The organism is Pedococcus soli, from assembly GCF_054782575.1.
Genome location: NZ_BAAGSF010000004.1, coordinates 451,639 through 904,766 on the forward strand (window position 1 = coordinate 451,639; position 453,128 = coordinate 904,766).

Genomic DNA, 453,128 nt, shown 5'->3' on the forward strand with positions numbered 1-453,128 from the left:
CAGCGGGTCGCCCTCGGAGGACTTGTTCTCGCGCTTGATGTCCTCGAGGCTCATCTTCAGCGACGACCCGATGCGGCGACGCTCCATGACGTAGTCGGCCGCGGCGAGGACCAGCCCGACCGCGGCGATGACGCGCAGGATGCTCAGGGCCGAGCCGGCCGCGGCCCCGACCGACGCACCGAGGGACCACTGGCCGCTCGTGGAGATCTGCTCGGTGATGTCGCGGACGGCGCGGTACCCGATCCAGCCGAACACGACGAACTTGAGCAGGGTCTTCACCAGCTGCCAGGCAGCGTGCATGCCCACGAGGTTCTTCAGGCCCTTGGCCGGGTTGAGCGTCTCGAACTTCGGCTTGAACTTCTTGGCATAGATACGGATGCCGCCCTGGGCGGCGTTGCTCACGAGTGCCGCGACCACCATGGCGCCCATCAGCGGCGCGAGCAGCAGCAGGCTGTGGATGCCGGCCGTCTTGAGCACCTGCATCGCGATCGCGGGATCCGGTTCGACGATGACGCGCTGGAGCTCCCCGAGCAGGTCGCGGAACAGGTCGGCGAGACCGTGGACCAGCTTCGGGACCAGCACCGACGCGACGATGACGGCGACCCACGCGCTCAGCTCCGCGGTCCGCGGGATCTGGCCGTCCTTCTTGGCCTCCTGCTGGCGTTGCGGGGTCGGCTTCTCTGTCTTGGACGCCTTGTCGCTCACGAGCGCGTCCCCATCATCGTGGCCACCGAGACCATGTCGTGGGTCGCCTGGTCCAGCAACTTGCTCACGGCACCGGGGAGCAGCGAGAACGCCACCCCGGCCAGCGAGATGGCGAGCAGGATCTTCACGGGGAAGCTCATCGCGAAGATGTTCAGGGTGGGCACGGCCCGGCTCACGAGGCCCAGCGCGAGCTCGGCGAGGAACAGCACCACGAGCACGGGCGCGGCGATCTGCAGCGCGCCGGCGAGGAACCGGCCCAGGTCGTCGGTGGCGAGGCGGGCCAGGTCACCGATCGACAGCGGGCGCAGCGGCACCGTCTCGAACGTCATCATCAACCCGCGCACCAGGATCAGGTGGCCGTTGGCGGCGAACAGCAGCGTGATGGCGAGGAGCTGCTGGACCCGGCCGAACATGCTGCTGGAGACGTTGGAGAGCGGGTCGTAGAGGCTGGCGAGGGTGAACCCGCTGGCGAGGTCGATCAGCTCACCGGCGGCCTGGATGGCGGCCATGGCGAGGTGCACGACGAACCCCATCGTCATGCCGACCGCGACCTGCCACAGGGTGGCGCCGACGAGCGACGGCAGGCTGATGGTGGGCGACTGGTCCTTGAGGTTCGGCAGGAGGCACAGCGCCAGGGCGAAGGCCAGCGCCGCCTTGATGCGGGCCGGCACCGACCGGCTGCTGAAGGGCGGGGCGATGGCGAAGAACGCCGACATCCGCACCGTGGCGAGGAGCAGCACCACGAGGGTGTCCGCCGACAGGTTGGCCCGCATCAGCTCAGCAGCTGCGGGAGCATCGTGAACATCGCCTTGGTGAACGCGATGGTCTCCTGGAGCATCCAGTGACCCGCGACGAGGATGACCATGGCGACCCCGATGAGCTTGGGGACGAAGGAGAGGGTGACCTCCTGCACCTGGGTCACGGCCTGCAGCAGCGAGACGCCGAAGCCGATGCCGAGGGCCACGAGGAGCACGGGCATGGAGAGCTTGGCCGCCAGGATCATCGCCTGGAGGCCGATGTGCACCACATCGGCATCGGTCACTGTAGTCCCCCGTCCCTCAGTGGTAGCTCTGCACGAGGGCGGTCGCGATCAGGCTCCAGCCGTCGACCATGACGAAGAGCAACAGCTTGAAGGGCAACGAGATCAGGGCAGGGGGCAGCATCATCATGCCCATCGACATCAGCACCGAGCTGACGACGACGTCGATGACGAGGAAGGGGATGAAGACGACGAACCCGATGATGAACGCCGACTTCAGCTCCGAGAGCACGAAGGCGGGGATCAGCGTCGTGAGCTGGACGTCGTCGGGGGTGGCCGGTGCCGCCTGGTCGCTCAGCTTGACCATCGTCGCGAGCTCGGCGGGACGCGTCTGCTTCATCATGAACTCGCGCAGCGGCTTCACGCCGGCGTCGAACGCCTGGCTCTGCGTGATCTCGCCCTTGAGGTAGGGCTGCACCCCGGAGTCGTTCATCGCCGACAGCACCGGCGACATGATGAAGAGGCTGAGGAAGAGGGCCAGGCCGGCGAGCACCTGGTTCGGCGGGATGGTCGTGGTGCCGAGCGCGTTCCGCGTCAGGGACAGCACGACGATGATCTTGGTGAACGACGTGCAGAGCACGAGGATCGCCGGTGCCACCGAGAGCACCGTGAGCAGCAGGATGATGCTGACCGTCTGGCTGGGCTTGCCCAGGCTGGGGTCGACCTCGACGGAGACGCCACCGGTCGACGTGGGCGACGGGGTGGGGGTGGGCGCGGCGACCAGCGAGGGTATGGCGCCGGGCACCGAGAACGGCGTCGTGGCGGCGAGCGCGGGGGTGGCGGTCCGAGCCGTGGCGGCCCGGACGCCGGTGACCGAGCCGGGGGCCACGGACGCGACGCCGACCTGCGTCGAGGAGGCGGCCGCGGACGGCGCGGCCTCGGCGACGGCGCCCGACAGGCCCACCGCCGAGAGGGTGAGCAGTCCCACCGCGACACCGCGGCGCAGCCAGACGGCTCCGGCAGGACGCCGGAGCGCGCGGGAGAGCTCAGCCACGTCGGCTGATCCCGGTCGCGCCGAGGACGACGGCGGCAGCGTTCCACGGCCACCCGGTCGGTGCCTGGGCCGCCCGACGCGTCGCGCGGGAGTCGACCGGGGTGACGATGGTGCGCGACCGACGTGACAGTCGGCTCTGCGCGGGCTGGGCCAGCTGGAGGGCGGAGGCCGCCGGGACCGAGTGGAGACCCTGCGCCGACTGGAGACCCTGCGCCGACTCGAGGGCCTGGGCCGACTGGAGGGCCTGGATCGCGTGCAGGGTCGGCACCGCCTGGGGGGACGGGTGCTGGCGGCGGGGGCGGGCGGCGGGCGCGAGCGCGCCGAGGGACAGGCGGCGGGGCCGGTTGGCCCTGCTCGCCTCGCGGGCGGCGCGGGCGCTGCTGCGGGTCTGCAGGCCGGCGGCGACCAGTGCGCGGTTCTCGGCCTCGGCCCAGGTGGCCGAGCGCGCAGGGGTGACGGCCGGCGCCGCGACCGGGGCGGTGAGGGGCGCCGACCAGGCCTGGGCGGAGGCGGAGGGATCGAACGGCCCCGCAGCGGACGCACCGGGGTCCGACGCGACGAGCGGGTGGGCGGCGGGCGTGACCGGGGCACCCGGGGAGACGGCAGGAGCGATCGACGAGACGCCCGCGGGCAGCACCGAGCGCACCACGGACAGCGGCGGCGTGGCAGGGATGACGTCCTCGTCGCCGAGCTCGCCGAGGACAGTGACCCCACGGTCGGTCACCCCGAGGACCATGACCTGCGAGCCGACCTTGACCACCTGCAGGGTGGAGGCCTTGCCCAGCGAACGACGGGACAGCACCTCGACCTCGACCGTCGAGCGCCCCGGACGGCCGGAGCCGAGGCCGCGCTTGGAGGCCCAGCGGGCCAGCATGACGAGGAGCACCAGCACGACGGCGAGCGAGACGAGCAGGCGCAGGACCGCCAGCACGACCGAGCCGTCGGTCATGCCCGGCCCCGCGCGTCAGCCTCTGCGCTGACGACCTCGGTGATCCGGACGGCGAACTCCTCGTCGACGACGACGACCTCGCCCCGGGCCATGAGCGTGCCGTTGACCAGGACGTCGACCGGGCTCCCGGCCGCGCGGTCGAGCTCGAGGACGACACCGGGGGCGAGCGACAGCACCTCCTGGACCTTCATGCGCGTCCGGCCGAGCTCGACGCTGATGCCCATCTCCACGTCGCGCAGCAGGTGCAGGCGGCGCGGGTCGACGTCGGCGAACGGCGAGCCACCCACCAGCGGCTGGAAGGCAGCCGCGGGCGCGGGGACACCCTCGAGCGGCACGTCGACCGGCGCGTCGACCGGGGAGTCGGCGACCTGGGTCTCGTCAAACTTCATGGTGTGTCCTTCGGGTGGGGCGGGGATCAGGGGGTGACGATCTGGGCGGCGAGCCGCTTGCCGTGGCTGCCGGGGGTGGCCGAGGCGACGGGGACGCCGTCCGCGGCGACGAGGAGCGGTTCGGCCACGGGGTGGCGCAGCGGGACGATGTCGCCGACCGCGAGCGAGAAGACCTCCGCAGAGGTGAGCGTCACCTCGCGGAAGGCCACGGTGACGTCGATCTCGACCTGCTGGAGGCGGGCCTCGACCACGCGGGCCGCAGCAAGGACGCGGCTGTCGGCGGCGGCCACGGCCGACAGCGCGTCGACGGACGCGAGGATCGGCTTGAGCGTGGCGAGGGTCATGCAGAGGGTGGCGGTCGCGGCCTGGTCGCCGATGCGCACCTCGACCTCGCTGGCCACCACGGGGTCCGCGGGCACGGCGACCTGGAGGAACTGGGTGTTGGACTCGAGCGTCTCGAGGCCGGCACGGACGGGCGCCAGGCTCTCGAACGCATACGTCAGCTCGGCGGCGACCCGCTGCACGAGGTCACGCACGAGGGTGGTCTCGATGTCGCTCAGGGCACGGATCGGCTGGACCCTGCCGCCGGCGCCGCCCAGCAGCCGGTCGATGACACTCATGACGACGCCCATCGGCAGCTGGAAGAGCGCGGTGCCGGGCTGCTCCTCGAAGGAGAGGACCGCCAGGAGGCTGGGGTTGGGCACGGTGCGGATGTACTCGTCGTAGGTCACCTGGCGCACGGAGAGCACGCGGGCGTGGACCACGGTCCGCAGGGTCGTCGAGAGCACCGTCGACAGCTGACGGGCGAAGGTCTCGTTCGCGACCTGCAGGGCCCGCACCCGCTCACGACTGAGCCGGCCCGGACTGCGGAAGTCGTAGGACAACGGCTCGGCACTCACGAAGCCCCAGATCGGCAGGTGGGGTGCCCACCTGAGGCTTTGTCCAGAACCCGGCCGAAAGGACGACCCCACGAGGGAGGCGGCTCTGGCCGGGTGACCACCGCCGCGGTGGGCGGCGGTGCGGTGGAGCTGTTCGGGTGGGGGCGCGTGGACGGGGGACCTCACGCGTCCCCACCCGGGTCAGGGGGTCATTGCATGACGAACTCGGTGAGGTACACCTTGAGGACCTCGCCCTCGTACCGGTGCTTCACCTCGGTGTCGAGCGCCTTGCGGGCGGCCTCGCGCCCCTTGGGTGCCAGGAGCTGGGCGTACGTGCGCTGGCCGAAGATCTGGATGGCCGCGTCGCGCGCCTTGGCGCCGTTGAACTCGTCGGCGCCGTGACCGGCACTCGCGTCCGCGGACAGCTGCAGGGACAGCCCGACCTTGAGGAAACGGCCATCGGCGAGGTTCAGGGTGAGTGGCTCGAGGTCGGCGACCTTGCCGGGGACGGGCGCCTTGGCGGCCTCGCTGTCGCCGGAGGGACGCAGGAAGAACCAGTACCCGGCGCCGCCGAGGACGAGGACGCCCACGACGATCATGATCAGGAGCTTCTTGCTCTTGCCCTTGGGCTCGGGGGCGGCGGCCACAGGGGCCGGCGCGGTGGCGGTGGCGGTGGCGCTCATGGTCAGTCTCCTGGGATGGACGGGATGGACGGGATGGACGAGGCGGACTTGGAGGTGGTCTGCACGGTGGACTCGGGCAGGGCGTGCACGACGATCGCGACCCGGCGGTTGCGGGCCCGGCCGGCGGCCGTGGCGTTGGAGGACAGCGGGCGCTGATCGGCGTACCCGGAGGCCGAGATCTTCGAGCCGGCGACCCCGCGGCTGAGGACGTACCGCAGCACCGTGGTCGCCCGCTCCGTCGACAGCTCCCAGTTGGAGGGGAACTGGCCCGTGATCGGCACGTTGTCGGTGTGCCCCTCGACGGTGAGCTCGTTGGGCAGGGTCTTGAGGATCGGGGCGACGGCGTCGAGCACCTTGCGCCCCTCGGGCCGCAGGGTCGCCTCGCCGGCGTCGAACAGCACGCGGTCGGTGACGACGTTGACGACGAGGCCGTGGTCGCGCACCTGGAACTGCACCGACCCGGACAGGCCCTTGGCCGCCAGCGACTTCGCGATGCGGTCCCGGATGGCGGTGAGGTCGTCCTTCTGGGACTTCCCGGTGCCGGTGCCGGCGCCCTTGCCCGCACCCTTGCCGGCGTCGGAGGCCTCGCCCGACGTGCTGGGCTTCACGAGGACCGGGACGATGCTCTCCGGGGGCGTCGGACCGATCGCCTTGCTGTCGGGCTGGCCCTGGACACCACCGTTGAGGATGCCCGTCGACGCGGACACCGCCGCCGGCTCACCGAAGTACTGCTCGAGCCCGTTCGACAGGGCGATGAGCTTGGCCTGGTCGACCTGGCTGATGGCGAACAGCACGATGAACAGCGCCATGAGCAGGGTGATCATGTCGGCGTAGCTGAGGAGCCACCGCTCGGCGTTCTCGTGCTCGGGCTCCTCGTGCTCCTCGGCCCGGCGGCGACCGCCACCGGCCCGGGCGCTCATGCGGCCTCGGCAGCGACGTCGCCACCGCCTCCGTCGGCCAGGGCTGCGCGGAGCCGCTTCTCGACGACCCGTGGGCTGGTGCCCGACTGGATCGCGAGGACGCCCTCGAGCAGCAGCTCCATGTGGGCGATCTCCGCCTCGCTGACGCGCTTGAGCTTGCTCGAGATCGGCAGCCACATGACGTTGGCGCTCATGACGCCCCAGAGGGTGGCGACGAAGGCGCTGGCGATGAGCTCGCCGAGCTTCTCCGGTGCGCCCAGGTTGCCCAGGACGTGGATCAGGCCGATGACGGTGCCGATGATGCCGATGGTCGGCGCGTAGCCGCCCATGTCGGCGAAGAACTTGATGCCGAGCTTGTCGCGCTTGCGACGGGTGGCGATCTGGGTGTGCAGGACGTCGTAGATCTCGTCACCGTCGGTGCCGTCCACCGTCATCTCGATCCCGTCCTTGAGGAAGGGGTCCTCGATGCTGCGGGCCCGCTCCTCCAGGGCCAGCAGGCCCTCGCGGCGGGCGGTGTCCGCCATGGAGACGAGCTCGGCGACGACCTCGTCGCTCTTGGGCTCCTTGGCGGTGAACGCCAGGGTGAGCTGCTTGAAGATCAGCCCCATGTCGGTGATGAACCCACCGGCCATGGCGGCACCGATGCTGCCCACGAAGACGAGGATGATCGGCGGGAGCAGGAGGATGGAGGTCGGCGAGGCGCCCTCCATGATGAGGGAGGCGACGACCGCCCCGAAGACGACGACGATGCCGAGAAGGGTTGCGATCTCCATCTCAGATGTCCGAGTCCCGGACGGCGTGCAGGCCTGCCCGCTGCGACGGTGAGTGCTGGACGAAGTCGGCGGCGGAGATGACCGCGGCCCGGAAGTCGCGCACCTCGGCCACGACCTGCTCGACCGACTCGGTCACCACGTAGCGCGTCCCACCCACGAGGGTGATGACGGTGTCGGGGGTGGCCTCGACCCGCTCGATGAGGTCAGGGTTGAGTGCGAAACATGTGCCGTTTCGGCGCGTGACAGCGATCATGGTGCGTCCGTCCTTGGGTCCAAACAAGCGCGACCATCCGTGGCGCGCACCCCTCTTATCGGCAGCCCCGCGCCATACCTGAGGGGCTTTGGGTGCCCACGTCCGGAAAGGGACGCAGGCGGCGGACCGGACCGGCGGGGTATGGCGCCGGGCCGGCCACTGGCCCAGCGGTGGGCACGACGACCCTCCCGACCCCGGGCACGACGACGGGCGGTGGGGCGCGGCTCTCCCGCACCCCACCGCCCGCGGTGGGTGGTCCAGCGCCAGGCTCAGCGCTTGAGGTTGACCAGGTCCTGGAGGATCTCGTCGGAGGCGGAGATGACGCGGGAGTTCGCCTGGAAGCCGCGCTGGGCGACCACGAGGTTGGTGAACTCCTGGGCCAGGTCGACGTTGCTCATCTCGAGGACGCCGCTGTTGAGCTGGCCGCGACCGCCGGTGCCGGCGACGCCGACCTGGGCCTGGCCGGAGTTGGCGCTGCCGCGGTACATCGAGTCCCCGGCCTTCTCGAGGCCACCGGGGTTGGCGAAGTTCGCGATCGCGACCTGGCCGAGCTTCTCGGTGAGGCCGTTGGAGAAGACGCCCACGAGGATGCCGCTGGTGTCCATCGTGAAGCTCTGCAGCTGGCCCATGGTCGAGCCGTCCTGGGTGCGGGCGGTGGCCGAGCTGGAGCCGGCGAACTGCGTCAGCGGCGTCGCGTCGCCACCGATGCTCATCGTGACGTCGCCGGGGAAGGTGTAGCCCGCGGTCGCCATGGCGGCGCGGCCGAGGGTCATGGTGTCGGTGTTGAACTTCTGGTTGGTCTGGTTCCACGTGAGGTTCGTCGTGCCGACGGTGACCGGGCTGCCGTTGGCGCCGGGGACGGTCGTCGTCGCGGTCCAGGCGTTGGTGCCGGTCTTGGTGTACGTCGTCGAGGCGGGGATGGTCCGGCCCTGGGCGTCGAAGATGTCGATGCTGTGGGTGACGCTGGCGCCGTTGGCCGCGTCGGACGGCAGGTTGCCACCGATGTCGATGGTGCCCGTGGCCGTCGGCGCGAGGACCTGGCCGAACGGCAGCTTGAGACCGCTCGTCGAGGCGTTGGTGTTGATGACGCCGTTGGCGGCGGGCCAGCCCTGGACGGTGGCACCCTCCGGCGTGGTCAGGTTGCCCAGCGAGTCGAACGAGAACGACCCGGCACGGGTGTACATCGCCTGGCCGTCCTTCTGGACGACGAAGAAGCCGTCGCCCTGGATGGCCATGTCGCCCTGGCGGCCGGTCACCTGGGTGCTGCCCTGGCTGAAGTTCGTGGCGATGCCGGCGACCCGCACACCGAGGCCGACCTGGGCCGCGTTCGTGCCGCCGCCACCCTGGGAGGCGCCACCGGCGTTGCGCACGGCCTGGCTCAGGGTGTCCTCGAAGACCGTCTGGCCGGACTTGTAGCCCGTGGTGTTGACGTTGGCGATGTTGTTGCCGATGACGTCCATCATCGTCTGGTGGCTGCGCAGACCGGAGACGGCGGAGAAGAGGGAGCGAAGCATGGGTCAGTCCTTTGCGGTGGTGGGGGCGGAAGACGTGGACGAGGTGGCGGTGCCGACCTCGGTGACGGTGCTGAGCGGCACCTCGGTGTGGTTGACGATGAGCTTCGGCCCGGCAGCGGTGAGCTTGACCGAGTCGACGGTGCCGGTGGCAGTGGCACTGCCCACGGAGTAGGTGACGTGCTGGCCCACGAGGGTCAGGGCGTTGAGGCTGTTCTGGCCGGCGATGACGGCGGCGTTCTGGGCCACGAGCTCGTGCAGGGTCTCGACCATCTGCATCTGCGCGGTCTGCGCCATGAAGGCGGCGCTGTCCACGGGCTTGCTCGGGTCCTGGTACTTCAGCTGGGCGACGAGCAGCTTGAGGAACGCGTCGCCGGTCATCTCGTTGCCGGTCGACGTCTTCGAGGTTCCCTGGGTCGCCGCGGCCGCGTTGGCCGCAGCCTGGGCGTTGAACGCCGCGGCCGTGGCCGCGGGGTTCGAACCGATCGGGGTCGTCATGGACGGGCTCACATTCTGACGTCGAGGGCGACGTCGTGGGACAGGGAGCGGGTGGTGGGGCTCGGGCTCGGCAGGGCGGTGTCGGCGGTGGTCGTGCGGTGGTGCGGTATGGCGCCGTGCCCGGTCCGCGGCGCGTGGCCACCGCTGGTGCCGGCACCCGCCCCGGCCTGGCCGAAGAGGTCGGAGGGTCCGGACTGGACGTCCATCTCCGCCGTCCGCAGGCCGGACTGCTCGAGCTGCGCCCGCAGCTCCGGCAGCCCCTGTCGCAGCGTCTCCCGGGTGGCGGCGTCGGCGGCGATGAGGTGCAGGGCCACCTCTCCCCCACTGAGCGAGAGCTGGACCCGGACCTTGCCGAGGTTCTCGGGCTCGAGGTGCACGGTGACGCGGTGCGTCCCGTCCGGACCGGTCAGCAGGGGCGACACCGCGCTGAGCACCTGCGCCTGCGGGGGCAGCGGCACCACGGGGTTGGCTGCCGGGGCCGTCGCCGCGGGGGCCGCGGCGGTGGTGCCGGTGGCGGGCGCGGCCGGCGCGGTCGCCGATGCCGCCGCTGCGGCATCGGCTGCGGCCGTGGAGGTGAGTCCCGAGGTGACCGTCGCCGCGGCAAGGGCCGGGGCGACGCCCGCCGTGACCGGCACGGTGGCAGCGTCGACGGGCGTGACCTGGCCGGTCGGCGCCGCCCCCGTCACCGAGGTGTCCGTGCCGGCGTCGGCGCGTGACGAGGCGACGCCACCGAGGGATGCCGGACGGCCGTGCACGAGGGTCGGGACGGGGCCCTCGGACTGGCCGGAACCCTGCTGACCGGCGCCGCCCTGCCCGGTCCCGGACTGGGTGCCACCGGACTGGGTGCCACCTGACTGGGCTCCACCGGGCTGGCCGCCCTCGGGTCGAGCCGCGACCTGGTCGGCGTCAGTCGTGTCCGCAGCCGGGGCCCCTGCCGCCACGTCACCGGCACCGGTGGGGACGGCGTCGGTGGCAGCGGTCGCCTCGGCCTGGGTCGCCGCGGCGACGGCGGACGTGCCGTCGGGGGCACCCGGCGTGGAGGCGCTCGGGGTGGACGTCGCGGACGAGGTCGCACCCGCCGCGACGACCGTCGCCTCGCCCCCGGTCGTCGGGGTACCGACGGCCGTCGTCGTGCCGGGCTCGGGGGCGTGGTCTGCGTCGGAGGACGGCTGCGACGCGCGGGCGACGAAGTCCCCTGCGCCCTTCGACGAGCTCGCGGAGGGGTCCTTGCCGTGGACGGGCCCGGCCGGGGACTCGTCCCGGGTCGGCCGCTCGAACCGCGCGGGGTGGCCAGGGTGGCCGGGACGGATCGGGTGGTGCGGGTGGTCGGTGCGGTCCGTGCGGTCCGACTGGATCGGACGGTCCGGGCGCTCGAACACCGAGTCAGGAGTGGGGCGCTGGCTGCGCTCGCTCACGGTGGAACGGCCACGGGGGTCCGCTGGGTCGACCCGGTCGCGGGCGTGGACACCGCGACCGGAGTCGAGCTGGGAGCGGATGGCCACCTCGAAGCCCGCACCGTCGTCGGCGTTGCGGCCGCCGACCGGTGCGGTGGCGGGGGTCGCCGGGGCGACGGGGAACATCTCGACGCGGGTCACGCGGCACCTCCCATGTAGCCGATCACGCGTTGCACGTACTGCTGGGTCTCCCGGTAGGGCGGCACACCGCCGTACCGCTGCACGGCACCGGGGCCGGCGTTGTAGGCGGCGACCGCCAGCGAGGTGGACCCGAAGGTGTCGAGGTGCCTGGCGAGCAGGCGCGCCGCACCGTCGATGGCCTGCGCCGGGTTGCGCGGGTCGACCCCGAGGCCCCGAGCGGTGGCGGGCATCAGCTGCATGAGGCCCACCGCACCGGCGGGGCTGACGGCGTTCGGGTTGAAGCCGCTCTCGGCCTTGGCGACCGACGTGAGCAGGGCGACCGGGACGTCATACCGCTGGGCGGCGCTGGCGAACAGGCTCTTGAGCTGGGCCGGCACACCGGCCGGGCCACCCGTGCCACCCACGGCGGCGGAGGACGGGTCGGCCGGCGCCGCGATGCGCCGGATGGCCGTGGGGGTGCGGTAGACGTCCTGGATCTTGACGTCCTGGCCGGCCCGCGGGGCCACCACCATCTTGCCGTCGCCGACGTAGATGCCGATGTGGTCGACGGGGCTGCCGAAGGCGACGAGGTCCCCGGGCCGCGCGTGGGCGAGGTCCGGCACGGCCGTCCCCATCCGCGCCTGGTCGGCGGCGACACGGGGCAGGGTCACGCCCACGTCGGCGTACGCCCGCTGCACCAGGCCGGAGCAGTCGAGGCCCTTCGCCGGGTCGGTGCCGCCCCACACGTAGGGGACGCCGAGGTACTTCTTCGCGGCGTCCACCGCCCGGGCACCGAGGTCGCCACCGGTGCTCGAGGCACCCGAGATCGACTGCGCCTGAAGGGCCTTGACCTGGTCGAGGGCGCTACCGAGCACGTCGTCGAAGGACGTCGCGGTCGACCCGGAGGTGGCGGTCGTGGCGGCGGCGGACGTCGCCGAGGTGCTCGTGGTCGCGGTCGGGGCCGCGACGGTGAACCGGCTCTGGATGGCAGCGATCCGCGCGAGCGCGCCCGCGGGGCCGACGGTGTCGATGCTCATGAGAGGCCTCGCTTCAGCGCGCCGGCGCTCTCCTCGGCAGCCCGCTGGTCGGCGGCCAGCAGCCCGCGGAGGGCGATGAAGTCCTCGCGCTCGACGAGGCGCTCGAGACCCGAGGTGCGGGTCATCGCCTCGGTGAGCAGCGCCCGCGCCCGGTCGCTCTCGCCGACGGCCAGCTCGTGCCGGCTCGTGGCGACGGCGACCTGCTCGGCGCGGCCACTGGCCAGGGCGCGGGCAGCGACGAACGCCGCGGCACCCAGCACCTGGGGGGCCTGCGTGACGTCGGTGTAGCGCTCGAGGGCAGCGTCCGCGTGGCCCTGGGCCACGGCGGCGTCGGCGAGGGCACGGGAGAGATCGGCCTGACGGCGCTCCTCCTGGATCTTGCGCACCTTCAGCACGACGGCGAGGCGGTCACGACGGGCGGTCACATCGCACCTGCCAGCTGGTGCAGGGCCGACCAGCTCTCACCGAGGTCGGCGACGTCGTCGAGGTCCTGGCGCAGGAACAGGTCGATGGGGGCGGAGAACTGCAGGGCACGGTCGACCAGCGGGTTGCTCCCTGCGACGTAGGCGCCGATCTCGACCAGGTCCTTGGCGTCGCGACGGGCTGCCAGCAGCTGGCGCAGGGACGACGCGGCCGCCCGCTGCGGCCCGTCGGTGAGGGCACGGGTGGTCCGCGAGACCGACTCGAGGACGTCGATGCAGGGGAAGTGGCCCGAGGTCGCCAGCCGGCGGTCGAGGACGATGTGGCCGTCCAGGATCGAGCGGACGGAGTCGGCGATGGGGTCGTTCATGTCGTCGCCCTCGACGAGCACCGTGTAGAGGCCGGTGATGCTGCCGGAGTGGGAGGTGCCGGCACGCTCGAGCAGGCGCGGCAGCAGGCCGAACACCGACGGCGGGTAGCCGCGCGTGGCCGGTGGCTCACCCGCGGCGAGGCCCACCTCGCGCTGCGCCATGGCCACGCGGGTGACGCTGTCCATGCAGAGCAGGACGTCCTGGCCCTGGTCGCGGAACCACTCGGCGATGCGGGTGGCGGTGAAGGCGGCGTGCAGGCGCACGAGGGCCGGCTCGTCGGAGGTCGCCACGACGACGACCGCCCGCGCGAGGCCCTCGGGGCCGAGGTCGTGCTCGACGAACTCGCGCACCTCGCGACCGCGCTCACCGACCAGGGCGAGCACGCAGACCGGGGCCTCGGTGCCGCGGACCATCATCGAGAGCAGGCTGGACTTGCCGACGCCGGACCCGGCGAAGATGCCCATGCGCTGGCCACGACCGCACGGCACGAGGGTGTCGATGGCACGGATGCCGAGGCCGAGCTGGGTGTCGATCCGGTCGCGGGTCATGGCCGGCGGGGGCGTGCCGTCCGAGGTCTCCCACGTCACGTCGGACAGGGCCGGCCCGCCGTCGATGGGCCGGCCGAGGGCGTCGACCACGCGGCCGATCAGTCCGGCCCCGACCGGGACCCGGAGGGGGCCACCGGTGGAGGCGACGACGGCGCCGCGGCGGACACCGCGCAGGTCGGAGACGGGCAGGCAGCGCGCGGCGTCGCCGTCGAGCGCGACGACCTCGGCGAGGATCGGGCCCTGGTCGCCCAGGACCTCGACCGCCTCACCCACGGCGACGTCGAGACCGGAGACCTCGATGCCCACACCGAGGGCACGGGTCACCCGCCCGGTCACGCGGGGCCGGGCGGCACGCAGCAGGTCGTCGAGGACGGGGCTCACGAGGACAGCACCTCCCGGACCCGGGCGAGCGCCGTGCCCAGCTGGGCGTCGATGGTGCGGTCGCCGATGTCGACGAGGCAGCCACCGCGCTCGACGGAGGCGTCCGGGACGACGTGCACGGCGCAGCCGGGCACGAGGTCCGCGAGGGAGTCGGGGGTCAGCTCGGTTTCGTCGGGGTGGACGTGCACCGTCACGTCGGAGCCCCGCGGGATGCCGACGAGGGCGCGCTCGACCGCGTCGCGGGCGGCGCAGTCGTCGACGCGCAGGTGGTGGCCCACCAGGGCCTCGGCGATCTCGACCGCCATCGGCACGGCGACCGCATACACGTCAGCCACGGTCGCGGACGCGGTCGCGTCGGCGACGGCGGCCCGCAGGGCGTCGAGCTCGGCGGCGAACCGGCGGTCGCGCTCGGCCCGGGCGGCCTGCTCGCGGGCCGCGGCCTGCTCGACCCAGAGCTCCTGCTCGCGGGCTGCCGCGAGCAGGCCCTCCTGGTACCCGGCGTCGCGCCCCTCCTCGAACTGCTGGGACGACACGGAGCCGGCTCCCACGACACCCGAGGCGTGGCTGAGCTGGCGGGTCGAGAACAGGGCGGGACGCACCCCGGCCGTGGCGGAGCTGCGCAGCAGCACCGTCGCGGGACGCAGGTCAGAGGACGAGGTCATCGCCGCCACCCCCGCGCGAGACGATGATGTCGCCGGACTCCTCGAGGGAGCGGATCAGGCGGATGATGACGGCCTGCGCCTCCTCGACCTGCTTGAGCCGGACCGGGCCCATGACCTCGATCTCCTCGACGAGGCCGGCGCCCGCACGCTCGGACATGTTGCGCGTGATCTTGTCCCGCACCTCGGTCGAGACACCCTTCAGGGCCAGGGCCAGCTGCTTGGTGTCGGCCTGGCGCAGCACGGCCTGGACCGCCCGGTCGTCGAGGTTGACGATGTCCTCGAACATGAACATCTGTGCCCGGACCTCTTCGGCGAGCTCGGGGTCGCGCTGCTCGAGGCCCTCGAGGATGAGCCGCTCGGTCGAGCGCTCGGAGCTGTTGATGATGCCGACGAGCGGGCCGAGGCCCCCGACCGACGTGTAGTCCGAGCTCTGCACGAGGTTGGCCAGGCGGTGCTCGAGGTGGCTCTCGACCTGCCGCACGATCTCGGGTGCGGTGCGGTCCATGACGGCCAGGCGGTGCGCGACGTCGGCCTGCATCTCCTCCGGGAGACCGCTGAGCAGGATGGCGGCCTGGTCGGTGGCCATGTGGGCGAGCACGAGCGAGATGGTCTGCGGGTGCTCGTCCTGCAGGTACGTCAGCAGCAGGCGCGCGTCGACGCGGCGCAGGAACGCGAACGGCGTCTGCGAGAGGGAGGTGTTCAGGCGGGACAGGACGTCCTTGGCGCGCTCGGGGCCGAGGGTCTTGACGAGCATCTCCTCGGCCAGCTCGATGCCACCCTGGACGTAGTACTCCTGGGCGCGGACCATCGAGGTGAACTCGCCGAGCACGACGTCCTGCGTGTGCAGGTCGGCGCCGTCGAGCCGGGCAATCTCGGCCGTGAGGGCCTCGACCTCGCTGGGGCGCAACGAACGCAGGACGTGCGCGGAGTCCTCGCTGCCGAGCTGCACCAGGAGCACGGCCGCCTTGCGGAGCCCGGTGAGCTCCGTCGTCATCACGGTCATCAGCTGCCGTCCGCGATCCAGCCGCGCAGGAGGCGGGCCACGTCGTCGGGGCGCTCGCGCGCCAGGGTGCCGATGGTCTCGCGGGACTGCGCACGCAGCTCGCCGGCGCTCTCGCGGTGCGGTGCTGCCGAGCGCGACTCCGCCTGCTCCAGCAGGGCGTCGACGGGCGCCGGTCCGGTCGGGACCCGGTACACCTCGATCTCCTGCGGGGCGGCCGGTCCGCCACGGCGACGCGAGCGCAGGAGGCCGATGACGAGGGCGAGCAGGATGAGGACGCCGAGCCCGACGGTCTTGCCCAGGCTGATCATGTCGGCGCGCTTCTTGTCGGCGGCCGCCGCGTCGAGCTCCTTCTTGGCCGTGGCCGCGGCCGTGGTGTCGAAGGCCATCTGGCTGACCTGGACGACGTCGCCACGCTTGGGGTCGAGGCCGGCCGCGGCCGAGACCAGCGAGCTCAGCTGCGTCTGGTCGACCGAGCCCGCCGACTTGGCGTCGAGCAGGACCGCGACGCTCAGCCGCTGGATCTTGCCGGGCGCCGTGGTCGTCTGCTCCTTGAGGGTGCCGACGGCGTTCGTCTGGGTCGAGTCCTCCTTGACGTAGTTGTTCTTGCCGGAGCCCGTGGTCCCGGTGCCGACGTTGTCGGGGCCGAGGACCCCACCGACCGGGGCGCCACCGGCGCCGTTGTAGGTCTCCTTGCTCTTGGTCTGCGTGAGCGTGGTGTTCGGCTTGGTCGGGACGTACTCCTGGCGGTCGATCGTCTGCTGGTCGAAGTTGAGCTGGGCGTCGACCCGGACGACGGCCTTGCCGGGGCCGACGACCTTGTCGAGCATCGACTGCACCGCGGCGGCGGTGGCGTCGGACACGGCGATCTGCTGGGACTGGCGGGCGTCGGCGCCGGCCGACCCGCCACCGTTCTCACCGGCGGCGTTGAGCACCTTGCCGCTGGCGTCGGCGACGGTCACCTGGGCGGGGTCGAGCTTGGCCACGGATCCTGCGACCAGGTGGACGATCGAGTCGACCATCGTCGACGAGAGGTTGGTGCCGGGCGCGGTCTTGACCAGCACCGAACCGGTGGGCTTGGCGGCGTCGGTGGTGAACACGTCGTCCTGCGGGACGGCGAGGTGCACGACCGCGGCCTGCACACCCTCGATCGACTCGATGGTCTTGGAGAGCTCGCCCTCGAGGGCGCGCTGGTAGGTGACCTTCTGCTGGAAGTCGCTGCTGGTCATGCTCTGCTTGTCCAGCAGCGAGTAGCCCTGCGAGTTCGAGTCGCCGGCCGGCAGCCCCTCGCCCGACAGGGTGATGCGGGTCTGGTAGACGTCGGCCTGCGGGACCATGACGGTCTGGCCGCCGTCGGCGAGCTGGTACGGCTCGCCCGAGTCCGTGAGCTTGGCGGTGATCGCGGCGGCGTCGGCCGAGCTGAGGCCGGTGAACACCGGTGCGTAGCTGGGCTTGGACACCCACGAGACGAACATGACGCCACCGACGACGACGGCGAGCGCCGCCACGGCCGTGACGACGCGCTGCCCCGGCGTGAAGCCGCCGAACAACCTGTTGAAGCGGCCCAGGAGGGCCTTCGGGTCGAAGCCGTTCACATCGGCATCCTCATGATCTCGGTGAACGCCTCGACGGCCTTGTTGCGCACGGCGACGGTCAGCTGGGTGGCGACGGCGGCCTCATTGGCGGCGATCGTGTACTGGTGCACGTCCTGGAGCTGACCGGTGACCGCCTGGACGGCCATCTTGTCGCTCGTCTGGTGCAGGGACTGGAGCTTCTCGAGGCCCTGTTCGAGGGCGTTGCTGAAGCCGGCCGGGTTCGCCGCCGCGGTGGGGGCGGTGGCGGTGACCGGCGGCAGGGCGCCGATCGAGGAGATGGGAGGGATGACCATGGTCAGCGGCCCAGCCCGATGGCCTGCTGGTAGGCGGCCTGCGCACGCTCGACCACGGCGAGGTTCGCCTGGTAGCCGCGCTGGGCCATGATCAGCTGGGTCATCTGGTCGGACATGTCGATGTCGGGGAGCTTGACGTAGCCGTCGGCGTCGGCGAGCGGGTGGCCGGGCTGGTAGACCATGCGGCCCTCGGCGCTGCCGAACTCGACACCGGCGACCTGGACGCCCTCGGGCTTGCCGTACCCGTCGGCCTGGGCCACGACGTAACGCGCCTGGAAGGCGTTGCCGCTGGTCGGGCGGACGGTGTTGATGTTGGCGATGTTGTCCGACACCGCGTCCATCCACTTGCGGTGCAGGACGAGGCCGGACCCGGCGATGTTCATCGCACCGAACAGGCCCATCAGGCGCTCCCCATCGCGATGCGCATGCGCTGGAAGTGGTCGGTCATGGCCTGGACGCCCAGCTGGTAGGTCAGCCCGGTCTCGGCACCGGCGAGGGTCTCCTCGTCGAGGTTGACGTTGTTGCCGTTCTCACGGGTGGGCTCGAGCGAACGCGCAGACGTCGGAGCGGCAGATGCGGGGTCGGAGCCGTTGCTGAGTGCGGAGATCAGGCTGCTCTCGAAGTCGACCTTGCCGGCCAGGAAGCGGGGGGTGTCGACGTTCGCGATGTTGTCGGCGATGGTGCGCTGACGCAGGGACAGGCCGTTCAGCGCCTGCCCGAGGGCGCGCATCGTGGTGTCGCCAATCGGGTCGATCATGGCTCTCCTGGAGGGCGTTCGCCGCGCGTGGGGGCGGGTGACAAGGACACGTCGTGGTGTTGCCACACGTCCTTGGCGGCGATGGCCATCCATGGCCAGTCCCCACATCGGCACCGCCCCCGTCGACCTGAGCGCGAAACGCCGTCAGGGACGAAGATCAACCGTTCGGCCCATCTCGGGCACGACGGCCGGAGGAGAAGGGGGCAAACAGCCGCAATGCCGCGGCGTTCCCGCTAGTGCGTCCTCGGCAGGTCCGCGTCCAGCGAGCCGGCGGCGCACCGGTCGGCACCCGGCCGCAGCGGTATGGCGCCGGGCCCGGTCAGGGGCGCGCGGGCACCATACGGGTCAGCGCAGGAAGTCCATCAGGGAGGGCTGCACGACCTTGGCCGCCGCACCGAGGGCCGCCTGGTAGGCGGTCTGCTGGAGGGTGAGGTCGGTGATCGTCTTGGCCAGGTCGATGCCCTCGACGCTGGCGAGCTTCGCGGCGACCGCGTCGGAGCGGACCTCGCCGTTGGCCTGGACGGTGAGCAGGCGGTTGGTCCGGGCACCCACGGTGGTCTGCGTCGAGCGCAGCGCCTCCGAGGCGGTGTCGAGGTCGTCGAGCGCGGCGTCCATCGCGGTGGGGTCGCCGCTGCGCAGGGCGTTGCTGATGCGCTCGAGGACACCGGCGCCACCGGCCGCCGAGGGGTCGTGGAGCAAGGTCGTGAAGGCCTGGTCGCCGGTGACGCTGACGGCCAGGGTGCCCGACCCGGAGTCGGGGGACACGGTGCGCTTCACCGTGGCGGTGTTGCCCGTGTAGGCCCCGGTCCCGGGGTCGAAGGCGGTGGCGGTGTCCTGGGTGCCGGCGAAGACGGGACGCCCGAGGTACTGCGTGTTGGCCATCCCGAGTACGGCCTCCCGCAGCTGGTCGACCTCTGTTGCCATGGCGCGCCTCTCGTCGGGGCCGTTCGTGCTGTTGCTGCCCGCGAGCACGAGCGAGCGGATCCGGGTGAGGACCGTGTTGGTCTGGCTGAGCGCCTGGTCGGAGGTGTTGAGCCAGGCCATGCCGTCGTCGATGTTGCGGGCCAGCTGGTCGGACTGCTTGCGCTCCGCCCGCAGCTGCATGGCCGCCACGGTGTCGACCGGCGAGTCCGACGGGCGGCTCAGCCGACGACCCGAGGAGAGCTGCTCCTGGGTCTGCTGCAACCGGCTCAGGCTGCTCTGCAGCCCGGCCATCACGCCACTGTTCAAGGTGGCAGGCGTGACGCGGGTCATGTCGGGTCTCCGGTGCTCTCGTGGCTCGTGGTCGGGTGGGTGGTCGGGTGGGCCGTGCTGTCAATAGACCTATCGGTCAGCGAGCCATGTTCATGAGGGAATCCATGGCCTGGTCGATCACGCTGACGAAGCGGGCAGCCGCCTCGTAGGCGTGCTGGTACGACATGAGGTTGGTCATCTCCTCGTCGAGGCTGACGCTGGAGACGCCCAGGCGCGCCGCGTCGACCTGGCGCAGCATGACGCCCTGGACGTCGGCCTGCCGGGACGCGCTCGCCGACTGCACGCCGAGCTCGACGATGAGGCCGCGGTAGGTGGCATCCGGACCGGTGGGGTCGTTGAGGTGGCCGGCCATGGCGGACGCGTTGTCGCCGTCGTAGGCCGGTGGGGCCGCCTTCGAGGCCGCGATGCCGTTGGTCGCCGTCATGGAGACGGTGAGCGTGGCCGCGGTGGTGCCGCTGAAGATCGGCGCCCCGGGGGCCCCGTTGCGGTCGTACCCCGCCGCCTGCTGGGCGTTGACGGTGGTCGCCAGCTTGGCGGCGATCGAGTCGAGCGCCGAGACGTAGCCGGGGATGGTCGTGGTGAGCGCCGTCGTCAGGGCCTGGACGTCGCCGCCGGTGACCGTCGCCGGTGTGCCGCTGGCGGCCCACGAGACCTGGACCTGACCGGACTGGCCCGGCAGGGTGGGACCGTCGACCCGCAGCTCGGTCGCGCGTGAGCCGCTGACGAGCTGGCTCCCTCCCACGGTCACGCTGACGGTGCCGTCGTCGTTGAGCCGACCGACCGCGCCGATGCTCTCCCCCAGCTGGAGGACGAGCTGGTCGCGCTGGTCGGAGAGCTCGCTCGTGGAGGCGCCGGACACCTTCGCGCTGCGGATGGCGTCGTTGAGGCGGGCCACGTCGCTCGCCGTGCGGTTGACCTCGGAGATGGTGACGGTCAGGGCCTCGCGCGTGTCGGACCACTGCTGGCCCAGCTGCTGGCTGGTCCGCCCGAGGGTCGCCGCGAGCTGCTTGGCCTCCTCGAGCACCTGGGTGCGCGGGGCCGTGCTCGTCGGGTCGTTGGCCAGGTCGTGCCACGAGCTCCAGAAGCTGGCCATCTGGGCCTGCAGGCCGGTGTCGCTCGGCTCGCCGAAGATCCCCTCGACGGACTTCAGGGTCGCCGCGCTGGAGGTGAGCGACGACGCACTGCCGCGCACCTGCTGCGCCCGGGCCTCGAGGAACTCGTCACGGATGCGCTCCGTGCCCCGGACCATCACGCCGTCGCCGAAGGCGGTGGAGCGCGAGTACATCGCGGGAACGGGCGAACCTCCCGCCGCGACCTGGTCCAGTCGCTGGCGGGAGTAGCCGGCCGTGTTGACGTTGCTGATGTTCTGGCCGGAGACCTCGAGGCCGCGCTGGGCCGCTTGGAGCGCCCGGGCGCCGATGCCGAGACTGCTGAAGCCGGACATCAGGCCCTCGCGTCCACGTAGGCCGGCTGCCACTGGCGCCGGACCGGACGGTCGGCCCGCTCGGGGCGGTCGGCCCGCTCGGTGGCCGCGAGCTCCAGCTCACGACGGGTGGCGCCCATCGCGTCCACGACCCGGTCGGTCAGGGCGGACATGCGGTCCTGCAGGGTGCGGGCACGGTCGACGAGCTCGGCGGGCAGGCCGGCGGCCACGACGGGCACCGGGAGGGCCCGGAACTCCTCGAGGCGACCTTCCTCCACGAGGCGCTCGCCCTCGTCCACCGCAGCCTCGAGCTGGGCCAGGGCGACGACCCAGCGCACGGCCCAGGAGTCGGCGCTCATGCCGGGTCCGGGGCGAGTGCGGCCTCGGCGAACGCGTCGCGCAGCGGCTCGACGACCTCGAGGCACTCGGTGACGAAGGTCGCGTCCTTGGTGACGTTGGCACGCACCAGCCGGTCGGTCAGGTAGTCGTAGAGCGCCTTGAGCTGCGTGCCCTCGGGCCACAGGTCCAGGTCGAGGGAGCCGGACAGCTCGGCGACGATGTCCTGCGCGTGCAGCAGGTTCCGGTGGGCCACCTCGATGTCGCCGGCGGCGACGGCCGTGAAGGCGGTGTTGAGGTCCTTGAGCAGCCGGTCGTAGAGCATGACGACGAGGCGGTTCGGAGAGGCGGTGGTGACTGCGTCGCCGTGGTAGCGGCGCCGCAGCATCGCGGAGGTGGTCACGGTAGGGCTCCTAGTTCTTTCCACTGTTCGGGGTGGGCAGCGATGCCAGCTGCCCGGTGAGCCACTCGCTCTGCGCCTTGAGGCTGCCGAGCATGGTCTCGAGCGCGGCGTACTGGCGCTGCAACGTCTGCTGCCGCAGGGTCATGCGGCTCTCGAAGCTGGCGATCTGGTCCGTGTAGTCCTTGACCTTGTCCTGCTCGAGGTTGATCTGGCCGGTGACGTACCCGCTGATCGGGTCCGCCGCGGCCTTGGCCGTGTCGGACAGCCGGGTGGCCAGGGCGGTCATCGTCTTCTCCACCGCGGCGGGGTCCTTGGTGTATGCCGCGAGGAAGGCGTCCTTGTCGAAGGCGATCTTGCCGTCGCGCCCCACCTCGACGCCCGCCATGGACGGCAGGTCCGAGGACGTGCCGATCGCGGAGTTCGCGATCCGCTGCGACAGGTCCCGCACGAGCGAGCTGCCGAGGAGGGGGCCGCCGGTCTTGGTGTCCGCGTCGTAGGACGACTTGTCGGCGATGTACCCCAGGGCGGAGTTGGCCGCGGAGACCAGCGCGTCCATCTTGTTGGCGATGCCCGCGGTGTCCGAGGTCACCGTGAGCGTCACCGACGTGGTGGGGTCGGCCTTCGCCGCCGTGATCGTCACGCCGGGCAGCAGGCCCGACACCGTCGTGGTCGACGAGGTCACGTCGAACGCGCCCGGACCGGTACCCACGCGCAGCAGGGTGTCGGAGCCGGCCGTCAGCTCCACCGAGCCGCCGAGGCCGGAGAGCCCCGGGGGGAAGGCTCCCTCCCCCAGCGAGACGTCGGAGCTGGAACCCGTCGTGAGCGAGGTCAGCTGCAGCCGGTAGGCGTTGGCGGAGACCTGGACGGCGGTGGCGCGGACGCCCGCGCCGGCGCCGTTGATCGAGGAGACCACCTGGGTGAGGGACGCCCCGTTGCCGACCTCCACGACGGTGGCGCTGGCGGTGCCGGCACGGAGCCCACCCGAGAGGGTGAAGACCATGCTGTCGCCGTTCGCGCCGCCCAGGGTGACCTGGCTGCCACGGGTGAGGCTGGCGACCGTGGTCGCCACCCCGTCGAGGGAGACGACGGCGTCGGTGCCCGTCGCCACCGTGCTCGTGTCGGCGAGGCCGAGGGCCGCGTTGGCCGAGGCGAGCCGCAGGGAGGCGGCTGAACCCTCGTGCCCGGTGGCCAGGCGCAGGGCACCGTCGGGGCCAGCACTGGCGGTCAGGGTTCCGCCAGAGGCACGGCCGATCTCGGCCGCGAGCTGGTCACGCGTGTAGGTGCCCTGCGCCAGGGTGATGGACGTGGGGGTTCCGTCCACCTCGACCGAGAGGGTGCTGGACCCGGCGTCGATCGTGACGGTGTCCGCGAGCGGCGAGCCCGTGAGGGCGGCGCCGGCGGAGGACTGGGTGACGGCCAGGGTGTGAGCGCCCTTGGCGAGCTGCGCCCCGGAGGCGATCGACGCCATACCGAGTGCCGCGGTGCCCTTGCCGAGCAGCACCGGGCCGTTGGTCACGGCGCTGGACAGCGAACCGACCGAACCCGAGGAGATCGAGGCACCGGCGGTGGCGACGCTGCGGACCGTGAAGGTGGTGGTCCCGGTCTGGGCGTTCGGCCCGACCGCCGCGGTGGCCAGGGCAGGGGACGAGGAGGCCGCGGTGGCCAGGGTCCAGGCCGACGCCTTGGTGATGGAGTCGGGGATCATCGCCTTGGCTGCGGTCTGCAGGCCGGTGAGGGTGGCGTTGAGCGCCTGGAGGACCGTCGCCATGGTCTGGCTCTCGGTCTTGCCCTTGGTCAGGTAGCTGCCCGAGGCGCGCTCCACGCTCATCAGCTGGCTGATGATCTGGGTGGTGTTCAGTCCGGAGACGAGTCCGTCGATCGAGGCCACGGTGTCGCCTCCTTCCTATCGCCAGGGATGCTGTGCGGGCCCGGAACCGAGGTCTCCCCCGGTCCCGGGCCACGTCACGGACTCAGCCGAGCAGCTTGAGGACCGACTGCGGAGCGGAGTTCGCCTGGGCGAGCATCGAGACGCCGGCCTGCTGCAGGATCTGCGACCGGGTGAAGGACGTCATCTCCTTGGCCATGTCGGTGTCGCGGATGCGGGACTCGGCGGCGGACGCGTTCTCGGCGGCGACGCTGAGGCTGTTGATCGTGTGCTGCAGGCGGTTCTGCACGGCACCGAGGTCGGCACGCTGGCCGGACACGAGGCCCAGGGCGCTGTCGATCGCGGAGAGGGCCGAGTCGGCACCCGACTGCGTCGACACGTCGACACCCTTGCTGATGGAGAACGAGCCCGAGGTGCCACCGGAGAGGACCGTCTTGTCGAACGTGACCACGGCGCCGCCGTTGTCCGCGTTGAACGTGACTGCCTTGGTCGTGTCGTCGTAGGCACCGATGACCGTGCCGGCGGAGTCCTTGACCTTGCCGGTGTCGACCGTGAACGAGCCCTGCACCGGGGTGCCGCTGGTCAGGGTGCCGACGGCGCCCGTGGCGGACGAGGCCTTGGTGGTGTTGCCGAGGCCGAGGGTGGTGGTGTCCGTCTTGGTGATCGACACGGTCAGGTTCTGGCCCGAGTTGGCGCCGACCTGGAACTTGCCGTTGAAGGTGCCGTCCAGCAGGTTCTTGCCGTTGAACTGGGTCGACCCGGAGATGCGGTCGAGCTCACCGGTGAGCTGGGTGACCTCCTTCTGGATGGCCGCGCGGTCCTCGGTGCTGTTCGTGTCGTTGGCACTCTGGACAGCGAGCTGACGCATGCGCTGCAGGATGGAGTGCGTCTCGTTGAGGGCACCTTCAGCGGTCTGGATGAGGCTGATGCCGTCCTGGGCGTTCGCGGTGGCCTGGTTGAGGCCGTTGGTCTGGGCGCGCAGCTTCTCGCTGATCGCCAGGCCGGCAGCGTCGTCCGCGGCCTTGTTGATGCGCAGGCCCGAGGACAGGCGCTCGAGGCTGGTGGACATCGCGTTCTGGGTGGAGCTGAGGTTCCGGTACGCGTTCATCGCCGAAACGTTGGTGTTGATCTGAAGACCCATGATGGTTTCCTCTTCCTTGAATGGGGTCGCGGGCCGTCATCCGTGACGAGCCCGTTTGTCGCTTCCTCAGTGGACCGACACCAGCCTCATCGGCCGGCGACTGACGCACTTGAGGAATTTGCCGAGAAGTTTTCCCGGCAGGTCCTGTGGGGGTTACTGACCGGCGGCGAACCGGTCCACTGCTCCGAGGCGTCCGCCCTGGCGTCCACCCTGGTGGGCGGCTGCCTGCATGGTCTGGCGCTGGCGGTGGCTGGCCCGGCCCGCGATCTCGGCGTAGTACGCGGCGCGACGGCGAGCCACGAGGCCCTCGTCCATCGCCGGGAGCTGGTCGGGGTCGAGGTGGGCGTTCATGCCGTCCTTGAGCATCTTGAGCGCCTCGGTCCGGATCTGCGAGATCCGCGACTCGGTCACCCCGAGCTCGTCGGCGACCTCCTTGAGCGGACGGTCCTCGAAGAACGTGGCGCGGATGACGACGCGCAGGCGCTCGGGGAGGGACTCGACGGCGGCGTCGAGGTAGCTCTCGCGCTCACGCTCGACGACGACGGCCTCGGGTGTCTGGCTGTGGCGCGGAAGCATCGAGTCGGCTCCGGCGTCGACGAGGGCGTCGAGGCGCAGGACCACGGACTGGTGCAGGTCACGGCCGAGCTCGCGGACCTCGTCGACGCTGACCCCCATGTGGGTGGCCAGCTCGCGGTCGTCGGGCTCGCGGCGCAGGGAGCTGGAGAGGACGTCGCGGGCGGCCTCCCGCTCACGGGCCTTGGCGCGCAGGCTGCGGGACGCCCAGTCGAGCGAGCGGAGCTCGTCCAGGAGGGCGCCCTTGATGCGGCGGGCTGCGTACCGGCCGAACGGCACCCCGCGCTCGGGGTCGAAGGACTGCGCCGCAGCAGCAAGGGCTGCCATGCCGGCGGACGTGAGGTCGTCGAGCGTGACGTGCGACGGCAGTCGCACGCTCAACGAACGCACCTCGTAGTGAACGACGGCCAGGTGCTCTCGGCACAGCCTCTCGGCGTCAACGCTCGCCGAACCCCGCTCTCGACATCCAGTAACAGTCACGTTGTAGAGGATGGTGGTGCGACACGAGTGCTTCCAGACACCAGTGGGGCCCACAGCCTCTTCGGCTGAGCAAGGTCAGCCGAAGGGACGACGCGGAAGGTATGCCGTTGGTCAAGAAGTTCCGTGTGGCGGAATACCGACCATGTCGAGGAGCGTCCCGACACCTTCGCGGGCCTCCGGCGCGAGCGTCCGCAGGACCGAAAGTTCGACGAAACACTCACATCGACGTCGACCCGGCCGATGGGGAGGCCGTGATGAAGGTCGACAACGACAAGGCCGCGATGGCCTGCGCCGAGCTCTCGGAGTCCCTGTGGCGGGTCCGGGACCTCCTCGAGCTGCTCGCCTACCGCGTCGAGGTGCAGCGTGCCCTCGTCGAGACCGGCCGGGCCACCTGGATCGCCCGCTCCACCCGTGAGGTGGACCAGCTGCTCCAGCAGATCCGCACCGCCGAGCTCATGCGCGCCATCGAGACCGCGCCCGCCGCCCAGGCCCTCATGCTCTCGGACGACGCCTCCTTGGGGGAGATCGCCGCAGCAGCGCCGGCTCCCTGGGACCACGTGATCGCCGAGCACCGCCACGCCCTGCTCGAGGCCACCAGCGACCTCACCCAGGCTGCGCTGGCCAACCGCGACCTGCTCGCCAACGGCGCCCGGGCTGTCGAGGACGTCCTCGCCCAGTTCTCCGGACCGCACACCTCGTCGACGTACAGCGCGGCGGGCACCCCCGAGCACGACCCCACCCGCCGCCTGTTCGACCAGAGCTCCTGAGGGCATGATGACCACGATGACCACCGCACCCCGCCCCCACGCCACGGAGCTCGCCACCATCCGGCTCCACGAGGGCCTGGTCGGGTTCCCGGACACCGAGTCCTACAGCGTCATCGGTGGCGACGGCGGGGTCTTCGAGCTCGCGCCGGTCGACGGAGCGGGTCCGACGTTCGTGGCGGCCGTGGCCGGCTTCTTCTTCCCGGACTACCACCCGGTCCTGGACGACGTGACCGCCCAGCGGCTGGACCTCAGCGATGCAGATGATGCCCTGGTGCTCGTGATCGTTACTGTGGGCTCTGACATCAGTGCGGCGTACGGCAACCTGTTCGCTCCGGTCGTGGTCAACACACGCACCGGCGCGGCCGAGCAGGTCGTCCTCAGCGGGCAGGACTTCCCGCTGCGGGCTCCTCTCGTGGCGGCCGCCGCGGGTCACTGACCCGCCGCACACAGCCGTCGACCATGGCCTGAGAAGGCCGAGGAAGGAGCCGGGACGTGCTCGTGCTCAGTCGCCGCCCGCAGGAAAGCTTCCGCATCGGTCACGACATCGTCATCACGGTGCTCGAGGTCAGCGGCGACAAGGTCCGCATCGGCATCGACGCCCCGTCGCACGTCCAGGTGCACCGCCAGGAGGTCTACCTCGAGGTGCAGAAGGCCAACCTCGAGGCCGCGTCCGCGTCGCCGTCAGCCGCTGCCGACCTCGCGGCCGCGATCCGCGGACAGTCCGCGCCGGCCGCGGAGGCGGCTCCCGAGCCCGACGAGCCCGACGGCACGGACTGCCCGACGGCCTGACCGCCTGACCCCGGCGCACCACCCGCGTATGGCGCGGGCGCGCCATACGCGCACGCTCCGCTCGCACCGGCCACCACCACGGACAGGTATGCCGCCTGCTCGCCCCCGCGCGCAACCTCCCTGCCCGCGGCACCTACCAGCCGACGATCAGCTCGACCTGCGCATGCGGCGGCCGAGCGGGTCACCTGGAGCGCTGCCAGCCAGCTGGTCGTCGGCCGGTCGTGGCCGGCCACCACGACGGACAGGTGAGCCGCCTGCTCGCCCCCGCGCCATACCTCCCCGCTCGCCCGGCCTCTTTGGGGCTCGGGGCCAGTAGGGCACCGGGCTCGCCGGACACTACGTCACTGACCACGATCTGTGAGCAGTGACGTAGTGTCCGCGCTCCCCCTCCCCTGCTCGCCCCCCGCGCGCTGGGACGAGCAGGCGGGTACCGACCTCAGCGCACGCCGTAGAGGTGCTCCAGGGCCAGCTGGTCGAGGTGCTCGAACGCCATGCCCCTGCGCCCGGCCTCCTCGGGGTCGAAGCTGTCGTCCCGCAGGGACGCGACGCGTTCCCCCGCGGCGAGGGTGGGGGTGGACAGCTCGTCCACCCGGGCCGCCTGCAGGGCCGCCTGCACCTCGAGGTCGGCGCGGAACGCCCGCGACTTGTCCCTCAGGATCAGGTAGTTGCGCATGCAGCCCGCAGCCGAGGCCCAGACACCGGCCATGTCCTCGGTGCGCGGCGGCTTGAAGTCGAAGTGCCGCGGACCGTCGTAGCCGCCCTGCTCGACGGTGTCGACCGTCCAGAACGCCCCGCGCGCGTTGCCGGCCCCGAACCGCAGGTCCTGGTCGAAGCGCGGGCCGTGCTGGCCGTTGAGGTCGAGGTGGAAGAGCTTGCCGTGCCACAGGGCCTGGGCGATGCCGTGGGCGTAGTTGAGGCCGGCCATCTCCTCGTGCCCGACCTCGGGGTTGAGGCCGACGAGGTCGGAGTGCTCGAGCTCGTCGATGAACGCGAGGGCGTGCCCGATGGTGGGCAGGAGGATGTCGCCACGCGGCTCGTTCGGCTTGGGCTCGAGGGCGAAGCGCAGGTCGTAGCCCTGCTCCACGACGTAGTCGCCGAGGACGTCGAAGGCCTCCTTGTAGCGGTCCAGCGCAGCGCGCACGTCCTTGGCGGCCCCGGACTCGGCGCCCTCGCGGCCGCCCCACGCCACGAAGGTCTGCGCACCCAGCTCGACCGCGAGGTCGATGTTGTCGGCGACCTTGCGGATCGCGAACCGCCGCACGTCCCGGTCGTTGTTGGTGAAGCCGCCGTCGCGGAAGACGGGGTGGGAGAACAGGTTCGTCGTGACCATCGGCACCTGCAGGCCCGTGGCGTCCAGCGCCTCCCGGAACGGCTTGAGGCGGGCGAGGCGCTCACTCGCCGAGCTGCCGAACGGGATGACGTCGTCGTCGTGGAAGGTGATGCCGTACGCGCCGAGCTCGCTCAGCCGGTGCACCGCCTCGGCCGGGTCGAGCGGCGGGCGCACTGCGCCGCCGAAGACGTCGACGCCCTCCCAGCCGACCGTCCAGAGGCCGAACGAGAACTTGTCCTCGCGGGTCGGGGTGAAGTCGTTCATGCCTGCGTCCCTTCGTCGGTGGTGCCGGTGCCGTCGGTACCGGTGCCGGTGCTGGTCCCTCGGGTGTCGTCGGTGCCCGAGCTGAACGCGGCGTCGAACGCCGCGGCCGGTGGCTCGAACGCATACCGGCGCACGAACTCCACCGCCTCGGCGGCCCCGACCAGCCGGTCCATCCCGGCGTCCTCCCACTCGACCGAGATCGGTCCGGCGTAGCCGATCGCGCCGAGCGTGCGGAAGCAGTCCTCCCACGGGACGTCGCCGTGGCCGGTCGACACGAAGTCCCACCCGCGGCGGGGGTCGTTCCAGGGCAGGTGCGAGGACAGCCGGCCGTTGCGGCCGTTGCCGACCCGCTTGCGGACGTCCTTGCAGTCGACGTGGTAGATCCGGTCCTGGAAGTCCCAGATGAAGGCCGCCGGGTCGAGGTCCTGCCACACCATGTGCGACGGGTCCCAGTTGAGGCCGAACGCCGGGCGGTGCCCGATGGCCTCCAGCGTCCGCACGGTGGTCCAGTGGTCGTAGGCGATCTCGCTCGGGTGCACCTCGTGGGCGAACCGCACCCCCACCTCGTCGTAGACGTCGAGGATCGGGTTCCACCGGTCGGCGAAGTCCTGGTAGCCCGCCTCGATCGTCTCGGCCGACACGGGCGGGAACATCGCGACGTACTTCCAGATCGCCGAGCCGGTGAAACCGATGACGGTGTCGACCCCGAGCTTCGCCGCGGCCCGGGCCGTGTCGGCCATCCGGGTGGCCGCCCGCTTCCGCACGCCCTCGGGGTCGCCGTCGCCCCAGACCGAGGCCGGCAGGATGTCGCGGTGCCGCTGGTCGATGGGGTCGTCGCAGACCGCCTGGCCCACGAGGTGGTTGGAGATGGCCCAGACGCCGAGCCCGTGCCGCTCGAGGATCTCCCGCCGCCCGGCGACGTAGTCGTCCTCGGCCAGCGCCCGGTCGACCTCGAAGTGGTCACCCCAGCAGGCGATCTCGAGGCCGTCGTACCCCCACGACGCAGCAAGGCGGCAGACCTCCTCGAAGGGCAGGTCGGCCCACTGTCCGGTGAACAGGGTGATCGGTCGTGCCATTCGGTCCTCCAGCGGTCGGGATGGTGGTCAGGTCGGCGGGGCGACGGCGTCCGGTGCCACGGGCGCCATACGGGCGGGGTGCGGTCGGGGTCCGTAGAATCCGGTGCCACGTCCTGCTGCAGAGAGTCGGGCGGAAGCCGGTTCCCGGCCGGGGCGCCGCTGCAACGGCACACCCCGGCCGGGAACCGGTGTGGTCAGCCGCGCAGGGCGGCCATGTTGTCGTAGCTGATCTTCGCGAGCGCGAGCGACTGGCCGGGGTTGGCCACCCCTCCCGGGGCAGTGTCCTGCTCCCACATCGGGTTGTGCGAGCCCTTTGCGCCCACCCGTCGCAGGAACGTCGCGTAGTCGATGTCGCCGGTCCCGAACGGCACCATGTCGTAGCCGTTCGCGGTGCCCGGGTTGACCTTGCCGTCCTTGGCGTGGAACAGCGGGAACCGCTTCGTCTGTGCCGCGACCACCGCGGCCGGGTCGAAGACCGACGTGACCGTCGTCCCGTCCGCGGCCGTGTATGCGGTGTGCTTGTACTTCGCGACGTGGGCCCAGTAGATGTCCATCTCGAGGAAGACGTTCTTGGGGTCGGTGTTGGCCAGGAAGTACTCGAGGCGACGGATGCCGGAGGACCGCGTCGGACGACCCTGCGCGTCGAGCGGCCCGCTGTCCAGCAGGAAGCTGTAGGCGATGTCATGGTTGTGCGTGTAGAGCTTGAGCCCGTGGGTGGCGGCCCGTGCGCCGAGGACGTCCCAGCGCTCGGCCGCTGCGGCCCAGTCCGCGACGTAGGCGCTGCCGGTCGGGTCGCTGCCCGTGCCGATGTGCCCCATCCCGAGGATGTTCGCGACCTCGCACGCCGCGTCGAACGCCGCCAGCGTCGTGTCCGTGATCGTCCCCGGGACGCTGCCGTGGTTGCCCTCGGCCTCGAGCCCGTTGTCATCCAGCCAGGTGCGCAGCAGCTGTGCGCCGGCCACCGTGTTGACGTTTCCGCCGGGCGCGTTGGCGTGCTGGTTGAACCCGGCGAACTCGATCTGCCGGTAGCCGATCCGCGACAGCTCCTCGAGCACGGCCTTGAAGCCGGAGGCGTAGGGGGAGGTCGCCGGGTCGCGGGAGATGGCGTCGCGCACCGTGTAGAGGATGATCCCGCGCCTGGGGGCGGGGATGAGCAGTCCGTTCGCGGCGCTCGCCGGGCCGGCGAGGGGGATCGCCGAGGCGGTCGCCGCAGCGGCGGCCATGCCGGTGGTGGCGGCGAGGAACTGTCGGCGGTTGAGGCCGAGTCCCTTGACCAGGCCGAGCGGATTGACGTCGTTGTCGGTGTTCATGTTGCTCCTTCGTCACTGCAATGACAGGGATACAGGGGGTGCACGGTGGGTCGAGCGGTCCGGCGCGGGGCTCCTCTCTGGTGGACGAGGTGGCCTCCTGATGTGCGGGTCAGGGGCCGACCTCGGGCGGGTCGATGGGCGTCCACGCGGCACCGCTGGCCGCGCTGGTCTCGACGGCTGCGAGCACCCGCTGGATGCCCAGGCCGTCCGCGAACGACGGCGACGGGTCGCGGCCCTCCGCGATGGCCGCGAGCAGGTCTGCCGCCTGGTGGGTGAAGCCGTGCTCGTAGCCGAGCCCGTGTCCGGGCGGCCACCAGGCCGCGACATACGGGTGGGTCTCCTCGGTGACCAGGACGCGGGTGAAGCCGGACCGCGGGCCGGGGGCGGTGGCGTCGTGGACGTGAAGGACGTTCATGTCCTCGAAGTCGAAGCTCAGGCTGCCGTGGGAGCCGTTGATCTCGACGCGGATGCTGTTCTTGCGGCCGGTCGCGAAGCGGGTCGCCTCGAACGTCGCCAGGGCTCCTCCGCTGAACCGGCCGATGAAGATGGCGGCGTCGTCGACGGTGACCTGGCCGCGGCCCTCCCCGACCTCGGCCGACAGTCCATGGACGGCGCCGGGCAGCGGCCGCTCCTTGACGAACGTCTCGGTCAGCGCGCTCACCCCTGTGAGCCGCTCCCCCGTGATGAACTGCGTGAGGTCGACGACGTGGGCACCCACGTCACCCAGCGCCCCGGACCCGGCGCGCTCCTTCTGCAGCCGCCAGGTCAGGGGCGACTCGGGGTCGACGAGCCAGTCCTGCAGGTACTGCGCGCGGACGTGGCGCACCTCGCCGAGCAGCCCCTCCTCGACCAGCTGACGGGCGTAGGCGACGGCCGGGACACGTCGGTAGGTGAACCCCACCATCGAGCGAACTCCCTTGGCCCTGGCGCACTCCGCCGCGCGGGCCATGGCCACGGCCTCCTCGACCGAGTTGGCCAGCGGCTTCTCGCAGAGGACGTGCTTGCCGGCCTCGAGCGCGGCGATGGCGATCTCGGCGTGGGTGTCGCCGGGGGTGCAGATGTCGACGAGGTCGACGTCGTCGCGGGCGATCAGGGCCCGCCAGTCGGTCTCGACGTGGGCCCAGTCGAAGCGACGGGCCATGTCCGCGGCGGCGCCCGCGTCCCGGCCACCGAGGGCGACGAGGTGCGGGGTGAGCTGCGGGTCGAAGAAGCTGCGGGCGTTGCGCCACCCCTGCGAGTGGGCCTGGCCCATGAAGGAGTAGCCGATCAGGCCGATGCCGAGGGCCCCGCGCTGCGTGGGTGTGGTCGTTTCAGTGGACATGGAGCACCTTCCGCCGGGTCGCGGTCGTGTCGAGGTGGTGGGTCGTGGTGCCCGTCGCCCATGAGGACAGGGGACGGGCACCACCGCCCGGAGCGAGCTGGGTCAGGACTTGAAGCCCAGCGGCAGGTACTTCTCGACGTTCTCCTTGTTGACCACGGGGGCGTTGAGGACGATGCGGCGCGGGACCTCGACCTGGACCAGGTCGGACAGACCCTTCTGCTGGACCAGCAGGCGCGCGAGGCGGACACCGTCGGCGGCCTGGGTCGGCGGGTAGATGACCGTGGCCTCCATCTTGCCCTCCTTGATCCACTGCATGGCGTTCGAGGAGCCGGCCCCACCGATGAAGGCGAACTCGTGGCGGTTGGCGTTGTCGAAGGCCTGCATGACGCCGATGCCCTGGTCGTCGTCGTGGTTCCAGATGATGTCGATCTTCTTGGCTGCCTGCAGGAGGTTGGACGCCTCCTTCTCACCGGACTCCACGGTGAACTGCGCGGCCACGCGGTTGTCGACGGTCTGGCCGCAGGCCTTCAGCGCGTCGGCGAAGCCCTTGCTGCGGTCCTGGGTCAGCGGCAGGGCGTCGATGCCGGCGATCTCGGCGATGACGGGGTTGCTGAGGTTCTTGTCCTTGACCAGCTTGCAGGCGTAGGTGCCGGCGCTGACGCCCATGCCGTAGTTGTCACCGAGCACCGTGGTGCGGGCGGCGAACGGGCTGGAGAACTCGCGGTCGACGTTGACGACCTGGATGCCGGCGTTCATCGCCTTGGTCGCGACCTCGGTCAGCGCGGCGCCGTCGGTGGGCAGCAGGACGATCGCGTCGACCTTGTCGTTGATGAAGGTCTCGATCTGGGAGATCTGCAGGCTGGCGTCGTTCGTGCCCTCGGCGACCTTGAACTCGACGTCGCTGTACTTCTTCGCCTCGGCCTTGGCCGCGGAGTTGATGGCACCGAGCCAGCCATGGTCGGCCGCCGGGCCGGAGAAGCCGATGACGACCTTCTCGCCGGGGGCGTCGTTGTCGCTGGCCGCCTTGGCCGGGCCGGAGGCGGCGGCGTTCTGGGTGTCGGGCTCGTTGCTCGTGCAGCCAACGGCGAACAGGCCGACGATGCCGAGCGCGGCGACGGTCTTGAGTGGACGGGAGGCGGTGCGGGTACGCGTGCGGAACATCGTTGTTCTCCTTGCAGAGCGGAGTGGGTGCCGGGTGGCGGTGTGCGAGGTGCTGGTCATTCGAGGTGCTGGTGGTTCGAAGGTGCTGGTGGTTCGAAGGTGCTGGTGGCGTGGAGCGGGCGGGCAGAGGGGTATGGCGCGTGCGTCGGTCGGGTGCGGAGGGTCAGGGAGCTCGGTGGCGGGCCGCGACCCGCTGCTGCAACAGCACGGCGGCGACGATGATCAGGCCCTTGGCGACGTTCTGCGTCGACGTGTCGAGGTTGTTGAGGGTGAAGACGTTGGTCAGCGTGTTGAAGATGAGGACGCCGAAGACGGTGCCGACGATGGTGCCGCGGCCGCCGCTGAGGAGCGTGCCGCCGATGACGACCGCGGCGATGGCGTCGAGCTCCCACAGCGAGCCGTGGGTCGACGTGCCTGTGGTCGTGCGCGCCATGATCATGACCGCGGCCACGCCGCAGGCGACGCCGAGGAGGACGTAGAGGTACATCGTCTGGCGCTGCACCTTGATGCCGGCGAGGCGGGCCGCCTCGGGGTTCCCGCCGACCGCGAGAGTGCGACGGCCGAAGGTCGTGCGGTTGAGCAGCAGCCACCCGGCGACGGCCACGAGGGCGAAGATGATGACGAGCACCGGGATGCCGAGGAGCCGGCCGTTGAAGAAGTCGACGAAGCCGCGGTCGCTGACGATCTGGGTGCGGCGCTGGGCGATGATCTCGGCCAGGCCGCGGGCCGCCGCCAGCATGGCGAGGGTGACGATGAAGGGGGCGATGCGGGCGTAGGCGATGAGGACCCCGTTGACCAACCCGCACGCGGCACCGACCACGATCGCGGTGAAGACCATGACGATCCAGTGCGTGTCGGCAGCCATCTGCTGGGTGGCCAGGGTCGTGGCCCACACCGACGCCAGCGCAGCGATGGCTCCCACGGACAGGTCGATGCCGCCGCCGCTGATGACGAAGGTCATGCCGATGCTCACGACGCCGATGACCGATGCGAGCCGCAGGATCGTCAGCGCGTTGTCGATGCTGGCGAACCGGTCGCCGGCCGTGGCGACGCCGACGATGCACAGGATCACCAGGGCGATGACGAGGCCGAGGTTGCGGCCCGCGGCTCCGCCGAGCAGCGAGGCCAGGGGGCCGGACCGGCCGGAGGAGCCGACCTCCGCCGCGGGGGCGGACGTTCCCTGACGTGGCGTCCCCTCGCGTGCGGGGTCGGGAGTGGTGGTCGTCGAGTCGAGGCTCACGCCGCGTCTCCTCTCATGATGATGTCGAGCACTGCGTGTTCGTTGATGTCGTCGGCTGGACCCTCGTGCAGGACGCTGCCCTCGCCGATGACGAGGACGCGGTCGGAGAGCCCGAGGACCTCCTCGATCTCGCTGGAGACGACCACGACGGCGACACCGTCGTCGGCGAGGCGGCGGACGAGGGCGTAGATCTCGGACCGGGCGCCCACGTCGACACCTCGCGTGGGCTCGTCGAGCAGCAGGACCCGGCAGCCACGAAGGAGCCAGCGGGCCAGGACGACCTTCTGCTGGTTGCCTCCCGAGAGCGTGCGCATCTCGCGGTGGATCCCGGCGGGCCTGACGTCGAGGCTGCGCACCTGGGCCTCGGCCGCACGGTCCTCGGCGTCGTGGTCGAGGAAGCCGCCACGGGCGAACCGCGTCAGGCTCGCCATGCTGATGTTCCGGGCGACGGTGTCGCCGAGCAGGAGGGCCTGGCTCTTGCGCTCCTCGGGGCACAGCCCGATCCCGGCCTGCACGGCCGAGCCCACCGAGCCGTTGCGCAGCTGCCTGCCGTCGACCTCGACCGTGCCGGTCTGCGCCTTGCGGGCACCGAACACCGTCTCGATGATCTCGGACCGGCCGGCGCCGACGAGACCGGCGAGGCCGAGCACCTCGCCGGGACGGACCTCGAAGCTCACGTCGGCGAACTCGCCGGTGCGACCCAGGCCTTGGACCCGGAGCAGGGGCTCGGCGTCGGGGACGCCGGGGCGGGGCGGGAACACGTACTCGATCGAGCGACCCGTCATCAGTCGGATGACCTCGGCGGTCGGCGTCTCCTTGGCGGGCAGTCCCGTCGCCACGGTGCGGCCGTCCTTGAGGACCGTGACCCGGTCGCCGATGGTGCGGATCTCCTCGAGGCGGTGGGAGATGTAGACGACGGCCACGCCCTCGGCCGTGAGGTCGCGGATGACGTGGAACAGCCGCTGCACCTCGCCGCCGTCGAGGACCGCGGACGGCTCGTCCATGATGATGAGGCGGGCCTCGTGCGACAGGGCCCGCGCCATGCTCACGATCTGCTGTCCTGCGGCGGAGAGCGTGCCGACCTCGGCGGAGGGGGAGATCTCGGGGTGCCCGAGCCGGCGCAGCAGGGCAGCCGCCTCCCGGGCGGACCGGCGGCGCTGCGAGAAGCCGAACCGGGTCTGCTCGTGCCCGAGGAAGATGTTCTCGGCCACGGTGAGGCCCTCGACGAGGTCGAGCTCCTGGTAGATCGTCGCGATGCCGAGGTCCATGGCGGCCTGCGGGTGGCCCAGACGGATCTCCTCGCCGTTCCAGGAGATGGTGCCCTCGTCGGGCTGGTGGACCCCGGCGAGCACCTTGATGAGGGTCGACTTGCCCGCGCCGTTCTGGCCGAGGAGGCAGTGCACCTCGCCGGGCCGCACGTCGAGGTCGACGCCGCCCAGGGCGAGCACACCCGGGAAACGCTTCACGATGTCGGCCATCACCAGCAGGGGTGAGGCGCCGTTGCCTCGGTTCATGGTCGGGACGCTAGACCCACTTTTGCATGCAGGTCAAGCAAAAGTCTCGTCGGATTCCGAAGGATCTGGTCGGTGTGCCTGAAGAAGTCTGCTGTGCTTCACTACTTCCGTGAACAGCGCCGGCCCCCTCACGACGGTCACCGCACCGTCCGGGGCGGGCGACCTGCTCCAGCTGATGCGTGACGGAACCCCCCGCACGCGGGCCGAGCTCATCGCCCTCACCGGGCTGGCGCGGTCGACCGTCGGCGCCCGCGTGGACGCCCTCCTCGGCATCGGCCTGCTGACGCCCTCGGGCGAGGCGGCGAGCACGGGCGGACGCCCTCCGGCGCGCTTCGCGTTCAACCCCGAGGCCCGCGTCGTCCTCGGCGCCGACATCGGTGCCACGCACGCCCTCGTGGCGCTCACCGACCTCAGCGGACGCGTCATCGCCGAGAAGGCTGAGGCCATCGACATCACCGAGGGACCGGTCGTCGTCCTCGACTGGCTGGTCCGCACCGGGCGCGCCCTCATGCGCTCGGCCGGGCGCCGTCGCAACGAGCTCGTCGGGGTCGGCATCGGGCTCCCCGGGCCGGTCGAGCACTCGACGGGACGCCCCGCGTCCCCGCCGATCATGCCCGGCTGGGACGGGTACGACGTCCCCACCCACGTGTCGGCCGGACTCGGCGGACCGGTGCTGGTCGACAACGACGTCAACATCATGGCGCTCGGCGAGCACGCCACCATCTACCCGGGCGTCGAGCACCTCGTCTTCGTCAAGGTCGCGACCGGTATCGGCGCGGGCATCGTCTCCGGCGGCCGGCTCCACCGCGGCGCCCAGGGCTCGGCCGGGGACCTCGGCCACGTGGCCGCGCCCCACGGCGGGGACGTCCTCTGCACGTGCGGCAACGTGGGCTGCCTGGAAGCCGTGGCCAGCGGCCCGGCGATCGTGAAAGCCCTGCGCGCACAAGGGATCGAGGCCACGGACAGCCGGGGCCTCATCGCCCTGGTGAAGGGCGGCGACATGGCCGCTGCTGCCGCGATCCGCCAGGCAGGACGCGAGATCGGTGAGGTGCTGGCGACCTGCGTCAGCATGCTCAACCCGTCGGTCATCGTGGTCGGCGGGATCCTCGCCCAGTCGGCCGAGAGCCTCCTCGCCGGGGTCCGGGAGGTGGTCTACGGCCGCTCGTTGCCGCTGGCCACCGGCAACCTCCAGATCGTGGCCGCCCGCACCGGTGACCACGCCGGTGTGATCGGCGCGGCCACCATGGTGATCCAGCACGTGCTGTCGGCCGAGCAGGTCGAGCAGTACCTCCAGACCACCGCTTCCTGAGACGGCGCCCGCGGAGGTCGGTCAGGAGGCACCGAGCCGCTTGAGGGTGGCGAGCCGGCGCTCGTACTCCTGCTCGTCGATCTCGCCGGCGGCGTAGCGCTCGGCGAGCCGGGACTCACCTGCGCGCTGGCCGGCCAGGGCGTGCATGCGGCCGAACCTGCGTCGGCCGAAGAAGCCGAAGGTCGTGAAGACGGCGATGACGAACAGCAGCCACAGGATCGGGAAGATCGGCCACCACGGACCGGGGCCGTTCCAGTGGTCGTGGGCCGCGATCGCGGTGGTCGCTGGGGCGAGGAGGGAGTGCATGACGTGCTCCTTGGGTCGGGTCGGGCTGACGACTCGATCCTTCGCCGGTGGGCGGGCCCGCGAATCCTCCCGAGGTCGACACCTCGGCTGCGCCCCGGGAGGTATGCCGTGGGCGCCAGTCCCAGGGCGTCGGTCCCAGGGCGTCAATCCCCCGGGCATCAATCACGCGGGCGTCGGTCCCCCGGGGCGTCAGTCCGGCGGCGTCGCAGGACCGAACCAGGCCCGCAGTCGCCGGTGCAGCTCCTGCTGGTCGTCGCCGACCCACGCGACGTGGCCGTCGGGACGCAGCAGCACGCCGCGCACGTCCAGCTCGGCACTGGCGTCGACGACGTGGTCGACCCGGTCGGCCCACCCGTCGGCCTCGAGCCGTCCCTCCTGGTCGAGCAGGAGTCCCCTGCCCCGGTGCAGCCGGGCGTAGAGCCGGCCGTCGGAGAGCGCGACGTCCCGCAGCCGCCTCCCGACGAGGTCGGGGCCGTCGCCGAGGTCGTACCTGACGCCGGTCCCCGAGACCTTCTCGAGCAGGAACCGTCCCACGCCCTCGAAGTCCATCAGCTGGTTCAGCAGGGCGCGCACCGCCTGCGGGCCGGGTTCGGGGGAGATGAGCTCCGACAGGGCACGCGTGGTGGTGAGGACGTCGGCGGCCGCCGGACGTCGCTCGGACTCGTAGGTGTCCAGCAGCCCCGGGGGCGCCCAGCCCCGCACGTCTGCAGCGAGCTTCCAGCCGAGGTTGAAGGCGTCCTGGACTCCGAGGTTGAGGCCCTGTCCGCCCAGTGGCGGGTGGACGTGCGCGGCGTCCCCGGCGAGCAGGACCCGGCTCGAGCGGAAGCGGTCGGCCAGGCGGGTCGCGTCCGTGAAGCGGGACATCCACCGGGGCGAGTGGACCCCGAAGTCGGTGCCCGCGTAGGCCAGCAGCTGCGTCCGGAACTCCGCCAGGGTGGGCGGCGTGGTGCGGTCCTCGGCCACGGTGGCGGCAGGGACGACGCCTCGGAACAGGCCGCCACCGGCCGGCCCGATCCCGAACCCCCGATGGGTCCGGCGGACCTCGGCGACGATCGCGGCCAGCTCCTCGGGCGGTGTCGTCACCTCCAGCTCGGCGAGGAGCCACTCGGTCCTCGCGGCCTCACCGGGAAACCCGATGCCGAGCAGCCTCCGCACGAGGCTGCGCCCACCGTCGCACCCCACCAGCCAACGCGAACGGAGGCCGGTGCCGTCGGCGAGCTCGACCCGCACCCCTTCCTCGTCCTGCTCGACTCCCGTCACCTCGTGGCCGCGGCGGACGTCGGCCCCGAGCTCGACCGCCCGCTCGGCGAGGAGGCGGTCGGTCACCGGCTGCGGGATGCCCAGGACGTAGGCGTGGGCGCTGTCGAGGGGAACGGGCGATGGCGTGTCCGCCCCGGGGAACCGCCGCGCACCCTCGGGGTACTTCGTCCCCACCTCGAGGAACCGGTCGAGCAGGCCGCGCTGGTCCAGGATCTCGATGCTGCGCGGCTGCAGCCCCAGGGACCGGACCAGGGGACTGGGCTCCGCCTCCTTCTCCAGCACCACGACGTCGACGTCGTGGAGCCGCAGCTCGGCCGCCAGCACCATGCCGGTCGGCCCGCCTCCACAGATGATCACGTCAGTCACCCGAAACCCCTCTCCCGACGAGAACTGTTGCCCTGGAAGGCCTTCGCCGCCGTCACTCCTGCGACCAACCCGGTCGGACCAGGCCGCTCTCGTACGCCAGCACCACGAGCTGGGCGCGGTCGCGGACGTGGAGCTTGACCATGGCTCGACTGACGTGGGTCTTGGCGGTCGCCGGGCTCAGGAACAGCCGCGTGGCGATCTCGTCGTTGCTCAGCCCTTCCCCGACGAGGGCGACCACCTCACGCTCGCGGTCGGTGAGGGCGGCCAGGCGGTCGGCGGCGGGAGCGGCCGTCCCCCGGCTGCGCGTGGCGAACTCGCCGATCAGCCGTCGGGTCACCCCCGGGCTGAGGAGGGCGTCACCGGCCGCGACGGCCCTCACCCCGCGCAGGAGCTCGGCCGGCTCGGTGTCCTTGACGAGGAACCCGCTCGCACCGATCCGCACGGCTTCGAAGACGTACTCGTCGAGGTCGAACGTCGTGAGGATCACGACCCGGGTGCCCGACATGGTGGGGTCGTCGACGATCTGCCTGGTCGCCGCGAGGCCGTCGGTGCCGGGCATGCGGATGTCCATGAGCACGACGTCGGGGCCGGTCGACCGGACCAGCGCGACTGCCTCGGCGCCGTCGGCGGCCTCGCCCACGACCTCGAGGTCGTCCTCGGCGTCGAGCAGGGCCCGCAGGCCGGCGCGCAACAGGGCCTGGTCGTCGGCCAGCACCACCCGGATCACCCGCCACCCCCGACGGGGAGGCCGGCCTCGAGCCGCAGCCCGCCCAGCGGCGACGCCGCCACCGAGAACGTGCCGCCGAGGGCGGCCGCCCGTTCGTGCATGCCCCGCAGGCCGTTGCCCGGCACGAGGTCGGCGTGGCGACGACCACCGTCACCGTCGTCGTCGATGCGGACCGTGAGCACCTCGGCACCGTAGCCGAGGGTCACCGCGGCGTGGTGTGCACCGGCGTGCCGGACCACGTTCGTGATCGCCTCCTGGACGATGCGGTATGCCGCCAGCTCCACCGCCGCGGGCAGGGCACGGGCCTGTCCCTCAACGGTTTTCGACACGACAAGGCCGGCGTGAGCGCTGCGTTCGACGATGTCGTCGAGCGCTGCGAGCGTGGGCGCGGGCGCCAGGGGTGCCGGGCCGTCGTCGCGGAGGACGTCGATGAGGGACCGCAGCTCGGCCAGGGCCTCCTTGCTGGCGTCCTTGATGGCCCGCAGGGCCGGCTCGACGTTCTCGGGCCTGCGGTCGGCGAGGTGGAGCGCGACACTGGCCTGCACGTTGATGAGGGACATGTGGTGGGCCACGACGTCGTGCAGCTCCTGGGCGATGCGCAGTCGTTCCTCGCCGGCCTGGCGCCGGCGTCGCTCCTGCACCGCGGCCCGGAACGAGGCAGCCCGTTCGGCCCGCACCCGGACCACCTCGGCCACCGCCAGGATGACGAGGACCCAGCCGACGACCCCGAGCTGCGTCCCCCACGACCAGTGGTCGCGGTCGAGCCGGATCCGGCCGACGGCGTCCGCCAGCACCAGCGCCCCGGCTCCGGACCAGGCCGTGACGCGGTGCCCACGTGCGACCGCGAACACCAGCGCGAGCGCGAGGCTCGCGTACACGGGTCCGTACGGGTAGCCGGCCAACAGGAACAGCCCCGTGGTCGCCACCACCACCGCGCACACCAGTCGCGGCGCCCGGCGGCCGAACCACAGAGCGGCCGGACCCAGCACGAGCAGGCCCACCGCGAGGGCGTCGACGGGTCGCCGCGCCGGCTGGTTGTGGGCCGCACCCAGCGTGCCGCCGACCTGGACGAGCGCGAGGAGCACCAGACCCAGCATTCGCAGCGGTCGTGGTGGAGCTCCCGTCCACGGACCGGGCCGACGAACGGCCCGGTCCTCACGCTCGTGCATGCACCCCACAGTAGGAGCGCCGATCGGCTCGTGGCGTCCTGCACCGGGAGCAGCACGTCCTACGCCCGGTGGAGCAGCCGGTGCGCCGCGGAGCCCACCCCCCCCCGGGGCAGCACGTGGAGCGCCACGTCAGGCGCTACGCCGGGCGCTGCGTCGGGGGTTGTATCGGGACTACGTCACTGATCGCACTGTGCGATCAGTGACGTACTCCACCCGCTACCCCGGGAGGGTGGCGGGTGGGCGCCGACAGGAAACCCCCGGTCGCATGCTCCCGGGGGCTCCTGTTGGCGGTGGCGGTGGGAGCCGTCGCTCGTGCCTCGCTCCTCCCAAATCCCGCAGCGTCCAACACAAGACGAAGGACCCGACGGAAAGTGTGTCGGGTCCTTCGTCTTCTGGCGGTGGCGGTGGGATTTGAACCCACGGTGGGCTTTCACCCACACACGCTTTCGAGGCGTGCTCCTTAGGCCGCTCGGACACGCCACCGCGGAGCAGGTTACTAGAGCAGGTGACGCCCGGCGAAATCGCCCCGAACCGACGGGTCCGGGCGACCCGAGGAAGCCTCAGCCGGCGTAGGGGACGCGGGTCCAGCTGAGGGTCTGCGCGGCGCCGGGACGGTTGACGGTGACCTTGAGCCAGTCCTTGTTGTTGTCCGAGCCGTCGACGGTGATCCGCTCCAGCCCCGCGGCCGGGCGTTCGACGCCATACCGCTCCAACCACACCGAGCCCGGCGCGAGCGGGCGGTCGGAGTTGTAGATGTGGGAGTCGCCGTTGACGAGGTAGACCTCGCCGCGGAACCGGTTGGTCTCTTCGGCGAGCGCCTGGACGAGCGGCCGGAACGCCGAGATGTCGCTGGGCGTGGGCGTGTACGTCGGGTCGAACATGTCGGCCTGCTGCAGGACCATGACCGCACGGTCGTGCCGCTTCGACGCGTCGGCGAAGGTCCGGCGCAGCGACGCGATCGACGCCTTCATGCGGGCTTCCTGCTCGGCCACCTGCTCCGGGGTCGCCACGGTCTGGCCGATCCCGGTCCAGGGCTGTAGGTCGTTGTTGCTGCCCACGACGTGGAGCGTCGCGAACGAGACCCCGGCGCGGCGCAGCTGCACGTTCTCCGGGTATGCGGCGTTCGGCACCGAGACACGCGCCGGGGCTCCCAGCGTGGTCCCGGGGCGGTCGAAGAAGACTGACCGGTCGAAGGCCAGCCGCTCGAGCGGGTTGTAGGCACCGTTGTTCGCGCGGTGGCAGTCCGTCCACTCGTTGTCGCCCGGCGTGTAGACCAGCGGGTCGCTGAAGCGGTCGAACTGGGTGCGGATCATCCGGTAGTAGGCGTCGTCGCACCGGGTGGACCCGTTCTTGATGTCGCCGACGTGGAAGACGAGCCCGACCTGCGGGTCGGCGTTGATCTGGTCGATCCACGCGGGGAACCGGGCCACCTGGTCGGCCCCGTAGGGCACGTCGCCGATGACGGCAAAGGTCTCGTGGCCGGGCTTGCCGCGGCCGTGACCGCCGCCGCCGGGACCAGCGTCGTGCGCGAGGGCGGGTGCGGCACCGGCGATGCCGGCGGCGAGGAGGGTCAGGACGGCGACCCCGAGGAGGGGGCGGCGGGCGGTCGAGGGCATGGACGAGCTCCTGTCAGAGGGGACAGGAGAGTTCTTGCCGAGCCGGGTGAACACCGGCCCCCCGCTGGGGTGGCCAGCGGGTGAACGATCAGGCAGCCTCGGGCCGGCCCTCGGAACGGTGCCGACGAACCGCCCAGACGACGACCGCCACGAGCACGATCACGCCCACGATGATCGCAGCGCCCTTGCCCAGCCAGGCCTCCACCTTGTGGTACGACTCGCCGGCGAGGTAGCCCGCGGTGACCGCGGTCGCGCCCCAGGCGATCCCGCCGACGGCGTTCCACGGCAGGAACACGCGGTACTTCATGCCGCTGAGACCGGCCAGCGCCGGCATGACGGCCCGGAAGAACGCCGTCCACCGACCGAGGAAGACGGCCGAGCCACCCCGACGCTGGAGGAACTCCTGCGCCTTCTCGAGCTTGGCGCGTCGGCGGTCGAAGATCTTCGACCCCATCACCTTGGGCCCGAACAGCTTGCCGATCTCGTACCCGACGGAGTCGCCGACGATCGCGGCCACGACCACGATCGTCAACACCACCCACAACGAGGTGTGGCCGAGGCTGGCCGTGACCCCTCCGATGATGGCCAGCGTCTCGCCCGGGAGCACGAACCCGACGAAGAGCGCGTCCTCGGCGAACACCACGACGGCGACGAGCAGGTAGACCAGCCACGGCGGCGCTCCGAGCACCGTGTTCACCAAGCTGTTGACCAACCCGCTCATGATCCTGCTCCCTGCACTGGTTGGTCGCCGCCGAGGTGGCGGTCGTGCGCCGGTTGGCGTCGGTGTCCCTCGAAGAATGCCAACAGGACCTGAGAGCACTCTGATTCCCGGATCCCGCTGACGACCTCCACGCGGTGGGTGGCACGTCGGTCCCGGACGAGGTCCCAGACCGAGCCCGTTGCGCCGAGCTTGGGGTCCCAGGCGCCCAGCACCAGGCGCGTGATCCGCGCCAGCACGAGGGCTCCCGCACACATCGGGCACGGCTCGAGGGTGACGACGAGGGTGCAGCCGTCGAGGCGCCAGGACCCGAGTCGTCGGGCGGCGTCGCGCAGCGCGACGACCTCGGCGTGGGCCGTGGGGTCCTGCTCGACCTCGCGCAGGTTCCGGCCGACGCCGACGACCTCCCCGTCCGCAGAGACGACCACCGCTCCGACGGGGACGTCCCCGTCGCCCGCCGCCTCGGCGGCGAGCTCGAGCGCCCGGTCCATCCATGCGGCATACCGCGGGTCGGCGGCTGGTCCGCGGGTGGGGGTCACGCGCTAAGTTTCGCCTATGCGCGTCCACGTTGCCGATCACCCGCTCATCACCCACAAGCTGACCTACCTGCGCGACAAGCGCACGGACAGCCCCACGTTCCGGCGGCTGACCGAGGAGCTGGTGACGCTGCTGGCCTACGAGGCGACCCGCGACGTCCGCGTGGAGCCCTTCGACATCGAGACGCCCGTCGCACCGACGACCGGCATCAAGCTGTCCAACCCCAAGCCCCTCATCGTGCCGATCCTGCGTGCCGGGCTGGGCATGCTCGAGGGGATGGTGCGCCTCCTCCCGAGCGCGGAGGTGGGCTTCCTGGGCATGCAGCGCAACGAGGAGACGCTCGAGGCGATCACCTACGCGAACCGCCTCCCGGACGACCTTCGCGGACGCCAGTGCTACGTCGTCGACCCGATGCTGGCCACCGGCGGCACGCTGGCCGACGCCATCCGCTACCTCGCCGACCGCGGCGCCGACGACATCACGGCGGTCACGCTCCTCGCCGCCCCCGAAGGCATCAAGGCCGTCGAGGAGGCACTCGCCGACCTCGACATCCCGATCAACCTCGTCACCGGCGCGCTCGACGAGCGGCTCAACGACAAGGGGTACATCGTCCCCGGGCTCGGCGACGCGGGCGACCGGCTCTACGGCGTCGTCTGACGCCCCGCGCCTCCGGCGGATCCGTCGCCCCCGGCGCGCCTGTTCCGCTCCGACAGGGTGATCGGACACGATGGTCGCTGAGGTGTGCCCCGGTCGGGCCCGCCCCACCCCCCAGCCCAAGGAGACGACGATGAACCGCGTGAAGAAGATCCTGTTGTGGGTCCTCGTCGCGTTTGCCATCTACGCGATCATCACCTCGCCGGACCAGGCCGCGCAGATCGTCAAGACCTCGTGGTCGATCCTGGCTGACGGCGTCCGCAACATCGGCAACTTCTTCGACGCCCTGCTCGGTCGGCGGTAGCCCGCCCCATGGCCGCCCGCGAGCGCCGCCACGCCGAGCTCGACCGGTACCTGCTGGACGGTGAGCGGCTCGTCACCGCGGTCCACCAGCACTGGGGCAAGGTGGCCGAGCCCGTCGGCAGCGCTGCGGCCGGCCTCGTGGTGGCCCTCTGGGCCGACATCAAGATCGACCCCTCCATCGCGGTCGTCAGCACGATCCTGTGGTGGGTGTGGTTCGCCCTCGTCCTGCGGATGGCCTACCTCGTCGCCGAGTGGCGGCACGACTGGTTCGTGGCCACGGACAAGCGGCTGCTGCTGTTCTACGGGTTCATCACCCGCAAGGTCTCGATGATGCCGCTCGCGAAGGTCACCGACATGTCGTACGAGCGCTCGATCCCCGGCCGCATCCTCGGCTACGGCCGCTTCGTCATGGAGTCGGCCGGCCAGGACCAGGCCCTGCGCGAGGTCAACTGGGTGCCCCAGCCCGACCACCACTACCGGGCGATCTGCGCCGAGATCTTCGGCGTCACCGACCACGACAGCCAGGTCATCGACATGCGCTGGGAGAACGGCGTGGCCCCGGCGGCTCCGGTGCCGGATCCCTATGCGGGGTGGGACGATCCGAGTCACGGGACAGGACGCCCCGACTCGCTGTACCGCAGTCCGGACCTGCGTGAGCGCGACCGCAGCGCCGACACCGGGCCCATCCCGATCTACCCGCCGAAGGCCCCACGGCGCGACCCCTGGCTCGACGACGACTGACCCGCGCGGGGGCTGTCCGAACTGACCCGTTTCGGCACGGGTGGGCGTCATTGCGCACCCAGCGCTAGCGTGATCTGTCGTCCGGGCCGCTGCGGCGGCCGTGCAGTCGGCCGGAAGGTGACCCGCATGTCCGTGATGAGGACCAAGTCGATCGAGCAGTCGATCAAGGAGACAGACGATCCCGAGTTCCAGCTCAAGAAGAAGCTGACCGCCCTCGACCTCACCGTCTTCGGCATCGGCGTCATCATCGGCGCCGGCATCTTCACGCTCACCGGCAGGGCCGCCGCGCAGTACGCCGGGCCGTCCATCGCCCTGTCGTTCGTGCTCGCCGCGATCTGCTGCGGCCTCGCCGCGCTCTGCTACGCCGAGTTCGCCTCGACCGTCCCCGTGTCGGGGTCGGCCTACACGTTCTCGTACGCCTCGCTCGGTGAGCTGGTCGCCTGGATCATCGGCTGGGACCTGCTGCTGGAGCTGATGCTCGGCGCCAGCGTGGTCGCCCAGGGCTGGTCGCAGTACGCCACGCTCTTCCTCGAGAAGATCGGCTTCACCGTCCCTGCATCGGTGGCGCCCGGGTCGCACTTCGACCTCCCGGCGTTCCTGCTCATCGTCGCGCTGACCGCCCTGATCGCCATCGGCATCAAGGAGTCACTGCGGGTCAACCTCGTCCTCGTCGGCGTGAAGCTGTTCATCGTGCTGTTCGTCATCGTCGCCGGGATCGGGTTCATCAAGACGTCGAACTACACGCCGTTCATCCCGCCGGCCACGCCGGGCAAGGCCACAGAAGGTCTGGCCGCTCCCCTGATCCAGGTGCTGTTCGGGCTGCAGCCGACCACGTTCGGCATCCTCGGCATCGTGTCGGGTGCCTCGATCGTGTTCTTCGCCTACATCGGCTTCGACGTCGTCGCCACCACCGCCGAGGAGGCCAAGAACCCGCAGCGCGACCTGCCGATCGGCATCATCGCCTCGCTGGTCATCTGCACGATCCTCTACGTCGCCACGACGCTGGTCATCACCGGCATGGTCAAGTACGACAAGATCGACCCGAAGGCCGCCCTGGCCTCGGCCTTCGAGTCCGTCGGAAAACCCGGCTACGCCACGATGATCGCCGCCGGCGCCGTCGCCGGCCTGATGACCGTGGTCATGACGCTGATCATCGGCGCCACCCGCGTCACGTTCGCGATGTCCCGCGACTGGCTGCTGCCGAAGGGGCTCGGCCGCACCAACCCCAGGACCGGCACGCCCGTTCGGCTCACCCTGATCATCGGCACGCTCGTCGCGCTGATCGCCTCACTGACACCGATCGGCAAGCTCGAGGAGATGGTCAACATCGGCACGTTGTCGGCCTTCGCCCTCGTGTCCCTCGCGGTGCCGGTCCTGCGCAACCGTCGCCCCGACCTCAAGCGCGCGTTCACGGTGCCGTTCTCGCCGGTGCTGCCGGTGGTGGCCGCCCTGATCAGCATCTACCTCATGGTCAACCTGTCGGTGGAGACGTGGCTGAGGTTCCTCATCTGGATGGCGATCGGGTTCGTCATCTACTTCACCTACGGCATCCGCAACAGCCGCCTCGCCCGCCGCGGCGCGCAGGAGGAGGAGCCGGCCCGCACCTAGCGTCGCCCGCACCCGGACGAGGGGTGTGCCGTGTGGTCACCACGCGGCACACCCCTCCTGCGTGCCCGCCACGTGCCCTGGGTGGGCCCGCGACGTCATACTCGCCACATGAGGCTCGCCGTCGTGCTCGACTGCGCGGACGCACCCGCGCTGGTGCCGTTCTGGTCCGCTGCGCTCGGCTACACCCACGTCGCCTCGGTGCCCGGGTTCGAGGTGCTGGCGGCCGGTGACGAGCCCGGCTCCCCGACGTTCCTGCTCCAGCAGGTGGCCGAACCCAGGGTGGGCAAGAACCGCATGCACCTCGACGTGCACCCGCCGCTGGAGCTCGGCGTCCCGGCCCTGGTGGCCAGGCTCGAGGCGCTCGGCGGACGGCGCCTGGGCGAGCCGGTCACCGACCTCCTCGAGGACCTCGGCATCTGGTGGCAGACGATGGCCGACCCCGAGGGCAACGAGCTCGACGTCGTCGCCGACCCGGGCCACCCCCCAGTGGGGGCGTCCTAGAGGGCCTTGATGATGTCCTCGACGCGTTCCTTGGCGTCGCCGAAGAGCATCTGGCTGTTCTCCTTGAAGAACAACGGGTTCTGCACTCCGGCGTAGCCGGTCGCCATGGAGCGCTTGAACACGACGACGTTGCGCGCCTTCCACACCTCGAGGACCGGCATCCCGGCGATGGGGCTGCCGGGGTCCTCGGCGGCCGACGGGTTGACGGTGTCGTTGGCGCCGATGACGAGCACGACGTCGGTGTCGGAGAGGTCGCCGTTGATCTCGTCCATCTCCAGGACGATGTCGTAGGGGACCTTCGCCTCGGCGAGCAGCACGTTCATGTGCCCGGGCAGCCGTCCGGCGACCGGGTGGATGCCGAAGCGGACGTTGACGCCCTTCTTGCGCAGCTGCGAGGTGAGCTCGGCGACGGGGTACTGCGCCTGGGCGACCGCCATGCCGTAGCCCGGGGTGATGACGACGGTCGAGGCGTCACGCAGCAGCTCGGCGACATCCGCCGCGATGGTCTCGCGGTGCTCGCCGTAGTCCTTGTCGTCGCCGACCGACACCTCCTGGCCGAAGCCACCGGCGATGACCGAGAAGAACGAGCGGTTCATGGCCGTACACATGATGTAGGACAGGATCGCACCGGAGGAGCCGACGAGCGCGCCGGTGACGATGAGCAGGTCGTTGCCGAGCATGAACCCGGCGGCCGCGGCTGCCCAGCCCGAGTAGCTGTTGAGCATCGAGACGACGACCGGCATGTCGCCGCCACCGATCGATGCCACGAGGTGCCAGCCGAACGCCAGCGCGATGACGGTCATGACCAGCAGCGGGATGATCGAGTGCGACTGCACGAACCACACCAGCAGGCCGGCGGAGACGACCAGCGCGGCGAGGTTGAGCCAGTGGCGGGCGGGCAGCATCAGCGGCGAGGACTTGATCCGCGCGCTGAGCTTGAGGAACGCGACGATGGACCCCGTGAACGTCACGGCGCCGATGAACACCCCGAGGAACACCTCGACGCTGTGCACCGCGTCGGCGCCGTCGCCCTCGGTGAGGAACGAGTTGATGCCGACGAGCACCGCCGCCAGGCCGACGAACGAGTGCAGCATCGCCACGAGCTCGGGCATCTGAGTCATCTCGACGACCCGGGCCCGCCACAGGCCGACGGCCCCACCGACCGCCATCGCGACGGCGATGAGCAGGAAGGTCGTCAGCGGGTGCGCCGAGCGGTCGAGCACCCCCCACACGGTGGCGGCGAGGGCCAGCGCCATACCGGTCACGCCGAAGGCGTTGCCCTCCTTGGCGGACTCGTGCTTCGACAGGCCAGCCAGGGAGAGGACGAACAGGACCGCCGCGACGATGTAGGCCGCCTGGACGAGGTTGAGGGTCATCGTGGCCTCAGTCCTTCCGGAACATCTGGAGCATGCGACCGGTGACCGCGAACCCGCCGAAGATGTTGATGCTGGCGACCGTGATGGCCAGCAGCGCCAGCACCTTGACGACCGCGTCGTCGCTGTCGACCTGGAGCAGGCCGCCGACGAGGATGACGCCGCTGATCGCGTTGGTCTCGGCCATGAGCGGGGTGTGCAGGGCGTGCGCGACGTTGGAGATCACGTAGAACCCGACGATGACCGCGAGCGCGAAGACCGTGAAGTGGCCGAGGAAGTCCGACGGCGAGCCACCTGCGACGAGAGCGAACAGCACAGCGGCCAGGGCCATGAGCACGTACTTGCGGCGGGGGTCACGCGGCTTCGGCTCTGGCTTGGGCGCCACCGGGGCGGCAGCGGCCGCGGGCGGCGCCGCACTGACCTGGACCGGCGGTGGGGGCCACAGGGTCTGGCCGTCGCGGCAGACCGTCATCCCCCGCTGCACGACGTCCTCGAGGTCGAGGACGACCCGGCCGTCCTTGCCCGGGGTGAGCAGCTTGAGCAGGTTGACGAGGTTGGTGCCGAAGAGCTGGCTGGCCTGCGTCGGCAACCGACCGGGCAGGTCGGTGTAGCCGATGATGCGCACACCGTTGGCCGTGGTGACGAGCTGGTCGGCGACCGAGCCGGCGACGTTGCCACCACTGGCCGCTGCCATGTCGACCACGACCGAGCCGGGCTTCATCGAGGCGACCATCTCCTCGGTGAGCAGCCGCGGAGCGGGGCGGCCGGGGATCAGGGCGGTGGTGATGACGATGTCGACGTCCTTGGCCTGCTCGGCGTACAGCGCGGCGGCCTTGGCGTTGAAGTCCTCGCCCATCTCCTTGGCGTACCCGGTGGCCGACGGCCCCTCGTCCTCGACGTCGATGCGCAGGAACTGCGCGCCCATCGACTCGACCTGCTCCCCCACCTCGGCCCGGGCGTCGAACGCGCGGACGATCGCGCCGAGGCTGCTGGCCGTGCCGATCGCGGCGAGCCCGGCGACGCCGGCACCGACGACCAGGACCTTGGCGGGCGGGACCTTGCCCGCCGCGGTGACCTGGCCGGTGAACAGGCTGCCGAACTCGTGCGCCGCCTCGATCACCGCGCGGTAGCCGCCGATGTTCGCCATCGAGGAGAGCACGTCGAGGGACTGGGCGCGGGAGATGCGGGGCACGGCGTCCATGGCGAGCGCGGTCACCCCGGCCGCCGTGAGGCGGGAGACGAGCGAGGGGTTGAGCGCCGGCGAGACGAGCGAGGCGAGGAGCGAGCCCGGGCGAAGGAGCGCGATCTCGGCGTCGTCCGGGGCGTTCACCTTGAGGACGAGGTCGCTCGCCCAGGCCTGCGCGCCGTCCACGACGGTGGCGCCGGCCGCGGCATACGCCTCGTCGGAGAAGGACGCGAGGGACCCCGCGCCGCGCTCGATGACGACGTCGTAACCGAGGCCGAGGAGCTGCCCCACGGTCTTGGGCGTCGCGGCGACCCGGGTCTCCCCCGGCTTGGACTCTGCTGGCACACCGATCAGCACTGCTGCTCCCGTCATTGGGCTCGCGTGGTCGCCAACCTAGAGGGAAACCCGCAGCCGTGGGGTGAAGCTGTGAGCACGGTCGCGCCCGCCGTCCACAGCGTGGACGACGGGCGCGCAGGAGCCGGGGACCGACTGGCTCAGAAGAGCAGGCCGGTCACGATGAGGGCCATCAGGGCGATCAGGGTGATGGCGCCGAGGAACAGGCCGCCACCGATGTCGCGCTGCGACTCCTCGTAGGGACGGTCGCTGTGCAGGTAGTCGTTCGGGTAGGTGCTGGGGTGCCGGCGGCGGTCGTGGGAGACACGCTCACGCGGACTGCGCTCGGCGCGGTGGGCGCCGTGGACGCGGGTGGTGTTGGTGGTCAAGGAACTCACCTCCTTCGTGGTTACGCTACGTATCGTATCGTAACTCTCCGAGCTCTCGCCACTTGGCCCCGGGCCCTCGAGGGACCCGACGCACCGGAGCGCGACGGATCCCTCGAGGACCTCGGGGCGGGACGGGTATGGCGCGTGCGTCAGGCGTTGCCCGACACGTCGCCGTGCGGGACCGGCTGGCCGAGGCGTCCGGCCTGGTAGTCCTCGAACGCCTGGACGAGCTCGGCGCGGTTGTTCATCACGAACGGTCCGGCCCAGGCGACGGGCTCACGGATCGGCCGGCCGCCGAGGACGAGCAGGTCCAGGCCCGCGGCATACCGCTCCTGCTGGGTGCGGGCCGAGGAGACGCGCAGCGCGTCGCCCTTGCCGAGCACCGCCAGCTGGCCGGGGCCGATCGGCGTCTGGTCCGGGCCGACGAACCCGTCGCCGCTCATGACGTACACGAGGGCGTTGAAGTCCTTGGGCCACGGCAGGACGAGCTCCCCACCCGGGGCCACCGTCGCGTGGACCATCGCCATCGGGGTGTGCGTCGAGCCCGGTCCGGTGACGCCGCCGACCTCTCCGGCGATGACGCGCAGCAGGCTGCCGCCGTCGGCGGAGGTGAGCAGACCGACCTCGGAGGAGCGCAGGTCCTGGTAGTGCGGGGCCTTGAGCTTGTCGACCTTGGGGAGGTTGACCCAGAGCTGGAAGCCGTGGAACAGCCCGCCACTGACGACGAGCTGCTCCGGCGGCGCCTCGATGTGCAGGATGCCCGAGCCCGCGGTCATCCACTGGGTGTCACCGTTGGTGATCGTCCCGCCGCCACCGAACGAGTCCTGGTGGTCGAAGATCCCGTCCATGATGTAGGTGACGGTCTCGAAGCCGCGGTGGGGGTGCCACGACGTGCCCTTGGGCTCGCCGGGGGCGTACTCGACGGCGCCCATCTCGTCCATGTGGATGAACGGGTCGAGGTCACGCAGGTCGACGCCCGCGAAGGCGCGCTTCACCGGGAAGCCCTCGCCCTCCGTGCCGGAGGGGGCGTCGGAGATGGCGCGGACCGGGCGCTGGACGGCAGCCGGCGCCACCGCGGGGACGCGGGGCAGGACGGTCAGGTCGGCGACGGTGACAGCTGGCATGGGACTCTCCTCGGATCGTTCAATATTCAACTATCGTGGTCAACGACCGGCGTCGTCAAGCCATTCCCGGACTCTTCGTCGTCCCCGGCGTTCGTGGCTCGCTCGGCGGCGTCGACGGCATCCGTGAGGAACCGCAGCACCGTCTCCCGCTCGGCCAGGGAGTAGGAGGCGATCGTCTCGCGCATGGTCGTGGCGATCGGGCCGAAGATGCCCGCCGCGACGCCCATCGCCTCGTCGGTCATCTCCACCGCCACCCGCCGCCGGTCGACCTCACTGTGGGTCCGACGCACGTGGCCGACCGACTCGAGGCGGCGCAGCAGCGCGGAGGTCGCGGGCGGGCTGAGCGACAGCCGGTGGGCGAGCTCACCGGGCGAGAGGTCGCCGCCCGTGCGGCGCGCATCGAGCACGTGGGCCAGCGCGTTGAGGTCGGTGCGGTGCAGGCCGACGGCTCCGCCCCGGGTGTCGATGTAGCGGTCCATCTCGGTGGAGAACGCACGCAGGGCATCGATGATCTCCAGCGCGAGGGCGGGTCCGGCGGGACGCGGCGCGCCGGGTCGCCCCGGGGCGCCGATCCGGGCGGAGGACGGGCCGGCGGTCGCGGGCGTGCCCTCGGGGGTGGGGTGCGTCATCGGCCCTCCTCTCAGGTGATCGGCACGGGATCGGCAGGGTGTGCCGTCCTCGGTTCGCGCGTCATTCTGCCGCACGCTACTGTTTCCATCGTAGAACTATTTCTTGGTAGAAGCGCACTGAACGTGATGGAGGAATGACGTGGCCGGCGGACATGGGTTCTCGGGGGCGGGTCGCGCCCTCGGCAGGTTGGTCGGGCCACGGGTCAAGTGGCTCGTCGTCGTGGTGGCCGTGCTGGTGTCGGCCGCGGCGTTCGCGTTCGCCGGCGAGCCGAAGGCGGTCTCGACCACCGCGGCCTCGCTGCCCGCCAGCGCCGAGGCCGCGCAGGTCACCGCCCTGCGCGAGAAGCTCCCCTCGAGCGGGGTGACTCCCGCCATCGTCGTCTACCGGGCCGCCTCGGGCGCGGTCGACACCCAGGCGGTCGAGGCCTCCCGTGACCGGGGCATCGCCGCCGTGAAGCAGTGGGCCCCCAGTGCCGCCGCCGCGGGCGGGGCCCCGACCACGGCGATCCCACCCCAGGTCTCGCAGGACAAGAGCACCGCGCTGGTCATCGTCCCCCTCAAGGCCGACCTGCCCGACGGGGCGAACTCCGAGGCGGTCACCGCCCTGCGGGCTGCCGTCCGCGACGGCCTGCCGCAGGGGCTGACCGCGACCGTCACGGGAGGACCCGCGTTCGGGGCGGACATCGGCGCGGTCTTCGACGGTGCCGACATCAAGCTGCTCGGAGCCACCGCCGGGGTCGTGGCGATCCTGCTGCTCATCACCTACCGCAGCCCGTGGCTGTGGCTCGTCCCGCTGACCGTCGTCGGCACCGGCGACCAGGTCGCCAGCAAGGCCCTGGCCGCGCTGTCCCGGTTCACCGAGGTCAGCGCCGACGGAGCCGTCACCGGCATCACCTCGGTGCTCGTCTTCGGCGCCGGCACCAACTACGCCCTGCTCATCATCGCCCGCTACCGGGAGGAGCTGCGTCGCACCGAGGACCGGCACGAGGCGATGCGCGCCGCCCTCGGGTCCGCTGCCCCCGCGATCCTCGCCAGCGGCGGCACGGTGGTCCTCGCCCTGCTCAGCCTCGGCTTCGCCGACGACCCGTTCGCCCAGTCCCTCGGGTATGCCGGCGCGATGGGCATCGCGATCGCCCTCGCCTACGCCCTGCTCGTCCTCCCCGCCGCCATGGTGCTGTTCGGTCGGCGCCTGTTCTGGCCGTTCGTCCCGCGCGTGGGCACGTCCGACCCCAGTCACGCCGGGGTGTGGCGCCGGGTCGGCGACGTGGTCACCGGGCGGCCCGTGGTGGTCGGCCTCGCCGCCGTGGCGGTGCTGGTGACCCTGGCGCTCGGCGGGCTCGGCCTGTCGGTCGGCCAGTCCCCCAACGAGCAGTTCCTCGAGAAGCCCGAGGCGGTCGTCGGGCAGGAGCAGCTCGCGGCAGCGTTCCCGGCCGGGACGAGCGAGCCGGCGACCATCATCGCCAAGGCCTCGGCCGCCGAGGCCGTCACCACCGCCGCCCAGGGCGTCGAGGGCGTCCAGGAGGTCCGCAAGGCCGGGGGCGGAGGTGACCTCGTCGAGCTCAGTGCCGTCCTCGCGGCGGCGCCGGGCACCACCCAGGCCTTCGACCAGGTGCGGGCCCTGCGTACCGCCGTGCACGACGTCCCGGGCGCGAACGCCCTCGTCGGCGGTTCGGACGCCGAGGCCCTCGACGCCCGCACGACGACCGAACGCGACCGCCTGGTGCTCTTCCCCCTGATCCTCGGGATCGTCGTGCTGGTGCTGCTGCTCCTGCTGCGCTCGGTCGTGGCCGCCGTCGTCCTGGTCACCACCGTCGTCGCCACCTACGTCGCGAGCATGGGGGCGAGCTGGTTCGCGTTCCAGCACCTGCTGGACTACCCGCCGTTGGACGTCAGCACGCCGCTGCTCGCGTTCCTGTTCCTCGTGGCCCTCGGCGTCGACTACAACATCTTCCTCACCACCCGAGCCCGGGAGGAGGCTGCCGGGGGCGCGCACGCCCGCGAGGCGATCGTCAGTGCCCTCGCCGTCACCGGCGGCGTCATCACCAGCGCGGGCATCCTGCTGGCGGCGGTGTTCGCCGTCCTCGGGGTCCTGCCCCTGGTGCAGCTGGCCCAGATCGGCGTCATCGTCGGGTTCGGCGTGCTGCTCGACACGCTGCTCGTGCGGTCGGTCCTCGTGCCGGCGGTGGTCAGCCTGCTGGGCGAACGGTTCTGGTGGCCCAGCCACCCCGCTGACCGCTGACCCACCCCGCTCCATACGAGTCGAGGTGCACGCCCCGGGATCCCCGGCGCGTGCACCTCGAACCGGCGCAGAGGTGGGAGCAGTGACGTGGGTGAAGGGCGTCAGGTGCCGAGGCCGAGGTCGGCCACGGACTTCTCGCGCATCTCGACCTTGCGCACCTTCCCCGTCACGGTCATCGGGAACTCGTCGACGACGGTGACGTAGCGCGGGATCTTGTAGTGCGCGAGCTTGCCGGTCGAGAACTCCCGGACCGCTGCGGCATCCAGCGGTGTCGCCCCGTCCTTCATCCGGATCCAGGCGCAGAGCTCCTCGCCGTACTTCTCGTCCGGGACCCCGATGACCTGGGCGTCGAGGATGTCGGGGTGCGTGTAGAGGAACTCCTCGATCTCCCGCGGGTAGATGTTCTCGCCACCGCGGATCACCATGTCCTTGATGCGCCCGGTGATCTGGACGTAGCCGGTCTCGTCCATGACCGCGATGTCGCCGGTGTGCATCCACCCGTCGACGAGCACCTCGTCGGTCTTGTCCTGCTGCTCCCAGTAGCCGAGCATCACCGAGTAGCCCTTGGTGCAGAACTCGCCCGCCTCGCCACGGGGCAGCGTCTCCCCCGTCACCGGGTCGACGACCTTGATCTCCAGGTGCGGACCGACCCGTCCGACGGTGCCCACCTTCTGCTCGAAGGTGTCGTCGGTGCGGTTCTGCGTCGACACCGGCGACGTCTCGGTCATGCCGTAGGCGATGGTCACCTCGGTGATCCCCGACTCGATGAGCTTGGTCATCATCGTTGCAGGACAAGGAGATCCGGCCATGATCCCCGTGCGCACCGAGGACAGGTCGTATGACGCGAGGTCGGGCAGCGACCACTCCGCGATGAACATCGTGGGCACGCCGTACAGGGAGGTGCACTTCTCGTCGGCCGTCGCCCGCAGCGTCGCGGCAGGGTCGAAACCCGGTGCGGGGATGACCATCGCGGCGCCGTGCGTGGTGCACGCGAGGTTGCCCATCACCATGCCGAAGCAGTGGTAGAAGGGCACGGGGATGCAGACACGGTCGGCCTCCGTGTAGCGGCACAGCTCGCCGACGAAGAAGCCGTTGTTGAGGATGTTGCGGTGGGACAGGGTCGCCCCCTTGGGGAACCCCGTCGTGCCCGACGTGTACTGGATGTTGATCGGGTCGTGGCGGTCGAGCCCCGACTGGACCTCGGCCACCGCCTCGGGGGTGACCTCGTCGGCCCGGGACAGCAGGGCGTCCCAGCTGTCGCCCCCGAGGACGTACGACCCGACCACGTCGGCGCAGCTGTCGCGCACCTCGTCGAACATCGCCACGTAGTCGCTGGACCTGAACGACTGCGCGAGGAACAGGTGGGAGATCCCGGCCTGCTTGAGGACGAACTCGAGCTCGTGGGTGCGGTAGCTCGGGTTGATGTTGACCAGGATCGAGCCGATCTTGGCCGTGGCGTACTGCACGACCGTCCACTGCGCACAGTTCGGCGCCCAGATCCCCACCCGGTCGCCCTTGGCGACCCCGACGGCGAGCAGCGCCCGGGCGAGGCGCTCCACCTCGGCGCCGAACTCGGCATACGTCCACCGGATCCCCTGCGCCACGTCGACGAGGGCCTCACGCTCCCCGAAGCGCGCGACGGTCGCGTCGAGGTTGTCGGGGATGGTCTGCTCGAGGAGCGGCGGTTCGGTCTCTCCCACGGCGTGCGACAGCGATGTCATGGTTGCCATCCCATCCCCTCCCGGTCCCGATCACAAGCCCGAGGGACGGTCTGTCGTCCGGCGGAAACCCGGTGTCGACGAGCGGTCACGAGCGGGTAGCGTCGCAGGCGACATGAGCACCACTCTCAAGGCCTCCGGCCTCGCCGCCGGACACGGCGCCAGCGCCCTCTTCTCCGACCTCGACCTCGTCATCGGCCCCGGCGACGTCGTCGGGCTCGTCGGTGCGAACGGGGCCGGCAAGTCGACCCTCCTGCGCCTGCTCGCGGGCGAGGCCGAACCCGAGGACGGCACGATCACCCTGACGCCTTCCGGCGCCAGCGTCGGCCACCTGCCCCAGGAGCCCGAGCGGCGGGACGGGGAGACCGTCGCGGGGTTCATCGGACGCCGCACCGGGGTGGCAGCCGCCGAGGCCGCGATGAACGCCGCGGCCGAGGCCCTCGCCGATGCGGCGCCGGGCGCCGACGACCGCTACTCCGCCGCGCTCGAGTCGTGGCTCGCCCTCGGCGGCGCCGACCTCGACGAACGCAGTGCCGTCACCGCTGCCTCCCTCGGGCTGGGCGTCGACCTCACCACTGCGATGACCGCGCTCTCCGGGGGCCAGGCGGCCCGCGCGGGCCTCGCCGCCCTGCTGTTGTCGCGCTACGACGTGCTGCTGCTCGACGAACCCACGAACGACCTCGACCTCGACGGGCTGGAGCGGCTCGAACAGTTCGTCAGCGGCCTTCGCAGCCCCGCCGTCATCATCAGCCACGACCGGGAGTTCCTCGCCCGCACCGTGACCCGGGTCGTCGAGCTGGACCTGGCCCAGCAGCAGGTCGCGGTGTACGAGGGCGGGTACGACAGCTACCTCGCCGAGCGCGAGGTGGCCCGGCGGCACGCGCGCGAGGCCTACGAGGAGTACGCCGACACCCGCAGCGGGCTGGAGCAGCGGGCTCGGATGCAGCGCGACTGGGCCACCGTCGGCGTCAAGAACGCCCGGCGCAAGAAGGCGGACAACGACAAGTTCGTCACGGCGTTCAAGGTGGACTCCGCCGAGAAGCAGGCGGCCAAGGCGAAGCAGACCGACCGGATGCTCGAGCGGCTCGAGGTCGTCGAGGAGCCCCGCAAGGAGTGGGAGCTGCGGATGACCATCGCCGCGGCGCCGCGGTCGGGGTCGGTCGTCGCCAGCGCCTCGCGGGCCGTGGTGCGCCGCGGCGCCTTCACCCTCGGGCCGGTCGACGTCGAGGTCGACTGGGCCGACCGGGTCGTCATCACGGGCGCCAACGGTTCGGGCAAGACCACCCTCCTCGGCGTGCTGCTCGGCACCATCGCCGTCGACGAGGGCTCGGCCGGGCTCGGTTCCTCGGTGCGGCTCGGCGAGGTGGACCAGGCGCGGGCGCTCTTCCACGGACCGCAGACCCTGGCCCGTGCCTTCGGCGAGGCGCTGGCGGACTGGCCGGATGCAGAGGTCCGCACGCTCCTCGCGAAGTTCGGCCTCGGCGCGGAGCACGTGCACCGCGCGGCGGAGTCGTTGTCACCGGGCGAACGCACCCGCGCGGCCCTGGCCCTGCTCCAGGCCCGCGAGGTCAACCTGCTCGTCCTCGACGAGCCGACCAACCACCTCGACCTGCCCGCGATCGAGCAGCTCGAGCAGGCCCTGGACTCCTTCGGCGGCACCGTGCTGCTCGTGACCCACGACCGGCGGATGCTCGCCGACGTGAACGCCACCCGCCGCTGGCACGTCGAGGACGGCCGCCTCACCGAGCTCTGAGACGCCGCTGCGACAGAGAGGGCGCGAGGGTCCGACGGAACCCGCTGCCGACGGACCCGGGGCGACCTAGCCGATGAAGAGGTCGGGCGCGAGCCCCTCGTCCTTGCCCGTCATCGAGTAGGGCGCGAAGTCGGCCACGCCGCGCGAGCGCAACAGGTCCTCGTCGATGATCGTCTGGCCGTTGAGTCCCTGGCCCGGGGTGCGAAGGATCTCGTAGGCCGCGTCGGCCACGATCTCGGGACGGCGGGCCATCTTGACCATCTGGTCCCCGCCGGGCAGGTTGCCGATCGCGTCGGTGGCGACCAGCGTCGCCGGCCACAGGCAGGTCGACGAGACACCCTTGCGGCCGAGCTCGTGGGCGAACCCCAGTGCTGCCAGCGTCATCCCGTACTTCGCCATCGTGTACCCGGGGTGACCGGCGAGCCAGCGCGGCTCGAGGTTGATGGGCGGGCTGAGGGTCAGCACCTTGGGGTCGGGCGAGGCGAGCAGGTGCGGGATCGCCGCCTTGGTCAGCATGAACGTCCCGCGCACGTTGACGTCCTGCATGAGGTCGTACCGCTTGGGGTCGAGGTCGGCGGTCGGGCTGAGGTTGAGGACGCTGGCGTTGTTGACGACCACGTCGATCCCGCCGAACTGCGCCGCGGTCTTCTCGACCGCGGCAGCGATGGTCTCGTCGTCGCGGATGTCGCCCACGATCGGCAGCGCCTGCCCACCCGCCTTCTCGATCGCGGCGGCGGCGGTGTGGATCGTGCCCGCGAGGCGCGGGTCGGGCTGGTCGGTCTTGGCGATGATGGCGATGTTGGCGCCCGCCTGGGCGGCCCGGATCGCGATCGCGAGGCCGATGCCCCGACTGCCGCCGGACATGATGATCGTGGTCCCGCTCAACACCTTCGTCATGGCCCGAAGACTAGTTACCCGCTGGTAGCGAAGGAACCCGCGGGACGAGTGGGTCTCGTCACGCGGGGACCACCTGAGTGAGCGCGAACTGTCGGCATCCGGGCGGGATACCGACAGTTCGTGCTCACCGAGCCGCCGAGCTGGGGCGGCGCCGCCGGCTAGGAGCGGTCGGCGCGCGCCGCGAGACCGTTCGCGAGCTCGCTGGTGCGCTCCGCCTCGAGCCGTGCCCGGGCGACGATGGCCTCGGCCTCGGCGTGCGCCGCTGCGACGACCCGGTCGGCGGCCGCCTGCGTGCTGCGCAGGAGGGTGAACTCCAGGTCGTGCAGGACGTCCGCGGCCCGCTGCTGCGAGTGGCGTCCGGCTGCCGGGGCCTCGAGCTGACGGATCACGGACTCCAGCCCGGTGTGGAACTGGCCCAGCGCCGCGTCCACGTCCCGGCCGAGACCGAGGAGCAGGTCACGGGCGGCGGTGATGGCCTCGTCACCGGCGTCGACCCGGCCGCGGACCTCGTCCTGGGCGCTGGTGAGGACGTCGAGCGCCGCAAGCGCGGTGAGCTCGTGCGAGTCGGACGGCAGCTCGGAGGCGAGCGCACGCTCGGCCCGGACCTCGGTGCGGCGGTCGGCCACGTCCCCACGGTCCGACTCGGCGTCGACCACGCGGGCCGCCTCGGGGTCCGTGTCGGTGTCGACGAGGGCATCGGCGTCGGTCTCGGTGTCGGCCTCGAGCGCCTCGGTGAGGGCCGGGGCCCCGGTACCGGTCGTGGCAGCGACAGCCGCCTCGTCACCCATGGACACGGTGGTGCGCAGCGGCACCTCCTTGATGAACAGCACCGCGACCAGGGCCACGACCGAGACCACGGCGGCGATGAGGAAGATGTGACCGGTCGCGTCGCCGTACGCCGCACGGACGATCTGGGCGACGGGCGCGGGCATCTCCTTGAGGTTCAGGGTCCCGCTGCTGGAGCCGCCGGCCGCGGCGGCCTGGGGACCGAGCTTGGCGAGCCCGTCGCGGATGTCGCCGGTCACCTGCGTGGCCAGCACCGCGCCGAGGGCCGAGACGCCGACCGCGCCACCGAGGGTGCGGAAGAAGGCGATCGTGGCCGAGGCGGCACCGACGTCGCGGACGTCGACGGTGTTCTGGACGGCCAGGACGAGGTTCTGCATCATCGCGCCGAGCCCGAAGCCCATGAGGGCCATCGCCAGGCCGATGTGCCACATCGGGGTGAGGTGGTCGATCGTCCCGAGCCAGGCGAGGCCGGCCACGAGGAAGAACGAGCCGCCGACGATGAACTTCTTCCAGCGACCGGTCCGGCTGATGATCTGTCCGGCGCCCGTCGAGGACACGAGCAGCGCCGCCATCAGCGGGATGGTGAGCAGGCCGGCCTTGGTCGGGGTGTAGCCGCGCGAGATCTGGAAGTACTGCGTGAGGAAGGTCGTGCCACCGAACATCGCGATGCCGACGGCGGCGCTGGCCAGGACGACGAGCCCCGCGGTGCGGTTCTTGAGGACCTTGAGCGGGACCATCGGCTCCTTGGCCCGGCTCTCCACCACGAGGGTGAGCGCGAGGGCCACGGCGGTGCCGACGAGGAAGTACGCGGTCTGGAGCGACCACCACGGGAAGTCGTTGCCCGCGAAGGTGATCCACAGCAGCGGCAGCGACGCGGTGATGGCGATGAGGACCGCGCCGAGGTAGTCGATCTTCGGGTTCCGCTTGATGGTGGGCACGTGCAGCGTCGCCTGGAGGATGAACAGGGCGATGACGGCGAGCGGGATGCAGACGAAGAACGTCCAGCGCCAGCCGAGCGAGCTGTCGACGATGACACCGCCGAGCAGCGGGCCGCTGACGGTGGAGACGGCCATGACGGCGCCCATGTAGCCGGAGTACCGACCGCGCTGTCGCGGGGCGATGATCGCACCCATGATCGACTGGGTCAGGGCGGTGAGCCCTCCCATGCCGAGGCCCTGCACGACGCGGCAGGCGATGAGGAACCCGACGCTCTGCGACAGGCCGGCCCCGATCGAGCCGATGACGAAGATGACGAGGGACAGCTGGACCAGCAGCTTCTTGCTGAACAGGTCGGAGAACTTGCCCCAGATGGGGGTGCTCACCGTCGTCGCGAGCAGCGAGGCGGTGATGACCCACGTGTACTGGTGCTGGGTGCCGTTGAGGTCACCGATGATCGTCGGGAGGGCCGTGGAGACGATGGTGCTGCTGAGCAGCGCGGTGAACAGACCGGCGAGGAGGCCGGTCATGGCCTCGAGGATCTGCTTGTGGCTCATCTCGTCGGCGGCGGGGTGCACGGTCGCGGCGGGCGCGGGCGGTGCGGAGACGGTGGTTGCTGACATCAGTGGCTTTCCTGGCGGTTCTCGGGGGTGGGCTGGAGGGGAGTGGTGGCGTGCGTGGGCCGCAGGCTGGGAGCGAGCCCGGTATGGCGCGGGCCGCCTTGGTCGGCGGCGCGCAGGAGCGCCCGCTCGAGGTGGCCGAGGGTCTGCGGCATCCGGCGGACCTCCTCCGGGGGGACGTCGACCAGGGCGCCACCGAGGAGCTCGGCGTACTCCCGCTGGATCGCGGCCAGCTGCTCGCGGCCCTCGGGGGTGAGGATGATGTGGCACGAGCGGGCGTCGGCCTCGTCGCGACGTCGCGTGACGAGCCCGTCCTCCTCGAGCCTGGGCAGCACGCGGCTGACGACCGAGGGGGCGACACCGGCGGCGACCGCGAGGTCGCCGGGGCGGGCCTGCTCGTCCTCGGCGTGAGCGAGGGCCTTGAGGACGGCCAACGGTGTGCCCGACGCGCCGAGCTGGTCGTGTCGCTGGCGGGCGACGGCGCGGCTGGCGCGGATCAGGCTGGCGAGGGCGGCGATGACCTCATCGGGGTGGTCGGGCCCGGATGTCCCGACAGGTTTGGTCGCGAGGGTGGAGACCACGACAACTCCTTTGGTTGCAGAACACAACTGTATATCTACATGGTTGCGCTATGCAACTTGATTCCGACGAGGTCCTCGCCGGGAGCGCGCGCCGAAGCCGCCCGTGCTGCCGGGACGGCGGGGACGGGTGGCCGGCCGAAGGCAGCCGGGACGGGTGGCCGGCTCAGACGGCGGTGTCGTTGAGCAGGCGCAGGAGGCGCGCGAGCTCGGCGATGTCCTGCGTCTCCCAGGTGGTGAGCTGCTGGCGCAGCCGTTCCCTGCGCCCCTCGAACGACTCCTCGAGGGCCCGCGAGCCCTCCGCCGTGAGGCGGACCTGACGGGCCCGGGCGTCCAGCGGGTCCGGGATGCGCTCGATCAGGCCGAGCTCCTCGAGCACCGCGAGGTTGCGGCTCATCGTCGACTTGTGCAGCCCGAGGACGTCGGAGATGTCGCCGCCCCGCGCGCCCCCGCCGGCCTCGGCCAGGTCGCGGACGGTGACGAGCACGGCATACCCGGAGGCGTCCAGGTCCGGGTGGACCTGGGAGGCGGTCCGCTGCTGGGAGCTGCGGGCCCGGCGCAGCAGCCTCGTGAGCTCGACCTCGAGCTCGCCGAGGGGGGTCCGGGGTGACATGGCCGAAGCCTAGGGGTGAGAGCCTCCCGCGGGGAGCCCTTCCGGGCCCGTACCCGCGGCGCAGTGGCCTCGAGCCCGTGTCAGGGTGGGTCCGTGCAGGGACGGCAGCGGTTCCACGGTCGGATCGCGGGGGTGGGCAGCACCTCCGGGGTCCGGGTCGTCGTGGGCCGCTGGGACCGGTCCCCGATGGGGGCGTTCGCGGACGTCATGCTCGAGCAGCCGGACGGCCACCGCGTGCTCCTCGCCCCGGACACCGCCGTGGCGGCGTTCGTGTCCGACACCTACGTGTTCGACGAGGTGGTGGTCACCGGGGTCGACGTCTCCCCCGTTGCGGAAGGCTTGGGCGAGGGCTGGGCGGTGACGGCCGGCGAGCTGCAGCTCTCCTTCACGCTCGGGAGACGGGCGCCCCTCGGGTGGGCGCTGCGCGCCCTACCGACGCCCGTGGCCTCGAGCACCGCCTTCGCCGCTGCCGCCGACCCCGTGGCCCGCACCCTCCTGCGCGGCGTGAGCACCCGCGGACAGGCCCGGTCCGGACGACGTGAGTGGTACGGGGCGCTCGACCTGCACCGCGTCACCTCGCTGACCGGGTCGTGGCGCGGCACCGACCTGGGCGAGCTGGCCCCGGTGGACCCACCCTGCCGGTTCGGCTTCTCGTCCACGCCGCGCGCGCCCGGGGTCACCTCGGTCGTGACCACCGTCGAGGTCCTGGCCGGGTAGGGCCCTCAGAGGACGACGGCAGCGCCCATCGCCACGGTGCGGTCCTCGGGGAGGTGGAAGTACTCGGTCGGGGACGCCGCGTTGTGCGCGAGGCCGACGAACAGCCGCTTGCGCCAGGTCCGCATCTCACGGCCCTGGCCGCGCTGGATGCTGATCCGGGACAGGAAGTAGTAGGCCTCGGCGGGGTCGATGTCGATCAGGCCCAGGTCCCGGGCGCGGGCCATGGCCTGCGGCACGTCCTGGTCCTCCTGGAAGCCGAAGCTCACCGTGAGGTGGTCGATGGCGTCGTACGGGTCGCCGAGCGGGTCGACCTCGAACCGGTCGACCTCGGCGACGACCGGGACGTTGGCCGAGCGGGTGGTCAGGATGAGGACGTGCTCGTGCAGCACGTGGTTCACCGTCGCGTTCTCCCGCAGGGCGAGCGGGGTCGTGTCCTTGTCGACGTGCAGGAAGACCGCGCTGCCGGGCACCTGGGTCACCGGGTCCGTGCCCAGCCACTCCACGAAGGGCGCCAACGGCCCCTCCATCTCCACCCTGCGCTGGGTGACGAGCGTGCGCCCGCGCTGCCAGGTGAGCATGACCGTCGCGACGACCACGGCGACGAGGATCGGCAACCAGCCACCGTGGACGACCTTGGTGAGGTTGGCGGCGAAGTAGGTCAGCTCGAGCACCGCCAGGGGGATGCCCAGCAGGAGCAGCCGGCCGCGGCTCCAGCCCCACGCCGACTCGGCGAGGAGCAGGAAGAGGGTCGTCGTGATGAGGAACGTCCCGGTCACCGCCAGCCCGTATGCCGTGGCGAGCCTCGCCGAGGACCGGAAGGCCACGAGCAGGATGAGGACGCCGACGAAGAGGGTCCAGTTCACTGCCGGGACGTAGATCTGGCCCCGCTCGACCTTCGAGGTGTGACGGACCGTCAGGCGCGGGAGGAAGCCGAGGCGTTCGGCCTGGCGGGACACCGAGTACGCACCGGAGATGACGGCCTGCGAGGCGATCACGGTCGCCAGCGTGGCCAGGACCACGAGCGGGATCTGCGCCCAGTCCGGGGCCATGAGGAAGAACGGACTGCGTGCCGACGTCGGCTCCTCGAGCAGGAGGGCTCCCTGGCCGAGGTAGTTGAGGGTGAGGCAGGGGAAGACGACGAAGAACCACGCCCGGCGGATCGGTGAGCGGCCGAAGTGACCCATGTCGGCATACAGGGCCTCTGCACCGGTGATGGAGAGCACGACCGCACCCATCGCCACGAAGGCGACGAACGGCCGGTCCACCACGAAGAGCAGGGCGTAGGAGGGCGACAGGCCGCGCAGGATCGCAGGGTCACGCGCCACCTGACCGATGCCGAGCACCCCGAGGACGGCGAACCACAGCACCATCACGGGCCCGAAGAACCGTCCGACGAGCTGGGTCCCGAACCGCTGGACCACGAACAGCCCGGTGATGATGACCGCGCCCAGCGGGACCACGAGGTGGCCGAGGCCGGGCGCCGGCACCGCGAGGCCCTCGATCGCCGACATCACCGAGATGGCCGGGGTGATGACGCTGTCGCCGTAGAAGAGGGACGCGCCGAGCACGCCGAGCACCATGACCAGGCCGAACCTGCGTCCACCGGGCCGCACCGACTGACGCGCCAGGGCGGCGAGCGCCATGACGCCGCCCTCGCCGTCGTTGTCGGCGCGCAGGATGAACACGACGTACTTGACGCTGACGACGAGCGTGATCGACCAGAAGACGAGGGAGATCACCCCGTAGACGTCGCCGGGGGTGGTCTCCACGGCGTTGTGGTCGATCGAGAACACGGTCTGCACCGCGTAGAGAGGGCTGGTGCCGATGTCGCCGAAGACCACGCCCAGGGCGCCGAGGGCCAACGGCACCCAGCCCTTGCGCCTGCCGAACTCGTCGTTGCTCACGAGCGATGATCCTCGCACGCCGCGTGGTGGGAACTGGAAGACTGGTCGCGTGCGCCGAATCACCCAGTCCCGCAAGCTCCACCAGGTCCGCTACGACGTCCGCGGGCCGATCCTCGTCGAGGCCCAGCGCCTCGAGGCCGAGGGGCACAAGATCCTCAAGCTGAACATCGGCAACCCGGCTCCGTTCGGGTTCGAGGCGCCGGAGGCCGTGCTGCAGGACATGGTCCACCACCTGCCGAACTCCCAGGGCTACAGCGACTCCCGCGGCATCTACTCGGCCCGGACGGCGGTGGCGCACTACTACCAGTCACGCGGCCTCACCGACACGCACGTCGACGACGTCTTCATCGGCAACGGTGTGTCCGAGCTGATCTCCATGGTGCTCACCGCGTTCGTCGACGACGGCAACGAGATCCTCGTCCCCGCGCCCGACTACCCCCTGTGGACCGGCGCGGTCACGCTGGCCGGCGGGACACCCGTCCACTACCGCTGCGACGAGTCGAACGGCTGGAACCCCGACCTCGAGGACATCGAGTCGAAGATCACGCCGAACACCCACGCCCTGGTCGTCATCAACCCGAACAACCCGACCGGCGCCGTCTACAGCGAGGATGTTGTGCGCGGGCTGGTCGACATCGCCCGGCGCCACGACCTCGTCCTGCTGTCCGACGAGATCTACGAGAAGATCCTGTTCGCCGACGCCAACCACCAGCCGGTGCACCACCACACCGCGACACATGCCGGCGACGACGTCCTCTGCCTGACCTTCAGCGGGCTGTCCAAGGCCTACCGGGTGTGCGGCTTCCGCGCCGGCTGGGTCATGGTCTCCGGGCCGAAGGCGATGGCCGCCGACTTCCTCGAGGGCCTGACCCTGCTGGCCAACATGCGCATGTGCGCCAACGTCCCCGGCCAGCACGCGATCCAGACCGCCCTGGGTGGCTACCAGTCGATCGAGGAGTACATCCACCCCGGCGGCCGGTTCTACGAGCAGAGCAAGACGGCCTGGCGCCTGCTCAACGAGATCCCCGGTGTCACCTGCGTCGAGCCGCACGGCGCCCTCTACTGCTTCCCCCGGCTCGACCCCGAGGTCTACGCCATCGAGGACGACCAGCAGTTCGTCATCGAGCTGCTGCGGGAGAAGAAGATCCTCGTCACCCACGGCACCGGCTTCAACTGGTTCGAGCCGGACCACTTCCGCCTCGTCACCCTCCCCGACGTGGAGGTGCTCACCGAGGCGATCGGCCGGATCGCGGAGTTCCTCGAGACCCGGCGCGCCTGAGGCGTCTCAGAGGTTGCCGGCGAGCTCCCGGATCCTGCGGATCGCGTCGTTGACGTTGTTCGGCGCCGAGGACGCCAGCGCCTCCTTGACCAGGCCCTCCCAGGCGTCCTGACCGGTGCCGAGCAGGTGCTTGTACTCGTCCTGCATGTTGATGAGCCGGATCCGCTCACCCAGCGTCAGGCCCTCACCGCCGGGCATCGCCTTGATCCGCTCGGCCCACTTGAGGTTCCGTGAGGGGATGTCGTCCCACTTGAGCTCGGGGTGGTTCGGCACGGAGTAGCGGTCGCCGAGGAAGCGCGGGATGTCGTTGAGGATGTCCTTGAGTCCGCTGGTCAGCTCGTCGAGCGAGTGGACCGAGCTCTTCAGGCCCTTGAGCTTGGGCCCGATCTCCGCGACGAGGGCGGAGACGCGGCTGGTCGCCTGGTGGATGACGAGCGGGGTGGCCGCACCGAGGGTGATGACGAGCTCGGCGACGTAGCTGCACAGCGCCCCGACGATCTGGGCGAGGGCGTCACGCACCAGCCCGTGGACCAGCTGGACGAGGCCGGCCGCGCCGACGAACCCGTACGAGATGGCGTGCGCCCCGTTGCTCACCAGGCCGTACTTGTCGGTCATGTCCTTGACGTGCTTGCGGTAGGACTCCAGGGCCTCGCCCTGCATGTGCCCCATCTGGGCCTCGGCGTGCCGGGCGTAGTCGGCCTTGATGCGGTCGAGCTCGTTGCGGACGTTGCTCCAGGTCTCGGAGAAGGCGGCGACCTCCTCGGGGTTGCCCGTCAGCTCGTCGAACCAGTCCTTGATGGGGTTCAGGTGGTCGATGACCCATCCGATGCCGGCAGCGAACAGGCTGCCGAGCGGGTCGGAGACGGTGGCGTAGACGTCGACGCCGACGGCGCCGGCCGACAGGGCCTGGTCCACCCACGAGTCGCCGTTGATCGACTCGCACAGGGTCATGCCCGAGTCGAGCAGCCCCGCGCCGGAGTGCCAGGACCGTTCGCCGGGAGTGGCGACGAGGCCGCTCACCGGTAGCCCCGCATGCGGGCGTCGACGTTGCCGTCGGTCGTCTCGGCGTTGGTGGCGAGCTGGCGCAGGTTGGTGCCGGTCTCGCCGAGGTCGGACGCCAGGCCCTCGATGGCCATCCGCCCGGCTGTGGCGACGACGGCGGCGATCCCCGCCAGCGCGACGTTCATCAGGCCGAACGCCTCGGCCGACATCGTGGTCGAGACCGCCGAGCTCGCCTGGCTGGTGCGGGAGCGCAAGGACTCCACGGATGAGGCGTGGGCGCGGACGCCGTCGGCCTCGAGATCGATACGCATGGACAAGCGCCCCCTTTGACCTGATTCCCCCTGTGGACGGCACGATGCTAGGGCGTCTCCCGCCCGGTTCGCCATGGGGAGCGCTCCCCGGGCCCGTCATGGCTAGGGTGAGCGACATGACCGCTTTGGCCCCCTTCGCCACCGACGACTCGGGTGTCACGCTCTTCGTCTGGCTCGCCCGGCTCTTCCTGCTCGTCGTGGCGGTCCTGCTCGTCGCCGTCCTGGCGTGGCTGTTCTGGCTCTTCCCGGTGCGCGTCGCCAAGGAGGCGGTGCGCGCCCGACGGCTCGGTGACTGGTGGGCGCCGTTCACCCCGCGTGAGGACGGCCGCTACGGCCCGCTCGCCGAGAACCGCTGGTGGTCGGTCTTCCGTGCCCCAGAGCGACGCGAGCCCAGCGACCTGGCGTGGCGCTGGGCCGCCTGGGCGTTCGTCGCCGTGGCCCTGACGCTGGGCGTCCTGCGCGGCCTGCAGCAGGCGGTCCTGCTGGTCGCCGGCGGGTGGTCCTGAGGCCGGTCAGCGGCCCCAGGTGACGTGCGTGCCCTCATCCGGGGGCAGCACCCTCGCCGTGCCGGGGAACCGCGTCTCCAGCGAGGCCGACACGGTGGCGGCGTCGTCGGAGTCCTCACCGAAGGCCTCGCGCGCCGAGGCCCGGATCTGCTCGGCGAGGTCTCGCTGCGCCGCGCCGATCGCCTCCAGCACGCGACGGGAGACCTCCTCGCCACCGTCCCTGGCCGAGCGGTCCGGGACCTTGAGGTCCGTCAGCGCACCGCTGGAGCCAACCACGGCAGCCACGCCCTCGTGCTCGCCCTCGCCCGAGAGAGCGGTCAACGACTCGCGCCAGGCGAGCGCCGTGCGGGTCCGCGCGGCCAGGGCGTCGAGCTGCATCGGGGTGGGGGGCGGGTCGCCGGGAACCCAGCGCGAGATCTCGGGTCCGGTGCTCACCAGGTGCCCCCTCGGGTGTCGCGGGGACCTGCCGGGGGCGCGTCCGGGTGTGCGGTGACGTTGTCGGCCGCGACCTCCCCGGCGAAGTGCCGGGTGGCTGCGGAGTCGGCGCCCCATGTGGCAGCACTGCTCTCGGCCGCCTTGCGGCGCACCTCGTCCTGGGCCTGCGCGGTGGCCGACAGCACGGCATACGCCACCGTCTGTCCGCCGCGGGCGGCCACGGCGTCGGTGACCGACAGGCCGGTGACCATGCCCTGCAGGTCCACCTCGACCCTCACTCCGCCGCGCTCGGCGGTGCCGGTCCCGGTGATGCGTTCGACCTCGTGCACCCACGCGTCGGCCTTGGCCGCCCGGTCGTGGGCGCCCGCGATGTCCTCGTCGATCTGCCTCAGCGAGGTCTCGAGGTCGCGAGAGCTGCGACGGTCCTGTGCGCTGTTCCCCTCAGTCACGTGCACCACCCTAGCCACGCTTTGCCAGACTGTGCGGCGTGAACCCGGCCCGCACCGCACCGACGCCGACGCTGCTCGCCGTCGTCGCCGCGGGTGGGGCGCTGGGTTCCCTCGGCCGGTATGCCGCCGGGCTGGCCCTGCCGCACGTCACCGGTGACTTCCCGTGGGCGACGTTCCTCGTCAACGTCACCGGCTCGTTCGCGATGGGCCTGCTGGTCGCGTGGGTGCTGTCGATGACCGACCCGCACCCGGCCCTGCGGCCCTTCCTCGGCGTGGGGGTCCTCGGGGGCTGGACCACGTTCTCCTCCTTCGCGCTCGACGTGCACGCGATGGGAGGTGCCGGGCGCCCCGGCCTCGCCCTGGCCTACGTCCTCGCGTCGTTCCTCCTCGGCCTGGTGGCCGTCGGCCTCGGGCTGGGGGTGGGGCAGCGCGTCCTCGGTGACCTCCGGTGACGGGTGTCGCCGGTGCCCTGCTGGTGGCGGCGGGGGCGGTCGTCGGGGCACCGCTGCGCTTCCTGGTCGACCGTTGGGCCCGGGCCCGCTCCGACGCCGGCACCATCCTCGGGACGCTGGTCGTCAACGTCGTCGGTTCCCTGGTCCTGGGCCTGGTCGCCGGGTGGGCCACGGCGCCCCCCTGGGTGATGCCGTTGGTGGGCATCGGGTTCTGCGGCGCCCTGACGACGTTCTCGACGCTGGCCTTCGAGACCTGGGTGTTCCTCGAGCGACGCGAGTGGCGACCGTTCGCCGCGAACCTCACCCTGTCGCTGGGACTCGGCCTCGCGGCAGTCTGGCTCGGCTGGGTCCTCGGCACGCAGCTCTGACCCGGCCGAGCCGTCCGCCTCAGCCCTGCTGGTGGTGGTCGTCGTCGGTCGGCTCCGGGGCGGTCGCGAGCCCGGCGGTGGCCGGGAAGGCGCGGGCCGCCAGTCCGGCGAGCACCATCAGGCCCGCGACGATGCACAGGGCCACCTGGAACGCCGGGCCGAACAGCTCCGACGGGACCCGTGAGGACCTTGCGTCGACGACCGAGAAGAACACCGTGCCGATCACGGCCACCCCCACGGCGTTCGCGAGCTGGCCGGTGGTGCTGAACAGCCCCGACGCCGAACCCGCGTGCTCGACCGGGACGTCGGCCAGTGTGAAGGCGCCCACCGGCGCGACCATCAGGCCGAACCCTGCTCCCGACACCATCAGCCCCGGCAGGAACGCCCAGGTCGACGTCGACGCGTCGGCACCGTGCACCGTGGCTGCCATGACCAGCGCGCCGACGGCCCAGGTGGCGCCACCGAGCATGAGCACCCTGCGCCCGATGCGTGGTCCGAGGACGGCAACACCGAGTCCTGCGGTGACCGTGGTCGTCAGGGCGAACGGGAGCCCGGCGAGACCAGCCTTGAGCACCGACCACCCCAGGCCGGCCTGGAAGTAGATCGTCTGGGCGATGAACAGCGCCCCCATCGCGGCGAACATGAAGGTGTAGACACCCGAACCGGCGGCGAACGCGCGACCGCGGTACAGGCTGAGCGCCACGAGCGGCTCACGACCGCTGGACTCGGACCGGCGCTGGACGGACACGAAGGCGACGAGCCCCACGACGCCGACCGCCATCACGGCGTACACCCAGGCGGGCCAACCCAGCTCGCGTCCCATGGTGAGCGGGTAGAGGACGGCCAGCAGCGACCCGGCGAGCAGGGCGACGCCGCGGGCATCGAGTCGGGGACGGGTGACCGCCACCGACTCCGGCACCCAGCGCAGGGCGGCAACGACGGCGAACACCCCGACGGGGACGTTGACGAGGAAGATCGAGCGCCACCCGATGCCCAGGATGTCCGCCTCCGTCAGGAGCGCCCCCACGACCGGTCCGGCGACGGCCGCGGTGCCGGCGAGGCCGGTGAACAGGCCCATGGCCTTCGCGCGCTCGTGCGGGGCGTACATCACCTGGATGCTCGAGAGCACCTGCGGGATCATCGCCGCGGAGGCGAGGCCCTGCAGCGCCCGGAACACGACGAGTGCCTCCGGCGTCGGGGCCAGCCCGCACGCCGCGGAGAGCACGGTGAACCCCACCAGGCCCGCGACGAACATCCGCTTGCGCCCGAGGAGGTCCCCGAGCCTGCTCCCGGTGATCAGGCCCACCGCGAACGCGAGCGGGTAGGCCGCGACCATCCACTGGAGCTGGGAGGCAGTGGCCCCCAGCCCGCTCTCGATCGTCGGGAGGGCGACGTTGACGATGGTGTTGTCGAGCAGCTCCATCGTCGAGGCCAGGAACAGGCTGAGCAGGGCGATGGTGCGGGCCCGGCCCACGGGAAGCGCGCTGCGGGCGATGACGCCCTCGAGGGCCGGCGGGTCGAGCTCGGTCGGCTCCGGCCGGGTGGTGGCTGTCGCGGTCATGGTCGTCTCCTTGACGGTCGTGGTCGAGGTCTTCGTCCACCACGCTAGGGAGACTTCCGGCCACTTCCTGACCGCTTTGTGGGTCATGCTGGATCCATGGCCAACACCAGCTCCCGCACCCTGCGACTGCTGTCGCTGCTGCAGACCCATCGCTTCTGGGCCGGACCGGACCTCGCCGGCCGGCTCGAGGTCTCCGAACGCACGCTGCGCCGCGACGTCGAACGACTCCGCGAGCTGGGGTATCCCGTCGACTCCGTCCGCGGCATCGAGGGTGGCTACCAGCTCGGCGCCGGGGCGACGATGCCGCCGCTCACCGTCGAGGAGGACGAGGCCATCGCCATGGTCGTGGCCCTCAACGGGGCGGCGCAGCTCACCGCCGGCCCGCTGGCCGAGGCCTCCGTCAGCGCCCTGTCGAAGGTCGTCCAGGTGCTGCCGCCGAAGCTGCGTCGCCGGGCCGAGGCGTTGCGGGCCGTCACCGACGACTCGCCCTTCGCCGAGGCCCCGACCGTCCACGCCGACGTGCTCGCGACGGTGGCGCAGGCCACCCGCGACGCCGAGCGGGTCCGGTTCACCTACCAGGCGCGTGGTGGCGTGGGTGCGGGCGAACCCGTCCGGCGGCACGTCGAACCGCACCGCCTCGTCACCGTGGGTCGGCGGTGGTACCTGCTGGCCTACGACCTCGACCGGCAGGACTGGCGGTCGTTCCGGCTCGACCGCCTCAGCGAACCATCCGGGACCCGCGCCCGGTTCCGCGCCCGTGAGGTCCCCGGGGGTGACGCGGCGGCATACGTGCGGAAGGGGCTGTCCCGCAACGAGATCGGCAACTCGCTCCGCGTCCTGGTCCACGCGCCGAAGGGGGCCGTCGAGGAGCAGATCTCCCGATGGGCCACGGTGACCGCCGTGGACGCGCACTCCTGCCGGGTCGAGATGGACGGACGGCAGGCGAGGTGGGCGGCGTTCGCTCTCGGGGTGCTCGAGGCACCGTTCACGATCGAGGAGGCCTCCCCGGAGGTGCACGAGCTCCTCGCGCGGTGGGGGGAACGGTTCACCGCGGCGACCGCTGGCAGCCGTCGCTGACACCCCTCGCTGACACACTCGGACCATGACGAAGACGTGGCAGCTGACGGTGGACTGTGCGGACACCGGGCGAGTGGTCGAGTTCTGGTGCGCCGCACTGGGTTACGTGCCCGAGCCCGCACCACAGGGGTGGTCGAGCTGGTTGGAGTACTGGCTCGCGGCGGGGATCCCGGAGGAGGACCTCGTCGGCGCCGAGAACGGCAGCGGCGCGATCCTCGATCCCGAGGGCGTCCTCCCGCGCATCTGGTTCCAGGAGGTGCCCGAGGGCAAGACCGTGAAGAACCGGCTCCACATCGACGTGCGCCACACGCCGGGTCGCGACGCGATGCCGTATGCCGAGCGGCGCGCGAGCCTCGAGGCGGAGGTCGAGCGGCTGGTCGCCCTCGGGGCGAGCATCGCCCGCGTCAACGCCCCCGAGGGTGCCGACTACTTCGCGGTGACGCTGCACGACCCCGAGGGCAACGAGTTCTGCATCAGCTGACTCGCCTCACCCGGCTCAGTGCCGGGGTGCGGACCGGCGCTCGACCGCCCCCGGACACACGAAACCCCGGCCCAACAGGACCGGGGTTTCGTCGTTCTGTCTCAACACAGAGTGCGCCCGAAGGGATTCGAACCCCTAACCTTCTGATCCGTAGTCAGATGCTCTATCCGTTGAGCTACGGGCGCGAATGTCGCCTCAGGGATCGCCCGAGGCAACGACGGGAAAGACTACCGGCTGACCCCCTCGCACACGAAATCGGTGGGCCGGGCCGGCGCCGACACCCCCGCCGACGACCGGCGCACGAGGCCCGGCGGGGGGCGCCATACCTTGCTCGTCACCGGCTGGGGAACCCGCTGACGACCCGTCCGATGCGCCCCCAGGCCCGGCGCAGCGGTCCACCCGCAGGGACGCCGAGGCGGCCGCCGGGCAAGAAATGCCACCGATTCCGGAAGGATCTTGCAAGCCTTGCAAGAAGCAAACATGCAGGTCAGGGCTACCCGCCGGTTGTGAGGCTTTTCACGAGCGATCTCCTGCGCCGGTGGTACCTGGCACCGTGACGGCGGGGCTACCTTGGCCAGATCAGAAGCGTTCACCATGTGGACTCCGGTCGACGTGGACGCATTCAACCGCGGTGATCCCGGGGGCGCTCGCGCCCGGGCGAAAGGGACGGCCGATCACGATGACGACCGAGGCGACGCAGCACACCGACCAGCGGGCGGGGGGCACCACGCACGCAGGCCTCCAGGCCTGGGTCGACGAGGTGGCCGCACTGACCACCCCCGACCACATCGAGTGGGTCACCGGCTCCGACGCCGAGTGGACCCGCCTCACCGACAAGCTCGTGGCCGCCGGGACCTTCGTCCGGCTCAACGACGAGCTCAAGCCCAACAGCTTCTACGCCGCCTCCGACCCGACCGACGTCGCCCGGGTCGAGGACCGCACCTACATCTGCTCCGTCGACGAGAAGGACGCCGGGCCCACCAACAACTGGATGGACCCGAACGAGATGAAGGACCTCATGCGCGGGCTCTACGCCGGCTGCATGAAGGGCCGCACGATGTACGTCATCCCGTTCGTCATGGGACACCTCAACTCCGAGAACCCGATGTTCGGTGTCGAGCTCACCGACTCCGAGTACGTCGTCGCCTCGATGCGCGTCATGGCCCGCTGCGGCGTCAACGTGCTCCGTCGCATCGAGGAGCTCGGTGACGCGGCCAAGTACGTCCCGGCCCTGCACTCGGTCGGCGCCCCGCTCGAGCCGGGCCAGCAGGACGTCAAGTGGCCCTGCAACCCCGAGAAGTACATCGTGCAGTTCCCCGAGGAGCGGATGATCTGGAGCTACGGCTCCGGCTACGGCGGCAACGCCCTGCTCGGCAAGAAGTGCTACTCGCTGCGCATCGCGTCGGTCATGGCCCGCGACGAGGGCTGGCTCGCCGAGCACATGCTCATCCTCAAGCTCATCTCGCCGGAGCAGCAGGTCTACTACATCGCAGCCGCCTTCCCGAGCGCCTGCGGCAAGACCAACCTCGCGATGCTCGCGCCGACCATCCCAGGCTGGAAGGTCGAGACCTTGGGCGACGACATCGCCTGGATGCGCTTCGGTGAGGACGGCCGGCTGTATGCCGTGAACCCCGAGTTCGGGTTCTTCGGCGTCGCCCCGGGCACCAACGAGCACACCAACCCGAACGCGATGAAGACCATCAACAAGGGCAACTCGGTCTTCACCAACGTCGCGCTCAAGGACGACGGCGACATCTGGTGGGAGGGCCTGGAGAACACCCCCGACCACGCCACCAGCTGGAAGGGCGAGGACTGGACGCCCGACTCCGAGGAGCTCTCAAGCCACGCGAACAGCCGCTACTGCACCCCGATCGAGCAGTGCGACATCCTCGCCAAGGAGTACTACGACCCCAAGGGTGTCCCGATCTCGGCGATCTTCTTCGGTGGCCGCCGCAAGACCACCGTCCCGCTGGTCACCGAGGCCCGCGACTGGATCCACGGCACCTTCATGGGGGCGACGCTCTCCTCCGAGACCACTGCCGCCGCCACCGGCGCGGTGGGCGTCGTCCGCCGCGACCCGATGGCGATGCTGCCCTTCATCGGCTACAACGCCGGCGACTACTTCCAGCACTGGGTCAACCTCGGCAAGGACGCCGACTCGACCAAGCTGCCGAAGATCTTCTACGTCAACTGGTTCCGTCGCGGCGACGACGGTGACTTCCTGTGGCCCGGGTTCGGCGAGAACAGCCGCGTCCTCAAGTGGGCGATCGAGCGCATCGAGGGCAAGGCCGCGGCCGTCGAGACCCCGATCGGCCACGTGCCGACGCCGGAGTCGCTCGACACCACGGGGCTCGACATGAGCGACGCCGAGCTCGAGCAGGCGCTCGCGGTCGACGCCGACGAGTGGAAGGCCGAGATCCCGCAGATCGAGGAGTGGTTCGCCAAGTTCGGCGAGAACCTCCCGACCCAGCTGCAGGTGGAGCTCGACGGCCTCAAGGCGCGCCTCGGCGTGGAGTGACCTGAGGGCGTCCTCGCCCCGCGCTCTTCCGCTTCGGGTGCCCGGACGGTCGGAACTCCGACCGTCTGGGCACCCGAAGTCGGTTGTGGGTGAAGCACGGCATACTCGCCCGCATGGCGCACACCGGAGTGGTCTTCCCCGAGGTCGACGGCAAGCGGTCCACGTCCGCGCTGGGGCGGGCCGTCGTGGCCGACGCCCTGCGTGAGGTCGACCCTGTGGGGGCACACGCAGCCGAGCGCGAGACGAACTGGCGCCAGGGTTACCTGGTCCACTTCCGACGGATGGTCGAGGCCGGGCTGCTGCGGGACGGCGAGGCGGCAGTCGACGTCGCGCGGTCCGGGCTCGACTCGCTGCGCTCCCGGATGCGCTGCGCGACGGCCCGGGGCGAGGTGCCGCTGGGCGAGGCCTTCTCTGCCACAGCCGGGTCCGGAGTCCCGCTGGAGACCGCCACCGTCCGCGGGTCCGGCGAGCGCGCCACCTCGCTCACGCTGCCCATGCACGGCGAGCGCCTCGCCGGTGACGGCCTGCGGCGCCAGCTCGACCGGTGGGTCGCGGCCGGGTCGCTGGAACCCTCCGCTGCCGACAAGGTCCGCGAGGTGCTGGACCACCCCGAGTGGCTCGACCTGTCCGGGCGGAAGGTCGTGGTGCTCGGCGCCGGTGCCGAGATGGGTCCGCTGCGCGCCCTGCTGTCCTGGGGCGCCGAGGTGGTCGGGGTCGACCTCCCCCGCCCCGACATCTGGAAGCGGGTCGTCGACGTCGCCGCGGGTTCGGCCGGCACGCTGCACCTGCCCGTCGCCGGCGGGTCGTCGCCCGGCGTGGCACCGGAGACGGCCGACCTCGCCTCCGGCGCCGGGGCGGACCTCGTCCACGGACTCCCCGCGGTCGCCGACTGGCTCACCGAGCTCGAGGGCCCGCTCGTACTGGGCAACTACGTGTATGCCGACGGCGCCACCAACGTGCGCGTGTCCTCGGCCGTCGACGCCCTCAGCGTCGAGCTGCTGCGCCGCCGGTCGGACGTCGCCCTGGCCTTCCTGGCGACCCCGACCGACGTGTTCGCCGTGCCGCGTGAGGCGGTGGAGTTCTCGACCCGGGCGTACCGATCGCCGTCCGCGGTGACCCGAGTGCTCCGCCCGGCCCTGCGGACCGTGAGCGGGGGACGGCTGCTCCAGCGCAACTACGCCCCCGGCTCCGACCCCGGTCTCAACGACAGCCTGGTGCCGCAGCAGGGTCCGAACTACGCCCTCGCCAAGCGGCTGCAGCGGTGGCGCGCCACCGTCGCCGCCCGGGACGGCGTGACGGTCTCGCTCAACGTCGCCCCTCCGACGCGGACCCGCTCGGTCGTCAAGAACCGCGCCCTGGCCTCGGCCTACGCCGGTGCCCACCGGTTCGGCATCGAGGTGTTCGAGCCCGCCACGAGCAACACCCTCATGGCGGCCCTGCTCGTCCACGACCTGCAGACCTCCGACACGGAGGCCGGCCAGGCCCGTGCCCCCTGGCTCGCCGAGGCGGACGGCGCCGTGCACGGCGGGCTCTGGCGCACGGCATACGACCCGCGCAGCGCGCTGGGACTGGCCGTCGTCCTCGGCCTCGGCTCCGCGCGGGGCTGAACGCGAGACAGCGGTGCGCAGTGGCCGCGAGGGCCGCACCGCACCGCTGTCCGCGGATGTGGAGGGTCGGCACCGGGAGCGGGGCACCGACCCTCTCGGTCACTGCGCCTTGCGGGCCTTGACCGCCAGCACGGCGCACGGGGCGTCGAGCAGGACCTGCTGGGACGTGCTCCCGAGGAAGAGCTTGCCCACGGGCGACCGCTGTCGCATGCCGATGACGATGAGGCTGGCGTCCTCGGCCTCGGCCACGCGGAGGATCTCCTCCGCCGCGGCCAGCCCACCGGTCGCCTGGATCACCTCGTGGTCGAGCCCGGTCTGCTCCAGCTCCGACCTGATGGCGTCGATGTCCTGGGACGTCGCGAAGCTCGGCGTCGCGAAGTCACCGTTCTGCCCGGTGTTGACCACCACGAGGCGAGACCCGTGCAGGACGGCCTCGTCCTTGGCGCGCTCGAAGGCGGCGATCCCCTCCGGGCTCGGGATGTAGCCGACCACCACAGCGCCGGTCACGACGGACCCTCGAGCCGCTTGGCGCCGGTCATGATCGCCACACCCTCACCCATGTCGTGGGTCTGCGGCGTGACGACGCCGGCCCGGCCACCGAGCCGCTGGATGTGGATGCGGTCGGCGACCTCCCACACGTGCGGCATGTTGTGGCTGATGAGGATGACCGACAGGCCCTTGTCACGCAGCTGCTTGACCATGTCGAGGACCATGCCCGACTCCTTGACGCCCAGGGCTGCGGTCGGCTCGTCGAGGACGACGACCTTGCTCCCGAACGCCGCCGCACGGGCGACCGCCACGGCCTGGCGCTGTCCACCCGAGAGGGTCTCGACCGCCTGGCTCATGTTCTGGATCGTCTGGATCCCGAGGTCCTGCACCGACTGACCCGCGCGCCGCTCCATGCCCTTCTTGTCGAGCATGCGCAGCACCGAGCCGAGCGGACCCTTGCGACGCTCCTCGCGGGCGAGGTAGAGGTTGCTCGCGATGTCGAGGGCCGGGATGACGGCCAGCTGCTGGTAGACCGTCTCGATGCCTGCCTCGCGGGCGTCCTGCGGCTTCTTGAAGTGCACCGGCTGGCCGTTGAGGGTGATGTCACCCGAGTCCGCGACGTACGCGCCGGTGAGGCACTTGATCAGGGTCGACTTGCCGGCACCGTTGTCGCCGATGACCGCGAGCACCTCACCGGGGTAGAGGTCCAGGTCGACCCCGTCGAGCCCGACGACGCGGCCGAAGGTGATGACCAGCTTGCGGGCCGAGAGCACCGGCTGCTTGGCGTAGATCTCCTCCTTGCCTGCCGGGACACCTCCGTGGGCGACCTCGAGGGATGTAGTCGTCATGACTTGACCTTCCTGATCCACTGGTCGACGGCGACCGCGACGATGACGAGGATGCCGGTCGCGAGGACGCGCCACTGCTGGTCGACGCCCATCTGGGAGAGACCGAACTGGAGCGTCTGCACGATGAGCGCACCGATGAGCGTGCCCACCAGGCGACCCCGGCCCCCGAAGAGGCTCGTGCCGCCGATGACGACAGCCGTGATGCTGGCCAGGTTGGCGTCCGGGAACGCGTTGGGGGTCGCCGCACCGGAACGGCCGATGAGGATCCACGCCGCGAGGCCGTAGATCAGGCCGGCCACGGTGTAGACGGCCAGCAGGATCCGCTTGCTCGGCACACCGGAGAGGCGGGCCGACTCGGGGTCGTCACCCACGGCGTAGACGTAGCGACCCCAGGCGGTCTGGGACAGGACGAAGCCCATCACGGCGTAGATGAGGATCACCAGGACGATGCCCCACGTCAGCCGGAACTGTCCGATGCCGAAGCCGTCACCGAGGAAGTTGAGCAGTCCGGGCAGGTGGTCGGCCTGGATGCTCTCACCACCGGAGTAGAGCAGGGCGATCGCCGTGAAGATGCTCAGCGTGCCCAGAGTGACGATGAACGGCGGCAGGTTGATCCGCGTCACGAGGAATCCGTTGAGGGCCCCCGCAGCCGTGGCGAGCAGGACACCGATGGCCAGGGCGAGGATGCCCGGCATGCCGTCGTCCTTGGCCAGGGTCGCCATCACCATCATCGACAGCACCATGACCGCGCCGACCGACAGGTCGATGCCCGCGGTCAGGATGACGATCGTCTGACCCACCGCGAGTGCGGCGACGACGGCGGTCTGCTGGAGCAGGATGCCCATGGAGCTGGCCGTCAGGAAGGTCGGGGACCCGATGAAGAAGGCCACGAACGCCACGAACAGCAGGAAGAGCGGACTCAGCCACGGCCTGCCGTGCAGCTGGTGCTGCACGCGCTGGAGGGGGGACTGCTGCCGCCGAGCGAACTCGGCGGCAGCAGAGGTGACCTGGGTGCTCATGGTCAGTTGCCCCAGCAGATCTTGGAACCCTCGTCGGACGTGATGCTCTGGACGCCGTCAGCAGGCTTGTCCGTGACCAGCGCGACACCGGTGTCGAAGAAGTCGAGTCCGTCGGTGACCTTGGGCTTCTCGCCGCCACGGGCGATCTTGGCGATGGCCTCCATGCCGAGCGTGGCCATCTTCAGCGGGTACTGCTGGGCCGTCGCACCGATGACGCCGCTCTTGACGCTGCCGACGCCGGCGCAGCCACCGTCGACCGAGACGATGAGGGCCGTCTTGTTCGCGGCCTTGAGGGCAGCGTTGGCACCGACGGCCGTCGGCTCGTTGATCGTGTAGACGAGGTTGATGTTCGGGTTCTTCGCGAGGCACTTCTCCATCGCGGTGCGGCCGCCGTCCTCGGCGCCCTGACCGGCCTCGTTGCAGACGATCGTGTAGTCGCCGCCCTTGCCACCGGTGTACTTGCCGGTCTTGGCCTCGTCGCCGTTCTTCTTGCCGTCGGCGACGTCGATGCCCATGCCCTCGAGGAAGCCCTGGTCGCGGTTGTAGTCGACCGAGACGATCTTGTCGCTGAACAGGTCGAGCAGCGCGATCACGGCGGGCTTGCCGTCGAGCTGGCTGGCGGCCCACTGGCCGTCGAGCTTGCCGGCGTTGCGGTTGTTGGTCGCGAAGGTGATGTCGACCGTGTCGGCCGGGTCGGGCGGGGTGTCGAGGGCGATCACGAAGAGCTTGGCGTCGCGCGCCTTCTTGATGGCCGAGTTGACCCCGTCGCTCATCGGGGTGATGAGGATGCCCTTGTCGCCGCGGGCGATCGCGTCCTCGATGGCCGTGATCTGGCCCTGGTCGTCACCCTCCTGCTTGCCGGAGGCGACGGTGAGCTTGACGTTGTTCTTGCCCGCGTCGGCCTTGGCGCCCTTCTGCATGGCGACGAAGAACGGGTTGGTCGAGTCCTTGGTGATGAGCGTGACGCCGACGGTGGCGTTGCCCCCACCACTTCCACCGGCGTCGCTCGAGCTGGCCCGGTTGCAGGCCGTGAGGCCAAAGGCGGCGGAGACGGCGACGGTCACCGCGAGGCTGCGGCGCAGGGACGGGTTCTGCAGGGTGATACGAGGCATCAGGGTGCTCCCCTTCTCAGGCGGCTCCATCGCCGCGTGACAACGTTGTCAGGAGAATTTCTAGCCCCCGGTTGTGCGTTTGTCAACGGGTAATGTACAACTAGCCCCGTGATCGTGACATCGTTGTCAAAGGACGACCCCCGGCGGCCGAGGGCCACCATGCGCGAGGTTGCCGCCCTCGCCGGGGTCAGCCTGAAGACCGTGTCACGCGTGGTGAACCGCGAACCAGGGGTGTCCCCCGACGTCACGGCCCGGGTCGAGCGCGCCGTGACCCAGCTCGGCTATCGACACAACCTCGCGGCGAGCAACCTGCGCCGCGGCCACGGCCGCAGCGCCATGGTCGGAGCCCTCCTCCAGGACGTCAGCAACTCGTTCTCAGCCAGCCTGCTGCGCAGCCTCGAGGACGCCGCCCGCGACCGCGACGTCGCGATCGTCGCCTCCAGCCTCGACGAGGAACCGGCACGCGAACGCTCCCTCGTCGAGGGGCTCGTCCGCCGGCGCGTCGACGGACTGCTGCTCATGCCCGCCACCGAGCGCCACGACTACCTCGCCGACGACCTGCGCAGCGGTCTGCCGATCGTCTTCGTCGACCGCCGACCCAACGGGGTCGACACGGACTCGGTCACGGTGGACAACGCGGGTGGTTCACGGATGGCCGTGGATCACCTACTCGCACATGGCCATCGGCGGATCGCCTTCCTCGGCGACCTCCCCACGATCCAGACCGCCCGGACCCGGCACGAGGGGTTCCTCGCCGCCCTCCGTGACGCCGGCGTCGAGTCCGACCCGGCCGTCGAGGCGACGTCCCTGCGCTCGCCTGACGACGCCATCGCGGCGCTGACTCTCCTTCTCGACTCGGCCAACCCCCCGACCGCAGTCTTCGCAGCGCGGAACTCGTTGGCCATCGGCGCGATTCGCGCACTGCACCACCGCGGCGTCGCCGGACAGGTCGCCCTGGTCGGGTTCGACGACTTCCCCCTCGCCGACATCGTCGACCCACCCCTGACCGTGGTGAAGCAGAATGTCGCCATGATCGGGTTCGAGGTCGCCAAGCGGCTCTTCGCCCGGATCGACGGCGACACCTCGGCCCCCCAGCACGTGGTGCTCACGCCCGAGCTGGTCGTCCGTGGCTCGGGCGAGATCCGCCCCGAGCAGTAGGACCTAGGGCCGCTCCGCGCGCAGCGCCGCCTGCTCGCGCTGGGACGCGAGCGGACGGACCGAACCGCAGATCGGCAGCGCCCCGAAGTCCTTGCGCTGCAACGCAGCCGGACGGCGTGGCCTCCGGCGAGCCGGGTATGGCGCGTGCGCGTGCGAGGCGATCGACCCCAGGACCGACCGGGTCGCCGCCACGGGGCTCATGTCGTCCTCGCGCTCGGGTCGGCCGGGGCCACACCCTGACCCGGGACCGAACCCTGACCGGGGACACCGGGCTGGCCGAGCTGGCCGAGCTGGCCGAGCTGGCCGAGCTGGCTGGGGTCCTGCTGGGTCGTCCCCCCGGGGAACTGCTGCCCGGTGCCGTTCGGGTTCTGGGTGGTTCCCTGCTGCGTTCCCTGTTGGGTGCCCTGCTGCGTGCCCTGGGGTCCGAAGCCGCCGGGGCCACCCGGACCACCCGGTCCGCGGCCGCCGAACCCGCCGGGCTGGAACTGTCCCGAACCGCCCTGGGTCGAGCCGACCGGCAGGGCCGCTGCGGCACCGGCCGCGCCCATCGCCGAGATGCCGATGGCGAGAGCCGCGGCGATCGCCGTCTTGCGGCCGGACCACACCGGCGGGTTGAGGGCGGGCGCGGTGCTCGGGGCCATCGCCTCCGGCGCGGACTGTGTGGGAGCGGCGGCCGAGGACGCCTCGGTCGACGCAGCGGTGGGAGCAGCGGCAGCGTCGGCCGGCGGCGCTGCATACGGCATCGTCCGGGTGGTGGCCCACTCGACCGGTGCCGTGTCGGCGCTCGGGTCGTGGATGTCGGTGGGGATCGTGGGGTTCGTCATCGGACGCCTCCGGCGAGGTGGTGGTGGCTTGGTCCCACCGAGAGTCGGCGTCCGGCCTGTGGGCAGGCTGTGGGAGGCGTGTCGGGCGACTGAGCATCCGCTCCTAGCCGTGCTGCGCCTTGTGGGCGGCTCGCCACGACGTGTACTCCTGCACCTGCTCGACCTCGTCCCAGGCCTGCTTGAAGATGCGGGCCGACTCGGCCTTGACCGAGTCCTGCGGACCGCGGGGCAGCTCGGCCCGGCCGTGGGCCCCGCTCTGGCCGCGGCGGTCTGCGGGGACCGGTCCGTCGTACTTGCGGCCGCCGGGGTGGTTGGCGTACCGGCGCGCCCGGGTGAACCCCATCTGCAGGAACTTGCGAGCCATGTCGGCACCCACGAGGTCGCCGGCACCGAGGTAGGCGTCGAAGGCCGACCTCAGGGCGGCAGCACTCTGCGTCGCGACGTCCGGCGTGCGGAACCGCCACAACGGCAGCAGCTCGTCCTTGTACGGCTGCACGGTCAGGACCCCCTGCTCGCCGCGCCCCACCCGGTAACGCTCGGGGTGCGCCCGGATATCGTCCCCTCTGGTCGCCACCCGCTGCAGTATCCCCGGCATCTCCCGCGAGCGCGCGCCCACCAAGGTCGCAGCGAGGACCGGCACAGAGGCTTCACAGGATTCGCACAGTCTGTGCGTGGCCCGTGCCCAGCATCCGGGTGTTGTCTAGGACCATGAACACGCAGCAGTCCACCTCCGCCAAGCTCCAGCGCGTCGACGGCTCCCCCGTGCGGGTGCTCGTCGTGGACGACGAGAGCAACCTCACCGAGCTGCTGTCGATGGCCCTCCGGTACGAGGGCTGGGAGGTGCGGACCGCTTCGAACGGCGCGAACGCGGTCCGCGCCGCCCGCGAGTTCCAGCCCGACGCGGTGGCGCTCGACATGATGCTGCCCGACTTCGACGGGCTCGAGGTGCTGCGTCGGATGCGCTCGGACTCCCCCAACGTGCCCGTGCTGTTCCTCACCGCGAAGGATGCCGTCGAGGACCGCGTGGCCGGTCTGACGGCCGGCGGCGACGACTACGTCACCAAGCCGTTCAGCCTCGAGGAGGTCGTCGCCAGGTTGCGCGCGCTCATGCGCCGCACCGCCGTCGTGACCGACGAGTCGTCCTCGGTGATCGTCGTCGGCGACCTCACCATGGACGAGGACAGCCACGAGGTGACCCGTGCGGGCGAGCAGGTCGCGCTGACCGCCACCGAGTTCGAGCTGCTGCGCTACCTCATGCGCAACCCCAAGCGCGTCCTGTCCAAGGCCCAGATCCTCGACCGCGTGTGGAACTACGACTTCGGCGGCCAGGCCAACGTCGTCGAGCTCTACATCTCCTACCTGCGCAAGAAGATCGACGCCGGTCGCGAGCCCATGATCCACACCATGCGCGGCGTCGGGTACGTCCTCAAGCCCGCGTCATGAGCCCCGCAGCCGCCGTCGGCGCGGCCCGCACCCGGTTCCGACCGGCCGTGTGGTCGCTCAGCACCAAGCTCGTCGCCACGGTCGTCGGGCTGTTCCTCGCCGTCACCCTGGCGACCTCGTCGCTGACCGTGTTCCTGCTGCACAACTACCTGCAGGGTCAGCTCGACAGCGACGTGATCGCCAACGTCATGCGTGACGGCGGCCGACCCGACGGCGACCACGACAACCGCGGCCCCGGCGGTGGCGGTCCTCCCGGCGGCGGCGGTGCGTTCCTCAGCCTCACCCTCCTCGACGGCGTGGCCACCGTGAACCGGGTCGCCGAGGCCGGCTCCTACGGCCAGCTCACGAGCGCCCAGATCACCCAGCTGCAGGACGCGAGCATCGGCAGCACACCCAAGACGGTCGACATCGTCGGCCTCGGCGACTACCGCGTCGTCTCGATCCGCACACCGGGTGGCGCCACGGCCGTCAGCGGCCTGCCCATGGCCGGCGTGACCGAGACCATCAACACGGTGGTCACGCTCATCATCGGCGGGACCGCGGTCGGCTTCATCGTCGTGGGGGCCGGTGGCCTCTGGCTGGTGCGTCGCAACCTCGCCCCGCTCCAGCGGGTCGCCCACACGGCCACCCAGGTCTCCCGCCTCAAGCTCGACTCCGGTGACGTGGCCCTGGCCGAGCGGGTACCCGCCGCGGACACGGACCCGCGCACCGAGGTGGGCCAGGTCGGCCTCGCGCTCAACAGCATGCTCGACAACGTCGAGGGCGCCCTCCAGTCCCGGCACGAGAGCGAGCAGCGGGTGCGGCAGTTCGTCGCCGACGCCTCGCACGAGCTGCGGACGCCGCTCGCCTCCATCCGCGGGTATGCCGAGCTGTCCCGACGCGAGCACGAGCCGGTGCCCGCGTCGGTCACCCACGCGCTGTCGCGCGTCGAGTCCGAGGCGCTGCGCATGCAGGGCCTGGTCGAGGACCTGCTCCTGCTGGCCCGGCTGGACGCCGGCCGCCCGCTCGAGCGCGAACCGGTCGACCTGTCGCTGCTGGCGATGGACGCCGTCAGCGACGCCCACGCCGCTGCTCCCGACCACCGCTGGGAGCTGGACCTGCCCGACGAACCCGTGGAGGTCTCCGGCGACCAGGCCCGGCTGCACCAGGTCGTGGCCAACCTCCTCGCCAATGCGCGCACCCACACCCCCGAGGGCACCAAGGTCGTCACCTCCGTCCGCCCCGAGGGCGAGTGGATCCGCGTGAGCGTGGCCGACGACGGTCCTGGGGTCCCAGAGCCCCTGCAGCGCAACGTGTTCCAGCGGTTCACGCGTGGTGACGACTCGCGCAACCGGGCCGCCGGCTCCACCGGCCTGGGCCTGTCCATCGTGGACGCGGTCGCCAAGTCCCACGGCGGACGCGTCGAGCTCGCCAGCGCCCCCGGCGACACGACGTTCACGGTCCTGCTCCCTGCCCACTGACGCGGCCCCTGCGGGCGAGCGGGCGCCATACGGGCTCCTCCACCACCCAAGGGTGGGAACCTGCCGCCTCCGGACGACCGGAAGCGGCAGGTTCCCACCCTTCGCCGTGCTGCCGCTGGCCGCGCGACACCTCATCACGCAGCCTCAGGGGTGGCACAGCAGCCGCACAGCGACCGGCCCGACTGTTGGAGCCATGGACACCATGACCCTCCACCGCAGCGCGGCCGACGGCGACACCGCCCTCCCCCGCGCGACCGCCCGTCAGGCGGGCCCGACCGCACCCAGCCGGATCCAGCGCCTGTGGCGCGGGAACGAGGAGGACCCGTCCTGGGCCCGCCCGGCGCTGCTGGGTCTGCTGTTCGCGACCGCCCTCTTCTACTTCTACGACCTCACCGCCAACGGCTACGCGAACTCGTTCTACTCCGCCGCCGTCCAGGCCGGCAGCAAGAGCTGGGAGGCCTTCTTCTACGGCTCCTCCGACGCCGGCAACTCGATCACCGTCGACAAGCCCCCGGCATCGCTGTGGATCATGGCGCTGTCGGTCCGCGTCTTCGGCCTCAACTCGTTCGCCATCCTCATGCCCGAGGTCCTCATGGGCGTGGGCACCGTCGGCGTCGTCCACGCCACCGTCCGCCGTCACTTCGGCGCCGCTGCCGGCCTCATCGGCGGGCTCGTCATGGCCCTGACGCCGGTGGCCGTGCTGATGTTCCGGTTCAACAACCCGGACGCCCTCCTCGTGCTGCTCATGGCGCTGGGCGCCTGGGCGACCCTCAAGTCCATCGACAAGGGCTCCCCCACGTGGTTCGCGATCGTCGGGGTGCTCATCGGGCTCGGGTTCCTCACCAAGGCCCTGCAGGTGCTCCTCGTGGTCCCCGCCTTCGGCCTCGCCTACCTGCTCTTCGCCAACACCACGCTCCGTCGCCGCATCGTCGGCGCCCTGCTCGGCACGGCCGCGATGGTCCTGTCGGCCGGCTGGTGGGTCGCGATCGTCGAGCTGGTCCCGGCGAGCATGCGCCCGTACATCGGTGGCAGCCAGGACAACTCGTTCCTGTCGGTCACGTTCGGCTACAACGGCCTCGGTCGGATCAGCGGCAACGAGACCGGTTCCGTCGGCGGTGGCAACGGCTGGGGCACGCCGGGCCTGGCCCGCATGTTCAGCTCGAGCATCGGCGGCCAGATCTCCTGGCTCATCCCGTCGGCCTTCATCCTGCTCGCCGTCGGCCTGTTCCTTCGCGGCCGGGCCCCGCGCACCGACTCGCGCCGCGCGGCCTACGTCGTCTGGGGCGGGTGGCTCCTGGCCACGATGCTCACGTTCTCGCTGATGGCCGGCATCTTCCACGAGTACTACACCGTCGCCCTCGCCCCGGCCATCGCCGCCGTCGTCGGCATGGGTGCCGGGGAGGCCTGGGAGAACCGGGCCCGACCGATCGGCTCGATCACCCTCGCCACCGCGACCGCCGCCGCAGCAGCCTGGTCCTTCGTCCTCCTGACGCGCACGGACTGGCAGAACTGGCTGCGCATCACCGTCCTCGTCCTCGGCCTCGCGAGCGCCCTGCTCCTGCTCGTGGTCACCCAGCTGCAGCGCCGGTTCGTCCCCGTGGTCATCGCGGGTGCCCTCGTGGCAGCCCTCGCCGGCCCCGCGGCATACAGCATCCAGACGGTGGGCACCGGCCACACCGGTTCCATCGTCACCGCCGGCCCGTCCACCGGCCGCGGAGGCTTCGGCGGGGGTGTGCCGGGTGGTGGCCCGGGCGGGGGCGGCACGCCTCCGGGGATGACCCAGGGCGGGACCGGGGCCGCCGCGAACGGCGGCACCACCCAGGGTGGCCTGGGCACCACGCCCGGCACGGGTACCGGGACCACCGGCGCACCCCAGGGTGGGATGGGCGGCCTCCTCGACGCCAGCACGCCCACGACCGAGGTCGTCTCGGCCCTGAGCGCCGACGCCAGCTCCTACCGCTGGGTCGCGGCGGCGATCGGCTCGCAGAACGCGGCCGGGCTCCAGCTCGGCACCGGCCTCCCGGTCATGGCCATCGGCGGCTTCAACGGCAGTGACCCGTCGCCCACGCTGGCGCAGTTCCAGGCCTACGTCGCAGCCGGTGACATCCACTACTTCGCCGCAAGCGGCGGACAGGGTGGGGGTCGAGGTGGTGCCATGGGTGGCTCCGGGAACGCGTCGGAGATCTCGACCTGGGTCGCGGCGAACTTCACCTCCGTGACCATCGGCAGCTCGACGTTCTACGACCTGACCCAGCCGCTGTCCGCGACGACGGCCACCGGTACCACCACCCAGACCACGTGAGAGGAACGACGATGAGCGACTCCACCACCCCGGCGCCCGTGCTCGACGTCGTCATCCCGGTGCACAACGAGCAGCACACGGTGGGGGCCTGCGTCCGCCGCCTGCACCAGCACCTGGTGCACACGTTCCCGTACCCCTTCCGGATCACCGTGGCGGACAACGCCAGCACCGACGCGACCGCCCTGGTCGCGTCGGGGCTGGCGGCCGAGCTGCCCGGTGTGGCCGTGGTGCGGCTCGCGGAGAAGGGTCGGGGGCGGGCCCTCAAGGCCGTCTGGCTCGCCTCGGACGCGCCGATCCTCGCCTACATGGACGTCGACCTCTCCACCGACCTCGACGCCCTGTGGCCGCTGGTCGCCCCGCTCATGTCGGGTCACTCCGACCTCGCGATCGGGTCCCGCCTGGCCCGCGGCGCACGCGTCGTCCGGGGAGCCAAGCGGGAGGTGATCTCCCGCGGGTACAACCTCATCCTGCGCGGAGCGCTGGGGGCCCGGTTCACCGACGCGCAGTGCGGGTTCAAGGCGATCCGCGCCGACGTCGCGGCCGAGCTGCTGCCCCTCGTCGAGGACACCACCTGGTTCTTCGACACCGAGCTGCTCGTCCTGGCACAGCGCAGCGGCCTGCGGATCCACGAGGTGCCGGTCGACTGGTTCGACGACCCCGACTCGCGGGTCGACGTCGTGGGCACGGCCCTGGACGACCTGCGCGGTGTGCTGCGGGTCCGGCGGTCGCTGGCCTCGGGCGCCCTGCCGGTCGGGGACATCGCGGCCCGGCTCGGCCGGGGAACACCCGGCGGGAGCACCTGGCAGCAGCTCCAGCGTTTCGCCGCGGTCGGGGTCGTCAGCACGGTCATCCACCTGGGGCTGTTCGCGGCGCTGAGTGCAGGCGTCGAGTCGGCGCAGGTCGCCAACCTGGTCGCCCTCCTCATCGCCACGGTGGCCAACACCGCCCTCAACCGGCGCTGGACGTTCGGCATCCAGGGTGGTCGCGGGGCCGCCCGGCACCAGGTGCAGGGGCTGGTCATCTTCGGGATCACCTGGCTCATGACGGCCGCGGCGCTCGCGCTGCTGCACCTCGCCGTGGCCTCGCCTGCGACGACCGTGCAGACCGCGGTGGTCGCCGTGGCCACGGCCGCGTCGACGGCGGTGCGGTTCGTGGCGATGCGGTCCTGGATGTTCCGGACCCCCACGACGCTCGGCGAGGGTCGGCCCAGCGCCCCTGTGCCCCATACCGAAGCGGCAGCTTCCCACCTCTCACCCGAGGTCACGAGCCGGGTCGCCTGAGCCACGACGCCGAAGGGCCCCCTCGCGCTCAGCGCGAGGGGGCCCTTTCGTTCTGCGGAGACGGAGGGAACCGTCGCTCGTTCCTCGCTCCTCCCAAATCCCGGGTGCAGTCCAGAGAACGCAAGAAGGACCCGACCAAAAGCGTGTCGGGTCCTTCGTGCGTTCTGCGGAGACGGAGGGATTTGAACCCTCGATGGGCGATAAACCCAAACCGCATTAGCAGTGCGGCGCCATAGACCGGACTAGGCGACGTCTCCACGCCCGGACGACAGGTCGACCGAGCCCGCACAGGGTATCCGGACGCCGCGCGCAGGAGCAAAGCGACCCCCCGAGCACGTCGAGGATCGAGCGGCCCGGCCGCCCCGGAGGTCAGCTGCAGATGTCCTGGTTCGCCGTGCGGGCGGCGATGGTCTGGGTGTCGGTCGGGTTGCTCTTGGCGGTCACCGAGGGCTTCGGCAGCGGCTCGGTCCCCTCGCGGTTGGGGATCTCGACGGCGTCCGGGGAGTCGAGTCCCATGCTGACCTCGAGGGTCGCTCCGAGGGTGGGGTCGGACTTGACCTTGGCGCCGGGGAAGACTGCGGCGACGGTGAGCGCCGCCGCCTTCTTCCCGGGGCCGTAGCGGACCAGCACGCCGGACGTCTTGTCACCGGTGCCGGTCAGGTAGGTCTGGACCTTGAAGCCCTGGATGGACAGGTCAGCAGCCGCCTGCTTGGCGAGGCCGGCGACGCCCGAGTCGTTGGTGACGCGCACGGAGATGTCTCCGGGGGCCACGGTCAGCGCCGCCGCGGTGGTCGTCGGCGATGACGTCGACGTCGGGCTGGACGGGACCTTCGTGCCCGGCAGGGCCTTGTCCTCGCGGATCGACTTCCAGATGGACTCGGCCGACGGGAGCCACTGAACGCGGTTGGGGTCGGGCTGGTAGACCGTCGTCGGCAGCTTGACGAACCGGATCTGGTCGGTGCCCATGGCCTGCACGCTCTGGGCGATGTCCTTCATCTCGCCGATGTCGAGCTTGGTGTCGGTCGTCATCGCCCCGGTCGCGGCGTCGAGGAAGCGGAACAGCCTGTCGGGACGCAGCAGCAGGGAGGACTTCGTGGCCTCCTGCACGACCGAGGACAGGAACGCCTGCTGGCGGTCGATCCGGCCGAGGTCGGAGCCGTCGCCGACGGTCTTGCGGACCCGGACGTACCCCAGGGCCTGCTTGCCGTTGACCTTGCTCTTGCCCGCAGGAAGGACGAGGTGGCTGTCCTTGTCGTTGATCGCGACGGGGGTGCAGACGGTGACGCCACCGAGGGCGTCGACCATCTTCTGGAACCCCCGGAAGTCGATGACGACGAAGTGGTCGATGAAGATGCCGGTGAGGCCCTCGAACGTGCGGATCGTGCACGCCGGCCCGCCGAGGGTGAAGTTCTGGTTCCACTGGCGCATGACGCCGTTCTCGACGGTGTCCTTCTTGTTCTGGCAGTCCCGCGGCGCCATCGTCATCGAGTCACGCGGGATCGACACCACGATCGCGGACTTGCGGTCGGCGGCCAGGTGGACGACGAGGTTCGTGTCCGACCGGGCGCCGGTCATGCCGTACTCCGTCTGCCCCTTCCCCAGGTTCGTGCCCTCCCGGCTGTCCGAACCCATGACCATGATGTTGACCGGCGGCAGGTTGGTGACGGCGTCCGTGGTCGCCGCCGGCTGGGGGCGGTCGCCCAGCGCGTTGGTGATGTCGACCCGGCTGATGTTGCCGTTGAGCTTCACGTAGGCGGCGATGCCGAGGACGAGGACGACGACGAGCAGCGCCGCGACACCGAACAGGGAGCGGCGCAGCCACGGGTGCCGGTGCGTCTTGCCCTGGTGCCGACGCGAACGGTCGCCGACCGGGCTGTCGTCCTGCGTGCCGCCCCCCGGGGCACTTGCATCCTGGCTGGGCGTGCCGCCCTGCGCAGAGCCGTTGGTGGGCTCGCTCACGTGGACCTCTCTGGTTCGACTGCACCGCCGTGCTGTGGCGGGGCGACGCATCGTCCCGCCGAGTGTAAAGGCGGAACCTGAGCAGACCGATGGGTATGCGTCTACTTCAGTGACGCCCCAGCCGCCCCTTCGGTTGCCCCTACCGTGGAAGACGCGTCGGGCACGGACATATGGGACGGAAGCTCTCAGCCTCGTGGGGTTGGATGGGGCCATGAACAAGCGAGCACTGGTGGGGGCCCTGACCGCGGCGGCCGTGGTGGCGGCCCTGGTCGGCGGTGGGTTGTGGTGGCGCCACACGGCGGCCGAGCAGAAGGCCGACGGCGAGTCGAAGGCCGCGGTGGCCGCCTTCGCGAAGGGCTGGTCGCAGCGGTCGTTCACGCAGGCCGGGGTCACCTTCGCGGGGGCGCAGGTGCAGGCGGTGCAGGACGGGTTCACCGCCACCACCGCGGGTCTCGGCAAGGGCCCGGTCAGCGTCACCCCCGGCCCGGTGACCCGTGACGGCGACCGCGCGACCTCGACCCTCAAGGTCGCCTGGACCCTCGGCGGCGACGTCCCCTGGGCGTATGACGTGCCCGTCACCGTGCGCCGCGACGGCGAGAAGTGGGCCGTCGTGCCGCCCCCCAACGGTTCGCTGTGGCATCCCGCGATCAAGGCGAGTGACAAGCTCAGCGCCACCCGCACGTGGGCCAAGCGCGGCGACCTGCTCGACCGCGACGGCCAACCGCTCATGCCGATCGGCAAGGTCTACCCGGTCCAGATCGACCCGGCCCGCGCGACGGCCGCGACGGTCCGCGAGCTGGAGAAGGTGGTGGACGAACCGGCCGGGTCGCTCGTCGCCAAGCTCGAGGCGGCGACCAAGGCCGGGAACAAGGCGCCCATCGCCGTGATCACCTACCGGGAGTCCGACTTCCAGGACCGCAAGGCCGCCCTCGACGGCCTCAAGGGCGTCATCTACCCGGCCCGCGAGCAGCCGCTGGCCCGGACCCGGACGTTCGGACAGCCCCTGCTCGGTTCGTATGGTGCGGTGAGCGCCGAGCTCGTCGCCAAGAGCGAAGGGCGTTACGTCGCAGGCGACTACGCCGGGCTGAGCGGTCTGCAGGGGCGCTACGACACCCAGCTCGGGGGGACACCCGGTGTCGAGGTCACGTCGAGCGCCAACCCGGACACCCCGCTGTTCAGCAAGGCGGCGGTCGACGGCACCGACGTGAAGACCACGCTCTCGCCCGACGTGCAGACCGCGGCCGAGTCCGCGGTCGCCGGAACCGGGGACGTTCCCTCGGCGCTGGTGGCGGTCGACGTGAAGACCGGTGATGTGCTCGCCTCGGCGAACTCGCCCGCGCTCGGCTTCGACCGGGCCCTGACCGGGCAGTACCCGCCGGGTTCGGCGTTCAAGATCGCCAGCACCTACGCCCTCCTCACCGGTGGCAAGGTGACCCCGACGACGTCGGTCGACTGCCCGAAGACGTTCGCCGTGGACGGCCGCTCCTACAAGAACTACGAGGGCGAGGAGCTGGGCACGCCGGACTTCGCGAGCGACTTCGCGCACTCGTGCAACACGGCGTTCGTCAAGCTGTCGACCGACCTCGGCGACGGGGACCTGGCCAAGGCTGCCGATGCCCTCGGGCTCACCGGCTGGGCCAAGGCGCTGGGGGTCGGGAACGCCTTCGACGCGAGCATCCCCACCAACAACGGCAAGACCGACAAGGCCTCGGCCATGATCGGGCAGGGACGCAACCTCACCTCCCCGCTCGCCCTCGCGACGATGGTCGCCTCCGTGGCGCGCGGCAGCGCCATACCGCCGGCGCTCGTGACCGAGCCGGCCGCGACGGGGGCCGACCGCACCGCCAAACCGCTCGATGCCGACGCCGTCGGCCAGCTGCGCCAGCTCATGCGACAGGTCGTCACGGACGGGACCGGCACGGTGCTGCGCGACGCCCCCGGCGGGGCCGTGCGGGGGAAGTCGGGCACGGCTGAGTTCGGGTCGAAGAACCCCCCGGAGACGCACGCGTGGTTCGTCGGGTACCAGGACGGGATCGCGTTCGCGGCGCTGGTCGAGAAGGGCAAGAGCGGCGGCACGGTGGCGGCGCCCGTCGTCAAGGACTTCCTCACCGCGCTGGCGAAGTAGCCCCGCCGCGACGAGCACCGTTGCGACAGAACGAGGCCCCCACCGGGATCCGGTGGGGGCCTCGCTGAAGACTGTGGTTGAGCAGTCCTCGGATCAGATCGGGCGAACGGCGTCAGCCTGGGGACCCTTGGGTCCCTGGGTGACCTCGAACTCCACGCGCTGCGCCTCGTCCAGCGAGCGGTAGCCCGAGGAGTCGATCGCCGAGTAGTGGACGAACACGTCCGGGCCGCCGCCGTCCTGGGCGATGAAGCCGAAGCCCTTCTCAGCGTTGAACCACTTAACGGTTCCCTGTGCCATGGGGTAACTCTTTCCTTCGTAGCCATTGGTGCCACGCACTTTGCGAAACACCAGGCTGCCGTACACAACCCCACCGACGAGACATGCCCGCCTCAGATGAGAAAAGCCCGCTCTGATGGTGCTAGGGCGGGCACTTCGTCGACCTTTGCGAGGAACTGCTTGATGCAACCGCGACAGACGCTAGCACGCACGATGCAGATCGTGGAGACCAACCACAGTCAATTTCTCACCAGTCGGGGAGGCTCCCGGAGTGCTCCCCGCCGGCCTCAGACGCCGCGCACGGCGCGCACCGGCGGCCGGTCGCCGCGGATGGTCGCGACCATGTCCACGACCCGGCGGGTCGCCCGGACGTCGTGCGCGCGGAACACCGTGGCCCCCAGCCAGGCTGCGACCGCCGTGGCCGCGAGCGTCCCCTCGAGCCGGTCGTCGACCTCGAGCCCGAGCGACTCGCCCACGAAGTCCTTGCGGGACAGCGCCTGCAGGATGGGGAAGCCCAACCCGGCCAGGTCTGCGGTGTGCCGCAGGACCACCAGCGAGTGGGCCGTCGTCTTGCCGAAGTCGAGCGTCGGGTCGACGAGGACGCGCTCGGTCGGGATGCCCGCCTCCACCGCGGTACGGGCGCCGGTGCCCAGGGTGTGGAGGACGTCGCGGACGACGTCGAGCTCGTCCGGGCCGTAGGTCATCTGCACCGGGTCGGTGCGCGGGGGCAGGCCTCCGGTGTGCGAGCACACCACTCCCGCACCGATCTCCGACGCCACGCGGACCAGCTCGGGGTCGTGGCCGGCCCAGGTGTCGTTGACCAGGTCGAGACCGTGGCGGCCCGCCTCACGGGCGACCTCGCTGCGCCAGGTGTCGAGGCTGAGGACGAGGTCGGGGTAGGTCGCACGTGCGTGCTCGAGGAACGGGCCGACGCGGTCGATCTCCTCCGCGGCCGAGACCACCTCCCCCTCCTGACCCGCGCGGACACCCCCGACGTCGACGATGTCGGCGCCCGCGTCCACGGCGTTCTCGAGGGCGCGCTTCGCGGAGTCGAGGTCGGCGTGCCGGTTGCCGGCGAAGAAGGAGTCGCGGGTGCGGTTGATGATGCCCATCACGGCCGGGGTGGACGCGTCGAACGTCCGGCCGCGCAGGACGAGCGGCGGCGTGCGGGGAAGGTCGAACGGCTGGGGGTCCGCAGTGGTCACCGCGTCATCCTCGCACCGCCACGGTCGGGCCCTCGCCTGGCCGGGGCTCCGGCCGTCCGGGTCACCTGGACGACCCGTCCGGGGGCCGGGGGCGAGCGCGCTGGGTAGTGTCGAGGAGTGGCCTTTGACTTCAGCATGAGCCCAGCCGTCGAGCAGCAACGCCGTCGGGTCGAGGAGTTCGTCGCCAGCGAGGTGATCCCGCTCGAGCAGACGGTGTTCGCCGAGGGGATGACCGACGCGCTGCGACTCGAGCTGCAGGCGAGGGCGCGGGCCGCCGGGGTCTTCGCACCCCAGGCGCCGAAGGAGTTCGGTGGTGGCGGGTTCCGGTTCGACGAGTCCGCGGTCCTGCTCGAGGAGGCCGGCTACTCACTGCTCGGGCCCCTCGCGCTCAACTGCGCCGCCCCCGACGAGGGCAACATCCACCTCCTGCACATGACCGGGTCGGCGCTGCAGAAGGAGAAGTACCTCGAGCCGCTCGTCGCCGGCGCGGTGCGGTCCTGCTTCTCGATGACCGAGCCCCCACCCGGCGCCGGGTCCGACCCGTCAGCCCTGAGGACCCGCGCCCGCCGCACCGACGGTGGCTGGCTGGTCAACGGCGACAAGTGGCTCATCACCGGCGCCGACGGCGCAGCCTTCTCGATCGTCATGGCCCTGAACGAGGGTGACGACGCCCCGGAGGGCGCGACGATGTTCCTCGTCGACGCGGACAACCCGGGTTTCGTCGTGGGTGAGCACCTCAACACCATCGACGCCACCGGGGTCGGTGGTCACTGCCGGGTGGCCCTGCGCGACTGCTTCGTCCCGGACGACCACGTCCTCGGCGAGGTCGGCAAGGGGTTCCAGAGCGCCCAGGTACGCCTCGCCCCCGCCCGCCTCACGCACTGCATGCGCTGGCTCGGTGCCGCCCGGCGTGCCCACGACATCGCCGTCGAGCGGGCGGTCGGCCGCGAGCTGTTCGGCACCCCGCTGTCGGACCTGGGCATGGCCCAGGCCCTCATCGCCGAGAACGAGATCGACCTCGACGCGGCTCGTTCGATGATCTGGCACGCCTCGTGGGCGATCGCCGAGGGACAACGCAGCAGCGAGCAGTCCTCGCGCACCAAGGTGTTCGCCAGCGAGGCGGCCTGCCGCGTCGTCGACCGCTCGGTGCAGCTCGCCGGCGGCATGGGCACCTCCGAGGAGCTGGTGCTGGGCCGGATCTACCGTGACATCAGGTCGTTCCGCATCTACGACGGCGCCACCGAGGTCCACAAGATGTCGATCGCCAAGCGCGCCGCGCGACGGGCCACCTCACGGCTCTCGATCCGCGACACCCCCGGTGGCGAGGTCCGCGCGTGAGCCCGCAGGACGGCGCACCGGGGTCCGCACCGGCCGGCCCGAGCGGACCGGAGGACGCCCCCGGGCTCCCGCGGGCCTCGTTCACGGCCTGGGCGGCCGACGCCGTGCCGCAGCTCGGCCCCGACTGGACCCCCGCGGTGATCTCGGGCGGGCTGTCGAACATCACCTACCGCGTGACCAGCCCCACGGCCAGCGTCATCGTGCGCCGACCGCCGCTGGGCAAGCTGCTCCCCAGCGCGCACGACATGGGGCGCGAGGCCCGGGTCCTCTCGGCCCTGTGGCGGACGGGCGTCCCGGTGCCCGAGGTGCTCGCCGCCACGTCCGACGCCGAGGTCGTCGGCGCGCCCTTCTACGTCATGGCCCTCGTCGAGGGCACGGTCTACCGCGAGCCCGCCCAGACCGCGGAGCTCACCGTCACCCAGCGCGACCAGCTCTCCGACTCCCTCGTCGACGTGCTCGCCGCCATCCACGCGGTCGACCTCGACGAGACCGGCCTGCGTGACTTCGGCAAGCCCGACGGTTACCTCGAGCGGCAGGTCCGTCGCTGGAGCGGTCAGTGGGACGCGAGCCGTACCCGGGACCTCCCCGCCATGGACGAGCTGGTCCGGCAGCTCGACACCCGGCGCCCCGAGGGTGGTGAGGTGACCTTGGTCCACGGCGACTACCGTCTCGACAACACCCTCGTCACCCAGGAGGACGGCCGCCCCACCGTGGCCGCCGTCGTCGACTGGGAGCTCAGCACCCTCGGCGACCCGCTCGCCGATCTCGCCACGTGGCTGACCTACTACTCCGGACCCGGTGAGGACGGCAGCGCCGTGCCCGTCGCCGCCGGCCTCACCGCGCACGAGGGCTTCCCGACGACGGACGACATCGCGCAGCGGTATGCCGCCGTGACCGGGCGTGACGTGTCCGGCCTCGACTACTACCGCGCGTTCACGGACTTCCGGCTGGCCGTGATCCTCGAGGGCGTCCATGCGCGCTACCTCGCGGGGAAGTCGATGGGCGAGGGGTACGACCGGGTCGGTGCCTCGGTGCCGCTCCTCGTCGACCGGGCCCTGTCCCGCCTGTGACCCCATGATCGTCTGGATCAACGGTACGCACGGCGTGGGGAAGACGACCACCGGCACCCTGGTGCAGCAGCTCCTGCCGGGGTCGCGCGTGTTCGATGCGGAGAAGGTCGGCGAGACCCTCATGGACGTCCACCCGGGCCTGCCCGAGACCGACAACTTCCAGCACTGGCCGCCGTGGCGTCCCCTGGTGGTCGAGACCGCTCGGCACCTCCTGGCCTACACCGGGGGCACCCTGGTCATGCCGATGACCGTCCTCGTGCCGGACTACTGGCGAGAGATCGCCGCAGGGCTGGACGGTCACGGGATCCCGGTGCGGCACTTCGTCCTGCACGCCGACGAGGAGACCTTGCGGGCACGCATCGAGGGCGACCGCGACCTCGGCCCGTCGTCGTTCCGCTTCCGGCACCTCGAGCCGTACGCGCAGGCAGCCCGCACCTGGTTGCACGAGGCGGCCGAGGTCGTGGACACCACCCACCTCACGGCCGCCGGAGCGGCCGGGCAGATCGTCGACGCGATCCGGTCCTGAGGGGTCGATGGGTCCTCACCGGATCGCGTCAGGAGTCGAAGCCGAGGCCGAGGCGGTCGAGCGTGCGCAGCCAGGCGTTGCGCCGGCCGTCGTTCTCGTCGGCACGTGCCAGCGCCCACCGGGTCAGCTGGATCCCCGCGTACGCGAACGGCTCGGGCGGGAACGGCAACGGCTTCTCCCGCACCATCTGCAGGCTGGTGCGTTCGGTGTCGGCACCGTCGAGCAGGTCGAGGGTGACGGCTGCACCGAACCGGGACGCCCCGACCCCGAGTCCCGTGTAGCCCAGGGCGTAGGCGACGCGGCCGTCGTGGGCCGAGCCGTAGAACGCGCAGAAACGGGTGCACGTGTCCATGGCCCCGCCCCAGCGGTGGCTGAACCGCAGCCCTGCGAGCTGGGGGAACGTCTCGAAGAAGTGGGTCGCCAGCCGGTGGAACGTCTCCGGCCGCTGGTCCTTGGTCGGGCGCACCCGACGGCCGAGGTGGTAGATCGCGTCGTACCCGCCCCACAGGATGCGGTTGTCGTCGGTGAGCCGGTAGTAGTGGAACTGGTTGGCCATGTCACCGACCCCGGCGCGGCTGCCCCAGCCGATCGAGTCGAGCTGCTCGGCGCTCAGGGGCTCGGTCATGAGGACGTAGTCGTAGACGGGAACCGTGTGCAGTCGGGTCCGCCGCAGCAGTGAGGGAAAGGCGTTGGTGCCCAAGGCGACCCGGGCGGCCCGCAGGTCGTGCCCACGGTCGGTGGTGAGCCGCATACCGGCGCCGTCGCGGTCCAGGCCGGTCGCCTTGGTGCGCTCCACGATCCGCACGCCGAGCGACTCCGCCGCGGCTGCCAGGCCCCAGGCCAGGCGGGCCGGGTCAACCATCGCGGTCTCGTCGGGGGTGTGGACCCCGGCGAGGTAGGTCGGGGAGTCCAGCTCGGCGCGCATCGCGTCGCGGTCGAGGAACGTGCCGCCGCCGAGGTCCTCCTTCAGCCACTGCACCTGGTGCGGCGCGGTGGCGACGGTGAGCTCGCCGGTGCGCTGGAAGTCGCACTCGATGCCGTGTCGCTGCACGGTGTCCTGGATCGCATCGAGGTTCGCGAGGCCGAGCCGGTGCAGCTGCTCGTACTCCGCCGGCCAGCGCTCGCGGCCGTTCGCCTCGCCGTGGGTCAGGCTGGCCGAGCAGAACCCGCCGTTGCGTCCCGAGGCCGCCCAGCCGATGCGGCCGGCCTCGACGACGACGACGTCCCGACCAGGGTCGGCCTCCTTGGCCAGCAGCGCGGTCCACAGACCGGTGTACCCACCACCGACCACGACGAGGTCGGCACTGGTGGGTGCCTCGAGGCGGGGCCGGGGTGCGGGGCGGTCGGGCCGGTCCAGCCAGAAGACCGACGGTGCGGCGTCGGCGAGGGCGGCATCGGCAAGGGTCGCGGCCGGGCCGCGCGTCGTCCCCGTCGACCCCGCTGCCTGCGGGGAGGGTTGCATGACCGTCAGCTGCCGGTGGAGTACTGGTCGGCGACCTCGAGCGCCTCGTCGAGGATGGCCAGCCCTTCGCGCACCTCGTCAGCGGTCGTCGTGCACGGGGGCACGACGTGGGTGCGGTTGAAGTGGGTGAAGGGCCACAGGCCACGCGCCTTGCAGGCTGCGGCGAACTCGTTCATCGCCTTGGCGTCGGCGCCGCCGGCGTTGAACGGCACCAGGGGTTCGCGGGTCTCGCGGTCACGGACGAGCTCCAGCGCCCAGAACGTCCCGAGGCCACGAACCTCTCCGATGCTGGGGTGGCGCTCGGCGAGCGCCCGCAGGCCGGGGCCGATGACGTCCTCACCCAGGGCGCGGGCGTGCTCGACGATCCCCTCCTCCTTGAAGATGTTGATGGAGGCGACGGCCGAGGCGCAGGCGAGCGGGTGGCCGGAGTAGGTGAGGCCACCGGGGAACGGCTTGCTGTCGAAGGACTGCGCGACGCGCTCGGAGATGATGACGCCGCCGAGCGGGACGTACCCGCTGTTGACGCCCTTGGCGAAGGTGATCAGGTCGGGGGCCACGCCCCAGTGGTCCACGGCGAACCACTCGCCACAGCGGGCGAACCCGGACATCACCTCGTCCGCGATCATGACGATGCCGAACTCGTCGCACAGGTCGCGCACGCCCTGGAGGTAGCCCGGTGGCGGGACGAGGATGCCGTTGGTGCCGACGACCGACTCGAGGATGATCGCGGCGACGGTGTGGGCCCCCTCCACCATGAGCAGGTCGCGCAGGTGCTGCAGCGCGCGCTCGCTCTCCTCCTGCTCGGTGGTCGCGTGGAACGCCGAGCGGTAGAGGTAGGGACCCCAGTACCGCACGACGCCCGGCATACCGGGCTCTGAGGCCCATCGGCGCGGGTCCCCGGTCAGGGCGATGGAGCCCGCGGTCGCGCCGTGGTAGCTGCGGTAGGCAGCGAGGACCTTGTGGCGGCCGGTGTGCAGGCGCGCCATGCGCAGGGCGTTCTCGTTCGCCTCGGCCCCACCGTTGGTGAAGAAGACGCGGTTGAGGTCCCCCGGGGCGAGCTCGGTGATGAGGCGCGCCGCCTCGGAGCGGGCGTCGTTGGCGAACGCCGGGCTGATCGTCGTGAGGCGACCGGCCTGCTCCTGGATCGCGGCCACGAGCTTGGGGTGCTGGTACCCGATGTTCACGTTGACCAGCTGGCTCGAGAAGTCGAGGTACCGCTTGCCGCTGTAGTCGGTGAAGTACGAGCCGAGGGCCGACGCGATCGGCAGGGGGTCGATGAGCCCCTGGGCGGACCACGAGTGGAACACGTGGCCCCGGTCGTCGCGGCGGACCTGCTCCTCGGTCGCTCCGGTGACGGCGTCGAGCACGCCCTGCTGGACGGTGGTGTCGGTCATGGGGCCCTCTCGGCAGGCTCGGGAGATCAGCGGGTGCGCGGGAAGCCGAGGTCGACGCTCGACGTGGCCGGGTCGGGCCAGCGCTGCGTCACGACCTTGCCGCGGGTGTAGAAGTTGATGCCCTCGGGACCGTACATGTGGGTGTCGCCGAAGAGGGAGTCCTTCCAACCGCCGAAGGAGTAGTAGGCGACCGGGACAGGGATCGGGACGTTGATCCCGACCATGCCGACCTCGACGTCGAACTGGAACCGGCGGGCCGCGCCACCGTCCCGCGTGAAGATCGCGGTGCCGTTGGCGTACTGGTTGGAGTTGATGAGCTCCAGGCCCTCCTCGTAGGTGTCCACGCGGACGACCGACAGCACCGGTCCGAAGATCTCGTCGGTGTAGACGGTCATCTCCGGGGTGACGTGGTCGAGCAGCGTGGTGCCGAGGAAGAACCCGTCGGTCGGCAGGTCGCCCTCGCGGCCGTCGACGACGACCGTGGCCCCGGCCTCCTGGCCGGCCCCGACGTACCCGGAGACCTTGTCGCGGTGCTCGGCGGTGATGAGCGGACCCATGTCGGTGTCGGGGTCGGTGCCGTTGCCGACGGTGAGCTTGGGCAGGCGGGCCGCGATCGCATCCACGAGCGGCTGGGCCACGTCGCCGACCGCGACGGCGACGGAGAGCGCCATGCAGCGCTCGCCCGCGGAGCCGTAGGCCGCGGACACCACCGAGTCAGCGGCCATGTCGACGTCCGCGTCGGGCAGGACGAGGGCGTGGTTCTTGGCGCCGCCGAGGGCCTGGACGCGCTTGCCGTTGGCCGTGCCGCGCTCGTAGATGTACCTGGCGATCGGCGTCGAGCCCACGAAGCTCACCGCCGCGATGCCCGGGTGGTCGAGGATCGCGTCGACGGCGACCTTGTCACCGTGCAGGACCGTGAAGAGGCCGTCGGGCAGGCCGGCCTCCTTCCACAGCTGGGCGAGGAAGAGCGCGGCCGACGGGTCCTTCTCGGAGGGCTTGAGGATGAACGCGTTGCCGCAGGCGATCGCGTTGGCGCACATCCACAGCGGCACCATCGCGGGGAAGTTGAACGGCGTGACGCCGGCGACGACACCGAGCGGCTGGCGGATGTTGTAGACGTCGACCCCGGTGGCGGCCTGCTCGGTGAAGCCACCCTTGAGCAGGTTCGGGACACCGGTGGCGAACTCGACGTTCTCCAGCCCTCGGGCGATCTCGCCGGCAGCGTCGGACAGCACCTTGCCGTGCTCCGAGGTGATGATCGCGGCGAGCTCCGGGGTGCGCGCGTGCAGCAGCTCGCGGAACGCGAACAGGACGGCGCTGCGGTGTGACAAGGAGGCGTGGCGCCACTCCTTGGCCGCTGCGGCGGCACTGGCGACCGCCGCGTCGAGCTCCTCGACCGAGGCGAGGTCGACCTCGCCGGTGACCGCACCCGTCGCCGGGTTGTAGACCGGTGAGGTGCGTCCGGAGGTGCCCTCGGTGGGCCGGCCGTCGATCCAGTGGGAGATGCGCGTCGTCATGCTCACACCCTACGATCCATCCACTGGTAACACAATAGAAGTATTGCTATGGTGCAAAGATGCCGCACGCCACCCTCACGGCCCTCGAGGCCCGCCTCGACACCCCCTCCGCGAAGGGACTGGCGCATGCCGTGTCCGCGACGATCCGCGACGGGCTCGTCGTCGCCGGCGACCGCCTGCCCCCGATCCGGACCGTGGCGGCCGAGCTGGCCCTGTCGCCGACCACGGTGAGTGCCGCCTGGGCGCTGCTCGCCCGGTCGGGCACCGTGGCCACCGACGGTCGCCGCGGCACCACCGTCCTGGACCAGCGGTCCGGCGGCACCGTCCGCTACCGCGCCGCCCTCGAACGGCCCTCGACCTTCGCCCACGACCTGTCCACGGGCGTCCCGGACCCTGAGCTGCTCCCCGACCTGGGGCAGGCCCTCGCCGGCCTTCGCACCGCTCCGACGACGGGCAGCTACCTCGACGACCCGGTGCTTCCGGCGCTCGCGGAGGTCCTCGTGGCGGACTGGCCGTTCGCCGTGGAGGAGGTCTCCGTCGTCGACGGGGCGATGGATGCGATGGACCTGTTCGTGCGGACCCAGCTGCGGTTCGGGGACCGGGTGGTCGTGGAGGACCCGGGGTTCCCGCCGTTGGTCGACCTGCTCGAGTCCGTCGGCGTGCAGCTCGTCGGCGTCGCCGTCGACGAGGAGGGCCTGGACCTCGAAGCCCTGGAGGCCACCCTGCGCGAACCGGTGGCGGCGGTCGTCCTGCAACCGCGGGCGCAGAACCCCACGGGAGTGACGATGACGTCCCGCCGTGCTGAGCGCATCGCCGCCCTGCTGTCGGGTTCGCCGACCGTGGTCGTCGAGGACGACTCCGCCGCCGGGCTGTCCCCCTCACCGCTCGTCAGCCTCGGGCAGTGGCGCCCCGAGCAGACCGTGCACATCCGCTCGTTCTCGAAGTCGCACGGACCCGACCTGCGCCTCGCCGCCCTCAGCGCACCGGCGCGGATCCTGAACGACCTCAACGGTCGTCGCCAGCTCGGACAGGGCTGGTCGAGCAGGCTGCTCCAGCAGGTGCTGCTCGGACTGCTCACCGACGACGTCGCCACCGCGCAGGTCCAGACCGCCGCGCAGACGTATGCCGCGCGGCGAGCCCGCGTCGTCGACCGGCTCCGCGAGCGCGGGGTCGAGGTGGGCGGGACCGAGGGCATCAACATCTGGGTGCCCGTCCAGGACGAGACGGCCGCGGTCGTCCGGCTGGCCAGCCAGGGAATCGGCGTCGCGCCGGGGACGCCGTTCCGGATCGGGCCGAGCGGACCCGGCGGCCACGTGCGCGCCACGGTCGGGCTCGTCCGCGACGAGGCGGCCCTGGACTCGCTGGCCGACGCGCTCGCCGACGCCGCGAACACCGGCGGATGGAACGGCCGCGCCCGCTGACCCAGCCTGCTGCCCGCTGACCGGCTTGCCGCCACCTGATCCGGGCGGCACGAAGGCCGGGCTGCAGGGTTGCCCGGCCTCCGGCCCGCCGCCCGAAAGCGGACGTCCAATCCCCTGTGACAGGTTCTGACCCCACGCTAGGCGTGGGCGGTCAGGGACAGGATCGTGCAATTCGCGTACTGCTGTACATGGTTTCCTGCGCTGGCGTGGGCAAACCACCTCATCCACGACACTCGCGACGACAGCGGGGCGACCTCACAGAAGCCAGGACGCCGGAGGATCCCGGCGGAGGTGCTCCGCCGGGATCTTCCGTCTCTGGCCTACAGCAGCTGCAACAGCAGGTTGTAGTAGCCCATCGACGCGTAGTTGGTGTAGCCGGTGCTGGCGCTCGACCCCTCACCGACGCCGTCGAGGAACACGTAGTAGGTGCCGGGGTTGAGGGTCATGGTGAGGGTGGTGCGCGTCGTCCCCGTCGGCGAGCTCGTCGCGATCACGGTGCCGGCGCTGTTGGTGAGCTGGAGCCGGCCGTTGAGGTTGGTGTCGACCTGCTGGATCCATTCCCACGACTGGATGTTCACCTTGCGCTGGGCCGTCAACGAGAACTTGAAGGCGTCGTACTCCCCTGAGCCCCACGAGACACGTCCCGTCCTGACGGTGCCTGCCGGCAGTGTCGCCGTGGTGGCGGTGGTGCCCACGTAGTCATCCGCCACCCAGCCGAGGTAGCTCCCGATCACGTAGATGTCGTCCTGGGTCTGGTTCGCGCCGGCGTACTGACCCTTGCTCCACTGGGTCATCGGCCGCGAGTACGGGTTGCCCATGATCGGCGCCCAGTTGGCGTGGCCCGCGTAGTACGTCACGGTTCCGCCGGTCGTGTTCTGACCGTCGTGCTGCAGGCCGACCGTGTGACCGGTCTCGTGGCTGATGCACTCAGCGATCTGCTTGGTCGGCGTGCGGGCGTCGGCGAAGCAGTACGCCGGGGTGTCGCTGTTCCAGTCGAAGGACCCGATCTGCGCGTACCCGGAGTTGGTCACGTTGAGCCAGGTGTTGGGACCCACCACGACGCGGATGCCGTAGGCGGTGTCGGTCGAGGAGGTCTTGCGCAGTCCCTCGAGCCCCGGGTCCTGGGTCGTGACGTCGACGTTCCACGCGGCGAAGTCCTCGGCGACGCTGGCATAGGCGTCCTGGATGACCGCTGCCTCGTTCTGGTTGAACGTCGAGGAGTCCCCGTCGCGACCCCACACCGGGGTGGTGAAGGTGGCGCCGTGGTTCCACACCGTGCCACTCGTCGTGTGGCCGGTGAAGTCCAGGTAGATCTTCAGCGGGGACGACGGCCGCGAGTGCAGGTAGAGCGTCTGGCTGACCGACCAGAGCAGGGTGTCGGGCGCACCGGTGGTGACCGTCGCTCCGGCGCCGCCGAGCGCGTCACCGACCATCAGGTTGTCGTGATCGCCGACCTGGATCGTGGGGTCGCGCAGGATCGTGCGCTCGAGCTGGTCCGCGGTGAGGTGCCCCTTGCGGGCGAGCGCGGACAGTCGGTCCTTGCCCAACGCCTGCACGGCCTGGCGACCGATGGTGTGGCGCGGGGCGAAGCGGTGCTGCGGGCCGGGATCACGGACCGACGCGCTCGAGGGGATCGAGCCCTTGGTCGTCCTGACCCCGGGGGACGCGTCGGCTGCGGGCGCGTGCGCCAGTCCGATCCCCGACAGGAGGACAAGAGTCGCAACGCCGGTGCGTCGCAGGAGGTGGGCGGTACTCATCTGAGGCTCCTTGAGTGAGGACGGCTGGTCGCCGGGTGGTGTGTGCCTCAGCCTCGTTCCGGCAGGGTCGTCCGGTCTGTCGGTGCCACGACGCAGCCTCTGTCGTCCCGCCGACGTTGCAGGCGAGGGCGTGGGAGACGTCGCAGCTCGCACCGCCCACGCAGAGGGTGGGACCCCGCCGCCCGCTCCGGCTCCCGCGTGCTTCACGTGCGGAAACGAGCACTCGCACCTCGTGGGGTCAGGACCCTGTCGGCGGAGGGCGTGGGATTCGAACCCACGATGACGTTGCCGCCATAGCGGTTTTCAAGACCGCCGCACTAGGCCACTATGCGAGCCCTCCAGGCCTTGCGACACACGACCGCCGGACCGGGGCCAACGGTATCGTCACGTCGTGGACGGCTACCAACGCGAGGGCGAAACCAAGGCCCAACGGCTCGACCGCAACTGGGACGAGCTGTTGCAGGAGCTCCGCGTCACACAGACCGGCGTCCAGATCCTCACCGGCTTCCTGCTCACCCTGCCGATCCAGCCTGCGTTCCGCGACATCACCCACTTCGAGCGTTCGGCGTACGTCGTGGCGATCAGCGCGAGCATCCTCGCCACCTGTCTGCTCATCACGCCGGTGGCGATGCACCGCTGGCTGTTCCGGCAGCAGCGCAAGGAGACCCTGGTCAGCATCGCCCACCACGTCTCCGTCATCGGGCTGGCGACCCTGGCGGCTGCCGTCGTCAGCGTCATGGCGCTCACCTTCGCCCTGGTCCTCGGCCAGCGGGCCGGGGTGGTCGCGGCCCTCGTCGGCGCGGTGCTGTTCGTCGCTGCCTGGGTGGTCTTCCCGCTCGGGCTGCGGCACCGCCTCACCCGCCCGAAAGGCCCCTGAGCAGGGCTTTTGTTACTGTCGGAGGACACCGACCAAAGGATCCACCATGGGCAAGCTGTCCTTCATCGCCGGCGTCGCCGCCGGCTACGTCCTCGGCGCGAAGGCGGGCCAGAAGCGCTACGAGCAGATCCGCGGCCGCGCCAGCCAGGTCTGGTCCAGCGATCCGGTCCAGCACCGGGTCGAGACCGTCAAAGGAAGCCGTCAAGGAACAGGCGCCCGTCCTCGGCGCCAAGCTCGGCGAGGCCGCCAAGACGGCCGGGGCGAGCGCCAAGGAGCGCCTCACCGGCGAGGACCTGCCGGAGACCCTCCACCGCGGCACCGACGGTCGGCTCCACGCCGACACCTCGGGCTTCGGGCCGGGCGGCGACAAGCTCCCCTGAGCCGACCGCCTCGCCGGGCGACGGACACGATGAGGCCCGCGACGCGGCATACCTGATCGGTATGCCGCGTCGCGGGCTTTCGCGCACCCCCGTGCGGCTCAGCCAAGACCTTCAGGGACGCCACCGGGTGGCCCTGGTCGAACGAGTGCCGGAAACCCCTGACCAGCACCTGCTCTGACCCGGCCGACCCGGTGACGTGCCCCTGAGGGCAAACCCGCAGCGCGACCCCCCGCACCACCGGCTTCCACGCTGGCACCCCCGAGCCAGCGCCCCAGCCACACCAGAACGGCGCCGTCGGCGTGCGTCTTTCCGGCATGACATGAGGTCTTCCTTTCCTTGCCGCCGGGCTCGTTCCCCCGAATCGGGCCCGACACCGGAGAAGAGCGCGGGACCGCCGCGCTGATACATCCGGCGCGAAACTTTCGTGACCAGTCCTTGCCCCGTTCTTGGGCGACTCTTGACCGGCTTCGCCGAACTCGCCCCGCTCGGGAGGTATCAGGAAGAACCGTCCGAACTCCTGTCTGTGACGCACCCGCCTCACTACGCTGACCGTGGACGCACCCGCGCCCCCCAGGGTCGGCACCGCCCTCAGGAGAGCTCATGGCACACGTGACCCCCACGCCCAGCAGGGGACCCGGCCGCCGCATCCCGCACCTCTCGGTGCCCGGCAGCGCGGTCCGCCGCCTCGGGGCCCGCGCGCTGGACCCGGCCACCTGCAAGCGACTGGGCGACCAGCCGGTGCCCAGCCCCACGGTGTACGTCGGTGACACCCTGCTCGTCAGGGGGCAGCTCGAGGGCCGCGCGGAGGGCCCGCTCAGCGCCCTGCGCAAGCAGCTCGAGGGTCGCTACACCGTCGAGGAACGTCGCGAGACCGGGCTCGGTGACCTGTTCCGGCGCCTCGAGCTGTCCGACGAGCTCGACCGGGTCGGCTCGACCAGCGTCCTCATTGCGCCATTGCCTGGTGAGTCGGTCGAACCCCCCGACGCCTGGAAGATCCTGCAGGACTTCCGTGCCGAGCACCCGCGCTTCGCGTCGGCGGTCGAGCTGTGTCACGTCATGGTGGGCAGTGGCTACGGCGACGGCGTCGGGTACGGCGACGGTGTGGGTTACGGGGACGGCGTCGGGTACGGCGACGGCGTGGGCTACGGGGACGGCGTCGGGTACGGCGACGGCGTGGGGCTGGCCGGCCTGCCCGGTGGCGGTCCGTCCGGACGGTCCCCGGTCACCTGGGCCGCACCGGACCCGTGCCCGGCCGAGCTGCCCGACGGCCCGATCGTGGCCCTGCTCGACACCGGCATCGGTGCCCACCCCTGGTTCGAGCGAGGCGTCATCAAGGACGTCGAGGTCGAGGGCGTCCCCGTCGGGCTGGTCTTCACCCCGGCCGACGACCCGGAGAACACCGGTGTCACCGTCGACCGTGTCAACGGTGTGCTGGACCGGCTGGCCGGCCACGGGACGTTCATCGCCGGGGTGGTCAGGCAGCACTGCCCCGAGGCCACCATCATGGCCATCCCGATCATGTACGGCGACGGGGTCGCGGACGAGGCCGACGTCATCGACGCGCTTCAGCTGCTCTACGCCCGACAGCTCCTCGCCCTGCGAGACCCCGACCGTCACGGCCCCGCCGTGGACGTGCTGTCGATGTCACTGGGCTACTACCACGAGACCCCGGGCACCTTCGAGGACGAGGGCGCGCTGGTGACCGCGTTGCGTGGCCTCAGCTCGACCGGTGTCGTGGTCGTGGCAGCCGCCGGCAACGGGTCGAGCGACGTCGAGTTCTTCCCGGCCGCGTTCGCGACGGGTTCGGGGTTCGACGTGCCCCTCGTCAGCGTCGGCGCGCACAACCCGGGTGGGCTCAACCCCACCGGACCGACCGTCTCGGTCTACTCGAACACCGGCTCGTGGGTCACCGCCTACCGCTGCGGCACCGCCGTGGTCAGCACCATGCCGACGACGTTCGACGGCAGCATCCGCAGCGTGCTCAACCTCCCCGGTTCGACGAACCCGGCCCGCGGCTCGATCGACCTCGACGACTACTCGGGCGGGTTCGGGCAGTGGAGCGGGACGTCGTTCGCCGCTCCCGCGCTCGCCGGTGACGTGGCCGCCCAGCTCGTCGGCTGCCAGGGGGCGGACGAGGGGCTCGACCGCCCGGACCGTGCGGCCCGCGTCAAGGCAGCGGCCGGCGCGGTCGCCACGACGCTGGGGGGTTCGTGATGCAGACCGACGGGACCACGGGAGGTCTGGCCGAGCGCGCAGCGCTGGCGTTCGCCGCATACCGCGGTGGTGACCCGGAGGCGATGTCCGACCTGGTCGACGCGACCACGGCCCTGCTGTGGCACACCGCCCGCGCCCAGGGCCTGGGCAGCGCGGCCGCCGAGGACGTCGTCCAGACGACCTGGCTGTCCCTGGTCAAGCACCAGGACTCCATCCAGGACCCGCTCGCCGTCCTCAAGTGGCTCACCACCACCGCCCGCCGCGAGGCCTGGGCCGTGTCGCGCCGCTCCCGTCGCGAGGACTCGCGCGAAGAGATCGGCGACCTGCTCGACGGCACGCCCGCCCCGCTCGACGGACCCGAGCAGGTCGTGGTCCGTGGACAGGACCAGGTGGTGCTGTGGCGGCACTTCGCCACCCTCTCCGAACGCTGCCAGCAGCTGCTGCGGGTGGTGGCGCTCGCGGAGCGACCCGACTACCAGCACGTCGCCGAGGCCCTCGGCATGCCCGTCGGCAGCATCGGCCCCACCCGCGGCCGCTGCCTCGCCAAGCTGCGGGCAGGACTCACCAACGACCCCGCCTGGGAGGTGGCGTCATGACCGGATCCGCCGACCGCAGCCACGACCGGGAGCTTGACCAGGAGCGCGATCGTGAGCTCGATCGGGAGCTCGACCGTCTTGCGGCCGAACCCCTGGACGCGCAGGACCTCCGGGCGCTGGCCACCGTCCGCAGCATCTTCGCCGCGAGCGACCCCGTGCCGCCGGGGCTGGCCGAGCGGGCCAAGTTCGCGATGACCGTGGCGGCGCTCGAGGCCGAGGTCGCGCAGATCATGCAGACCAGCGCCGAGGCGGTGGGGGTCCGGGCCAAGGTCTACGACCGGGCGGCCACGGTGACGTTCTCGACCGACACCCTGAGCGCGATGATCACCATCGAGTCCATCGACGGGGTCCACGCCCGGCTCAGCGGCTGGGTGAGCAACGGGCCCACGGCCGTCGAGCTGCGCGAACGCTCGCGCACCCAGAGCACCGAGACCGACGCCGAGGGACGGTTCAGCTTCGCGAAGGTCGAGCGTGGGCTCGTGCACCTGCTCCTGCGACGACTGGACCTGCCCGACAGCAGGCCGGTCATCACCCCGGCCATCGAGATCTAGGGGACGCCATCGAGGTCGTCGACCCGGCGGTCGAGGAGCTGTTCACCCGGGCACGCCACCTCAACGGGATCGGGCGCTTCCGGGAGGCGGAGGCGGCGCTGCACAGGGCACTGCGCCTCGACGCCTCGTCGCCCACGCGTGGGTCCGTGACCGCTCGGTCGCGCATCCTCATCACGTTGGCGTGGACCACGGTGGCGCTGCACGGCCGGGACGAGGCGCTGGCCCTGCTCGAGGAGGTGCGCGCGCTCACCGACTCGCCCCGGCTGCACGCGCTGACCTGGGTGCAGGAGGCCGTGGTCCACGTGTCCCTGGCCGACTGGCGGTCCGCGCTCGCGGCCCTGGCGCACGTCGACGACCCCTCGATGCAGCTGCTCGCCCCACGCGAACGCACCTCGGCGCTCCTCAACGGCGGCCTGTCCCACCTCTCGCTGCTCGAGCTCGGCGAGGCCCGGGCCGAGCTGCACGAGGCGCTCGCCCTCGCGGTCGAGGGCGGGGTGGTCGAGCAGGAGTTCAAGGCCCGCCACAACCTCGGGTGCCTGGAGTTCTACGCCGGCAACCTCCCCGAGGCGATCTCCCTCATGCGGGCCGCGGACGACGTCGAGGTACCGGTCGCCCGGGCCCGGGCCAAGCAGGACCTGGCCCAGGTGCTGCTCGAGTCCGGGCTGCTCACCCAGGCCCGCGACACGCTCCACGGCGCCCTCGCGGAGGCCCGCACCGAGCACCTCGCCCTCGAGGAGGCCGACATCCGGCTCGACCTGGCCGCCTGCGCGCTCGTCGAGGGCGACGCCACGAGCGCCCGCAACGAGCTGGGGGCTGCGATCCGCATCTACCGCGCTCGGGGAGCCGAGGGTCGCCAACGCAGCACCCTGCTGCTCCGGGCGGCCGTCGACCTCGGCAGCGGCCGGGTGCCGCGCGGCGTCGACGACCTCCTCGTGCCGTGGTTGCAGACCCGTCGCCCCGTCACCGCCGAGGAGCGGCTCGCGGCCCGCGTCCACGTCGAGACCCTGCTGCTGCGCGGCGACGTCGACGGAGCCGCAGATGCCGCCCAGCGGCTCCGTGGCGCGGCCCACCAGGGCCTCGCCGGGGACATGCACGACCGGTTGCTGTTCGCCAAGGTTGCTGCGGCACAGGGCGACTCGCGCAGCGCTCGACGCGAGGTGCACGCCTCCGCACGTCGGCTCGGACGGCGGGCGGCGCCCACCCAGAGCCTGGAGGTGCGAGCCGCCCTAGCCCTTCACGGTAGGCGGCTCAGCGAGTTCGACCTCGGTGACGCCCTCTCCAGCGGGTCCGCCCGCCGCATCTTCGACAGCGTCGAGCGGTGGCGTGCCGTGTCCCACCGGCTGCCGCCGGTGTCCGCCCCGCCCGACGCGGAGACGGCCGAGCTCATGGCGCACCTGCGGCAGGCCAGGCTGCGCCTCGGGAGCACCGCGCCGGGCGAGGAAGAGGCCTCCCTGCGCTCGCAAGTGGCCTCGTTGGAGGGGCGCATCGCCGAGCGCGACTGGTCGACGTCCGGTCGTAGCGAGCTGAACGCACCCCAGGACGAGCCGGCGCCGGTGGCGGGCACCGCGTCAGGACGGACCCCGGGTGAGGCGGCGGGGTTCACCGGCACGCGGGCCGCCCTCGGCGAGCGTGACGAGGTCGCCCTCGTGCTGTTCGCACACGCGGGTCAGCAGTACGTCCTCGAGGTCGGGGCGCACCGTCGGAGCCGGGTGCGCCACCTCGGGACGGTCGCCACGGTGACCACCCTGGCCGACCGGCTGGTCCGCGACCTGCGCGCACAGGCGTTCGCCGCGACGAACCCCGCGCTGGCCGCAGCGGTCGGACGGGCCGTCGACGCCTCGCTCGCCGAGCTCGACCGGGTCGTGTTCGGCGACCTCCGGCTCCCCGACGGGTGCGGGGTGGTCGTGGCACCGAGCCGCGCCCTGGCCAGCGTGCCGTGGACCGCCCTGCCCGGTGCCGCGGGCCGCCCCGTCACCGTGGCCGCGTCGCTGACCCGCTGGGCCACCCCCGAACCCCCGGCCGACGGCCCGACCACCGTGACCTCGCTCGCCGGCCCGAGCCTGCGCAGGGCGGTCGCCGAGGCAGCAGACGTGGCCGCGGTCTGGGGTTCGCGCAGCGGCGCCGACCACGGCGGCACCCAGGACAGCAAGCGACTCGTCGCCGCCCTGGCCACCGACACCGTGGTGCACGTGGCCGCGCACGGGGCGCACGAGCGCCAGAACCCGTTCTTCTCCTCGCTGCACCTCGCCGACGGCCCGGTCTTCGCGCACGAGCTGCCCAGGCCGTTGCGGTCACGGCACGTCGTTCTGTCGGCGTGCGACGTCGGGCAGTCGGACCTGCGCCCCGGCGACGAACCGTTCGGCCTCACCGCAGCGCTGCTCTCGCTCGGTGCGCGCTCCGTCGTGGCGGCGGTGGCACCGGTGGGTGACGAGGTGGCCGCGGTCGCGATGGTCGACTATCACCGCCGGCTCAGCAGCGGGGTCCCCGCCGCCCGGGCCCTCGCGGTCACGGTGGCCGAGCACCCGGGAGCCCGCGCGTTCTGCCTGTACGGCGCGGACTGGGCCACACCGCATACGCCGGCCTGAATCCCGTTCTGGCACAAGGAGAGCTGTCCCTGCCCCAGGCCACGGAAGGGCGTCAGATCCAGATGGCCGGGTCCTTGAACATCAGCTCGTAGGGGTCCTCGCGACCCTCCGGGAAGCGGATCACGGCAGGGATCCCCGTCGCGATCGCGCCGGTGGGGACGTCCTTGACGACGACCGAGTTGGCGCCGATCTGGACGTCGTCACCGATGTCGACCGGGCCCAGGACGCGGGCACCGGCGCCGATGGTGACACGGTTGCCGACGGTCGGGTGGCGCTTGACCTTCTGCATCGACCGGCCGCCGAGCGTGACCCCGTGGTAGAGCATGACGTCGTCGCCGACCTCTGCGGTCTCGCCGATGACGACCCCCATGCCGTGGTCGATGAAGAAGCGACGGCCGATGGTGGCACCGGGGTGGATCTCCACGCCGGTCAGTGACCGCACCACCGTCGACAGCAGCCGGGCGAACGGCTTGGCCGCACCCCCGCGCAACCACAGCCGGTGCGCCGCGCGGTACGCCCAGATCGCGTGCAACCCCGGGGAGTTGAGCGCCAGGTCGAGCCGGGAGGCCGCCGCGGGGTCGCGCGCGATGGCCGCGTCGAGGTCGTCGACGATGCGGCTCCGCGCGCGCCGCGCGTGCAGGGCAAGGGTCACGAGGGGTGCGCCGCCGGTCAGTCGAGGAGGTCGGAGAAGAGGATGGTCGACAGGTAGCGCTCGCCGAACGACGGGATGATCACGACGATCGTCTTCCCGGCGTTCTCGGGGCGACGGGCGACCTGGTCGGCGGCAGCGAGCGCCGCACCGGAGGACAGTCCGACGAGCAGGCCCTCCTCGCGAGCGGCTCGCCGAGCCCACTCGACGGAGGTCTCGGCGTTGATGTCGATGACCTCGTCGTAGATGTCGCGGTCGAGGATCTCGGGCACGAAGTTGGCGCCGATTCCCTGGATCTTGTGCGGGCCGGGCTGGCCGCCGTTGAGGATCGGCGACTCCTCCGGCTCCACGGCGATCATCTGCAGACCGGGCTTGCGGGGCTTGAGCACCTGGCCGATGCCGGTGATCGTGCCACCGGTGCCGATGCCGGCCACGACGATGTCGACCTCGCCGTCGGTGTCCTTCCAGATCTCCTCCGCCGTGGTCTTGCGGTGGATCTCCGGGTTGGCCTCGTTGGCGAACTGGCGCGCGAGGACGCCGCCACGCTCGGCGGCGATCTCCTCGGACTTCGTGACCGCACCCTTCATACCGAGGGCTCCCTCGGTGAGGACGAGCTCGGCACCGTAGGCGCGCAGCAGGGCCCGGCGCTCCTTGGACATCGTCTCGGGCATGGTCAGCACGACCTTGTACCCGCGCGCGGCGCCCACCATCGCGAGCGCGATGCCGGTGTTGCCGGACGTCGCCTCGACGATCGTGCCACCGGGCTCGAGCTGGCCGGACGCCTCGGCGGCGTTGATGATCGAGACGCCGATGCGGTCCTTGACCGATGAGGCCGGGTTGTAGAACTCCAGCTTCGCGGCGACGGTCGCGTCGCTGTCGATGAGGCGGTTGATGCGCACCAGCGGGGTGTTGCCGATGAGCTGGGTCACGTCGTCGTGGATCGGCATGCGCCTCTACTTTCGGTATGCCGCGGGCTCACCTCGAGCGCGGCGTTGGGCAGGCTGTCGTGTCCTTCTCTCAGGCGAGCGAAGAACGCGTTATGGATATTCCAACAGATCGTTATGACGGGTGCAACGGCCGTCCGCGCCCCGGCCGGGTACGGGTCCGGGTAGCGGCACGGGGACCGGTCCGACGCCACGCGGTTGAGCCGGGTCACAAACCGGTAAGCGGACGCTTACCCGCGGGTAGCATGACCGCCATGTCTGCCCTCCAGATCGTCGCGCTCGTCGTCTGCGGCGTGGTCACGCTCGTGGCCATCGCCCTCTTCGCCCGCGTGATCCGCCACTTCCTGTCCGTGTTCCGCCTCGGCTCGCCGGACGCGACCCGCACCGGGGACAAGGGCACGCGCACCGTGACGCTGCTGCGCGAGTTCCTCGGGCACACGCGCATGTCGCGGCTCCCGGTCGTCGCGGTGGCGCACTGGTTCACGATGATCAGCTTCGGCGTGCTGTTCCTGACGCTGGTGAACGCCTTCGGGCAGCTCGCCAAGCCGGACTTCGCGCTCCCCCTCATCGGGCACTTCTTCCCTTACGAGTGGGTCACCGAGTTCTTCGCGTGGACCGGCCTGGTCGGCATCCTCACCCTCATGGCGATCCGTCAGAAGAACCACCCGCGCAGCGCCGCCGGCGAGGGCGGGCGGCGCTCGCGGTTCTTCGGCTCGAACTTCTGGCAGGCCTACTACGTCGAGCTCACCATCCTCGGCGTCACGATCTGCATCATCAGCCTGCGGGCCCTGGAGTACGCCCTGGGCCAGGCCACCGGCGACGAGCACGCGACGGCCCTGCACTACCCGCTGACCGCCTGGCTGGGTGCCGGGTTCGGCGGGTCGGCGTCGACGCTCGAGACCGTGGTCGTCGTGGTCGCCGCGGTGAAGATCCTCATCTCGTTCGCGTGGATGATCACCATCTCGCTCACGCCGACCATGGGGGTCGCGTGGCACCGGTTCCTCGCGTTCTTCAACATCTTCTTCAAGCGTCACGCCGACGGACGCACGTCGCTGGGCGAGCTCCAGCCGCTCATGGTCGGCGGGGCGCCGGTCGACTTCGAGAACATCGAGGAGCTCGACGAGGACGCGGCGCTCGGCGTCGGCAAGGTCGAGGACTTCACCTGGAAGGGCCTGCTCGACTTCTCCACCTGCACCGAGTGCGGCCGCTGCCAGTCGCAGTGCCCGGCGTGGAACACCGAGAAGCCGCTGTCCCCCAAGATGCTCATCATGACGTTGCGCGACCACGCCAACGCCAAGGCGCCGTGGCTGCTGGCGTCGGAGTCGGAGCGCGAGGGTCTGGGTGAGGGCGCGGCCGCCCTCGCCGAGGTGCCGCTCATCGGCGACACCGGCTACTCGATCACCGACCCGCTCGCGGCCTACAACCCGCACGGCCCCGACGCCGTCATCGACCAGGACGTCCTGTGGTCGTGCACCACCTGCGGTGCCTGCGTCGAGCAGTGCCCCGTCGACATCGAGCACGTGGACGCGATCGTCGACATGCGGCGGTACCAGAACCTCATCGAGAGCGCGTTCCCCAACGAGCTCGGAGGCCTGTTCAAGAACCTCGAGAACAAGGGCAACCCGTGGGGCATGGCCGCCCGCGCCCGCCTCGACTGGGCCAAGGACCTGCCCTTCCCGGTGAAGATCCTCGGCCAGGACGTGGACTCCGCCGACGACGTGGACTACCTGTTCTGGGTCGGCTGCGCCGGCGCCTACGAGGACCGCGCCAAGAAGACGACCCGCGCCGTGGCGGAGCTGCTCGACCAGGCCGGCGTCTCGTTCGCGATCCTCGGTGACGGCGAGTCGTGCACCGGTGACTCCGCACGCCGCGCCGGCAACGAGTTCCTCTTCCAGATGCTCGCCCAGCAGAACGTCGAGACGCTCAACGAGGTGGGAGCGACCAAGATCGTCGTCACCTGCGCGCACTGCTTCAACACGATCAAGAACGAGTACCCGCAGCTCGGCGGCAAGTACGAGGTCGTCCACCACACCCAGCTGCTCAACCGCCTCGTGCGCGAGAAGAAGCTCGTCCCGGTGGCCCGGCCTGCTGACGCCCCCGGCAAGTCGACCCTGAAGAACGTGGCCTCGACCGCGGAGACCGTGACCTACCACGACCCCTGCTACCTCGGTCGCCACAACGGCGTCTACGCCCCGCCCCGCGAGCTCATCGGCGCCCTGCCGGGTGTCGAGCTCAAGGAGATGGAGCGCACGAAGGAGAAGTCGTTCTGCTGCGGCGCCGGCGGCGCCCGCATGTGGATGGAGGAGAAGCTCGGCACGCGGATCAACACCAACCGCACCGAGGAGGCGATCGCCACCGGGGCGGAGCGGATCGCCATCGGCTGCCCGTTCTGCCGGGTGATGCTGTCCGACGGCCTCACCGCGGCCCAGTCCGAGGGCAAGGCCGAGGAGGTCGAGGTCGTCGACGTCGCGCAGATGCTGCTCGCCGCGGTGAAGCGCCCCGGCGACGACGTCCCCACCGAGGCCGAGACCAGCGAGCCCGCCCCCGTCTGACCCCTCGCCCCCACCCCGGCTTTGGGTGTCCAGACGGTCGGATTTCCGACCACTTGGGCACCCAAAGCGAGGGTCGGGGTCGTCCGGACCCGTCAGCCGCGGCGGCCGGCGTCGGCCTTGAGGCGCGCTTCCTCGTCGAGGAGGCGCGCCTCGTCTGCTGCGGGGGCCGCGCCACCGCGCGAGGCCGGCCACCACCACGCGGTATGCGGCTGCGCCGGCTTCTGGGGGTAGGCGTCCACGAGCCGCTCGACCATCCCCACGAGCACGTCGTGCACCCGCGTCGTCAGCGCCTCGGCGTCCTCGCCCGGCATCGGCGTGATCGGGTCGCCGACGAGTACCTGGACGGCGGTGCCCCGGCGCAGGCTCCAGCGTCCCCCGACGGTGAAGATGCGGTGCACCCCCCAGTGCGCGACCGGCACGATCGGCGCCCCGGTCCGCAGGGCCAGGTAGGCGGCGCCGCGCTTGACGTCCACCCGGTCCTTGACGACGAACGCCCGACCGATCGTCGCCTCCGGGTAGATGCCGACGACCTCGCCGGCGAGCAGGGCGCGGTACGCCGAACGGGCCGCCGTCTCGCCGTGGGCGCGGTCGACCGGGATGTGGTGCATGCCGCGCAGCAGCTGGCCGGAGACCGGTGCGTCGAACACCGACTTCTTGGCCATGAACCGCACCAGCCGCCCCCTGGCCGTCGCCACCAGCCCGACGAACATGAAGTCGATGAAGCTGCTGTGGTTGGCCGCGACGATGACCGGTCCGGTCTGCGGCAGGCGGTACGCACCCCGGACGTCGATCCGCAGCCCCAGCGCCCGGAACAGGACGTGGCAGGCGCGGATCACGAGTCGGTAGGTCAGGTCGGGCACGCCGGTCATTCGGAGCCGACGCCGCTCACGGTTGGACCCTCACGCCACCTCGGCCATCAGCGCGGCCAGCTTGGCCCTGGTGCTGATCTCGAGCTTGCGGAAGATGTGCGACAGGTGCGCGTCCACGGTGCGTGGCGACACGAACAGCTGCTCGCCGATCTGCCGGCTGGTCAGCCCCTCGGCCACGAGCTCGGCCACCGCCCGCTCCGCCCGGGTCAGCACCCCCAGCGCCGAGACGACCTCGGGCTCGTCGCCGGTCGCGAGGTCGGTCACGGCCGCCAGCCCGGCGGGGGTGAGGTGACCACCGGACACCCAGCTCGACGGGCAGTCGCGCGGTGAGCCCGCGGCATACGGGACACCGGGGCGGGTGCGGCCGACCGCCCCGCGCGGCGCCCGCAGCGCTGCCGCGGCTCCCGCCAGCTGCCGGTATGCCGCCGTGCCCGGCTCCGCGGCCGCGGCGAGGCCATCGAGCGCATCGGCCGCGCGCAGGGGCATGGGGATGTCAGTGGCCCGACGCAGGGCGGACAGGTAGGACGGGCGGGCCTGGGTGGGGTCGCCGGTGGCCATGAGGGCGTCGGCGACGAGCAGCCGGCCCTCCACGCCGTCGCGGCCGAGCCGGCTGCTGTCCGCGAGGACCACCGTGTCCGCCGCCCGGCCGGCGGCGCGGCCGAGGTCACCGGCGGCGAGCAGGTCGCGGGCGTCCTGGAGCTGGACGACGACGCGCACGGCCCACGGGAGGTTCTCGATGTCGACGTCGAGCTCGGCACCCGGCCGGCCGGTCACCAGCCGCACGACGGTGTCGGCGAGCAGGGCGATGCGGTCCTCGTGGAGCTCCTGGGCCTGGGCGAGGGCGTACAGCGCCAACGACTCCGCCTCGACGAGTCGACCCTGCTCCCAGGCGACCTTGGCCTGCAGGGTGCGCGCCGACAGGGCGATCCACCGCTCGTCGGCAGGTGGGGCGTCGACGATCAGGGCACCGAGCCGCTCGGCCTCCGCCAGGTCACCGCTGGCGACACACACGTCCATGAGGGTCCGACGCACCTGGCGGACGACGTACGGGTCGTGCTGGCCGAGCAGGAGGGTCCGCTCGGCGTCGGCGCGTGCCTGCGCGAGGTTGCCGGCGTCGAGGTGCATCTCGGCGCGGATCGCGGCGTTGCGGGCGAACTCCAGGCTGCGCGCGCCGTCCTCGAGACCCGAGGCGTGCTGCTCCGCCCGGTCGAGCAGGCGCAGGCCCTCGTACGTGCCGCGAACCTCGGAGGCACAGATCCCGGCCCGCCGGGCGAGCTGCGAGCCGATGGTCGCCGGGCCGTCACCGCTGTCGAGGACCGACTCGAGCAGGTCCACCGCGTCGCGGGCACGCATCGCGGTGTAGAGCGAGGAGAAGGCACGGTTGGCGAGGTCGTACGCCTCCGGGCGTCGAGCGTCGTCGGCCGCGGCATGCCGGACGGCGGCGGCGACCAGCGGCACCTCGGCGAGCCACGGCGCATCAGCGGCCCCGGTGTTGTAGCCCTCCGGGATGGCCCGGTCGGCCCAGCGCAGGAGGCCGTCCATCGCCTCCTGCTCGTCCGCGGTCGCCCGAGCGAGCTCCCGTCCCACCTCGCGCAGCGGCGGGAGCATGTCGAACCGTCCGTCGGACTGCACCTCCACGAGGCTGCGGCGGGCCAGGGCCGAGGCGAGCTGGACCGCCGCGGGCCGGGACACCTCGCACAGGTCGGCCAGCGCATCGAGGCCGACCGGTCGACCGACGACCGCGAGGCGACGGAAGCACCTGCGTTGGTCCTCGTCGAGGAGGTCGTAGGAACCGCGGACGGCCTCACCCATCGTCCCGACGGGGGCCACGTCGCTCACGCCGATCAGGGCGATCTGCACCGCGAGCTGTTCGATCAGGGACGGCAGGCCACCACTGGCCCGCAGCAGCCGACGCAGGGTGCGGTCGTGCTGGACGACGTCCACCGTGTGCCCGCCTGCTGCGGCGACGCGGGCGAGGAGGAGCTCGACCGCGGCTCCCTCGAGGGGCTGCGACGCGGTGGGGACCGGCAGGGGCTGGATCCGCAGGACGTTCTCGTGGGTGCGTCCGGCCACCGTCGTCGCCGTGCACAGGAGGCGGAACGCCGCAGCGTCCTCGACGAGGTCGTTGACGATCTCGCCCAGCCCGTCGATCGAGTCGACCCCGTCGAGCACGAGCAGGAGGTCGCGCCCGTCGAGGGCTCGTTTGAGGGCCATCGCCGCCGAGTCCCCGGGGGCGACCTCCGCGCCGAGCGCGTCCAGGCAGGCGGTGACGAGGGTGTCGGCGGTGGGGTTCGTGTGCCCACTCACCCAGGCGCTGGCCGCGGCCGATGCCGCCACGTGCCGGGCGACCAGGGTCTTGCCGCAGCCCGGGGCGCCGGTCAGGGTCACCCACCGGTGGCTCCCGAGGAGTAGGCGGAGGCGATCGAGAACGTCATCGCGCCCCACGCACGGTGTCAGCACCCAATCAGGCTACCCAGACACCCGGCCAATATCGGTGGTTTTACCGATGCCCTCCCGGGCGGCCGCCGACAGGCTGGACCCGACACGAGCAGGACCTGTGGCCACGGGAGACGTGGAGGGGCGTGTCCGGCGGCCACGGACCCGGCTCATGTGGGTCGGGGGACCCGATGACAACGGCCGAGTGAGGTTCCGGGGGGATCCTCTCTCGGCCGTTGTCACGTCCGGGCCCGTCAGACGCGGTCAGGCGTCCGTCCGCGCGCGTCCGGCGCCGTCAGGCGGACGCCGATGGACGGGGCGGTCAGCCGAGGCCGTTCTTGGAGAGGAACTCCTTGGCCACCGCGTCGGGGTCCTTCTTGTCGCTCACGACCTCCTTGAGGAGGGCCGCCAGGGTCGTGGTGTCGAGCTTGGCGGACACCGCGTTGAGCGCACCCTCGACGGTGGGGTCGCTCTTGCTCTTGGTGATGAGCGGCACGACGTTCTGCGCGGCATACATGTTCTTGGGGTCCTCGAGCGCCACGAGGTCGTTCTCGGCGATGCTCGGGTCGGTGGTGAACAGGTCACCGGCGTCGATCTGGCCGTTCTTGAGCGCCTGAAGGGTCAGCGGGCCGCCGGCGTCGAGCGGACGGAACTGCTTGAACTCCAGGCCGTAGATCTTCTTGAACCCGGGGATGCCCGTGTCGCGGGTCTTCCACTCCGGGGGACCACCGACGGTGAGGTCCTGGCTCTTGCCCTTGAGGTCCGCGATCGACTTCACGCCGAGCTCGTCCGCGCGGGACTTCTTCATCACCAGCGCGTCCTTGTCCTCGGCTGCCGACTTGTCCAGGACGGTGAGGGCAGCCGGTACCGAGGACTTGAGCTCGGTGTAGACCGCGTCGGCGTCGGTGCCGGTCTGGCCCTTCTTGAAGTAGTCACGGAGCACGCCGGTGTACTCCGGGATCAGGTCGATCGACCCGTCCTGGAGCGCCGGGATGTAGGCCTCACGGGCACCGATGTTGAGCTTCTTGGTGACCTTGACGCCCTTGGCCTCGAGGGCTCCGGCATAGATCTCGGCCAGCAGGGCGCTCTCGGGGAAGTCGGCCGAGCCGACGGTGATGCCCCCGGCTGCCGCGCTGCCCGACGACGAGCTGCTCGTGGAGGCGAGCGGGTCGCCCCCGGAGTTGCCGCACGCCGCGGTGGCCATCAGGGCCGCAGCGGTGGCGATGGTCAGGGTGATGCGACTCAGCTTCACGGTCCTGCTCCTCAGTGTGGTGACTTCGACGAATCGATGAACTCGGTGGTCAACGGGCCGGAGCGTCAACGGTACGCCCGGAGGAGTCAATCTCTACATCGACAGGGGTATTCCCGGAAGGGGCTGTCCGCGATCGGCGCCCCGCCCTCCCGGAGGTGGCCGGGCCGGCGCCGAGGCCGGGTGAGACGACCGATCGCTGCACCAGGGACATGAGCAGGTCGATGACCAGGGCCAGCACGGCGACGAGGATCGCGCCGGAGGCCATCTGCGCGAACTCGTGGACCTTCTGGCCGTCGATGATGAACCGGCCGAGCCCCCCGGTGCCGGCGACGGCCGCCAGGGTCGCGGTCGCGATGACCTGGAGGATGGCGGAGCGGACCCCGGAGAAGATCAGGGGCAGGGCGCAGGGCACCTCCACCTGCCGAAGCACCTGCATCCCCGTCATCCCCATGCCCTTGGCCGCGTCGCGGGCTCCCGGGTCGACCCCCTCCACCCCGGAGTAGGCGCCGGCCATGATCGGTGGGATCGCGAGCACCACGAGCACGATGATCGCCGGCACGAGGAACGCGGAGTCCCCCGCGAGCTTCGGGAACAGCCAGAGCACCATGAGGTAGAGCAGGCCGAGGCTGGGTATGGCGCGGGCCGCACCCGCGAGGTTCACGGCCAGGAACCGGCCGCGGCCGGTGTGCCCGATGGCCAGGCCCGCCGGGATGGCGATGAGGCAGGCGAGCACCATCGCCAGGGCGGAGTACCAGAGGTGCTCGACGATGCGCGACGCGATGCCGTCCGAGCCCGACCAGTGGGCCGGGTCGAACAGCCAGCCGAGGATGTTGGGGATCATGCGCGGCTCCCCGTCGCCCGGACCCAGGGCGTGAAGGCCCGGGTGAGAAGGAGGATCACGCCGTCGAAGACGAGGGCGAGCACCACGCAGCCGACGATGCCGACGATGAGCGGGTCGTAGAAGTCACGGCTGAAACCGTCGGAGAAGAACAACCCGAGCTGGGGGATGCCGATGATGGTCGCGACGCTGGCGATGCTCACGTTGCTGACCGCAGCGACCCGCAGCCCGGCTGAGATCACGGGGACGGCCAGCGGCAGGTCGACCGCGAAGAACCGCTTGACCGGCGTGTAGCCCATCGCCGTGGCCGACTGCTTGACCGACTCCGGCACCGCGCCCAGGCCGTCGGCGACGGTGCGCACGAGCAGGGCCAGGGTATAGAGCGTCAGGCCGACGACGACGTTCGTCGGGGAGATGATCTGGGTGCCGATGATGGCCGGCATGAGCACGAAGAGCGCGAGGCTGGGGATCGTGTAGAGGAGCCCGAACCCCGCGATGAGTGGCACGAAGAGCGGGCGGTAACGACGCGCCAGCCACCCGAGCGGGAGCGCGAGCAGGAGGCCGATCACCAGCGGCAGGCCGGCGAGGTAGGCGTGCTGGAGGGTGCGTGTCCACACCAGGTCGAGGTGGTCGATGAACCAGGTCATGGCAACGCCTCAGGCGCCCGACGTCCGCGGGGCCGCCTGGGCCGCACCCGGGCGCTGGGGGTCCTCGAGCTCCGGGCGGTCGGTCTCCTCGATGGCGGTGAGCACCTCGTGCGCGCGGACCGTGCCGACCAGCGCGCCCGCGTCGTCGACGATCACGCCGCGGCGGCTCGGGCTCGACAGGGCCGCGTCGAGGGAGGCGCGCAGCGGACCGCTGGCCCGCGCGACGGTGCCACCGCGGTGCAGCACCTCGGTGGTGACGTCACCGGCGACCCGCTTGGGCTCGACCCAGCCCAGCGGGCGGTTGCCGTCGTCGACGACCAGCACCCAGTCGGCGTCGATGTCCTTGACCGACTCGCCCATGGCCACGGTGCGCTCGGACGCGAGCGGCAGTCGCGGAGTCTGCTGGAACGACAGCGCGCGGTAGCCGCGGTCACGGCCCACGAAGTCGGCGATGAAGTCGTCGACCGGGTGGGACAGCAGGTAGGCGGGCTCGGCGATCTGGGCGAGCTTGCCCCCGACGCGCAGCACCGCGACCTGGTCACCGAGCTTGATCGCCTCGTCGATGTCGTGCGTGACGAACACGATGGTCTTGCCGAGATCCCCCTGCAGGCGCAGGAACTCGTCCTGCAGCTGCTCCCGCACGACGGGGTCGACAGCGCTGAACGGCTCGTCCATGAGCATCACCGGCGGGTCCGCCGCGAGCGCGCGGGCGACGCCGACGCGCTGCTGCTGCCCACCGGACAGCTGGGCGGGGTACCGCTTCGCGAACGCCGGGTCGAGGCCGACGCGCTCGAGCAGCTCCATCGAGCGCTTCTCGGTCTCGCGACGGTCCATCCCGAGCAGGCGGGGCACGGTGCCGACGTTGTCGAGGACGGTGCGGTGCGGGAAGAGGCCCGCGTGCTGGATGACGTAGCCGATGCCGCGTCGCAGCTCGGCCTCCTTCATCCGCTTCGTGTCCTTGCCGTCCAACGTGATCGTGCCGGAGGTGGGCTCGATCATCCGGTTGATCATGCGCAGGGAGGTGGTCTTGCCGCAGCCCGAGGGGCCGACGAGCACCGTGATCTGGCCCGTGGGTGCCTCGAGGCTCAGCTCGTCGACGGCCACGGTGCCATCCGGATACCTCTTGGTCACCCCGTCGAAGACGATCATGCGTGCCAACCTAATGCAGGGCACTGACCAGCGCAGTCCTCCTGAGACCGGACCGAGACCTGCCGGCCCCCCGCGCGATACTGGCGCGGTGGACCACACCCTGGCGCTCGACGGCAGCAGCCTCGACCTCGACGGCCTCCTCCTCGCGGCTGCGGGCACCCTCACCACGGCCGAACCGGTGGCCCTGGCTCGGGCCGCCGCCTCGCACGAGCTGGCCGCGACCATCAGCGCCGAGCGCCCTGTGTACGGCCGCACCACCGGTGTCGGCGCAGCCCGCGAGGAGAGCACGGACTCCGCCGTGGACCACGGCTTGCGGCTGCTGCGCTCGCACGCCGCCGGCTGGGGCGCGGTCGTCCCGGACCACGTCGTCCGGGCAGCCCTCGCGGTGCGCGCCAACCAGCTCCTGGCGGGTGGGAGCGGCGCCAGCCCGGAGCTCGCGAGCGCGCTGGCCGCCCTCGTCGGCGCACCGTCCGCCGACCTCCCCGTCGTCCATCGGTACGGGTCGCTGGGCACCGGCGACCTCACGTCGCTGGCCGAGGTCGGCCTGGCGCTCATCGGCGAACGCGACCGGGTCGGGGGGCACCGTCGTGCCGACCTCGCCCTCAGCTCGGCCGACGCCCTGCCGTTGATGTCCTCGAACGCGTTCGCGATCTCAGAGACCGGCCTCCATGCCGCGTCGCTGCACGCGCTGGCCCGGGCCGCCGACACCGTCTGCGCCCTCAGCTTCGTCGCCCTGCGCGGCAACCCCGAGGCCGTCAGCACCACCGCCGCCGACGCGACCCCGTTCCACGGCGCCCGCGAGGTCGCCCGCGTCCTGCGCGAGCTCCTCGACGGCCAGCCGGGCGAACCCGCGCACCTGCAGGACTTCTTCGGCCTGCGCACGTGGCCGCAGGTCCACGGCCCGGTCCTCGACACGGTCACCGACCTCAAGGCGGTGGTCGAGACCGCGGCCAACACGGCCTCGGAGAACCCGCTCTTCACGGTGAGCGAGGACGGCGGGCGGGTCACCCACCACGGTGGCTTCCACGCGGCATACCTCGTCCTGGCCGTGGACTCCGCCCTGCTGGCGCTCACGCGCTCGGCGCAGGCGGTCCAGTCACGGGTGAGCCACGTGCTCACCGACTCGGCGAGCGGCCTGCCGCTGTTCCTGTCGGACGCCACCGCCGGCTCGTCGGGTGTGCTGATCGCGGAATACGTTGCCGCGTCGGCACTCTCGACGATCCGTGGGCACGCCTCCACGCCATCCAGCGTCCAGACCGCCGGGGTGTCGGCGGGCATCGAGGACGACGCGTCCTTCGCCGGCATGGCAGCGGTGCGACTCGGCGAGGCGACCGCCGCCTACCGCCGGATGCTCGCGGTCGAGCTCGTGTGTGCCGTGCGAGCGCTCCGGATGCGCGGCGTCGCCCCGGTCGGTGAGCTCGCCGCCGCGCTCGCGAAGTGTGCGCAGCTCCCCTCGGGCTTCGAGGACCGGGACCTGTCCCCCGAGCTCGTCGTCGCCGAACGCATCGTCGAGGGGTATGCCGTCAACACCCCGCAGGAGCGCTAGCGGGACCGGTGCTCGTCCTGTCCGACCCGGGTGTCGGCCCGGTAGGGCTCGACGAGCAGGTGCTGCACGAGGTAGTCGGCCGACCGCTCGTGCCAGTACCCCGCTCGGCGCAGCATCGCGTGGGTGTCGTTGTCGACGCGCTCGTAGGTGACGTCGGCACCGAGTCGTTCCATCGCGGTCGCCATCGCGCGGGAGGCCTTCGCGGAGGTCATCCGGTCCAGCGACCCGTGCATGACGAGCAGGTGCAGGTCGGGGTGCCAGCGCGGCCGGTCCGGTCCCTCCACCCAGGGCGCCAGGGCCACGATGGCGTGGATCCGCTCGTCGTCGGCGAGGTGCAGCGCCACCCGGCCGCCCATCGAGTGGCCGAGCAGGCCGATCGGGACACCGGGGTACTTCGCGGCGATCTGCTCGAGCGCCAGTCGGGTGTCCGCGAGAGGACTGGCCTCGGCACCGTTCCAGCCACGCACGGCATACCGGAGCTCGGCCACGGCGACCTCCCCCTCACCGGCACGCGCCACGGCGGCCGCGAAGGGTCGCATGCGCAGCACCGCTCCCTGCCACGGGCGTACGGGGCCGCGACCCTTGGAACGGCCACCGTGCAGGACCAGGACGATCGCGCGGGGGTTCTCGACCTCGGTGGGCCAGAGCAGGCGTGCGGCGGGCATGGGCGTGGTTCTCCTCGAGCAGGGACGACGCCTGGTGTTCGACGCCGGGGCGCCCCCGGATGGCCCGAGGACGCCGTGCGGTTCAACGCCCGGACCCGCCCGGCTATGCCGTGCGCTCGGACACAGCCGGCCTGCGGTCGGGCGCCGCCCGCCTGCGCTCAGACGTCGGTGGTGCGGAAGCTCTGGAACGAACGGCTCGCCGTCGGCCCGCGCTGGCCCTGGTAGTGCGACCCGTACTTGGCGCTGCCGTACATGTTCTCGACCGGCGAGGAGAGGCGGAAGAAGCAGAGCTGGCCGATCTTCATCCCCGGCCACAGCTTGATCGGCAGGGTGGCGACGTTGCTCAGCTCCAGCGTGACGTGGCCGGTGAACCCGGGGTCGACGAACCCGGCCGTCGCGTGGGTCAGCAGGCCGAGGCGACCCAGGCTGGACTTGCCCTCGACGCGGGCGGCGACGTCGTCGGGGAGGGTGACGGCCTCGTAGATGGAGCCGAGGACGAACTCCCCCGGGTGCAGCACGAACGGCTCACCCTTCTCCACCTCGACGAGGCGGGTCAGGTCGGGCTGGTCCTCCGCCGGGTCGATGTAGGGGTACTTGTGGTTGTCGAACAACCGGAAGAACCGGTCGAGCCGCACGTCCACGCTCGACGGCTGGACCATCTCGGGGTCCCACGGGTCGAGGACCACCCGTCCGGAGTCGATCTCGGCCTTGATGTCACGGTCGCTGAGCAGCACGGGGAGAGACTAACGCCCGAGGTATGGCGCGTGGCCGGGTTCGCCAGCCCGCGGCGGCCCCGGCGCTGCCGGTTGGCAGGCCGCGGCAGGCGGGGTGGTCAGGCCGCGGCGAGGCGGGGCGGTCAGGCCGCGGCGAGGCGGCGCTGGGCGACGACGACGTGCTGGGCGACTGCACCGGCCATGGCCAGGCCGATGAGTAGGACGGCCAGCGGCATGTCGGGCCCGACGACGGCGACCCCGAGGACGACGACCGACAGCGCGACCGCCGGCACCGCGGTGCGCGGGTCGTGGTCGGCTCCGGCGTGGAGGGCCGCGAGGACCATGGCGTAGACGGCGATGGGCACGGCGAGGGCGAAGGCGATCGCCCGCGACGACGCGACGGCATCGTGCTCCACGACGTCGACCGCCGCTGCCAGACCCGCACCCACGGCCGCGACCGCGGCGAAGACGAACACGTGGGCATAGGAGAAGACCCACGTCATCGTGCGGCCCTGGCCGATGAGGTCGACGTGCTCGCGCTTGAAGTACAGCCACCAGAGGGAGAACACGATGAGCAGTCCTCCGACCGCGAGCATCACCAGCCCCGGGGTCAGCCCCTGACCACCTCCACCCTCCGCGGCCGGCCCGACCGCGTGGCCGGCGTTGCTGCCCTCGACGACGGGCTTGGCGAGGACGCCCTGGATCGCCTGGACGCTGGCGAGGATGACCTCGCCGAGGACGATGATCGTGAACAGGCCGTACCGCTCGGCGATGTGGTGCGGGTGGAACGGCGTTGCGCCACCTCGCTGTTCGGCGACCACCGGGACGGTGATCTCGGCGAGGACGAGCAGACCGAACGTCAGGTAGAGCACGCCGTCGCCGTGCAGGGCGAGCCGCGCTATCCACAGGACCTGGACGACGGTGATACCGACGGCGTACGTCATGGCGGTGGTTCGGTGGGGGGTGTCGCCCTTGGCCACGCGCAGCCAGAGCGCGACCATCGCGAGGCGCATCACGGCATACCCGGTCACGACGGCGACCGACTGCCCATCGTCGAACAGGTCCGGCACCCCCGCCGCCAGCAGCAGCGAGCCGGCCATGATCGCGAAGGTGAGCAGGCGGTAGACCACGTCGTCGCAGTCGTAGGCCGAGGCGAACCAGGCGTAGTTCATCCACGCCCACCAGATCGCGAAGAAGACGAGGACGAAGCCCGGGATCGCCTCGTAGTGCGCCGCCGACAGCCCGTGGTGCAGCTCGGCGGCGGCGCTCGCGATGGCGACGACGAACACGAGGTCGAAGAACAGCTCGAGCGGCGAGGCGACGCGGTGCGCCTCGTGCGGGTCCCGCGGTCCCATGCGGCGGACCAGCGGGATGAGGTTGAGGGCGCTCACGAGTGGAGCGTACGACCCCCGGCGACGGGGTGTCCGGTATGCCGCGTGGCGTCGGTTAGACTGCCTGCCGCGTCGCCCTTTCGGGGCGACGTGCGCCGGTGTAGCTCAATGGTAGAGCGCCAGCTTCCCAAGCTGGACACGCGAGTTCGATTCTCGTCACCGGCTCCAACGACAGAGGGACCCTGCACGCTTTTCGCAGGGTCCCTCTGTCGTTGAACGAAGCATGCCGAGAATCGGGAGGAGGCAGGGAGCGAGGGACGAGCGACCGCTCTGCCGACGGATCTCGTCACCGGCTCAGAACGACGATGGACCCAGACACGCTTTCCGTCTGGGTCCATCGTCGTCTGCTGGGGAGGCCGCACCCACCCGACGAAGGCAACTGATCACAGTGACGGCCTGTTGCTCGCCAGACTCCCCCGCAACGGCGGCAACTGATCACAGTGAGCAGCAGGTCGCCTCGAAGCCCACTCGTTTACCGGCTCCCACCGCGAGATCTGGTAGCCATGACCTCATGAAGATCGGGAACACACAGGTCCGCCCAGTCGGGGGCGCCCCGGGATGTCTGACGATGATCCTGGTCTCGGTGGTGCTGTCGGTCGTGCTCACCGTCCTGCTCAACCTCGTCCTGCGCTGACGGGACGGACACGGACCGCATCCACGACAGCGCCGCGGTCATCGAACGGCTGCTTGTCAGCCGAGCCGCGAGCCCTCATCATGCAAGGGGTGGAGTCGGAGGTGCTCGCAGCGTGGTTCAGTGCCCCCGATCAAGGGGGATTGATGCCGACGAGTGACGAGCACTCACCGGGAGTCGACACTGACGCGGCGCCGGGTAACGGGCATGCGAGCGGGTCTCGCCTCGGTCACCATCTGACTCGGGTGCCACCGACCTGGTATCGCTGGCTGGGTGTCCTCGTGGGTCTGGCACCGGCCGTCGGCATCGCCTCGAAGCGAGGCTGGGCCGTGGGAGGACTGGCGGCCGTCCTCTACGGAGGTTTGGCGCTGCTCTTCGCCCTGCGCCCGGAGGGCGTGAGGAGCTGGTCCCGGCGGCATCCCACGCTCGATCGCGCCTTCCTCGGACCGTTGGTGCTGTTCGCGGTCGCCTACTTCACGTCATTGCCCCTCTGGCTGTGTGTCCTGATCGGGGTGGTGGGCAGTGGACTCGGAATCGCGCTCGGAGGCTACCTGGAGAGGCGCCGCGCGATTCGGTCGGCATAGACGCCCGGCAACAGGTCCAGGGACGGGATCAATAGCAAGCCACCGGAGCGGCATCACTCACAGCTGGACCACGAGATCGCCGGGGGCGACCGACCCGGCTTCGACGACGCGGGCATCGACACCGAACACGGGCGGACCATCAGGACCAGCCAGCGCTGCCAGCAGACCGCCAGCGCGTAGGCCGGTCCGCGGATCTGCGTCCACGACGGCGCACCGGTCGATCGCGCCGACGATCTCGATCACCGCCGCACCGACCTGCAGGCGACTCCCCGGCAGTGGATCCGAGGCCGCCTCGAGCGTCATGGTCGCCCTGAACCGTTCGGCCAGGTCTGTCGGGACGTCCTGGCCAGCTGCTCGAAGGGCGTGCTCGAGCTGGTGGAGGGCGCCGGTCGTGACGACGGAGACAGGTGCGCCCCACACGACCTGACCGGGATCGGAGGCACACAGTGTGGCGGGCCGCCCGAGCACCGCGGAGAGGCACGCGTCCAGCGCCCCGTCGAGGGGACGGAGCAGCACAGGGCGACCCCAGTAGTCACCAGTGACGGGCCCCCCGGTCCGATCCGTTGAGCCCGAGACCGCTGTGCCGTCAGGGAACTGCAGGGTCAGCAGATCTGCGTCCACCCGGGCCTCGACCCGGGCGAGCGACGGGTGGGCCACGGTCCGCAGCACGTGGTGGGTGGCCGGGTCGGCGATCGCGAACCTGCGGTCGCCCTCGGCACCGTCGGCCGTCAGCTGGACCGACGACCGGGTCAGGTGACGGGTCCCCTTGATGGCGGCGAAACCGACCCGTTGGACACGCATCTGTGCACCCTCGCACGGCCGGGGTCAGTCGACGAACACGTTCCAGCAGATCTCGTTGCGCCGAGCCTGGTCCTCGAGGACGAGCCCCCGGATCGCCGACGGCAGCCGCTCGCGCTGCCACGCGCACTCGCGCCAACCTGCCTCGTCGGCCGACCCGGCAGGCACCGACGCCCGAACGGCCTTGATCGCGTAGGCCGCTGCCCCGAGGTCGTGCTCGGCGACGTGGACGACGACGGCCGCCTGCCCGGCGGCATACGCGGCGAAGCGTGGTGCCCCGACGAGGGGCCGGGCGGCTCCCATCGCGTGGCCGCCCACAGCGCGGGTCCTCATCATCGGCAGCTCCCCGCGCACCCAGGCGCGGGCGGCCTCGATGGCCGCCCGCGGTCTGGGGTCGCCCGGGCACCGCGACTCGAACAGCGCGAGCACGTGCCCCGCGCAGTCAGCCGCCCACAGCGCCAGCAGGTGGTGGTGCTCGTCGGTCAGGGTCCCGCCTCGCCGGATGGTGACGAAGCGGGGATCCCTGACCGACGGGAGGATCACGTCAGTCGGCGACGTAGAACATCCGCTTGTTGACGAACTCGTCCATGCCGAGCGGTCCGAGCTCGCGACCGAAGCCGCTGCGCTTGACCCCGCCGAACGGCACCTCGGCGCCCTCACCGGCCGGGGTGTTGACGTTGGACATGCCGACCTCGAGCCGCTGCGCGATCTTCATGGCCCGCTCCGGGTCCTTGCTGAACACCGCGCCGCCGAGGCCGTACTGCGTGTCGTTGGCGAGCTCGAGGGCCTCCTCGTCGCCGGTCACCTTGTAGACGACCGCGACCGGGCCGAAGAGCTCCTCGCGGTAGGCGCGCATCTCCTTGGTGATGCCGGTGAGGACGGCGGGCGAGTAGTACGCCGCGGGACCGTCGCTCAGGACGCCGCCGGCGTGCAGGGTGGCGCCCTTGTCGACCGCGTCCTTGACCTGCTCGGCGAGGGTCTCGGCGGCCTTGCGCGACGAGAGCGGCGCGAACGTCCCCTCCTCCTCGGCAGCTGGGTCGCCGGGGCGGAGGTCGATCGCGTGCTCCGTGAGCCGGGCCACGAAGTCGTCGAACACGTCGTCCATGACGATCATCCGCTTGTTGGAGTTGCAGGCCTGGCCGGTGTTGCTGATCCGGGTCTCCCACGCGGTGTCGGCCGCAGCAGCCGCGTCGTCGGTGTCGAGGATGACGTACGGGTCCGAACCACCGAGCTCGAGCACGCACTTCTTGAGGTTCTTGCCCGCGATCGACGCGACGACCGCGCCCGCACGCTCCGATCCCGTCAGCGAGACGCCCGCGATCCGCGGGTCGGCGATGATCGTCTCGATCTGCCCGTGGTCTGCGAACACGTTGACGTAGGCACCCTCGGGCAGTCCTGCGTCCTTCATGATCTGCTCGACGGCGAGCGCGGAACCAGGCACCGACTCGGCGTGCTTGAGGATGATCGTGTTGCCCAGCATCAGGTTCGGGGCCGCGAACCGAGCGATCTGGTAGAAGGGGTAGTTCCACGGCATGATCCCGAGCAGCGCTCCGATCGGGAGCTTCTGCACGACCGCCTTGCCGCCGGAGAACGTCTTGATCGGCTGGTCCGCGGCCAGGGTCGGGCCCTCGTTCGCGAAGTAGTCGAAGATCTCCCCGCAGAACTCCGCCTCGCCGATGGCCTCGCTCAGCGGCTTGCCCATCTCGCGGGTGGCGATCGCGCCCAGCTCGTCCTTGCGCTCGACGAACAGCTCCGCGATCCGGTGCACGACCTTGGCCCGCTCCTCGATCGGCACGTCCTTCCACGACGTGTATGCCGCGTGGGCGGCGGCGAGCGCAGCCTCGACCTGCTCGTCGGTCGCCGTGTCGAACGTCTTCTCCACCTCACCGGTGGCCGGGTTGGTGATCGCGTAGGTGGGGGAGGTCTGGGTGTCGCTCATCGCACTTCTCCTGTTGCTCGGGACTCTCCTCCCGAAACTATCTCCTCGGGCCGTGCCGTGCCGAGGTGCCCGGGTCGTGCCGAGCCGCCCGGCCACTGATCAGGGCGAGACCCATCCACGCATGAGGGCGCCGAGGAAGAGGAAGACGCCCACGACGACCACGTGGAACAGCCCTGCCAGGATCGCCACCACCTTCCAACCCGGGCGACGCTCGTGACGAATCGCCATCACCGCCGCTCCGAGACCGACGACGCAGACCCAAGGCTCGAGGATGGTCCCGCGCTGGGTGGCCTCGAGGACCACGATGGGGGCGTAGAAGCCGAGCACGCAGATCAGGGCGATCGGAGCCCACCACGTTGGCTCGATCCTGGGCGACGTCGAGGACGTCGGGCGTCGCAGGGCATGTCGTTCCTTCGGGTCTGTGGCGGTCGAACCCCCTCGGGCCGATCCGGCGCAGATCCTTCCAGCGCCCGGCCCTGCACGACCTCCCCCGAACGGGCCGATGCGCGGACGACCCACGCGCCACCGGGTCAATCGGTAACCTCCAGACATGCGCACATGGGGGTGGGTCGCGGGGGCGACTGCAGTTCTGGTCCTGAGCGGGTGCTCGGCGTTCGGAGCGGAGGTCATCGACCTCGATGCATCCGCGAACGCCGGGAGCCACCCGGTAGCCAGCCCCACCGCCTCCACCACGAGCACTCCACCCGCACCGGCGGAACCCTGCGTCACCGTGTCGAAGGCTGCTCTGAAGGCTGTCGACCGCGTCGTCCGCGACAAGGGCGAGGAGAACACCGTGACCCGGGCCGGCGCCCAGCGGGACGTGGACTCCGGGATGTGGCTCGTGGTGGGCGCCTTCGGTGGGCCTGCGGGAGCCGGCGAGGGCGCCCTCGGCATCTGGGCCACGGAGCAGGATCCTCGCGCCGCGGACTTCGCCTCGCCGGTCCTGGCGGTCGACACCGCTGCCTCCGAGTGGTCCACCGCCGAACCCGCCCACGACATCGCGTACGACCCCGCCTACGCGCCGGTCGTCGTCTGCCTGCCCGACCCGAGCTAGATGACCGGGCTGTCGCGGTGGGCAGCGGCTGCCGTCGCCCACGTGGAGCGTTCGGCGGTGGGCGAGCCGCTCGACACCGAGCTCCGGGTCACCCTCAACTTCCACCCGGACCGCGACTTCCGCGGCACGCCGATCCTGCGGGCGATGGCCGCTGCCGGCACCTACCGCTCCCAGTTCGAGACGGGCACGGGCAACGGCGGCCTCACCGCCCGCCCGGGAGGCGCCCGCTGGCGCTGGGAGCAGCGCATCTTCGGCGGCGCGTATGCCGAGGCACCGGACCGCGAGCGGCCCAGGTATGGCGCGCTCAACCATCGTCGGCGGGCTGTCGGCGGAGCTCCCCGGTTCGGGTCGGCCCACCTGCGCCTGACCCGGGAAACGTTGGCCCGGACCACGTTCTGCTACCCGGACTCCGTCTTCGAGCCCGACCTCTTCGCGACCGCCGACCACTTCGACCTGGCGACTCGTGCGGACGCCGACCTCGCGAGCGGGAGGACCGACGACCTCGACAGCTATGTCGAGGCGCACGTGCACGGCGTCGTGGACCTCGCCCGGGACGTCGACGCACTGGTGCTCGACCCGTCGTTCCGGGGGACCGCGGTCGAGTCGGCGGCGAGGGACCTTCCGCTCACGGTCGAGTGGCACGACGGTTTCCGGCTGGGCCTCGACGTCGTCCGCGCCCATCCGGAGTACCGCGGCGAGCACGTCGTCGCGCTCGCCGAGCGGGTCGCCGTCGAAGGGTGGCTCACCCCCGACGTCATCGGTCACGCGGCGGCGACCGAACGGCACGACCGGCAGGCGCTCAAGCAGGTGTGGCACCACCTCGCTCGGTTCGGCGCCCCTGACTCCGCCGACGCAGGGCCCTCAGTCGAGGGCTGACTCGACGAGCACCGGGTGCTCGAGGTCGCTGTTGTCGACCACGAGGTCAGCGCGTTCCCACGGAGAACGCTGCGCGAAGTAGGTGCGCTGGGCCTCGACGTAGCGGCGCAGCTCCGGGTGCGCCGGGTCGGGGGGCGACCCGTCGCGCACCGCCATCCGCGCCGCCGACACCTCGAACGGCACCTCGACGAAGATCGTGAAGTCGAAGGCGCCCTCGAGCTCGTCCCGGTGCAGGAACAGCCCGTCGACCACGGCGACGGCACCAGCCGGCGCCACGTGGAGCGGACCCTGCAGGACCTCGTCGGTCACGACGTCGTGCCCGGCTGGTCGATACTGACGAGAACCGTTGCGGCCCAACGGGACCAGCGCCTCGGCGAGCAGCCGGTGGTAGTCGAACGAGTCGAGCCAGAACCCCTCGGGTGACGTCCTGCCACGGCGGTAACGCTCCGCCCGCACCCGGTGCCAGCCGTCGACGGAGAGCTCGACCACAGGCCGACCGAGGTCGCGCAAGGCACCGGCCAGCTCGGCGGCGAAGACCGTCTTCCCCGCTCCATCGACCCCGTCCACGCCCACCCTGACGCAGTCGTCGCCCACGGGCTGGGGCACGAGGGAGGCCACCTTCGCGACGAGGGCGGCGCGGGCGGCATACCCCTGCTCGCCCACCGAACCGGGCGAGCCGAGCGAACCGACCGAGCCGGGGCGGACCGGCTCAGACACCGGGGACGAGCCAGCTCAGCAGCGTCACGAACCCGATCACCGCGCAGATGACGAACAGGATGCCCACGGCGACGGCGATGATCACCGCGGTGTCGACGCCGCCCTCGCTGTCCCCCTCGGCGGCATCGAGACCGGCGGCAGGCTGGTCCTTCTCGACGCGGCGGCGCAGCGCGTCGACCCGCTTGTTGCCCTCGTGGTCGCGCACGGACCGCGGCAGGCTGTGCCACATCTGCACGAAGTTGTCGGCGTGCCGGTCGCGCCAGGCGTCCACGGCGGCGTCGACATCGGCACCACGACGGTTGGTGCCGAACCAGGCGGCGCCGGCCGACGGCAGGTCCCGCATCGCTGCGTGGACGTCACCGAGCAGGGCGAGGGCCTCAGGGTCGTACGTGCCAGCCACGTGACCGACGAGCACGTCCCGCGCCTTCCACTCCCGTCCGGCCTCGAGGTCGGCCCGCGCGCTGGTCACGACAGCATCGGCGGCGCTGCTGCGGCTTTCGGTCGGGCTCTGGTCGGTCACACCGCGAGTATGCCGCGTCCGGCGGATCGTCCGTTCTGGTGGGGTTCGCCACAGGGGGTTGCAATCATTACCCGCCAGTAGCACCATGGAAGTTACCGACCAGTACGGTCGGGACAACGCTGTTCGACACCGTGCGGAGGTGCCCGCGATGGGCCACTACAAGAGCAACCTGCGAGACCTGGAGTTCAACCTCTTCGAGGTCTTCGGCCGCCAGGACGTCCTGGGCCACGGCCCCTACGCCGAGGTGGACGAGGACACCGCCCGCGAGATGCTCAAGGAGGTCTCGCGGCTGTCCGAGAACGAGCTCGCCGCGTCCTTCACCGACGCCGACCGCAACCCCCCGGTCTACGACCCGAAGACGTTCTCGGTGACGATGCCCGAGAGCTTCAAGAAGTCTTACGCCGCCTACACGGACTCCGGCTTCTGGGCCGTCGACGTCCCGGGCGAGCTCGACGGCACGGTCGTCCCACCGTCGCTCAAGTGGGCCATGAACGAGATGGTGCTCGGCGCGAACCCTGCGATCGCGATGTTCGCCGCGTCCTACTCCTTCGCCAAGCTCCTGCACATCCTCGGCAACGACGAGCAGAAGAAGCTCGCCAGGTGGATCGTCGAGAAGGGGTGGCACTGCACCATGGTGCTCACCGAGCCCGATGCCGGTTCCGACGTGGGCGCCGGTCGCACCAAGGCCACCGACAACGGTGACGGCACGTGGAACGTCACCGGCGTCAAGCGGTTCATCACCTCGGCCGAGTCCGACATGGTCGAGAACGTCATCCACTTCGTGCTCGCCCGTCCCGAGGGCGCCGGACCCGGCACCAAGGGCCTGAGCCTGTTCATCGTCCCGAAGTTCCACGTGGACCTCGAGACCGGGGAGCTGGGCGAGCGCAACGGCGCCTACGTCACCAACCTCGAGCACAAGATGGGCCTCAAGGTCTCCACCACCTGCGAGGTCACCTTCGGCGAGAAGGAGCCGGCGGTCGGCACCCTCACCGGTGACATCCACGACGGCATCGCCCAGATGTTCCGTGTCATCGAGCACGCCCGCATGATGGTCGGCACCAAGGCGATATCGACCCTGTCGACGGCCTACCTCAACGCCCTCGACTACGCGAAGCAGCGCGTCCAGGGTGCCGACCTCACGCAGCAGGCCGACAAGTCCGCGCCTCGCGTCACGATCACGCACCACCCCGACGTGCGCCGTTCCCTCATGACGCAGAAGGCGTACGCCGAGGGCCTGCGCGCGCTCGTCGTGTACACGGCGACCCAGCAGGACATCGTCGACCAGGCGTTCCTCGAGAGCGGCTCGGAGGAGATCGCCCCCGACTCGCCGGCCGACACGGCCCGCCGCGTCAACGACCTGCTGCTGCCGATCGTCAAGGGCGTCGGCTCCGAGCGCGCCTGGGTCCTCCTCGGCACCGAGTCGCTCCAGACGCTCGGCGGTTCGGGGTTCCTGCAGGACTACCCGATCGAGCAGTACATCCGCGACGCCAAGATCGACACGCTCTACGAGGGCACGACGGCGATCCAGGGCCTCGACTTCTTCTTCCGCAAGATCATCAAGGACAAGGCGCAGGCCCTGTCCTACCTCGCGATGCAGATCCAGGAGTTCGCCAAGGACCTCGGGAGCACCGGCGGCACCCTGGACCGCGAGCGCGAGCTGCTCGGCAAGGGGCTCGAGGACGTCCAGGGGATCCTCGGGTTCATGGTCGGCGAGCTGATGAAGTCCGACCCGCGCCAGGACGGTGGAGACGTCACCAACCTCTACAAGGTCGGCCAGAACACCTCCCGGCTGCTGCTCGCCGCCGGCGACCTCGTCATCGGCTGGCTGCTCCTGCGCCAGGCCGAGGTCGCGCACCAGGCCCTCGAGTCCGGCACCGCGTCCGCGAAGGACCGTGACTTCTACCAGGGCAAGGTCGCCGCCGCGTCGTTCTTCGCCCGCACGATCCTGCCGAAGATCGCCGCCGAGCGGGCGATCGCCGAGGCCACCGACAACGCCCTCATGGACGTGCCCGAGTCGGCCTTCTGAGCCACGCGGCCCCGCGACCGGCGCTGGGCCACCAGCGGGTGGCCACCGGGAGCGGACGGGTGTGCCGTCCGCTCCCGGCGCGTGCGAAGGGCTGGCATCCCCCTGCGGATCCAGCCCTTCGACGCCCCTGCGGTCGCACCCCTCGGCACCCCCGTGCGCGACGGAACCACGACCTCTGCATGCTCTTCGGACCCACCCCCGTGAACGGATTGGTCACCCCCGGGCCTGACACGCATCCGCACATGACTGAGGGCGGGCCGCTCACGAGCGGCCCGCCCTCAGTGGTGCGTCGTCGTGCTCAGATGCCGCGGTCGCGGTCGACGTCGACCTCGTCGACGCGGGTGCCCGTGGCCGGGTCGGTGTGGCTGACCCGACGGGCCGAGTAGCCGCCTCCGGTCGTGGCCCGACGCGTCACGACGAGGGACAGCAGGATGGCGAGCACTCCGGCAGCCATGCAGATCCACCCCACCGTGGCGAGGTCGATCCCGGACACCGAAGCGTTGAGGGCGAACGTCAGGACGGCGCCGACGACGATGAGGAAGATGCCCAGTCCGATGTACATGTTCACTCCTGGAAGGTCGCGGGCGCAGGCTGCACCCAGTGGGTGCGAGCGTAGACCCGGCGCGCCTGACCTGCAGGAATGGCGCGCAGGGACAGCCGAAAGCATGACGCCCGGCGAAGGTGGGGCGCTCAGGCCCCCGGGCCCATGCCGCCGGTCGGGCCGTTGCCGGTGATGCGGTGCTCCTCGGCCGAGCGGCCCTGGTAGGGGTTGTCGCCCTTCTTCTCGAAGGTCGCACCGCGCCGGTTGAGCAGGAACGCCAGGACCGCGATGACGATGAGCAGGAGCAGGATCAGCTTGAGCATGGTTCCCCACCTCTCCGTGGCCCCGACAGGGCCGAGGACTCGAGACTAGGGCCCGGCCACGGTGAACGGTGCGAAACGTGCTGAACCAACCCCCTTGAGTTCGAACAGGTGTTCGAATACACTGGTCCCATGGCCGCGATCGCCACCGTCCGCACCGCCCCTCTCGGGACGGTCGAGACGCTGCGCCGCATCGACGGACTGCTGGACCGCCTCGACACCGGTGACGTCCGAGGTGGGGCCGCAGCCGCGCTCAGCCTCGGAGAGGTCGATCGGCTCATCGCGCGGCTGCAGTCCATGCGCCTGTCCCTGGTCGCCGAGGCAGACCGCTCGGAGATCGCCTCGGGGTCCGGGCTGACGGGTACCTCTGCCTGGTTGGCCCTCAGCACCCGCAGGGACGGGGGACAGGCTGCGCGTGACGTGCGGTTGGCAGCTGCCCTGGACAGTGACCTGCCGGCCACCCGTGCGGCGCTGGCGGCCGGGGACGTGTCGACCGAGCACGCCCACGTCATCGCGAGGGCGACGGCGCAGCTGCCCGACGGTCTGAGCCTGCACGAGCGCGCCGCCATCGAGGGCGACCTGGTGCGCCGCGCCCGTCTCGTCGACCCGGCCACCCTGCGCAAGGAGGGGCGGCGGATCCTGTCGGCGACAGAGCGTTCCCCGGCCGAGGTCAACGCGCACGAGGACCACGTGCTCCGTGCCGAGGAGGAGGCCGCCCTCGCGAAGTCGCGACTGACCTGGCACCACAACGGCGACGGGACGACGACCGGGCACTTCACCCTGCCGTCGTTGGCGGCGGCGATCCTGGCCAAGACCGTCCAGCAGATCGCCTCGCCGCGCCGGTTCGCCCAGAGGGCGGCCACGGTGGCGAAGGCGGCCGGCACCGGCACTCGAGCCGAGGTCGAGCTGGCCACGTGGGACGCGTTCCGGACGGCGGACGGCGACTGGGCCCACCGCTACGGCAAGGCCTTCGTCGAGCTGCTCGAGCACCTGCCCACCGACTCGTTGTCCGGCAAGGTGGCGGCGACCGTCGTGGTGACCATCGACCACGACCGCCTCGAGGCCGCCGTGGGAGCTGCCCACCTCGACACCGGTCAGGACCTCTCGGCCGGAGAGGTGCGACGCCTGGCATGCAACGCCGGGATCCTGCCGGCCGTCCTGGGCGGACGATCGGTGCGGCTCGACCTGGGGCGGCAGGAGCGGTTCTTCACCGAGGCGCAGCGCACGGCCCTCGCCACGAGGTACGACTCGTGTGCGGCGCACGGATGTGATCGGCCCTATGCGTGGTCCGAGCTGCACCACGAGGACCCGTGGTCACGCGGCGGCCGCACCGATCTCGCCAAGGCAGTGCCCTTGTGCGGGCACCACCACCGCCGAGCCCACGACGGCCGCTACTCGCACCACGTCGTCACCGACGTCCAGGGGAGGAAGACCGTCACGTTCGCCCTCCGGAGGTGAGGGGAGCCCTCAGACGCCGTGGGAGGGGCGGGAGGTGGCCGGCGCTGTCCAGGGAAGGTGGCATGCGCGTCGGCGGGTCCAGGCAGGGCGGGAGCAGACGTGTGCCGTCCGACGTGACGTGAGACCTCTCGTCAGACGCCGCGCAGGTCGAGGGTGAGCTCGGCGGGGGCGTCGGCGACGAGCACGACGGGGATGCCCCAGTCCTGCTGGTAGAGGTGGCAGGCGGCGTGCTCGGGCACCTCACCGGTGACCGGGTCGCCGTCGCACGAGGCTGCCTGCACGGAGACGTGCAGGACGCCGTCGCCGACCGAGGGGTCGAGGTCGAGCACCCTGGTGAGGCCCTGGGCGCTGCCGCCCCCGGAGCGCAACAGGTGCTCCGGGGTGGCCGACACGACCAGTCGCGTCGGGTCGCCCCAACGATGGTCGAGCTTCTGGCCGGTGGGCGGGGTGAAGGTGACCTCGAGGCGCACCTCGCCCGCCGCGATGCTGGTCCGGGGCCGCTGCGTCTGGCGGGCGAGGCCGTCCACGCGGGTCGCCTTGTCCGGCAACGGGATCCGCACGAGCTGGTGCGCGGCCGACTCCACCACGAGCAGGCTCGTCCCCGAGTCGCTGCTCTCGACGAGGGCGTCGGAGGGCTCGCGCAGGCCGCTGGCGAGCGTGCTCACCTCTCCCGCGACCGGGTCGAACCGTCGGATGGCCCCGTTGTACGTGTCGGAGACGGCGACCGACCCGTCCGGCAGCACGGTGACCCCCAGGGGGTGCTGGAAGAGCGCCTGGTCTGCTGCGCCGTCGCGGTGACCGAAGTCGAAGAGCCCCTTCCCGACGTGGGTCGTCACGACGAACCCCTCGTCGGTCACGTCGAGCGAACGCAGGGCCGAGGTCTCGGAGTCGGCGACCCAGAGGCGGGTGCCGTCAGCCGAGACCGCGAGGCCCGAGGGCTGGGCGAACCACGCCTCGTCCGCAGCGCCGTCACGCACCCCCTCGGCCGAGGTCCCGCCGAGGACGGCGACCGTGTTGTCGGCCGGGTCGGTGGCCAGGTGCAGGGCCCAGAGCTGGTGGACGCCGGCCATGGCGATGACGACCCGGTCGATGAACCAGGCGAGGTCCCACGGGGTCGAGAGCGGCTGCCGGAGGGCCGGGCCGCTGCCGGAACGTTCGCGCAGCTGCTCCCCCGTGCCGGCCAGCACGGTCCAGGTGCCGTCGGACAGGCGCAGGCCGAGGACCCGGTGGTTCACCGAGTCGGCGACCACGACGTCATAGCCGACTCGCTCCGCAGTGGCCGCCGGCAGGACGAGGACGCCCTGCGGCTCGGCGAGGTCGCCGACCTCCGCCCCGCCGACCCCTGCCCCGCCGAACCTGCCACGCTCGGTGACCAGGTCGGGCTCGAGCCAGACGATCTCGTGGTGCGTGGTGTCGGAGACGACGAAGGAGCCGTCGGGCAACCCGGCGACCTTGCCGGGGAACCGCAGGGCGGTCTCGGCGGGTTCGGGCGCGGCATACGGCGAATCGCCCTGGCGGAGCGTGCCCTTGGCGCTGTGCTCGGCGATGAGCTCCTCGACGAGGACGGCCAGGCCGTGGGCGTGGCCCTCGCCGGACATCGAGGCGACGATGTACCCCTCGGGGTCGATGACGACCAGGGTCGGCCAGGCCCGTGCGGTGTAGGCCTGCCACGTCACGAGGTCGGGGTCGTCGAGGACCGGGTGGTGCACGGCATACCGCTCCACGGCGGCGACCAGCGCGTCGGGGTCGGCCTCGTGCTCGAACTTCGGTGAGTGGACGCCGATGAGGACGAGGGAGTCGGCGTACTTCTCCTCGAGCGGGCGCAGCTCGTCCAGGACGTGCAGGCAGTTGACGCAGCAGAACGTCCAGAAGTCGAGGACGACGATCCGGCCGCGGAGCTCGGCGAGCGAGAGGTCCGCCCCGCCGGTGTTGAGCCAGCCGCGACCTGAGAGCTCGGGCGCACGGAGGCGGGTGGCCGCACGGGGCGACGCGAGCTGGGGCGTCACAGCCGCCGGTCCTGCAGCACGGGGAACTGCTCACGCCAGGTCGTCACGGCATCCATGTCGACCTCAACACTGAGCACCTCCTCGCTAGTCCCGGCCATGGCGAGCGCCTCGCCCGTGGCCGAGATGACCTGCGAGTGGCCACCCATCTCGGTGCCGGCGTGGGTGCCGGCCGTGTTGCAGGCGATGACGACGCACTGGTCCTCGATCGCTCTGGCATGCGCCAGCAGGGTCCAGTGCCGCACGCGGGCGGCCGGCCAGGCGGCAGGGACCACGAAGGCGGTCGCCCCGGCGTCGAGCTGGCGTCGGTAGAGCTCGGGGAAGCGCAGGTCGTAGCAGGTGGACAGGCCCGCTCGCCCTGCCCCGCCCGGCAGGTCGACGAGGACGACGTCCTCACCGGCGTCCATGAGCCTGGGCTCACCGGCACCGAACCCGAACCGGTGGATCTTGCGGTACGTCGCGACGAGGCTGCCGTCCGCGGCGTAGACCAAGGAGGTGTTCCAGAGCCCACGTCCCTCCGGACCGGTCTCGCCGTCGCCGGGCCGTTCGACGATGGACCCGGCGTGCAGCATGACCCCGGCGTCGCGGGCCGCCGCGGCCATCGCGGTGCCGATCGGGCCGTCGACGGGCTGGGCCCGTCCGGCCCACTCGCGGTAGGAGAAGCCACCCGGGGCCCAGAGCTCGGGCAGGACCACGAGGTCGTGGCCCTGCTGCTCGCGGACCAGGGCCGCGACCCGCTCGACGCGGTCGTCCATGGGTTCGTCGTCGCCGTAGGCGACCTGCAGCACCGCGACTCTCATCGGCCCATCATCTCCCGTCGCCCTGGTCGCCCTGCTCCCGGCGACGTTGCCGCTCCTCGCGGCGTCGCAGCTCCGCCAGGTGGGCGTTGTATGCCGCGAGCTCGGCATCCCCGTCACGGTCCGCCTGGCGGTCCTTCCGACGGGTCTCGTCGCGGTCGGAACGGACCCAGGCCACGGCGACCATGAGGGTCAGGGCGAGGGTCGGCGCCTCGCCGATCCCCCACGCCACGGCCCCGGCCTCCTTCTGGTCCTGCAGGGGGTCGGTCATCCACGGCAGCTTGACGACCTCGAAGAAGTCGGGCGCGAGGATGGTCGTGCTCCCCGTCATGACGACCCCGAAGAACGCGTGGAAGCTCATCGTGGCGAAGAGGATGACGAGCAGCATGAGGGGCGACCACTTCTTCGGGCCCGGGTCGATGCCGACCAGCACCCAGACGAACAGGTACCCGCTGAGCAGGAAGTGGAACATCATCAGCATGTGCCCGGTGTGGGTGCGCAGCGCCAGCTCGAACAACGGCGAGTAGTAGAAGATCGCCAGGCTGAAGAAGAACAGCGCCGCGGCCACGACGGGGTTGGCGATCGCCCGGAAGACGCGGGAGTGCACGACCTGGAGCACCACCTCCCGCGGGCCCCACGTCTTGTCGGGGCGCGACGGCAGGGTGCGCAGCGCCAGCAGGATCGGCGCGGCCGGGACGAGGAACAGCGGGACGAGCATCGCGACGACCATGTGCATGACCATGTGCATCGAGAAGAGCACCCGGCCGTACACGCCGGGGGCGCCGCACACGGCATACAGCAGGACCGCCCAGCCGAGCACCCACACGATGGTGCGGTGGACCGGCCAGGCGTCGCCGCGGCGACGCAGGCGGACGACCCCGGCGACGTAGAGGCCGACGGCGACCAGGGCCACGGCGAGCCAGAACCAGTCGGTGGTCCACGTCGTGAACCAGCTCGACCCCGTCAGCGGAACTGGCTCGGGGTACCCGGTGAGGTTGTACGCAGGGGTCGCGTCGGCGACCGGCGCCTCGGAGACGGGCGGTGCGCTGCGGGCCATGGCGACCGCGGTGCCCATGGCGATCCCCATGACGACGAGCTCGGCGACGACGAGGCGGGCGAACGCCGTCCCGGGTGAGGCACCCCGCAGGCGGGACAGGAGGCTGCGGCGGTGCAGGTACCCGGCGACGCCGAGCAGGACCAGGGCCAGGGTCTTGACGATGACGAGCGCGCCGTAGCGGGTGCCGAGGACGGACCACGTGCCGACCCGCAGGAACGCGCTCTGGACGCCCGAGGCGGCCACCGCCGCGAAGCACCAACCGGCGAGGACGGAGAAGCGCTGCGCGGTGGCGGCGAGGTCGGAGCCGGCCAGCAGCGGCCGCAGCACGGCGAGCGCGAGCAGGCCGCCGACCCAGACGGTGACGGCGACCAGGTGGACGGCGAGCGCGTTGACGGCCGTGCCGTGGTCGGTGGCGCCGGCCGCGTGCCCGGCGAGGGCCAGCGGCAGCAGGGCGACCACGGCGATCGTCGCCAGCCACGCCATGCCCGCCCTGGTGGTGGCCACGAGGGCGCCGATGCACACCACGGCCGCGAGGCCGCTCGTGATGAGCACCTCCCGGATCGGCAGGAGCTGCCACGCGAACGTCGTGAACTGCTGGGCGAAGCCCGGGTCGCTCACCGGGATCCCGATGAGGGTGGCCATGCCGAACACGGCGCCGACCGCCCCGGCCACGGCCCAGACGCCGGCGGCGACGCCGGCCAGGCGGGTCGCGGTGATCCGGCGTCGCGTCCGGGTGGTCTCCGGGACCAGGAAGGCGGCGAGCACGAGCAGACCGACGGTGACCGCGGCGGCGACGTCGTGCAGCACGCGGGCGTAGAGGACGCCCCAGCGGACGACCCCGCCCGGGTCGCCCACGACGGGGGCGACGGCGGCCTGGCCGACTGCCGCGGCGAGGGGCAGCGCGAGCAGCACGGCGACGACCAGGGCGACGCCCGGCAGCCGCGCGGGGGTGGCCGCCTGCGGTCTCACGGACACCGCGGCAGGTGAGGTCATGCCCCCAGCCTAAGTAGGGTGGGGGCATGCCCCTGCATCCGGCAGCACCCGAAGACCTGGCCGGACTCGTCTCGGCCTACCAGGCGACCACCCAGGCCATCGTCGACCTGGGTCGGTCCTGCACCGAGGCCGACTTCGCCAAGGAGACCGCCTGCCCGGGCTGGACCGTCAAGGACCAGATCTCGCACGTCGTGGGTCTGGAGTCCTGGCTGCACACCGGTGAGGTGCCCCGGGTGGACGTGCCCGCCTACGGCCACATCAGGAACGACGCAGGGCAGTTCATCGAGAAGTCGGTCGAGCTGCGCCGCCCGATGGTCGGCCAGAAGATCGTCGACGAGCTCGAGACCGTCGCCGCCCGACGGGTGGCAGAGTTCTCCGCACCCGAGGTCACCCTCGAGACCGTCGTCCGCGGTCCGTGGGGCCCGGCGCCCGTCGGCGAGACCCTCCGGCGCCGGATCCTCGACATCTGGACCCACGAGCAGGACCTGCGCCACGCCCTCGGCCGCCCCGGCAACCTCGACTCCGGCGGCGCCGCGGTGTTCATGGACCTGCTGTTCGCCGCCCTGCCGCGGCTGGTCGCCAAGGAGGCCGGGATCGAACCCGGCAACGTCGTCATCATCGACTCCACCGGGCCCGTGATGGGGCGCGCCGGCGTCTGGGTGGAGCCCGGCGACGAGGGCAAGGCGCGCGGCATACCGCTCTTCTCGGGGATCGCCCACGACGGCGACCCGGAGGACGTGTTCACGACCATCACGCTCTCGACCGACTGCCTGACCCGCCGGGCCGCAGGCCGGGGCGGGCTCGACGACATCCACTTCAGCGTGGTCGGGGACGAAGCCGTCGCCCACCGCGTCCTGGAGCACCTCGTCCTGGTCCCCTGAGGCGCGCGCGACCCCTCCTGCTCGTCCGAACGGCTGGTTCCCGGAGCACCGTCGTGCTCAGAAGCGGACAACTGATTGTGCCGCACAACTATCTCGTGATACTTGTATGCCGCAAGCAACCTTCCGTCCCCTAGGTCACCCCATGCCTGAGCACGACCCCTCGCACCACCTCGACCGGGAAACCGCGGACCGGGTGAGCCTGGGCCTCGTCCGCCTCATGAAGCTCCTCCAGTCCATGAAGCTGCACGCCCCACGGCTCCACCCGGCAGTCGACGCCACGGCGTACCCGCTCCTGTTCAACCTCCTCGCCGAACCCCGCCGGGTGTCGGCCCTCGCCGAGGCCATCCACTCGGACGTCTCCACCGTGAGCCGCCAGGTGAGCACCCTCGTCGGCCACGGGCTGCTCGACAAGGTCAGCGACCCGGAGGACGGCCGGGTGCAGGTGGTCCGCCTCAGCGACCAGGGGGTCGCCCTGCTCAAGGACATCCAGCGGCAGCGCAACGAGTGGTTCCGCGAGCTGATGGACGACTGGACCCCCGACCAGGCGAGTGACTTCGCCGCCCACCTCGAACGTTTCGGCTCCGCCCTGGAGACCAACCGGGAGAGCCTCCTGCGCCGCCGCGCACCCCATCCCACCCCTGTCGCCGACACCGGCGACACCAGCACCACGGAGAACTGACATGGCAGCCACCGCCCCCGCGCGGCCCGATGGCCCCCTGACCCACCGACAGATCGTCACGATCCTGATCGGCCTGATGATGGGGATGTTCCTCGCCGCCCTCGACCAGACGATCGTCGCCACCGCGATCCGGACGATCGCCGACGACCTCAAGGGTCTGGACCAGCAGGCCTGGGCGACCACCGCCTACCTCATCACCTCGACGATCGTCACCCCGCTCTACGGCAAGCTCTCGGACATCTACGGTCGCAAGAAGTTCTTCTCGACCGCGATCACGATCTTCATCGTCGGCTCGGTGCTGTGCACCCTGTCGCAGTCGATGCTCCAGCTCGCGTTCTACCGCGCGGTCCAGGGCCTCGGCGCCGGTGGTCTCTTCTCGCTCGCCCTCGCGATCATCGGCGACATCGTCCCGCCGCGTGAGCGCGCCAAGTACCAGGGCTACTTCCTCGCGGTGTTCGGCACCTCGAGCGTCCTCGGCCCGGTCATCGGCGGCTTCTTCGCCGGCCAGAGCTCGCTGCTCGGCATCGACGGCTGGCGCTGGGTCTTCCTCGTGAACGTCCCGATCGGCATCGCCGCCCTCCTCGTCGTCTCGCGCACCCTGCACCTGCACCACACGCGCCTGGACCACCGGATCGACTGGTGGGGCGCCGCCACCCTGACCCTGGGCCTGGTGCCGCTGCTGCTCGTCGCCGAGCAGGGCCGCGACTGGGGCTGGGGCTCGGGTCGCTCGATCGCCTGCTACGTCATCGGCGGGGTGGGCGTGATCGCCTTCCTGCTCGTCGAGCGCGCCATGAAGGACGAGGCGCTGCTGCCGCTCACGTTGTTCCAGAACCGCACCGTCGGCGTGGCCTCCGCGGCTTCCGTCCTCATCGGCATGGCGATGTTCGGTGGCCTCGCGTCGCTCCCGCTCTACCTGCAGATCGTCAAGGGCGCGTCGCCGACCAAGGCCGGGCTGCTGCTCCTGCCGCTCACCCTGGGCATCATGTTCGGCTCGATCCTCTCGGGCCAGATCATCAGCCGCACGGGCAAGTACCGCCTGTTCCCGATCGTCGGCTCCGCCCTGCTCGCCGTGGCCCTGTTCGTCTTCCACTTCGTCAAGGCGGACACCCCGCTGTGGCAGACGATGATCGTCATGGTCTTCTTCGGGCTCGGGCTCGGGTTCAACTTCCAGCCGCTGACCCTCGCCGTGCAGAACGCCGTGTCGCCACGCCTCATCGGTGTCGCGACGTCCTCGGCCACCTTCACCCGCCAGATCGGTGGAACGCTCGGCACCGCGGTGTTCCTGTCCATCCTGTTCTCGACGGTCCCCGACAAGATCGCCACGGCACTGCAGAAGGCGCAGGGCACGTCGGAGTTCAAGGCCGCGCTCGCCGACCCGGCGAACGCCGAGTTCGCCAAGTCGATGGCCGCCTCTCAGCAGGCCGGTGGCGGCGGGGCCGCCGGTGGCGTGCTGAAGGACTCGTCGTTCCTCAACCAGCTCGACCCACGACTGGCCAAGCCGTTCCTCGAGGGCTTCTCCCAGGCGATGGACACCGTGTTCCTCGTCGGTGGCTCGGTCATGGTCATCGGGTTCCTCGTGATGCTGTTCCTGCCGCACGTCGAGCTGCGGGGCGGTTCGGCGTACTCCGAGCGCGGCGCGGAGGACAGGGCCGACGAAGCGGCTGCTGCAGCCGCTCCGCCTGCCGTCGGTCACTGACCGGGTGGGGTGTGGCGCGGGGCGAGCCAGCGCCACACCCCGCGCCATACCCCGACCGTGGGGGTCCACCCTGACCTGACCCCGAACCGTCCCCTGAACCCCGGGTGAGCCCATCGGCCCCCCCGGGGTTCGTGGTTACTGTGACCCGTGTGGGCACCGTCGTGCAGACCCGGGGACTGACCAAGGACTACGGTCCGGTCCTCGCGCTGGACTCGCTCGACCTCGAGATCGGCGCCGGCACCACCGGCCTGGTCGGGGCCAACGGGGCCGGCAAGTCCACCCTGCTCAAGATCCTGCTCGGCCTCGTCCCCCCGACCGGGGGCGGCGCCCGGGTCCTGGGGCACGACATCGCCACCGAGGGGCCGGCGATCCGCGGACTGGTCGGGTACCTGCCGGAGCACGACTGCCTGCCACCCGACGTGAGCGCGAGCGACTTCGTGGTCCACCTGGCGATGATGTCGGGCCTGCCCCGGGTGGCCGCCCGCGAGCGGGCCGCCGAGGTGCTGCGCCACGTGGGGCTCGCCGAGGAGCGGTACCGGCCGATGGGTGGCTACTCGACCGGGATGAAGCAGAAGGCCAAGCTCGCCCAGGCCCTGGCCCACGACCCGCGGCTGGTGCTGCTGGACGAGCCGACCAACGGGCTCGACCCGGCCGCACGCGAGGAGATGCTGGGGCTGGTCCAGCGGATCGGGCGCGACTTCGGGATCGCGGTGATCGTGACCTCGCACCTGCTCGGCGAGCTCGAGCGCGTGAGCGACCACGTCGTCGTGCTCGACGGTGGCCGGCTCCTGCGCGCCTCCCGGACCGACGAGTTCCTCGACGCCACCGGAGTCCTGCTCGTCGAGGTCCTCGGCGAGGACGCACAGGCCCGGATGGCCGACGCCCTGAACCGTGCGGGCGTGGCCACCGTCCCGCGGGGCCGGATGCTCACGGTCGACGCGGCCGCGCGGACGTCCGGGGAGACCGACGTGCACGACCTCATCCGCGACACGGCCGGCGACCTCGGCCTGGGACTGGTCCGGCTGCAGGTCGACCACCGCCGGATCGAGGACGTCTTCGCCGACGGCGAGGTGCTCCGTGGCTGAGCAGCCCTCGACCGACCCGACGGCCGCGACGCCGGCGGGCGCCAGCGTCATCCACGACCTCGGGTACCGGCCGTACACCGGGCCCCGCCTCGGGTCCGCCGCCATCGCCCGGGCCCTGGTCGTCACCGGCTTCCGCAACGCCTTCGGCCTGGGCCGCTCCGGCAAGTCGAAGGTGCTGCCCTTCATCCTGCTGGGCATCAACCTCATGCCCGCCCTCGTGATCGGCGGCGTGATGGTGTTCGTCGGGCTCAAGGAGCTGCCGATCGGCTACGCGCAGTACGCCTCCACGACCCAGGTCCTGCTCGGGATCTTCGTCGCGTCGCAGGCCCCCGTGCTCTTCTCCCGCGACCTGCGCCACGGCACCATCTCGTTGTACCTCGCCCGTCCGCTCCCCTCCCGGACCTACGCCCTGGCCCGCTGGGCCTCGCTGCTCGGGGCCACCCTGGTGTTCCTGCTGCTCCCGATCCTGCTCCTGTATGCCGTGGCGCTGCTCGGTGAGCTCGACTTCGGCACGCAGACCGGTGACGCCGCGGTCGCGGTGGCCCTCGCCGTCCTGCTCGCCCTGTCGCTCACCGGGGTCGCCGGCCTGGTGGCCTCCTGGTCGACCCGGCGCGGGTTCGCCGTCGTCGCCACCATCGCCCTGCTGCTCATCGGCAACGGCATCGTGACCGCGATCCAGGGGATCTCCGGTGAGGAAGGCCATCCACGCGTGGGCGAGGTCGCCGGACTCTTCTCGCCGTACTCGCTGTACCGCGGGCTGATGTCGACCTGGACCGACACCGACGGGCCCACACCCCCGACCGGGACCGCGATGCAGGCCGCCTACCTGGTGGTCCTGGTCGCCCTGTCGGCGGCGTGCGTCGGCGGCCTGGTCTGGCGCTACCGGAAGGTTGCGACGGCATGAGCAGGGGCGTCCGATGAGCATCGTCACCATCGACAAGGCCTCGCGCTGGTACGGCAACGTCGTCGCCGTCAACGGCATCTCGATGACGGTGCGGCCCGGGGTCACCGGTCTGCTCGGGCCCAACGGAGCCGGCAAGACCACCCTCATCGCCCTCATGTCGGGCTTCCTCGCACCGTCGGCAGGCACCGTCACCCTCGACGGCGAGCAGATCTGGCGGCACACGGACGCCTACCGCACCATCGGGCTCGTCCCCGAGCGGGAGCTCAGCTTCGGCTACCTCACCGGCCGACAGTTCGTCGTCGCGAACGCGGAGCTGCACGGGCTGGCCGACCCCGGTGCTGCCGCCGAGCGGGCCCTGGCCGTGGTTGAGATGACCGAGCCCGCAGCCCGTCGGATCGGCACCTACTCCAAGGGGATGCGCCAGCGCGTGAAGCTCGCCTCCGCGCTCGTCCACGACCCGTCGGTGGTCCTGCTCGACGAACCCTTCAACGGCGTCGACCCCCGCCAGCGCCTGCACCTGATGACGCTGCTGCGCCAGATGGGTTCGGAGGGCCGCACCGTCCTGTTCAGCTCCCACATCCTCGAGGAGGTCGAGCAGGTCGCCCGCCAGATCGAGGTGGTCGTCTCCGGTCGGCACGCGGCCTCGGGCGACTTCGGCCAGATCAGGCGGCTGATGACCGACCGGCCCGTGCAGTACGTCGTCGTGGGCGACGACGACCGCGGCCTCGCCAGCGCCCTGATCGCGGAACCCTCGGTGGTCTCGGTCGCACTGCGTCCGTCCGGTGGGGTGGACGTCGCGGTCAGCGACTTCGGGGCCTTCACGGTCCGCCTGCCCCGGGTGGCGCGGCAGCACGGCATACGGGTCCTCGAGCTCACCCCCACGGACGAGTCGCTCGAGAGTGTCTTCTCCTACCTGGTCGGGGGCGACCGGTGAACCCCACGATCCTGCGCCTGTCGGCCCAGGCGCTGCTGGGTCGTCGCCGCGGACTGGTGCTCGGCCTGATCCCCCTCGTGCTGCTGGTGCTGGCCGTGGTGGTGCGGGCCCTGACGAGCGACGCCTCGGTCGGCTACCAGGCGGTGACCGACCTCGGGTTCAGCCTCGCCCTGCCCCTGGTCGCCCTGCTCGCGGCCACGGCCGTCCTCGGCCCCGAGGTCGACGACGGGTCGATCGTGTACCTCCTGTCCAAGCCGGTCAGCCGCCACGTCATCGCCACCAGCAAGTACGTCGTCGCCTGGGCGGCCACCATGGCTCTCGGCGCCCTGCCGGTACTCGTGACCGGTCTCGTCCTCGACGTGTCCGACCCGAGGCGCGCCGTCGCCTGGGGCGCCGGCGCGGCGGTGGCCGGGACGGCCTACACCGCACTGTTCCTCGCGATGGCTGCCCTGACCCGGCACGCGGTGGTCATCGGGCTGCTGTTCTCGCTGTTGTGGGAGGGCGTGCTCGGCAACGTCCTCGACGGCATCCGCTGGGTGGCCGTGGGCGCCTGGGGGCGCGAGGTCGCCTCGTCGATCAGCTCGTTGGTCCCCGCACCGGGGCTGGGCCTCGGGTACGCCGTGGTCGCGTCCGTCGTCCTGAGCGCCTTCGGGCTGTGGTTCACCGGCGACCGGCTGCGCTCGTTCACCCTGCGCGGCGACGAGTAGGCGACTGCCGGCTCCTGCCGCATGACGAGGGCCCGCACCGGTGACGGTGCGGGCCCTCGTCATGTCCGGGCGGTGGCTCAGCCCCAGACGAGGCCGCGCGCGGGATCGGCGAGGATCGCGCCCACGTCGGCGATGAACTTGCTGCCGAGCTCGCCGTCGACCAGGCGGTGGTCGAACGACAGGGCCAGCTGGGTGACCCAGCGCGGCTCGATCGTCTCCGTGCCGTCGGCCGCGGTGACCACCCACGGCTGGCGACGGATGGCACCGAACGCCATGATCGCCGACTCACCGGGGTTGATGATCGGGGTGCCCGTGTCGACGCCGAAGACGCCGACGTTGGTGATGGTGATCGTCCCACCGGACATGTCGGCCGGCTGGGTGCGTCCCTCGCGTGCCGTGGCGGTCAGCGCGCCGATGGCCTCGGCGAGCTGGAGCATCGACATCTGGTCGGCGTCCTTGATGTTCGGGACGATCAGGCCGCGCGGGGTGGCGGCGGCGATGCCGAGGTTCACGTAGTGCTTGACCACGATCTCCTGGGCGGCCTCGTCCCACGTCGCGTTGATCTCGGGGTGGCGGCGGATGGCCACGGCCATCGCCTTGGCCAGCACGAGCAGCGGTGTGACCTTGACGTCCTTGAACTCGCGATCCTTCTTGAGCCGCTCGACGAGCTCCATGGTGGCGGTCGCGTCGATGGTGACCCACTCGGTGACGTGCGGCGCCGTGAACGCGCTGCCGACCATCGCCTGGGCGGTCATCTTGCGGACCCCCTTGATGGGGACGCGGGTCTCGCGCTCCCCGCCACGGGTGAACACCGGAGCCTGGTATGCCGCCGGTGCGGCCCGGGTGCCGGACGTCGCCGAGGAGGGCGCCTCGGTGGCTGCGGCCGCCCCGTTGGCGTGGGCGTCGACGTCGGCCCGGCTGATGATGCCGCCCTCACCGGACCCGGCGACCGCGGCGAGGTCGACGCCGAGGTCCTTCGCGTACTTGCGCACCGGCGGCTTGGCCAGCGCACGGGCGCCCCCCTCGCGGGCGACCGGAGCCACCCGCTCCTGGGCGGGCGGGGTGAACTTCGGCTGGGCGGCCGGAGCCACCGCTGCCGGGGCCGCCGCAGGAGCCGTCGCTGCAGGGGCCGCCGCTGCCGGCGCTCCCTTGCGGGGACGACGGACGGCCTCGGTCTGCTTCACGCCGTACCCGACGAGGACGGCGGTGCGACCGGTCGACGTGGTGCCACCGATCTTGCCCTCCTCGATCTCCTCCTCCTCGGCGGCCGCAGCGGCGGCAGCCATCTTCGGAGCCGGGGAACCCTCGATGCCGGGCTCGACCGCACCAGCGGCCGGGGCGTCCTGCACCGGGGCGGCGCCGCCCGCGGTCTCGACGGAGATGATCGGCGTGCCGACCTCGACCGTGTCGCCCTCGGAGACGTGCAGCGCGGTGACCGTGCCGGCGAACGGCACGGGCAGCTCGACGAGCGACTTCGCCGTCTCGATCTCGACGACGATGTCGTTGACCTTGACCGTGTCGCCGACCTTGACGTTCCAGGTGACGATCTCGGCCTCGGTCAGACCCTCACCGGGGTCGGGAAGCTTGAACTCTTTAACGGACACAGGCTGTCATCCCTCGGGGTTCTCAGAAGGCCAGCGAGCGGTCGACGGCGTCGAGGACGCGGTCGAGGTCGGGAAGGAACTCTTCCTCGAGCTTGCTCGGCGGGTAGGGCAGGTTGTAGCCGCCGACACGGAGCACCGGCGCCTCGAGGTGGTAGAAGCAGCGCTGCTGCAGGGCCGCGGCGACCTCGGCGCCGAGGCCGAGGAACGTCGAGGCCTCGTGGACGACGATCGTGCGACCGGTCTTCTCGACCGAGGCCGCGACGGTGTCGAGGTCCAGCGGGCTCAACGTGCGCAGGTCGATGACCTCGAGGTTCTTGCCCTCGGCGGCGGCGGCCTCGGCGGCCTGCAGGCAGGTCTTCACCATCGGCCCGTAGGCGACGAGCGTGGCGTCGGTGCCCTCGCGGACGACCTGGGCCTTGAGCAGCGGGCGCGGCGCGGCCGACTCGTCCACCTCACCCTTGTCCCAGTAGCGACGCTTGGGTTCGTAGAACAGCACCGGGTCGTCGGACTCGATGGCCTGCTGGATCATCCAGTAGGCGTCCTCGGCGTTGGAGCAGCAGACGACCTTCAGCCCCGCGGTGTGGGCGAAGTACGCCTCGTTGGACTCCGAGTGGTGCTCGACGGCACCGATGCCGCCGCCGACGGGGATGCGGATGACCATCGGCAGCTTGATCTTGCCGAGGGAGCGCGCGCGCATCTTGGCGACCTGGCTGACGATGTGGTCGAACGCAGGGTAGATGAAGCCGTCGAACTGGATCTCCACCACCGGGCGGTAGCCGCGCAGCGCCATACCGATCGCGGTGCCGACGATTCCGGCCTCGGCGAGCGGGGTGTCGATGACCCGGTCCTCGCCGAAGTCCTTCTGGAGGCCGTCGGTGACGCGGAAGACGCCACCGAGCTTGCCGATGTCCTCACCCATGAGCACGACCTTCGGGTCGCGCTCCATGGCGGCGCGCAGGCCGTTGTTGATGCCCTTGGCGATCGTCATGGTGCCCATCAGTGGCTCCCCTCACCCTCGAAGCCGGCGTGGTAGGCGGCGAACTCCTTGCGCTCGGCCTCGACGACCGGGTGCTCCTCGACGTAGATGTGGTCGAACATCGAGTCGGGCGTCGGGTCGGCCATGTTCAGGCAGCCCTCACGGACGGTGACGGCCAGCTCGTCGCCCTCGGCCTCGACGGCGTCGAAGAAGTCCTGGTCGGCCTTCTGCGTGTGCACGAGGTAGGACTTGAGGCGCTCGATCGGGTCGCGGTGCTTCCACACCTCGACCTCGGCGGAGACGCGGTACTTGGTGGGGTCGTCCGAGGTCGTGTGCGCACCCATGCGGTAGGTGTAGGCCTCGATGAAGGTCGGGCCGTTGCCGCTGCGGGCCGCGTTGAGCGCCTGCTGCGTCACGGCGTAGACCGCGAGGACGTCGTTGCCGTCGACCCGCACACCGGGGAAGCCGAACCCGCGCGCCCGCTGGTAGAGCGGGATACGGGTCTGGCGCTCGTTGGGCTCGGAGATGGCCCACTGGTTGTTCTGGCAGAAGAACACCACGGGGGCGTTGTTGACCGCGGCGTACACGAACGACTCGTTCACGTCGCCCTGCGCGGTCGCGCCGTCGCCGAAGTAGGCGATGACGGCCGCGTCACGGTCCTGGTCGCCGGTGCCCACGTCGCCGTCACGCTGGATGCCCATGGCGTACCCGGTCGCGTGCAGCGTCTGCGCGCCGATGACGATCGTGTAGAGGTGGAAGTTCTTCTCGTTCGGGTCCCAGCCACCGTGGTTGACGCCACGGAACAGGCCGAGGAGGTTGAGCGGGTCGACCCCGCGGCACCAGGCGACGCCGTGCTCGCGGTAGGTCGGGAAGGCGTAGTCCTGCGGGCGCATCGCGCGACCGGAGCCGACCTGGGCCGCCTCCTGGCCGAGCAGGCTGGCCCAGATGCCCAGCTCGCCCTGGCGCTGGAGCGCCGTGGCCTCGGCGTCGACCCGGCGGATGAGCACGAGGTCGCGGTAGAAGCCGCGCAGGTCCTCGTCGCTCAGGTCCTTGACGTACTCGTCGTACTCGACGTTCTCGACGCGCTGGCCCTCGGGGGTGAGCAGCTGGACCATCTCGGGTCCACCGTCACCCACCTCCGGGACGGGGGCGGTCAGCTCGGCGAGCACCTCCTCCTCGTGGGGGGTGGTGCCGGCCTTCTCACCGGTACTGGCGACAGCGTTGTCGCTCACAGGCACTCCTTCTTCCTCCGGCCCCACTCATGGCGGGACCTTCGGCTCGGGCCACGGCAACCCCCGCGGGGTCACCGCTGCTGGCGTTGCGCGGCAGGCTGGTTGCACCGGTTGTGGCGGCGCTCACATAGGGCCTTGCTGAGGCCAAAGATAACCGGACCCCGGGAAATCTCAGAATCCGGACTCCCCAACCCCGGCAAAACGCTGGTTGCGCGGCAAAGGTCGCGTTGCTTTCCCGCGGTATGTCGCGCAACCAGCGTCTTGCGTGGGGCGCAGGTCAGCTGATCTCGGACTTGCCGCGCCAGAGGTCGATCCCGGCCTCCACGGCGTCGGCGTCGATCTCGGCGAGCTCGCGGTCGCTGAACCGCAGGTTCGCCACGGCAGCGGCCGAGTCCTCGAGCTGCTCGACCGAGGACGCCCCGATGAGGACCGAGGTGACCCGCTCGTCGCGCAGCGCCCAGGCCAGCGCCATCTGCGCGAGCGACTGCCCGCGCTCCGAGGCGAGGTCGTTGAGCTTGCGGACGTGCGTCAGCGACTCGTCGGTGAGCAGGTCGGGCGACAGGGACTTGCCCTGCGAGGCCCGGGAGCCCTCCGGGACGCCGCCGAGGTACTTGTTCGTCAGCATCCCCTGCGCCAGCGGGCTGAACGCGATGCAGCCGATGCCCTTCTCACCCAGGGTGTCGAGCAGGCCGCCCTCGACCCAGCGGTTGAGCATCGAGTAGCTCGGCTGATGGATGAGCAGCGGCACGCCCAGGTCGGCGAGGACCTCGGCCGCGCGCTCGGTGCGCTCCGGGGAGTAGCTGGAGATGCCGGCATACAGCGCCTTGCCCTGCGTGACCGCGGTCGCGAGCGCGCCCATGGTCTCCTCGAGCGGGGTGTCCTCGTCGGGGCAGTGGCTGTAGAAGATGTCGACGTAGTCCAGGCCCATCCGCTGCAGGCTCTGGTCGAGGCTGGCGAGCAGGTACTTGCGCGAGCCGCCGATGCCGTACGGCCCGGGCCACATGTCGTACCCCGCCTTGGAGGAGATGACGAGCTCGTCGCGGTAGGGCCTGAAGTCTGCGGCGAAGTGGCGGCCGAAGTTCTTCTCGGCCGAGCCGTAGGGCGGGCCGTAGTTGTTCGCGAGGTCGAAGTGGGTGATGCCGATGTCGAAGGCTCGGCGCAGGATCGCGCGCTGCACGTCGAACGGCTTGTCGTCACCGAAGTTGTGCCACATCCCGAGGGAGACGGCGGGTAGGTGCAGGCCGCTCTGGCCCACCTTGCGGTAGGGCATGGGGCCGTAGCGGTCAGGGCTGGGGAGGTAGGCGGGGAGCCAGGTGTCGACCATGCCCCCAGTCTGTCGTGGGCGACCTCCCGCGACCAGCGGGGTATGGCGCGCCGCGTCACCGCCGGGTGAGGATGGGTGGATGAGACCCGTTCGCCCGATCCTGGCCCTGTCCGCCGTCACCCTGCTCGGCGCGTGCGGGACGGGCGCAGGGACGACCGGCGGGACCGGCGCGACGACCGGCGGTGGCACGACCGGGTCGAGCACCTCGGGCGGAGCGACCCCGCCCACCTCCGACACCACGACCTCACCCGATCCCGAGAACCCGAGCGTGCCTGCCCGCCCCGGCAGCAAGGTGCGGCTCGTCACCGTCACCGGGTCGGTGTCCGACGGTGTCGAGGCGGGCTGCCTGCTGCTCACCCCGATCCCGACCGACCCCAACGGACCGTGGCTGCTCATCGGCAAGGTCGCGGGGATCGCTGCTGGCCAGCAGGTGACCGTGCGCGGGTACCGCGTCGAGGACATGGCCAGCACGTGCCAGCAGGGGCGGCCGTTCCGCGTCGAGGCCGTCGTCACGGGCTGACGCCGGAGGCACCGGACCCAGGGAGCGAGGACACCTGGCCCCGCGGCCGGACGCGCCGGACCCCGCGGGCGTGGTGCCCGCGGGGTCCGGTGTCCTGTGCGTGCCGACTACTGCGTGACGGCGCCGATCACCACGGACCCGGTGCCGAGCACCGCGCCCTCGGAGGACACGACGTTCATCTCGCCGAACAGGCGGCGACCCGAGGCCGGAGCCTGCTGGGCCGTGACCTGACCGGTCACCGTGGTCGAGCCGCCCGCAGGCAGGCCGATCGCGGTGCCGGGCACGTCGAGCGTGCCCAGGGCCGGCGAGAAGAACACATCGAGGTAGTCGTACTGCGTGGTGCCTGCCGGCACCGAGTAGCCGTCGACCACGACCGTGTAGGTGCCGGCCGCCGGGGCGGCGAGGCTCACCGACTCCTCCGAGTCACCGTCGGCCGAGGAGCCGACGACGGCCCCGGCAGCGTTCTTGACCGTGAGGTCGAGGTCGGCCCCGAGGTCGGAGGTGTTCCCGATGGCCACGTCGAGGCGCTCGGCACCCGCGGGCACGACCACCTCGAACGTCTGCTGGTCACCGTCGGCGATGGTCTTGCGGCTGGACGAGGAGCTGCCCAGCGACCCACCCTTCGGCGTCACCGTGACCGGCCCGAAGGAGTTGCTGACCCTCCAGCTCACCGGGCTCGGCTCACCCGCCGTCACCGACGGCAGGGTCTGCGTCTCGGGGTTCACCACGACGCCCTGCGCCGCAGCCGTCAGGCGGAACGGGTTGTCCAGGAACGGCGACGTGCGCCGGGCCTCGACCTCGAACTCCCAGATGCCGGGCAGCGGGTTGGCGTAGTTGCGCGACGTCGGCTTGCACGTGCTCGGGTCGCTGAAGTTCGTGTAGCACTCCAGCGAGGAGGTCGACTCGACCGGCACGCCATACGGGTTGATCCCGATGAAGCGCACCTGGCTCTTGGTCGCCGTGCCGGCGAGGTTGACCTGGAGGGCCTTGGTGCCCGCCGGGACGTTGACGAAGAGCTTCTTGGTGAGGTTGCGGCCCACCTTGTCGCTGGTCGACGTGGCGTAGGACGGCTTGGCCAGCTCCTTGGCGAGGACCACGGTCAGGAGCACGCGGTGGTCGACCACCGGGGTCGCGGGGTCGTCGATCTCGAGGATCGCCGAGTGCGCGCCCTGGGTGGACGTCTTCGCCGTGACCGGGATGCTGACCTTGGTGCCCTTGGCCATCTTGGCCTTGGTGGCCCCGAGGGTGAACGTGCCGTCGTTGCCGACCAGCCGCAGCTGGTGCAGCGCCGCGCCCGCACGACCACTCGTGCGGGTCGCCGAGACCGTGTAGGTCTTCGCGACACCCGCGACCTGGCCACCCTCGTTGCTGCCACACCGGTTGTAGACACCGGTGCCGACGTCGGGCGTCGCGAGGAAGTCCGAGATGGGGGTGCAGACCGGGGCCGAGACGGTGTAGCCCTGGGTCATCGGACGCTTCTTGATCAGCGTCCACGCTGCAGGGACGTTCATCTGCCCGGCACCCTGACCGATGGCCTCGAGCCCCTTGACGAACTTCGCCGAGGAGTAGATCGAGTTCCGCAGCTGTGCCGGCGAGGTGTCGGTGCCCGTCGCGAAAGCGGCGGACAGGAGCAGTGCGGCGCCACCGGCGGCCTGCGGGGAGGCCATGGACGTGCCGTTGAACATGGCGTAACCCACCGGGAGCGTGTACCCGGTCTCGGCCACGTCCGGCTGCTTGAGCCACCGCGGGACGGTCGAGATCGCGGAGCCGGCGGCCATGATGTTCGGCTTGAAGCCGCCGTCCTCACGCGGTCCGCGCGAGGAGTAGTTGTGCAGCGTGAGCGGAGTCGACACGGTCGACCCGTAGTTGGCCAGCCAGGTCTCCTTGGTGATGGAGGACGCCACGCTGACGACGTCGGTCGCCACGGACGGGTCACCGATGGTGTTGACGCCAGGGCCGCTGTTGCCGGCCGAGATGAACAGCTGGACGCCGTACTCGTCGATCAGGCGGTTGTAGAGCGCCGAACGGGCGTTGTTGCCGTCGTTGAGCGCGGGCAGGCCACCGATCGACATGTTGACCACGTCGACGTGACGGTTGGCGACGAGGTCGACCATGCCGTCGGTGAGGGCCGCGGCGGTGCAGCCACCACCCCAGGTGCAGCCGCGAGACGAGACGATCTTGGCGCCGGGCGCCTCGCCGTCCATCTTGCCGCCGAAGAGGCTGTGCCCTGCGGCGATGCCCGTGACGTGCGAGGCGTGCGCGTCCTCGACGATGCCGATGTTGACGAAGTCGGCGGTCGGCGGCAGCGACGGGTCCTGGTACGGGGAGAGGTCGACACCCTTGCGGAACTCGACCGTGAAGGGCATCTGCTCGACGACCGCGGTCTTGGGGTCGTCGGTGCCGAAGTGGTGGACGTCGAAGCGCTCCTTGTAGGGGCGCATGAACTCGTCGGCCGTGAACACCTTGTCCTGGTTGGCGTCGACCCAGATGTTGTTCGTAGCGTAGTCGTAGAGCACGCCGAACTGGTCGGTGGTGTCTCCGTCACGGTTGACGTCGCCCTCGGGCTCGCTGCCCTCGGTGATGGCCTCGGAGAAGCGGCTGACCGCGTAGTCGCCGGACGCCGGTGCCGTCCAGGTCGAGCCCGCGTAGGTGAACGTCGGGGCAGCCGTGACCATGGTGGTCATCCGGCGCCAGGTGAAGTCGTTGTCGAAGATCGGGTCGGTGGCCGTCACCCAGTCGACGATCTTGCGCTCGCCGGTCGAGGTGGTCTTCAGCGCCGGGTGGTCGAGGTCGACACCGGAGTCGAGGATGCCGATGGTCACGCCGCGGCCGTCCCAGGCGGGGTTCTTCGTCTTGAAGTCGGTCGCCCCCTGGTCGCGGGTCGGCATGTACGGGTTGGAGTCGGGGGTGCCCTTGCCCGGCGCGGCGACGGCGGCTGCCGCAGCCGTCTTGCTGCTGCGCTCGACGGCGGGGTTGGGCAGCGGGATCGACTCGTCGAGGTCGACGGCGATCACCTTGAGGATGCCGGCCACCTTGTCCACCTTGGTGGTCGGGACGCTGGCCCGGACGTACCCGATGCGGTCGTTGACCATGCCGGTCCAGCCGCCCTGGGCCCTGACCGCCTTGACGACGTCCTTCGTGGCGCCCTTCTCGGTGGCCAGCATCAGGGTGACCCGCTTGGTCCCCTTCTGCTGGGCCGCGCTGAGCAGCTGGCGGTCGTGCTGGCCCAGCTTGTCCTTCTTCTGGACCTTCTTGACCTGGTCCTTCTCGGCCCTCGCCGCGGGTGCCGAGCCCACGCCGCTGCCCTGGTCGGCCGACGCGACGGGCGCAACGGTTGCTGCGACCACCCCCGCCACGGCCATCCCGGCAACGATCGTGAGTCCGCGGCGCCTCGTGTGTCGTGCGGTCACGTGGGATTCCCCTTCCCTCCGACGCCCACGGGTGGCGGGCGATCCGGGTCAGTCTCGCCCGGTGGACACGGTGTTGCTCCCGCCCGAAAGGTAAAGGTTGTCCCAAGACTCCCGGTCAGGGCGGTCGAAGGGCCGTTTGCCGGTGTTTGGGTGTCAGTCGGCGGGCTGGTCGGCGAGGAAGTCCCCGGCCACGCGGATGAGGACGTCGTTCGCCTCGGTCTCGCCGATGGTGGCGCGGACCCCGTCGTCGCCGTACTGGCGCAGGGTCAGCCCTGCGGCCTGGGCGGCGGCGGCGAAGTCACCGGACCGCGTACCGAGGCCGAACCACACGAAGTTCGCCTCGGTGTCGGCGATGAACCAGCCCTGGCCGCGCAGGGCGCCGACCACCCGCTCCCGCTCGGAGACGAGCTGGTCGACCCGCTCCTGGAGCTCGTCGAACGCCCGCAGCGACGCGATCGCCGCCGCCTGGGCGATCGAGTTCACGCCGAAGGGCGTCGCGGTCTTGCGCAGGGCACCGGCCACGGACGGGTGCGCCACGGCATACCCGACGCGGAGCCCGGCGAGGCCGTAGGCCTTGGAGAAGGTGCGCAGCACCATGACGTTCGGCCGGTCGCGGTAGAGCTCCAGGGAGCGCGGCGCGTCGGCGCCGGTGACGAACTCGACGTACGCCTCGTCGATGACGACGAGCACCCTCGACGGGACCTGCTCGAGGAACTGCTCGAGCTCGGTGTGGGTCACCATCGGACCGGTCGGGTTGTTGGGCGTGCAGACGATGACGACCTTCGTGCGGTCGGTGATCGCGGCGAGCATCGCGTCGAGGCGGTGCCGCTCGTGGTCGTCGAGCCCGACCTTGACGGACGTGGCACCTGCGAGCGCCGTGACGATCGGGTACGCCTCGAAGGAGCGCCAGGCGTGGACCACCTCGTCGCCCGGGTCGCAGGTGGCAGCGATCACCTGGCCGAGGACGCCGACCGAGCCCGTGCCGGTGGCGATGTGCTCGGCCGGGACGCCCAGGCTCTGGGCGAGGGCGTCGGTGAGGTCGGTGACAGCCATGTCGGGGTACCGGTTGACGTTGCCGGCCGCATTGGTGATCACCTCGAGCACGGAGGGCAGCGGGGGGAACGGGTTCTCGTTCGACGACACCTTGTATGCCGCGACCCCGTCGGGGGCCGACGCGGGCTTCCCGGGGACGTAGGCAGGGACCTGGTCGAGGGCGCTGCGCAGCTGGACGTCGGTGTCACGGGCGGTGTCGCTCATGGCCTCCACTGTAGGCGGCGTCCCGGACCGGGTGACGGCGAGTCGCGTCGCCGAAGGGTGGTTCACTGCGCGCGGACGGGCCCGACCTGTGTGATCATTCGGTCGCGGCGGGGGCCGCGACGAGGACACGATCGGGGGTCGAGGACGGTGGCAACGGGCGACGCGGAGGACGACCTCCGGCTCGACCTGGCTCGGCGGGCGGCCCGCCTCACGACGATGGTGAACGAGCTGGCGATCGAGGTCGCCATCGGCCAGCCCACCCCGGGCTTCCGCTTGATGGGCACCGGGCTGGAGCAGGTCGACGCCGGTTTCGCCGCGCTCGAGGCTTCCTGCACGACGCAGATGGGCAGCCTCATGCCCGTGATCCCCTTCGAACCGTGGGACACGGGACCAGAGCTGGACCGGCGGTCGCGTGACCGTGGGATCGAGCTGATCTCGATCTTCAGCGAACGGGCCTTCCGCGTGAACCCGCTCCTGACCTCGCTGGACCCCACCGCCCGGGTGGGCCACGCCGTCACCACGATGTGGGTCATCGACCGCTCCTGCGTCGTGCTGCCCGGCCCGCTCGAGCTCGACGGCTCCCCGACCCTCTACACGGCGACGACACCGGACCTGGTCGACCCGGCCCTCGAGCTGTGGGACCTCGTGCTGGCGGACTCGCGCCCCGCCCTGGCCGAGGGGGAGGCCCCACCGTTCACCCCGCGCCAGGTGCAGACCGCGATCCTGCTGGCCCGCGGGGCCAAGGACGCCAGCATCGCCCGCGAGCTCGGTGTCTCCGTGCGCACCGTCGTGTCGGAGATCGCCCAGCTGGTCGCGCGGCTCGGTGCCAACAGCCGCGTCGACGCCGTCCTCATCCTGCGCAGGGGACGCGCCCGCGCCTGAACGGGGCGATCGGTCCCGCGGTTGCGTGTTCACGCAAAAGGAGCGCGGTCGGCTGGCACGGGCGAGATCGTCCTGTCAGAGTTTGCCTCGGCGACTTCCTCCGGGGGGACGGATGTCGTCGGGGACCCGCAGACCACTTCCGTGCAGGGGCAGGTGGCGGGTCCGCACACGTCACGAGGCCGCACCCCTCCAGGGGGTGCGGCCTCGTCGTCGTGGTGGCGCCGGCGTCAGTCGTCGTCGCCGTCGGGCAGGACCCAGTTGAGGACCATCGAGACGACCGTGACCACGAGGGCACCCAGGACCGCGTCCCAGAAGAACTCGTTGATCGTGAAGCTCAGGCCGAGCGGGTCGGCGATCCACTCGGTGAGCTGGAGCATGAAGGCGTTGACGATGAACGTGAACAGCCCCAGCGTCAGGATGATGAACGGGAAGCTCAGGAACTTCGCGACGGGCTTGACGATGGCGTTGACGATGCCGAACACGACCGCCACGAGCAGCACGGTCGCGAACTTGGACCCGAACTTGCCGTCGCCGAAGGAGATGCCGGGGAGCAGCCACGCCGCCACCCAGAGGGCGACCGCGTTGACCGCGACCTTGATGATGAAGTTCATGGCTCGATCCTTCCAGATCAGGCCACGTGCCGTCGGCTGGTGACGACGCGGAAGCGGCTCGCCACGAACGCGGCGTCCGTGTAGGCCGCGTTCGCCGCCGGGTTGGCGCCGGTGCCGTGGAAGTCGGAGAAGGCCGCCGTCTGGTTGACGAAGACCTGGCCGGTGAGGTTCTCCGAGAGGGCGACCCCGGCGTCGGCGGCAGCGTCCCGGGCCGCCTCGAGGACGGCCTCGTCGGTCGAGTAGACCGCAGCCGTCATGGCACCGTGCTCGCGCACGGTGTCGCGGAACTGCGCCAGCGACTGGTCGGTGCCCGAGGTCGCGATGAGGAACGTGACCGGCCCGAAGCACTCCTGGGTGTAGACGTCCTCGCGGCTCGCGTCGAGGCTGACCAGCCCCGGGGCGCGGACCACGGCGTCGGGCCAGGTCGGGTGGGTGACGGCTCGGGAGTCCAGCACCACCGTGCCGCCGGCCTCCGCTGCGAGGTCGGCCAGACCGCCCGCGTTCTCGCGGACGCCGTCGTTGACGGTGGCCCCGAGCAGCTCGACCGCCTTGGCGTCGTCGCCGGTCAGCCTCCCGACCGCGGCCGCGAGCTTCTCACCGAACTCCGCGAACGACACCGGTCCCTCGTCGGTGCTGATGCCGTCGCGCGGCACGTAGAGGTTCTGCGGGGTCGTGCACATCTGGCCGGAGTAGAGCGTGAGCGAGAACGCCAGGTTGCCGAGGACACCGCGCAGGTCGTCGGTCGAGTCGACGACGATCGAGTTCACCCCGGCCTTCTCGGTGTAGACGAGCTTGCCGCTCGCCGCGCCGGCCTCCTCGAGCCAGGTCCCGAACGACGGGCCGCCGGTGTAGTCGATGATCCGCACCTCGTCGCGCTCGGCGAGCACCTTCGCGAGGCCCTCACCCTCGGCCTCCGGGGCGAGCTGGACGAGGTCGGGGCTGAACCCGGCGGCAGCCAGCACCTCGCGGGCCACGGCGACCGAGATCGCCAGCGGCAGGATCGCGTGGGGGTGCGGCTTGATGATCACGGGGTTGCCGGTGACGAGCGAGGCGAAGATCCCCGGGTAGGCGTTCCACGTCGGGAAGGTGTTGCACCCGATGACGAGCGCCAGGCCCCGCGGCACGATCCGGTAGTCCTTCTGCATCCGCAGTGGAGCAGGGTTCCCCTGGCGGTCCTTGCCGGGCTTCTCCCAGACGACGGACGCGGGCACGCGCTCCTGCTCGACGAGTCCCGCGACGACGGCCTCGAGGGCACGGTCCTGCGCGTGCGGACCGGCCGCCTGGAACGCCATGACGAACGGCTGTCCCGTCGTGTGCATCACCGAGTGGGCGATCTCGAACGACCGGCGGTTGATGCCCTCGATCACCTCGACGCAGACGGCCGCACGCGTTCGGGCGCCGGCGTCGCGCCATACCGGGAGGGCCTCCTGCGCCGCGGCGATGGCGGCGTCGAGGTCGAGGTGGGGGTAGGTGATCCCCAGCGCCGGGCCGTACGGCGAGGTCTCCTCGCCGACCCACGACCCGTCCGTGGCCACGGCACCGAGGGCGCCGAACGCCTTGTCCAGCAACGACTCGTATGCCGCCTGGCCGTCGGCCGCGGCCGACTCACCGTAGACGCGCGGCGAGGGGGACTCGGGGTAGCGGGAGAAGTACGAACGGGCGGCGAGCGCGGCGGTGGCCTGCTCGAGGACGTCCGCGTGCTTCGCGACGAGGGGGTGGGGGGTGCCGCCGGGGCCTTCGTGGGGCTCGGTGGGCTGCGTGGGCGCCGTTGCCTGGGTCATGGCGTCATCGTAGGCGCGGGCGCTGCTCGCGCCGACCGGTCATGATGGGCGGGTGAGCGACGAGGCGGCCGAGAAGGACCTGGGGCACGTGCAGCGGATGTGGGCGGACGACGAGGCCTCGCGGGGACTCGGCATGGAGGCGCTGGTCATCGAGCTCGACCACGCCGTGGTCCGCATGGAGGTGACCCCGGCCATGGTCAACGGCCACGCGATCGCGCACGGCGGGTTCGTCTTCACCCTGGCCGACTCGGCCTTCGCGCTGGCCTGCAACAGCGGTGGCACGCTGACCGTGGCCGCCGGGGCCGACATCACGTTCGTGGCCGCCGGGCGGCTCGGCGACGTCCTGGTCGCGGAGGCCCACCAGCGCCGGACGTTCGGCCGAAGCGGTCTCACCGACGTCACCGTCACGCGGGAGGCCGACGGGGCGGTCGTCGCAGAGTTCCGTGGCCGGTCGCGCAGCCTCCCGCCCCGGTAGCTCGCGGGCGCTGGATCTCGCCGAGCGTGGCGTCCGTTTTGTCCCTAGGGTCCGAGGAGGTCGGCACCGACCGTGTCGACCCCCGACCACCGGAGGAACCATGCGCCCACTGAGAAGCCTCGCCGCCGTCGCGGCAGTCACCGCAGCCGTCGCCCTCGCGCCGACCACGTCGGCGACCGCCGGCACCGACCACCACGGCAGACCCCCGGCCGTACCGACGCAGCCCACCAAGGGTCCGTGCGCGTACACGCCGATGGAGGACACCACCTACTCCACGTTCGTGGGGCTGCCCAAGGACCCGCGGCACACGCCGGACCGGGGCAGCCTGGGCGTCACGCTGAAGACGAACCATGGCGACATCCCGCTGGTGCTCGACCGCGCGGCGGCACCCTGCACCGTGCAGAGCTTCGCGTTCCTCACACGCGCCAAGTACTTCGACGACACCATCTGCCACCGCCTCACCTCGTACACGACCCCGCCGGCGGCCCTGTCGGTCCTGCAGTGCGGCGACCCGCTCGGCACGGGGTACGGAGACCCCGGCTACTCCTTCAAGGACGAGCTCGACTCCGCCAAGGCCCTGCAGAACTGGCCCGGATTCCCCGACGGCAGCCGCAAGGTCTACCCGCGCGGCACCCTGGCCATGGCGAACGCCGGGCCCGACACCAACGGCAGCCAGTTCTTCCTCGTCTACCGGGACTCGCGGCTGCGCCCCGACTACACGGTCTTCGGCCACGTCACCGAGAAGGGCATGAAGGTCCTCGACGCGATCGCGGCCGGTGGCATCGACCCCGGCACCGACGGCACCCCGGAGGACGGCATGCCGGCCCTGCGCACCGAGATCGAGCGCGCCAGGCCCAGCGGGCACCACGGCCGCTGAGCCGGTCCGTGCCGCCGGCTCCCGGCCCACCCCTCGGGTACCCGTGGCTGGGAGCCGACGGCACGCAATACGGTGAGGTCATGCGCGTCTTGGTCACCGGCGGTGCCGGCTACATCGGATCCCACACCGTCGTCCAGCTCGTGGCGGCCGGGCACGAGGTCGTCGTCATCGACAGCTTCGCCAACTCCAAGCCGACGGTGGTGCCGCGGCTCGAGGCCCTGATCGGTGGGCCGCTCGAGGTGCACGCGTTCGACCTGACCGACCGCGACAAGACCGAGAACCTGTTCGCCGAGCGGAAGTTCGACGCGGTCATCCACTTCGCCGGGCTCAAGGCCGTCGGCGAGAGCGTCGAGGTGCCCCTGGAGTACTACCAGAACAACCTCGACTCCACCTTCGCCCTGGTGCGGGCGATGCAGCGCCACGGCTGCTTCCGGCTCGTCTTCTCCTCCTCCGCGACCGTGTACGGCGAGAACGCCCCGGTCCCGATGAAGGAGGAGTTCCCGACCTCGGCCACCAACCCGTACGGCTGGACCAAGGTGATGATCGAGCAAGTGCTGCGTGACGTCGCACGCACCGACGAGCGCTGGCGGATCGCGCTGCTGCGCTACTTCAACCCGGTCGGGGCCCACGCCTCGGGCACCATCGGCGAGGACCCGCAGGGGATCCCCAACAACCTCATGCCGTTCATCGCGCAGGTCGCGGTCGGCACGCGCGAGAAGCTGAGCGTCTTCGGCGACGACTACCCGACGCCCGACGGCACCGCCCTGCGGGACTACATCCACGTCGAGGACCTCGCCGCCGGCCACCTCGCCGCCCTGACCAGGCTCGGCACCACCGACGAGGTCGTCTCCACGTGGAACCTCGGCACCGGGCACGGGACCAGCGTCCTCGAGGTGCTGCACGCGTTCGAGAAGGCCTGCGGCCACGAGCTGCCGCACGAGGTCGTGGGGCGCCGCGCCGGCGACATCGCCGCGTCGTATGCCGACCCCAGCCGGGCCGAGGCCGAGCTGGGCTGGAAGGCCACCCGCACGATCGAGGACATGTGCGCCGACCAGTGGCGCTGGCAGCGCGAGAACCCGGTCGGCTACCCGGACTGAGCGGCCTCGACGACCCAGTCGAACAGCGCCTGCTGGTGCGGCACGGTGGCAGCGTCCACCTCGGGGTGCCACTGCACGGCGATGACGCGACCGTCGGACGACTCCATCGCCTCGACGCAGCCGTCGGGGGTGGTGGCTGACAGCAGGTAGCCGTCGGCCAGCCGGTCGCAGGCCTGGTGGTGGTTGGACCAGCCGTCACGCCGGAGCCCACCACCGTCGCGGACCAGGACGCGTTCGAGGAGGGTCCCCGGAACGACGTCCACGGCGTGGGAGTTGTCGGCGTGGGCGACCGAGGTCTCCTCGAGGTGCTGGTGGATCGTCCCGCCGAGGACGACGTTGAGCACCTGCATCCCGCGGCAGATGGCCAGCACGGGCAGCCCTGCCTGGACGGCGGCACGCGTCACGGCCACGTCCGCGGCGTCCTGCTCGGCCGGTGGGTGCGTCTCGCGCGGGTGCACGTCCGGGACACCGAACGGTCGGAGGTCGAGGTCCTCACCTCCCTGGAGCACCACGGCGCCGGCGTGGGCCACGAGGTCCCTCGCCCGCTCGACGGACTCGGGCCAGGCGAGCACCGGCTCCCCGCCGGCGCGGACGATGGCGTCCACCAGGGACCGCGGGGCGAAGACGCCCGGGCGCGAGCGTCCCTCGATCTGCCCCGCCCAGCGAGCGGGCACGAGGACGAGCGGACGCGGCATACGCAGGACCCTAACCAGCCGGAGCGGGCGGTGAGACGCGAGTCACGGGTGGTCGGGACCTTCGCCCCTGTCACCAGGTCTACGACGCGGCGTAGTATGTACTACGAACCGTAGTAGTGCCCCGCAGTCGTGCAGAGAACCCCGGAGCAACGATGGACAACCTCGACCTGGCCAGGTGGCAGTTCGCCATCACCACCGTCTACCACTTCCTGTTCGTGCCGGTGACGATCGGCCTGTCCGCCCTCGTGGCCTGGTACCACTCCTCGTGGGTACGGCGCCGCCGGCCGGACGACCTGCGGCTCGCCAAGTTCTTCGGCAAGCTCTTCACGATCAACTTCGCGCTCGGGCTCGTCACGGGCATCGTGCAGGAGTTCCAGTTCGGCATGAACTGGTCGGACTACAGCCGGTTCGTCGGAGACATCTTCGGCGCACCGCTGGCGATCGAGGCGCTCCTCGCGTTCTTCCTCGAGTCGACCTTCCTCGGGCTGTGGATCTTCGGCTGGGGCCGCATCCCCGAGAAGCTGCACGCAGCCTGCATGTGGATCGTGCACGTGGGCACGCTGCTGTCGGCGTACTTCATCCTCAGCGCCAACTCGTTCATGCAGAACCCCGTCGGCTACCGCCTCAACCCGGTGACCAAGCGGGCCGAGCTGACCGACTTCGGCGCGGTCCTCACCAACAAGGTGCAGCTCGTGACGTTCCCCCACGTCGTCGCGGCGGCCTACCTCGTCGGGGGCGCGGTCGTCATGGCCGTCGCGCTGTGGCACCTGCGTCGGGTCGACGTGGGCACGGACGAGGGGATGTACCGGCGCGCGACCCGCCTGGGAGCCGTCGTCACCCTCGTCGCGGGTCTCGCCCTCGCCGTGACCGGCGACATCCAGGGCAAGATCATGACCGACGTCCAGCCGATGAAGATGGCTGCGGCAGAGGCGCTGTACGACAGCTCCGACGGCAACGCCCCCTTCTCGCTGCTGACGATCGGCTCGCTCGACGGCAGCGAGGAGAAGTTCGCGGTCACCGTCCCCGGGCTGCTGAGCTTCCTGGCGACGGGGCACTTCGACGGCAGCGTCCAGGGCATCAACGAGCTCAAGGCGGAGTACGCGCAGAAGTACGGCACCGGCAACCCGCTCACCGCGGACGCGACCTACACGCCCAACATCCCGTTGTCCTACTGGAGCTTCCGGCTGATGATCGGCGTCGGCATGGCTGCCTGCCTCATCGCCCTCGCGGTCCTCTGGACGACGCGCGGCGGTCGCGTTCCCCGAGCGCGCTGGTGGCACTGGGTCGTCATCGCGACACCGCTGTTGCCCATCTTCGGCAACAGCTTCGGCTGGATCTTCACCGAGGCCGGTCGCCAGCCGTGGCTGGTGTTCGGCGTGATGTCGACCAGCACCGGGGTCTCACCGTCGGTCTCGGCCGGCGAGGTGGTCACGTCGATGGTCGTCTACACCCTGCTCTACGGCGTGCTCGCGGTCATCGAGGTGAAGCTCTTCCTCACCTACCTGCGCGCCGGGGCGCCGCCGTTCGAGGACCCCGTGGTCGCCGCCGACCAGGACGAGGACGCCCCCCTCGCCTTCGCCTACTGACCGCCGTCGCTGACTGACTGACTGACTGACTGACTGAAAAGGATTGCACCGCAATGGAACTCAGCACCGTGTGGTTCATCATCATCGCCGTCCTGTGGACCGGCTACTTCGTCCTCGAGGGCTTCGACTTCGGGGTGGGCATGCTGCTCCCCGTCCTCGGACGGGGCGAGGACGACGAGACCACGGAGAAGCGCCGCCGGGTCATGATCAACACGATCGGCCCGGTGTGGGACGGCAACGAGGTCTGGGTGCTGACGGCGGGTGGGGCCACGTTCGCCGCCTTCCCGCACTGGTACGCCACCATGTTCAGCGCGTTCTACCTCCCCCTGCTGCTCATCCTCGTCGCCCTCATCGTGCGCAACCTCGGGTTCGACTACCGCGGCAAGCGCGATGACGCCACGTGGCGGGCCCGCTGGGACGCCGCGATCATCGTCGGCTCGGCGGTGCCGGCCCTGCTCTGGGGCGTCGCCCTGACCAACGTCGTGCGGGGCCTGCCGATCGACGCGAGCAAGGAGTTCACCGGCAACCTGTTCACCCTGCTCAACCCGGTCTCGCTGCTCGGTGGCCTCGTCACCGTCGGCCTCTTCCTCACCCACGGCGCGTTGTTCGTGGCCCTGAAGACCACCGGCCCGATCCGTGAGGACGCCCGGGGCGTCGCCACCCGCACCGGCGTCGTCACCGCCGTCCTCGCCGTCGCCCTCCTCGCCATCCTCGGCGCCGCTGACGGCAACATCGGTTCGTGGGTGACGACCGTGGTCGCCGCCGGCGCCCTCGTCGCCGCCCTGGCGGCCAACCTGCGGGGCCGCGAGGGCTGGGCCTTCGTCGGCACCTTCGTGACCATCGCGATGGCCGTGACGACGTACTTCCTCCTGCTCTTCCCGAACGTCATGCCCAGCACCCTCGACGCCGCGTGGTCGCTGACGACCGCCAACGCCTCGAGCACGCCCTACACGCTCAAGATCATGACGTGGGTGGCGGTGGTGTTCACGCCGATCGTCCTGCTCTACCAGTCGTGGACGTACTGGATCTTCCGCAAGCGCATCGGCACGCAGCACCTCCCGGGCGCCACCCGGCACGACCACGCCGAGCCCAGCCCGGCCATCCGCTGATGCGTCCGTTCGACCCGCAGGTCCTGCGCACGCTGCCCGAGGCCCGACGCCCGCTCGCCACCCTCGGCGCCGTGGGCGTGGCCCAGGGCATCGCGACCGTCGCCACGGCCTTCGCCCTGTCCGCCGTCGTGGTCGCGGCGGTGAGGGGTATGCCGCTCGGCGCCCCCGCGGCATACCTGCTCGGACTGTTCGTGGTCCGCGGGCTGCTCGCGCTCACCGGCGAACGCGTGGCGGCGTCGGCGGGGGCCGCGGTCAGCGCCGGGGCCCGCAGCCGCCTCCTTCGCCACTGGGCCGCCGCCCCCGCCGAGCGGCGCCCCGACCCGGCGACCGCCCTGGTCCTCGCCGACCAGGGAGCGACGAGCATCGAGCCGTACATCGCGCGGTTCCTGCCGGCCCTCGTCACCGCCTGCGTCGTCCCGCCGCTGGCCGTCGTGGTCCTCGCGGTCGTCGACTGGCGCAGCGCCCTCGTGGTCGTGCTCACCCTGCCGCTGCTCCCGGTGTTCGCCGCCCTGATCGGGGCCACGACCCGCGACGCGACCCAGCAGCGCTGGAAGGCACTGGCCTCCTTGTCCGGGCACTTCCTCGACGTGGTGCGCGGGCTGCCGACGCTGGCGGCCTACGGTCGGGCCGAGCGACAGACCGCCGTCATCGGCGAGGTCAGCCAGCGGCACCGCCGGACCACCATGGCCACCCTGCGGCTGGCCTTCCTGAGCTCGGCAGCGCTCGAGCTGCTCGCGACGATCTGTGTCGCGATCGTCGCCGTCATCGTGGGGCTGCGGCTGTCGCACGGCGGCCTGGAGCTCGGGACGGCCCTGGTCGCGATCCTGCTGGCGCCCGAGGCCTACTGGCCGGTGCGACGGGTGGGCGCGGAGTTCCACAGCGCCGCCGACGGTGCCGCCGCCCTGGCCGAGGTCACGGCCAGGCTCGGCGACGGGGCGCAGGAACGACAGGACCACGGCGTCCTCGTCCACACGGTGCCCACGGCGGCCCGGGTCGAGGTGCACGGGCTCGGGTACACCCACCCCGGAGCCATGCACCCGGTCCTGGACGACCTCGACCTCGCCGCCGGCGTCGGCCTCACCGTCGTCACGGGACCGTCGGGCGTCGGCAAGTCGACCCTGCTCGCGCTGGTGGCCGGCCTGCGGACACCCTCCCGGGGGACGGTGACGGCGCCGGCGACGCACCTCGTGACGCAACGCCCGTTCCTCACGACCGAGAGCATCCGCAGCAACCTCACCCTCGGAGGCGACTCCAGCACGCCGGGCGAGTCGTTGTGGGCGGCGCTGCGGGAGGTGGGCCTCGAGGGCCCCGTCGCCGCCCTGCCCGCAGGTCTCGACACCCCGCTCGGCGACGACGGTCGCGGGCTGTCGGCCGGGCAGCGGGCCCGCCTCGTCCTCGCGCGCGCCACCCTCAGCCGGGCCACCGTCGTGCTCCTCGACGAACCCACCGCCCACCTCGACGAGGTCACCGCCGCCCTGACCCACGAGGTCATCGCCACCCTCGCCGAACGCCGCTGCGTCATCGTCGTCACCCACCGCCCCGAGCTCGTCGCCCTCGCCGACCAGCACGTGCACCTGCAGCCGGTCGGGGTGACCGCATGAGCAGCCCCCGGGTCGGCCGGCGCCTGGCCTCGCCCCGCGTCGTCCTCGCCGGGGTCATCGGCGCCGGCGCACTCGGGTCGGGGGTGGCGCTCACCGCGACCTCCGGCTGGCTCATCGTCCGCGCCAGCGAGCGCCCCGTCATCCTCACCCTGCTCACCGCGATCGTGGCCGTCCGGATGTTCGGGATGGCGAGGCCGGTGCTGCGGTACCGCGAGCGGCTGCGTTCGCACGACGCCGCCCTCGACGACCTGGCCCGGGCGCGCACCGACGTGTATGCCGCGCTGGTGCCGCTGACTCCCGCCCGCCTGCCCCGCCGGGGTCGGGCAGCGGTGCTGCGCGGCGTCGTCGACGACGTCACCGACCGGGTCGAGGCGCAGGTCCGGGTGACGGTGCCCGTGCTCGCGGTGACCCTGACCGGCGCCGGTGCCCTGGTGCTGTGCACCCTCGTCGAACCCGCGGCCGGCATCGTCGTCGCTGCCCTCCTCGCCACCGTGGCGGCGGTCACCGTGGTCGCCTGGCGGGTGGAGGCACGAAGCCAGGTCGAGCTCGGCACGGCCCGGGAGGAGCTGACCCGGGTGACCGAGCTGGTGGCCTCGCAGGTCGACGAGCTGCAGGCCATCGGGGCCACGGCCGCTGCGCTGGCCCGGGTCGACGAGGCCCACGCAGCAGTCGCGGCGAGCACGCGACGCCAGGCCGTCGGCCGCGCCCTCGCCGCGGCCGCCCTCCCGCTCGCGACCGCGCTGGCCACGGTCGCGTGCGCCGTCGTCGCCCGTCGCGGTGGGCACTCCGACCCCGTGACGGCCCTCCTGGTGCTGGCGCCGTTCGCCCTGGCCGAGGTGTTCGGCTCCCTGCCGGACGTCGCCCGCTCGTGGGCCCGCGCGCAGGCGAGCGCCACCCGTCTGGACTCCCTGCTCGACGCGGAACCCGCCGTCGTCGACCACCCGCAGCCCCTGTCCGGTCGGGTGCGCCCGCGGGGGCCGGGCGGCACGCCCCACCTCGAGCTGCGCGGGGTCAGCGCGACGTGGGACGGCACCCGCACCCACCTGCCCACGACCGACCTCGACCTGCCGGCCGGGACCGTGCAGGCCGTCGTCGGGCCGAGCGGTTGCGGCAAGTCGACCCTCCTCGCCGTCCTCGCGCGACAGCTCGACCCGTCGGACGGGCGGTACCTCGTGGACGGGGTCGACGTCCGTGACCTGCCTGCCGCCACGGTCCGCGACCTCGTCGCCGTGGTCGACGACGAGCCGCACGTGTTCGCGACGACCCTGCGCGAGAACCTGCGGCTCGCCAGGCCCGGCGCTGACGACCGGGCCGTCGGGCAGGCGCTCGACGACGCCGGGCTGGGCGAGTGGTTCGCGTCGCTCCCGAACGGTCTCGACACGGTCCTGGGCAGCGGCGGACAGGGCGTCAGCGGCGGCGAGCGCGCCCGGCTGTCCATCGCCCGCGCGCTGCTGTCCGGCCGACCCGTGGTGCTGCTCGACGAGCCCGTCGCCCACCTCGACCACCCCACCGCCGTCGCGGTCCTGCGGGACCTCGTCCGGTCCCGCGGCGGGCGCACCGTGGTCGTCGTCAGCCACCGGCCCGAGGGGCTCACGGACGCGGACGGCATCATGGACCTGACGAGCCCGGAGGTCGGGCTCGTCAGACAGGTGGGATGACGATGCCGCACAAGGCGATCAACAAGCTCGGCGAGCTCGAGCGCGCGGTGATGGACGCCGTCTGGGCGGCCGGGGCCGACGGTCGCGCCCCCCTCTCGGTCCGCGAGGTGCACGACGAGCTGAGCCGCAGCCGCGACCTCGCCTACACGACGGTCATGACCGTCATGGGGCGCCTTGCCGAGAGCGGGCTCCTCACGCAGGAGCGCAGCGGACGGGCCTACCTGTATGCCGCGGCCGACTCCCGCGAGGAGCTCACCGCCACCTCGATGCGGGCCCAGCTGAGCGGCATGGCGGCCCCCGACCGACGGACCGCGATGCTGCACTTCCTCGGGGATGCCACGGCAGAGGAGATCGCCGACCTCAAGGCGGCCCTCGCCGAGGTGGAGCAGCGGCACTCCGAGGGCCCGCGGCCCTGACCGGGGAGCTCGCCTCCGCCGCTCCGGCCGCCACCGTCGCGCTGGCCGTGGCCGCCGGGTCGTTGGCCGGGCCGGGTCCGCGGGTCATGGCCGGGCTGACGCGGTTCAGGCGGGCACCGTTCGAGGCGCTGGTCGTGTGGCAGTGCGTGTCGCTGGCCGGGGTCGTGGCCGCCCTCGCCGTGGCGCCGGCGGCGGTCGCGAGCACCACGCTGCCGGGGTGGGCCACGGTCGTCGCCCTCCTGTTCAGCGGCGGCATGCTCGCCCGCGTGCTGTGGTCCGGTCACCGGGTCGGCACCCGGCTGCGCAGCGAGCGCTGTCGCCACGGCGAGCTGGTCGACGCGCTCGGGACCCATGACAGCCGCACCGCGGGCCTGGCCGGGGGCGAGGTGCGCGTCCTCGCGCACCCCACGCCGACGGCATACTGCCTGCCCGGGCGGCGACGACGGGTGGTCCTCACCGAGGGCACCCTGCTGGCCCTGCCCGCCGACGAGCTCGCCGCGGTCCTCGCGCACGAACGGGCGCACCTGCGGGCGAGGCACGACCTGGTGCTGGAGTTCTTCGCGGTGCTGCACGAGGCGGTGCCGTCGCGGCTGCGGGCGGTCGAGGCGCTGCGCGAGGTCCGGTTGCTCGTCGAGGTGCTGGCCGACCGGGCCGCCCGCAAGGTCGCCGGACCGGTTCCGCTCGCCCGCGCCCTCGTGTCCCTGGCCGGGGGCGCGCACCCGGACACGGCGCTGGGCGCCACCGACCGCGGCACGACCGACGGAGTCGCTGCCGACGGCGGTGCCATGGGCGGGAGCGCCGGCGACGGGGGCGCTGCCGACAGGTCTGCCGGGGCGTCGTCGGCCACCCGCGACCGCATGCTGCTGCTCACCGAACCCGACGCCACCCCCGCCCTTCGAATGGCGATGCTCGCGTTCGCCGCGCTGGTGCTCGCCACGCCCGTGGCGCTGCTGGCCGTCGCACTGGGCTGAACCGCGGCAGGGTTGAATGGCCGCATGAGCACCAACCGGCCCTACCGCGTCACCGTCGTCTGCACCGGCAACATCTGCCGGTCCCCCATGGGCGAGTTCCTGCTGCGCGAGCGGTTCGCCGACGCCGGGCTCGAGGACGAGGTGGTCGTCGACTCCGCCGGGACGCACTCGTGGGAGGTCGGCAACCCGGCCGACCCACGCACGCTGGCGGTCCTCGCCCGCAACGGCCACGACGACCTCGGCGGCAGCGACCACGTGGCCCGCAGGTTCGAGCGGTCGTGGTTCGACGAGGTCGACCTCGTCCTGGCCGCCGATGCCGGCCACCACCGCGAGCTGACCAAGCTCGCCCGCACCGACGAGCAGCGGGCCAAGGTGCGGATGTTCCGGTCCTTCGACCCCGTCTCCGCCGAGGCCGACGACCTCGACATGGACGACCCCTGGTACGGCGACGACAGCGCCTTCGACCAGACCTACGCCGAGGTCACGGCCGCGGCGGACGGCGTCGTGGAGCACGTCCGGCGAGAGCTCACCTCCCGCCGCGACTGACCGCCGGACCCTCGTCCGCGGGCCTGGGGGCGGCGCCATACCCGCCGCCGCGCCGGCCGGACCCTCGTCCGCGAGTTTGAAGCAGCAGCGACGCCAGGGCTGTGCCACCGCTTCAAACTCGGCCAGGACACCCACCGGAATAGTTGAAATCGAAACGATGTTGTGGTGGCATGACCACGATGACGACGCCGTTCGGCCTCCGTCTGGCCCTCGCCGAAGGGCTCGCCGACCGCGGTGACCACGCGGCGGCGGCCACGGCCTACGCCGAGCTCGTCGAGGAGGCCACCCGCGAGGACATGGGCCACGGCACCACGGCCCTGCGCACCGAGCTGGCCCGCGCCTACTTCGGCTCCGCCCAGCTCGGCCGGGCCGAGGCCGTCCTGCGCGAGCTGGTCGAGCAGGCGCCGGACGACGGCTACCTGCACCTCCTGCTCGGCCGCACCCTGCAGCGTCAGCGCCGCCACGACGACGCCCGCCGCCACCTGGCCCTGGCCAGCATCCTCGGCGACCACGAACGCCCCACCGCCTACGGTGAGGCGAGCACCCGCCGATCGGCCTGATCCACCCGCGTGAGAGGACGACGATGACCGACTACGGACACGAGCTGGAGTTCGGCATCTTCCCGAGCCCGGACGCCGACCGCCTCCACGAGACCCTCGCGATGGCGGAGGCCGCCGACGTCGGGGGCCTGGACCTCGTGACGATCCAGGACCATCCGTACCAGGCCAAGCACCTGGACGCCTGGACCCTGCTGTCGGTGATCGCCGCCCGCACCACCTCGGTCCGGGTCGCCCCGAACGTCGCGAACCTGCCGCTGCGCCCACCTGTCGTCCTCGCGCGCAGCGTCGCGACGCTCGACCAGCTCAGCGGCGGGCGGGCCGAGCTGGGTCTGGGGACCGGGGCGTTCTGGGACGCGATCGTCGCCGCCGGCGGCCCCCTCCGGACCCCCGGCGAGGCGGTCGAGGCCCTCGAGGAGGCGATCGCGGTGATCCGTGCCCTCTGGTCGGGCCGGGGCTCGGTCACCCTCGACGGCGACCACTACCCGGTCAGGGGCCTGCACGCGGGCCCGGTCCCGGCGCACGACGTGGGGATCTGGGTCGGCGCGTACAAGCCGCGGATGCTCCGCGTCACCGGTCGCCTCGCCGACGGCTGGCTCCCGAGCATGGGGTATGCCGCGCCGGAGACCCTCTCGGCGATGAACGCCACCATCGACGAGGCAGCGGAGAAGGCGGGCCGGTCGCCCGTGGACATCCGTCGCTTCTACAACATCCACGGCCGGTTCGGGTCCGGCGGCGGCCTGCTCGAGGGCCAGCCGCGGGACTGGGCCGAGCAGCTCGCCGAGATCACCCTCGACCAGGGAATGAGCACCTACATCCTCGCCGTGAGCAGCCTCGACGACGTCGAGCGGTTCGCCGCCGAGGTGGCTCCGCTGACCCGCGAGCTCGTCGACACCGAGCGCGCCCGCGCCGCTGTCCAGCCGGAGGCACCCGAGGCGGCGGCACCGACCCGAGGGGAGACGCTCGAGGTCCGGGCCACGCAGGCCCCGCGCACCGACGTGCCGGCCGACGTGTGGGACGAGTCGACCCGACCCAGCGCGCCGGTCGACCCGGACGAGCGCTTCACCGCCACCCAGCAGGCGACCGGGCAGCACCTCGTGGACGTCCACGACCACCTGCGCGGCGAGCTCGAACGCCTCCGCGACGTCGTCGAGCAGGTCGCCGCCGGCGAGACCGACGCCGGGCGGGCGCGCAACATCATCAACGAGCTGACGATGCGCCAGAACAACTGGACGCTGGGTGCCTACTGCGCGTCGTACTGCCGCGTCGTCACCGGTCACCACACGCTCGAGGACCGCTCGGTCTTCCCGCACCTGCGGCACAGCGACCCCCAGCTGGCCCCGGTGATCGACCGGCTCGAGGCGGAGCACCACGTCATCCACGACGTCCTCGAGCAGGTCGACCACGCACTCGTCCAGATGGTCTCGGGCGAGAAGGGCACATCGGTCGTGCGCGACGCCGTGGACCTCCTCGGCGCCACCCTGCTGTCACACCTGTCCTACGAGGAGCGGGAGCTCATCCCCGCCCTCTCCCGCCACGGCTTCAGCTGATCGAGCGGTGGCGCTGGCCGATGCCGGCGGTGCCGTAGGGGTAGTCGTCCATCTGGGGGGCACTGACCTCGGAGAGCCGGTCGAGCTGCTCCGCGGTCAGGTCCAGGTCGGCAGCCGCGAGGTTGTCGGCGAGCTGGGTGACGTTGCGCGCGCCGAGGATGACCGAGGTGACGGCCGGCTGGGCGGCGACCCAGGCGAGGGCGACCTGCGCCGACGTCGCGCCGGCCTCCTCAGCGACCTCGCCGACGGCGTCGATGACCGCCCAGGTCCGCTCCTGCTTGTTGCGCGGGCCCCACGCCTCCATGCCGCGCTCCGGGTCCTCGCCGAGGCGGGACTCGCCCGTCGGCGTGGTGTCGCGCTGGTACTTGCCGGTCAGCCAGCCCCCGGCCAGCGGCGACCACGGCAGCATCCCGAGGCCACCGTCGAGGCAGGCCGGGACGATCTCGTGCTCGATGTCGCGGACCAGCAGGTTGTACTGCGGCTGCAGCGTCACCGGCGGCGTCCACCCGTGCTCGCGGGCGGTGTGCACCGCCTTGGTCACCTGGTAGCCGAGGTAGTTGGAGAAGCCGTAGTAGGAGATCTTGCCGGCACTGATCGCGTCGTCGAGGAAGCGCAGCGTCTCCTCGAGCGGGGTCACCGCGTCCCAGGCGTGCATCTGGTAGAGGTCGATGTGGTCGACGTCGAGGCGCGTCAGCGAGGCGTCGAGGGCCTCGCGCAGGTGCCGACGGGAGAGGCCGAGGTCGTTGCGCCCCTCGCCCATCGGGAACCTTCCCTTGGTGGTGATGACCAGGTTCTTGGCGTCGTCGGGGTGGGCCTTGAGCCAGCGGCCGATGATCTCCTCCGAGACGCCTGCCGAGTAGACGTCGGCCGTGTCGAGGAACGTGCCGCCCGCCTCGACGTAGGCCGTGATGATGTCGCCGGAGGTGGCTTCGTCGGCCTCCGCCCCGAAGGTCATCGTGCCGAGGCACTGGGTGGAGACGACGGTGCCGGTGGATCCGAGTGTGGTGTAGCGCATGCCTTCCACCGTATGCCGCGCGGCCGGGCGCCGCTCGACTGGACGGGTGTGCGGGAGGGGTCGGTTCCTCTGGGAGACTGGGGCCATGGCTTCGCTTGCTGACGCGACCCCCTCCATCGCCCTCGGTTCCCTCGACGGCCGCTACCGCGGTGTCGTGGCCCCGCTGGTCGACCACCTGTCCGAGCCGGCCCTCAACCGGGCCCGTGTCCGGGTCGAGGTCGAGTGGCTGATCTGGCTGACGACCCACCAGGTCGTCCCGGGGGTCCGCTCGCTCACGGAGAAGGAGCAGGACGGGCTGCGCCAGGTCGTCGCGGACTTCGGGGCCGACGAGATCGAGGAGCTCGCGACGATCGAGCGCGAGACGCTGCACGACGTCAAGGCCGTCGAGTACTTCCTCAAGCGCCGCCTCACCACGATCGCCCCCGCCGAGGAGGACGCCGGCCTCGCCGAGCTCATCCACTTCTGCTGCACCAGCGAGGACATCAACAACCTGTCCTACGCGCTCATGGTGCAGGGCGCCGTCCAGCAGGTCTGGCTCCCCCGCGCGACCCGCCTGGTCGAGGCCGTCGCGACGATGGCCTCGGACCTGCGCGACGTGCCCCTCCTCGCCCACACGCACGGGCAGCCGGCGACGCCGACGACGATGGGCAAGGAGCTCGCGGTGCTCGCCCACCGCCTCGGCCGCCAGCTGCGCCGCATCGAGGGCGCCGACTTCCTCGGCAAGCTCAACGGCGCGACCGGCACGTATGGCGCGCACCTCGCCGCGGTCCCCGAGGCGGACTGGCCCGCGCTGAGCCGTGGGTTCGTCGAGTCCCTCGGCCTGGAGTGGAACCCGCTGACCACCCAGATCGAGAGCCACGACTGGCAGGCCGAGCTCTACGCCGACGTCGCGCGGTTCAACCGCATCCTGCACAACCTCTGCACCGACGTGTGGACCTACATCTCCATGGGCTACTTCGCCCAGGTCCGCGGCCAGGGCACCGTCGGCTCGTCGACGATGCCGCACAAGGTCAACCCGATCCGGTTCGAGAACGCCGAGGCCAACCTCGAGGTGAGCAACGCGCTCCTCGACGTGCTCGGCTCGACCCTGGTCAACAGCCGCCTCCAGCGTGACCTCACCGACTCCTCGATGCAGCGCAACATCGGGTCGGCGTTCGGCCACTCGCTGCTCGCCATCGACAACGCCGAGCGGGGCCTGGCCGGCCTGGACGCCGTGCCCGCCGCGATGGCCGCCGACCTCGACCGCAACTGGGAGGTCCTCGGCGAGGCGGTCCAGTCCGCGATGCGGGCGCTGGGCGCCCAGGGCGTGGCCGGGATGGAGAACCCCTACGAGCGCCTCAAGGAGCTCACCCGCGGCCGCCGCATCACCGGCGACGACCTGCGCGAGTTCGTCGGCGGCCTCGGCCTGCCCGACGACGTCGCCGCCCGGCTCGCCGCGATGACGCCGGCGACCTACATCGGCGCTGCGCCGGAGCTCGTCGACTACCTCGACTGACCCCTCACCCCCGCCAACCTGTCGCCGAAGGGTGGGTGGTTGCCGCCCCCGGGCCACCTGAGGCGGCAACCTCCCACCCTTCGCGTGGTCGGGTGGGCGGGGGCGGTCGAGCGGCGGGCGCGCGGGGCGGTCGAGCGGCGGTCGGGCGTGGGCGCCATACCGTCGCGCTCGTCGGTGGGCACGGCTAGCGTGGCGAGGTATGACGGCACGCAAGGCCCGGCTGGCCGACCTCGCCGAGATCGCCCTGGCACTGCCCGAGGTGGAGGAGGGCACGTCCTGGGGGCGCCCGGCCTACGTCGTGCGGAAGAAGTCGTTCCTGCACTTCCGTGAACCGCGACCGGATGCCATCGACCCGGACACCGGCGAACGCATGCAGGACGTCATCCTGCTCAGCGTCGCGGACCAGAACGACAAGGACGCCCTCGTCGCCTCCGACGGACCGTGGTTCACCACCCCGCACTTCGACGGCTACAACGCGATCCTCGTGCGCGAGCGCGATCTCGGGAAGCTGACCCGGCGCGAGCTCGAGGAGGTCATCACCGACGCGTGGGCCGCCAAGGCACCCAAACGCCTCGTCGAGAAGTTCTTCGACGAGGCGTGAGCGGAGCGGCTCCCCGGGTGGGTCGAGCCGCTGGACGGGGCCGTCAGACGGTGACCTTGCCCGTGGGGGTGTCGAACGTGACCGAGAGCAGCCCGGGGGTGCCGTGCGGGGCGACGAAGGTGAAGTCGATGACCGAGGACGTGTCGTCGGCCTTCATGTTGAGCCATTCGCGGACCCGGGCCGGGTCCCCGGCGATCTGCAGGCCGTCGATGGTGACCTGGGTGTGGGCCGCGGTCGAGGGGTGCAGGGCGGGGTCGTCCCACTTGATGAAGAAGGGCAGCTGCGGGTCGGACATGAGGCCCTTGACGCCGAGCTGGCGCCAGCGCAGCTCCACACCGTCGGGGCGGTGCCGGTTGCCGACGACCGCCTCGCGGCCGATGCGCTGCTCGTACGGCGCGAGGTCGTCGACCGCGACGACCCAGCCGAGCCAGCCACCGCCGGCCTCGGAGCGCGCACGGACGGCCTGGCCGAACGGGGCCTTGTCGGAGGCCGGGTGGTCGAGCACCTCGACGACCTCGACGTACCGCTCGTGGGCCAACGGGAGGATCACGTTGCGAGTGCCGAAGCGGGGGTGGATGCCCCCGTCGACTGCGTCCACCCCGATGACCTTCGCCAAGCGAGCAGCGGTGGCCTTCAAACCGTCGTGCTCAGCTGCATACGAAACATGGTCAACTCGCATACCCGACATCGTGGCACACCCCGGGGAGTGCTCTTGACACGGGTGTGGTCAGTGGGGCAGCGGTGCTCCCAGTGCCGCGCGCTGGCGGACGGCCTCGTAGATGACGATTGCTGCCGATGTCGCCACGTTGAGGGAGTTTGCCTTGCCCACCATGGGGATTCGGACCTTGTGAGCAGCGTGGGCGAGCACCTCGTCGGTGAGCCCGTACTTCTCCGCACCCACCGCCACGGCCACCGGGCCGGTGTAGTCGACGTCCGTGTAGTCGACGTCGGTGTCCGGGGTCGTCGCGACCAGGGCGATGCCGTGGGCGTCGAGCCAGGCCAGCGTCGCCGCTGTCGAGTCGCTGGCCACCGGCACCGAGAAGACCGTGCCCTTGGAGGCGCGGACGAGGTTGGGGTTGCCCCAGTCGGTGACCGGGTCGGCGGCGATGACGGCCTCGACGCCCGCGGCGTCGGCGGTCCGGAGCATGGCGCCGAGGTTGCCCGGCTTCTCGACGCCCTGGCACAGGACGGTGAGGGCGTGGGGGCCGACGACGAGGTCGGCACAGGTGCGGGCCACGGCGGGGACGACGGCGATGAAGCCGTCGGGGCCCTCGCGGTAGGCGGCCTTCTCGAACGCCGCCCGCGAGACGAGCACGGTGTCGACCCCCGAGCGGCGCACCTGGTCCACCACCCCGGTCTGCGCCGCGGGGTCGAGCATGAGGTCGGGGCAGTAGTACAGGGCCTCGGGGAGCACCCCGGCGTCGAGGGCCAGCGTCAGCTCCTCGTACCCCTCGATGAGCGTCTGCCCCGTCTCCTCGCGCGTGCGGCGACGGCGCAGCGCGGCGAGTGACTTGAGCCTCGGGTTGGACGGCGAGGTGATGTGGAGGTCAGCCATGGCCGGATCAGTGTGTCAGGTCAGCGCCCGGTCAGGTCAGCGCACGGTAGGACTGCCCGTGCGGCCCGGACCAGCCGACCGGTGTGCCGTCGAGCGCCGTGAGGAACGGCTGCGGCCCCACGACGTCCGGCGGCTCGGGTGCGTCGACCAGCAGGTCGATCAGGCTCGGGTGCTCGTTGGCGAGCCAGTGCGCCCCGAGGGACCGGACCACCTCGACGAACCGCGCACGCGTCTGCGCGTCGACGTAGGCGAGGACCGCGCTGTGCATCACCACGAGCGTCGCCCCCGCGGGAGCCAGGGAAGCGAGCCGGGGCAGGTCGTCGACGAGGTCGCCGGTGACGAGCAGGGGCGGCTCTGCGGCGACGAGCCCGGCAGCCGCCTGCAACCGACGACGGCGCTCGTCGTGCTCCGGCCAGACGAGGCACTCGAGCCAGCCCAGGTCCTCGGGATCGGTGAGGTCGAGCGGGTGCAGGTCGAGACCGGCCCGCCAGACCACCTCGGGCACCGCCGTGGGGGTCGGAGCATCACCGGACCAGGTGCAGGCCAGCACAGGCCCGGGAACGTCGCCGACCACGCCGTCACCCCAGTCGTAGCGGTAGCGGTCCGGGTAGAGGCACAGCCCTGCGCTGGCGCCGACCTCGAGGAGGGCCAGCGGCCCGGGCAGCAGGTTCAGCGCCGGGACGAGGGTGGCGCAGCGGCCTGCCTCGTTCGTCTGGGTGGACCGGGTCAGCAGCTCGGCACGGACCCGGGTCCAGTTCCCGGCGAGCCAGGTGAGGAACGCCGTCGGGTCGTCGACCGGGGCGCCGAGCAGCCGGCCGGTGCCGAACAGGAGGTTGGGCTGCCGCTTGGCCACGGGCACCGACGCGAGCGCCTGCTGTGCCTGCGGATCGGAGGCCACGGCATACGCCAGGCGCTCGTAGGTGGGGGACGAACCGGCCGCCTGGCCGCGCGCGAAGGCGAGGTACTCGGGGTCGGGCACTTCCAGCACCCCGGCATGATGGCACGGGCCCGTCGTGCACACTGTCCGCCATGAGCCATCCTGCCGTGACCGAGCGCTACGCCCTCCGACAGAAGATCACCATGATGGTGAACCGCTACGAGATCCGGACCGTCGACGCGGCCGGCAACGAGGGCGCCGTCATCGCCGTCGCCCAGCAGAAGCGGATGGCGTTCAAGGAGCAGGTCACCTTCTACGCCGACGAGGCGCGCAAGCAGCCGGTCTTCTCGTTCAAGGCCCGCCAGCGGATGGACCTCGGTGCGACGTATGACGTGTTCGACGCAGGCGGCGCGCCGATCGGCTGGTTCCGCAAGGACTTCGGCAAGTCGCTGCTGCGCTCCTCGTGGCACCTCGGCACCCCGGACGGACTCGCTGCGTTCGGCACCGAGCGCAACAAGAACGTCGCCATCGCGCGTCGCGTCTGGGAGTTCGTGCCCTACGTCGGAGAGATCCCGCTGCCGTTCCTGTTCCACTTCGACTTCACCGCCTCCGACGGCAGCGTCGTCCTGACCTCGGAGCGCAAGCGCTCCCTGCGCGACCGCTACGACATCCACCTGCCGCAGGCCAGCAACGGCTGGCAGCTCGACTGGCGGGTCGGCCTCGCGATGGCCGTCGCCCTGGACGCCCTGCAGTCCCGCTGACCGACGACCGGGCTCAGTCCTCGAGGCGCCAGGCCTCCTTGAGGCTGAGCTTGCCGCCGGTCTGCATCAGCGCGCGGCGGTAGACCCGCTCGGCCGCCAGCACCAGCAGCAGGGCGAACCCGACCAGCAGCACCATCGCCAGCACCGGCTCCCACCAGGCCACCCCGCCGTCGAGCATGCGGATCGGCATGAGCAGCGCGGAGACCGGCGGCACGAAGGACGCGATGGTGCGGAACGTCCCGTCGAGGAACATGCCACCGAAGAACATCAGCATGACGAGCATGGTCACCGGCATCTGGGTCGACTGCAGGTCCTCGGTCCGCGAGGCGAGCGCACCGGCGACCGCCCAGAGGCACGACAGCGCCACGAACCCGGCCAGGAAGAACGCCAGGAACCAGCCGACCGTCCCCGACACCCCCGCGATGAGGCCGCTGTAGTCGGTGAACGCGAGCCCGACCATGGCTACCCCGACGTAGATCGCCATCTGCCCGACGGCCAGCACCGTGTTGCCGGCGATCTTGCCGGCGAGCAGCTGCCGCAACGGGATCGCGCCGGCGATGATCTCGACGATCCGCGACTGCTTCTCCTCGACGACGCTGCTGGCCAGCGTGATCCCGAAGGTCAGGGCGGCGATGTAGAAGAGGAAGGCGAAGGCGAATCCCATCAGCTGGCTCAGCTGCGACTCCTTGGCGTCGCCGACCAGCTGGGTGGTGGCGACCGTGCTGCCCTGCTCGAGCGCGGCCAGGGTCGTGCCCGCCGCGTCGGCGTTGCGGTCGATCGTGTCGGCGCGCACGACCTGCTGCACGACGGTGAGGAGCGAGGTGTCGGCACTCTCCTTCGTGGTGAGCTCCCAGCCGCTCGAGGTCTGCCGCAGCCACGCGTCGGCGTCCTCGTCCTGGACGGCGGCCCTGGCCGCGGCGTCCGAGGGTGACCGGACGAGCTCGACCTTGACCGACTTGTCCAGGGTGCTGGCCCGGCCGGCGAGCTTGTCGACCATCGTCACCGCGGCGGGCGACGAGGCGACGATCTTCGAGGTGCTCGTGTGCCCGCTCAGCACGACCTGCAGGGCGAGCGCCCCGACGATGAGGGCGAGGGTGACGGCCGTGCCGACGAGGAAGGACCTGTCGGTCAGCTTGACCATCACCTCACGGCGGGCCACCAACGTCCAGGCGCTCCCCCCTGAGGCTCGGGCCGGCAGCGGGGCCGGACCCTGCGCCGTCAACGTGTCCTGCACCGGCTGCTGCGCCTGTGCGTCCGTCCGGGTGCTCATGCCGTCACCTCCTGGTAGATCTCGCTGAGTCTGGGCACCACGCGCCGGAACTCGTGCACCGGGCCGCGCGCGGCCGCCTCGCCGAGGACGTGCTGCTCGGCGCCGGGCTCGAGGACCTCGATGAGGGCGGTGCCCCCGTCGACGTCGGCCACGTGGACACCGCGCTGGTCGCGGGTCCAGCCGGCGTCGCCGCCGACGACGAGGCGGTAGCGCACGGGACCACCGGACCGGAGCTCGTCGGCCGAGCCCTGCGCGACGACCTTGCCGCGCGCCATGACGACGAGCCGGTCGCACAGCCGGTCGACGAGGTCGAGCTGGTGCGAGGAGAACAGCACCGGCGTCCCGCGCCGGGTGTGCTCGCGCAGCAGGTCGGCCATCGAGTCGACCGCCGTCGGGTCGAGGCCGGAGAAGGGCTCGTCCAGGACGAGCGCCACCGGCGTCGGCACCAGGGCGGCGATGATCTGCACGCGCTGCTGGTTGCCGAGCGACAGCTTCTCCACCGGGTCGCGCTGCCGGTCACCGAGCCCGAACCTCTCCAGGTGCTCCACCACCGAGGTCCGGGCGGCTGCCGAGTCCATCCCCCTCAGCTGCGCGAGGTAGACGAGCTGGTCGGCGATCGGCTGCTTGGGGTACAGCCCGCGCTCCTCCGGCATGTAGCCGAACCGCCGACGGTCTGCCGCGGTGATCGGCCGCCCGTCCCAGCGGACCTCCCCCGCGTGGATGCCGAGCACCCCCATGACCATCCGCATCGTCGTGGTCTTCCCGGCGCCGTTGCCCCCGACGAACCCGGTCATCGCGCCTCCTGGCACCGGGAAGCCCACCCCGTCGACGGCGGTGTTCTCCCCGAACCGCCTGGTCAGTCCCCGCGTCTCGAGCATCGTGTCCCCTGTGTCCATGCCTCCACGCTAGGCAGGGGGGCCGGGCGGGACATCCCTCTGGAGGAGGAGATGTGCAGGGGTGTGCGGAGCGCCCCGGGGTCGGGGCGGACGTGGACGGTGGTCCTCACTCCCCCTGGGGGATGAGGCCGGCCCGGTGGGCCCAGACGACGGCCTGGACCCGGTCGCGCAGGTGGAGCTTGGCCAGACAGTTCGAGACGTGGGTCTTCACGGTGGCCTCCCCCACGAAGAGCCTGGTGGCGATCTCGGCGTTGCTCAGCCCCTCCCCGACGAGGACGACCACCTCGCGCTCGCGCTCGGTGAGCAGGGCGTAGCCGGGGTCACGGGCCACGCCCTCACGAGCGGCCGCGGAGGTGGGGCCGCCGCGGTCCGGAGCGGGCGACATACCGGGGGCGGAGGGGCGGGGGGCAGCGGTCATCCGCTCGATGACACGGCGGGTGACCTCGGGGGCGAGCAGGGCGTGGCCCCCGGCCGCGGCGCGGACGGCGTCGACGAGGGTGTCGGCGTCGGAGTTCTTGAGCAGGAAGCCGCTCGCACCCGCCTCCAGCGCGTCGAAGAGGTAGTCGTCACGGTCGAACGTCGTGAGGATGATGACCCGGCCCAGGTCCTCGGCGACGACCTGGCGGGTCGCCTCGATCCCGTCGGTGCCGGGCATCTGGACGTCCATGAGCACGACGTCAGGGCGCAGGGCACGGGCCTGGGCGACCGCGGCCGCGCCGTCGGCCGCCTCGCCCACGACCTCGAGGTCGTCCTCTACGGACAGGATCATCGCGAACCCCGACCGCACGAGCTGGTGGTCGTCGACGATGAGCACCCGCAACCGGTCGCTCACCGCGGACCTCCCACGGCGGCCCCGCTCGCGGGTTCGTCCTGCGCCACGACGTCACCGGTCGGGACGTCCTGCAGCGGGAAGCGCACCCGCACCCGGAACCCACCACCGACGCGCGGGCCGATGTCGACCTGACCCCGACGGGAGGCGGCTCGTTCGCGCACCCCCAGCAGGCCCAGCCCGGAGCCCGACGAACCCGGCACCGGGCGGCCGTCGTCGGTCACCTCGACCTCGACGAAGGGCGTCCGCGCGGAACGTTCGACCCGCAGCACCACCGAGGCGTTCGCGGCAGTGGAGTGACGACGGACGTTGGTCAGCGCCTCCTGGGCGATGCGGTAGAGCGACAGACCGAGGGCGGCGGGCAGGGCGGCCGCCGCCCCCTCGGGCGACTCGACGAGCTGGTAGGTCACGCGCAGCCCCGGCGCCGACACCTCGCCGACCAGGGCAGGCAGGTCCCCGAGCCCCGGCTCGGGGGCGCGGTGGGTCGGGTCGCCCGCGCCGGCGCCCCGGGCGTCGGTGGGTTCGCGCAGGGCACCCACCAGCGAGCGCATCTGGTGCACGGCCTCCCGGGACGACCCCTCGACCGAGGCGAGCGCGCGGGCCGCCGCCTCGGGGTCCCGGGTGAGCAGTCGCCGCGCCCCGGCCGCCTGGATCCCGATCACGGACACGTGGTGGGCCACGACGTCGTGCAGCTCGCGCGCGATGCGCAGCCGCTCGCCCAGCACGGCCCGTTGCTGGAGGTCGGCGCTCTGCTCCCCGATGGTCCGCGCCTGGTCGGCGAGCCGGGCCCGCTGGCGGGCACCGCGCCAGGCGACCTGGCCCCCGATGATCGCGCCACCGAAGTAGAGGGCGTTGACGACCGCGGTGACGACGACGCTCGCCGCCACCGGGCTGACCAGTCCCGGTCGGCGCGACGCGTCCTCGCCGAGACTCTCGCGGATGCTGTCGATGCCGCTCCCGATGGCGAACGTCCACGCGAGCCAGACGAACATGAACAGCACCACGCCACCCATGACGACCAGCATGTCGCGGCGGCTGCGGCTCCAGGCGACCCCGCTGAAGATGGCGACGAAGTACACGATCTGCAGGGCCAGCTGGCCCATCACCGCCGGCATGGTGACCCCGACGACGAACATGTGCAGCGCCGCGAGCACGGCGACGGTGAGCGGCCAGCGACGGCGGCCGACGAGCAGGAGGGCGCCGAGCGCGACGGCGAGGTACTGCAGCCAGACGGGTTGGCCGATGCTCTCGAGGGCGCCCATGCTGCGGGACATCTCGAACGTCACCGCCGACAGCCCGAACGTCCCCACACCCACGACCACGTCCCAGCGGGACACCTCGGCACCCCGGAACCACGGGTCGTCGACGGCGAAGAACGCGGCGAGCCGTGATCGCACCGTGGTGGCGGGTTCGGCGGTCACCGGTCCACCCTAGGTCGGACGCCGCCCGGCGGTCCTCCCCCTCGAGTCGGAGATCCGGCGCGGTCGCGCCGATCGCCATGGCGCCGTCGCGCCGATTCGGTATGGCGCGTGCGGCGTCAGAGCAGTGAGCGCAGGACCGGCACCAGGCCGTCGTCGTCGACGTCGCCGGTGACCTCGTTGGCGGCGGACTTCACCTCGTCGGGGGCGTTCCCCATCGCGACTCCCCGAGCGGCCCACTGCAGCATCTCGAGGTCGTTGCGCTGGTCGCCCACGGCGACCGTGAACTGCGGGTCGACCTCGAGGTGGCGGCGCAGGATCTCCAGCGCCGAACCCTTCGAGACACCCTCGGGGTTGAGGTCGAGCCAGGCGCTGAAGCCGACGGCGTAGTTGACGCCGTGCAGGCCGATCCGTTCGGTCAGGGCGAGGAAGTCCTCCGCGGTGCCGGTCGGCGAGCGGAACGTCACGCGGGTGACCGGCTCGGCGACGAGCTCCTCCCACGAGACCACCGTGAGCTCGCCCTGCAGCTCGCCGTCGGGGAACGGCGCGCTCAGCTTGAACCCGACGCCGAGGTCCTCCACGGCGATCACGGCGTCCGGCCACTCGCCCCGGAGCAGGGTCAGCGCCGGCGCGGGGTCGAACGTCACCGCCTCGATGATCCGGAACCCCTTGTCCTCAGCGGGATCCAGCTCGAGGGTGACCGCGCCGTTGGAGCACACGGCATACCCGGTCGTGATCCCCAGCTCCTCCAGGATGGAGGTGGTGGCAGGGATGGAGCGCCCCGTCGCGATGATCACGTGGTGACCGGCGGCGACCACGGCGTGGACGGCGTCACGCACGGCAGGCGACAGCTCTCCGGCGTGGTTGATCGTCGTGCCGTCGACGTCGAGGGCGACGAGGTGGGGGTGGGCCATGGGCCCGAGCCTACGGAAGGCGCACGTGCTGCGGCCCCAGGTCCGAGATCTGGCGCGTGCCGAGCAGGGCCATGGTGCGCCGCGCCTCGGCGGTGAGGATGTCGGCGGCCCGCTGCACCCCGGCCTCGCCACCGGCCATGAGCCCGTAGAGGTAGGCGCGGCCGACCATCACGCTGCTGGCACCGAGGGCGACCGCCGCCACGACGTCGGCGCCGGACATCACCCCGGTGTCGATCATGATCTCGGCATCGTCACCCAGCGCCTCGCGGACGTCGGGCAGCAGCCGCAACGGGACCGGCGCGCGGTCGAGCTGGCGCCCGCCGTGGTTCGACAGCACGATCGCGTCGACCCCTGCGTCGACGACCATCTTCGCGTCGTGCACGGTCTGGACGCCCTTGATGATGAGCGGGCCCTTCCAGAACGAGCGCACCCACTCCAGGTCGGCCAGGGTCATCGTCGGGTCGAACAACGTGTTGAGCAGCTCGGCCACGGTGCCGTCCCACGCCGCCAGCGAGGCGAAGGTCAGGGGCTCGGTCGTGAGCAGGTTGCCCCACCAGGTGGGGTGCAGGGCCGCGTCGGCGACCGTCCTCACCGTCAGGGCCGGCGGGATCGAGAACCCGTTGCGCACGTCGCGCAACCGGGCCCCCGCGACCGGGACGTCGACCGTGAGGATGAGCGCTTCGTACCCGGCCTCCTCGGCCCGGCGCATGAGGTCCTCCCCGGCGCTGCGGTCCTTCCAGACGTAGAGCTGGAACCACTTCCGGGCGTTCGGGGCCGCGGCTGCCACGTCCTCGATCGAGGTCGTGCCCATGGTCGAGAGGGCGTAGGGGATACCGATCCGGTCGGCGACCCGCACCACCGCCCGCTCGCCCTCGTGCTGCATCATCCGGGTGAACCCCGTGGGGGCGAACGAGAAGGGCAGCTGCGACGGCCGGCCGAGGAAGCTCGTGGACAGGTCGATCTCGGAGACGTCCTGGAGGATCGCCGGGTGGAACTCCAGGCCCGCGAAGGTCTGCCGGGCCCGCCGCAGGCTGATCTCGCCCTCGGCCGCGCCGTCGGTGTAGTCGAACACCGAGGTCGGCGTGCGGCGCTTGGCGACCCGTCGCAGGTCGGCGATCGTCAGGGCCGCGTCGAGGCGGCGCTTGCGGGCGTCGAGCTCGAGCGGCTTGGGTCGAAGGAGTGGCTTGAGCTCGGACCACTTGGGCAGCTGTCGATCACTCATCGGTCCAACCTAACCGGGTGGGCTACCGGTTGAGCTGGTCCTGGGCCGGTTGCCGGCCCCCCACGGGCTCGTCCGCGCCGGTCCCAGCGGCCGGCGACACACCCAGGACGTCGTCGACCTCGGAGTCGCTGAGCTCGTCCGCCGCCGCTGCGACCGCAGCCATGACCTCACCGAGAAGAGCGATCTCGGCAGCGAGGTCCCGGTCGTCGAGCGGTGTGCCCATCCCCTCAGGTTCGACCCGTCGGGCCGCGGAATCCATGGCCCACCCGGGCCCCTTTCCGCGCCGATGGTCGTAAGACCATCGGCCCTTCGGGAGTGCAGCCGCCCTCACGCGACGGGACGCAGCACCTCGAGGCCGAGGAACGGCTGGAGCGCCTTGGGCACGACCACCGAGCCGTCGGCCTGCTGGTGGTTCTCGAGGATGGCGACCATCCAGCGGGTGGTGGCGAGCGTGCCGTTGAGCGTGGCGACGGCGCGGGTGCCCTGGCCGTTGGGGTCACGCTCACGCGTGTTGAGCCGTCGGGCCTGGTAGGTCGTGCAGTTCGAGGTGGAGGTGAGCTCGCGGTAGCGGCCCTGGGTGGGGACCCACGCCTCGCAGTCGAACTTGCGCGCCGCCGGGCCACCGAGGTCGCCGGCCGCCGTGTCGATGATGCGGTAGGGCACCTCGATCTTGGCGAGCATCTCCTTCTCCCAGCCGAGCAGCCGCTGGTGCTCGGCTGCGGCGTCCTCGACGCGGCAGTAGGTGAACATCTCGACCTTGTGGAACTGGTGCACGCGGATGATCCCCCGCGTGTCCTTGCCGTGCGACCCGGCCTCGCGGCGGTAGCAGGCCGACCAGCCGGCATACCGCTTCGGGCCCGCGGACAGGTCGAGGATCTCGTCCGCGTGGTAGCCGGCGAGCGCCACCTCGGAGGTGCCGGTGAGGTAGAGGTCGTCCGCCTCGAGGCGGTAGACCTCGTCGCCGTGCTTGTCGATGAACCCGGCCCCGGCCATCACGTCGGCCTTGACCAGGGTCGGCGTGATCATCGGGGTGAACCCGTGCTCGACGGCCTGCGCAATGCCCATGTTGAGCAGCGCCAGCTCGAGCCGAGCACCGACACCGGTGAGGAAGTAGAACCGCGAGCCGCCGACCTTGGCCCCGCGCTCCATGTCGATGGCCGCGAGCGACTCACCGAGGGCGAGGTGGTCCCTGGGCTCGAAGTCGAACTCCGGGATCTCGCCGACGGTCTCGAGCAGCGTGTAGTCGTCCTCGCCGCCGACGGGCACGCCGTCCTCGACGATGTTGCCGATCTGGCGGATGAGGTCGCCGAGGGTGGCCTGAGCAGTGTCGGCGTCGGCCTGCAGCTGCTTGACCCGCGCCGAGATCTCCTTGGTCTGCGCGAGCAGCGCCTGCTTCTCGTCACCCTGCGCCTGCGCCACCTGCTTGCCGAGGGACTTCTGCTGGGCGCGCAGCTGCTCGAACTCCGTCAGGGAGGAGCGGTGCGTCTGCTCGGCAGCGAGGATCGCGTCGACGATCCCCTCGTCCTCACCACGGGCGCGCTGCGAGGTGCGGACGCGGTCCGGGTCCTCGCGCAGGAGCTTGATGTCGATCACGGCGTCAGCCTACCGAGCGTCCGCCATCCGATTTTCCGTTGCCTCCCGACGCCCTCCCCGCCCATCCTTCCCGTATGCCGTCCGCCGCCACCCTGGGTGCCTTCGCCGTCGCCGCCACCGCGCTGATCCTCCTGCCGGGGCCGGCGATGCTGTTCCTCATCTCGCGCGGCATCGGCCACGGCAGCCGTCGGCTGGCCGTCGCGTCGATGGCCGGCATCGAGACGGCGACCGCGGTGATGGTGGTCGCGACGGCGTTCGGGCTGTCCGCGGTCATCAGCTCGTCGGTGCTCGCCTTCTCCGTCGTGAAGTACGCCGGCGCGGCATACCTCGTCTGGCTGGCGGTCCGGGAGTTCCGCAGCAAGGGGCACTTCGCCCTCGACCGGGCACCGGTCACGAACACCGGCCGCGCGTTCGGCGACGCGTTCCTCGTCGGCATCTCCAACCCGAAGACTGCGGTCTTCTTCGTCGCGTTCTTCCCGCAGTTCCTGCACCGCGAGGCCGGCCCGATCTGGTCGCAGGTCCTCGTGCTGGGGGCGGTCTTCGTCGTCATCGGCGCCGTGTTCGACAGCGTCTACGCCCTGAGTGCCGGCTCCATCGGCCGGTGGCTCGGCCGGCACCCGCGGGCCGTCGAGCGGCAGAAGTACGTCTCCGGGTCGATCTTCCTCGTCATGGGTGGGGCCGCCGCCCTCACCGGTCACCCGACCAGGGCCTGACCGCCCCCACGTCCACGAGGTGGTGGGCGAGGTCGTGCAGGAAGTAGCGACCCAGCGACTCCACCGTGAACGCGGACCCGTTGCTGCGCAGTCCGCGTCGTGCCCACTGGTCGCCCTCGACGCCGGCGAACGAGGCCGCCACCGCGTCCGCGGCCTCGGCCAGCTGGCGCCCGACGAGCAGCGGGTCCTGCGCGCCATACCCCTCCGCCAGGGCGGTCTCGTCCTGGTCCCAGTTGGGGAACGTCGGCTCGTCCTCGTCGAGCATGAGCCGGACCCGTCCGCCGAACACCCGGCACACGTCACGGACGTGGCAGGCGTACTCCAGCGGCGACCAGACCGCGGGGCCCGGACGGTTCGCGACGTCGTCGCGGGCAAGCACCTGCTGCCACAGCATCGTGAGCTCGACCGTCAGCCCGGCGACGGACTCGGCCGCGACGGCGGCCGCCTCGAACCCGCACTCGGGGCAGGCGCGCTCCAGCGTCCAGGTCCAGTCCTTGGTGTCCGGCTCGACCGCGTCGTCCGCTGCTCCCATGACGACACCGTAGACGCGAACGCCCACGGGAGCCGGTAGCGTCGCCCCGTGCTCCACGAACACTCCGGCTGGATCGCCTTCGCGGCGATCGTCCTCGTCATCCTCCTCGCCCTCGGCATCGCCGGCTGGGCAGGGATGCGGGTCAACAGCTCCGGAGGTGCCCACCGAGGACGCCGGTGGGGGCGCCGCCCGCACCGCAACGAGTTCCGCCCGGAGGGCACCGTGTCCGAGACACCCACGCGTCGCGCAGCGATCATCATCAACCCCACCAAGTTCGACGACCTGCCGGCGGTGAAGAAGCAGATCACCGAGGAGTCGCAGGCCCTCGGCTGGACCGAGCCGTTGTTCATCGAGACCACGGCCGAGGACACCGGCCAGGGCCAGACCCGCGAGGCGCTCGAGCGCCAGGTCGACCTCATCTGCCCGCTCGGTGGAGACGGCACGGTCCGCGCGGTCGCCGAGGTGCTCGTGGGCACCGACACCCCGATGGGGCTGCTGCCCGGGGGCACCGGCAACCTGTTGGCCCGCAACCTCGACCTGCCCGTCGACGACCTCGGCGACGCGCTGCGGGTCGCCCTCACCGGACAGAACAAGCGCGTCGACGTCGGCCGCCTCACCATCGACCAGTCCGGCGAGCACGAGCGGCCCGCCCAGCACGTCTTCCTCGTCATGGCCGGGCTCGGCTTCGACGCGGCGATCATGGCCGACGCCCCCGAGGGGCTCAAGGCCAAGGTCGGTCCGGCTGCCTACGTCGTCTCGGGTGCCCGCAACCTGCGCGGCCCGCAGTTCAAGGTCCGCATGAAGATCGACGACCAGGAGGAGTTCACCCGTCGCGCGCGCACGGTCATCATCGGCAACTGCGGCAAGCTCCTCGGTGGGCTGGTGCTGATGCCGGAAGCCGAGCTCGACGACGGCAAGCTCGACACCGTGGTGCTGTCCCCGCAGGGTGTCGTCGGCTGGGCCGCCGTCGCCGCGCGCCTCGCCTCCAAGAAGCGCAAGGGCCACAGTCGCGTCGACCACTACACCCACGACACGATCCGCATCCGCGCCGACCGCCCGCAGGAGGTCCAGATCGACGGAGACGTCCTCGGCAAGGCCCGCGCCGTCAACGCAGAGATCGTCCCCGGCGCCCTCGTCGTCCGCGTGGGCTCCCCCGACTGATGGCGGGCCACGCACAGGCGCCGTCGCGCTCCGGCGGCCGGACCCGACTGGCCCGGCTCGGTCGCGGGGTCATCGCGATGGTGCTGTTCGCGGTGCCGTTCGTGCTCATCGGGTTCGCCGTGCGCCAGCAGTTCGGCCCGCTCATCCGCTTCGACGAGGCCGTGGCCGACCGGGCCACCGACATCACGCGGTCGATCGGGGCGGCGGACGCGCTCATCGCGCTCCAGGCGATCAGCCAGCCGTGGGTGCTCTACATCGCGGCGACGCTCGTCTGCCTGTGGGCGTGGTTGGTCAAGAAGCTGCGCAACCGCGCACTGTGGGCCTTCGTCACCATGATGATCGGCTGGAACCTCGCCCTGGACGCCAAGCTCCTGGTGCAGCGGGCCCGACCGGTCGTCGACGACCCGATCTCGCACGCCCCGGGGTACTCGTTCCCGTCCGGTCACGCGTCCAACGCCGCGATCATCGCCACGGCGATGGTGTTCCTGCTGTGGCCGCTGCTGTCGCACGCCGGGCGCCGCGTGGCCACCACGGTGGCCGTCGTCGTGGTGGTGCTCGTCGGCCTGGACCGGATCTTCCTCGGTGTGCACTTCGCGTCGGACGTGCTCGCGGGGTGGATCCTCGGCGTGGGCACTACGTTCTCCTCATGGCTCGGATTCATTGGCAAGAAGGCCGCGACCTCCTCACCCGGACCGTCGTCCCCGGCGTAGGCGTCTTCGCGGTGGTGGTCGCCTTGGGGCTGCTCATCACCGGGCCGCTGGCGGTGATCGACCACAAGGAGGACCGCATCTCCGCGGACTTCAACCGGTTCCGCAACGATGCGCTCGACCCGGTGAGCGCGGTGTTCTCGCACGTGGGGAACACCGAGTACGTCATCGCGATCTGCCTGGTCGCCGTGGGGATCCTGTACTGGCGCACGCGTGACCTGCGCTGGTCGGTCGTCCCGCTGGTGGCGATCTCCCTGCAGGCCCTGATCTTCCTGTTCGCGACCATGGCCGTCGGGCGCCAGCGGCCCCCGGCCATCCCGATGGACGCCTCACCGCCGACCTCCAGCTTCCCGAGCGGGCACACCGGGGCCTCGACGGCGCTCTACGTCTCGCTGCTGCTCATGGCGGCCACCCGGATCGAGCGCGCCGGCCTGCGCCGGCTGGTGATCGGCGTCTGCGCCGTCCTGCCGGTCCTGGTCGGCCTGGCCCGGCTCTACCGCGGTGCCCACCACATCTCCGACGTCGTCGTCGCGATGCTCAACGGCATCGCGTGCGCCCTGCTGGCGTTCCACTGGTGGAAGGCCACCCGCACGCAGACCGCCACCGGGCGGGCCAAGGCCGCGCTCGCCACCTGAACGGACCCTGAGAACGACCCGCGCAGATCTGCACCGGGGCCACTACCTTCGCCTCATGGCCAGCGTTCACAAGGAAAACCTCACCGACCTCCTCGTCCGGGCCATCGCGCCCGGCGTCGTCGTGTGGGGGGCGATCGTGGGCTTCGGCCTGCTCATCACCGGCCCACTCACCGGGCTGTCCAAGGACGAGGAGTCGGTCAACAAGACGCTGGCCTCGGACCGCACGCCCACGTGGAACCAGATCACGATGCTCTGGTCGCACGTCGGCAACACCGAGTACGTCATCGCGGTGTGCATCCTCATCAGCCTGATCCTGCTGTGGCGCACGCGCGACTGGTTGTTCAGCATCGTCCCCGTCATCGCGATCTCGCTGCAGGCGACCATCTTCGTCCTGGCCACCCTCGTGGTCGGACGCCCGCGGCCCACCGTCCCCCACCTCGACCCGGCGCCTCCGACGTCGAGCTACCCCAGCGGCCACGTCGGTGCCTCGACCGCCCTGTACCTCTCGCTCGCCCTCCTCGCCGCGCGGATCGAGCGCACGTGGCTGCGGGTCCTCACGACCGTGGTCTGCCTGGCCCTCCCGCTGCTCGTGACCTTCGCCCGCCTCTACCGCGGCATGCACCACGTCACGGACGTCTCCGTCGGGATGCTCAACGGGATCGCCTGCGCGCTGCTGGCGTGGGGCTGGTGGCGGTTCACCAGCCGCCGCAAGGTCACCGACCGCGCCAGGGCCGCCGTCAGCTGAACAGCTGCTGGCCCCAGTGCTCGTCGGCGGCCAGCCCGGGCGGGCACGCGAAGACCGCCGACCCGGTGTGCTCGATGTACTCGTTGAGCCTGTCCTTGGCGGCCAACGCCTTCTGCATCGGCACGAACTGCCTCTGCGCGTCCCTCATGAAGGCGACGAAGAACAGCCCTGCGTCCAGGTGCCCGAGCCCGTCCGACCCGTCCGTGAAGTTGTACCCCCGGCGCAGGATCCGTATGCCGCCGAGCCGGCTCTCGTGCGCGAGCGCGACGTGCGCGTCGGCCGGGATGGCCGGCTGGCCGTCGGCACCCGGCGTGGTCAGGTCGAGGGTGTCTAACTCGGCCTTCTGGCCGAGCGGCGCACCCACACCCTTGGTGCGGCCGACGACCTGCTCCTGCTCCTGCAAGGTCGTCCGGTCCCAGACCTCGACGTGCATCCGGATCCGGCGGGCGACGAGGTAGGAGCCCCCGGCCAGCCAGGAGGTGGCGCCCGGCACGTCCTCGGGCTGCACCCAGACGTGGTCGTCGAGGGCCGCGCCGTCCTCGGACTTCACGTTGTTCGTCCCGTCCTTGAACCCGAACAGGTTCCGCGGGGTCGTCTGGCTGCGTGAGGTCGACGAGGTCCGGCCGAACCCGAGCTGGCTCCAGCGCACCGACACCACCCCGAACCCGAGGCGCACGAGGTTGCGCACCGCGTGCACGGCCACCTGCGGGTCGTTCGCACAGGCCTGGATGCACAGGTCGCCACCACTGCGTGCGGGGTCCAGGTCGTCGCCGACGAAGGCCGGCAGCTCGCGCAGGCCCTCCGGTCGCCGGTCCGCCAGACCGAAGCGTCCGTCGAACAGGGACGGCCCGTACCCGATGGTGATGGTGAGGTCCGCCGCGTCGAGGTCGTAGGCCTCGCCGGTGTCCTCGGGCACGCCGTACGGCCCCCCGCCGACCACCCCGCCCGGAGCCGCCTCGGCGCCGGCGGTCATGCGTTCGGCGGCCCGCGTCCACGTCTTCAGCAGGTCGCGCAGCTCGTCGCGGTCGGTCGTCGTCACGTCGAGGGCGACGAAATGCATGCGGTCCTGCGCCGGGGTCGTGATACCGGCCTGGTGCTCCCCGCGGAAGGCGACCACCTGGTCGTCCACCGAAGGAGTCGCGGGACCCGACCCGTCCGTTCGCTGCGCGGCATACGCGCCACCGACGCCGGCGACGGCCCCCAGCGCTGCTGCCCCGGCACCCACGCCGAGCAAGCTGCGTCGGGTCAGGTCGGTCACTTCGCGACCACGGCGGCGACCTTGGAGATCGGCTCGCTCACGGCGTCCAGCGCGACGGCGAGCGCCTTGACCTCGGCCGGGCTCAGGGCGGTGTACGACTCGAACCCGGTGTCGGTGCGGTGGGCGTCCAGAGCCGTGTCGAGGGCGGCGAAGCGGCTGTCGATCGTCGCGAGGAGCGCGGCGTCACGAGCCTTGAGGACCGGACGCAACGCGTCGATCGCAGCCTTGGATCCCTTGACGTTCTCGTCGAAGTCGTAGAGGTCGGTGTGGCTGTAACGGTCCTCCTCGCCGGTGATCTTGCCGGTCGCGACCTCGTCGAGCAGGGCCTTGGAGCCGTTGGCCAGCTGGAGGGGGTTGAGGGTCACGGCCTTGGCCTTCGCGACGATCTCCTTCACGTCGACGAGCAGCTGGTCGGCCACCACCGAGGTGTCGGTCTGCAGGCCGCTCGCCCACAGGTCCTTCTCGAGACGGTGGAACCCGGTGAACTGCATTCCCTCCTCGACGACGTCCTCACGCCCGTCGATCTTCGGGTCGAGGTCGCCGAACGACTCGGCCACTGGCTCGATCCGCTCCCACGGACCGCGGGCCAGCGGGTAGGCCTTCTTGGCGTCGGCCACCTTCCCCGCCTTCACCAGGCCGACGAACTCGGTGGTGCGTGCCAGCAGCGCGTCGGCCTGGGCCGACACGAACTCCTGGTAGTCGGCGACGGCAGTGGCCATGGCGGCGTCGGGCGCCTGGCTCGAGGTCGCGCCGGTGACCGTGAAGTCGCCGCGGATCCCGTCGCCCTTCATCCCGGGCTTGCACGCGGTCTGGTAGGTGCCGGGGGTGGCGACCTCGACGTGGAAGCTGCGGGTCAGGCCCGGCGTGAGGTTCTCGACCTCGCCGAGGATCTGGTCGCCCTCGCCGTAGACGTAGAACTCGTTGACCTTGGAGCCGGTGTTGCGCACGGTGAACTCGATGGTGCCGGCGGCCGCCCTCGTGCGCGCCACCGTGCAGGACGTGTCGGTCGCCTCGACGGTGATCGGGCCACCGACGACGGCGGCGTTCCCCTCCGTCGGTTCCGAGCTGCAGGCGGCCGTCGCGGCCAGGACGAGCGCCGTGAGGGCGACGGTGAGGGTGGGGGTGCGCATGGTGCGGGTGCTCCTGGGGTCAGTGTGCGGTCGCGGCAGGGGTGACTGCCTGCGAGGAGGATGCGGCGGCAGCGCTGCGTTGCGGGCGCAGGAAGAGGGTGAGGACCGTGGCGGTGTAGAGGGTCCACGCGACCGCCTGCAGCCACGTCGTGTTCGGCGTGAAGTTGACCGTGCCCTTGAGGAGCACCCCGTACCAGGAGTCGGGTGGCACGGCCCCGCTCACGTCGAACGCGAGGCTGTTCAGGCCGGGCAGGAGGGCTGCCTCCTGCAGGTCGTGCAGACCGTAGGACAGGATGCCGGCGGCGACCACGACGAGCGCGATCCCGGTCCACCGGAAGAACCTCGACAGGTTGATCCGCACGGCTCCGCGGTAGATGAGGACGCCGAGGGCGAGCGCCACGGCGAGGCCGATGACGAACCCGACGAGCGGCTGCGTCGTCCCGGCCCCGGCGGTCTGCACGCTGGCGTAGAAGAACAGGGCGGTCTCGAGGCCCTCGCGTCCGACACCGAGGAAGCCGACGAGCGCGACAGCCCAGCCACCGACCGACAGGGCCTGGTCGAGGCGCCCCTTGAGCTCGCCCGAGATGGTGCGGGCAGCAGTGCGCATCCAGAAGACCATCGCGGTGACGAAGGCGACGGCGACGACCGACGCGGTCCCCCCGATCAGCTCCTGCGCCTCGAACGAGAGCTGGCGCGTGCCATACGTGAGCAGCGCCCCGATGCCGACCGAGAGGGCGACCGCCACCGCGACGCCGGTCCACACGTGCCGCAGGGCCCACCGCCGGTCGGTCTTCACGAGGAACGCGACGAGGATGACGACGACGAGGGCGGCCTCGAGGCCCTCCCTGAGTCCGATGAGCGCGTTGCTGACGAGCACGGTGACCTGATTTCCGGCATGGGGACGTTGCGTATTAGGACTAAGGTAAGCCTTCCCTAAGGCTTGACGTCAAGTCGGTCCCCGCCCCCTCGCCCGCGCTCCGAACCCGGGTGCACGGCGCCGGTGGCGGTGGGAGTATCGGCACGTGTCCGACCCCACGCCGCCCAGTGCGCAGACGATCTCCTACCCGGCCTCCGACGCGCGGGCCTCGCGAGGAGCGCTGGAGCGGGCCGACCCGCACGTGGTCGTCCTGTTCGGGGCGACGGGAGACCTGGCCCGCCGCAAGCTGCTCCCCGGTCTGGCCCACCTCGCCGCCTCCGAGCTCGCCCCGGCGATCCGGGTGGTCGGGACGTCGCTGGAGGAGATGAGCGACGAGGAGTTCCGCGAGTTCGCGCGGACGGCGGTCGAGGAGTTCGGCAGCCACCGGCTCACGCCCGAGCAGTGGGACGCCTTCGACGACCACCTCGTCTACGTCCCGCAGTCCGCCGGCCCCGGACCGCTGGCCGCGGCCGTGGCCAGCGCCGAGGAGCAGCTCGGCCCGAACGCCCTGCGACTGCACTACCTGTCGGTCCCGCCCAAGGCGGCGATCGCCGTCATCAAGATGCTGCGCGAGGCCGACCTCGTGGACCGCTCACGGGTGGTCATGGAGAAGCCGTTCGGCACCGACCTCGCCAGCGCGATCGCGCTCAACGACCAGGTGCACGAGACGTTCGACGAGCGGCAGGTCTTCCGGATCGACCACTTCCTCGGCAAGGAGGCGGCCCAGAACATCCTCGCCTTCCGCTTCGCCAACGGGTTGTTCGAGCCGATCTGGAACCGCAACTTCATCGACCACATCCAGATCGACATCCCCGAGACGCTCGGGCTGGACCAGCGGGCCAACTTCTACGAGGCGACCGGCGCCTACAAGGACATGGTCGTCACGCACCTGTTCCAGGTCATGGCGTTCGTGGCGATGGAGCCGCCCACCGCGCTGGAGCCCCGGGCCATCTCCGAGGAGAAGAACAAGGTCTTCCGGTCGTTGCTGCCGATCGAGCCGCAGCACGTCGTGCGCGGCCAGTTCGCCGGGTACACCGCCCTCGACGGGGTGCCGCGCGACTCCGACACCGAGACCTTCATCGCGCTCAAGTGCGGCCTCGACAACTGGCGCTGGGCAGGCGTCCCGTTCTACCTGCGCACCGGCAAGAAGATGGCCGAGGGCGCGCGCATCATCTCGATCGCGTTCAAGGAGGCGCCGCGGTCGATGTTCCCCGCGCACTCCGGGGTGGGGAACGCCGGACCAGACCACCTGACCTTCGACCTGGCCGACGAGTCCAAGGTGTCGCTGTCGTTCTACGGCAAGCGCCCCGGGCCGGGCATGCGGCTGGAGAAGCTGTCGATGCAGTTCTCCACCCAGGAGACCGAGCGGGCCGGCGACGTCCTCGAGGCGTACGAGCGGCTCATCCTCGACGCCATGCGCGGCGACCACACCCTGTTCACGACGGCCGAGGGCATCGAGTCGCTGTGGGAGCGGTCCGCGCCGCTGCTGGAGAACCCGCCCGAGGTGAAGTCCTACCCGCCCGGCACCTGGGGCCCGAACGCCATCCACCAGCTCATCGCCCCGCACGCCTGGCGCCTGCCCTTCGAACGCGTCTGGCGCGAGAAGTAACCGCACCCCCGGCCCACTCGCGCCCTCGCGCCTACTCGCGCAAAGCGGGTGTCGCTGTGCAACACGGGACTTATTTGTGCCGGGTTTCCCGAAGGACACCCGCTTTGCGGGATGGGGTGGGGGCGGGGTGGCGCGCTCAGGCGCGCAGGGAGTGGAGCCAGGTGCGGGCCTCGCCGAACGCCTCGTCGGTCGTGTGCGGCGTGACGCGCACCGCCGTGCCGTGGGCCGCCGGGTAGCTGCCGAGGAACCGCACCTCCGCGCAGACCCGCTTCAGCCCCAGCAGCGCCTCGCCGACGCGCTCGTCGAGGACGTGGCCCTCGATGTCGATGGAGAAGCAGTAGCTGCCCATCGACGCCTTCGTGGGGCGTGACTCCAGGCGCGACATGTTGATCCCACGCACGGCGAACTGCTCCAGCAGCTCGAGCAGGCCACCGGCGTGGTCGTCGCGCTGGAACAGCACCAGCGTCGTCTTGTCGGCTCCGGTGCGTTCGGGGAGGTCGCCCGGCCGCGCGACGAGGACGAATCGCGTCACCGCCGCCGCGTTGTCACCGATGTCCTCGGCCAGGACCTCCAACCCATGGTTGCTCGCCGCCACGGGCGCGCAGACCGCCGCCTGGTATGCCGCCTGCTCGCCGGCGGTCCCGACCAGCCCTGCCGCCGCGGCGGCGGTCGACAGCGTGGGGACGTAGGTCGCGTCGGGGAGGTTCGCGTCCATCCAGCCGCGGACCTGCGCCCAGGCGTGCGAGTGGGTGCCGACCGCACGGACGTCGGCGAGCGCCATACCGGGGCGGGCGGCGAGCACGAAGGTGATGGGGACGAGCACCTCGGCGACCACGACGAGCGGGTCGCCGCTGGCGAGGGCGTCGAGCGTGGCGCTGACACCGCCCTCGACAGAGTTCTCGATCGGCACCATCGCGCCGTCGACCTCCCCGGCCCGCAGGAGGGCGAGGGCTGCGTCGACCGAGCCGCACGGGCGGTGCTGCGCGCCTGCGGACGGGGCCCAGGCGGCGAGCGCCATCTGGGTGAAGGTGCCCTCGGGCCCGAGGTAGGCGTAGGTGCGGGAGCCGGCGTCGGTCGTCTCGGTCATCGTCAGGCCTTCTGGGATCCGGTGCGGGCAGCGGCGAGCGCCTGCTGCTCCTCGGGCGTCAGGGTCGCGTCCGAGCCTCCACCGACGACACCCTTGGCGTAGGTGCGGGACTCGCCGCGTGCGTGGATGGCGGAGAAGACGAGGCCATCGCCGCGGTCGTCGACCACGGCCGCGCTGAAGGACAGCCGTCCGCCCATGTCGCCGAAGGCGTCGTAGCGCACCACCGCCACATGGCGCAGCGCCTGGGCGATGTCGGCCCGCAGGGCCGCGAGGTCGCCGGCACCGACGGGTCGCTGGGTCTCGAGGACCCGGACCTGGGCACGGGCCCGACCGGCCTGCGCGACGGCGAGCGCGGCGACGGCCAGGGCGAGCACCGCGACGACCAGCGCGACGAGGGTCAGGGCGGAGTCGGACACCCCGGAAGCGTATTGGCGCGACGTCGATACAGTCGACGCGATATGGAATTCAGCCTCGTCACCGCCGCCATCGTCTTCGGCGCGATCTTCCTCGTGGAGCTCCCCGACAAGACCTTCATCGCCACCCTCGTGCTGGCCACCCGGTTCAGGCCGTTGTTCGTGTGGATCGGGGTGTCGCTGGCGTTCCTCGTCCAGACCCTCGTGGCCGTCTCGGTGGGTGGGCTGCTCGCCCGGTTGCCACGCACCCCCGTCGAGGTCTTCGCCGCTGCGATGTTCCTCATCGGCGGCGTGCTGCTGCTGCGCGGCGCGTCCAAGGCCGACGAGGAGGAGGCCGAGGCGGAGGAGGAGTTCTCGCACAAGGGCGCGGCCACCGCGGTCGGGCTCAAGGCCATCGGGGTGTCGTTCGGGGTGCTGTTCCTCGCCGAGTGGGGCGACCTGTCCCAGATCCTCACGGCGACCCTGGTGCTGCGCTACCACGACCCGATCTCGGTGTTCGTGGGCGCGTTCCTCGCGCTGGTCACCATCTCCGGCCTGGCGACGATCATCGGCCGCGTCCTGCTGTCGCGGGTGAAGCTCGCGACGATCCGTCGCGTCGGAGGCGGCGTCTGCCTCCTGCTCGCGGCCGTCACCGCCCTCGAGATCGCCGGCGTCTTCGGCGGCTGACCGCCGCGCTGCGCGCCATACCTGTCACGAGCGGTGGCAGGGTGCCGCGTGCGACGCGGCGGTCTGCCGCCCCTCGGCCGGGCGGGTGAGGGGTATGCAGCGTGGGCGCCGACTCCTGGCCGACGCCCGTCCGACTCCCACCCCGCCGGTCAGGGGGTGACGAGGTTGATCGGTTCGCCGGCGGCGAAGGCGAGGACCTGGTCGACGGCAGCGGTGTAGAGGCTGTCGAGGACGTCCCACTCGACGTAGCCGAGGTGGGGTGTCGCCGTCACGGCGGGCAGGGCGAGCAGCGGGTCGGACGCGTCGAGGACCGGTTCGTCCTCGAAGACGTCCACCGCGGCGCGGCCGGGGCGTCCCGCGGACACGGCGGCAGCAAGGACGCCCGGCTCCATCAGGCCGGCGCGCGAGGTGTTGACCAGCAGGGCGCCCGGCTTCATCAGGGCGAGGTCCTCAGCGGTGACGATGCCGCGGGTGTCGTCGTTGAGGGGCAGGTGCAGCGACAGGACGTCGGCCGACGAGAAGAACTCCTCGCGGCTCACTGCCACCTCGAACCCGGCCTCCCGCGCGCGCTCCTGCGAACCCGTTCGACCCCAGCAGAGCACCCGCATCCCGAAGGCGCTGCCGACGACGGCGACCTGGCTGCCGATCCGTCCGAGACCGTAGATGCCGAGGGTCTTCCCGGCGACCGAGGTGCCCACCGAACCCTGCCACTGGCCGGCGCGGAGGCGGGCGACCTCGGCGGGCAGGTGGCGCAGCGAGGCGAGGATCAGGCCCCAGGTCAGCTCGGCGGTCGTCGACGCCGACCCGGCGCCGCCGGCGCTCACGGTGATGCCCCGCTCGGCCAGTGCGGCGAGGTCGAGGTGACCGGTGTTGCGGCCGGTCTGGCTGACGAGGCGGACGGTGTCGAGGTGGTCGACGACCTCACGCGGCAGGGCCGTGCGCTGCTGGAGCAGCACGACCGCGTCGAACCCGCTGAGCCGTCCCGCCAACGCCGGGCCCGACACCGAGTCGGCGAACGTCACGACCTCGTGGCCCGCCTCGGCGAGACGGCGCGCTGCCTCCAGCTGGCCGAAGGCGGCCTGGTAGTCGTCGAGCACGGCGACCCTCATCGTGCGTCCACCACCGGGCGGTCGCTGGCCGGTGAGCCGGCGCCGGCCGCGCCCAGGTCGGCGCCGTAGAGACCCGGGTCCGCACCGTCAGCGCCGTCAGCGCCGTCAGCGCCCACCTCGGCGACCCCGCCGGCACCCACGTCACGCAGGTCGGCGTCGGAGCGACGGGCTGCTGCCGGGAGGTGCAGGGCCCACCAGAGCAGGCCGAGGGCGAGCAGCGACCCGAACGTGTCGGCGTTCTGCAGGATCCGGCCGGGCCATTGCGGCCAGCTGCGCTGGTTGAGCCAGGAGATCCCCCACCACGGCATCCGGCAGAGGAAGAACCCGGTGATCGCGGCCGCCGCCCAGACCCGTCGGCGGTCGCGCAGCGGGTCGGCACCGAGGACGGCGAACACGACGACGACCATCCAGTGCAGGTGGTGGATCCAGGCGACGGGCGAGAGCAGCACGGCCATCAGCCCGACGGCGGCCACCTCGCTGATCGAGTCGCCCGCGCGGTACGCCCGGCGGGCCAGCGAGTAGCCGATGACCCCGACGACCGCGACGAGGACGAGCCACAGGACGTTGCCGGCGAGGCCGTCGGGCCCGACCCGCAGGAGGAACCCGCGGATGCTCTGGTTGGACGTGCCGGCGTTGGGGCCGAGCCGGGCCGGGTCCTGCAGTGCGCCTCCCCAGAACGCGAAGGATGCCTCGGGCAGCAGCAGCCACGACCCGACGGTCACCGCGACGGCGGTGCCGACCGCGGTCGCGGCCTCCTTCCAGCGCCGGTTGACGAGGTAGTGCACGACGAACACGCCCGGGGTGAGCTTGATCGACATGGCGAGCCCGACGAGGACCCCCGGCGGTATGCGACGCAGCACCCCCGGGCGCGGCCGGCGCAGGTCCATCAGGCACGCCAGGACCATGAACGCGTTGACCTGCCCGAAGCGCAGGCCGTCGGACACCGGGTGCAGCCACAGCATCGGCGCCGTGAGCAGCGCCAGGGTGAGGGGGGCGAGGGAGCCGGTGCGGTGGATCAGGCGCCACCCGGCGTACCAGACGATGGCGGTCGTCGCCGCGACCTGGGCGATGGTCCACAGCCACCCGATCACCCCGAAGGGCAGCAGTGCCAACGGGATCGCGATGATCGCCGCGAACGGCGGGTAGGTGAACGGCAGGAGCTGGGGCGCCTCGGTCATCGCCGAGTAGACCGGCCGACCGGTGAGGATCGACACCCCGGCCTCGCGGTAGACCTCGACGTCGACCTGCCACTGGTCCATCGGCCAGAAGACGAGGTACCGCAGCACCGGGATCGAGGCGGCCAGGGCGATCACCAAGGTGGCGACTGACCAGCGGACGGCAGGCGACCACGCAGCATACCGGCCGGTGGCGCGCGACGCGGAGCCCGCGACGGCGGAGCCGAGGCGTCCGGCGGCACGGGCCAACGACGACCACCACCGCACGTCGCGGCTGCCGGGAGGTGCCGCAGGGCGGGTCGTCGTGGTCACGCCCCCATTCTTGCGCGTGTGTCGACCCGTAGCCTGTACCGGTGACCCGCCGCGCCCTGCTCTGCCTCGTCGGCCTGCTCGCCACCGTGTCGGCCGTGCTCGTCCCCGTCGCCACCAGCAGCGCCGCCGGCACCACAGCCCCGTCATCCTCGGCGGCGGCACCGCTCCCCGCGGCGAAGCCCGTCATCCTCGTCGGCACCGGCGGCCTCACGTGGAGCGACGTCAGCGAGAAGTCCACCCCCGCCCTGTGGTCGCTGCTGCGGGACGGCTCGACGGCAGCGATCTCGGTGCGCTCGGTGTTCACCAACACCTGCCCGATCGACGGCTGGCTGAGCCTGTCGGCGGGCAACCGTGCCGCAGCCGACGGGCCGGGCAAGAACGGCGCGCGCAGCACCACCGACCCGTGCCCGCCCGTGCCGACCGTCGACAGCGGGGTCGTGCCCGGCTGGAACGGCTACGTGAAGTCGGCGAACGACAAGAAGTTCGACTCGACGCTGGGCACCCTCGGCGAGACTCTCGCCTCCAACAAGCAGTGCGTCCAGGCGGTCGGGCCCGGTGCCGGGGTGGGCGCGGCCTACTCCTCCGGCGCGGTGCCGCGCTACGCCGACTACGACGCGGGGAAGCTCACCGGGCTGCTGTCGGCGTGCCGCGTGACGCTCGTCGACGTGGGCGCGCTGCGCGACCCCTCGGACCTGCCGAAGGGTGAGGCCGCGCCGCAGGGTGCCGGCGACCGCGCCCGGCAGGCCGGCGCCATCGACACCCGCATCGGCGAGGTCCTGCAGGCGGCACCGAGCGGGTCGGACGTCATCGTCGCCAGCCTCTCCGACGCCGGGTCGAGCGAGCGCCTGCGCCTCATCGCCGCCAAGGGCCCCAGCTACGGACCCGGCACCCTCACCTCGAAGTCGACCCGCCAGCCGGGCCTCGTGCAGTCGGCCGACCTCACCGTGACGCTGCTCAGCGCCGCCGCGGTCCCGGTGCCCGGCTCGCTCGGCGGGGCCACCCTGACCCGCGGCTCGGCCGGCGCGAACTCCGCCGAGGCAGCGCGGGACCGGCTGCGGGCGCTGGTCGACTTCGACGAGGCGAGCCACGAGGTGCACCCGTTGGTGCCGACCTTCTTCAACGGGGTCGTCTACACGCAGCTCGCGATCTACCTGCTCACTGCCATCGTCTGGCGCCGCGACTTCGGCTCGACCGCGCTGCGCCTGCGCCTGCTGCGGATCACCCGGCGGGTCGCCATCGTCGCGTCGACCGTGCCGGCCTCGACCTTCCTCGCCAACCTCATCCCGTGGTGGCGCTTCCCCGTGCCGTTGCTGGCGATCGTCGCCTCGGTCGGGCTGTTCGTCGCGATCATCTCGGCGATCGCGTTCCTCGGGCCGTGGGGGCGGCGCCTGACCGGCCCCCTGGCCGTCGTGTCCCTGGCGACGATGCTCGTCCTGGGCGGCGACGTCATGCTCGGTGGCCGCCTGCAGATCTCCTCGCTCATGGGCCTGCAGCCCGTGGTCGGCGGCCGGTTCTACGGCATGGGGAACGTGACGTTCGCGCTCTTCGCGACCTCCGCGCTCCTGCTGTGCATCGCGGTCTCGAGCTACTACGTCAAGCGCGGGGAGCAGCGACGCGCCGCCCTGGCCACCCTCGTCATCGGCCTGGCCGCGGTCGTCGTCGACGGCTACCCCGGGTGGGGTGCGGACGGCGGCGGACCACCCGCCCTCCTGCCCGGCCTCGCCTACCTCGTCCTCGCGATCCTCGGCATCCGGATGACGTGGCGGCGCGGCGCCCTCATCGGCGGGGTCACCGTCGGCCTGTTCCTGCTCGTCGGGTTCATCGACTCGTTGCGGGCGGTGGAGAACCAGTCCCACCTCGGCCGCTTCTTCGACACCCTGTTCACCGGTGGCGCGTGGGACATCGTCAGCCGCAAGCTCGAGCAGAACATCTCGATCCTGTTCGGCAACTACCGCCTGGCGCTGCTGGTCCCCATCGCGCTCGTCTTCGTCATCTACATCCTCGCCCGGCCCACGTCATGGGGCTCGCGGGCCCTGGAGCGGTCGTACGAGGCGTGCCCCACCCTGCGTCCGGGGCTGATCGCGCTGCTCGTCATGCTCACGATCGGGTTCGCGATCAACGACTCGGGTGTGGCCATCCCGGCCAACGGCGCGATCATCGCCGTCCCGCTGATCATCGCGGTCAGCGTCAGGGTGCTGGAGGACGAGGCGCGCTCGCTCGCGAAGACGCGCGCGTCGCGGCGAGGGTGAGCCACCCCCATACGGCCAGCACGGCATACGGCACCACTCGTCGACGGACCCCGAGGGTGAGGTCCTGGACGGTCCGCGTCATCCCGACCACGCGTCCGGGGACGTAGGCGACGGCCATCGCCGTGAGCCGGCCGAGCAGCAGCAGGTCGACGACACCCGGTGCCAGCACGGGGAGGGCGACCCAGGCCAGCAGGTCGTACCAGGGGAGCGAGTAGGGCGCGGCCAGCGTGTAGGCGGCGCTGAGGACGACGACCCAGCGCGCGGCCGTCCCGGTGGCGGTGTCGGGCGCGAGGCCGCGGGTCAGCCGCGCGAGCAGGACGACGAAGACCACGGCGAGGACCACGGAGCCCACCGACACCAGGTCGCGGGCGGTGCTCGCGGCCATCGGCCCTCCGGCGAGCCACTCGAACACCAGCCGCCACGGCGTCGCGAGCGAGATGGACCGCCGGGCCCGGTCGAGCTGGTCGAACACGTGCGGCCCGGCCCACAGGTGCAGCGGCACGACGACGACCACCGCACCCACCACGAGGGCGACAGCCCTGCGGGCGAACCCGCTCCGCTCGTGGCCCCACCACGCGACCAGCAGCGCCACCCCCGCGATGCCGAACGTCACCTTCGTCGAGACCGCGAGGCCGCCGACCAGCCCACCCAGCCACGGGTTCCGCGCTGCGAGCACGATCGCGGCGAGCGCCAGCGCTGCCGCCAGCAGGTCGACGTGGGCGCCGAGGACGCCGATGCCGAAGACGAGGGGGTTGAACGTCCACAACGTGTCGACGCGCTGCTGCGCCGCACCGGCCCGCAGCAGCAGCCAGCGCACGAGCAGCCACGCGACGACGACCAGCAGCTGCCACACCCACACCGTCTGGCGCAGGTTGGGCCCGCCGACCAGCGAGGCGAGCGCCTGCAGCGCGGTGGCGAACGGGCCGTAGATGCTCACCGTCCCCCTCCACGGCGGTTCGACCGCGCTGGTCACGGGGTCGGAGGCGGGCCAGGCGTCCGGGGCGGTGAGGTAGGGGTCGCCGCCCTGGGCCGCGATCCGCCCGTACGCGGCGTAGTTCGTGTGGTCGGCCGACCCGAACGGGCCGGTCAGCAGGGCACCGAAGGCCAGCAACAGGGGCCAGCGCCAGCCCGGCCACCGGGCGGCTGCCTGTGCGGCGAGGTTCCCGGCGTGGCCCCCGGCGTGGGTGGCCGCCCGCGCTGCGGCAGTCCGGCCGGCGGTCACCAGCCGGAGCGCGACCCCGCCACCACCGAGCAGGTATGCCGCCCACAGCAGGGCGGTGACCAGCGCCGGGGACGGGGCCCACGCGAGGTCACCCGGCGCCCACCCACGGGGTCCGAGGCCGGGCTTGGCCGCATTGGGGCCGGCGACCCCCACGAGGAGCAGCAGGGCGAAGGACAGGGCGACAGCGGCAGCACCCGCCCGCGCGCGCACCGAGTTCCCCATGAGGTGCAGTGTGGTTCAGCGCAGGCCGCGTCGCGCCCGACGACGCGCCAGGGCCAGGGCCACGTCGCGGTACTGCCGGGCCCGGTGCAGCTGACCGCGCCAGTCCCTGCCGCTGACCCGGTGGTGCAGCTCGCAGGGGACCTCCTCGACCCGGAGCCCGGCGAGCAGGACGTCGACGGTCAGGCCGACCTCGACCCCCCAGCCCCGGGCGAGCGGGGTGGCCGCGTCGAACGCGGCCCGGGAGATGCACCGCATACCCGACAGGGGTTGGACCGCGGAGAATCCGGTGAGGTCCTCGATCCCCTTGCGCGCCAGCCGGACCACGAACCCGTGGCCGCCCCCCGCGGTCTTCTGCGGCGGCAGGGTGGCGATCGTCATGTCGGCGCGGCCCTCGAGGACGGGCGGGACGAGCACGCCGAGGTTCGCGGCCGAGGCCTCGAGGTCTCCGTCGACGAACAGCAGCGGCCGCGGGTGGTCGCCGCCCTCGATGCCCTCGTGGCGGGCGACGTACGCGGCGCCGGTGGTCATCGCGGCGGCCTTGCCGCGGTTGCGCGCGTGCCTGGCCACCTCGGCACCGGCTGCCGCGGCCAGCTCCGCCGTGGCGTCGCTGCTCCCGTCGTCGACGACGACGACGAGGTCCACCCCCGGTATGGCGCGGACGGCCTCGACCGTGGCCGCGATCCGCTCCGCCTCGTCCTTGGCGGGCAGGATCGCCGCGACGTGCGTCGCGACGCCGGACGCGTTCCCCGGTGACGTCATCTCAGCGAGCCGTCAGCGGAGGGTGACCTGGCGGCTGAGCAGCCCGGACTTCGCCCGGCGCTCCTCCGCGGTGAGGGAGTCGGTCGAGGCGACGGCCTTGGCGTAGCGCGTCATGAAGTCACCCAGGGGGCCCTCGTAGTCGGCCGAGGTCTTGTCGGGCTCGAGGTCCCAGACCGGCACGAGCAGGCCGCAGGCGCGGAAGGCGCCGAGGAGGCGGGTCGGGTCACCCAGGCCGCTCTCGCCCGCGGCGTGCAGCCGGGCCAGGGCGTCGGTCGCGGTGTCCTCGTCCTCGGGAAGCACGAGGCGGATGTGGGTCCGCTCGCCGATCCGGCACCAGTAGGCCGAGGCGGCGGCGTCCATCTTGACCGTGGGGATGACCGACTCGTTGGCGCGCTCCAGCGACGACCTGGCGTCGTCGTCGAGCTCGCTGTCGCCGACCCAGAAGTCGAAGCCCTCGTGGACCGTGACCTCGAACGGCGTCGCGGGGTCGAGCAGGTCCTGGAGGCGCGGGCTCTCCTCGGTCGCGGCAGGCGTGCTGGTGATCGGGGTGCCCTGCTCGGCGTCGGCCGCGGCGAGCAGGCACAGGGCCAGGTCGCGGGAGGCGTCGCCGGAGACCGACCCGGACTGGGTGCCGAAGAACACGGTGCCGTCGGCGCGGTGCAGGCCCGGCCAGGCCATCGGCAGCACGGTCGCCACGGTCACGTCGGTGGGGGAACCCTCGGGGGCCTTGCCCTTCGCGAACGACACCGATGCCGTGGCGGCCGGGAGGATCTCGCGCATCGCGACCCAGTCGGTCTCGTTCGGCAGGCCCTCGAAGGGGCGGGCGACGAACGGTGCGGGGGCGACCTTCGTGCGTGCCGCGTCGGTGGAACCCTGGTCTGCGCCGTGCTTGCGGCGGCGTGATGCCTTACCCATGGCGCAAACCCTAGTGGGCGCTCCGGGCCGCGGGGCCGGGGCGGCGGGGTGTGGGCGCCGGGGTCGGGGGTGGAGCGGCCGGACGACGTGGCGTCAGCGGCTGCGGCGGCGGGACGGGCCGCCGACCGATGCCCACACGGTGCAGCCGGCGCGGTCCTCGGTGACACCCCACTCGTGGGCGAGGGAGCGGACGATCCGCAGGCCGCGGCCCGAGGGTGCCCAGATGGTGCGCGGAGCGGGACGGGGCGTGCTGTCGCCACCGCCGTCGGTGACCTCGACCTCGACGACCCCGGACTTGACCTTCCAGTGCACCCGGAGGTTGCCGTCGGAGAGGGGTCGGGCGTGACGCACGGCGTTGGACACGAGCTCGGAGATGACGATCTCGGCCTCGTCGACGACGTCGGACTCGACATCGCGGGACTCGAGGTCCTCCACGAGGGTCCGGCGCACCTGGGCGACGCTCGTCGCACGCCACGGGACGCGGACGGTTCGCGAGGAGTCCGTGCCGCTGCTCTTGCGGGCAGCAGCCGGGACGGACCGCACGGGGCGGTCGGGGTGGGGTCCTGCGCTCATGCCGTGCCCAGATCCCATCGTTTGCGGGCGATTAGGGACGGAGACTATCGAGTTGCACGCACAGCGTCGAGTACCGCGGCGGGGTGGTTGCTGATGATGGCGTCGACGCCGAGGTCGAGGCAGAGCTGCACGTCGGCCGGTTCGTCGACGGTCCAGACGTAGACCTCGTGCCCGTGGCGGTGCTGGCGGGCGACCGTCTGCGGCCACTTGCGGACGATCTGGATGTCGAGGCCGACCGCGTGGACCCCTCGGGGCAGCGATCCGTCGCGGAAGCGCAGGGGCACGGAGTCCTCGACGAGCAGCACCGCCGGCACGTCCGGACACAGCTGGCGCATCCGCTGGACCGCGAGCTGGGAGAACGACATCACCCGCACCCAGTGCTCGCCCGGCTTCCTCGGCCCGTCGAGCCCGAACTCCTTGAGCACCTTGGCGAGCTGCCGTTCGACCAGCCCGGCGTACCGCGTCGGGTGCTTGGTCTCGATGACCATCCCCATGGGGTGGTCGCTGGCGGTGACCATGGTCAGCAGGGCGCGCAGCGTGAGGAGCATGTTGCGGTCGCGGTCGGGCATCTCGAGGTCGCCGCGGTGCTCCTCCTTCCACGAACCCCAGTCGAGCCCCTCGAGCTCTGCCAGCTCCAGCGTCGAGACGCTGCCCCGGCCGTTGGAGGTGCGGTTGACCCGGCGGTCGTGGACGCAGACGAGGTGGGAGTCGGCCGTGAGCCGCACGTCGCACTCCAGCGCGTCGGCCCCCTCGACGATCGCGCGCCGGTAGGCGGAGAGCGTGTGCTCGGGTTCGGCGAGGCTCGAACCTCGGTGGGCGATCACCAGCGGGGTACGCCGGGGGACAGCAGCGGGCCGCGCGGAGACGGCGTCGTCGAGCACGTCACCATGGTTCCATACCCGGACACGGTCGCGCCGGTGACCCACGAGACCCGTCAGCCGCTCGCACGTCGGGCGCACCGGCAGGCTCAAGGCAGGGCTCACACCGAGGAGGGGTGGCGCGTTCCATGGCTGTGAACCTCCCCGCCTTCCAGCATCTCGTCGACGCGCACTGGCGTGACGTCGCCCGCCTCGCCCACGCCCTGGCCGGGCCGGTGGACGGCGACGACGTGGCCCAGCAGGCGTGGACCCAGGCGTTGGCGGCCTACCCGTCGCTGCGCTCGGCGACCAACCTGCGCGGGTGGCTGCTCACCATCACCCACCGCTGCGCCATGGACGCCCACCGCGGTCGCGGCCGCCGGGCCGTCCCCCACGACGACCCCGCGTCGCTGGTCACCCGCACACCCGCAGCACCGGCCGCCGACGCCCACCTGCCCGACGGACCGCTGTGGTCCGCGGTCGACGCCCTGCCACCGCGGCAGCGGGAGGCCGTGGTGCTCAAGTACGTCGCCGACCTCGACCACCCCACCATCGCGGCCGCGCTGGGCTGTTCGCCCGCGATGAGCCGCCGCCTCGTCAGCGACGCCCTCGCGACACTGCGAAAGGACCTGCCATGAACACCCTGTCCACCGATCCCGCCGCCGCCCTGACCGGGTGGACACCCGACCTGCGACCCCCGACGCTCGAGCCCAGCGACGTGTCGTACGTCGTCGAGGACACCGCTGTCGGCCGGATGCTGTTGGCCCGCAACGCTTCTGGCGCTCTGGTCGCCTCGACGTTCGTCTCCTCCGCGGAGGACGAGGACGTCGTCCTGGCCCGGCTCGCGTCGAAGGTCTCACCGCGGGTGCTGCGCCACCCCCGCGAGCTCGACGAGGCGCGTCGCCAGCTCGACGACTTCCTGGCCGGGCGCACGCGCGGGTTCACGCTGCACACCGACCTGGCACTGGCGTCGGACTTCCAGCGGATCGTCCTGCCCACCCTCGCCTCCTCGGTCGGGTACGGCACGAAGGCGACGTACGGCGAGCTGGCCGCGCGCGTGGATCGCCCCAAGGCCGCCCGCGCCGTCGGGGCCGCCCTCGGCGCCAACCCCTTGTGCGTCGTCCTCCCGTGCCACCGGGTGGTCGCGTCGTCCGGCTCCCTGACCGGGTATGCCGGTGGGCTGGCCGCCAAGCGCTTCCTCCTCGACCTCGAGGCCGGGCAGCCGACAGCGCAGCAGACGGGGCAGCCGACCGGGTAGCCGGTCGGCTGCCCCCTCGCTCAGCCGCCGGCCGGCACCTGGGGTGACGGTGCGGCGGCCTGGGCCGCTCGCACGTTCGGCAGCCCGACGATCGCCTCGTCGACCGAGAGCGCCCCGGTCGCCGTGTCGTAGGTGCCGCTCACGCGCACCGGGCTCCCGTACGGCGCCTGCGACCGGTCCACCGAGAACCGCGCCGAGGTGCCCTCGACCGTGGCCCGGCCCTCGTGGACGACCGTCCCGTCCGGGCGCACCACCCAGACGTGGACGTCGGCACCACCCGTGCCGTCCCGGTCGTCGGTGAGGACGTACCCGTCGAGCGTGTAGCGCTCGGAGCAGGCCCGCTCCCGAAGCAGGGCCCCGACCAGGCGAGGACTGGCGAACAGGTCGCGGCCCTCCTGCGCCTGCCCCCGCAGGCCCGCGTCGACGGCCAGCGCGCCCGGGGTGTCCCCGCACGTGAAAGTCTGGACGCTGCGCGTGGTCAACGCGATCCCCGGCAGCTCCCGCTCGGCCGAGGCGACCACGGCCGCCTTGCCCAGCCGGGACCGGGTCTTCCACGCGATCGGGACCCCCCGCGTGCGGGTGAAGGTGCTCATCTCGACGGGTTGGACGAGGCTGTCCGCGACGCCCAGCCGGTGGCTGAGCAGCACGCGCGCCATACGGACGTCCCTCCCGACGGGGGTGTCCTCCGGTGGCTGGAGGCGCGCGAGGGCCTCGAGCGCCTGGCTGTCACCGACCCGGCCGAGGGCCTGGGCGACGCGTCGCTGGACGGTCGGCTCGGGGTCCCCCAGCGCGGTGAGGAGCGCCTCCTGGGACGCGGCACCGGGGATCCGGCCGAGGATGACGGCCGACAGCGCCCTGACGCGGTCGTCGCCGTGACCCAGCACGAGCTCCTGGGACAGGCCTGGCAGGGACGCGGACTCGCGCAGGGCGAGGACCGCGAGGCTCTGCCTGGCGACATCGGGCCGGATGGCCCGGGCCAACAGGCCGAGCTCGGCGTCCGGCCGCTGGTCGACGGGTGTGTAGGTGGGCATGGTCGCTCCTAGCTCCCGGCCCTGACCTGGCACCGGCCACGCATCGTCGATCCCTGGCTGCTCGTGAGGAGCACCGAGGAGCGCGTCGTGACGCAGCACCGGGTCTGGGCCATCAGGTTCTCCCGGGCGGTGGTCGCCGTCGGGCAGGTGTCGCCGTGGTTGTGCGGCAGGTCGAGGTAGTGGCCCATCTCGTGCGCCAGCGTGCGCGACCAGCCGTCGGGGTCGCCCCGACCGGTCTCGCCGCCGATCATGCCGTCGCTCTTGCCGCCCTTGCTGCAGTCGCCGGGCTTCGGTGAGACGCCCAGGACGTTGTCGTAGGTGATGGTCCGGACGCAGAAGACGTCGAGGCCGTCGTTCGGCACGCTCCACTCGTCGGACAGGGTGTCGGACTCCGAGTCGCTGCCGAGGTCGTCGCGCCCGTTGGAGGCAGCCGCGGTGATCCAGTAGTAGCCGACCCGGCCCACACCGAGACCGATCCCGCCGTAGATCTGGCGGGTCCGGTGGATGCCGTAGTCGACCGCGGCCTCCTCGGTGTCGAGGGCGCCGGCGGACAGCACGTCGTACCCGACCTTGATGATGTTGACGTTGATGTGGGGGCCGCTCAGGCCGGCGAAGGCCTGCCCGAGGCTGACGACCACCGGGGTGCTCGTCGTCGGGTCGTTGGGCGCCTTGCCCTGCCAGAACCCCATCACCTCGCGCATCACCGAGAGGTTCACCACGCCTCCCAGCCCCATGGCGTTCATGGCCTCCCGGACCGAGAGGACGGTCATGGCCCGACCGGCGTCTCGAGCGCGGTGACGCGGGCCGTCAGGTCGGTGACCTGGGTGGTGAGCGTCGTGACCTGACCGGTCAGCGCGGTGACCTGTGCCTGCAGCGAGGCCAGCACGGTGGCCACGTCCTGCCCGGCGACCGAGAGCGAGCCCGGCACCGTGACCGAGCCGTCGATGAGGACGCCGCCGACGTAGTCGCGGTTGAAGTTGACGACGAGCTGGTCCTCCCAGGCGTGCACCAGGGCGCGGCGGTACGGGCTGGACTTGGTGCCCCGCGGCCGGAAGATCGTCGTGGTCCTGCGTCGCTCGGCGCCACCGTCGAGCATGATGTCGGTGCCGAGGTGCTGGGTGACCCGCGACTGCACGACGATCCAGTCGCCGTTGGTCGCCCCCTTGAGGGTCTTGGTGTCGTTGATGGTGACGCCACCCGGGTAGTCCCGGTCCCAGTTGACGGTCAACCCGTCGGTGAAGTCGTGGACGAGCGCCCGCCGGTAGGGCGTGTTCGTCGAGCGACGCCCCGCCGTGTCGAGCATGAAGTCGCTTGTCGCGGACTTCGTGACGGCCCCCTCCAGGAGGATCCAGTCCCCGTCGAACCTGATGTCAGTCATGCCTGTTCCTTCCCCCGTGCCCGGTCGGGTGACCGGACGGGGAGAGGAGCGGAGGCCGTGCCCCCCTGATACATGAACGGACGCATCCGGGGTCCAGCCACGGCATACGACCCGTATGGGGTCAAACGCGCAGAAGGCGCGCCATCACGGGCGTTCCGGCCCGCCCTGCTGGAGCTGGGCGGTGAGGGCGTCGACGGCCCGGCGCAGGTCGGCGATGGTCGCGGTGTGGGCGTCCGGACGCAGCTCGACGGTCACCGAACCGCCGGGCTCGAGCGCTGCGTGGCGCACCTCGGACAAGGTGGTGGCGCCCTGCTGCTGGATCGAGTTGGTGAGCTCCGCCTCGGTCATGCCCAGGCGGCGCAGCTGGTGGTGGTCGACCACTCCGTCAGTGACCACCTGCGTCGCCTTGCCGCTCAGCAGCCAGGCGAGCCGGGGGCTGCGCATCGACCAGTGGTCGAGGACGGCGTTGAACGCGACGAGCACCACGGCTCCGATCAGCCCTCCGACCAGCGAGTTGTCCTCACCGATGATGGCGTTCTGCACGACGTTGCTCAGGAGCAGGACGACGACGAGGTCGAGCGAGTTCATCTGCGCCATCAGGCGCTTGCCCGCGACCCGGATGATCAGCGCGATGCCGAGGTAGATGACGACGGTGCGGATCACCTTCTCCAGCACCGGCATCTGGAGGTCGAACAGGTCGCTCCCCACCCCGGTCGGCACGGCGGCGAGGGTGTGGCTCAGGACTGCGGGGACGTGCTCGATCATCGGGGCTCCTCGGGTCGGTCCCGCTCAACGTAATCGCGTCGAGCGGCCCGCGCGCCGGAGTCGGGCCCCGAGCTCAGCCTGCGTTCAGCTGGCCGTCACGGCGTGACGGTGACGCCCTTCCAGAAGGCGACCCGGTCGGTGATCTCCTTCGCCGCGTCCTTGGGCTCGGGGTAGAACCACAGGGCGTCCTTGTTGACCTGTCCGTCGACCTCGATCGACTGGTAGGACGCCGTGCCCTTCCACGGGCACACGCTCGTCGTGTCGGAGTCCTGCAGCAGGTCCTCGCGCACCGAGGAGCGCGGGAAGTAGTGGTTGTTCTCGACGACGACGGTGTCGTCACTCTCGGCGATGACGGTGTCGTTCCAGATCGCGCGCATGCCCTGCTCCTTCGCTGGTGGCACGGCCCTCGCGGCAGTGCCGGACTGTCGACAGGTCGAACCTCGCACAGCCCCACCGTGTTCCCCGGCCGTGAACAAACCGGTTGAGCCGGGTCGCCGCGCCCACCAAGGTGGACTGCGTGCCCGACCGCCTGGACCAGTCCGCCCCGCCGACGTCGTCCGATGACACGGGTCCCGACGGCCGTGCCGGCATCGACGCCTCCGTGGTCCGCCGACTGCTCCACGAGCAGTTCCCGCAGTGGGCCGGGTTGCCCGTCCGGCCGGTCCCGGTCGACGGCTGGGACAACCGCACCTACCGGCTCGGCGAGGACCTCTCCGTCCGCCTCCCCACCCACGAGCGGTATGTCGCGGGCGTTGCGAAGGAGGCCCGCTGGCTTCCCGTGCTGGCGCCATACCTGCCCCTGCCGGTCCCGGAGGTCGTCGCGAACGGGCGACCGGGACCGGGGTACCCGCACCCGTGGTCGGTGCGCCGGTGGGTCGAGGGGGCGACCGCCTCGGCGTCGACGGTCCCGGAGGGGTCGGCGTCGACGCGGTTCGCGCTGGACCTGGCCGGCTTCCTGGGGGCGCTGCGGGCTGCTCCCGCCGCAGGCGGTCCCCTCGCCGGCGAGCACTCGTTCCACCGCGGCGGTGACCTCGGGGTCTACGCCGAGGAGGCCGAGGAGGCGTTCGGCCGCCTCGAGCCGGGCCTCGCGGCAGGTGCGCTCGACGTGTTTCAGACGGCACTGACGACCCGGTGGACCGGTGACCCGGTGTGGTTCCACGGCGACGTCGCCACCGGCAACCTGCTCGTGCGCGACGAACGGCTCGCAGCCGTCATCGACTTCGGCACGAGCGGTGTCGGCGACCCGGCCTGCGACCTCGTCATCGCCTGGACCTTCCTGGCGGGTCGGGCCCGCGAGGTCTTCCGCGAGGCGATCGGGCTGGACGCCGACACGTGGGCACGGGCGCGCGGCTGGGCCGTGTGGAAGTCGGCGGTGGACCTGGACCGGGACGTCGACGCCAACCTGCGCATCCTGGGGGACGTCGTCGCCGAGCACCGCGCCCTCACGCGAACGGGTCGGTGATCTTCCTCAGCTCCACGAGGGTCGCGTAGAGCTCCTTGGCCCGTTGGACGCCCAGGTGCTCGACCCACTCCGCCTCGATCTGCTGCTGCACGGGGCGGGCGACCTCGACCACCGCGTGGCCGAGCGCGGTGAGGCGGATGAGCCGGGCGCGGGCGTCGGCCGGGTCGGGTACCCGCTCGAGGAAACCCTTGGCGACCAGCTGGTCGACGATGAAGCCCGCACTCTGCTTGGTCACCTCGGCTGCTGCCGCCAGGTCGGTCAGCCTCGACCCGTCCGGCGCGATCCGCTGGAAGACCTTGCCCTGCGCCATCGTCACGTCGTATCCGGCCTCGTTCACCGCCGCGAGGACCCGCACCTCCATGGAGCGGGAGGGGATGAACAGCAGCACGCCGAGGTTCGGGTCCTGCGGCAGGACCGGCCGTCGGCCTTGGGGCGCTCCGGGTCTGCTCACAGCAGGTCTCCGAGCGCTGTCGGGTCTTGTGCGGTCGCAGCCATGGGAGCACTATAGTCAAGTTATCTGACCAATTGGTGCGACGTGGAGGTCGCCATGGAGGTCGAGGAACGGTGGGCGGTCGTCGAGGCCGAGCGGCGGAGCCTGGCTGAGCTCCTCGCCGACCTGACGCCCCAGCAGTGGGAGACGCAGTCGCCGTGCTCCGAGTGGAGGGTCCGCGACGTGGCCGCGCACGTCGCGATGACGCCCAGCGGCTTCTCGGTCGCCGCCCTCGCACTGGGCATGGCCAAGGCCCGGGGAGACGTGTGGGCCTTCGGGCGCGACCTGGCCCGGGAGCACGCCAAGCGCCCCACCACTGAGATCGTCGCCGAGCTCGACCGCGACGCGGCGGCACGGACGATGCCGTTCGTCACGACCGAGCGCAACGTCCTGCTGGACGTCCTGGTGCACGGCCAGGACATCGCCGTGCCCCTGGGGATCGAGCGCACGATGCCGGTGCCCGCCGCCGTCGCCGGGTTCGACCGGGTATGGCGCATGGGATGGCCCTTCCACGCCCGTCGCCGCCTGCGCGGCTTCCGGCTCGTGGCCACCGACGGCCCGGTCGACGTGGGCGAGGGCATCCCGATCGAGGGCCGGGTGCAGGACCTGCTGCTGCTCGTGACCGGGCGGACCGCGGCTGCCGTCCCGCGCCTGGGGGGACCCGGTGCGGCAGCCGTCAGAGCTGGCGAGTGGTGAACACCGTGGTGCCGCGACCGGGCACGACCTCGGTCCGCCCGGTCTCGGTGAACCCGAGCTTGGCCAGCACTCGCCGCGACGCGGTGTTCCAGTCCCAGACCGTGGCCCAGAGCCGCTGGTGTCCGTCGGCCCGGGCGTGCTCGATGACGGCAAGTGCGGCCTCGGTCGCATAGCCCTGACCGTGGACGCGGCGCAGCAGCTCGAACGCCAGCTCCGGCTCGTCCCTACCCTTGTCCCCACCCTCGTCCCCACCCTCGGAACCGCGCCCGGAGTGGACCAGGCCGCAGTAGCCGATGACGTCGCCCTCGACCCGGCGCTCGACGGCGAGCAGCCCGGTCGTCCAGACACCGTCGGTGCGGATCGACTCCGCGAGCTCGGCGAGCGTCGGGTGGCCTTCCTTGTCGAGGCGCCGGTGCGGCGGGACTCGCGGGTCGCGCTCGGTCCACAGCTCCCGCTGAACCGGCGCCTCCGCGACCCGCCAGGGCCGCAGCAGCAGCCGCTCTGTCGACAGCAGGACGGACACGATCGCTCAGCCGGTGGCGCGCAGGTAGCGGCCGAAGTGGGGGACGGTGAACGCGATCCGGCCACGCTCGCCTGAGTAGATCAGCCCCTTCTTGAGCAGGGCGTCCCGCGCCGGCGACAGCGACTGCGGCTTGCGGTCGAGCAGGGTCGCGACCGCCGAGGTCGGCACCGACTCGGTCTCGTCGACCTCTTCCCCAGACTCGACCATCGCCACCGCGGCATCGGCCATGGCCCGCAGGTACTCCCGCTCGGCCGGCGTGGCCCGCTCGAACCGCGACCCGAAGAACCCGACCGCCAGCTCTGCCTCCGCCTCGGGCGCCGCGACCTTGATGTCCTCGACGGTGATCGGCGTGCGCGGGGCGACGTCCCAGGCGACCTTGCCGTACGCCTGGACGAAGTACGGGTACCCGGCCGTCGCGGCATACATCGCCTCGAGGGCCTCGGGGGTGAAGTCGGCGCCCTCGTCCTCGGCGGGCGCGACGAGCGCGAGGTCGGCCGCGCTGCGGTCGAGCCGGTCGATGCGCTGGTACCGGAAGAGGCGCTCGGAGTAGGACTTCGACGCGGACAGGACCGCAGGCAGGTGCGGGAGGCCGGCGCCGACGACGATCACCGGCAGGCCTGACTGCGAGATCTCGTGGCAGGCGGCGCAGACCGCGGAGACGTCCTCGGGAGTGAGGTCCTGCATCTCGTCGACGAAGATCGCGACGCCCTTGCCAACGTCAGCGGCGAGCCCGCCCACGTCGGTGAGCAGCTCGACGAGGTCGATCTCGATGTCACCGGAGTCGGCGCGGCCCGTGACGGCAGGGGCGTCGATGCCGGGGTTCCACTTCTCGCGGAGCTTGGCGCCGGGAGCGGAGTCGCGCTGGGCGAACGCCTTGATCACGCCGAGCACGTGGTCGACGTCGTCGCCCTGAGGGTGACCCAGCTCGCGGACCGCGACGTGCAGCGCGGCCGACAATGGGCGACGCAGGCCCTGGTCGGGGCGTGCCTCGAGCTTGCCGGTGCCCCAGTGCGCGCGGACCGCGGCCGAGCGCAGCGCGTTGAGCAGCACCGTCTTGCCGACGCCACGCAGTCCGGTGAGCACGATGGAACGTTCGGGCCGGCCGCGCGCGATCCGCTCCAGCACGATGTCGAACGCCTGGAGCTGCTCGTCGCGCCCCGCCAGCTCGGGTGGGCGCTGGCCGGCGCCGGGGGCGTAGGGGTTACGAATCGGGTCCACGATCGCAGGGTATGGGTGTGTCTAGGGATATCCCGAGAGGCGCGGATACACGCCGATCGTGTCGCGCGCGATGCCTGCGTATGGCGGTTTCTAGTGCCGTTCCAATACTGACGGATACCTCGCGATCGACACCGCTCGCACCTCTGGGCCTACCGCTCGCCGCACACCGAAGCGGGGGGCAGGAAATTCACGGCATACGGGAGAAAGGTGGCAAATGTCCACGCATCACACCGTCGTGAATCGAGGAACCCCCATGACCCAAGACCGCACCACGCCCACCACATCCACCGGGCCCACCCCCGCCGTCAACCGCCGCACGTTCGTCACCGGCGTCGCCGCCCTGACCGCGGCAGGCGTCGGTACGACAGCCTTGACGCGCAGCGGACCCGCCACCGCATCGCCCGGCGCCGCGCCCGCCCCGGCTGCCGCCCGTGCCGCGGCCGCCGAGGCCGGTGGCGACCCCCTGGCCATGCTCACGAAGATGCTCTCGTTCGACACCCAGAACTTCGGCCAGGGCGGCAAGACCCGCGCACACGCCGAGTGGCTCAAGAGCGTCTGGGACGCTGCGGGCGTCCCCGCCGAGATCATCCCGACGCCGCAGCCGGACAACGTCCACCTCATCGCCCGGATCAAGGGAACCTCGTCGACCGCCAAGCCACTGCTGCTCCTCGGTCACTCCGACGTCGTGCCGGTGGAGAAGGAGAACTGGAGTGTCGACCCGTTCGCGGGCACGGTGAAGAAGGGCGAGATCTACGGCCGCGGCGCGCTCGACATGAAGGGTGCGAACGCGGCCTCGATCAGTGCGCTGCTGCGCCATGTCAGCGAGGGCGCGAAGTTCGACCGCGACATCATCGTGCTCACCGACTGCGACGAGGAGGCGGGCAGCTACGGCTCCGGATGGCTCGCCAAGAACCACTGGGACAAGCTCGACGCCGGCATGGTGCTGACCGAGGGTGGCTGGTTCATCGCGCAGTCCGACAAGACCACCCCGATGCTCATCAGCGTCACCCGCCAGGACAAGGTCTACTTCAACCTCGACCTCTACGCCGACGGCACGGCGACGCACTCCTCCAAGCCGATCCCCGACAACGCGATCGTCAGCCTGTCGCGGGCCGTCGCCGAGATCGGTGACTACCTGGCCCCGGTCCACCTCACCCCGGTGACGCGTGAGTACTTCGGCGCCCTCGCGGACGCCACGGACGACCGCAGGTGGGAGCGCGCCATACGGCTCATGCTCAAGGCGCACAGCCAGCGCTCGCTCGATCGGGCGGCGGCGCTCGTGGTGAAGGGGTCGGACTACCCGTACCTGCACAGCGCGCTGCTGCGGACGACCTCGGCGTACGTCATCGAGGACGCGGGGTACAAGGAGAACGTCATCCCGTCGGAGGCGCACGTGCGCGTCAACTGCCGCGGCATTCCCGGTGGACAGAAGCCACGCGAGTTCGTCGCCGACCTGCGCAAGCGGCTCAAGGGGCGTGACATCGAGGTGAAGGTCGTTGCGCCAGAGGGGGTTTCGGAGGAGGAGCAGCTCGCGATCCTCGACACCACGTGGGCGACGAAGCCGGCCGACCTCGACACCCCGCTCTACAAGGCGATCAAGCAGTCGTCCGTGCAGACCTACCCTGGCGCGCGGTTCTCGCCCGCGCTGTTCGAGGCGGGGACCAGCCTGGGACCGTGGCGCGAGAAGGGGATCCCCGGGTACGGCGTCTACCCCTACGTCATCAGCAACGAACAGCTGATCGGCATGCACGGCAACGACGAACGCATCTTCGTCGAGGCGCTGGAGAAAGGAACCGAGTTCATGTACCGCGTGTTCTCGCGCTTCCGCGCCTGATCTCGTCCGCGCCTGATCTCGTATGACGCTGCCGCGCCTATCGCTCGAGTCAGCGGCGGCCGCCATGGCCCTGCGCCGTCGTCGGACTACCGGCGACGGCGCTTGAGGTAGGCCGCGAGCTCGTCGTAGGCGCCGCTGTCGTTGCCGTAGAGAGCGTAGTTGCGGGCCGTCTCCATCCACTCGCCGATGCTGGGCCGCACCGACCTGGCCGCCTCGACCAGCTGCGACTGCGTGATCGGCTGGACACGGCCCGAGGTCATCGACGCCTCCATCGCCTGCTCGGTGGCCTGCTCGCAGACGAGGGCGAGGTCGGCACCGGAGTACCCATCGGTCGCCTTGGCCAGCTTGCGCAGGTCGAGGCGTTCGGCCGGGCGGCCCCGCAGGTGAAAGGACAGGATCGACTCGCGGGCCGCCTCGTCGGGCGGCAGCACGAGCACCGTGCGGTCGAACCGGCCGGGTCTCAGCAGAGCGGAGTCGATGTCCCACGGGTGGTTGCTCGCCGCCAGGACGAACAGTCCCTCGTTGTCGGTCGAGGCACCGTCGAGCTCGGACAACATCTGGTTGACGACGCCTCGCATGGCTCCGCTGTGCCTCAGCTGCGACCGTTTCTGGCCGAGGGCATCGATCTCGTCGAAGAACAGCAGGCACGGTCGGTTTCGCCTGGCCGCGTCGAAGATGCTGCGCAGGTTGCGCTCGCTGCTGCCGATGTACATGTCGAGGACGTCGGAGAGCCCGACCTCGTAGAAGTTCGCTCCGAGCTCGCCGGCGAGCGCCCGCGCGATGAACGTCTTGCCACAGCCGGGCGGCCCCCAGAGCAACAGCCCGCCGCGCAGGGACTTGCCGAACTGGAGCCGCAGCTCGGGGTTGCGCATGGGCGTGAGGAACGAGAGCTCGAGCCGCTTCTTGACGTCGGCCAGCCCGCCGACGTCCGCGAGCGTGATCCCTGCCCGGCTCAGCGTCCCCAGCTCGGGCTCGGCCGCGGCGTCGGTGTCGCTCCATCCCTCGAAGAGCTCGTCGGCCGTGTCCGGGACGGCCATCGCGAAGGCGCCTCCGTCACCGGACGGCTCGTCCGCCCGGGCCGCACCCGCGGCGCGGGTTGTGCCGTCGGGCGACTCGGCGCGGGGGGCCGGACTCGGTCGGGGCGGGGGCTCGGGCGCCATACCGGTGGGGTCGAGGGCATCCGCAAGCCGTTGATATGCAGCGCCCCTCACCTCCTCACCGCTGTCCCGCGCGGCGGCCGCGGCGGTGCGCAACGCGCCGACGTCGTCGGGGCGGGACGCGAGGACGCGCGCCGCTTCGACAAGGGCCTCCTGCGCGCGCCCGTCGTCCAGCAGCAGGCCGGCCAGGTGGGAGCGGACGGAGTGGTTGTCCGGATCTGCCGCCAGGGCCGCTCGCAGTGCCTCGATCACGGGATCCATCGCCACGGCCGGAACGCTACCCGAACACAGGGATTTTCCGGCCGAAACGGGCACTGCTCCAGTACCTTGGCGAGCGCACGGTTTCGGACGAGGGGGAGCGATGACCGACGACGTCGACCAGGCAGCCACGGCCGCGGGAGCCGTCCATCGAGGGCGCACCCTCTTGGAGCTGGGTCGCGGCAAAGACGCGGAGCCGTTTTTCCGTAGGGCCCTCGCGCAGGATCCGGGGTCCTCGGACCTCCAGATCTACCTGGCGCACGCGCTGCACCAGCAGCAGCGGTTCGTGGAGGCCGGCGAGGCGGCGAAGGCCGGCCTCGCGGCCAACCCCCAGCACCTGGGCGGGATGCTGCTGCTCAGCGCAGCCCTTGCCGGGCAGAAGGACTTCCACGGCGCGATGCGTCCCATCCGCCGCGGCCTCCAGATCGCGCCGGACTTCGCGGACCTGCACCGTCAGGAAGGCGCCATCCTCATCGCGCAGGAGCGGTCAGGCGAGGCGCTAGCCAGCCTCGAGCGCGCCCGCGCACTCGATCCCGAGGACTCCGACATCGTCGCCCTGCACGCGGCTGCGCTCTACAACGTTCGCCGGTACGACGAGGCGCAGACGGCCGTCGCAGAGGCGCTGCGGCTCAACCCCAACAACTCCGAAGGGCACCGCATCCGCGGTCTGCTGTCACTGCGTCGCGGTGGGGGCCGCGACGCCGTGGCTGCCCATCAGCAAGCCCTGCGACTCGACCCGAGCGACGCGGAGTACCGCGACGGCCTTGCCCTGTCGATGAAGACGCGCAACCCGTTGTACGGGTGGCTGCTGCGCTTCAGTGAGTGGCAGCGCGGGCTGCCCGGTGGCGCGCGCTGGGCGCTGCTGTTCGCGCCCTACCTCGCCACCCGGATCCTCGGACCGCTCAACGACCACCTGTGGGCACGCGTCGCGCTGATCCTCGTGGTCGCCGTGGTGGTCCTCACGTGGACGCTCGAGCCGATCATGAACACGGTCCTGCTCTGCAGCAGGTTCGCCCGCAACCTCCTGCCGCGCGATGCGAAGTACGCGACGTACGCATTCCTCGCCTATGTCACGGGCGCGCTCGTCTGCGTCGCCGTCAACCTCGCCACCCACTCCGAACGCGCACTCACCCTCGCGCTCGGAATGGCCGTGTGGTCCGTGTCGGCGGGGCAGACCCACACGGTGGGCCTGCGCAGGCGGACCCTGGCGCTCGTCTTCCAGGGGATCGGCGCCCTGCTGACGGTCGCCGCCGTGGCCACCGCCCTCGCCGGCGTCGGCGCGGCGGCCCCGCTCTCCGGGATCCTCGTCGTCACCGGTGTCGCGATGCTCTGGTTCACGTCCCTGGCCTGAGAGCCGGTGTCGTGTGCCGCGTGCCCCGGCCCGCGCCTGCCCTCCGACTGCGATGCCGCTCCAGTTGCTTCTTCCGTCAGCGGCGGGTGCGGCGGCGGATGATGTGGCCGACGACCGCGGGGATCCAGCCGGTCTCGCCCCGCATCCACCGTCCTGCCACGAGGTTGTGCGGCACGACGACGAACGACCCCTTGAACCCCTCGGTCAGCGACAGGTCGGTGCCGAACACGTCGGTGACCACCTGCCAGTCGAGGTCGGTCTTGCGGTCGAGGTGGGAGCCGATGCCGATGGCGTACCGCTCGACGATGGCGGCGTGGTCGGGCCGGCTGTCCTCGTCGCCGGATGCCCACGCGGCATACGCCTTGTCGAGGCCCTCGCTCAGGGAGGAGAGGTCGTCGACGTCCACACCCTCCGCCTCGAGCTCCGCGAGTGCGGAGTCGATGCGGGCCTTCTCGTCGGGGCCGAGGCCCTTGACGATCGGCCGCAGCGACTCGCCGTCGTCGACGAGCTGGTCACCGGCCGAGGCGAGCTCGAGCTCCTCCACGGGCTCCGGCTCGGTGTCCGAGTCCTTGCGGCGACCGAACCAGGCCATCGTCGGCTACTTGACCGACGCGGTGCCGGAGTCGGCGGTCAGGGGCTTGCCGGCCGCCTCCCAGGCCTTCATGCCGCCGTCCACGTTCGCCACGTCGAAGCCCTGCTGCGACAGCCAGGCCACGGCGCGGGCCGAGCGGCCACCGCCGCGACAGGTGACGGCGAGGGTCCCGGCGTCGGTGTCGGGCAGCTCGTCGAGGCGGGCGGGGAGGTCACCCAGCGGGATGTGCACGGCGCCCGGGGCGTGGCCGGCGTCCCACTCGTCCTGCTCACGGACGTCGAGCATGACGGCGTCGTCGGCGACTTCGGACACGGACACCTGGGGGATGTTCATGGCCGCCATCCTGCCACCGCCGCCCCACGCTCGCCGAGGCATGTCCGGGCGGCCGCGGCTAGGGTCGGAGGCATGACTGAACAGGTGCCGGTCGGCCACACCCCGGACCGTGGTCTCACGATCACCCTGAGCACGCCGTTCGTGGAGTCGCTGAGCCCCGAACAGCTCGACCACTACGTCCGCACCGTCGTCGCCCTCGGCGAGGCGGCCGACGACGGCGCCTCCCCGTCGGACCTCGCCTCGCGCCTCAAGGAGGCCCTCGAGGCCGGCGGCGTCCAGCTGCCGCCCACCTCCTACGACCGACTCGGTGAGCAGCTCACCGAGTCCAGCGGGGCCCCGCTGTCGATCATCACCGACAAGGACCAGCTCCTGTATGGCGAGGAGGACGCGACCGCCGCGGCCCACCGCCCCTCCGTCCCCGACCACGCCGACCCCGACGCCGAGGGCCGCCCCACCTACTCCTGATCGTCTGCCGCTGTGGACCACCCCGATCCGTTGCAGGTCCGTTGGATCCACGGGTCTGAGTCGGCGAAGCACAACGCCGACCCCGACCTGCAGGTCCACTGGCACGACGACGCCACGGTGGTCCTGCGGCAGAACAAGGCGATCAACTACGAGGCGCCGTTCCTGTTCCTGCTGTTCGGCCGTGAGCGCGCCCTGCTGCTGGACACCGGCGCGACGGCCGAGGCCGCGCTGTTTCCGTTGCGCGACACGGTCGATGCGCTCGTGGACCAGTGGCTGCAACGCCATCCGCGTCCCGGGTACGAGCTGCTGGTCCTGCACACCCACTCGCACGGTGACCACGTCGCGGGGGACGGCCAGTTCGCCGACCGTCCCGACACCACGGTGGTCGACGCCGACCGCGAGTCGATCTACGGCTTCCTCGCGCTGACGTCGGACCTGGACCACTCGGCCCGGCTCGACCTCGGTGATCGGGTGGTCAACTGCCTCGCGAGCCCGGGCCACGACGCGGCAGCGGTGACGTACTTCGACGCCCGGACGGGATTCCTCCTGACCGGCGACACGGTCTATCCGGGGAGGCTCTACGTCGAGGACCGGGTCGCCTTCGCGCAGACCATCGACCGGCTCCTCACATTCGCCGACACCCACCCGGTGAGCCACGTGGTCGGCTGCCACATCGAGATGAGCACCACGCCGGGTGTCGACTACCCGATCCGCACGACTTTCCAGCCGGACGAGCCGCCGCTGGAGATGACCGTCGACCAGCTCCGTGACGTCCAGCGGGCGGTGGCGGAGGTGGGCGACCGACCCGGACGCCACGTCTTCGACGATTTCGTCCTGCACCTCGACGGCTAGGCCGGGGCGTTCCCGTCCGCGGTGACGGCCGTGCCCGCGATGTGGGTGTTGAACGGCAGGAACGGTGAGTGGATCCGGTACGTCTGCAGGTCGACCCGACCGAACCCGGCCGACCGGATCAACCCCGCGAGGTCCCGCTCGCAGGAGCACCCCTCGAAGAGCCAGGCCCACGGTCGACGCAACAGCCGCTGTGCCGTCCGCGTCCCCGTGCCAGGCTCGGCGACGACGTGCTCGGCGAAGCTGAACCGGCCACCCGGTCGCAGGATGCGCCGGACCTCGCCCAGGACCGCCTCCGGGTCGCCCACGCTGCACAGCACCAGGCTGGAGATGACGGCGTCGACGCTGGCGTCGGGCAGGTCCACCTTCTCGGCGACGATGCTGCGGACCTCGAGGTCGACGCCGTGGGTGCGCGCCGCCCTGCGCAGGCGCGCGTGCATGTGGCGGTTGGGCTCGATGGCGATGAGCCGGGCCCCTGGCGGCAGGTAGCGCAGGTTGGCCCCGACCCCCGGACCCAGCTCCACGACCGTGTCGGGCAGGTCGGCGAAGACCTCTGTCTTGTGCTGGCGCATGTGCTGGTCGAGGTAGCTACCCATGACCTGGAAGAAGGCGGAGTTGAAGCGTCCGAGGACCGGGTGGTCGAGCTGTGTCGTCATGGAGCCAGCGTGTCCGGGAGACCCCTGCGCCGTCAGCAGTGGAAACACCGCACCTTGGGTGGTCACCCGACCTCACGCGGTCGGGTTTCAGAGCCCGGCCCCCACCGGACCTCCCGCCTCACGGGGTGGGTGGGACGCGACGTACCAAGCGGCGACCTGGGACCGGGAGCGGAAGCCCAGCCGCGCGCGGATCCGTTCGACGTGGGACTCCGCGGACCGTTCGGTGATCACCAGCTCCTGCGCGATCTGCCGGTTCGACCACCCACGGGCCACGAGCTCGGCCACCTCGGTCTGTCGCGGCGTCAGGGCCGGCGGTCCCGTCTCCCGGTCGAGGGCGGGTAGTCCCAGCCCGTCGCGGATGGCGCCCAGCAGCGCGTGGGTGTCACCGGCGAAGGGGAGGTGGGTGCGACCGGGCAGCACGGTCAGGGTCGAGCCGGCGATCCCGGCCGCCAGCTGTCGGCCCTCGGCCAGGGGTACGGCGCGGTCGTCCTGGCGGTGGACCACGGTGGTGCTCGCCGTGATCCGCGCCAGGTCCTCGGACACGTCGATGGCGTAGCAGGCGGCCAGGAGCTGGTGGGCCATGGCAGCAGAGGCCGACTCGCGTTGGTACCGCGCGAAGACGGCCCGGAACCCGGCGTCCGCCTCCGGGGCGAAGAGGTCGGTCAGCACGTCCGACGCCAGGCCCCAGTGGCCTGCGATGAGCCCGAGCACGTGCTGCCGGACTGCGGGAGAGGCGACCCGGTCGCCGTGGACCCACCCGCCATACAGGACCAGTCGTCCCACGGAGGCCGGGTTGCGGGCGGCCCACCGCACCGCCAGTGGGGCACCGAACGAGGCGCCGACCAGGTCGACGCGGTCGGCCCCCACGGCCGAGGTCACCGCAGCCAGGACCTCCAGCTCGAGGTCGGCGACATCTGTTCGGTCGGTGGGGCCGGACAGCCCGCACCCCGGCCGGTCGTACCTCACGAGGGTGCGCCCGGTCGCCAGCCCCTCGTAGAAGCGCCGCTCGGCGGGGACCGCCCAGCCGAGGTCGACGTGGGAGACCCAGCCCGGCACGTAGACCACGGTCGGACCGCGTCCGGTGACCGCGTACTCGACGGCGGTGCCGTCCGCGAGGCTGGCCGTGCCCCTCCTCGGACCCGACCTCACCGCGCTCCGCCCGACCTCGCGCGCCAGGTGCTCGGCGCCGTGCCGTGGTAGCGCTTGAAGGCGCGGCTGAACGCCTCCTCCGCGTCGTACCCCACCCGGTGGGCGACCGTCGCGACCGGCAGGGTCGTCGTGCGCAGGAGGTCCTCGGCGACGTGCATGCGCCAGCCGGTGAGGTAGCGGATCGGGGCGAGGCCGAGGACGGCTCGGAACCGTTCGTCGAGCACCGTGGACGACACGGTGGCCACACGCGCCAGCTCGGCGAGGGTCCACCGGCGGGCCGGATCGCCGTGGATGGCGGCGAGCGCGGGCGCGATCACGTTGTCGCGCAAGGCAGCCGGCCAACCCGTCGCGGTGGCCGGCGCGTTCGACAGGTGCAGCTTGAGCACCTCCCTCAGCAGCAACTGAGGTATGTCGGTGGGCGCGGCGAGGCGGTCGTCCGCGGTCTGGCTCGTCTGCTGGAGGACGAGGTCGCTGCTCGCACGGACCCACGAGCGCACCGGACCCTCGGGCGGCGTCACGACGAACACGGGTGGGAAGACCCCCAAACGCGGGTCGAACAGCCGGTCGTCGCACGCGAGGAAGCCGCACACGAGCTCGCTGCGTGCGCCGCCCGTGCCGTGGACGATGTGCGGCAGCGCGGTCCACGGTGGCGGGTCGATCAGCTGGGCGATGGACACCGGCTCGGCCGCCTCGTGTCCACCCATCCGGTGCTGGTCGTTGTAGGGCAGGACGATCACGTCACCCTCGCCCGCCCAGACCTTGTGCGACCCCGCCTCGATCCAGCAGCTGCCGGCGAGGACGACGTGGAAGAGGACCAGCCGCGCGGCATCCGGAGCCAGGACCGCGGCGACCTCGCGCGAGGACATCGACTCGTACGCCCACGCCTCGGTGTACTCGCTGTGCAGGAAGATCGCGCCGGACAGGTGGATCTGCGCCAACGCGTCCGCGAGGGCGGCGGATCGGTCAACCCCGGCGGCATCTGCGTCATGGTCGGACCGCGTGACGGTCATGAGACTGAGTGTGTCAGCACCTCAGCGAAGGAGACAGGCATGACGAGCGCCGACCGGTTCAACGCGACCAGGTTCTCCCGGTGGATCAACAGCCACCGCGGCCGGGTCTTCCGGCTCGTCGCCGGACTCGCGTGGCTCGGCTTCGCCGTCGCCTTCCGCGACCACTGGTGGGGAGTGGCGGCTGGCGTGTGGAGCTTCTTCCCCCTGAGCGCAGGGCTGTTCGACGTCTGCTGGGTCAGCGCCGCCCTCGGTGGACCGCTGGCGGGCCGGTCGATCCGCGCCGCCCAGGTGCAGGCAACCCCTCGCGTCCGCCCCCTGGGCTAGAGACAGTCCCGTATGGCGTCGATGAGCGCCTTCCAGCGAGGGTCGCCGTCCGGGCCGATGTTGCGCATCAGGCTGGTGACGTAGCCGAACCCGACCTCGTGCTCCGGGTCCGCGATCCCGAGGCGGCCACCAGCACCCGTGTGCCCGAACGACGTCGGGCCGAAGCCGGGCATGCTTGGTGAGGCCAGCTGGTAGCCGAGGCCGAACCGGATGTCGGGGCCGGCCGTCCCGCTCTCGATGAGGGTCTCGACGTCGTCGGTCCGCGGCTGGGTCACTCTTTGCCTGGTGTCCTCGCTGATGAGCTGGACGCCGTCCACGGGACCCAGCACCGCGGCATACATCGTGGCGAGGGCACGGGCGTCGGTGATGGCGCCGATGCCGGGACGTTCGGCGGCGTAGTGCTCGCGGACCTCGTCGGTGTCGTCGAAGTCGGGGTCCATGGGCGGGTTCTCGCGCAGGAACGCCTGCCGTTGCGCTGCATAGGAACCCGGCTCCGGGGCTGAACCGTCGTCGGGGGACATGGGGCTCTGCTGCTCCCAGAGCCCGGGCACCACGCGGGAGACGAGCTCGGGCGGCAGTCCCATCCAGAGGTCGACACCAAGGGGTTCGGTGATGAGGGTACGCACGTGCTGGGAGATGGACTGGCCGCTGGCGCGCTTGACGATCTCCTCGAGCAGCGTCCCGTAGGTCACCGGGTGGTAGGCCATCGCGGTCCCCGGCTCCCAGAGGGGAGTCGCGCCGGCCAGGGCTCGGGTGACCGCCTCGCCGCGGTGCAGGTCGAGGCCCTGGAGACCGGTGCCGAGCGGCGGGTAGGGCAGTCCGGCGGTGTGCGAGGCGACCATGCCGAGGGTCACGTGGTCCTTGCCGGCCGTTGCGAACTCGGGCCACCAGGTCGCGACGCGTTCCTCGGGGTCGAGGACACCGCGCTCGACGAGCATGGCCAGCACGGTCGCGGTGACGCCTTTGCTGCACGAGGCGACCATCATCAGTCCGTCTGCGGGCATGAGCCGGTGGTTGAGCTCGTCCGTGCCGCCCCAGAGGTCCACGACCGTCTGTCCTTTGTGGACGACCGTGACGGCCGCGGCGCCGTCGCCGGGATCGGTGAAGTTGCTCTGGAACGCGTCGGCGACGGGGCCGAAGCCCTCGGCGACGTACGGCTCGGCGGGGTGGGTCATGGTTGCGACCCTAGGCCTCTCTCGGGTGTTGGCGTCCGGGGTCGTCGAGCCCGCGGTCGGGTGTGGGAGTGGGCTCAGCTGGGAGTGTCGCCGTGCTCGCGGTCGGCCCGCGCGAGCCATGCCAGGGCCCGGATGCTCTCCCAGGTGCCGGGCTTGGCCCCGTCGGCCGCGGCGTGCGCCGCGGCCAGCAGACGCGGACCGTCGGGGAGGTCCTTGGCCTCGATCGCCAGCACGGCCAGCGTCTCGACGCTCTCCCACGTGCCGGGCTTCATACCTGCGGCGGCGTCGAGCGCGCGCTGCAGCGGGGGTCGCATATCGGGCTGCTTGGCCATGGGTGCTCCCTGCTTCGAGGAGGCGCCCGACTGCTACCGGGCACCATTGCCTCGCCATGGTGCCGCACCGGGGCGACGCCCGGGTCAGATCGTCGTGACCATCCCTCCGTCGATGAGCACGTCGGCGCCCGTCACGTTGCCCGCAAGCGGAGAGCTCAGGTAGAGGACGAGGTGGGCGACCTCATCGGGACGGGTGAACCGGCCGGTCGGCGTGCCGGCCACGGCGGCCTGCTGCACGGCCGCCGGGTCCAGGCCGCGCGCCTTCGCCACCGTCTCGGCGACGCCGCCCGCCCCCAGCCACAGGGCCGTCTCGACCGGCCCGGGGCTGACGGTGTTGACGCGCACTCCTGCCGGTCCGAGCTCCTTGGACAACGACTTGGTGAAGCTGCGCAGGGCAGCCTTGGCCGCGCTGTAGTCGATGACGCCGGGGTCCGGCAGGGCAGCGTTGACAGAGCAGATCGTGGTCACTGCCGACGGCGCACGCGCCAGCAGGTGGGGCACCGCAGCTCTTGTCGCCCGCACCGCGGAGAACAGGTTCACGTCCAGCGCCCACTGCCAGTCGGCGTCGCTGACGTCGAGGAACCCGGTCGTGCGCGGCCGCACCCCGCCGACGTTGTTGACGAGCACGTCGATCCCGCCGTGGGCGTCGATGGCCGCGTCCACGAGGGCCTGGCACCCGGCGGAGGTGGTGAGGTCGTCGAGGACGACCGTGAGGTCGCCCTCGTCGGCCAGGGCGTTGAGCTCGGCGGAGGCGCTCAGCGCCCCGGCGACGACGCTGGCCCCCTCGCGGACGAGCGCCTGGGCCACGGCGAGACCGATGCCGCGGCTGGCTCCGGTCACCACAGCGGTCTTCCCGGTCAGGTCGAGCTTCACAGCTCCTGCTCCTTGAGCCACCGCAGGCAGGTCTCGGCCACCTCACGCCATCCCGAGTCGATGGTCAGCGAGTGACCGCGGTCGGCGAAGGTGACGATGTCGGTGACGGCCTCGGAGTGCCGGTACTGCTTCAGGGTCGCCCGGGTGACGGTCTCCGGCACGGTGTTGTCCTTGCCACTGCCGATGAGCAGGAGGGGTCCTCGCGACTGGTTGTCGGTCTGCACCTTGGCCGGGGAGTGCGGGTCGAAGTTCGCCGTGGCCGCCTCGAACAGCGGCCGGCCGGGAGCCGGGATCGTCCAGCGCTGGTGCAGCTCGTCGGACTCGGCCTCGGGGACAGCGTTCGCGAACGCGAAACGGAACTGCTCGGGTGTGAGGCTGACGGCGCGGTGCCGGTTGGCCGGGTTCTTGAAGACCGGCAGGGTCGCGCGCAACGCCGAGAGCGGCACGGGCAGGACACCCTTGATCTGCGCCGCGTCGATGGCGATCGCGGCGCGGGCGCAGTCCTGGCCGAGCAGCTTCTGCGCGATCATCCCGCCGAAGGAGTGACCGATGAGGATCGGCTTCTCGGGCAGCGACTCGATGACCGAGGCGAAGTGCGTGACGACGTCATCGATCCCGTGGTCCCCGATGGCCTCGGGGTGTTCCCGCGACTCCTCCACGGTGGCACCGTCCCCCGGCCACCCGGGTGCCTGCGCGGCATACCCGGCGTCGTCGAACATCGTGACCCACGCCTCCCACGACGTGGCGTGGAGCCACAGTCCGTGGATGAACAGCACTGGTGTTGCCATGACATCTCCCCTTCTCCGCGCCGCGGGCGGGCTGCTCCCGGCTGCCTTTCGACGCTAGGAACCGTGGACAGGGCGGGGCTTGGGTCAGGCGGCTGCATCGGTGAGGGCCGCTCGCCCTCGTCGGCGTCGCGGCTAGCGTCATCCGACTGAACGCAGCGGTCAGACGAGCGGGCTCTCGCCGGCCAGCGCCCGTGTCAGCTGACCACGGCTCGTGATGCCGAGCTTGGGGAAGATGCGGTAGAGGTGCGAGCTCACGGTCCGGTGAGAGAGGAACAGGCGCTCACCGATGTCGCGGTTGGACAGGCCCTGCGCGGCCAGCTCGGCGATCCGTCTCTCCTGCACCGACAGGTGCTCTCGCGGCCGGGACAGCGGACGCCATCCCTGCTCACCGGTGGCGCGCAGCTCGGCATCGGCGCGGGCCGCCCAGACGTCGGCGCCGAGGGTCGCGAACGTCCCCCGTGCCTCGCGCAGCGGCTCGCGGGACTCGACGACGCGTCGTTGCCGACGCAGCCACGACCCCTGCGCGAACTGCAACCGCGCCAGGTGCCACGGGTGCCGCCTCGCCGCGCCGGCCAGCGCCAGGCCGAAGAGCTCTTCTGCGACGTCATCGTCCGCGAGGACGGCCCGGGCGTACTCCACGGCCACGGTCGAGACCGGCGACGGAGCAGGACCGGCTGGTCCGGTGATCGAGTCCACGACCTCGGACGCGTCCTCGCGACGCCCCGTGGGGACCGCGGCGTCGGCGAGGTAGCCCAGCGCCCAGAACTGCTGGACCTGCTGGAAGGCGGGGTCGGTCGGCACGAACGTCCGGCGCAGCGCGGCATACGCCTGCGCGGGCTGGGCCCGGCCGAGCTCGCCGATGCCCCTGACCAGCTGCACACCCGCCAGCAGGGAGGAGCTGGCGTTGGGGGTGACCAGGGCGGTGCGTTCGGCTGCGGCGAGGAGGGGGTGGTCGGGGTCCCAGTCGCCGCGTACGGCGTCGGCGAGAGCCACGGCGATGCGGGCGGTCCCCGCCCACACCGCCTGGCCGGTCTCGTCGCCGAGGCGCATGGCCTCGTCGGCCGAGCGCGACGGGTCGAAGATGCCGAGGTTCACCTCGGCCCAGGCGCGGATGGCCAGCACCTCGGCCAACAGGCTCAGCCGGCCGTGGGCCCGCAGCTCGACCGCGGCCGTGGACAGGTATGCAGCGGCGCGTTCGTGGTCCCCGACGCCGAAGGCGGCGATGCCGAGCAGGCCGGCGAGGTCGGGGCGACCCCGCGCGTCGGCGGGCCAACCCTCGAGGTGGGCGAGCACCGCTGGCCCTGATGCGAGCGAGTCGGCGAGCGCGAGCACGGCCAGCACCCGTGGGTCGTCGGCAGCGAGCGGCACCGCCCGCACGGCACGGACGATGTCGCGGCGCACCTCCTCGCCGGGATCGCGCCACCACACCCGTCGGCCGGCACCGAAGAGCAGCTGCAGGGCGAGGTCGAACTCCCGCTCGCTGGTAACCCGCCTCGCGAGGGCCACGAGGCGCCGCACCTCAGCGGGTTCGCTCGACGACCCGTCGTGGAAGACCCCCTCGAGCCACGTCAGTCGCGAACGGTCGCTCACCGACAGGGGCATGGCCCCGAGCCGGGTGCGGATCTGCTCGACGCGGGCGTACCGGCCGAGCTCGTACTCGAGCTCAGCGGCCGCCAGGAGTCGACGCGCCCTGGCTGCGCCGTCCTGGCTCAGGGCTGCCGCTCGCTCGAGCCGCGCGACTGCCGTGGTCACTGCCCCCCGTCGTCGGGCGTCCCCGGCGGCGCGTTCCAGGGCTGCGGCCACGTCCTCGTCCGGCCCCACCGTCGAGGACGCCCGGTGCCACAACGCGCGGTCTGGGTCGGCCCGCAGCACCGTGGCGAGCGCTACGTGGGCGCGGTGGCGGGTCTCCAGGGGCATGGCGTGCCGCAGAGCCGAGCCGATCAACGGGTGGGTGAGCCGGTAGCGGTCGCCGGCCACCTCGATCAGTCCCAGCTCGACGGCAGGCTGCACATCGGATCTACCCAGCGGCGCGCCGTGGACGACCTCAGCCGCCGCGAGCGCCTCGTGCAGGGCGTCGCCACCGTCGACGGCGGCGACGTCGAGGACCGCGCGGGTGCCAGCGCCCAGGTGGTCGGCGCGTGCCACGAAGGCGGCTTCGAGACGGTCGGTCATGGGCAGGTCCTCGTCGAGGTCCGGCCACTCGTGGCTGCCGGACCGAAGCGCGGTCGCGATCTCGACCAGGGCGAGCGGGTTGCCGACGGACTGGCGGAGGACGCGTTCGCGCAGGGCGAGGGTGAGCTCCGGGGCGGTCTCCCGGAGCAGGATCGTCGACTCGTCCTCGGTCAGGGGGCCCACCTCCAACCACGTCACCGTGCGGTCGTCGCCGAAGTCGGGGACCCGGTCGCGCGAGGCGCAGATGAAGAGCACGGCCTCTCCCTCCACCCTGCGGGCGACGAAGGACAGCACCTCCAGGGACGGCTGGTCCATCAGGCCCAGGTCGTCGAGGCTGACCAGCACCGGGGCCCGGGCAGCGGTCTCGACGAGGAGCTCGAGCACGGCCAGTGAGACAAAGAACGGGTTCACCTCGATGGACGTGCCCATCGCGAAGCAGGACAGAAGCGCCTCACGCTGGTTGACCGGGAGTGCGTCGATGCGGGCGAGTGTGGGCCGCACGAGCTGGTGCAGGCTCGCATAGGGAAGGTGGGTCTCGGTATGGCTGCCGCGGGCCGTGAGCACGGTGTCACCTGCCGCCCGGGCATGGCTTTCCACCTGACTCAGCAGGGCGCTCTTGCCGACACCCGGGTCGCCCACGAGGCCGATGACGGAGGTTGCGTGGGAAGTGTCGTGCGCGACCGGGTCTGCGTCCGGGGCTGCCTTCGGGTCGACGTTCGGGTCGGCGCTGGAGTGCGCGCTGGGGTCTGCGCCCGCAAGGGCGAGCCGGTGCAGGAGGGCGTCCAGCACCTCACCCCGACCGACGAGGCCACGTGCGGGCGCAGAACTCACGTCGTCGAGCATGATGCGGTTCGTCCCCGCTGTCCACAGCCTCCGTGGGTCAGGGACGGTCGGTGGCGACCCAGGCGTCGAGTGACTCCAGCACCGTGTCGACGACACTGTGCTTGGGCTCGAAGCCAAGGAGGTCCTTGGCCTTGGCCATCGAGAACATGGGCGCGCGGCCGATGTGCTCCATGGTGGCCTGGGCCGCCTCGGGGTCGACGCGCAGCTCGAACTCTGCCCACGGCGCGAACTCGAGCTTGGGCTCGTGGCCGAAGTGGCGGGCGACGAGCTCGGCGTACCCGCGCAGGGTGAGCGCCTCGGTGCAGACGCTGTTGATGCTCTCGCCGACGGCCTGGTCGGGGCGGTCGAGACAGGCCTGGTGCAGGCCCGCGACGTCCTCGGCGTGGACGTGGTGGATGGTCTCGCCGCCGCGGTCGGGCAGCAGACAGTAGCCGTCCTCGCGGAGGCGGTCGATGACGCCGGGGTCGAGGTTGCCCTGCGCGTTGATCGCCATCCAGCCCGGGCCAGAGATGTGGCCGGGGTGCACGACGCTGGCGCGGACCCGGTCCTGGCTCATGAGGTACTGCTCGACGGCGAGCTTGTTGACGCCGTACTCGCCGTAGGGGTGCTTGGGAGCGTCTTCCCTCGTCGGAACCAAAGCGCTGGGGCCGTAGGACCAGACGGTGCCGGTGTGGATGAGGTGCTGCCCGTCCAGGGCGTCGACGAGCTGACGCGCCTGGTCGGGGGTGAAGCAGGTCAGGTCCATCACGGCATCGGGCCTCAGGCCTGCGACCGTGGTGCCGAAGGTGCCGTCGCGCTCGGCGGCCTCGCGGTCGCAGACGACCATCTCGACGTCCTGCCACCGTTCGTCGTCGCGGTACGCCTTCTGCGTTCCCCGGCTGATCACCACCGTCTCGTGGCCTGCCTCGACCAGGCTGGGAGCCAGGTAGGTGCCGATGTGTCCAGTCCCGCCAATGACGACTACGCGCATGCCTCGACGCTAGCCGTCAGCGGGAAAGGGCGCCGATCAGCAAGTTCCCCACACCGCCCCACTCTGGGCGCCCCGATGCGCATCAATGCTTGGCTCCGTCTGTGGGGCCCAGAGGGCAAACGTATGTCAGGGCGTGCGGTCGCGAGGTACAGGGGGGCGATGGGTCGCCAACCCAAGACGCCTAGGAGGTGGGTCGGACCGGAACCGGCACGCGGACTTGGTCGCGCACCTGTGAATACACATCGACGCCGATAGTGGGCGCAACCCAGATCGAGGCCACCGCCGCATAGTCGACCAGTTCGCCGTTTAGACCGCCGGCCTGTTCGTAGCACTTAACGCGGATTGTGAGTGCGGACCCTTGACCGCTCGCCCAGGCGCTCTCCATATTCCAAGTCAGGTGTTGCACAGTTGCCGCTCCTGCTTTGGATGCATCAGCGGAGATGCCGGAGGCGGTGCCCAATTTTGGGATTGGGCCTTCCGGCGTGACGAACGACAGAGCCGCGCGACGATACTGCCGATGCCGCCAGTTCACCGGCGACAACCAAGCCAACGTGGTGTCGATCCGCTTGGCCTCACGAATGCTGAGCCCGTCTGGCAGTGGAATCTCAAGTTCCTGTTCTTGAGCCGCACCGATCTGTCCGAGGAACAGGAGGACCGCCTCGTTCGTGGCGCAACCGGAGGAGAAGTCCCGCATCAGAATGCCGTTGCCGACAGCACGTTCGAGGGGCAAGGGCGACCCGGTGAGATCGTCGAACCTTCCAACGCCGTGCACGAGGAGGGCCTTGATAGCGGACGCGCGTTGCCGGCGACTGGTCGGAGTGCCCTCGGTAACGGCGTCGACGATGTCGTGCAGGCGCGCGGCTTGCCTAGAGACGAGCGCAGCCGAAACGCTCGTTCCGACGGTGTAGGTCTCGCGGCCACCGCTTGGCGCTGCCACCCTCACGCCGGGCCCGGCAGCACCGGCCGGACGGAAGTTGATCACGCTGGATTTCGCTCCGCCGCTGGTGAAATAGGCGCGACCGCCGGGCGCAGCTAGGTCGGGTTTGAGACTGCGTCGGTAGCCGGACCCGGTGGCAGACACGGGGCTTACGCTGACTAGGCCATCGTTTGGGTCAACGCGATATCCCATGGGGGCGTCTTGGGAGGCGTCATCGTGTGTCGCGCCGATGGTCAACGCGTTGACCGATTCGGCGGGGGCGATTAGTCGTCGCTGATTCTGTTGCCGATTCAGCGCTGATAGCGTCGCCTGGCGGCGTTTGTCTCCGGTGAGTGCCGCGAGTTCCGCGCTGTCGGTTGGGGCCAGGTCCAAAGTCGTGTAATTGCCGGCTGAGACAATGACTAAAACCCCATAGTGATGGCTGAGCCAGTCGATCGTGCGTGCCCAAGAGGACAACACTGTGTCGAAGGGCGTCGCTGGATCCCCGACGGAGAGGTTGATAATGGCGATGTCTGGCGCGCTGGCGGGGGTGCCGTCACCGCCCTCTTCGAACAGATCGCGAAAAGCTCGACGCATCAGATCGGGTGCGAGAACTTCGACCGGCAGTTCCTCGGCACGATCGAGAGTCTCATCGCATGGGCGCAAGATCGGCCGGACAAGAACGGGCCGCGTGGCCGGCGGCTCGTTGTTCCCGCGGTCTCCCCAAATGGCAGCGGAGACCATGGCAGTGCCGTGTTTTCGTTCGTCAACCGTGTAGTCGGTGTCCAAGTCGTCCGGATCGAGGATCGTCACACGCCCCGCTAGTAGCGGGTGGTTCGAGGCGGGGGCCCCGTCGAACAAGCACAGCACAGGGTCGCCCGCGGGTGCTGCCTCGTCGGTGGTGACGTCCTGGTCAGTCGCGTCGCTTGTGGGCAGTGCGGTCTGGCCGCTGGCTCGCAGGTACATGACGTTTGCAGACTGGACGGTCTGGACGGCTTCGAAGCGTCCGCGGGCGAGATACTCGACGAGCCGGTTCGGCACCGTGGCTTTGAGGCCGTGGTAACCGATCTCCTCGATGATGGCAACCGAGGCGACCGTGCCTCCGTCGCGCTGTAGTAACGCGACCACTTCCGATTGCGCGCTCGTGCGGGCGTACGGCTGATCGACGGAACCATAGTTCGATGTCGATGGACACAAGGGCGTCTGGGTCGCGGCCCTGAAAGTGGGCATCCCAATCAATGAGCTTCAAGCGATCCTGAGGCCCCCAAAGCCGCACGTCCTTGAGGTGTTCGAAGAAGTCACGAAGGGGCGTACGACCGCGTGGGAGCTTCTCTCCACGCTGCCAGGCACGCCACATGCGCAGCAGTTCATCGAGCGACGTTTGGTTGAGACAGACGGCGTGCAAGCAGGAAGAGATCAGCGGGCTGCGCGCGCGCTCTGATGCCAGTTCAAACTCGTCGTCAGGGTCGACTCGTGTTTCCGATTCGCTGATGATCTCGATTCCGAGCTTGTCCGCTACGCCGGCCAGGTCGATGTTCTCATCGCGTGCCTCCAGAACGAGAACCAATTGAGGATCGGCCGCCTGAATGGACTCAGCCAGTTGAATCTGCCCGCCGAGTGCCAGTTCCAAGGCTTTGAACTGATCTTCAAGACGCTGCACGCGCGCGGCCCGGTTGGGAAAGTTGACCCGGCCACCCCCACCAGAGGGGCGGCGGATGTCTTTGGGCACGCTCACCGCGCCCAAGATGATCTGTCGCTCCCGTGAGACTTCGCCGGCGGGCACCGTCACTTGTGCAAGATCTGAGAGCGGGTGGCCCATTCCTTCAGGACGCGCTGCGTGACTTCGCGGGCCTGAGGTTCGGGGCCGGACAACACTGAGCGACGCTGAACGTCGAGCGCAAACTCCTCCAGTTCAGCGAAGCTGACATCCTGAAGTCGTTCGGCAATGGTCTTCGGTGCGAGCCCGAGGTCAACTCCGGTCCGTTGCGACCAAGCACTGAGGAATTCCACTTTGGCGGCCCGCGTCGGTTGAGGAAGTTCGATCCGGAGTTGCATCCGACGCCAAACTGCGCGGTCTAGGAGCTCGGCGTGATTCGTGGCGGCAACGACCACGACATGGCTGGGAAGCTTGTCGACTTGAAGAAGCAGGGAGCTCACGACTCTCTTGATTTCCCCGGTCTCGTGCGTATCGCCGCGTTCCTTGGCCACAGTGTCGAACTCATCGAAAAAGAGCACACATGGTCGAACCCGGGCCGCAGCGAACAACGTTTCAAGCTTTGAGGCAGTCTCCCCAAGGAAACTGCCGATCAGACCCTCGTAGCGGACGCTGAGCAGAGGCACTGCGAGTTCGGTGGCGATCGCCTCGGCTAGCGTTGTCTTGCCGCCGCCAGGAGGCCCGACGAGAAGTACCCGATGGCGGGGCTCGACTCCATGACTCCGTAAAAGGTCCCTTCGGTGATGTTCTTCGACGAGTTGATTAACGGTCTGGCGGGCAGAGGGAGGTAGTACAAGATCGGCTATGCGTCGCTCCGGTTCCACCTCGTGGAGTAGAGACGCGGCCGCGTCGTTACGCGCGAGTAGCGAAATGTTTGATGCTGGACGCCGTCTCGTCAGGGCATCACTCAGTTGCGAGGCGAGCACTTTGTGCTTCTTGCTCTCCTCTTCGGCGATCAATGCTTCGGCGGCGCGGCGGAAGGCCAAATCGTCACCACCCGCCCCTGAGCTAACTAGGGCAAGCAACAGGTCGGCCCGTGCCATGCTTCCTCCGATCGACTCATCAATGCCATCCTCGCAGACGCACTGCTACCCATCGGCCATCGACGCGGCCGCGGAACGAGTGCTGGCGACAGCATGGCCCATGCATGCGTCGGTGTAGGACATTACGGTCAAGCTGCGTGCGGTTGTCGAGAGCGGCGGAGGCGGCCGTTGATCCGCCGCGATGGAAGTCCCGGCGCGGCTAGCGCTCCGCATTCAATCCCGAGCGTGGAGGTGGTGGGCATCGGCCAGCCGCAGGAGTTGGAAGCTCAACTCGGGTAGCTCACTAGCCAAGTCTGCGATCGCCTGACCCACCATACGTTGTGCGAGCAATGGATCCCTCGGCAAGAGGAGGTCCTTCCCGAGCCACATCTCCCCGGCGATCACGTCTATACGACGGTCGAACAGGTTGGAGCGAAAGTCCTCAAGGTCCTGGTGGAACGAAACAAGGTTCTGAGGTGATCCGGACGGCTCGGCCATGAGAAACAGTCGGATCGACGCCGCATCCTCCGAAAAGGTTTCGAAGATGAACTCTGCTGGTCCAGCGCCTGTCGGAAGTCGACCTGTCACCTCGTCCGGGGCGACTCGACTGACGTGGCAATCAGGCCGTTGAGAAAGGTCGTTCGCAAGCCACCGCACCACGTCACTCATGCGGGCGCCACGATGCGGTGATACTTGTTCCACAGATCATTGAACTCGGTGTTCGCTGAGGTGGCGGCGCGACGGGCTACGCGTATCTTTTTCCTTTTGACCAGCGGCAGATTCTGTCTCTGCACATCGCGCTGCTCCCTAGTCATCGACGAGACAGTGGTCCACTCGATTGGACGCTTTGCGCCGCGATGGACCTTGCGTTTCACCCGACGAGGAGTCTGTTGCCGCCCCTTACCCGTCATTCGACCTCCCCCTTCGCTGCACTCGAGTTACACGCGTCTCGGATAGACGGTCCAACTCCCTTGACCCGGCGCCTCTCGCGTCGAGTTCTGCATGTACGGACGCCAACGTCCCCGCAAGGCTCTGCAACCGCGAAACAAGAGCCAACAACTCCAGTAGTGTTACCGCGATCAGCGCAGACAGGGCGGGGAGAGCGACCCGGAAGACGTCCACCCCAAACACCGTTTCGACGTGGAGAATCTCAAGAACGATCGCGATCAACGCCAAGGTTAGGGTCGCAACTGCCTCGAGGACGTGACGTCCCCTGAGAATCTGGTCGGTCCCGAAGCGACCCATGGCGCGATGCTAGCCGCGACCTAGGCGCAGAGCCATCGGAGGCATGACTTGGAAGGCGTCTGCGTGCTGACGCGGGCAAAGGGCCAGACTCGACAGCGCTGGCCCGAGGTCGCCGCCACCTAACCGGGTAGCCAGCCTCGGGAACATGGCTGCGCGGGAGATCGCCATAGCGTCATGCCGCCGCGTTTGACTGCGGTCGCAGCCATGCGAGATCCAAGGGGGCTAGACGAGCTCGCCGGACTTCCTCTCCAGGTACGCGCGCTCGGCGACATTCGCGGTCGAACCGATGGCGGCGGCATACGCGTCCTTGGCCTCGACGCTGCGGCCGAGGCGGCGAAGCAGGTCGGCACGCACGGCGTGCCACGGGTGGTAGCCCTCCAGCGGCAGCCGGTCCACGAGCGCCAGGCCGACCGAGGGTCCGTCCAGCTCGGCGACGGCGACCGCCCGGTTGAGGGCGACGATCGGCGAGGGGTCCAGGCGGACGAGCTGGTCGTACAACGCGACCACCTGCGACCAGTCGGTGTCCGAGGCAGAGACAGCGGACGTGTGGACGGCGTTGATCGCGGCGAGCAGCTGGTAGCGGCCGGGCCGGTTCAGCGCGAGGCACGAGCGGACCAGCGAGTGCCCCTCCGAGATCAACGACCGGTCCCAGCCCGATCGGTCCTGCTCGTCCAGCGGCACCAGAACGCCACCACGCACGCGGGCGGAGCGCCGGGCTTCGGTGAGCAGCATCAGGGCCAGCAGCCCCATCACCTCGGGCTCAGACGGCAGCAACAAACGGAGTACCCGGGTCAGTCGGATCGCCTCACCCGTCAGCTCCGAGCGCACGGGCGACCCGTCACCGCTGGCGAGGTACCCCTCGTTGAACACGAGGAACAGCACGGTCAGCACTCCGCTGAGCCGCGAGGGCAGGTCGGAGGCCGACGGCACGCGGTAGGGCACGTTCGCCGCGGCGATCTTCTTTTTCGCGCGGGTGATCCGCTGGGCCATCGTCGTCTCGGGGACGAGGAACGCCTGCCCGATCTCCGCCACCGTCAGGCCACCGAGAAGCCGCAGGGTCAGGGCTATCCGCGCCTCCGGCGCGAGCGCCGGGTGGCAGCAGGTGAAGAGCAGTCGGAGCCGGTCGTCCTCGACCACTCCGACGGGTGAGTGGGGTGTGTCGTCGTACGTCATCAGGGCCGCCTGGTGCTTGGCGTCGCGCTGGCCTTCGCGGCGGATTCGGTCGATCGCGCGGTTCGCGGCGGTGGTGGTGAGCCAGCCGCCGGGGTTGGGGGGAGTGCCCTCGGTCGGCCACTTCTCCAACGCGACCACGAGGGCCTCGCCCGCTGCGTCCTCGGCGAGGTCGATGTCGCCGAACCGGCGGACGAGCGAGGCGATGAGGCGGCCGTACTCCTCACGGAAGACGCGCTCGACAGCCGCCCCGTCGCCCCCGGACGGCCGGTCGGCCACGTGGTGTGAGCCCCCGTGGTCGACCGTGCCGTCCTGCGTCATACCCGGATCCGTCACGTGGACCGGCTCAGGCCAGGCCCTCGAACGGACGGACCTCGACCTTGCCCCGGCAGGCCTTCGAACCGTCGGCAGCGAGCTTGAGCGCCACGTCGAGGTCGGGGGCGTCGATCACCCAGAACCCGCCGATGTACTCCTTGGACTCCAGGTACGGCCCGTCGGTCACCACCGGCGCGTCACCGGTGTTGTCGACGACGGTCGCCGTGGTCGCCTGCTGCAGGCCACCGGCGAACACCCAGTAGCCGTCGGCCTTGAGCTGGTCGTTGAAGGCCCCCGTCGCGGCGAACGCCTTCTCCATCTCCTCCTTGGAGCCGTACTCGCCGAACTCGTTGCGCTCGGCCGGGCCGTGGACGGAAAGCAGGTAGTGCGTCATGTCGATCTCCTTGGTCCGGGGCGGTCCCTGTGGCCGCCTCTCACCCTCACCACGAACGGGCTCACGTCGATACGACAACCTGCCACAGAATTCTTTTCGATCGCCCCGGGGCGGGCGTCCACCACGGGTTTGGTGTCCGAGCCCGTGGGTAGCGTCCTTCGCATGGATCGCCCTTCCCCGCGCTTCGCCACGACCGTCGGCGTGCTCTGCCTCGTGCAGTTCGTCGACGTCCTCGGCGTCACCGCGGCGATCGTCGCGATCCCCTCGATGCTCGAGGGAGTCGGAGCCGGGGATGCCGCCACCGGACCGATCGCGACCGCATACGCGATGTTCTTCGGTGGGCTCCTCGTGGTCGGTGCGCGGCTCGGCCACCGGTACGGCCACGTGCGGGTGCTGCTCGCGGGGCTGTCCGTCTTCGCCGTCGCCGGCGCCCTGGGTGCGGTGGCCGGCGAGGCGAGGCAGCTCGTCGTGGCGCGCGCTGCGCAGGGAACGGCCTCGGCGCTCACCGTGCCCGCGGCGCTGAGCCTGCTGCTCGCCTCGGCCTCCGACGCGGGGGAGCGGTCCAGGGCCCTGGGCCTGTGGAGCGCCGCGGGAGCCGCAGCCGGGGCCAGCGGCCTCTTCGTCGGTGGGCTGTTCACCCAGCTGCTCGGTTGGCGGTCGATCTTCTGGGTCAACGCGCCGCTGGCCGCAGGCCTGGCGGTCGGGGTGCTGCTCTGGGTGAAGGTCCGACCGGTCCAGGACCGCACCGCCTCGCTCGACCTCGTGGGGGCGCTGCTGCTCGTCACCTCGGTCATGGGTCTCGTGCTGGGCACCGCCCTCGTCCAGGACCCCGACCAGCGCGGTCGCGGGCTGGGCGTCGTCGGTGCCGGGGTCGTCCTCGGCGCCGCACTGGCCGTCTGGCTGCGCCGTGCCCGTCAGCCCCTGGTCGAGCCGTCAGCGCTGCGACGACCGCGGCTGCGGCTGGGCACCCTGGGTTCGTTCGTCAACACGGCGACCACCAGCTCCACCGCCGTCCTCCTGACGCTGCACCTCCAGCGCCGGCTCGGGTTCAGCGCGTTCGAGGCAGGCCTCACCCTGCTCTGCCTCAGCCTCGCCGTGGTCGTGGGATCGACGACCGCTCCGCGCCTCGTGCGCAGCGGCGGACCGCGACGCCCCGCCGTCCTGGGCCTCGGGCTGCTCGCCCTCGGCAACCTCGTCACTGCGGCCACCATCATCGGCGGAGGAGGCAGCACCGGTGGCACGCTCGCCGGAACGGTCACGGGACTGCTGCTGCTGGGGGCCGGCCTCGGGCTGTCGTCGGTCGCCTGCAACGACATCGGCACCGACCTGCCCGAGGACGAGGTCACCGCCGCCACCGGGGTGCTCAACACCGGAGCGCAGCTCGGCAGCGCCATCGGCGTCGCGGTCCTCCTGCTGCTCGCCTCCCCGGGGACGTATGGCGCGGTGCCGGCCGACGCCGTCGCCGTCCTCGTCGCCGGGGCCACCGCCCTCGTCGCGGCGCGGGTCGTGTCGCGCTGGCGGCTTGCCTGACGGTGGTGCGCCGGCTCGCTGCCGAGCGCGGCCTCGCCCCTCCCCGCATGATGGACAGCAGGCGTCAGCACCGGGCTGTCGTCGCGAGGCGCGGAGACCCACGTGAGTGACACCACCCCAGGCCAGGACAGCATCAAGATGTCCCCCGAGGAGGAGCAGGCGGCGCTCGAGTCGCAGCAGACCGACGAGGAGACCGAGCCGGCCGACGAGGGCGTCGGCGCGCACACCGACAACCAGGACGACCCCCACCACACCGAGAACTAGGCGCTGCTGCCCCGGGACGCCGCGAACCCTGCCCCCGACCGCGGGCGCAGCCACGCCGGGAGTCAGCGACTGGCGCGTGCCAGGGGAGTGCCGTCGAGCGCACTGCGGAAGGCCACGAGCGAGTCGAAGACCTGCAGCACCCCGGCCTCCTGCAGCTCCCCGACCGAGAACCCGCCGGTGCGGACTCCCAAGGTCGGGATGTTGAGCTTTGCAGCCGCCTGCGCGTCGTAGACCGAGTCGCCGACCATGATCCCGCTGGCGCCCTCGACCTTCGCCAGCGCGGTCGCCACGAGGTCGGGTTCGGGCTTGCTGTGCTCCACGTCGTCCGAGGTGGTCCACGCGTCGGCGAGCGACTTGCCGTCGATGAGGTCGAGGAACGTCTCCACGTGCTCGGTCTTCCCGGAGCTCGCCAGCACCAACCTGAAGCCCCGCTGCTTGACCGCGACGAGCAGCTCGTGGGCCCCTTCGAACGGCTGGACCTCTCCGATCAGCTGGTCGAACTCCTCCGCCCACGCCTCCCGCAGGTCGTCGCCGTGCTCTTTCTCGGCCTCCCGGCCGGCGACCATCGAGACGAACTGGTCACCCCCCATACCGATGCCGCGGTGCAGCCGCCAGATCGGGCGGGTGATGTCGTAGCGCCGCAGGGCGCGGAACCACGCGACCGCATGCTGGTAGTTGGTGTCGACGAGCGTGCCGTCGACGTCGAAGATCGCCGTGTCTGCCATGCCCTGTTCCTACCCCGTCGGACCGGGGGCACACATCCTCAGCCCGCCCAGAACTCCCGCAGCGCCGGCACCGTCGCCTTGCCCTTGACCATGTGCGTCTGCCCGGGCAGCTCCACGAGCGTCGCGTGGGGGAGCGCGGCCGCGAGCGCCGCCTGCCCGTTCTTCATGTACTCCGGGCTCTTGCCGCCCACCAGGACGAGCACCGGGACGCCGACCTCGGACAGCCAGCCGTCCGGCAGCGGCTCACCCTGCTGGTGCTCCAGGACGAGCGCGTAGTCGTTCGGCAACGTGTGCGCGACCCCGCAGAGCTTTTTCCAGACCGGCATCAGCCGCATCATCATCACGCCGAACGCCGGCACGCCGACCGTGCGCATGAACAGCTGCACCGCCTCACCCCGCTTCCCCGCGTCGACGAGCGCCTGCGTCCGCGAGCCCAGGTCGGGGTCGTTGGGGGCGTGGGTGCCGTCGACGATGAGCGGTGCCTCGTACAGCGCGACCTTCCCCGTCGCGACCCCCGACCGCAGCGCCTCGAGGACCAGCACCGCACCGGAGGACGCCCCGACGACGAGCGCGTCCGGGCCGGCGACCTCCAGCACCGCCACGAGGTCCTCGACCTCCCGCTCCACCGTGTATGCCGTGGAGCCGGGGCCGCTCTCACCGCGCCCCCGGCGGTCGTAGGCGTGGACCGCGTGATCCTGCGACAGCAACGGGGTCAGGGCCTGCCCCGTGCCCATCGATCGCTGGCACAGGGCTCCCTCGACCACGACGACGGCCGGTCCCGTGCCGGTCACGTCGTACGCGATGCGGGTGCCGTCGGCGGACGTGACGAATCGCGTGCTGGTGGTGGCGCTCACGGTGCTCATGGTGACTCCTGGGTCAGGTCTGGGTCAGGGCTTTGACCGTGCGTCGAACGGGTCAGCCGGATTTCGACATGCGCGCCCGGTTCTCCTCGGCTCGGCGCTCCAGCACCGAGCGCTCGGCGTCGTTGCGCGACCGAGCAGCTGCGTCGGCGAACGCCGAAGCCGCCTCACCGTGGCGCCCGGCCAGCTCGAACAGGTCGCCCCGCACGCTCGGCAGCAGCGGCGAGTCACCCAGCTGGGCCGCACCTGATGGGTCGACCGCGTCGAGCACCGCGAGTCCTGCGTCTGCGCCGAACGCCCGGCCGTGGGCGACCGCGCGGTTCACCTCGACGACCGGACCCGGCGCAGCCTCGGCGAGCACGTCGTACAACCGAGCGATCTGGCGCCAGTCGGTGTCCTCGGACCGACGGGCGCGGGCGTGCTGGGCGGCGATCGACGCCTGGAGGAAGTACTTCCCGACCGGCTTCCCGCGCGCGGCGAGCGCACGGGCGCCGGCCAGCGCGGCCTGACCGCGCCGGATCAGCTCCGGGTCCCAGCGGGTCCGGTCCTGCGCCTCGAGCAGCACTGGCACCCCGGCGTCGTCCACGCGCGCCGCGGCGCGGGAGCCCTGGAGCTCCAGCAACGACTGGAGGCCCAGCGTCTCGGGCTCGGTGGGGGCGAGGGCAGCGAGCATCCGCGCCAGCCGGATGCCCTCGTCCGCGAGGGCGGGGCGCATCCAGTGCTCACCGGCCGCGGCGGCATACCCCTCGTTGAAGATCAGGTAGATCACGGCCATCACGTCGTCGAGGCGCTCGACCCGCTCCGCACCGGTCGGGAGGTCGAACTCGGCGTGCGCCTGCGAGAGCGTCTTCTTCGCGCGCGAGATGCGCTGGCCCATGGTGGTCTCGGAGACGAGGAAGCCGCGGGCGATCTCCCCGGTGGTGAGGCCCCCGACGAGCCGCAGGGTCAGGGCGGCGCGTGACTCCGCGCTCAGCGAGGGGTGGCAGGACAGGAAGATCAGGCGCAGGACGTCGTCCTCGATGTGGTCGACCTGGGCGTCGAGGTCGGGCACCTGCTCCTCCTCTCCCAGGGCATGACCGAGCTCCTCGGTCTTGCGGCGAAGGTTGTCGGCCCGGCGGAAGTGGTCGACGCCGCGGCGCTTGGCCGTGGTCATCAGCCACGCCGCCGGGTTGTCCGGCACACCGGTCGTCGGCCACTGTTCGAGGGCGGCGACGAGGGCGTCCTGCGCGAGGTCCTCGGCGAGCTCGACGTCGCGCGTCATGCGGGTCAGGGCTCCGACGAGCCGCGCCGACTCCGCGCGCCACGCGGTGTTGATCGCCTCGGTGGTCGGCGTCGGGACTGGCACGTCCCGAGACTACGAGGCCGGGTGTCACATGCGTGTGACACCCGGCCACGGGACCGTGTGCCGCGAAGGTCGCGGCATCCAGCCCGTCGCCTCCGCTCAGGCGTCAGCCGCCTCCGGCGGCATGTCGGAGATCTGGCGCATGGTCGCGACCATCGACACCTCTGGCCAGTGCGTCGCGTGCAGCTCGGCGAACTCCTGCTGCCCGGCGATGGCCTCCTCGACGGTGTCGTACTGCATGATCGCCCAGCCCCCGACGACCTCCTTGGACTCGGCGTAGGGGCCGTCGACGCGCGAGGTCTCGCCCTTGCGGACGACGAAGTTCACCGCGTCCTCAGTGCCGTACAGGCCGCCGCCGTCGAGGAAGACGCCCTTGGCGGCCTGCTCGCCGATGTAGGTGTCCATCGCGTCCATCAGCGCCTGCGGCGGTGCGCCGATGCCCTCTTCCATCCTGACGAATCCCATGAAGCGAGGCATGTCATTGGTCCTTCCGATGTGGGTGTCACTGCTCTGTCACGCATACGTCGAACAGCGAACCAGTTCTTCGACATCGGGATCGAGAACTTTCTCGACGAACTTCTCCGGCAGCGGGGCCAGCGCGGACGGCTACCGTGGACCGATGGTGCACCCCGAGCCCGTCCGCGTCGTCCGTGAGGCCGAGCTGCTGGAAGCCGACCCGACCGCGGGGATGGTGCGTCGGCGCGCCTTCGAGGTTCCCGGGCTGTGGGCCGGGCAGGTGGTGACCGAACCCGCCGCCGTCTCGGGCTGGCACCACCACGACTCGAACGTCTCGATGCTCTACGTCGTCCGCGGGGTGCTGCGGCTCGAGTGCGAGGGGGTCGAGGGCTGGGTCGATGCCGTCGCGGGCGACTACGTGCAGGTCCCCGCGTTCACCGTGCACCGGGAGTCCAACCCCGGCCGGGAGCCGTCCCTGGCCGTGATCGCGCGGTCCGGTCTCGGCATCCCCACGGTCAACGTGTCGCAGGCTCCGCCCCCGCACGCCTGAGGCGACCGCGCGGGGACGACGTCAGCGGCTGATCTCGTGCAGCTTGACCGAGGCGAGCACTCCACCCTCGACGACCGCCGTCATGTACGTGCAGAACGGCTGCCGCCGACGGTCGGTGGGCGAACCCGGGTTGAGCAGCCGCAGACCGCGCGGGGTGGTCGTGTCCCACGGGATGTGGCTGTGCCCGAAGACGAGGACGTCGAGGTCGGGGTAGGCCGCCTCGCAGCGGGCCTCGCGCCCGGTCGACTGGCCGGTCTCGTGCAAGACCCCGAACCGCAGCCCCTCCACGGTCACCGTCGCGAACTCGGGCAGTTGCTCGCGCAGCACCCCGTGGTCGTTGTTGCCCGCCACACCGACGAGCCGCGCCGCCCGCGCCTCGAGGGCGTCCAGGGACGCCACGTCCACCCAGTCGCCGGCGTGGACCACGAGGTCGGCCTCATCGACCGCTGCCCACACGACCGCGGGCAGGTCCTTGGCCCGCTTGGGCAGGTGGGTGTCGGCGAGCAGGAGCAGCCGCGTCGTCATGCCCTCAGTCAACCCGGTCCGGTCGACGACGGCGCGCGGGCGAGACGTCGCGACGCGCCCGTCGAGACGCCTCCCGACGACGGCACGGGCGCGCGTTCAGACGTCCTGCCGGGCGACGAAGTCGGCCCCGACCATCTGCTCCGCCGCGGCGAGCACCTCCTCGTCGGACAGGTCCTCGGTGCGCATCCGCTCCACGGCCGTGGCGTACGCGGGGGTCGGCGCCTGGAGCTCGAGGGCAATGCCGTCGGGGTCCCTGAAGTTCAGGTGGTGGCCCAGGGGCATGTCCTGGATCGGCGAGTGCTCCACCCCGAGCTCGGCGAACCGACGCTCCCAATCGACGAGCTCCTCGCGGCTGCCCGCCGCCATCCCCACGTGGTCCAGCCCGGGGTTCGCCTCGTCGAACCGCGCACCGCTGCTCCCGTCGTGCCGGACCAGGGCGATGGTGAAACCCGTGCCTTTGTGCATGCAGACCCGCGCGGTCCCGGTGTCGAGGACGGCGAGGAACCCCAGCACCTGCGTGTAGAAGCGCTGGCTCGCGTCGAGGTCGGTCACGCTCAGCGAGACGTGGTTGAGGCCGGAGAAGCTCGGCATGGTGGTCCTCCTCACCGGGGGGAGACCGAGCCTGTCGGCCTCCGCGACTGACGGACCAGCGTCCGCCTCCCGCAGGCCCGCCGTCAACGCCCGGGTGCCGCGGCCGTGCCCGGACGATGCGTCTGCCTACTTCAGCAGGCGGGACATGCGGCGGTCGGCCAACGGCTTCCCGCCGGTCTGGCAGGTCGCGCAGTACTGCAGTGACGAGTCCGCGAACGACACCTCGCGCACCGTGTCACCACAGACCGGGCACTCGAGCCCCGTCCGGCCGTGCACCCGCATCCCTGCCCGCTTCGCGTCCTTGAGCTCCTTCGCCGGTTTGCCGGACGCAGCAGCAACGGCACCGGCGAGCGTGTCGCGCAGCGCGGCATACAGGCGGTCCACGTCTTCCGACGAGAGCTTGGCGGCCATCGCGAACGGCGACATCTTCGCGACGTGCAGGATCTCGTCGGAGTAGGCGTTGCCGATGCCGGCGATGAACCCCTGGTCGCGGATCAGCCCCTTGATCTGCGAGCGCCGTCCGTCGAGCAGCTCCCCGAAGGCCTCGCGCGTGAACGAGTCGGACAACGGGTCCGGCCCCAGCGACGCGATCCCCGGGACCTGGGCCGGGTCCCGAACGAGGTACGCCGCCAGCCGCTTCTTCGTCCCCGCCTCGGTCAGGTCGAACCCCGACGAGTCGGAGAACTTCACCCGGACCGCGATCGGCGACTTGCCCGGCCGCAGCACGGTGTTCGGCACCGCGTCGTACCAGCGCAGCCAGCCGGCGCGGGCGAGGTGGAAGACCAGGTGCACCCCGTCGCAGTCGAAGTCGACGAACTTCCCGTGCCGCGACACCGAGTCGACCGGCACACCGGACAGGGCCTGCGGCGGTGGGTCGAACGTCTTGAGCACCGAGAACGACCCCAGCTCCATGCTGGTCACGGCCAGCCCGACGGTCCGCTCGGCGAGGAAGTCGACGAGCGCCTGGACCTCGGGCAGCTCCGGCACCCGCCCATTCTGTCCCAGCGGTGCGACGATGTCCCGGTGACGGCGCGATGACCAGCGAGAAGACCACGGACCTGCTCGCGATGGGCACCCACCGGGGACGGCTCGTCCTCGCGACCACCATCCTCGGCAGCGGCATCGCCCTGCTCGACGGCACCGTCGTCAACGTCGCCCTCCCCACCATCGGGCGCGAGCTCGAGGCCGACCTCGCCGGCCTCCAGTGGGTCGTGAACGCGTACGCCCTGAGCCTGGCCGCCCTGATCCTGCTCGGCGGTTCGCTGGGCGACCGGTTCGGTCGCCGGCGCGTGTATGCCGTCGGCGTCGCCGCCTTCGGCGCCGCGTCGATCGCGTGCGCCCTCGCCCCGACCGTGGGGCTGCTGATCCTGGCCCGCGGCATCCAGGGGATCGGGGCCGCGCTGCTCGTGCCGGGCAGCCTCGCGATCCTGCAGTCGTCGTTCCGGCGCGAGGACCGGATGGCGGCGATCGGGTCGTGGACCGGGCTGCTCGGGGTCGCCTCGGCCTCGGGACCGATCGTCGGCGGCTACCTCGTCGACCTCGACTGGCGCTGGGCGTTCTGGCTCAACGTGCCGCTGTGTGCGCTCGTCGTCCTGCTCACGTGGCGGTTCGTGCCGGAGTCACGCAACGAGCACGCGAGCCACCGGTTCGACGTGCGCGGGGTGCTGCTCGCCGTGGTCGGGCTGGCCGGGGTCACGTACGCGCTCACCGTCGCACCCGAGCACCCCGGAGCCGTCTCGCTCGGTGCCGGGGTCGTGGGCCTCGCTGCCCTCCTCGCGTTCGCGCTCGCCGAGCGCGACTCCAGCCACCCCCTGGTGCCGCCCCGCCTGTTCGCCGACCGGGTCTTCACCGCGATCAACATCGTCACGCTGCTCGTCTACGCCGGCCTGTCGTCGGCCCTGCTGTTCGTGGTGCTGTTCCTCCAGGTCGTCGCCGGCTGGTCCGCCCTCGCGGCCGGCACCGCGACCCTGCCCCTGTCCGTGGCCATGCTGCTGCTGGCCAGCAGGTTCGGCGCCCTGGCCACCAAGCACGGTGCCCGTCGCTACATGATCGGTGGAACCCTCGTCGCCGCAACGGGATTCGTCCTGCTCGCGTTCGCGCCGGCCGATCCCACCTTCGTCCTGCACGTGCTGCCGGGAATGGCGCTCGTGGGCCTGGGCCTGTCCATGACGGTCGCGCCGCTGACCGGCACCGTCCTCGCCGCCGCCCCCGACGAGCTCGCCGGCACGGCGAGCGGGGTGAACAACGCCGTGTCCCGCACCGCCGGCCTCATCGCCGTCGCGGCCCTGCCACCGCTCGTGGGGCTCAGCGGCGCCGCCTACGCCGATCCGGCCCTGCTCGCGCCCGCCTACCGGGCGGCGATGCTCGCGAGCGCGGCCCTGGTCGCGCTGGGTGCGGCGGTCACCGCGGTCGGGCTGGCGAAACGGGAGGCGCCGTGCGCCGCCCAGCCGCACCTCGACCTCACGGCTCGATGACCGCTTCGCCCGCCCCGTCCTTGGTGGGGCGCGTGTCGGCCTCGGCTAGCACCTCGAGGACGTGCTCGAGCTGGGGGCGCAGGCCGTACCCGTCGCCGGAGCGGCACACCGGCACCTCCTGCCGCTTGCGCAGCGGCTCGAACTCCTCCAGCGACACCGGTATGCCGTGCGACAGCACCTGCTCGCTCGGCGTGAGCTCGCGGATCGCCACTGCTGCAACGCGATCGGGCCGCTGGTCGGAGAAGTCGCCGTAGATCTTGGGGTCGTGCTGGCCGTCGTCGCCGATGAGCACCCAGCGGATGTGAGGGAACTCGTTGGCCAGCCGGTGCAGGCACGACATCTTGTGCTCCTGCCCCGACCGGAACCAGCCGGTGTTGGTCGGGCCCCAGTCGGTGAGCAGCAGCGGACCCGCGGGGTAGCCGTGGCGGCGCAGGAACCGGGTCAGGGTCGGCGCCGTGTTCCACGCACCGGTGGAGACGTAGACCATCGGGGCGCCCGGGTGCTGCTCGAGCAGCGCGCGATACATCGTCGCCATGCCCGGGACGACGTGTCGGGCGTTCTCGTTCTTCACGAACGTGTTCCACGCGGCGATCATCGGGCGCGGGAGCGACGTCGAGATCACGGTGTCGTCGATGTCGGAGATCAGGCCCAGCCGCTGGTCGGACCCGACGATGACCACCGACGCGAGCATCTCCTCCGCCCCCAGCGCACCGAGCGTGACCTCGTGCCAGCCGGGTGCGAGGCCGTGGTCGCGGATGTGCACGTCGATGTACCCGCTGCGGTCGCTGACCGTCTCGACGACCCGGTCCCCGAGGGTGACGGTGACCGGGACGTTCATCGCCGGCGCGGTGATGAACGCGCGCCAGCCGCGACGTTCGTCCTCGGCCCGCCGCAGCTCGGCCGACTTCGCGCCGGCGTCCGCGCGGGCGTCGATGTCGGGGCGCCGGGTGAGCAGCACCCGCCCCAGGACACGCACGAACTCCTCCGAGCCGTACCCGGTGTGGCCGACCAGCCGGGTGCCCCAGCCCCGGCGGCGCAGCACGGCGTCCACCCGGCGGTGCCAGGCGTCCTCGACGAGGGAAGCAGCGTGGGGACGAGCCATGCACAGACCCTATGGCCTGCCGGTCCGCGGCACCGCGCCGACCGCGGCAGGCGCGACGACCCGGCCGGGGGCTAATTCGCTGTCGCCGCCTGCGGCCACAGTGGTAGACAGCGCAGGTGCACACGCCCCTGGAGCTCCCCGACCTGCTGCGCCTCATCGACGAGCGGTCGGTGGCCTTCCGGGCCGCCATCGCCGCAGCGCCCGACCTCGACGCCCAGGTGCCGACCTGCCCCGACTGGACGTTGCGTGACCTGGCCCGCCACATCGGTATGGGGCGCTTCACCTGGGGCGCGACCGTGGCCTCCGGTCCGGAGGCCACCGCCAAGGCGACGCCCGAAGGCGTCCCGGAGATGCCGCAGGACCGCGACGAGCTCGTGGCCTGGCTGGAGGCCGCGGCGCAGGCGCTGCTCGACGCCCTCTCCGAGGTCGACGCCGAGCGCCGGTGCTGGGTGCCCTGGACCGACTCGCAGTCGCCGGCGACCTGTGGTGCCGTCGCCCGGCACCAGGTGCAGGAGATCGCCATCCACACCCACGACGCCCAGCTGACGGCCGGGGTGCCGGAGCCGCTTCCCGAGGACGTGGCCGTCGACGGCGTCGAGGAGTTCCTCGTCACCTGCGTCGCGACGACGTTCGCCTGGCCGCACGAGCCCGCCGTGCTCGACTACGTCGTCGACGAGGGAGCGGCCTGGCGCATCCGGCTCAATGCCGACGGGGCGCAGGTGACCCGGCTCCCCGACGACGGCAGCTCCCCCTCGGACGACGCCGTCCCGGCCGGCACCCGCCACCTGGTCGGCCGCAGCACGGCCAGCGACCTCGTCTTCTCGTTCTACGCGCGCGTCCCGCTCGACCGGCTCCGGCTCGAGGGCGACACCCTCGTGCTCGACCAGCTCGTCGACTGGGACCCGGGCGCCTAGGAGGGCTTGGCGAGGACGGTGCGGAACTGGTCGACGAGCCGTTCGCCCGTCGCCCCCAGCCCGTCGAACTCGAACAGCCGCTCGCCCCGGCTGGCCAGCAGCAACGGCCCACCATCGAAGTCGAGCTCCTTGGCCACGGCGAAGTCCTCGACCGCGAGCTCGCGGGCCCGGGCGGACGTGGCGAACACCTCGATGGCCGGGGCGTCCAGCCCGAGCCGGGTCGCGACGCGGCTGAGCACCCCGGGCGCCTCGAGCGGGTGGCCGTTGACGAAGAACTCGTGCTGCACCGCACCGAGCACGGTCGAGACGGGCATCTCGCCGCTCGCGAGCAGGGCGATCACCCCCGCGGCAGCCGCCTCCGGGTCCAGGTCGAGCGAGTCCGAGCGCAGGGCCGACAGGAAGGCCGAGCCGAACCGCGCGTCGGTGCGACGGCGCACCTCGGCCACGCTGGCGACCAGGGCGCTGGAGGGCTGGGCGGAGTAGCGACCGGCGTGGACGACCTCGACGTCGACGAGGGAGGTGGCGGCGCTGAGCACCGCGCTCACGGACGGCAGGTAGGCGTAGGACCACGGGTCGTAGACGTCCATGACGTAGACGAGCAGCGTGCTGGCGTCCGTGACGGCCAGGCCCGCGGGACGCACGAAGCTCTTGCCCGCCCGCGGGGGGTGCGCGGAGCCGTCTGCACCGGCGGCGCCGTGGGCACCCCAGGAGGCGTGCGTGATGAAGCCGCCCTTGGCGCCATACCCGTCGGTGGGGCCGCACCAGGAGGCGAGGTTGGTCGGGCGGGCCGTGCGGGTGGGACGGCGGGTGGCGCCGTGACTGCAGGCGCGGTGTGGACCTCTCATCTGCACCCCTTCCAGGGCAACAAAAAAAGCAACCGGATGGCCGATCGGCCAAACCCGGTTGCTTCAGGTGTTGTGCAGACTAGCTCACATCGCCTCGGATCGGGAAGATCGGACCTCACCGACGATCTGGGCGGCCAGCGTGCGCAGCTTGAGGTTCTGCTCCTGCGACTGCCGCCGCATCAGCTCGAACGCCACCATCTCGTCGATGCTGTGCCGCCCCATGAGGACGCCCTTGGCCTGCTCGATGACGGCGCGGCTGGCCATCGCCTGCTCCATCTGGCCGGCGACCTCGCGGGCTCCGGCGAGCATCACGGCGGCGGCGAGCGCGTCGGCCGCGCGACCGGCGGCCATGCGCGCCAGCCGCAGCTCGGTGTGGTCGAAGGCGTGCCGCTCGTTGCCGTAGAGGTTGAGCGCGCCGTACCGGCGTCCGCCCGAGACGAGCGGCAGGGCCAGCAGCGACTGGACCGAACCCGGGTCGCAGCCCTCCATGAACGCCGGCCAGCGCTCCTCGCCACCGCTGAAGTCCACGAGGTTCTCGCGCCCGTTGCGGAACGCGTCGAGGCAGGGACCGTCCCCGACGGCGTACTGCACCGCGTCGATCTCCAGCGTGCCCGCCGTCGTGTACGCCGCGGTGCGCGGTCGGTCCTCGATGACCACGGTGACGCCCACGGCGTCGCACCCGTCGATGTTGGCGTTGACCGCCTGGACGAGGCGCTCGAGGTACGGCGTCAGGTCATCGACCCCGTCGAGGTTGCCGGCCAGCTCGGTCATGATCTGCTCGGCCGCATCGAGGCTGCGCCCACCTGCACCATCGTGCAGGGCCTGGGCCTCTGCGACGTCGACCTGGTCGGTCATGGGGGCTCCTGAGCGGGACGGTCCTTGAGGGGTCAACGACAAGATACCCGCACCGAACCCGCAGGTCAGGCCATATCCACGGCCTGACCTGCGGGCGTCCCGCCGCGCACCGCACCGGCCGCTCAGGGCCAGATCGACGACACCCACTCGGGGTGGTCGATGAACGGGTTCCGGTTGTGCTGCCAGGTGTCGTAGATGACCTGGTTGCGCCGCTTCTCGAACGCGTCCGGCGGGTCACCGGCGCTCCACGCCTTGAGGACCGAGAGCTTGCCGATGTAGGGGGCCGTGCCGTTGGCGACCGACTCGTTGGGCTCGAGGTTGGGCCACGCGTCGTCGCCCTCGTAGCGGATCGCCATGTAGAGGATCATCCGGGCGACGTCGCCCTTGACCGCGTCGCGCGGCTGGAACGAGTCGCCGTCGCTCAGGCACCCCGTGCACTGCGCCACGGACGAACCCCCGTTGTCGAAGTCGAGGTTGCCCCGGGTGCTGTTGACCGTGACGTCCTCGGGTCGCAGGTGGTGGACGTCGGTGCCGGGTCCGTTGGCCGTGCCGAAGTCACCGTGGCTCTTGGCCCAGACGTGCTCGCGGTTCCACTGGTCCACACCGCCACCGTTGTCGCTCTTGGCGATCGACCGGCCCGAGTAGATCTCGATGACGTTGTTGCTGTTGTTCGGGTCCTGGTCGGTGTCCTTCAGGGCGTCCCAGACCTGGTCGTAGGTCAGCACCGTCTGGCTCTTGATGATCGAGTGCAGGCTGCTGCGCAGGGCGCTGCCCGTCTTCCCGATCGCGGGGGCGTAGTAGGTGGTGTCGTACGGCCCGCTGGTGCCGGTGGACGTCGGTGACGTCGTGGTGGAGGTCGTCGACGTCGGGCTCGTGGTGCTGGTCGTCGGGTTCGGGTCCGAGCCCACCGCGCCGATGGCACTGGGGGACTTGAGCCCGGCGTGCGAGAAGTACGCGGTCAGCGTGCCGGTGACGTCGACCTGCTTCCCGAGGTTGCCCGGGTGGGTCCGCAGCCCCCACGTGGAGCGCCACTGGGTCGTCAGCTGGACGTAGACCATCTTCGAGGTGCTGGTCTCACCCGCCGTGTCCGCGAGGGCGATCGCGAGGTCGTCGGTGAACCCGCTGCGGTTGACCGTGGACGTCGCCACCGGCTCCCCGACGATGTAGCCGCGGACCGTCTGCACCGAGCTGTTCTGGGTGGCGATCGCCTGGGCGACGGTGAGGGGCGCGGCCGCGGTGGCGGCACGGGCCGTGGTCGCGACGAACGCGACGAGGAGGAGGACGGCAACGAGTGCAAGGCGTGGGCGCACTCGGATGGTGAGCTGCTGGGGCATGGGGGAAACCTGCCAGCAGCACGGCATACAACGGGCGAACGTGAGTTATGGGTGCAGGCCGGGCTTGGCAAAGATCCGGTATGCCGCGTGTGCCCCTTCGCGGGGCATCTCGGCGACAATGCAGGCGTGAGCGCCGATCCGGTCTTCCGCAAGGGCAGCGCCTCCGCGCCCGACGGCTACTTCCGCTGGGAGGCAGCCGGTCTCGCGTGGCTGGCCGATGCCCCGGGTGGGGTGCCGGTGGTGGAGGTCGTCGAGGTCGGCCAGGACCACCTCGACCTGCGGCGGTTGTCGTTCGTCAACCCGGACCCGGCGATGGCGGAGGAGTTCGGGGCGCGGTTGGCGCGCACGCACGACGCAGGGGCACCGGCCTTCGGCAGCGCCCCACCGGGGTGGTCCGGCGACGGGTTCCTCGGGCCGGCCACCGAGCTGCTGCCCCTGCCGCTGCGGCCGGTCGAGACGTGGGGGGAGTTCTGGGCGGAGCAGCGGATCCTCGCGATGCTGCCGCTCGGGCGCGACCGGGGGCTGTGGCACCGGCACGACGTCGCGGTGTTCGAGGCGGTGGCACGACGGCTGGCGCGGGGCGAGTTCGACGACGGCTCGGTGCCGGCGCGGATCCACGGGGACCTGTGGTCGGGCAACATCGCCTGGACCGGCGACGGTGCCGTGCTCATCGACCCCGCGGCGCACGGCGGCCACCGCGAGACGGACCTCGCGATGCTGGCGCTGTTCGGCTGCCCGCACTGGGACTTCGTCGTGGGTGGGTACCTCGGGCAGCACCGGCTCGACGCGCAGTGGCCGCAGCGGGTCGCCCTGCACCAGCTGCACCCGCTGATGGTGCACGCCGTGCTCTTCGGCGGCGACTACGCCCACCGCGCGGTCGAGCTCGCCAGGCGCTACCGCTGAGCGGTGCCGGTCAGATGAGGAGGCCGCGGACGTAGGCGGCCTGGCCGACGTGCTGCTGGTCGTCGTTGACGACGCTGACGAGCCGGACCCCGAGGGTGACCGGCGGGTCCCAGCGCTCGTCGACGACGCGGTCGAGGTCCTCCGGTGCGAGGCCCTTCACCCAGCCGACGGTCTGGGCGTGCACCGCGTCGAGGTAGCCGGTGAGCTGGTCCGCCGTGAGGTCCCGCACCTGCGCGACCTCCTGGGGCGTCGCGCCATACCCGGTCTCGGCCCGGTCGAAGGGCAGCCCGAAGTCGCCCTCGAAGCCACCGGTGGTCCACACCTCGTCGAACCCGGCCGCGTCGGCGACGTGGTCGTCCTGCACGCGGGTGAGGTGCCAGACGAGCCAGCCGATGGAGTTCGCGCCCTCGGCGGGCTGGTGCGCCAGCTGGCCGGGGGTGAGCCCGTCCACCACCCGGTGCACGCCCTCCTGGATCCGGGTGAAGCCGTCGATGAGCAGCTCGGCAGGAGTCATGCGTCCGATCGTAGGTCGCCCCGCCCCACCGCAGAACGCTGGTTGCGGGGCATACCTCGGGACGACCACCCGCGGTATGACGCGCAACCAGCGTTTTGCGGTGGGAGAGGGCGCGGGGACGGTCAGTCGAAGACGAGGGGTTGGGACCGACGCGGCATGACGAGGACCGCCACGATCATCGCGACGGCCAGCACGACGACCGCGATGAACACCTGGTGGGTCGCACCGGTCAGGGAGGCGCGGACGAAATCTCGCACGACCTCCGTCCCACCGGACTGGTTGCCCAGCACCACGGCCGCGTCGTCCGCGGTCTTCGGCAGCTTGCCCGTCGCGCCCGCGGGAGGGGTCCGGAAGTCCTGGGCCAGCTTCGCGTTGGCGATCGCCCCGAAGACGGCGACGCCGACCGCGCTGCCGAGCGAGCGGGCGAACAGGTTGGTCGCCGTGACGACACCACGGCGGTCCCAGTCGACCGAGGACTGCACGGCGACGAGGGTGGGCACGGAGGCGTAGCCGAGACCGACCCCGACGATGAAGGTGAACCCCGCGATCGTCCAGAGGCTGGTGCCCTCGTCGACGAGCAGCAGCAACGCGCTGCCGACCACGACGAACGCGACCCCGAGGATCGAGGTGTTGCGGAACCCGAACCGCATGTAGATCTTCCCGGCGCTGGCGGCCGCGATCGGCCAGCCGATGGTCATCGCGCCGAGGGCCAGGCCCGAGAGCAGCGCGCCGAACCCGAGCACGCCCTGGGCGAAGGTCGGGATGTAGGAGGTCAGGCCGATGAGGACGGCGCCGATCGCCAGCGAGGCGAGGTTGGCGCCGATGAGCACGCGCCGGGTGAAGACCCACAGCGGCAGGATGGGTTCGGCGGCCCGGCGCTCGACGACCACGAACGCCACGAGCAGCGCCACGGCGGCGACGACGATCGCCACACCGCCCGGGGACAGCCAGCCCCACGACCGGCCGCCTTCGAGCAGGGCGAGGATGAGCAGCGACACCCCGGTCGTCAGCAGGATCGCGCCGGCCCAGTCGATGGAGTGGCGGACCCGCTCGATGTTCTCGTGGAACCCGCGCAGCAGCAGCACCGTGGCGACCGCGCCGATCGGCAGGTTGACGAAGAAGATCCAGCGCCACGAGACGTACTCGGAGAACACGCCACCGAGCGTCGGCCCGACGATGGAGGCGATGCCCCACACCCCGGCGATGAAGCCCTGGACGCGGGCCCGCTCCTCGACGGAGTAGATGTCGCCGATGATCGTCACCGACATCGGCAGGACCGCACCGGCGCCGAGGCCCTGGACGACGCGGAACGCGATGAGCAGCGGCATCGTCGTCGCGACCCCGCACAGGATCGAGCCGGCCAGGAACAGGCCGATGCCCACGAGCATGACGGGCTTGCGGCCGATGCTGTCGGCGAGCTTGCCGTAGATCGGGACCGACACCGCCTGGGCCAGCAGGTAGATCGAGAACAGCCACGGGAACTGCGAGAAGCCACCGAGGTCGCTGACGACGGCGGGCACCGCGGCGGCGAGGATCGTGGCGTCGATGGCCACCAGCGCCGTGCACATCATCACCGCGAGCAGCACAGGGCCGCGTTCGCTGCGCAGGCCGACACTGCTCTTCGTCGTCGTCTGGGTCACGAACAGGGACAACTCCGTCACCGGGCACCCCTATTCCGCAGTGCGCCGGCGTGGTTGCCCCGTCGCCAGTCACCAGCGAGACTGCAGTTGAAGTCCACTTCAAGTACGGGAGAGGGGAGCGGCGTGGAGCCGACCGACGTCCTCACGGTGTCCGAGGTCGCCGAGCGCAGCGGGTTCGCCGCCTCGGCCCTGCGGTACTACGAGAAGCAGGGACTCATCGACGCGACGCGCACCTCTGGTGGCCAGCGGCGCTACGCCCGCAGCGTGCTGCGGCGCCTCGCCTTCATCCGGGCGGCCAGCAACGTGGGGCTGTCGCTGGACGAGATCCGCACCGAGCTGGCCGGCCTGCCCAAGGGCCGCAGCCCGACCAAGTCCGACTGGCACCGCATCTCCGGCCACTGGCGCACCCGGCTCGACGAGCAGCTCGAGGCTCTTGAGGCGCTGCGCGACAAGCTCGACTCCTGCATCGGCTGCGGCTGCCTGTCGCTGAAGCAGTGCGGCATCTCCAACCCCGCCGACAAGGCGGCGGCCTCCGACGACGCACCCGGCGCGGCATACCTCCCGGCGCTGCTGCGCCGCCCGCCCCACTGATGCCTCCCACCGCGCTGGGGCGACAGGCTGGGACCGTGCAGCTCCCCGTCCTCACCTACAACATCCACAGCGGCGTCGGCCACGACGGTGTCCTCGACCTCGACCGGATCGCCGAGGTCATCGCCGACAGCGGCGCCGAGCTCGTCGCCCTCCAGGAGGTCGACCGGCACCGCCGCGCCCAGAGCGCCTTCGCCGACCAGCCGGGTCACCTCGCGCAGCGGCTCGGCATGCACCTCGCGTATGCCGCGTGCCTCGACGACGAGCCGGCCCACCCCGGTGGGGAGCGGGCGCAGTACGGGACGGCGCTGCTCAGCTCGCGGCCGTTCGTGGACGTGTCGACGACCCTGCTGCCCTGCTTCGAGGGCAGCGAGCAGCGCGGCCTGCTCGAGGCGACCGTGGTCGTGGAGGGCGTGGCGCTGCGGGTGCTCGGCACGCACCTGCAGTGGGACCGCGAGGACGAGCGCCTGGTGCAGGCCCGGGCCATCACGGCCGTGCTCGACGACCGGCCGACCGTGCTGCTCGGTGACCTGAACACCACCCCCGGCTCGGCGACCCACGAGCACCTCGGCGGGTTCCTCCAGGACTCATGGGCGCTGGTGGGCGAGGGAGACGGGTTCACGTTCGACGCGGAGCCGCCGCCGCGACGGATCGACTACGTCTGGGTCGGCGGGGTCACGCCGCTGCGTGCCCACGTCATCGCGTCCCCGGCGTCCGACCACTCAGCCCTGCTCGTCGACGTCGGGCTGCCGTAGGCGCGTCGGGGACCCCAAGTCCGTCCCAAGTGGTGTGCAAGTGCCTCGCCGCACGCTGGTCCGCAACCAGCACCGCACACCGAAGGACGAACCATGTCTCGCTTGCTCCACCGCCTCGGACGAGGCGCCGCGCTCCACCCCTGGCTCACGATCGCCACCTGGCTGGTCGTGGCCGGCACCGTCGCCGGTCTCGCCGCCGCGTTCGGCGGAACCCCCCACGACGACTACAACGTCCCGGGGGCCCGGGCCCAGGTGGGCATCGAACAGCTCCGGGCGCACCTGCCCGGCGCGGGCAACACCTCCGCCCGCGTGGTGGTGCACGACCGGACCGGCGCAGCGGTCGACCCCGCCGCCCTGACCTCCCTCGCCGACCGGCTCCGCCGGATGCCGCACGTCGTGACCGTCGCGCCACCCGCCCTCTCCGACGACGGAGACACCGCCCTGGTGACCGTGGGGTACGACGCACCGGTCACCGACACGGACCTCATGGGCCACCTCGAGCCGCTGGACGCCGCCGTTGCCGCTACCCGGGCCACCGGGCTGCAGGTCGAGCTCGGCGGGGAGCTCCCGGAGAGCGCGGTCGCCCCGATGGAGGGACGCGGCGAGCTCATCGGCATCGTCGCCGCGCTCGTCATCCTCGTCTTCGCCTTCGGCTCGGTCACCAGCGCCGGCCTGCCCATCGGCACCGCGCTGGTGGGGCTCGGGGTCGGCAGCGCCGGCATCACCCTGCTCGCCGCGGCGACCGACGTCAGCACCGCGGCCCCCATGGTCGCGACCATGGTCGGCCTCGGTGTCGGCATCGACTACGCCCTGCTGCTCGTCACCCGGCACGTCGAGTACCTGCGCGAGGGACTTCCGGTCGTCGAGGCCGCCGGCCGCGCCTGCGCCACCGCAGGTCGCTCGATCGTCTTCGCCGCCAGCACCGTCCTCGTCTCGCTGATGGGCCTGCGCCTGGCCGGTCTGCCGGTCTACAGCTCCTTCGGGTTCGCCACGGCGATCGCCGTCGTCGCGGTCGCCGCGGCGTCGCTGACGCTGGTCCCGGTGCTCGCCCGGTTCGCCGGCCTGCGGCTGCTGCCGCGCCGGGTGCGCCCGGGTCGCGTGCGTCCGAGCCGGGTGCGTCCGAACCGGGTGCGTGCGAGCGGGCGGGCCCGGACTGCGGGCGCCTCCCGCGCCACCGTCTCCGCCGCCCTGCCCACCGCGACCTCGCGGACCCCGCTGACGGCCCGCTGGGCCGCCCGCGTCGGGCGCAACCCCCTGCCGTGGGCCGCGGCGGCCGCCGTGCTCATGCTCACGCTCGCCATCCCCGCGATGGACATGCGCACCTGGCCGCAGGACGCCAGCAGCGGTGCGACCGACCTGACCACGCGACGCGCCTACGACCTGGTCGCCGCGGAGTACGGCGCCGGGGCCAACGGGCCGCTGACGTTCGTCGTCGACCGCTCGGTGGTCGACGGTCCCCGGCTGGCCGCCGTCAGGAGCACGCTGGGGCACGACCCGGACATCAGCGCGGTGACGCAGCCGACGGTGTCCCCGGACGGAGCCATCGCGGTGTTCGACGCCGTGCCCGCCTTCGGCCCCACCGACCACCGGACCAGTGCGCTCGTGGACGGCCTGCGCGCCCAGCTGCCCGACGGGGTGGAGCTCACGGGCACCACCGCCTTCTTCTCCGACATCGCAGGCATGCTCGCGGACCGGCTGTGGCTCGTCATCGCCTTCGTGGTCTCGGTCTCCGTGCTGCTCCTGGCCATGGTGTTCCGGTCGGTCGTGGTGCCGCTCAAGGCCGCCGTCATGAACCTGCTGAGCATCGGCGCCGCCTACGGCGTCCTCACTGCCGTCTTCCAGTGGGGCTGGGGCGCCTCGGTCCTCGGGCTCGACCACCCGATGGCGGTGTCGAGCTGGGTCCCGATCCTGATGTTCGCGATCTTGTTCGGGCTCTCGATGGACTACGAGGTCTTCCTGCTCTCGCGGGTCCGCGAGGACTGGCTGCGCACGGGCGACGCCCACGCGTCAGTGGTCCGCGGCCTCTCCGCCACCGGCCGGGTCATCTCCAGCGCCGCCGCCATCATGGTCGCCGTCTTCCTGGGCTTCGCCACGGAGGTGGACGCCGTCGTCAAGATGCTCGGCGTCGGCATGGCCGCAGCGATCCTGCTCGACGCCACGGTCATCCGCATGGTGCTCGTGCCGGCGACGATGTCGCTGCTCGGCGAGCGCAACTGGTGGGTCCCGGGCTGGCTGGACCAGGTGCTGCCCACGGTCCGTGCAGAGGTCGAGCTCGACGACCTCGGCGACCTCGCGCAGCCCGCTGGCGTCCTCAGCACCGTCGATGACCTCGCGGACCACGACGGCTCCGACGACTCCGACGACCCCACCCACGACCAGTCCCGCGACGGCGAGCGCCAGCCCGTCGGCGCCCTCTGAGAGGAACGACGATGACCACCACCACCAGCAGCACGCCCACGCCCACGCCCACGCCCACGCCCACCACCGTGACCACCACGGTGCCGACCCGGACACCGTCCCGGGACCGGGCCCTGCCCGCCAGGCCGGAGCAGCTCCGGTTCCCCGGGCAGACCGCCGCCCACCCGGGACCGGTCGACATGACGATGATGTACGTGATGCACCACGCCTTCCGGCGCGACCTCGCGGCCTTCGCCGCGGCGGCCGCCGCGACGCCGGCGCAGGCGCGCACCACGTGGCGAGCCCTCGCCGCGCGGTGGGAGCTCTTCGCCGCGGCGTTGCACCACCACCACACGGGCGAGGACACCGGCCTCTGGCCGCTGCTCGTCGAGCGCACGGACGAGGTGGGACGCGCCACCCTGCAGGCGATGGAGGACGAGCACGCGGAGATCGACCCGATCCTCTCGGCCTGCTCTGCCGGGTTCGCCCGACTCGCCAACCAGGCGGACGACGACGCGCGAGCGGGCCTGGCCATCCGGCTGACCGCCGCCAAGAGCAGCCTTGGCCGCCACCTCGAGCACGAGGAGACCGAGGCCATCGCGATCATCCAGCAGGTGATGACGGGTCAGGAGTGGCACGACCTCGAGGAGACCCACTTCAGGTCAGGGCTGCGGACCGCGGAGGTGCTGGCCCTGGTGCCCTGGGCGATGCACCGGGTCCCGGCGCCGCTGCGCCGCAGCGTCTTCGCGACCACCGGTCGTCCGCACCACCTGATGTGGCTCGTGACCCGGCGGTCCTTCGAGCAGCGCGAGCGGGCGGCCTTCGCCTACCTCGACCAGGCCTAGGCGGGGGCCGTACAGCCTCAGAACCCGAACCGGTCCCGCTGGTCGCGCAGCCACTGCGCCGCCAGCGGGACCTGCCAGTCCTCGCAGAGCGCCACGGCCCGGTCGGCGTGCCGCCGGGCGACCTCCAGCTCACCGCCGGCGGCGGCGGCCTGGGCCAGGTAGCCGTCGACCGGTCCGAGCGCCAGGCCCGACCCGGCACAGCACGAGTACCCCTCGTAGGGCGCCAGCAGCGCGTACGAACGCGCCGCCAGGTCACGGTCGCCGAGCTGCAGCGCGACCTCGGCAGCACAGCACCACGTGAGCATGGAGAACCAGTCGTCGTGGTCCAGGTCGATCGGATGGGTCGCGGCATACTCCCGGGCGAGGTCCTCGCGTCCCCCGCGCAGCATGAACATGACGACCACGGCCGCCAGGGGGAGGCCACTGCCCTCCTGGGCGTCGCGCAGGATCTCGGCCATCTCGCCGGCACGCCCCTGCCACAGCCGCAGGGCCATGAGCGCACCGAGGGTCGCGTCGTCGGTCTGGTGCAGGGACATCCGCTGGTCGAGCAGCCGGATGTTCGCCATCCGCTCCTCGCACTCCCCGAACCGGCCCGCCATGGCGAGCCAGGGGAGCTCCATGCTGTCGAGGACGATGATCCCGTAGGGGAGTCGTTGCCGGTCGGCCGCGTCCCGTGCCACGGCTGCGTGCTCCCACATCTCGGTGGGCAGCCCGAGCTCCCCGGACACCACCGCGCGCAACGTCGTCGTGACGACGTAGGCGCGCTCGTCCCCGAGCCGGTGCGCCAGCCGCATCGCCTCGCTCACCCACCGCAGCCGCTGGGGCGCGGTGCGCGAGCACCACAGCGCCACGAAGGCCAGCTGGTAGGCGTCCAGGCTCAGCCTGGGGTCGCCGAGGCGGTCGGCCATCGCCAGCCCTTCGTCCACCAACGCGGAACGCTCGTCGTGACCGGTGCCGTAGTAGATCTCTAGGGCCAGGCTGAGCATGACCCGGCAGCGCAGGGGCCCGTCCACCTCGGGCAGGGCCGCGAGCGCGTGGCGCAGGGCCGTTACGACCGTCTCGTTGACCGTGCCGTGCGGGCCCGACTGCCACAGCGCCCCTACCGCTGTCATGGTGGCCGCGCGGGCGAGCAGCTCGACGTCGCCGATGCCCTCGGCCACGGCGATGGCCTCCTGCGCGACCTCGACGAGTCCGGACCAGTCCCCGGCCCAGCGGCGGGCGTCGGCGAGGTCGCACAGCACGTCGAAGCGTTCGTGCGCCGTGCTGTCGGGATCGCTGGGCAGGGTGTCGAGTGCCGAGACGAGGAGCTGGGCGGCTTCGTCGTAGGCGTGCAGCCGCCGCGCCACCGCGGCGGCGGACACCGCCGCGAGCCAGGCACGTGCGGCATACGAGGGTCCGGCTGCGAGCCAGTGCCTGGCCAGCTCGGTCTCGCGGCCCGACCTCCCCTGCAGGGTCGAGGCCACCTTGGCGTGGGCCCGCGCCCGGCGGGTGGCCGACAGGGAGCCGTAGATGGTGTCGCGGACCAGGGCGTGCCCGAAGAGGTACTGCTCGATCCCGTCCTCGCGCAGCAGACCGGAGTCCAGGGCAGGGTCGAGCCGGTCGAGCAGGTCGTCCTCCTCGAGGCCCGAGACGGTCGACAACGTCGAGAGGTCGAACTGGCGGCCCAGGACCGCCGCCCACCGCAGGGCCGTGAGCGAGTCCTCGGGCAGCCGCTGCAGGCGCCGCACCAGCACGTCGTGGACCGCGGCCGGCGGGTGCGCCTCCCGCTCGAGGCCACCCAGCCCGTCGCCCTCCCTGGCCAGCCGGGCGTACTCCACGAGGAAGAATGGGTTGCCGTCGGTCCGTTCCACCAGCTCCTGCGCCTGCGCCGACGTCGGGACCGCGCCGGCCACCGTCTCGACGACGCGGGTCGCCTCCTGCGCCGTGAGGCCGTGCAGGTCGACGCGCAGGGCGTGCCGCCGGGCCAGCGCCTCGGCGACGTCCGCGAGCGCACCGGTGGGTTCGGGACGGTTGCGCCAGGTGCCCAGCACGAGCAGCCGGGTGTCGTTCGCGCTCTCGACGAGCAGCCTCAGCACCCGCAGGGAGGCGACGTCCGCCCAGTGGAGGTCGTCGAGGATGACGACGACGGCACGGCTCCTGGCGACGTCGACCACCTCGTCGACGATCTCCTGCCACACCGCGAACGGCGCACTCCCGTCGTCGGGCAGCTCGGGCAGGTCGCGCCCCAGCCCCCTGAGCACCTGCTGCCACGGCCACAGCGGAGGGGCGCCGTCGTCCTGGGAGCAGCGCCCGAGCAGCACGGCCGCGCCGCGCCCACCGGCCCGGGAGGCGAGCTCCGCCGCCAGCCGGCTCTTGCCGATCCCGGGCTCCCCGACGAGGGCGACGAAGACGGCCGAGCCCGCCTCCGCCCGGTCGAGCTGTTCCAGCGTGGCCGTCAGCTGCTCGTCCCGACCGACCATCGGCCAGGACGGCAGGGCCGGGACGACCGACTCGATCGGGCCGATCCGCACCGACGACCGTCCCGCCCCGGCACCCGTGCGCTGCGGCTGCGGCGAGGGCGTGGGCGTCACCGGGTGCGACGAGGTGGGTGTGGTGCCCGCCGGAGGGCGCCACTCGAGGGCCGGGTCCTGGCGCAGCACTGCCGCCTGCAGGTCCCGCAGCTCGGCCCCTGGTTCGAGGCCCAGCTCGTCGGCGAGCACCTGCCTGACCTCGCGCAAGGTGTCGAGGGCCTCGGCCTGCCGCCCGGCGCGCGTCAGGGCAAGCGCGCGCAGCGCCCACAGCCGCTCGCGGAGCGGGTGCGCCGTGGTGAGGGACTCGAGCTCGCCCGCGACCGTGCCGTGCTGCCCGAGCTCGAGCGCCGCGACGGCCCGGTCCTCCAGCGCGACCAGGCGCAGCTCCTGCAGGCGGACCCGCTCGGCGACCGCGGACGCGGCGTCCTCGAGGTCGACGTAGGGCTCGCCGCGCCACTCCGCGAGGGCATTGTCGAGCTCCGAGACGACCTCGGCCAGCTCCTCGGCGGTCAGGCCCCGACCGTCCTGGACCCGCTCGACGTGCCCCAGTCGGCGGTGCGCCCGGCTGACCGTGCGGTCGAAGCGCCGGGCGTCGAGGTCGTCCTCACCCACCCGCAGGGCGTACCCCGGAGCGACCGTGACCAGCACGGTGGACGGTGCGCGCGCCGCCCGCTGCGGCTCGAGCGCGCGGCGCAGCCCCGCGACATACGCCTGCAGGGTCCCGGTCACCCCGGGTGGTGCACCCGTGGGCCACAGGAGGTCGACGAGGGCGTCGACCGAGACGGGCCGGCCGTGGTTCATGGCCAGGGCCGCGACGAGGGCGCGCTGCTTGCGCGTGCCGAGGTCGACGGGCACGTCACCGAGTCGAGCTTCGGCAGTGCCGAGGACACCCACTCTCATCCGACCGAGGATAGGGGCCGGACCGCCCACCGACACTCGTCTTTTCTGCGCAGGCGGGCGTGCGTCAGCGCCCCCGTCCGTGGTGGACGGGGGCGCCCGGCGCCGGTGTCAGTCCGTGACGCGCAGGTTCTCCACGAGACGCGGTATGCGGTGGTTGCCCACGAACACGCCGTGGGGGTCGACCGCGGAGCGGATTCCCTTCAGCTGCAACCACGTCCGCTCGTCGTAGCCCGACCTCGGGTCGACGGCGTTCTCGGCGAAGTTGAGGTAGCTGCGGCCGTTCGACCACGGCGAGAGCGCCTTGGTCAGGCGGTGTGCGTCGTGCTCCCCCTGGGCAGCCAGCTCGGGGCTGGCCGCGATCGCGGCACCGAACGCGACGAACGCACCCTCGAGGCGCTTCAGGGCCCCGCCGCCCTCGTGGTCGCGCCCGAGGGCGCCCCCGAGCTGGCGCAGCTCCGCCAGCAGCAGCGACGAGGACGATCCCGGACCCACCTCGGCGAGGAACGCGTCGATCCCCTCGGGTGGCAGCTCCGCGAGCATCGTCGAGTCCGAGACCGTGGGCGTCGGGCCCTCCGGGTCCATGTGCAGGCGCACCAGGGACCGCGCCGGGACCCGGGCGAAGGTGTCGATCTCGGGAGTCAGCGACCGGAGGTCGGCCAGCACCCCCTCGGCCTCGTGGTCAGCACCGAGGACGGCGCCGTCGACCACCACGACCGACCGGCCGCGCAGCGGCGCCGGGATGTCGGGGAGCGGCGGGAGGTTGAGCACCCGGAACGACGTGGTGACCTCGTCCGGGGCGCCGGCCGACCAGTCGACCCAGCGGCGCAGCACCGCCTCGGCCCGGGAGACGTCCCAGACGAGCATGCCGGCGTAGGCCGTCGCGATGTCGTAGAGCCGGAACTCGAGGGCGGTGACGACGCCGAAGCTGCCACCGCCACCACGCAGCGCCCAGAACAGGTCGGGGTTCTCGCTCGCACTGGCGCGCACGTGCTCCCCGTCGGCGGTGACCAGCTCGACGGCGAGCAGGCTGTTGGTGGCCAGGCCGAGCTTGCGGGCGTACCAGCCGATGCCGCCGCCGAGGGAGTACCCGGCGATCCCGACGTCCGGCGAGCTGCCGTGCAGCGCCGCCAGGCCGTGGTCACCGGCAGCCTCCGTGGCGTGCAGCCACAGGGCCCCGCCCTCGACCCGCGCCACCTTGCGGGCGGCGTCGACGTGGACGCCGGTCATCTCCGACGTCCGCAGGACCACGACGTCGTCCAGCCCCTGGGCGACGAGGGGGCCGGCGTTGTGCCCCGTGCTCTGCGGGGCGACCCGCAGCCCCGCGGCCGCGGCGGCGCGCACGGCGGCCTGGACCTCGGCCACCGTGCGTGGGGTCACCAGCGCAGCCGGGCGCTGGTCGATGGCCACGTTCCACGGAATCCGCGCCGCGTCGTAGCCGGGGTCGCCGGGCAGGTGGAGGCCCTGGGGGCAGGCGTCCCGCAGTGACGAACCGCGCTGCTCGGTGACGGTGGTGGTGATGCTCATGGTGCGTGCTCCTTGATCCGCTGTGACTGTGGTGAGCAGCCTGCGGCCGAGCGCTTGAGCACGACTTGGGGACGACTAGGGGTACGACGGCGCGCCCCTTGTCAGGGAGGACGGGGCCGACACCCGGCCGACGGGTGGGGGCGGTCGGGTCAGCGCACGAGGGAGCGGATGCGCTCGAGGCGTGGCTGGGAGGGCGAGGTCACGACCGGGGCGGCAGCGAGGCGGTCGGCACGGCGGGCGGTGTCGTGGATGGTCGCCGACAGCAGGCCGACCAGGCGGGCCGGCACGTCGTCCACGCACGCGACCGCGATGCCCTCGACGGCATACGCCACCAGGTGGGGGGCGGTCTGGCGCCGGAACGTCCGCTCGCTGACCTGCCCGTCCTTGCCGAACCGCAGCGCCCACGCGTGGGCGTCCGGGGTCGCCTCGAGGGCGGCGTCGCACAGCGCGACCAGGTCGGCGTGCCCGGTGACGGCTCGGGTGGCCTCGGCGCCCTGGGTGGCCCCGTCGCCCTGGGCCCCGGCGCCCTGGGTGGCCGGGGCGCGCCCGGCCGGCGGAAGGCCGTCCGTGGGCAGGTCGGCGGCGAGTCGGCGGCAGGTCAGCAGCCCCACGGCCAGGGCGTTCTGCCGGATGAGCGGCGCGATCGGGAGGGCTGCGGCACCGGCTCGCACGGCGATCGCGACGTCGAGCTCCAGGGCGGTCCCGGTGATGCCCACGACGTCGGGGATGAGGCCGACGATCCGGGGGCGGTCGTGGTCGGTGAGCGAGTCGTTGACCAGCCGGGCCAGGGACGCCAGCAGCGGGTGCGTGCACTCGGGGTGGTCGCTCCACCGCTCGCCGGCGAGGTACGACGCCATCTCCATGAAGCAGGCGCCCTTGCGCGGGTTGCGGTGCTTCCCGGAGGAGAGCACCGGCACGACGTCGGGGAGGGTGAGGGATGGCGTGGTGGCCTTCATGGCGCCTCCAGGGCGACTGACCGGCGGGCCTGCCCCGCGGGTCACCCTCACTATGCGCCCACCGGACGGCGTGCGCCAGATCCAGACCGGTTCCCGGGACGGGTCATCCGTTCGGCCGCGGATCGTGGCCGAGCGCAGGAGGGCGGTCCAACGGTTCGTCGAGGGCGTCCAGCCGACCGTCGCGGGTGGGCGTCCTTCTGGTGGAGGGCCCCACGGCAGCCGTCGAACGTCTCCACGGGCAAACCGAGGAAGACGGGGGCGACGGCTACGCCACGTGGTGGAGATGGTTCGCCATCCCACGACGGATGTGTGAACGAGCCCCGGCGGCGACGATTGACCTTGCCGGAACGGTCCGCCAGACACTCCCCCGGCACCCAGCTACAGCCACCGTCAGCGGTGGAGGAGGACTCGCCATGACCGTCATCGAGCGCATCTACGACAACGCCTGGTACGTCGCCCACGCAGCACCCGGCATGCGCGAGGCGCTTGCCGCCGACGTCACCCGCACCTGGATGGCCTGCGAGGCGGCCCGCGAGGACGCCGGTCGCGCCCGCTCCGTGGTCGGCCTGACCGCCGCCCGCTCCGCCCTCGCCCTGTCGTTCGGCAACGTCACCCAGGCCGAGTACGACCGGGCCCGGTCCCGTGCCGCCGAGGCGGCCCGGTGCACCGACATCATCGACGGCCACGCGTTCTCGATGCGCCGCGAGCTCGGCAACGGCGGCGCCATGACCGTCGACATCTCCTCCTGCACCCTCCTGCGCCGCGCCGTCCTCACCATCGGTGCCCGCGGTCACGCGTGGACCGCGGTCCTCACCGACCCGCAGGCCCACGTCCGGCGGTTCACCGTCGAGCTCGGCACCGACCCCTGGGACGCCGTCCACCGCGCCTGTGCCTGGATCACCACCGGCCGGATCTGACCGATTCCCTCGCAGATCGGCAACCATGGGTCCATGACCCTGGGGAGCGACCTGACCGAGGACGACCTGCGCCACCTGCGTCGCTGCGTGGAGCTCGCCCGTGAGGCCCTCGAGGCCGGCGACGGACCGTTCGGCTCGGTCCTGGTCACCGCGGACGGCCGCGTCGTCGCCGAGGACCGCAACCGCGAGCAGACCACCGGTGACGACACCCGTCACCCCGAGCTCGAGCTGGCCCGCCTCGCCGCGACCACCCTCACCCCCGCCGAGCGCGCCACCGCCACCGTCTACACCTCCGGCGAGCACTGCCCCATGTGCGCCGCCGCCCATGCGTGGGTGGGCCTGGGACGCATCGCGTATGCCGCGTCCACCGCCCAGCTCGTGGGTTGGCGCCGTGGGTGGGGACTTCCCGCGGGCCCGGTCGCGCCCCTGCCCGTGCAGGACGTCGCGCCCGGGGTCGTGGTCGCCGGACCGGCCCCCGAGCTGACGGACGAGGTCCGCGCGCTGCACGAGGCCTTCGCCACGCGGCACGCCTCCTAGGCGGCTGCCCGCGGTCGAGGGCGCGACTGGCTCCGGCTCAGATGAACTCGAACGGGTCGAACTCGTCGATCGGGATGACCCGGACACGCGGCAGGCGTGCGGTGAACGCGTCGACGTCGTACTCGAGGTCGAAGAACTCCAGGCCCCGCGACTCGAGCTCGACGAACGCCTTGCTGCGGAACTCGAGGAACCCGACGAGCCCCACCTTGCGGCCGTCGCAGAGCTTGCCGAGCTGCGGCACGAAGTCGCTGTCGTGGCTGACCAGCATGACGTCGGCGTTGCGGTCGGCGAGCGCGTCGAGGGTCCGCTGGATGGCGATGTCGACGACCTTCTCGTGCGCACGCCCCGACAGCGGCACCGGGCGGTACTCCATGGCCAGCAGCGCCTGGATGAACCCCATCGGCAGGTCGCCGTTGGCCGCGAGGAAGAACAGTCCCTTGACCGGCTGGCCCCACTCCTCCTCGGCGAAGTTCTTGAGGCGGTCCCACCGCGGGCGCTCGTCCGGCTGGGGCCGACGCGACAGGATCGACGTGCCGAGGGTGGCGTCGATGTTCTCGCCGTCCACCAGCACGTACGTCGTCCGTTGCGCGTCATCGACCATGGACGTGACTGTATGCCGTCGGGTCGGCTCCGCGTCGGGGCTCGCGTGCGGTGCCCGGCCAGGGGTCTCGTCCGGCGAGGTGGTGCCTCCGGCGACGTGCTCGCGCGGCGGTCCCTCGCCGGCCATCGCCCTGCGGGCCCTACGCGATGCCATCGGGTGCTCCCACACGACCAGTCTGACGCGTCCCACCCTCCTGCGGGTGGTCAGGTGCCTCGAGTGGGCACCACGCGGCATACCGACCTAGCGTGGTGAGGCCCCCCATCCCCACGGAAGGACCCCCATGCAGCAGCGCACACTCGGCGACACCCAGGTCAGCGCGATCGGACTCGGCGGCATGCCCATGTCCATCGAGGGCCGCCCGGACGAGGAGCGTTCGATCCGCACCATCCACGCCGCGCTCGACGCCGGCGTCACCCTCATCGACACGGCCGACGCGTACCACCGCGACGCCGACGAGGTGGGCCACAACGAGTCGCTCATCGCCAGGGCCCTGAAGTCCTGGGGCGGTGACAGCTCGTCGGTCCTCGTGGCCACCAAGGGCGGCCACCTCCGCCCCGGCGACGGCTCGTGGACCCTGGACGGGAGCCCCGAGCACCTCAAGTCCGCGGTCAAGGAGTCGGCACGACGGCTCGGGGTCGACGCGATCGGCCTCTACCAGTTCCACCGGCCGGACCCGTCCGTGCCGTACGCAGAGTCGGTCGGCGCGATCCGCGACCTGCTCGACGAGGGCGTCATCGTCCGCGCCGGCATCTCGAACGCGAACATCGAGCAGATCGACCTCAGCCAGGAGATCCTCGGCGGACGGCTCGTGTCGGTGCAGAACCAGTTCTCGCCCAAGTTCCTGTCCAGCCGCGGCGAGCTCGACCACTGCGCGAAGCTCGGGATCGCGTTCCTGCCGTGGAGCCCGCTCGGTGGCATCTCGAACGCCTCCGAGCTGGGTTCGAACCACTCGGCGTTCGCCACGGTCGCAGAGGCCCACGGCGTGAGCCCGCAGCAGGTGGCCCTGGCGTGGGAGCTCTCGCTGGCCGACGTCGTCATCCCGATCCCGGGGGCGTCGCGGCCCGAGTCGATCACCGACTCGGTGAAGGCGGCCGAGCTGGAGCTGACCGACGACGAGCTGAAGGCCCTGGACGCCGACGCCTGACGTCCGCCTCTGACCGCGAGTTTGAAGCCCCAGCGACGCCATGGTGTCGCTGGGGCTTCAAACTCGAGAGGTCAGGGCACCGACGGCACGCCGATAGGTTGTCCGCCGACGCACACCCCACGATCGGAGCCAGGCCATGGCCGAACGCAAGCCGCAGCTCGACTACTCCCAGCAGATGGCGGCGATGCTCGACGAGGAGAAGCGGCGGCAGAAGGCCGCGAAGATCCTCGCGGTCCTGCGCCACGCGCTCGGCCGGCCGGACCTCACCGGGCTGACGGCGCTCGACGTCGGTTGCTCGGCCGGCTACATCGCCGACGAGCTCGCGAAGGCCGGCGCCACGACCCACGGGGTCGACATCGACCAGGGTGGCGTCGCCCTGGCCAAGGAGCGGTTCGGGGCCGACGTCACCTTCCACCTCAGCGACGCAGAGCACCTGCCGTTCGAGGACGACAGCGTCGACGTCGTCGTGCTCAACCACATCTACGAGCACGTGGTCGACCCGGCCGCCGTCGTCGCCGAGATCCACCGGGTGCTGTCCCCGGACGGCGTGGCCTACTTCGGCCTGGCCAACCGCCTCGGGATCATCGAGCCACACCACCGGCTGCCGTTCCTGTCGTGGCTCCCGCCGAAGGCCGGGGACGCGTACGTCCGGATCACCCGCAAGGGCGACCAGTACTACGAGCGGCTGCGGACCCGGCGGTCGCTCGAGCAGCTGCTGAACGCGTTCGACCTCTGGGACTACACGGTGCCGGTCCTGGCCGACCCGCAGCGCTACAGCGGTGGCGACATCGTCCCCGGACTCGCGGCCAGGCTGCCGCGGGCATCGTTCCGTGCGCTGATGCCGATCATCCCGACGTACCTGTGGGTCGGGTTCAAGACTCCGCACACGCCGGCCGGTAGCGACGGGAGCGCCCCGCCCGTCCACGTCTGAGCCACGGCCCCGGGACCCCGCCGGAACCCAGCTCGGACCCCGCCCGGACCCGCCCGGACCAGCGACGCCCGGGGCGAAGGCATGAACACACGGCGAAGGGCCCCCGAGATTCTCGGGGGCCCTTCGTCTTTGCGTGCGCGAGGGGGGATTTGAACCCCCACGCCCTTTCGGACACTGCGACCTGAACGCAGCGCGTCTGCCGTTCCGCCACTCGCGCGCGGTGAACAGTGTGCTGTATCGGTGCCCCGAACTCCAAACCGGCTCTTTCCGGCACAGCCGTGGGACGGGCCGGGCGGGTCGACGGCACGACACCACCGGGTGCGCGACACGGCAAAACGGCGGTTGTTTGGCAAAACTGCGGCCTGCAACTGCCGTTTCCCCGAGCAACCGGCGTTTTGCGTCGGGTGGCTGGTCGCGATTGGCTGGGTCGCCGCGCGGCGGCATGGCGCGGCGGGCGCCGCGGCCAGCCGAGCCGGTTACGATCAGGGGCCAGTCAGCGAAGGAGGCCGAGCGGTGGGACTGTTCGACCGGGTCGAGCAACGCCTGGAGCGTGCCGTCAACGGTGCCTTTGCGCGCGCCTTCAAGTCGGAGGTCCAGCCCGTGGAGATCGCCTCGGCGATCCGGCGGGCCATGGACGACCGTGCCGCGATCCTCGGCCCCGGCCGCACGATCGTGCCGAACCTCTACACGGTCGAGCTCTCCGACACCGACTACGACCGCCTCGGCGGGTACGACGAGGAGCTCGAGAACGAGCTCATCGCGGCTGCCCAGGAGCACGCCGAGTCGCAGCGCTACCAGCCCGGCGGCCCGTTGCAGGTGAGCTTCGCGAGCGCCAACGACCTCGAGACCGGGGTCTTCCGCCTGCGCACCTCGACGGCACGTCGCCCCGGGGACGCCCCCGGTCGCCGCAGCAGCGGCGGGTATGGCGCCGGGTCGGCTCCCAGCCCCTACTCCGAGGCCGAGGCGGCTGCCGCGGTCTCACCCCCGGCCCACTCGGCCCGCCCGCAGGGTCACCCCGCGCGGCAGGTCCCGGACGACGACGGCCTCGAGGCCACCCAGGCGCAGGCGCCCGTCGCCCCACCGGCTCCGCCCCGCCGGGTCAACCCCGCCGACCGGCCGTGGCTCGACGTCGACGGCGAGCGCTACCCCCTCATGGGCGCGATGACCGTCCTCGGTCGCGACGACGCCGCCGACATCATCCTCGACGACCCCGGCATCTCCCGGCGGCACAGCGAGATCCGCGTGACCAACGACGGACCGCACCTCGTCGCCAGCATCCGCGACCTCGGCTCGACGAACGGCACGTTCGTCAACAGCGAGCGGATCTCCAGCCAACGCCTCTCCGACGGGGACCGGATCACGGTGGGCCGCACCTCCGTCGTCTACCGCGCCGGGCGGCGGTGACCTCGTCGCATGAGTGAACTCACCCTGACGATCATCCGCCTCGGGTTGCTCGTCCTCCTGTGGATCTTCGTGTTCAGCGTCGTCGGCGTCCTGCGCGGCGACATCTACGGCACCCGCGTGGTCAGCCGCACCCCGCGCAAGCCCGCGCCGGCCAAGCGGCAGCCGGCCGCGCGCGCTGCCAAGGCCGAGGAGACCCCCGCCGCCAAGCCCCCGGCGAAGACCCCTCGGCGCCAGGCCTCGTCCACGCCGCGCACGCTCGTCGTGACGCAGGGCGCCCTGACCGGCACCAGCCTTCCCCTGCGTGAGTCCGGCACCGTCATCGGCCGCAACCCCGAGTGCGCCCTCGTCCTCGACGACGACTTCGCCAGCGGCCGGCACGCCAAGATCTTCCACCGCGACGGCGCGTGGTTCGTCGAGGACCTCGGCTCCACCAACGGCACCTTCCTGGGCAGCGAGCGCCTCACCGGCCCGGTCCGGGTCGAGGTCGGGACCACCCTGCGGATCGGCAAGACCGTCATCGAGCTGCGGAAGTAGGCCTCGACGACATGCCCTTCGCGTTCAACTACGCCGCGCGTTCCGACGTCGGGATGGTGCGGTCGGAGAACCAGGACTCCGGGTACGCCGGGCCGCGGCTGCTGGCGATGGCCGACGGCATGGGTGGCCACGCCGGCGGCGACATCGCGTCCTCGGTGGTCATCGGTGCGCTGGCCGACCTCGACGGCGAGGCGCTGGGCAGCGCCGAGGCGAGCAAGGCCCTGCTCCGACGGATCACGTCGGCCAACGACGAGCTCGCCGACATGGTCAAGGCCGACCCCAGCCTGCACGGCATGGGGACGACGCTCATCGCGATCCTGCGGTCGCACAACAAGCTCGTCCTGGCCCACATCGGCGACTCCCGCGCGTTCCTCGCCCGCGACGGCCAGCTCACGCAGATCACCAAGGACCACTCCTTCGTGCAGTCCCTGGTCGACGAGGGCCGCATCACCGCCGACGAGGCGATCGGGCACCCGCAGCGCTCCCTGGTCACCCGTGTCCTGACCGGCCAGCCCGACGACGAGCCGGACGTCACCGTGCGCGAGGCGCGGATGGGCGACCGCTACCTCATCGCCTCCGACGGCCTCACCGACTACGTCGCCGGTGACACCATCGCCGAGATCGTCACGGCCGGCGAGGCGCCGGGCGCGACGGCCGACCGGCTCGTCGACCTCGCGCTCAAGGCCGGCGCACCGGACAACGTGACCATCGTCATCGGTGACGTCGTCGACCTCACCAAGGTCGACGGCCCCCCGACGCAGCCGCAGATCGTGGGCGCCGCCTCCACGCGCACGAAGAAGAGCACTCGCGCCATACCGGTCACTCCTGCTGCCAAGGCCGCTGCGCTCACCCGCGAGGCCACCGGCGAGGACGACGACGAGGTGACCCTCGCGGAGGAAGGCCCGGCCGGGCCCGGCCGCTGGTGGCGCAGGGCCGCGGTCCTCGCCGTCGTGCTCGTGGTCCTCGGTGGTGGCGCGTATGCCGCGTACGACTGGTCGCAGGGCCAGTACTTCGTGGGTGCCCACGACGGGAAGGTCGCCATCTACCAGGGCGTCTCCCAGGACCTCGGGCCGATCGCGCTGTCGCACGTCGAGGAGGCGTCCGACGTCGTCGTGAGCGACCTGCCGGACTTCTACCGCACCAAGGTCGAGGCCTCGATCTCCAAGGACACGCTCAAGGACGCCGAGGCCCTCGTCGAGGAGCTGCGCCTCGAGGCGTCCCGCTGCGCGGTGAGCCGGGCGACCGGTGGCACCTGCGCCACCGGCGACTCGTCGACCCCCACGCCGAGCACCACCACGACGTCCCCGAGCACGACCACCACAACCACCACCACCCCGACGACCTCGTCGACGACGACCACCACCACCCCGACGACCCGTTGAGCGCGCCATGACGACCGTCTCGAGCTTCGCTCCCCGCACCCGCCGCAACGTCGAGCTGACGTTGCTGCTGCTGGCCGTCGGCATCGTCGTCCTGGCCTACGTCAACGTCGGCCTCTCGGTCTCGGGTTCGTTCCCCCCCGGCCTCATCACCCATGGCGCCGGCCTGCTCGCGATCTCGCTCGCGTTCCACCTCCTGCTGCGCTGGAAGGCGTCATACGCCGACCCGCTGCTCCTGCCGATCGTCACCCTGCTCAACGGCCTCGGGCTGGTGATGATCCACCGGCTCGACATCGCCGAGGGTCGCAGCATCGGCGAGGGCCTGGCCCTGCGCCAGCTCATCTGGAGCGCCCTGGCGGTCGCCATCGCCGCCGCCGTCCTGTGGTTCCTGCGCGACCACCGCGCGCTGCGCCGGTTCACGTTCACCGCGTCGATCGTCGGGTTCGGGCTGCTGATCCTGCCGCTGCTGCCCGTCGTGGGTCGCACCGTCAACGGCTCGCGCATCTGGATCGGGTTGGGGCCGTTCACGTTCCAGCCCGGCGAGGTCGCGAAGATCGTGCTCGCCATCTTCTTCGCGGGCTACCTCGTGCAGACCCGTGACGCCCTCTCGCTCGCAGGCCGCAAGGTCCTCGGCTTCACCTTCCCGCGCGGTCGCGACCTCGGCCCGATCCTCGTCGCCTGGATCCTCAGCCTGCTCGTCCTGGTCTTCGAGAAGGACCTGGGTTCGTCGCTGCTCCTGTTCGGCCTGTTCGTGTCGATGCTCTACGTCGCGACCGAGCGCGTGTCCTGGATCGCCATCGGCATGGCCCTGTTCTGCGGCGGCGCCTACCTCGCCTTCCTGCTCTTCTCCCACGTCCAGGCGCGCGTGAACCTGTGGCTCGACCCGTTCGCCCCCGGCCAGTCCGACCAGGTCGCCAAGGGCCTGATGGGTATGGCGGCGGGTGGCCTCTTCGGCACCGGCCTGGGTCGCGGCCGCCCGGACCTGACCTACTTCGCGGAGTCGGACTTCATCTTCCCCAGCTTCGGCGAGGAGCTCGGCCTGATCGGCCTGTTCGCGCTGCTCATCCTCTACGTCCTGCTCGTCGAGCGCGGCCTGCGCACGGCGCTCGGGGTCCGGGACGGGTTCGGCAAGCTGCTCGCCGGCGGACTGGCCTTCTCGGTGGCGCTGCAGTGCTTCGTCGTCGTCGGCGGGGTCACGCGGGTCATCCCCCTCACCGGCCTGACCATGCCGTTCCTGTCCTACGGAGGCTCCTCCCTGCTGGCCAACTGGTCGCTCGTGGCCCTGCTCCTGCGCATCAGCGACCAGGCCCGTCGGCCGGTCGTCGAGACGCCGGTCGGTGCGTCCAGCACCGGCGAGGCCAAGACCGAGATGGTGGCGCTGCGGTGAACGCCCCCCTCCGCCGCCTCTCCATGGTCGTGGCGCTGCTGTTCGGCGCGCTGCTCATCTCCTCGACCTACATCCAGTTCGTCCAGGCCAAGTCGCTGGACGACCGGCCCGAGAACCGCCGCACCCTGCTGGCCAACTACGCCCGCGAGCGCGGCCAGATCCTCGTGGGGGGTGCCCCGATCGCCAAGTCGGTCGCCTCCAAGGACGAGCTCAAGTGGCTGCGCACCTACCCGCAGGGCAAGCTCTACGCCCACCTCACCGGCTACTACTCCTTCACGTATGGCGCGGGCGGCGGGATCGAGGGTGCGGAGAACGCGCTGCTCTCGGGCTCCTCGGACAAGCTGTTCTACCGCCGCGTCAGCGACATCCTCACCGGCAAGGACCAGACCGGGGCCAGCCTCGAGCTCACGGTCAACGCCAAGGCGCAGGCCGCGGCCGAGAAGGCGCTGGGCAACCAGCGCGGGGCGGTCGTGGCCCTCGACCCGAGCACGGGTGAGGTGCTCGCCCTCGTCAGCCACCCGTCATACGACCCCTCGGTCCTGAGCAGCCACGACACCTCCGCCGTCGTGAAGGCGTGGAAGGACCTCAACGCCGACAGCAGCCGCCCGATGGTCGACCGCGCCATCGCCGGCAACCTCTACCCGCCGGGGTCGACGTTCAAGATCGTCACGTCGGCCGCCGCCCTGGAGTCCGGGAAGTTCACCGAGGAGTCGCAGATCCCCGGACCGGCCACGCTCGACCTGCCGCAGACCACGACCAACCTGCCGAACGACGACCGCCAGCCGTGCGGGCCGAACGGCAAGGTCACCCTCAAGCGGGCGCTCGAGATCTCGTGCAACACGGCGTTCGGCTGGCTCGGCATGCAGATCGGCGCCGACGACTTCCGTTCGCAGGCAGCCAAGTTCGGCATCGGTGACCGCCTGACGATCCCCATGACGGTGACCCCGAGCAGCGTCCCGGCCGAGCTCAACGAACCCCAGCTGGCCCAGTCGGCGATCGGCCAGTACGACGTGCGGGTGACCCCGCTGCAGGTGGCCATGATCTCCGCCGCCGTCGCCAACCGCGGCATCGTCATGAAGCCCCACCTGGTCAAGAAGGTCACCTCCTCCGACCTGGAGGTCCTCGACGAACCCCCGCCGGAGCAGCTGTCCCAGGCCGTCTCGAAGGAGACCGCCGACGCCCTGACCCGGATGATGCAGGGGGTCGTCGAGAACGGCACCGGCACCGCCGCGCAGATCAGCGGCGTCGACGTCGCCGGCAAGACCGGCACCGCCCAGCACGAGGTGGGCAAGGCCCCGCACGCCTGGTTCACCGGGTTCGCGCCCGCCGTGGGCGCCAAGGTGGCCGTCGCCGTCGTCGTCGAGGACGGTGGCAACGCGGGGAACGAGGCCGCCGGCGGCCGGGTCGCGGCCCCCATCGCCAAGGCCGTCATGGAAGCGGTGCTCGGCAAGTGACCCCCACGCAGGGCGACGTGCTCGCCGGCCGCTACCGCCTCGAGGAGTCCATCGCGATGGGCGGGATGGGTGAGGTCTGGCGTGCCCACGACGTCACCCTGGACCGTGACGTCGCCGTCAAGGTGCTCCGGCCGGACAGCGCGCAGGACGAGGGTTTCGCGGAGCGTTTCCGTGCCGAGGCCCGCCACTCCGGCGGCCTGAGCCACCCGAACATCGGGACCGTCCACGACTTCGGCGAGGACGACGGCACGGCCTTCCTGGTCATGGAGCTGCTCGTCGGCGAACCCCTCTCGACCCTGATCAAGGAGCGTGCGCCGCTGCCGCAGCAGGAGGTCACCGACATCCTGCGGCAGGCCGCGCTGGCCCTCCAGGCGGCCCACGACGCGGGGGTCGTCCACCGGGACGTCAAGCCCGCGAACATCGTCGTCGACCCGGACGGGTACGCCAAGCTCACCGACTTCGGGATCGCCCGCGCCCTGAGCGAGGCCCCGATGACCCAGACCGGCGAGGTCCTCGGCACGCCCCACTACCTCGCACCGGAGCAGGCCGCCGGCCGACCGGCCGGCCCGCTGAGCGACGTGTACGCCCTGGCCGTGGTCGGCTACGAGATGCTCACCGGGCGTCGACCGTTCAACGGCGAGTCGATGGTGACCACCGCCCTGGCGCACCTCAGCCAACCGGCCCCCCAGCTCTCCGACGAGGTCGGGGAACCCCTGCGGACGACGGTGATGGCCGCCCTGGCCAAGGACCCCTCCCAGCGTCCGGGCAGTGCCGCGGAGTTCGCGGCCGCCCTCGAGCTCCCGGACGGCGAGGTCCCCGAGCACCTCCGGGCCGGAGCCGCCTCAGCCGTCACCCCCGTGATCGCCGGAGCGCCCGAGGGCCTGAGCGGCGACGACACGCTGCCGACCTCCGTCTTCCTCGCCCCCGCGGCAGCCGCCGGTCTCGCCACCGACCCCGGTCACGACGACACCGAGGTGCACGACACCCGGCGTCCCACTTGGGCCCTGCCCGTCGCTGCCGGCGTCGCGGTCCTGCTCGCCGTCGCCCTCGTCGTGTCGCTGACCTCCCGCGGCAACGCCAGCTCGACGCCCACCCCGTCCCGGACCACCCCGGTCGCCGCCACGAGCACACCCCTCGCCCCGAGGGCCACGAGCACACCCACCACCCCGAAGGCCACGACCCGCTCCACCATGACCCCTGCCAAGAACACCGCCTCGCCGACCCGCACGACCCGTACCACCGTGGCCAGCGCCCCGGCCCGGCCCGCCCCCGGCCACGCCGGCAAGGGTCACGGCAAGGGCAAGGGAGGCAAGAAGCCGTGACCGCACCACAGCTCCTCGGGGGCCGTTACGAAGTGGGCGGCCTGCTCGGCCGCGGCGGTATGGCGGAGGTGCACCTCGGCCACGACGCCCGCCTCTCTCGGCCGGTCGCCATCAAGCTGCTGCGTTCCGACCTCGCCCGCGACCCCTCGTTCCTCAACAGGTTCCGCCGTGAGGCCCAGTCGGCGGCCGGGCTCAACCACGCGAGCATCGTCGCGGTCTACGACTCCGGCGAGGACCGGCTGACCGAGTCCGGCGGCGCCTCGGTCCCGGTGCCCTACATCGTCATGGAGTACGTCGAGGGCCAGACCCTGCGCGAGCTGCTCAACGACCGGCACCACCTGGAACCCGCGGAGGCGGCCCGCATCACCGAGGGCGTGCTCGATGCGCTGGCGTACAGCCACCGGATGGGCATCGTCCACCGGGACATCAAGCCGGCCAACGTCATGATCGGCTCCCGCGGCGACATCAAGGTCATGGACTTCGGCATCGCGCGGGCGGTCGCCGACGCGAACGCCACCATGACCCAGACGCAGGCCGTCATCGGCACCGCGCAGTACCTGTCGCCCGAACAGGCCCAGGGCCACCACGTCGACGCGCGCTCGGACCTGTACTCCACGGGCTGCCTGCTGTTCGAGCTGCTCACCGGTCGCCCGCCGTTCCAGGCCGACTCACCGGTCGCGATCGCCTACCAGCACGTGGGCCAGCCGCCCCCGCGACCGTCCTCGCTCAACCCCGCCGTGAGCCCGGCCCTCGACGCGGTGGTCCTGCATTCGCTCGCAAAGGACCGCGAGGCCCGCTACCAGGACGCGACCGCGTTCCGCGCCGACCTGCAGGCCGCCCGGCTCGGGCGCCCCATCAGCGATGCAGCCCGCGGGACGGCCGGCTCGGCGCCGGAGGCCACCGTGGCGATCGGTGCCCTCGGGGCCGCCGCGGCAGCGACCACGGTCCTGCCCGCGGGTGCCACCCCGACGACCGCCACCGCTCCCGGCACCGCCGGTGGCGGCCACGGCAACACCGCGACCCTGCCGGCCATCGGGCACGACCCCGACGACGAACCGCGTCGCCGACGCGGCCTCGCCTACGTGCTGCTCGTCCTCGCCGTGGTCGGCGCGCTGGTGCTGCTCGCCCTCGCCGGCAAGTCCTTCCTCGACCGGCCACCGGACACGCCTGCCCAGGTGTCCATCCCGTCCGTGGTCGACAAGCCGGTCGAGACAGCCGAGGCGGAGATCAGGGCGGCCGGGCTGGTGCCCGAGTCGACCCAGGTGGCCAGCACCAAGGAGATCGGCCACGTCATCGAGCAGAGTCCAGGCGGCGGCGAGCTCGCGGCACGCAACTCCCGCGTCCAGCTGAGCATCTCGGCCGGCCCCGACACCAGGGACCTGCCCGACCTCAGGGACTACAGCCAGGACGAGGCGCGCACGGCGCTGTCCAACCTCAACCTCAAGGTCGGCGCCATCAAGGAGGTCGACGACTCGGGACTGGACAAGGGCCAGGTCGTCTCCACTGACCCGGGAGCCGGCGAGTCCGTCCCGGTCGGGAGCACCGTCGGCCTGACCGTGTCCTCGGGCAAGATCACCGCTCCCGACGTCGTGGGCAAGTCGCGCAGCGAGGCCGCCCAGATCCTCGGTGACCTCGGGTTCCGCATCAAGACGGAGTACGTCGAGAGCTCCGAGACGGAGGACTCGGTGACGAAGCAGAGCATCAAGAAGGGCGAGAAGGTCAACGACGGCACCCAGATCGTGCTGACGGTGGCCCAGCCGCCGCGTCCGACCCAGACCACCACCACGACGGCCCCACCGACCACCACGACGGCTCCGCCGACGACGAGCACGACGACGACCACCACGGCGCCGACGAGCACCATCCCCGTCACACCCCCGGCGCCGATCCAGACGCCCTGACCGACCGGAGGTCAGTGGGCGGCGACGGCCCGGGCCACTCCCTCGGCGTCGCGGACCAGGGGACTCAGGCCCTCCGAGCGCTGGACGGCGTCGTCCAGGCCGCAGACCTGCAGCCAGTTGGCCAGGATGCGGTGCCCACCCTCGGTGAGCACGCTCTCGGGGTGGAACTGCACCCCGTGCAGGGGCAGGTCGCGGTGGCGGACGGCCATGATGATGCCGGACTCGGTGTGCCCGTTGGCGACCAGCGTCTCGGGCAGCGTCGGGGGGTCGATCGTCAGCGAGTGGTACCGCGTGGCCGTGAACGGGCTGCCCAGGCCCTCGAGGACGCCGGTGTCGTCGTGCAGGACCCGGGACGTCTTGCCGTGGAGCAGCTCCGGTGCCCGCCCGACGGTCGCCCCGGCGACGACCCCGAGCGCCTGGTGACCGAGGCAGACCCCCAGCATCGGCTGGGCGCGCTCGGCGCACGCCTCGATCATCGCCATCGAGACACCGGCCTGCTCGGGGGTGCCGGGACCCGGCGACACGAGCACCCCGTCGAAGTCCGCACCGTCGGCGGCGGTGAGCGCGTCGTTGCGGACGACCTCGCACTCGGCACCGAGCTGCTGGAGGTAGCCGACGATGGTGAAGACGAAGCTGTCGTAGTTGTCGACGACGAGGATGCGGGTCATGGGGAGGCCTCGAGCTGGGGTGCGTGGACGGCGTGGGGACGGGCGGCCGACGGGTCGACCGTGTTGTCGTTGAACGGCATGAGCGGCGCGATCCGCGGGAACAGCCACAGGAAGCAGAACGCCACCACGGCGACGACCAGCACCACGGCCAGCAGCACCCGGACCACCAGGGGCCCGGGCAGCGCCCGCCAGATCGCTGCGTAGATCATCACGCACCTGCCTTCGGTGCGGCGAGGACGTCGGCGGGCAGCCCCGCCGTCCGGGGGTAGGACCGCACCAGCTCGGCGAAGACGACGTACCGCTGCGCCGCGCTGTACTTGGGGTGGCACGCGGTCATCGTGAGCCACCGCTGCGTGGGCCTGGTGCCGACCTTCTGCGGCACCGGCGCGATGACATCGACCTCGGTGGGCGCGACGATGACGTGCCGCTTCACGGCATACACGTGGAACTCGGTCCGGGTCTCGATCACGACCTTGTCGCCCGCGCGGAGCAGGTCGATGTCGTGGAACGGGCGCCCGTAGGTGGTGCGGTGGCCGGCGATCGCGAAGTTCCCCACGGCACCGGGCCGCGCCGTGCCCGTGTAGTGGCCGACACCGTCCATGAGGATGTCGCGGCTGGTGCCCTCGAGCACGGGCCGCGCGTAGTCGGCGCCGAGCCGCGGGATCCGCACGATCGCGAAGGCCTTGCCGAACGGCACGGCAGCCGGCACCCGGTTGGCCGCGGCCGAGCCGGACGCCCCGGACGCGAAGTCGCGGGTGAGCGCGTGGACGGTGTCGTCCTGGACGCGGTTGGCGGTGACGTCGGTCCACCACAGCTGCCACCCGACGAACAGGAGCAGGAGCAGGCCGGCCGTGACGAACACGTCCCCGGCCAGCCCGAGCACCCACCGACCCGCGCGGGCCGCACCTGAGCTCATCGCGCCGCCCGGGCGTCCTGGAGGTTGATCGAGCCGGCGTAGGCCGGCAAGGTCATCTCGCGACGCGACGTCACGTCGTACCCCAGACCGGCGGCGTCGACCCACTGGCGGTAGATCCCGATGCTGGGGCTGGAGTCGAGGGCCGCACGGAGCCGGCCCTGGTCGCCGATGGCCGTGATGACGTAGGGCGGCGAGTAGACCCGTCCCTGCAGGATCAACGTGTTGCCGACGCAGCGGACCGCGCTCGTCGAGACCACGCGCTGGTCCATGAGCATCATCGCCTCGGCACCGCCCTGCCACAGCGCGTTCACGACGGCCTGGACGTCCTGCTGGTGCACGACGTAGTCGTCGACCGAGAAGCCGTCCGGCAGCACGTCGGGAACGGTCTTCGCGTCGGTCATCGTGACCTGGACCGCCGGTCCGGCGACCGGCTCGGTCCCGGCGGCGAGCCGCAGGGCGTCCGCGTCCTTGGTCAGCTCGGTGACCTGGAGGTCGCCGGGGGCCTGCTGGGCCGACAGCCGGTCGACCTCGGCGCGCAGCGAGGCGACCCGCTGGGCGGCGATGGCGTTCTGCCGCGTCTGCTCCCTGATCAGGCCGGGGACGTCACCGCCGGAGGACCGCAGGTCCGTGCCCTTGGCCGTGGCCGCGCTCAGCGCGAACATGACCCCGGCGCCGAGCGCCACGAGGGGGACGACCGCCGACCACACCGTGGGCCGACGCGTCAACCACGTCAGCCTCTGGTCCGCCATGGCACTACGCTATGCCAAACGTCCCGGCGGCTCGATGCCGTCCGACCTGCGAGGAGAGTTTTCCCGTGCCGGAGTCCAAGGGCCGCGCCAAGCGCGCCTACACCCCGCCCAGCAAGCCCGCGAAGGCCAAGGTCGGGAACCCGCCCTGGTTCGTGCCCGTGATGCTGACCCTCATGGTGCTCGGACTGCTGTGGATCGTCGTCTTCTACATCACCAGCCAGCGCTTCCCGGTCGAGGCGCTCGGCCGCTGGAACCTCGGCATCGGCTTCGGCCTGATGCTGTCGGGGTTCGCCATGACCACCCGCTGGCGCTGAACCACTGAACCACCGGACGCGGGTCGCCTGACGACCTGCTCGAACGACAGGAGCGCACCCCGGCCCAGCCGGGGTGCGCTCCTGTCGTTCGCCGGGGCGAACACCATGGCCTGCCGGTGGGGGATTCCGGCGGCCAGGGGTCGGTGGGGTCAGCCGGGTCAGACCGTCGTGGCACCCGTGTTGAAGATGTCGGAGAGGTTCGTGCCCAGGAGCGCGACCGCGACGATGATGACGATCGCGATGAGGCCGACCATCAGGCCGTACTCGACGGCGGTGGCGCCGCGCTCGCGGTTGAGGCGCTGCTGGATCTTGCTGTGGATCGAGGTCATGGTGGGCTCCCTTGCGGCCGGCGGATCGGGCGAGTGGCCCTACGGAGAGAGTGGCAGCGCCGATCCGGTCGGACATCGTCCTCGTGCGGGTCGTCGTTCTCCACCATCCGCACGAGAGGGGCCTGTCCCCGCCGGCGGTGCCGGCCGGCCCCGTGCTCACGGCTTCCCCCACGCACCCCGGTCGGGCGCAGAGCCCTCCTGCTCAGAAGCCCCGGCTGGCCGCGTCGAAGATCCCGGCGAGGCTCTCGCCGAAGTGGCCCACCACCACGACGAGGAACGTCGCGACGAGACCGACGGTGAGGCCGAACTCCACCGGCGTGGCCCCTCGCTCGGAGGCGGAGCGGCGTCGGATCATCTGCTGGAGCGTGGTCATGTGGTCCCCCTGTGGACGTCGGTGTCGAGTCCCCAGAGCCTTGCAGCGCGCACCGCAAAGGTGATCATGCGGACAACGCAGCCATACCCTCCTGCATCAGGACTAGACGCCTCATCCTCGGGCACCAGCGGGCATCCCCACCTTTGTCCACATCTGTCCGCCGCTCGTCCCCACCGTTGTCCACAGGGAGTTGTCCACACCTTTCTCCACAGCTGGGGACAAATGACAGGCGTGTAATACGCGGGTCCCCACCCGCTGCCGGGAGCTCGGAGCCCGTCAGCCGACGAGGACGAACCCGGGGGAGAGCGCGTACTTCACGACAGCGAGCACGACGAGGACCCCGAGCACGGCCCCAAGGCCGGGCCACTGCCAGCGGCGGCGTTCGCGCGGCGTGGTCCAGGAGATGACGGCCGCCAGGGCCGCGCCGGTCAGCAGTCCGCCGAGGTGCGCCTGCCAGGCGACGTTGGGCAGGACGAACCCGATCACGGCGTTGATGCCGATGGTGAGGTACATCCCCGCGGAGGAACGGCCCAGGTGCCGGTTGAGCACGAGCAGGGCCCCGAACAACCCGAACACCGCACCCGAGGCACCGACCATCGGGGTGAACCACGAGGTCCGGTCCAGGGTGCTGGTGGGGGGCGTGGACATGAGGAGGTAGACGACCGAGCCGCCCACCGCGCTGATCAGGTACACCGCTGCATACCGGGCGGCACCGAGCAGGCGCTCGAGGTACTGGGCACCCACCATCCACAGGGCCGCCATGTTGAACAGGATGTGGGTGATCTGCTGAGGGCTGTGCGCGAAGGCCGAGGTGACGAACCGCCAGGGCTCGGACTCACCCGTGTAGGGGCTGAAGTCCACCTGGTCGCTGAAGCCCGGCACCGCGAGCTGGAGGACGTACACGAGCACGCAGAGCGCGATGATCGCGTAGGACACCACGGGGGTGTCGGTGACCCGTCCCCCGAAGACGGTCGTGGCCGAGCGCATCGTCTTGGCCTGGGCGCGGACGCAGTCGACGCACTGGACGCCGACGGCCGCGGGCCGCTGGCAGTCCGGGCACACCGGCCGGCCACAGCGCTGGCACCGCACGTACGACACGCGCTGGGGGTGCCGGGGGCAGACCGGTGTGGTCTGCTGCTGCGCTCCGGCGGTGGGCTCGCTCATGCGCGGGTCCTGTCTTCGGGGGATCGGGTCGAGGTCAGTCGTTGACGACGACCGACTCGATGACAACGTCCTCGACCGGCTTGTCGTTCGCACCGGTGCGCACGTTCGCGATCTTGTCGACGACCTCGCGGCTCGGGCCGTCGGCGACCTCGCCGAAGATGGTGTGCTTGCCCTGCAGCCACGAGGTGTCACCCACGGTGATGAAGAACTGCGAGCCGTTGGTGCCCTTGCCCATGCGCTTGCCGGCGTTCGCCATGGCGAGCATGTAGGGCTGGTTGAAGTTCTTGTCCGGGCTGATCTCGTCGTCGAAGGTGTAGCCGGGGCCACCGAAGCCCTGGCCGACGGGGCACCCGCCCTGGATCATGAAGCCGGGGATGATGCGGTGGAACACCAGGCCGTCGTAGAACGGCGTGGGGTTCGTGCGGCCCGCGTCGTCGCGGTACTCCTGCTCGCCCTTGGCGAGGCCGACGAAGTTCGCGACCGTCTTGGGAGCGTGGTCGGGGAAGAGGGTGACATTGATGTCGCCGTGGTTGGTCTTGAGGGTGACGTCCATGCTGCTCATCCTTCCACGGAGGCCGTCCGGGCGTCGTCCGCGGGAGCCCCGCTGGGTTGCCCACCAGCCGAAACAAGGCAGGATGGGGCAGGAGTGGCATCCCCTCGGGGAAGCCAGACATGTCCGCACCACCAGGGAGGCACAGGTGTTCCGCACCAAGAGCAAGACCGAGCAGGCCGCCGACGCTGTGAGCTCGACGGCCCACACCGCGGCGGACTACGCATCGACCCTCAAGGACCGTGTGGCCCCGGCCGCAGAGGTCGCCAAGGACCGCGCCGGCCAGGCCAAGGACTGGGGCAAGCCCCACGTCGAGGCTGCCCGCGACTGGGCCAAGCCCCACGTCGACCACGGCATCGAGGTCGCCGCCCCGAAGCTGCAGGGTGCTGTCGAGGGCCTCGCGCCCAAGGTCGACACCGCCCGCGACACCATCGTCGACAGCCTGCTGCCGAAGGTCGCCGAGGCCATCGCGGCCGTGGCCGCAGCCTCCGCTGCCGCCAAGAGCACCGCCACGGACGTGGCCGGCGAGACGGCCGACCGTTCCAGCGGGGCGTTCCACGTCCTCAAGGGCGACGCCGTCGCCAAGCGCAGCGGTCGCAAGGGCAAGGTGCTGATCTTCCTCGGCGTCCTCGCCGCTGCCGGTGCCGCGTTCGCCGTGTTCCGCAAGTCCGCGCCGCGCGAGGACCCGTGGGCCACCCCCCTCGACGACCCGTACACCGCGCCGACCAGCGGCCGCGCCTCCACCTCGGAGAAGGTCTCGAACCTCGCCGACGCCGCGAAGGAGAAGGCCGGAGCAGCAGCCGACACCGTCAAGGACAAGGCGACCGAGGCCAAGGACAAGGCCGCCGGTGCTGCGTCCGACGCCAAGGACAAGGTGACCTCCACGGGCAAGCACGCTGCAGGTTCTGCCGCGGACGCGACCAAGGACGCCGCCGAGGCCGTCGCCGACAAGGCCGACGAGACCAAGGACAAGGTCGACTGACCCAGCTCCACCACCCTCAGCGCAGGGCGCACCTCCGGGGTGCCGCACCGTCGACCGACGGAGCGGCACCCCGCGGTGTTTGTCCCGGTATGCCGCCCTGCCGCCCCACACCGGCCCCCTGCCGCTCCCAGCCCACCTCCACGACGACTCCGCCTGTCGCGACCGCCGGGTCGTCGCACCCGGCGGGTAGCGTGGACGCCATGTGGGACGCACTCGCGGGACCGTTCCTCGCCGTGGCGGGGCTGCTCGTCGTGGCCGGTGTGCCCAAGGTCATCGACCCGTTGCCCCTGGTTCGCGCCCTGCGCTCCGCCGGTTTCGTCGTCCCACCTGGCCCCGGGGCGGCACTGGTCCGGCTCTTCGCCGTGGGCGAGGTCGTCGTCGGCGTCTGGGCCGTCGTGGCCCCGGGCCGCACGAGCGCGGCCCTGGTGGCCGCGGCCTACCTCGTCTTCACCCTGTTCGTGGGGCGCGTCCTGACGCGCGGCGGGGTCCTCGGGTCGTGCGGGTGCTTCGGCAAGCCCGACACCCCCGCGACCCGGACCCACCTCGTCCTCACGGCTGCTGCCGCGCTGGTCGCCGTCGCCCTCGCCGCAGACCCGCCGTCCGCCGTGTGGTCCGGAGCAGCTGCGAACGCGCCGGCCGGTGCGTCGCTCGTGACCACCGTCGCCCTCGCCGTCGTCATCGCCGGCCTCGCCTGGATGGTCATGGCCGTCCTCCCCACCACCACCGCCACCGCCGTCCGCAGCGCCAACCCGACCCGCACGAAGGGCTGACCCATGCTTGCCGTCGTCATCGCCGAGGGGGTCGCCGTCGTCCTGCTCGGCGTCCTCGTGCTCGGCCTGCTGCGCAGCCACGCGCTCATCCTCAAGGCCCTCCACGAGCTCGGGGCAGGCCTCGAGCTCGAGAAGGACGCCGGCACGGGGGTGACCACCGCGACCACGGGCGGCAAGCCCGGTCCCGTGCCGGTCGAGCTGGAGACCGGGGTCATCCCGGCCACCCGGCACGACTCGACGAAGGCGCACGACATCGTCGGCACCGACCTCGAGCGCGCCGCATCCGAGGTCGTCGTGACGGCCCCCGGCCAGCGGACCCTGCTCGCCTTCCTCACCAGCGGCTGCAGCGTCTGCCAGACGTTCTGGGAGGAGTTCCAGCGCGGTGTCGACGTGCCCGGCGACGGTGCCCTCCGAGTCGTCGCCAAGGGCCCCGAGGAGGAGTCGGTCCCGAGCCTCCGGTCGCTCGCCGGCGACGTGCCCGTGATCCAGTCCTCCGCCGCCTGGCTCGACTACGACATCCCCGGCTCGCCCTACTTCGTCTACGTCGAGGGGGGCCAGGTCACCGGCGAGGGCTCGGCGACCACGTGGCCGCAGGTCCGCGACCTGATGGCCCAGGGGGTGTCCGACAGCGAGGAGGCCCGTGCCGCGGCCGGCCGCAGCGGTCCCGGAGCGCTCGTGGGTGACGACCTCGGCCGCGGCGAGCGCGACAACCTCCCCCGCATGGACGGTGAGCTGCTGGCGGCAGGGATCGCGCCGGGTCACCCCAGCCTGTACGAGTCGCCTGACCCCGAAGGCCCCGACGACCACAGCGGGCACGACCACCAGCACGACCACGACCACAGCGGGCACGACCACGAGGGGCACGACCACCACGGGCACGCCCACGACGACGCCCACGAGCACGCGGTGCCCGGCCGGCACGAGCACTGACCCGTGTCCGTCACCGTCCTGGCCCTCGCCCTGGGCCTGCCCATGGCGGCGGTCGCCGCCGTGCGCGCCACGTGGTCCCCTTGAGGTGAGTCGATGCTCTCGAGCATCAGCCCGCTCGGTGAGCGGGCCAGGAACTCCCGCTGGTGGCTGACCACCGCGGCATACCTCGTCGGGTCGTTGGTCGGCGGTCTCGGGCTCGGTGCCCTCGCCGCCCTGCTCGGCTCCGCCGTGCCCGAGGACGTGCGCGCCTCGCCCTGGGCCCTCGGTGTCGTGGCCCTGCTGCTGCTCGTCGGCCTGGGCTTCGACTCGGCGCCGGGCAACCGGATGGTGCCTTCGTGGCGCCGCCAGGTCGACGTCAACTGGCTCGACGAGTACCGCGGCTGGGTGATGGGACTGGGGTTCGGGGTGCAGCTCGGGTTCGGCCTCGTCACGATCATCACGAGTGCGACGACGTATGGCGTGGTGCTGTTCGCCGCCCTCTCCGGGCAGCTCGGTGCCGGGCTGGCCATCGGGGCGGTGTTCGGCGTGGTCCGCGCCCTCCCGTCGCTGCTCATGGGCCGGGTCACCGACCGGGCCGCGCTGCACGCCGTGTTCACCCGGGTGGAGCGTTGGGCCAAACCGGCACGAATCATCGCTAGGGTGGCGCTGGGAGGAGCGGCCGCCGCACTGCTGGTCGCCGCAGTTGGGAGCTGAACCATGGCAGACGCATACGGACTCGCCGCTCAGGCACCTCGGGGGTGGCACGTGGCCGTCTCACGGCGTCCCGGTGCCACCGACCTGGGCCCCTCCGCCCGGGGAGCTGCCGAGGACGTGACCCGTCCGGTCCTGCACGCCTGCACCAGGCCGATGCCGACGGCACGCGGGGACTTCGGGACCGGGGTGGTCGACCTCCTCGGCCCGGACGACATCTTCGTGGCCCTCGTCGACTACGGCACCGAGGTCGCCGACCAGGGCCTGTTCGAGAAGCAGGGGCTGCCCCGCCTGGCCCCGTCGCAGTTCGGCCCGAACCGGTTGCAGCGGCCGCTGCTGGGGCTGAGCGCGTCCCAGCACTTCTTCAGCTCGGGTGGTCGGGCGTTCTGCCTGTTCACCGTGCTCGGCAGCCACGCCCGTCGGATGGGTTCGGTGCCCCGGGCGGTCGCCCTCGTCAACTCGTTGCGCATCACCGACCGGGCCACCCTGGCCCGACAGGGAGGACACCCGTGAGCGCCCTCGACGACCTCAACGCCGGCCCGGGCGGCATCGCCGGGTTCGTCACCTCGCTGACGCGGCGGATGCGCCCGGTGTCCCGCCGCGACGTGTTCGTCGGTGCGGCGGTGGCCGGCTCGGCCCTCGCGACGCGACCGAAGGACTACGTCCTGCGGCCCCAGCCGGCCTACGCGACGATCTGCGGCCCCGGCAACACCGCCAGCAGTGGCTGGACGGTGTTCTGCGCGACGGTCAACAAGGGAGCCAACACCTGTCCACCCGGCAGCTTCGCGGCTGGGTGGTGGAAGGCCGCCGACTCCTCGTGGTGCGGTGGCGGCTACCGGTACATCGTCGACTGCAACGCCTCCTGCTCCAAGTGCTCGACCGGCTGCACCGACGGCATCTGCGACAGCAAGTGCTGGAGCTGTTCCTGCGGGACCGGTTCGAGCGCCACGTGCGACCAGCGCCGCGTCTGCTGCAACGCCTTCCGGTACGGCCAGTGCAACACCCAGGTGAAGTGCAGCGGAGGCGTGCACTGCCGGGTCGTCAGCTGTGTCGCCCCCTACAAGTGGGACGCCTGCACGACGACCTCGCTGCAGGACAACCGCACCAACGAGCACAGCTCGCCCCTGCTCCCACGCTGGGGGGTCATCGAGAAGAAGTACCGCGACATGGGCGCCCAGGGGTCGTTCCTCAAGTCGTCCCTCGGGCCGATCAAGGACAACGGCGACAACCGCGGCACCCGCGTCGACTACCAGGGTGGCTCGATCCACACGAACTCCAGGACGGGTACCCGCGCGGTGCCCAACGTCGTGAAGACCGTGTGGACCCAGGTCGACGGGGTCAAGGGCCTGCTGGGCTACCCCGCCAGCGACTGGATGACGGGGCGGGCGCAGGGCGGCTGGGTCCAGCTCTTCGAGCGCGGCGCGATCGCCGACTCGCCGAGCACCGCGCCGAAGGTCGTCTACGCCGACGCGTACACCCTCTGGGTGAGCGAGGGGCGCGAGTCCGGACGGCTCGGGTACCCGATCAGCAACCGGTACTCCGGCATGGTCGACGGAGGCTGGCGGCAGGAGTTCCAGTCCGGCTGCGTCGTCGACTCGGCCTCGACGACCATCCAGTCCGTGTGGAGCGTCCGGTGGGACGTCTGGAAGCGCGAGGGCCGGGAGGCCGGGCGGCTGGGCTACCCGGTCGCGCCGAAGGAGGACCTCGGCAACGGCGCATGGGTCCAGCGCTTCCAGAAGGGCTGCATCATCGACTCGGCCTCGACGACCACCCAGGCGATCAGCGGTGTCATCCACACGGCGTGGGTCGCCGGTGGGCGCGACCAGGGCTGGCTGCACTTCCCCACCGGGGCGCAGGGGACGGCAGCGCGAGGGGTCTACCAGAGCTTCCAGGGCGGCGACGTCTGGGCGCTCGGCACCGGGCCCGGCCGACGGGTGCTCGGCTCGGTCCGCGCGGAGTGGAAGGCGCAGGGCGGGGCGACCGGCCCCTACGGCTATCCCCTCACGGACACCCGGCGCCTCGCCGACGGCACCATGACCTGCACCTTCGAGGGCGGCACCATCACCGTCGCTCCCTGACGTCGGCTACCGCAGCACCCGCGTCCCGTCGGGGAGCCGGCGCGTCACCATGAGGCTGTCGAGCCGTTCGAGCAGGGCGATGACCACCCGGCGCGAGGTCTGCAGCGCGGCGGCTGCGTCACCGGGGCGGAACGGCTCGGCCAGCCCGTGGACGGCGTCCGTGGCGCGAGCCACCGCGTCGCCGGCCAGCACCAGTCCGCCGAGGCGGGTCACCTGTCCGGCTCGTTCTGCTCCCGCGAGCACGTGGGCGGTCACTCCCCAGCTCCCGAGCTGCTCCCGGGTGGGCGGGTCGAGGGGGTGGACCGCCAGCCACGACCCCAGCGTCGTCAGGGGTCCGTCGTCGCCGGCGGTGGGGGCCGTGCCGGGTTCGTCGGCAGCACCCTGACGAGTAACCGTCGGTCGCTGACGTCGCCGCGGCGGGTCGAGCGCCACCACCTCGACACCGGCGCGCACCTCGTGCAACCCCGGATCCCTCAGCACCCCGCGGTCGCCGAGCGCCAGCGGCAGGGCGGTGGCGGGCCGCAGCCTGAGCCGCCCGTCGGCCAACGCGTGGACGTGCACGCCCACTGCGGCCGTGCCCACGTGCAACACGAGCTGGCGCGGCCACGACCGGGGTATGGCGCCGCGTGGCCAGGGTTCGTGGGTGGTCACGTCCACGACCGCTGTCGGGCCGGGCAGGCGCGGGTCGAGCAGCACGTCCCCCCGGGCGACCCCGTCGAGCGGGACCGCACGCAGGTTGAGCGCCACCCGCGCTGGCGCCGCCACCCGGTCGACGGGCCGGTCACTGGTCTGCACCCCGCGGACCCGGACCACCTCACCGCGCAGCAGCAGCTCGTCCTCGACCTGCACCGTCCCCGCGGTCAGGGTGCCGGTGACGACGGTGCCCACGCCACGCACGGTGAACGCGCGGTCCAGCCACAGCCGTACCGGTGCCTTCGGGTCCGCGTCCCCCACGGCGACAGCGAGCCGGCGCAGCGCCGCACGCAACCCGGGCAATCCGGCGCCGGTGCGACCCGAGACGAGGACGAACTCGCGGGCCGCCAGGCCCAGGGCGGCCAGGTGCTCGACCGCGGCTCGTGCCGAACGGAGCGCCCTCGACTCGTCGACGAGGTCGCACCGGGTGACGACGAGCAGCACCTCGCGCAGGCCGAGTGCCGCGACGGCTCGGGCATGCTCCTCCGACTGTCGGGCCCAGCCCTCGTCGGCCGCCACGACGAACATCACCCCGGCGACGGCCCCCAGTCCGGCCAGCATGTTGGCGGCGAACCGCTCGTGGCCGGGCACGTCGACCAGGGACAGGTGCACCCCGTCGAGGTCGGTCCAGGCGTAGCCGAGGTCGATCGTCAGTCCGCGGTCGCGTTCCTCGGCCCACCGGTCCGGCTCGGTGCCGGTGAGCAGGCGGACCAGGGTGGACTTGCCGTGGTCCACGTGGCCGGCGGTGGCGACGACCGCCATCTACGCCGTGCGCCCGGCCAACCGGATGGCCGCCGCGACGTCCGCGTCCCGCTCGCCGGGGACGCACCGCAGGTCGACCAGGCAACGGCCGTGGTCCAGGCGTGCGAGGACGGGGCGGTCGAGCGCCCTCAGCGCGGCGGCATACGGCTCGGGGAGGGCGACCGCCCACCCCGCCAGGGGGAGTCCGGGTGCACCGCCGCCACCGACGACACCGTCGGCGGGCACCACCTCGAGGACGTGCGCGGGGTGGCTGGCGGCCACCGCACCGGTGACCTCCGCGGCCAGGCGCTCACAGCGGGACCGCAGTGCCCCCGGGTCGGCCTCGAGGGCCTCCCACACCGGGGGGCGGGGGCCGCGCACGGTGGCCTCCAGCCCGGCAAGCGTGGTCTTGTCGGCCCGCAGCGCGCGGGCCAGGGGGTGGCGGCGCAGACGTTCGACGACGTCGGCCGTGCCGAGGACCAGGCCGGCCTGTGGTCCACCGAGCAGCTTGTCGCCGCTGCACGTCACGACCCAGGCCCCGTCGCGCAGGGAGGTCGTCGCATCCGGTTCGTCGGGCAGGAGCGGGTGTGGACGCAGCAGGCCGCTGCCGATGTCGTGGACCACCGGCACACCGAGTCCGGCGAGCTCGCGGACGCCGACCGATGCGGTGAACCCCTCGACCCGGAAGTTGCTGGGGTGCACCACGAGGATGCAGCCGGTCTCGGGGCCGAGGGCGCGCTCGTAGTCGGCCAGCGTGGTGCGGTTCGTGGTGCCGACCTCCCGCAGCCGGGCGCCGGTGCTCTCGATGAGGTCGGGCAGGCGGAACCCGTCGCCGATCTCGACCATCTGCCCGCGGCTGACCACCACCTCGCGTCCGGCGGCGAGGGCGGTCGTGGCGAGCACCAGGGCGGCGGCACCGTTGTTGACGACGAGGGCACCACCGGCGGACGGCACCGCGCCGAGGAGGGCGGCGAGCGTGCCCCGACCACGCGTCGACCGGTTGCCGGTGGCGAGGTCGAGCTCGACGTCCACGGTGCCCGCCGCGGCCACGACGGCCTCGACCGCGGCAGCCGACAGCGGTGCCCGTCCGAGGTTGGTGTGGATCACGACCCCGGTCGCGTTGAGCACCGGCGTGAGCGTGGTCGCCCGGGTGGGCAGCCCTGCCAACGTCGCCGCCACCACCTCGTCCGGACGTAGGCCGCCGCGACGCACCTGCTCCTGCGCGGCCACCACGGCGGTTCGGACAGTGGCTCGACCCAAGCGCGAGATCGCCTCTGCCACAGCGGGTTCCGCAAGGACGATGTCGGTACGCGGCACGAGGCGACGCACGTCGCCCGGCTCCGGCTGCGGCATACGTCCTCCTGTCGTGGCGGAGGCGGACGGGAATCGAACCCGCCAAGCCGAGCTGCTCGGCTTCACCGGTTTTGAAGACCGGGAGGGCCACCAGGCACCTGTACGCCTCCGCTGGCGAGGCTAGCGTAGGCACGGTGAGCACCCTCGACGCGACCACCGAGACGCCTGTCCGGCTGACGCAGTACGCCTCCGGTGGGGGGTGCGCCTGCAAGATCCCGCCCGGAGAGCTCGAGGTGGTCGTCCGCGGTCTCGTCGGCGGCGCACCGGTCGGAGCCGGTGACGGTGACCTCCTGGTCGGGCTCGACGACGGCGACGACGCGGCCGTGCTGCGCATCGACGGCGGCACCGCGGTGATCAGCACCGCCGACTTCTTCACCCCGGTCGTGGACGACGCCTACGACTTCGGGCGCATCGTCGCGGCGAACGCCCTCTCCGACGTCTACGCGATGGGCGGCCGTCCCGTCCTGGCGGTCAACCTCGTGGGCTGGCCACGGGCGGTCCTGCCGTTGGAGCTGTTGCGCGAGGTGCTCCGCGGGGGCCTGGACGTCGCCCGGTCCGCCGGCTGTGCGGTCGCCGGCGGGCACAGCATCGACGACCCCGAGCCGAAGTACGGGATGGCCGTGACCGGCCTGGCCGACCCGAACCTGTTGCTGCGCAACGACGCCGCCGTGGCCGGGCTGCCCATCAGCCTGACCAAGCCGATCGGGGTGGGGGTCCTGAACAACCGCCACAAGTCGACCGGTGAGGTCTTCCCCCATGCGGTGGCCTCGATGGTCGCGCTCAACGACGTCGCCTCCGCCGCTGCCGTCGCGGCCGGGGCGCGGGCGGCGACCGACGTGACCGGGTTCGGGCTGCTCGGGCACCTGTGGAAGCTGCTGCGCGCGTCCGGGGTGGGGGCCGTGCTCGACTCGACGGCGGTGCCGGTGCTTGACGGGGCCCGGGAGTCGCTGCGGGAGGGGTACGTCAGCGGCGGAACGCGACGCAACCTCGACTGGGTGCGCCCCCACCTGGACGCCGAGGTCTCCGAGGAGGTGCTGCTCATGCTCGCCGACGCCCAGACCAGCGGTGGCCTGCTCGTGGTCGGTGAGGTGCCCGGTGCGCCGGTCATCGGCCACACGGTCGCCGGCCCCCCTCGCCTGCGCATCACCTGAGGTCTTGTCGTCGGGGGCTCGGGAGCGCACGCTGGAGTGATGAGGACCTTCGACGTCACCGCGCGCTCGCGTCGCGGCGGGCTGAGCACGTGCACCGTCCCCGCGGACAACGCCGGGGAGGCGGTCGCCCTGGTGCGTTCCCTCGCTCCCGCCGACGCCACCGACGTCACCGCGTATGCCGTGTACCGGCAGCGCCGGGTCCGTGGCCGCCGCCTGGTCGGCCTCTTCGCCGGACCCGGCGCCGACGGTGGACCGGCAGGGGTGCGGGAGCCCCGTCGCCCCCGGCCGGCCCCGCCCGGCCTCGAGGTGCACGCCCTACCTCCCACCCCCTAGCTGCCCGGCGCGAACTCGTCCGTGCGACGGACCCGGAGGGTGGCACGGAGCAGTACGGTGTCCGCACCCCTGCACGACCCCTCGACGTGTCCGGAGACCTGTCATGCCCCGCTTCGCACACACGCTGTCCGTCAGCGCCCCACCGTCCGTGGTCTTCGCGATCGTCGACGACTTCAGCCAGACACCGCAGTGGCTGTCGCGGTGCACCGGGATCGACAAGCTCGACGCCGGGGCCAACGACGTCGGCACCAAGCTGAAGTACCACTACGACGACGGCCGGCGCACGGGTTCGATGGACGGCGAGGTCATCGCGCGCGAACCCGACCGCCACTTCGCGATGAAGTTCACCGACAAGATGATGGACGTCACGGTGGACTTCGTCGCCGCCTCGGACGGGGTGGGGACGACCCTGACGCACTCGATCGACATCGGCACCCGGGGGTTCGGGAAGCTCTTCACCCCGCTCATCCGTCGCGACCTGCCGAAGCAGACGATGGACGCCATGACGAAGCTCAAGTCGATGGCCGAGGCGCGCGCGACCCACTGACGAGCCGACCGGTCGAGGGGTGCGCTCCACGTCCGTGGACGCTGCCTGAGTCCGCACCTCATGGACCTGTACGGGCGCACCCGGCGGTCCTAGGCTGCCAAGCGTTTCGGTTGTCCACTCGACGGAGGTGCGCCATGGCGGGGAAGTTCGAGCTCTACCAGGACAAGGCCGGCAAGTGGCGGTTCCGTCTCAAGGCCGGCAACGGCCAGGTCGTCGCGGTCGGTGAGGCGTACGAGAGCAAGTCCGCTGCCCAGAACGGCATCGCCTCGGTGCAGACCAGTGCGGCAGGAGCCCCGACCGTCGAGGTGGACGGCTAGGTCTCCGTGGCGGATCGCGCCGAGCGCTGGCGGGTGTGGGCGGCTCGGGTCTCCGTGGTGGTCGCTGGGGTCGTCGTCGCCGTGGCCCTGGTGAAGCTCTGGGCGTTCGCCAACACCGACAACCCTGCGGTCATCGAGAACTCGGCGATCACCCGGACCGTCGGCGTGGCGTGCGCGACGATGCGTGACTCGGTGTCGGCGGCGGCGGTGCCCACGTCCGCACCCCGCAACCAGCGGCTCGGCGCCATCAACGCGCAGAACGACGCCGTGGTCGAGATGCTGACCACGCTGCGCTCCCTCGGTCCGGGCGTGGTCGACGCCGACCAGCCGACCGCCCAGTGGATCGACGACTGGGAGCAGCTGGTCACTGCCCGCGACGCGTACGCGCGGTCGCTGGCGGCGGGCAAGCCGAAGCCGTTGGTCCTCCCCGTCGTCGACGGTCGCCCGCTCGTCGCCCGCTTGAACGACGTCGGCGTCAACTGCCGCGTCCCCTTGGCCCTGCTGGCCCCCTGACCTTCGGACCTGCGAGGTCAGAGTCCGAGCTGGAGCAGGGTCTGCTCGGCCATCGCGGCCTCGCCGGTGGCGTTCGGGTGCACCGGGAAGGCGTTGACCGGTGCAATGGCCGGCTCGATCCAGCGGGTGCCGACGGGGGCGCACGCGTCGTGCCCACGGGAGCTGGCAGCCATGTCGATGAACCGGGCGCCTGCCTGCCGCGCCGCCTTGGCGATGACGGCGTTGAGGACGTCCTGCTCGTGCTTGAGCCACGGCACGTCACCCATGGCGATCGGCATCGACCGGTAGCAGTCGAGCCGGCCGACCTCGGGGAGGATCTGCGGGTAGCCCACGATCGCGATCGTCGCGGCGGGCGCCTTCTTGCGTACCGCCTTGAGCGCTGCCAGGACGTTGGGGTAGGTCTGGTTGACGATCGCGTCGGTGAAGGTGGTGCCGTACTTGCGCTGGCACGGGTTGCCCAGGACGTCGGTCGCCGAGATCGTCGCGCAGCCGAAGAACGAGCTGGTGAAGACGTCCTCGTCGTTGCCGCCGATCGTCATGGTCACGAACCGGGTCTTCTTCGTCACCGCGTCGAGCTGGGGCGCGACACCGGGAGCCTGCGAGCCGTAGAAATCTGCGGTCTTCGCGCCGCTGCAGGTGACGTCGGTGAAGGACCTCGGCTGCGTGGCGGCGGCCAGGTCGTGGGCGAAGTTCAGCGTCGACCGGCTGCAGGTGGCCGGGGCACCGGCGACGAGCGGGGCCACCCCCGCCGCGGAGGCGTAGCTGTCACCGAGCGCCACGTAGGGGGACGTCTTGATCGAGTGGTGGTTCGCCTTCGGGGGACTCACCTTCGCGGTGGCGGGGACCGCAACTCCCACTCCCAGGGCTGCGGTGAAGAGGGTCGTGGCGAGGACACTCGTGGTGCGGCGCATCAGGAACTCCGATGTTCGTGAACAGCCCGGGTCCGGCTCGCCCCGGCGGGTGACGTCGGTGGCACCCAGCCCAACGTAACCCCGCGACGTCGCGGCAACGAGTCGAGCGGGCGGCGGAAACGGAAGAGGCCTCCCGGCACACCGGGAAGGGCCTCTGAACTCTGGTGGAGCCAAGGGGACTCGAACCCCTAACCCCCTGCTTGCAAAGCAGGTGCGCTACCAATTGCGCCATGGCCCCCGACGTGCGGGCTGCGACTACGAGGGTGAGTCGGTCGCCTGGGCCCAGAGGTCCTTCTCGGCCTGCTGGTCCTTGAGCTTCTTCTGCACCGCGGCAGCCCCGACGACGGTCGCAATGAGGAGCAGGATCTTCTTCACGGCGGTCCGCCTTCCCTCGCAGAGGAACCCGCGGGGATCGGGATTGGTGGGCCTAACAGGACTTGAACCTGTGGCCTCTTCCTTATCAGGGAAGCGCTCTAACCGTCTGAGCTATAGGCCCGTGAGCCCAATCTCCGCTGCGCCACGGAGGGTGGCGCGAGGCACGAGGTTACATGACAGGTGACCCGCCCACCAAAACGGATACCGCCCACCCTCCGGGGCCGGAGGATGGGCGGTTTCGCGTATGCCGCGGGGCCGGCTCTCAGTCGTCGGTGAGGGTCAGCTGGAGGCCGCCGACGAGGGCCGAGCAGATGTTGTAGAGGAACGCTCCGAGGGTGCTCAGGGCGGTCAGCAGGATGACGTCGATGACCCCGATGACGATCGACAGGGACAGCACCCGGCCGAAGCCGAGGAAGTCCATGATGTCGAACGGGTTCTGCGCGTCGTTGAAGACGGTCCCGACCAGGCGGTTGACCTCGGAGAAGACGCCCATGCCCGAGAGGATCATCCACAGCACCGCGACCATGACGACACCGGCGATGCCGAGGGCGACCGAGATGAGGAACGACATCTTCATCGCCGACCACGGGTCGACCCGCGAGACGGTGAGCTTCACCCGGCGGGCCCGGGCTGCGCTCGCCGCCGTGGTGGCCGCCCCGGGTCGGGACTGCGCGCCGGCGCGCGGTGCTGCCGAACCATCGGCGTTGCGGCTCATGGCACCGGACTCCTTCCCACCGGGCAGGGAGGTGCTGGTCTGGCCTGCCGTGCTCACTCGTTACCTCCGCTGGCGTCAGTCCCGGTCTCCTCGGTGGACTCCGGCGCCGTGTCGACCGACTCGTCGACACCCTCGCCGGCCACCTGGGCGACCTGCTCGTTCTCCGACGACGGTACGGCATCGACGGCCTGGGAGTCGCCTTCGGCACCCTCGGCGACCTGAGAGTCATTCAGTTCCTCGGCGGCACGCTCGGGGTTCCGGGCGACGGCCACGACGGAGTCGCTGTTCCCCGGGCTGGCGAACTTCATGCCCTGGGTGTTGCGGCCACGTCGGGTGACGGGACCCACCGGCATACGGACGATGTTGCCCTTGCCCATGATGACCAGGACCTCGTCGTCCTCGCTCACCGTGAGGGCGCCCACGAGGTCGCCGTTGCGCTCGGTGATCTTGGCGACGGCGACACCGAGGCCGCCACGGCCCTTGGCGTTCCAGTCCGAGGACGGGCTGCGCTTGGCCATGCCGTTCTCGAACACCACGAACACGTCGGGGTCCTCACCCTCGTGGATGACGCTGAGCGACAGCAGCGAGTCGTCGCCGCGGAACCGCATCCCGGTCACGCCGCTGGTGGCGCGGCCCATCGGGCGCAGCTGCTCGTCGGTGGCGTGGAACCGCACCGACTGGGCCTTGCGCGACACGAGGAGCAGGTCGTCGGTCTGCGACGCGAGGTCGGCCGCGACGAGCTCGTCGCCGTCCTTGAGGTTGATGGCGATGAGCCCACCGCTGCGCGGGGAGTCGTAGTCGCCCAGGCGGGTCTTCTTGACCAGGCCGTTCTTCGTGGCGAGCACGAGGTAGGGCTGCTGGGCGTAGTCGCGCACGTCGAGGACCTGGGCGATCTTCTCGTCCGGCTGGAACGCGAGCAGGTTGGCGACGTGCTGGCCCTTGGCGTCGCGGCCCGAGTCCGGCAGCTCGTAGGCCTTGGCGCGGTAGACCCGTCCGAGGTTGGTGAAGAAGAGCAGCCAGTGGTGCGAGGTGGTGGTGAAGAAGTGGTCCACCATGTCGTCGCCGCGCAGCGAGGCGCCGCGGACTCCCTTGCCGCCACGTCCCTGCGACCGGTATGCGTCGACCCGGGTCCGCTTCGCGTAGCCACCACGGGTGATGGTGACGACCACGTCCTCCTCGGGGATGAGGTCCTCCATCGACATGTCGCCGTCGAAGAACTCGATCCGGGTGCGCCGGTGGTCGCCGTACTTGTCGACGATCTCCGCGAGCTCCTCGGACACGATCGTCCGCTGGCGCTCGGGCTTGGCGAGGATGTCCTCGAAGTCGAGGATGAGGGCCTCGAGGCGGTCGTGCTCGTCGATGATCTTCTGGCGCTCGAGGGCGGCCAGGCGGCGCAGCTGCATCTCGAGGATGGCGCGGGCCTGGATCTCGTCGATCTCGAGCAGGGCGATCAGCCCGTCGCGGGCCGCCTCGACGGTCTGCGACCGGCGGATGAGGGCGATGACCTCGTCGAGGGCGTCGAGCGCCTTGAGCAGACCACGCAGGATGTGGATCTCGTTCTCGGCCTTGCGCAGGCGGAACTTCGTCCGGCGCTGGATGACCTCGATCTGGTGGTCGACCCAGTGCCGGATGAAGGCGTCGATCGGCAGGGTGCGCGGCACCCCGTCGACGAGCGCGAGCATGTTGGCGCCGAAGTTCGTCTGCAGCTGGGTGTGCTTGTAGAGGTTGTTGAGCACCACCTTCGCGACGGCGTCGCGCTTGAGCACGACCACCAGCCGCTGGCCGGTACGACCCGAGGTCTCGTCGCGGATGTCCGCGATGCCCGAGAGCCGGCCCTCCTTGGTCAGCTCGGCGATCTTCTGCGCGAGGGTGTCGGGGTTCACCTGGTACGGCAGCTCGGTGACCACGAGGCACTGCCGGCCCTGGATCTCCTCGACCTCGACGACCGCGCGCATGATGATCGAGCCACGGCCGGTGCGGTAGGCCTCCTCGATCCCCTTGCGGCCCAGGATCAGTGCGCCCGTGGGGAAGTCCGGTCCGGTGATCTTCGAGACGACCGCCGCCTGCACGGCCTCGCGGTCGGCCTCGGGGTTGGCCAGGATCCACTGGGCGGCGTCGGCCACCTCGCGCAGGTTGTGCGGCGGGATGTTCGTGGCCATGCCCACGGCGATGCCGGAGCTGCCGTTGACCAGCAGGTTCGGGAACCGGCTCGGCAGGACGGTCGGCTCCTGCGTCTTGCCGTCGTAGTTGTCGCGGAAGTCGACGGTCTCCTCGTGGATGTCGCGGACCATCTCCATGGCCAGCGGGGCCATCCGGCACTCGGTGTACCGCGGCGCTGCCGCCGGGTCGTCACCCGGGGACCCGAAGTTGCCCTGCCCGTCGACCAGCGGGTACCGCAGCGACCAGTCCTGCACCAGGCGGACGAGGGCGTCGTAGATCGAGGAGTCACCGTGCGGGTGGTACTGACCCATGACCTCGCCGACGACGCGGCTGCACTTGTTGTAGCCGCGGTCCGGACGGTAGCCACCGTCGTACATCGCGTAGACCACGCGGCGGTGGACCGGCTTGAGCCCGTCACGCACGTCGGGCAGCGCGCGGCTGACGATGACCGTCATCGCATAGTCGATGTAGCTGCGCTGCATCTCGGCGTTGAGGTCGACCGCCTCAGTGCGGTCGTACTCGATCGGCGGTATCTCAGTCATGAAAATCCTTGCGTATCAACGAGGAACGGTGACGATCAGAGGGAGGTGCTGCGGGGGGCGCGCAGGCCGTGGTGGGTTGGCGGGAGCAGGGAGTGCGCGCAGCGCGCGAGCTGCGGATGAACAGGCCAAGCGGCCCCCGCAGTGCCGCCCGTCGGCGAGCCCCGCTGCATACCTAGATGTCCAGGAAGCGGACGTCGCGGGCGTTGCGCTGGATGAAGCCACGACGGCTCTCGACGTCCTCACCCATGAGGATCGCGAAGATCTCGTCGGCCGCGGCCGCGTCGTCGAGCGTGACCTGCAGCAGCACGCGGTGGTCAGGATCCATCGTGGTCTCCCACAGCTCCTGGTAGTCCATCTCGCCCAGACCCTTGTAGCGCTGGATGCCCGCGTCCTTCGGCAGGCGCCACCCCTGGGACTGCCCGGCCTTGAGCATGGCGTCACGCTCACGGTCGGAGTAGGAGAACTCGTGCGCGTGGTTGCTCCACTTGAGGCGGTACAGCGGCGGCTGCGCGAGGTAGACGTAGCCCTCCTCGATCAGCGGACGCATGAACCGGAAGAGCAGCGTCAGCAGCAGGGTCCGGATGTGCAGGCCGTCGACGTCGGCATCGGCCATCAGCACGATCTTGTGGTAGCGCGCCTTGGTCTTGTCGAAGTCCTCGCCGATGCCGGTGCCGAACGCCGAGATCAGCGCCTGGACCTCGTTGTTGGCGAGCACCTTGTCGATGCGGGCCTTCTCGACGTTGAGGATCTTGCCTCGGATCGGGAGGATCGCCTGGTTGTGCGGGTTGCGACCGCGCACGGCGGAGCCGCCGGCCGAGTCACCCTCGACGATGAAGACCTCGGAGATCGAGGGGTCCTTGCTCTGGCAGTCGCGCAGCTTGCCGGGCAGGCCGCCGGACTCGAGCAGGCCCTTGCGCCGGGTCGCCTCGCGCGCCTTGCGGGCGGCCATGCGGGCGGCGGCGGCCTGGATCGACTTGCGGACGATGTCCTTGCCCTCGGTCGGGTGCGCCTCGAGCCAGTGGCCGAACTCGTCGGTCATGGCCCGCTGGACGAACCCCTTGACCTCGGAGTTGCCGAGCTTGGTCTTGGTCTGGCCTTCGAACTGCGGCTCGCCCAGCTTGACCGACACGACGGCGGTGAGGCCCTCGCGGATGTCGTCGCCGGTGAGGTTGTCGTCCTTGTCCTTGAGCAGGTTCTGCTTGCGCGCGAAGTCGTTGATGAGCTTGGTCATCGCCGCGCGGAAGCCCTCCTCGTGGGTGCCGCCCTCGTGGGTGTTGATGGTGTTGGCGTAGGTGTGCACCGACTCGGAGTACGCCGTCGTCCACTGCATCGCGAGCTCGAGCGACAGCTGTCGCTCGGTGTCCTCGGACTCGATCGAGATGATCTCGTTGTGGACCGGCTCGGACTTCTTGGACGAGACCAGGTGCGTGACGTAGTCGACCAGGCCGTTGTCGTACTTGTAGCTGACCTTGCGCGGCTTCTTCTCCGTCACGTCGACCACATCGGCCTCGTCGGCGTCGACCGCCGCCTCCGGGACCCGCTCGTCGACCAGGTTGATGGTCAGGCCCTTGTTGAGGAACGCCATCTGCTGGAAGCGCGCGCGGATCGTCTCGAAGTCGTAGGTCGTCGTCTCGAAGATGTCGCCGTCGGCCCAGTAGGTGATGGTGGTGCCGGTGCGGTCCGACGCCTCCATCTTCTCCAGGGGGGCCGTGGCCTCACCGTGGTCGAAGGAGACCCGGAAGACGTGGCCGAGCTGGTGCACCTCGGCGTCGAGGCGGGTCGACAGCGCGTTGACCACGGAGGAGCCGACGCCGTGCAGGCCGCCGGACACCTTGTAGCCACCGCCGCCGAACTTGCCGCCGGCGTGCAGCTGCGTCAGGACGAGCTCGACGGTGGACATGCCGTACTGGTCGTTGTTGCCCGTCGGGATGCCGCGGCCGTTGTCGACGACGCGCACCCCGCCGTCGGCGAGCAGCGTGACGTCGATGGTGTCGGCGTAGCCGGCCAGCGCCTCGTCCACGGCGTTGTCGACGATCTCCCACACCAGGTGGTGCAGTCCCCGCTCACCGGTCGAGCCGATGTACATGCCGGGACGCTTGCGCACCGCCTCGAGGCCCTCGAGGACCGTGATCGCGCTGGCGTCGTAGTCGGCGCCGGCGGGCACCCCGGCCAGCTCTGCCTCGGCCGCGAGTCGGGCCGCCTCGGCCTGCGCTGCGGTGAGGTTCTCGCTGGGGTCCGAGTTGGGCGTGGCTCCCGGTGCGTCGTTCGGGGTGGTGCTCGGCGTGCTCTCGTGTGGCGTCTGGTCAGACTCGGACACGGTGCTCCTTCTCCGGTGGGGCAGCGCGCTCGGGGGTCGCCCCGGCGCGTCGCTGCTCCCTGCTCATGGCACGCGGCCGTTCTGGTGGAGACCAGCCGGCCGCGATTTCACCCCCCAGTCTACCTGTCAGGGTGGTCGCACAGGGCGTCAGGAGGCCCGTGAGCCACGATTTGAACCAAAAAAGGGCCCGGTTTGGAGTCCCGGTACGTCACCCCGTCCTCCAGAGCCAGATTTCGGGATTTCCGGCGTCCGCGAGCGGCTCGTGTGGGGCCCGTTCCGCAGGAGCACCGCCGGTATGGCCCGTCTGGGCCATTTTCCCCCATTCGGCCCTCGCGACAGGCAGCCGCCCACCTATCTTCTCGGCCATGCGGGGGAGACGTGTGTCCAAGGGCCTGACCGGGTCCGTCGTGCTGGTCGTGGCGGCCCTCGGGCTGTCCGGGTGTGGATCGGGGGTCGGTCTCTCGTCGGCCACCCTGACCACACCACCACCGATCCCCGGCGAGATCACCCAGACGGCGACCCGCACGGCGGTGCCTTCGCCGAGCACCTCCGCCTCGGCCGCCGGCACCTCCACGCCGAGGACCACCAGGTCGGCGAGCCCGAAGCCGGCAGCCTCGTCCACGACCGCCCTCCGCGGCGACGAGCAGCGCGTGACCGTCAAGCCCGCCGGCATCAGCTTCGCCGCCCCGATCGAGCTCGGCCGCGTCGACGCGGACGCCATGCTGACCCAGAACGCACAGGCGCCGGCCATGAAGGCGCTGGCCGCTCGACTCGGCGTCGGGACGACCGAGCTCAAGGACGGCCTGCTGCGTCAGACGGACACCATCCTGGTCGGTACGACGGTCGTCGTCGTGATGCACCTGCCGTACCAGGAGATCCCTGCGGACGACCTGCTGCGGCGCCAGCTGGAGTTCGGCTCGGGCGGCACGGTGACGAAGATCCGGCACGTGACGACGAAGGCCGGACCGGCCGTGCGCGCCAGCTACGTGATCACGTCGGGGACGAAGACCGTTGCCGGCGACGCGCTCATGGTCCGCACCGCGGACGGGATCGCCAACGTCTCGACGACGGCAGCCAGCGCCTCGCGCAGCGCGGCGGTCATGACCCGGATCATCCGGACGATTCAGGCCACCCGCTGACACCGCGACCTCGTCAGCCCTGACCGGTCAGTCGCCGAGGGTGCGACGGAACAGCTCACGCACCGGATCCGGTATGCCGTGCTCGGGCAACGTGACCTCGTCACCGTCCGGTGGGCAGGCCACGTGGTAGGTGAACGCGTCGGGGATGGTGCGCCCGCCCGGGCTCGCGGCCAGGGCGTGCAACCCGTCCTCGGCGAGCAGGCTGCGCCACTGGCTCGCATCGGGTTCGGGGAGCTCGGACAGCGCCACGGTGCGGGCCTGCCGCATCCCCGCGAGACCCCCGGTGCGCCGCACCTGGACGAGCTCGGCCGGCGCGGGAGCGGGGGAGGGGACGGTGGGGGACGGCACGGCCAGACCCTGGCCGGCGGTGACCGCGACCCCGACCTCGGCCCAGGCCTGCTCGACCGCCGTCGCCTGGCTGGACCCTGCGCCATACCTCGTGGTGGCGGCGGCCACGGTGAGGCGGGCGAAGGTGGCGAAGTCGCAGTCGGCGGCGATCCCGTCGCCGGTCAGGGTGTCGAACCAGATCTGGCCGGGTGCCTCCCAGGCGTTCCCGCCGATGGCGGTCGCCGCCAGGTAGAACGCGTGGTTGGGGATGCCGGAGTTGGTGTGGACCCCGCCGTTGTCGTCGGTGGTCTCGACATAACCGGCCATCGTGGCCGGCTGCGGGTCCTTGCCCAGCCGCGGGTCGTCGTACGCGGTGCCCGGCGCCTTCATCGAACGCAGCGCCACCCCCTTGATGTCCGCCGTGAACAGACCCGCCCCGATGAGCCAGTCGGCCTGTTCTGCGGACTGTCCGAGGGCGCGCTGGCGCACCAGTGACCCGAACACGTCGGACACGCTCTCGTTCAGCGCCCCCGACTGGCCCTGGTAGGTCAGTCCCGCGGTCAGCTCGGTCACGCCGTGGGTCAGCTCGTGGCCGATGACGTCGACACTGACGGTGAACCGGTTGAAGACCTCGCCGTCGCCGTCGCCGAACACCATCTGCGTGCCGTCCCAGAACGCGTTGTCGTAGTCCTTGCCGTAGTGCACCGTCGCGAGCAGCGGCAGCCCCTTGCCGTCGAGCGAGTCCCGGCCGTAGGCCTGCGAGTAGAGCGACCAGGTCTGGCCCAGGCCGTCGTAGGCCTCGTCGGCCGCGGGGTCGCCGGTGGCCGGCTCGCCCTCACGGCGAACCGTCGTGCCGGGAAGGGTCTCGGCCCCCTTGGCGTCACCGACGACGCGCTGCGGTCCGGACCCGTCGTCAGGGGCAGGACCAGTGGCTGACGGGGACGTCGTGGTGCCACCGGCAGCCCCGGTCGGGGAAGCGGCGGTGGGGCGTCCCTCACGGCGCGAACGGTGCTCGACGTCGCGGCGCAGGGTGTGCTCGGCCGACGCCGCAGCGTGGCCGTCGGCGGCGGCGAGCGCCTGCAGGAGGTACGGCGGGACGATCCCGCAGCGTGCTGATCCGGACATTTCGTTCATGGGTCCATGGTGCGCGGCCCCACCGACAACCGCCAGAGGTCGGCGGCGCCCGTCGCCATGCCGTCCGCCGTGGGGGACGGGTTCAGGCGGCGATGGTCGTCGAGTGTGCGAGGGCCTCCACGACGACGCGGCGCCAGCTCAGCCGGTTCAGGTCGGTGCGGCAGTGGGCGCCCCCGCACTCGCACGTCCAGGTCCAGGTGCCGCGGGCCTTGCTCACGACGGGGTGGTGGTGCGCGGTGTCGAGGTGACGTTGGCTTCGCATCACGATCTCCTGGGTGTCCGGGCCCCGGCGCTTCCGGGTGGCTCCACCCTCGCCCCGAACGGCTGGCCGCTCCGTGGCCCGGCAGACGCGCGGGATGTCGTCGTGCTGACACACGCCGAACCGCCGTGCCGGTTCAGAACCGGATGACCTGCCGTACGGCGCGTGCCGCAGCCAGCTCGTCCATCGCCTCGTTCACCTGGTCCAGCTCGATGGTCGAGGAGACGAGCGCCTCCACGGGCAGCCGTCCCTCGCGCCACCACTGGGCGAACACCGGGATGTCGCGGCGGGGGACGGCCGAGCCCAGGTAGCTGCCGATGACGGTCCGGGCCTCGGCGACGAGCTGCAGCGGCGAGATGCTGGCCCGGGCGTCGGGGTGGGGCAGCCCCACGGTGACGGTGCGGCCCCCCGGGGAGGTCGCAGCCAGCGCCGCCTCGAACGCCCTCGCGTTCCCGGCTGCCTCCACCACCACGTCGCCGCGGACGTCTCCTGCCCCCAGCTCCGCCGGGTCGAGCACCCGGGTCGCCCCCAGGTCGAGGGCCTGTGCGCGCTTGGCCGCGACCCCGTCGACGGCGATGACCTCGCCGGCGCCGAGGGCCACGGCGGTGAGCAGGGCCGCCATACCGACCCCGCCCAGGCCGACCACAAGGACGGACTGTCCGGGCTCGGGGGGCGCGGCGTTGAGCAGCGCACCCCCGCCGGTGAGCACGGCGCAGCCCAGCACCGCGGCGACATCGGGCGGGACGTCGTCCTCGACCGGCACCACGGAGCGGGTGTCGACGACGGCGTGGGTGGCGAACGCGGAGACCCCGAGGTGGTGGTGCACCGGGGCGCCGTCGCGCGAGAGGCGACGCCCGCCACCCAGCAGCTCACCGGCGCCGTTGCTCACCGAACCGGGACCGCACGGCATCCGGCCACCGGTCGCGCACCCCGGGCACGCCCCGCACCGGGGCAGGAACGTCATGACCACGCGCTGCCCCACGACCAGGTCGTCCACACCGGCCCCGACCGTGACGACTCGTCCCGCCCCCTCGTGACCGAGCAGCATCGGGACGGGGCGGGACCGGTTGCCGTCGACGACGGACAGGTCGGAGTGGCAGACGCCCGCGGCCTCCATCCGCACCAGCACCTCGCCCGGGCCCGGTCCGTCGAGGTCGAGCTCTCCGACCGTCAGGGGCCGGGTCTGCGCCCAGGGGCCGGCCCGGCCGACCTCCTCGAGGACCGCACCGGTGATCCTCACGCCCGCGCCAGGACGGCGTCGTCGAGCAGGTCGCGCACCACGGCCGGGATGGGGACGCTCGAGCGGGTCGTGCGGTCGATGTACACGTGGACCCAGTGCCCCAAGGCCGCCAGCTCGTCCGACCCGGCGTCGAACAGGCCCAGGGCGTAGGTGATGCTGCTGCGCCCCATCCGCTCGACCCGCACGCCGACGTCGAGGGGTCGGGGGTACTCCAGCTCACGGAGGTACCGGCACCCGGACTCGGCGACGACCCCGAGCTCGGGCAGCGCCATCACGTCGATCCGGGCACCCGCGATCAGCCAGCCGTTGATGGCGGAGTCGAACAGCTCGTAGTAGACGGCGTTGTTGAGGTGGCCGTACATGTCGTTGTCGGACCACCGGGTCGTCGCCGTGACCACGTGGTCGAAGTGCGCCCGGGTCAGGGAGCGCGGGTCCGGCCTCGATCCCGAGCCGTCGGTGGCAGTGCGGTCAGCGTCGGCCGTCATGGCTCGATCCTAGGCAGGCACGGCCCGGGCGACCTGCCCGGCGGCCTCAGCCGTAGGTGTCGCGGGGCCCGGGTCCGGTGCTGCGCCGGGGACCCTTGGACCACGAGGGTGCGCTGGGACCGACGATCTTCAGCGCCGCGACGGTGCCCTTGCCGACCTCCCCCTCGAGCCGGCCCATGATCGCCGACTCGAGCAGCTTGAGCTGCGTCGTCCAGGCGGTGGAGTCGGCCCGGACGGTGAGCACCCCGAGCTCGAACGTCACGGGCACGCAGTGCTGGGCGACCTCCTCCCCGACGATCTGCGGCCACCGGCCCATGACCGAACCCACCGCGACGTCGACCTTCCAGCCGCGGTCGGACAGCAGCCGGTCCATCTGGTCGCCGAGCAGCAGGGGGTCGCGCCCGTCGCGCGGCGTCCTGCTGGGGACCCCGGGCTGGCGTCGGCGCATCGGCTTGAGCCCCGGCCGAAGTCCCTTGTCCCGGGCGGCTGCCCGCGCGCGCTGCAGGGCGGCACTCGCCGCGTCCTCGACCGACCCCGCCGCCTCACCGGAAGCTGTGGGCTCGCTGGGCTCGGTCGGCAGGCCGGGCTGGGCAGGCTCTGAGGGAGCCGCGTCCGTGTCGCCTGCGGCCGAGGTCTGCAGCAGGGGCTCGGGAAGGTCCTCGCCGGGGTCCTCACTCACGCAGGCTCACCTCACCCAGCCTCACGGCATACGTCCGGCCGGTCAACGTGCTCGGCACGTCGGCGTCCACGGCCGCGGTGATGAGCACCTGCTCGCAGTCGGCCACCATCGCGGCCAGCCGCTCGCGGCGGCCGGAGTCCAGCTCGGCGAACACGTCGTCGAGGATGAGGACCGGGTCGTCGCCGAGGTCGTGCCGCAGCAGCTGGTATGCCGCCAGCTTCAGTCCCAGCGCGAACGACCAGCTCTCGCCGTGGCTGGCGTAGCCCTTGGCGGGGAGCTCGCCGAGGGACAGGACCAGGTCGTCCCGGTGCGGGCCGGCCAGGGACATGCCGCGTTCGACCTCGCGCTCACGCAGCTCGCCCAGGGTCTCGAGGATCTCGGTGCGGAGCTGGTCGATCTCGGGCACCTCGCCCGCCGCGAGGGACGCGGAGGCGGCCTCACGCAGGGAGCTCTTGTAGGAGACGCGGGCGTCGGACTGGCCGGCGCTCACCTCGTCGTAGGCCTTCGTGAGGTAGGGGCCGAGGTCGCGCAGCAGGCGCAGCCGGGCGTACAGCAGCTGCGACCCGACGGTGGCGAGGTGCTCGTTCCAGATGTCGAGGGTGTGCAGCGCCGAGGCGCGCGCGTCCTCGACGGGTTCGTCGGTGGGCCGCGGCGGCGGCCGACGCTGTCCTCGGCGCAGCACCGGGGCGGCCGACTTCAGCAGGGCGTTGCGCTGCTTGAGGATCTTGTCGTAGTCGGCGCGGACGCTGGCCCAGCGCGGCTGCCGGGCCACGAGCAGGTCGTCGAGGAACTTGCGCCGCTCGCTCGGGTCGCCCTTGACCAGGGCCAGGTCCTCCGGCGCGAAGAGCACGGTCCGCAGGGTGCCGAGCACGTCGCGCGGCCGCCCTGCCGGGGAGCGGCCGAGGCGGGCCCGGTTAGCTCGCCCGGGGTTGAGCTCGAGCTCGACCATGGTCTCCCGACCGTCCCGCACGACGGCCCCCCGGATGACGGCCTGCTCCGCCCCGAACCGCACCAGCGGCTGGTCGGTCGCCACCCGGTGGCTCGACAGGGTCGCGAGGTAGCCGATCGCCTCGACCAGGTTCGTCTTGCCCTGGCCGTTGAGGCCGACCAGCGTCGTCACCCCGGGCTCGAGCGGCAGCTCGGCCGTGACGTAGCTGCGGAAGTCGGAGACGGTCAGGTGGCGGACGTGCACGGTCGACCGATCAGGTGCTCGACGGATGGGTGGACGGGCGGACGGGTCCGCCGACGGGCGCCATACCCCGGGGGTGGGTCAGCTCGACTTCTTCGCTGCGCGCTTGCGGGTCGGGCTGGTCGCGCCGGTGCCGGACGACGGGCCCGCGGCCGCGGCCTTGCGGCCCTTGGCAGCAGCCTTGGCCGCGCTCCTGGTGGGCTTCTCGTGGGCGGCAGCCTTGGCGGCGACGGCCTTCTCGTGCTTGGGAGCACCGTCGGCGCGCAGCTTCTCGCCCTCGGCGACGGACATGACCTGGTGGCCACCGAACCCGCCACGCAGCGCGGCGACCGCCTGCATCGTCGGCGACTCCTGCTGGCGCGAGGCGAACCGCGAGAACAACGACGCCGAGATGACGGGCATGGGCACCGAGTTGGCGATGGCCTCCTCGACGGTCCAGCGACCCTCGCCCGAGTCGACGGTGTAGCCGGAGACGTCCTCGAGGTGCGGGTTCTTCTCCAGCGCGTCGACGAGCAGGTCGAGCAGCCAGGAACGGACGACCGTCCCGCGGGTCCAGGCCTTGAAGGCACCGGGGACGTCGGTGACGATGTCCTTGGCCTCGAGCAGCTCGTAGCCCTCGGCATAGGCGGCCATCAGGCCGTACTCGATGCCGTTGTGGACCATCTTCGTGTAGTGCCCGGCGCCGACCTTGCCGGCGTGGACGAAGCCCTCTTCGCGCGGGCCCTCGGGGCGCAGGGCGTCGAAGATCGGCATGGCCTTCTTCACGTTGGCCGCGGTGCCGCCGACCATGAGGCCGTAGCCGTTCTCCAGGCCCCAGATGCCACCGCTGACACCGCAGTCGACGTAGCCGATGCCCTTGGACTTGAGCAGCTTCTCGTTCTCGAAGTCGTCGGTGAAGCGGCTGTTGCCACCGTCGATGACCATGTCGCCCTTGTCGAGCAGGTCACCGAGCTTGGCGACGGTCTCCCTGGTCGGCTCGCCGGCCGGGACCATCACCCACACGGTGCGGGGGGCGTCGAGCTTCTTGACCAGGGCCGCCAGCGTCTTCACGTCGGAGACAGCAGGGTTGTGGTCGAAGCCGACCACCTCGTGGCCCGCGCGGCGGATGCGCTCGCGCATGTTGCCGCCCATCTTGCCGAGGCCGATCAGACCGAGCTGCATGTGACGACGCCTTTCGTGTGGGGGCGGGGTCCGCGAGGGAGGACCTCCGTGGCGCACGGCATACCGCGCCGTGCGCGTAGGTCAGGCTACGCCCGGGTGAGCTCAGCTCGCGAAGCGGACGGGCATGAGGACGTAGCGGTACGACGTGTCGGCCTCGCCGTCCAGCTCGTCCTGGCCCGAGAGCACCGCCGGGCGAGACGGCTGGGTGAACGACAACCGGGAGAACTCGGTGCCGACGGCGCCGAGGCCGTCGAGCAGGAACTGCGGGTTGAACGCGATCTCGATCTCGGGACCGGTCAGCGTCGACTCGACCGCCTCGGAGGCCTGGGCGTCGTCACCGGTGCCGGCCTCGATGGCGACCTGGCCGTCGGTGAACCGCAGCCGGACGGGGGTGTTGCGCTCGGCGACCAGGGCCACGCGCTTGACGGCCTCGACGAGGTCGGAGGTCTTGATGACCGCCTCGGTGTCGACGCTGGAGGGGAAGATCGACGTCACCTTGGGGTACTCGCCGTCCAGCAGGCGGGTGGTCGTCCGGCGCTGGCCGGCCTCGAAGCCCACCAGCCCGTCGCCGCCGGCGGACGAACCGAGCGCCACCTCGATCGAGCCGGAGGCACCGAGCGCCTTGGCCGTCTCGGAGAGCGTGCGGGCCGGCACCAGCGCGAGGTGCTGGGCGTCGGTGGCCTCGGGGTTCCAGGTCAGCTCACGCATGGCCAGCCGGTAGCGGTCGGTGGCGAGCAGCGTCATCTTGTCGCCGTCGATCTCGACGCGGACGCCGGTGAGGATCGGCAGCGTGTCGCCGCGGTCGGCAGCGATGGCGACCTGGCCGACGGCCTCGGTGAAGACCTTGCCGTCGATGTGGCCGCTGGCGGTGGGGGAGGTGGGCAGGGTCGGGTAGTCGTCGGCCGGCATCTGCATCAGGCTGAAGCGCGACGAACCACAGGTCACCGCGACCTTGTTGCCGTCGGTGGCGACGTCGACCGGCTTGGTCGGCAGGTTGCGCGAGATGTCGGCGAGCAACCGCCCCAGCACGAGGACGGTGCCGCTCTCCGCGACGTCCGCGGCGACGGTGATCTTGGCGGAGACCTCGTAGTCGAAGGCCGACAACGTGAGGGTGCCCTCGTCGTTCGCCTCGAGGAGGACCCCGGCCAGGACCGGGACCGGGGGGCGGGCGGGGAGCCCTCGGGCCACCCAGGTCACGGCGTCGGCGAGGACCTCACGTTCGACCCGGAACTTCACCGTCGCTACCTGCCCTTCACGTGCGGCCCCGCCGCCTAAACACCACGAATGTGATTGCGCACTGACCCTAGTGCTCGCGCTGCGGTCGGCCAACCCGGATCGAGGATTCGCCTTTCGTGTGATCTGCACGGGGTCGGGGGCAGGATTGGTACTCGGGGCTGGATCTCTGAGTTGAGGGATCTCGTCATCGTTGTAGGGGGTGTGCACTCTGTGGACGGGGCGCGTCGGCGCAGGTCAGCGGGCCGATCCCCCTGTGCACACCGCGTGGACGCCGCGCCGGACCGATGGGTCCGGGCTGTGGAGGCCGATCCCGCGCCCACAGCGTCTCCACACGACACTCCCGGGCTGTCCCCAGCTCCGCGGTGTGTCGTGCACCGGTTGTCCACAGGTTGTCCACCGGTGTGCAGAAGGATCAGCCGAACGGATGAGAGACAGGGGGCCGCCACACATACCCACAGACTTGTCCACAGGTGTGGACCACGGGGACTTGGCCGGGATTGTCTGCTTTCCCGTGCTCAACGGCGGCGGGCCCGTGCTCCGGCACTGCCGGGTGGCGTCACGTGTCGGGAGGATGAACGAGCACGCACAGCTGTGGAGAGTGCTGTGGACAACTGGGGACAGCCTGAGGACAAGCCGTGGATGACGGGGGTTCAGGACGACAGGACGAGACGGCGCGCGATCGTCACCATCGAGGCGAAGTAGGCGTCCTTGTCGGTGACCGTGTCCGCCCCGAGCTGCTCGAACAGCTCGGTCGACAGCGTTCCCATGACCAGGGACCAGGCGGCGAGGCCGGTCACGAGCGTGCGCGCGTCGACCCCGCTGCCCTCGAAGAACTCGCTGCGCACCATGGTTCCGACTGCTCGTTCGGCCAGGTCCGTGGCATCCCCTCCGTCCTCGCCCGTCGCCAGCTGCCCGGATCGGGTGGCGTCCGCGAGCAGCCGGACGAGGAGCAGCTGCACCCGGGTGCCGGGTTCGGTCGTGCGCTCGGAGGGGGCGTCGTAGTCCGGGACCGGCGACCCGTACACGAGGGCGTACTCGTGCGGGTGGGCCAGGGCCCAGGTGCGCAGGCCGTGCGCGATCGCGTCCCAGCGTCCGCCGAGGTCGTCGTCCGGTATGGCGGCGTGCGCCTCCTCGACCGCGTCGCCGAGCGAGGTGTACGCGGCGACGATGAGCAGCGTGAGCAGGTCGTCCCGGTTGGCGACGTACCGGTAGAGCGCCGAGGACACCATGCCCAGGTCGCGCGCGACGGCCCGCAGCGACAGGGCGGCTGCGCCGTCCCGGGCGAGGTGGCGTCGGCCGGCTTCGAGGATCTCCTCCTCCATCGCGGCGCGGTTGCGGGCACGGATCCCCATGGGGGCGGACCCGGTGCGGGGGGCGTCATCGGTGGGCACCCGCCCATCCTGCCAGTTCAGTGAGCAGGTGTCACGAATGTGAGCAGTGCTCTTGACGAGGGGCCGTTCCCGGGTGTCTACTTCGAGAAACAGAGAGCAGTGCTCACATTTGAGGATCAAGGAGCTGGTGGTCATGGCGAAGTACGTGGTGATGGGGGCAGGGGCGGTCGGGCAGAACACAGCCCGTGCGCTGGTGGCGGCAGGGCACGAGGTGAGGCTGGTGTCGCGGTCCGGGCGGGGTGCACACCTCCACGGGGTCGAGCCGGTCGCCGCTGACGCGACGGATGCTGACCGGGTCACCGAGCTGACCCGCGGGGCGGATGCCCTGGTCAACGCCCTCAACCCGCCGGACTACTCGACGTGGGACCGCGACTGGCCCCCGCTGGCGGCGTCCCTGCTCAGCGCCGCCGAGCGCACGGGTGCCGGGCTGGTCATCGTCGGGAACCTCTACGGCTACGGCCGGGTCGACGGGCCGATGACCGAGCAGACCCCGCTCGTGCCCAACGGGCACAAGGGTGCGCTGCGCGTGCGGATGTGGGAGGACGCCCTCGCCGCCCAGGCCGCGGGCCGGGTCCGCGTCACCGAGCTGCGGGCCTGCGACTACACCGGGCCGGGCATCGGCGGGCGGATGAGCATGCTCCAGGAGCTGGTCGTCACCCCGGTGGTCCGTCGTCGGCCGGTGTGGCTGCTCGTGGGTGACCCCGACGCAGCCCACACCTGGACCGACGTCCGTGACACCGGCCGGCTCGCCGCCCTGCTCGCCCAGGACGACCGGGCCTGGGGACGGGCGTGGCACGTCCCCAGCGCACCGGCCCGCTCGATGCGTCAGGTCGCAGGTGAGGTCGCGGCCCTGGTGGGGCGCAGGACGCCGGCCGTGCGCGCCATACCGGCTCCCGTGGTGAAGGGGATGGGGCTCGTGGTGCCGTTCCTGCGCGAGCTGGCCGAGACCCGGCACCAGTTCGACCGCCCGTTCGTGCTCGACTCCTCCGAGACCGAGCGCGTCTTCGGTATGGCGCCCACGCCGTGGGAGCAGACCCTCGCCGACACGGTGGCCTTCGTGCAGGACCCTGCTGCTGTTCCCGGCGCCGCCGGGAACGGGATCAGCGAGACTGCTGCTTGATCCGGTTGGTCAGCTCGGTGACCTGGTTGTAGATCGCCCGGCGCTCGGCCATGAGCTGGCGGATCTTCTTGTCGGCGTGCATGACCGTGGTGTGGTCGCGGCCGCCGAACTGCTGGCCGATCTTCGGCAGGGACAGGTCCGTCAGCTCGCGGCAGAGGTACATCGCGATCTGGCGGGCCGTCACGAGCACCCGCGAGCGCGACGTTCCGCACAGGTCCTCGATGGTGAGCCCGAAGTAGGCCGCCGTCTGGGCCATGATCGTCGCGCTCGTGATCTGCGACCCCTGCTCGTTGGGGATGAGGTCCTTGAGCACGATCTCGGCCAGGCCCATGTCGACGCTCTGCCGGTTGAGGCTGGCGAACGCGGTGACGCGGATCAGGGCGCCCTCGAGCTCGCGGATGTTCGTCGAGATCCGGCTCGCGATGAACTCGAGCACCTCGTCGGGGGCGCTCATCCGCTCCTGGATGGCCTTCTTGCGCAGGATGGCGATGCGCGTCTCGAGGTCGGGGGGCTGGACGTCGGTGAGCAGGCCCCACTCGAACCGGCTCCGCATCCGCTCCTCGAACCCGGACAGCAGCTTGGGGGGCAGGTCGCTGGTGATGACGACCTGCTTGTTGGCGTTGTGCAGGGTGTTGAAGGTGTGGAAGAACTCCTCCTGCGTCTGCACCTTGCCCTGCAGGAACTGGATGTCGTCGATGAGCAGCACGTCGACGTCGCGGTAGCGGCGCTGGAAGTTGCTCGCCTTGTCGTCGCGGATGCTGTTGATGAAGTCGTTGGTGAACTCCTCGGAGTTCACGTAGCGCACCTTGACGTGCGGGTAGAGGTTGCGCGCGTAGTGCCCGATCGCGTGCAGCAGGTGGGTCTTGCCCAGCCCGGACTCGCCGTAGACGAACAGCGGGTTGTACGCCTTGGCCGGCGCCTCGGCGACGGCGACCGCTGCCGCGTGGGCGAACCGGTTGCTCGCCCCGATGACGAAGGTGTCGAAGGTGTACTTGGGGTTGAGCCGGGTCGCCGACTCGTCGGTGATGCTCGGGACCTCGTCGCGGGGACGCCGCTGCGCGGGAGCCGGTCCGGGAGCCTGGGCCGCCTGCTCGCCCGAGGGGTCCGGCCGCTCGTCGGGGTCGACCCGGTGCGCGGGCTGGTGCTGCGGCTCACGCTGGCTCGGGGCCCAGCCGTTGTTCTCGAGGTGGCCGACCTCCCGCGGGCTCTCGCCGTACCCCGCGTCGCGGAAGTTCGCCGGGGCCTCGCCGTACCCGCCGTAGGAGGCGGTACCGCCGCGCTGCTCACCACGCTGGTCGGGCAACCCGACGGTGTCCTCGACGTAGTGGTCCTCGTCGAGCGAGGGGTCGACGGTGACCGCGAGCTGCACCTGCGTGCCGAGCTGGGAGGACAGCGCACGGGTCACCGCGTCGCGGACCCGCTGCTCGACGACGTCCTTGGTGTAGTCGTTCGGCACCTTGACCAAGGCGGTCCCATCGAGCAGGCCCGAGAGCCGGGCCAGTGCGAGGAACGCGCGTTCGCGGACGGGCAGACCGTCGGCGTCGAGGGAGGCGATGGTGTTCTGCCAGATCTGAGCAAAGTCCAGATCGGCCTCACTCACAGGTCCCACATCCCTTTCGACGGTGTCCGCGTTGCTGCCCTGTCGCAGGGTCATGGTGTCCGGTCCACACTGTGCCTCATCCACATGGTTATCCACAACCTGTGGGCAAGGACCGGGACGAGGACGGACGCTAACAACATCAGCCCCCGCGGAGCAAGCCACACTCCGGAAAATTTGCCTGTCCCGGGCAAATTCGGGGCAGAGCCTCGGCGTGTCCGCGTGGACGTCGCCCCCGGCGGTGTTAAAGCGGGGTGGTTCGTCCCGTGTGCCGCCCGCCGACGGGCTGGTTTGACCCTGCCGTTCACGCTCGCGTACCTTGGAGCAGGCCTGTCGGCCGTTTTCGCATGCCCGTGACACCCCGTGGTCGCTCCCTTCCAGGAGCCGGTCGCGGCGCGGGTTTCCGATTGCGGCCGCGTGCCCCCCACCAGCACTCAGCAGGCCAACCGGGCCTGACCAGTAACGGAGAAACCTCGTGAGCAAGCGTACTTTCCAGCCGAACAACCGTCGCCGGGCCAAGACCCACGGCTTCCGCCTGCGGATGCGCACCCGTGCGGGTCGCGCCATCCTGTCGGCTCGTCGCGCCAAGGGCCGCTCCGAGCTCTCCGCCTGAGGCAGTCCCTGTGCTGCCCGCAGGGCACCGGCTCCGCACGAGCTCGGAGTTCTCGGCAGCGCTCAGGGGCCCCAGGGGAGCCCGAGCAGGCTCCACGCTCATCGTGGTCCATGCAGGACAGACCGACGCGCGCGCGGGACAACCGCCGCGGGTCGGTTTTGTCGTCTCCAAGGCCGTCGGTGGCGCAGTGGTGCGCAACCGGACCAAGCGTCGGCTGCGGGCGCTGATGGCGGCCCGTCTCAGCGACGTCCCGGCCGGTACGGACCTCGTCGTCCGGGCGAATCCCGCTGCGGCGCAGGCGAATTCGGCGCAGCTCGGGGCCGAGCTGGACCGGGTCCTGCCGAAGGTCCTCGCTCGGGTGGGGTCGGGTCGGCGATGAGGTCCGTCGGCAAGGTCGTCACGACTCCGCTGATCGGCCTGATCGTGCTCTACCAGCGGTTCGTCTCCCCGATGCGGCCCCAGACGTGCCGGTACTACCCCTCCTGCTCTGCCTACGCAGTCACCGCCCTCCAGCGATTCGGTCCCGTCAAGGGAACCTGGCTCGCCCTGAAGCGGTTGGGCAGGTGTCATCCCTGGACCGCCGGGGGTGTCGACCATGTGCCAGCCCAGTCAGCACGACCCGCCCAGCCCGCAGCCCAGCGGTAGGGCACCAGACCTGCCGGCCACGCGTCATACGCACTGCATGGTCGGAACCACTGGTGGGACGTCAGCCCGACGGCCCACCACCAGATTGAGGACACCATGAGCTTCAGTGATCTGATCTACCCGTTCGAATGGATCGTCGCGTGGATCCTGTACGGCTGGCACAGCCTGTTCGACACGATCGGGATCCCGCCGGACTCGGGCGCGGCGTGGGTGCTGTCGATCATCGGCCTCGTGGTGGTCATGCGGGCGGCGATGATCCCGCTGTTCGTCAAGCAGATCCACGCCTCCCGGCGGATGCAGCTCATCCAGCCCGAGATGCAGAAGATCCAGGCCAAGTACAAGGGCAAGACCGACCCGGACTCCCGTCAGGCGATGACGCAGGAGACGATGGACCTGTACAAGCGGACCGGGACCAACCCGTTCAGCTCGTGCCTGCCGATCCTGCTGCAGTCCCCGTTCTTCTTCGGCTTGTTCCGTGTCCTCAACGGCCTGCAGAAGATCGCCTCGGGCGAGACCCAGCCGATCGGTCCGATCAGCCGCACCCTGGCCGGTCAGGCGGAGCAGTCGACGCTCTTCGGTGCCCAGCTCTCCGACAAGTTCATCGGTGCGGACAGCCTGACCACGCAGATCGTCACCATCGTGCTCATCGTGCTGATGTCGGCCTCCACGTTCACCACCCAGCGTCAGCTGATGATGAAGAACATGCCGGCCTCAGCGCTGGACAACCCCTTCGCCAAGCAGCAGAAGATGCTGCTCTACCTGATGCCGTTGTTCTTCGCCATCTCCGGCGTCAACTTCCCCATCGGTGTCCTGCTCTACTGGCTCACCACCAACGTGTGGTCGATGTGCCAGCAGTTCTACGTCATCCGCAAGATGCCCGCCCCGGGTTCGCCGGCGGAGAAGGCCATGCAGGAGCGTCGGGCCAGGCGCGGCAAGCCGGTCGAGGAGTTCCGGGTCAAGGGACTCGACAAGCCCGAGGAAGAGGCTCCCAAGGCGTCCGGCCAGCGGCAGCAGCCGAGCCGGAACAAGAAGAAGAAGACGAGTGCCGCAGGCAAGCCGAAGCCGGCCACCGCGAGCTCGCCCGTGCAGGAATCCAAGCCGCAGACCGACAACTGAGAGCGATGACCATGACCGAGCACCACGACACCGTCGTCGACGAGACCAGCCAGGCCGGCCAGACCGAGGTCGCGGCGAGCACCGACGCGACCCCCGCGGGTGACGCCACCGACGCGCACGCCGCCGAGACGGACACCGTCAGCGCGCACTCCGAAGCCTCCGAGGCCGACACCGACTCCGACTCCGACGATGCCACCGACGCGACCGACGCCCACGACGCAGGAGCCTCCGGCTCGACCTCCCGTCGTCGCCCCGCCAAGACCGCTGACCTCGAGCGGGAGGGCGAGGTGGCAGCCGACTTCCTCGAGACCCTGCTGGACATCGCCGACCTCGACGGCGACATCGACGTGGACGTCGATGGAGACCGTGCTGCCGTCTCCATCGTCGACTCCGACGAAGGGCGGGTGCCCCGCCGCCTCGTCGGACCGGACGGCAAGGTCCTCGACGCGCTGCAGGAGCTCACCAGGCTCGCGGTGCAGTCCGCGACCGGTGAGCGCAGCCGCCTCATGCTCGACGTGGCCGGCCACCGCGCCGAGCGACGAGCGGCGCTGGTGACCATCGCCCAGAAGGCCATCGCCGACGTCAAGGCGACGGGCCAGCAGGCGTCGCTGGAGCCGATGACCGCGTTCGAGCGCAAGGTGGTCCACGACGAGGTGCTCGCCGCCGGCCTGGTGTCGGAGTCGGACGGGGTCGAGCCTCGCCGTTTCGTCGTCGTGCTGCCGGGCTGACGCGGTTTCACGTGAAACAGCGCCGATAAGGCGCCGCCCGACGGGCGCAGGACCGGGACACCGGACCTGCGCCCGTCGCGCATTTTCCCCTCGCCGGACCCGGCCCCTACGCTGGTCGGCGCAGCCCGATCGATTCGACCCCGAGGTGACATGAGCGACCAGCCCGCCCCCAGAGACGCCGCCGAGGCTCCGCTCATCGCGCCCGCTGCACCCGCGGCGGCCGCGGTGGTCTTCGGGGACCGCCTCGCCGTGGCCGAGGCGTTCGCCGCGATCCTGGCCGACACCGGGGTGTCGCACGGCCTCATCGGTCCCCGTGAGGTCCCGATCCTGTGGGAGCGGCACATCCTCAACTGCGCCGTGGTGCACGAGGCCTTCCCTGAGGGCGCGGCGATCGTGGACGTGGGATCCGGGGCCGGGCTCCCCGGCCTGGCGCTGGCCATCGCGCGCCCTGACCTGCACCTGCACCTCGTCGAACCCATGCTGCGCCGCACGACCTGGCTGTCCGACACCATCGAGGCGCTCGGTCTGACCAACTGCACGGTCCACCGGGGCCGGGCCGAGGAGTTCCACGGAGTGCTGTCCGTCGAATGGGCCACCGCTCGAGCGGTGGCCAGGATCGACAAGCTGGCCCGGTGGACGTTCCCCCTCCTGGCTGCCGGTGGAACGCTCGTCGCCCTGAAGGGCAGCAGCGCCGACGACGAGCTGGAGGCGGCCGCACCCCTGCTCCGCAAGCTCGGCATGGTGGGATCGCAGGTGCAGCGCTACGGAGGCGACCTGCTGGAGGTTCCCACGGTCACGCTGGAGCTCGTCGTGAAGCCCCGCCCGGCGACCAAGGCGGAGGCTCGTCGCGCCAAGAAGGCGACGCGGCCGGGAACAGCCTCCCGACGCGACGCCTGAGCCCGCGCTGGACGCAACGGGACCAAGCGGTCAGACCGGACGAGGACCCGCGTGGTGCGGCGGGATCGAGCGCGTTTGTGAGGCCACCCCCACGTAGGGTTGGATGATGCCCATGGCCAACGAGGTGACCGCGTGACGACAGCAGCGCTGCAGCTGAACCGGGGTCTGGGATGGCCCGGACGTCAGGCGGGCCCCAGCACCGCCGTGGGTTGGCCCAACGTCTCCGACGAGCAGGAGCAAGCCGTCGAGAGCCAGACCAGCGACGCAGCTGACGCTTTTGTTTCACGTGAAACAGACGACGCCACCCGGGCTGATGTCAACGATGTCGGGGCGACAGGTCCTGTCCCTGCGGGTACGGCAGCCGCCACGTCGCCCATGGTGACCGCGCCAGTTTCACGTGAAACCGGGTCCGCGTCGGAGTCGCCAGTCGCCGGTGAGCCTACGCCGTCGCACGTCGGGGACTCGGCCGCGGCCGAGGACGCCCTGGCGGCTGTCGTTTCACGTGAAACAGAGCAGCGGGAAGAGCTTGCGTCGTCCCTTCCGCACGGGGACCACGACACCCCGCTGGCGCGCGCTGTCGCCGAGGACGCCCGCAAGCGGATCGCCCTCACGGGGCGGGTCTTCCCGAAGCCGCCGACCACCCGCGTGCTCACCGTCGCGAACCAGAAGGGCGGGGTCGGCAAGACGACCACGACGGTCAACGTCGCGGCTGCCCTGGCGCAGGCCGGGCTCACGGTGCTGGTCATCGACATCGACCCGCAGGGCAATGCCAGCACCGCGCTGGGCATCGACCACCACGCAGAGGTCCCGAGCATCTACGACGTGCTCGTCGAAGGAACGCCGATGATGGACGTGGTACAGGAGTGCCCCGACATCCCGGGCCTGTGGTGCGCACCCGCCACGATCGACCTGGCGGGTGCCGAGATCGAGCTGGTCTCGCTCGTGGCGCGAGAGACCCGTCTCCAGCGCGCCATCACCGCCTACCTCCTGCAGGCGGAGTCGTCGGACCGTCCCACGCCGGACTACGTCCTCATCGACTGCCCGCCCAGCCTCGGTCTGCTCACGGTCAACGCCTTCGTCGCGGCCCAGGAGGTCTTCATCCCGATCCAGTGCGAGTACTACGCGCTCGAGGGTCTCTCCCAGCTGCTCAAGAACATCGAGCTGATCCGCAACCACCTGAACCCCACGCTGCACGTGTCGACCATCCTGCTCACCATGTATGACGCTCGGACGAGGCTGTCGGCCCAGGTGGCCGACGAGGTCCGCACCCACTTCCCCGAGCAGGTCCTGCGCAACACGGTGCCGCGGTCCGTGCGCATCTCCGAGGCGCCCAGCCACGGCCAGACCGTGATGACGTACGACCCGAACTCCAGTGGCGCGCTCTCGTACCTCGGCGCCGCCGCCGAGCTCGCCGACCGTGGGGCAGCCGGCCCCGTCCCCCCGCCCGCCCCCGCGCAGAACTGACAAGGAACCCCCACATGAGCGAGAAGCGTCGCGCCCTCGGCCGGGGCCTGGGTGCCCTCATCCCCAACGCCCCGACCTCTCCGACCTCGAGCCGTCCGGTCGACGTGTTCTTCCAGGACCAGCGGCCGGCCACGACGGTGGACCGTGCGCAGGAGACCCCGGCAGGCGAGGAGACCCTCACGGAGGGCCCGGACGCGACGACCTCGGTCGAGGGCGGCGCCGCCGAACGGCGGACCGAGACCCCCGAGCGGCCCACGGCCGACGAGAGCGGGGACGGGGCAGGGTCCGAGGGGGCAGCTGACGGGGAGGGTGCCACCGCACCCCGGCAGGAGGCGGACGCCACGGACGCCTCGGTCGTGGACCGTACCGGCGGCCGTGGTCTCGCGCCGGTGCCGGGGGCGTCGTACGGCGACCTCCCGGTGGGGTCGATCCGGCCCAACCCGAAGCAGCCACGGTCGGTCTTCGACGAGGACGCCATGGCCGAGCTCGTCCACTCGATCAGCGAGATCGGGGTCCTCCAACCGATCGTCGTACGACCCATTCCCGCAGGTCAGGGGCCTGACGACCTCGACAACGCGCCCGAGGGCGTCATCTACGAGCTCATCATGGGTGAGCGCCGCTGGCGGGCGTCGCAGGAGGCCGGCAAGAGCACCGTGCCGGCGATCGTCAAGGAGACCGACGACGACGACCTGCTGCGCGACGCGCTCCTGGAGAACCTCCACCGCAGCCAGCTCAACGCGTTGGAGGAGGCTGCGGCCTACCAGCAGCTCCTCGAGGACTTCGGCTGCACGCACGATGAGCTCGCCGGACGGATCGGCCGGTCCCGGCCCCAGATCTCCAACACCTTGCGCCTGCTCAAGCTGCCCCCGCTCGTCGCCCGCCGGGTGGCCGCCGGGGTGCTCTCGGCCGGGCACGCCCGGGCCCTGCTGTCGCTCGACGACGGTGCGGGTATGGAGCGCCTGGCCCAGCGGATCGTGGCCGAGGGGCTGTCGGTGCGCTCGGTCGAGGAGATCGTCGCCCTGGGCGGGGACCAGGAGAAGGCCAAGCCCCGTCGTCCCCGCGCAGGGAACCGCCATCCTCAGCTCGACGACCTCGCCGCCCGCCTGTCCGACCGGTTCGACACCCGCGTCAACATCGCCCTCGGCCAGCGCAAGGGCAAGCTCACCGTGGAGTTCGCGTCGGTGGAGGACCTCAACCGCATCGTCGACATGCTTGGCGTCGACCGGAGCGCCTGACTCCGCGACGCCCACACCCGGCAGGCCTCGGCGGCCCGGCCGCTGGCTGCCGGCCGCCGTGAGCGGGGCGCTCGCCGGCGTCGATGTTTCACGGGAAACATGGCGTCCAGAGGCGCCGGCGGCCCATCTTGGCCATCACCGGAGACGACGAATCCCCTTGACCAGCAAGGGGATTCGTCAGTTGAAGGCGTTGCGTTGGCCGGTCGGGTCAGCGGTGCGCGGCGAGGTAGGCGCGCAGGTCGCCGAGGTGCAGGACCCCGGTCTTGGCGGTGTCGTCGTCACCTAGGTAGAGCCGCTGGAGGCTGACGAGCACGGCCTCGGCGAGGGTGTCGCGGAAGGCCGGGTCGGCCAGCCGGGCGGCGTCGGCGGGGTGCGAGAGGTACCCGGCCTCGATGCGGACCGCAGGCATCGTCGTCTGCTGGAGCAGGGTCCAGGAACGCCCGTGCGAACGGCAGTTGGCGAGCCCGGTGCGGGCGACGATCTCGCGCAGCACGAGGTCGGCCATGTGCTCGCCGATGGCCGACCAGGACGTCGTCCGGTCGCGGCCGAAGAAGAACGTGGCCACCCCGCTGGCGTCGGCGGCGTCGTGCGAGTCGGCGTGCAGCGACAGCAGCAGGTCGGCGCCGGCGGCGTTGGCGATGGCCGCGCGCTCCTCCTCGGTGGGGCAGGTGTGCTCGGTGCGGGTGTAGACCACCGCGACACCGATGGCGGTCAGGCGACCCTCGATGCGGCGGGCGAGGTCCATGACCAGGTCGGCCTCGACCAGTCCGTTGGCAGCGGCTCCGGTGTTGTCGCCGCCGTGCCCGGGGTCGAGCACGACGGTGCGCCCGCTGAGGTTGTGCCCGGAGCGACGGACCCGCTCCCGCTCGCGCAGCACGTTGGCGGAGCCGCCGGACACCGAGCGTCGCAGGTCCTCGAACGCGCGCAGCGTCTCCGGGCCCACCGACCCGTCCCCGGGCAGGCCGTACGCACGCTGGAAGCTGCGCACCGCGCGCTCGGTCTCGGGGCCGAACCGTCCGTCGACCCGGCCGGAGGCGAACCCGAGCGTGTTGAGCCGTTCCTGGAGCGCCACGACGTCCTCGCCGCGCAGCAGGTGGCCGGGCGTGTGGACGAGGATGCGGTCCCCCAGGGTCCAGCGGGCGCCGTCGATGGCGCCGAACGTCTCCACGCCCACGACACCGTCGACGATGAGGCCCTTGTGCTGCTGGAAGGCGCGCACGGCACGCAGGAGGCCCTCGTCATAGACGTCGGGGTCGGGGGAGCCGGCCATCAGCTCGGTGAGCTCGGGCAGGGCGTCCGAGGCGAGGGCGGCGAGCCGGGTGCGGACGTCGAGCACCGCGGGTCCGCGGCTCCCGAGGCCGAGCAGGCCGTTCTTGCTGTCGGACACGCAGCCTCCTCGCGGAACGTGGTCGGGACCTCGTCGAGGTCGGCATCGGTGCAGGTCAGGGGTGGTCCGCAGGAGCGAGCCGGGATCCTGCCGCAACCGGCGGGACGGGGTGGGACACAGGTGGCCGGCTGTCCGGTGGGGTCGGCGCGGCCGGGTCGTGCAGGGACCGACTCTAGGTCAGCGGAGGGGGTTCATCCAACCGAAACCGCTGGACGAGGACCCCTCGGAACGCGTCAGCCGGCCGGCCCCGAGGGGGTCGGCCGGCTGACGGACGCCTCAGTTGAGGTAGTCGGCGAGCTCGCGGACGAGCTTGGGCTTCGGCATGGCGCCGACGAGGGTCTTGACGACCTCGCCACCGACGTAGACGTTCAGCGTCGGGATGCCGGTGATGCCGTAGCGCGAGCTGACGGCGAGGTTCTCGTCGGTGTTGAGCTTGACGATGTCGATCTTGTCGGCGTGCGCGATGGCCAGCTCCTCGAGGACCGGGGCGACGGCGCGGCAGGGGCCGCACCAGGGTGCCCAGAAGTCCACCAGGACCGGCTTGTCGTTCTGGAGGACGTCGGCCTCGAAGGTGGCGTCCGTGGTGTCCTTGATGGCTCCCACTCGGGGGCTCCTTTCGGTGGTGCTGCGGTTGGGGAAGGGGTCGTGCGGGTCGGTCAGTGGGTGAGCGCGGGCTCGTCGACGAGCGCCGCGTCGGTGGCCGGTGCCCCGGCGTGGTCGCGGTCGGCCAGGAAGCGCTCGGCGTCCAGGGCCGCCGCACAGCCCGAACCGGCGGCGGTGATCGCCTGGCGGTAGGTGTGGTCGACCAGGTCGCCGGCAGCGAAGACGCCGGGCAGGTTCGTCAGCGTGGTGCGACCTTCGACGAGCACGTACCCCTCGTCGTCGAGCGACACGACGTCCTTGACCAGCTCGTTGCGGGGGTCGTGGCCGATGGCGACGAACAGCCCCGTCACGGGCAGCTCGCGCGTCTCGCCGGTCACGGTGTCGCGCAGCGTGATGCCGGTGAGCTTGGCGTCACCGTGGATGGCCTCGACGGCGGAGTTCCAGGCGAACTTGATCTTGTCGTTGGACAGGGCCCGCTCGGCCATGATCTTGGAGGCGCGCAGCTCGTCACGACGGTGGACGATCGTCACCGACCTCGCGAACTTGGTGAGGAAGGTGGCCTCCTCGACGGCGGAGTCGCCACCGCCGACGACGGCGATGTCCTGGTCACGGAAGAAGAACCCGTCGCAGGTCGCACACCAGGAGACACCGTGCCCGGAGAGGCGCTTCTCGTCGGGCAGGCCGAGCTCACGGTAGGCCGAGCCCATCGCGAGGATGACGGCGTGCGCACGGTAGGTGTTGCCCTCCGCGTCGACCACGGTCTTGATCTCGCCCTCGAGGTCCACCGACTCGACGTCGTCGGTGATGATCTCGGCGCCGAAGCGGTCGGCCTGGGCCCGCATGTTCTCCATCAGGTCCGGACCCATGATGCCGTCGCGGAACCCGGGGAAGTTCTCCACCTCGGTGGTGTTCATCAACGCGCCACCGGCCGTCACGGCACCCTCGAAGAGCAGGGGGGCCAGGTTGGCCCGGGCGGCGTACACGGCGGCGGTGTAGCCCGCCGGGCCGGAGCCGATGATGATCAGACTGCGGATGTCGTCAGGTGCGGTCGTGCTCACGCGAGTACAGCCCCTTGTGGTCGAGAAGGAGGTTCACCGCTACATACGGTGCTGATGTCTGCAACCGATCGTAGGGCCTGAATGTTCCTCGCCGGGCCGCGGCAGGCCGCGGTCGACGGGTGATTCCGCCGCTCAGGGGACGGGGACCGGCCCGGCGATCACGACGGGGTGCGTGGCATCGCAGTCGCGACCCACGGCGTACACGTTCTGGCCGGTGTCGCCGCTGACCAGCGCGACCACGGCGGGGCGTCCGTCGTAGGTGCCCACGTCGCCGACGACGGGCATCCACGGAGCCACCCCGAGGGCCGTGAGGCAGCCGCGCAGGCCCTGCGGGTTGGTGGCGGCGTCCGCCTTGAGGGAGCTGGCAGCGCTGAACCCCTGGCTGAGCATGCTCCGCGCCTGCCTGGTCAGCTCCGTGGAGGTGTATGCGGTGCCGGTGGAGGCCAGGGCGATGGCTCCGGTCCCGGCAGCCGCACGGCTGTCCGCACCGGTGGGGGCGCCCTCGGGACCTGACGCGGCGGACTTCGCCGCACCGGCCGAGGCGTCGTCGGCGCTGGACGAGCCACCTCTGCTCAGCGAGGCCATGAGCTCGCCGGGTCCGGTGCCCAGCATGGCGGGGACGGCGACGGCCACGGCGGCGACCGCGGCAGCGACCAGGCCCACCTTGGCCCACAGGGGACGGCGTCGACGCAGCGGGACGACGGTGCGGTCACTGGCGGCCGACCGGGACTGCTGCTCGGCGGCGATCGAGGCGTTGATGCGGTCGACGAGGTCAGCAGGCATCGGTCCGGGGTCGCCGAGCCCGGCGAGGAGGGCCCGGATGCCGGTGGGGTCGTCCTGCTCGTCGGGTCGACCGGGCGGCACGGGCGGGGTGGTCACCACGAGAACCTCCGGACGGGTCGGGCCGCGACAGGGCGGAGCGGGGGACGTGCAGGTCGGTGGGAGCAGGCGGCGCCGGTGCGACGGGCACGACAGGGGCTCCATGGGTACGACGTCACGGCTGCCCCGATCGTTCCCGGAGCATGGCTGCCATCGCCTCGCGTCCCCGGCTGCACCGTGACTTCACCGTGCCCTCGGCGACCTCGAGCACCGCAGCCGCCTCGAGCACCGAGAGCCCGTGCATGTCGACGAGCACGAGCGCCATCCGTTGGCCCTCGGGCAGCCGGTCGAGGGCCTCGCGCACGTCCAGCCGGGTGTCCACCGAGGCGTGGGCGTCCCGCTTGTCCGCCAGCTCGTACTCCGGCAGCGGGGAGGTGGGCTTGTCGCGCCGGAGCCGGTCCAGGCACGCGTTGACGACGATGCGGTGCAGCCAGGTGGTCACGGCGGCGTCGCCCCGGTAGGACCCTGCCCGCCGGAAGGCCGAGATGAACGCGTCCTGGACGCAGTCGGCGGCGAGCTCGGGGTTCCGGGTGGTGCGCAGGGCGACGGCCCACATCCGGTCGCGGTGACGGCGGAACAGCTCCCCGAAGGCGTCGGGGTCACCGGCCAGGTGTTGGCGCAGCAGCTCCCGGTCGTCGCGCTCGTGCAGGGGAGTGGTGCCCATGGGAGTGACCGTCCGCCGCCGCGCGGCTCAGCGGACCGTGACCTCGGCGAGCGTGGCCCGGAACCTGCCGTCGGAGACCTGGGACACCTTGGTGAACCAGACGAAGACGTACTGCCCGGAGACCGGCTTCTTGGCCTTGACCGTGACCGAGCCGTCCTTGCCCTGGGAGGTGCCGAGCTCGTTCGCGTTGTCGAGGGTGCGGTCCTCGCCGACGTAGACCGTGACGTCGGACGCGTCGGGCAGGACGAGGTCGACCTCGGAGACCTTGCGGACCTGGCCGAGGTCGACCCGGACGCCGACACCCTTCTTCAGGCCGCCGAGGTTGGCGCTGGCGTAGCCCTCGGAGCTCCAGAAGGTGTCGTCCTTGCCGTCGAAGACCCGGGGGGCCTCACCGTTGCGCTCGGCGTTGTCGCCCTCGGGGTCGAAGCCGGTGGCGCTGAGGATGGCGAACGGCTCGCCCCCGGTGGCGGTGTCCGACGGCTGCGACGTCTGGGTCTGGCCGGGGGGCACGGTGACGGTCGTGGACGCCGTGGCCGTGACGGTCGGCTTCGAGGTGCCCCCGAACAAGATGTTGCTCCTCGAGCCGATGGTCGAGGCGCCCCAGAAACCCAGGACCGCGACGACCACGAGGAAGGTGGCCACGATGCCCAGCACGATCCCGGACTGGTCGCTGCTGCGCTGGGTCGTCTCCTGCGACAGCATCGGCAGCGGAGGGTCGAGTGGTTCGTCGTTCTCCACGAGGGCCTCGTCGAGGCTGATCCGGCGGGACTCGGCGCGCTCGGCAGCCGCCTCCTTCGCGGCCTTGCGGTCGGCGGCCTTGTCGGCGGCCGCCTTCGCGAACGACCCCACCTTGTGCGCCGCGGCACCGGCCGCGTGGCCGGCGGCGGTGCCGGCCGCTCCCAGCGCCAGGCCGACGGCGGCGGCCGGGCCCTCCTGGTGGGTCTGCGGGGAGCCGGCGGCGGTGCCGCCGTCCGGGGTGGTGGCGGTCGCGGCGTCGGTCCCGGTGGCGGTCCCGGTGGCGGGGACGGCCGGGGCGTCGCCCACCCCGCCCGCGGGCAGGGTCTGCGTCGACTGGTCCGTCGGCGCAGCGGGGACCTGGGTGGCCTGGTCGAAGGGTGCGGCGCCCGGCTGCTCGGCCGCGGCCTCCCGTGGCAGGTCGGTCATGGGCAGGGCGACGGTGCGTTCGACCCCGTCGTCGGGGCGCGGAGAGCTGCCTCCGAGCCCGACGACCTGGGTCGGCGCCCAGGGGGCGATCTGCGAGGCGAAGTCACCGGGGCTGAGGGGGCCCTGGTCGTCGTTGAGGGTCAGGCGGCACAACGCGTCGAGGTCGCCGGGCACGCCGGCCGCGATCTCCGAGGGGGCGGCCACCCCACCGACGACGCGCGGCGCGCTCTCCACACCGGGCACGGGGGTGGAGAGGGGCCAGCGGCTGGTCAGCGCGGCATACGCGATGGCCACCACGCCCACGGCGTCGAGGCGGGCGGCGGTCGCGGAGTCGACGTCGTCGTCGGAGGCCATCGCGGCGGCGGTGGCGACGCCACGGACCTTGATGGTGCCGTCGGGGGCGCGCAGGACCGAGTGGGGCGTGAGGCGCAGGTGGTGCAGGCCGCGGGAGCGAGCCGCTTCGAGACCGGTCGCGGTCTCGCCGGCGATCCGACGCGCCTCCTCGGCGGGCAGGCCGCCCTGCTCGAGGATCTGGGCGAGGGTGTGGGCCTCGGGGATGGCCTCCTCGACGTAGAAGGCCGTGCCCTCGGAACGACCCACGTCGAGGACGCGGACCAGCCGGTGGTTGTCGAGGCCTGCGGCGCGGCGGGCGGCGTCGAGGGTGGCGGGGGCGTGGGCGTCGTCCTCGCCGAAGCAGACGACGACGACATCGCGTTCGAGGGTGGTGTCGTGGGCCGACCAGCGCTCTGCGTGCGGCAGCTTCTCCAGCCTGCGCTGCACGGCGTACCGGCCGCCCAGCACCGTCGAAGGACCGACCCCGTGCACGCTGCCTCCTGTTCCCTCGTCGACGTGGTCGACGTCCTCGTTGCCGTCCGTGTTGTCGTCCGTGCTGCCCCTGCGCTGCGCTGTCATCCTAGGGTCTGCGCACCTCAGGGTGAGCGACGACGCAGCCGACGCACGACCGGGTCGAGCAGCTGCGAGGCCTCCCGCACACGCATGGCGTGGGCGAGCCCCAGCGCGGCCGCGGCGAAGGCCAGTCCGGCGACCACGGTCACCACGAGGCGTCCGGCGAACCCGCTGTCGGTGACGCCCTGGCCGAGCCGCAGGACGAGCCAGCCCACCGCGGCGGCGAGCACCGAGGCGATGGCGAGCCGGACATACACCTGGATCGCGGAGGCGAGCCGCAGCCTGCCGAGCTTGCGCCGCAGCAGGAAGAACCCGAGCAGGGCCGCGAGCAGGTTGCTCACGGTCTGGCCGATGCCGACGACCACCCCGGCCTGGTCCGGGCCGGCGACGATGATCGCGACGTTGAACGCGGTGGCGACCACGGTGACGAGCAGCTGGAGGAGGAACGGGGTGCGGGCGTCCTCGTAGGCGTAGTAGACGCGCTGCACGAGGTAGAGCCAGCCGTAGGGGACCAGGCCGAGCAGCATCGCCATGAGGACGTGCGCGACACCGCGGACCTGCTCGGGGTTGTTGCTGAACAGCAGGACGCGCAGCACGGGCTCGGCGAGCAGGATGCCGCCGACCGTGGCAGGCACGAGCAGGACGGCCGGCATCCGCAGCCCGCGGCCGAGGTCGTCGACCACCTCGCCGACCCGACCGGCGTGGACCGACTTCGACACCCGCGTGAAGAGCGCCGTGACGAGGGAGACGGTGACCAGCGAGTGCGGCAGCATGAAGAACAGGAAGGCCGTGCTGTACGAGTACTTGTCGGTGCTGCCGGTGAGGACCCGCGAGGTGACGATGAAGCCGAGCTGGCTGACCGCGACGGCCGCGAACGTCCACACCGCCACCTTCGACGCCGAGCGCAGCCCCACGCCGCGGAACCCCCACACCGGGCGGAACCGGAAGCCGATCCGGCGCAGCGGCATCACCAGCGCGAACGCCTGCGCCGCCACCCCGAGGGTGGCCGTGCCGGCCACGAGCCAGATCATCGTCGGCGTCCACGCGGAGACGCCGGCCTCGGCGGGCAGCCCGCCGAGCAGGAACGCCCCGAGGCCGAGCATGCTCACGATGTTGGCCAGGGCCGGCGCCCACATGTATGCCGCGAAGTGGCCGCGGGCGTTGAGCACCTGACCGAGGAGGGTGTAGAGCCCGTAGAAGAAGATCTGCGGGAGGCAGATGAACGCGAAGGCGGTGCTCAGCGCGAGGGTCTGGTCGGACCAGCGCGAGGTCGCGTTGATCTGGACGAGGAACGGTGCCAGGGCGGTGGCGACCACGGTGGCGAACGCCATGAGGGCGATCGAGAGGGTCAGCAGCCGGTTGACGAACTCGTCGCCGCCGTCGTCGTGGTGGGCGGCCTTGGTGATCTGCGGGACGAGGACGGCGTTGAGGACGCCACCGGCGAGCAGCAGGTAGAACTGGTTCGGCAGGGTGTTGGCGACGTCGAAGGCGTCACCGGTCACCGCGAAGCCCATGACGGCGGCGAGCATGACCGACTTGGCCATGCCGAGGACGCGGGAGACCACGGTCCCCGCGGCCATCACCGCGCTGGAACGGGCCAGGCTGCGTTCGCCCTGCTGGGACGTCTCGCTCATCCGCGTGCCTCCACGGTCTGGGGGTCGGCACCGGGGCCGCGGTCGGTGCGGCTCGGTCGCCGCCGGACCGTGCGCACGATACCGAGGGCGATGACCAGCGCTGCCACCCCACCCAGGACGAGGTAGACCCAGTTGCCGGTCGGGGTGACGTGGACCTGGACGTCGGCGCCCTGCCCGACCACCGTGCCGTCGGGCGTGGTGAGCGTCGTGCGCAGCGGCACGAGGCCCGCCGCCAGGGCGGTCACGCTGACGTTGACCGTGGCCCGGCTGCGCGGGCCGATCCGCAGCACCGAGGGCTGGCTGTCGATCTGCAGGCGGGGGTTGGACGCCTCGACGGTGAGCTTGACGTTCTCCACCGGCACGTCGAGGTCGTTCGTCACCGTGATCTGCAGCCGACCGGAGTCCGCGAGGAAGTTGATGGTGCCGGCACTGACCTTGACCGCGGTCGTGGTCTGCCGGGTGGCGGCGGTGACCCGGCCGCTGAGCGTGTTCCAGGCCGTGGGGGCCGAGCGCCAGCGGGTCGAGAACAGCTGTTCGGCGGCGCGGGTCCAGGTGCGCGCGAACTCGTCGCCGTCGTCGCGGATCTGGGCCACCCCCCGCACCGTGCGCAGGGTGCGGTCGAGCTCGGCGACCCGGGCCCCGGTGAGGACCGGCTTGCTGCCCGTGGTCACCGGCGTCGTCGGCCGGGTCACCGGAGCGGCCTGGGTCGTCGCCGTGCGCCGGGCCTGCGCCAGCTGGGCGCCGGTCGTCGACGGGGTCAGCCACGGCAGCGTCTGCACGGTGTCGAAGAACCGTCGCGTCGCCTCGGGGTCGGGGTTGAACGAGCGAGGGGCGACGACGAACACGGATCGCCCGGCCGTCCCGGGCAGCTCGCCCAGCAGGGCCGCCGTGTCGGCGATGAACTGCTGCGTGCTCAGCAGGGACTCCTGCGGCGACGTGGTGCGCCCGAGCAGCGCGCTGAGGGAGTCGTCGTACGCCAGCAGGGGCAACCCGGTCGTGCTCCGCTGGACCGCGCCCGGGGTGAGGCCGTTCAACCCGGACGGCAGGGCGTTGCTCGAGGCCACCTGCCCGGCCAGCGAAGGCACGCGGAAGAGCTGGCGCAGCCCCGACTCCGCCCGGGCGGTGTACGTGCCGTCGGCCGGCCACGCGATGTCGGCGCGGCCCCCGAGGGCGTCAGCGGCCTCGTCGGAGCGACCGACGAGCTCGCGGACCAGCCCGGTCGCCCCGGCCTGGCCGACGACCGCACCGAGGTCGGCGTCGGTGTCCGGCAGGACCCAGGGTGTGTGGCTGCGGGCCTCCTGGGTGATGCGGTCCTCGGTCGCCGTGCGCAGGACGCGTTCCTGGGTGCCGGTCTGCCCGGCGTCGATGGGGTCGGGCAGCAGGGACGGGGTGAGGCTGGGGTCCAGCGCCCAGGTCACCGGGGCGTCCTGGGTCGCGTCCAGCACCCGGGTCACCCGCGAGGACGCGTCCAGGGCCGAGGTCCACGCGGTCTCCCGGGCGGTGCCGCTCGCGCCGAACAGGTCGGGGTCGGGGTCGAGCGTGAGCGGGACGGCCCACGAGATCGACAGCGGTTGGTACTGCTTGATCCGCTGGTAGCCCGCGAAGGTCCGCACCGCGCTGGTCCCGGACTCCACGCTGAGGGGGACGGCGCCGTACGTCGCGTCGGTGCGGAGGGAGGCGACCCCCTCGATGCTGATCCGGAACCCGGCCGCGGTGCCGGGCGCGACGTTCCCCTTGAGGCGGGTCTGGCCGATGACGTCGCCGCGCGCCGGACCGGCCTGCGCCGCCCAGTCGCGGACGGCCGCCCGGGTGTTGGCGAGGGTGCCGGCCACCACCCGGACGGTCGGGCGGGCCAGGGGGGTGGTGCCGTCGTTGCGGATCGTCCCGGTGACGACGAGCGCCTGGCCGGGGGCCACGACGGCGGGGCTCACGCCGGTGAGCTGCACGACGGCGTCGGCTGCTGCGGCTGCCGGCCGCCCGGCCGCTGCTGTGGTGGTCGTGGTGGTCGCGGTGGTCGTGGCGGTCGCGGGTATGGCGCGGACGGCCGGTGCGGTGGGGCCCGCCGCGGCGGTGGCGTGGGGGGTGAGCAGCGCGGGCAGCACCAGGGCTGCCGCGGCGAGCACGCGGCATACCGGGACGCGCACCATCACCCGTCTCCGGCCAGACGGTGCCAGGCCTGCCTGGCGATGCGACGCTCGTTCGGGAAGGTGAGGTGCTCGTGGGCCTCGCGCAGTGGGAGCCACGCGACGTCGACCGCTTCGTGGTCGGGGTCGTTCTCGATGGTGAGCCGGCCGCCGGTGGCCTCGAGGAGGTAGTGGTGCACGAACTTGTGCACGCGGTGGTCGCTCGTGGCGAACCAGTAGTCGATGGTGCCGAGCTCGGTGAGCACCCGGCCCTCGATGCCGGTCTCCTCGGCGACTTCGCGCTCGGCGGTCTCGGGGAGGGTCTCGTCGTTCTCGCGGTGGCCCTTGGGCAGGCACCACTCGATCCGCCCGGCCCGGTTGCGGCGGGCGATGACCGCGATCCGGGCGATCCCGTCCTGCACGTCGACGACGATGCCGCCGGCGGAGCGTTCCTCCACGGCGGGAAGGCGCGCGCGGCTGGGGGCCAGCCGTTCCGGATCGCGCGCAGGGGAGGTCACGCTGCCACTCTAACGAGCGCCTAGGCTTGTCCCTCGTGTCCACCGCTGATCCCCGCGAGCCGAAGGCCGGCCCTCCCGCCGCCCTGCCGGAGCTGTTGCGGGCGGCGACGGCCCACCTCGCCCCGGTGGTGCCGCTGCTCACCGAGCTGGGCGAGCTGTTCGCCGCCGCCGGGCACGAGCTGGCCCTGGTCGGTGGCCCGGTGCGCGACGCCTTCCTCGGGCGCGTCTCGCCCGACCTGGACTTCACGACCAGCGCCTCGCCCGACGAGTCGCTGGCCGTCCTCAAGCCCTGGGCCGACGCCCACTGGGACATGGGTCGCGAGTTCGGCACGGTGGGGGTGCGTCGCGGCGACCTGACCGTCGAGGTGACGACCTACCGCGCCGACGCCTACGACGGGCAGACCCGCAAGCCCGTGGTCGCGTTCGGCGACAACCTCGAGGACGACCTGGTCCGACGCGACTTCACCGTCAACGCGATGGCGCTGCGGCTGCCGTCGATGGAGTTCGTGGACCCGCACGACGGGCTCGCCGACCTCGCCTCGCGGACGCTGCGGACACCGGGCACCCCCGAGGTGTCGTTCGGTGACGACCCGCTGCGGATGATGCGGGCCGCGCGGTTCGCCGCCCAGCTCGGTGTGGCGGTGGCGCCCGAGGTGCGCTCGGCCATGGAGCAGATGGCGGGCTCGATCGAGATCGTGTCGGCCGAACGCGTCCGCGACGAGCTCACCAAGCTGCTGCTCGCCCCGACCCCGCGTCCCGGGCTGAGGCTGCTCGTGGAGACCGGCCTCGCCGACCACGTGCTGCCCGAGCTGCCCGCGCTCAAGCTCGAGATCGACGAGCACCACCGGCACAAGGACGTCTACGAGCACTCGCTCACCGTGCTCGACCAGGCCATCGCCCTCGAGGGACCGGCCGACGGCCCCCCGGAGTCGGTGCCCGGCCCTGACCTGTGGCTGCGGCTCGCGGCCCTGCTCCACGACATCGGCAAGCCGGCGACCCGGCGGTTCGAGGAGGGTGGCGGGGTCTCCTTCCACCACCACGAGGTCGTCGGGGCAAAGCTCGCGTCCAAGCGGCTCAAGGCGCTGCGTTTCGACAAGGACACGGTCAAGGCGGTCGCGCGCCTCACCGAGCTGCACCTGCGGTTCCACGGGTACGGCGACGGCCAGTGGACCGACTCCGCCGTGCGCCGCTACATCACCGACGCCGGCCCCCTGCTGCCGCGACTGCACCGCCTGACGCGGTCCGACTCCACGACCCGCAACGCCCGCAAGGCGGCGCGGCTCTCGAGCACCTACGACGCCCTCGAGGTGCGCATCGCCGCGCTCCAGGAGGCCGAGGAGCTGGCGGCCGTTCGGCCGGAGCTGAACGGCAACGAGATCGCCGAGGTGCTCGGCATCCGTCCCGGGCCCGTGCTCGGACGCGCGTACTCGTTCCTCCTCGAGGTCCGCCTCGACCAGGGCCCCATCGGCCACGACGCCGCGGTGGCCGCGTTGCGCCGGTGGTGGGCCGACCAGCCCGAGTCCGCCCCCCAGGACTGACGGGGCTGACGCAGGCTGACGCGGGCGTCCGCCGAGGGCACCCGCGCGCCACCCGGCACCACCCTGCCGCCCGCCAAACGCCGGGTGCGCGGCATACCGCGGGTTGTCGTCCCACGGGTTGCCCCGCAACCGGAGTTGTGGGCGGGTTGCGGCGGGAGGAGACGGGGTTGTCCCGCGTGGGCCGGGACCTAGGGGTCGGCGGGGCTGCGTGAACAGGCATCGGTGCAAGCCAGCGGTCCTGCGGCCCGGCGCGCCTTGGTCGCGATTGCTCGTGCTTGTGCCTTGTTGGATACTCTGGCGGCCGTGTCCAGTGTTCAGCGCGCCCCCGGGGAAGACGGTTCCGTCGCGCCCGGTGAACCCGCGCCGGCACCGGCCGCGAGCGCGCCGGACCCGGTAGCGACCGGGGACCCCGCCAGCACCCTCGAACCGGAGGGCGCGCAGGCCCCACGCAAGGGTCGGGCCAACGGCCTCGTCGAGGTCCGGCACTGGCCGATCCCCGTGCTCATGCTCGTCGACGTGGCGATCCTGGTCATCATCATCGTGCTGCTCGCGATGAGCCGGTACGAGCAGAAGTCCTCCATCGTCAACCGCGAGGGCCTCGGCCTGGCCCTCCTGCTCGGCGCCTGCGTCTACCTCGTCACGTACGCCATGCTCGTCGCCCGTCGCTGCCGGTGGGGGACCCAGGACGAGATCGTCGGCCTCGCGGTCGTCGCCATCTTCCTGATGTCCTCGCTCAGCTCCGCCTCGATCCTCACCCACCCCGCGATGCTGCCGCTGTCGGTGGCCGTGACCGCCGCCCCGTGCGCGGCGTGCGGCTGGCTGGTCCTGCGGTATGTCGCGGTGCAGTACCACCGCGCGCGCAAGCGCCGCCAGGGTCGGGCCGGTCGCCGGGCCCTGGTCGTCGGCGCCGGCTGGGGTGGACGCCAGGCCATCGCGATGATGCTCGACGACGCGGGCACCGTCCTCCACCCGGTCGGCCTCGTCGACGACGACTCGGGCAAGCGCCACCTCGGCATCTCCGGCATCCGCGTCCAGGGCCGCATCGACGACCTGCCCGAGCTGGCCCGACGCCTCGGCGCCGAGGTCGTCCTGCTCGCCGTCCCGTCCGCGTCGCCCGGGCTGGTCCAGCGCGTCATCGACCTCACCAACCAGGCCGGGGCCGACCTGCTCGTCCTCCCCTCGCTCGACGAGATGCTCTCCGCCCAGGGCGTCTCCGGGCCGACCCGCGAGGGCATCCCCGGCGGGGTGCGGATCGACCTCCCGCGCCAGGCGTTCCGCCCGGTCCTGCTCGACGACCTCCTCGGCCGCGGTGCCGTCGAGATCGACGTCGAGGCCATCGGGTCCTACCTGCACGGCAAGGTCGTCCTCGTCACCGGCGCCGGCGGCTCGATCGGCTCGCAGCTGTGCCGCGAGATCATCCAGTACCAGCCCGCGCGACTGGTCATGACCGACCGCGACGACAGCCTCCTGCACGCGGTCCAGCTGTCCGTCGACGGTCGCGGCATGCTCGACTCGGAGGACCTGGTCCTGGGCGACCTGCGCACCCCGGGGTTCATCAACGACCTCATCGGCCGACACCGTCCCGACGTCGTGTTCCACGCCGCCGCGGTCAAGCACCTGACGCTGGCCGAGCGGTACGCCTCGGAGGCGTTCCTCACCAACGTCGCCGGGACCAGCGACCTGCTGGCCACCTGTGTCGAGCAGGGCGTGAGCCGGTTCGTCAACATCTCCACGGACAAGGCCGCCGACCCCGCGAGCGTGCTCGGCTACAGCAAGCGGATCACCGAGCGGCTGACCGCCTCGTTCGGCGTCAAGGCCGGGCCGGACGCGCGGTACATCTCGGTCCGCTTCGGCAACGTCCTCGGGTCCCGGGGTTCGGCGTTGACGACGTTCGCCGCCCAGCTGGCGGCCGGTCGCCCGCTGACGATCACGTCCTCGGAGATGACGCGGTACTTCATGACGGTGCACGAGGCCTCCCAGCTCGTGCTCCAGGCGGCCGTCCACGGCCGCAGCGGCGAGGGCCTGATCCTCGACATGGGCAAGCCGCACAACATCGAACAGCTGGCACGACGCTTCGCCGCGCTGCAGGGCTTCCCGCCGCCGACCGTCGTCTACACCGGTGTCCGCCCCGGCGAGAAGATGGCCGAGCGCACGCTCGCCAGCGACGAACCCGACCACCGCCCGTTCCACGAGCTCGTCACCCACGTCGGCATGCCGCTCATGCCCGACGACGTGCTCGTCGACATCGACCGGGTGCGACGCGAGCTGGCCCTCGGCCGGTTCATCGACCTGCACGCCTGGCTCAAGGTCGTGGCGTACGCCGCCGAGCCGGTCTCCGTCCCCAGCGGCCGCCGCGCATGACCGCAGCCCTCGCCTGGGCCATGGTCAGCTGCACGGCGCTCTCGGTGCTCGTCGTGGGCGGGACCCTGCCGCTGCTGCGTCGCCACAGCGTCGTCGACATCCCCGCGGACCGCTCCCTGCACGTCGTCCCGACCCCTCGCGGGGGCGGCCTCGGGGTCGTGGCAGCGGTGCTGGGCGCGGTGGTGCTGGTCACCCTGCTGCGCCCCGACGCCGTGGATGGACACGTCGACGAGCTGTTCCTCGTGCTGCTGCCGGTCCTGGGGTTCGGGCTCGTGGGGTTCGCGGACGACCTGTGGTCGTTGTCGGTCCGGCTGCGGCTGGTGGTGCAGGCCGTCCTCGCCCTGGTCTGGAGCCTGTCCGCGATGGGCGTCACCGGCGACGGGGTCGTGTGGGTGCCGTTCGTCCTCGTCGGCACCATCGCCATGGTCAACATCACCAACTTCATGGACGGCGTGAACGGCCTCGTCTCGGGCCACGCCGTGGTCGCGGGCCTCTGGTATGCCGTCGCGGGTGTCCACTACGACGTCCCCGCGGTCGCCGTCCTGGGCATCGGTGCCGCCGCGGGTGGCCTGGGCTTCCTGCCGTTCAACCTCCCCCGGGCCAAGGTCTTCCTCGGCGACATCGGCTCCTACTCCCTCGGGGCGACCTGGGCCGTGGTGGCGAGCTGGCTGGTGATGCTGCCGGTCCCGACCGAGGTCGCGCTCGCCCCCTTGTTCGTCCTGGTCCTCGACGCCGGGGTGACGCTGGTCCGCCGGATGTCCCACGGCGACCGCGTCTTCGAGCCGCACCGCCTGCACGTCTACCAGCGAGTGGCCCGGGCGGGCTGGTCGCACGCCACCGTCGCCGGGATCGTGGCCGCAGCCACGGCGGTCGCCTGCCTGCTCGCCCTGCCGGCGATGCTCGGCGCCTCGCGTCCGACCCGCGGGCTGGTCCTCGTGGCGGACGTCCTCCTGGGCCTGGCCTACCTCGCCCTGCCCGGACTCGTCGGGGGCTCGGCCCGGTGGGGTGCCGCCCGTGGGGCCGTCGACCTCGACGTCCGCGCGGTCGACGACCTCCTGCCGCCCCCACCCGCGGACCCCGTCCCGTGAGGATCCTCCTGCTCACGCACTACTACGCGCCCGAGGGTGGGGCCCCGCAGCAGCGCTGGTCCGCCCTCGCGGAGCAGTTCGTCCGGTCCGGGCACGAGCTCACCGTCATCGCTCCCGCCCCCCACTACCCCCACGGCAGCCTCCTGCCGGAGCACGCCGCGATGGCCCCCGGAGCCGTCCACCCCGGCCCGCACGGCGAGACCGTGCACCGCGTCGCCTTCCGTGCGTATGCCGGTGACGTGGGTTCGCGGTTCGCCGACCAGCTCGTGTCCGCCCGGGCCGCCGTCAGCGCGGCCGGCAGGGCCGCCCGGACCGCGACCCCGCAGGTCGTCGTCGCGACGGTCCCGTCGCTGCCGATGCTGTGGGCCGGCCGCCGCGTCGCCGGTCGACTCGGCGTCCCGGTGGTGGCCGAGATGCGTGACGCCTGGCCGGACCTGCTCACCGTCGCCGACGAGTGGGACACGACCTCCGCCGGCCGGGCCAGGCGGGCGGCCCAGCGCGTCTCGCGCGGTGGCCTCGCAGGCGTCGGCCGCGCCACGACGTACGAGCAGCGTCGGGCCGACGCGGTGGTGGCCACGACCGACACCTTCGCCCGGGTCCTGCGCGACCGGGGCATGGAGCGCGTCCACGTCGTGCGCAACGGCGCCCACCCGGTCCCGGGCTACCCCACCCACGTCCCCCGCGACGGTGACGACGGCGTCCTCAACGTGCTCTACGCCGGCACCCTGGGCCGGGCCCAGGGCCTGGCGACCGCCGTCCACGCGGCATCCCTGGCCGGTGGTCGCGGCGCACGCGTCCGCCTCAGGCTCGTCGGTGACGGTGCCGACCGGCCCCAGCTCGTGGCGCTCGCGGCGGCCGAGCGGGTCGAGGTCGAGTTCGTCGACCCCGTCCCGCGCTCGCAGATGGGGACCCACTACGCGTGGGCCGACACCGTGCTGGTCTGCCTGCGGCCATGGCCGGCGCTGGAGCTCACCGTGCCGTCCAAGCTGTACGAGGCGATGGCCCTCGGGGTCCACGTCACCGGCTCGGTGGCGGGCGAGGCCGCGGACATCATCACCGGGGCGCACGCGGGTCACGTCGCCACCCCGGGTGACCCTGCTGCGCTCGCCGAGGTGTGGGAGGCCGTCGCGACCGACCGCTCCCTGCTCGACCCCGGCACCGACGGGGTCGCCTGGGTGGGTGAGCACGCCGAGGACTCCCGGCTCGCCTCCGACTATCTCGAGGTCCTCGACGCGGTGGTGACCGGTCGTGGCTGAGCGTCGCACCCGTGCGGGCGGGCTCGAGACCCTGCGCAACGTCGGGATCCTCGTCGTCATGCTCCGTCGTCACGCCGAGGACGACCCCGCCCGCCTCGCGGTGCAGGGCATGCGCCGGCTGCCGGCGCGGTTCCGCCGGCCGGTCGCCAGGGCGCTCGGCCGCACGGGTCGTTCCGGTTCGACCGGGGTCGGCCCGCGACAGGCCCTGGCCAGCTACCTCGCCGACCGGCCGGAGGACGCCCGCGCCACCCTGCGCGCCCTGCCGCCCGAGCAGCTGGGTGCGAGCCGGATCGCCTCCGAGCTCGCCGTCCAGCTCGACCTCGACGTCCCGCAGGGGGCCGACGCCGTCCTCCAGGCGCGGGCGCTGTGGCGCCGCGGCGACCTCACCGGCGCGGTCGAGCTCCTCGAAGCGGCTCCCGGTCGCGCGGCCCGCCGGCAGGTGGGCCGGCTCGCCTCGGAGCGGGCCACCATGCAACCCGGGTATGCCGTGCCCGTTCGTCCGGTGCCACCCGGCACCGTGGCGAGCCCGCGGCATACGCACGGGTCCGGGGTGTGGACGCCTCGCGCGCTGCACCTGCTCACGAACTCGCTGCCCTGGACGCAGTCCGGGTACGCCCTCCGGTCGCACTCGATCCTGCGGGCGCAGGCCGGGCTGGGGATCGCGGTCGAGGCGGTGACCCGGCTGGGGTACCCCGTCAACGTCGGCCTCCCGTGGGCTGCGGGCACCGACGTCGTCGACGGCGTGCCGTACCACCGGCTGCTGCCGCGCCGCATGTCGGCGACGCCGGAGGGGCGGCTCGAGCAGACCGCCGAGCTGCTGAGGTTCCACGTGGAACAGTTCGCGCCGACCGTGCTGCACACGACCACGCACTTCCCCAACGCCCTCGTCGCGCAGGCTGTCGCCGGCGCTGCCGGTCTGCCCTGGGTGTACGAGGCGCGCGGCCAGCTCGAGAAGACCTGGCTCGCCTCACGACCGGCGGGCCAGCGCGAGGAGGGGGCCGCGAGCGAGCGGTTCCGGCTGTGGCACGCGAAGGAGACCGAGGTCGCGCTCGCTGCGGACCACGTCGTCGTCCTGTCCGAGGTGATGCGCGCCGACCTCGTCGAGCGCGGGGTCGCCCCCGACCGGATCACCGTCGTGCCCAACGCCGTCGACGCCAGCCTGCTCGACGGGGCCATGACGCCCCGCGAGGGTCGGCGGGCACTCGGACTGCCCGAGGAGGGCCGCTGGGTCGGCACGGTGTCATCTCTCGTGGACTACGAGGGCCTCGACGTCCTGCTGCAGGCGGTCCGCACCCTGCGCGACCAGGGTCTCGACGTGCGGTGCGCCATCGCGGGGGACGGGGTCTCCCGTCCGGCGCTCCAGCAGCTCGCCTCCACCCTGGGCCTCGACGACGTGGTGGTCATGCCGGGACGGGTCAGCCGGGCCGAGGCCGCCCGGTGGCACCGCGCCCTCGACGTCTTCGTCGTCCCGCGGCGCGACACCCTCGTCTGCCGGACGGTCACCCCGCTCAAGCCCATCGAGGCGATGGCGGCGGGCCGGCCCGTCGTGGCCAGCGACCTCCCGGCGCTCGCGGAGATCGTCACCGGACCGGCGACCGGGGTGGGCACCGGCCTGCTCGCGACGGCGGACGATCCCTCAGCACTGGCGGGTAGACTCCACGGGCTGCTCGCGGACGACGCGCTGTGGCACCAGCTCGCTGCCGGAGGCCGGGAGTTCGCCGCCACCAGGACGTGGCAGGCCATGGCAGCGCGGTACCGCGACATCTACGAGACCCTGGGGAGCCGACCGTGAGCGAACGGGCTCGCACCCATTCACCCCTGGCCCAGGTCGACGACGTCCAGCTGGAGGTCGTCGACATCAGCCGGCTCAAGCCGGTGGGCCAGCGCGGATCGCTCGCGTCGTACCTGCACCAGCTGTGGCGCCGCCGCTACTTCATCTGGGCGGATTCGCGGGCCCGGGCCTTCTCGGGGAACCGCGACACGCTCCTCGGCCGCTTCTGGCTCGTGGGCAAGCCCGTCCTCGACGGGCTGACCTACTTCTTCATCTTCGGTGTGCTGTTCGGCTCGTCCAAGGCGATCCCCAACTACATCGGGTTCCTGCTCATCGGCGTGTTCATGTTCTCGTTCACCTCGGGGGCGCTGAACCAGGGCGCGACCGTCATGCTCGCGGGCAAGAACCTCATCCGGGCCTTCTCCTTCCCCAGGGTGTCCATCCCCCTCGCGCTCGCCCTGCGGCAGGCGATCTCGATGATGCCCGTGGTCGGCGCCATGCTCGTGATGATCGCGGTGATCCCCCCGCACGCGAAGTTCACCTGGCTGTGGGCGCTGTTCCCGCTGGTCTTCCTGATGCAGCTGTCGTTCAACACCGGCCTCATCCTCTACACCGCCCGCCTCACCAGTGCGCTGCCCGACCTGCGCATGGTGATCGGGGTGCTGTCGCGGTTCTGGATGTACGGCTCGGGCGTGATGTTCTCGATGGAGCGCTGGATCACGCACCCCCACGTCCTGGCCGCCCTGGAGCTCAACCCCGTGTTCTGCGTCCTGGAGATCACCCGTGACCTGCTGCTCTACGGCGTCATGCCGGACGCCAAGCTCTGGCTGACGTTGGTCGCCTGGTCCCTGGTGACCCCCGTGCTGGGCTTCCTGTACTTCTGGCAGGGCGAGGAGGAGTACGGCCGTGAGTGACCTGCACACCGAGACCGTGCCGGCCGCCTTCGACGACCGGGAGCCCGACATCACCCTGCCCCCGGACGCGGACGCCGGACCCAAGAAGGGGATCGAGGTCCCGCTCGGGCCGCCGACGGTGATGGTCCAGCGGCTCTCGGTCCACTACCGCGTCGCCAGCAAGGAGCGCGAGGGCGAGCACCTGGGCCTGCCGCAGCGGGCGGCCCGCAAGATCGGCTGGAACCGCACGGTGACCGTCCGCGCCGTCGACAACATCTCGTTCGTCGCCCGGGCCGGCGAGTCGGTCGGTGTCGTCGGCCACAACGGCTCGGGCAAGAGCACCCTGCTGCGGGTCATGGCCGGCCTGGAGACCCCCACCAGCGGTCGGGTCCTCGCCACGTCCACCCCGTCCTTCCTCGGCGTCAACGCCGCCCTGATGCCCGAGCTCTCGGGGATGGAGAACGTCCGGCTCGGCCTGCTCGCCATGGGCCTGAAGCCCAAGGAGGTGAAGGAGGCGATCCCCGACGTGCTCGAGCTGGCCGGGATCGGGTCCTCCGTGCACCTCCCCATGAAGACCTACTCCTCGGGCATGGGCGCCCGCCTGAGGTTCGCGATCTCCGCGGCGGCCCGTCCGGAGATCCTGCTCATCGACGAGGCGCTCGCCACCGGCGACGCCGCGTCCAAGGCCCGCAGCGAGGCCCGGATGGCCCAGATCCGCGAGCACGCGGGCACGATCTTCCTCGTCTCGCACGCGGCCCAGACCATCGAGGAGATGTGCACGCGGGCGATCTGGCTGCACAAGGGCGAGATGGTCCTCGACGGTCCCGCCTACGAGACGGCCCGCGCCTACCGCTGGTGGGCCTGGAACATCGCCAAGGGTGAGACCGCGAAGGCCGAGGGCCTGCTGGAGGACGCCCGCGCCAAGCTGCGGGCCACCGTCGTCCACCCCGAGGACTCCAGCACCGACCGGCACGTCTCCCGGCACTCCACCGGCACCTGACCGTGCCGGGTGGCCGCCCCGGCGTGACACCCGAACCCGACGAAAGCGAACCCTTGACCCAGAAGCGCATCATGACCATCTACGGCACGCGCCCGGAGGCCATCAAGGTGGCTCCCGTGATCAAGGCGCTCGAGGCGCACCCCGACTTCGAGTCGGTGACGGTCGTGACCGGACAGCACCGCGAGATGCTGGACCAGGTCAACGAGATCTTCGGGATCGTCCCCGACCACGACCTCGACGTCTTCGCCCACGGCCAGACGCTCAACGGCCTGATGGCCAAGGTCTTCGACCGGCTCGACCCGGTGCTCGTGGACGTCGCGCCGGACGCGGTCATCGTCCAGGGCGACACCTCGACGGTCGCGGCTGCCTCGATCGCGGCGTTCTACCGCCGGATCCCGGTCGTGCACATCGAGGCCGGCCTGCGCAGCGGCGACATCAACTCGCCCTTCCCGGAAGAGGCCAACCGCAAGCTCACCAGCCAGACCACGGCCCTGCACCTGGCGCCGACGTCCACCTCGCAGGCGAACCTGCTGCGCGAGGCCGTCGACCCGGACACCATCACCGTCACCGGCAACACCGTCATCGACGCCCTGCTGCACACGGTGAAGCAGGACCTCGCCTTCACCGACCCCCGGCTGGCCGAGGTCGAGGCCTCCGGTCGTCCGGTCCTGCTCGTCACGACGCACCGACGCGAGAACTGGGGCGGTGCCATGGAGGGTGTCGGCCGCGCCCTGCGCCGGCTCGCCCTGGCCCACCCCGAGTACCACGTCATCCTCCCTGTCCACCGCAACCCGATCGTCCGTGAGGCGGTGCTCCCACACCTCGAGGGCCTCCCGAACGTGCTCGTCACCGAGCCGATGGCGTATGGCGAGTTCACCCGCCTCATGGCGTTGTCCACCATCGTCCTCACGGACTCCGGTGGTGTGCAGGAGGAGGCGCCCTCCCTGGGCAAGCCGGTCCTCGTGATGCGGGACAACACCGAACGCCCCGAGGCGGTCACGGCGGGCACGGTCAAGCTCATCGGCACCGACGAGGAGCGCATCGTCACGGAGGTGACGCGCCTCGTAGAGGACCCCGCGGCATACGAGGCGATGTCCCGGGCCGTGAACCCGTACGGCGACGGCGCGGCTGCCGACCGCTCGGTGGCTGCGATCGCCGCCCTCTTCGGCATCGGTGAGCGGCTGCCCGAGTTCAGCCCCTGACCGCGACGTGAAGGACGGGGACGGGACCCGGAAGGTGCCGAGGGGGCGACGCGCGCTGCTCGGCGCCCTCGTCGTCGTGCTCGCGCTCGGTGGTGCCGTGTCCTACGCCCTCCTCCACCGCGGGTCCGCAGAGCCGCTGCCGTTGCCGTCGGCGACCCCTGCACCCAGGCAGGTCCCCGCGGTGGCGCCGACGGGTCCGGCGGTGGCCGACTCGAGCGGGTTCGAGGCGACCAGCCTCAAGGCCGCCGGCTGGTCCGCCACGGGTACCGGCGCAGCGACCCTCGTCACCGGCGACGAGGCGCGCACGGGCCACCGTGGCCTCCGCGTCGAGGTGGGTCGTGGGCTGGCCCGCCCCGCCACCGTCAGCCGGGCCCGGATGCCGGCCGGTCAGGGGCTGCAGTGCGACGTCGGGGCCTGGTCCCGGAAGGTCACCGGCGGACAACGGGTCACGGTGGTCTTCATCGGGTCGGGCGGCCGGAAGCTGGCCACCGCCAGCCAGGCGGCGTCCACGGGCTCCGACGTCTGGAGCCGCACGACGGTGCGCTCGACCTCGCCGGCCGGCACCGCGGCGCTCGAGGTGGGCATCACCGGGGCGACGGGTTCGGACGGACGGTGGGACGACCTGGACGTCACCTGCGCCTACCTGCCCAACGGCGGGTTCGAGACCGCCGACGGCAGCGACCCGGGGCAGGCGGCGGACTGGTCGGTCATCGCCGTGGAGGGTGCGAGCGCGCGGCGGGTGACCGAGGGCGCTGCGGGGCACGCGCTGGAGGTTCGGGACGACTCCACCACCCGTGGCGTCATCGTCCGCAGCCAACCCACCCCGGTGCCGCCGGGCCTCGAGGTCGTGGTGTCGGGCGCGGTGCTGGGCATCGAGGGCGACCAGGGCGTGGTGGTGCGGTTCCTCGACGCGCACCGCGCCGTGCTGCCCGATGTCGACCAGGTCCCGGTGCGGGCGACGTCCGGTCGTTGGCAGGACTGGGCGCAGTCCCTCTCGGTGCCCGACGGTGCCCGCTGGGCCACCGTCGAGGTGGTCTCGGGGACCTCGGCGCAGAGCGCCGCACGGTGGGACGACGTCGACGTGCAGCCCGCGCCGGCTGCCCGGGGCAAGATCGGTGCGGCCGAGGCGGTCTCGGCCCTGAAGGGGTACGTCAACACCACGACGTCCGGTCGCGTCGTCGTCGGTGGGCGGCCGCTGATCTACACCGTCGTGTCCGGCTTCCCCGCAGAGCTCCAGGTCGCGGACCTGGCCACCGGACGGCTCGTAGACCGGCACGTGCTCCCCGGGGCGCCGACGGGGTGGGCCATGGTGACGGCGCCCGACCAGCGCACCGTCTACCTGGGCGGTGCCCAGGGGCACGTGCTGAGGTACGACCCGCGGGCCCGGACCCTGAAGGACCTGGGGAGGGCCACGCACCGCGCCGAGGTGGTCTTCAGCCTTGCGATGGCACCGGACGGCCGGGTGTGGGGTGGCAGCTACCCGGGCGGCGAGCTCTGGGTGCTCGACCCGAGGGCCGACAAGTTCACGAGCATCGCCCCGCTCCGGGAGGACCGAGAGTACGCCCGGAGCCTGGCGATCCAGGGCTCCACGCTGTACGTCGGGACCGGTTCGGTGAACCCGTCCGTCGTGACCATCGACCTGCAGGACCCCTCGGCGCGCGAGGAGATCGCCCTGCCGGGAACGCCCGCGAGCGGCTTCGTCACCGAGCTGCGGATCTACGGGCGGCTGCTGGCCGCCAAGCTGCCCGATGGCACGCGGGGTGTCTACGACCTGCAGCGGCGCACCTGGGACACCCCCGTGTCCAAGGACGCGACCGGGCGGCAGCTCACCCAGTCGCCGTCGGAGGCGGCGCCGGGCCAGCCCTTCTACTACTTCAGCAACGGCCTGCTGTGGCGCGTCCACCCCGATCGACCGGACGCCAGCGCCAAGGTTCCGGTGGCCACGACGACGATCCCACCCGGGCGGGACCGCTTCGTCGTGCGGGCCACCATCGGCGGCACCCTGTCGGACTGGCTCGTGTCCTACGACGGCTCGCAGGAGCTGGTGGCCATCGACGTCGGCGCCCTGCCCGACGGGGTGGAGGGCAAGGACCTCCCCGAGGCCAGGCTGGTGCCGATCCACCTCCGGCTCGACCCGAGACCGTTGCGCATCAAGTCGTTGGGTGCCGGGTCGGACGGCGTGCTGTGGGCCGGGGGGTTCGGTGGGGCGAGCCTCAGCAGCCTGGACACCCGTGAGCCGATCCCTTCGCTGACGCCCCGCCTGGGCGGTGCCGACTCGGGGCAGGCGCTCCTGGGGTTCGGTGAGGTCGAGGGCCTGGCCGCCAGCGGTCCCTACGAGTTCTTCGGCACCTACACCGGCGCACGGATCTTCCGGTTCGACACGCGGCGTCCCTGGGTGGACGGCCAGAACCCGGCGCTCCTGGCGCACCTCGGTCCGTCCTACGCCCAGGACCGACCGCTCGGCTGGGCCTCCTCCTCGGGTCGCACCTACTTCGGCACCGTGCCCCGCTACGGCCGCCGCGGCGGCGTGCTCGGGTGGTTCGTGGGCGACAGCACCGAGCCCACCGTGGTTCCGAGCCCCGTCAAGGACCAGAGCATCGTGGGGCTGGCCGCCTCGGGCTCGGTCGTCTACGGCACCACCTCACGGTGGGGCGGGCTGGGGGCCAAGCCGGTGGCGGCGGACGCGGCGGTGTTCGCCTACGACACCCGGACCGGACGCACCCTGTGGACGACGTCCCCGCGTGCGGGACTGCAGTCGGCGGGCTCGGTCGTCGTGGACGACGCCGGACGGCTGTTCGTGCTCATGCGCTCCGAGCTCGTCGAGCTCGACCGCGCCGACGGCCATGTCGTCCGACGGTTCCCCCTCGGCCAGGCCATGGCCGGGGACCAGCCGACCTTCGCCGACACGGGCCTGGCCGTGGGAGCCGGCCGGCTCTGGGCCGCGACCGCCGACGGGCTCTGGGCCGTCGACCCCGGCACCGGTTCCTTCGTGCAGGTGGCCGCCCACGACGTGCTGCCGTCGCGGGTACAGTTCCTCGCTGATGCCGCCTACTTTCCCACCGGAAAGACCCTGATGAGAGTGTTGGTCCCATGACGCCCCCTGCGAGTGCTGGCACCGCAGCCGACCTCCCGGCGGACAGCGACTACACGAGGTTCGCGCCGCAGGTCGCGGTGTGGGCCTCGCCGGCGGAGTTCCTCTCGGCGCAGTCGTGGGCGGAAGGTGTGCACGTGGTGTGGCTCCCCTCCGGAGCCCACGTGGACGTCCTGATCAGGGGCGACATGCAGGCGATCGCACCGGGGCGCGCCCTCCTGGTGGTGTTCAGCGGCGCGGTGTCCAAGCGGGACGCCCAGCCCGGGCCGTTCTTCTCAGGCAGCGGCCTGGGCACCAGCCTGGAAACACCCTTCGTCGCCATCAGCGACCCCAGCTTCACCGTCGACCGAAACCTGCGGCTCGGGTGGTACGCGGGTCGCGCCGGTGAGGGGGTGCAGGCCCTCCTCGTCGAGCTGCTGACCGAGCTGCAGCGCAGGGCGGGGCGCGAGCTGTTGCTCGCCGGTGGGTCGGGTGGGGCCTTTGCCGCGCTGCTCCTGGGGTCGCAGCTCACCGTCCCCGCCTCGGCCATGGTCTGGAACCCGCAGACGGACCTGCTCGACTACGTCCCCGACGTGGTGGCCGAGTACCTCGCCCTGGCCCTGTCCCTGCGCCCCGCCGAGGTCGCCGGGATGAGCCGCGTGGAGCGGTCTGCGGCCCTGGGCGCCGGCGGGGTGCTCCACGCCGTGCCACCGAACCAGGCCGGCAAGGGGCTGCGTCGCTTGCTCTTCCTGCAGAACGCTGCGGACTGGCACGTGGTGTCCCACCTGGCGCCGTACCTCGAGGCCGACGGCTACCAGCACGACGGCGGGGGTCGCTGGCACAACGCCCGCGGCCACCTCGTCCTGGTCTCGGCCTTCGGCGAGGGTCACGACCCGCCGCCGCGGGCCGCGATGGTCCGGGCCCTCGCCCTGCTCCTCGACCCCGAGGTCGGGGTCGACGAGGTGGTCGACCGCCTGCAGGACGAACGCATCGTCTCCCGGACGGACCTCGAGATCCTGCCCCGCGACCTGCGCCAGGAGGTGGCAGACGTCGAGGCGAACGTGGGCCTCACCGCGACGGTGGACCAGGACGGTGTGGTGAAGACCGCCCTGGCCTGGAACAGCCGTGCGATGCGGTACGCCGGTGTGAGCACGGTCTTCGAGCTGCTCGACGGCGACGACCGCGTGCTCGCCAGTCACGCCCGGCGCGACAACATGCTCCAGCTTCCCGGTATGGGGCCCGAGCTCGCCCGGGTGCGGGTCCAGGTCCGCGACGGCTTCATGAACCCCGTCCTCACACTGACCGAGCCCGTGACCAGGGTGACCCGACCGCTGCGGGTGCTCGTAGTGGGGAGCTGCGTCTCCCGCGACACGTTCGAGTTCCTCCGTCCCGAGTACTTCACCCTGCGCGGGTACGTCGCGCGGCAGAGCCTCGTCAGCGGCTTCGGCCCGGCGGGTGAACCGCACTTCGACCTCTCCGGGCTCCCGAGCGCCTTCCAGCGCCGGATGCTCGAGGGCGACGCCCGGTCCTCCCTCCCGTCGGTCGTGGCGGAGCTGGCCGACGAGGTGGACCTGGTCCTGTGGGACCTGGTCGACGAGCGCCTCGGTCTCCTCGACCACGAGGACGGCACGGTCTCGACCGACTCCGTCGAGCTGCGCCAGGCCCAGCTGGACGGGCAGGCCCCGACGGAGCCGTCGGGCCCGGCGTTCGGCTCCCCCGAGCACCTGGCCCGGTTCACCGCGGTCCTGCCGCGGTGGCGCGCCCTGCTCGAGGAGCACGGGCTGCGCTCGCGGACGGTGCTCCTCGCCCCGCCCTGGGCGACGACCACGACGACGGACGAACCGACGCCGGCGAGCTTCGGGCTCGAGGCGGACCGGGCGAACGAGCTGACCCGCCGATACCTCGACGCGGTGGCGGCCGAGGTGCCTGTCCCCGTCCTGGGTCGCGACCTCACCGAGGTCCGCGGCCGCGCCGACCACCAGTGGGGGAAGGCACCCTTCCACTACGACGACCGGACCTACCTCGCGCTGGCCGAACAGGTCGCCCGAGCGGCGCAGCAGCTCTCGCTGCCCGAGCACTGGGAGACGTCCTCGCCCTCCGAGATGACCAGGGTCCCTGACCCGGAGGCACGGGACCCGCGGCGTCGAGCCGCTGCCCCCGAGGTCGTGGTCGAGCAGACCGGTCCGCTCGAGCTCTCCACCACCATCCACGGCGCGGGGCGCCAAGCCGTCTCGTTCGCCCTGCACCAGGGCGCCCAGCGCGTGGACGTGACGCCGTACGCCCGGGCGACGACCCACCGGTTCATCGTGCCCAAGCCGGGGGTCTACCGCTGCCGCGTCTTCGTGATGGCCGACGACGGCAGCCGGGTACCGGTCGTCAGCCCGCCCATCCGGGTGTCCTGACTCAGCCGCACTCGGGGGGGCGCCCGCGCCCTCGTGCATCCGGTCGACCTCGGGCCGGGTCGACCTAGGAGCGGTCGACGTCCGCCAGGGCGACCTCCGCGCGGGTGATCCCGGCGGCCAGGTGCTCGTAGGCCTGCGCCGTGTAGTGGAAGGGACTCGGCCCCCACTTGTGGTCCATGGTGGACCGGGCCAGGTCCTCGGGGAGGTCGACCCTGGTCAGGCCGAGCGAGTCCAGGTGCTCGAAGTAGCGCTGGTACTGGGCGTTCGCCTGGGCCGGCGCCGTCATCCAGCCCGGCACCGGGACGGCCCCGCCGTCGTCGAGGAGGGCTGCCCACGGGGTCCGCAGGACCACCGTCCTCGCCAGGAGCCCGAGCTCGTCGAGGCGTCGCACGATGGCGTCGACGGCCGGCGCCCAGAGGGCGAAGTGCTGGTCGGTGCCGAACGCGATCCAGCGCCCACCGCGGGTCGCGGCGGCACCGCCGGACGACCACAGCTCGGTGAGCTTGGTGACGTAGCCGCCCCCGACCTCGATCACCCCGCCCCGCTCGTCGATGAAGTCGACGAGCAGGACGTCGACCTGGGGCGCCAGCCGGGCCGCCACCTCGAGCAGGTCGCCCTTGACGTCACCGGCGACCATGCGGTTCTGGAACGCCGAGGGCAGCTCGGTCAGCTGGGCCTTGACGCCGGCGGCGGGGGAACCGACGCTGATCGCCGACTGGCGGGCGACGTAGGCCAGCAGCGTGTGGCCCTCTGGCAGGAACTCGAAGGTGTCACGGGAGACGCAGCTGCCGTAGATGAGGACGCGGGTCTCAGCCACGGGTCGGCGCCTCGGGGCTGAGGAGGTCGACGAGACGCCCCAGGACGGCTCGCGCCTCGAACTGGTCGGTGACGACGGCGCGGTAGCCCTCGGGGTTCCGCTCCTCGGCGACGACACGGTCGGCCAGGTCGGAGACCGTGGCACTGATCCAGTCGCGCGGGTAGACCAGGTCGGAGCCCGGCCAGGCGAGCACCGCAGGGAGGGCGCGACTGGCCGCACCGTCGGCGATGGTGAGGTGGAACGACTCGAAGTCGCTCACGGACAGGGCCACGCCCACGCCGGTGTACCACTGCGCCATGTCGTCACCGTGCCCGTCGAAGACCACCGTGCCGGGACGTATGGCGTTGAGCCTGTCGATCCGCCCGTACTGCGTGTCGTACCAGGCCATCTCGTCGGGTCGGGCCAGCATCCACGGGTAGTCCTGCGGGGTGCGGCCCTTGATGCGCAGCGAGTAGTCGTGGCCACGAGAGGCCAGCTCCTCGACGACGTCGAGCGCGAGGTCGAGCCGCTTGGTGGCCGGCACGATCCCGACCAGGCCGATGGTCGTCGCCGCCTCCGGAGACTTGGCGAGGTCGAGGGCCGTCGTGTCGACGGGGTTGGGCACGACCACGCACTTGTCCGCGGGGAGGCCGTGGCTCTCGATGGCCGCCGCCCGGACGAGCTCACCGACGAAGACGTAGGCCGCGACGTTCTCGTGGGCCACCTGCGCGAGGTACGGGCGTCGCAGCTCCTGGGAGTGCACCCGGACCACGAGCCGCTGGCCGGGCATGACGTGCTGGGAGTACCAGACGGCGTTGCCCAGACCCCACTCGCACAGCACGACCTCGGCCCGGTCGAGCAGCTCGAGCGACCGCTGCTCGTCGTGGGTGGTGTGGTTCTCCCACTCGTCGAGCAGCACCTCGGCGCCCTCACTGCGGAGCTCGTCGATGAGGGAGGCGGCGAACTTCAGGTCGTGGCCCGCGACGAGGACCCGGCGACCGGCGATGGTCGCAGCGTCCCGAGCCATGTCCGCGCCGTCCAGCGACGAGGTCGTCGAGGTGTCGCTCGCGGGGGGCGGCGCGGCCACGACGGCACGGTGCGGGAGCAGCAGGCGGACCGCGGTGACGTCCTGCGCCCGGAGGGCGTCGTCGAGGTGGGGGTGCTCGGCGGCGACCTGCGCCGAGACGAGCCCGGTCAGGGTGCCGGTCCCGGGGACCGGTTCGGCGATGGGCCGACCCGGCTCGAGGTCGGGCACGCTGTGGCTGTCGATGCGGTCCCACGCGCCGTAGGCGGGGGCGTGGAGCAGGTCCTCGAAGTGGGTCCGGCCCACGACGTCGGAGAGCCGGCCGATCCAGCCGGCGACGGTGGCGGGGCTGCCGTACCCGTCCCAGGTGCGCACGGCGACGCCGTGGCGGGCGAGGGCTGCCGTCGCGTCGTCGACGGCGCCCGTGCCGTGGTCGGCATGCACGAAGACCTCGACGGGTGGCTGGGACTGCAGGGCCAGGGCGCGCAGGACGTCCGGCGCGGTCGAGTCGAGCACCACGGCATACGAGGGGCGCTCGGGGGCGGCCACGGGGAGACCGGCGGTGCGCGCCACGATGGTCAGGGCGGTGTCGACGGTGTGCGAGCGCAACACGGCACGCATCTGCAGCCACGCCTCGGCGAGCCGGGCCTGTGGGTCGCTGGACCAGGTGCGCAGCAGGGTGCGCCACATCAGCGGGTCGTTGCTCGTGGGGATGACCGACCCGAACGTCTCGTCGATGCCGCGTCCGGGCCCGGACAGGACCACCCCGCCGCAGGCGGCGACCTCGACCACGCGGCGGGAGAACATCGAGGGTGACTCGGTGACGGAGTTGACGTTGAGGTTGGCCAGGTGGCTCTTGTAGGAGTCGATGACCTCGTCGTAGGGGAGGGAGCCGCGCACGCTGGACCGGAAGGCCGGGGGGAAGTGGTACGGCGAGTCCGGAATGGCCGCCTGCCGGTCGTAGATGGCCAGGCCGAAGGGGCGGCACGTCTCCAGGAGGAGGCTCAGCTCGGCCGAGCGCTTGGCGTAGCGCTGGCCGTAGAAGGTGCCGGCGTACGCGACGGTCGGCTCGTAGTCGCGCCGCCCCGGCAGGGGGTTGTGGATCTTCGGCTGGGCGTAGAAGGGCAGGGACGAGGCGGTCCGCACCGTGCCGACGCCAGCAGTCAGGTAGGGCAGGACGCGGTTGCCGTCCGTGGTGAAGACGTGGTCGCACAGGGACGCCGTCGCCACGAACCGCTCGAAGTGGACCGGGTCCTCCTTGTTCCAGAAGACCGAGGGCACCCCCAGCTCGCGGGCGCGGGCCAGCAGGGCGGAGATGTCGGCGTGCTCTTCGTCGGAGTAGCGGCCCACACCGCGGTGCCAGGTGCCACCGTTGCCGCTCCACGCCGACTCGATGAAGACCAGGTCGAGGCCGTCGAGCTGGTCCTGCCAGCCGCTGCGGTCGAGCGGGACGACCTGCACGGACGCCGAGAGCGTCGACGTCGTGAACTCGTCGGCCACCAGCCCGACGCGCAGGGTGTCCAGGGCGACCCCGTGGCTCCCCGCCTCGCGGTGCAGCACGGCCGCTTCGCGGTGGGCGCCGCTGATGGTGTGGGCGAGGCCCTCCCAGGTGCGCTCGTCCAGGCACCAGAGGCGACCGGTGCGGCCGAGGTCGGCCCGCAGGTCGGGCTGCTCGACGAGGCGTCGCAGCACGTCCGCGAGGGCCTGGGCATCGCCGGCACGGAACAGCAGGGCGCGCGACTCGTCCGGCCCGGCGATGTCGCGGTGGGGTGCGACGTCCGAGAGGACCACGGCCTTGGCGCTGCTCATCGCCTCCAGCGGCTTGAGGGGGGAGACCATCTCGGTGACCGGCAGGGACAACCGCGGGCACGGCATGATGTCGAAGAGGCTGAGCAGCCGCGGCATCTGGTCGCCGGGAACCCGTCCGACCAGGCGCACGTGGTCTCCGAGGTCGAGGCGGGCGACCTGCTCCTTGAGCCCCGCCGCCGCCGAACCCGAGCCGGCCACGACGACCTGGAACCCGACCCCGGCGTCGCGCAGCAGCGCGGCGGCGTCGACGAGCACCTCGAGTCCCTCGTAGGGGACCATGCTGCCGGCGAACCCGATGACCGGCACGTCCGTGCGGATGCCGAGGGTGGCGGCATACCCGGTGTCGCGCGGCAGGGGGAGGAACTCGCTCGGCGTGACCGCGTTGGGGGCCACGGTGATTCGCTCGGCGGGCACGCCTCGTCGGACCAGCTCGTCACGCGTCTGACCCGTGATGGCCAGCACGGCGTCGGCCTCCGTGCCGACGAGGGTCTCGAGTCCGGACTGCAGGGCGTACCGCTCGGAGTCCTCCCAGCCGGGCTTGTCGGAGGCCTCGGTGACCTCCCAGAGTCCGCGGACCTCGTAGACGAAGGGGATGCCGAGCCGGCGGGCCGCGATGAGCGCGGCCAGGCCGACGCGGAAGTTGGAGGCCGCGTGGATGACGCTGGGCCGCTGGAGGCGGGCCTCACGCACGAAGGCGTCGGCGCACTCGAGGATGTAGCGGTCGACGGGGGTGCTCGCGAGGGGGTTCCCGGGCAGGTGGACGTACTCGACGCCGTCGACCTCGACGGCGTGCCGGTGCCGACCACGCGACTTCACGTCCGCCTTGGAGTCCCACGGGTAGCCGGACCGCGCCACGACGACGACGTCCGCTCCGGACCGGCGCAGGCCCGATGCGACCCCCTTGGTGCGCACGGAGTAGCCGTTGGTGTTGTAGGCCGGGGTCGAGTGGGCGCAGTACATGACGCGGCCCGGCTCGGGCAGGTAGGCGGGGCCGGGCGCACGCGGAGGGACGGGGATGCCCTCGCGGACGACCCGGTCGGCACCGAGGATGCGCTCGGCGAGCTCGGCCGGCCCGGCCTCGAGGGCGGCGGTCACCTCGGGGTGGTCCCGCAGCAGCGCGGACGGCGTGGAGACCAGTCCGCGCTGGTACCACGCGCGGGTGAGCACGTGCCCGAGGCGGACCGGGGTCCGTTGCTCGAGGAAGCGCTCGACGAGCTCCTCGAACGAGTAGTCGCTCAACCGTCGGTCGACGGGGACCGGTGTGGTGGGAGCCGCTGCGGGGGACGCGGCGCGCGGCGCGGGGGACGTGGCGGGGGACGGCATCGGGGCGGTGGAGCCCGCCGACGCCGACGCGGTATGCGGCGCGGCGGGGAGCTGCTTCGGCGCCGCCGCGGGGCGGCCCCTCACCAGACCGAGCGGGGAGGTGAGCGACCGACCGAGGCGGTACGCCTTGGACCCGCGGACCCGCTTCAGGTCGCCCTTGAGCCGGGTGGTCTCGGCGCGGTAGGCGTCGAGGGCGGAGTTGGCGCTGCCCAGCCGACGGGTCAGCTCCTGCTTCTCCTTGCGGAGCTGCTTGAGCTCGGTGGCGTTCTTGTCGGCATCCTTGAGCCTGGCGCGAGCGGCTCGGTCACGAGCCTGCAGCCCTTCGAACCTCACCCGCAGGCCGTGCGGGTCGCTGATGAACTCCGACAAGAACCGCCGATCGAGGTCGGTCTGATCGCGGCGTTCGTCGTCGTGCACTGGTCAGGGCTCCTGCAGGGTGGGCGACGGAGGTACGGGTCGATCCTAGGCCGTTTTGGCATGCTTCCGAGTGCACGAAGGATCCTTCCGATGGCTCACGCGAGCTCAGATGGAACGCACCTCGGGTTCGGAATCGAAGTCGGGGACCAAGAAGGATCCGACTTGGTCACTGATCGTGTCGAGCTCCGCGAATGAGGAGACGGCGTCAGCCCCCAGGAAGGTCAGGAGGTGCAGCAAGGGCTGCACGTGTCCCGGCTTCATGGCTGCCGCATCGAAAGTCATTAGGCGGTCAAGATCGACCACACCCTCGAGCACCGATGGCCGTCGGCTCACGACAAGACCACGCAGGTCGTCGAAACAGTCTCTGAGGGCGGCGTGGATGGGGCGCCGGTTCATCACCGGCACTTCCTCATTCCAGACGAACGGCTCGATAGCGGGCGGCTTGATCCCGGTCAGGGTTTCGAGCTCGGGATCCCAGGTTTGGTCCGCGAAGGGGATCTCAAGGAGTTGCGGATGCGACCGCTTGAGCATCTCGTAGTGGAACTCCTCGAGCGAGCGCGAGCGTGGGCCGGCGTTGTACGTGGCCTTCAGCACTGTGTCAGTCGCCAAGAGGTAGGGCGCAGAAGACATCGAGTTGTACACGCCCCAGGTGCGCGCCATCCATCGGCGGATGCGATGCTCACTTCGGTGCTTGGTTGGGATCTGTTCCAAGTCGTCAACCACGCGCAGCTGGTGTGAGAAGTAGCCCAGGAACTCGTCCTCGTTGGTCTGCCGCGCGTCATCCGTCAGGATCTTGCACGTGTCCCAGTTGGCGAGGTGTACCCGGAACCACTGCAACAGCTCCTGAGAGGTCTCGAAGCGGCGCTTACCGGCGATGTTGCGCAGCCCCCCCTCCTGCCCGTGCAGCTGGATCTTGTGCCGCAACGGATTCTTTGCGGTGAGATCCATGGGGCTCATTTCACCCTCGGTGACGAATGCGTGTTGAAGGAACTTGGCTCGCCGCATGACCCTAGGCGCGGGCGCCGAGTTGATCCTGAATTCGTGTTTCTGGCTGAGGCCCAGCACCTCGGCTACCGCCGTCGCCGCGCGGATATCTGGGCTACCCGTGGCCCCCCAGGTCAGCATGCTCTCGATGCGTTCGGCACGTCCGGATGCGGTGAGTAGTCCCAGCAGCAGTCGGCTGTCCTTGCCACCTGAGAGTGGCACGACGATGGGCAGATCACCGCTGTCCAGAGCGCCGGCAAGGCTGGTTATGCGCTCAAACGCGTCGTCCCAATAAGTCTTTCGATCATTGATATAGAGCCGCTTCAGCTCTTCGTCGTGCAGGGGCTGATCATGTTCCCGGTGCACGACGGGCCGCCCGCCGGGCGGGCGGTAGATCGTGTGGGCCTGGGGCAGCGACCACACGCCGGCGAAGAGGGTGTGGTCGTTCAGGGCGATTGACGACGTGAGAACCGTCCGCGCAAAGGCCGGATCGAGGTCAAAACGAGTCGACAGGGTCCTGCCGTAGCAGGCCATGGAGGCGCGGGTCGATGCTACAAATCTTCCGGGCTCGTCGCTGTAGTAGAGCTGGACGGACGCCAGCAGATTACGCCAGATGATGATGTCGCCTTCGGGCTTGGCACGCAGAGCCGCGTACTCGCCGTACATCTCCGTGTCAGGGTCCAAGGTCGTGTCCCGGACCCCGTCGACGACCCTCCCGCTCAGTGGATCCATCATCCAACCCAAGAAGAGTCGCAGGCCATCCTCTCCACGCTCGACGCGGTCTTGAGGTTTGATGGGAGGAACGTCGCTGCCCCACACCAGGATCGAGACGTGACCATCACGAGAATACCAAGCGCGAAATAGGTCCTCTGGCGTCAGTCTGAGCTGGCCCGCCTCGCGACGGATTCGTTCCTCGGCGGCCTTGACGCTCTGAATGCCATCGCGATCCCAGATCAGCAGAAAGTCGAGCACTGATTCATCCCCTCGGTCGAAAGCTGGCGACGACCTGAACGGTGACTGCGCGCCATCCCGCTCGGTACGTCGACCGCGAATATCGGTGTCAGCGCCAAGTGCCGCGCGTGTCGATGACGGCCTTCTCGGCGAGCAGGCGTCGGTCGACGTGCTTGAACTCGCGGTGGTCCACCAGTAGCACGACGATGTCGGCCGCAGCGATGCCCTCAGCGGTGTTCGCGAGCTCGACGTTGTCGAGCGCAGACAGGGACGCCGGCAGCTCCTCGATGTTGGGCTCGATCGCGAGGATGCGTGACGACGGGTGGCGTTGGGCCAGCGCCTGGGTGATGGACAGCGCCGGCGACTCGCGCAGGTCGTCGATGTCGGGCTTGAAGGCGAGGCCGAGCGCCGCGATCACCGGGTCCTTGAAGCGGTCGGCCCGGTCCTTGACCTTGCCGAGCACGTACTCCGGCTTGTGGTCGTTCACCTCGCGGGCGGTGCGGATGAGGCGCGCCTCCTCCGGGACGGCGCTGACGATGAACCACGGGTCGACGGCGATGCAGTGCCCGCCGACACCCGGCCCGGGCTGGAGGATGTTGACGCGCGGGTGCTTGTTGGAGAGCTCGATGAGCTCGAAGACGTCGATGCCGAGCTTGTCGGCGATGATCGAGAGCTCGTTCGCGAAGGCGATGTTCACGTCGCGGTAGGAGTTCTCGGTGAGCTTGGCCATCTCCGCGGTGGTGGCGTCGGTGAGGTGGAGCTCGGCACCGCAGAAGACCTGGTAGAGGTCCCGGGCGCGCTCTGCCGCCACCGTGGTCAGGCCGCCGATGATCCGGTCGTTGGTGACCAGCTCGATCATCACGCGACCGGGCAGGACCCGCTCGGGGCAGTGTGCGAAGTGGATCACCGGACGGCCCTGCGATCCGTCGAGGGAGAGGTCCGTGCGGGCGTCCAGGACGCGCTGGGCCATGTGCTCCGTCGCGCCGGGAGGGGAGGTGGACTCGAGGATGATCAGCTCGTCGCCCTGCAGCTGCGGGATGATCGCATCGGTGGCGGCGTCGATGTAGCTGAGGTCGGCCGCGTAGCCGTCCTTGAACGGTGTCGGGACGGCGACGATGTACGTCTCCGCGTGCGGCGTGTCCTTCTGCGCCGAGAGCATGCCTTGGCTGACGGCACCCGCCACGTGCGTGGCGAGGTCAGGCTCGACGAAGGGCACTTCTCCCCGGTTCACCGCATCCACGTGACGGTCGCTGACGTCCACGCCGATGACCTTCACCCCATTGCTGGCCAGGATGGCCGCGGTCGGTAGTCCGATGTAGCCGAGGCCGATCACAGCGACGGTGGAGTGGTGAGCCACAGGAGTGCCTTGTCTGGGTGGGAGAGGAAGGGCGGGGTCAAAGGTATCGAACGGCAGGCCTAGTCGCGGAAATCCCCGCCGGGGATGGCGTGGTTCGTCAAACCGCAGCGGATTGCTGCCGCGTGCTATGCCCAGCGACCTCGGCCTACTTGGAGTACGTCGGCCCACCGGTCCACAACGCTCGGTAGGTCAAGGTGCGCGACCGCATGTTCGGCGAGGGCGGCGTAGCCGTCGAACCGGTCCGAGCTGGAAGCCGTGAGGATGAACTCCGCTGCCTCCGCCACATCGTTGACAAGGAACGGCTCGGGGAATATGTCTGCGGCCCCATCCCTCGCCCAGACCACGGGGACCGATCCGGAGGCCATGCCCTCAACCGGGGCGAGGTGGAAGGACTCGTGGTCGCTGGGCGAGAGGATCCAACCAACACCGGTGAACCAGGCCGGAACGTCAGGACCTGCGTCCTCGATGAAGATGTGGGACGCCAGATCCGTGTCCGTCCTTATGGCTGCAAAGACGCCGTCGAACATCGCGCGCTGGTCGGGATCGCTCCACACCCACTCCAACGACTGTGGCGACATGCCTTTAACGGACAACATCCATCGCTCGTCTGTCTGAAGCAATTCGCGTAGAAGAGAAACGGCCCTGTCGAACCGCTTCAAGCCTGGGGACCAACCGAGAAGGCCGAGAGTGTGACGGGCCTGAGCCGTCTTGGGTCTGTGCAGGTGCCAATGGTCGACGGGGTTCGGGATCACTCTGGTCCTGGCAGGATCGAGCGACCAACGTGTGACCGCTTTGGCCCGCAAGTGTTCCGATGGGAAGACGACGACGTCCACCTGGCTGAAGTCGATGCCATCCCCCCAAGGGCCGTTGACCTCGTATCCATGGACCCGGACGACGAGATGATGATCGCCCTTATTGGCCGCATGCCACTCGGCGGCGCCGGACGCGAACTCGACCCACACGACATCCCGGTCGGCGACAGCGCTGGCAAGCTCTGTGGGCTGGGTGTGGTGCTGACTTGTCCAGGAGTAGTCGGCGACATCCAGCCCCTCACGTCGCCGCAAGTACTCGAGGATCGGGTTGGCGAATTTCATGTCGTGGCCGACGACCAGGAGCCGAGATCGGTGCGTTCCCACAACGAGTTGCGACCGGATGCTGCCATATCGGGTTGCCAAAGAGGCGCGACCAGAGGTCGGGGCGTCATTCGTGGTCGCTGGGATCAAGTTGAGGCGTCCGACCACCTGGGGAAACCGGAGCTCCAAGTACTTCAGTTCGTCAGAGCGATCAACCAGGATTCGGTTCAGTTTCTGGGCGCAGTCCGCGAAAGTATCCCAGTCCTGAGAAGTCCACGAGGTGCGGGCAGTGTCGGGGACGAGGAGCCAGGTTCGGCTCCTCATGTCGGGGTGGGCTGCTGCGTACGCGGCCACGGCGACATCTGAAGTGACGAGCGCAGCGAGACCCCACGCCTCAGCGATGCGCTTGACACGCCAAAGTTTTCGTCCTGCGGTATCAGTACCCCAGGCGGACGTTGGCCGAACCTCGAACGTGACGGTTGATTGGTCGCCGTCGTGATCAATCCGAACTCTGCAGTCTTGGAGGGACCACGTCTGGGATGAGCTCGATGTGTGCTGGGAGCCGACGCCGATCTCGACGAGCAACCTCGCGGCCAAGGCTGTCTCGAGCCGGAGTTGGGCGGGAACCTCGGCACCCCCGTTGAGGTCCGTCAACACGTCTGTAGGGCCGCCCTCCATGAGTGGCCACAGTCGAGCTCCGTTGACCCACTCGGACGAATCGACCGACTCGTGAATGTCTGGAGTCACGAGTACCAGCGCTGCGGCCTGCAGGGCAGATTGCGCGTACGCCGCGTTCGACCGGAAGGCGGCCCATTCCTGTTCGTCGAGACAGACAACCATCCGACCCGCCATCTGGGCATTGCCCGCGACCGCACGGGCCAGAACGAGTCCGCGACAGATGATGGGTGAATCTTCGGCGACCGCAAGCGTTACTGCCTTCCACGCAAGCGCTCGGTCGCCGCTCGAAGCTCGTGGAACGGCGGTACACACGACGCGGAGGTCACCCTCCATCCCGCGAAGTTCTGTATCAAGAGCGTCGACCAGTTCGATTGAGTCGCTTTGGCAGGTCAGAGACTCAGCGCTGACCGAGCCTGCCCAACGTGCTACCAGGAGATCGAGCAGGTCGACAGGGCCAGCGGTGGCACTGCGCGCATAGACGTACTTCACGATCGTTGCTCCTCGGCGTGGGTCGACGGCCGCACGAAGTGCTGCAGGAGCTCGAGGAGGGGGTCGAGGTACTCGAGCTCTTCCTCGAGACGCCTCGTGTGGAGGTTGGGAAGGTACTGAGCCCCACGAAGCTGGAGGTGGGGAGTGTGAGAGTCGCTGCTCAGCACGAGGACGGGCAGATGTTTGCTCCGGAACCACTCTGCGATGTGCCGAAGCGGGCCCCACGCCTCCCCGCCATCGTCGATCCAGCGATACCAAGGGGAGCTGAAGACAAACGACTCGTCGACGACCAGTCTCGAGACCGCATGAGAGACCAAGACCGGTTCGTTCAGGCGAGGCTGAAGGACGAGGGTTGGTCCCAGACCTGCAATGGCCTCGGCCAACGTCCTTTCGGCGACGACCGCGACTGGGTCGATCCCAGTCGCTTTGTATATGGGTGTTTCAACCAGCCCTAGCTCGCCCCCGGGCCCCGGATAACTGCCATGGGCAGCCCATCCGTCTTGGGCCATACTCCTGGACGTCAACGGATCGCCGCGGCTGCGGGAGACGTGGACGAGTCCTCAACCAAGGCACGCAGGCGGGTGACGTAGGCGCTGGTGGAGAACCGTGATCGAGCCACCCCCAGCGCATCGGCGCTCTGCTTGCGGTAGCGGTCGTCGTCGCCCCAGACGTCACTGACCAAACCCGACACCTCTGACGGTTCAGCGTAGAGAGCACCCTTTCCGTATAACGGCTCCATGTAGGGGGGGAGTACGACGACGCAACCACTTGCCATCGCCTCCAGGGCGGACATGCCGAAAGACTCGACCAGCTTGGCCGAGTGCATGTAGACCCAGAAGTCGATTCCGTTCAGGAACTCGTTCGGTGCGACGGAATCGAACGGAAGCACCTCGACCCCACTCTGGCCGAGGTCGATAACCTTCGCGATCGAGGTGGCACCGCCGAGGACACGGGTCTCGAAGGAGTCAGAAACGTAGGCCGCCTCAACCTCGGCAAGGGTGTCGGGCCACTTGAGACGGTGGTCGCGCGAGTGACGGCCCACGACCGGCCTTCTGGACTGGGTGTGACGGGGTTCCCCGGCGATCACGTCGTCGGGGACGAACCCCGGCCAGTCTTCTCCGTTAATCGCCATCCCAGGCGCCGTGAGGCGGAGAAGGTCCCGGGTGTGGGGTGACTCGGGCGAGACCACCACCGAGGCACCGAAGAGGCGTCCGGCATGCTGGACGGCGACGTCGATGTCGTATGAGGCATCGGTCCCGTTGAGGCTGAGTGGCGCGGTGTTGGCGACCACCAGCACCCGGTGGGTCCGGATCTGGCTAGCGAGGTTGTCGGCGTACTGCAGGACCGTCGGGTTGCGCACGAGGACGACAGACGTGGAAACGGAGTCCTCAAGCGCGAGCACGGGGATGCCGAGGTCGGCCACTGTCTGACGCAAGCTCTGGTTGGCAGGACGGGGGGCACGCAGCACGGGTGAGGACAGGTGCATCAGGCCCACGCGCAGCCCCGCTTCATGCGCGGCCCGGATCTCTGCAGCGGTCAGGGAGGAGTTGCCGCCAGGGAACCTGATGTCGGTGCAGTAGATGACGTCGAGGTGGCCCATGTCTGGCTGCCGTTGACCAGCCGTGAGGTTCACGGGGACGGGAAAGGGTCGTTGCTCGGGGCTGAAGGTGACGGTCTCTGCCGTCTGCTGCGACTCCCTGACCTCTGCGTGCCAGAGCAGGTAGAACAATCCGTACGTCTGCCGACCGAAGTCCAGGGCGCCGCGACGGATCTCGCCCGAGGTGAGGGAGCCGGACCGCGACCTCATGATCGAGAGGGGTGGGCCCTCGACTGCGACCACCCGCCGCCCCGTCGCAGCGTGGATCCGGTCGTGGAACTCGGCATCCGCTGCCCGATTGAGGTCGTCCCAGTTGCCCAGCCGCTTTACCAACGCGCTGCGCGTCAGCATGGAGCTGTAGTTCTTCTGACTGAACTGCGGGTTGTCGTTGATCCGGGTGAAGTAGCCGTCCTGGTCCATGCGGACCATAAAGGACATGTTGGCGACCTCATCGGGGTTTTCCACGAGGTGCCGCACTTGCGTCTCGATCTTCTGCGGGTGCGACCAGTCGTCGTCGTCGTGAACGGTGACGAACTCACCAGTCGCTTGAGCGAAGGCTCGGCGCCGTGCGCGGTAGGCGCCCTGGTTGGTGTCCTGTCGCAGCAGGGTCAGGCGCTCGTCCTGGGGGGCCATGCGCTTCAAGAAGTCCCAATGCTCGCTGTCGCTGCAGTCGTCCACGACAATCAGCTCGAGTCGTCGCCAAGTCTGCGCCAGCACGCTGCGGATGGCAGTGAGGATGTGGGCCGATCCGTTGTGGGTGGGCATGAGGACGCTGACCAGGGGACCGTCCTCCTCGGGCGGTCCGCTCACGTGGAGCCGTCCCAAGAGATCGGCGTCCCATTCCCCGACCTCGATGGGCGACAGGCTCGACTGCACGTACTGCTCGTTGAGGGCGTCTAGCCAGCCGGTGGGGTCCTCGCCCTCCTCGGCGCGACGCAGCCTGTTGGCTGTGAGGAGGGCCATCTGGACGGGGTGGGTGCTGGCCAGGTCCACCGCCTCGGCGAAGAGGTCCAGTTCGGTCGCTGCCAAGGCCTCCTCCAACAGTTCCGCATAGATCAGAGTTGAGCGCTGGTCGAGGACCGAGACGCCCCAGAGCGAAATGGCCAGGTGGTGCAGGGCGAGCGAGTCGTCCTTGTCCTCAGGGAGCAGGTTCTGATCGGCGACGACGCGGGCAAGGCTGAGCAGCGACCGGGGAAGCCACGCGGAGAAGACTGCTGTGTGCGCCTGGTCGATGACCCCGCGTGCGTGGAGACGGGCGATGGTGCGTAGCCCGGGATAGTCGAGCAAAAGGTGGGTGGCGCTGCGGGCGATGACGTCGCGTGCCTTGAGGCTCGCGTTCTTCAACGCGATCTGCTCGATGACCCGGACGTCCTTATGGTGCTGACTGCCAAAGAAGTAGTCAGGCCCTACGGCGACGTTGACCGTGAGACGGTGGGCCGAGGCGCCCGTGCCGCTGACGCGTTTGAGTTCCCTCTCGGCGATCTCCGAGGCGGTGCGTTGCGGGGCGTTGGCGGCGACAGCCAAGGACGTCTCGAGCTGCTGGGCCTTGGCCCGCGCGGCCTCCAGCTCGGCCTCGAGCCTGTCGACAGCCGCGGCCTGAGCGGTCTTCGTGTTGAGCAGGCGGATGCGGGATGACAGGGCCTCGCTTCGCGCCTCGTCGAGCTCGGATCTAAGAGTTCTGAGCTCGTTGGTCAAGAGGTGCTCGTCAGACATGGTCTCCGTCTCGACTACGTACTGGATCGGTGGTGAGGCCGAGTGCTGTCCCGCCTGCCCACCAGCTGGGGGCGGGTCAGAAGACGACATGCTCCGTTGCATGCCCATAGGCCAGGACCCGTGCGTTTGCCAGCAGTTCCGCTGATGTGGCTTCCCAGGTGTGGCGGACCGAAGTATGCCGCATCTGGACGAAGTTGAACCGGTCGGACGAGTAGATGGACAGGCCGGCGGCCGCCACGGCGCGCAGGAAGCCGGTGTCCTCCCCTCGCCACACGTCGGTGAACGGGTGGGCGAGGGCGACCTCCCGGCGGGCCACGATGGTCGGCCCCATGACGAGGTCGGTGAACCGGTGCTCGCGCTCGGGGAACCGCAGGATGGTGACGTCCAGGGCCTCGAGGTACATGTGGTGCGCCTGCTTGCCCACGACGTCCGCCCCGGAGTAGTCGAGGGCGTGCAGCTGGTCGCGCAGGTAGTCCGCGCCATACAGGTCGTCGTCGTCCATCTTGGCCACGACGTCACCGGACGCGGCCCCGACGAGGCGGTTGAGGCAGCCCCCGAGGGTGGTGCCGGCGGGTTCGTGCAGGAGGGTGAGGCGCAGCCCGAGCTCGGCGGCACGGGCGGCGAGGTCCGCGGAGGGCTCGAACCCGTGCGTGAGCAGGACCAGCTCGACGTCCACGCCGCGCTGGGCGGCGACGGTGGCGAGCACGTGGTCGACCTGCTGGGGGCGGTTCGTGGAGACGAGGGCGCTGACCGACGGCAGCCGCGCGGCGGACGAGCCGGAGGCGAGCCCTGCCGCGGACAGGACCGCGTCGAGGCGGCGCGTGTACGTGTGCGACTCCCAGATCCGGCGCTGGGCGGTGTGCACCGTCCGGTCGCGCAGCTCGGGGCTGTTGACCAGGGCGCGCAGCGTCCAGCCGGCCTCCTCGGAGGTGGCCACCTGGAGCACCTCGTCGGCGGGGAAGAACTCGCCGATGGCCCGGCTCGGTGTCGACACGACCGGGGTGCCGCACGCGGTGATCTCGAAGATCCGCCGGGCGCACATGCTCGGCGACCCGACGACCGAGTTCACGTTGAGGAAGACCTTGTAGGCCCGGTAGGCGGTGAGCATGCGCGGGTAGTCCAGCGAGCCGACCACGCGCTGGTCCAGCGGAGCCGGGAACTGGTAGCGCTCGTCGCCCCCGAGGTAGCGCGAGAAGATCTCGAGCCCCGTGGTCATCCGTGACGAGACCGCGTCGGCCGCTCCGAGCAGCAGGTCCATCTGCTCGCGGCGCTCGGGGTACTTGTGCGCGAAGTACATCCCGCCGAACCCGATGTCGCGGCTCTGGTGGCCGTCGCCGGGCCGGATCGGGTTGTGCAGCGTCTGCTGGGCCGCGAACGGCAGCACGCCGACCCGCTCGTGCCCGAGGTCGCGGTGGTAGTCGGGGACCCGGTCGGAGTCCGTGGTCCAGACGTGGTCGAACAGCCGGGCCGTGTCGAGGAAGTCCTCGTAGTGGACCGGGTCCTCCTTGTTCCAGAACACCGTCGGCACCCCGTGGTCGCGGCACCACTGCACGAGCTCGACGATCGCCGGCCGCGGCGCCGACGTCCCCGTCAGGTGGTACTGCCACGCGTCCCCGTTGCCGTGCCACGCCGACTCGACGAACAGCAGGTCGAGCCGGGGCGAGTCCACCTGGTCGCGCCAGCGGTCGGGGTGCAGCGCCACCTGGTCCCACTCGTACCCCAGCGCCAGCGACGTGAAGTCGTCGAGGATGACGCCGACCCGCAGGTCAGGACGTCGCGGTGAGCGTTCCGGCAACGGCCACGGCGGCACCTCGAGGGTCCCGTCACCGGTGAGGCGGATGCTCCCCCGGGGCCGCCGGTCGTCCAGTGCGCGTCGCTGCCACCAGCGGCGCACCTGCTCCGTGCCACCGTGCCGCAGGTGCCACACCGCCCGGCGGGCGTCGGCCACGACCCGCCCCGCACCGGAGGACGAGGATCCGCGGGTGCCGGCGCCGGGCATGGTCTCCTCAGGGGGACGGAGCGGGTATGCGGCGGGGTCGCCGGGCGCTGCCCGGCACGCTCCCCGGCGCGCGAGGTCACCGTCAACATAACGGACATGCTGGTCAGGGCCGTCCACGCGCCGCCCGTCGGCGACACGCGTCAGTTCGGGAGACGGCACGCCGTGCGGCACAATGTCCGAATGCATCGCTTCAGGGGGACCGACATCTGGCTCGGTCTCCTCGCCGTCGTCGTCAACGTCGGCCTCGTCGTCGGCGTCGTCCTCCTGACGACCGGGCGTCCCACGATCGCCGACCCGTCGCCGGTGATCAAGACCCCGAGCAGGACGACGACCACGACGACGCAGCGACCGACGACGAGCACGACGACCACCGCGCCGACGCCGCGCACGCCCGAGGCGCTGCTCGCCTCCGACGCCAAGGTGACCATCGCCGTGCTCGGCGACCAGACCAGCGACGGCGAGTCCGAGTGGGTCACGGCCTTCAGCAAGCTCCTCGCGCAGGACCGCAAGGTCACCCTCAACCGGCTCAACCCGGCCGACCCGACGACCTACACGATCAAGACGTCGTTCGGCACGGCCGGCCCGCCCACCGTCGTCTTCAACGGCAGCCGCGCCGACGCCACCGCCGACTACGCGACCAAGCGGGTGCCGTTCCTCGTGCCCACCACGCCGGACATCGTCATCCTCAACTACGGGCGCAACAACTCGACCGGCAACGTCAAGAAGCACCTGCAGAACGTCGCCTCGGCCGTGCGGACCGCCTACCCGTCGGCCAGCATCCTCGTCACCCTCCAGCCGCCGACCCGGGACGACCAGGACAAGAAGGTGCGCACCGCCGTCGCCGCCTGGGCCGCGTCGAAGAAGCTGCGGACGCTGGACGTCGCCAAGGCGTTCATCGGCACCGGTGACCCCAACGCCTACGTCTCGGCAGCCGACCCCGAGGTGCTGAACGCCCGCGGCGACGCCCTGTGGGGCGAGACCGTGTTCCGGCTGCTGGGCGGCACCATCCGCCTGCCCGACCCGGCCCCGACCACCACCCTCCCGGCGCCGTCCACGACCTCCTCGTCGACGCTGTTCCCCTCGCCGTCCTCGTCGTCCTCCTCGTCATCGGCGCCCCCGCCGCCGGCCAGCACGACCTCGTCGTCCAGCTCCTCGACGCCGCCACCGGCGACGGACCCCACGCCGCCCGATCTCCCATCGCCCAGCTTCCCCGTCACGAGCCCCCCGGGTCGTGCTCAGACCACGGCCGTCGAGGCGGGCTGACCTGGGCCGCCCCGCGGCATACGGGAGGGTCTGCTCGGTGAGGTTTCCCGGTTTGCCCACCTGTGGGAGCCTTGCCCCGGCTGCGTCGGCAGGGCGGCCATGGGGAGTTCTCCCCATGGGGGACGGGCTCCACCCCATCTAGCCTTGCCCGGTGCAGTCGTTGGTCACTGCGTCCCCGAAAGGCCCTGATGCCCACCCTGAAGTACCCGAGCGAGCAGTTCCCCGGCCCGCCGTCGGTCACCGTCGACATCCCCGACGGCTGGTCCCCGGTGCGGGTCCCCGGGACGCTGCTCGCCGCGCGCCGGGCGGAGGAGGGCGGCAGCTTCGCCCCCAACCTCGTCGTGCGCGGGTTCACCAGGTCGGCCGAGTTCACCATCGGGCGGGCGCTGGCCGAGCTCAAGGCGTTCGTGACCGAGCGGCCCGACGGCGAGATGGACGAGCCGTTCGAGGTGGAGATCGACCAGGTGCCGTTCGTCGGGGTCAACGTGTCGTGGACCGACGACAAGGTCGGTGACGTCGTGCAGGCGCACCTGTTCGCCGGCGCGCGCCGCGGGCAGGTCGTCGACCTCATCCAGGTCACCGGTTCGGTGGGTGGGCCCGAGGTCGAGGCGGAGTACGGCACCATCCAGGAGCTCATGCAGACCGTGCGGGTGACCCGGTGACCAGCACCCCGGTGACGGTCTCCGGCCTCACCCTGCGCGCGGGGTCGGCCACCGACATCGGCCGGGTGCGCGGCCACAACGAGGACGACCTCGTCGCGGAGGGGGCGGTCTTCGCCGTCGCCGACGGGATGGGTGGGCACGCTGCCGGCGAGGTCGCCAGCGGCATCGTCGTCGACGGCCTTCGCGGCCTGGCCGAACGCGTCGTGCTCGTCCGCGACGACGTCGTCGCCGCGCTCGCCGAGTCCAACGCGCAGATCCTGCGCTCGGTCGCCCGGCACCCGGAGCAGACCGGCATGGGCACCACGGCCGCGGGCCTGGCCGTCGTCTCGGCCGGGGGCTCGACGCACTGGGCGGTGTTCAACGTCGGCGACTCCCGCGTCTACCGCTACGTCGACGGCCGCCTGCGCATGGTCACCGTCGACCACTCCGAGGTCCGTGAGCTCGTCGACGCCGGCCTCATCACCGAGGCCGAGGCGGCCCGCCACCCCCTGCGCAACGTCGTGACCCGGTCCTTGGGCTCCGACTCCATGCCCGCCGTGGACCTCTGGGTGTTCCCGCCGCAGGTCGGCGAACGCTTCCTCGTCTGCTCCGACGGCCTCAACGGCGAGCTCTCCGACGACCAGATCGCCATGCTCTTGGGCGAGCACGAGGACCCGCAGGAGGCCGCCGTCGCGCTCGTCGACGCCGCCGTGGCCGCCGGTGGCCGCGACAACGTCAGCGTGGTCGTCGTGGCGCTCGACCGTCGCGAGGACGACGGCGACGACGAGGTCGACACCGCTCCCCGCAGCGAGGTCACGAGGTCCTCGGCATGACCCTGGTCCGCTTCGCCGACCCCGACCAGCCGGGATGGTGCGCCATCTCGGCTGGAGGTCTGTTCGCCCTCGTGCGGGGAGAGGCCACCGACGCGGTGGTCGTGCGCGTCTGCGAGGCCGCCGTCGCCGGTGGGCTCGACGACCTGCTCGACGCCCTGACCCGCGACGGCGTCCGCACCGCCCCCGACTTCGTGGCCGTCCAGGACGGTGACCCCGTGCGCGTCGTCGCCCGCGGCACCGCGTATGCCGTCGTGCCCGGCGAGGACGGTCGGGACGACGCTGTCGAGATCCGCGCCGCGGGCCGGGGTCCCTGGGCCGACGAGGACGCCCCCGAGGGGTCGACCGAGCTCGTCCTGCACTCCGGCGAGGTGCCCCCCGCGGCCGAGGACGAGCCGGCTGCCGAGGACGCGCCGGGTCTGCCCGACGGTCGGCTCAGCTCGCCCGGTGGCGTGCAGGGCTGGCAGGTGCCGGCCCGCCTGCGTCGCGGCGGGCCGCCCCCGGCCACCGCCGGCGACCCGGCGGACGGAGGTACCGGCGATGCCGCGCCCGTGGTCCAGGAGGTCCCCGGGTACGACTACCTGTTCGGTGCACCCGGCTCGACCGGCACACCGCCGTTCCTGCCCAACCACGACACCGGCACCCTCCAGGAGCCGCCGATCGGCCGCGCGCCGATGGAGGAGGCGGCCGGGGTGACCCCGCCGCCGGCCGACCACACGCTCCCCCCGCCGCAGCACACCCAGGCCGGGCGACCCGCACCCGCACCCCAGTCGCCGTCGCCGGCGACGCCGTCGGCGCCCGCAGGACCGACCCGCGGCACCGACGAGGGCAGCCGACCGGCCGCAGGCGGTGGGCTGATCGAGTCCGTCCCGTGGCGCCGTGGAGGGAGCAACGTCGCCCCCACCGACGAGCCCCCGGCCCCGGCGACCACCGCGATGCCGGTTCCCCCGGTGACCCCGCCGGCCCCGATGCCCACGCCTCCTGCCCCGCCCGTGACGCCGCCGGCGCAGCCGACCCCGCCCCCGGCGCAGCCGACCCCGGCACCGGAACCGCCCGCCGTCTCCGACACCCAGGCCGCGCGCACCGCCGGTGAGATGCCCGGCCGGCGCGGCACCTCCGGCCACACGGCCGCCGTGCCGCCGCCCGTCGTGCCGTCGCCCGTCGTACCGTCGCCCGTCGTGCCGTCGCCCGTCGTACCGTCGCCCGTCGCGCCGCCGGCCGCCGCACCCGAGGACACCGCTGCCCCGCAGCACACGACCCCACCGCCCGCCCCGGACGCGGACGAGGCCACCGTCGACCGGGCGAGCCTGCCGATGACGGCGACCGGCTCCATACCGAGGGGTCCCATCGTCCTGGCGGTGCTCTGCCCGGCCGGGCACCCGAGCCCGCCGCACGCGAGCAGCTGCCGGGTGTGCGAGCGGGAGATCCCGCCGCAGCAGCCGTTCCAGACGCCTCGGCCGCCGCTCGGCACGATCCGGCTCTCGACCGGTGACGTCGTGACCCTCGACCGCGGGGTGCTGCTCGGCCGCGCCCCGAAGGTCAACGCCGACCTGCCCGCCGCCCAGCGGCCGCACCTGGTGCGCGTGGTCAGCCGCGACAACGACATCTCGCGCAACCACGTCGAGATCGTGCTGGAGGGTTGGCACGTCCTGGTGCGCGACCTCGGCTCGACCAACGGCACCACCGTGGCCCTGCCCGGCCAGCAGCCGGTGCGGCTGCGGCCGAGCGACAGCCAGGTCATCGAGCCGGGCACGGTCGTCGGCATGGCCGACGAGGTCACCTTCACCTACGAGGTGCCCTCGTGACGGTGGCCGCCCCACCCGAGCTCGACGGCCTGGTCTACCGCGAGCTCGTCGGCACGGGTGGGTACGCCGACGTCTACCTGTACGAGCAGCAGATGCCCCGGATGCGGGTCGCGGTCAAGGTGCTCAAGGGCGAGGGCATCACCGACGCGATCCGCCGCCAGTTCCGCGACGAGGCCGACACCATGGCCCAGCTCGCCGACCACCCCTACATCGTCCAGGTCTTCCGGTCCGGCACCTCGCTCGACGGCCGGCCCTACCTGGTCATGAAGTACTACCCGCCGCCGAACCTCGCGCTGCGCTCGCGCAACGAGCGGCTCAGCGTCGAGGAGGTCCTGCGCACCGGGATCCAGCTCGCCAGCGCCGTCGAGACGGCCCACCGGGCGGGCATCACGCACCGCGACATCAAGCCGGCGAACGTGCTGGTCAGCCAGTACGGCGCCCCCGGCCTCACCGACTTCGGCATCGCCGGACAGCTCGGCCACGGTGCGGCGGAGGACGACGAGGACGACGTGGGCGTCAGCGTCCCGTGGGCACCCCCTGAGGTGCTCTTCGGTCAGTCGAACGGTGACGCCCGCGCCGACGTCTACTCGCTCTCGGCGACGCTGTGGCAGCTGCTGGTCGGGCGCTCGCCGTTCGAGATCCCCGGTGGCGACAACTCGGCGTACGGCCTGATGCCCCGCATCCGCACCTCCCCGGTCCCGGCCACCGGCCGCGCCGACGTGCCGGTCTCGCTCGAGCGGCTGCTCACCCAGGCGATGGCCAAGGACCCGGCGGCCCGGCCGCAGAGTGCGATCGCGTTCGCCCGCTCGCTGCAGGAGATCGAGCAGGAGCAGCGGTTCACCCGCACCGCCATCGTCGTCCTCGACGAGCAGGGCCAGACCACCCTCGCCGACCAGAGCGGACCGTCGCCGGACGCCGACGACGACCGCACCCGGGTCCGCGCTCCTCAGTCCGTGCAGGGCCAGACCCCGGCGCCCGCTCGACCGCGCAGCGTGGGTGGCACGGTCGCCGTGAACGGCGCCCAGGGCGTGGCGGGGCCGGCGTCGCACGCGGCATACGAGCACCCGTTGGTGGACGACGTCGACGTGGCGGGCACGGTGAGCCGCGACCGGCTCGGCACGCGCACCCCGGCGAGCGAGGAGCCTGCTGCGGCGGCCTCGTCCCGCAACCCGGCGGTCACGCTCGCCGCGATCGCCGTCGCCGTGGTCGCCGTCGTCGTGGGGATCTCCGTGGTGTTCGGCGGCGGGAACGACTCCCCGAAGGACACGCCGAAGACGGTCGCCAGCCAGAGCGGCGACGTCGCCCTGTCCGTGCCGAGCACCCCGACGCTCGAGGCGCGGGGGGTGTCCGGTGGCGTGGCGTTCGCGTGGCAGTACCTCGCCCCGGAGAAGCCGGACCGGTTCTTCGTCCGCACCGCGGCGACCACGGGAGGCCTGGGCACGGCGGTCGACGGCGCCCCGCTCGCCCGGTCGACGTTCACGGCGAAGGCCGCCGCCGGCACCCAGGTCTGCGGCCAGGTCAAGGTCAGCCGCGAGGGCCTGACCTCGGAGTACTCGACACCCGTCTGTGGGAGGGCCAAGTGAGCACCGGCAGCATCACCGTGGAGTTCTGCGGCGAGGAGTTCGTCGCCGTCAGGGGCACCCCGCTCACCATCGGGCGCACCGGTGACGTCGAGATCGACGACAACCCGTTCCTGCACCGCAGCTTCCTGCAGGTCGTCGAGGACGGCGGCCTGTGGTGGCTCACCAACGTCGGCACCACGCTGACGGCCACGGTCGCCGACAAGAAGGGGCTGTTCCAGGCCTGGCTCAACCCCGGCGCCCGGATCCCGCTCGCGCTCGAACGGTTCACCGTGTGGTTCACGGCCGGCCCGACCACGTACGACTTCGACATCATCGTCGACACCCCGGCCTTCACGGCGACGGGCAGCGAGGACGCCGAGACCGACAGCACGGGGGAGACCACGGTCGGTCGGGTCACCTTCACCCCCGACCAGAAGCTGCTCATGGTCGCCCTGTGCGAGGGCCTGCTCCGACGTTCGTATGCCGCGCCCGGCCAGATCCCGTCGTCGGCCGACGCCGCCGCCCGCCTCGGCTGGAAGGTCACGAAGTTCAACCGAAAACTGGACAATGTCTGTCAAAAGCTCGCCGATGCTGGTACTCGTGGATTGCACGGGGGGCCGGGGAAGCTCGCGAGCAACCGCAAGGCGCGGCTGGTCGAGCACGCCCTGTCGACGCGACTGGTGACCGAGGGCGACCTCGCACTGCTGGACGCGATCGACCACGACGAGCCGGCAGCACCGCAACCACCACCACCACGGGGGCAGTAGTCAGATGAGTCCGGTCGCACGCCGGCGCGCAGGAGTGGCATCGGGGGTCGTCGTCGCAGTGGCGGCGTCGAGCCTGACGTTCTTCGCCGTCCACTCCCGCGGGGAGACCGTGCACGAGGCCGACCTCAACGACGGCGGGGTCTGGGTCTCGGCGACCAACTACAGCCAGTTCGCCCGGATGAACAAGGCGGCACGCCAGTTCGACGCCGGCATCCAGGCCAACGTCACCCCCGGTGCCGGGCTCGACGTCGTCCAGGACGGCGCCGCGGTCGGCGGCATCCTGACCACCGGCAACCAGCTCGTCCCCATCGACCCGATCACCGGTCGGATCGACTCGACCGCACCGGTCCAGCTGCCGCAGAAGGCCAAGCCCGTGGGCAAGGAGTTCGTCCCGGCGACCGGCGACCTGCGCGGTGGCACGCTGGCCATGGTCGACCCGAAGACGGGCAAGGTGTGGGCCCAGCGCGTCGACCCGGCCGCACCGCTGTCGGGGCTGACGCTGACGACCTCCGCGAAGCCGCTGGCCATCGCCGGCGGCATCGCCGCCATGGCCGTCGACACCTCGGGCGGAGTCCACGTCGTCTCGGCCGCGACCGGCAAGGTCGTCTCCGTGCCCGCCGCCGGCGACTCCTTCGGCGCCCCGGTCACCGAGAAGATCGGGCTCACCGCCAGCGCCGTCGACATCACCGCGGTCGGCACCCGGTGGGTCGTCTACAACCCCGTCGAGGACCAGGTCTTCGCCGAGGGCCTCGAGAAGCCCGTCGCCGGGGGCGCCGACCGCCTCGGCGGGATGGCGTACGCCGCGCTGCAGCAGCCCGGTCCGAAGGCCGACTCCGTGGCCCTCGAGACCACCACGGAGCTCAAGGTGATCGGGCTCGACGGCGCACCCGGCCAGGTCGGGGTCCGCCTCCCGAGCCAGGTCGGCCCGGGTGCCGAACGCCCGAAGGTGTCCCGACCGGTGCGGCTCGGGGACTGCGTCCACGCCGCGTGGGCCCAGACCGACCGGGCCTACTACGGCGCCAACTGCGGCCAGGGCCAGACCGTCACGGCCGGGACGCTCGACAAGCCAGGTGACGTGCCGCTGCGCGACGGCATGGCGCTGCGCACCAACCGCAACCTCATCGTCCTCAACGACCTCGACACCGGCGACGCGTGGGACCTCGACTCCAAGCCGCTGAAGATCGACAACTGGGACTCGGTCATCCCGCCGAGCAAGACCGACGACAACAACGACGACAAGGACAAGAACGTCGTCGACGACACGACGACGCCGCAGCCCCCCAAGGCCGAGCCCGACAACCTCAAGGTCCGCGCCGGCCGCACGTCCAAGCTGCACGTCCTCGACAACGACACCGACACCCCGGGCTCGATCCTCGCGATCGCCCCCGGTGAGATCACCCAGCCGGACGCCGGCGGCGTCACCGCGACGGTGTCCGGCGACGGGCAGTCCGTCGACGTGTCGGTGCCGGCCGACCCCGGGACCACCTCGTTCTCGTTCTCCTACCAGGTCAACAACGGCGTCGCCTCCGCCCACCCCCGGGCCACGGTCACCGTCACCGTGGTCGCCGACGACGTGAACTCGCCCCCCTTCCTGCGTGAGGGCAGCGCGACGCTGGCCACGACGGCATACCCGGTCGTCTCCGGGGGACGCATCCCGGTGACGGTCATCGGCGACTGGCGCGACCCCGAGAACGACCAGGTCACCGCCCAGCCGGGCGACGGCGACAGCCTCGTCGACGGGCTCGGCCGGCTGGTCGTGCAGGCCCGTGACAAGGCCGGGTCGCAGGCGGTGCCCTACACCGTCGACGACGGACGCGGCGGGGTCACACCCGGCAAGGTGACGCTCGCGGTGCTCGGCGACGGCAACACGTTCCGCGCGCCGAGCACCCAGCCCGACGTGGTGCGCGGCGTCGTCGGCAAGCCCCTGCAGATCGAGCCGCTCGGCAACGACATCGCCGGCGCCGACCCCGAGGACCCCGACGCGAAGATGCGCCTCGCCACGGACGTGCGCCCCCAGGGGTCGCTCAGCGTGGTCAGCGACCTCGACACCGGCGTCGTGACGATCACCGGTGCGACCAAGGGCACCTTCGAGCTCACGTATGCCGCGCAGGTCGGCCAGGGGGTCGCACCCGGGCGGATCCGCATCGACCTCATCGACGACCCCGACCCCGACGCCCCACCGGTCGCGGTGCCCGACTCCGCGACGGTGCGCGACCAGACGCCCGTCATGGCGGACGTCCTCGCCAACGACTACTCGCCGCGGGCCGACGTGCTGGCCACCCGCAGCGTGTCGGTGGACAGCGACAACAGCTGGCTGCGCCCGACGATCTACCAGGGGCGCTGGGTCCGCGTCGAGGCGCTGGACCCGTTCACCGGCGGCACCAAGCCCCGCACCGGCACGGTCCGGTACACGATCAGCGACGGTCGCAAGTCCACCACCGGGGAGCTGACGGTGACCCAGCGACCGACCGATCCCAAGGCGCTGCCGATCATCCAGGACGACACGGCCGTCGTCCGCGCCCAGGACACGGTGAGCATCCCCGTGCTCGACAACGACTCGATGGCCGAGGGGATCCCGCTCGTCCTCGACCCCGACTCGGTCAAGGTGCTGACCAAGGGCGAGCCGCAGAACGCCTTCGCGTCGGGCAACCTCGTGCGCTACGTGCCCGACCCGACCACCCCGGTCACCGTCGAGAAGGTCGTGACGATCGAGTACTCGGCGTACCCCATCGGCGACCCGTCCAAGGCGCGCTCCGGCCGCGTCTCGGTGACGGTCAAGCCGCTGCCGGGCGCCACCAACCCCAACCAGTCGCCGGTCGCCCGCAGCTTCTCGGCGAGCGTCGTCGCCGGCGAGCCGCTGACGATCACCATCCCGACCTCCGGGGTCGACCCGGACGGTGACACGGTCACGGTCCAGGGGATCTCCAGCGTCGACGGCGAGGCCATCAACCTCAGCCTCGGTCGCGTCACCGGGTTCGGCGCCTCGACGATCAAGTACGAGGCGTACCCCCGGTCCGCAGGGACCGAGGTGCTCAACTACACCGTCGCCGACCGGTTCGGTGGCGAGAGCACCGGGTTCGTCCGGATCGGTGTGGTCGCACCGGGCGACCCCCAGCCCCCGGTCGCCGTCGAGGACGTGGTCAGGGCGGCACCCGGCAAGACGGTCACGCTCGACCCCACCGAGAACGACCTCATCGCCCGCGGGGACTCCGTCGACCTGCTCTACCGGGACCTCAACCCCTCGGCGTCGCTGTCGAAGTGGAAGATCGACGCGAAGGCGAGCACGTTCCGCACGGTCGTCCCGCCGGTCTCGGCCGGCCAGCAGCACCTCACCTACGGCATCGACAACGGCGTGTTCGACCCGTCGAAGTCGAGCATCACCGTCGTGCCCGTCGCCGGCTGGAAGAACCGGCCCGTCGCGGTCGACGACGTGGCCAAGCCGAAGGGCGACGAGACGACGGCCCTGGTCGACGTCCTCGCCAACGACCGGGACGTGGACGGCGACAACGAGCAGCTCAAGGTGGTCTCGGTCCTGTCGACCGACGCATCGGTCGAGCCGGGTGGCCGCCAGGTCCGCGTCACGGTGCTCGACCACCCGCACACCGTGCCGTACGTCATCACCGACGAGGACGGCCAGACGGCGATGGCGCTGATCTACGTGCCGACCGGCGACAACGGCGACCCCTTCGTCGTCAACGGGGCGCTCATCGAGATGGACCGCGACTCGAGCAAGACCGTCGCGATCGCGGACTACGTGAAGTCGCCCCGCGCCCGGGTCGTCGGCATCACCACGCCGGACACCCTCAGCGCCTCGCCGTCCGACAAGCTCGAGGTCTCCAACGACGGCAAGAACTCGCTGACCCTCACCTCCTCCGGCGGGTACGTCGGGCCGGGTGCGGTGATGCTCGAGGTCACCGATCAGGAGAACGTGCAGCAGAAGGACTTCCGCACCGCCTACGTCTCCATCCCGGTGCAGATCGGCCCCAAGGTCCCGCTGCTCACGTGTCCCGACTTCGCCGTCTCGCTCGTCGCGGGTGGCCGGCAGCGCACCCTCGACATCCCCACCCTGTGCCACGCCTGGCTGCCGCCGGGGCTGTCCCTGGACGGTGTGGGCTTCGAGGCCCAGTGGCAGCCCGAGTCACCCGGGGTCAGCCTCGACCAGGAGGGCCAGGGAGGGCGCCAGGTGGCGCTCAAGGCCGGCCGCGACGCCCCGAGCAGCACCAAGGGACGGGTGCGCATCCGGCCCAAGGGTGGTGAGGACTCGTTCGTCCGCGTCAACGTCCTCGGCCTGTCGGCCGACCCGGCCAAGGCTGCCGTGGATGCCAAGGGCGACCCGCTGCCGGTGGCACCGCCGCCGCGCATGCGACCGTTCTCGGTCACCGGGCTCAAGGCCGGGTCCTCGGCCACGGTCGACCTGAGGTCCTACCTCGACTCACCGCTGGACAAGCCGTCCTGCACCGTCAACTCCGCGCGGATCGAGAGCGGCAAGGGGCTGACCGCCAGCGTCACAGGCTGCACCGTGACGATCCAGGCGTCGGGTGAGTCGTCGGGCAGCGGATCGGTCGCCGTGTCCGTGTCCGACGGGCCGGGGCGCAACGCCGTCGGCCGCGGCAGCATCAGCGTCCTCGGCAAGCCGCTCGCCCCGGGTGGAGTGCGCGCCGTGGCCGACCGGGTCAACGGCGGCACCGCCCGTGTCTCGTGGAACCCGCCCACCTACGACGGTGGCAGCCCCATCACCTCGTACACGGTGACGGGTCGCGGACCCGGGGCGATGTCCCAGCGCTGCAGCGCCTCGCCCTGCACGATCGGCGGCCTGGAGGACGGCAAGCCCTACTACTTCAGCGTCCTGGCCACCAACGGCGTCGGCGACAGCCCCCGCAGCCCCGAGGTCGGACCGGTCAAGCCCGACACCCTGCCCAACCCGGTCACCGGCGTGCGTCAGGTGAGCCGCGGCGACGGCACCCTCACGGTCACCTGGAACCCGCCGGCCAAGAAGGGCAGCGACGTCCGCTCCTACATCGTCCGGTTCCAGGACACGACGACCGGAGCGATCCGGACGCGGACGGTCGCGGCCCCCGGGGTCCGTGCCTCGATGTCCGGCCTGACCAACAACCACAAGCAGGCCGTCTCGGTGCGCGCCCGCAACGACCTCGGCGCGGGGCCGTTCGGGCCGGCCGTCGAGCTGCAGTCCGCCGGCACCCCGCCGGCCGTCACCATCACCGACGTGAGCTCGCGGGCACCGGCCGCGGGGTACGACAACACCAACGTCCGCATCACGTGGAACGCCGTCTCCCCGAACGGCCCGTCGCTGCTGCGCTACACCGTCTACCGCCGGGTCGGGTCCGGCGCCTGGACCCAGCTGGGCACGACGCCGCCCGGCCAGCGGTACTACACCGACTCCAACCTGCCCTACGACGGCCGCACCTACACGTACACCGTGACCGCGACCAACGGCGCGAACAAGGAGTCGGCCAAGGCGAACACGCGCTCGTTCTCCTCCGTCGGCCAGCCGGCCACGCCCGGCGCTCCGTCGGCCTCGACGCCACGGCCGGACAAGACGGCGGACGTGCAGGCACCACTGGGCGACTCGCGGTCCAGCGCGTTCTCCCGCCTGGAGTGGGAGTCGCGCAACGGTGGCGCTGTCATCGCCAGCGGGTTCGTCAGCTGCGGGTGCGCGGAGAACTCCACGAAGGCGTTCACGACGAGCGGGCTGGGCACCACCGCCGGCCAGCGCATCCGGGTGCGGGTCTTCAACGGCACCGCCTGGTCGGACTGGTCGCCGCTGAGCGGCAACGTCAGCCCCTACGGCACGCCCTACGCCCCGACGTCCCGCGGCTCGTCCGCCTCCGGCAAGACCATCACCTACAACTGGTCGCAGCGCCTCAACGGCCGAGCCATCGCGGCCTTCCAGGCCTCCAGCGCGGGGACGACCAAGAACCTCGGCTCCGGTGCCCGGTCGGTGAAGTTCACGTATGGCGCGTACGACAGCGCCCACTCGGCCCGGGTCCGGATGAAGGACTCGACGGGTCGGTGGAGCGCGTGGACGACGATCAACGGCCGCACCGCCAAGCCGCCGCCGACTCCTGCGATCACCGTGGTCAAGGGCAACACCTGCAGCCAGCGCTCGTGTGCCACCGGCAACGGATCGTGCACGAGCAGCTCGTGCCGCTGGATCGCCGTGCGCACGTCCGACTTCAGCGGTCGCGTGTCCTGCACCTTCAGGCTCGACGGTGGAACCGTGAGCGGGTGGCGGGACATGTCGATGGGTGGCAACGCCTACAAGGAGAGCGACAACTTCCTCGGACAGCCAGGATCGACCGTCCGCGCCACGTGCTCCCGTGCCGGCCAGTCCGCAACCGACACCCTCAAGTGGTGAGGGTCCTCACCGTGCACCCACACAGCAGCAACGAAAGGCACCGCACTCCATGACCGTCACCCAAGAGCAGGCCCAGTGGTTCGAGCAGGCGTTCACCCAGATGGTGCAGAACGTCGAGAAGGCCGTGCTCGGCAAGGACCACGTCATCCGGCTGGCCCTGACCTGCATGCTGTCCGAGGGGCACATCCTGCTCGAGGACTTCCCGGGCACCGGCAAGACCCAGCTGGCGCGCGCGCTCGCGGGGACGGTGCAGGGCAGCAACAGCCGCATCCAGTTCACGCCGGACCTGCTGCCCAGCGACGTCACCGGGGTGACGATCTACGACCCGAGCAGCCAGAAGTTCGACTTCCACCCGGGCCCGATCTTCGCGAACATCGTCCTCGCGGACGAGATCAACCGCGCCTCGCCGAAGACCCAGTCGGCGCTGCTCGAGGTGATGGAGGAGGCGCACATCACCGTCGACGGCGTGCGCCACGAGGCGGGCAAGCCGTTCATGGTCATCGCCACCCAGAACCCCATCGAGCAGGCCGGCACCTACCGCCTCCCCGAGGCCCAGCTCGACCGCTTCCTCATGAAGACGTCGCTGGGGTACCCCGACCTGGAGGCCACCGTCGCCGTCCTCGCCAACGCCAAGGTCCGTGACCGGGCGGGCACCCTGTCGGCGGTCGTCACGAGCAGCGTGGTCAGCGACATGGCGGCGTTGGCCGACGAGGTCCACGTCGACCCGGCGATCCTCGCCTACGTCTCGCAGATCGCCGAGGCCTCCCGCCGGCACGTGTCGGTCAAGCTCGGCATGTCGGTGCGCGGCTGCCTCGCGTTCGTCCGGTGCGCCAAGACGTGGGCCGCCAGCCAGGGCCGCACCCACGTCATCCCCGACGACATCAAGATGCTGTCGAACCCCGTGCTGTGCCACCGCCTGCTGCTCACCGCGGAGGCGCAGTTCGCGAACATCACCGTCGACCAGGTCATCACCCAGATCCTCGGCGAGGTCGCACCGCCGGCCGAGCGCGCGGCCTGAGGCCGGTCCCACGATGAGCTCACCCATCGGGTCCCCGCCGGACCGCTCCGCTCCCGAGGAGGAGCGGACGGTCCGTCGCGCCGACCTGCGTGCCGGCCGTCCCGAGGGCGGCCGGGCGCGCCCGCGGCGCGCGCGGTCCCGACTCAACCTGCGCCTTCCCGCGGTGCGGCTCCCGGACCTGACCCGGTTCGGCGGCCTGACGGTGCCCGCCGTCCCGGAGGGTGTCACGACCCGGGCCCGCGACCTGCGGGAGCGGACCCGGCCGGCCTGGTCGCCGGTGGCCGGGTTCCTGCGCTGGATCTCGCCGCTGGGCTGGGCGGTCGTCGCCCTCGGGGTCGCCGCCTGGGTCGTCGGGCGCTGGGCCGGGTGGACCGAGTGGCTGATGATCGGGGCGGCGGCCCTCGTCCTGGTGCTGTGCTGCGTCCTGCTCGCCATCGGCCGCACCCGGGTCACCGTCACCACCGACCTCGAACCGGTGCGGGTCAGTGTCGGCGAACCCGCCACCGGCCGGATCACGGTGACCAACGACTCGAAGCGGGGGATGCTGCCCCTGCTCGTCGAGCTGCCCGTCGGTGTCTCGGCGGCCCGCTTCACGCTCCCGCCGCTGGGGTCGGGCAAGGCCCATGAGGAGCTGTTCGTCGTCCCGACCCACCGACGCGGCGTCATCCCGGTCGGGCCGGCCCGCACCGTGCAGGGCGACCCCCTCGGGCTGGTCCGGCGCACCGAGCGCTGGACCGACGTCACCGACCTCTACGTCCACCCGCGCACCGTCTCCCTGGAGAGCCTCGGCGCCGGCCTGCTGCGCGACCTCGAGGGTGAGACCACCCAGGACCTGTCGATGTCGGACCTGGCCTTCCACGCGCTGCGTGAGTACCAGCCCGGCGACGACCGGCGGTACATCCACTGGCGCTCGTCGGCCAAGGCGGGACGCCTGCTCGTCCGCCAGTTCCTCGACACCCGGCGCTCGCACCTGTGCCTGGTCGTCGACGCCGACCCCGAGCAGTTCCAGGGAGGCGAGGACGAGGCCGAGACCGCCATCAGCGCCGCGGCGTCCCTGGCCCTGCGCGCCATCCGCGACGAGCAGGACACCACCGTCGTCTGCCGCGGCCAGGTGGCCTCGCGCACGACGGCCTCGCTCACCCTCGACGCCCTGGCCCGGGTCGAGCTCGGCCCGTCCGACGTGTTCGGCCGCTGCACCGAGGCGTTCTCCCTCGCGCCCGACACGTCGGTGGTCATCCTCGTCACCGGTCCGCAGCGCCCCTTCATCGAGGCCCAGCGCGCCCTGGCGCAGTTCGAGCTCGAGGTGAGGAAGGTCGTCCTGACCATCGACGCGATGGAGGAGACCGGCATCCAGCACCTCGGTGGCCTGACCCGCCTGAACATCCGGCGCATCCAGGACCTGCGCGCCGTCCTCGCCAGCGGAGCCCTCGTATGACCGCCCAGCCGCCCGGGTCGCCCGAGCACACGACGGGTCCCGGCCGCGACTCCACCGCCCCGGGCCGCACGCGTGCCCGCACGTCGTGGACCAGCACCCGTTCCCGGTTGGCCGCCTCGTCGCGGCGGGGTGGGCTGCTGCCCGACCGGGCCGCGCTGGTCGACGCGGCGTTCACGGTGCTGCTCGTCGGCCTGGCGCTCATCGGCTTCCGCACCGACTTCGCCGGCCCGAGCTGGGCCCTTCCCGCCGCGGCAGGGCTGGTCCTGGGCCTGGTGGTCACGCACGTCACGACGGCATACCGGCTCCCGTTCGTCACGCCGCTCGCGGCAGTGACGGTCCTCTACCTCCTGCTCGGGGGACCGCTCGCGGTCCGCGGTGACCTCGTGGGCGGGGTGCTGCCCAGCGGCCAGACGCTGCTGGACCTCGCCGACACCTCGGTGCACGGCTGGAAGCGCCTGGTCACCCTCCTGCCGCCGGTCGACACCGGCAGCGGCCTGCTCGCCCTGCCGCTGATCGTGGGACTGCTCGGTGCCTGCGTCACCTACGCCGTGGCGCGCCGCTGGTCCACCCCGTATGCCGTGCTGCCGGCTCCGCTCGTGCTGCTCGCCCTCGGCATCGTCCTCGGCACCACGGAGGCGGCCTCCCCGCTCGCCCAGGGGGCGGTGTTCGCCGTCCTCGGGATCGGCTGGATGGTCGCGCGCGCGGCCCGCACCCGGGCACCCCTGCAGAACGGTGCCGGTCAGCGGACCCGGTACGCCATCGGTGCGTCCCTGGTCGGGATCGCCCTGCTGGCGGGGTACTTCGTCGGGCCGCACCTGCCCGGTGCCGATGCCACGACCCGCCAGGTCGCGCGCTCGCACGTCGTCCCCCCGATCGACATCGCCGCCTTCGCCAGCCCGCTCGCCGGGTTCCGCCGGTACACCGAGCCCAACCCGGCAGAGCTCTGGGACACCCCGCTCCTCGAGGTGACGGGGCTCCCCGCCGGCACCCCGCTGCGCTTCGCGACCCTGGACTCGTACGACGGCGCCGTCTGGGGCGCGTCCGAGCGCGCCAACAGCGGGTCTGTCGTGCCCGGCGCGGCGTTCCAACAGGTCGGCCAGACGATCTCCACGCACGGGCCAGGCCGCAAGGTCGACGTGCAGGTGACCGTCCCCGAGGGCGGGTACGGCGACGTCTGGCTGCCGACCGCGGGAACCGTGGCGGGGGTGAAGTTCGCGGGCCGCCGCGCCGACACCCTCGCCGGGCGGCTGTGGCTCAACATCGACACCAACACCGCCCTGGTCCCTGACCGGCTCGAGCCCGGTGACTCCTACACCTTCACCGCCTACGTCCCGCCGACGCGGGCGAAGATGCCGACCTCGTTGCCGGTCGACCAGGGGTCGCTCACCGACGAGGTCGACACGAGCTTCCTCGACGCCAAGCTCGACGCCTTCACGGGTGACGCGGCCGACCCGTGGGCGCAGTTCGTGGCCATCGCCCGGGCCATGTCGGGCGAGGGCGCCTACACCGACGGCGGCAGCCCGAACTCGGTGGAGCGCTACTACCTCCCGGGTCACAGCATCGGGCGGCTGTCCCGTTTCGTCGGACTGGCCCAGCTCGCCGGCAACGACGAGCAGTACGCCGCGACGCTGGCCCTCATGGGCAACCGCCTCGGGGTCCCCACGCGCGTCGTCATGGGAGCGATCACCCCGGCGGCCGGCCCCGTCCGCGGGCGGGACGTGCACGCCTGGGTCGAGGTCCGGGACAACCAGGGCCAGTGGCAGCCGGTGCTCACCGACAACTTCCTGCCCGATCGGAACAAGAAGCCCAAGGAGCTGCAGACCAAGGTCGAGGACCGCAAGGTCGGCGCCCTGGTCCCGCCGCCCGCGGGCGTGAACCCGCCGAGCGTGCTGCAGGGCCCCGACCAGGCGCAGAACGCCACCAACCTCAAGAAGCCGCCGAAGAAGCTGTTCGACCCCTCGTCCTGGCCGTGGTGGCTCCAGTGGGCCGCACTGGTCGCAGCGGTGCTGCTCGTCCTCGCCGCCGTCTACTGGACGATCCGTGGCCTCAAGGCGTGGCGTCGCCGTCGGCACGCGACCCGAGGGCCCACCGCGTCCCGGGTCACGTGGGCCTGGAGCGACCTCATGGCCAGCGCCCGGTCCTACGGGCACCGGCCGCCGCGCCGCGCGACGCGGCTGGAGCAGGCCGCCGCCGTCGACGCCCCGGTCGACCTGCGCCCGCTCGCGGCCACGGCGAACGCCCACGTGTTCGGGCCGGCCGAGCCCACGGCCGAGGACGCCGCGGCCTACTTCGCGGCGACGAGCTCCGCCCGTGCCGACCTGCGGGCCAACACCGACTTCTGGCGACGGTTGCGCTCCGACGTCGACGTCCGGCCGTTGTTCACCCGCGGTCCTGCGCGGCCCGCACGCGGAAAGGCGACCGCGCGGCACACGCCTGCGCCCTCCGAGCCGACCCCCGCCTGACGGGACGGGCACGCGAAAGGGGCACCTCCCGCGTGGGAGGTGCCCCTTCGACCGACGAGGACGCTGGTACCAGCGCCCTGCGTGTCAGGTCAGCGCTCTTCGGTGCCCGCGATGTAGGCCTCGAGCTTGGCGCGGCCCTCGGTGTCCTCGCGCTGCACGGGCGGGGACTTCATGAGGTAGGACGACGCGGAGATGAGCGCGCCGCCGATGCCGCGGTCCTTGGCGATCTTCGCCGCGCGGATGGCGTCGATGATGATGCCGGCCGAGTTGGGGGAGTCCCAGACCTCGAGCTTGTACTCCAGGTTGAGCGGCACGTCGCCGAACGCGCGACCCTCGAGGCGGACGTAGGCCCACTTGCGGTCGTCGAGCCACTGGACGTAGTCCGACGGGCCGATGTGGACGTTCTTCGCACCCAGGTCGTGACCCAGGTTGGAGGTGACGGCCTGCGTCTTGGAGATCTTCTTGGACTCGAGGCGGTCACGCTCGAGCATGTTCTTGAAGTCCATGTTGCCGCCGACGTTGAGCTGGTACGTGCGGTCCAGCACGACACCGCGGTCCTCGAACAGCTTGGCCATGACGCGGTGGGTGATGGTGGCGCCGACCTGGCTCTTGATGTCGTCACCGATGATCGGGACACCCGCGGCCTCGAACTTCGCGGCCCACTCGGGGTCGGAGGCGATGAACACCGGGAGGGCGTTGACGAACGCGACGCCCGCGTCGATGGCGCACTGGGCGTAGTACTTGTCCGCGGTCTCGGAGCCCACCGGGAGGTAGGACACGAGCACGTCGACCTTGGCGTCCTTGAGCGTCTGGACGATGTCCACCGGCTCGGCGTCGGACTCCTCGATGGTCATGCGGTAGTACTTGCCGAGGCCGTCGTTGGTGACACCACGCTGGACGGTGACCCCGGTCGGGGCGACGTCCGCGATCTTGATCGTGTTGTTCTCCGAGGCGTTGATCGCCTCGGACAGGTCGAAGCCGACCTTCTTGGCGTCCACGTCGAAGGCGGCGACGAACTCGACGTCCTTGACGTGGTACTCACCGAACATGACGTGCATCAGGCCGGGGACGGTGTGCGACGGGTCGGCGTCCTTGTAGTACTCGACGCCCTGGACCAGGGAGCTGGCGCAGTTGCCGACGCCAACGATGGCGACGCGAATGGATCCCATGGATTACTCCTTGTGGTTGAACGGGGTGGAGGGTTGGTCGTTCTGGGTGGTGCTGCTGGGGGTGGCCGGCGATGCGGCCGAGGTGGGGGCCGGGGTGGCGGCCGCGGTCGGGGTGTTGCGCTCGGCGGTGATGAGCTCGTTGAGCCAGCGGACCTCGCGCTCGGCGGAGTCCAGGCCGTGCCGCTCGAGCTCGGCGGTGTAGCTGTCGAAGCGCTCGCGGTTCTTGGCCGAGGCGGCCCGGATGTTCTCCAGCCGCTCCTCGAGCCGGCTGCGCCGGCCCTCGAGGATGCGCAGCCGGACCTCGGCCTCGGTGCGGGCGAAGAAGGCGAAGTGCACGTCGAAGGTGTCGTCCTCCCACGCGGTCGGGCCGGCCTCGCGCAGTAGGTCCTGGAACCGCTCCTTGCCGTCCGCAGTGAGCTCGTAGACGATCCGGGCGCGCCGGCTGCCCGTAGTGCCGGTCGTCGTGCTCCGGCCCAGGGTCGCCTCGGAGATCCAGCCCTTGTCGAGCAGCGAGCGCAGGCAGGGGTAGAGCGTGCCGTAGGACAGCGCACGGAACGGGCCGAGCGCGGCGTTGAGCCGCTTGCGCAGCTCGTACCCGTGCTGGGGAGCCTCGTGCAGCAGCCCGAGGACGGCGAACTCGAGCAGCTCGGTGCGACGTGCTGCCATGACTGCTCTCCTTCGCGCGTCGGGGATGGGACGGGGTGACAAACTTCGAGTTTGTCACCCCACCATACACACTCAGATATATCGAGTCGATACATCGGTGATCGACGCGCGTGCTCATGCTGCCGTGCCCGGCCCGGGTGCGCCCCGGCGCCGGGTCAGGGAGGCGTGGACGCGGCCCGGTCCGGTTCCGATGCGGCATTCCCACCTTCTGAGGTCATACTGGTGCTCAGTTGTCGGGGTGGGGCAGCGCTCGCAGGGGCGCGCCCCAGCCCGTGTTGTATGTCGATCCGGAAGGTCCCATGAGCTCCTCACGTCCGAAGACGCGCGCCCAGGCGAAGGCGGGCAAGCCTCGCGCGAAGGCTGACAGGCCAGGGGGCAGTCGGAAGAAGCTGTGGGCCAAGCGGCTCGGGATCGCGGCCCTGGCCGGGTTCGTCCTGCTGCTCGCCGGGTTCTTCACGGCCTACGCCCTGATCAAGACCCCGGAGCCGAACGACCTCGCGAGCGCCCAGGCGTCCGTCATCTACTACGCCGACGGCAAGACGGAGATCGACCGGATCAGCGAGGTCAACCGCGAGTCGGTGAAGCTGCCGCAGATCCCGACCGTCGTGCGCGAGGCGCACCTCGCCGCCGAGGACCGCACGTTCTACAAGAACTCCGGCATCAGCCCGACCGGCATCGCCCGCGCGGTGTGGGTCGGCCTGCGCGGCGGGGCGACGCAGGGTGGTTCGACGATCACCCAGCAGTACGTCAAGAACTACTTCCTCACCCAGGACCAGACCCTGACCCGCAAGGGCAAGGAGATCGTGATCTCGATCAAGATCGCGAAGCAGAAGTCCAAGGACCAGATCCTCGAGGACTACCTCAACACCATCTACTACGGGCGTGGTGCGTACGGCGTCCAGACGGCGTCCAAGGCCTACTTCAACAAGGACGTCTCCGACCTCACGGTCTCCGAGGGCGCACTGCTCGCGTCGGTCATCCGCGGCCCGTCCTTCTACGACCCGGGCCTCGGTGCCACGCAGAAGAAGAACGCGCAGGAGCGCTGGACCTACGTCATGGACGGCATGGTGTCGCAGGGCTACATCACCGCCGCCGAGCGCGCGAAGGCGACCTTCCCCAAGGTCGTCGACTACAAGCCGAACAAGGGCGCCAGCGGCCCCAACGGGTTCATCACCAGCGCCGTGAAGAGCGAGCTCAAGACCAAGCTGAAGCTCACCGACGCCGACATCGACCGGGGCGGCTACAAGATCGTCACGACGATCGACAAGAAGGCCCAGGATGCGGCCATCGCCGCGATCAAGGACCGGATGCCCACCGGCAAGGGCACCAGCACGCTGCGCGTCGGCCTCACCTCGATCAAGCCCGGTGACGGCGCGGTCGTGGCGATGTACGGCGGTGAGGACTACAAGAAGGAACAGTTCAACACCTCGACGCAGGCCACGATGCAGGCCGGCTCGACCTTCAAGATCTTCACGCTGCTGGCGGCGGTGTCCGCGAAGGACCCGATCAGCACGAAGACCCGCTTCGACGGACGGTCACCCCAGTACTTCAAGGAGTTCGAGGACTCCGGGGCCGGCACCGACTTCCTGCGTCAGGGCGGCGTGCGCAACTTCGGACCGTTCCCCGGCGAGCAGTTCGGCAACATCGACCTGCGCAGGGCGACCGGCCACTCGGTCAACACCGTCTACGCCCAGCTCAACATCAAGGTCGGCCCCAAGGCGACGCGTGACGCCGCGGTCGCCGCCGGCCTCCCGTCCAAGGGGCTCGGCACCAACTACGCCAACGTGCTCGGCACCTCCCACGTCAAGGTGATGGACATGGCGAACGCCTACGCCACCATCGCGGCGAAGGGCCAGCGCGTCACGCCGTACTTCATCCGCACCGTCAAGGGCGGCCCGGGCAACATCAACTACAAGGCCAAGCCGGTGAAGAAGGCGGCGTTCGACGCCGACGTCATGGCCGACGTCACCGACGCCATGGAGCAGCCCATCAAGGACGGCACGGCCGAGTTCGCGCAGAACCTGGGTCGCCCGGCTGCCGGCAAGACCGGCACGACGACGGACAACAAGGCGGCCTGGTTCGACGGGTTCACCCCCCAGCTCGCGACCGCAGTCGGCATCTACAGCACCGGAAAGAACGGCGCCGAGCTGTCGATGAACGAGGTCAACGGCGTCGGTGAGCTCACCGGTGGGACGGTCCCGCTGAGGATCTGGACCGACTACATGACCGCCGCGCTCAAGGGTCAGCCGATCGTCGACTTCCCGCCGCGCGCCGGAGTCGGTGACGACAAGGTCTTCGTGCCCCCGCCCACGACCACGTCCTCGTCGAGCAGCAGCACCACGACGACGACGACCACCACGACGACCACGACGACGCAGCCGTCGACGACCACGACGACCCAGCCGCCGTCGCCGACGTCGACGACCAGGACCAGGACGCCGGGGCCGCCGACGACGACAGCGGTCCCGCCGGTCCCCACGACGCTGTTGAACAACCGTCAGCAGAGCTCCCCGACGACCGCCGCGCCGTGACCCAGAGGGGGGACCTGCTTCCGAGTGGCTCGCTGGCTGTTGCCGGTGGGCCGCTCGGTCGCCACGCCTCGGCGCGGGCGACCTCGTGGATCGCGACCGTCCTGCCCCTGCTCGTCGCGGTGTCGGCGACGATGGCGCTCTCGGTGGTGCAGCGCGCCCACTGCGTCCAGAAGGGCTGGGTCGGGTCGGACCAGTTCTGGCACGCCTGCTTCTCGGACCTGCCCGCCCAGTACCAGCTCGGCAACCTCGACCAGGGCCTGGCGGCCTATGTCGGCGGTGACGGTGCCCGGGCCGACCACCCGGTCCTGACCGGTGCGGTGATGGCGTGGCTCGGCGGGTTGGTCCCGGACGGCGCGTTCCTGGACCAGACGCGCTGGTACTTCCTCCTGTGGGCCCTCTTCGGCACCGTCCTCGCGCTCGCGATCGTCGGGCTCACCGCCGCCTCGCGCCCGCGCCACGCGGCGCTCGCGGTGCACATCGCCCTCAGCCCGGTCCTGCTGATGGCCGCGATGGTGTCCTCGGACCTGTTCGGTGTGGCCCTGGTCAGTGCCGGCATCTGGGCGTGGAGCCGGCGCCACCCGGTGGCGGCGGGGGTCTTCCTCGGGCTCGCCGTGACCGCGCGGGTCTACCCCCTGCTGGTGCTGCTGGCCCTGGTGCTGCTCGGCCTGCGGTCCGGTCGGCTGGCCGTCGTCGGCCGCACCCTGGTCGGTGCGGCGGCTGCCGTGGCGGTCGTGCTGCTGCCGTTCCTCGTCGGCCACCCGGCCGCGATCCTGCGCTCGACCCAGGTCTGGTGGGACAGCGCCTCCGGCCTCGGTTCGGTGTGGATCCTGCCCCAGCTGCTCGGCCACCCGCTGCCCACTTCCGCGGTGACCCTGGCGGCGCTCGTCGCCCTGGTCCTGGCCCTGGCCACCGGGGCGGTCTTCGCCCTGAGCGCGGCCCGCCGGCCGACGCTCGCCGAGGTCTCGCTCGTGCTCGTCGGGCTGGCCCTGCTGTCCGGCAAGGCGTTCCCGGTGCAGTCCTCGCTGTGGCTCGTCCCGTTGGTCGCCCTGTGCGGCGTGCGCTGGCGCGACCACCTCGTGTGGGCCACCGCCGAGGCGCTGCACTTCGTGGCCGTCTGGCTCTACGTCGCGGGCCTGTCCACGCCCGACCGTGGCCTGCCCGCCGGCTGGTATGCCGCGTTCCTCGTCATCCGCGTGCTCGCCGTCGCCCACCTCGTCTGGCGGGTCTGGCAGACCGCCGCCGCCCGCCCCGCCGTCGAGGTCGACGACGCGGGCGACCTCGAGGACGCTGACAGGGCTGACGGGGCTGACGGGGCTGACGAGCTCGAGGGTGAGTTCGCCGGGGCGACCGACCGGTTCCTCGTCCGCCTCGCCTGAGCCGACCCACCCGACCACCGGACCCACCGACCCACCCGCAAAGCGGGGGTTGCACGGCATACAGGGCACAAACAAGTCCCGTGTCGCCGCGACACCCCCGCTTTGCGCCTGGGGGGCCGGGGGTCGGGGCGGAGGCTGTGGACAAGTGATTCGGCGATGTCGCCGCGTCCCGGTACTCTTGTCCAGTTCCCCCGAGGCTCTCCGACTGGTGAGTCCAAGGGGGATCGCACTGCAACCCTCCTGTCACGGAGAGACCGTGACCGCACAGACCAAAGGAGGCGGGTTATCAGCATGCGTCAGTACGAACTCATGGTCATCCTCGACCCCGAGCTGGACGACCGCACCGTCGCTCCGTCGCTCGACAAGTTCCTCACCGTGATCACCAAGGACAAGGGCACCGTCGACAACGTCGACATCTGGGGCCGTCGTCGTTTGGCGTTCGAGATCAAGAAGAAGGCCGAGGGCATCTACGCCGTCGTCAACTTCACCGCGGAGCCGGCCACGGCCAAGGAGCTGGACCGCCAGCTCGGCCTCAACGAGTCGGTCATGCGCACCAAGCTCCTGCGCCCCGGCGCCTGAGCCGCACCGATCTGTTCCTGCACCACCCGTTCCACCACGACCTGACCTACCGAACAGGGGACCCGCTTCATGGCTGGCGACACGATCATCACCGTCATCGGCAACATCACCGGCGACCCCGAGCTGCGCTTCACCCCCTCGGGTGCTGCCGTCGCGAACTTCACCGTGGCCTCCACGCCGCGGCAGTTCGACCGGCAGTCCAACGAGTGGAAGGACGGCGAGACGCTGTTCATGCGCTGCTCGGTGTGGCGTGACGCCGCGGAGAACGTGGCCGAGTCCCTCCAGCGGGGCACGCGCGTCATCGTCTCCGGCCGCCTGAAGTCTCGTTCGTACGAGACCAAGGAGGGCGAGAAGCGCACTGTCGTCGAGATGGAGGTCGACGAGGTCGGCCCCTCGCTGCGGTACGCCACGGCGAAGGTCAACCGCACCCAGCGCGGCACCGGCGGCGGCGGAGGCTTCTCCGGCGGCGGCGGTCAGGGTGGCGGCGGTCAGCAGGAGGACCCGTGGGCGACCGGCCCGTCCGGTGGCCAGCAGTCCTCCCCGCAGGCGGCGCCCCAGGGCGGCGGCCAGGCCGGTGGCGGGTGGGGCGGCGGCGCGCCGTCCTACGACGAGCCCCCGTTCTGATCCGGCACCGCTGACCGGTTCGGTACAGATCACCCGGGTGTGCCGCGCCGGTGCGCTCCGCACGGAGCTCACCACGCGCCATACCCACCACTGCCCGGTCGACTGACCTCGGCCCGGCAGGACCAACTCGAAGAACACCATCCCTGGGAGACCAGGGCTCATCCGCGAAGACACTTCGCAGAAGGAGAGCACCACGATGGCCAAGCCCGTTGTGCGCAAGCCCAAGAAGAAGGCCAACCCGCTGAAGGCGGCGAAGGTCGAGAACATCGACTACAAGGACACCGCGCTGCTGCGCAAGTTCATCTCCGACCGCGGCAAGATCCGCGCTCGCCGGGTGACCGGTGTGTCCGTCCAGGAGCAGCGACTCATCGCCACCGCGGTCAAGAACGCCCGCGAGATGGCGCTCCTGCCCTACTCCAGCTCGTCCCGCTGAGCCGGCGAAACCAGAGGAGAAGTCAGTTATGAAGGTGATTCTCACGCACGAGGTCTCGAGCCTCGGCAACCCTGGCGACGTCGTCGACGTCAAGGACGGCTACGCCCGTAACTTCCTGTTCCGCCGTGGCCTGGCCACCGCGTGGACCAAGGGCGGGCAGAAGCAGGTCGAGGCGATCAGCAAGGGCCGTGAGGTCCGCGCCGTGAAGACCCTCGAGGAGGCCAAGTCGATCAAGGGCAACCTCGAGAACAAGGCCGTCAAGGTCGTCGCCCACGCGGGCGCCGGCGGTCGCCTCTTCGGCGCCGTGTCCACCACCGACATCGCCGCAGCCGTCAAGGCTGCCGGCGGCCCGGAGCTGGACCGTCGCAAGATCGAGATCGGCACCCCGATCAAGCTGGTCGGCACGCACGAGGCGCTCGTGCGCCTGCACCCCGAGGTGCAGGCCACGGTGAAGCTCGACGTCGTCGCCGGCTGATCCACGCCACACCTCGAAGGGCCCGCTCCTGGTGGAGCGGGCCCTTCGTCGCCTCCGGCGGCGGCCTGTCCGGTTCGGCGCTCTCGTCCGTTCGGTTGGTAGCGCCGTGGTTCGCGGCCCAGCCGGTCCATGGGCTTCCTATGCTCCGGCGGAAGGCCCTGCAGGAGGGCCCGTGAAGCACCGTGTGGGGGATCGTCATGTCGAGTTCGATGTCAGGAACGACGTCGCCGTCGTCGGGGTCGTCGGCGACTCCGACCGGTGACGAGCGCCCGGAGCTCCGTGGCGCCGGCACCGAGGAGCTCGTCGCGCTCATGCAGGCCAACGGGCGGGGTCGCCAGCGCGGCCGGATGCTCGCGCTCGTCGGTGCCGTCCTGGGCGTCGTGGCGCTCGGGACCGGCGGGTTCTTCGCCTTCAACGCCCTGACCGACCCCGGCCCGCAGCCGGAGTCCGTGCTGCCGTCGAGCACCGTGGCCTTCGTCAAGGTCGACCTCGACCCCTCCGCATCCCAGAAGGTCGACGCCCTGCGGTTCCTGCGCTCCTTCCCCGACGCCGCCAAGCAGCTCGGCGCCGGCTCCGACCTGCGCAAGATCGCGTTCGAGGCCGTCCAGAAGCAGGGCAGGCTCGGCAAGGTCGACTACGCCAAGGACGTCGCGCCCTGGCTCGGCCAGCGGCTCGGGGTCGGGTTCGTCCCCGACGCCGCGGCCGACGAGGGGGCGGCGCCGGTCCTGGTGCTGGCCGTCACCGACGTCGACGCCGCCGAGCGCCACCTGCCCGCGCTGGCTGCTGGTCTCGGGGGTCAGTGCCGCGTCCTGCAGGCCTTCGCGGTCTGCACGGGCGGGACCACCACCACGAGCCTCGACAAGGTCGTCGCGGACGCGACACGTGCGTCGCTGGCCGATGCCGCCACCTTCCGCGAGGACCTCGGCGACCTCGGTGACGACGGTGTCGTGACGGCCTGGGTCGACTCGGCCAAGGCCGGCGAGCTGATCAGCCGGACCTCCGCCCTCACCGGGTCCAGGGTTCCGGTCGTGAAGTCGGCCGACGCCGGCCGGACGGTGATGGCGCTGCGCTTCGACGGCCCCAACCTCGAGCTGGCCGGGCACGTCAACGGGGCCAAGGGACAGGCCACCCCGGCGGGCAACGCCGGCGCGATCGCCACCCTGCCCTGGAACACCCTGGCCGCCGTCAGCGTCGGCGGGGCCGGAGACGGCTTCACGGCCGCGTGGCCCCAGCTGCAGGCGACGATCAAGGCGTCGGTCGGTGACAAGCAGTACGCCGCCGGCCTCGCGGACGTGCAGAAGACCCTCGGCATCTCCGTCCCGAAGGACGTGGCGGCCGCGCTCGGCAGCCAGTTCACGGTCGTCTTCGGCGGAATGGAGCCCGGCAAGGGGCCCCGGCTCGCGATCGTCGGCGACGGTGACGCGGACGTCCTGCGCAAGGTCGTCGGTGCGACGGCGGGCCTGGCCGGCGGCGGCCCGGCGACCGTGCACCCGGCCGGCGGTGGCACCGTCGTCTCGCTCTCCGACGACTACGGCCAGGAGGTCTCCACGACCCACGGCCTCGGTGACATGCCGGCGTTCAAGGACGCGATCGAGCACCCCGAGTCGGCGCAGGTCGCCGTCTACGTCGACATCGCCGGTCTCGCCTCGCAGTTCAAGGACGACCTCGGCACCGCGAAGCCGGCCACCACCTCGGTCGTCGACCACCTGTCGGCGCTCGGGATCACCGCGACGTCGGACGGCTCCGGCGGGGACTTCGCGATCCGCCTGACGACCAAGTAGTCCGCTGACCCACCCGTCGAAACCCCGGGTGGGTCAGCGTTCGTCGACCATGACGTCGATGCTGTAGCTCGACGCCTTGTAGCAGTGGTCGCCGTACTCGACGGCCTTGCCCGCGGCGTCGAAGGCGCTGCGGGTCATGGTGAGCACGGGCTCGGTGCCCCGGATCCGCAGGTGCCGCCGCTCGGCGGCCGTGGGCATCCGTGCGCCGATGTTCTGGTGCGCGACGACCGGCCGTATGCCGCGTTCGCGCAGGACCGCGTAGAGGCCGTCGCTCTCGAGCTGCTCGCGGTCGATCTCGCCGACCGTCGGGGGGAGCCAGTTGCGCATCACGGCCAGGGGCGTCGTGCCCGCGCTGCGCAGTCGCTGGATGCACAGCAGGACGGTGTCGGGCGGCAGGTCCAGGGCGGCAGCCGCGACCTCGTCCTGCACCAGCTCGTGCGACAGCACCGAGGTCGTCGGGGTGTCCCCGGCGCGCGCGAGGTCGTCCCAGAGGCTGGTGAGCTCGGCCCGGCGGTGCACCTTGCGGTTCGCGACGGTCGTGCCCAGGCCGCGACGTCGGACGAGGAGGCCTTGGGAGACGAGCTCCTGGAACGCGCGGCGCACCGTGGGGCGGGACAGCCCGAGCCGTTCGCCGAGGGCGACCTCGTTCTCGAAGGGGTCGCCGGGTTGGAGGTCGCCGCTGGTGATCGCGGCGGAGAGCTGTTGGGCGAGCTGGTGGTAGAGCGGCACGGGGGAGGCCCGGTCGATCCGGACGCCGATCTGCTTCACCATGGCCGTCAGCGTAGTGCGTCGGTGACCCGAACAAGAGGACATGAGAATGTCAGGACAATTGCTTGACACTCCGTCGGGCCCTTGTCAGGCTGTGACGTCGCACTTCCCGAGCCCGCCCTGAACGGAGCAGTCATGCGCATCGGCCTTGCCGGCGTCGGACGCATCGGCGCCTTCCACGCCGAGACCCTCACCGCCCTCCCCGTGGTCGACGACCTGGTCGTCACCGACGTCAACGCCGACGCCGGACGGGCCGTGGCCGAGAAGCTCGGTGTGGCCTGGGCCGACTCGCCCGAGGCACTGCTCGCCGACGGCGTCGACGGGTTCGTCATCGCCGCGGCGACCAACGCGCACGCGTCCCTGATCCGCGCCGGCATCGAGGCCGGCGTGCCGACGTTCTGCGAGAAGCCGGTGGCGGGCACCCTCGCCGAGAGCCTCGAGCTGGCCAAGCTCGCGGCGAGTGCCGACGTCCCCGTGCACATCGGCTTCCAGCGTCGCTTCGACGCCGGCTACCGGGCTGCCGCCGAGGCGGTCGCCGGTGGCGAGCTGGGCTTCCTGCACACGCTGCGCGCGGTGACCGGCGACCATGCCCCGCCGCACGCCGCATACATCCCGACCAGCGGTGGGATCTTCCGCGACTGCAACGTGCACGACTTCGACATCATCCGGTTCGTCACCGGGCGCGAGGTGGTCTCGGTCTTCGCGACGGGGTCGAACAAGGGGGAGTCGTTCTTCTCGGAGGCGGGCGACGTCGACACCGCGGCCGCGATCCTCACCCTCGACGACGGCACCATCGCCCAGGTGTCCTCGTCGCGCTACACCGGCCAGGGCCACGACGTCCGCCTCGAGGTCGTCGGCAGCAAGGGCAGCGTCGCGGTCGGACTGGACGACTCGCTGGCCCTGCGGTCGGTCGAACCCGGCGTCAGCTTCCCGCCGGGTCCGGTGCACGTCTCCTTCATGGACCGGTTCCTGCCGGCGTACCGCGCGGAGCTGACGGCCTTCGCCGAGGTCGCCCGCGGAGCGATCCCGTCGCCCTGCACGGTCGCCGACGCGCTCCAGGCGTTCCGGATCGCGGAGGCCTGCGACCTGTCCCGCCGTGAGGGTCGCGTGGTCCGCCTCGACGAGGTGGAGTCGCTGTGAGCGCCGTGGTGCAGACAGGCAGCGGCGCCCGTCGACCGGTGCGGCAGCGGGTCGCGGGCGCGCCGATCTCGTGGGGGGTGTGCGAGGTGCCGGGCTGGGGCTGGCAGTACGACGCCGACACGGTCCTGACCCAGATGTCCGAGGTGGGCCTGGCGGCGACGGAGTTCGGCCCGGACGGGTTCCTGCCCGAGGACCTCGACGAGCGGACCCGGACGCTGAGCGCCCACGGTTTGCACGCGGTGGGCCAGTTCGTGCCCGTCGTCCTGCACGACCCCTCGCACGACCCGCTGCCCGACGTCGAGCCCGCCATGGAGGCCCTCGTCCGGGCCGGCGCGTCGACCGTGGTCCTCGCGGCCGCGTCCGGCCTGGACGGCTACGACGAGCGACCGGTCCTCGACGACACCGCGTGGACCGCGCTGCTGCGCAACCTCGACCGCATCAGCACCGCCGCAGCTGCGCACGGCCTGACGGCCACCCTGCACCCGCACGTCGGCACGATGATCGAGAGTGGCGAGGAGACCGCACGGGTCCTGGCCGGCAGCACGATCGGGCTCTGCCTCGACACCGGTCACCTGCTCATCGGTGGCGGCGACCCCGTCGCGGTCGCCGTCGAGTCCCCCGACCGCATCGCCCACGTGCACCTCAAGGACGTCCGCCTCGACTGGGCGCGACAGGTCCAGTCCGGGGAGGCCACGTACACCGAGGCGGTCGCCGGTGGGATGTACGTCCCCCTCGGCGAGGGTGACGTCGACATCGCCGCGATCGTCGGCGCGCTCGAGGCCCAAGGTTATGACGGGTGGTACGTCCTCGAGCAGGACACCATCCTGCCGGACGACCCCGGCCCCGGTGGGCCGGTCGGCGCGGTGCGCACGAGCCTCGCCCACCTGCTCGAGGTGGCTGAGGCGTTCGCCCCCGAGGAAGGAGCCTGAGATGGCGGTGGACGGTCCGGTGACCGGTGGCGGCGGGGCCGACGCCGGTGACCACACGCCATACGACGTCGTGGCGGTGGGCCGCACGGGGGTGGACATCTATCCGCTGCAGCACGGCGTGGGGCTCGAGGACGTCGAGACGTTCCAGAAGTTCCTCGGTGGGAGTGCCACCAACGTCTCGGTGGCCGCGGCGCGGCACGGGCTGCGCACCGCCCTGCTGACCCGCACCGGCAGCGACCCGTTCGGGAGCTACATCCACAGGGCGCTGCGGGAGTTCGGCGTGGACGACAGGTTCGTCTCGGCCGTGAGCGGACCGCCGACCCCGGTGACGTTCTGCGAGGTGCACCCGCCGGACGACTTCCCGCTCTACTTCTACCGTTACCCGACGGCGCCCGACCTGATGATCCAGGCCGACGAGCTGCCCCTGCAGGCGATCCGGGACGCCCGCGTGTTCTGGGCGACGGTGACGGGGTTGTCGCAGGAGCCGAGCCGCGAGGCGCACTTCGCCGCCTGGGCCGCCCGAGGTCGACGCCGGCACACGGTCCTGGACCTCGACTACCGGCCGATGTTTTGGCCGCGGCCCGAGGAGGCAAGCGCCGAGGTGGCGCGCGCCCTCGACCACGTCACCGTGGCCGTCGGCAACCGCGAGGAGTGCGAGGTCGCCGTCGGGGAGACCGACCCGCAGCGCGCGGCGGACGCCCTGCTCGAGCGCGGTGTCGAGCTCGCCGTGGTGAAGCAGGGACCCAAGGGCGTCCTCGCGGCGACACGGGAGGAACGCGTCGAGGTGCCACCGTTCCCCGTCGAGGTGGTCAACGGCCTCGGTGCCGGGGACGCCTTCGGAGGCGCCCTGTGCCTCGGGCTGCTGGAGGGCTGGGACCTGCGACGGGTCCTGGAGTTCGCGAACGTCGCCGGTGCCGTGGTCGCCTCCAAGCTGGAGTGCTCCACGGCCATGCCCACGACGGCCGAGGTCGAGGCGCTCCTCGCGGGTGCGCGCTCCACACCCGAACGTGCGAACTCCGGGCCCGGCACCCGTGCCGACGCGGGGAGCCGGTCGTGACCAGGTCCCGGATCAACGTCGCCGACCTCACCGAGGTGAGGGCTCGCGAGCCGCACCGCATCGGTGAGGAGTGGGAGAACCGTCGCCTGCGCCAGGTCGTCCGCCGGGACGGCCGGATGCTGCTCGTCGCCGCCGACCACCCTGCGCGCGCCGCCCTCGGGGTACGTGACCAGCCCCGGGCCATGGCCAGCCGCACGGACCTGCTCGAACGACTCGTCACCGCGTTGTCGCGACCCGGTGTCGACGGCGTGCTCGGTACGCCCGACATCCTCGACGACCTGCTCCTCCTCGGCGCCCTGGAGGGCAAGGTCGTTGTCGGCTCGATGAATCGCGGTGGCCTGCAAGGCTCCTCCTTCGAGCTGGACGACCGCTTCACCGCCTACCGCGCCAGCGACCTGGCCGCGCTCGGGCTCGACGGCGGCAAGATGCTCACGCGGATCGCGTTCGACGACCCGGGCACGGTGGCGACGCTGGAGTCCAGTGCCCGCGCGGTGACCGAGCTGGCCGAGCTGGGGCTGATGGCCATGGTGGAGCCGTTCCTGTCACAGCGCCGGGACGGTCGCGTCGTCAACCTCCTCGACCCCGACTCGGTGATCACGTCCATCCACGTCGCCTCGGCCCTGGGCGCGTCGAGCGCGCACACCTGGCTCAAGCTCCCGGTCGTCGACGACCTGCCGCGCGTCATGGACGCAACCACCCTGCCGACGCTGCTGCTGGGCGGCGACCCCGTCGGGGACCCCCACGACACGTACGCCGCGTGGGGCAGGGCCCTCGACCTGCCCCCGGTGCGCGGGCTCGTCGTCGGGCGCGCCCTGCTCTACCCCCCGGACGGCGACGTGGCCGCTGCCGTGGACATCGCCGCGGAGCTCGTCCACGGGGTGGGCCAGTGAACGACAACGCCCGCTGGGTGCACCCGCTCGGCACCATCGCGGACCGCGGCTGGGAGGTCGCCGTCGACGAGGCGGTCGACGGCTGGCAGCACACCGGTCTGTATGCCGGGCGGCTGGCTGCAGGGGAACGTCGCGAGTTCGCGCCCGACGAGTGGGAGCACGTGGTGGTCCCCCTGTCGGGAACGGTCACCGTCTCGTCGGAGCAGGACGAGGCGGTCCTCTCCGGCAGGGCCTCGGTCTTCGCCGGCCCCACCGACGTCGCCTACGTCGCCCGCGGCCGGGGCCTGACGGTCCTCGCCCACGACGGTCCCGCCCGGGTGGCGGTCTGTGCTGCGCGCGCGTCGGGAGAGCCGACCTCGTCGTTCCGGCACGTCCCGGCAACCGACGTTCCGGTCGAGCTCCGGGGAGCAGGCACGGCGAGCCGCGAGGTGCGCAACTTCGGGATCCCCGGCGTCCTCGACGCCGACTCGATCATCGCCTGCGAGGTCATCACCCCGGCAGGCAACTGGAGCTCGTACCCGCCGCACAAGCACGACGAGGAGCGCGAGGGCGTCGAGACCGAGCTCGAGGAGATCTACTACTTCGAGGTGCAGGTGGCCGTCGGCTCCCCAGCTACCGAGGGCGCCGATCCTGTTGGCTACCAACGGGTCTACGGCACCGACGAGCGCCCGATCGACGTGCTCGCCGAGGTCCGGACCGGTGACGTCGTCCTCGTGCCCCACGGCTGGCACGGCCCGGCGATGGCGGCTCCCGGCTACGACCTCTACTACCTGAACGTCATGGCCGGACCCGGCGACGAGCGCGCCTGGCTGATCTGTGACGACCCGGCCCACGGCTGGGTGCGCCAGACCTGGGAAGGTCTGGACGTCGACCCGCGACTGCCCCTGGGAGGGACCCGATGAGCGCCACCATCCGGCTGACCGTGGCCCAGGCCGTGGTGCGGTTCCTCGGCCAGCAGTGGAGCGAGCGTGACGGTGAGCGGCAGAAGCTGTTCGCCGGCTGCTTCGGGATCTTCGGGCACGGCAACGTCGCAGGGATCGGGCAGGCACTCCTGCAGGGCGAGCTCGGGGACGACTCCGCCGAGCACGACCAGCACCTGCCCTACGTCCTGGCCCGCAACGAGCAGGCGATGGTGCACACGGCCGTCGGCTACGCCCGCCATAAAGACCGGCTCCAGACGTGGGCCTGCACCGCCTCCGTCGGACCTGGCTCGACCAACATGCTCACGGGCGCGGCGCTGGCGACGATCAACCGGATCCCGGTGCTGCTGCTGCCGTCGGGCACCTTCGCGACACGGGTGTCGGCGCCGGTGCTGCAGGAGCTCGAGCAGCCGTATGCCGCGGACGTCACCGTCAACGACGCGTTCCGGCCCCTCTCGGCCTTCTTCGACCGGGTCAACCGTCCCGAACAGCTGCCGTCCGCCCTGCTCGCGGCCATGCGGGTGCTGACCGACCCCGCGGCGACCGGGGCGGTCACGATCGCCCTGCCGCAGGACGTCCAGGCCGAGGCGTTCGACTGGCCCGAGGAGCTCTTCGCCGAACGCGTCTGGCGGGTCGCCCGCCCCCTCCCCGAAGCGGTGGACGTCGCCGACGCGGTCGCGCTGATCCGTTCTGCGGCAAGGCCGTTCGTCGTCGCCGGCGGCGGGGTGCACTACTCGGGGGCGGAGGACGCGCTGCGCGCCTTCTGCGACGCCACCGGCATCCCCGTGGGGGAGACCCAGGCCGGGAAGGGTTCCCTCGTGCACGGGCACCCGCAGCTCATGGGTGCCATCGGGTCCACCGGGACGACGGCGGCCAACGCCCTTGCGGCAGAGGCCGACGTCGTCATCGGGATCGGCACCCGCTGGAGCGACTTCACCACGGCTTCGCGAACGGCGTTCCAGGACGAGGGAGTCCGGTTCGTCAACATCAACGTGGCACGGTTCGACGCCGGCAAGCAGTCCGGACTACCGGTGGTCGCCGACGCGCGTGAGGCCCTGACCGCCCTGACCGCAGCCCTGGACGGGTATGCCGTTGACGCCTCCTACCGCGAACGCCAGGCCACGCTCTGGCAGGCGTGGGACGATCAGGTGTCCGCCGCATACGCCCCTCCGGCCGAGGTGACCGACGGCTTGGCGCCGGGGCTGCTCACGCAGTCCGAGGTGCTCGGTGTGGTCAACGAGCAGACCGACCCGCGCGACGTGGTGCTGTGCGCGGCCGGGTCCATGCCCGGTGACCTGCACAAGCTGTGGCGGGTGCGCGACCGCAAGGGCTACCACGTCGAGTACGGCTACTCCTGCATGGGCTACGAGGTACCTGCCTCCATCGGTATCCGACTGGCCGACCCGACCCGCGACGTCTTCGCCATGGTCGGCGACGGTGGCTACCTGATGATGCCGACCGAGCTGGTGACCGCGGTCCAGGAGCGCGTCAAGGTGGTCGTCGTGCTCGTGCAGAACCACGGCTTCCACTCCATCGGCTCGCTGTCGGAGTCGCTCGGGTCCCAGCGGTACGGCACGAGCTACCGCTACCGGGACGAGGGCTCGGGACGGCTCGACGGTGCCCCGCTGCCCGTGGACCTCGCCGCGAACGCCCGCAGCCTGGGCGCCCACGTCATCGAGGTGCACTCGCGTGCCGAGCTCGAGCAGGCGGTCAAGGAGGCCAAGGCTGCCCCCGCGCACGGTGGCCCGGTCGTGATCCACGTCGAGACCGACCCCACCGTGCACTCACCCAGCAGCGAGAGCTGGTGGGACGTCCCGGTCAGCGCTGAGTCCGAGCTGGCCTCGACGCAGGAGGCCCACGCGGCATACGTGGAGCACAAGAAGCGGCAACGCCCCTTGGTCGGCCCGCAGGGGGAGTGAGGTTCAGCGCACGACGAGGGCGATCGCCGACACCACGGTCGCGGCCAGCACGGCCTGCTCGAACCTCGCCTGGCTCAGTCGTCGGGCGGTGTGCAGCCCCGCCCAGGTCCCGAGCAGGACGAACGGGATGAGCAGCGCCGTCCGCTGCAGCGTGCCGATGCTGAAGAGACCGAGCCCGGCGCTGAACGGGATCTTGCAGAGGTTGACCCCGAAGAAGAACAGCGCCCCCGTCCCGAGGAACCGGCTCTTCTCCACGCCGCGCGCCACGAGGTAGAGCGTCATCACCGAGCCGGCCGCGTTGGCCGTCATCGTCGTGAAGCCGGCCGCCAGGCCGGTGCCGAGCGCCGCGGGTCGCGAACGGGCGATGACGGAGGTGTCGGGCGAACGCCACTGGAGCAGGAGCTGCAGCGCCGCCATCGCGAGCAGCAGGACGCCGATGGACCGTCGCAGCACCGTGTCGTCGACCACCGCGAGGAAGGCCGCCCCGAGGGCCAGGCCCGGCAGCACGCTCGGGACCAGCCGGCGCAGCAGCGCCCAGTCCGCGTGCTGGCGGTACTTCCAGACGGCGACCACATCGCCGGTGATGAGCAGCAGCAGGATGGCGGCCGTCGACTCGCGGGCCGGCATGACGTTCGCGAAGATCGCGATGGCGATGCTCCCCAGGCCGCCGATCGAGGTCTTGGAGTAGCCGACCACGAGGGCCGCGACGACGAGCAGCAGCGCCTCGATCACCCTCGGACCCTAACGGGCGGCGCACGGGTACCCGTCGACGCGTCCACGACGACCGGGCCGGGACGTGGTCAGATCGCGCGTGGGGTGCGGCGGCGGGGCAGAATCGGGCGCATGGACAGGCGTGTTGCGGTCGCAGGCACCGGACCGGTGTCGGCCGAGGCGGGGGTGGCCGCCGTCCGCGCCGGCGGCAACGCCGTCGACGCCGCGATCGCCGCGATCGTCGCCGCCATGTCGACCGAACCGGGGATCGTCTCGATGCTCGGTGGCGCGTTCGTGAGCATCTGGCCGGCCAGTGGCGAGCCCGAGGTCATCGACGGGAACGTCGAGATGCCCGGCCGCGGCCTGCCCACCGAGCGGTTCGGCACCGGCCTGCGCGAGATCTCCACCTCCTTCGGCGGGGGCCTCACCCTCTACGCCGGCCACGGTTCCGTGGCGACGCCGGGGGCCTTCGCCGCCCTCGGTATGGCGCACGAGCGCCACGGGCGGGCGCGCTGGGCGGACGTCCTCGCACCGAGCGTGGCCACCGCCCGCGACGGGTACGCCATCGGTGGCGCGGCGGCGAGCTACCTCGCGATCACCGGGGACAGCGTCTTCGGCTGGGACGAGCACACCGCACCCCTGGTCAAGCGGGCTGACGGGTCTCCGTTCGCGGCAGGCGAGATCGTCACCAACCCCGACCTCGCCGCCACGCTGGAGCTGATCGGCGAGCGCGGTCCGTCCGACCTCTACACCGGGGAGCTGGCCGCACGGATCGCCGACGACAGCGCGGCGCGCGGTGGCCTCGTCACGGCAGCCGACCTCGCGGCCTACCGGGCCGTGGTCCGTGCGCCGCTGCGGATGCGGCTGGGTGACTGGGACGTCGCCACGAACCCACCGCCCTCGGTCGGTGGCCCGATGCTCGCGGTGATGCTGCGCGAGCTGGGCGCCGACCGTTGGGACTGGGAGCAGGTCATCGACGTGCAGCGCCGGGTGCTCGCCTACCGACACTCGGTGCACGACCTGTCGACGGACCTCGAGGAGGACGGGTACGCGCTGCTCGACCTGGTCGAACGCCACGGGCTCGCCGGCCTGCCCACCTCCTCGTCGACCGCGAACGTCTCGGCCGTCGACAGCGACGGGACCGTCTGCGCGATCACGGCCTCGAGCGGATACGGTTCGGGCGCAACGGTTCCCGGCACGGGGATGATGCTCAACAACTGCCTCGGCGAACCCGAGCTCAACCGCCTGGGCCTGCACGCCCTCACCCCGGGCACGAGGCTCGCGTCCAACATGGCGCCTTCCGTGGCACGCTCGGGGGCCGGCGCGGCGCTGGCGATCGGCAGCCCGGGCGCCGACCGGATCACGACCGCGCTCATGCAGGTGCTCGGCCGGTACTGCCACCACGGCGACTCGCTCCAGGAGGCCATCGACGCCCCGCGCGCGCACGTCCGCATCCTCGACGACGGCAGCACCCGCGTCGACCACGAGGACGACGCCGCCATCAGTGCCGCCGTGCAGGCCATGGGGCTGCCCGCGTTCGCGCACGGTCCGCTCTCGATGTTCTTCGGTGGGGTGGGTGCGGCGGCCCGGGGTGCCGACGGCGACCTCGTCGCGGCCGGCGACCCCCGCCGCGAGGCCGCGACCCGCATCGGCTGACCGTTCGCTCCCGCCTCCTGCCCGTCCGCGCGGTTCGAGGTATTCGGCGGCCCTATCCGGGTAGCCGAATACCTCGACCGGCGCAGGGGTATGGCGCCGGGCGCGGATCTGCGTCGATCCTCAGCGCGCGGCGCCGGTCACCATCCAGGCGTCGCTGCGGATCCGGTACCTGAAGAACACCGCGCGGATGGCCATGAACCCCGTGAACGCGACCCACAGCGCGCCCAGGGCCAACGGCACACCGCGTTGGAGCAGTCGGTCGCCGCCGAGGTGGACCGCCAGGATCAGCGGCAGGTAGAGCACCAAGGTCGCCACCATCGCCCGGGCCAGCCACCGACCGTCGCCGGCGCCGATGAGGACCCCGTCGATGACGAACACGTACCCTGACAGCGGCTGGCCGATCGCGACGACGACCAGGGCTGCGGCGAGGGCCGAGCGGACCGCAGGGTCCGACGTGAAGGCAGCCGGCACGACGGTGTGCACGCACAGCAGGGCGACCCCGAGGGCCACTCCACCCCAGACGCCCCACCGGATCATGGTCGAGGTCGCGGCCCGCGCGCCTCGGACGTCACCCGCTCCGAGGGCCTTCCCCGTCAGCGCCTGTGCGGCGATCGCGAGGGCGTCGAGGGCGAACACGAGGAACGACCAGACGGTCGCAGCGACCTGGTGGGCGGCCAGGGGAACGTCGCCGAGACCGGCTGCCACCCACGTCGTCACGAGCAGGATGGAACGCAGCGCCAGGGTGCGCACCAGCAATGGCACCCCGGCCACGGCGGCCCGCAGCACCCGACCGGGATGGGCGTGCAGCCCGGCCCCGGCACGACGCGCGTGGCGCACCATCACGGTGACCAGGCCCAGCGCCATACCGGTCTGGGCGAGGACGGTGCCCCACGCGGACCCGGCGATGCCCCAGCCGAACCCGTAGACGAACAGCAGGTTGAGCGCGATGTTGGCGCTGAATCCCACCGCCGAGGCCACCAGTGGGGTCCTGGTGTCCTGCAGCCCGCGGAGGACACCGGTCGCAGCGAGGGCGACGAGCATCGCCGGGATGCCCAGGGCCGAGATGCGCAGGTACGTGGTGGCGAAACCCACGGCCGCGTCGGAGGCGCCGAAGAGCCGACACAGGGGTTCGGCCCCCAGCGCCACGGCGACCGACGTCAGCGCACCGAGGCCGATGGCGAGCCAGGTGCCGTCGATCCCCGCCTTCAGCGCGCCCCGTTCACTGCCCGCACCGAGCTGGCGCGCGACGATCGAGGTGGTGCCGTAGGCGAGGAACACGAACAGGTTCGCCGCGGTCAGCAGGGTCGCGCTGGCGACCCCGAGGCCGGCCAGCTGCGCCGTGCCCAGGTGCCCGATGATCGCCGAGTCGGCGAGCAGGAACATGGGTTCGGCGACGAGCGCGAGGAACGCCGGGACGGCCAGGCGCAGGATCTCGCGGCCCTGGGCGGGGTCGCCGACGCTCCCTCCTGAGGCCCCGCGATCCCTGCTCACCCGGCCTATTGGACCAAAGGCACGGGGGAGAGGTGCTCGTGGACCGCCATCCAGACCTCGTCGCGCCGCGTGAACACGATGGTCTCGCGCTCGGCCAGCTCCTCGCGGCCGCCGCCCACCTCGAGCACGGTGGCCACGTCGTGGGCGAAGACCGCGGCGTCGGCGCCAAGCACCTGCACGACCGGGTTCGTCGAGGCGCAGGACACGACCCTGAACCCGTCCTCGGTGACCCACTGCTCCCACAGGGCCTCGTACGCCGCGCGCGACCCGAGCCGCTGCGGCGTCGTGTGGAAGACGAATGTCGCGTCGGGCGCGAAGCACGCGAAGTATGCGGCGCTGTCGCCGCTGGCGAACGCCCGCACCAGGGCGTCGGCCGCCGCGAGGACCTCGCGCTCGACCTCCTGCGCGAGTCCGGGGGTGGTGCTCATCGGGCGGGCCCTTCGTCGGTGCTGGAGGTGGTGGGTGTCGTCCGGGGAGCCATGGCGCTGAGCAGCTCGTAGGCGACGTGCGACGCGGCGATGCCGGTGACCTCGGCGTGGTCGTAGGCGGGGGCGACCTCGACGACATCGGCACCGACGAGGTTGAGCCCGGAGAAGCTGCGCAGGATGGCCAGCAGCTCGCGCCCGGTGAGGCCACCGGTCTCCGGGGTGCCGGTGCCCGGGGCGAACCCGGGGTCGAGGACGTCGATGTCGATGGAGGCGTAGACGGGCCGGTCCCCGACCCGGTCGCGGATGCGCTCGATGACGCCCCGGGCGCCGAGGTCGTCCATCTCGACGCTGGGCACGATGGCGAAGCCGAGGGTGGCGTCGTCGTCGAGGTCCTGGGCGGAGTACAGCGGCCCTCGTGAGCCCACGTGCAGGCAGGCCTCCTTGTCGAGCAGGCCCTCCTCGGACGCTCGGCGGAACGGTGTCCCGTGGGTGTAGCGGGCGCCGAAGTAGGTGTCCCAGGTGTCGAGGTGGGCGTCGAAGTGCACCACGGCGATCGGGCCGTGGGCTGCCGCGTGCGCACGCAGCAGCGGCAGCGTGATCGTGTGGTCGCCCCCGAGGGTGAGCACACGTCCGGCCCGCTCCAGGACCGACCTGGCGCCGGCCTCGATCGTGTCGACGGCCTCCTCGATCGAGAACGGGTTGACCCCGAGGTCGCCGGCGTCGACCACCTGCTGGGCCGCGAACGGGGAGACGTCCTGGGCCGGGTTGTAGGGCCGCAGCAGCCGCGAGGACTCACGGATGTGCGCCGGGCCGAAGCGCGCCCCCGGCCGGTAGGACACCCCCGCGTCGAACGGGACACCGAGCACCGCGACGTCGACGTCGGACACCTCGTCGATGCGGGGGAGCCGCGCGAAGGTCGCCGGACCGGCGAACCGCGGGACCACCGTGGCGTCGACCTGGCCGACCCGGCCGCCGTCGGTGATCCGGGGGAGCGCCTGCTGGTGGGACTGGTCAGCCATCGACGCGGGCCTCCAGCTCGGCCGCGACGGACTCGTCCATGGTGTGGCCGCGACGGGCCTTGCGGTGCTGAGAGGCGGACTCGTCGGCGACCACCGGCGGCTCGGCACCCTCGGCAGCGGGGACCCAGCGCGGACCCTGCGGGCCGAAGACGTAGCGGGGTTCCGGCACGACATACAGGAGGACGACGTAGATCACGGCGGCCACACCGATCGCGACCGGGAGGCTGATGTCGATCCCACCCCCGACGGCGTTGCGGAACGGGCCCTCAATGAGCGGCGGGTAGTTGGCGAACATCAGGCCGGCGACCGCGCCCGGGATCCACGCGACCATGCCACGCCAGTTCACCCCGCCGTGGAACCAGTAGGCGCCACCACGCATGCCGAGGTTGAACACCTGGACGTCGGCGGGCCGGTAGTGGCCACGGCGCACGACGAACCCGATCGTCATGATGACCATCCACGGCGTCGTGCAGATGACGATCGCGCCGATGAAGGCGTTGACGCTGGCGATGAGGTCGAAGGCCAGGCGCCCCACGAGGATGAAGACGAACGCGATCACGCCGATGAACAGCGACGCCTGCACCCGGCTCAGCCGCGGGAAGACCGACGAGAAGTCCAGGCCCGTGCCGTACAGCGAGGTGACGCCGGTCGAGAGCCCACCGAGGAACGCGACCACCATGAGGAGCACGGCGTACCAGATCGGGGAGATCTTGATCAGCGCCACGATGTAGTCGGTCTCGCCGGCCACGAGGGTCGCGGTCGCGACACCGAAGATGAAGGGGATGAGGGTCATCAGCTGCGCGCCGAACGTGGCTCCCAGCAACGACTTGCGTGACGTCGCCGCCGGTATGTAGCGCGACCAGTCCCCGAGGAACGCCCCGAACGACACGGGGTTGCCCATGACGATCAGCGCGGACAGGACGAAGGTCGGCCAGAACGAGCCGAGGGCGTAGGCGCTCGGGCCGGGGTCGAACGACGGGTCGAACACCGAGGCGTACGCAAAGACCGCCAGGAGGATCAGCACCGTGTTGCCGACGACCACGATCTTGTTGACCAGCAACATGAACTGGAACCCGTAGACGACGACCACGATGACGATCGCGCCGAGGATCGCGTAGACCGTGCCGCGCAGGAGGTCCGAGTCGGGGACGCCGAAGAGCCGTCCCAGGGCGCCGACGAGCGCGTCGCCGCTGACCCACACCGAGATCGAGTAGAACGCGATGGCGGTGAGCAGCGACAGGAACGAGCCGACGATCCGGCCGCGCACGCCGAAGTGGGCGCCGGAGGAGACGGCGTTGTTCGTGCCGGTCAGCGGCCCGAACAGGCCCATCGGCATGAGGAACAGGGCGCCGACCACGACGCCGGCGAGGGTGGCTCCGACCGCCTGCCAGAAGGACAGGCCGAGGGCGATCGGGAAGGTGCCGAGCAGGACGGTGGCGAAGGTGTTGGCGCCGCCGAACTGGATCCGGAACAGGTCGAGCGGGCGCGAGGTGCGGTCGGCGTCGGGGATCGTGTCGATCCCGTGCTGCTCGACGTCGGTGACCTTCGGACGCGGTGTGGGTGCGGTGGGGGCGTTCGTGGTGCTCATGCGGCGATCCCTTCCAGGACTCCGGGGTGCTCCCGAGGGGTGGGGCATCGGCGGGAACGCTAGCGCTGGGGTTTACTGCAATGCAATAGTTGTTCACCATGAGAGTTCTCCGGATCGTCGACCTGTCGGTGCCCGTCGGTCCCGGGACGGTGATCTACCCCGGTGACCCGGAGCCGGCCCTGACCGTGCACAGCACGATCGAGCGCGACGGCTTCAACCTGCTCGATGTCCACCTCGGGTCGCAGACCGGCACCCACGTCGACGCGCCGTACCACTTCGAGGAGAAGGGCCTGCGCATCGACGAGCTCGACCTCACCCTCTTCGCCGGTCCCGGGGTCGTCGTCGACGCCACCGGTGTCGGTCCGCGCGGGGTCGTGACGTGGGACCACGTCGCGCCGGTGGCCGACCTCATCCGACCGGGCTCGATCGTGCTCCTGCACACGGGCTGGGACGAGCACTACGGCACGCCGCAGTACTTCGAGAACCCCTACCTCGACGCCGACGCCTGCCGCCGGCTGCTCGACCTCGGGGTGCGCACCATCGGGCTCGACGCCCTCAACCTCGACGAGACCCCGGACGACGAGCACCCGGGCGTGGGGTTCCCCTGCCACCACCTCATCGCCGACCTCGGCGGTGTGATCATCGAGAACCTCCGCGGCCTCGGCGACATCGACTTCGACGACCCGTTCGTCTCCGTGCTGCCGATCCGGCTCGAGGCAGCCGACGGGGCACCGGTCAGGGCGGTTGCTGTAGAACTGGCGCCATGACGACTCGGACGCCGGTGTCCCGCGCTCCCCGCGAGCGACCGGACACCCAGGTCCGCATCGGCGCGCGGCTGCGCGCGGCCCGTCAGGCGCGCAGCCTCACCATCGCCCAGGTCGCCGAGTCGGCCGGGCTGACCAAGGGGTTCGTCAGCCGGTTGGAACGCGACGACGTCTCGCCGTCGGTCGCGTCCCTCGTCACCGTGTGCGACGTCCTGGGCCTGCGCGTCGGCGAGCTGTTCGACCCGCCGGAGTCCGCGGTGATCCGGGCGGGGCAGGGGCGCCCGATCAACTTCGGTGGCACCGGTGCCCACGAGGAGCTCATCACACCCGGCACCCAGCAGGCGCTCGAGATCATCCACGCCCGGATCGACCCCGGCGGCAACGGTGGCGCCGACCTCTACACGCTCGACTGCGAGGTCGAGTGCGCGTACGTCGTCGCCGGCCACCTCACCGTCGTCCTCGAGACCGGCGAGGAGGACCTCGGCCCGGGCGACACGATGACCTTCCCGGGCAGGGCGCCGCACACCTGGCGCAACGCCTCGGCCGAGGATGCCTGCGAGGTCCTCTGGGTCCTCGCCCCTGCGCCCTAGCGGGCCCAGCGGTGCCGGACGGTCTCGACCCAGCCCGCGAAGTCGGCGGCCATGTCCACCTCGTCCGGGCGCATCAACCACTGCAGCTGCAGGCCGTCCATCAGGGCCACCGCCTGACGGGCGAGCTGCTCCGCAGGGATGTCCTCGTCGGCCGCGCCGTCGTGCGCCGCCTCGCGCAGGGCGTGGGCGAGCGCCTCGACCGCGGCGCCGTGGTGCGCGCCGAGCCAGCCGTGACCGGGGTGCGCGGGGTCCACCGCTTCGCCGGCCAGGCTGGTGAACAACCGCACGAACCCCTCGCGCTCGCTGTTCAGCCCGACGAGGGTGACCATGTCGTCCCACACCTGCCAGCCGCGCGGCGGACGGTCGTGCGTCGCGGCGAGCGTCTCCAGGTCGCGCAGGTCGCGCTGCTCCAGGACCGCTGCGAGCAGCTCCTCCTTCGCGGGGAAGTGGTGCAGCAGCCCGGTCTGGCTCAACCCGGCTGCTTCGGCGATGCTCGTCATCGGCGTCGCGTGGAAGCCGCGCTCGGCGAACAGCTCTGCCGCTGCCGCCACGATGCGCTCGCGGGTCTGCCCGGTGCCGGTGCCCCGCGGACGGCCCCGGCCGCGGCGGGGGGCGGCCCGGTCCGACGTGGCTGACATGCCCCCGACTGTATGCCGTGTGCTCACCCGCTCCTCCTCCTTCCCCTGCTCCTGAGCACCGCCCACCACCCACCGCCGGGTCGATGTGTCCGCGCCGGGGAATCCCGGCGTGTCCACATCGACCCGGCGGCTGGCGCCGTCAGGCCAGGGGCAGCTCGGCCTGCACGTCGCCGAGACCGCGCGCGACGAGGAGGGTGCCGCCGCTGAGCGGCTCGCCCCAGGCGTTCGCCGACTCGTCCCAGCGGCGCCACAGCCGGGCGTCGGTGCCGACCGTGACGGTGGCCTCTGCCCCGGCGGCGACCTGCACCGGCGCGAACCCGACGAGGCGCACCGGCTGGTCGTCGGTGTCGGGACGCAGGTAGACCTGAACCACCTCGCGGGAGTCGTGGACCGAGCCGTTCGCCACCGTCACCTCGACGGAGGGAGCGGCCCCGGACCCGCCGTCGACCAGGCGGGCGGACGGGTAGGTCCACGCGCCATACCCGTCGCCGGCGCCGAGCCAGTGGGCCGGGGCAGGGGCGTGGCCGGCGGCGAACCCGCGGTAGCCGACGAAGGTGCCGTCGGTGTACTCCAGGGTCAGTCCGTCGGGGACGACCTCCCACGCCGGGGCCGCCTCGTCGGCGGCCGGCCAGGAGGTGACCAGGCGACCGGCGGGCTCGCGCACCCCGAGCAGGGCGTCGGCGACCGCGTGACCACCCTCCTGCCCGGGCAGGCCGACGACCAGCACGGCGTCGACCTCGTCGAACCACGGCATGAGGACCGGCGTGGAGGCGTTCACGACGACGACGGTGCGCCGGGCGGCAGCGGCGACGGCGGAGACCATCGCGTCCTGCTCGCCGGGCAGGGCGAGGGTCGACTTGTCGGTCGCCTCGGTCTCCTGCTCCTCGGTGAGGCCGACGACCACGACGGCCAGGTCGGCATCGGCTGCCGCGGTGGTGGCGGACTCGAGCACCTCGGACGCGTCGGCCGGGACCGGCGAGACGACCAGGCCCTTCATGCCCATGCCGGAGGCGATGATGTGGGACAGGGTGCTGAGCTTGCCGTCCGGGCCGGGCTGCGGCTCGGACCGCACGACCGTCACCGTGGCCGTGACGAGCGCGCCCTCGCGCGAACCCTCGTCGTCCACGGTCGTGGTCGCGTCGGTGTCGACGGTCCACACCGGCGGCTTGAGCATCGACTCGCCGGGGTCGAACCCCTCGGCGACCAGGTCCACGGAGCCGACCCGCTCACCGTCGAGGTCGACCGTCCAGGTGCCGCTGCCGAGGACCCCGAGGCGCACCGGACCCGAACCCGTCAGCCGGGCTGTCAGCACGACCTTGTCGGTGGGGCGGGGCAGGACGTCGTCCCAGCCCGTGACGACGGACGAGACGCTGCTGTGCTCGCTCGACATGACGACCCCGTCGGCGTCGAGGTAGGCGACCCGCAGACCGGGCTGGCCGGTCTCGGGGTCGGTGATGGCGTTCGCCTCGGCGACCACGGCGCGGTCGCGCACCTCGACCCCGTCGACGACCGTCAGGCGGTCGCCGATCGCGGCCTCGAGGCCGTCGGCGATGGACACCTGGTACGGCGGGTTGACCGTCGCCGAACCGCCGCCCATGCAGATGGTGTCGACGCCGTGCCGGCCGATGAGGGCGACGGATCCCGTTGCTGCGAGCGGCAGGACGCCGTCCTCGTTGCGCAGCACGACCATGCCGTCGGTCGCCAGCCGGCGCAGCTGCTCACGCCGTGCGGGCGCGTCCGGGGCCAGCAACTCGGCCGGCCACACCCGCCGCTCGGCCGGCGACCCGAGGGCTCCGACGCGCTCGGCGAGGCGCAGCAGGCGCACGACGTGCGCGTCGATCACCGACTCGTCGACGGCGCCGGACTCGACGTCGGCGACCAGCGCCTCGCCCCAGGGGCCGTCGGGACCGGGCATGACGAGGTCGAGCCCGCCCAGCGCCGCAGGCGCCGAGGTCTTCGTGGCGAACCAGTCGGACATGAGCAGCCCGTCCCAGCCCCACTCGCCCTTGACGACGGCGTTGTTGACGTGGTCCTGCTCGGTGGCGGCGACTCCGTTGACGTCGTTGTAGGCCGCCATGATCGACCAGGCGTCGGCGTCCTGGACCGCGATCTCGAACGGCAGCAGGTAGACCTCGCGCAGGGCCGTCTCGCTGACGACGGAGTTCATGTAGTTGCGCAGCGTCTCGGACTCGTTGGCCACGAGGTGCTTGAGGCACGCGCCGATCCCACGCCCCTGCATCCCGCGCACGTAGGCGGCCGCGAGCCTGCCGGTGAGGAGCGGGTCCTCGGAGTAGGCCTCGAAGAGGCGTCCGCCGAGCGGGGTCCGGTGCAGGTTGATCGTCGGCCCGAGGACGACGTGGATCTGCTGGCGCTCCGCCTCCTCGGCGAGCATCTCGCCCACCTCGTGCGCCGTCTCCTCGCTCCACGCACTGGCGAGGACCGTGGCGCTCGGGAAGAGGGCGACGTGGTCGCCACCGGTGAACTTCAGCCCACGCACCCCGGTCGGCCCGTCGGAGAACGCCATCGGGGCCAGCCCGATCGACTCCTCACCGTGCAGGGTGAACGACGTGGCGCCGGTGAGCAGGCGCACCTTGGTGGCCAGGTCGAGCCGGCCCACGAGCTCGAGGTATGCCGCGTCGTCGCGGCCCGTCGTCCCGTCGCCTGACCGGCCCGAAGGCGTTGCGGCAGTAGGGGTGTGGTCGGTGGTGGCGGTCATGCTGGTCACTTCACTTTCCTGATCGGGAGGACCACGAGGGCCCCGATGAGCGCCGCGATCGCGGCCGCCCAGAGCATGAGGGTGTAGTTGGGCGAGGAGGCCCCTGCGGCCGTGGTGGCGGCGCCGATGCCGAGCAGGACCGAGCCGAGGAACGGTGCGGCCGACTGGGGGATGGCGTTGGCCATGTTGAAGACGCCGAGGTCCTTGCCGGAGTCGTCGGGGTTGGGCAGGACCTCGAGGACGAGCGCCATGTCGACGCTCATGTAGATGCCGTACGCGACGCCCATGATCGCCTCGACGAGGTAGAAGCCGCTGAGGGTGTGGACGTGAGCCAGGACGGCGACACCCACGGCGAACAGGGCGGTGGACGAGGCCACGAGGACCTTCCGCCGGCCGGTGCGGTCGGAGACGACGCCGGCGACCCAGCCGGACAGGACGAGCACCGCGGTGTAGATGAGGATGCCGGTGGCGATCGCGCCGGCAGCCTTCGCGTCCGTGAGGCCGACGCGGTCGACGAGGAAGTTCAGGCGGAACGTCGAGAACAGGAAGCTGGACAGGATGATGAGGAAGCGGCTCCACCACGCCAGGCCGTAGTCGCGGTGGGTGAACGGGTTGACCCAGAACGACTCGGCGAGGGTGCGCAGGTCGAGTCGAGCGGGTCGGGTCTGGAGCACCGGGTCCTTGAGCACCGCGGCATACGCGAGGATCCCCACCACGCCCACGGCGGCCGGCACGAGGAACAGCGCCTGCATGTCGGAGGTGAAGCGGGCGGCGATCTGGCTGGCGCCGAGGATGCCGACGTTCTGCATGATCCCCACCATGGCGGAGACCTTGGCGTACTGCCGCTCGGGGAGCTGGTCGGCCAAGGTCGCGATGAACGAGGCGAGGGTGGCGTTGGCCCCCAGCTGGGCGACGAACCACCCCGCGGCCAGGGCGGGCACGGAGTCCGCGGTGGCGATGAACCACAGGGCGAGGGTGAGGACGGCGACGCCGCCGACCATCCAGGGGCGACGACGGCCGTACCGCGAGGTGGTGCGGTCCGAGAGCCGACCGAAGAGGGCGTTGCCGACGAACGCGGCAACCGCTCCGACGCCGAGGATGACCCCGAGGGCACTGGTGCGCTCGGTCGGTGTGGTCAGGATCGTGTTGACCTTGAGGGCCATCGACACGATGACCGGTCCGAGCAGGGCGACGAACAGGCCGAACTGCGCGAAGCCGAGGGCTCCGACGAACAGCGCCGACTTGGGCTCGGTGGGCCGGTCGCCGCAGCGCAGGGCTGGCGGTTCGGGGGCGAGCGCGGTGTGGGTGGGGATGGTCATCGTTGACTCCGGGTTTCCCTGTGGGTCCGGCGCCGGTGCCTGACCCTCTGCTCACCCAGTGCAGCAAGGAGGAGCAGAAATATAAATAGTGGCTATTAACTATTTATTGTTTCGTGACCTTCGAGCGTCTGGTCCGCCGCCTTTCGACCCAGTCGTCCCGATCGGTCCGGCGTGACTGGCCCCGCGGTGACGGTGCCGGACGGCAGGATGGTCCCGTGCCGACGATCGTGTTCCTCCACGCCCACCCCGACGACGAGGCGTCCCAGACCTCGGGAGCCATGGCCCGCGCGAGCGCGGAGGGCAGTCGCGTCGTCGCGGTCTTCGCGACCGGGGGTGAGCACGGCGAGCTGCCGAAGGCGGGACTGCCCGACGGCGAGACGCTCACCGACTGGCGCCGCCGCGAGGCCGAGGCGTCGGCTGCGGTCCTCGGCGTACAGCGGGTCGCCTGGCTGGGCTACCGCGACTCCGGCATGACCGGCTGGGAGCAGAACACCCACGACGGTGCGTTCCACTCCGCCGACCTCGACGAGGCTGCCGGACGGCTGGCCGCCATCCTCGACGAGGAGGGCGCCGACATCCTCGTCGGCTACGACTGGCACGGCGGCTACGGCCACCCCGACCACGTCCGCGTCCACGCCGTCGTCCACCGCGCCGCCGAGCTCGCGGCCAGCAGGCCGCGCCTGCTCGAGTCCACGATGAACCGTGACCAGATGCGCTCCTTCCACCAGGCCGCCGTCGCCGCCGGTCAGGGCGACAAGAGCTTCGACCCGGACAGCGACATGGACGACGGCAACCCGCTCGGCACCCCCGAGGCCGAGATCCACTGGCGCGTCGACGTGACCGACTTCCTCGCCGAGCGGCGGGCCGCGCTCGAGGCGCACGCCAGCCAGGCGACCGACATCGAGGGCATGCTCGGCATGCCCGAGGAGTACTTCCTGGCCTTCTTCGGGTTCGAGCACTACATCGAGCCGGGGCGTGAGCCCGGTATGCAGCCGGGCTGGCCCTTCGGTGGCTGACCCGCGCCACCGCGTGGGTCCGGCCCAGCTGCTCGGCCGCCCGCACGTCTCGCGCCTGCTCTTCTCCGCCTTGGCCGGACGGCTGCCCACCGGCATGGTGCCGCTGGCCCTCGTCCTGTTCACCCGCGAGAGCGGCGCCGACTTCGCCCGGGCCGGGCTGCTCACCGCCGCCTACTCGCTCGGCGCCTGCGTCGGAGGTCCCGTGCTGTCGCGCGTGATGGACGTGCGAGGGCAGCGCGGCACCCTCGTGCTCGGCGGCGTCGTCTCGTCGGTGGCGCTGGCGGCGGTGCCGTTCGCTCCAGGCTCGCTCGGTCTCCTGGTCGCCCTCGTGGCCGGGCTGATGACCCCGCCGCTCGAACCGGCGCTGCGCACCCTGTGGCCCTCGGTGCTCCCCGCCCGTGAGGTGCCGGCGGCCTTCGCCGTCGATGCCGCCGCCCAGGAGCTCGTGTTCGTCCTGGGCCCCCTCGTCGTCCTGCTCGCCCAGGGGTTCGGTGCTGGCGGTGGTTTGCTCGCCGCGGCCGTGGTCGGTGTCGCCGGCACCGTGTGGTTCACCGCGTCCCGGGTCTCCCGCGAGTGGGTCCCGGTCCGCGGGGAGCGGCACTGGCTGGGGCCGCTGCGGTCGCCACGGCTGTGCGTCCTCTACGTCGCGGTGCTCCTCGTCGGTCTCACCATCGGTGTCCCCGCCGTCGCGCTCGTCGCCTACGCCGAGTCGGTCTCGGCGCCCGGCTGGGCGTCGTGGCTGGTCGCGGCGAACGCCCTCGGCGCCCTCGCCGGCGGCCTCGCCTACAGCGGCCGGGCCCCGCACCGGGATCCGTTGCGGGACCTCCCGCTCGGGCTGCTCACCCTCGTCGCGACGTATGCCGCCCTGGCCTGGACGCCCGGGCAGCCGCCGGTGATGGCGGTGCTCACCGTCCTCAGCGGACTGGGTCTGCCCCTCACCCTCACCTGCGTCTTCCAGGTCGTCGACCGGCTCGCCCCGGCCGGTACGACGACCGAGGCGTTCGCGTGGTTGATCAGTGCGTTCCTGGCAGGCAGCTCGGTCGGTGCGTTCGCCGCCGGAGCGCTCTCGGACGGCGGATCGGTCGGCGCCGCCTTCCTCGTCGCGGCCGCCGCGTCCCTGGCCGCCCTCGCGGTGGCGGTCCCGCTCCTGCGGGGGGTGGCCGCAGACCCGGGAGCCCGGGCCGCGTCGGTCAGAGGTGCTTCAGGGCCTCACGACGGCTGAGACCGGACAGGCGCTCGCCGTACTCGTCGACCACGGCCCGCACCCAGTTCGGGTCCGTGCGCGCGTGCTGGCGCAGTGCCCAGCCGATCGCCTTGCGGAGCCAGAAGCTGGTGTCGTCGAGGTTGGCCTCGATCACCGCACTCAGCAGGCCGAGGTCGGTCTTCTCCCGGAACGTCAGCTGGCTGATGACCGCGGTGCGGCGCAGCCACAGGTCGTCGTCCCGCGACCAGTCCAGGACCACCGGGGTGACCTCCTCGCGGTGGGACAGCAGGATCGGCCCGACCCGCTGGCTGGCGATCTCGTCGACGTGGTCCCACCAGGCGCCCGTGGTGACGAGGTGGCGGTAGAGCTCGAAGGTGTCCGGGTCCTGCCACCGGCGGTAGGCGCGGTGCCCGGTGAGGGCCGTCGCGGCATACCGCTCCTCGCGGTGGGTGGCGCCGTCCCAGAGCTCGCGGACCGCGGCCTCCCACTCCCTCCGGTCGGGGAGCTGGAGGGCCGGGTCGGCGAGCAGGGGACGCAGCAGGGCCTTGAGCTCCGGCGCGGTGATGCCGCGGTAGGGCATCGCCGACTTCATGTAGGCCTGCTGCGCGGCGGCGCGGTCGGGGTCACCCGCCCGGGCGAGCTCCGACCGCACCGCCGCGACGACGGGGGCGGTGGTCACCGCTCCACGGTAGGGGCGACCTCGGACAGTTCGGGGGAGTGGGCGTCGCCGCCCCCGTGGACCTCGGTGGCGGGGGTGCGGACGAAGAACGCGATGACGACCGCGACCACCGCGAGCACGGCCCCGACACCGAACCCCCACTGCGCGCCGGTGGCCAGGGCCGTCGTCCCGGAGGCGCCGTCGGCAGCCGCGGCGGCGGTGCGGCCGGCCATCACGCTGATGACCACCGCGGTGCCGGCAGCCGCGGCGACCTGCTGGAGCGAGCCCAGCACCGCGCTGCCGTGGGCGTACAGGTGGGGCGGGAGGACCGACAGCCCGGAGGTGAACACCGGCGTGAAGATCATCGCCAGGGCCGCGCTCAGCACCACGTGGTCCGCGAGCACGAGGACGGCGGGGGTGTCGACACCGACCTGCGTCAACGCCACGAGGCAGAGCGCCATGACGACGGTGCCGGGGACGACGAGACGCGTTGCGCCGTAACGGTCGTAGGCCCGACCGACCACCGGACCGAGCAGGCCCATCGTCAGCCCGCCGGGCATGAGGAGCAGGCCGGTGGTCAGCGTCGAGAGGCCCTTGACGTCCTGGAGGTAGAGCGGCAGCAGGATCATCGCGCCCATGAGGGCCATGAAGGACACGCACATCAGGCCGAGGGCGATGGCGAACGGGGCGAAGGTCAGGGTGCGCAGGTCGAGCAGCGGCCCGGGGCCCCGCTGCAGGCGCACCTGGCGTCGGGCGAACGCGGCCAGGGAGGCGACGCCGATCGCCGTGGTGAGCGCGGGCGGGATCGCCGCGGTGCTGTGCGACCCCTCGCCGAGGCCACTCAGGCCGTAGACCAGGGCGCCGAAGCCCACCGCGGACAGGGCCACGCTCAGGCCGTCGATGCGGGACGGCTGCGGCTCGGCGATGTTGACGAGCTCGCGCAGCCCGAGGACGGTGATGAGGCCGGCGACCGGCAGGACGACGGCGAAGATGAGCCGCCACGACCCGAGCTGCAGCAGGACGCCCGACACGGCCGGGCCGAGGGCCGGCGCGACCGACATGACGAGGGTGACGTTGCCCATGACCTTGCCGCGGTCCTGGGGGGCCACGAGGGTCAGCATCGTCGTCATGAGCAGCGGCATCATCACGGCGGTGCCGCTGGCCTGGATCACCCTGGCGCCCAACAGGATCGAGAACGTCGGTGCCACCGCGGCGAGCGCGGTCCCGGTGAGGAACAGGCCCATCGCCAGCGTGTAGGCGCTGCGCGTGGTGACCCGCTGGAGGAACCAGCCGGTGACCGGGATGACGACGGCCATGGTCAGCATGAACGCCGTGGACAACCACTGCGCGCTCGTCGCCGGGACCGCGAAGTCGCGCATCAGGCGGGGGATCGCGTTGACCATGATCGTCTCGTTGAGGATGACGATGAACGTCGCGAGCACGAGGATCCGCAGGACCGCGGTGGTGTTGACGGCTGGTCGGCCGCCGGGCTCGACGGTGGTGTCCGGGCCGCTCAGGGCGGTGGCTTCAGTCATGGGAGGTCCTTCGTGTTCCGTCGTGGTCGCTGGGTTCGTGGGGGTAGACCGGAGTGCTCCCCAGAACTCATCGCGCCACGATAGGACGGCGGTTGCTCGGCGCCCCAGTGGTTATTCCTGCCGGGTGTGCCGGGCAGACCCCCCGTGTCGCCACCGGGTCAGTCAGGGCGTGGACGGGCCCTCACTCAGGCGGTCAGGCCGCGCCATACCTCGCCTGGGCCCGGGCCCGCGCCTTGACGGCCTCGGTCTCGCGGTCCTTGGGCGGCGCCGTCGTGGTGAGGTGCTGGAGCAGGTGCGCGGTGGCGTGCGCGATCTCCTCCACGGCCTCGTCGAACGCGGCCTGGTTGGCCTGGCTGGGCTTGGTGCTGCCGCTCACCTTGCGGACGTACTGGAGGGCCGCGGCGCGGACCTCGTCGGACGTCGCCGGGGGCTCGAAGTTGTGCAGCTGGCGGATGTTTCGGCACATGGCGGCAGGCTACGTCCGGTATGCCGCGGAGCGCAGCCCCCGGACGGGGTCCGGGGGCGCGGAAGTCAAGCCCTGTGCACCTGCCGGACATCTGACGGACACGCCCGGAAGTTTCTGCGGTCCACACCCCGTGGACGACGTCCGTGCAGGTCAGGGGCGTGTGCGAAACGCTACGTCGCGGAAATCCACAGGGTTATCCCCCGACTGTGCACAAGCACCCCGGGAGTTGCGCACACGTTGTCCACACCCTCTCCACAGGGCCGGTTTGAGTGTGCGGTGAACGCCACCCTACGGTGAGGCGGTCGCGGTCCGGAAGGGTCCGTCGAGCGCGTCGGCAGGTGTTGTCGGCGGCCCGTGGTCTACTCGAACCACACCGGTGTTCTTCGTTCTCGTTCGTGGTTCAGGGAGTTGGCAGAGTGTCTCTTGCGGAGCTGAGCACCAGCGCGTTCAGCGCAGGCGGCGACGGGCCACCGCAGTCCGACGACCGGGTGCCCCCGCAGGACCTGCACGCCGAGCAGTCGGTCCTCGGCGGCATGCTCCTGTCCAAGGACGCGATCGCCGACTGCGTCGAGGGGCTCCGCGGCACAGACTTCTACCGTCCCGCCCACGAGCTGATCTACGACGCGATCCTCGACCTCTACGGCCGTGGTGAGCCGGCCGACGCCATCACCGTCTCCGACGAGCTGACCAAGCGCGGCGACCTGCAGCGGATCGGCGGGCAGGCCTACCTGCACACCCTGATCCAGGCCGTCCCCACCGCCGCCAACGCCGGCTACTACGCCGAGATCGTCAGCGAGCGGGCGGTGCTTCGCCGGCTGGTCGAGGCAGGCACGCGGATCGTGCAGCTCGGGTACCAGCAGGGCAACGGCGACGTCGAGGACATCGTCAACGCCGCGCAGGCCGAGGTCTACGCCGTGGCCGACAAGCGTGGCGGCGAGGACTACGTCGCCCTCGGTGACGTCCTCGAGGACACCCTCAACGAGATCGAGGTCGCCGCCGGGCGCGACGCCAGCGAGATGATCGGCGTGCCCACCGGGTTCATCGAGCTCGACGAGCTGACCCACGGCCTGCACCCGGGCCAGATGATCGTCCTGGCCGCCCGACCCGCCGTCGGAAAGTCGACGATGGGCCTGGACATCGCGCGCTCGGCCGCCATCAAGCACAAGCAGGCCACCGCCATCTTCTCCCTGGAGATGAGCCGCAGCGAGATCACCATGCGCTGCCTGTCGGCCGAGGCGCAGATCCAACTGCAGGACCTGCGTAAGGGCACCATCGGCGACACCGGTTGGAAGAAGCTGGCGCGCATCATGGGTCAGATCTCCGACTCACCGCTGTTCATCGACGACTCACCCAACATGTCGCTCATGGAGATCCGCGCGAAGTGCCGCCGGCTCAAGCAGCAGCACAACCTCAAGCTCGTCGTGATCGACTACCTCCAGCTGATGAGCTCGGGCAAGAAGGTCGAGTCGCGTCAGCAGGAGGTCTCCGAGTTCTCCCGTGCGCTCAAGCTGCTCGCGAAGGAGCTCGAGGTCCCGGTGATCGCGATCTCGCAGCTGAACCGTGGTTCGGAGCAGCGCGCCGACAAGCGGCCCGCGATGTCCGACCTGCGTGAGTCAGGTTCCATCGAGCAGGACGCCGACATGGTCATCCTGCTGCACCGCGAGCCCAAGCTCGAGGGCCGTGAGGGCGAGGTCGACGTGATCGTGGCCAAGCACCGAAACGGTCCGACCAAGGACATGGTGCTGGCGTTCCAGGGTCACTACGCCCGGTTCGCCAACATGGCCCAGAACTTCTAGCCCTCGGCGGGACCGGGGGCGGCGGGAATGAACCGCGGTGAGGTGTGGTTGAACATTCAACAACCTACATCACCACCCCCGAAGGAACCTCCCATGGCCCTGTTCTCCCGCAAGTCCTCCACCGCCGTCATCGACGCCCCCGCCGCCTCCACCCCCGACTCGCAGCTGCTCGACGACATCTCCGGCGCGTACGCCCTGGACCCCACCCACAGCCGGATCGGCTTCTCCGCCCGCCACGCCATGGTCACCAAGGTCCGCGGCCAGTTCGACCAGTTCGAGGGCACTGCGGTCATCGACACCGCCGTCCCGGCCAACTCCAAGGTCGACGTCACGATCAAGGCCGCCAGCGTCACCACCGGCCAGGAGCAGCGCGACGGTCACCTCAAGACGGCCGACTTCTTCGACGTCGAGAAGTACGAGAACCTCACGTTCACCAGCACCGACGTCGCCCGCGACGGCGCCGAGTGGTCCATCACCGGCGACCTCACCATCAACGACGTGACGCGCCCCGTCACCATCGTCTTCGAGGAGACCGGCTCGGCCAAGGACCCCTACGGCAACGTGCGCGTCGGCTTCGAGGGCTCGACCACGATCAACCGCTCCGACTGGGGCCTGGCCTTCAACGCCGCCCTCGAGACCGGTGGCGTCCTCGTCTCCGAGAAGGTCGCGCTGGAGTTCGACATCTCCGCGATCGCTGCCTGACCTCTCCACCCAGAACCCACCTCGAACCCACGACGGGCTCGGACGCACCGCTTCCTGTGGCGTGCGTCCGGGCCCGTCGCGGTATGGCGCCACGGGTCACCCCGCGTGCGGCGCCGCTCGTCCGCAGCTCCGGGGCCAACGGTGGGTGGCCTCAGCTCCCGTGGAAGCCGTGCTCCGTCGCATAGCTCTCGAGCTCGGGCAGCAACCGGGACGGGATCTGCGTCATGACCTTCCGGCCGCTGGTGGTGCGGAGGGTCACGATCTCGGGGGACGCCAGCCCGCCGGTGGTGCTGGCGAACGAGTCGATCTCTCCCCAGGAGACCTGGCGCCACCGCCATCCGGAGCGGATCCTGAGCCCCGACGCCTCGACGACGGTTCGTGAGTGCAGGAGCGAGGTGAACAGGAGCATCCAGGTCAGCACGGCCAGCATCTCGGCGAGCAGCCACCAGGGGTGGCCGCCCCGGTGAAAACCCCAGGCCGCTCCGGCCGCGAGAACGATGGCCGAGACGCAGAGGAGGGTCAGGGCGATCTGCAGCACGCGTCGAGGCAGCTGGTGCGTCCCGACGGCGTCGCGGCGTTCGGCCAAGCTCATGCTGACGACTCGTTCCGCTCGGCGGCATACGCCTCGAGAACGCCCTGAAGCTCTACGGGAACGTCCGTGGCGAGGGACCGGTCCCTGGCCCAGTGGATGGGCACCACGCGCGGCTGCAGGGGCAAGGACTTCCCCGTGGACATGCGCTCGAGCTGCTCCCAGGAGACTCCGACCCAGCGGTAGGCGCGCCAGGCTCGCACACCGTCCGTGTCCACCACGGTCCGGTTGCGACGAGCGACGAAGAAGAACCCGATCCAGAACACGCCGGACAGCGACCACGCGATCACGGAGAACCGGTTGTCGGTCCTGATCCCCGTGGCGATCGAGATGCCGGCGGTGAACACTCCGAGGGCCGCCGAGACCACCAGCCAGTTCGGCTTGAGGCGGTACTCGCCCAGCGCAGACCCGTGGTCGACCGACCCCGTCACCCTCGTCCCCTGCGAGCACCCAACGTCCGCCCCCTGTCACCCGCGCTGTTCCAGCAAACCGGATCGACCGCATTCGCGCATCCGCTGGATCACGTAGCCGGCACGGCCGGCCGTCACCTTCCGCGACTGCGACGGTGACGGCCGGTCCGGTGATGACTCAGGTGGTGACCTTGTCGACCAGGCGCGCCAGCTCGGCGACGTCACGGTCCTCGTCCACCGCGGCGGGCAGCGTCGCCGCGAGCTCACGCAGGTCGGAGGCGGAGGTCCACTGCGACCACGGGCCCTCCATGAGCCGGTCCGTCAGCAGCGCGACGACGAGGTCCTGCCGCAGCCGGGGAGAAGCCTGGTCGACGGTGTCGGCGCACTCGCTGTCGCGCAGGGACCCGGTGCGCTCGACAGGTCGCTCGCTCGCGTCGAGGTACCGGACCGTCGCCTTGACGAACGCCGCGTCCCGCACGCCGCCGCGCAGCTCCACGTCATACAACGCCGTGGTGGTGTGGCCGGCGAACACCTCGCCGCCGTCGACCGCGTCGTTGCGGAAGTTCTCGTCAGCGACGGCGCGGTTCTCGTATCCCAGCAGCCGGTACCCCTTGACCGCCTGCGGGTCGAACTCGACCTGGGCCTTCGCGTTCTTGGCCGCGACCACGAGCGATCCCGTCAGGCCGGGGGCGAACACCCGTTGCGCCTCGGCGGCCGTGTCCACGTAGACGTGCCAGCCGTCACCGCGATCGGCGAGCTGCTCGAGAAGCTGGTCGTTGTAGTCCTGGATGCCGACCCCGACCGAGATGAGGTTGGTGCCGGCGCGTGCCTGCGTGCTGATCCGCTCGAGGATCCCGCCGGCGCTGGTGTCGCCGACGTTGGCCACGCCGTCACTGACGAGGACGACGCGGGACATCCGGCCCTCGGTGTGCATCGAGCGGGCCAGGTCGTACCCCAGCGTGAGCCCGGCCGCCGCGTTGGTGCTGGCGTCGGGGTACAGCCCATCGATGGCCCGGTCGATGGCGTCCCGGTTGGAGGCGGGTGTCGGAGCGAGGGCAACGGCAGCCCGGGTCGAATAGCACACCATGGCAACGCGATCCGTGGCTCCCAGTGCCGCGGTGGCGGTCCTCAGGACGACCTTCGTCGTCTCCATCTTGCCCGCCTCGTCCATCGATCCGGAGCAGTCCACGACGAGGACGAGGTCAACGTCCGGGCGTGATTCGGGGCGAGGGCTGCTGATCCCGACCCGGACGAGGCGGTGGCCGTCGCGGAACGGCAGCGCGGCGGCGTCGATGCTGATGCCGAGTCCGTCGCGAGGCGCTTCGTAGCCCTGCTGGAAGTAGTTCACGAACTCCTCGGTGCGCACCTCGCCGGGGACCACCCGGCTGCCCTGGTTCACCGCGTCGCGGAAGCGGGTGTACGACCCGGTGTCGATGTCGAGCGCGAACGTGGACAGCGCGTCGGTCGCCGGGTCGGTCATCCGGAAGTCGTGGCTGGGCGCCATGTCCGGGAGGGGGAGCGGCTGCCCCGACCGGGACTCGCGGGCCCCGTTCGGGCCGGGTTGGACCGACTTGACGCCGCTCCGGTCGCTCCCGCCGCCGCCCCCGCAGGCGGTCACGGTCAGCGCGACCAGTGCCGCCGCGGCGGCACACGAGTAGTGCCTGCGGTGCTTCGTTGCTCCCATGGTGTTCCCCCTGCGTCGTCCCCGGATGTGCGTGGGACCGAAGGTAGGAGGGCAGGGTCCGCGCGGCAGTGGTGGTTATCGGGACGTGACCGGACCGATGACGGTTCGTGTCCGCTGAGATCCCCACGTGACCGGCGGGAGACCGGTGCGTGACCATCCGGTCGTGGCACGACCGTCGTCGACCCGTTCGCGGCGACGTCAGCCGGCGGCCGACGGCCGGTCCGCGGGCGGGGCGCCGAGGCTGTCCGGGTCCCGAGGTGTTGGGCGAGTGCCGCCCACGGACGGCTTCGACGCGCCATACTGACCGCGGTCATGTGGTCGAGCGCCACGGGAGCCGGATGCTCCGGACCGTGCAGGGGCCGGCCCCGCCAGGGGACCGGGCACACGTCACCATTGGGGGAACCATGGACTTCAAGACCTCTGTCAGCACCGTGCTTCGCAAGTACGTGGTGTTCAGCGGGCGCGCCCGTCGCAGCGAGTACTGGTGGTACGTCCTGTTCGAGGTGATCGTCTCGGCGGTAGCCCGGCTGCTCGACTCGGGGCTGTTCGACACCAAGAGCGGGTCGACCGGACCGATCGCCCTCATCGTGGCCCTCGGCCTGTTCCTGCCGTCGCTGGCCGTGACCGTCCGTCGCCTGCACGACGGCGGCCGCAGCGGTTGGTGGATCCTCATCGGCCTGATCCCGCTCATCGGTGCCATCGTCCTGATCGTCTTCCTCGTCAAGGACAGCGTCCCGGACAACGAGCACGGGCCGTCGCCGAAGGGTTCCACCCCGGCCGGCTTCTACGGCGCGGGTCCCGAGGCTCCGCGGCCCGCCGTCTGACCTGACCGCCGGCGGAGGTCGTCCTCCGCGGTGGTCCCTGCGTGTTCACGCAAGGACCACCGCTCGGCGGTGGGCGTCAGTCCAGCGGCTCGAGGCGGTGGATGTTGGTCCAGCCGGTCCACCCGTGCTGCTCGAGCCGGTCGAGGATCCGCCGGGCGCCGGGGACGGAGGACAGGAAGACCGCGTCCAGCAAGCTGGCCAGGTCGGCGGGCAGGGCCTCCTCGTCCCAGCTGGTCGCCGGCACCGCCTCGAACTGGGCGGCGAGGCGGTCCCCGACGGTGTCCAGCCGTGGGTCGTCGGCGGGCCACTGCACGATCTCGGCGAGCTCGCGGTACAGCTGGGTGACGTTCGGGTCCTCGAGCTGCTGGCTCTTGACGTCCATGTAGTAAGGCATTCGGTCCGGCAGCTGGGCCGCCACGAGGATCCAGGCGTCCCGCTCGGCCTCCACCATGAGCTCGGAGACGCCCACGCCGCGGAGCCGGTCCAGGTACGCGACGACCTCCGGCGGGAGCGCCAGGCTGTCGCCGGCCGCGAGCTTGGCGATCCGCTCGCGGTGGTGCTGGCGCTCGCGGATCTCGGCGCGCAGGCGGCGGTCGATGTCCTCGACCGCCGCCGCGAACTCCGACTCCCCGGCGTCGAGCAGCTCGTGCACCCGTGACAGCGGTACCCCGGCCTCGGCGAGCGTGCGGATCCGCACGAGCTCGACGACCGCCGCCGCGTCGTACCGGCGGTAGCCGGAGTGGTCGCGTTCGGGCTCGGGGAGCAGCCCCTTGGCGTGGTAGTGACGGACCGTGCGCACGGACACCCCGGCGTACGACGCGATCTGGCTGATGGTCAGCATGGGTTCATTGTGCGAGGTTCGCAGGTGCTCACGCGGGTTTCCCTCCCGGTATGGCGCGTGGTCAGGCGACCTTGGCGCGGTAGGTGCGCATGGCGAGCAGGTACGCGACGACGAGCAGCCCGACGCACCAGGCCAGCGCGACCCAGACGTCGCTGCCCACCGGCTGCTCGGCCAACAGGCGACGGATCGTGTCCACGATCGAGGTGACGGGCTGGTGCTCGGCGAACCAGCGCACCGGTCCCGGCATCCCCGCGGTGGGGACGAAGGCGGAGCTGATGAAGGGCAGGAAGATCAGCGGGTAGGAGAACCCGCTCACCCCGTCGACCGACCTGGCCGTGAGGCCGGGGATCACGGCGAGCCAAGTCAGGGCCAGGGTGAACAGGACCATGATGGCGAGCACGCCGAGCCAGGCGAGAACCCCTGCGCCGGAACGGAATCCCATCACGAGGGCGACGGCGACGACGAGCACGAGCGAGGTCAGGTTCGCCACCACGGAGGTGAGCACGTGGCTCCACAGCACGGCCGACCGCGCGATCGGCATGGACTGGAACCGCTCGACGATCCCGCCCGACACGTCGGTGAACAGGCGGAACGCGGTGTACGCGATTCCTGACGCGACGGTGACGAGCAGGATGCCCGGCAGGAGGTAGTCGACGTAGCTCTGGTCGCCGACGTCGATCGCACCGCCGAAGACGTAGACGAACAGCAGCAGCATCGCGATCGGGGTGATCGCCGTCGTGATGATGGTGTCTGGGGTGCGCAGGACGTGGCGCAGGGACCGCTTGAGCAGCACGGTCGTGTCGTGGCCGACGGTGGTCATCGGGTGGCTCCTTCGTGGTGGGCGCCGCCGTGGCCGACGATCGCGAGGAAGATGTCTTCGAGGGTGGGCTGCTTCTCGACGTACTCGACCGTGGTCGGCGGGAGCAGCTGCTTGAGGTCGGCGAGCGTGCCGTCGGCGATGATGCGGCCCTCGTGCAGCACCGCGATGCGGTCCGCGAGCTGCTCGGCCTCGTCCAGGTACTGGGTGGTCAGCAGCACGGTCGTGCCCCGCCCTGCGAGCTCGCGGACGGTCGCCCAGACCTCGAGCCGCGACTGGGGGTCGAGGCCGGTGGTCGGTTCGTCGAGGAACAGCACCGGCGGGTCACCGATCAGGCTCATCGCGATGTCGAGGCGTCGCCGCATCCCGCCCGAGTACGTGGCCACCCGCTTCCCGCCCGCGTCGGTCAGGTCGAACCTCGCGAGCAGGCCGTCGGCGACGGCGCCCGGTGCAGGCTGCCGCCGCAGCTCGGCGATGAGGACGAGGTTCTCCCGACCGGTGAGGACCTCGTCGACGGCCGCGAACTGCCCGGTGAGGCTGATCGAGGCGCGGACCTCCTGGGGCTGCGCTGCCACGTCGTACCCGTTGACGGTGGCGGTCCCGCCGTCCGGGCGCAGGAGGGTGGAGAGGATCTTCACCGCGGTGGTCTTGCCAGCCCCGTTGGAACCGAGGAGGGCGTGGATGCTCCCGGCACCGACCCGGAGGTCGACGCCGTTGAGCACGTCGTGGTCGCCGTAGGACTTGGTGAGCCCCACGATCTCGATGGCGTGTGTCGTGGTCATGCCACGAGGGTGCAACCCTGACGCTGCGTCAAGGTCAAGCCCCCGTTCTGGGGAGGCCTTGCGGCGCCCGGTCCGGGTGCCGGGTCAGGCCCAGATCGCTGCCGGTATGCCGTCGCTGAAGACCTCGGGCGGGTCCGGGAGCGGGGTGGCCAGGCCCACGGCCCTACGCGCTGCGGTCCACGCGACGGCGCAGGCGTCGAGGACGTCGTCGGCGGCATACCCGGGTCCGGACAGGACCGAGGGCGAGGCGAGCCCGGCCGCGGACAGGGCGGCGAGCCGGGCCCGGCGTCCCTCGTCGGTCTTCTTGTTGTCGAGCAGGGGGGCTCCCGCCATCGTCGCGTAGGACAGCTCCGGATGGACCTCGAGCACCATGACGGTGGGTCGGCTGCGGAGCCAGGTGTCGACCTCGAGGATCTTGGGCCGCAGCGCGAAGGCCTGCGCGCCCACACCCTGGTCGGACAGCGACCGGTTCACCGTGTCGGCCTCGGATCGCGACCCGGCCGCGTAGGCGGCCCTGGTCAGCGTGGTGAACACCGAGGAGGCCTTGCCCTTCAACACCTTGCGGGCCAACGCATCAGCCTGACGGGTGCTGTCGTCGGGCAACCCGATGGGGATGTCGATGCCGACGACCTGGATGCCCAGCGACTGCCGCACCGTCTCGACGAGACCACCGATCGTCTCGGCGACCGCGATGCGGGGACGGGGCGCGCCCGGCTCGAGGATCGCGCCGACCCACCCGGCCGTGCAGGCGTCGACGCCCAGGACCGGGACGGTGATCTCCAGTGGTGGCAACGGGATCGGCCCCGTGGGTGGTGCGACCGGGGCAGCATCGTCTGCGGGAGGAGCGAGCTCCACGCCGAGGTGTCGAGCGAGGCGCTGCAACGAGGACCCCGTGGCGGCGAGGGCGGCGGCCACCCGGGACTCGTCGCCGATGGCGACGCCGTCCCGTAGCGCCCCGGCCTGCTCGAGCAGCTGGTCGGCCAGGCGGCGCGCCTCGTCCCGGTTCGTCATCGCAGCCTCGCCAGCCCGAGCCAGTCGGCGAGGGCGTCGATCTCGGCCTCCACCGCCGTCGTCATCTCGTCGGTGAACGTCACGTCCTGGTGGACCGCGTGCACCTCGAGGATGCCTTCCTTGCGTTCGGCCTTGGCGTCGAGCTTGCCGATCAGCCTGTCCCCGAACAGGATCGGCAGCGCGTAGTAGCCCCAACGCCGCTTCGAGGCCGGCTTGTAGACCTCGAGGACGTACTCGAAGCCGAACAGGTCCTGCGCCCTTGACCGGTCGTAGACCAGTCGGTCGTACGGCGACAGCAGGGCCGCCCGTCCACGGAACGGCGTCGTCTCGTCGCGTTCCAGCGCCACGGGGTCGACCCGCCACCGTCCGTCGACTCCGTCGACCGTCACGGCGAGACCCGCCTCACCGACGTCGACCGGCTCGCTGGGCATCTTCGTCCCCTTGGCCCTCGCGATGCCGAGGGAGGTCAGGCGGCGCTCGTCTCGATGGCGCCTCGCCTCGTCCACGGTCATCGCCGGCTGGTCCGGGTAGACGCGCTCGGCGAGGTCGAAGACCCGCTGCCGTCCCCTCCGGCCGCTGACCGCCACCTCGGCCCGCATGACGAGGAACTCCAGCATCTGCGTCACGTTGCGGTCGTTGGTCCACCCCGACGACGGCCACGACACCAGGCTCGTGTCGGGGATCTCCTTGGACAGCAGGGGCCCGTGGTCCTCGAGCCGGTTGAGCACGTCCTGCCGGAACGGGTCGTTGGCCCGCAGCCATCCCCGGGCCTGTTCCCAGTCCCGTGGCCAGTCCTCGGCGCCGGCGAGGTGCGCGGGCAGGTCTTCGACAGGCCGGACCATGCCGTTGAACTCCACCAGCGTCCGCGTCTCGAGCGCCTGCTGCAGGTCCGCCGAGCGGTAGGCGGCCCCGAGCCGGCTCCAGAGCACGAGCTCGGCACTCGGGGCGATCGGTGCCGCGGGGTCGATCTGCAGGAGGCTCAGCTGCTGCACGACCTCGACGAGGTCACCGGGTCGGGGGAGGTCGAGCATCTGGGCGCGCACGGCGATCCGCCGCGCCTGCGCCCGGTCGATCTGGAGGTCCCCCACACCGGCGAGGGTAGCGACCCCTGCCGAGCGCGCGGTGCCCGTCGTCTCAGCCGGCCTCGCGGGAGCCGGCGCCCACGGTCTCGCGCGCACGCGCCATACGGCGCTCGCGCAGGCGGCGGGCCACGAGCCAGACGAGGACGACGAGGACGATCGCGACGACGGCCTTGCTCACGGGGGCGAGGTAGCGCTCCACGGCCGCGTAGTCGTCGCCGAGGCGGTAGCCCGCGTAGATGAAGACGGCGTTCCAGACCCCGCTGCCGAGGGCGGTGAGCAGGCTGAACCGCAGGAACGACATCCGCGTGAGCCCGGCCGGCACCGAGACCACCGAGCGGATGAACGGGATGCAGCGGCCCACGAGCACGACGACCTCGCCGCGTGCCTCGAAGAACCGTTGACCGCGGTCGAGGTCGCGCTGGCCGAAGAGGAGGAACCACGGCTTGCCCGCGAGGTGGTGCAGGCGTTCGTAGCTCAGGGCGACACCGAGCCAGTAGAGGACGTAGGCGCCGAGCAGCGACCCGACGGTGGCGGCAGCCCACGCGAGGTAGGGGTTGAGATGACCTGCCGCGGCGGCGAACCCGGCGAACGGCAGCACGACCTCGGACGGGATCGGGGGGATGACGGTCTCGAGCAGGATCAGCAGGCCGACCCCCAGCTCACCGATCTGGTTGATGAGCTCGACGATGCGGTCGGTCACGTCAGCGCCCGCGCCGCGACCGTCCAGAGCGACACGCTGAACCGGCCGGCGTCGTCCGTCCACCACCCGGCGGCGTCGAACCCGGCCGCCTCGAACTCCGCAGCCAGGCGCTCGCGGGTGAACTTGGCCGAGATCTCGGTGCGCAGCTGCTCGCCTGCCGCGAAGTCCACCTCGAGGTCGAGGTCGGCGATCCGGACGTGCACGTCGCGCACGGCCTCGAGACGCATCTCGATCCAGGCGTTCTCGGCATCCCACACGGCGACGTGGCGGAAGTCCCGGGGGTCGAAGTCGGCGCCGAGGCGACCGTTGACCACCTCGAGGACGTTGAGGTTGAACGCCGCCGTCACCCCGGCGGCGTCGTCGTACGCCGGCACGAGCACGTCGGGCGACTTCACCAGGTCGGCACCGAGCAAAAACGCGTCACCGGGTTCCAGCGCCCCGTGCAGGGTGGCGAGGAACCGTTGCCGCTGCTGCGGGTCCTGGTTGCCGATGGTGCCACCCAGGAAGATCACCAAGCGGCCACCGGTGCGGTCGCCCTCGTCGACGGCCAGGGCCTCGGCCAGGCCGTGCTCGAAGTCGGCCCTCACCGACTCGAGCTCGAGCGCGGGGTACCGCAGGGCCAGGTCCTCGGCAGCGGCGCGAAGGGCGCTCTCGCTGACGTCGATCGCCCGGTATGCCGCCTGCTCGCCGTCCGGGGTGGAGGCCAGCACGGCCTCGATGAGGGCCCGCGTCTTCTCCGAGGAGCCGGAGCCCAGCTCGATGAGGTGGTGGCTCCCCGCAGCGGACACGATCTCCGGGGCGCGGGCCATGAGGATCTCCCGCTCCGCGGCGAAGGGGTAGTACTCCGGCAGCCGGGTGATCTCCTCGTAGAGCTCGCTGCCGACCTTGTCGTAGAACCACTTCGGCGGCAGCGTCTTGGGGCTGCTGGTCAACCCGGAGCGGACGTCCTCGCTCAGGCTGCGCTCGCTGAAGTCCTCGGGCAGGTGGTCGCGGTGTCGCTGGGCCATCGGCTCGCTCTCGTCGTCAGCCCCGGTGGTGGGGTCGGCTGGGCCGTCCCGACGCTACCCACGGGCGGCGACATCGGCCTCTCGACAGCCAACGCCCGCCCACCGCGACGGGTTCCGACGCGGGCGCCATACCTGAGTGAGCGCGAACTGTCGGAACAGACGGAGCATTCCGACACTTCGCGCTCATCGAGAGTGGAGCATGGGTGTGGGCGCGGGGACGTGCCCGGGCCGAGCCGCCGAGCCGCCGGGCCGCCGGGCCGCCGGGCCGCCGGGCCGAGCTGCCGAGCCGCTCAGAAGGTGAACTGCACGCCCGTGAGCTCCTCGCTGCGCCCCCACAGCAGGCCGGACAGCGTCTCGTCGCGCGCCCACTGGCTGCGCCGGGCCTCGCCCACCGGGCCGCGGGTCTCGCGGAACCCGGTCGGGCCCGAGTAGGACCCGGGCTCGGCCACGGTCGCCGCGTAAAGGATCCCTTCGGCGCCCTTGTCCGGACCGGGGAACGCGAGCTTCACGCCCCACTGGGCGATCGTGCCGACCACCGGTATGGCGCCCATGCCGTCCTTGCTGGCCACGAGGTTGGTGGCGGAGACGCCGGGGTGCGCAGCCGTGGAGGTGAGCGTCGACCCGGCCGCCGTGGCGCGCCGCTGCAGCTCGGTCGCGAAGAGCAGGTTGGCGAGCTTGGAGCGGCCGTACGACGACTGCGGGTCGTAGCCCTCGCTGGGGTTGCCCTCGCAGACCACGCCGTCGCCGGCGTGGTGCGCGATCGACGAGACCGTCGTGACCCGCGGGGCCGAGGACTCGAGGAGGTGCGGCAGGAGCAGGCCGGTCAGGGCGAAGTGGCCCAGGTGGTTGGTGCCGAACTGCAGCTCGAAGCCGTCCTCGGTCTCGCGTCGCCGCGGCGGGGCCATGACTCCGGCGTTGTTGACGAGCAGGTCGAGCGGCCCGTCGAACCGGTCGGCGAACGCGTGGACCGACGCCTGGGAGGCCAGGTCGAGCGACTCGACGGTGACGCGCCCCTTCGCCCCGGTGGCGCGGATCCGTCGGGCGCCCTCCTCGCCGGAGGACGTGTTGCGGACTGCCATGACGACGTCGGCGCCGTGGCGGGCCAGCTCGCGCGCCTCGACCAGCCCGATCCCGGAGTTGGCGCCGGTGACGAGGGCGCGCCGTCCGGTGAGGTCGGGCATCTGGTCAGCGGTCCAGCGGCTCATGCGTGGCCTCTCGTGGGGGTCGGGCGGGGGTCGGGTGGGGCGGGGTGCTGCTCACCGTGCCAGCGCACGGCGAGGTGTGGTTGTTCCCCGGGCTCGTCAGCCGGCAGCGCGACGCCCCTTGCGGGCCTGGAGGTAGTCGCTGACGACGTACTCGCCGAGCCGGTCGACGCTGGGGGTGAACACCCGCCCGCCGGCTCGCCGCGCGATGGCGTCGACGAACCGCGCCAGCCCCGGGTCCTCGCCGAGCATGAACACGTTGAGCGCGGCCCCGGCCCGCCGCAGCTCGTCGACCTGGGCGACCGTGGCGCGCAGGGTCGCGTTCGTCGTCGGCCACTGGAACTCCGGTATGCCGCCGTCCCCGAGGTGCGCCGTCGGCTCGCCGTCGGTGACGACGAGCACCACCGGTTGCGCCTGCGGGTGCCGGCGCAGGTGACGGGAGGCGAGCATGAGTGCGTGCTGGAGGTTGGTGCCCTGCACCCACTCCGGCTCGGCATCGGCGAGCTGCACGGGGGTGAGGCGCCTGGCGGCGATGTTGAACCCGATGATCTGCAGCGCGTCCTGCCGGAACCGCGTCTGCACCAGGTGCGACAACGCCAGCGCCGTCTGCTTCATCGGCCCCCAACGGCCTTCGTTGACCATCGAGAACGACATGTCCACGCAGAGGGCGACCGCCGCCGTGGTGCGACGCTCGGTCTCGACCACCTCGAAGTCGGCCACGTCGAGGCTCACCTGGCCCGGCTGGATACCGGTGCGGCGCAAGGCGTTCGCGACCGTGCGCGGGACGTCGAGCGGCTGCTCGTCGCCGAACTCCCAGGCCCTCGTCAGGCCGGTGGGTTCGTCGGCGTGGCCGGTGCGGCGGTCGTCGTGGTCGCCGTGGCCGTCGGCGGACAGCCCCTCGAACACCTTCTTCAACGCCGTCTCCCCGAGCCGACGCACGGCGCGCGGGGTGAGCCGCAGACCGTCGTCGCCCTGGCTGACGTACCCCTGGCGCTCGAGCTCGCGCTCCAGCTGCCGCAACGCCTCGAGGTCGCGGGCGGCATCGGCGCCGAGGTGCTGCTCGAGGCGTTCGACGTCGATGTCGTCCAGGCTCGACCCGCCGTAGCCCTGGCCGATCTGCTCCATGAGTGACTCGAGGTCGGCGAGCTCGGCGACCGCCTCGACGGCCGCGCTGTAGCCCAGGGGCTCACCACCGGGGCGCATCCCGACGGGGCTGCCGCGGTCGAGCCCGGGTCGCAGTGCGCGCAGGTTGTCGTTCAGCTGCGCCATCTCCGAGGCCAGGTCGGCGTCGGCGAGGGCGTCGCTCATGAGCTGGCCGAGCTGCTCGCGCTGCTCCGGGGTGAGCGAGGCCATCATCCGGGCCGCAGCGGCCTGTCGCCGGGCGAGGGCGTCGATCAGCTCGTCGACGTCCTGCGGGTCCTCGGGGAACAGCTCGCCGTGCTTGTCCATGAACTGCCGGAACGCGTCGGTCGTGTCCTCGCCCCGGGCGTGCGAGGCGAGCAGCCGGTTGAGGTCGGCGAGCATGTCCCGGACCGCCGCCATCGCCTCCGGGTCCGGGTCGGACAGCGCCCGCGCCATCCCGGCGAACTGCGCGTCCATCACCTCGCGCTGCAGCATCTGGGCGATCGAGTCGTAGATCGCCTTCGCCTCGGGGGAGTGCCACTCGTGCGAGGCGAGCGCCCGCACCTGACCGGCCGCGTCGTCGGGCAGCGTGGCGAGGTCCATCTCGGCGAGGCGCGCGTCGTCGGTGTCCTCCCCGGCGAGGGCGTCGCGCTCGGCAGCGAGGGCCTGGTCGAGGGCCGCCCGGACCTGGTCGAGCGTGCCCGACAGGTCACCCTTGCGCCGGGCCGCGTCCCGAGCCCGCCGTATGCGGTCGGCGAGCTCGTCGAGCCCGCGTCGCCCGTCCATCCCGCGCCGCAGCAGGTCGCGCAGGGCCTCTCGGGCGGAGCCCCCCGCGAGGACGTCGCGGCCGATCTCGTCGAGGGCCTCCCGCACGTCGAACGGCGGGGCCAGCGGATCGGCCCCACCCTGCCACGGGCCGTAGCGGAACCGGTCGCCGTGGTGACCGCTGCCGGGCACGATCAGGCCCCGTAGACCGTGCGGCCGGCCACGGTGTCCTTGTCGAGGCGCCGGGTGAGGTGCAGGCCCTCGAGGACGAACTCGACAGCGGCAGCGACCTGGCCCGGGCCGGCGTCGTCGCCGTGGCCGAGCCGGTCGAGCACCTTGGACAGGCCCGGGGTGGTCCCGATCTGGGCGAGCAGGTCGGCCGCGGGGACGAGCTCGCCGGTCTCGACGACCTCGCCCTCGGCGAACCGCTCGGTGAACCCCGACAGGTCCAGGCCCTGCAGCCGTGCCCGGAACGTCTCGGCGGTCGCGAGCCGCAGGAGGTGGTCGAGCACGTCGCGCTCGCGTCCCTCCTCGCCCATCTCGAACTCCACCTTGCCGAGCAGCGTCGGCACCACGGTGGGCACGTCGCAGATCCGGGCCACGGCCTCGGACTCGCCGGAGCGAGCCGCGCGCCGCAGGGCCGAGGCGCTCACGCTCTCGGCCGCCGCGATCGAGAAGCGCGCCGAGACGCCCGACCGCTGGTCGACCGCCGAGGACTCACGCAACCCGCGGGTGAACCGCGCCAGCACCTCGACGAGGTGCTCGGGCACGTCGGCGACGGTCTCGGCCTCCTGCTGGATCAGGCGGACCTCGTCGGCGACCTCCTCCTGGTAGTGCGTGCGGATCTCGGCCCCGAAGCGGTCCTTGAGCGGGGTGATGATGCGTCCGCGGTTCGTGTAGTCCTCGGGGTTGGCGGTGGCCACGAGCAGCAGGTCGAGGGGCAGGCGCAGGGAGTACCCGCGGATCTGGATGTCCCGCTCCTCGAGGACGTTGAACATGGCCACCTGGATGCGTTCGGCGAGGTCGGGCAGCTCGTTGAGGCCGAAGATGCCGCGGTTGGCACGGGGGACGAGGCCGTAGTGGACCGTCTCGGGATCACCGAGGGTGCGGCCCTGGGCGACCTTGACCGGGTCGACGTCGCCGACGAGGTCCCCGACGCTGGTGTCGGGCGTGGCCAGCTTCTCGGTGTAGCGCTCGTCCCGGTGCCGCCACACCACCGGGAGGTCGTCCCCGAGGTCGGCCTTGAGGTTGAGGCAGCGGGTGCACACCGGAACGGTCGGGTCGTCGTGGATCTCGCAGCCCGCGACCTCGGGGGCCCACTCGTCGAGCAGCTGGCCGAGGGTGCGCATCAGCCGGGTCTTGCCCTGGCCGCGCTCGCCGAGCAGGACGAGGTCGTGGCCGGCCAGCAGGGCGCTCTCCAGCTCGGGCAGGACGGTGTCGTCGAAGCCGACGATGCCCGGGAACGCAGTCTCCCCGGAACGCAGTCGCTCCAGCAGGTTCTCGCGGAGCTCCGCCTTCACGCTGCGGTGGGTGTAGCCGGTGGCGACGAGCTCGCCGAGGGTGCCGGGGCGTTCGGTCTGGGTCATTGCTCCACGCTACGTCCGGCCCTGCGCGACCGACACCCGTGGGGGCGTCCTGCTCAGGGACTGGTGACCCGTGGCCCGCGGCCGCCCGACGCGTTCGGCGGCGCCTCGACGAACGCGCAGAACACGTTTCCCTCGGGGTCGGCCAGGACCGTCCAGTCGGGACGCTCCTCGAGGACCCGCGCCCCGGCGGCGACGAGCGCCTCGATGCTGGGGGTGTCGACGTCCCAGTGCACGCGGTTCTTGCCGGTCCGCGGCTCGGGCACCGGCACGAACACCAGGCTCTCGAACGGCAGGGCGGCGTCCGGCCCCGCGTCGAGCCACCACCAGTCGTGCTCCTGGTCGCTGCCGACGGGGAGCCCGAGGACCTCACCCCACCAGCGCGCCATCCGGCCGGGATCCGCGCAGTCCACCACGACCTCGTACAGGCGGTAGCCGCTCAGTCGCTCCGGGGTCCGGACGAACGCGCAGAACTCACCACCCTCCGGGTCGGCCATGATCGTCCAGCGCTGCTCCCGGGTGGCGGGGACCAGGACGGTCGCACCCAGGGCCTCGAGCGCGGCCACGGACTCGGTGTCGACGTCGAGGTGCACGCGGTTCTTGACGGTCTTCGGCTCGGGCACGGTGTTGAGCCACAGGCTGTGGTGCGCCGTCTCGCCGAGCAGGACCGTCGGGTCCGTCCGGTCGGCCCGGCGCCGCAGGCCGAGGGCCGCCGTCCAGAACGCGACCTGCCGGGCCTCGTCCTGCACGTCGAGGCAGAGGTCCTTGAACCGTGCGAGCGACATCCGCCCACCCTAGGGATCCACTGCGCCCATGAAAGTGCGCCCTGCCCATGGAACGTCATGGGCAGGGCGCACTCCGGTGGGCACAGCTCGCTGGACGGCGGAGCAGGCCCTGGTCCGGCGCCGGGTCGGTGGCGCCGGAGGTCAGGCGGCCGGGTAGTCGGTGTAGCCCTCGGCGCCGCCGCCGTAGAAGGTGTCGGGGTTCGGCTCGTTGAGCTCGATGCCCTCGCGCCAGCGCTTGGGCAGGTCGGGGTTGGCCAGGAACGGGCGGCCCACGGCGACGAGGTCACCGAGGTCGCGCTCCAGCAGGCCCTCGACGGAGTCCAGCGTCGTCACGTCACCGAAACCGGTGTTGATCATGACCGGGCCGTCGAACCGCTTGCGCAGGTCACGCAGCAGGTCGGAGTCGGGGGCGGCCAGGATGCTCAGGTAGGCCAGACCCAGGTCGGCGATGCCCGAGACGAGCGCGTCGTACGTCGTCGTGGTGTCGGCCGCGTCCTCCTCGAGGACGCCCTGGATGTTGTGCGCCGGGGAGATCCGGATCCCGACGCGCTCGGCGCCGATCGCCTCGGCGACGGCGCGGGTGACCTCGATCGACAGGCGCGCACGGTTCTCGGGGGAGCCGCCGTACCCGTCGGTGCGGGTGTTGCTGCTCGGCGCGAGGAACTGGTGGAGCAGGTAGCCGTTGGCCGAGTGGACCTCGACACCGTCGGCGCCGGCGGCCACGGCCTGGCGGGCCGCGTGCACGAAGTCGGCGACGATCCCGGGAATCTCGTCGGTCTCCAGGGCCCGAGGCGTCGGCTGGTCGACCTGGCCGGTGGCCGTGACCATCTTCCCGGGCGCCGCGATCGCGCTCGGGGCCACGGACTCGAGGCCACCCTTGTTGTCGGGGTGGGCGATGCGTCCGACGTGCATGAGCTGGATGAAGATGCGACCACCCTCGGCGTGCACGGCCTCGGTCACCTTGGCCCAGCCGGCGACCTGCTCGTCGCTGTGGATGCCGGGGGTGTCGAGGTAGCCCTGGCCGACGGCGGAGGGCTGGGTGCCCTCGGTGATGATGAGGCCGGCGCTGGCGCGCTGGCGGTAGTACTCGACGTTGAGGTCGGTGGGAACGCCACCCTCACCGGCACGGTTGCGGGTGAGCGGAGCCATCACGAAGCGCTGCGGCAGCGTCCACGGGCCGACCTGGGCGTTCTCGAATGCCTTGGACATGCAATCTCCTCGAAGTCGATCGTCAAAAGTTCAACAAGGACGGCAACCGTGGTGACCGGCGACTGATTCCCGGTTCCCGGTCAACTCGCGGCGACAGGCGCCAGTCCGTGCTGCGGGCGTGCCGTACGTCACCCCGGCGGCGAGGATGGGGTCGTGCAGTCCGTCGAGCTCCTCCTGGACGCGGCCACCGATGCCGCGGTCCGCGCCGAGTGGGCCGCCCTGTCCACGGCGGGGCTGCCCAGCCAGGCCGACCACTGCGGCGAGACCAACGCGCCGCACGTCTCCGTCGCCGTCGCCGGCGCGTTCCCCGGTGCGGCGGAGGAGCTCCTGGCCGCAGTGGCGGCGGGGATCCCGGTCCCCGTGCGGCTCGGCGCGCCGGTGCTGTTCGGTGGCCGCCGCGTCGTGCTGGCCCGCCTCGTCGTCACCGACCGCGCCCTGCTGGACCTCCACACCGCCGTCTGGTCCGCGGTCGCCGGTGCCGCCGACCCCTCGCCCCACACCGTCCCGGGGAGGTGGGTGCCGCACGTGACGCTCGCCCGCGGCATACCCGCCGAGGAGGTGGCGACGGCGCTGGGGACGTTGGGTCGCGAGCGTGGTGGGGTGCCGGAGCTGGTGGGCGAGGCCGTGTCACTGCGGCGCTGGGACTCCGACGCCCGGCGCGCGTGGACGGTCTGACGCGACCCTGCCCGCGCGGGGATGGCACAGTGCTGGGTATGCCGCCGACCGCACCCGCCGTTGCCCCCGCCGTCCTCGACGTCGTCGCCCTCCGCGCCCAGTTCCCGGCCCTGGACGGTGGCGCCGCGCACTTCGACGGCCCCGGTGGCTCTCAGATCCCGACGGTCGTGGCCGAAGCCGTGGCGTCGACGATGACCGCCCCGATGTCGACCCGCGGCAGCGTCACGAGGGCGGAGCAGAACTCCGACTCCCACGTGCTCGCCGCCCGCTCCGCGCTCGCGGACCTGCTGGGGGCCCAGCCCGGTGGGGTGGTGTTCGGGCGGAGCATGACGGCACTGACGTTCGACCTGTCGCGCACGCTGGCCAAGGACTGGGGTCCGGGCGACGAGGTCGTCGTCAGCCGGCTCGACCACGACGCGAACATCCGTCCGTGGGTGCTTGCCGCCCAGGCCGTCGGCGCGACGGTCCGGTGGGCGGAGTTCGACCCGGAGACCGGCGAGCTGGACCCGCAGGCGTTCGCGGACGTGGTGACGGACCGGACCAGGCTGGTCGCGGTGACCGGTGCCTCCAACCTCATCGGCACCCGCCCGGACCTGCCCGCCATCGCCGGGATCGCCCACGACCACGGTGCGCTGCTGTTCGTCGACGCCGTCCATCTCGCCGCCCACGCGAGCGTCGACCTCGTCGGGTCCGGCGCCGACGTCGTGGCCTGCTCGCCCTACAAGTTCTTCGGGCCGCACTGCGGGGCGTTCGCGGCCGATCCGGCGTTCCTCGAGACCCTGCAGCCCGACAAGCTCGCGCCGTCGTCCGACGCGGTGCCCGAACGGTTCGAGCTGGGGACGCTGCCCTACGAGCTCATGGCCGGCACCGCCGCTGCGATCGACTTCATGGCCGACCTGGTGCCGGGCGCCGGGTCCGACGCCTCCCGCCGGGAACGGCTGGTGCGCTCCCTGGCCGCGGTCGAGGCGCACGAGCTCGAGCTGCGCGGGCGCATCGAGGCCGCCCTGGCCGAGCTGCCCGGAGCCACCCTCTACTCCCGTGCCGCCCACCGCACCCCGACCCTGCTGGTGGGGTTCGACGGGCACGACAGCTCGGCGATCTATCGCTTCCTCGCCGACCGCGGGGTGAACGTCCCGGCCAGCAACTTCTACGCCCTCGAGGCGTCCCGGGCCCTGGGCCTCGGGGACGCGGGTGCGCTGCGGATCGGGTTGGCGTCGTACACGGACGACGACGACTTCGCCCGCCTGCTCGACGGCCTCGACGCCTGGTTCGCGCAGGCCTGACGTCGCGCCGGCCGCGGTCGCCGGCGCCAGCTCTCGCTACTCCCGGGCGAGACGGGCCTTGAGGATGGTCGCCAGCCGGTTCATCTGCTGCACGTGCGCGGCGTCGCCATCGGTCTGGACCACCGCCGGGCCCACGTGGTCGGTGATGATCGCGACGGCATACCCGTCGTAGATCCCCATCTGGCGGGTCACGGTGTCGGGGCGGAGCCAGCCACCCTTGAACGCCCCCGCGCCGATGGTGCCCAGCCCCCACCGGTGCGCGCTGATCGGACGCATGGACGAGAGCAGGTAGCTGCTCGAGGCGCGGGACACCACACGGCCGTTCGCCAGCGCGGCCATGAACCGCACCTGCTCACGGATCGTCCACTGCATCCCGCCCTGCGAGGTGTCCGGGGCGACGGTGCGGGTGTCGCCGACCGAGCGCAGGACGCGGGTGATCGCGGCGCCGGGGCTGCCGGGGATCTCGTTGCGCAGCGCCACGACCGCGTCGGCGTCGGAGGCGGTCAGGGCGGCAGAGATCCATCGGCGCTGCTGGGCGGTGGCCCTGCCGGGGTCGCCGTCGCAGACCGTGTCGAGGAAGGCCGCGACGACCAGCACCTTGGACGTCGACCAGGCCTTCCAGCTCGGGACCGAGCCCTCGACGGTGACGTCGCCCGGATCGGACAGCGGGGCGAACGCCAGGGCGTTGCGGGTGTCGCCCACCAGGCCCGCGGGCCTGGCGGGGCCGCCGGCCGTGGAACGCGACGGCGTCGGCGTGGGGGCCTCGGGGGTCGAGGGGGTGGACCGCGCGGTCTTCGTGGCCGTGGCGGTCGAGGGTCGCTTCGTCGCGGCGGTCGTGGTCGCGGCGGTCGTGGACGTGGTCGGGCTCGCCGCGGTCGTGGCGGTGGTCCCCGGTGACGTGGCGGTGGTGGCCCCCGAGGAGGCGGCGGAGCCCGTGTCGGCCGCGCGGCCGGGTGGCGGCGAGGAGCAGGCGGCCAGCAGCAGGCCGGCGACGACGATCGCGAGGGTGGGGCGCACGCTCACCGAGGGTAGCCGCCGGCCCGTCGGCCGGACCGGGTCAGCTGTCGCGGTACCGCTTCGCCGCGGCTGCACGATCGGCGAGCACGGAGGCGTCCACGGGCGCCGGCCCCTTCGACCAGTCGGTGGGGTCCGCGGCATACATCACGGCGTAGGCCGCGGTGTCGCGCTGCGTGCGCCAGCCCTCGGCGAGGGGGCCGAGGTCCAGGGTGTCGTAGCCGATCTCGTCGAACAGCCGCGTCACGGTGGCCTTGGCGTCGGCGTCGTCCCCGGCGATCGCGAGGGCGCTGCGCTCAGGGGAGCCGGCCGGGCGGGCCAAGGCCCGGAGGTGCTCGAAGTAGATGTTGTTGAAGCCCTTGACCACGTGGGACGTGGGCAGGTGCGCCTGGACCAGCTCGGACGTCGTGGTCGACTCGTCATCGAGCTCGGCGACCTGCCCGTCACGCTGCGGGTAGTAGTTGAGGGTGTCGATGACGACCTTGCCGGCGAGCTCGTCGACCGGGATGTCGCGGTAGTTCTTGAGGGGGATGGTCACGACGACCACGTCCCCGGCCTTCGCAGCCTCTGCCGCCGTCGCGGCCCGTGCACCCGGGCCGAGCTCGGTGACGAGGTCGGCGAGCGTCTCCGGCCCGCGGCTGTTGCTCATCACGACCTCGTGGCCGGCCGCGAGGGCCAGCCGTGCGACGGTGCTGCCGATGTTGCCACTGCCGATGAAACCCCATGTCGTCATGCCCGCGTCAACCGTCTGGCGACCCCGTTGATTCCGGCTTTGGCATGCTCTGCGCCATGACCTCCCCGTCGAACGACTCCCAGAGCCCCGCGCCCGCCAGTGAGCGGGAGGTGCTCGTGGAGTACCTCGGCCACTTCCGGCTCACCTTCGCGCGACTGTGCGAAGACCTGACGGCGGAGCAGCTGGCGACCCGTTCGGTCGAACCGTCCTCCTTGTCGCTCCTCGGTCTGCTGCGGCACCTCGCGAAGGTCGAGCACATCTGGTTCCGGATCACCATGGAGGGCAACGAGATCCCGCGCCTCTACGGCACCAGCGAGGTCGTCGACGCCGACTTCGACGGCGCGGTCGCCGATCCCGAGGTCGTGGCCGAGGCGTGGGAGTCCTGGCGGCGGGAGGTCGCCCACGCCGAGGAGTTCGTCGCGCAGGCCGCCTCGCTCGAGCTCATGAGCACCCACCCGACCCGCGACCCCATCTCCCTGCGGGAGCTGCTCGTGCACCTCATCGAGGAGTACGCGCGGCACTGCGGCCACGCCGACCTGCTGCGTGAGCGGATCGACGGCCGCACCGGTCACTGAGCCCGCCGCAGCGCGGCATACGGCAGGGTGGGGTCCGTGAGTGAGGACCAGGAGCGCATCCGTGATGCCGTGCAGCGGTATGCCGCCGTGCACGGTCAGGTGCAGGAGGCCAGTGACGGGTACGTCGCCATGGTGACGGCGCTGCTCGACGACGCCGGCATCAACTACGTGTCGGTGACCGGCCGGGCCAAGAGCGTCGCCTCGTTCGCGGGCAAGGCGGCCCGCACGGGCCCCGACGGCGACCCGCTCTACGGGGACCCGATCGAGCAGATCACCGACCAGGTGGGGGTCCGGGTGGTGACCTACCTGCGTGACGACGTCACTGCCGTCGCCGACCTGCTCTCCGACCAGCTCAGCGTCCTCGACGACCGCGACCTCGGGCAGGAGACGGCGCGACAGGGACGGTTCGGCTACGCGAGCCGGCACCTGCTCGTGGCGATCGACCGGATCAAGGGTGCGCCGGCGCAGTACGACTCGCTGAAGGGGTTCAGCGCGTCCGTGCAGGTGCGGACGATCCTCCAGCACGCCTGGGCCGAGTTCGAGCACGACATCCGCTACAAGGGCACCATCCCCGAGGAGCACGTCAGCGACCTCGACCGACGGTTCACCCTGGCCGCGGGCCTGCTCGAGCTCGCCGACCGTGAGTTCTCCGAGATCCGGCACCGGTTGCAGGCGACCATGGGTGAGCACGCCCTCCCGGCCGACGACAGCGACCCGCGCATCAGCGCCTCCGACCTCGCGACCTTCCTCGGCGGCCAGTTCACCGATGCCGGCTGGTCACGCACCGACCACTACGCCTGGATCTCCGGGTTGCTGCTCGAGCTCGGGATCACCTCGCTCGAGGAGCTCGCCGGGCTGCTCCAGTCGATCGACGCACCGGCCATCGACGCGCGGATGGGCTACCGCTACCCGGCCGGGGCCGTGCGTCGGCTGGACGACGCCCTGCTCGCGGTGTTCGGCGCCCGTTACCTCGGGCTGCACGGCAACGCCCACCGGGAGGCGTCGCTGCGGGCTCGTCTGGACAAGCTGCGCGCCTGAGTCGGGGGCGCGCGGGAGGCCCGCAGAAAGGGTGCGGGAGGCCCGCAGAAAGGGTGATGACGCCGTCGGCGCCCGGGTCTATCGTCCGGGGCATCACCCTCGGCCGCGCCGGTCGGCCGGTCCCGACCACCCCTGGGAGCACCTGATGGCCTCGACGCTCAACCCCTACCTCGGCTTCGACAACCGCGCCCGTGAGGCGATGGAGTTCTACCACGACGCCTTCGGCGGCACCCTGACGATGAACACCTTCGGCGAGTACGGCGCGGCGGACGGCCCCGACAAGGACAAGATCATGCACGCCCAGCTCGTGACCGACGCCGGCTTCACGCTGATGGCCAGCGACGTGCCCGAGGGGATGGAGCGCGACTCGGGCTCGTCGATCACGGTCAGCATCAGCGGCGACGACGCCGACGAGCTGCGTGGCTACTGGGACAAGCTCAGCGACGGCGGCACCGTGACGATGCCGCTCGCGAAGCAGATGTGGGGCGACGAGTTCGGCATGCTCACCGACCGCTTCGGGACGGCGTGGATGGTCAACATCGCCGGCTCGGCCGGTGGCGAGGACCCGGGCGCCGCGGGTGGCGAGGACTCAGGCGCCTGACCGGGGTCCGCTCGCCGATGCGGACGGCGTGCGCGCTGTGGCTC

The 453,128-nt window shown here is 71.6% G+C and carries 420 protein-coding genes, 9 tRNA genes and 1 pseudogene (2 of these 430 only partly in view); 174 read left to right on the top strand and 256 right to left on the bottom strand.

The features are described 5' to 3' along the window. The 30 genes from ACYVKF_RS08145 to ACYVKF_RS08290 all read right to left on the bottom strand — a co-directional run. Positions 1-705 carry the 5' portion of an EscU/YscU/HrcU family type III secretion system export apparatus switch protein gene (locus tag ACYVKF_RS08145; RefSeq protein WP_460966092.1) on the bottom strand. It extends 435 nt beyond the left edge of the window, so only the first 705 of its 1,140 coding nucleotides appear in the window; its start codon is at positions 703-705; its stop codon lies beyond the left edge, outside the window. Then, positions 702-1,478, bottom strand: coding sequence for a flagellar biosynthetic protein FliR (fliR, locus tag ACYVKF_RS08150; RefSeq protein WP_056915833.1), 777 nt, complete (start codon positions 1,476-1,478; stop codon positions 702-704). Before fliR ends, ACYVKF_RS08145 begins: the two co-directional genes overlap by 4 nt. Continuing rightward, positions 1,478-1,747: a flagellar biosynthetic protein FliQ gene (locus ACYVKF_RS08155; protein WP_056915834.1), complete on the bottom strand. Its 270-nt coding sequence runs from the start codon at positions 1,745-1,747 to the stop codon at positions 1,478-1,480. The genes fliR and ACYVKF_RS08155 overlap by 1 nt, the downstream gene beginning before the upstream one ends. Positions 1,748-1,763: 16 nt before the next feature. Beyond that, the gene (fliP, locus tag ACYVKF_RS08160) at positions 1,764-2,738 is read right to left on the bottom strand and encodes a flagellar type III secretion system pore protein FliP (RefSeq protein ID WP_460966093.1); all 975 of its coding nucleotides are present in this window, start codon (positions 2,736-2,738) and stop codon (positions 1,764-1,766) included. Further along, the gene (locus ACYVKF_RS08165; RefSeq protein WP_460966094.1) at positions 2,731-3,687 is read right to left on the bottom strand and encodes a flagellar biosynthetic protein FliO; all 957 of its coding nucleotides are present in this window, start codon (positions 3,685-3,687) and stop codon (positions 2,731-2,733) included. The genes fliP and ACYVKF_RS08165 overlap by 8 nt, the downstream gene beginning before the upstream one ends. Beyond that, on the bottom strand, positions 3,684-4,076 hold the full coding sequence (gene fliN, locus ACYVKF_RS08170; protein WP_056915836.1) for a flagellar motor switch protein FliN: 393 nt from the start codon (positions 4,074-4,076) through the stop codon (positions 3,684-3,686). Before fliN ends, ACYVKF_RS08165 begins: the two co-directional genes overlap by 4 nt. A gap of 26 nt (positions 4,077-4,102) precedes the next feature. Next, positions 4,103-4,975, bottom strand: a complete 873-nt coding sequence (locus ACYVKF_RS08175) for a flagellar motor switch protein FliM (RefSeq protein ID WP_056915837.1) — start codon at positions 4,973-4,975, stop codon at positions 4,103-4,105. A 188-nt stretch (positions 4,976-5,163) separates the two neighbouring features. Then, positions 5,164-5,637 (bottom strand): flagellar basal body-associated FliL family protein, encoded by a 474-nt coding sequence (locus tag ACYVKF_RS08180; RefSeq protein ID WP_460966095.1) that lies wholly within the window; start codon positions 5,635-5,637, stop codon positions 5,164-5,166. Positions 5,638-5,639: 2 nt separating this feature from the next. Beyond that, complete coding sequence (locus tag ACYVKF_RS08185) at positions 5,640-6,557, bottom strand: OmpA family protein (protein WP_460966096.1); 918 nt, start codon at positions 6,555-6,557, stop codon at positions 5,640-5,642. Continuing rightward, a complete protein-coding gene (locus ACYVKF_RS08190) occupies positions 6,554-7,330 on the bottom strand; it encodes a motility protein A (RefSeq protein ID WP_056915840.1) in 777 nt (258 codons plus the stop codon). Before ACYVKF_RS08190 ends, ACYVKF_RS08185 begins: the two co-directional genes overlap by 4 nt. A 1-nt stretch (position 7,331) precedes the next feature. Next, entirely contained in the window at positions 7,332-7,583 is a 252-nt protein-coding gene (locus ACYVKF_RS08195) for a flagellar FlbD family protein (RefSeq protein WP_056915841.1), read from the bottom strand. 269 nt (positions 7,584-7,852) lie between these two features. Next, entirely contained in the window at positions 7,853-9,097 is a 1,245-nt protein-coding gene (locus tag ACYVKF_RS08200) for a flagellar hook protein FlgE (protein ID WP_460966097.1), read from the bottom strand. 3 nt (positions 9,098-9,100) lie between these two features. Then, positions 9,101-9,592 (bottom strand): flagellar hook assembly protein FlgD, encoded by a 492-nt coding sequence (locus ACYVKF_RS08205; protein ID WP_460966098.1) that lies wholly within the window; start codon positions 9,590-9,592, stop codon positions 9,101-9,103. Positions 9,593-9,600: 8 nt separating this feature from the next. Then, positions 9,601-11,187 carry a flagellar hook-length control protein FliK gene (locus ACYVKF_RS08210; protein ID WP_460966099.1) on the bottom strand — a complete coding sequence of 529 codons (1,587 nt, stop codon included), beginning with the start codon at positions 11,185-11,187 and terminating at the stop codon, positions 9,601-9,603. After that, positions 11,184-12,203: a transglycosylase SLT domain-containing protein gene (locus ACYVKF_RS08215; protein ID WP_460966100.1), complete on the bottom strand. Its 1,020-nt coding sequence runs from the start codon at positions 12,201-12,203 to the stop codon at positions 11,184-11,186. The genes ACYVKF_RS08210 and ACYVKF_RS08215 overlap by 4 nt, the downstream gene beginning before the upstream one ends. After that, the gene (locus ACYVKF_RS08220) at positions 12,200-12,628 is read right to left on the bottom strand and encodes a hypothetical protein (protein WP_056915846.1); all 429 of its coding nucleotides are present in this window, start codon (positions 12,626-12,628) and stop codon (positions 12,200-12,202) included. Before ACYVKF_RS08220 ends, ACYVKF_RS08215 begins: the two co-directional genes overlap by 4 nt. Continuing rightward, positions 12,625-13,923 (bottom strand): FliI/YscN family ATPase, encoded by a 1,299-nt coding sequence (locus ACYVKF_RS08225; protein ID WP_056915847.1) that lies wholly within the window; start codon positions 13,921-13,923, stop codon positions 12,625-12,627. The genes ACYVKF_RS08220 and ACYVKF_RS08225 overlap by 4 nt, the downstream gene beginning before the upstream one ends. Continuing rightward, positions 13,920-14,585: a FliH/SctL family protein gene (locus tag ACYVKF_RS08230; RefSeq protein WP_460966101.1), complete on the bottom strand. Its 666-nt coding sequence runs from the start codon at positions 14,583-14,585 to the stop codon at positions 13,920-13,922. Before ACYVKF_RS08230 ends, ACYVKF_RS08225 begins: the two co-directional genes overlap by 4 nt. Further along, complete coding sequence (gene fliG, locus ACYVKF_RS08235; protein ID WP_056915849.1) at positions 14,569-15,588, bottom strand: flagellar motor switch protein FliG; 1,020 nt, start codon at positions 15,586-15,588, stop codon at positions 14,569-14,571. Before fliG ends, ACYVKF_RS08230 begins: the two co-directional genes overlap by 17 nt. Continuing rightward, entirely contained in the window at positions 15,588-17,180 is a 1,593-nt protein-coding gene (gene fliF, locus ACYVKF_RS08240; RefSeq protein WP_056920242.1) for a flagellar basal-body MS-ring/collar protein FliF, read from the bottom strand. The genes fliG and fliF overlap by 1 nt, the downstream gene beginning before the upstream one ends. Then, the gene (fliE, locus tag ACYVKF_RS08245) at positions 17,177-17,473 is read right to left on the bottom strand and encodes a flagellar hook-basal body complex protein FliE (protein WP_056915851.1); all 297 of its coding nucleotides are present in this window, start codon (positions 17,471-17,473) and stop codon (positions 17,177-17,179) included. Before fliE ends, fliF begins: the two co-directional genes overlap by 4 nt. Positions 17,474-17,475: 2 nt before the next feature. Further along, positions 17,476-17,874, bottom strand: coding sequence for a flagellar basal body rod protein FlgC (gene flgC, locus ACYVKF_RS08250; RefSeq protein ID WP_056915852.1), 399 nt, complete (start codon positions 17,872-17,874; stop codon positions 17,476-17,478). After that, positions 17,874-18,230, bottom strand: a complete 357-nt coding sequence (locus tag ACYVKF_RS08255; protein WP_056915853.1) for a flagellar basal body rod protein FlgB — start codon at positions 18,228-18,230, stop codon at positions 17,874-17,876. The genes flgC and ACYVKF_RS08255 overlap by 1 nt, the downstream gene beginning before the upstream one ends. A gap of 345 nt (positions 18,231-18,575) precedes the next feature. Further along, positions 18,576-19,484, bottom strand: a complete 909-nt coding sequence (gene flgL, locus ACYVKF_RS08260) for a flagellar hook-associated protein FlgL (RefSeq protein ID WP_460966102.1) — start codon at positions 19,482-19,484, stop codon at positions 18,576-18,578. A gap of 76 nt (positions 19,485-19,560) precedes the next feature. After that, on the bottom strand, positions 19,561-20,928 hold the full coding sequence (flgK, locus tag ACYVKF_RS08265; RefSeq protein WP_460966103.1) for a flagellar hook-associated protein FlgK: 1,368 nt from the start codon (positions 20,926-20,928) through the stop codon (positions 19,561-19,563). Beyond that, on the bottom strand, positions 20,928-21,266 hold the full coding sequence (locus tag ACYVKF_RS08270) for a hypothetical protein (RefSeq protein WP_460966104.1): 339 nt from the start codon (positions 21,264-21,266) through the stop codon (positions 20,928-20,930). Before ACYVKF_RS08270 ends, flgK begins: the two co-directional genes overlap by 1 nt. Beyond that, entirely contained in the window at positions 21,263-21,646 is a 384-nt protein-coding gene (gene fliS, locus ACYVKF_RS08275; RefSeq protein WP_200947867.1) for a flagellar export chaperone FliS, read from the bottom strand. The genes ACYVKF_RS08270 and fliS overlap by 4 nt, the downstream gene beginning before the upstream one ends. 10 nt (positions 21,647-21,656) lie before the next feature. Continuing rightward, positions 21,657-23,534 (bottom strand): flagellar filament capping protein FliD, encoded by a 1,878-nt coding sequence (gene fliD / locus ACYVKF_RS08280; protein ID WP_460966105.1) that lies wholly within the window; start codon positions 23,532-23,534, stop codon positions 21,657-21,659. Between the two features lie 82 nt (positions 23,535-23,616). Next, on the bottom strand, positions 23,617-24,672 hold the full coding sequence (locus ACYVKF_RS08285; protein WP_056915858.1) for a flagellin N-terminal helical domain-containing protein: 1,056 nt from the start codon (positions 24,670-24,672) through the stop codon (positions 23,617-23,619). A 153-nt stretch (positions 24,673-24,825) separates the two neighbouring features. Continuing rightward, a complete protein-coding gene (locus ACYVKF_RS08290; protein ID WP_460966106.1) occupies positions 24,826-25,779 on the bottom strand; it encodes a sigma-70 family RNA polymerase sigma factor in 954 nt (317 codons plus the stop codon). A gap of 200 nt (positions 25,780-25,979) precedes the next feature. Between ACYVKF_RS08290 and flgN the strand changes: the two genes are divergently transcribed. Genes flgN through csrA form a run of 3 tightly spaced genes read left to right on the top strand, consistent with a single transcriptional unit; the run spans position 25,980 to position 27,281 of the window. Then, the gene (flgN, locus tag ACYVKF_RS08295) at positions 25,980-26,492 is read left to right on the top strand and encodes a flagellar export chaperone FlgN (protein ID WP_056915859.1); all 513 of its coding nucleotides are present in this window, start codon (positions 25,980-25,982) and stop codon (positions 26,490-26,492) included. Positions 26,493-26,508: 16 nt separating this feature from the next. Next, positions 26,509-26,928, top strand: a complete 420-nt coding sequence (fliW, locus tag ACYVKF_RS08300) for a flagellar assembly protein FliW (protein ID WP_162254761.1) — start codon at positions 26,509-26,511, stop codon at positions 26,926-26,928. A gap of 56 nt (positions 26,929-26,984) precedes the next feature. Beyond that, complete coding sequence (gene csrA, locus ACYVKF_RS08305) at positions 26,985-27,281, top strand: carbon storage regulator CsrA (protein WP_460966107.1); 297 nt, start codon at positions 26,985-26,987, stop codon at positions 27,279-27,281. 436 nt (positions 27,282-27,717) lie between these two features. On the opposite strand, the gene xylA is transcribed toward csrA, so the two are convergent. From xylA to ACYVKF_RS08340, 7 genes are all read right to left on the bottom strand, one after another. Further along, complete coding sequence (gene xylA, locus ACYVKF_RS08310; RefSeq protein ID WP_460966108.1) at positions 27,718-28,875, bottom strand: xylose isomerase; 1,158 nt, start codon at positions 28,873-28,875, stop codon at positions 27,718-27,720. Next, positions 28,872-29,951: a sugar phosphate isomerase/epimerase family protein gene (locus ACYVKF_RS08315; protein WP_460966109.1), complete on the bottom strand. Its 1,080-nt coding sequence runs from the start codon at positions 29,949-29,951 to the stop codon at positions 28,872-28,874. The genes xylA and ACYVKF_RS08315 overlap by 4 nt, the downstream gene beginning before the upstream one ends. Positions 29,952-30,145: 194 nt before the next feature. After that, positions 30,146-31,261, bottom strand: a complete 1,116-nt coding sequence (locus ACYVKF_RS08320) for a sugar phosphate isomerase/epimerase family protein (protein ID WP_460966110.1) — start codon at positions 31,259-31,261, stop codon at positions 30,146-30,148. Between the two features lie 109 nt (positions 31,262-31,370). Beyond that, positions 31,371-32,582 (bottom strand): Gfo/Idh/MocA family protein, encoded by a 1,212-nt coding sequence (locus ACYVKF_RS08325; protein ID WP_460966111.1) that lies wholly within the window; start codon positions 32,580-32,582, stop codon positions 31,371-31,373. Between the two features lie 102 nt (positions 32,583-32,684). Then, positions 32,685-33,743, bottom strand: coding sequence for a substrate-binding domain-containing protein (locus ACYVKF_RS08330; protein ID WP_460966112.1), 1,059 nt, complete (start codon positions 33,741-33,743; stop codon positions 32,685-32,687). Between the two features lie 163 nt (positions 33,744-33,906). Continuing rightward, positions 33,907-34,983: an ABC transporter permease gene (locus ACYVKF_RS08335; protein WP_460966113.1), complete on the bottom strand. Its 1,077-nt coding sequence runs from the start codon at positions 34,981-34,983 to the stop codon at positions 33,907-33,909. Then, a complete protein-coding gene (locus ACYVKF_RS08340; RefSeq protein ID WP_460966114.1) occupies positions 34,980-36,497 on the bottom strand; it encodes a sugar ABC transporter ATP-binding protein in 1,518 nt (505 codons plus the stop codon). The genes ACYVKF_RS08335 and ACYVKF_RS08340 overlap by 4 nt, the downstream gene beginning before the upstream one ends. 175 nt (positions 36,498-36,672) lie before the next feature. On the opposite strand from ACYVKF_RS08340, the gene ACYVKF_RS08345 reads away from it, so the two are divergent. Continuing rightward, positions 36,673-37,806, top strand: a complete 1,134-nt coding sequence (locus ACYVKF_RS08345) for an ROK family protein (RefSeq protein WP_460966915.1) — start codon at positions 36,673-36,675, stop codon at positions 37,804-37,806. Between the two features lie 21 nt (positions 37,807-37,827). Here the strand turns inward: ACYVKF_RS08345 and ACYVKF_RS08350 are convergent, their stop codons facing one another. From ACYVKF_RS08350 to ACYVKF_RS08385, 8 genes are all read right to left on the bottom strand, one after another. Further along, positions 37,828-38,112 carry an SHOCT domain-containing protein gene (locus ACYVKF_RS08350; protein ID WP_056915863.1) on the bottom strand — a complete coding sequence of 95 codons (285 nt, stop codon included), beginning with the start codon at positions 38,110-38,112 and terminating at the stop codon, positions 37,828-37,830. A 189-nt stretch (positions 38,113-38,301) separates the two neighbouring features. Next, positions 38,302-39,738, bottom strand: coding sequence for a rifampin monooxygenase (rox, locus tag ACYVKF_RS08355; RefSeq protein WP_460966115.1), 1,437 nt, complete (start codon positions 39,736-39,738; stop codon positions 38,302-38,304). A 52-nt stretch (positions 39,739-39,790) separates the two neighbouring features. Next, the gene (locus tag ACYVKF_RS08360; RefSeq protein WP_460966116.1) at positions 39,791-40,465 is read right to left on the bottom strand and encodes a response regulator transcription factor; all 675 of its coding nucleotides are present in this window, start codon (positions 40,463-40,465) and stop codon (positions 39,791-39,793) included. After that, positions 40,462-41,634 (bottom strand): sensor histidine kinase, encoded by a 1,173-nt coding sequence (locus ACYVKF_RS08365; RefSeq protein ID WP_460966117.1) that lies wholly within the window; start codon positions 41,632-41,634, stop codon positions 40,462-40,464. Before ACYVKF_RS08365 ends, ACYVKF_RS08360 begins: the two co-directional genes overlap by 4 nt. Positions 41,635-42,027: 393 nt before the next feature. After that, positions 42,028-42,117, bottom strand: a tRNA-Ser gene (locus ACYVKF_RS08370). A gap of 77 nt (positions 42,118-42,194) precedes the next feature. Beyond that, a complete protein-coding gene (locus ACYVKF_RS08375; protein WP_460966118.1) occupies positions 42,195-43,250 on the bottom strand; it encodes a metallophosphoesterase in 1,056 nt (351 codons plus the stop codon). An 88-nt stretch (positions 43,251-43,338) separates the two neighbouring features. Further along, positions 43,339-43,971 carry a DedA family protein gene (locus ACYVKF_RS08380; RefSeq protein ID WP_056915868.1) on the bottom strand — a complete coding sequence of 211 codons (633 nt, stop codon included), beginning with the start codon at positions 43,969-43,971 and terminating at the stop codon, positions 43,339-43,341. Next, complete coding sequence (locus ACYVKF_RS08385) at positions 43,968-44,459, bottom strand: nucleoside deaminase (protein WP_056920435.1); 492 nt, start codon at positions 44,457-44,459, stop codon at positions 43,968-43,970. Before ACYVKF_RS08385 ends, ACYVKF_RS08380 begins: the two co-directional genes overlap by 4 nt. A gap of 64 nt (positions 44,460-44,523) precedes the next feature. Between ACYVKF_RS08385 and upp the strand changes: the two genes are divergently transcribed. From upp to ACYVKF_RS08410, 5 genes are all read left to right on the top strand, one after another. Beyond that, complete coding sequence (upp, locus tag ACYVKF_RS08390) at positions 44,524-45,162, top strand: uracil phosphoribosyltransferase (protein ID WP_056915869.1); 639 nt, start codon at positions 44,524-44,526, stop codon at positions 45,160-45,162. A gap of 130 nt (positions 45,163-45,292) precedes the next feature. Continuing rightward, positions 45,293-45,463, top strand: coding sequence for a hypothetical protein (locus tag ACYVKF_RS08395; protein ID WP_164488417.1), 171 nt, complete (start codon positions 45,293-45,295; stop codon positions 45,461-45,463). A gap of 8 nt (positions 45,464-45,471) precedes the next feature. Then, on the top strand, positions 45,472-46,203 hold the full coding sequence (locus tag ACYVKF_RS08400; RefSeq protein ID WP_056920232.1) for a PH domain-containing protein: 732 nt from the start codon (positions 45,472-45,474) through the stop codon (positions 46,201-46,203). Positions 46,204-46,329: 126 nt separating this feature from the next. After that, entirely contained in the window at positions 46,330-47,811 is a 1,482-nt protein-coding gene (locus ACYVKF_RS08405; RefSeq protein ID WP_056915871.1) for an amino acid permease, read from the top strand. 108 nt (positions 47,812-47,919) lie between these two features. Next, positions 47,920-48,312, top strand: a complete 393-nt coding sequence (locus ACYVKF_RS08410; protein WP_460966119.1) for a VOC family protein — start codon at positions 47,920-47,922, stop codon at positions 48,310-48,312. On the opposite strand, the gene pntB is transcribed toward ACYVKF_RS08410, so the two are convergent. The 5 genes from pntB to ACYVKF_RS08435 form a co-directional block, all read right to left on the bottom strand. Then, positions 48,309-49,688 (bottom strand): Re/Si-specific NAD(P)(+) transhydrogenase subunit beta, encoded by a 1,380-nt coding sequence (gene pntB / locus ACYVKF_RS08415; RefSeq protein WP_460966120.1) that lies wholly within the window; start codon positions 49,686-49,688, stop codon positions 48,309-48,311. The two genes, ACYVKF_RS08410 and pntB, sit on opposite strands and share 4 nt — an antisense overlap. 7 nt (positions 49,689-49,695) lie before the next feature. Then, entirely contained in the window at positions 49,696-51,243 is a 1,548-nt protein-coding gene (locus ACYVKF_RS08420) for a Re/Si-specific NAD(P)(+) transhydrogenase subunit alpha (protein ID WP_460966121.1), read from the bottom strand. Positions 51,244-51,365: 122 nt separating this feature from the next. Further along, positions 51,366-51,593, bottom strand: coding sequence for a hypothetical protein (locus tag ACYVKF_RS08425; RefSeq protein WP_056915875.1), 228 nt, complete (start codon positions 51,591-51,593; stop codon positions 51,366-51,368). Between the two features lie 149 nt (positions 51,594-51,742). Continuing rightward, entirely contained in the window at positions 51,743-52,717 is a 975-nt protein-coding gene (locus ACYVKF_RS08430; RefSeq protein WP_056915876.1) for a pirin family protein, read from the bottom strand. Between the two features lie 26 nt (positions 52,718-52,743). Next, complete coding sequence (locus ACYVKF_RS08435) at positions 52,744-53,346, bottom strand: MarR family winged helix-turn-helix transcriptional regulator (RefSeq protein ID WP_460966122.1); 603 nt, start codon at positions 53,344-53,346, stop codon at positions 52,744-52,746. Positions 53,347-53,485: 139 nt separating this feature from the next. Here ACYVKF_RS08435 and ACYVKF_RS08440 point away from each other — a divergent pair, with 139 nt between their 5' ends. Continuing rightward, the gene (locus ACYVKF_RS08440; protein ID WP_460966123.1) at positions 53,486-55,585 is read left to right on the top strand and encodes an MMPL family transporter; all 2,100 of its coding nucleotides are present in this window, start codon (positions 53,486-53,488) and stop codon (positions 55,583-55,585) included. 101 nt (positions 55,586-55,686) lie between these two features. Here the strand turns inward: ACYVKF_RS08440 and ACYVKF_RS08445 are convergent, their stop codons facing one another. Continuing rightward, positions 55,687-57,315 (bottom strand): AMP-binding protein, encoded by a 1,629-nt coding sequence (locus ACYVKF_RS08445; RefSeq protein ID WP_460966124.1) that lies wholly within the window; start codon positions 57,313-57,315, stop codon positions 55,687-55,689. A gap of 103 nt (positions 57,316-57,418) precedes the next feature. Between ACYVKF_RS08445 and ACYVKF_RS08450 the strand changes: the two genes are divergently transcribed. Continuing rightward, entirely contained in the window at positions 57,419-59,056 is a 1,638-nt protein-coding gene (locus tag ACYVKF_RS08450; protein WP_460966125.1) for an ABC-F family ATP-binding cassette domain-containing protein, read from the top strand. A 66-nt stretch (positions 59,057-59,122) separates the two neighbouring features. Here the strand turns inward: ACYVKF_RS08450 and ACYVKF_RS08455 are convergent, their stop codons facing one another. The 4 genes from ACYVKF_RS08455 to ACYVKF_RS08470 all read right to left on the bottom strand — a co-directional run bounded on the left by ACYVKF_RS08455 (position 59,123) and on the right by ACYVKF_RS08470 (position 63,486). After that, entirely contained in the window at positions 59,123-59,953 is an 831-nt protein-coding gene (locus ACYVKF_RS08455; RefSeq protein WP_056915880.1) for an SDR family oxidoreductase, read from the bottom strand. 158 nt (positions 59,954-60,111) lie between these two features. Continuing rightward, on the bottom strand, positions 60,112-62,298 hold the full coding sequence (locus ACYVKF_RS08460; RefSeq protein WP_460966126.1) for an MDR family MFS transporter: 2,187 nt from the start codon (positions 62,296-62,298) through the stop codon (positions 60,112-60,114). Continuing rightward, positions 62,298-62,876: a MarR family winged helix-turn-helix transcriptional regulator gene (locus ACYVKF_RS08465; protein WP_056920223.1), complete on the bottom strand. Its 579-nt coding sequence runs from the start codon at positions 62,874-62,876 to the stop codon at positions 62,298-62,300. The genes ACYVKF_RS08460 and ACYVKF_RS08465 overlap by 1 nt, the downstream gene beginning before the upstream one ends. Before the next feature lie 163 nt (positions 62,877-63,039). Continuing rightward, entirely contained in the window at positions 63,040-63,486 is a 447-nt protein-coding gene (locus tag ACYVKF_RS08470; RefSeq protein WP_056915882.1) for a MarR family winged helix-turn-helix transcriptional regulator, read from the bottom strand. A gap of 93 nt (positions 63,487-63,579) precedes the next feature. On the opposite strand from ACYVKF_RS08470, the gene ACYVKF_RS08475 reads away from it, so the two are divergent. Continuing rightward, positions 63,580-64,203, top strand: coding sequence for a hypothetical protein (locus tag ACYVKF_RS08475; protein WP_460966127.1), 624 nt, complete (start codon positions 63,580-63,582; stop codon positions 64,201-64,203). 5 nt (positions 64,204-64,208) lie between these two features. Here the strand turns inward: ACYVKF_RS08475 and ACYVKF_RS08480 are convergent, their stop codons facing one another. Further along, on the bottom strand, positions 64,209-66,107 hold the full coding sequence (locus ACYVKF_RS08480; RefSeq protein ID WP_460966128.1) for a potassium transporter Kup: 1,899 nt from the start codon (positions 66,105-66,107) through the stop codon (positions 64,209-64,211). A 49-nt stretch (positions 66,108-66,156) separates the two neighbouring features. On the opposite strand from ACYVKF_RS08480, the gene ACYVKF_RS08485 reads away from it, so the two are divergent. After that, positions 66,157-67,386, top strand: a complete 1,230-nt coding sequence (locus tag ACYVKF_RS08485) for a pyridoxal phosphate-dependent aminotransferase (RefSeq protein ID WP_460966129.1) — start codon at positions 66,157-66,159, stop codon at positions 67,384-67,386. A 6-nt stretch (positions 67,387-67,392) separates the two neighbouring features. Here ACYVKF_RS08485 and ACYVKF_RS08490 read toward each other — a convergent pair whose 3' ends face one another. Together ACYVKF_RS08490 and ACYVKF_RS08495 are read right to left on the bottom strand one after the other, a co-directional pair. After that, positions 67,393-68,406 carry a hypothetical protein gene (locus ACYVKF_RS08490; RefSeq protein WP_460966130.1) on the bottom strand — a complete coding sequence of 338 codons (1,014 nt, stop codon included), beginning with the start codon at positions 68,404-68,406 and terminating at the stop codon, positions 67,393-67,395. Next, the gene (locus ACYVKF_RS08495) at positions 68,403-68,699 is read right to left on the bottom strand and encodes a hypothetical protein (protein WP_056915886.1); all 297 of its coding nucleotides are present in this window, start codon (positions 68,697-68,699) and stop codon (positions 68,403-68,405) included. The genes ACYVKF_RS08490 and ACYVKF_RS08495 overlap by 4 nt, the downstream gene beginning before the upstream one ends. A gap of 116 nt (positions 68,700-68,815) precedes the next feature. Here ACYVKF_RS08495 and ACYVKF_RS08500 point away from each other — a divergent pair, with 116 nt between their 5' ends. Then, positions 68,816-69,205: a hypothetical protein gene (locus ACYVKF_RS08500; RefSeq protein ID WP_056915887.1), complete on the top strand. Its 390-nt coding sequence runs from the start codon at positions 68,816-68,818 to the stop codon at positions 69,203-69,205. 6 nt (positions 69,206-69,211) lie between these two features. Here the strand turns inward: ACYVKF_RS08500 and ACYVKF_RS08505 are convergent, their stop codons facing one another. Together ACYVKF_RS08505 and ACYVKF_RS08510 are read right to left on the bottom strand one after the other, a co-directional pair. Further along, a complete protein-coding gene (locus tag ACYVKF_RS08505) occupies positions 69,212-69,640 on the bottom strand; it encodes a hypothetical protein (protein WP_460966131.1) in 429 nt (142 codons plus the stop codon). Next, positions 69,637-70,089, bottom strand: coding sequence for a YbaB/EbfC family nucleoid-associated protein (locus ACYVKF_RS08510; RefSeq protein WP_460966132.1), 453 nt, complete (start codon positions 70,087-70,089; stop codon positions 69,637-69,639). Before ACYVKF_RS08510 ends, ACYVKF_RS08505 begins: the two co-directional genes overlap by 4 nt. Before the next feature lie 38 nt (positions 70,090-70,127). Here ACYVKF_RS08510 and crcB point away from each other — a divergent pair, with 38 nt between their 5' ends. Further along, entirely contained in the window at positions 70,128-70,541 is a 414-nt protein-coding gene (gene crcB, locus ACYVKF_RS08515; protein ID WP_162246874.1) for a fluoride efflux transporter CrcB, read from the top strand. Then, positions 70,538-70,909: a fluoride efflux transporter FluC gene (locus ACYVKF_RS08520; RefSeq protein ID WP_056920219.1), complete on the top strand. Its 372-nt coding sequence runs from the start codon at positions 70,538-70,540 to the stop codon at positions 70,907-70,909. Before crcB ends, ACYVKF_RS08520 begins: the two co-directional genes overlap by 4 nt. 19 nt (positions 70,910-70,928) lie before the next feature. Here ACYVKF_RS08520 and ACYVKF_RS08525 read toward each other — a convergent pair whose 3' ends face one another. Further along, positions 70,929-72,470: an MFS transporter gene (locus ACYVKF_RS08525; protein WP_460966133.1), complete on the bottom strand. Its 1,542-nt coding sequence runs from the start codon at positions 72,468-72,470 to the stop codon at positions 70,929-70,931. A gap of 96 nt (positions 72,471-72,566) precedes the next feature. Between ACYVKF_RS08525 and ACYVKF_RS08530 the strand changes: the two genes are divergently transcribed. Both ACYVKF_RS08530 and ACYVKF_RS08535 read left to right on the top strand, forming a co-directional pair. Continuing rightward, positions 72,567-73,547 carry a helix-turn-helix transcriptional regulator gene (locus ACYVKF_RS08530; RefSeq protein ID WP_460966134.1) on the top strand — a complete coding sequence of 327 codons (981 nt, stop codon included), beginning with the start codon at positions 72,567-72,569 and terminating at the stop codon, positions 73,545-73,547. Between the two features lie 25 nt (positions 73,548-73,572). Beyond that, positions 73,573-74,028, top strand: a complete 456-nt coding sequence (locus ACYVKF_RS08535; RefSeq protein WP_056920217.1) for a VOC family protein — start codon at positions 73,573-73,575, stop codon at positions 74,026-74,028. A gap of 112 nt (positions 74,029-74,140) precedes the next feature. On the opposite strand, the gene ACYVKF_RS08540 is transcribed toward ACYVKF_RS08535, so the two are convergent. Next, positions 74,141-74,213, bottom strand: a tRNA-Arg gene (locus tag ACYVKF_RS08540). A 494-nt stretch (positions 74,214-74,707) separates the two neighbouring features. Between ACYVKF_RS08540 and ACYVKF_RS08545 the strand changes: the two genes are divergently transcribed. Beyond that, positions 74,708-76,546 (top strand): phosphoenolpyruvate carboxykinase (GTP), encoded by a 1,839-nt coding sequence (locus tag ACYVKF_RS08545; protein ID WP_056915904.1) that lies wholly within the window; start codon positions 74,708-74,710, stop codon positions 76,544-76,546. A 113-nt stretch (positions 76,547-76,659) separates the two neighbouring features. After that, positions 76,660-78,153 (top strand): hypothetical protein, encoded by a 1,494-nt coding sequence (locus ACYVKF_RS08550; RefSeq protein WP_460966135.1) that lies wholly within the window; start codon positions 76,660-76,662, stop codon positions 78,151-78,153. A 99-nt stretch (positions 78,154-78,252) separates the two neighbouring features. Here ACYVKF_RS08550 and ACYVKF_RS08555 read toward each other — a convergent pair whose 3' ends face one another. The 4 genes from ACYVKF_RS08555 to ACYVKF_RS08570 are packed head-to-tail and all read right to left on the bottom strand — an operon-like array spanning position 78,253 to position 81,621. Then, positions 78,253-78,660 (bottom strand): universal stress protein, encoded by a 408-nt coding sequence (locus ACYVKF_RS08555; protein ID WP_056920214.1) that lies wholly within the window; start codon positions 78,658-78,660, stop codon positions 78,253-78,255. Beyond that, positions 78,657-79,490, bottom strand: coding sequence for an ATP-binding cassette domain-containing protein (locus tag ACYVKF_RS08560; RefSeq protein ID WP_056915907.1), 834 nt, complete (start codon positions 79,488-79,490; stop codon positions 78,657-78,659). The genes ACYVKF_RS08555 and ACYVKF_RS08560 overlap by 4 nt, the downstream gene beginning before the upstream one ends. Further along, positions 79,487-80,509: an ABC transporter permease gene (locus ACYVKF_RS08565; protein ID WP_056915908.1), complete on the bottom strand. Its 1,023-nt coding sequence runs from the start codon at positions 80,507-80,509 to the stop codon at positions 79,487-79,489. Before ACYVKF_RS08565 ends, ACYVKF_RS08560 begins: the two co-directional genes overlap by 4 nt. Positions 80,510-80,511: 2 nt before the next feature. Continuing rightward, a complete protein-coding gene (locus tag ACYVKF_RS08570; protein WP_056917310.1) occupies positions 80,512-81,621 on the bottom strand; it encodes a substrate-binding domain-containing protein in 1,110 nt (369 codons plus the stop codon). 114 nt (positions 81,622-81,735) lie between these two features. Here ACYVKF_RS08570 and ACYVKF_RS08575 point away from each other — a divergent pair, with 114 nt between their 5' ends. Then, the gene (locus ACYVKF_RS08575) at positions 81,736-82,779 is read left to right on the top strand and encodes a LacI family DNA-binding transcriptional regulator (RefSeq protein ID WP_235529304.1); all 1,044 of its coding nucleotides are present in this window, start codon (positions 81,736-81,738) and stop codon (positions 82,777-82,779) included. Positions 82,780-82,782: 3 nt separating this feature from the next. On the opposite strand, the gene ACYVKF_RS08580 is transcribed toward ACYVKF_RS08575, so the two are convergent. From ACYVKF_RS08580 to ACYVKF_RS08590, 3 genes are all read right to left on the bottom strand, one after another. Further along, complete coding sequence (locus ACYVKF_RS08580) at positions 82,783-82,980, bottom strand: hypothetical protein (RefSeq protein ID WP_056915910.1); 198 nt, start codon at positions 82,978-82,980, stop codon at positions 82,783-82,785. Continuing rightward, positions 82,977-83,603, bottom strand: a complete 627-nt coding sequence (locus ACYVKF_RS08585) for a hypothetical protein (RefSeq protein WP_460966136.1) — start codon at positions 83,601-83,603, stop codon at positions 82,977-82,979. The genes ACYVKF_RS08580 and ACYVKF_RS08585 overlap by 4 nt, the downstream gene beginning before the upstream one ends. 103 nt (positions 83,604-83,706) lie before the next feature. After that, positions 83,707-84,177 carry a DUF4385 domain-containing protein gene (locus tag ACYVKF_RS08590; RefSeq protein WP_460966137.1) on the bottom strand — a complete coding sequence of 157 codons (471 nt, stop codon included), beginning with the start codon at positions 84,175-84,177 and terminating at the stop codon, positions 83,707-83,709. Positions 84,178-84,311: 134 nt separating this feature from the next. Here ACYVKF_RS08590 and ACYVKF_RS08595 point away from each other — a divergent pair, with 134 nt between their 5' ends. The 4 genes from ACYVKF_RS08595 to ACYVKF_RS08610 all read left to right on the top strand — a co-directional run bounded on the left by ACYVKF_RS08595 (position 84,312) and on the right by ACYVKF_RS08610 (position 90,088). Beyond that, entirely contained in the window at positions 84,312-85,046 is a 735-nt protein-coding gene (locus ACYVKF_RS08595; RefSeq protein WP_460966138.1) for a response regulator transcription factor, read from the top strand. Continuing rightward, positions 85,043-86,506, top strand: a complete 1,464-nt coding sequence (locus ACYVKF_RS08600; protein ID WP_056920211.1) for a sensor histidine kinase — start codon at positions 85,043-85,045, stop codon at positions 86,504-86,506. The genes ACYVKF_RS08595 and ACYVKF_RS08600 overlap by 4 nt, the downstream gene beginning before the upstream one ends. A 193-nt stretch (positions 86,507-86,699) precedes the next feature. Further along, positions 86,700-88,808, top strand: a complete 2,109-nt coding sequence (locus ACYVKF_RS08605) for an ArnT family glycosyltransferase (RefSeq protein ID WP_460966139.1) — start codon at positions 86,700-86,702, stop codon at positions 88,806-88,808. Between the two features lie 11 nt (positions 88,809-88,819). Then, positions 88,820-90,088: a bifunctional glycosyltransferase family 2/GtrA family protein gene (locus ACYVKF_RS08610; RefSeq protein WP_460966140.1), complete on the top strand. Its 1,269-nt coding sequence runs from the start codon at positions 88,820-88,822 to the stop codon at positions 90,086-90,088. A 167-nt stretch (positions 90,089-90,255) separates the two neighbouring features. Here the strand turns inward: ACYVKF_RS08610 and ACYVKF_RS08615 are convergent. Both ACYVKF_RS08615 and ACYVKF_RS08620 read right to left on the bottom strand, forming a co-directional pair. Next, positions 90,256-90,345, bottom strand: a tRNA-Ser gene (locus ACYVKF_RS08615). A 112-nt stretch (positions 90,346-90,457) separates the two neighbouring features. Then, entirely contained in the window at positions 90,458-92,047 is a 1,590-nt protein-coding gene (locus tag ACYVKF_RS08620) for an LCP family protein (RefSeq protein ID WP_056915915.1), read from the bottom strand. A 211-nt stretch (positions 92,048-92,258) separates the two neighbouring features. Here ACYVKF_RS08620 and ACYVKF_RS08625 point away from each other — a divergent pair, with 211 nt between their 5' ends. Next, the gene (locus ACYVKF_RS08625; RefSeq protein WP_460966141.1) at positions 92,259-94,172 is read left to right on the top strand and encodes a penicillin-binding transpeptidase domain-containing protein; all 1,914 of its coding nucleotides are present in this window, start codon (positions 92,259-92,261) and stop codon (positions 94,170-94,172) included. 93 nt (positions 94,173-94,265) lie between these two features. Here ACYVKF_RS08625 and ACYVKF_RS08630 read toward each other — a convergent pair whose 3' ends face one another. Both ACYVKF_RS08630 and folP read right to left on the bottom strand, forming a co-directional pair. Next, on the bottom strand, positions 94,266-94,469 hold the full coding sequence (locus ACYVKF_RS08630) for a cold-shock protein (protein WP_056915917.1): 204 nt from the start codon (positions 94,467-94,469) through the stop codon (positions 94,266-94,268). A gap of 266 nt (positions 94,470-94,735) precedes the next feature. Beyond that, on the bottom strand, positions 94,736-95,653 hold the full coding sequence (folP, locus tag ACYVKF_RS08635; RefSeq protein ID WP_056920208.1) for a dihydropteroate synthase: 918 nt from the start codon (positions 95,651-95,653) through the stop codon (positions 94,736-94,738). Positions 95,654-95,788: 135 nt separating this feature from the next. On the opposite strand from folP, the gene ACYVKF_RS08640 reads away from it, so the two are divergent. Genes ACYVKF_RS08640 through ACYVKF_RS08650 form a run of 3 tightly spaced genes read left to right on the top strand, consistent with a single transcriptional unit; the run spans position 95,789 to position 98,587 of the window. Further along, on the top strand, positions 95,789-96,991 hold the full coding sequence (locus ACYVKF_RS08640) for an acyl-CoA dehydrogenase family protein (RefSeq protein WP_460966142.1): 1,203 nt from the start codon (positions 95,789-95,791) through the stop codon (positions 96,989-96,991). Beyond that, positions 96,988-98,061 carry a phosphotransferase family protein gene (locus ACYVKF_RS08645; protein ID WP_460966143.1) on the top strand — a complete coding sequence of 358 codons (1,074 nt, stop codon included), beginning with the start codon at positions 96,988-96,990 and terminating at the stop codon, positions 98,059-98,061. The genes ACYVKF_RS08640 and ACYVKF_RS08645 overlap by 4 nt, the downstream gene beginning before the upstream one ends. Before the next feature lie 4 nt (positions 98,062-98,065). Next, on the top strand, positions 98,066-98,587 hold the full coding sequence (locus ACYVKF_RS08650; protein ID WP_460966144.1) for an AAA family ATPase: 522 nt from the start codon (positions 98,066-98,068) through the stop codon (positions 98,585-98,587). A gap of 28 nt (positions 98,588-98,615) precedes the next feature. Here ACYVKF_RS08650 and ACYVKF_RS08655 read toward each other — a convergent pair whose 3' ends face one another. The 3 genes from ACYVKF_RS08655 to ACYVKF_RS08665 are packed head-to-tail and all read right to left on the bottom strand — an operon-like array spanning position 98,616 to position 102,960. Continuing rightward, complete coding sequence (locus tag ACYVKF_RS08655; RefSeq protein WP_460966145.1) at positions 98,616-100,049, bottom strand: NAD(P)/FAD-dependent oxidoreductase; 1,434 nt, start codon at positions 100,047-100,049, stop codon at positions 98,616-98,618. A gap of 5 nt (positions 100,050-100,054) precedes the next feature. Beyond that, complete coding sequence (locus tag ACYVKF_RS08660; RefSeq protein WP_082580709.1) at positions 100,055-101,443, bottom strand: aspartate aminotransferase family protein; 1,389 nt, start codon at positions 101,441-101,443, stop codon at positions 100,055-100,057. Positions 101,444-101,469: 26 nt separating this feature from the next. Further along, the gene (locus tag ACYVKF_RS08665; protein ID WP_056915921.1) at positions 101,470-102,960 is read right to left on the bottom strand and encodes a CoA-acylating methylmalonate-semialdehyde dehydrogenase; all 1,491 of its coding nucleotides are present in this window, start codon (positions 102,958-102,960) and stop codon (positions 101,470-101,472) included. A 59-nt stretch (positions 102,961-103,019) separates the two neighbouring features. Between ACYVKF_RS08665 and ACYVKF_RS08670 the strand changes: the two genes are divergently transcribed. Further along, complete coding sequence (locus tag ACYVKF_RS08670) at positions 103,020-104,381, top strand: aminotransferase-like domain-containing protein (protein ID WP_460966146.1); 1,362 nt, start codon at positions 103,020-103,022, stop codon at positions 104,379-104,381. A 320-nt stretch (positions 104,382-104,701) separates the two neighbouring features. On the opposite strand, the gene ACYVKF_RS08675 is transcribed toward ACYVKF_RS08670, so the two are convergent. Both ACYVKF_RS08675 and ACYVKF_RS08680 read right to left on the bottom strand, forming a co-directional pair. Further along, positions 104,702-106,138, bottom strand: a complete 1,437-nt coding sequence (locus ACYVKF_RS08675; RefSeq protein WP_460966147.1) for a M12 family metallo-peptidase — start codon at positions 106,136-106,138, stop codon at positions 104,702-104,704. 253 nt (positions 106,139-106,391) lie between these two features. Continuing rightward, positions 106,392-106,478: transfer RNA gene (locus ACYVKF_RS08680), tRNA-Ser, on the bottom strand. Between the two features lie 51 nt (positions 106,479-106,529). Here ACYVKF_RS08680 and ACYVKF_RS08685 point away from each other — a divergent pair. After that, the gene (locus ACYVKF_RS08685) at positions 106,530-107,015 is read left to right on the top strand and encodes a DUF6328 family protein (RefSeq protein ID WP_460966148.1); all 486 of its coding nucleotides are present in this window, start codon (positions 106,530-106,532) and stop codon (positions 107,013-107,015) included. A gap of 188 nt (positions 107,016-107,203) precedes the next feature. Here ACYVKF_RS08685 and ACYVKF_RS08690 read toward each other — a convergent pair whose 3' ends face one another. Continuing rightward, positions 107,204-107,350 (bottom strand): hypothetical protein, encoded by a 147-nt coding sequence (locus tag ACYVKF_RS08690; RefSeq protein WP_460966149.1) that lies wholly within the window; start codon positions 107,348-107,350, stop codon positions 107,204-107,206. Between the two features lie 645 nt (positions 107,351-107,995). Here ACYVKF_RS08690 and ACYVKF_RS08695 point away from each other — a divergent pair. From ACYVKF_RS08695 to ACYVKF_RS08710, 4 genes are all read left to right on the top strand, one after another. Next, the gene (locus ACYVKF_RS08695; protein ID WP_460966150.1) at positions 107,996-109,609 is read left to right on the top strand and encodes a S8/S53 family peptidase; all 1,614 of its coding nucleotides are present in this window, start codon (positions 107,996-107,998) and stop codon (positions 109,607-109,609) included. Beyond that, positions 109,609-110,205 carry an RNA polymerase sigma factor gene (locus tag ACYVKF_RS08700; protein ID WP_056920427.1) on the top strand — a complete coding sequence of 199 codons (597 nt, stop codon included), beginning with the start codon at positions 109,609-109,611 and terminating at the stop codon, positions 110,203-110,205. Before ACYVKF_RS08695 ends, ACYVKF_RS08700 begins: the two co-directional genes overlap by 1 nt. Continuing rightward, positions 110,202-110,756: a hypothetical protein gene (locus ACYVKF_RS08705; protein WP_056915925.1), complete on the top strand. Its 555-nt coding sequence runs from the start codon at positions 110,202-110,204 to the stop codon at positions 110,754-110,756. The genes ACYVKF_RS08700 and ACYVKF_RS08705 overlap by 4 nt, the downstream gene beginning before the upstream one ends. Positions 110,757-110,902: 146 nt before the next feature. Then, the gene (locus ACYVKF_RS08710) at positions 110,903-113,341 is read left to right on the top strand and encodes a CHAT domain-containing protein (RefSeq protein WP_460966151.1); all 2,439 of its coding nucleotides are present in this window, start codon (positions 110,903-110,905) and stop codon (positions 113,339-113,341) included. A gap of 52 nt (positions 113,342-113,393) precedes the next feature. On the opposite strand, the gene cysE is transcribed toward ACYVKF_RS08710, so the two are convergent. Together cysE and cysK are read right to left on the bottom strand one after the other, a co-directional pair. Beyond that, positions 113,394-113,993, bottom strand: a complete 600-nt coding sequence (cysE, locus tag ACYVKF_RS08715; RefSeq protein WP_460966152.1) for a serine O-acetyltransferase — start codon at positions 113,991-113,993, stop codon at positions 113,394-113,396. Positions 113,994-114,010: 17 nt separating this feature from the next. After that, complete coding sequence (cysK, locus tag ACYVKF_RS08720; protein ID WP_056915928.1) at positions 114,011-114,937, bottom strand: cysteine synthase A; 927 nt, start codon at positions 114,935-114,937, stop codon at positions 114,011-114,013. Positions 114,938-115,188: 251 nt separating this feature from the next. Between cysK and ACYVKF_RS08725 the strand changes: the two genes are divergently transcribed. Then, entirely contained in the window at positions 115,189-117,486 is a 2,298-nt protein-coding gene (locus tag ACYVKF_RS08725; RefSeq protein ID WP_460966153.1) for a (Fe-S)-binding protein, read from the top strand. Between the two features lie 92 nt (positions 117,487-117,578). Here the strand turns inward: ACYVKF_RS08725 and ACYVKF_RS08730 are convergent, their stop codons facing one another. The 6 genes from ACYVKF_RS08730 to ACYVKF_RS08755 form a co-directional block, all read right to left on the bottom strand. Next, positions 117,579-118,346 carry a lysophospholipid acyltransferase family protein gene (locus tag ACYVKF_RS08730; RefSeq protein ID WP_460966154.1) on the bottom strand — a complete coding sequence of 256 codons (768 nt, stop codon included), beginning with the start codon at positions 118,344-118,346 and terminating at the stop codon, positions 117,579-117,581. 39 nt (positions 118,347-118,385) lie between these two features. Next, positions 118,386-120,743, bottom strand: coding sequence for a LuxR C-terminal-related transcriptional regulator (locus ACYVKF_RS08735; protein WP_460966155.1), 2,358 nt, complete (start codon positions 120,741-120,743; stop codon positions 118,386-118,388). Positions 120,744-121,113: 370 nt separating this feature from the next. After that, positions 121,114-122,043: an ABC transporter substrate-binding protein gene (locus ACYVKF_RS08740; protein WP_460966156.1), complete on the bottom strand. Its 930-nt coding sequence runs from the start codon at positions 122,041-122,043 to the stop codon at positions 121,114-121,116. A gap of 49 nt (positions 122,044-122,092) precedes the next feature. Further along, positions 122,093-122,884, bottom strand: a complete 792-nt coding sequence (locus ACYVKF_RS08745) for an ABC transporter permease (protein ID WP_056915931.1) — start codon at positions 122,882-122,884, stop codon at positions 122,093-122,095. Continuing rightward, positions 122,881-123,528 (bottom strand): ABC transporter permease, encoded by a 648-nt coding sequence (locus ACYVKF_RS08750; protein ID WP_460966157.1) that lies wholly within the window; start codon positions 123,526-123,528, stop codon positions 122,881-122,883. Before ACYVKF_RS08750 ends, ACYVKF_RS08745 begins: the two co-directional genes overlap by 4 nt. A gap of 9 nt (positions 123,529-123,537) precedes the next feature. Continuing rightward, positions 123,538-124,677, bottom strand: coding sequence for an ABC transporter ATP-binding protein (locus ACYVKF_RS08755; RefSeq protein ID WP_056915933.1), 1,140 nt, complete (start codon positions 124,675-124,677; stop codon positions 123,538-123,540). 88 nt (positions 124,678-124,765) lie between these two features. Here ACYVKF_RS08755 and ACYVKF_RS08760 point away from each other — a divergent pair, with 88 nt between their 5' ends. Next, on the top strand, positions 124,766-126,223 hold the full coding sequence (locus tag ACYVKF_RS08760) for an aromatic amino acid ammonia-lyase (protein WP_460966158.1): 1,458 nt from the start codon (positions 124,766-124,768) through the stop codon (positions 126,221-126,223). Here the strand turns inward: ACYVKF_RS08760 and ACYVKF_RS08765 are convergent. The 3 genes from ACYVKF_RS08765 to ACYVKF_RS08775 form a co-directional block, all read right to left on the bottom strand. Further along, a complete protein-coding gene (locus tag ACYVKF_RS08765; RefSeq protein ID WP_460966159.1) occupies positions 126,220-126,888 on the bottom strand; it encodes an alpha/beta hydrolase family protein in 669 nt (222 codons plus the stop codon). The two genes, ACYVKF_RS08760 and ACYVKF_RS08765, sit on opposite strands and share 4 nt — an antisense overlap. Positions 126,889-127,046: 158 nt before the next feature. Next, the gene (gene dcd / locus ACYVKF_RS08770) at positions 127,047-127,622 is read right to left on the bottom strand and encodes a dCTP deaminase (RefSeq protein WP_056920194.1); all 576 of its coding nucleotides are present in this window, start codon (positions 127,620-127,622) and stop codon (positions 127,047-127,049) included. Positions 127,623-127,744: 122 nt separating this feature from the next. After that, on the bottom strand, positions 127,745-128,992 hold the full coding sequence (locus ACYVKF_RS08775; protein WP_460966160.1) for a low temperature requirement protein A: 1,248 nt from the start codon (positions 128,990-128,992) through the stop codon (positions 127,745-127,747). A gap of 94 nt (positions 128,993-129,086) precedes the next feature. Between ACYVKF_RS08775 and ACYVKF_RS08780 the strand changes: the two genes are divergently transcribed. Together ACYVKF_RS08780 and ACYVKF_RS08785 are read left to right on the top strand one after the other, a co-directional pair. After that, a tRNA-Gly gene (locus tag ACYVKF_RS08780) sits at positions 129,087-129,160 on the top strand. A 343-nt stretch (positions 129,161-129,503) separates the two neighbouring features. Beyond that, positions 129,504-129,626: a hypothetical protein gene (locus ACYVKF_RS08785; protein WP_460966161.1), complete on the top strand. Its 123-nt coding sequence runs from the start codon at positions 129,504-129,506 to the stop codon at positions 129,624-129,626. Between the two features lie 638 nt (positions 129,627-130,264). Here ACYVKF_RS08785 and ACYVKF_RS08790 read toward each other — a convergent pair. The 4 genes from ACYVKF_RS08790 to ACYVKF_RS08805 all read right to left on the bottom strand — a co-directional run bounded on the left by ACYVKF_RS08790 (position 130,265) and on the right by ACYVKF_RS08805 (position 133,271). Continuing rightward, positions 130,265-131,008, bottom strand: coding sequence for an MOSC domain-containing protein (locus tag ACYVKF_RS08790; RefSeq protein WP_460966162.1), 744 nt, complete (start codon positions 131,006-131,008; stop codon positions 130,265-130,267). A gap of 24 nt (positions 131,009-131,032) precedes the next feature. After that, positions 131,033-131,548, bottom strand: coding sequence for a putative immunity protein (locus tag ACYVKF_RS08795; protein ID WP_460966163.1), 516 nt, complete (start codon positions 131,546-131,548; stop codon positions 131,033-131,035). A gap of 1 nt (position 131,549) precedes the next feature. Then, positions 131,550-132,944, bottom strand: coding sequence for an NAD-dependent succinate-semialdehyde dehydrogenase (locus tag ACYVKF_RS08800; RefSeq protein WP_460966164.1), 1,395 nt, complete (start codon positions 132,942-132,944; stop codon positions 131,550-131,552). A gap of 99 nt (positions 132,945-133,043) precedes the next feature. Beyond that, positions 133,044-133,271, bottom strand: a complete 228-nt coding sequence (locus ACYVKF_RS08805) for a hypothetical protein (RefSeq protein WP_460966165.1) — start codon at positions 133,269-133,271, stop codon at positions 133,044-133,046. 223 nt (positions 133,272-133,494) lie between these two features. On the opposite strand from ACYVKF_RS08805, the gene ACYVKF_RS08810 reads away from it, so the two are divergent. Next, positions 133,495-133,998, top strand: coding sequence for a hypothetical protein (locus ACYVKF_RS08810; RefSeq protein ID WP_460966166.1), 504 nt, complete (start codon positions 133,495-133,497; stop codon positions 133,996-133,998). Then, positions 133,999-134,874 (top strand): DUF3626 domain-containing protein, encoded by an 876-nt coding sequence (locus ACYVKF_RS08815; RefSeq protein WP_460966167.1) that lies wholly within the window; start codon positions 133,999-134,001, stop codon positions 134,872-134,874. Here the strand turns inward: ACYVKF_RS08815 and ACYVKF_RS08820 are convergent. Together ACYVKF_RS08820 and ACYVKF_RS08825 are read right to left on the bottom strand one after the other, a co-directional pair. Then, the gene (locus ACYVKF_RS08820) at positions 134,860-135,591 is read right to left on the bottom strand and encodes a nucleoside/nucleotide kinase family protein (protein ID WP_460966168.1); all 732 of its coding nucleotides are present in this window, start codon (positions 135,589-135,591) and stop codon (positions 134,860-134,862) included. The genes ACYVKF_RS08815 and ACYVKF_RS08820 overlap by 15 nt on opposite strands. Next, positions 135,584-136,111 carry a hypothetical protein gene (locus ACYVKF_RS08825; RefSeq protein ID WP_056920186.1) on the bottom strand — a complete coding sequence of 176 codons (528 nt, stop codon included), beginning with the start codon at positions 136,109-136,111 and terminating at the stop codon, positions 135,584-135,586. Before ACYVKF_RS08825 ends, ACYVKF_RS08820 begins: the two co-directional genes overlap by 8 nt. Before the next feature lie 148 nt (positions 136,112-136,259). Between ACYVKF_RS08825 and ACYVKF_RS08830 the strand changes: the two genes are divergently transcribed. Next, a complete protein-coding gene (locus ACYVKF_RS08830; protein WP_460966169.1) occupies positions 136,260-138,137 on the top strand; it encodes an acyl-CoA dehydrogenase in 1,878 nt (625 codons plus the stop codon). Between the two features lie 298 nt (positions 138,138-138,435). Here ACYVKF_RS08830 and ACYVKF_RS08835 read toward each other — a convergent pair whose 3' ends face one another. Both ACYVKF_RS08835 and ACYVKF_RS08840 read right to left on the bottom strand, forming a co-directional pair. Further along, positions 138,436-138,699 carry a DUF6458 family protein gene (locus ACYVKF_RS08835; protein WP_056915946.1) on the bottom strand — a complete coding sequence of 88 codons (264 nt, stop codon included), beginning with the start codon at positions 138,697-138,699 and terminating at the stop codon, positions 138,436-138,438. Between the two features lie 128 nt (positions 138,700-138,827). After that, entirely contained in the window at positions 138,828-139,001 is a 174-nt protein-coding gene (locus ACYVKF_RS08840; RefSeq protein WP_157581435.1) for a hypothetical protein, read from the bottom strand. A 129-nt stretch (positions 139,002-139,130) separates the two neighbouring features. Between ACYVKF_RS08840 and ACYVKF_RS08845 the strand changes: the two genes are divergently transcribed. After that, entirely contained in the window at positions 139,131-140,456 is a 1,326-nt protein-coding gene (locus tag ACYVKF_RS08845) for an HNH endonuclease signature motif containing protein (protein ID WP_460966170.1), read from the top strand. 131 nt (positions 140,457-140,587) lie between these two features. Here ACYVKF_RS08845 and ACYVKF_RS08850 read toward each other — a convergent pair whose 3' ends face one another. The 3 genes from ACYVKF_RS08850 to ACYVKF_RS08860 are packed head-to-tail and all read right to left on the bottom strand — an operon-like array spanning position 140,588 to position 145,306. Then, the gene (locus tag ACYVKF_RS08850; protein WP_460966171.1) at positions 140,588-142,462 is read right to left on the bottom strand and encodes a thioredoxin-like domain-containing protein; all 1,875 of its coding nucleotides are present in this window, start codon (positions 142,460-142,462) and stop codon (positions 140,588-140,590) included. Beyond that, entirely contained in the window at positions 142,459-143,259 is an 801-nt protein-coding gene (locus ACYVKF_RS08855; protein ID WP_056915949.1) for a carbon-nitrogen family hydrolase, read from the bottom strand. Before ACYVKF_RS08855 ends, ACYVKF_RS08850 begins: the two co-directional genes overlap by 4 nt. Before the next feature lie 7 nt (positions 143,260-143,266). After that, positions 143,267-145,306: a cytochrome c oxidase assembly protein gene (locus tag ACYVKF_RS08860; RefSeq protein WP_460966172.1), complete on the bottom strand. Its 2,040-nt coding sequence runs from the start codon at positions 145,304-145,306 to the stop codon at positions 143,267-143,269. 26 nt (positions 145,307-145,332) lie between these two features. Between ACYVKF_RS08860 and ACYVKF_RS08865 the strand changes: the two genes are divergently transcribed. The 7 genes from ACYVKF_RS08865 to ACYVKF_RS08895 all read left to right on the top strand — a co-directional run bounded on the left by ACYVKF_RS08865 (position 145,333) and on the right by ACYVKF_RS08895 (position 152,192). Continuing rightward, positions 145,333-146,187, top strand: a complete 855-nt coding sequence (locus ACYVKF_RS08865) for a maleylpyruvate isomerase family mycothiol-dependent enzyme (RefSeq protein ID WP_056915951.1) — start codon at positions 145,333-145,335, stop codon at positions 146,185-146,187. A 142-nt stretch (positions 146,188-146,329) separates the two neighbouring features. Further along, a complete protein-coding gene (locus ACYVKF_RS08870) occupies positions 146,330-146,866 on the top strand; it encodes a MarR family winged helix-turn-helix transcriptional regulator (protein WP_460966173.1) in 537 nt (178 codons plus the stop codon). A 1-nt stretch (position 146,867) separates the two neighbouring features. Beyond that, positions 146,868-148,562, top strand: coding sequence for an MDR family MFS transporter (locus ACYVKF_RS08875; RefSeq protein WP_056915953.1), 1,695 nt, complete (start codon positions 146,868-146,870; stop codon positions 148,560-148,562). 149 nt (positions 148,563-148,711) lie between these two features. Beyond that, positions 148,712-149,647, top strand: a complete 936-nt coding sequence (locus ACYVKF_RS08880) for an ABC transporter ATP-binding protein (RefSeq protein ID WP_460966174.1) — start codon at positions 148,712-148,714, stop codon at positions 149,645-149,647. Continuing rightward, positions 149,640-150,551 (top strand): hypothetical protein, encoded by a 912-nt coding sequence (locus ACYVKF_RS08885; protein ID WP_460966175.1) that lies wholly within the window; start codon positions 149,640-149,642, stop codon positions 150,549-150,551. Before ACYVKF_RS08880 ends, ACYVKF_RS08885 begins: the two co-directional genes overlap by 8 nt. 13 nt (positions 150,552-150,564) lie before the next feature. After that, on the top strand, positions 150,565-151,485 hold the full coding sequence (locus tag ACYVKF_RS08890) for an ABC transporter ATP-binding protein (RefSeq protein ID WP_460966176.1): 921 nt from the start codon (positions 150,565-150,567) through the stop codon (positions 151,483-151,485). Next, positions 151,482-152,192, top strand: coding sequence for an ABC transporter permease subunit (locus ACYVKF_RS08895; protein WP_056915956.1), 711 nt, complete (start codon positions 151,482-151,484; stop codon positions 152,190-152,192). The genes ACYVKF_RS08890 and ACYVKF_RS08895 overlap by 4 nt, the downstream gene beginning before the upstream one ends. Before the next feature lie 77 nt (positions 152,193-152,269). Here ACYVKF_RS08895 and ACYVKF_RS08900 read toward each other — a convergent pair whose 3' ends face one another. The 4 genes from ACYVKF_RS08900 to mgrA all read right to left on the bottom strand — a co-directional run bounded on the left by ACYVKF_RS08900 (position 152,270) and on the right by mgrA (position 157,328). Further along, positions 152,270-153,796, bottom strand: coding sequence for a dihydrolipoamide acetyltransferase family protein (locus ACYVKF_RS08900; RefSeq protein ID WP_460966177.1), 1,527 nt, complete (start codon positions 153,794-153,796; stop codon positions 152,270-152,272). Positions 153,797-153,818: 22 nt separating this feature from the next. After that, a complete protein-coding gene (locus ACYVKF_RS08905; RefSeq protein ID WP_200947863.1) occupies positions 153,819-154,793 on the bottom strand; it encodes an alpha-ketoacid dehydrogenase subunit beta in 975 nt (324 codons plus the stop codon). Further along, positions 154,793-156,004, bottom strand: a complete 1,212-nt coding sequence (pdhA, locus tag ACYVKF_RS08910) for a pyruvate dehydrogenase (acetyl-transferring) E1 component subunit alpha (protein WP_056915958.1) — start codon at positions 156,002-156,004, stop codon at positions 154,793-154,795. Before pdhA ends, ACYVKF_RS08905 begins: the two co-directional genes overlap by 1 nt. 277 nt (positions 156,005-156,281) lie before the next feature. Next, positions 156,282-157,328, bottom strand: coding sequence for an L-glyceraldehyde 3-phosphate reductase (mgrA, locus tag ACYVKF_RS08915; protein WP_460966178.1), 1,047 nt, complete (start codon positions 157,326-157,328; stop codon positions 156,282-156,284). A 79-nt stretch (positions 157,329-157,407) separates the two neighbouring features. On the opposite strand from mgrA, the gene ACYVKF_RS08920 reads away from it, so the two are divergent. Beyond that, positions 157,408-157,848, top strand: coding sequence for a hypothetical protein (locus ACYVKF_RS08920; protein WP_056920179.1), 441 nt, complete (start codon positions 157,408-157,410; stop codon positions 157,846-157,848). Between the two features lie 107 nt (positions 157,849-157,955). On the opposite strand, the gene ACYVKF_RS08925 is transcribed toward ACYVKF_RS08920, so the two are convergent. Further along, positions 157,956-161,258: a S8 family serine peptidase gene (locus ACYVKF_RS08925; RefSeq protein ID WP_460966179.1), complete on the bottom strand. Its 3,303-nt coding sequence runs from the start codon at positions 161,256-161,258 to the stop codon at positions 157,956-157,958. A gap of 153 nt (positions 161,259-161,411) precedes the next feature. Next, complete coding sequence (gene hisC, locus ACYVKF_RS08930; protein ID WP_460966180.1) at positions 161,412-162,515, bottom strand: histidinol-phosphate transaminase; 1,104 nt, start codon at positions 162,513-162,515, stop codon at positions 161,412-161,414. A gap of 147 nt (positions 162,516-162,662) precedes the next feature. Here hisC and ACYVKF_RS08935 point away from each other — a divergent pair, with 147 nt between their 5' ends. Continuing rightward, entirely contained in the window at positions 162,663-163,397 is a 735-nt protein-coding gene (locus tag ACYVKF_RS08935; protein ID WP_460966181.1) for a helix-turn-helix transcriptional regulator, read from the top strand. Between the two features lie 227 nt (positions 163,398-163,624). On the opposite strand, the gene ACYVKF_RS08940 is transcribed toward ACYVKF_RS08935, so the two are convergent. After that, complete coding sequence (locus ACYVKF_RS08940) at positions 163,625-164,008, bottom strand: phage holin family protein (RefSeq protein WP_056920175.1); 384 nt, start codon at positions 164,006-164,008, stop codon at positions 163,625-163,627. A gap of 17 nt (positions 164,009-164,025) precedes the next feature. Then, positions 164,026-165,789 (bottom strand): phenylacetic acid degradation protein PaaN, encoded by a 1,764-nt coding sequence (paaN, locus tag ACYVKF_RS08945; protein ID WP_460966182.1) that lies wholly within the window; start codon positions 165,787-165,789, stop codon positions 164,026-164,028. A gap of 52 nt (positions 165,790-165,841) precedes the next feature. Here paaN and paaI point away from each other — a divergent pair, with 52 nt between their 5' ends. The 3 genes from paaI (at position 165,842) to galE (ending at position 168,238) form a co-directional block, all read left to right on the top strand. Continuing rightward, a complete protein-coding gene (gene paaI, locus ACYVKF_RS08950; RefSeq protein ID WP_460966183.1) occupies positions 165,842-166,264 on the top strand; it encodes a hydroxyphenylacetyl-CoA thioesterase PaaI in 423 nt (140 codons plus the stop codon). 100 nt (positions 166,265-166,364) lie between these two features. After that, positions 166,365-167,141 (top strand): peptidylprolyl isomerase, encoded by a 777-nt coding sequence (locus ACYVKF_RS08955; RefSeq protein ID WP_460966184.1) that lies wholly within the window; start codon positions 166,365-166,367, stop codon positions 167,139-167,141. A gap of 80 nt (positions 167,142-167,221) precedes the next feature. Then, a complete protein-coding gene (gene galE, locus ACYVKF_RS08960; RefSeq protein ID WP_056915967.1) occupies positions 167,222-168,238 on the top strand; it encodes a UDP-glucose 4-epimerase GalE in 1,017 nt (338 codons plus the stop codon). Here the strand turns inward: galE and ACYVKF_RS08965 are convergent. Beyond that, complete coding sequence (locus ACYVKF_RS08965; RefSeq protein ID WP_056915968.1) at positions 168,226-168,933, bottom strand: gamma-glutamyl-gamma-aminobutyrate hydrolase family protein; 708 nt, start codon at positions 168,931-168,933, stop codon at positions 168,226-168,228. The two genes, galE and ACYVKF_RS08965, sit on opposite strands and share 13 nt — an antisense overlap. A gap of 152 nt (positions 168,934-169,085) precedes the next feature. Here ACYVKF_RS08965 and ACYVKF_RS08970 point away from each other — a divergent pair, with 152 nt between their 5' ends. From ACYVKF_RS08970 to ACYVKF_RS09010, 9 genes are all read left to right on the top strand, one after another. Continuing rightward, entirely contained in the window at positions 169,086-170,519 is a 1,434-nt protein-coding gene (locus ACYVKF_RS08970) for a cytochrome ubiquinol oxidase subunit I (RefSeq protein ID WP_056915969.1), read from the top strand. Between the two features lie 53 nt (positions 170,520-170,572). Beyond that, positions 170,573-171,628 carry a cytochrome d ubiquinol oxidase subunit II gene (gene cydB, locus ACYVKF_RS08975; protein WP_460966185.1) on the top strand — a complete coding sequence of 352 codons (1,056 nt, stop codon included), beginning with the start codon at positions 170,573-170,575 and terminating at the stop codon, positions 171,626-171,628. Continuing rightward, positions 171,628-173,229, top strand: a complete 1,602-nt coding sequence (gene cydD / locus ACYVKF_RS08980) for a thiol reductant ABC exporter subunit CydD (protein WP_460966186.1) — start codon at positions 171,628-171,630, stop codon at positions 173,227-173,229. The genes cydB and cydD overlap by 1 nt, the downstream gene beginning before the upstream one ends. Continuing rightward, complete coding sequence (cydC, locus tag ACYVKF_RS08985; RefSeq protein ID WP_460966187.1) at positions 173,226-174,887, top strand: thiol reductant ABC exporter subunit CydC; 1,662 nt, start codon at positions 173,226-173,228, stop codon at positions 174,885-174,887. The genes cydD and cydC overlap by 4 nt, the downstream gene beginning before the upstream one ends. Then, entirely contained in the window at positions 174,884-175,303 is a 420-nt protein-coding gene (locus ACYVKF_RS08990; RefSeq protein ID WP_369796256.1) for a BlaI/MecI/CopY family transcriptional regulator, read from the top strand. The genes cydC and ACYVKF_RS08990 overlap by 4 nt, the downstream gene beginning before the upstream one ends. 47 nt (positions 175,304-175,350) lie before the next feature. Further along, entirely contained in the window at positions 175,351-176,274 is a 924-nt protein-coding gene (locus ACYVKF_RS08995; protein ID WP_460966188.1) for a M56 family metallopeptidase, read from the top strand. 24 nt (positions 176,275-176,298) lie between these two features. Then, on the top strand, positions 176,299-176,820 hold the full coding sequence (locus tag ACYVKF_RS09000) for a low molecular weight protein-tyrosine-phosphatase (protein WP_460966189.1): 522 nt from the start codon (positions 176,299-176,301) through the stop codon (positions 176,818-176,820). Between the two features lie 170 nt (positions 176,821-176,990). After that, entirely contained in the window at positions 176,991-177,380 is a 390-nt protein-coding gene (locus ACYVKF_RS09005; RefSeq protein WP_460966190.1) for a tetratricopeptide repeat protein, read from the top strand. 23 nt (positions 177,381-177,403) lie between these two features. Beyond that, a complete protein-coding gene (locus ACYVKF_RS09010; protein WP_460966191.1) occupies positions 177,404-178,927 on the top strand; it encodes an LLM class flavin-dependent oxidoreductase in 1,524 nt (507 codons plus the stop codon). On the opposite strand, the gene ACYVKF_RS09015 is transcribed toward ACYVKF_RS09010, so the two are convergent. Further along, positions 178,920-179,942, bottom strand: coding sequence for an aldo/keto reductase (locus ACYVKF_RS09015; protein ID WP_460966192.1), 1,023 nt, complete (start codon positions 179,940-179,942; stop codon positions 178,920-178,922). The two genes, ACYVKF_RS09010 and ACYVKF_RS09015, sit on opposite strands and share 8 nt — an antisense overlap. Positions 179,943-180,027: 85 nt before the next feature. On the opposite strand from ACYVKF_RS09015, the gene purB reads away from it, so the two are divergent. Together purB and ACYVKF_RS09025 are read left to right on the top strand one after the other, a co-directional pair. Further along, complete coding sequence (gene purB / locus ACYVKF_RS09020; RefSeq protein ID WP_460966193.1) at positions 180,028-181,437, top strand: adenylosuccinate lyase; 1,410 nt, start codon at positions 180,028-180,030, stop codon at positions 181,435-181,437. Between the two features lie 199 nt (positions 181,438-181,636). Beyond that, positions 181,637-182,038, top strand: coding sequence for an MmcQ/YjbR family DNA-binding protein (locus ACYVKF_RS09025; RefSeq protein WP_056920163.1), 402 nt, complete (start codon positions 181,637-181,639; stop codon positions 182,036-182,038). A 43-nt stretch (positions 182,039-182,081) separates the two neighbouring features. Here the strand turns inward: ACYVKF_RS09025 and ACYVKF_RS09030 are convergent, their stop codons facing one another. From ACYVKF_RS09030 to ACYVKF_RS09040, 3 genes are read right to left on the bottom strand one after another with little or no spacing between them, the layout of a single operon-like run. Then, positions 182,082-182,717, bottom strand: coding sequence for a VOC family protein (locus tag ACYVKF_RS09030; RefSeq protein WP_056915981.1), 636 nt, complete (start codon positions 182,715-182,717; stop codon positions 182,082-182,084). Between the two features lie 48 nt (positions 182,718-182,765). After that, positions 182,766-183,593: a TrmH family RNA methyltransferase gene (locus tag ACYVKF_RS09035; RefSeq protein WP_056915982.1), complete on the bottom strand. Its 828-nt coding sequence runs from the start codon at positions 183,591-183,593 to the stop codon at positions 182,766-182,768. Positions 183,594-183,624: 31 nt separating this feature from the next. Further along, complete coding sequence (locus ACYVKF_RS09040; RefSeq protein WP_460966194.1) at positions 183,625-184,581, bottom strand: DUF2332 domain-containing protein; 957 nt, start codon at positions 184,579-184,581, stop codon at positions 183,625-183,627. A 41-nt stretch (positions 184,582-184,622) separates the two neighbouring features. Between ACYVKF_RS09040 and ACYVKF_RS09045 the strand changes: the two genes are divergently transcribed. Beyond that, entirely contained in the window at positions 184,623-185,231 is a 609-nt protein-coding gene (locus ACYVKF_RS09045; RefSeq protein WP_056920161.1) for an LURP-one-related/scramblase family protein, read from the top strand. A gap of 13 nt (positions 185,232-185,244) precedes the next feature. Here ACYVKF_RS09045 and ACYVKF_RS09050 read toward each other — a convergent pair whose 3' ends face one another. The 8 genes from ACYVKF_RS09050 to serS form a co-directional block, all read right to left on the bottom strand. Continuing rightward, entirely contained in the window at positions 185,245-186,501 is a 1,257-nt protein-coding gene (locus ACYVKF_RS09050) for an ABC transporter permease (protein WP_460966195.1), read from the bottom strand. Further along, on the bottom strand, positions 186,498-187,397 hold the full coding sequence (locus ACYVKF_RS09055; protein ID WP_460966196.1) for an ABC transporter ATP-binding protein: 900 nt from the start codon (positions 187,395-187,397) through the stop codon (positions 186,498-186,500). The genes ACYVKF_RS09050 and ACYVKF_RS09055 overlap by 4 nt, the downstream gene beginning before the upstream one ends. A 106-nt stretch (positions 187,398-187,503) precedes the next feature. Next, a complete protein-coding gene (locus ACYVKF_RS09060; protein ID WP_460966197.1) occupies positions 187,504-188,229 on the bottom strand; it encodes a response regulator in 726 nt (241 codons plus the stop codon). Then, positions 188,226-189,647, bottom strand: a complete 1,422-nt coding sequence (locus ACYVKF_RS09065) for a sensor histidine kinase (protein ID WP_460966198.1) — start codon at positions 189,645-189,647, stop codon at positions 188,226-188,228. Before ACYVKF_RS09065 ends, ACYVKF_RS09060 begins: the two co-directional genes overlap by 4 nt. Positions 189,648-189,763: 116 nt before the next feature. Continuing rightward, on the bottom strand, positions 189,764-190,558 hold the full coding sequence (locus tag ACYVKF_RS09070; RefSeq protein ID WP_056915986.1) for an HAD family hydrolase: 795 nt from the start codon (positions 190,556-190,558) through the stop codon (positions 189,764-189,766). A 10-nt stretch (positions 190,559-190,568) separates the two neighbouring features. Then, a complete protein-coding gene (locus tag ACYVKF_RS09075; protein WP_460966199.1) occupies positions 190,569-191,780 on the bottom strand; it encodes an alpha-hydroxy acid oxidase in 1,212 nt (403 codons plus the stop codon). A gap of 22 nt (positions 191,781-191,802) precedes the next feature. Next, a complete protein-coding gene (locus tag ACYVKF_RS09080; protein ID WP_056915988.1) occupies positions 191,803-192,003 on the bottom strand; it encodes a hypothetical protein in 201 nt (66 codons plus the stop codon). A gap of 104 nt (positions 192,004-192,107) precedes the next feature. Next, a complete protein-coding gene (serS, locus tag ACYVKF_RS09085) occupies positions 192,108-193,373 on the bottom strand; it encodes a serine--tRNA ligase (RefSeq protein WP_056915989.1) in 1,266 nt (421 codons plus the stop codon). Positions 193,374-193,447: 74 nt separating this feature from the next. Between serS and ACYVKF_RS09090 the strand changes: the two genes are divergently transcribed. Next, on the top strand, positions 193,448-194,086 hold the full coding sequence (locus ACYVKF_RS09090; protein WP_056915990.1) for a LysE family translocator: 639 nt from the start codon (positions 193,448-193,450) through the stop codon (positions 194,084-194,086). On the opposite strand, the gene ACYVKF_RS09095 is transcribed toward ACYVKF_RS09090, so the two are convergent. After that, positions 194,061-194,618 carry a DinB family protein gene (locus ACYVKF_RS09095; protein ID WP_460966200.1) on the bottom strand — a complete coding sequence of 186 codons (558 nt, stop codon included), beginning with the start codon at positions 194,616-194,618 and terminating at the stop codon, positions 194,061-194,063. The two genes, ACYVKF_RS09090 and ACYVKF_RS09095, sit on opposite strands and share 26 nt — an antisense overlap. A gap of 48 nt (positions 194,619-194,666) precedes the next feature. On the opposite strand from ACYVKF_RS09095, the gene ACYVKF_RS09100 reads away from it, so the two are divergent. Genes ACYVKF_RS09100 through ACYVKF_RS09115 form a run of 4 tightly spaced genes read left to right on the top strand, consistent with a single transcriptional unit; the run spans position 194,667 to position 197,866 of the window. Then, complete coding sequence (locus tag ACYVKF_RS09100; protein ID WP_056915991.1) at positions 194,667-195,779, top strand: diacylglycerol/lipid kinase family protein; 1,113 nt, start codon at positions 194,667-194,669, stop codon at positions 195,777-195,779. Continuing rightward, on the top strand, positions 195,779-196,489 hold the full coding sequence (locus ACYVKF_RS09105; protein WP_460966201.1) for a phosphatase PAP2 family protein: 711 nt from the start codon (positions 195,779-195,781) through the stop codon (positions 196,487-196,489). The genes ACYVKF_RS09100 and ACYVKF_RS09105 overlap by 1 nt, the downstream gene beginning before the upstream one ends. 11 nt (positions 196,490-196,500) lie before the next feature. Continuing rightward, a complete protein-coding gene (locus tag ACYVKF_RS09110) occupies positions 196,501-197,121 on the top strand; it encodes a phosphatase PAP2 family protein (protein WP_460966202.1) in 621 nt (206 codons plus the stop codon). Between the two features lie 55 nt (positions 197,122-197,176). Next, positions 197,177-197,866: a phosphatase PAP2 family protein gene (locus tag ACYVKF_RS09115; protein WP_056915993.1), complete on the top strand. Its 690-nt coding sequence runs from the start codon at positions 197,177-197,179 to the stop codon at positions 197,864-197,866. On the opposite strand, the gene efeB is transcribed toward ACYVKF_RS09115, so the two are convergent. Genes efeB through efeU form a run of 3 tightly spaced genes read right to left on the bottom strand, consistent with a single transcriptional unit; the run spans position 197,859 to position 201,131 of the window. Next, positions 197,859-199,124, bottom strand: a complete 1,266-nt coding sequence (gene efeB / locus ACYVKF_RS09120; protein ID WP_460966203.1) for an iron uptake transporter deferrochelatase/peroxidase subunit — start codon at positions 199,122-199,124, stop codon at positions 197,859-197,861. The two genes, ACYVKF_RS09115 and efeB, sit on opposite strands and share 8 nt — an antisense overlap. After that, entirely contained in the window at positions 199,121-200,254 is a 1,134-nt protein-coding gene (efeO, locus tag ACYVKF_RS09125; RefSeq protein ID WP_460966204.1) for an iron uptake system protein EfeO, read from the bottom strand. The genes efeB and efeO overlap by 4 nt, the downstream gene beginning before the upstream one ends. Positions 200,255-200,273: 19 nt before the next feature. Further along, on the bottom strand, positions 200,274-201,131 hold the full coding sequence (gene efeU, locus ACYVKF_RS09130; protein WP_460966205.1) for an iron uptake transporter permease EfeU: 858 nt from the start codon (positions 201,129-201,131) through the stop codon (positions 200,274-200,276). Between the two features lie 145 nt (positions 201,132-201,276). Here efeU and zwf point away from each other — a divergent pair, with 145 nt between their 5' ends. Then, positions 201,277-202,779: a glucose-6-phosphate dehydrogenase gene (gene zwf / locus ACYVKF_RS09135; protein ID WP_460966206.1), complete on the top strand. Its 1,503-nt coding sequence runs from the start codon at positions 201,277-201,279 to the stop codon at positions 202,777-202,779. A 136-nt stretch (positions 202,780-202,915) separates the two neighbouring features. On the opposite strand, the gene pheA is transcribed toward zwf, so the two are convergent. Continuing rightward, complete coding sequence (gene pheA / locus ACYVKF_RS09140; RefSeq protein ID WP_056920152.1) at positions 202,916-203,866, bottom strand: prephenate dehydratase; 951 nt, start codon at positions 203,864-203,866, stop codon at positions 202,916-202,918. Between the two features lie 2 nt (positions 203,867-203,868). Further along, positions 203,869-204,282, bottom strand: coding sequence for a DUF4446 family protein (locus ACYVKF_RS09145; RefSeq protein ID WP_056915999.1), 414 nt, complete (start codon positions 204,280-204,282; stop codon positions 203,869-203,871). A 42-nt stretch (positions 204,283-204,324) separates the two neighbouring features. Here ACYVKF_RS09145 and ACYVKF_RS09150 point away from each other — a divergent pair, with 42 nt between their 5' ends. Next, on the top strand, positions 204,325-204,945 hold the full coding sequence (locus ACYVKF_RS09150) for a TMEM165/GDT1 family protein (RefSeq protein WP_460966207.1): 621 nt from the start codon (positions 204,325-204,327) through the stop codon (positions 204,943-204,945). Between the two features lie 149 nt (positions 204,946-205,094). On the opposite strand, the gene ACYVKF_RS09155 is transcribed toward ACYVKF_RS09150, so the two are convergent. Next, on the bottom strand, positions 205,095-206,054 hold the full coding sequence (locus tag ACYVKF_RS09155) for a D-2-hydroxyacid dehydrogenase family protein (protein ID WP_460966208.1): 960 nt from the start codon (positions 206,052-206,054) through the stop codon (positions 205,095-205,097). Continuing rightward, the gene (locus ACYVKF_RS09160) at positions 206,051-207,541 is read right to left on the bottom strand and encodes a glycosyltransferase 87 family protein (RefSeq protein WP_460966209.1); all 1,491 of its coding nucleotides are present in this window, start codon (positions 207,539-207,541) and stop codon (positions 206,051-206,053) included. Before ACYVKF_RS09160 ends, ACYVKF_RS09155 begins: the two co-directional genes overlap by 4 nt. A 41-nt stretch (positions 207,542-207,582) precedes the next feature. Here ACYVKF_RS09160 and ACYVKF_RS09165 point away from each other — a divergent pair, with 41 nt between their 5' ends. Further along, positions 207,583-209,790 carry a hypothetical protein gene (locus ACYVKF_RS09165; protein WP_460966210.1) on the top strand — a complete coding sequence of 736 codons (2,208 nt, stop codon included), beginning with the start codon at positions 207,583-207,585 and terminating at the stop codon, positions 209,788-209,790. On the opposite strand, the gene ACYVKF_RS09170 is transcribed toward ACYVKF_RS09165, so the two are convergent. The 5 genes from ACYVKF_RS09170 to ACYVKF_RS09190 form a co-directional block, all read right to left on the bottom strand. After that, positions 209,729-211,234: a hypothetical protein gene (locus ACYVKF_RS09170; protein WP_460966211.1), complete on the bottom strand. Its 1,506-nt coding sequence runs from the start codon at positions 211,232-211,234 to the stop codon at positions 209,729-209,731. The two genes, ACYVKF_RS09165 and ACYVKF_RS09170, sit on opposite strands and share 62 nt — an antisense overlap. 15 nt (positions 211,235-211,249) lie before the next feature. Next, the gene (locus tag ACYVKF_RS09175; protein ID WP_460966212.1) at positions 211,250-211,993 is read right to left on the bottom strand and encodes a glycosyltransferase; all 744 of its coding nucleotides are present in this window, start codon (positions 211,991-211,993) and stop codon (positions 211,250-211,252) included. Between the two features lie 12 nt (positions 211,994-212,005). After that, positions 212,006-212,908, bottom strand: coding sequence for a DUF5926 family protein (locus tag ACYVKF_RS09180; RefSeq protein ID WP_460966213.1), 903 nt, complete (start codon positions 212,906-212,908; stop codon positions 212,006-212,008). A gap of 93 nt (positions 212,909-213,001) precedes the next feature. After that, on the bottom strand, positions 213,002-213,481 hold the full coding sequence (locus ACYVKF_RS09185) for an ATP-binding protein (protein WP_082553421.1): 480 nt from the start codon (positions 213,479-213,481) through the stop codon (positions 213,002-213,004). Positions 213,482-213,525: 44 nt separating this feature from the next. After that, positions 213,526-214,362, bottom strand: a complete 837-nt coding sequence (locus tag ACYVKF_RS09190; protein WP_056916006.1) for a glycerophosphodiester phosphodiesterase — start codon at positions 214,360-214,362, stop codon at positions 213,526-213,528. A 125-nt stretch (positions 214,363-214,487) separates the two neighbouring features. Between ACYVKF_RS09190 and ACYVKF_RS09195 the strand changes: the two genes are divergently transcribed. Further along, entirely contained in the window at positions 214,488-214,976 is a 489-nt protein-coding gene (locus ACYVKF_RS09195; RefSeq protein WP_056916007.1) for an RNA polymerase sigma factor, read from the top strand. Then, positions 214,973-215,596, top strand: coding sequence for a methylated-DNA--[protein]-cysteine S-methyltransferase (locus tag ACYVKF_RS09200; protein ID WP_460966214.1), 624 nt, complete (start codon positions 214,973-214,975; stop codon positions 215,594-215,596). The genes ACYVKF_RS09195 and ACYVKF_RS09200 overlap by 4 nt, the downstream gene beginning before the upstream one ends. Before the next feature lie 20 nt (positions 215,597-215,616). Here the strand turns inward: ACYVKF_RS09200 and ACYVKF_RS09205 are convergent, their stop codons facing one another. The 5 genes from ACYVKF_RS09205 to ACYVKF_RS09225 form a co-directional block, all read right to left on the bottom strand. Beyond that, positions 215,617-216,627, bottom strand: a complete 1,011-nt coding sequence (locus tag ACYVKF_RS09205) for a HEAT repeat domain-containing protein (protein ID WP_460966215.1) — start codon at positions 216,625-216,627, stop codon at positions 215,617-215,619. 8 nt (positions 216,628-216,635) lie between these two features. Further along, complete coding sequence (locus ACYVKF_RS09210; RefSeq protein WP_460966216.1) at positions 216,636-217,397, bottom strand: hypothetical protein; 762 nt, start codon at positions 217,395-217,397, stop codon at positions 216,636-216,638. Then, entirely contained in the window at positions 217,394-218,005 is a 612-nt protein-coding gene (locus tag ACYVKF_RS09215; protein ID WP_056916010.1) for a hypothetical protein, read from the bottom strand. Before ACYVKF_RS09215 ends, ACYVKF_RS09210 begins: the two co-directional genes overlap by 4 nt. Positions 218,006-218,149: 144 nt before the next feature. Then, on the bottom strand, positions 218,150-218,770 hold the full coding sequence (locus tag ACYVKF_RS09220) for a DUF421 domain-containing protein (RefSeq protein WP_460966217.1): 621 nt from the start codon (positions 218,768-218,770) through the stop codon (positions 218,150-218,152). 95 nt (positions 218,771-218,865) lie between these two features. Continuing rightward, positions 218,866-219,147 carry a DUF427 domain-containing protein gene (locus ACYVKF_RS09225; protein WP_056916011.1) on the bottom strand — a complete coding sequence of 94 codons (282 nt, stop codon included), beginning with the start codon at positions 219,145-219,147 and terminating at the stop codon, positions 218,866-218,868. 140 nt (positions 219,148-219,287) lie between these two features. On the opposite strand from ACYVKF_RS09225, the gene ACYVKF_RS09230 reads away from it, so the two are divergent. After that, a complete protein-coding gene (locus ACYVKF_RS09230; protein WP_460966218.1) occupies positions 219,288-220,232 on the top strand; it encodes an aminoglycoside phosphotransferase family protein in 945 nt (314 codons plus the stop codon). On the opposite strand, the gene ACYVKF_RS09235 is transcribed toward ACYVKF_RS09230, so the two are convergent. Continuing rightward, positions 220,213-220,683 carry a MarR family winged helix-turn-helix transcriptional regulator gene (locus ACYVKF_RS09235; protein ID WP_460966219.1) on the bottom strand — a complete coding sequence of 157 codons (471 nt, stop codon included), beginning with the start codon at positions 220,681-220,683 and terminating at the stop codon, positions 220,213-220,215. The genes ACYVKF_RS09230 and ACYVKF_RS09235 overlap by 20 nt on opposite strands. Positions 220,684-220,779: 96 nt before the next feature. On the opposite strand from ACYVKF_RS09235, the gene ACYVKF_RS09240 reads away from it, so the two are divergent. Beyond that, on the top strand, positions 220,780-221,418 hold the full coding sequence (locus tag ACYVKF_RS09240; protein WP_460966220.1) for a maleylpyruvate isomerase family mycothiol-dependent enzyme: 639 nt from the start codon (positions 220,780-220,782) through the stop codon (positions 221,416-221,418). On the opposite strand, the gene ACYVKF_RS09245 is transcribed toward ACYVKF_RS09240, so the two are convergent. Next, positions 221,399-221,941, bottom strand: a complete 543-nt coding sequence (locus ACYVKF_RS09245) for a GNAT family N-acetyltransferase (RefSeq protein WP_460966221.1) — start codon at positions 221,939-221,941, stop codon at positions 221,399-221,401. The two genes, ACYVKF_RS09240 and ACYVKF_RS09245, sit on opposite strands and share 20 nt — an antisense overlap. Positions 221,942-221,947: 6 nt before the next feature. Further along, positions 221,948-223,159, bottom strand: coding sequence for an ATP-binding protein (locus ACYVKF_RS09250; RefSeq protein ID WP_056920144.1), 1,212 nt, complete (start codon positions 223,157-223,159; stop codon positions 221,948-221,950). Between the two features lie 253 nt (positions 223,160-223,412). On the opposite strand from ACYVKF_RS09250, the gene ACYVKF_RS09255 reads away from it, so the two are divergent. Beyond that, on the top strand, positions 223,413-224,993 hold the full coding sequence (locus tag ACYVKF_RS09255) for a M20/M25/M40 family metallo-hydrolase (protein WP_460966222.1): 1,581 nt from the start codon (positions 223,413-223,415) through the stop codon (positions 224,991-224,993). 86 nt (positions 224,994-225,079) lie between these two features. On the opposite strand, the gene ACYVKF_RS09260 is transcribed toward ACYVKF_RS09255, so the two are convergent. Next, positions 225,080-226,411, bottom strand: a complete 1,332-nt coding sequence (locus ACYVKF_RS09260) for an ATP-binding protein (RefSeq protein WP_460966917.1) — start codon at positions 226,409-226,411, stop codon at positions 225,080-225,082. A gap of 100 nt (positions 226,412-226,511) precedes the next feature. Here ACYVKF_RS09260 and ACYVKF_RS09265 point away from each other — a divergent pair, with 100 nt between their 5' ends. After that, positions 226,512-227,759 carry a tetratricopeptide repeat protein gene (locus tag ACYVKF_RS09265; protein ID WP_460966223.1) on the top strand — a complete coding sequence of 416 codons (1,248 nt, stop codon included), beginning with the start codon at positions 226,512-226,514 and terminating at the stop codon, positions 227,757-227,759. A gap of 76 nt (positions 227,760-227,835) precedes the next feature. Here the strand turns inward: ACYVKF_RS09265 and ACYVKF_RS09270 are convergent, their stop codons facing one another. After that, complete coding sequence (locus tag ACYVKF_RS09270) at positions 227,836-228,351, bottom strand: DUF3806 domain-containing protein (protein WP_460966224.1); 516 nt, start codon at positions 228,349-228,351, stop codon at positions 227,836-227,838. A 6-nt stretch (positions 228,352-228,357) separates the two neighbouring features. After that, positions 228,358-228,684, bottom strand: coding sequence for a rhodanese-like domain-containing protein (locus tag ACYVKF_RS09275; protein WP_056916016.1), 327 nt, complete (start codon positions 228,682-228,684; stop codon positions 228,358-228,360). A 72-nt stretch (positions 228,685-228,756) separates the two neighbouring features. Here ACYVKF_RS09275 and ACYVKF_RS09280 point away from each other — a divergent pair, with 72 nt between their 5' ends. Next, entirely contained in the window at positions 228,757-229,149 is a 393-nt protein-coding gene (locus ACYVKF_RS09280) for a hypothetical protein (RefSeq protein ID WP_056916017.1), read from the top strand. A gap of 12 nt (positions 229,150-229,161) precedes the next feature. Further along, positions 229,162-230,001 (top strand): MBL fold metallo-hydrolase, encoded by an 840-nt coding sequence (locus tag ACYVKF_RS09285; RefSeq protein WP_460966225.1) that lies wholly within the window; start codon positions 229,162-229,164, stop codon positions 229,999-230,001. On the opposite strand, the gene ACYVKF_RS09290 is transcribed toward ACYVKF_RS09285, so the two are convergent. The 3 genes from ACYVKF_RS09290 to ACYVKF_RS09300 form a co-directional block, all read right to left on the bottom strand. Next, a complete protein-coding gene (locus ACYVKF_RS09290; protein WP_460966226.1) occupies positions 229,998-230,654 on the bottom strand; it encodes a class I SAM-dependent methyltransferase in 657 nt (218 codons plus the stop codon). The two genes, ACYVKF_RS09285 and ACYVKF_RS09290, sit on opposite strands and share 4 nt — an antisense overlap. 87 nt (positions 230,655-230,741) lie before the next feature. Beyond that, a complete protein-coding gene (locus ACYVKF_RS09295; protein ID WP_460966227.1) occupies positions 230,742-231,803 on the bottom strand; it encodes an alpha/beta fold hydrolase in 1,062 nt (353 codons plus the stop codon). Further along, positions 231,800-232,813, bottom strand: coding sequence for an AraC family transcriptional regulator (locus tag ACYVKF_RS09300; protein WP_460966228.1), 1,014 nt, complete (start codon positions 232,811-232,813; stop codon positions 231,800-231,802). The genes ACYVKF_RS09295 and ACYVKF_RS09300 overlap by 4 nt, the downstream gene beginning before the upstream one ends. Before the next feature lie 39 nt (positions 232,814-232,852). On the opposite strand from ACYVKF_RS09300, the gene ACYVKF_RS09305 reads away from it, so the two are divergent. After that, on the top strand, positions 232,853-233,137 hold the full coding sequence (locus tag ACYVKF_RS09305; RefSeq protein ID WP_460966229.1) for a hypothetical protein: 285 nt from the start codon (positions 232,853-232,855) through the stop codon (positions 233,135-233,137). Here the strand turns inward: ACYVKF_RS09305 and ACYVKF_RS09310 are convergent. From ACYVKF_RS09310 to ACYVKF_RS09340, 7 genes are all read right to left on the bottom strand, one after another. Next, positions 233,134-234,312 carry a serine hydrolase domain-containing protein gene (locus ACYVKF_RS09310; protein WP_460966230.1) on the bottom strand — a complete coding sequence of 393 codons (1,179 nt, stop codon included), beginning with the start codon at positions 234,310-234,312 and terminating at the stop codon, positions 233,134-233,136. The genes ACYVKF_RS09305 and ACYVKF_RS09310 overlap by 4 nt on opposite strands. Positions 234,313-234,386: 74 nt before the next feature. Then, positions 234,387-234,626: a hypothetical protein gene (locus ACYVKF_RS09315; RefSeq protein ID WP_460966231.1), complete on the bottom strand. Its 240-nt coding sequence runs from the start codon at positions 234,624-234,626 to the stop codon at positions 234,387-234,389. Between the two features lie 102 nt (positions 234,627-234,728). After that, positions 234,729-235,517 (bottom strand): SDR family NAD(P)-dependent oxidoreductase, encoded by a 789-nt coding sequence (locus ACYVKF_RS09320; protein ID WP_460966232.1) that lies wholly within the window; start codon positions 235,515-235,517, stop codon positions 234,729-234,731. Further along, entirely contained in the window at positions 235,514-236,305 is a 792-nt protein-coding gene (locus ACYVKF_RS09325) for an alpha/beta hydrolase (protein ID WP_460966233.1), read from the bottom strand. The genes ACYVKF_RS09320 and ACYVKF_RS09325 overlap by 4 nt, the downstream gene beginning before the upstream one ends. Before the next feature lie 159 nt (positions 236,306-236,464). Next, positions 236,465-239,308, bottom strand: a complete 2,844-nt coding sequence (locus ACYVKF_RS09330) for a helix-turn-helix transcriptional regulator (protein WP_460966234.1) — start codon at positions 239,306-239,308, stop codon at positions 236,465-236,467. Between the two features lie 49 nt (positions 239,309-239,357). Then, entirely contained in the window at positions 239,358-240,290 is a 933-nt protein-coding gene (locus ACYVKF_RS09335; RefSeq protein ID WP_460966235.1) for an NAD-dependent epimerase/dehydratase family protein, read from the bottom strand. Between the two features lie 181 nt (positions 240,291-240,471). After that, positions 240,472-242,436, bottom strand: a complete 1,965-nt coding sequence (locus ACYVKF_RS09340) for a S8 family peptidase (RefSeq protein WP_460966236.1) — start codon at positions 242,434-242,436, stop codon at positions 240,472-240,474. Positions 242,437-242,773: 337 nt separating this feature from the next. Here ACYVKF_RS09340 and ACYVKF_RS09345 point away from each other — a divergent pair, with 337 nt between their 5' ends. Continuing rightward, a complete protein-coding gene (locus tag ACYVKF_RS09345; protein WP_460966237.1) occupies positions 242,774-242,971 on the top strand; it encodes a hypothetical protein in 198 nt (65 codons plus the stop codon). A gap of 20 nt (positions 242,972-242,991) precedes the next feature. Here the strand turns inward: ACYVKF_RS09345 and ACYVKF_RS09350 are convergent, their stop codons facing one another. From ACYVKF_RS09350 to ACYVKF_RS09370, 5 genes are all read right to left on the bottom strand, one after another. Next, positions 242,992-243,963, bottom strand: coding sequence for an AAA family ATPase (locus ACYVKF_RS09350; protein ID WP_460966238.1), 972 nt, complete (start codon positions 243,961-243,963; stop codon positions 242,992-242,994). Positions 243,964-244,176: 213 nt separating this feature from the next. Continuing rightward, the gene (locus ACYVKF_RS09355; RefSeq protein ID WP_460966239.1) at positions 244,177-244,611 is read right to left on the bottom strand and encodes a hypothetical protein; all 435 of its coding nucleotides are present in this window, start codon (positions 244,609-244,611) and stop codon (positions 244,177-244,179) included. Beyond that, entirely contained in the window at positions 244,608-244,817 is a 210-nt protein-coding gene (locus ACYVKF_RS09360; RefSeq protein WP_460966240.1) for a hypothetical protein, read from the bottom strand. Before ACYVKF_RS09360 ends, ACYVKF_RS09355 begins: the two co-directional genes overlap by 4 nt. Before the next feature lie 592 nt (positions 244,818-245,409). Further along, positions 245,410-246,678, bottom strand: coding sequence for an RNA polymerase sigma factor (locus ACYVKF_RS09365; protein ID WP_460966241.1), 1,269 nt, complete (start codon positions 246,676-246,678; stop codon positions 245,410-245,412). Between the two features lie 25 nt (positions 246,679-246,703). Continuing rightward, complete coding sequence (locus tag ACYVKF_RS09370; protein ID WP_056916022.1) at positions 246,704-247,066, bottom strand: YciI family protein; 363 nt, start codon at positions 247,064-247,066, stop codon at positions 246,704-246,706. 162 nt (positions 247,067-247,228) lie between these two features. On the opposite strand from ACYVKF_RS09370, the gene ACYVKF_RS09375 reads away from it, so the two are divergent. Next, positions 247,229-248,596, top strand: coding sequence for an MFS transporter (locus ACYVKF_RS09375; RefSeq protein WP_460966242.1), 1,368 nt, complete (start codon positions 247,229-247,231; stop codon positions 248,594-248,596). Positions 248,597-248,698: 102 nt separating this feature from the next. Beyond that, complete coding sequence (locus tag ACYVKF_RS09380; RefSeq protein ID WP_460966243.1) at positions 248,699-248,860, top strand: hypothetical protein; 162 nt, start codon at positions 248,699-248,701, stop codon at positions 248,858-248,860. Positions 248,861-248,922: 62 nt separating this feature from the next. Here ACYVKF_RS09380 and ACYVKF_RS09385 read toward each other — a convergent pair whose 3' ends face one another. From ACYVKF_RS09385 to ACYVKF_RS09400, 4 genes are all read right to left on the bottom strand, one after another. Then, positions 248,923-249,585, bottom strand: a complete 663-nt coding sequence (locus ACYVKF_RS09385; RefSeq protein ID WP_460966244.1) for an HAD family hydrolase — start codon at positions 249,583-249,585, stop codon at positions 248,923-248,925. A gap of 38 nt (positions 249,586-249,623) precedes the next feature. Then, on the bottom strand, positions 249,624-250,448 hold the full coding sequence (locus tag ACYVKF_RS09390; protein ID WP_460966245.1) for an alpha/beta hydrolase: 825 nt from the start codon (positions 250,446-250,448) through the stop codon (positions 249,624-249,626). A 52-nt stretch (positions 250,449-250,500) separates the two neighbouring features. Then, a complete protein-coding gene (locus ACYVKF_RS09395) occupies positions 250,501-251,790 on the bottom strand; it encodes an RNA polymerase sigma factor (RefSeq protein WP_460966246.1) in 1,290 nt (429 codons plus the stop codon). Positions 251,791-251,886: 96 nt separating this feature from the next. Then, positions 251,887-252,264, bottom strand: a complete 378-nt coding sequence (locus ACYVKF_RS09400; RefSeq protein WP_056919522.1) for a YciI family protein — start codon at positions 252,262-252,264, stop codon at positions 251,887-251,889. 142 nt (positions 252,265-252,406) lie between these two features. On the opposite strand from ACYVKF_RS09400, the gene ACYVKF_RS09405 reads away from it, so the two are divergent. Further along, on the top strand, positions 252,407-252,793 hold the full coding sequence (locus tag ACYVKF_RS09405; RefSeq protein ID WP_460966247.1) for a cupin domain-containing protein: 387 nt from the start codon (positions 252,407-252,409) through the stop codon (positions 252,791-252,793). Positions 252,794-252,814: 21 nt separating this feature from the next. Here the strand turns inward: ACYVKF_RS09405 and ACYVKF_RS09410 are convergent, their stop codons facing one another. The 3 genes from ACYVKF_RS09410 to ACYVKF_RS09420 all read right to left on the bottom strand — a co-directional run bounded on the left by ACYVKF_RS09410 (position 252,815) and on the right by ACYVKF_RS09420 (position 254,896). Continuing rightward, a complete protein-coding gene (locus ACYVKF_RS09410; protein WP_460966248.1) occupies positions 252,815-253,318 on the bottom strand; it encodes a metallophosphoesterase family protein in 504 nt (167 codons plus the stop codon). A gap of 96 nt (positions 253,319-253,414) precedes the next feature. Continuing rightward, positions 253,415-253,909: a VOC family protein gene (locus ACYVKF_RS09415; protein WP_460966249.1), complete on the bottom strand. Its 495-nt coding sequence runs from the start codon at positions 253,907-253,909 to the stop codon at positions 253,415-253,417. A gap of 126 nt (positions 253,910-254,035) precedes the next feature. Beyond that, positions 254,036-254,896 (bottom strand): Fpg/Nei family DNA glycosylase, encoded by an 861-nt coding sequence (locus ACYVKF_RS09420; RefSeq protein ID WP_460966250.1) that lies wholly within the window; start codon positions 254,894-254,896, stop codon positions 254,036-254,038. A gap of 47 nt (positions 254,897-254,943) precedes the next feature. On the opposite strand from ACYVKF_RS09420, the gene ACYVKF_RS09425 reads away from it, so the two are divergent. Next, positions 254,944-256,383, top strand: coding sequence for an MFS transporter (locus ACYVKF_RS09425; RefSeq protein ID WP_056919517.1), 1,440 nt, complete (start codon positions 254,944-254,946; stop codon positions 256,381-256,383). Here ACYVKF_RS09425 and ACYVKF_RS09430 read toward each other — a convergent pair. Then, entirely contained in the window at positions 256,370-257,485 is a 1,116-nt protein-coding gene (locus ACYVKF_RS09430; RefSeq protein WP_460966251.1) for an App1 family protein, read from the bottom strand. The two genes, ACYVKF_RS09425 and ACYVKF_RS09430, sit on opposite strands and share 14 nt — an antisense overlap. Before the next feature lie 116 nt (positions 257,486-257,601). Between ACYVKF_RS09430 and ACYVKF_RS09435 the strand changes: the two genes are divergently transcribed. Next, the gene (locus tag ACYVKF_RS09435; RefSeq protein WP_460966252.1) at positions 257,602-258,399 is read left to right on the top strand and encodes a maleylpyruvate isomerase N-terminal domain-containing protein; all 798 of its coding nucleotides are present in this window, start codon (positions 257,602-257,604) and stop codon (positions 258,397-258,399) included. On the opposite strand, the gene ACYVKF_RS09440 is transcribed toward ACYVKF_RS09435, so the two are convergent. The 3 genes from ACYVKF_RS09440 to ACYVKF_RS09450 form a co-directional block, all read right to left on the bottom strand. Further along, complete coding sequence (locus ACYVKF_RS09440; RefSeq protein WP_460966253.1) at positions 258,396-259,244, bottom strand: hypothetical protein; 849 nt, start codon at positions 259,242-259,244, stop codon at positions 258,396-258,398. The genes ACYVKF_RS09435 and ACYVKF_RS09440 overlap by 4 nt on opposite strands. A gap of 84 nt (positions 259,245-259,328) precedes the next feature. Continuing rightward, complete coding sequence (locus ACYVKF_RS09445) at positions 259,329-260,099, bottom strand: GAF and ANTAR domain-containing protein (protein WP_460966254.1); 771 nt, start codon at positions 260,097-260,099, stop codon at positions 259,329-259,331. Positions 260,100-260,221: 122 nt separating this feature from the next. Next, the gene (locus tag ACYVKF_RS09450; protein ID WP_460966255.1) at positions 260,222-261,433 is read right to left on the bottom strand and encodes an endonuclease; all 1,212 of its coding nucleotides are present in this window, start codon (positions 261,431-261,433) and stop codon (positions 260,222-260,224) included. Positions 261,434-261,559: 126 nt separating this feature from the next. Here ACYVKF_RS09450 and ACYVKF_RS09455 point away from each other — a divergent pair, with 126 nt between their 5' ends. Then, on the top strand, positions 261,560-262,336 hold the full coding sequence (locus tag ACYVKF_RS09455) for a fructosamine kinase family protein (RefSeq protein WP_460966256.1): 777 nt from the start codon (positions 261,560-261,562) through the stop codon (positions 262,334-262,336). 10 nt (positions 262,337-262,346) lie between these two features. Here ACYVKF_RS09455 and ACYVKF_RS09460 read toward each other — a convergent pair whose 3' ends face one another. Together ACYVKF_RS09460 and ACYVKF_RS09465 are read right to left on the bottom strand one after the other, a co-directional pair. Beyond that, the gene (locus ACYVKF_RS09460) at positions 262,347-262,850 is read right to left on the bottom strand and encodes a mycothiol transferase (protein ID WP_460966257.1); all 504 of its coding nucleotides are present in this window, start codon (positions 262,848-262,850) and stop codon (positions 262,347-262,349) included. 122 nt (positions 262,851-262,972) lie between these two features. Next, positions 262,973-264,511: an MDR family MFS transporter gene (locus ACYVKF_RS09465; protein WP_460966258.1), complete on the bottom strand. Its 1,539-nt coding sequence runs from the start codon at positions 264,509-264,511 to the stop codon at positions 262,973-262,975. Between the two features lie 102 nt (positions 264,512-264,613). On the opposite strand from ACYVKF_RS09465, the gene soxR reads away from it, so the two are divergent. From soxR to ACYVKF_RS09485, 4 genes are all read left to right on the top strand, one after another. Next, on the top strand, positions 264,614-265,081 hold the full coding sequence (gene soxR, locus ACYVKF_RS09470) for a redox-sensitive transcriptional activator SoxR (protein WP_460966259.1): 468 nt from the start codon (positions 264,614-264,616) through the stop codon (positions 265,079-265,081). 35 nt (positions 265,082-265,116) lie between these two features. Beyond that, positions 265,117-265,833 (top strand): endonuclease/exonuclease/phosphatase family protein, encoded by a 717-nt coding sequence (locus ACYVKF_RS09475; RefSeq protein WP_460966260.1) that lies wholly within the window; start codon positions 265,117-265,119, stop codon positions 265,831-265,833. Positions 265,834-265,926: 93 nt separating this feature from the next. Continuing rightward, the gene (locus ACYVKF_RS09480) at positions 265,927-268,251 is read left to right on the top strand and encodes an MMPL family transporter (RefSeq protein WP_460966261.1); all 2,325 of its coding nucleotides are present in this window, start codon (positions 265,927-265,929) and stop codon (positions 268,249-268,251) included. Positions 268,252-268,262: 11 nt separating this feature from the next. After that, on the top strand, positions 268,263-269,075 hold the full coding sequence (locus tag ACYVKF_RS09485) for a hemerythrin domain-containing protein (protein ID WP_460966262.1): 813 nt from the start codon (positions 268,263-268,265) through the stop codon (positions 269,073-269,075). Positions 269,076-269,092: 17 nt separating this feature from the next. Here ACYVKF_RS09485 and ACYVKF_RS09490 read toward each other — a convergent pair whose 3' ends face one another. The 3 genes from ACYVKF_RS09490 to ACYVKF_RS09500 form a co-directional block, all read right to left on the bottom strand. Beyond that, positions 269,093-272,485: a BTAD domain-containing putative transcriptional regulator gene (locus ACYVKF_RS09490; RefSeq protein ID WP_460966263.1), complete on the bottom strand. Its 3,393-nt coding sequence runs from the start codon at positions 272,483-272,485 to the stop codon at positions 269,093-269,095. Between the two features lie 108 nt (positions 272,486-272,593). Beyond that, the gene (locus ACYVKF_RS09495; RefSeq protein WP_460966264.1) at positions 272,594-274,009 is read right to left on the bottom strand and encodes an FAD-binding oxidoreductase; all 1,416 of its coding nucleotides are present in this window, start codon (positions 274,007-274,009) and stop codon (positions 272,594-272,596) included. 149 nt (positions 274,010-274,158) lie between these two features. After that, positions 274,159-274,965: a hypothetical protein gene (locus tag ACYVKF_RS09500; RefSeq protein ID WP_460966265.1), complete on the bottom strand. Its 807-nt coding sequence runs from the start codon at positions 274,963-274,965 to the stop codon at positions 274,159-274,161. A gap of 413 nt (positions 274,966-275,378) precedes the next feature. Between ACYVKF_RS09500 and ACYVKF_RS09505 the strand changes: the two genes are divergently transcribed. Beyond that, positions 275,379-275,882, top strand: coding sequence for a hypothetical protein (locus tag ACYVKF_RS09505; RefSeq protein ID WP_460966266.1), 504 nt, complete (start codon positions 275,379-275,381; stop codon positions 275,880-275,882). Positions 275,883-275,915: 33 nt separating this feature from the next. Further along, a complete protein-coding gene (locus ACYVKF_RS09510) occupies positions 275,916-276,419 on the top strand; it encodes a nucleoside deaminase (RefSeq protein WP_460966267.1) in 504 nt (167 codons plus the stop codon). Between the two features lie 37 nt (positions 276,420-276,456). On the opposite strand, the gene ACYVKF_RS09515 is transcribed toward ACYVKF_RS09510, so the two are convergent. Next, positions 276,457-277,020, bottom strand: coding sequence for an NYN domain-containing protein (locus tag ACYVKF_RS09515; RefSeq protein WP_056917332.1), 564 nt, complete (start codon positions 277,018-277,020; stop codon positions 276,457-276,459). Positions 277,021-277,300: 280 nt separating this feature from the next. On the opposite strand from ACYVKF_RS09515, the gene ACYVKF_RS09520 reads away from it, so the two are divergent. Together ACYVKF_RS09520 and ACYVKF_RS09525 are read left to right on the top strand one after the other, a co-directional pair. Then, on the top strand, positions 277,301-278,164 hold the full coding sequence (locus ACYVKF_RS09520; protein ID WP_460966268.1) for an aldo/keto reductase: 864 nt from the start codon (positions 277,301-277,303) through the stop codon (positions 278,162-278,164). 136 nt (positions 278,165-278,300) lie between these two features. Then, complete coding sequence (locus ACYVKF_RS09525; RefSeq protein WP_460966269.1) at positions 278,301-279,095, top strand: class I SAM-dependent methyltransferase; 795 nt, start codon at positions 278,301-278,303, stop codon at positions 279,093-279,095. A 134-nt stretch (positions 279,096-279,229) separates the two neighbouring features. Here the strand turns inward: ACYVKF_RS09525 and ACYVKF_RS09530 are convergent. After that, positions 279,230-279,312, bottom strand: a tRNA-Leu gene (locus tag ACYVKF_RS09530). A 296-nt stretch (positions 279,313-279,608) separates the two neighbouring features. Between ACYVKF_RS09530 and ACYVKF_RS09535 the strand changes: the two genes are divergently transcribed. Genes ACYVKF_RS09535 through pknB form a run of 7 tightly spaced genes read left to right on the top strand, consistent with a single transcriptional unit; the run spans position 279,609 to position 288,476 of the window. Further along, positions 279,609-280,499: an FhaA domain-containing protein gene (locus ACYVKF_RS09535; RefSeq protein ID WP_056919501.1), complete on the top strand. Its 891-nt coding sequence runs from the start codon at positions 279,609-279,611 to the stop codon at positions 280,497-280,499. A gap of 9 nt (positions 280,500-280,508) precedes the next feature. Next, the gene (locus ACYVKF_RS09540; RefSeq protein WP_460966270.1) at positions 280,509-281,033 is read left to right on the top strand and encodes an FHA domain-containing protein FhaB/FipA; all 525 of its coding nucleotides are present in this window, start codon (positions 280,509-280,511) and stop codon (positions 281,031-281,033) included. Positions 281,034-281,044: 11 nt separating this feature from the next. Further along, positions 281,045-282,415, top strand: a complete 1,371-nt coding sequence (locus ACYVKF_RS09545) for a PP2C family protein-serine/threonine phosphatase (protein ID WP_460966271.1) — start codon at positions 281,045-281,047, stop codon at positions 282,413-282,415. A 7-nt stretch (positions 282,416-282,422) separates the two neighbouring features. Next, positions 282,423-283,799, top strand: coding sequence for an FtsW/RodA/SpoVE family cell cycle protein (locus ACYVKF_RS09550; RefSeq protein WP_460966272.1), 1,377 nt, complete (start codon positions 282,423-282,425; stop codon positions 283,797-283,799). Further along, positions 283,796-285,253, top strand: a complete 1,458-nt coding sequence (locus tag ACYVKF_RS09555; protein WP_056916055.1) for a peptidoglycan D,D-transpeptidase FtsI family protein — start codon at positions 283,796-283,798, stop codon at positions 285,251-285,253. Before ACYVKF_RS09550 ends, ACYVKF_RS09555 begins: the two co-directional genes overlap by 4 nt. After that, positions 285,250-286,575, top strand: a complete 1,326-nt coding sequence (locus ACYVKF_RS09560; RefSeq protein ID WP_460966273.1) for a serine/threonine-protein kinase — start codon at positions 285,250-285,252, stop codon at positions 286,573-286,575. The genes ACYVKF_RS09555 and ACYVKF_RS09560 overlap by 4 nt, the downstream gene beginning before the upstream one ends. Then, the gene (gene pknB / locus ACYVKF_RS09565) at positions 286,572-288,476 is read left to right on the top strand and encodes a Stk1 family PASTA domain-containing Ser/Thr kinase (protein ID WP_460966274.1); all 1,905 of its coding nucleotides are present in this window, start codon (positions 286,572-286,574) and stop codon (positions 288,474-288,476) included. The genes ACYVKF_RS09560 and pknB overlap by 4 nt, the downstream gene beginning before the upstream one ends. Before the next feature lie 11 nt (positions 288,477-288,487). Here the strand turns inward: pknB and ACYVKF_RS09570 are convergent, their stop codons facing one another. The 4 genes from ACYVKF_RS09570 to ACYVKF_RS09585 are packed head-to-tail and all read right to left on the bottom strand — an operon-like array spanning position 288,488 to position 290,809. Further along, positions 288,488-289,144: an aminodeoxychorismate/anthranilate synthase component II gene (locus ACYVKF_RS09570; RefSeq protein WP_056916057.1), complete on the bottom strand. Its 657-nt coding sequence runs from the start codon at positions 289,142-289,144 to the stop codon at positions 288,488-288,490. After that, positions 289,141-289,356, bottom strand: a complete 216-nt coding sequence (locus tag ACYVKF_RS09575; RefSeq protein WP_369818797.1) for a hypothetical protein — start codon at positions 289,354-289,356, stop codon at positions 289,141-289,143. The genes ACYVKF_RS09570 and ACYVKF_RS09575 overlap by 4 nt, the downstream gene beginning before the upstream one ends. After that, positions 289,353-290,060, bottom strand: coding sequence for a class E sortase (locus tag ACYVKF_RS09580; RefSeq protein ID WP_460966275.1), 708 nt, complete (start codon positions 290,058-290,060; stop codon positions 289,353-289,355). Before ACYVKF_RS09580 ends, ACYVKF_RS09575 begins: the two co-directional genes overlap by 4 nt. Further along, entirely contained in the window at positions 290,057-290,809 is a 753-nt protein-coding gene (locus ACYVKF_RS09585) for a DUF881 domain-containing protein (protein WP_460966276.1), read from the bottom strand. The genes ACYVKF_RS09580 and ACYVKF_RS09585 overlap by 4 nt, the downstream gene beginning before the upstream one ends. Positions 290,810-290,874: 65 nt before the next feature. On the opposite strand from ACYVKF_RS09585, the gene ACYVKF_RS09590 reads away from it, so the two are divergent. Next, positions 290,875-291,123 (top strand): cell division protein CrgA, encoded by a 249-nt coding sequence (locus tag ACYVKF_RS09590; protein ID WP_056916060.1) that lies wholly within the window; start codon positions 290,875-290,877, stop codon positions 291,121-291,123. Between the two features lie 158 nt (positions 291,124-291,281). On the opposite strand, the gene ACYVKF_RS09595 is transcribed toward ACYVKF_RS09590, so the two are convergent. The 4 genes from ACYVKF_RS09595 to ACYVKF_RS09610 form a co-directional block, all read right to left on the bottom strand. After that, entirely contained in the window at positions 291,282-291,452 is a 171-nt protein-coding gene (locus ACYVKF_RS09595; RefSeq protein WP_460966277.1) for a Flp family type IVb pilin, read from the bottom strand. Positions 291,453-291,654: 202 nt separating this feature from the next. Continuing rightward, complete coding sequence (locus ACYVKF_RS09600) at positions 291,655-291,825, bottom strand: Flp family type IVb pilin (protein WP_460966278.1); 171 nt, start codon at positions 291,823-291,825, stop codon at positions 291,655-291,657. 276 nt (positions 291,826-292,101) lie between these two features. Next, complete coding sequence (locus tag ACYVKF_RS09605; protein ID WP_460966279.1) at positions 292,102-292,989, bottom strand: rhomboid family intramembrane serine protease; 888 nt, start codon at positions 292,987-292,989, stop codon at positions 292,102-292,104. Positions 292,990-293,023: 34 nt separating this feature from the next. Continuing rightward, positions 293,024-293,542: a peptidylprolyl isomerase gene (locus tag ACYVKF_RS09610; protein ID WP_056916063.1), complete on the bottom strand. Its 519-nt coding sequence runs from the start codon at positions 293,540-293,542 to the stop codon at positions 293,024-293,026. Between the two features lie 145 nt (positions 293,543-293,687). Between ACYVKF_RS09610 and ACYVKF_RS09615 the strand changes: the two genes are divergently transcribed. The 6 genes from ACYVKF_RS09615 (at position 293,688) to ACYVKF_RS09640 (ending at position 298,989) form a co-directional block, all read left to right on the top strand. Continuing rightward, positions 293,688-294,521, top strand: coding sequence for a hypothetical protein (locus ACYVKF_RS09615; RefSeq protein ID WP_056916064.1), 834 nt, complete (start codon positions 293,688-293,690; stop codon positions 294,519-294,521). 200 nt (positions 294,522-294,721) lie between these two features. After that, entirely contained in the window at positions 294,722-295,291 is a 570-nt protein-coding gene (locus tag ACYVKF_RS09620; protein ID WP_460966280.1) for a MauE/DoxX family redox-associated membrane protein, read from the top strand. 3 nt (positions 295,292-295,294) lie between these two features. Continuing rightward, a complete protein-coding gene (locus tag ACYVKF_RS09625; RefSeq protein ID WP_460966281.1) occupies positions 295,295-296,221 on the top strand; it encodes a hypothetical protein in 927 nt (308 codons plus the stop codon). Between the two features lie 93 nt (positions 296,222-296,314). Further along, the gene (locus ACYVKF_RS09630) at positions 296,315-296,914 is read left to right on the top strand and encodes a hypothetical protein (protein ID WP_460966282.1); all 600 of its coding nucleotides are present in this window, start codon (positions 296,315-296,317) and stop codon (positions 296,912-296,914) included. Positions 296,915-296,917: 3 nt separating this feature from the next. Further along, the gene (locus ACYVKF_RS09635; protein WP_460966283.1) at positions 296,918-297,424 is read left to right on the top strand and encodes a hypothetical protein; all 507 of its coding nucleotides are present in this window, start codon (positions 296,918-296,920) and stop codon (positions 297,422-297,424) included. Beyond that, positions 297,421-298,989 carry an LGFP repeat-containing protein gene (locus ACYVKF_RS09640; protein WP_460966284.1) on the top strand — a complete coding sequence of 523 codons (1,569 nt, stop codon included), beginning with the start codon at positions 297,421-297,423 and terminating at the stop codon, positions 298,987-298,989. Before ACYVKF_RS09635 ends, ACYVKF_RS09640 begins: the two co-directional genes overlap by 4 nt. Before the next feature lie 6 nt (positions 298,990-298,995). Here ACYVKF_RS09640 and selB read toward each other — a convergent pair whose 3' ends face one another. From selB to ACYVKF_RS09655, 3 genes are all read right to left on the bottom strand, one after another. After that, positions 298,996-300,444 carry a selenocysteine-specific translation elongation factor gene (selB, locus tag ACYVKF_RS09645; protein ID WP_460966285.1) on the bottom strand — a complete coding sequence of 483 codons (1,449 nt, stop codon included), beginning with the start codon at positions 300,442-300,444 and terminating at the stop codon, positions 298,996-298,998. After that, on the bottom strand, positions 300,445-301,776 hold the full coding sequence (gene selA, locus ACYVKF_RS09650; protein WP_460966286.1) for an L-seryl-tRNA(Sec) selenium transferase: 1,332 nt from the start codon (positions 301,774-301,776) through the stop codon (positions 300,445-300,447). Positions 301,777-301,790: 14 nt separating this feature from the next. Beyond that, positions 301,791-301,886, bottom strand: a tRNA-Sec gene (locus tag ACYVKF_RS09655). A 24-nt stretch (positions 301,887-301,910) separates the two neighbouring features. On the opposite strand from ACYVKF_RS09655, the gene selD reads away from it, so the two are divergent. The 5 genes from selD (at position 301,911) to ACYVKF_RS09680 (ending at position 304,637) form a co-directional block, all read left to right on the top strand. Continuing rightward, on the top strand, positions 301,911-302,927 hold the full coding sequence (gene selD / locus ACYVKF_RS09660; RefSeq protein ID WP_460966287.1) for a selenide, water dikinase SelD: 1,017 nt from the start codon (positions 301,911-301,913) through the stop codon (positions 302,925-302,927). A 39-nt stretch (positions 302,928-302,966) separates the two neighbouring features. Then, positions 302,967-303,260: a hypothetical protein gene (locus tag ACYVKF_RS09665; RefSeq protein WP_460966288.1), complete on the top strand. Its 294-nt coding sequence runs from the start codon at positions 302,967-302,969 to the stop codon at positions 303,258-303,260. A gap of 103 nt (positions 303,261-303,363) precedes the next feature. Then, positions 303,364-303,807 carry an SRPBCC family protein gene (locus ACYVKF_RS09670; RefSeq protein WP_056916073.1) on the top strand — a complete coding sequence of 148 codons (444 nt, stop codon included), beginning with the start codon at positions 303,364-303,366 and terminating at the stop codon, positions 303,805-303,807. Positions 303,808-303,941: 134 nt separating this feature from the next. Continuing rightward, complete coding sequence (locus ACYVKF_RS09675) at positions 303,942-304,124, top strand: YegP family protein (RefSeq protein WP_056916074.1); 183 nt, start codon at positions 303,942-303,944, stop codon at positions 304,122-304,124. Between the two features lie 6 nt (positions 304,125-304,130). Then, entirely contained in the window at positions 304,131-304,637 is a 507-nt protein-coding gene (locus ACYVKF_RS09680) for a hypothetical protein (protein WP_056916075.1), read from the top strand. 17 nt (positions 304,638-304,654) lie between these two features. On the opposite strand, the gene ACYVKF_RS09685 is transcribed toward ACYVKF_RS09680, so the two are convergent. From ACYVKF_RS09685 to gyrB, 7 genes are all read right to left on the bottom strand, one after another. Then, positions 304,655-305,548, bottom strand: a complete 894-nt coding sequence (locus ACYVKF_RS09685; protein WP_056919481.1) for an SGNH/GDSL hydrolase family protein — start codon at positions 305,546-305,548, stop codon at positions 304,655-304,657. Positions 305,549-305,710: 162 nt separating this feature from the next. Then, positions 305,711-305,786: transfer RNA gene (locus ACYVKF_RS09690), tRNA-Ala, on the bottom strand. Positions 305,787-305,803: 17 nt separating this feature from the next. Further along, entirely contained in the window at positions 305,804-305,923 is a 120-nt protein-coding gene (locus tag ACYVKF_RS09695; protein ID WP_235529214.1) for a DLW-39 family protein, read from the bottom strand. 44 nt (positions 305,924-305,967) lie between these two features. Continuing rightward, positions 305,968-306,044 (bottom strand) — tRNA-Ile (locus ACYVKF_RS09700). Positions 306,045-306,185: 141 nt separating this feature from the next. Continuing rightward, entirely contained in the window at positions 306,186-306,695 is a 510-nt protein-coding gene (locus tag ACYVKF_RS09705) for a DUF3566 domain-containing protein (protein WP_235529213.1), read from the bottom strand. Continuing rightward, a complete protein-coding gene (gyrA, locus tag ACYVKF_RS09710; RefSeq protein WP_460966289.1) occupies positions 306,692-309,340 on the bottom strand; it encodes a DNA gyrase subunit A in 2,649 nt (882 codons plus the stop codon). Before gyrA ends, ACYVKF_RS09705 begins: the two co-directional genes overlap by 4 nt. Before the next feature lie 172 nt (positions 309,341-309,512). Further along, complete coding sequence (gene gyrB, locus ACYVKF_RS09715) at positions 309,513-311,504, bottom strand: DNA topoisomerase (ATP-hydrolyzing) subunit B (protein WP_056917335.1); 1,992 nt, start codon at positions 311,502-311,504, stop codon at positions 309,513-309,515. Between the two features lie 518 nt (positions 311,505-312,022). On the opposite strand from gyrB, the gene ACYVKF_RS09720 reads away from it, so the two are divergent. Next, complete coding sequence (locus ACYVKF_RS09720; RefSeq protein WP_460966290.1) at positions 312,023-312,796, top strand: hypothetical protein; 774 nt, start codon at positions 312,023-312,025, stop codon at positions 312,794-312,796. 27 nt (positions 312,797-312,823) lie between these two features. On the opposite strand, the gene ACYVKF_RS09725 is transcribed toward ACYVKF_RS09720, so the two are convergent. From ACYVKF_RS09725 to ACYVKF_RS09765, 9 genes are all read right to left on the bottom strand, one after another. Then, on the bottom strand, positions 312,824-314,257 hold the full coding sequence (locus tag ACYVKF_RS09725; RefSeq protein WP_460966291.1) for a protealysin inhibitor emfourin: 1,434 nt from the start codon (positions 314,255-314,257) through the stop codon (positions 312,824-312,826). 82 nt (positions 314,258-314,339) lie between these two features. Next, positions 314,340-314,519: a hypothetical protein gene (locus ACYVKF_RS09730; protein WP_157581444.1), complete on the bottom strand. Its 180-nt coding sequence runs from the start codon at positions 314,517-314,519 to the stop codon at positions 314,340-314,342. Between the two features lie 133 nt (positions 314,520-314,652). Beyond that, the gene (locus ACYVKF_RS09735) at positions 314,653-315,756 is read right to left on the bottom strand and encodes an alcohol dehydrogenase catalytic domain-containing protein (RefSeq protein ID WP_460966292.1); all 1,104 of its coding nucleotides are present in this window, start codon (positions 315,754-315,756) and stop codon (positions 314,653-314,655) included. Then, the gene (locus tag ACYVKF_RS09740; protein WP_460966293.1) at positions 315,753-316,241 is read right to left on the bottom strand and encodes an acyl-CoA thioesterase; all 489 of its coding nucleotides are present in this window, start codon (positions 316,239-316,241) and stop codon (positions 315,753-315,755) included. The genes ACYVKF_RS09735 and ACYVKF_RS09740 overlap by 4 nt, the downstream gene beginning before the upstream one ends. A gap of 46 nt (positions 316,242-316,287) precedes the next feature. Continuing rightward, positions 316,288-316,920 carry a DciA family protein gene (locus ACYVKF_RS09745; protein WP_369796225.1) on the bottom strand — a complete coding sequence of 211 codons (633 nt, stop codon included), beginning with the start codon at positions 316,918-316,920 and terminating at the stop codon, positions 316,288-316,290. Beyond that, positions 316,913-318,112 carry a DNA replication/repair protein RecF gene (gene recF / locus ACYVKF_RS09750; RefSeq protein ID WP_056919476.1) on the bottom strand — a complete coding sequence of 400 codons (1,200 nt, stop codon included), beginning with the start codon at positions 318,110-318,112 and terminating at the stop codon, positions 316,913-316,915. Before recF ends, ACYVKF_RS09745 begins: the two co-directional genes overlap by 8 nt. A gap of 78 nt (positions 318,113-318,190) precedes the next feature. Next, a complete protein-coding gene (gene gnd / locus ACYVKF_RS09755) occupies positions 318,191-319,270 on the bottom strand; it encodes a phosphogluconate dehydrogenase (NAD(+)-dependent, decarboxylating) (protein WP_460966294.1) in 1,080 nt (359 codons plus the stop codon). A gap of 102 nt (positions 319,271-319,372) precedes the next feature. Then, positions 319,373-320,506 carry a DNA polymerase III subunit beta gene (gene dnaN / locus ACYVKF_RS09760; protein WP_460966295.1) on the bottom strand — a complete coding sequence of 378 codons (1,134 nt, stop codon included), beginning with the start codon at positions 320,504-320,506 and terminating at the stop codon, positions 319,373-319,375. Between the two features lie 650 nt (positions 320,507-321,156). Then, positions 321,157-321,897, bottom strand: a complete 741-nt coding sequence (locus ACYVKF_RS09765) for a TetR/AcrR family transcriptional regulator (protein ID WP_460966296.1) — start codon at positions 321,895-321,897, stop codon at positions 321,157-321,159. A gap of 133 nt (positions 321,898-322,030) precedes the next feature. On the opposite strand from ACYVKF_RS09765, the gene ACYVKF_RS09770 reads away from it, so the two are divergent. Continuing rightward, the gene (locus ACYVKF_RS09770) at positions 322,031-323,017 is read left to right on the top strand and encodes an NAD-dependent epimerase/dehydratase family protein (RefSeq protein ID WP_460966297.1); all 987 of its coding nucleotides are present in this window, start codon (positions 322,031-322,033) and stop codon (positions 323,015-323,017) included. On the opposite strand, the gene dnaA is transcribed toward ACYVKF_RS09770, so the two are convergent. Next, positions 322,998-324,617 carry a chromosomal replication initiator protein DnaA gene (dnaA, locus tag ACYVKF_RS09775; RefSeq protein WP_056916085.1) on the bottom strand — a complete coding sequence of 540 codons (1,620 nt, stop codon included), beginning with the start codon at positions 324,615-324,617 and terminating at the stop codon, positions 322,998-323,000. The two genes, ACYVKF_RS09770 and dnaA, sit on opposite strands and share 20 nt — an antisense overlap. 472 nt (positions 324,618-325,089) lie before the next feature. Here dnaA and rpmH point away from each other — a divergent pair, with 472 nt between their 5' ends. The 8 genes from rpmH to ACYVKF_RS09815 all read left to right on the top strand — a co-directional run bounded on the left by rpmH (position 325,090) and on the right by ACYVKF_RS09815 (position 331,312). Then, positions 325,090-325,227, top strand: coding sequence for a 50S ribosomal protein L34 (gene rpmH, locus ACYVKF_RS09780; RefSeq protein ID WP_056882794.1), 138 nt, complete (start codon positions 325,090-325,092; stop codon positions 325,225-325,227). Between the two features lie 10 nt (positions 325,228-325,237). Further along, on the top strand, positions 325,238-325,606 hold the full coding sequence (gene rnpA / locus ACYVKF_RS09785) for a ribonuclease P protein component (protein WP_056916086.1): 369 nt from the start codon (positions 325,238-325,240) through the stop codon (positions 325,604-325,606). Beyond that, positions 325,603-325,872, top strand: coding sequence for a membrane protein insertion efficiency factor YidD (gene yidD, locus ACYVKF_RS09790; protein ID WP_460966298.1), 270 nt, complete (start codon positions 325,603-325,605; stop codon positions 325,870-325,872). The genes rnpA and yidD overlap by 4 nt, the downstream gene beginning before the upstream one ends. Positions 325,873-325,968: 96 nt before the next feature. Continuing rightward, positions 325,969-326,988, top strand: coding sequence for a membrane protein insertase YidC (gene yidC, locus ACYVKF_RS09795; protein ID WP_460966299.1), 1,020 nt, complete (start codon positions 325,969-325,971; stop codon positions 326,986-326,988). Positions 326,989-326,999: 11 nt separating this feature from the next. Continuing rightward, on the top strand, positions 327,000-327,716 hold the full coding sequence (locus tag ACYVKF_RS09800; RefSeq protein WP_460966300.1) for a Jag family protein: 717 nt from the start codon (positions 327,000-327,002) through the stop codon (positions 327,714-327,716). Between the two features lie 150 nt (positions 327,717-327,866). Further along, positions 327,867-328,613 carry a 16S rRNA (guanine(527)-N(7))-methyltransferase RsmG gene (gene rsmG / locus ACYVKF_RS09805; protein ID WP_056919471.1) on the top strand — a complete coding sequence of 249 codons (747 nt, stop codon included), beginning with the start codon at positions 327,867-327,869 and terminating at the stop codon, positions 328,611-328,613. Positions 328,614-328,988: 375 nt separating this feature from the next. After that, positions 328,989-330,077 carry a ParA family protein gene (locus tag ACYVKF_RS09810; protein ID WP_460966301.1) on the top strand — a complete coding sequence of 363 codons (1,089 nt, stop codon included), beginning with the start codon at positions 328,989-328,991 and terminating at the stop codon, positions 330,075-330,077. Between the two features lie 14 nt (positions 330,078-330,091). Further along, entirely contained in the window at positions 330,092-331,312 is a 1,221-nt protein-coding gene (locus ACYVKF_RS09815; protein WP_460966302.1) for a ParB/RepB/Spo0J family partition protein, read from the top strand. Positions 331,313-331,520: 208 nt separating this feature from the next. On the opposite strand, the gene ACYVKF_RS09820 is transcribed toward ACYVKF_RS09815, so the two are convergent. The 9 genes from ACYVKF_RS09820 to ACYVKF_RS09860 form a co-directional block, all read right to left on the bottom strand. Further along, positions 331,521-332,699 carry an N-acetylmuramoyl-L-alanine amidase gene (locus ACYVKF_RS09820; RefSeq protein WP_460966303.1) on the bottom strand — a complete coding sequence of 393 codons (1,179 nt, stop codon included), beginning with the start codon at positions 332,697-332,699 and terminating at the stop codon, positions 331,521-331,523. A 276-nt stretch (positions 332,700-332,975) separates the two neighbouring features. Next, entirely contained in the window at positions 332,976-333,302 is a 327-nt protein-coding gene (gene trxA, locus ACYVKF_RS09825) for a thioredoxin (protein ID WP_056916091.1), read from the bottom strand. A gap of 53 nt (positions 333,303-333,355) precedes the next feature. Beyond that, positions 333,356-334,360, bottom strand: coding sequence for a thioredoxin-disulfide reductase (gene trxB, locus ACYVKF_RS09830; RefSeq protein ID WP_056919470.1), 1,005 nt, complete (start codon positions 334,358-334,360; stop codon positions 333,356-333,358). Between the two features lie 132 nt (positions 334,361-334,492). After that, positions 334,493-335,239 (bottom strand): hypothetical protein, encoded by a 747-nt coding sequence (locus ACYVKF_RS09835; RefSeq protein WP_460966304.1) that lies wholly within the window; start codon positions 335,237-335,239, stop codon positions 334,493-334,495. Between the two features lie 115 nt (positions 335,240-335,354). Beyond that, complete coding sequence (gene sigM, locus ACYVKF_RS09840) at positions 335,355-335,903, bottom strand: RNA polymerase sigma factor SigM (protein WP_056916094.1); 549 nt, start codon at positions 335,901-335,903, stop codon at positions 335,355-335,357. Positions 335,904-335,930: 27 nt separating this feature from the next. After that, complete coding sequence (locus ACYVKF_RS09845; RefSeq protein ID WP_460966305.1) at positions 335,931-337,979, bottom strand: protein kinase family protein; 2,049 nt, start codon at positions 337,977-337,979, stop codon at positions 335,931-335,933. Positions 337,980-337,996: 17 nt separating this feature from the next. Further along, positions 337,997-339,607: a murein biosynthesis integral membrane protein MurJ gene (gene murJ / locus ACYVKF_RS09850; protein ID WP_460966306.1), complete on the bottom strand. Its 1,611-nt coding sequence runs from the start codon at positions 339,605-339,607 to the stop codon at positions 337,997-337,999. Then, complete coding sequence (locus ACYVKF_RS09855; protein WP_157581445.1) at positions 339,604-341,754, bottom strand: DUF6049 family protein; 2,151 nt, start codon at positions 341,752-341,754, stop codon at positions 339,604-339,606. The genes murJ and ACYVKF_RS09855 overlap by 4 nt, the downstream gene beginning before the upstream one ends. Continuing rightward, a complete protein-coding gene (locus ACYVKF_RS09860) occupies positions 341,754-342,248 on the bottom strand; it encodes an NUDIX hydrolase (protein ID WP_056916098.1) in 495 nt (164 codons plus the stop codon). The genes ACYVKF_RS09855 and ACYVKF_RS09860 overlap by 1 nt, the downstream gene beginning before the upstream one ends. An 83-nt stretch (positions 342,249-342,331) precedes the next feature. Between ACYVKF_RS09860 and ACYVKF_RS09865 the strand changes: the two genes are divergently transcribed. From ACYVKF_RS09865 to ACYVKF_RS09910, 10 genes are all read left to right on the top strand, one after another. Next, entirely contained in the window at positions 342,332-343,786 is a 1,455-nt protein-coding gene (locus tag ACYVKF_RS09865; RefSeq protein ID WP_460966920.1) for a CCA tRNA nucleotidyltransferase, read from the top strand. A 303-nt stretch (positions 343,787-344,089) separates the two neighbouring features. Continuing rightward, positions 344,090-346,147 (top strand): polysaccharide biosynthesis protein, encoded by a 2,058-nt coding sequence (locus tag ACYVKF_RS09870; protein ID WP_460966307.1) that lies wholly within the window; start codon positions 344,090-344,092, stop codon positions 346,145-346,147. Next, positions 346,144-347,235 carry an MraY family glycosyltransferase gene (locus tag ACYVKF_RS09875; protein ID WP_460966308.1) on the top strand — a complete coding sequence of 364 codons (1,092 nt, stop codon included), beginning with the start codon at positions 346,144-346,146 and terminating at the stop codon, positions 347,233-347,235. The genes ACYVKF_RS09870 and ACYVKF_RS09875 overlap by 4 nt, the downstream gene beginning before the upstream one ends. Continuing rightward, positions 347,232-348,491, top strand: coding sequence for a glycosyltransferase family 4 protein (locus tag ACYVKF_RS09880; protein ID WP_460966309.1), 1,260 nt, complete (start codon positions 347,232-347,234; stop codon positions 348,489-348,491). Before ACYVKF_RS09875 ends, ACYVKF_RS09880 begins: the two co-directional genes overlap by 4 nt. Then, positions 348,484-350,283: a glycosyltransferase family 4 protein gene (locus tag ACYVKF_RS09885; protein WP_460966310.1), complete on the top strand. Its 1,800-nt coding sequence runs from the start codon at positions 348,484-348,486 to the stop codon at positions 350,281-350,283. Before ACYVKF_RS09880 ends, ACYVKF_RS09885 begins: the two co-directional genes overlap by 8 nt. After that, entirely contained in the window at positions 350,280-351,176 is an 897-nt protein-coding gene (locus tag ACYVKF_RS09890; RefSeq protein ID WP_460966311.1) for an ABC transporter permease, read from the top strand. The genes ACYVKF_RS09885 and ACYVKF_RS09890 overlap by 4 nt, the downstream gene beginning before the upstream one ends. After that, positions 351,169-352,155 (top strand): ABC transporter ATP-binding protein, encoded by a 987-nt coding sequence (locus ACYVKF_RS09895; RefSeq protein ID WP_460966312.1) that lies wholly within the window; start codon positions 351,169-351,171, stop codon positions 352,153-352,155. The genes ACYVKF_RS09890 and ACYVKF_RS09895 overlap by 8 nt, the downstream gene beginning before the upstream one ends. 71 nt (positions 352,156-352,226) lie before the next feature. Beyond that, positions 352,227-353,357 (top strand): non-hydrolyzing UDP-N-acetylglucosamine 2-epimerase, encoded by a 1,131-nt coding sequence (wecB, locus tag ACYVKF_RS09900; RefSeq protein WP_460966313.1) that lies wholly within the window; start codon positions 352,227-352,229, stop codon positions 353,355-353,357. A gap of 34 nt (positions 353,358-353,391) precedes the next feature. Further along, a complete protein-coding gene (locus ACYVKF_RS09905; RefSeq protein WP_460966314.1) occupies positions 353,392-356,451 on the top strand; it encodes a hypothetical protein in 3,060 nt (1,019 codons plus the stop codon). Further along, positions 356,448-358,829, top strand: coding sequence for a DUF6270 domain-containing protein (locus tag ACYVKF_RS09910; protein WP_460966315.1), 2,382 nt, complete (start codon positions 356,448-356,450; stop codon positions 358,827-358,829). The genes ACYVKF_RS09905 and ACYVKF_RS09910 overlap by 4 nt, the downstream gene beginning before the upstream one ends. 64 nt (positions 358,830-358,893) lie before the next feature. Here the strand turns inward: ACYVKF_RS09910 and ACYVKF_RS09915 are convergent, their stop codons facing one another. The 8 genes from ACYVKF_RS09915 to ACYVKF_RS09950 all read right to left on the bottom strand — a co-directional run bounded on the left by ACYVKF_RS09915 (position 358,894) and on the right by ACYVKF_RS09950 (position 375,039). Then, positions 358,894-359,646, bottom strand: a complete 753-nt coding sequence (locus tag ACYVKF_RS09915) for a DUF6270 domain-containing protein (protein ID WP_460966316.1) — start codon at positions 359,644-359,646, stop codon at positions 358,894-358,896. Further along, positions 359,639-364,198, bottom strand: coding sequence for a glycosyltransferase (locus tag ACYVKF_RS09920; protein ID WP_460966317.1), 4,560 nt, complete (start codon positions 364,196-364,198; stop codon positions 359,639-359,641). The genes ACYVKF_RS09915 and ACYVKF_RS09920 overlap by 8 nt, the downstream gene beginning before the upstream one ends. A 105-nt stretch (positions 364,199-364,303) precedes the next feature. After that, complete coding sequence (locus ACYVKF_RS09925; protein WP_460966318.1) at positions 364,304-366,154, bottom strand: adenine nucleotide alpha hydrolase family protein; 1,851 nt, start codon at positions 366,152-366,154, stop codon at positions 364,304-364,306. Positions 366,155-366,242: 88 nt separating this feature from the next. Beyond that, positions 366,243-367,490 (bottom strand): UDP-N-acetyl-D-mannosamine dehydrogenase, encoded by a 1,248-nt coding sequence (wecC, locus tag ACYVKF_RS09930; RefSeq protein ID WP_460966319.1) that lies wholly within the window; start codon positions 367,488-367,490, stop codon positions 366,243-366,245. A gap of 125 nt (positions 367,491-367,615) precedes the next feature. Next, positions 367,616-369,730 (bottom strand): glycosyltransferase family protein, encoded by a 2,115-nt coding sequence (locus tag ACYVKF_RS09935; RefSeq protein ID WP_460966320.1) that lies wholly within the window; start codon positions 369,728-369,730, stop codon positions 367,616-367,618. Then, positions 369,727-370,239, bottom strand: a complete 513-nt coding sequence (locus ACYVKF_RS09940; protein ID WP_460966321.1) for a hypothetical protein — start codon at positions 370,237-370,239, stop codon at positions 369,727-369,729. Before ACYVKF_RS09940 ends, ACYVKF_RS09935 begins: the two co-directional genes overlap by 4 nt. A gap of 11 nt (positions 370,240-370,250) precedes the next feature. Further along, a complete protein-coding gene (locus ACYVKF_RS09945) occupies positions 370,251-373,040 on the bottom strand; it encodes a glycosyltransferase (RefSeq protein WP_460966322.1) in 2,790 nt (929 codons plus the stop codon). A 76-nt stretch (positions 373,041-373,116) separates the two neighbouring features. Beyond that, positions 373,117-375,039, bottom strand: a complete 1,923-nt coding sequence (locus ACYVKF_RS09950; RefSeq protein WP_460966323.1) for a glycosyltransferase family protein — start codon at positions 375,037-375,039, stop codon at positions 373,117-373,119. Between the two features lie 180 nt (positions 375,040-375,219). Between ACYVKF_RS09950 and ACYVKF_RS09955 the strand changes: the two genes are divergently transcribed. The 10 genes from ACYVKF_RS09955 to ACYVKF_RS10000 all read left to right on the top strand — a co-directional run bounded on the left by ACYVKF_RS09955 (position 375,220) and on the right by ACYVKF_RS10000 (position 393,198). After that, on the top strand, positions 375,220-376,302 hold the full coding sequence (locus ACYVKF_RS09955; RefSeq protein WP_460966324.1) for an SGNH/GDSL hydrolase family protein: 1,083 nt from the start codon (positions 375,220-375,222) through the stop codon (positions 376,300-376,302). A gap of 188 nt (positions 376,303-376,490) precedes the next feature. Continuing rightward, the gene (locus ACYVKF_RS09960; protein ID WP_056916117.1) at positions 376,491-376,964 is read left to right on the top strand and encodes a hypothetical protein; all 474 of its coding nucleotides are present in this window, start codon (positions 376,491-376,493) and stop codon (positions 376,962-376,964) included. Beyond that, positions 376,961-377,776: a PP2C family protein-serine/threonine phosphatase gene (locus ACYVKF_RS09965; RefSeq protein WP_460966325.1), complete on the top strand. Its 816-nt coding sequence runs from the start codon at positions 376,961-376,963 to the stop codon at positions 377,774-377,776. Before ACYVKF_RS09960 ends, ACYVKF_RS09965 begins: the two co-directional genes overlap by 4 nt. Further along, a complete protein-coding gene (locus ACYVKF_RS09970; RefSeq protein WP_460966326.1) occupies positions 377,773-379,578 on the top strand; it encodes an FHA domain-containing protein in 1,806 nt (601 codons plus the stop codon). The genes ACYVKF_RS09965 and ACYVKF_RS09970 overlap by 4 nt, the downstream gene beginning before the upstream one ends. Next, on the top strand, positions 379,575-381,161 hold the full coding sequence (locus ACYVKF_RS09975) for a serine/threonine-protein kinase (protein ID WP_460966327.1): 1,587 nt from the start codon (positions 379,575-379,577) through the stop codon (positions 381,159-381,161). The genes ACYVKF_RS09970 and ACYVKF_RS09975 overlap by 4 nt, the downstream gene beginning before the upstream one ends. After that, complete coding sequence (locus ACYVKF_RS09980; RefSeq protein ID WP_056916120.1) at positions 381,158-381,907, top strand: FHA domain-containing protein; 750 nt, start codon at positions 381,158-381,160, stop codon at positions 381,905-381,907. The genes ACYVKF_RS09975 and ACYVKF_RS09980 overlap by 4 nt, the downstream gene beginning before the upstream one ends. 4 nt (positions 381,908-381,911) lie before the next feature. Next, entirely contained in the window at positions 381,912-388,283 is a 6,372-nt protein-coding gene (locus ACYVKF_RS09985) for an Ig-like domain-containing protein (protein WP_460966328.1), read from the top strand. Between the two features lie 49 nt (positions 388,284-388,332). Further along, complete coding sequence (locus tag ACYVKF_RS09990) at positions 388,333-389,301, top strand: AAA family ATPase (RefSeq protein WP_056916122.1); 969 nt, start codon at positions 388,333-388,335, stop codon at positions 389,299-389,301. 13 nt (positions 389,302-389,314) lie between these two features. Next, positions 389,315-390,736 (top strand): DUF58 domain-containing protein, encoded by a 1,422-nt coding sequence (locus ACYVKF_RS09995; protein ID WP_460966329.1) that lies wholly within the window; start codon positions 389,315-389,317, stop codon positions 390,734-390,736. Continuing rightward, the gene (locus ACYVKF_RS10000; protein ID WP_460966330.1) at positions 390,733-393,198 is read left to right on the top strand and encodes a transglutaminase family protein; all 2,466 of its coding nucleotides are present in this window, start codon (positions 390,733-390,735) and stop codon (positions 393,196-393,198) included. Before ACYVKF_RS09995 ends, ACYVKF_RS10000 begins: the two co-directional genes overlap by 4 nt. A gap of 89 nt (positions 393,199-393,287) precedes the next feature. On the opposite strand, the gene ACYVKF_RS10005 is transcribed toward ACYVKF_RS10000, so the two are convergent. After that, a complete protein-coding gene (locus ACYVKF_RS10005; protein ID WP_056916125.1) occupies positions 393,288-394,367 on the bottom strand; it encodes an inositol-3-phosphate synthase in 1,080 nt (359 codons plus the stop codon). A 3-nt stretch (positions 394,368-394,370) separates the two neighbouring features. Continuing rightward, on the bottom strand, positions 394,371-395,033 hold the full coding sequence (locus ACYVKF_RS10010; RefSeq protein WP_460966331.1) for a PadR family transcriptional regulator: 663 nt from the start codon (positions 395,031-395,033) through the stop codon (positions 394,371-394,373). Positions 395,034-395,332: 299 nt separating this feature from the next. Between ACYVKF_RS10010 and ACYVKF_RS10015 the strand changes: the two genes are divergently transcribed. From ACYVKF_RS10015 to ACYVKF_RS10045, 7 genes are all read left to right on the top strand, one after another. Further along, positions 395,333-397,564, top strand: coding sequence for a transglycosylase domain-containing protein (locus ACYVKF_RS10015; RefSeq protein ID WP_460966332.1), 2,232 nt, complete (start codon positions 395,333-395,335; stop codon positions 397,562-397,564). Then, positions 397,561-398,940, top strand: coding sequence for a glycosyltransferase 87 family protein (locus ACYVKF_RS10020; RefSeq protein ID WP_460966333.1), 1,380 nt, complete (start codon positions 397,561-397,563; stop codon positions 398,938-398,940). The genes ACYVKF_RS10015 and ACYVKF_RS10020 overlap by 4 nt, the downstream gene beginning before the upstream one ends. 291 nt (positions 398,941-399,231) lie before the next feature. After that, positions 399,232-399,519 (top strand): 30S ribosomal protein S6, encoded by a 288-nt coding sequence (gene rpsF, locus ACYVKF_RS10025; protein ID WP_056884208.1) that lies wholly within the window; start codon positions 399,232-399,234, stop codon positions 399,517-399,519. 69 nt (positions 399,520-399,588) lie between these two features. After that, positions 399,589-400,143 carry a single-stranded DNA-binding protein gene (locus ACYVKF_RS10030; RefSeq protein ID WP_056916128.1) on the top strand — a complete coding sequence of 185 codons (555 nt, stop codon included), beginning with the start codon at positions 399,589-399,591 and terminating at the stop codon, positions 400,141-400,143. 196 nt (positions 400,144-400,339) lie between these two features. Next, positions 400,340-400,576, top strand: a complete 237-nt coding sequence (gene rpsR / locus ACYVKF_RS10035) for a 30S ribosomal protein S18 (protein WP_056884210.1) — start codon at positions 400,340-400,342, stop codon at positions 400,574-400,576. A 28-nt stretch (positions 400,577-400,604) separates the two neighbouring features. After that, positions 400,605-401,051, top strand: a complete 447-nt coding sequence (rplI, locus tag ACYVKF_RS10040) for a 50S ribosomal protein L9 (RefSeq protein ID WP_056916129.1) — start codon at positions 400,605-400,607, stop codon at positions 401,049-401,051. Positions 401,052-401,248: 197 nt separating this feature from the next. Beyond that, complete coding sequence (locus ACYVKF_RS10045; protein WP_460966334.1) at positions 401,249-402,832, top strand: hypothetical protein; 1,584 nt, start codon at positions 401,249-401,251, stop codon at positions 402,830-402,832. Positions 402,833-402,865: 33 nt separating this feature from the next. Here ACYVKF_RS10045 and ACYVKF_RS10050 read toward each other — a convergent pair whose 3' ends face one another. Further along, positions 402,866-403,603, bottom strand: a complete 738-nt coding sequence (locus ACYVKF_RS10050) for a GntR family transcriptional regulator (RefSeq protein WP_056916131.1) — start codon at positions 403,601-403,603, stop codon at positions 402,866-402,868. Between the two features lie 132 nt (positions 403,604-403,735). Between ACYVKF_RS10050 and ACYVKF_RS10055 the strand changes: the two genes are divergently transcribed. Genes ACYVKF_RS10055 through iolD form a run of 6 tightly spaced genes read left to right on the top strand, consistent with a single transcriptional unit; the run spans position 403,736 to position 410,455 of the window. Beyond that, on the top strand, positions 403,736-404,740 hold the full coding sequence (locus ACYVKF_RS10055; protein ID WP_460966335.1) for a Gfo/Idh/MocA family protein: 1,005 nt from the start codon (positions 403,736-403,738) through the stop codon (positions 404,738-404,740). Then, complete coding sequence (locus tag ACYVKF_RS10060; protein ID WP_235530691.1) at positions 404,737-405,669, top strand: TIM barrel protein; 933 nt, start codon at positions 404,737-404,739, stop codon at positions 405,667-405,669. Before ACYVKF_RS10055 ends, ACYVKF_RS10060 begins: the two co-directional genes overlap by 4 nt. A gap of 1 nt (position 405,670) precedes the next feature. After that, a complete protein-coding gene (iolC, locus tag ACYVKF_RS10065; protein ID WP_460966336.1) occupies positions 405,671-406,726 on the top strand; it encodes a 5-dehydro-2-deoxygluconokinase in 1,056 nt (351 codons plus the stop codon). Further along, on the top strand, positions 406,723-407,616 hold the full coding sequence (locus ACYVKF_RS10070) for a class I fructose-bisphosphate aldolase (protein WP_056916134.1): 894 nt from the start codon (positions 406,723-406,725) through the stop codon (positions 407,614-407,616). Before iolC ends, ACYVKF_RS10070 begins: the two co-directional genes overlap by 4 nt. After that, positions 407,613-408,518, top strand: coding sequence for a 5-deoxy-glucuronate isomerase (gene iolB, locus ACYVKF_RS10075; RefSeq protein WP_460966337.1), 906 nt, complete (start codon positions 407,613-407,615; stop codon positions 408,516-408,518). Before ACYVKF_RS10070 ends, iolB begins: the two co-directional genes overlap by 4 nt. Further along, positions 408,515-410,455, top strand: a complete 1,941-nt coding sequence (gene iolD / locus ACYVKF_RS10080; protein ID WP_460966338.1) for a 3D-(3,5/4)-trihydroxycyclohexane-1,2-dione acylhydrolase (decyclizing) — start codon at positions 408,515-408,517, stop codon at positions 410,453-410,455. The genes iolB and iolD overlap by 4 nt, the downstream gene beginning before the upstream one ends. A 3-nt stretch (positions 410,456-410,458) precedes the next feature. On the opposite strand, the gene ACYVKF_RS10085 is transcribed toward iolD, so the two are convergent. Further along, a complete protein-coding gene (locus tag ACYVKF_RS10085) occupies positions 410,459-411,187 on the bottom strand; it encodes a sulfite exporter TauE/SafE family protein (protein ID WP_056919436.1) in 729 nt (242 codons plus the stop codon). Positions 411,188-411,298: 111 nt separating this feature from the next. Between ACYVKF_RS10085 and ACYVKF_RS10090 the strand changes: the two genes are divergently transcribed. Further along, the gene (locus ACYVKF_RS10090; protein ID WP_460966339.1) at positions 411,299-412,822 is read left to right on the top strand and encodes a gamma-glutamyltransferase; all 1,524 of its coding nucleotides are present in this window, start codon (positions 411,299-411,301) and stop codon (positions 412,820-412,822) included. A 120-nt stretch (positions 412,823-412,942) separates the two neighbouring features. On the opposite strand, the gene ACYVKF_RS10095 is transcribed toward ACYVKF_RS10090, so the two are convergent. From ACYVKF_RS10095 to ACYVKF_RS10110, 4 genes are read right to left on the bottom strand one after another with little or no spacing between them, the layout of a single operon-like run. Beyond that, positions 412,943-414,313, bottom strand: a complete 1,371-nt coding sequence (locus ACYVKF_RS10095; protein ID WP_460966340.1) for an MATE family efflux transporter — start codon at positions 414,311-414,313, stop codon at positions 412,943-412,945. A 5-nt stretch (positions 414,314-414,318) separates the two neighbouring features. After that, complete coding sequence (locus ACYVKF_RS10100) at positions 414,319-414,741, bottom strand: SgcJ/EcaC family oxidoreductase (protein ID WP_460966341.1); 423 nt, start codon at positions 414,739-414,741, stop codon at positions 414,319-414,321. Then, entirely contained in the window at positions 414,738-415,760 is a 1,023-nt protein-coding gene (speB, locus tag ACYVKF_RS10105) for an agmatinase (RefSeq protein WP_056916140.1), read from the bottom strand. Before speB ends, ACYVKF_RS10100 begins: the two co-directional genes overlap by 4 nt. After that, positions 415,753-417,348, bottom strand: a complete 1,596-nt coding sequence (locus ACYVKF_RS10110) for a purine-cytosine permease family protein (protein WP_082580758.1) — start codon at positions 417,346-417,348, stop codon at positions 415,753-415,755. The genes speB and ACYVKF_RS10110 overlap by 8 nt, the downstream gene beginning before the upstream one ends. 98 nt (positions 417,349-417,446) lie before the next feature. Between ACYVKF_RS10110 and ACYVKF_RS10115 the strand changes: the two genes are divergently transcribed. Beyond that, positions 417,447-418,115, top strand: a complete 669-nt coding sequence (locus tag ACYVKF_RS10115) for a cyclase family protein (RefSeq protein ID WP_056919434.1) — start codon at positions 417,447-417,449, stop codon at positions 418,113-418,115. Then, the gene (locus tag ACYVKF_RS10120) at positions 418,112-418,702 is read left to right on the top strand and encodes a helix-turn-helix domain-containing protein (protein ID WP_056919433.1); all 591 of its coding nucleotides are present in this window, start codon (positions 418,112-418,114) and stop codon (positions 418,700-418,702) included. The genes ACYVKF_RS10115 and ACYVKF_RS10120 overlap by 4 nt, the downstream gene beginning before the upstream one ends. Here the strand turns inward: ACYVKF_RS10120 and ACYVKF_RS10125 are convergent. From ACYVKF_RS10125 to ACYVKF_RS10135, 3 genes are all read right to left on the bottom strand, one after another. Further along, the gene (locus ACYVKF_RS10125; RefSeq protein WP_056916143.1) at positions 418,699-419,340 is read right to left on the bottom strand and encodes a TetR/AcrR family transcriptional regulator; all 642 of its coding nucleotides are present in this window, start codon (positions 419,338-419,340) and stop codon (positions 418,699-418,701) included. The genes ACYVKF_RS10120 and ACYVKF_RS10125 overlap by 4 nt on opposite strands. Before the next feature lie 139 nt (positions 419,341-419,479). Then, positions 419,480-422,056 carry a beta-glucosidase family protein gene (locus ACYVKF_RS10130; protein ID WP_460966922.1) on the bottom strand — a complete coding sequence of 859 codons (2,577 nt, stop codon included), beginning with the start codon at positions 422,054-422,056 and terminating at the stop codon, positions 419,480-419,482. 5 nt (positions 422,057-422,061) lie between these two features. Further along, positions 422,062-423,375 (bottom strand): MFS transporter, encoded by a 1,314-nt coding sequence (locus ACYVKF_RS10135; protein ID WP_460966342.1) that lies wholly within the window; start codon positions 423,373-423,375, stop codon positions 422,062-422,064. Between the two features lie 215 nt (positions 423,376-423,590). Between ACYVKF_RS10135 and ACYVKF_RS10140 the strand changes: the two genes are divergently transcribed. Together ACYVKF_RS10140 and ACYVKF_RS10145 are read left to right on the top strand one after the other, a co-directional pair. After that, positions 423,591-424,391: a PIG-L family deacetylase gene (locus tag ACYVKF_RS10140; RefSeq protein WP_056916145.1), complete on the top strand. Its 801-nt coding sequence runs from the start codon at positions 423,591-423,593 to the stop codon at positions 424,389-424,391. Further along, positions 424,384-425,613 carry an MFS transporter gene (locus ACYVKF_RS10145; RefSeq protein ID WP_460966343.1) on the top strand — a complete coding sequence of 410 codons (1,230 nt, stop codon included), beginning with the start codon at positions 424,384-424,386 and terminating at the stop codon, positions 425,611-425,613. The genes ACYVKF_RS10140 and ACYVKF_RS10145 overlap by 8 nt, the downstream gene beginning before the upstream one ends. Here the strand turns inward: ACYVKF_RS10145 and ACYVKF_RS10150 are convergent. The 3 genes from ACYVKF_RS10150 to ACYVKF_RS10160 all read right to left on the bottom strand — a co-directional run bounded on the left by ACYVKF_RS10150 (position 425,582) and on the right by ACYVKF_RS10160 (position 428,254). After that, positions 425,582-426,274 (bottom strand): DNA alkylation repair protein, encoded by a 693-nt coding sequence (locus ACYVKF_RS10150; RefSeq protein WP_460966344.1) that lies wholly within the window; start codon positions 426,272-426,274, stop codon positions 425,582-425,584. The genes ACYVKF_RS10145 and ACYVKF_RS10150 overlap by 32 nt on opposite strands. Continuing rightward, complete coding sequence (locus ACYVKF_RS10155) at positions 426,271-427,788, bottom strand: DHA2 family efflux MFS transporter permease subunit (protein WP_460966345.1); 1,518 nt, start codon at positions 427,786-427,788, stop codon at positions 426,271-426,273. Before ACYVKF_RS10155 ends, ACYVKF_RS10150 begins: the two co-directional genes overlap by 4 nt. Before the next feature lie 193 nt (positions 427,789-427,981). Continuing rightward, positions 427,982-428,254 (bottom strand): DUF2277 domain-containing protein, encoded by a 273-nt coding sequence (locus tag ACYVKF_RS10160; protein WP_056916148.1) that lies wholly within the window; start codon positions 428,252-428,254, stop codon positions 427,982-427,984. A gap of 431 nt (positions 428,255-428,685) precedes the next feature. On the opposite strand from ACYVKF_RS10160, the gene dnaB reads away from it, so the two are divergent. Together dnaB and ACYVKF_RS10170 are read left to right on the top strand one after the other, a co-directional pair. Beyond that, positions 428,686-430,050, top strand: a complete 1,365-nt coding sequence (gene dnaB, locus ACYVKF_RS10165; RefSeq protein ID WP_460966924.1) for a replicative DNA helicase — start codon at positions 428,686-428,688, stop codon at positions 430,048-430,050. 93 nt (positions 430,051-430,143) lie between these two features. Beyond that, on the top strand, positions 430,144-430,752 hold the full coding sequence (locus ACYVKF_RS10170) for a YceI family protein (RefSeq protein WP_460966346.1): 609 nt from the start codon (positions 430,144-430,146) through the stop codon (positions 430,750-430,752). A gap of 151 nt (positions 430,753-430,903) precedes the next feature. Here ACYVKF_RS10170 and ACYVKF_RS10175 read toward each other — a convergent pair whose 3' ends face one another. The 3 genes from ACYVKF_RS10175 to ACYVKF_RS10185 form a co-directional block, all read right to left on the bottom strand. Next, positions 430,904-431,344, bottom strand: coding sequence for a hypothetical protein (locus ACYVKF_RS10175; protein ID WP_056916150.1), 441 nt, complete (start codon positions 431,342-431,344; stop codon positions 430,904-430,906). Then, positions 431,341-431,772 (bottom strand): hypothetical protein, encoded by a 432-nt coding sequence (locus tag ACYVKF_RS10180; RefSeq protein WP_460966347.1) that lies wholly within the window; start codon positions 431,770-431,772, stop codon positions 431,341-431,343. Before ACYVKF_RS10180 ends, ACYVKF_RS10175 begins: the two co-directional genes overlap by 4 nt. 157 nt (positions 431,773-431,929) lie before the next feature. Then, positions 431,930-433,435, bottom strand: a complete 1,506-nt coding sequence (locus ACYVKF_RS10185) for a vWA domain-containing protein (RefSeq protein ID WP_460966348.1) — start codon at positions 433,433-433,435, stop codon at positions 431,930-431,932. A 404-nt stretch (positions 433,436-433,839) separates the two neighbouring features. On the opposite strand from ACYVKF_RS10185, the gene ACYVKF_RS10190 reads away from it, so the two are divergent. Next, on the top strand, positions 433,840-434,259 hold the full coding sequence (locus tag ACYVKF_RS10190) for a DUF805 domain-containing protein (protein ID WP_460966349.1): 420 nt from the start codon (positions 433,840-433,842) through the stop codon (positions 434,257-434,259). A gap of 76 nt (positions 434,260-434,335) precedes the next feature. Here the strand turns inward: ACYVKF_RS10190 and ACYVKF_RS10195 are convergent, their stop codons facing one another. From ACYVKF_RS10195 to ACYVKF_RS10250, 12 genes are all read right to left on the bottom strand, one after another. Next, on the bottom strand, positions 434,336-435,100 hold the full coding sequence (locus ACYVKF_RS10195; protein WP_460966350.1) for a MerR family transcriptional regulator: 765 nt from the start codon (positions 435,098-435,100) through the stop codon (positions 434,336-434,338). Between the two features lie 61 nt (positions 435,101-435,161). Next, the gene (locus ACYVKF_RS10200) at positions 435,162-435,920 is read right to left on the bottom strand and encodes an ABC transporter permease (RefSeq protein ID WP_460966351.1); all 759 of its coding nucleotides are present in this window, start codon (positions 435,918-435,920) and stop codon (positions 435,162-435,164) included. Next, the gene (locus tag ACYVKF_RS10205; protein WP_056916156.1) at positions 435,917-436,699 is read right to left on the bottom strand and encodes an ABC transporter ATP-binding protein; all 783 of its coding nucleotides are present in this window, start codon (positions 436,697-436,699) and stop codon (positions 435,917-435,919) included. The genes ACYVKF_RS10200 and ACYVKF_RS10205 overlap by 4 nt, the downstream gene beginning before the upstream one ends. 84 nt (positions 436,700-436,783) lie before the next feature. After that, positions 436,784-437,710: a DUF429 domain-containing protein gene (locus ACYVKF_RS10210; RefSeq protein ID WP_460966352.1), complete on the bottom strand. Its 927-nt coding sequence runs from the start codon at positions 437,708-437,710 to the stop codon at positions 436,784-436,786. Next, positions 437,707-438,798, bottom strand: a complete 1,092-nt coding sequence (locus ACYVKF_RS10215) for a DNA glycosylase AlkZ-like family protein (RefSeq protein WP_235529205.1) — start codon at positions 438,796-438,798, stop codon at positions 437,707-437,709. The genes ACYVKF_RS10210 and ACYVKF_RS10215 overlap by 4 nt, the downstream gene beginning before the upstream one ends. Positions 438,799-438,844: 46 nt before the next feature. Continuing rightward, entirely contained in the window at positions 438,845-439,492 is a 648-nt protein-coding gene (locus ACYVKF_RS10220) for a DedA family protein (protein ID WP_460966353.1), read from the bottom strand. Then, entirely contained in the window at positions 439,489-440,499 is a 1,011-nt protein-coding gene (egtD, locus tag ACYVKF_RS10225) for an L-histidine N(alpha)-methyltransferase (RefSeq protein ID WP_460966354.1), read from the bottom strand. Before egtD ends, ACYVKF_RS10220 begins: the two co-directional genes overlap by 4 nt. 290 nt (positions 440,500-440,789) lie before the next feature. Further along, the gene (locus tag ACYVKF_RS10230; protein ID WP_460966355.1) at positions 440,790-441,704 is read right to left on the bottom strand and encodes an oxidoreductase; all 915 of its coding nucleotides are present in this window, start codon (positions 441,702-441,704) and stop codon (positions 440,790-440,792) included. A gap of 96 nt (positions 441,705-441,800) precedes the next feature. Then, complete coding sequence (locus ACYVKF_RS10235; protein ID WP_460966356.1) at positions 441,801-443,780, bottom strand: vWA domain-containing protein; 1,980 nt, start codon at positions 443,778-443,780, stop codon at positions 441,801-441,803. A 2-nt stretch (positions 443,781-443,782) separates the two neighbouring features. Continuing rightward, a complete protein-coding gene (locus tag ACYVKF_RS10240; protein WP_056916161.1) occupies positions 443,783-445,174 on the bottom strand; it encodes a sigma 54-interacting transcriptional regulator in 1,392 nt (463 codons plus the stop codon). Positions 445,175-445,227: 53 nt separating this feature from the next. Continuing rightward, positions 445,228-445,956, bottom strand: coding sequence for a VOC family protein (locus ACYVKF_RS10245; RefSeq protein ID WP_460966357.1), 729 nt, complete (start codon positions 445,954-445,956; stop codon positions 445,228-445,230). A gap of 141 nt (positions 445,957-446,097) precedes the next feature. After that, positions 446,098-447,165: an alkene reductase gene (locus ACYVKF_RS10250; protein WP_460966358.1), complete on the bottom strand. Its 1,068-nt coding sequence runs from the start codon at positions 447,163-447,165 to the stop codon at positions 446,098-446,100. Between the two features lie 153 nt (positions 447,166-447,318). Here ACYVKF_RS10250 and ACYVKF_RS10255 point away from each other — a divergent pair, with 153 nt between their 5' ends. Continuing rightward, entirely contained in the window at positions 447,319-447,840 is a 522-nt protein-coding gene (locus ACYVKF_RS10255) for a 2'-5' RNA ligase family protein (RefSeq protein ID WP_460966359.1), read from the top strand. A gap of 38 nt (positions 447,841-447,878) precedes the next feature. Continuing rightward, positions 447,879-449,123 carry a cysteine desulfurase-like protein gene (locus ACYVKF_RS10260; RefSeq protein ID WP_460966360.1) on the top strand — a complete coding sequence of 415 codons (1,245 nt, stop codon included), beginning with the start codon at positions 447,879-447,881 and terminating at the stop codon, positions 449,121-449,123. A 36-nt stretch (positions 449,124-449,159) separates the two neighbouring features. Here the strand turns inward: ACYVKF_RS10260 and ACYVKF_RS10265 are convergent, their stop codons facing one another. Next, positions 449,160-450,140 (bottom strand): serine hydrolase, encoded by a 981-nt coding sequence (locus tag ACYVKF_RS10265; RefSeq protein WP_460966361.1) that lies wholly within the window; start codon positions 450,138-450,140, stop codon positions 449,160-449,162. A 40-nt stretch (positions 450,141-450,180) separates the two neighbouring features. Next, positions 450,181-450,906 (bottom strand): annotated as a pseudogene (locus ACYVKF_RS10270) (NADPH-dependent F420 reductase); the annotation flags it as partial. A 20-nt stretch (positions 450,907-450,926) separates the two neighbouring features. Here ACYVKF_RS10270 and ACYVKF_RS10275 point away from each other — a divergent pair. The 3 genes from ACYVKF_RS10275 to ACYVKF_RS10285 all read left to right on the top strand — a co-directional run bounded on the left by ACYVKF_RS10275 (position 450,927) and on the right by ACYVKF_RS10285 (position 453,084). Next, positions 450,927-451,445: a DinB family protein gene (locus ACYVKF_RS10275; RefSeq protein ID WP_082553258.1), complete on the top strand. Its 519-nt coding sequence runs from the start codon at positions 450,927-450,929 to the stop codon at positions 451,443-451,445. A 36-nt stretch (positions 451,446-451,481) separates the two neighbouring features. Then, a complete protein-coding gene (locus tag ACYVKF_RS10280; protein WP_056916169.1) occupies positions 451,482-452,483 on the top strand; it encodes a GTP pyrophosphokinase in 1,002 nt (333 codons plus the stop codon). A 145-nt stretch (positions 452,484-452,628) separates the two neighbouring features. Further along, the gene (locus ACYVKF_RS10285) at positions 452,629-453,084 is read left to right on the top strand and encodes a VOC family protein (protein ID WP_056916170.1); all 456 of its coding nucleotides are present in this window, start codon (positions 452,629-452,631) and stop codon (positions 453,082-453,084) included. Here the strand turns inward: ACYVKF_RS10285 and ACYVKF_RS10290 are convergent. Continuing rightward, positions 453,073-453,128: the 3' portion of a MarR family winged helix-turn-helix transcriptional regulator gene (locus ACYVKF_RS10290; protein ID WP_056916171.1), read on the bottom strand. 469 nt of this gene lie beyond the right edge of the window; the window shows 56 of its 525 coding nt (coding positions 470-525); its start codon lies beyond the right edge, outside the window; it ends in the stop codon at positions 453,073-453,075. The two genes, ACYVKF_RS10285 and ACYVKF_RS10290, sit on opposite strands and share 12 nt — an antisense overlap.

Excerpts from the sequence above, each read along its gene's own strand:
- ACYVKF_RS10100 (WP_460966341.1), bottom strand. The coding sequence starts at position 414,741 with ATGAGCACCACCCCCGGACTCGCGCAGGAGGTCGAGCGCGAGGTCCTC.
- ACYVKF_RS08405 (WP_056915871.1), top strand. The coding sequence starts at position 46,330 with ATGTCCGTGATGAGGACCAAGTCGATCGAGCAGTCGATCAAGGAGACA.
- ACYVKF_RS09685 (WP_056919481.1), bottom strand. The coding sequence starts at position 305,548 with ATGCGCCGCACCACGAGTGTCCTCGCCACGACCCTCTTCACCGCAGCC.
- yidD (WP_460966298.1), top strand. The coding sequence starts at position 325,603 with ATGAGGTCCGTCGGCAAGGTCGTCACGACTCCGCTGATCGGCCTGATC.
- ACYVKF_RS10250 (WP_460966358.1), bottom strand. The coding sequence starts at position 447,165 with ATGTCCAAGGCATTCGAGAACGCCCAGGTCGGCCCGTGGACGCTGCCG.
- ACYVKF_RS09185 (WP_082553421.1), bottom strand. The coding sequence starts at position 213,481 with ATGAGCGCAGGACCCCACCCCGACCGCCCCGTGCGGTCCGTCCCGGCT.
- ACYVKF_RS09550 (WP_460966272.1), top strand. The coding sequence starts at position 282,423 with ATGACGACCGTCTCGAGCTTCGCTCCCCGCACCCGCCGCAACGTCGAG.
- ACYVKF_RS09150 (WP_460966207.1), top strand. The coding sequence starts at position 204,325 with ATGGAATTCAGCCTCGTCACCGCCGCCATCGTCTTCGGCGCGATCTTC.
- ACYVKF_RS10170 (WP_460966346.1), top strand. The coding sequence starts at position 430,144 with ATGGCCCTGTTCTCCCGCAAGTCCTCCACCGCCGTCATCGACGCCCCC.
- ACYVKF_RS09045 (WP_056920161.1), top strand. The coding sequence starts at position 184,623 with ATGAGCCATCCTGCCGTGACCGAGCGCTACGCCCTCCGACAGAAGATC.
- cydC (WP_460966187.1), top strand. The coding sequence starts at position 173,226 with ATGAGCAGCCCCCGGGTCGGCCGGCGCCTGGCCTCGCCCCGCGTCGTC.
- ACYVKF_RS10125 (WP_056916143.1), bottom strand. The coding sequence starts at position 419,340 with ATGTCAGCCACGTCGGACCGGGCCGCCCCCCGCCGCGGCCGGGGCCGT.
- ACYVKF_RS09270 (WP_460966224.1), bottom strand. The coding sequence starts at position 228,351 with ATGGCCTGGTTCGGTCGCCGCAAGGACTCGGACACCGAGCCGGAGCCC.
- ACYVKF_RS08705 (WP_056915925.1), top strand. The coding sequence starts at position 110,202 with ATGACCGGATCCGCCGACCGCAGCCACGACCGGGAGCTTGACCAGGAG.
- flgL (WP_460966102.1), bottom strand. The coding sequence starts at position 19,484 with ATGACCCGCGTCACGCCTGCCACCTTGAACAGTGGCGTGATGGCCGGG.
- fliN (WP_056915836.1), bottom strand. The coding sequence starts at position 4,076 with ATGAAGTTTGACGAGACCCAGGTCGCCGACTCCCCGGTCGACGCGCCG.
- mgrA (WP_460966178.1), bottom strand. The coding sequence starts at position 157,328 with ATGGTCGACACCTGGCTCCCCGCCTACCTCCCCAGCCCTGACCGCTAC.
- ACYVKF_RS10010 (WP_460966331.1), bottom strand. The coding sequence starts at position 395,033 with ATGGCAGCACGTCGCACCGAGCTGCTCGAGTTCGCCGTCCTCGGGCTG.
- ACYVKF_RS09525 (WP_460966269.1), top strand. The coding sequence starts at position 278,301 with ATGGCCGAACGCAAGCCGCAGCTCGACTACTCCCAGCAGATGGCGGCG.
- ACYVKF_RS08695 (WP_460966150.1), top strand. The coding sequence starts at position 107,996 with ATGGCACACGTGACCCCCACGCCCAGCAGGGGACCCGGCCGCCGCATC.
- upp (WP_056915869.1), top strand. The coding sequence starts at position 44,524 with ATGCGCGTCCACGTTGCCGATCACCCGCTCATCACCCACAAGCTGACC.
- ACYVKF_RS08605 (WP_460966139.1), top strand. The coding sequence starts at position 86,700 with ATGGACACCATGACCCTCCACCGCAGCGCGGCCGACGGCGACACCGCC.
- yidC (WP_460966299.1), top strand. The coding sequence starts at position 325,969 with ATGAGCTTCAGTGATCTGATCTACCCGTTCGAATGGATCGTCGCGTGG.
- pntB (WP_460966120.1), bottom strand. The coding sequence starts at position 49,688 with ATGACCCTCAACCTCGTCCAGGCGGCCTACATCGTCGCGGCGGTCCTG.
- ACYVKF_RS09815 (WP_460966302.1), top strand. The coding sequence starts at position 330,092 with ATGAGCGAGAAGCGTCGCGCCCTCGGCCGGGGCCTGGGTGCCCTCATC.
- ACYVKF_RS08410 (WP_460966119.1), top strand. The coding sequence starts at position 47,920 with ATGAGGCTCGCCGTCGTGCTCGACTGCGCGGACGCACCCGCGCTGGTG.
- ACYVKF_RS08940 (WP_056920175.1), bottom strand. The coding sequence starts at position 164,008 with ATGAACTTCATCATCAAGGTCGCGGTCAACGCGGTCGCCCTCTGGGTG.
- ACYVKF_RS09355 (WP_460966239.1), bottom strand. The coding sequence starts at position 244,611 with ATGAGTGACGTGGTGCGGTGGCTTGCGAACGACCTTTCTCAACGGCCT.
- ACYVKF_RS10175 (WP_056916150.1), bottom strand. The coding sequence starts at position 431,344 with ATGAGCTTGGCCGAACGCCGCGACGCCGTCGGGACGCACCAGCTGCCT.
- ACYVKF_RS09430 (WP_460966251.1), bottom strand. The coding sequence starts at position 257,485 with ATGGCTCGTCCCCACGCTGCTTCCCTCGTCGAGGACGCCTGGCACCGC.
- ACYVKF_RS10015 (WP_460966332.1), top strand. The coding sequence starts at position 395,333 with ATGAGCTCCTCACGTCCGAAGACGCGCGCCCAGGCGAAGGCGGGCAAG.
- fliR (WP_056915833.1), bottom strand. The coding sequence starts at position 1,478 with ATGCGGGCCAACCTGTCGGCGGACACCCTCGTGGTGCTGCTCCTCGCC.
- ACYVKF_RS09875 (WP_460966308.1), top strand. The coding sequence starts at position 346,144 with ATGACCGCAGCCCTCGCCTGGGCCATGGTCAGCTGCACGGCGCTCTCG.
- ACYVKF_RS08400 (WP_056920232.1), top strand. The coding sequence starts at position 45,472 with ATGGCCGCCCGCGAGCGCCGCCACGCCGAGCTCGACCGGTACCTGCTG.
- ACYVKF_RS09390 (WP_460966245.1), bottom strand. The coding sequence starts at position 250,448 with ATGAGCACCGTGAGCGCCACCACCAGCACGCGATTCGTCACGTCCGCC.
- ACYVKF_RS09665 (WP_460966288.1), top strand. The coding sequence starts at position 302,967 with ATGAGGACCTTCGACGTCACCGCGCGCTCGCGTCGCGGCGGGCTGAGC.
- ACYVKF_RS10285 (WP_056916170.1), top strand. The coding sequence starts at position 452,629 with ATGGCCTCGACGCTCAACCCCTACCTCGGCTTCGACAACCGCGCCCGT.
- ACYVKF_RS09115 (WP_056915993.1), top strand. The coding sequence starts at position 197,177 with ATGGCCAGCGTTCACAAGGAAAACCTCACCGACCTCCTCGTCCGGGCC.
- ACYVKF_RS09080 (WP_056915988.1), bottom strand. The coding sequence starts at position 192,003 with ATGGGCACACCGCTCGACGACCGGGACCTCGCTGCCGAGATCGCTCTT.
- ACYVKF_RS09845 (WP_460966305.1), bottom strand. The coding sequence starts at position 337,979 with ATGACAGCGCAGCGCAGGGGCAGCACGGACGACAACACGGACGGCAAC.
- ACYVKF_RS10185 (WP_460966348.1), bottom strand. The coding sequence starts at position 433,435 with ATGGGAGCAACGAAGCACCGCAGGCACTACTCGTGTGCCGCCGCGGCG.
- rpsR (WP_056884210.1), top strand. The coding sequence starts at position 400,340 with ATGGCCAAGCCCGTTGTGCGCAAGCCCAAGAAGAAGGCCAACCCGCTG.
- ACYVKF_RS09405 (WP_460966247.1), top strand. The coding sequence starts at position 252,407 with ATGGTGCACCCCGAGCCCGTCCGCGTCGTCCGTGAGGCCGAGCTGCTG.
- ACYVKF_RS08785 (WP_460966161.1), top strand. The coding sequence starts at position 129,504 with ATGAAGATCGGGAACACACAGGTCCGCCCAGTCGGGGGCGCCCCGGGA.
- ACYVKF_RS08815 (WP_460966167.1), top strand. The coding sequence starts at position 133,999 with ATGACCGGGCTGTCGCGGTGGGCAGCGGCTGCCGTCGCCCACGTGGAG.
- ACYVKF_RS08640 (WP_460966142.1), top strand. The coding sequence starts at position 95,789 with ATGAGCCCAGCCGTCGAGCAGCAACGCCGTCGGGTCGAGGAGTTCGTC.
- ACYVKF_RS08345 (WP_460966915.1), top strand. The coding sequence starts at position 36,673 with ATGCGTGACGGAACCCCCCGCACGCGGGCCGAGCTCATCGCCCTCACC.
- ACYVKF_RS09460 (WP_460966257.1), bottom strand. The coding sequence starts at position 262,850 with ATGACTCCTGCCGAGCTGCTCATCGACGGCTTCACCCGGATCCAGGAG.
- gnd (WP_460966294.1), bottom strand. The coding sequence starts at position 319,270 with ATGCAGCTCGGTCTGATCGGCCTCGGCAAGATGGGCGGCAACATGCGC.
- ACYVKF_RS09635 (WP_460966283.1), top strand. The coding sequence starts at position 296,918 with ATGGCAGACGCATACGGACTCGCCGCTCAGGCACCTCGGGGGTGGCAC.
- ACYVKF_RS08625 (WP_460966141.1), top strand. The coding sequence starts at position 92,259 with ATGAACAAGCGAGCACTGGTGGGGGCCCTGACCGCGGCGGCCGTGGTG.
- ACYVKF_RS10160 (WP_056916148.1), bottom strand. The coding sequence starts at position 428,254 with ATGTGCCGAAACATCCGCCAGCTGCACAACTTCGAGCCCCCGGCGACG.
- ACYVKF_RS09205 (WP_460966215.1), bottom strand. The coding sequence starts at position 216,627 with ATGCCCACCTACACACCCGTCGACCAGCGGCCGGACGCCGAGCTCGGC.
- ACYVKF_RS09260 (WP_460966917.1), bottom strand. The coding sequence starts at position 226,411 with ATGGATCCCGTGATCGAGGCACTGCGAGCGGCCCTGGCGGCAGATCCG.
- ACYVKF_RS09375 (WP_460966242.1), top strand. The coding sequence starts at position 247,229 with ATGGATCGCCCTTCCCCGCGCTTCGCCACGACCGTCGGCGTGCTCTGC.
- ACYVKF_RS08560 (WP_056915907.1), bottom strand. The coding sequence starts at position 79,490 with ATGACGACTACATCCCTCGAGGTCGCCCACGGAGGTGTCCCGGCAGGC.
- ACYVKF_RS09275 (WP_056916016.1), bottom strand. The coding sequence starts at position 228,684 with ATGAACATCCCCCAGGTGTCCGTGTCCGAAGTCGCCGACGACGCCGTC.
- ACYVKF_RS08255 (WP_056915853.1), bottom strand. The coding sequence starts at position 18,230 with ATGATCGACCCGATTGGCGACACCACGATGCGCGCCCTCGGGCAGGCG.
- fliG (WP_056915849.1), bottom strand. The coding sequence starts at position 15,588 with ATGACCGTGATGACGACGGAGCTCACCGGGCTCCGCAAGGCGGCCGTG.
- gyrA (WP_460966289.1), bottom strand. The coding sequence starts at position 309,340 with ATGACTGAGATACCGCCGATCGAGTACGACCGCACTGAGGCGGTCGAC.
- ACYVKF_RS09220 (WP_460966217.1), bottom strand. The coding sequence starts at position 218,770 with ATGATCGAGCACGTCCCCGCAGTCCTGAGCCACACCCTCGCCGCCGTG.
- hisC (WP_460966180.1), bottom strand. The coding sequence starts at position 162,515 with ATGAGCGACACCGCCCGTGACACCGACGTCCAGCTGCGCAGCGCCCTC.
- cydD (WP_460966186.1), top strand. The coding sequence starts at position 171,628 with ATGCGTCCGTTCGACCCGCAGGTCCTGCGCACGCTGCCCGAGGCCCGA.
- ACYVKF_RS08970 (WP_056915969.1), top strand. The coding sequence starts at position 169,086 with ATGGACAACCTCGACCTGGCCAGGTGGCAGTTCGCCATCACCACCGTC.
- cydB (WP_460966185.1), top strand. The coding sequence starts at position 170,573 with ATGGAACTCAGCACCGTGTGGTTCATCATCATCGCCGTCCTGTGGACC.
- ACYVKF_RS08420 (WP_460966121.1), bottom strand. The coding sequence starts at position 51,243 with ATGACGGGAGCAGCAGTGCTGATCGGTGTGCCAGCAGAGTCCAAGCCG.
- ACYVKF_RS09520 (WP_460966268.1), top strand. The coding sequence starts at position 277,301 with ATGCAGCAGCGCACACTCGGCGACACCCAGGTCAGCGCGATCGGACTC.
- ACYVKF_RS09305 (WP_460966229.1), top strand. The coding sequence starts at position 232,853 with ATGACGAGCGCCGACCGGTTCAACGCGACCAGGTTCTCCCGGTGGATC.
- ACYVKF_RS08285 (WP_056915858.1), bottom strand. The coding sequence starts at position 24,672 with ATGGGTCTTCAGATCAACACCAACGTTTCGGCGATGAACGCGTACCGG.
- purB (WP_460966193.1), top strand. The coding sequence starts at position 180,028 with ATGGCTTCGCTTGCTGACGCGACCCCCTCCATCGCCCTCGGTTCCCTC.
- ACYVKF_RS08855 (WP_056915949.1), bottom strand. The coding sequence starts at position 143,259 with ATGAGAGTCGCGGTGCTGCAGGTCGCCTACGGCGACGACGAACCCATG.
- ACYVKF_RS09090 (WP_056915990.1), top strand. The coding sequence starts at position 193,448 with ATGCCGTCCGCCGCCACCCTGGGTGCCTTCGCCGTCGCCGCCACCGCG.
- ACYVKF_RS08230 (WP_460966101.1), bottom strand. The coding sequence starts at position 14,585 with ATGACCTCGTCCTCTGACCTGCGTCCCGCGACGGTGCTGCTGCGCAGC.
- ACYVKF_RS09445 (WP_460966254.1), bottom strand. The coding sequence starts at position 260,099 with ATGACCGACCAGGTCGACGTCGCAGAGGCCCAGGCCCTGCACGATGGT.
- ACYVKF_RS08835 (WP_056915946.1), bottom strand. The coding sequence starts at position 138,699 with ATGTACATCGGACTGGGCATCTTCCTCATCGTCGTCGGCGCCGTCCTG.
- ACYVKF_RS09495 (WP_460966264.1), bottom strand. The coding sequence starts at position 274,009 with ATGAGCATCACCACCACCGTCACCGAGCAGCGCGGTTCGTCACTGCGG.
- ACYVKF_RS08700 (WP_056920427.1), top strand. The coding sequence starts at position 109,609 with ATGCAGACCGACGGGACCACGGGAGGTCTGGCCGAGCGCGCAGCGCTG.
- ACYVKF_RS09070 (WP_056915986.1), bottom strand. The coding sequence starts at position 190,558 with ATGGCCCACCCCCACCTCGTCGCCCTCGACGTCGACGGCACGACGATC.
- ACYVKF_RS08165 (WP_460966094.1), bottom strand. The coding sequence starts at position 3,687 with ATGACCGACGGCTCGGTCGTGCTGGCGGTCCTGCGCCTGCTCGTCTCG.
- ACYVKF_RS09290 (WP_460966226.1), bottom strand. The coding sequence starts at position 230,654 with ATGACGACACAGCTCGACCACCCGGTCCTCGGACGCTTCAACTCCGCC.
- ACYVKF_RS08365 (WP_460966117.1), bottom strand. The coding sequence starts at position 41,634 with ATGCACGAGCGTGAGGACCGGGCCGTTCGTCGGCCCGGTCCGTGGACG.
- rplI (WP_056916129.1), top strand. The coding sequence starts at position 400,605 with ATGAAGGTGATTCTCACGCACGAGGTCTCGAGCCTCGGCAACCCTGGC.
- ACYVKF_RS10210 (WP_460966352.1), bottom strand. The coding sequence starts at position 437,710 with ATGACGAACCGGGACGAGGCGCGCCGCCTGGCCGACCAGCTGCTCGAG.
- ACYVKF_RS08215 (WP_460966100.1), bottom strand. The coding sequence starts at position 12,203 with ATGAGCATCGACACCGTCGGCCCCGCGGGCGCGCTCGCGCGGATCGCT.
- ACYVKF_RS09105 (WP_460966201.1), top strand. The coding sequence starts at position 195,779 with ATGGCGGGCCACGCACAGGCGCCGTCGCGCTCCGGCGGCCGGACCCGA.
- ACYVKF_RS09240 (WP_460966220.1), top strand. The coding sequence starts at position 220,780 with ATGGAGGTCGAGGAACGGTGGGCGGTCGTCGAGGCCGAGCGGCGGAGC.
- ACYVKF_RS09940 (WP_460966321.1), bottom strand. The coding sequence starts at position 370,239 with ATGGCCCAAGACGGATGGGCTGCCCATGGCAGTTATCCGGGGCCCGGG.
- ACYVKF_RS08535 (WP_056920217.1), top strand. The coding sequence starts at position 73,573 with ATGACGAAGACGTGGCAGCTGACGGTGGACTGTGCGGACACCGGGCGA.
- ACYVKF_RS09725 (WP_460966291.1), bottom strand. The coding sequence starts at position 314,257 with ATGAACGAAATGTCCGGATCAGCACGCTGCGGGATCGTCCCGCCGTAC.
- ACYVKF_RS09740 (WP_460966293.1), bottom strand. The coding sequence starts at position 316,241 with ATGACGGCCGACGCTGACCGCACTGCCACCGACGGCTCGGGATCGAGG.
- ACYVKF_RS10000 (WP_460966330.1), top strand. The coding sequence starts at position 390,733 with ATGACCGCCCAGCCGCCCGGGTCGCCCGAGCACACGACGGGTCCCGGC.
- ACYVKF_RS08455 (WP_056915880.1), bottom strand. The coding sequence starts at position 59,953 with ATGACGAAGGTGTTGAGCGGGACCACGATCATCATGTCCGGCGGCAGT.
- ACYVKF_RS09175 (WP_460966212.1), bottom strand. The coding sequence starts at position 211,993 with ATGACGTCACCGGGGAACGCGTCCGGCGTCGCGACGCACGTCGCGGCG.
- ACYVKF_RS09000 (WP_460966189.1), top strand. The coding sequence starts at position 176,299 with ATGAGCACCAACCGGCCCTACCGCGTCACCGTCGTCTGCACCGGCAAC.
- ACYVKF_RS10155 (WP_460966345.1), bottom strand. The coding sequence starts at position 427,788 with ATGACTGAAGCCACCGCCCTGAGCGGCCCGGACACCACCGTCGAGCCC.
- ACYVKF_RS08595 (WP_460966138.1), top strand. The coding sequence starts at position 84,312 with ATGAACACGCAGCAGTCCACCTCCGCCAAGCTCCAGCGCGTCGACGGC.
- ACYVKF_RS08955 (WP_460966184.1), top strand. The coding sequence starts at position 166,365 with ATGCGCCCACTGAGAAGCCTCGCCGCCGTCGCGGCAGTCACCGCAGCC.
- efeO (WP_460966204.1), bottom strand. The coding sequence starts at position 200,254 with ATGCGCACCCCCACCCTCACCGTCGCCCTCACGGCGCTCGTCCTGGCC.
- ACYVKF_RS09215 (WP_056916010.1), bottom strand. The coding sequence starts at position 218,005 with ATGACTGACATCAGGTTCGACGGGGACTGGATCCTCCTGGAGGGGGCC.
- ACYVKF_RS10050 (WP_056916131.1), bottom strand. The coding sequence starts at position 403,603 with ATGGTGAAGCAGATCGGCGTCCGGATCGACCGGGCCTCCCCCGTGCCG.
- ACYVKF_RS08565 (WP_056915908.1), bottom strand. The coding sequence starts at position 80,509 with ATGAGCACCCAGGTCACCTCTGCTGCCGCCGAGTTCGCTCGGCGGCAG.
- ACYVKF_RS09035 (WP_056915982.1), bottom strand. The coding sequence starts at position 183,593 with ATGGCTGACCTCCACATCACCTCGCCGTCCAACCCGAGGCTCAAGTCA.
- ACYVKF_RS08350 (WP_056915863.1), bottom strand. The coding sequence starts at position 38,112 with ATGCACTCCCTCCTCGCCCCAGCGACCACCGCGATCGCGGCCCACGAC.
- ACYVKF_RS08665 (WP_056915921.1), bottom strand. The coding sequence starts at position 102,960 with ATGACGACGCGCATCTCCCACTGGATCGACGGCCGGCCCACCGAGGGC.
- ACYVKF_RS09075 (WP_460966199.1), bottom strand. The coding sequence starts at position 191,780 with ATGAGTGATCGACAGCTGCCCAAGTGGTCCGAGCTCAAGCCACTCCTT.
- ACYVKF_RS08315 (WP_460966109.1), bottom strand. The coding sequence starts at position 29,951 with ATGGCACGACCGATCACCCTGTTCACCGGACAGTGGGCCGACCTGCCC.
- speB (WP_056916140.1), bottom strand. The coding sequence starts at position 415,760 with ATGGCTGACCAGTCCCACCAGCAGGCGCTCCCCCGGATCACCGACGGC.
- sigM (WP_056916094.1), bottom strand. The coding sequence starts at position 335,903 with ATGGGCACCACTCCCCTGCACGAGCGCGACGACCGGGAGCTGCTGCGC.
- wecB (WP_460966313.1), top strand. The coding sequence starts at position 352,227 with ATGACCATCTACGGCACGCGCCCGGAGGCCATCAAGGTGGCTCCCGTG.
- ACYVKF_RS09335 (WP_460966235.1), bottom strand. The coding sequence starts at position 240,290 with ATGCGCGTAGTCGTCATTGGCGGGACTGGACACATCGGCACCTACCTG.
- ACYVKF_RS08545 (WP_056915904.1), top strand. The coding sequence starts at position 74,708 with ATGACGACCGAGGCGACGCAGCACACCGACCAGCGGGCGGGGGGCACC.
- ACYVKF_RS09210 (WP_460966216.1), bottom strand. The coding sequence starts at position 217,397 with ATGACCGTCCTCTCGGTCCGGGAGGCCATGAACGCCATGGGGCTGGGA.
- flgC (WP_056915852.1), bottom strand. The coding sequence starts at position 17,874 with ATGGGCCTGTTCGGTGCGATGAACATCGCCGGGTCCGGCCTCGTCCTG.
- ACYVKF_RS08340 (WP_460966114.1), bottom strand. The coding sequence starts at position 36,497 with ATGAACCGAGGCAACGGCGCCTCACCCCTGCTGGTGATGGCCGACATC.
- ACYVKF_RS09540 (WP_460966270.1), top strand. The coding sequence starts at position 280,509 with ATGAGTGAACTCACCCTGACGATCATCCGCCTCGGGTTGCTCGTCCTC.
- ACYVKF_RS09945 (WP_460966322.1), bottom strand. The coding sequence starts at position 373,040 with ATGTCTGACGAGCACCTCTTGACCAACGAGCTCAGAACTCTTAGATCC.
- ACYVKF_RS08500 (WP_056915887.1), top strand. The coding sequence starts at position 68,816 with ATGACCGCTTTGGCCCCCTTCGCCACCGACGACTCGGGTGTCACGCTC.
- ACYVKF_RS08840 (WP_157581435.1), bottom strand. The coding sequence starts at position 139,001 with ATGCTCAAGCTGATCCTGCTCCTGCTCATCGTCATCGCGGTCCTGGCG.
- ACYVKF_RS08890 (WP_460966176.1), top strand. The coding sequence starts at position 150,565 with ATGAGCATCGTCACCATCGACAAGGCCTCGCGCTGGTACGGCAACGTC.
- ACYVKF_RS09800 (WP_460966300.1), top strand. The coding sequence starts at position 327,000 with ATGACCGAGCACCACGACACCGTCGTCGACGAGACCAGCCAGGCCGGC.
- ACYVKF_RS10005 (WP_056916125.1), bottom strand. The coding sequence starts at position 394,367 with ATGGGATCCATTCGCGTCGCCATCGTTGGCGTCGGCAACTGCGCCAGC.
- ACYVKF_RS09265 (WP_460966223.1), top strand. The coding sequence starts at position 226,512 with ATGACCGACGACGTCGACCAGGCAGCCACGGCCGCGGGAGCCGTCCAT.
- ACYVKF_RS09340 (WP_460966236.1), bottom strand. The coding sequence starts at position 242,436 with ATGCCCACTTTCAGGGCCGCGACCCAGACGCCCTTGTGTCCATCGACA.
- ACYVKF_RS08745 (WP_056915931.1), bottom strand. The coding sequence starts at position 122,884 with ATGATCCCCAACATCCTCGGCTGGCTGTTCGACCCGGCCCACTGGTCG.
- ACYVKF_RS08765 (WP_460966159.1), bottom strand. The coding sequence starts at position 126,888 with ATGCCCGCCGCACGCCTGCTCTGGCCCACCGAGGTCGAGAACCCCCGC.
- ACYVKF_RS08430 (WP_056915876.1), bottom strand. The coding sequence starts at position 52,717 with ATGCCAGCTGTCACCGTCGCCGACCTGACCGTCCTGCCCCGCGTCCCC.
- ACYVKF_RS08580 (WP_056915910.1), bottom strand. The coding sequence starts at position 82,980 with ATGAGCCCCGTGGCGGCGACCCGGTCGGTCCTGGGGTCGATCGCCTCG.
- ACYVKF_RS10200 (WP_460966351.1), bottom strand. The coding sequence starts at position 435,920 with ATGACCACCGTCGGCCACGACACGACCGTGCTGCTCAAGCGGTCCCTG.
- ACYVKF_RS08270 (WP_460966104.1), bottom strand. The coding sequence starts at position 21,266 with ATGAGCGCCGACTCCTGGGCCGTGCGCTGGGTCGTCGCCCTGGCCCAG.
- ACYVKF_RS09180 (WP_460966213.1), bottom strand. The coding sequence starts at position 212,908 with ATGGGTAAGGCATCACGCCGCCGCAAGCACGGCGCAGACCAGGGTTCC.
- ACYVKF_RS09995 (WP_460966329.1), top strand. The coding sequence starts at position 389,315 with ATGAGCTCACCCATCGGGTCCCCGCCGGACCGCTCCGCTCCCGAGGAG.
- ACYVKF_RS08450 (WP_460966125.1), top strand. The coding sequence starts at position 57,419 with ATGAGCACCACTCTCAAGGCCTCCGGCCTCGCCGCCGGACACGGCGCC.
- ACYVKF_RS08845 (WP_460966170.1), top strand. The coding sequence starts at position 139,131 with ATGGCCGCGATCGCCACCGTCCGCACCGCCCCTCTCGGGACGGTCGAG.
- ACYVKF_RS09365 (WP_460966241.1), bottom strand. The coding sequence starts at position 246,678 with ATGACGCAGGACGGCACGGTCGACCACGGGGGCTCACACCACGTGGCC.
- fliE (WP_056915851.1), bottom strand. The coding sequence starts at position 17,473 with ATGGTCATCCCTCCCATCTCCTCGATCGGCGCCCTGCCGCCGGTCACC.
- ACYVKF_RS08630 (WP_056915917.1), bottom strand. The coding sequence starts at position 94,469 with ATGGCACAGGGAACCGTTAAGTGGTTCAACGCTGAGAAGGGCTTCGGC.
- cysK (WP_056915928.1), bottom strand. The coding sequence starts at position 114,937 with ATGCCGATCCACGACGACGTGACCCAGCTCATCGGCAACACCCCGCTG.
- ACYVKF_RS08550 (WP_460966135.1), top strand. The coding sequence starts at position 76,660 with ATGGCGCACACCGGAGTGGTCTTCCCCGAGGTCGACGGCAAGCGGTCC.
- ACYVKF_RS09440 (WP_460966253.1), bottom strand. The coding sequence starts at position 259,244 with ATGAGAGGTCCACACCGCGCCTGCAGTCACGGCGCCACCCGCCGTCCC.
- ACYVKF_RS10055 (WP_460966335.1), top strand. The coding sequence starts at position 403,736 with ATGCGCATCGGCCTTGCCGGCGTCGGACGCATCGGCGCCTTCCACGCC.
- ACYVKF_RS10275 (WP_082553258.1), top strand. The coding sequence starts at position 450,927 with ATGACCTCCCCGTCGAACGACTCCCAGAGCCCCGCGCCCGCCAGTGAG.
- ACYVKF_RS08435 (WP_460966122.1), bottom strand. The coding sequence starts at position 53,346 with ATGACGCACCCCACCCCCGAGGGCACGCCCGCGACCGCCGGCCCGTCC.
- ACYVKF_RS09950 (WP_460966323.1), bottom strand. The coding sequence starts at position 375,039 with ATGCCCGGCGCCGGCACCCGCGGATCCTCGTCCTCCGGTGCGGGGCGG.
- ACYVKF_RS08205 (WP_460966098.1), bottom strand. The coding sequence starts at position 9,592 with ATGACGACCCCGATCGGTTCGAACCCCGCGGCCACGGCCGCGGCGTTC.
- ACYVKF_RS09030 (WP_056915981.1), bottom strand. The coding sequence starts at position 182,717 with ATGCGAGTTGACCATGTTTCGTATGCAGCTGAGCACGACGGTTTGAAG.
- ACYVKF_RS08875 (WP_056915953.1), top strand. The coding sequence starts at position 146,868 with ATGGCAGCCACCGCCCCCGCGCGGCCCGATGGCCCCCTGACCCACCGA.
- ACYVKF_RS08325 (WP_460966111.1), bottom strand. The coding sequence starts at position 32,582 with ATGTCCACTGAAACGACCACACCCACGCAGCGCGGGGCCCTCGGCATC.
- ACYVKF_RS08865 (WP_056915951.1), top strand. The coding sequence starts at position 145,333 with ATGCCCCTGCATCCGGCAGCACCCGAAGACCTGGCCGGACTCGTCTCG.
- ACYVKF_RS08965 (WP_056915968.1), bottom strand. The coding sequence starts at position 168,933 with ATGCCGCGTCCGCTCGTCCTCGTGCCCGCTCGCTGGGCGGGGCAGATC.
- ACYVKF_RS09955 (WP_460966324.1), top strand. The coding sequence starts at position 375,220 with ATGCATCGCTTCAGGGGGACCGACATCTGGCTCGGTCTCCTCGCCGTC.
- ACYVKF_RS09485 (WP_460966262.1), top strand. The coding sequence starts at position 268,263 with ATGACCACCACCACCAGCAGCACGCCCACGCCCACGCCCACGCCCACG.
- ACYVKF_RS08860 (WP_460966172.1), bottom strand. The coding sequence starts at position 145,306 with ATGACCTCACCTGCCGCGGTGTCCGTGAGACCGCAGGCGGCCACCCCC.
- rpsF (WP_056884208.1), top strand. The coding sequence starts at position 399,232 with ATGCGTCAGTACGAACTCATGGTCATCCTCGACCCCGAGCTGGACGAC.
- ACYVKF_RS09570 (WP_056916057.1), bottom strand. The coding sequence starts at position 289,144 with ATGACCCGCATCCTCGTCGTCGACAACTACGACAGCTTCGTCTTCACC.
- ACYVKF_RS08385 (WP_056920435.1), bottom strand. The coding sequence starts at position 44,459 with ATGGACCGGGCGCTCGAGCTCGCCGCCGAGGCGGCGGGCGACGGGGAC.
- ACYVKF_RS09195 (WP_056916007.1), top strand. The coding sequence starts at position 214,488 with ATGGCTGTGAACCTCCCCGCCTTCCAGCATCTCGTCGACGCGCACTGG.
- ACYVKF_RS09630 (WP_460966282.1), top strand. The coding sequence starts at position 296,315 with ATGCTCTCGAGCATCAGCCCGCTCGGTGAGCGGGCCAGGAACTCCCGC.
- xylA (WP_460966108.1), bottom strand. The coding sequence starts at position 28,875 with ATGAACGACTTCACCCCGACCCGCGAGGACAAGTTCTCGTTCGGCCTC.
- ACYVKF_RS10120 (WP_056919433.1), top strand. The coding sequence starts at position 418,112 with ATGACGACTCGGACGCCGGTGTCCCGCGCTCCCCGCGAGCGACCGGAC.
- ACYVKF_RS08190 (WP_056915840.1), bottom strand. The coding sequence starts at position 7,330 with ATGGAGATCGCAACCCTTCTCGGCATCGTCGTCGTCTTCGGGGCGGTC.
- ACYVKF_RS09505 (WP_460966266.1), top strand. The coding sequence starts at position 275,379 with ATGACCGTCATCGAGCGCATCTACGACAACGCCTGGTACGTCGCCCAC.
- ACYVKF_RS09600 (WP_460966278.1), bottom strand. The coding sequence starts at position 291,825 with ATGACCACGCTCCAGCAGATGATCCGACGCCGCTCCGCCTCCGAGCGA.
- ACYVKF_RS08610 (WP_460966140.1), top strand. The coding sequence starts at position 88,820 with ATGAGCGACTCCACCACCCCGGCGCCCGTGCTCGACGTCGTCATCCCG.
- rsmG (WP_056919471.1), top strand. The coding sequence starts at position 327,867 with ATGAGCGACCAGCCCGCCCCCAGAGACGCCGCCGAGGCTCCGCTCATC.
- ACYVKF_RS08650 (WP_460966144.1), top strand. The coding sequence starts at position 98,066 with ATGATCGTCTGGATCAACGGTACGCACGGCGTGGGGAAGACGACCACC.
- ACYVKF_RS09315 (WP_460966231.1), bottom strand. The coding sequence starts at position 234,626 with ATGCGACCCCCGCTGCAGCGCGCGCTCGACGCCGCCGCAGGTATGAAG.
- ACYVKF_RS08675 (WP_460966147.1), bottom strand. The coding sequence starts at position 106,138 with ATGAGTACCGCCCACCTCCTGCGACGCACCGGCGTTGCGACTCTTGTC.
- ACYVKF_RS08600 (WP_056920211.1), top strand. The coding sequence starts at position 85,043 with ATGAGCCCCGCAGCCGCCGTCGGCGCGGCCCGCACCCGGTTCCGACCG.
- ACYVKF_RS08185 (WP_460966096.1), bottom strand. The coding sequence starts at position 6,557 with ATGAGCGCCCGGGCCGGTGGCGGTCGCCGCCGGGCCGAGGAGCACGAG.
- selA (WP_460966286.1), bottom strand. The coding sequence starts at position 301,776 with ATGCCGCAGCCGGAGCCGGGCGACGTGCGTCGCCTCGTGCCGCGTACC.
- ACYVKF_RS08660 (WP_082580709.1), bottom strand. The coding sequence starts at position 101,443 with ATGACCGACACCACCGTCCAGCAGGGCGTGCTCGACGCCGTCACCGGA.
- ACYVKF_RS09055 (WP_460966196.1), bottom strand. The coding sequence starts at position 187,397 with ATGGACACAGGGGACACGATGCTCGAGACGCGGGGACTGACCAGGCGG.
- ACYVKF_RS08750 (WP_460966157.1), bottom strand. The coding sequence starts at position 123,528 with ATGACCTGGTTCATCGACCACCTCGACCTGGTGTGGACACGCACCCTC.
- ACYVKF_RS09675 (WP_056916074.1), top strand. The coding sequence starts at position 303,942 with ATGGCGGGGAAGTTCGAGCTCTACCAGGACAAGGCCGGCAAGTGGCGG.
- ACYVKF_RS09300 (WP_460966228.1), bottom strand. The coding sequence starts at position 232,813 with ATGACCGTCACGCGGTCCGACCATGACGCAGATGCCGCCGGGGTTGAC.
- ACYVKF_RS08395 (WP_164488417.1), top strand. The coding sequence starts at position 45,293 with ATGAACCGCGTGAAGAAGATCCTGTTGTGGGTCCTCGTCGCGTTTGCC.
- ACYVKF_RS09770 (WP_460966297.1), top strand. The coding sequence starts at position 322,031 with ATGGCGAAGTACGTGGTGATGGGGGCAGGGGCGGTCGGGCAGAACACA.
- ACYVKF_RS09225 (WP_056916011.1), bottom strand. The coding sequence starts at position 219,147 with ATGCGCGCGATCTGGAACGACACCGTCATCGCCGAGAGTGACGACACC.
- ACYVKF_RS10115 (WP_056919434.1), top strand. The coding sequence starts at position 417,447 with ATGAGAGTTCTCCGGATCGTCGACCTGTCGGTGCCCGTCGGTCCCGGG.
- ACYVKF_RS09910 (WP_460966315.1), top strand. The coding sequence starts at position 356,448 with ATGACGCCCCCTGCGAGTGCTGGCACCGCAGCCGACCTCCCGGCGGAC.
- ACYVKF_RS10260 (WP_460966360.1), top strand. The coding sequence starts at position 447,879 with ATGCCGCCGACCGCACCCGCCGTTGCCCCCGCCGTCCTCGACGTCGTC.
- ACYVKF_RS09200 (WP_460966214.1), top strand. The coding sequence starts at position 214,973 with ATGAACACCCTGTCCACCGATCCCGCCGCCGCCCTGACCGGGTGGACA.
- ACYVKF_RS08195 (WP_056915841.1), bottom strand. The coding sequence starts at position 7,583 with ATGATCGCTGTCACGCGCCGAAACGGCACATGTTTCGCACTCAACCCT.
- ACYVKF_RS09385 (WP_460966244.1), bottom strand. The coding sequence starts at position 249,585 with ATGGCAGACACGGCGATCTTCGACGTCGACGGCACGCTCGTCGACACC.
- ACYVKF_RS09985 (WP_460966328.1), top strand. The coding sequence starts at position 381,912 with ATGAGTCCGGTCGCACGCCGGCGCGCAGGAGTGGCATCGGGGGTCGTC.
- ACYVKF_RS09255 (WP_460966222.1), top strand. The coding sequence starts at position 223,413 with ATGACCCAAGACCGCACCACGCCCACCACATCCACCGGGCCCACCCCC.
- ACYVKF_RS09410 (WP_460966248.1), bottom strand. The coding sequence starts at position 253,318 with ATGACGACGCGGCTGCTCCTGCTCGCCGACACCCACCTGCCCAAGCGG.
- ACYVKF_RS09500 (WP_460966265.1), bottom strand. The coding sequence starts at position 274,965 with ATGAAGGCCACCACGCCATCCCTCACCCTCCCCGACGTCGTGCCGGTG.
- iolD (WP_460966338.1), top strand. The coding sequence starts at position 408,515 with ATGAGCGCCACCATCCGGCTGACCGTGGCCCAGGCCGTGGTGCGGTTC.
- ACYVKF_RS09280 (WP_056916017.1), top strand. The coding sequence starts at position 228,757 with ATGACTGAACAGGTGCCGGTCGGCCACACCCCGGACCGTGGTCTCACG.
- ACYVKF_RS08525 (WP_460966133.1), bottom strand. The coding sequence starts at position 72,470 with ATGACCGCGACAGCCACCACCCGGCCGGAGCCGACCGAGCTCGACCCG.
- ACYVKF_RS09620 (WP_460966280.1), top strand. The coding sequence starts at position 294,722 with ATGTGGGACGCACTCGCGGGACCGTTCCTCGCCGTGGCGGGGCTGCTC.
- ACYVKF_RS09580 (WP_460966275.1), bottom strand. The coding sequence starts at position 290,060 with ATGAGCTCAGGTGCGGCCCGCGCGGGTCGGTGGGTGCTCGGGCTGGCC.
- ACYVKF_RS09350 (WP_460966238.1), bottom strand. The coding sequence starts at position 243,963 with ATGGCACGGGCCGACCTGTTGCTTGCCCTAGTTAGCTCAGGGGCGGGT.
- ACYVKF_RS08530 (WP_460966134.1), top strand. The coding sequence starts at position 72,567 with ATGGCCAACACCAGCTCCCGCACCCTGCGACTGCTGTCGCTGCTGCAG.
- galE (WP_056915967.1), top strand. The coding sequence starts at position 167,222 with ATGCGCGTCTTGGTCACCGGCGGTGCCGGCTACATCGGATCCCACACC.
- ACYVKF_RS10045 (WP_460966334.1), top strand. The coding sequence starts at position 401,249 with ATGTCGAGTTCGATGTCAGGAACGACGTCGCCGTCGTCGGGGTCGTCG.
- ACYVKF_RS08200 (WP_460966097.1), bottom strand. The coding sequence starts at position 9,097 with ATGCTTCGCTCCCTCTTCTCCGCCGTCTCCGGTCTGCGCAGCCACCAG.
- ACYVKF_RS09855 (WP_157581445.1), bottom strand. The coding sequence starts at position 341,754 with ATGGTGCGCGTCCCGGTATGCCGCGTGCTCGCCGCGGCAGCCCTGGTG.
- ACYVKF_RS09490 (WP_460966263.1), bottom strand. The coding sequence starts at position 272,485 with ATGAGAGTGGGTGTCCTCGGCACTGCCGAAGCTCGACTCGGTGACGTG.
- ACYVKF_RS10205 (WP_056916156.1), bottom strand. The coding sequence starts at position 436,699 with ATGACCACGACACACGCCATCGAGATCGTGGGGCTCACCAAGTCCTAC.
- ACYVKF_RS10135 (WP_460966342.1), bottom strand. The coding sequence starts at position 423,375 with ATGACCATCCCCACCCACACCGCGCTCGCCCCCGAACCGCCAGCCCTG.
- ACYVKF_RS09025 (WP_056920163.1), top strand. The coding sequence starts at position 181,637 with ATGACGGCACGCAAGGCCCGGCTGGCCGACCTCGCCGAGATCGCCCTG.
- ACYVKF_RS08790 (WP_460966162.1), bottom strand. The coding sequence starts at position 131,008 with ATGCGTGTCCAACGGGTCGGTTTCGCCGCCATCAAGGGGACCCGTCAC.
- ACYVKF_RS10130 (WP_460966922.1), bottom strand. The coding sequence starts at position 422,056 with ATGACCGCCACCACCGACCACACCCCTACTGCCGCAACGCCTTCGGGC.
- ACYVKF_RS08585 (WP_460966136.1), bottom strand. The coding sequence starts at position 83,603 with ATGACGAACCCCACGATCCCCACCGACATCCACGACCCGAGCGCCGAC.
- ACYVKF_RS10110 (WP_082580758.1), bottom strand. The coding sequence starts at position 417,348 with ATGAGCACCACGAACGCCCCCACCGCACCCACACCGCGTCCGAAGGTC.
- ACYVKF_RS09480 (WP_460966261.1), top strand. The coding sequence starts at position 265,927 with ATGTCTCGCTTGCTCCACCGCCTCGGACGAGGCGCCGCGCTCCACCCC.
- ACYVKF_RS09010 (WP_460966191.1), top strand. The coding sequence starts at position 177,404 with ATGACCGACTACGGACACGAGCTGGAGTTCGGCATCTTCCCGAGCCCG.
- ACYVKF_RS09370 (WP_056916022.1), bottom strand. The coding sequence starts at position 247,066 with ATGACGCACTACCTGCTTTCCGTCCACGGCCCGGCCGAGCGCAACGAG.
- ACYVKF_RS09005 (WP_460966190.1), top strand. The coding sequence starts at position 176,991 with ATGACCACGATGACGACGCCGTTCGGCCTCCGTCTGGCCCTCGCCGAA.
- ACYVKF_RS08320 (WP_460966110.1), bottom strand. The coding sequence starts at position 31,261 with ATGAACACCGACAACGACGTCAATCCGCTCGGCCTGGTCAAGGGACTC.
- fliW (WP_162254761.1), top strand. The coding sequence starts at position 26,509 with ATGACCACCGCACCCCGCCCCCACGCCACGGAGCTCGCCACCATCCGG.
- ACYVKF_RS08375 (WP_460966118.1), bottom strand. The coding sequence starts at position 43,250 with ATGCCCTCGACCGCCCGCCGCCCCCTCCTCGGGGTCGCCGTCCTGACC.
- ACYVKF_RS10230 (WP_460966355.1), bottom strand. The coding sequence starts at position 441,704 with ATGAGCCGCTGGACCGCTGACCAGATGCCCGACCTCACCGGACGGCGC.
- paaN (WP_460966182.1), bottom strand. The coding sequence starts at position 165,789 with ATGACCCAGGCAACGGCGCCCACGCAGCCCACCGAGCCCCACGAAGGC.
- ACYVKF_RS09425 (WP_056919517.1), top strand. The coding sequence starts at position 254,944 with ATGACCAGCGAGAAGACCACGGACCTGCTCGCGATGGGCACCCACCGG.
- ACYVKF_RS10240 (WP_056916161.1), bottom strand. The coding sequence starts at position 445,174 with ATGACCCAGACCGAACGCCCCGGCACCCTCGGCGAGCTCGTCGCCACC.
- ACYVKF_RS10245 (WP_460966357.1), bottom strand. The coding sequence starts at position 445,956 with ATGTCGCTCGCACGGTTCAAGGACCTCTGCCTCGACGTGCAGGACGAG.
- flgN (WP_056915859.1), top strand. The coding sequence starts at position 25,980 with ATGAAGGTCGACAACGACAAGGCCGCGATGGCCTGCGCCGAGCTCTCG.
- ACYVKF_RS09310 (WP_460966230.1), bottom strand. The coding sequence starts at position 234,312 with ATGACCCACCCCGCCGAGCCGTACGTCGCCGAGGGCTTCGGCCCCGTC.
- ACYVKF_RS09545 (WP_460966271.1), top strand. The coding sequence starts at position 281,045 with ATGCCCTTCGCGTTCAACTACGCCGCGCGTTCCGACGTCGGGATGGTG.
- ACYVKF_RS09415 (WP_460966249.1), bottom strand. The coding sequence starts at position 253,909 with ATGCCGAGCTTCTCCGGCCTCAACCACGTCTCGCTGAGCGTGACCGAC.
- ACYVKF_RS09970 (WP_460966326.1), top strand. The coding sequence starts at position 377,773 with ATGACCCTGGTCCGCTTCGCCGACCCCGACCAGCCGGGATGGTGCGCC.
- ACYVKF_RS09015 (WP_460966192.1), bottom strand. The coding sequence starts at position 179,942 with ATGCGCTACACCACACTCGGATCCACCGGCACCGTCGTCTCCACCCAG.
- ACYVKF_RS10030 (WP_056916128.1), top strand. The coding sequence starts at position 399,589 with ATGGCTGGCGACACGATCATCACCGTCATCGGCAACATCACCGGCGAC.
- ACYVKF_RS08330 (WP_460966112.1), bottom strand. The coding sequence starts at position 33,743 with ATGTTCCGCACGCGTACCCGCACCGCCTCCCGTCCACTCAAGACCGTC.
- ACYVKF_RS08905 (WP_200947863.1), bottom strand. The coding sequence starts at position 154,793 with ATGGGCACCATGACGATCGCCAAGGGCATCAACAACGGCCTGCGCGCC.
- ACYVKF_RS09670 (WP_056916073.1), top strand. The coding sequence starts at position 303,364 with ATGCCCCGCTTCGCACACACGCTGTCCGTCAGCGCCCCACCGTCCGTG.
- egtD (WP_460966354.1), bottom strand. The coding sequence starts at position 440,499 with ATGGCCCAGCGACACCGCGACCACCTGCCCGAGGACTTCAGCGAGCGC.
- ACYVKF_RS08670 (WP_460966146.1), top strand. The coding sequence starts at position 103,020 with ATGCCGCACGCCACCCTCACGGCCCTCGAGGCCCGCCTCGACACCCCC.
- iolC (WP_460966336.1), top strand. The coding sequence starts at position 405,671 with ATGGCGGTGGACGGTCCGGTGACCGGTGGCGGCGGGGCCGACGCCGGT.
- ACYVKF_RS08800 (WP_460966164.1), bottom strand. The coding sequence starts at position 132,944 with ATGAGCGACACCCAGACCTCCCCCACCTACGCGATCACCAACCCGGCC.
- ACYVKF_RS08725 (WP_460966153.1), top strand. The coding sequence starts at position 115,189 with ATGTCTGCCCTCCAGATCGTCGCGCTCGTCGTCTGCGGCGTGGTCACG.
- ACYVKF_RS09720 (WP_460966290.1), top strand. The coding sequence starts at position 312,023 with ATGCGGGGGAGACGTGTGTCCAAGGGCCTGACCGGGTCCGTCGTGCTG.
- ACYVKF_RS08870 (WP_460966173.1), top strand. The coding sequence starts at position 146,330 with ATGCCTGAGCACGACCCCTCGCACCACCTCGACCGGGAAACCGCGGAC.
- ACYVKF_RS08830 (WP_460966169.1), top strand. The coding sequence starts at position 136,260 with ATGGGCCACTACAAGAGCAACCTGCGAGACCTGGAGTTCAACCTCTTC.
- ACYVKF_RS08380 (WP_056915868.1), bottom strand. The coding sequence starts at position 43,971 with ATGAGCGGGTTGGTCAACAGCTTGGTGAACACGGTGCTCGGAGCGCCG.
- ACYVKF_RS08990 (WP_369796256.1), top strand. The coding sequence starts at position 174,884 with ATGACGATGCCGCACAAGGCGATCAACAAGCTCGGCGAGCTCGAGCGC.
- ACYVKF_RS08755 (WP_056915933.1), bottom strand. The coding sequence starts at position 124,677 with ATGATCGTCTTCGACGGGGTGACCAAGAGGTATCCGGATGGCACCGTG.
- ACYVKF_RS08470 (WP_056915882.1), bottom strand. The coding sequence starts at position 63,486 with ATGTCACCCCGGACCCCCCTCGGCGAGCTCGAGGTCGAGCTCACGAGG.
- ACYVKF_RS09515 (WP_056917332.1), bottom strand. The coding sequence starts at position 277,020 with ATGGTCGATGACGCGCAACGGACGACGTACGTGCTGGTGGACGGCGAG.
- flgK (WP_460966103.1), bottom strand. The coding sequence starts at position 20,928 with ATGTCCGGCTTCAGCAGTCTCGGCATCGGCGCCCGGGCGCTCCAAGCG.
- ACYVKF_RS09960 (WP_056916117.1), top strand. The coding sequence starts at position 376,491 with ATGCCCACCCTGAAGTACCCGAGCGAGCAGTTCCCCGGCCCGCCGTCG.
- murJ (WP_460966306.1), bottom strand. The coding sequence starts at position 339,607 with ATGAGCGAGACGTCCCAGCAGGGCGAACGCAGCCTGGCCCGTTCCAGC.
- ACYVKF_RS08495 (WP_056915886.1), bottom strand. The coding sequence starts at position 68,699 with ATGCGTATCGATCTCGAGGCCGACGGCGTCCGCGCCCACGCCTCATCC.
- ACYVKF_RS08810 (WP_460966166.1), top strand. The coding sequence starts at position 133,495 with ATGCGCACATGGGGGTGGGTCGCGGGGGCGACTGCAGTTCTGGTCCTG.
- ACYVKF_RS08570 (WP_056917310.1), bottom strand. The coding sequence starts at position 81,621 with ATGCCTCGTATCACCCTGCAGAACCCGTCCCTGCGCCGCAGCCTCGCG.
- ACYVKF_RS10090 (WP_460966339.1), top strand. The coding sequence starts at position 411,299 with ATGGACAGGCGTGTTGCGGTCGCAGGCACCGGACCGGTGTCGGCCGAG.
- ACYVKF_RS09595 (WP_460966277.1), bottom strand. The coding sequence starts at position 291,452 with ATGACCTCGATCCACAGCAAGATCCAGCAGCGCCTCAACCGCGAGCGC.
- ACYVKF_RS10190 (WP_460966349.1), top strand. The coding sequence starts at position 433,840 with ATGGACTTCAAGACCTCTGTCAGCACCGTGCTTCGCAAGTACGTGGTG.
- ACYVKF_RS09450 (WP_460966255.1), bottom strand. The coding sequence starts at position 261,433 with ATGCCCCAGCAGCTCACCATCCGAGTGCGCCCACGCCTTGCACTCGTT.
- ACYVKF_RS09325 (WP_460966233.1), bottom strand. The coding sequence starts at position 236,305 with ATGGCAACACCAGTGCTGTTCATCCACGGACTGTGGCTCCACGCCACG.
- selB (WP_460966285.1), bottom strand. The coding sequence starts at position 300,444 with ATGGCGGTCGTCGCCACCGCCGGCCACGTGGACCACGGCAAGTCCACC.
- ACYVKF_RS09610 (WP_056916063.1), bottom strand. The coding sequence starts at position 293,542 with ATGGACGTCACCCTCAAGACCAACCACGGCGACATCAATGTCACCCTC.
- ACYVKF_RS09585 (WP_460966276.1), bottom strand. The coding sequence starts at position 290,809 with ATGGCGGACCAGAGGCTGACGTGGTTGACGCGTCGGCCCACGGTGTGG.
- ACYVKF_RS09730 (WP_157581444.1), bottom strand. The coding sequence starts at position 314,519 with ATGCGAAGCCAACGTCACCTCGACACCGCGCACCACCACCCCGTCGTG.
- ACYVKF_RS09510 (WP_460966267.1), top strand. The coding sequence starts at position 275,916 with ATGACCCTGGGGAGCGACCTGACCGAGGACGACCTGCGCCACCTGCGT.
- ACYVKF_RS09400 (WP_056919522.1), bottom strand. The coding sequence starts at position 252,264 with ATGCCTCGCTTCATGGGATTCGTCAGGATGGAAGAGGGCATCGGCGCA.
- ACYVKF_RS09625 (WP_460966281.1), top strand. The coding sequence starts at position 295,295 with ATGCTTGCCGTCGTCATCGCCGAGGGGGTCGCCGTCGTCCTGCTCGGC.
- ACYVKF_RS09810 (WP_460966301.1), top strand. The coding sequence starts at position 328,989 with ATGGTGACCGCGCCAGTTTCACGTGAAACCGGGTCCGCGTCGGAGTCG.
- ACYVKF_RS08655 (WP_460966145.1), bottom strand. The coding sequence starts at position 100,049 with ATGCAACCCTCCCCGCAGGCAGCGGGGTCGACGGGGACGACGCGCGGC.
- ACYVKF_RS09170 (WP_460966211.1), bottom strand. The coding sequence starts at position 211,234 with ATGGGGAACTCGGTGCGCGCGCGGGCGGGTGCTGCCGCTGTCGCCCTG.
- ACYVKF_RS08180 (WP_460966095.1), bottom strand. The coding sequence starts at position 5,637 with ATGAGCGCCACCGCCACCGCCACCGCGCCGGCCCCTGTGGCCGCCGCC.
- ACYVKF_RS09990 (WP_056916122.1), top strand. The coding sequence starts at position 388,333 with ATGACCGTCACCCAAGAGCAGGCCCAGTGGTTCGAGCAGGCGTTCACC.
- ACYVKF_RS09605 (WP_460966279.1), bottom strand. The coding sequence starts at position 292,989 with ATGAGCGAGCCCACCGCCGGAGCGCAGCAGCAGACCACACCGGTCTGC.
- ACYVKF_RS08445 (WP_460966124.1), bottom strand. The coding sequence starts at position 57,315 with ATGGCAACCATGACATCGCTGTCGCACGCCGTGGGAGAGACCGAACCG.
- ACYVKF_RS09155 (WP_460966208.1), bottom strand. The coding sequence starts at position 206,054 with ATGAGGGTCGCCGTGCTCGACGACTACCAGGCCGCCTTCGGCCAGCTG.
- ACYVKF_RS10195 (WP_460966350.1), bottom strand. The coding sequence starts at position 435,100 with ATGCTGACCATCAGCCAGATCGCGTCGTACGCCGGGGTGTCCGTGCGC.
- pheA (WP_056920152.1), bottom strand. The coding sequence starts at position 203,866 with ATGACCGAGACGACCGACGCCGGCTCCCGCACCTACGCCTACCTCGGG.
- ACYVKF_RS08460 (WP_460966126.1), bottom strand. The coding sequence starts at position 62,298 with ATGTCAGCAACCACCGTCTCCGCACCGCCCGCGCCCGCCGCGACCGTG.
- ACYVKF_RS08920 (WP_056920179.1), top strand. The coding sequence starts at position 157,408 with ATGAGACCCGTTCGCCCGATCCTGGCCCTGTCCGCCGTCACCCTGCTC.
- ACYVKF_RS09095 (WP_460966200.1), bottom strand. The coding sequence starts at position 194,618 with ATGGGAGCAGCGGACGACGCGGTCGAGCCGGACACCAAGGACTGGACC.
- ACYVKF_RS09050 (WP_460966195.1), bottom strand. The coding sequence starts at position 186,501 with ATGAGCACCCGGACGGACGCACAGGCGCAGCAGCCGGTGCAGGACACG.